Origin of the sequence: Mesorhizobium sp. (assembly GCF_965229135.1) — a bacterium.
Classification (GTDB): domain Bacteria; phylum Pseudomonadota; class Alphaproteobacteria; order Rhizobiales; family Rhizobiaceae; genus Mesorhizobium.
Genome location: NZ_OZ245860.1, coordinates 1 through 453,223, shown reverse-complemented (window position 1 = coordinate 453,223; position 453,223 = coordinate 1). Strand labels below are relative to the sequence as shown.

Here is a 453,223-nt window from a genome sequence, read left to right as displayed (position 1 = left end):
GGTTTTCCAACACATGCATCGCAAAGGTGAATCTCTGCCTGAGGCGCCTCGACCTGGATTTCGTCCTCGAACAGCAGCGCGCCACGATAGGCGTGCCAGAGCCCGTATCGCGGGTGCATGAGGATGCCCAATGGCGACGGTTTTAATCCTTCCGCGCGCATCGCCCATCGCTGGAACGGCAGATATGGCTTGTCGGAAGGTGAAACCGTGCGTGCGCCAAATCTTTCCGCCACTGCGCCGATCACTTGCCGCGACCATGTATCAAGCGGGTTGGCGACCGTCCGTGGTTGCTTTTCGCGCCAGCGCAGGAAATGCGGCCATGGTGCCGCCCCCGCCTGCCCCACCAGCAGGACGGATTTGGCCGGAGCGCCCGACAAGCCGGTCGGGGGCGCGTCGCCCGATGTGAAATTGAAACCACCGCGAAAAATGAGCCCATCTACGGAAAGCGCCGTGGCAATGGCCTCAATGCGGTGGTGTGCGGACATCATTCCTTCTTGACCGGATCGGAGAAGGCACTCCGCCAGACTTCCTTGTGGATGATGTTGGCGACTTTAGCCCCGCCTGACTCGGGCTCCTTTCAAGTGAAGGCGTCGGGCATCGACCCCTTCTTCTTGGCGATGAATTCCTGCAACGCTTCGTCGATGCCAGCATCGAGATGCGGCGCCTCGTAGCTTTCCAGCCAGCGGCGGGCGAGTTCGTTGGCGCGCTGCGGTGCGGTCTTTTCACCCTCGGCCAGCCACTGCTCGTAGGAATTGTTGTCGGCGATGTTCGAGCGGTAGAAGGCGGTCTGGAAATTGGCCTGGGTGTGGTCGCAACCAAGATAGTGGCTGCCCGGACCAACCTGCCGGATCGCATCCATGGCCTGGCCGTTTTCCGACAGGTCGACGCCTTCGCAGAATTTCTGCTGCATGCCGAGCTGGTCGATATCCATCATGAATTTCTCATAGCAGGACGCGAGCCCGCCCTCGAGCCAGCCGGCCGAATGCAGCACGAAGTTGGTGCCCGCGAGGATCGTCGAGTTCAGCGTGTTGGCGCTTTCGTAAGCAGCCTGCGCATCCGGAACCTTGGACGCGCAGAGCGAGCCGCCGGTTCGGAACGGCAGGCCAAGACGGCGTGCGAGCTGGGCCGCGCCATAGGAGACCAGCGACGGCTCCGGCGTGCCGAAGGTCGGCGCGCCCGACTGCATCGAGATCGACGAGGCGAAGGTGCCGAAGAGCACCGGCGCGCCCGGCCGGATCAACTGCGTGAACGAGGCGCCAGCCAGCACTTCGGCCAGGACCTGCGTCAGCGTGCCGGCCACCGTTACCGGGCTCATCGCGCCGGCCAGGATGAATGGCGTGACGATGCAGGCCTGGTTGTGGCGCGAATAGACTTTCAGCGCGCCGAGCATGGTCTCGTCGAACACCATCGGCGAGTTGGCATTGATCAGGCTGGTCAGCACCGTGTTGTTCTCGACGAAATCGTCGCCGAACAGGATCTTGGCCATCGCAACGGTATCCTCGGCGCGCTCCGGCGCCGTCACCGAGCCCATGAACGGCTTGTCGGAATATTTGATGTGCGCGTAGATCATGTCGAGGTGGCGTTTGTTGACCGGCACGTCGACCGGCTCGCACACCGTGCCGCCCGAATGATGGATCGACGGCGCCATATAGGCGAGCTTCACGAAATTCTGGAAATCCTCGATCGTCGCGTAACGGCGGTTGCCGTCGAGGTCGCGCACGAAGGGAGGACCATAGACCGGCGCGAACACCGTGGCGTTGCCGCCGATCTGCACCGAGCGCTCGGAATTGCGGGCATGCTGGGTGTAGACGGACGGCGCCGTCTTCAGCAGCGAACGGCAAAGGCCCTTGGGAAAGTGCACGCGTTCGCCCTTGACGTCGGCGCCGGCCTCTTTCCAGAGCTGCAGGGCTTCCGCGTCATCGCGGAAGATGATGCCGGTCTCCTCCAGCACCGTGTCGGTGTTCTTCTCGATCAGCGCCAGGCCTTCCTCGTTCAACACCTCGTAGACGTTGATCTTGCGCTTTATGTAGGTGAGCTGGGTGCCCGGCCCGCCGCCGGAGCGCGCGGCCCTGCGGGCAGCCGCACCGCCGCTGGCGGCGCGCCCTCGCCGCGCGTTTGACGCTTCCTGGTCGATTGCCGCGTGATCGCTCATGGTGGTTCTTCCCTGAATCTGTTCTTGATCTGAAATCCGCCGCGGCCACCGAACGCCGCTCCTCCCCGGATCGTAGCCATGCACCCTATTCGAAACGGCCCGCCAGCGCCAACGGCTGTCGCAAAATCGACAAGAAAAGCAATAGATTTTCCAGTCGCTTTCCTTTTGCGGGAAGTCGCAAATCAGCTATGGATACATGCCCCCAGCGGGTTAGGTATGAACGCGAATATTTTGTGCCTTGCGACACAGTCGCGATGCCGGCAGGAGCTTGATACAAATGGCCGACGACGAGATCATCCTTTCCGAACTCTCCGACGACGAGTTGGTGCAGCAGATGCACGACGATCTCTATGACGGCCTCAAGGAAGAGATCGAGGAAGGCACCCAGATCCTGCTCGAACGCGGCTGGGTGCCCTACAAGGTGCTGACCGAAGCACTGGTCGAAGGCATGCGCATCGTCGGTGAGGATTTTCGCGACGGTATCCTGTTCGTTCCCGAAGTGCTGCTGTCGGCCAACGCGATGAAGGCCGGCATGTTCATCCTGCGCCCGCTGCTCGCCGCCACCGGCGCGCCGAAGCAGGGCAAGATGGTCATCGGCACGGTCAAGGGCGACATTCACGACATCGGCAAGAACCTTGTCGGCATGATGATGGAAGGCGCCGGCTTCGACGTCATCGATCTCGGCATCAACAATGCGGTCGAGAAGTATCTCGATGCGATCGAGCAGCACCAGCCCGACATCATCGGCATGTCGGCGCTGCTGACGACCACCATGCCTTACATGAAGGTCGTCATCGACACGATGAAGGAAAAGGGTATCCGCGACGACTACGTCGTGCTGGTCGGCGGCGCTCCGCTCAACGAGGAATTCGGCAAGGCCGTCGGCGCCGACGCTTACTGCCGCGACGCGGCGGTGGCGGTCGAAACCGCCAAGGATTTCATGAAGCGCAAGCACAACGTTCGCGCTTCGGCCTGATTTCGGGCGTTCCCGGCACAGACCAGCAAAAAGCCGCGCCTTGCAGCGCGGCTTTTTTGTTACCAGATGAGATGATGACTTCGGGCGACGAAAGCCGGTTCCACTGAAATCATGGCCAAGGCACGAAAAACACAATCGTATCAGGCCAGCAGGCTTCTGGTGATCGCCTGCGGAATGATCGCGCGCGAAGTTCTGGCCGTGAAGGAACAGCTCAACCTCGACCATCTGGTCCTGACCTGCCTGCCAGCGGAGTTTCATTTCTATCCGGACCGCATCGCCCCGGCGATGGACAAGGCGATCGAGAAGGCCAAGGCGGAAGGCTACGAACACATCTTCGTCGGCTATGCTGATTGCGGCACTGGCGGCCTGCTCGACCGGATCTGCGAGAAGCACGGCGTCGAGCGCATGGCCGGGCCGCATTGCTTTGCCTTCTACCAGGGCATGGATGCCTACGCGAAGGTCGCCGACGACGACATGATGTCGTTCTACATGACGGACTTCCTGTGCCGCCAGTTCGACGCTTTCTTCATGAAGCCGCTCGGCCTCGACAAGCACCCCGAGCTGATCAAGGACTATTTCGGCAATTACGAGAAGCTGATCTACCTGGCCCAGACCGACGATCCGGAACTCGACAAGGTCGCCGAAGGCGCCGCGACAATGCTAGGCCTCGCCTATGAGCGCCGCGCGACCGGCTATGGCGACCTGACGGCGGGGTTGGCGCAAGCCGCGGCTCACCGCTGAGCGCGACCCGATGAGGACGCGCCCTGCTCCGCTGATAGCGTGGCCAGAACGTCGGCGAAACTCGTCTTGCAGACGAACCCTAGCCTGTCCCCCGCGCGCGACGCGTCATAGACCCGGTCGATCGAGGAAAACATCGTCCAGCCCGCTCGGGCGTAGAGGCCGGGAAACTCAGGGAAATACCGCGCGACGACCGACGGCGCGTCGGTGATCAGCGCTGCGCAATCGTCGGGCCGGAACGGCGTTGGCGCGCAGACGATGAAGGTGTCGAAGCCCAGCAATGGTGCCTTCTCCAACGCGGCAATATGCGCCTCGGCTGCATCTTCCACCGTCAGTCGTCGGAACAGCAGTTCGTTCGCCTTGGTGTTGGCATCCGATTGCTCGATTGCATGAGCCATGTCATCGGCTTCGGGAAAGAACCGAGCCGTGCGCAACACGACCACCGGCAGGCCATGCTGAAGATGGTGGAGGCGGCAGAGATGTTCAGCCGAAAGCTTGGTGACGCCATAGATGTTGCGCGGTTCGGGCGACATCCGTTCCGTCAGCCACGCAGCCTTGCGCGCGCCGCCCGTGAAACCTTCGCGTATCGCCTGGGAAATCATCAGCGACGTGGTGGACGTGAAGACGAAGCGTTCCACACCGAATGACGTCGCCGCGTCCAGCAGGTTGAGCGTGCCCACCACATTGGTCGCGATGAAGGCGCCGTTGTCATGATCTTCGATGTTCGGCTTGTGCAGCGCGCCGCTGTGGATGATGGCCTCGATTCCGTTTTCCCGGACAACCCGCATGACGAGGTCACGGTCCGTGATCGAGCCGACAATCCGTGTTTGCATCGCTGGAACGGGATCGAGGCCGGTTACCTCGTGGCCCAGTGCTGTGAGCCGCGGGGCCAGCGTCGCACCCAGCCAACCCGACGACCCCGTAAGCAAAATCCGCATCGGCTACACCATGATTTTTGGTCCGCGGGCTGTTAAGCACGGATCACGAGACATCGCTAAATGGTAAATTGTGCGCCAGGCGCACAAACACGCTGCTCCAGCCACGTGCTGACAGTCCAAAACAAGTCACGCAGGAGAAAGACCCCGATGATTGGTCGTCCGTTGCTTCTATCGCTCTGCCTCGGCGTTTGCGCGGCGCTTCCCGCACGTGCCGACGGCGAAATCCAGAAGCTGATCACACCTGCCGACAAGACGCGTCTCGACAGGTATGACGAGACGCGCAAGGCGGCCCTCGCCGAGGCGAAGGCCGGCAATCCGGCCGATGTAAAACAGCTCGACGCCTTGCTGGCCAAGCCGCCGGTGTCCTTCTCCGACAAGGACCTGACTGGCAATTGGAGGTGCCGCACCATCAAGGCTGGCGGGCTGTCCCCGCTCGTCATCTATGGCTGGTTCAAATGCAGGGTCACCGACGACGGATCGGGCTGGAGGCTGGAAAAGGTCAGTGGCTCGCAGCGCACCAGGGGCCGCTTCTTCGACGATGGCCAGAAGCGGGCGATCTATCTCGGCGCCGCATCGGTCAACAACGATGCGGCCAAACCCTATGGCAGCGGCCCGCAAACCGACCAGGTCGGCTATGCCTACCGCAGCGGCCCCAGCGAGTGGCGCATCGAGTTCCCGGCGCCCTACTACGAATCGAAGCTCGACATCATGGAGTTCAAGCGCTGATCGGCAACCCTTGCGGTCACCAACATTTAACCCGGCCGGCGGAGAATTGAGCCGCGCGGCGACAGGCCGCGCCTGGCAAGAAAGCGCGCCATGGCTTCAGCGATTGAGAAGAGAGCCGCGATCGTGGTGATCACCGAAGGCGGCCCGCATATCTGGGCCATCATCAACGCCATCGCCGATCGCCTGGGTCCTGTCAGCGTCATCCTCGAAACCCCTCAATCCAAGAAGCAATTGCTGGCTCGGCGCGCGCGCCGGCAAGGCTGGGTGTCGGTGATCGGGCAGCTTGGCACCATGGTGCTGACCCGGCTCGGCAAGCGCTTCCTTGCCGGGCACGCGGCCCGCATCATCGCCGAAGAGAAGCTGCGCACCGGGCCGGTCGCCGGGCAATCCATCATCCACGTTTCCTCGGCCGATTCAGCCGAATGCCTGCGGGCGGTCGAAAGCGTCGGCCCGGGCGTCGTGCTGCTCGCCGGATGCCGCCTTTTGTCCAGGCAAACCCTGGCCGGGATGCCGTGTCCGGTGCTCAACTATCATGCCGGCATCAACCCGAAATATCGCGGCATGAATGGCGGCTACTGGGCACTCGCGAGCGGCGATGCTGAAAACTTCGGCTCGACAGTCCATTTGGTCGATGCCGGCGTGGACACGGGCGGCGTGCTGCGGCATGCACGCGGCAAGCCCCAGCCGGGTGACACGATTTCAAGCCACGCGCTGCGGCAGGCCGCGTTCTCGCGTGACATGTGCGTCGACGCGATCAGCGATGCGCTGGCGGGCCGGCTCGCCACGTTCGATCCCGGCCTGCCTTCCATGCAATGGTATCATCCGACGATCTGGTTCTACCTCTGGACCGGGATCAAACGCGGCATCTGGTAACGCCGGATTCGTCTGAACCAACGGCCAATCCAGCACCCTCGCTGCAAGTCTGGCATCAACCTCTGACTTCGGGCTCGCCGGCCAGTTCACCCCGTCAGGGCGGAAGATTCCGTGCTTTCATTTTGCGACATCCAAATGCGTCGTTTTTGAATGCGCGCGCGTCGTCCCATAACAAGCGGGCCAACCACGCATGCGGCAATGCTCGAAATCACGAGGAGTGATAATTCATGGCCGATCTGATCGTCGTTTACTGGCGCGATATTCCAGCCCAGGTCATCGTCAAGAAGGGCCGGCAGAACGCCAAGCGCGAACTGCCGCTGCGCTTCACTGAAGCCATCGACATGTGTGCCATGCGCACCGGCGCGGGCGGCACCGACGATTATCTGGCCGAATGGCGCAAGGCCGATCCCGTACCGGTCGGTGACGACCTCGAAGCCGAGGTCGAAAAGGCCTTTCAGGATCTCGACACGAAGTACGACCGTGAGCGGCTTGTCGCTCTGGTAAAGGCGGGCGGCAAAGAAAATGTCTGAGACTCAGCCGGCGGTTACCCAGGCCACTCTGGTCAAGAAGGCAGCGCCGAAATCCGACTACAAGCCGGCCGACGTTTCGCCGCAGCGGCGCGTGCAGCGCTCCTTCGCGATCCGGTTGTGGTCGATCAGGCATTCGCGCCTGCTGGAATGGTTCTATGCCAAATTCGCCGACATGTTCCTGCTGCTCCACCCGCTATGGAAAGGCATCGGCTATGGCCGCGTCGAAGGACCGATCAAGTTTGTCGAGAAGCGCGTCAAGGGCTTCATGTTCGACTGCCGCATGTGCGGCCAGTGCGTGCTGTCGTCCACCGGCATGTCATGCCCCATGAATTGCCCCAAGCAGTTGCGCAACGGCCCTTGCGGCGGCGTGCGCGCCAACGGCAATTGCGAAGTCGAGCCTGACATGCCCTGCGTCTGGGTCAAGGCCTGGGAAGGCTCGCGGAACATGGTGAACAGCGACAAGATCCTGACCGTGCAGAAGCCGGTAGACCAGTCGTTGCGTGAGACCTCCGCCTGGCTGCGGGTAACCGCTCAGGCGGCGGCGGCGCGCGAAGCCGCGGCGAACGTGAAGACCGGAGCATCCGCATGATCGGTCATCAGCGCGACGAGAATCCGGCCGGCATCCACCTGCCGCTCGATCCCCTGCCCGGCCACTCTTCCCGCGGCCGGCTCGAGCGTGTCCTGCGCCGTGGCGAATTCGCCGTCACCACCGAGCTCAATCCGCCCGACAGCGCTGATCCCGAGGACGTCTACAACAGGGCGAAAATCTTCGATGGCTGGGTCGACGCCATCAACGCGGTCGATGCTTCCGGCGCCAACTGCCACATGTCGTCTGTCGGCATCTGCGCGCTGCTGACGCGCATGGGCTATGCCCCGATCATGCAGATCGCCTGCCGCGACAAGAACCGCATCGCTATCCAGGGTGACGTGCTTGGCGGCGCGGCGATGGGCGTCGCCAACATGCTGTGCCTGACCGGCGACGGCGTGCAGGCCGGCGACCAGCCCGGCGCCAAGCCGGTGTTCGACCTCGACTCCATGTCGCTGCTCGAAACGGTCCGCATCATGCGCGACAACGGCAAGTTCCTGTCCGGCCGCAAGCTGACGACGCCACCGCAGGTTTTCCTGGGTGCTGCCGTCAACCCGTTCGCCCCGCCTTTCGACTTCCGCCCGATCCACCTCGGCAAGAAGATTGCCGCCGGCGCGCAATTCGTGCAGACGCAATATTGTTTCGACGTGCCGATGTTCAGGACCTTCATGCAGAAGGCGCGCGATCTCGGCCACACCGACAAAGTGTTCGTCCTCTGCGGCGTCGGACCGCTGGCCTCGGCAAAGACCGCCAAGTGGATCCGCTCCAACGTGCCCGGCATCCATATCCCCGACACCGTCATCAAGCGGCTGGAAGGCGCCCAGGACCAGAAGAAGGAAGGCAAGCAGCTCTGCATCGACATCATCAACGAGGTGAAGGAGATTCCAGGCGTCGCCGGCATCCATGTGATGGCCTACCGCCAGGAGGAATATGTCGCCGAGATCGTCGATGAATCGGGCGTGCTGAAGGGCCGCCAGCCGTGGAAACGCGAGATTCGTCGCGATGACCAGATGGTCGCCGACCGGCTCGACCGCATATTGCATGACGAGATTACGGAAACGCAGGTGGACATGGTGAAGACCGCGCATTGACGGCGCGTCACAACCAGCCATTCGCTTGAATGAGAACAGACAACGATATAAAGAAATCTTTATATCCTGACGGAGAAATTTCATGACCCGGACCATTGTTGCCTCGGCGACACGAGAAATCATCATCGGCTTCGACCAGCCCTTCTGCGTGATCGGCGAGCGCATCAACCCGACCGGCCGCAAGAAGCTGGCCGCCGAGATGATCGCCGGCAATTTCGAAACCGTCATCCGGGACGCGCTGGAACAGGCCGCCTGCGGCGCGACCATGCTCGACGTCAACGCCGGCGTCACCTCGGTCAACCCGAATGAGACGGAACCCGGCCTGCTGGTTCAGACGCTGGAGATCGTGCAGGGACTGGTCGACCTGCCGCTGTCGATCGACAGCTCGGTTACCGCCGCGATCGAGGCCGCGCTCAAGGTCGCCAAGGGCCGCCCGTTGGTCAACTCCGTCACTGGCGAGGAAGAGAAGCTCGAAGCCATCCTGCCTCTGGTCAAGAAATACAATGTCCCGGTCGTCGCCATCTCCAATGACGAGACCGGCATTTCGATGGATCCGGACGTGCGCTTCGCCGTCGCCAAGAAGATCGTCGAGCGCTGCGCCGATTTCGGCATTCCCGCGCATGACGTCGTCGTCGACCCGCTGGTCATGCCGATCGGCGCGCTGGGCGATGCCGGTCGCCAGGTGTTCGCGCTGCTGCGCCGCTTGCGCGAAGAGCTGAAGGTCAACACCACCTGCGGCCTTTCCAACATCTCTTTCGGCTTGCCGCACCGCCACGGCATCAACGCCGCCTTCATCCCGATGGTGATCGGCGCCGGCATGACCTCGGCGATCATGAACCCGGTGCGTCCGCAGGAAATGGAAGCCGTGCGCGGCGCCAATGTGCTGAACGGCACCGATGAGAACTGCACCAACTGGATCCGGACCTACAAGGACTACAAGCCCGCCGAAGGCGGCCAGGCGGTTGCAGCGCCGACGCAGGTCAACGCGCCCGGCGATGGCGCAAGCAGTGGCGGCCGCCGGCGCGGTGGACGCGAAGCCCGGATGGGTCGGGGGTAAGCGCGCAATCGTGAAATCTCTCGCGAACTTCACTAGCCCGATCGTGCTGTCAATGCCGTCGGGCTGGTGTGTGTTGCGGTCAGGCCATGCCCAGGATGGTGTCGAAGACAGCCATTCCCGCCCACGAGCCGAAAATGCCGGTCACGCCGCCGACGATGAAATCGTCGTCCTCGGCCGGCCAGAAGCCGTGCAGCAGCAAGATACAGACAACCGCCCCGACGATACCGGACGCCAGATATTGCGGATTTCGCAGCCACGGGCCCCTGAGCAGGCGAACCATGGTGAACGTCGTGAATATGGCGGACAGGAGGAGATCGGACATGATTGGCCTCTGGACCATCAGACACTCCACCCAAGAGTGAAACGATCCGTTAAACGGCATCGACAATTGTTATCGAGACCCGAAGCATGAATTCTCCCGCCAACATCACCGATCCGCTCGTGCTTTTCATGCCGTCGGGCAAGCGCGGCCGGTTCCCGGTCGGAACGCCGGTGCTGGATGCCGCGCGCCAGCTTGGCGTCTATGTCGAAAGCGTGTGCGGCGGGCGCGCGACGTGTGGGCGTTGCCAGATCGAGGTGCAGGAAGGCAATTTCGCCAAGCACAAGATCGTGTCGTCCAACGACCACATCTCGCCCAAGGGGCCTAAGGAAGAGCGCTACGAGCGCGTGCGTGGACTGCCCGAACGGCGGCGCCTGTCCTGCTCTGCGCAGATCCTCGGCGACCTCGTCATCGACGTGCCGCAGGACACGGTCATCAATGCGCAGACCATCCGCAAGGATGCCGACACCAGGGTGATCGCGCGCGATGCGGCGATCCGCATGTGCTATGTCGAGATCGAAGAGCCCGACATGCACAAGCCGCTCGGCGATCTCGACCGCCTGAAGATCGCCTTGATGAAGGACTGGAATCTCAAGAGCCTGGACTTCGATTTCTATCTCCTGCCGCTGGTGCAGGGCATTTTGCGCAAGGGCAACTGGACCGCCACCGCCGCCATCTACAAGGACGCCGATAGCGAGACCGCAAGGGTCATCGCGCTGTGGCCCGGCCTCAAGAATGAAGCCTATGGGCTCGCCTGCGATATCGGCTCGACCACCATTGCCATGCATCTGGTGTCGCTGCTGTCGGGCCGCGTCGCCGCGTCCTCGGGCACGTCCAACCCGCAGATCCGCTTCGGCGAGGATTTGATGAGCCGCGTCTCCTACGTGATGATGAACCCGGATGGCCGCGAAGGCATGACGGTCGCGGTGCGCGAAGCGATCTCGAGCCTTGTCGACAAGGTCTGCGCCGAAGGCAATGTCCAGCGCAACGACATCCTGGATTCCGTCTTCGTCGGCAATCCGATCATGCACCACCTGTTCCTCGGCATCGATCCGACCGAGCTCGGCGGCGCCCCCTTCGCGCTGGCCGTCTCCGGGGCAGTGCACATCAAGGCCTCCGATATCGGCCTGAAGCTCAACCAGGGCGCCCGTCTTTACATGCTGCCCTGCATCGCCGGCCATGTCGGCGCCGATGCGGCGGCGGTGACGCTGTCGGAAGGACCGCATCGCCAGGACGAGATGATGCTGATCGTCGACGTCGGCACCAATGCCGAGATCGTGCTCGGCAATCGCACCCGTGTCGTGGCGGCTTCCTCGCCGACCGGCCCGGCCTTCGAGGGCGCGGAAATCTCCGGTGGCCAGCGCGCGGCGCCCGGCGCCATCGAGCGCGTGCGTATCGACCCCGACACGCTGGAGCCGAAATACCGCGTCATCGGCTCGGAACTGTGGTCAGACGAGCCGGGTTTCCTCGACAGCGTGCAGGCGACCGGCGTCACCGGCATTTGCGGCTCCGGCATCATCGAGATCGTGGCCGAGATGTATCTCGCCGGCATCATCTCGGAGGACGGCGTCGTCGACGGCTCGCTTGCCGCACGTTCGCCGCGCGTCATCGCCAATGGCCGCACCTTCTCCTACGTGCTGAAGGAAGGTGAGCCGAAGATCACCATTACCCAGACCGACGTGCGCGCCATCCAGCTCGCCAAGGCAGCACTTTATGCCGGCACCAAGCTGCTGATGGAAAAGCAGAACACCGAGCATGTCGACCGCATCCATTTCGCCGGCGCCTTCGGCTCGTTCATCGATCCGAAATACGCCATGGTGCTGGGCCTGATCCCCGATTGCGACCTCGACAAGGTTTCGGCCGTCGGCAACGCCGCGGGTGCGGGCGCGCGCATGGCGCTCTTGAACCGCGGCTATCGCCGCGAGATCGAGGAGACTGTGAGCCAGATCGAGAAGATCGAAACTGCCCTGGAGCCGAAATTCCAGGAGCATTTCGTCTACGCCATGGCGCTGCCGAACAAGGTCGATCCGTTCCCGAAACTGTCGGCCGCGGTCAAACTGCCGCCGCGCAAGACGGTGAGCGAGGATGGCGTTGCCGGCGACGCCGCGCCACGGCGGCGTTCACGCGAAGGTCACGCCGCGAGACGCAGCCGGGAGTAATCTCAGCCGCGGTATGGTGCAAATTCATTTGCATGCAAATGTTTCAAGATCGAACCGATCTCGAAACCAAAACGCGCTGTAGCGAAATCCACTGGATACATGGGCAGGGCATTTAACCGGCATCGATCGGCAGGCACGAAATGTCTTCGGCCGCCTCGAAACTCCAAGGGAGATGAAGATGTCGATGTTTGAAACCCTCGGCCGCTATGGCGCGGCCATCAGACAAGCCCATGACCGCAACAAGGCAAGGCGCATCCTGAACAGCCTGCCTCCCGAAATCCAGAAGGATATCGGCTGGCCGGTGTCGCCCCGCTCCAGTGAAAAAGCGAGCCTGACCACCGCCATCTGGAACGCGGCGCGCTGATGACATTCGCCGACAAATGCAAATTGCTCGGCGCAAGCCGGCGCCGCCAGACGGCCGCGGCTCCAACCGACAACCGGATACGCGCGGCACTGCTGCGCCTCCGGCCCCGCCGAAAGTGAGCGGCTTCGCAACCCGTCACACAATCGTGGGCGGCACAAATCTTGACATTTTCCGCGACGGCACGATCTTCGGAAAGGAGGGGGGAATTCTCTTAGTCGGCTTTGCCGAAGTTCGTGTATCCGCATGCCAAGTTTCAAAAGCCACGTCATATCCTTCGTGCTCAGGCACAGCCGCAAGCAGGCCTTTTCCAGCCCGGAAAACCTGCAGCGATGGATCGCCAGCGCGCGCAAGACGGAAGACCATCAGCCCCCCGCCCTGGTGCGGTCGCGCCTCGACATCACGACGCGCGAGGTGAACGGCTTTCCCGTCTACGAAATAGCACCCAGAGGCGACGAGCAGAGGCGGATTCTCTACCTGCACGGAGGCGCCTATGTCTTTGAAATCACGCCCTATCATTGGCATCTGATCGCCGAGATGGCCGATCGGCTCGGTTTCGGCATCACGGTGCCGATCTATCCCATCGCGCCCGAGCACGATTTCCACGACATGTTCGGAATGGTCGGCGAGGTCTACCGCCAGATGCTCGACGAGACCGAGGCCCGCGACATCACCTTCATGGGCGACTCAGCTGGCGGCAACATGGCTGTCGTGCTGACCATGATGGCTGCCGAGCAGGCCCTGCCCCTGCCATCGCGCCACGTGCTGATTTCGCCCGGCCTCGACATGTCGCTTTCCAATCCAAAACTGTTCGAGGCAGAGCGAAACGATCCGTGGCTTGGCATTCCGGGCGGCCTGGAAGCGATCCGGATGTACAGTGCCGGTATCGACCGCAGCGACTGGCACATCAGCCCGGTCTACGGCGATCTTTCGGTGCTGCCAAAAACGCTGCTGTTGACCGGGTCACGCGATCTGTTGACGCCTGACAATCTGATCTTCGCCGAAAAGGCCCGCGCCGCCGGCGTCGAGGTGGATGTCATTCATGAACAAGGCATGTTCCATGTCTGGCCGCTGATCGACATGCCGGAATCGCGCCGCGCCCGCCAACGCATCGTTGCGTTTCTCAGCGAAACCGGCGCGCCGGCCAGGCAAGGTGCGAGAACGAGGTTTGAGGCTCCGTCCGCCGAGGCGGCGGAATAGCGTGTCTGCCTTCTGTCCCGCCCTATTGGCGGATCAGAACTTGCCCGTCTCCCGGAACAGCTCGAAGGTGGCGCGGATGTGGTCCGCGACCGCCTTGACCGGTGCGCTGGCGTCCGGCGCCACGACCATTGCGAGGTTGTAGGTGCCGATGTCCGGCATGCCGTCCTTCGGGCTGAGTTCGACCATCTCGTTGCCCAGGAACGACTTCGGCAGCGGCGCGACCGCGAGATCGGACATGATCGCGGCGCGCTGGCCGGCGGTGTGGGCGCTCATATAGGCGATGCGATAGTTACGGCCTTCGCGGCCGAGCGCATCGAGCGCCCCTGCCCGCCAGGCGCAGCCTTCCTCCCACAATGAGACCGGAAGCGGCTCGCGCAGATGCGCGCAGCCACCCTTGGCGCCGGCCCAGACAATCGGTTCGGTGAGCAGCACCTCGGCGCCGAGCGCGCTGGTCTTGTAGGAATTGGTCAGGAGCGTGATGTCGAGCGCCCGGTCGTCCATGCGCCGGCGCAAGTTGATGCTCTGGTCGATGGTGACATCGACGGCGATCGATGGATGCGACTGCGCAAAACGCTTCAGCACGTGCGGCAGCACGCGTTCGCCGTAATCATCCGGCGAGCCCAGCCGCACCACGCCGACAATGTCGGGAATGATGAACTTCGACACCACCTCGCGGTTGATCGACAACAGCCGGCGCGCATAGCCGAGCAGCATCTCGCCATCGGTGGTCAGCGTCACCGAACGCGCGTCGCGCGCGAAGACGGAGCGGCCGAGAATGTCCTCCAGCTTCTTGATCTGCATGGACACGGCCGACGGCGTGCGGAACACGGCATTGGCGGCGGTGGTGAAGCTGCCGGTTTCGGCAATCGCCACGAACGTGCGCAGAACATCGAGATCGAGCAGCGGCAGCGGATGATTGAGCGGGGCGTTCATGGGAACCGACCTTCAATTTTTCTGATACAAAGCATCATTCCATTTCGTTTGATTGAACATCAGTTTGGGAGGATAGTCAATCTTGTCGAAGCAGGATGCTGCCAAAAGCAGCCATGAAACCAACACGACACAGACCTGCAATCGACATGAAATGAAGCTGAAACAGACCTGATGTAGTCAGCCGTTGCCGGGAACTCCCAGCCGGCACAAAGGAGAAAGCAATGTCTATCCTGTCGTCCATCGGTCGTATCGCGACCGAGTTCAATGCGGCACGCGCCCGCTACCAGACAGAGCGCGCCATCCGCTCCCTGCCGATCGAATTGCAGAAGGATATTGGCTGGCCTGAAGCCGCCGACACCAAGACCGGCATTCGCAATGGCGTCGGATCCTGGGCTGGAGCAAAGTAAACCGTGTGTACCAAATGCTGAAGGCTGCCGTGTGGACCCGCCCGGCAGGCCTTTCTGTTTTATTTGTATTCAAATAACTTTTGGAGCCATGTCATCGCTGCATGGCGCATATGAGCAAGCCGCATGGCAGCCCATTTTACAGATAACGCCTTGTAGGAAATAACAAATTTCTGGCACACTGCCCAAATGCGTCGCATTCGGTGTCGCTTTTCATATCAAGTGCTTCGCTTTTGCGATTTAGTTTCCACTCACACAAGCCTATATCACCACCAACAAACGAGCTGCCCCACTCCATAAAGCGAAGGCGACCCGTCTGAGCAACCGAATGGAGATGAATCATGAAGCTTTTCGCACGCCTCTTCGCCCGCCGCGAAATGAACCTGACAACCGCTCTTGAGCGCCAGCGCCTTGCCAACACCATGCCCGGCCAGACCGGCGCCATGAATGCGGCGCGCCTCGGCTTCGTCGCCTGATATCAAGAAGCTGAGCGTTTTCTCGACGCACGGATGACCTCCAGCGCCGCGCTTCCCTGCCGCGGCCTGGTATTTACTGGCGCCGCTTCGTTCTACCGGGGCGGCGTTTTTGTTTGTGAATTGCCGCTTGGCGCCTTTTCACAACCTGACGGTGGTAGCCGTTCGAGCATCACTGCACAGCAATTGCCCATTTGCGACCCATGTCGCAAATTTAATCTTATCCTTGCCCCCTAGCCAATTGACAGGAATGGTTTTTCCTGATGTCGCTATGCTATTCGCGACATCCTGTTCGCGTCATGGCCAGATGAGGTTCCCTTGAACGCCGTCAAGCATCCGATCAAGCGATCGTTTGTGTTCTTCCTTGTTCCCGATTTCACCATGATCGCTTTCGCGACAGCACTCGACCCGCTGCGCTCCGCCAACCGGATGCTCGGCTACGAGGCCTATCGCTGGCGTCTGGCGAGCATTGACGGCAAGCCGGTGCGCGCTTCGAACGGTGTCGAATGCGCCGTCAATACCTCGTTGGAGGAGGAGCGCAAGAAGATGGCCGGCCCCGAGCGGCCGAACATGGCCATCGTGTGCAGCGGCACCAATGTCGAGCGCTACCAGAACAAGTCGGCCTTCGCTTGGTTGCGCGAGGAATACAATCGCGGCGTCGCGGTCGGAGGCCTGTGCACCGGCGCGCATATCCTTGCCGCCGCCGGTCTCTTGTCCAACAAGCGCTGCGCCATCCATTGGGAGAACCTGCCGGGCTTCTCCGAGGCTTTCCCGAAGGCCAACGTCTTTGCCGATCTGTTCGAGATCGACCAGAACATCTATACCTGCGCTGGCGGCACCGCCGCGCTCGACATGATGCTGAAGCTGATCGGCGACGATTTCGACGAGAACCTCGTCAACCGGGTCTGCGAACAGGTGCTGACGGACCGCGTGCGCAGCCCGACCGACCGCCAGCGCCTGCCGCTGCGCGCGCGCCTCGGCGTACAGAACTCGAAAGTGCTGACCATCATCGAACTGATGGAGGGCAATTTGTCGGAGCCACTGTCGCTGATCGAGATCGCCGATCATGTCGACCTGTCCCGCCGCCAGATCGAGCGCCTTTTCAGGACCGAAATGGGCAGATCCCCTGCCCGCTACTATCTGGAGATTCGCCTCGACCGCGCCCGGCACCTGCTGATCCAGTCGTCCATGCCGGTGGTCGAGGTGGCCGTTGCCTGCGGCTTCGTCTCGGCCTCGCATTTTTCCAAATGCTACCGCGAACTCTACGCCCGATCACCGCAGCAGGAGCGTGTCGACCGCAAGCAACTGCTGGCGGCCTGACCCGAGAACAGGCGCTGCCCGTCAGGAATTGGCGAGCAGGAATTGCCGCATGGGCGGTGCGACCCGCTCGCTGGCTTCAATCAGGATGGCGTGCTTCAGCCCGCCCAGGATCACCAACTCCGCATGCGGCAGGGCGTCTGCGATCCGCCTGTTGAGGCGCGGGTTGCAGCCGCCGTCGAACTCGCCTGTAAGCACCAGGCATGGCGCCGAGATTTCATGCAGCCATGGCCCCATCTCAGTCTCGGCGTAGATGTCGAAGACGTTGAGGAATATGTCGGCAGGCGTGTCCATCACCTGCCTCTTTCGCCACTCGATGACGTCCGGGCGCTGTGACGCGAATTCGTCCGTGAACCAGCGAGCCGTCAGGGTGTCGAGCACCTGGCCGATGCCGCGCTCACGCATGGCCGCGACGACCGCCTTGACCTTCGCGCTGTCGTCTTCTGTGCGGAACGCGGCAGTAGACAGCAAGCCCACCGACAGGACCCGGTCGGGAAAACGTCGTGCGTAGGCCGGGCCGATCATGCCGCCAAGCGAGTGGCCCGCCAGATGCGCCCGTTCGATGCCAAGCTTGGCACGCAAATGCTCCAGATCGTCGACGAGGTCTTCAAGTCCGAAGCGATCCGAAGGAAGCGGCGAGTCGCCATGACCGCGCAGGTCATAGGAAATACAGGTGAACCGGTCCTTCAGTGCTTCCACCAATTTCGACCAACCGGCGCGGCGCGCACCAATCCCATGGATCAGGAACACGGCTGGCCCACTGCCCTCTATAGAATGGACGCAGTCTACAGGCTTGCTCATCGCCGGCACCTCAGGCGCCTCCCGCCGGCTTGGGATCGGGATAGAGGTCCGAGCACAACTCGCCGCCGATACCCCAATTGGCCTTGTCCACGTCCTCGATGATGATGTGAACCGACTGAGGCTTGCCGCCACACACATTGATGAAGCTGTCCGTCAGCGCCTTTGCCAATTGACGCTTCTGGTCGACCGTGCGCCCGCTGAACATTTCCACCTTGATGATCGGCATGTCTTCAAATCTCCCTTTTCGATGTTGAACCGGTTGGCTGTTCGGAATCAGGCGGCGGAGCGTTCGCGAAGGCTCGCAACGTGTGGCATCACATCCACCGAGAACCGCTCCATCATGTCGAGTGTGTCGGACTGCGGCTGGCCGAAATTGCTGGACGTGATGACCTCGTCGATGCCAGCTTCGGCATAGGCCGAGATGCGGTCGACCATTTCAGCGGCCTCGCAGATGATAAGGCTCTTGCCGAGGTCCTCCAGCGATTGACGGCGTGGCAGCGGCCGAATGCATCCGCAATCGACGATACCCGGTCCAGAGAAGACATTGTCGAAACGCTCGTAGTAACTGTAGGCCAGTTCCAGCTTGCGGCGGGCGTCGGCGGCATTGCGGGCCAGATAGATGCCGCGCATCAGCGACAGGCGGCTCGTCCTGCCGTTTAGTTCAGCCTCGGCCTTGCCGCGCTTGAACGCGTTCACCTGCTCCATGAGCACCGAATGAGAGGCTTGCAACGGCGTGGTCTGAACCATGTAGCCCTGCCTGGCACAGGCCTCGATGCCCTCCGGCGCCATCACCGCCATCATCAGAGGTATCTCCACTTCGGGCCGCGGCATGATGGTGATCGGGTCGAAGCGGTAGAAGTCGCCGTGCCAGGAAACCTCCTCGCGCGTCAGCAGCGCCTGCAGCACTTCAAGCGATTCATCGAACTTTGCCCTTGTCTGCTCGATCGGGGTGCCCAGCCGGGCAACCTCGTAGGCGAAGGCGCCACGGCCGACGCCGAGCACAAGCCGGCCATCGCACAGCATGCTCGCCTGCACGACCTCGCCAGCGAAGACGCGCATGTCGCGCACTGACAGCACGGCGATGGACGTGACCAGCTTGATACAGTTCGTCGCCGCGGCGATGCGCACGGCAAGCTGCAGCGGCGACGGCACGAGCAGGATATTGATGAGATGGTGCTCGGGGATCGACACCGCGCTGTATCCGACCTTTTCGGCCCATACCGCCTGCTCGATCATGTCGCGGTAGAGCCGGGTGCCGCCATAGGCCGGATCCGGCAGATAGCTCGACAGGAAGTGGTTGAAATCCATGTGGTGTTGTCCCCGTCCGGTTTCAGTTATCGAATGTCGGCGCTGAGGTGGATACCCACCGGCGCCTGCTGATCCGCCTGCGCATGCGCCGCGGCGCCCAGGACGGCATACCCTCCACGAAAATAGGCCAGAGGCTCGCCACCCATGCAGCTGAAGCGGGTCACGATGCCGATCAGAATCATGTGGTCGCCCGCGTCGACGACCTGGTGACGTGTGCAGGTCATGATGGCGAGGCTGTCGTCGAGCACCGGCGGCATACCGGGCGTAAGCGCGTCAAGCGCGACATCCCTGGCGGGGCTGCGCGAGGCAAAGACGGCCGAAACCTCGCGTTGCCAATCGCCCAGTATGTTGACGCTGAAGTGCTCGGCTCGGGTCACGACGCCGGCAGTTATCGACGACTTGGCCAGGCAAACCAGGATCAGCGGAGGATCGAGCGACACGGATGTAAACGAGTTTGCCGTGAGCGCGCTCGGCGTGCCGCGCGCGTCGCACGCCGCCACCACTGTCACACCCGTCATGAACGAACCGAACATGTCGCGCAAAGCGCGGCGGTCACAGTTCCGAGCATCCACCCAGGCCTTCTGTCGCATGTCCCTCCCCGTCTCGTGGCGCTCCGCGAGATGGCGAGCCCAAGAGTTGTACAGATGTACCAATGCCGCTATGTTGTACGTCCGTACAAATCGACATGTCAACAGGCTCTGAAACCGACCGTTGATGCCGGACGCATAAAAAGGCAGCTTGGGTATCAAAGCTCGCCGAACGATTTCGGCCGATATTTCAGGGAAGGAAGCGTAGGCATTGGCCCAGGAACGAAAGGCGCATGTCGTCAGATCATCGCAAGACAGGCGGGCCGAAATCGTCGAGGCCGCCTTCCTGTGCCTGCAGGAATATGGTTACGCGAAACTGACGGCGAGAAAGATCGCCGAACATTCCAACATATCGCTCGGACACATCACCTACCATTTCAAGGACATGAAGGAGGTGCTGGTTGAAACCTACCGCTACGCGTCCCTGACCCTGTTCGAAGCGACACAGCGTGATCTCGGCATCTCGCCCAAAAGCCCGATCGAGCAGTTGCGGGTTTTTCTTGGCACGGGCTTCAGCAAGGCCTTCCTCAAGCGCGACTATCTGCGCGTCAGAATTGATCTCTGGTCCGCCGCGCTCGCCTATGACGAGATCGCCTCCGTGGAGCGGGAACTTTACGAGAGCTATCGATCGCAACTAAGCGAACTTCTGCGCAACGTCGCGGTCGACCGCCGGATTGGGCCGGACGCGGTGACGCCGCTCGCCGACACGATCATGGCAACGCTCGACGGCCTGTGGCTGGACTGGGAGCGCCGCCACGACGAGACAGCCATCCGAAACGGCCTCGATGGCTGCATCGCGCTGGTCAACGCCGTACTGCCCGCCGCAACCTGACCGACACAGCCGCCACCGGCAGCATGTCGCGCGGGCGTCTAGCCCTGTGTCTGCGCGGTTCGGATCGCCTCGACGCGCAGATCCTCCGTCAGCCGCGCCTTCAGCGCCGAGAATTCCGGGCTGGTCTTCAGCGTGTAATGGCGCGGATGCGGCAGGTCGACGGCGACATCCGACTTGATGCTGCCGGGCCGTGCCGTCATCACGATCACGCGAGAGGCCATGAAGATGGCTTCCTCGATGTCGTGGGTCACGAACAGCACCGTCTTCTTGCGGCGCTCCCAGATGCCCAGCAGCAGCTCCTGCATCAGCCCACGGGTTTGATTGTCAAGCGCGCCGAACGGCTCGTCCAGCAGCAGGATCTCCGGGTCATTGGCCAGAGCGCGCGCGATGGCCGTGCGCTGCTGCATGCCGCCTGAAAGCTGTTTTGGCCAATGGTTCTCGAACCCCTTGAGCCCGACGAGATCGATGTAGGAAGCAACGATCCCTGCGCGTTCACGCTCAGGCATACCCCGCTCGCGCAGGCCGAAGGCGATATTCTCCGCCACCGTCAGCCACGGGAACAATGTGTAGGACTGGAAGACCATGCCGCGATCCGGCCCGGGCCGGGACACCGCCTTGCCGTCGAGCAAGACACGGCCCGTGCTCGGTTCCTCCAGGCCGGCAACGACCCTGAGCAGCGTCGACTTTCCGCAGCCCGACGGCCCAAGGATGGTGATGAAGTCGTTGGCCGTGACAACCATGTCGATCGGCATCAGCGCCTTGACCGGTTGCCCGCCACGCACGCCGGCAAACGTTCGCGAAACGCCCTCGATCCGAAGCTTGCTCATGCCAGGCTCCAAGGAAAGAGCCAGCGGTTGAAGGTCTTGAAGGCGAAATCGGACAACAGCCCGATCAGGCCGATGACGATGATGCCGAAGATGATCTGCCCCGTTGCCAGCCGCGACTGGCTGTTGATGATCATGTAGCCGATGCCCGAGGACGAGCCGATCAATTCGGCGACGATGACATAGGTCCAGGCCCAGCCCAGCACCAGCCGCAGCGTTTCGGCGATTTCCGGCGCGTTGGCCGGCATGATCACACGCCGCACGATGCCGTTGTCCGTGGAGCCCAGCGTATAGGCCGCCTCGACCAGGTCGCGCCGCGTGCTGCCGACCTTGACGGCGATGATCAGGATGATCTGGAACACCGAGCCGACGAAGATGACGAGCAGTTTCTCCAGTTCGCCAATGCCGGCCCAAAGGATGAGCAGCGGAATGAACGCCGAAGCCGGCAGGTAGCGCGCGAAGGAGACGAACGGTTCAAGAAATGCCTCAACCGGCTTCCACGCCCCCATCATGATGCCGATCGGCACCGCCACGATGGACGCCAGCAGGAAGCCGCCAAAGACGCGCCAGATGGTGATGAGGATGTCGAGCCAGAAGCGGTCCTCGACCAGCAGGCGCCAACCGTCCTTCAGCATGGAGAGCGGATCGGCGAGGAAGATGCGGTTTACGTGACCGCCGAGCGTGATCCACGCCCAGAACGCCACGAACAGCACAAAGAAGGAGATGCCGAGCATCGTTCGGATGCCCGGCGAAACCGGATGCAGGGGGCGCGGCATCTAGGGTGTCCTTGAAAATGGGAAGACGGCGGCGCCATGCGCCGCCGCGAAGCGATGCTGTCCGCCGCTCAGTTGGCTACGGCGCTGGTGTCGGCCAGCGTCGTGACATCCGGCGCCTGCTTGATCAGCCCCATCTGCAGCAGAAGGTCGCCGGCGGTCTTGGAAAAATCCTGAAAATCCTTGGTGAAGAACTGCTTGTTCTCGGCCTTGTCGGCCCATTTCAGATATTTCGCCGAATCCTCGAACTCCTTGGCCGACTGCTTCACGTCGGCGCCCATGATCTCGTAGGATTTCTGCGGATCGCTCTTGATCAGGTCGAGCGCGTCGAAATAGCTGTCGGCCAGCGCCTTGGCGGCATCTGGATTGGCCTTGAGGAATTCCGGCGTGCAGCCGACCGTGTCGAGCACCATCGGATAGTCGAGCGTGGTCGCCAGGATATGGCCCTGGTCGGACTTGTCGCGCACCGCCGAGATGAACGGCTCATAGGTCACAGCCGCATCGTTCTGGCCGGCAAGGAAGGCTTGCGCCGCCGCGTCCGGCTCCAGGTTGACCACCGTCACGTCCTTGGTCGACATGCCGTTCTTGTTCAGCACCCAGGCGAGCAGGAAATAGGGCGAGGTGCCCGGCGCCGAGGAGGCGACATTCTTGCCCTTGAGATCGGCGACCGTCTTGATGTCGTTGCGCACGACGATGCCGTCCGCGCCATAGGACTTGTCGAGCTGGAATATCTGCTTGGTGTTGACACCGCTCGCATTCCACACCAGCCAGGTCTCGACCGTGGTGGCCGCGCATTGCAGGTCACCGCTGGCGATGGCCAGCGGCCGGCTCGCCTGCGGCACCTTCTTCAAGGTGACGTCGAGGCCATGCTTTTCGAAGATACCGGCCTGTTTGGCGAGGGTGAGTGGGGCAAAACCCGTCCACCCGCTGATGCCGATGGTGACCGCCGTGGCGGCCATGACCGGCGCGGACAATCCGGCGGCGAGTGTCAAAGTTGCTGTAAAAATGGCGATCCTGTTCATCTCGGTTCCCCTTTTGTTTTCTTAATGGGGAATTGTTCACAGACGCCACATGGCTTGTCAATGAACAGGAATGTGTAGTGCGTCATGACCCGAGCAGCGCGCACTGAATCATGATCGCGCTGCCACGAAACCAGCTCAGGCAACCGGGGCCCCTACGGCTGCTTCTGCATCCAGTTACGATTGCGCCACATCTTTTCGCCGAGCTGGCAGTCGACGGACGGCTTGTCGTCAACGAGAACCACCGGCGCATGGCCGGCCTCTTCCTCCGCACGTTGCGGCGACGCGGGGCCAGCGAGCTCCAGCACCAGCTTGCGGCGGATGGCTTCGGGAAACTGCGTCCAGTCGTTGACCGGGATCATGAAGGCGCCGGGACCGCCGATCACGCAATCGCTGTAGTAGCGGTCGAGATGATCGACGTCGTAAGCGCTGCCGAAGCCGCTACGGGTCATCAATGGCAGGCCGTTGATGATGATGCCCTGCTTGACCAGTTCGTCGCGTATGCCGTCGACCGGCGCGCCCTGGTTGTTGGGACCATCGCCCGATATGTCGATGACCCGCTTGTCACCCTGGAAGCCGCTTTCAGCGAAGAGATCACTACCGAATTGCAGGGCGCCGGAAATCGAGGTGCGCCGGGCGCTGTCGGGTGGCTGCGCGGAAAGCTTCTCGGCAACACGCTCGGCGTCGGCGCGACTGGCGATGACCGTCCACGGCACGATCACGCGCTGCCAGGTCGTGCCCGCCCATTCGACATAGGTGACCGCGATCTTGCCATGCGCGCCGTCGGCGATGGCTTGCAGGACATTGTCGTGCGTCAGGGCCGCCACATAGCCGTGGCGTTGAATCTCGAGCTCCTCCGGCGACATGGACAAGGAAACATCGACGGCGAGTATCAACTCGACATCGACGGGCTCGTCCGCTCGCGCAAAACCGTACGGCGGCAGGATAGCCGCGGATACCGCCAGCAGCGCTGTCAATGCCCGAACCATGCCGGGATAATGCGCGAACGGGATCGGCGGGTGAAGTGGCCGCTCGCATTTTCCGTGCTGCTCGCCTCAACGACGTCACCCGCCGCGACCGCCGCACTTCTACACCGACGTGACTTGGACTATCATCGATCCGGGAGCTGTGGGGAAAACCGATGTCGCAGCAGGCGGAAGATCCAGTCCATCAACTTGCCAACGCGCAAAAGCAGGCCGTCGAACAGCTGGGCGAGCTGACCGCGGAACTGTCGAGGTTCAGGCCTTTTGCCGCCGAGACCACCGATCTGGAGCCGATCGTACGCGCACTGGCGCTGGCAACACGGCTTTTGACGTTCCATGCCGCTTCGCCTCCCACCGATAATCCGAAGTCGATCTCCACATTTGAACTGGCTGACGCCATCACCGCGCTGGATCGCAGCCGGGAGACGATCCTGCCGGCCGGCCCCGCCGAGCCGTTGGTCCGGGCGCTTTTCGAAAGCGTGAAGCTGCTCACGGCGCTCGCCGCGACCAACGAGTGCCAGATGGCCCTTCCCTATGCGCCGATGCAGCAGGTGCGCAAGCCGGACGGCCATGTCGTCTGGCAATGCAGCCACGACCCCATGCACGAGAGCTGACCGTCATGTTCGGCGGACTGTGGTCGGAACTGCAGGATCTTTTCGGGGATCTTCGCGGTCCCGCGAAGGCACTGATTGTCGTCCTGATCGGCATGGCTTTCGCATGGATGCTGATCAATCACCAATGGGCCGAAGCCCTCTGGCTGGTGCTCGGGGCAATCGGGGCCGGCTATCTGCTGGAACTGATCGGCAATCTGTTCCTTCCAAAAATGCCACGCGCGGGGCTGCTTTTCCTCGAAGGCTGGGTTCTCGGACCGGCCGCCATAGCCGCTTTCGTCTCCGGCCTGATCGTTGTCGTGGCCATCGACCTCGCACCGCCGAAAGACACGGATCCGGCAACCGAGGAGTTGATGAAAACGCTTGCCGCCGGCCTGTCGACATTTCTTTCGGCCGCCTTCGTGTCGTGGATCGGCGAACAGGACAACACAAGGATCAGCAATCGCATCCGCGACCAGTTCTACAAGAAGTACAAGCGCGCTGCCGTTTACCCGCCTCCGACAGACGGCGTGATGTACTTCACGCCGGGCTCCAGGGGCGAAACCACTGTGTACTCAAGCATCCAGATCGGCGGCTGGAACTTCGCCGACCGCTGGGAGCGGGCAAGCAAATTGAGTGCCGAGATCGCTACCGGTAACAGCCTTCCAAAAAGCCAGGCTGAAATAGACGCGGCGTTACGGCATTAGATTTGGGTGCAACCGCTACAGTCACGCCCAAAACCTGCAATCAGCTGCGTGGCTTGAGGTTTTCCGGATCGTAGAGCGGCTTGTAGCCGACGGCCGCCACCTCGACCGGATAGGTCTCGCCAAAGTACTCCACGTTGAGCTTGCGGCCTTCGTGGGCATAGGCCCAGGGCAGATAGGCGAGCGCGATGTTCTTGCCAATCGTCGGGCCGTAGGCGATGGAACTGGTGAAGGAGCGGCGGCCGAGCTCATCGACCAGCGTTTCGCCCGTCTTCGGATCCATCACCGGCATGATGCCGACGGGATACCGCGCAACGCCCTTCGAATCGACATTCGAAGTCATCACCAGCGTGCACAACATGGCAGGCTGGTGCTCGCGGGCACGATACTCCACATGCTTGGCCTTGCCGCAGAAATCGTTCTCCTTGACCTTCGGTCGCGCAAGATCGGCTTCCAGCAGATTGTACTCGGTCAGCAGATCGGCATTCTGCAGGCGCAGGCTCTTTTCCATGCGCCGCGTGTTGGCATAGGTCTCGACGCCGAAAGGCATCACGCCGGTGGAGCGCAGCGCGTCCCAGACGGCCAGGCCATCCTCATAGCGCATATGCAGTTCCCAGCCCTGCTCGCCGACATAGGAGATGCGGAATGCCGTGACATCCTTGCCGCCGATCCTGACCGGCTTGATCGCCGCGAAGGGGAAGTTTTCCAGCGACAGGCCATCCGGATTCTCGACCACCTTCTGCAGGGTCGTCCGGGCATTCGGTCCCCAGATGCCGATGGTGACGAATTTCTCCGTCACATCGGTGATGGTGACATCAAAACCTTTGTCCTGCGCCGTGCGCCGCATGTACTGGAAGTCGCGCGGGCCGGCATCCGCACCGTCGATCAAACGGCAGCGGTCGGCCATGCGGATGACGGTGAAGTCGGCGCGCACCATGCCTTCCTCGTCGAGGAAGTGGGTGTAGATGCCCTTGCCGATGTTATTGTCGCCACCGATCTTCGCCGCGCAGAGCCATTCCAGCAGCGCGACATGGTCGGGGCCTTCGATGTCATACATCGAGAAATGCGACAGATTGACGATGCCGCAATCCTCGCTCATGGCGAGGTGTTCGGCATTGGACACCCGCCAGAAATGGCGGTTGTCCCACTCGTTCTCACGCACCGGGACGCGGTTGCCGTATTTCTCCAGCAGATGCTCGTTGGCGGCGTAACCATGGGCACGCTCCCAGCCGCCGAGTTCCATGAAGTAGCCACCGAGTTCCTTCTCGCGTTCCCAGAACGGCGAACGGCGGATGTCGCGGCCCTTGGAAAACGGCTCGCGCGGATGCACCGCGGGATTGTAAACCTTCATCGCCGTCTCGGTGCAGCGATCCCAGATGAACTGTTCCTTGGTCTGGTGCGGATAGAAGCGTGCATAGTCGATGGCGTGATGGTCGATGGAGGTTCGGCCGTCCGTCATCCAGTCGGCGATCAGCTTGCCCATGCCGGGGCCGTCCTTTACCCAGATGGCGACGGCATACCAAAGACCCCTCACCTTCTGGCTTTCGCCCATGGACGGGCCGCCATCCGCCGTCACCTGTAGCAGGCCGTTGAAGGAGTGGCTTTCATTGTAGCCGAGTTCACCCAGGATCGGCGTCAGTTCCATGGCGCGCTCAAGCGGCGCCAGGATCTGCTCCATGTCGAGGTCGCGCTGCGAAGGCGAAAGCCGCGCTTCATGCTTTTCCAGCAGGTCGCGCGGATGGCAAAGGCGCGGATTGGTCTCTTCGTAGTAACCCCATTCGATCTGCCCGCCCTCGGCGGTCTTGGGGTCGCCGGTGTCGCGCATATACGCCGAATTACCCTGGTCTCGCAGCAACGGCCAGCCGATTTCCTTGCCCGTCCCCGCGAACTCATTGTAGGGCCCGAAGAAAGTCAGAGGATGGTCGATCGGCATGACCGGCAGGTCCTCGCCGACCATCTCGGCGATCAGCCGGCCCCAGATGCCGGCGCAGACGATGACGTAGTCAGCCTCGATCGTGCCGCGATCGGTCACCACGCCGGCGATGCGGCCGTCCTTGACGATCAACGACTTGGCCGGAGTGTTGGCGAAGGACTTCAGCTTGCCGGACGCTTCCGCCTGGTCCACCAGCTTGCCGGCAACCGTCTGCGAGCGCGGAATAACCAGACCGGCGTCCGGATCCCAGAGCCCCCCCTGAACAAGATGCTCCTCGATCAGCGGAAACTTCTGCTTGATCTCTGCCGGTTCGATCAGCCGCGCGCGGGTGCCAAAGGCCTTGGCCGAGGCGATCTTGCGCTTGATCTCGTCCATGCGGCTGTCGTCACCGACGCGAGCCACTTCGAGGCCGCCGACACGGGCGTAGTGGCCCATCTTCTCGTAGAAATCGATGGAATAGAGCGTCGTCCAGCACGACAGGAAATCGTGGCTGGTCGTGTAGCAGAAATCCGAAGCGTGCGCGGTCGAGCCGATATCGGTGGGGATGCCCGACTTGTCGATGCCGACGATGTCGTCCCAGCCACGCTCGATCAGGTGGTGGGCGATGGATGCGCCGACAATACCACCCAGGCCGATGATGACGACCTTCGCCTTTTTCGGAAACTCTGCCATTGCCCGCGACTCCAAAGCGTTTTTGCGGGCGGACTATAGGGCGGAGCGGTGGGGCGATTGAAGCCTGTTTGCGACATCGGCAAAAAGCCGTGCGACCAGATGGAGGAATGGCCCATGGTTGGCGCTCCGTCCATCGCTTCTGACTGGAACCGGGCCTAGGCGAAGGCCCAGATGTCCTCGGCCTGGAAACCGACCTGGTAGCCGGCGGTCTTCAGCTTGACCACGACATGGCCGATCTCGGCTGCCGGCAGCGCGCCGACCTCCACCTTGATCATGCCCGGACGATAGCGTTTCAGGTCAAGCTGCTCGAAGACGATCCAGTCGGCGCCCTCGCAATCGACGAGAAAGGCGTCGATATGGGTGATGCCGTTGCGGTCGAGCAGCGTCTGCAATGTCTCCGAAGGCACTTCGATGTCCTTCAGATGCGGCGCGAACTTGTTGAAGTTGGCGTCTTCCTCGCCCCAGGCATTCTTGCCCGACATCAAATTGGTGTCTGTGACCGACGAGCAGCCGATGAACTCGATAGGCAGCGTGCCGGCCTCGAGTGCGGCGGCATCGAAGGTGTGGACGGTGATCGTGCCCTTGGACCTGGTCACCGCCACCGGCTCGATGATGAAGCGGCTCGTGTCGGGATAATTGGCGCGCAAGCGCTTCTGATTGTAGGGAATGGGCTCGACCAGCATGGCGCGGGCGCCCTTTATCCGATGCAGCCACGGCGTCACATCGTCGAACAGCGCGCCGTCGCAGGCGCCGACATTGACCATCTGGAAAGGTCGCGCCGCCCCGCCAGAGCGCGCCTTCAGCGCCGCTCTTGCCAGGAATTTCGTGCCGCGCAACGACGGCCCTCGATCGAGCAGCCCCTTTGGAAGACCGAGAGACAGGGCAATGCGCGCGAGGCTGGAAACGGAACTCATGGCTTGTCTCCGGGAATGACGTGGAAGGTGGCGCGGCGTTCGCCGTGACCCAAGGATGATGACCACAGTGCCATCAACGGACCGACAAGCAGTAGGAACGGCGGGATCAGGTTGGGAAAATAGATGCGCGTGTCGTGAATCGGGAAAACGGTGAACTTGGCCAGCACGCCGAGCACCAGTGCCGCGAACAGGATGCCGGCCGGGCGGTCGAGCCGGAAGCCGGCGCGGCTGGCCGCATACCAGCCCGCCAGTGCCAGCACCGACACACCTACCCAGCTGTTCATGCTGACCGCTCGCAATGCGGCGGTGGCAAACGCCCTGAGATAGGCGTTTGCCGAAAAAGCAGGGTGGAAGTCGTCCATATTGTAGTGCTGCTCGATGCTGGAGAACCACAAATGCGGCCACCAGCCCGGATGGTGCGCCCAGTGCGAGATGGCGAAATAGGCGACGAAGGAGGCGGCAAAGCCTGCCAGCGCACCCCATGCCTTCTGCCGGTAGGCAACCAGCAGAACGGCGAAAATGGCGAGAAAGACAATGTTGTCGGGCCGCGCCATGAAGGCGAGGAACAGCAGGGTCGCCGTCACCACCTCGCGGCCGCGGACATAGGCATAGAGCCCGCCGAGGAACAGCGCAGAACACAGCAGGTCCGGCGTCGAGCCGCGCGCCGCATCGCCGAAGTCGGCCATGATCAGCACCGCGCCGATCACCGGCGCCAGCGCCAGCGCGCCCTCCGAGCGCAGCCACAGCAGCGTGATCGCGCCGAACAACAGCACCGAAAACACCGAGACGATCCGCATGGCCTCGACCGGCGACATCACCGAACTCAGCGTCGACAGGATTTCGGCGTAGAGGAACTTGATCCGGTACATGCCGAGCAGCGAATGGAAGTCGGCGGCATTCGCCGTCATGTGGCTGCGGAAGCCGCCGCCATCGTCGGTCAGCGCCGCATAGTCGCCGGCCGAAACGCCGGCCTTTACGGTGCTGTAGGCGTAGTCGTGCAGCGCCTGCGCATCGGGATAGGTGCCCTCCTCGGCGACGGCGAGATAGGGCAGCATGTCCCAATTGGCGTCGGGCAGCACCCATGCCGTGAATGCCGTCAAGAGAATATACAGCGCGAAGGCCGCCGCGCCGATAGGTGCGGCCAGCCGCGCATAGGTCCCCTCGCCCCACGCCAGACCGGCTCCGGTCAGCCGGTCGAGTGCATTTTGCGGGACGGGAGGCTTGGTCAGCATTGCTCGGCGAACTTCTCTTTGACGGACCTGTCTTTAACGGACCTGGCTTTTGACGAAATCCTTCACGATCGACACGATGCCGCGAGACAACAGGCTGTCGAAAGCATCGACGAAGCGGTCGACATGCTCGCGCTGGCAGATCAGCGGCGGTTCGAGGCGTATGACGTTGCGGTTGTATTCGGTGAAGGCGACCAGCACATCGTAATCGCGCAGCAGCAGCGCTCCGACGAAGCCGGACAGCGAGCCCTTCAGCTTGTCGTCTAGCACGCTGACGATGGGGCGCAGCACCATCGGCAGGGTCTGCGAGAAATCATGAAACTCCAGGCCGACCATGAAGCCCTTGCCGCGAACATCCTTGATGATCTTCGGATACTTCTCCTTGAGCGCCTGCAGGCGCCGCAGGAGGTAGTCGCCGGTGACGGCGGCGTTGTCGATCAGCCCCTCGTCATAGAGCACGTTGAGCGCCTCGATCGAGGTGACGCAGGCCTCGCCCATGCCGCCGAAGGTCGCCATGGCATGGATCATCGCCGTCTTCGGCGTGCCATAGGCTTTCATGTAGACCTCGCGGCGCGCAATCATCGCGCCGACCGCCGCCTTGCCACCGCCGAGCGACTTGGCCAGCGCGGTTACATCCGGCACCACGCCGTAATGCTCGAAGGCATAGAAGCGGCCCGAGCGGCCATAGCCGCACTGCACTTCGTCGGCCACCCATAGCACGCCATACTGGTCGCATAGCGCGCGTAGATTCTGCCAGTATTCGGCCGGCGCCTGGATGATGCCGCCGCCGCCCTGGATCGTTTCGAGCACGATGACACCGACCTCCGGATCGGTGCGGAACAGGCGCTCGACTGCCCCGATGTCGCCGAATGGAATGCGGACGGTGTTGTCGGCCATCTTGAAATCGGCGCGGTAGAGCTGGCCGTCGGTGATGCCAAGCACGCCCTTGGTCTTGCCGTGGAAGGAGTTCTCGGCATAGACGATTTTCGGCCGCTTCGGGCCGGCGGCGCGCTCGGCGAGCTTCACCGCGGCTTCCATTGCTTCCGAGCCCGACGAGCCGAGAAACACCATGTCGAGATCGCCAGGCGAGCAATTGGCGATGTTGTGCGCCAATGCGGCCGCATATTGCGACATGAAGGCGATGGCGATTTCCTGGCGCTTTTCTTCCTGGAATTTCCTGCGCGCTTCAAGGATGCGCGGATGATTGTGGCCGAACGCCAGCGAGCCGAAGCCGCCGAAGAAGTCGAGGATCTTGCGGCCGTTCTGGTCGATGTAGAACATGCCCTCGGCGCGCTCGATCTTGATCTTGTGGAAGCCGAGCAGCTTCATGAAATGCAGCTGGCCGGGATTGAGATGCGCCTTGAACAGATCGGTCATGGTCGCGACATCCATCGCCTTCGCCTGCTCGACGCTGATCAGGTCGGGCTTGGCGATGGTGGCGGGCGACAGCGCCGGCGCGTTGACCATGGTGCGCGCGCTTGTCTGATCCGGTTTGGCCATGACGGTCATTTCAAAATCTCCAATTAGGCCGCTGTTCGGCCAACCCATTATTCGGCGGGGACGTGTTTGGTGGTGACGGCGTGACCGGCCTTCTTGGCGCGGTATTCGCTGTAGGCGGCGATCAGCATGTCCTCGTCGCGATATTGCGGCACCCAGCCGAGCTGGCGTTCGGCCTTGGACACATCGAGCACGCACTCCTCGTCGGCGATCAGATATTGTTCCGGGTCCATGATCGGCATGTTCATGAGGTCGAGCAGGTCGAGCGTGCGCTTGACCGCCCAGCCCGGCGTCGGGATCAACAGTGATTTCGAACCCGCATGCCTGATCAGGTCGCCGAGCAATTTCCTGACCGGTGGCGGATTGAGCGAGCCGAGATTGTAGGCCTCGTTCGGGACGCCGGCCTTCCAGGCGGCGCGCGCGGCCTCGGCGCAATCGAACACCGATATGAACTGGTAGGGATTCCTGCCTGAGCCGATCATCGGCACCGGAAGGTTCCAGTCGATCAGCTTGAACAGCTTTTCCAGGATGCCGAGTCGACCGGGGCCGATGATAAGGCGCGGGCGAAACAATGAGATCGACATGCCGCGCTCGCGCCATTGCGCGGCCAGTTCCTCTGTCTTCTGCTTCGACCAGCCATATTCGCCGAGCGGAGCGACCGGATGCTCCTCCGTCATCGGCTGCGTCACCGTATGGCCGTAGATCATGTCGGTCGTGTAGTGGACGAGCTTTGGCGCACCGGCCCTGTCCATGGCCTGCATGATATGCTCGGTCCCGTGAAAGTTGACCGGAAAGAAGAACTCGTGCCGCTTCGCGCGCACCTGGATCGGCGACAGCATCTTGGCCGACAGATTGTAGACCATGTCGTCGGCCTTCAGCCCGACCGAAGCGACGGAGGCCGGATCGGTGACATCGCACTGAACGAAGCGCACATTGCGATAGTGCTGCAGGTCGCTCTTGACGATATCGGCGACGACAACCTCTTGGCCGTCAGCCACAAGCTTTGGCGCCAGGTGACGGCCGACGAAACCGTCGCCGCCGAAAATCACATGTCTCATCGAATGATCTCGCTGTGAATCTTGTCGGACGAAAGAGAAGCCGTTTCCTCGTCATGCACGCGCCCGCCACTCTGCGCGATCAGCACCGTGCCCACGCAGATGAAGGCGATGCCGGCGATGCGCCAGGCGTTGAGATCCTCGCGGAAGACGAAATAGGCCACGATGGCGACGACCACATAAGCAAGGCTGAGGAACGGATAGGCGAAGGAGAGCTCGACCTTGGACAGCACATAAAGATGCGAGGCCATCGAGATGACGAAGGTGCAGAGTCCAAGGAAAACCCACGGGCTGAACACGATCTGCAGCAGTTTCACCACCGGGTTGACACCTTCGAACGAAATCGGACCGAGCGACATCATGCCCTGCTTGAGCATCACCTGCGCGGCGGCGTTGGTCATGACCGTAAAAAGAATGAAGACAATGTATCTCATATTTTCCCACTCACCCTATGATCATGATAATGCAAACCCGCAAATATTTCGTGAAGTAACAAGCATATTTTGAGTGAATGCTTCCGTTAGCAAATCAATAACCAAGACTAAATCAAATTTTATCTATTCCGCGGCCTCGGCGGTATCGCGCCGCCCGTCAAGCTTCTTCGCCGTTCGCGCCCAGAAGCTCGACATGAAGGCTGCATCGCGCAACGCCTCCAGCCGCCGCCAGTCCGGAAAGGATGAGCCGAAGATATCGGCGCCCATGCGGGCATCCTTGTACGGGTTGACCGCGCCGCCGGCTTCCACGGTGATGCGGTCGAGTTCCGACAGCAGCGCCAGCGTTGATGCGCCCCGGTTGGGGAAATCGAGTGTCAGCGTAAAACCCGGTCGTGGAAACGACAGCAGCGCCGGCGAGCGGATCGAGCCGAAGCGCTTCAGCACGGTCAGGAACGAGCCTTGCCCTGCCTTTCGCGCCGCCGCGAGCAGCGCCGGCACGATCTGCCGCGCGGTGTCCTCCGGCACGACGCTCTGGTGCTGGAACAACCCTTTCGGTCCATAGAGCCGGTTCCAGTCGCGGACGCCGTCGAGTGGAAAGAAAAAGCCCTGGTAGCCGATATGGCGCGGTGCCGAAGACCGGCCCTTCTTCCAGCGGTAGGCGGCATTGAAAGCGGTGAGGAAAGGCCGGTTAAGCACATTGAACGGCGGCTGAAACGGAACCGACAATGTCGCCGCGGCGCGTGAAGCCACATGCGAGCCATGCTCGGCATGATTGCCGGTGAGCAGCAGGCCGCGCCCGCTGTTGCGGCCGCCGGCAAGCTGGTCGATCCAGGCGACGGCGTATTCGTTGGCCTGGTCGGCGGCCTCGGCAAGACCGAAGAACTCACCGAGATCGCGAAACGGTGTCGCCTTCTCGACGACGTCGAGCGAAGGCACCCGCATCAGCCGGATCGAGGCCGACAGGATCAGGCCGGTCAGTCCCATGCCGCCGATCGTCGCGCGGAACAGGCGCGCATTGTCGGTGGCCGAGCAGCGATAGGTTCGTCCGTCGGAGCGCAGCAGAATGAAGGATTCGACGTGGCAACCGAACGTGCCGCGCCGGTGATGGTTCTTGCCATGAACGTCATTGGCGATGGCGCCGCCGAGCGTGACGAACTGCGTGCCGGGGACCACCGCCGGAAAGAAGCCGTAAGGTGCCGCGTGAGCGATGATGTCGGACAGGAGAACCCCGGCCCCGGCCTCGATGACACCGGTTTCGGCATTGAAGGCGCGAATAAGGTTCAGCGAACGCATGTCGACGACCGTGCCGGCATCGTTCTGGCAGGAATCGCCGTAGGAACGGCCGTTGCCATAGGCGAGCAGGCTGTCCTTCTGCGCTCCCCGGCCCTTCAGCATCGCGATGCCGTCATTGGCAGCGATTGCGCGTGGTGCTGCCGGGCTGGCGAGGCCGAAGCTCTGGTAACGCTCGGCCATGCCTACCAGCCCCCGATGACCAGCAGCACGGCGCCGATGAACACGACGATCTGGCTGCGCCAATCGCGGATGATGAAGACGACCGGATCGTCGTGCATCTCGTCGCGGCGAGCGAGGATCCACACGCGCATGGTCAGATAGAGAACGATCGGCGCCAGTGGCCAGATCAGCCAGGGGTGCGGGTAAAGCTCGCGCACAGCGACGCTGTCCATGTAGAGCGCAAGCACGAGCGCCGAGGAGAAGGCCGAGGCCATGCCAGCCTGGGCGACGATCTCCTGATCCTCGGTGCGGTAGCCGCGGCCCGCAATGCGCTCGCCCGCCGGAATGGCGGTCGTGCGCAATTCGACGTAGCGCTTTACCAGCGCCAGCGACAGGAAGAAGAAGATCGAGAAAGCCAGCAGCCAGAACGATACGGCGACGCCTGTTGCCGCTGCACCCGCCAGGACGCGGATCGAGTAGAGCCCGGCCAGCGTCAGCACGTCGACCAGCAGCATGCGCTTGAATGACAGCGAATAGGCTGTCGTCACGACGATGTAGCCGCCAAGGACGGCCAGGAATTCGATGGACAGTGCAAGGCTGGCGCAGACGCCGATTGCCAGCAGCACCACCATCGCGCCGATCCCGAACGGAATTGACAGGGCGCCGCTGGCGAAGGGCCGGTTGCGCTTGGTGGCGTGTTTGCGATCGAGCGCGAGATCGAAGAAGTCGTTGAGAATGTAGATGGCCGACGCCACCGCGCTGAACGAGACGAATGCCAGCATGCATTCCCAGATCATGTCCAGGCTGAAATATTGGTGCGCCAGCACCATCGGCACCGCGATGAGCGAGTTCTTCAGCCACTGGTGCACGCGCAGCATTCTGACAATGGTCCGGAATGTCGGCTTCGGCACCGGCACCATCTCGGCGCCATTCGCGGCCTGCCAGCGCGCGGCATGGCGGTCCGGCGCCACGACAATCGCGGTGCGGGCGGCATCGAACACCTTGAGGTCGTGCCGGCTGTTGCCGGCATAGTCGAACCCGCCGTCGCCATAGGCGGCGACAAGCGAGGCGCGTTTCTTGCCGGAGGTCAGGTTGTCGAGACCGTCCGTTGCCAGCACCCGGTCGAAGATGCCCAGATGTGATGCTATCGCATCGGCGAATTTGCGCGGCGTGCCGGTCGCCAGCACGATCTTGCGACCCTCGGCATGTTCGGCGCGAAGGCGCTCGAGCAACACGGAGCGATAAGGCAGAGAGGCCGGATCGATATCTATGCGCCGGGCAATCGCCTGCTTCAGGCGCGCCGGGCCGCCGGCCGCCCAGAAGGGCACGAGGAAGATGTAGAGCGGGTTTTTCTTGAGAAGGATGAACAGCCCTTCCCACAACAGGTCAGTCGCGATCAGCGTGCCGTCGAGATCGACCGCAAGCGGAATTGCGTTCCTGTCCGATCGCGCGTCCATGTCACGTCCTGCCCTGATAATCCGCATGCGCCGTGGTTGGGCGTCTTGTGCGAGTTATAGCGGGGATCGGCGTACTGAACGTTAAAGTTGTCGGCGGCAGGTCGGAAAGAGGTCCGTATTTCCCCCGTCATCGTTAAGCAGGTACAACCAGGATCGATAAAATGCCGATCGCGTTCCCCGCCCGCGCAATCGAGAACACCTGATTATCCATGAAATTCGTGACGCTGTGAAAGTCCGTCGGAAATATCGGACTGAGGGTTCTATCCCTGTTTGACCGCAGTACGGGCGATTGTGTCGCTCACGGTCTCGATCCGCCCTTGCGTCTCGATTGAAAACAAAAAAGTTGGCGCGCCTTGCCCGGCATGGCATCGGCCGACCACGGCGCCTCATTGCGGCTAAGTCTTTCGTCGGCCGTAGCTGGTCAGTTCGAACGTGTCATTTTGAACGACGTGACCATCCTGGCTAACAATCGTATTGCGCTTGACCCAGTGATCGATCGCGGGACTGTACCATGTCTTCATAGTGAACTCCGACTTGCGCGAAGAGTCATTGCCATTGCGCGCGACAAACTTCGTTTCAATAACGAAGACATCGAAGCTGCCAGCCTTGGTAACGACAGTTTCCTTGCCGGTCACGCGGGACTGGCCTGACTTTTTCCAGACTTGTCCCTTCGTATCGATTTCACTGGCTTTGAAAGTCCAGGATCTTCCAACCTCGAGAGGCGGTTGCACACCGCCGAAATTATGGGGCGACCAACGGCTCCCGCCGTCCCGCACAACATCCCAATACGTATCGTAGACAACGCTTTCGAGTTTGGACGAACCGGCAAACTCTACTCTGCAAGTGATGTCCTTGGGCGAAATATCGGTGACCAGCCAGGTACGGTTCTCCTTTACCGCGCCGGTTATGTCATCGACGATATCGTAACTCCAATGGTCACCGACGGCGGCCTGAGGCATGGCTACGGCGTTCTGTGTAGCCACCGTTTCGGGCGTGTTATCTTTTGCCTGTCCCGTGGTCGTATTCGTGTCCTCGGCAAACACTGATCCGCTGGAAAGGATGAGCGCCACCGCAACGAACAATGGCTTCATCTGTGTCATCATGGGCCTGCCGGATTGGGACATTTCACGACCGCCCGTAGTCGGTAAGCTCGATCGTCCAGTTTGATTTCACTTGCTTGTCTCGGACGGTTTTCTCGGAGCGCTTCACCCAGTGATTGATCTCCGGCACCCACCAAGTGGTGGTCGTGACCGTGGCTTTCTGGGCAGGGTCGATAGCACCGCGAATGTTGACCACTGTCTCGTATTTGATGGCTTTGAATGTGCCTGCATCCGTCGTGACGGATTCCTCACCAATAACCTTGGATGTCTCCAACCGTTTCCATAACGTCCGGGAGGCGCGTATGTCGGACGCCTTTGCATTCCAGCTGTCGTTGAGTTTCATCGTATCGTTCACGCCTGTGCCGTCATTTGGCTCGAACTTCACAATGTTGGTGCTTTTTACATTCCATTGCCGATCAAAGACGCTGTAAGTCGGGAAACTTCCTCCGAGAACCTTCACACTGACGCTCACGTCCGTTTTTCCAACGTCCGTGACCGTCTGGGTGAATTCGCCTTTAAGGTCGCCGGTAAGATTGTCCCGACTGAGATAAGTCCAGTGATCGCCGACGGCCACCGGGCGCATATCGGATGCAGAAGGGTCGGAGGAAGGCGGCTGCTGGATCTCCGAAGGCTTGGCGTCACTGGCTGGCGTCTGAGCGATTGCCGCCATGGGGGAAAGTCCAGCCAGTAAAATGCCAAACATAGCCAAGCGTTTCATCAATACCTCCCAGAATATATTGCCAACAACTGCTAAAGCACCGAACACCTCGGGCCAAGGGTTGGCAGATACACTTTTGCGTGACGTTCCAGCGAAGTCGTTCAAAAGACAGATCAGTCAAAAGGACAGATCGCTGCGAGCGACGGGCCAAAGGCTGCCAGCGCGCCAGGAGAATGGCCGAATCCAGGTGATCCAGCTCACGGCCATCGCCGCGGTCTGGACCCTGGAGCTGCCGGCCGGCGCGCCCGGGACCGATTGAGGGGGAGGCTGTCACGGCCTCGGGCGTCGGCAGGCTTCCGGCGACGAGCGCGGAGTATGCCGCGCCCCGGAGCCGTCCGACGCTGAGATCTTTCTCAACGAATGCATCGATCGCTGATGGTAAGTGCGGTTCCCGGAAGCGCTTTGTCCATTGCAACTACTTGATGCGGGCGACGCCACCCGAAATCTCGATGGTCTCCGAACCTGTAAGCGCCTCGAGGTCACCATTCGGCAAGGTGACAAAACAGCCGCTGGAGCAGAATTCCACGGTTTCGCCGGCGGCCAGCGCCAGCTCGGACTTGCTGCCGCCTTCGGTCACGATGAGCGTGCGGGTCTGCGCGTCCTTGTTGACAGCGCTGGCGGCATAGGCGGAACCGCCCGCGGCGAACAAGGCAACAGCAGCGACGAGAGACTTCCACATGTGCAATATCGGTGTTCCCACCGCCTCTGTTGCATTTCGCAAGGCATTTTCGCCCTTTGCATGCGAACTTATATGAGATGGAAGCTGAACCGCAACTGAATGCCGCATTCATGCCGCAATTCATTCGCGTGGCCTCGAAGGGCACAGGGGCGCCCTGAAACCTAGCCGGGATCAGGTTTCTTGCGGCGCGATTTGGCGAGGCGCCGCTTTTCGGCGTCGGCTTCGGCCTTGGCCTGCTGCTGCTCGACGAAATCGACTTCGATCTTGTCGTCGTCGATCGGCCATGCCGCATGTTTCTTGACTTCGACAACAGCGCGCGGCGTCGAGGGAATCTCGATGTGCTCGCTGTCGAAAGCCTCGAGAACGGCAAAGCGAATGTCGTTTTGCACGGAACTGCCATTCATGATGTCGGCCAGGAACACGCGGATCTCGAATTCCAGCGCCGCGGCGCCAAAATTCGAGAACAGCACGAAGGGTTCCGGGTTCTTCAACACCAGGGGATGACCGCGCGCGATTTCCAGCAGGATGGCATGCACCCGCTTGACATCGCTGCCATAGGCGACGCCAACCTTGATTTCGACGCGGCCGAGCTTGTTGCGGTGTGTCCAGTTGCCAACCGCGTTGTTGATCAGGTTGGAGTTCGGCAGGATGACCGACTGCCGCTGGAAGGTCTCGATCTCGGTGGCGCGCACGCTGATCTTCTTGACGGTGCCGCTGGTATCGCCGGCGACGATCCAGTCGCCGACCTTGAACGGTCGTTCGGCCAGCAAGATCAGACCGGATACGAAATTGGAGACGACGTTCTGCAGGCCAAAGCCGATACCGAGAGAAAGGGCGCCCGCGACAAGTGCCAGACTGGACAGGTCGATGCCTGCCGCCGAGATGCCGAAAAGGGCGGCAAGCGCCACGCCGGCATAGCCGACAGCAAGCCGGATGGAGTTGCGCACACCGGTGTCGACCTTGCCGCGCGCCATCACCGAGCCGTCGAGCCAGCCCTGGAACCACCGGGTCAGGAAGTAGCCGATGATGAAGACGACGATGCCTGAGAGGATGCCGGTCGCCGAAATCGTCACCGAACCGATGCTGACACCGGTCGCGAGTTTGTAGGCCCAGGCCTGGATATCACCTGGCTGGAAACCCCACATCAGCAGGATGAGCGGCAGGAAAACCAGCACGATCATAAGGTTGATCGCGACGCTGACCACGAGCCCGAGCTGGTCGAGCGCGGTATCCTCGTAGCTGGAATTGGTGGACAGCCAGCGCCCGACCGAAGTGTCGGCGAAGGCCCCCTCCTCGCCGATCGCACGCGCCGACAGGAAGCCGATATAGGCGGTGATCAGGGCGGTTCCGGTTACCACCACCTGCAGCGACACGAACAGCGCAAGGCCGATATAGCCGAGCAGTGCCGCTACGATTGTGAAGAGGCCCAGCGCGAGAGCGAGGTAGCGTAGCCAGGCCGGCCACGGACGCCAGCTTCCGTCACGCGCCCTGAACGGCTTCAGCATCGCCATCAGGATCAGGAGAATGCCGACGATGATGGTGGCGCCGAAGCTGCGGGCGATGGTCAGCGACAGCGGCGAACCCATCTTGTCATTGATCACAGACAGGAAGGTGTTCACACTGATGACCACGGCCATCGCCGTAGCCAGGCGGACCAGCCAGCGCGCCGGCCCTGTCTCGACCGGAATGAGCCGCCAGTTGGGCAGGCGCGGCGACAGTGCCGCATTCGTCAGCCGGTTGACGCAGAACACCACGCCGATGACGGTCGCCAGTCCATTGAGGAAGATGCCAATGTCACCGCGCAGGACGTTGTAATAATTGAAAAAGAAAACCGCCAGGACAAGAAAGGCGGCGACCGCCAGCGTTGGCAGCAAGGTCGACCAGAAAGCCACCGTCAACCGGCTGAGGTAGGAGGGATCCTCGACGGTTGGATCGGCCTCGAACAGCCGCCCGAATAGACGCCTGCTCCCGACCAGAAGCACCAGCGCCAGTCCAAGCGCCATGAAGGTCGCGGCCAGCATGGCCTGAAACTTGAACTTGAAAGCGAACGTCAGCCAGGACGATACCGCCTTGTAAAGACTGCCAAATTCGTCATTGGCGTCGGAAAAGACCTGCGAGCTCAGTGCATCGGTCAACACGTAGCGCTTGGTCAGCAGATTGCGGAAAAGCTCGCTGCGCATGTTGCCGATCTTGTCGATTAGACCGCTGATGCGGATTGACAGGGTTTGCGCGGCGGCGATGACCGCATTGATCTCCGCCTTCTCCGACGTCAGCGCCTGGCGTTCGGCGACGACGATGTCGGGTTCCGCCGGCTGACCGGCGGCAGGCACTGGGCCAAGCTGCTGGACCCTGGCATTGATCTCGGCGAGGCGCGGGCGGAAGGCAAGTGCCGTATTCAGCGACTCGCGCGACAATTCTTCAAGCTTGAGCCGGATATCGACGAGGCTGGCGTCTTCTTCTCCATCCTGCTGGATCTGCTTCTCAAGGGCATCCGTCTTCGACGTCAGGTCCTTGATCATCTTCTGCTGGTCGGCGATCAACCCGGTGGGAGACTGGGCGAGCGCGGGCGCTGCCGGAGACGGGCTCGCCGTCGGCGCTGCCGGAGCCGGATTTGCGGGAGCCGGGCTTGCCGCGGGCGCCTGATCGCCTTGCGCCGCGGCGGCCGGGCTGGTTGCTTGCGCTACGGGCGCCTGTCCCGCCACCTGCGCGAGAGCGTCCGCCGACAGCGGTGCCGATACGGCCAGCGTCAGGATCAGGACAAGGCGGAGCAATCGGAAAAGCATGATTTGTTTGGCGACTCGGGCATACGGCAAAGGCATTGAAAACAGCCCGTCCTTGATAAAGACGGCTATATCATGGAGCAAGCCATCGTATCCGCCATCCAGTTTGCCGGGTCTGGCGTCGGCCAGTTGAAAAGCGATGGCGCAATATTGGCTTTGCTCCCGCCGCCTGCTCTATAGTCTGCCGCATCGCCCGAACCGGACAAACATGCACATGGCAGAGTACTCGGCCTTTTCGCTGCTCGCGAACGCGCTCAAGGGAAACAAGGACTGGAAGCCGGCCTGGCGCAAGCCGGACCCGAAGGCGGCCTACGATGTCATCATCATCGGCGGTGGCGGGCATGGGCTGTCGACCGCCTACTATCTGGCCAAGGAGCATGGCATCACCAATGTCGCGGTGCTGGAAAAAGGCTGGCTTGGGTCGGGCAATGTCGGGCGCAACACCACGGCCGTCCGCTCCAACTATCTGTTGCCTGCGAACACCCGCTTCTACGAGCATTCGATGAAGCTTTGGGAGAACCTGTCGCACGACCTCAACTACAACGTCATGTTCTCGCAGCGCGGCTGCCTCAACCTCGCGCACACGCCGGCCCAGTTCGACGACTATGCAAGGCGCGGCAATGCCATGCGCCACCTCGGCGTCGACGCCGAGTTGATGACGCCGGGCGAAATCAAGCGCCTGATCCCGGCGCTCGACGTATCGACCACGGCGCGCTTTCCCGTCCTTGGCGGGTTGATGCAGCGTCGCGCCGGCACCGCCCGCCACGATGCGGTGGCCTGGGGCTACGCGCGTGGCGCGGACCGTCGCGGCGTGGATATCATCGAGAATTGCGAGGTCACCGGCTTCCTGCGCGATGGCGACCGCATCACCGGCGTCACGACCTCGCGCGGCGATATCCGCGCCAGGAAAGTTGCGGTCGCCGTGGCCGGCAGCACGGGACGCGTGATGCAACTGGCCGGTGTCGACACGATGCCGATCGAAAGCCATGTGCTGCAAGCCTTCGTCACCGAATCGCTGAAGCCGTTCATCGATACCGTAGTGACCTTCGGCATGGGCCACTTCTACATGTCGCAGTCCGACAAGGGTGGCCTTGTCTATGGCGGCGACATCGACGGCTACAACAGCTATGCCCAGCGCGGTAACTTGCCCATCGTCGACGAGGTGATGAGCGAGATGCTGGCTCTGTTCCCCGGCCTCGCCCGCGTGCGCATGCTACGCTCCTGGGGCGGCGTCTGCGATATGTCGATGGATGGCTCGCCGATCATCACCATGGGCCCCCTGCCCGGCATGTATCTCAACTGCGGCTGGTGCTATGGCGGCTTCAAGGCGACCCCGGCCTCGGGCTGGTGCTTTGCCTGGACCATCGCCAAGGACCAGCCTCACGAGTTCAACGCGCCGTTCACGCTCGACCGCTTCCATCGTGGCCTCGTCATCGACGACAAGGGCCAGGGCGCGAACCCCAGACTCCACTAGACAAGGCTTCAATAAGCAAGGCTTACCAGGCTAGGCTTCACTAGGAACATCCCGTGCTCATCACTTGCCCCTATTGCGGCCCGCGCGACGTCATCGAGTTTACCTACCAGGGCGACGCCAACCGCGAGCGCCCGAACCCGGCGTCGCAGAACCTCGATGCCTGGAACGCCTATGTCTACGACCGGTTGAACCCGGCTGGCGACCACAATGAATTCTGGCAGCATTCCGGCGGGTGCCGCGCCCATCTCAGGGTCATCAGGAACACGCTGACGCACGAGATTTCGAGCGTCGCCTTCGCGCGCGGCGATCATGCCTCGCGTCGCAAGGCGGAGGACAGGTCATGAGCCCGCGCCGCATCGAGACCGGCGGCCGGATCGACCGGCTTCGGACCATCCGTTTCACCTTCGACGGCGTGCAGTATACCGGCCACCCCGGCGACACGCTGGCATCGGCCCTGCTTGCCAACGGCGTCACGCTGTTCGGACGCTCGTTCAAGTACCATCGTCCGCGCGGCGTGCTGACCGCCGGCGTCGAGGAGCCGAATGCCCTTGTCACGGTGCTGAAGGGCGAGGTTCGCGAGCCGAACGTCCCGGCGACCATGGTCGAGATCCATGACGGGCTGACGGCGCTGAGCCAGAACCGCTTTCCCTCTCTTGCCTGGGACGTCAACGCGGTCAACCAGCTCGGCGGCAAGATCCTGTCCGCCGGCTTCTACTACAAGACTTTCATGGGACCGGTCGTCGGTCCATTGAAAGGCACGCGCTTCTGGATGTTCTGCGAGCATTTCATTCGCCGCGCCGCCGGCCTCGGCCGTGCTGGGTCGGCGGGGGATGCGGCGCGCTACGAGCGCATGAACGCGTTCTGTGACGTGCTTGTGGTTGGCTCCGGCCCGGCGGGGCTGATGGCCGCCAGGGCGGCCGCCGACCAAGGCGCGCGCGTCATCCTCGCCGAACTTGATCCGCATTTCGGCGGCTCCGCCAAATGGTCGGGCGAAACGATCGACGGCGTGCCGGCGGCGGACTGGGCAAGACGCTCTGCCGCCCAGCTCGAAGGCCACGACAATGTCCGCCTGCTGAAGCGCACGACGGTCTGGGGCTATTATGACGGCAACACGATCGCCGCGCTGGAGCGGGTTACCGACCACAAGGAGAGGCCCGCCAAGGGTGAGCCACGCCACCGCTACTGGGCGATCCGCGCCGGATCCGTGGTGTTGGCCACCGGTTCCTTCGAACGGCCGCTGGTATTTCCAGGCAACGACCGCCCGGGCGTGATGCTGGCGCATGCGGCCGAGCGCTACGCCAATGAGTATGGCGTGCTGCCGGGCAGCAGGATCGCGCTGTTCACAAACAATGACAGCGCCTATCGCGCGGCCCTTGCACTGAAGAAAGCAGGCGCCGCGATCATTGCCATCATCGATGTGCGTCCGGAACTGTCGAGCGAAATGCGTGCGCTGGCCGGCGAAGCCGGGGCCGAAATCCTCTCGGGCCACGCCGTCGTCGCCACGGAAGGCGGCAAGGCGCTGTCGGGCCTCAAGGTGCAGCGTTTCGACATGGCCAATGGCACGCTCATCGGCGAAGAGCGCAGCATCCACGCCGATTGCCTTTTAATGTCCGGCGGCTGGTCTCCAACCATCCATCTGGCCAGCCAGGCCGGCGCCAAGGCGGAGTGGAATGCCGCCCGGCAAGCCTTCCTTCCGCCGAAACCGACGCAAAAATGGGTCGGCGCCGGCGCCTTCAACGGAAGTTTCTCGACGGCCGAAGCGATCGCCGAAGGCCGCGCCGCCGGAATCTCCGCCGCCGGTGGAACCGAAACACCAGTGGCGTTGCCTGCTGTCGAGGCAGCACCTGGCAATCCCGATCCGGCTCCGGTGTTCGAGATCAAGGCCAAGGGCAAGAGCTTTGTCGACTTCCAGCATGACGTGACCGCCGAGGATGTCCGGCTGGCACATCGCGAAGGCTTCGTCTCGGTCGAGCATCTGAAGCGCTACACCACGCTTGGCATGGCGACGGACCAGGGCAAGAGCTCCAACATTCCGGGCCTCGCCATCATGGCGGAGGCGCTGGGCAAGCCGATCCCGGAGGTCGGCACGACCCGCTTCCGGCCCCCCTTCGCGCCGGTCTCGATCGGGTCGCTGGCGGCGGAGCGTTTTGGCGACCTGAAGCCCGAGCGGCTGACGCCAATGCACGACTGGCACTTGGAAAACGGCGCAACCATGTACTCGGCCGGCCTCTGGTACCGTCCGATGATCTATGGCCTGCCCGGAGAGACGGTCGAACAGGCCTATGTGCGCGAAGCCAGGACGACGCGCGAAAGCGCCGGCATCGTCGATGTCTCGACGCTGGGCAAGATCGCCGTGCAAGGTCCCGACGCCGCGGAATTCCTCGACCGCGTCTACACCAACATGTTTTCCACCCTGGCCGTCGGCAAGGCGCGCTACGGGCTAATGCTGCGCGAGGACGGTCTTGCCTTCGACGACGGCACCACATGGCGGCTCGGCGAACAGGATTTCCTGATGACCACCACCACCGCAAATGCCGGCAAGGTGATGCAGCATCTGGAGTACTTCCTCGACGTGATCTGGCCTGAACTGAAGGTCCACGTTACCTCGGTGACCGACGAGTGGGCGGGCGCGGCGATCGGCGGCCCGAAGGCAAGACAGATTCTGGCAAGCTGTGTCAAAGGCACCGCCGTTGACAATGCCACCCTGCCCTTCATGGGCATCGTGCGCGGCGAGATTGCCGGCGTGCCGGTGATGATTTGCCGGCTCTCCTTCTCCGGCGAGATGGCCTTCGAGGTCTATTCCGGCGCAGGCTACGGCACCCATGTCTGGGAGGCGCTGATCGAAGCCGGCAAACCGTTCGGGCTGGTGACCTACGGGCTTGAGGCGCTGGGTACGATGCGCATCGAGAAGGGCCATGTCACCGGCGCCGAGATCGACGGCCGCACCACGGCACGCGACCTGCATCTCGACTGGATGCTGTCGAAGAAGAAGCCGTTCATCGGCTCGGCAATGATGGATCGCGAGGGCCTGATCGCTTCCAACCGCCTTGAATTGGTCGGCCTGGTTTCGCTTGACAACAAGCCGCTCAATGGCGGCTCGCATATCGTCGAGGAACTCGACGAGGCCAATCCGCATGGCTCCATTGGCCACATCACCGCCTGCTGCTATTCGCCCGCGCTGGGCAAGCATATCGCCTTGGCGCTGGTCGAGGGCGGCAAGGCGCGCCACGGCACGCGCGCCTATGTCTCCGACCCGCTGCGCAATCGCTTCGGGCCTATCGAGATCGTCTCCAACCACTTCTTCGATCCGGACGGGAGCCGCATGCATGGTTGAGCGCCAGCTACCCGAACGCTTGTCACCGCTGGAACCGGAACTGCGCCCCGGCTCTCATGGCAATTTCGAGAATGGCGTCGATGTCATCCTCTCCGAAACGAGCCCAGGCTCGATCGTGCAGCTTGCCGCATGGCCGGGCGAGGAAAAGCTGCTGATGGCCGGCATTCGCGCGGTTACCGGCCTTGCCTTGCCCGACGGGGCCGGAGGCGGAAGCACGGACGGCGTGAAATCGGTGTTCGGCTTCGCACCGGGGAAATTCACCGTGGTCGACGAGGCCGAGGGTCTCGCCGCTTCCTTTACCAAGGTCGTGACCTCAGCCATCGGCACTGTGACCGATCTCTCTCATGGCCGCACCGCCATCCGCATCGCGGGACCGAAGGCCGAATGGGTGCTGGCGAAATTCTTCGCCATCGACTTCGCGCTGCCGGCCTTTCCGGTTGGTTCGGGACGCTCGACCGTGCATCACGATGTCTTCGCCCAGATCCAGCGGACCGGTGCCGACCAGTTCGACATCTACGTCTTCCGCTCGTTCGCACGGTCATTCTGGAAGGCGCTTTGCCACGCCGCCGACGAGGTCGGCTACGAGGTGGTCTAGGGCCGTCATCCCTTGGCGGCATGCAAAAAATCGCCGTCCATGTCACATCGGCGGTTTCCCGCTCGTCATGATCTCGCAACCAACAGAAGGATGCCGATCATGAGCGCCAAACTCGATTTTCTCACCGCCGCTCCCTCTCAGATGAAGGAATGGCAGCGCGCTTCCTTTGCCATTGCCTCCAGCCTGGAGCCCAGCCTGAGCGAACTCGTCAAGATACGGGCTTCGCAGATCAACGGCTGCGCCAATTGCCTCAACATGCATACGGTGTTTGCCCGCGAAAACGGCGAAACCGAGCAGCGCATCTACCTCGTGTCAGCCTGGCGCGAGGCGCCCTGCTATACCGACCGCGAACGGGCCGCGCTCGGCTGGACCGACGCGCTGACGCGGCTCTCAGAAGGGCATGCGCATGAGACTGCCTATGAGGCCCTGAAGGCGGAGTTCACCGATGAGGATCAGGTCAAGCTCACACTGCTGATCAATGTCATCAACGGCTACAACCGCCTCGCGGTCGGTTTCGGTGCATGGGTGGATCCCGCGGCCATAAAGGCTGCCGCGAAGGCGGCGGCGGCTTGACGACGAACGCTCGCTCCGAAGACGCCGCGGCGGCTTTCGAGCCGCTGCGTCCAAGGCTTGTCCGGGTCGCCTACCGCATGCTTGGCTCCGTGGCCGATGCCGAGGACATGGTCCAGGAGGCCTTCATCCGCTGGATGAAGGCCGACCATGGCGAGGTGCGCGAGCCGGAGGCGTTCCTGCGCCGCACGGTGACGAGGCTTTGCCTCGATCAGCTCAAATCCGCGCGGCGCCAGCGTGAGACCTACATTGGTCCATGGCTTCCCGATCCCCTCGTCGCTGATGACGAAGAGGAAGACGTCACGCTACCTCTGATGCTAGCGCTGGAGCGCCTATCGCCGCTCGAGAGGGCGGCCTTCCTGCTGCACGATGTGTTCGGAGTGGGATTTGAGGAAGTTGCGGATACACTGCAGCGTGACGCCGCGGCCTGCCGCCAGCTTGCCGGCCGTGCCCGCGCCCATGTTCGAGAGGCACGACCGCGATTCCAGCTGGAAAAGCAACATGGGTTGGCCCTGGCCGAAGCCTTTTTCGCAGCCTCGCGCAGCGGCGACCTGAAGGCGCTTGGAGCGATGCTGGCGGCCGATGTCAGCCTTCATGCCGATGGTGGCGGCAAGCGTCCGGCGGCGACCGCGCCCATCCTCGGCTTCGAGGCCGTCATGAAGACGCATGAACGGCTGGCGAACTTCTTCCGGCAAAACAGCTCGAAACTTGTTCGCGCCGTTTTCATCAACGGATTGCCGGGCTTCATCACGGTCGAGAACGACGGTGAGTTTTCCACCACCGCGCTTGGAATCGAGCACGGGAAGATCGCGGCGATCTATGTGGTGCGGAACCCGGACAAGCTGAGGCACCTGCACTGATGCCGCCTCGTCGCGTGCGGCTTATGCCTGGCGTGCAACGATGTGCCAGTCGGCGTTCTGCAGGACGACGCGATAGCCGTCGCAATCCTCGAAGGTGACGCCTTGGCTGTCCCAATAGGGATTGAAGGACCGCACCGGAGCATAGCCATGCTCTTTCATGCGTTGCACGGTCGCCTCCCAGTCACCGCGATCCGGCATGTAGAAGACGACCAGATTGTCGGCGGTAGGCGCCCTGCCCGCGTCGTGGCCATGGGCATGGGTGAATTCGAAATGATAGGCGCCGCCGGGCTGTCCGACCATGACGCCATCGAAGCCATCATGGTCGTCGAAGCGAAACAATTCCTGAAGTCCGAGACCATCGCGATAGAAGCGGATGACCGCCGCGAGATCGTTGGTCGGCCGCGCCACGCGCAAGACGAGATGAGGTTTCATTTCTGGTCTCCATTCTGGGTCGGATTTGAAGCCGGTTGGGTTGCTGGCGCAACGGTGCTTGCCCATTGCGTCACCACGAGCCCGGCGATGATGAACGCAAGTCCAGCGAGACGGGCGATGTTCACCGGCCGGTGTGCGAAACTCATCAAGGCGAAATGATCGATGACCATCGACGCGACCATCTGGCCGGCGATGACGGCAACGATGAAGCTCGCCGCACCCAGCTTCGGCGCCAGAAGCAGGGCGGCTGTGATGTAGACGACGCCAGCCGCGCCCCCGATCCAGATCCACCACGGACCGTTGAGTGCTGTTCCCACTGATGGAACGGGCAGCCTGAAGGCAACCATGAGCGGCACGATCAACACGGCGCTCACGCCCAGCGAAACGAACGTCGCCCAGAACGGATGGCCGAGCAGGCGGCCAAGCATCGCGTTCGCCCCGGCTTGGAACGGAACGGCCGCGCCCGCCAGCAACGCGGCGACGAGAAAGGACAGGGAACCAGGCATGAGATTATCTCCATATCGATCACACCGAGATAGATCATCAACCTTGCGTATGGAAATTCGATAATGGCACGCATAATATGCACGGGATGAATAGACTTGCTGGTGTCGATCTTAACCTCCTCGTCGTGCTGGAGGCCTTGCTTGCCGAACGCCACGTCTCGCGCGCGGCAACACGGCTGAACAAGAGCCAGCCCGCCGTCAGCCACGCACTCGCCAGGTTGCGTCACTTGCTTGGCGACCCGCTGTTGGTCAGGCGGTCTGGTGGACTTGAGCCGACGGCGCGCGCCATGGAAATCGCCCCCGCACTCGCCGAAGCGCTCGACCGGGTACGACACCTCCTGGCGCCGGCGGACTTCGATCCCGCGACAGAGCGCCGGACGTTTCGTCTGGCCATGTCGGATTATGGCGCCGCGGTCATGCTGCCCGCCCTGCTGCCTCTGATGCGGGCACAGGCACCGCATGTGGACCTTGTGGTTAGCCAGGCAAGCCGCGAGGTGATGGTTTCGCAAATCGTCGGTGGCGAGATCGATCTCGCCTTTGGCGTCTTTCCCGGTCTCGACCGGTCGGTGCGTTCGCATCGCCTGTTCGACGAGCGCTTTGCCTGTCTCGCCGATGCGGCGAGCCTTGGTGGCGGGCAGGCCATGGATCTGGCTGCCTATCTCGAGCGGCCGCACGCGCTTGTCGATTTGCGGGCCGATCGCCCCAACGAGATCGACGCGGCGCTGGCCGAATTGGGCCACAAGCGGCGGATCTGCCTGATCATTCCCCATTGGGGCGTGGCGCCTTACCTGATCTCCGGCACCGACCTCGTGCTGACCGTAGCCAGCAGGATACTGCCGGCGCCAGATAACGGGCTGTGCGTGTTCACCCCGCCTTTCGAAATTCCAGCATTTCAATTCACCCAGATCTGGCACAAGCGGCGCGACGGTGACCCCGCGCACCAATGGCTGCGGTCGCAGCTTCAGCATCTGCTTGGTTGAATGGGCGACGCGCTGTAGCGGCGCAGAATGTGCATCTGGCATCAATGCCAGCCGGTTCTGCCGCTAGAGAAATCCTCTCCAGGCGAGCATGATGAACAAAAATGGCCGCAAAGTCGGTCCAAGGGTCTAAAATCCCGTCTCTGAGTCGGCGCATTCGTTTGGTTCGCAAATCCCCATGACCGCAGAAATATCCGCCGGCGCCACGGATCGCGCCGATGTGTCGGCCAAGGCCTTGCTGCTGCTGCCGCTGACGGTCGCCTGCGGCGTGTTCATGACCAGCCTCGACCAGAATGTCGTGGTGACCGCACTGCCCGGCATAGGAGAAAGCCTCGCCCGGCCGGCCAGCCAGCTCGGGCTGCTGATCACCGTCTATGTCGCCAGCCTCATCATCTCCATGCCGCTCGGCGGCTGGGCGGCCGACCGCTTCGGCCTGCGCAACGTCTATTGTTTTGCCTTGCTGGTGTTCGCCGCCTCATCGGCGCTTTGCGGCGTGTCCAATGACATATGGATGCTGGTGGGCGCCCGCGCGCTGCAAGGTTTCGGCGGCGCCCTGATGGGCACGCTGGGCCAGGTCGTCATCCTGTCGACCTTTCCACGCAACCGGACGCTGAAGATCAACATGTACATCTCGGTCGCCAGCCAGACCGGACCGCTGGTTGGTCCGCTCGTCGGCGGCGCGCTGACCACCTACATTTCCTGGCGCTGGATTTTCTTCATCAACGTGCCTTTCGCGCTGGCGGCGGCAATTCTCGCCGCCTCGCTGTTTCCGACGGTGACCAAGCCAGTGCGCACGCCATTCGATTTTCCGGGCTTTCTACTGGTCGGCAGCGGCATGATCCTGCTTGTCTTCGGCATGGATTCGCTGGCGGCGAAAGACGTGGCCGGCGGCATGATTGCCGGCGAGCTGGCATTGGCGGTCATCATCCTGTCGATTGCCTCGTTTTACTGCCTACGCGTGCGCAATCCCTTGCTCGACCTCAAGCTTCTGCGCATCCGCACCTTCCGGGTCTCCTTCCTCACCGGCGGCGGGCTGGACACGATCGGCCTCAGCTCCGTCGCCTTCCTGCTGCCGCTGATGTTCCAGCTCGGCTTCGGCATGAGCGCGGTGCAGGCGGGATCGCTGACCTTCGTTGCCGCGCTCGGCTCGGTGCTCATGCGTTTCTTCATGCCGCGCGTCCTCAACCGGTTCGGCTTCCGCCGCGTTCTGGTCTTCAACACTCCGATCGTTGCCGCCATGGTGGCTGGGTTCGCCTTGATGCAGGCGACCACCCCGGTGTGGATCGTCCTTGTCTACATCTTTGCCTTCGGAGTTTTCCGCTCGATACAGTGGGCATCGACCGGAAACCTGGCCTATTCCGACATCGCGCCCGAACAGCTCGCCCGCTTCAGCGCGCTCTATTATATTCTCTGGCAGTTGGCGGTAGCGATCAGCGTCGGTCTGGCTGCGGCGACGCTGTCATTCCTGGCGGGCGGCGGCCCCGCCGCGAGCAGCGACTTCCGGATCCTGTTCCTCATCGAGGGCGGCATCACGCTTTGCGCGCTGCTTGCCTACCTCAAGCTGACGCCCCAGGACGGCGCTCATGTCAGCGGCCATGGCATGCAGATGAACACCGAATAGGATCGTCGCCTGCTTGCCGGCTCGGCCGGCCTATTCGCTGAACGTCACCCATTCTTCCAGCGGCACACGGTCGGTGCGAAAATCATTCTCCGGCTTGGAGGTGTCCTCGTGCCCGAGCGCCATGCCGCAGACGACGATCTCCTCGTCCGGGATGTTGAGGACCGGCCTGATCTGCCGGTGATAAGGCGCGAAGGCCGCCTGCGGACAGGTGTGCAGACCCCTGGCCCGCGCCGCGACCATGATGTTCTGCAGGAACATGCCGTAGTCGATCCACGAGCCCTGGTTCAGCCGGCGGTCGATGGTGAAGATCATGCCGACCGGCGCGTCGAAGAAGACGAAGTTGCGGTCATGCTGGGCGCGCATCTTGTCTACCTCGCGCCGGCCGATGCCGAGCGCGCCATAGAGCCCGAAGCCATTGGCACGCCGTCGCGTCAGATAAGGCTCGAAGAACTGTGTCGGATAGTACTGATACTCATCCCATTCGACCTTTTCGGCTCGAATGCCTGAATTGAGGATAGCGTCGGTGATCCGTTGCTTGACCGCACCCTTGGTGACGTAGACCCTCCACGGCTGCATGTTGGTGCCCGACGGTGCGCGCGCCGCAACCGCCAGAATGGCGCGGATCGTATCGTCGTCAACCATGTCCGGCAGGAAGGCGCGCACGGAGCGGCGCGACATGATCGCCTCGTCGACGATCTCGGCTTCATCCGCGATCCGGGGGTTGTTTTCCAGCATGGGCCGTCCCTTACCCTTTGTCTCGACCGGACGTCCCCACTCGCCGTTCGCGGTCGAGCCTTTGCATGATCAGCCAAAATGGCGCAAGCAAATCTTGTGAAGGCATGAAAATCCACTTGATTTTTTCACGGACCTGCTTTCTCATGAAATTCGAATAGATTTTTTCATGAAACGAGCGATTTTGCCTCCAGCTACAGCCAAAACATTGCAGGGACCTGACGAAAGGCTGCTGGCCGGCGACATTCGTGCGCTGCGCAAGGCGCGTGGGCTGACGCTTGCCGAGACCGGTTTGAAGCTTGGCCGCTCGGTTGGTTGGGTCAGCCAGGTCGAACGCGGCCTGTCGACGCCTTCGCTGGGGGATCTCAGAGCGCTGGCTGAACTGTTCGGCGTCCCTGTCAGCCTGTTCTTCAGCCACGACGCGCCTGTTGAAAGCGAGCGCGGCGTGGTCGTGCGCGCCGGCAGTCGCCGCCGGCTTGGCACAAGCGAATCCGGCCTGGTGGAGGAGCTTCTGTCGCCCGATCTCGGCGGCAGCTTCGAAATGCTGCGTTCCGTCTTCGCGCCGGGAGCGGAGTTGAAAACCCTGTCGCGAAGGCCGACCGAGGAGGCCGGCTATGTCGCTTCGGGAACCTTCGATATCGAGATCGCCGGCATCTGGCACCAGTTGAGCGAGGGTGATTCCTTTCGCTTCGACGGCAAGCCGTTCCGCTGGCGCAATCCGGGGTCCGAGCCAGCGGTGGTCATCTGGGTGGTTTCGCCACCGGTTTATTGAAATGCATCTCGGCCAAGACCGCGCAGCGGTTTGGGCCGGAGGTGCGTCAAAACAAGAATAGCAGCGCAACGCGCACGGAATTTGGGAGAAGAACATGGCGGGTTTGCCGAGCACGGCGCGCGTGGTCATCATCGGAGGAGGTGCCGTCGGCGCCTCGTCGCTCTACCATCTCGCAAAGGCGGGCTGGACCGACTGCGTGCTGCTGGAAAAGAACGAACTGACCTCCGGTTCGACCTGGCACGCCGCCGGCAACGTGCCGACCTTCTCATCCTCATGGTCGCTGATGAACATGCAGCGCTATTCGACCGAGCTCTATCGCGGGCTGGCCGATGCGGTCGACTATCCAATGAACTACCACGTCACTGGCTCGCTGCGGCTCGCGCACTCCGCCGAGCGCATGCAGGAATTCCAGCGCGCCAAGGGCATGGGTCTCTACCAGGGCATGAACATCGACGTGGTCGGCGTCGACGAGATCAAGCGCCGCTACCCGTTCATCGAGACGCATGAGTTGAAGGGCGCGCTCTATGATCCCAATGACGGCGATATCGATCCGGCACAATTGACCCAGGCACTGGCCAAGGGCGCGCGCGATCTGGGTGCGAAGATCATTCGCTTCTGCCCGGTTACAGGAGTGCGCCGTGAAAACGACGAATGGGTGGTGGAGACCGCCCAAGGCGAGATTCGCTGCGAGATCGTCGTCAACGCCGCCGGCTACCGTGCGGCTGAAGTGGGCAGGATGTTCGGCCGCGACGTGCCGATGATGGTGATGAGCCATCAGTACATATTGTTCGAGGAAATCCCCGAACTCGCGGCATGGTCGAAGGAACAAGGCTCGAAGCTGCCGCTGCTGCGCGATGTCGACACTTCCTATTACCTGCGCCAGGAAAAGAACGGCATGAATCTCGGCCCCTATGAGCGCAACTGCCGTGCGCACTGGGCGACCCATAACGATCCGATGCCCGATGATTTCTCGTTCCAGCTTTTCCCTGATGATCTCGACCGTCTTGAGCATTATCTGGCCGACGCCGTCGCCCGCGTGCCGATCCTCGGCACCGCGGGCCTGTCCAAGGTCATCAACGGTCCGATCCCCTATACGCCGGACGGCAACCCGCTGATCGGCCCGATGCCCGGCGTTCCCAACGCTTTCGAGGCGTGCGTCTTTACCTTCGGCATCGCCCAAGGCGGCGGCGCGGGCAAGGTGCTGGCGGAATGGATCACGCAGGGCCAGACCGAATGGGACATGTGGTCGTGCGACCCGCGCCGCTTCACCTCATTCGCGTCCGCGCCGGACTATTGTGTCGCCAAGGGCATTGAGATCTACGGCAACGAATACGCCATCCAGTTCCCGCGGCATGCCTGGCCGGAAGGGCGCGACAGGAAACTGTCGCCGATCCATGATCGCATCAAGGCGCTCGGCGCTTCTTTCGACGCCTACAATGGCTGGGAGCGAGCCACTTGGTACGCACAGGACGGCGACGACGTGTCGGAACAAGCCACGCTGACCTTCCGCCGTGAAGGCCCCTGGTACAAGCGCGTGCGCGAGGAATGCCTCGCCGTGCGCGACGCCGCGGGCATCCTCGACCTGCCCGGCTTCTCGCGTTTCAACCTTGAGGGCCCGGGTGCGGCCGAATGGCTGAGCCTGCAGGTCACCGGACTGGTGCCGAAGCCCGGCCGCATCGGCCTGATCTATTTTGCCGACGACAAGGGCCGCATCGTCACCGAAATGTCCGTCGTTCGCCATGACGAGAACCTGATGACGCTGATCACGGCGGCGGTCGCGCAATGGCACGATTTCGAATGGCTGAAGTCGCGCATGCCGAAGGACGCGACCTTCACGCTGAGCGACCGGACCGAGGAATATTCCACGCAGATCCTCGCCGGCCCCAACTCGCGAAAGATCCTCGCCGATGTCTGCGCCGCCGACCTTTCGCTGCCATGGTTGACGCATCAGGAAACCAGCATCGCCGGACGTTGGACGCGGCTGGTACGCGTTTCCTTCGCCGGAGAGCTTGGCTGGGAAATCCACACCAGGGTCGACGACACCGCCGCCATCTTCGACGCCATCTGGGCGGCGGGCCAGAAGCACGGCCTGAAGCCGTTCGGCATGTATGCGCTGGACTCGCTGCGGCTCGAAAAAGGCTACCGCACCTGGAAGGGCGACCTTTCGACCGATTATTCGGTCCTGCAGGGCGGGCTCGAGCGCTTCGTCAAATGGGAAAAGCCCGACTTCCGCGGCAAGGCGGCGCTGCTGGATGAAAAGCAGCAAGGCGTGAAGAAGCGTTTCGTCACGCTGGTGGTCGAAAACCCCGGCGACTGCGACGCCCCTTCCGTGTCGACGCTCTGGCATGACGGCAAGATCGTCGGTGAGACAACGTCCGGAGGCTTTGGCCACAGGGTCGACAAGTCGATCGCGCTTGGCATGCTGCGCGCCGATCTGGCTGAACCGGGGACCGCGATCGAAATCGAGATTTTCGGCGAGCGCTTCAAGGCGGTCGTGCAGAAGGACGAGCCGCTCTGGGATCCAAGGAATGAGAGGCTGCGCGCATGAACAACGTTATCCTCACCGATGGCGGCATGGGTCAGGAACTGGTCCGGCGCAGCAAATCCGAGCCGACGCCATTGTGGTCAGCCAGGGTGCTGATCGACGAACCCGATCTGGTGCGCGACCTGCATGCGGAATTCATCCGTGCCGGCGCCCGCGTGATCACCATCAACACCTATTCAGCCACGCCCGAACGCCTGGCGCGCGAGGGCGCCGAGGACCTGTTCAAGCCGCTGCAGAAGCGTGGCATCGAATTGGCCAGGCAAGCTTGTGACAGTGCCGGCGAGGCATCGGTCGCCGGCTGCCTCTCGCCGCTGTTCGGTAGCTACGCGCCGGCGCTTACCATCTCCTATCAGGAGACGCTCGACATCTACCGCCGCATCGTTGCCGAGCAGGCGGATGGCGTCGATCTCTTTCTGTGTGAAACGATGGCCTCCGCCGATGAAGCGCGCGCGGCGGTCACCGCGGCATCGGAAAGCGGCAAACCGGTTTGGGTGTCATGGACGCTCGCCGACCATGGCACGCCACGGCTGCGCAGTGGCGAAGCGCTCGCTGCCGCGTCCTCGGCACTCGGCGACCTGCCGGTCGCGGCGCGACTGATCAATTGTTGCCGGCCTGAAGCCGTCAGCGCCGCGCTGCCGGAACTGCTCGCGCTCGGCGGGCCGGTTGGCGCCTATGCCAACGGCTTCACCTCGGTCGAGGCGCTGAAGCATGGCGGCACCGTCGAGGTGCTGCATGCCCGTCACGATCTTGATCCGGAAGCCTATGCCGATCAGGCCATGGCCTGGGTAGAAGCCGGTGCTGGCATCGTCGGCGGCTGCTGCGAGGTCGGGCCGGCGCATATAGCCGCCCTGCGCGACCGGCTGGACCATGCCGGCTATGACATTTCGGGAGGTATACATGCCTAGACCATCAACGCGCATTTCCGGCATCGTGCCTTCGGGCAAGGATGGCTGGGAAGTCCATTCGGCCGCCTGGGCACGCAAGGAAGCCGGCGAGGACATCATCATGCTCTCGGTCGGCGACCATGATTTCGACACGCCGTCGGAAACGATCGAAGCCTGTGTTACGGCCGTTCGCGGCAGCCACCACCACTACACCCCTCTTCCCGGCCTGCCGCGCCTGCGCAAGGCGATGGCGGCAGCCTCGAGCGCCTGCACTGGCGTCGAGACGACACCGGACCAGGTCATCGCCACGCCGGGCGGCCAGGCCGCGCTCTACGCTTCCGTGCAGGCCGTCCTCGACCAGGGCGATCATGCCATCGTGGTTGCCCCCTACTACGCCACCTATCCCAACACGTTCAGCGCCGCGGGCGCGAGCTTCACCGTTGTCGAGACGCCGGCGGAAGATGGTTTCCAGCCGCGCGCCGAGATGATCCGCGCGGCGCTTCGGCCGAACACCCGCGCCATCCTGATCAACACACCCAACAACCCGACCGGTGCGGTCTATTCCCGTGAGCGGCTGGAGCAGCTTGCCGAGATCTGCAGGGAGCACGACCTCTGGCTGCTGTCTGACGAAGTCTACTGGACGCTTGGCGGCGGCGAACACATTTCGCCGCGCTCGCTGCCCGGCATGGCCGAGCGGACTCTGGTCATCAACTCCATGTCCAAAAGCCACGGCATGACCGGCTGGCGCATGGGCTGGCTGACCGGCCCGCAGGAAATGATCACATTGCTGACCAATCTCAATCTGGTGACGACTTACGGCCTGCCCGCCTTCATCTCGATCGCCTGCGCGGAGGCGCTTGAGAACCGTTATGGCGTCAAGGAGATCGCCGAGCGATACGCGGCGCGGCGCACCATCTTCCTCGATGCTGTCAGCGGCATGAACAATGTCATCGTGCGCGGCTCCGAGGGTGGCATGTATGTCATGCTCGATATATCCGACATCGAACCGGACGACGAGAAATTCGCCTTCGCCTTCCTCGGCAAGGAGAATGTCGGCGTCATGCCCGGCTCCAGCTTCGGCGAAGCCGCCGCCGGCCATATCCGTATCAGCCTCTGCCAGCCCGAGCCCGTTCTGCAGGAAGCAGCACTCCGGTTGCGCCGATTTGTTTCCAGCTACCGTCGCGAGGCCGCATGACCGCCAAGACCATTCCTACCAAAGCGAGGGCCGTCATCATCGGCGGCGGCGTCTCCGGCTGCTCGGTCGCCTATCACCTGGCCAAGCTCGGCTGGACCGACATCGTGCTCTTGGAACGCAAGCAGCTGACCTCGGGCACGACATGGCATGCCGCCGGCCTGATCGGCCAGTTGCGCGGCTCCCAGAACATGACGCGGCTGGCGAAATATTCGGCCGATCTCTACGTCAAGCTGGAAGCCGAAACCGAGGTTGGCACCGGCATGCGGCAGGTGGGTTCGATCACCGTGGCGCTGACGGAAGAGCGCAAGCACGAGATTTACCGGCAGGCTTCGCTCGCCCGCGCCTTCGATGTCGACGTACGCGAGATTTCACCCAATGAAGTCAAGCAGATGTACCCGCATCTCAACGTGTCCGATGTTGTCGGCGCGGTGCACCTCCCGCTCGACGGTCAATGCGATCCCGCCAACATCGCCATGGCGCTGGCCAAGGGCGCCCGTCAGCGCGGCGCCACCATCGTCGAGAATGTGAAGGTCACCAAGGTCCACACGAAAGCCGGGCGCGTGACTGGCGTATCCTGGGCTCAGGGCGACGAACAGGGCACGATCGAGGCCGACATCGTCGTCAATTGCGCCGGTATGTGGGCGCGCGAACTGGGCGCGTGGAACGGCGTCACCATTCCGCTGCACGCCTGCGAGCATTTCTATCTCGTCACCGAGCCTATCCCCGGCCTCAGCCGGCTGCCAGTGCTGCGCGTTCCCGACGAGTGCGCCTACTACAAGGAAGACGCGGGCAAGATGATGCTCGGTGCCTTCGAGCCGGTCGCGAAACCCTGGGGCATGGACGGCATCCGCGAGGACTTCTGCTTCGACCAGTTGCCGGAGGACATGGATCATTTCGAACCCATTCTGGAAATGGGCGTCAACCGTATGCCGATGCTTGCGACCGCCGGCATCCACACCTTCTTCAACGGCCCCGAAAGTTTTACGCCTGACGACCGCTACTATCTCGGCGAAGCGCCGGAACTCCGGGGCTACTGGATGGCGACCGGCTACAATTCGATCGGCATCGTCTCCTCCGGCGGCGCCGGCATGGCGCTGGCGCAGTGGATTAGCGACGGCGAAGCGCCTTTCGATCTGTGGGAAGTCGACATCCGCCGCGCCCAGCCGTTCCAGAAGAACCGCCGCTACCTGAAGGAGCGTGTCTCGGAGACGCTCGGCCTGCTCTATGCCGACCATTTCCCCTACCGGCAGATGGCGACATCACGCAATGTCAGGCGTTCGCCCCTGCACGAGCATCTGAAGGCGCGCGGCGCCGTGTTCGGCGAAGTCGCCGGCTGGGAGCGCGCCAACTGGTTCGCCCGTGAAGGCCAGGAGCGCGAATATCGCTACTCGTGGAAGCGGCAGAACTGGTTCGACAACCAGCGCGAGGAGCATCTGGCTGTCCGCGGCAAGGTTGGCCTGTTCGACATGACCTCGTTCGGCAAGATCCGTGTCGAGGGCCGCGACGCCTGCGCTTTCCTGCAAAAGCTCTGCGCCAACGACGTCGACGTCGCCCCAGGCAAGATCGTCTATACCCAGATGCTCAATCAGCGCGGCGGCATCGAAAGCGACCTCACCGTGTCGCGCCTGTCTGATACCGCCTACTTCCTCGTCGTGCCCGGCGCGACGCTGCAGCGCGATCTGGCCTGGCTGCGCAAGCATCTGAGCGACGAGTTCGTCGTCATCACCGATGTGACGGCGGCCGAGAGCGTGCTCTGCCTGATGGGGCCGGATGCGCGAACGCTGATCCAGAAGGTCAGCCCGAACGATTTCTCCAACGAAGCCCATCCCTTCGGTAGCTTCCAGGAGATCGAGATCGGCATGGGCCTGGCCCGTGCCCACCGCGTCACCTATGTCGGCGAACTCGGCTGGGAGCTCTATGTCTCGACCGACCAGACCGCCCATGTCTTCGAGGCGATCGAAGCGGCCGGCGCCGATGTCGGCCTGAAGCTCTGCGGCCTCCATACGCTGGATTCCTGCCGCATCGAAAAGGCCTTCCGGCATTTCGGCCATGACATTACCGACGAGGACAATGTGTTGGAAGCCGGTCTTGGCTTCGCTGTGAAGACGGCCAAGGGCGACTTTATCGGCCGCGACGCGGTCTTGAGGAAAAAGGAAGCCGGGCTGTCACGCCGTCTCGTGCAGTTCCGCCTGAAGGACCCGCAGCCCCTGCTCTTCCACAACGAGGCGATCCTGCGCGATGGCAAGATCGTCGGCCCGGTCACGTCAGGCAATTACGGCCACCATCTCGGCGGCGCCATCGGACTGGGCTATGTGCCCTGTGGGGGCGAGAGCGAGGCCGACGTGCTGGCGTCGTCCTACGAGATCGAGATCGCCGGTGAGCGGTTTGCGGCGGAAGCATCGCTGAAGCCGATGTATGACCCGAAGTCGGAGCGGGTGAAGATGTAGCGCCTCTTACCGCTCTCCCCGTTCACGGGGAGAACGGCGCGCATCTCTCAAAATCGCTCCAGCTTGGCCCGCACCTTCGCCAGAAACGCTGCGCGCGTCGCCGGCGTCGAGGAATCCATCAGATAGTGCGCCAGGTAGAAAGTCCGGCAGCGTGTCGCGCACAGGGCGCGCATGCCCCGCAGCAGTGTCTTGCGTCCCGGCTGGCCGACGACGACGCTCCACCACGTCGGCGCGCCGCAGGTGGTGATGACACCGACCCTGGTCACATGGGTCATCAGCGACTTGATCCGCCCCTTGCCCACCGGAAGCTTGAACGCCACATCAGTGGCCCAAACCCGGTCGAGCCAGCCCTTGAGCATCGCCGGCAGGCCGTACCACCAGGTCGGATAGACGAAGAGGATTGCCTCGGCCCATTTGAGGAGCTCGAAATGCGGCTTCAGCGCCGGGTCTTGCGGCGCCTGGTTGTTGTAGGAGCGCCGCTCGTCGCAACCCAGCACCGGGTCGAATTTCTCGGCATAGAGATCGAGCAGCCGCACCTCCCAACCTCTCGTCTTCAGCACCTCGATGGCACTGTCCCGGATCGAAGCGCAGAAGCTTTCGGGCACAGGATGACAGTAGACCACCAGCACCCGCATCAGAACGCATCCATGCTGGCCGCGACCTGCGCCATGAAAGCGCGGCGCGTTTCATCGGTCGACAGGTTCATCGAATATTGAGCGAGATAGATCACCGGCGCGCCAGGCTTTACCGTGGCGCGCAGCATGCGCTTGATCAGTCTGCGCGGCGGATCGCCCATCAGCATGGCGCGGAAGCGGCTGCCGCCATAGGTGGTGACGGCCGCGATCTTGCTGATGTTGTGCAGGGACGGCCGCACCTCGCCGTCGATTAGCTTGAACGACACGCCAGGCAGGAAGACCCGATCGAAAAAGCCCTTCAGGATGGCTGGAAAGCCGTAGTTCCAGACCGGATAGCAAAGCACCAGCGCATCGGCCCGCAACAGGCGCTCTACATAGGGCGCCGCCGGCTCTGCGGCGCTACGCTGGTCGTGGTAGGCCATTCGCTCCTTGCGCGTCAGGCGAGGATCAAAATCCTCGGCATAGAGATCGCAATCATCGACCGTATGACCCGCCGCCGTCAGCCGCTCGACGATCGTCCGGTGCAGGCCAGCATTGAAGCTGGTCTCGACCGGATGGGCGTAGAGCACGAGGACGTTCATCAACCTGCCTTTTGCAGCCCCTTGAAGAGGAAAGTCCGGCCCGAACGGTAATCATAGTCCGGGTTTTCCCAGGCGATCATCTTGCCGGGATTGAGCAGGCCTTGCGGATCGGTCTCGCGCTTGAAGGCGAGTTGGATCGCGTCCGTCTGCTTCATGCCGCCCTCTTCCAGCGTGTAGCGGTGCGGATTGAAGATCGGGCAGCCATTGTCCTCGTGCAGCCGCACGATCTCGTCCAGCCGCGCCTCGGTGGTGAACTTCACCAGCGGCAGGCCGAAGCAGGTGATGTTGCCGTCCAGCCGCACGAATTCGAGATGCGAGAACACTTCGCCGGGAAACATCGCATCCATCCTCTCAACCAGCGCGAGCTGGTTAGGGAACGGATAAAGCGACTGCAGATAGGTTATCGACGGGTCGACGCGCAGCGCCCGCAGCGTCGTGTGGTTCCAGGCCAGTTCGTAGGCCGGCGGCAGACCCTTCTTGTGCTCCGGCGTCGCTGTGGCGGCATTGAAGATGACGTCGCCGCCGGCGCGGCGGGTGAAGGCCAGGAAGGCGTCCAACCCATGCGGCGCCACCATGACGACGCAGATGCTCTGGCCCTCCTTCAGGAATTTCTGGTGTCGCCTGAAATAGAGCTGCGGTACCGGCGCGGCGATCGGTGCGATCAGCTTGGTGAGGATGCCGTCCTGGCAGGCCAGCGCGTTGCCATAGCGCGCGGCATCCATGAAGGTATCGAAGCCGACGATGAGATCGACCCACTCATAGGCTGCCGTCAGCGGCATCTCGACCTCGGTGATGATCCCATTGGTTCCATAGGCGTGCGTGACCTTGTGCAGATCCTCGCCGGTGAGTTCGAGCACTTTCGGCTCTGCCTCCATGGTCACCACGCGCAGGCGCAGCACATTGCCGAAATCGCGCAACCCGCCGAAATTGATCGAGCCGACGCCGCCCGAACCGCCGGCGATGAAGCCGCCGATCGAGGCGGTGTTGTAGGTCGAGGGCGACAGCCGCAGTTCCTGGCCGGAATGCCCCCGCGTTGCCTTGTCGATGTCAGAGAGAACCGCGCCCGGCCCAGTCACAACGCGGCCAGGAGCGATCGACTTGATGTCGTTCATCTCGGCAAGGTTAAGCACCACGCCGCCCGAAAGCGGCATCGCCTGCCCGTAATTGCCGGTGCCGCTGCCGCGCGGCGTCACCGGCACGCCATGCCGATGGCAGGCGGCGAGCACGCGGATCACTTCGGCCTCGTTCCTGGGTGTCACGATCAGATCGCCGGTGACATGGTCGAGCTGCTGCTTCAGCACCGGGCTGTACCAGTAGAAGTCGCGGCTCTTCTGCTGGACGATCGCCGGATTGTCGTCGAGCTTTATCCCGTCGAGATCGCGTTTCAGCGCGGCGATATCCATCATTCCACCATCAGATCGTCAAGTTCGGCATAATCGGGCAATTGCCGCGCGATGGCACGCCCGGCGCGCACGACGATGCGATCCGATTCGGGCCGCGACAGCAATTCCGTCCAGCTTCGACCTTTGAACAGGATGAAATCGGCAGGTCCGCCAGCCGCAAGCGAGCCGACACCATCAAGCCGCATAATTTTGGCCGGGGTCGCGGTCACCGCTTGCGGCCAGTCCGCGACCGGATGGTCGAAATGCAGGATGCGCGTCGCCATCCGGTAGACCTCCAGCATGTCGAGATCGCCATAGGCATGGAACGGGTCGCGCGTATTGTCGGAGGCGACGGCAACCGGAATGCCCCGCGCCTTCATCTCGTGCAGCAGCGTAACCCCGCGCCAGCGTGGCGTGGTGCGGTCGGCGCGCCGGTCCTGCAGGTAGAGATTGCACATCGGCAAAGAGACCACCGCTAGCCCGGCCTTGGCCACCTTGTCCAGCGTATCGAGCACGTCGAGGTCCGGCTGCCGGGCCAGCGAACAGCAATGGCCAACGAGGATATTGCCCTCGAAGCCGTTCCAGAGCGCCGCCTCCGCGATCTTCTTCAAAGATATCGCCCCGACATCGTCGGTCTCGTCGGCATGGAAATCCAGATCGAGGCCATGCTTGATGGCTTGCGCGAAAACCTGGTCGAGCAGCGCTTCCAGATCCGGCACCATATAGGTGACGACGCCGAGTACGCCCCTAGCGGCCGCCACGCGTTTGGCCAGGCTTTCAAACCACGTCGTCTCGCGAACGCCCTCGATGCCGATCAGGCAGGCGGCCTGCAGTTCGATGCGGCCACGCCATGTCTCGCGCATCGTCTCGAACACCGGCCAGGAGATTGCTTCCTGCGGCGCGACACTGTCGAGATGGGTTCGCAGAGCCTTGGTGCCGTGCGCGTACGCCGAGCGCAGCGAGAAGTCCATGCGGCGGGCAACATCCTGGGCGCTCCAGCGCGCGGCACGGTCCGCGCCGGTTGCGTTCAACGCACCCATGAACGTTCCGTCCGGATTGGGCTTTCTCGGCCAGATATGGCCCTTGTCGATATGGGTGTGGCAGTCGACGAAGCACGGCAGCACGATGCGGCCGGCAAGGTCGACCGCGGCGGCCGGCGCCGCAAGGCTATGAGCGGTGATGCTGGAAACCCTGCCGTCGGCGACGGCGATGTCGGCCAGCGCAAAGCCGTCGCTGTCGAATGTCGCGGCAAGGCCTGGTGTCACGGACGCATGAAGCCGGACATTGGCAAGTACGAATTGACCGGATTCTGGAATGATCGCCGACGTCATCGCTGCCCCTCATCCGCCTCCCGGCACCTTCTCCCCGTATAGCGACGGGGAGAAGGGAGAAGCTCCAACGCCGACGCCCCCCTCTCCCCGTCTCTATACGGGGAGAGGGTAAGGGTGAGGGGCAGCGCCGACTTCGGGATAGGTGAAGGGCCGAGACACCAGGCGAAACTCAACAACGTTACCGCTCCTGCTTCAGTGCGCTTTCGTGCCAGCGCCTGAGAATGAGATGCGAAATCAGCGACAGCACGAGGAAGATCAGGATGCCGGTGAGCGAAATCAGGATCAGCGCCGCGAACAGGCGTGGCGCGTTGAGCCGATAGCCGGCCTCTATGATGCGCGAGGCAAGGCCTGACGACTGCCCCTGCGCGCCGGCCACGAACTCCGCCACCACCGCGCCGATCAGCGACAGCCCTCCGGCGATCTTCAACCCGCCAAGGAAGTACGGCATCGCCGCCGGCAGCCGGAGATAGCGCAATTGCTGCCAGCGCGTGGCGCCGTTGAGCTTGAACATATCCAGCAAATTGCGGTCGACCGAATTGAGGCCGAGCGTTGTGTTCGAAAGGATCGGGAAGAAGGCCACGATCCAGGCGCACAGCAGAAGCTTGGTCGTCTGGTTGCCGACATAGATGTTGATCAGCGGAAAGATGGCCACGATCGGTGTCACCTGCAGCACGATGGCGAAGGGGAAGAACGACATCTCGACCCACTTCGACTGCGCGAACAGGACAGACAGCCCAACCCCGCCGATGATGGCCAGAGCCAGGCTGAGAAAGGTGATCCTCAGCGTCACCAGCAACGAAGAGAACAACAGCCCGGCATCGTCATGCAGTGTTTGCAGCACCACGCCGGGGCGCGGCAGGATGTATTTCGGGATATCGTTCCAGACGCAGATGCGATCCCACAGCCAGACGGCCAGGATCATGATCGCCAGCGGCAGCACCCAGCGGCCGATCCGCTCCAGCCGGTCCTCGCGCACGCGGCGCGCCTCTTCCGCGTCGAGTTTCAGCGTGCCGTTTTCAATGGCCGTCATGATGCGACCCCGCGGTTGAATTGATGGCGTTGACCAGCACGTCGGAGGCCTGGCGGCAGAGTGCCGCATAGTCCGGCGAGGTGCGAAATACCTCGTCGCGTGGATAGGACGCCTCTACGGCGAGTTCATCGAACACCCTGCCCGGCCGCGCCGCCATGACGACGATCCGGTTGGACAGGAAAACGCTTTCGAAAACACTGTGAGTGACGAAGACGACCGTGAAGCGCTCGTGCTGCCACAATTCCAGCAGGTCATTGTTGAGCTTGAAGCGGGTGATTTCGTCGAGCGCGGCGAACGGCTCGTCCATCAGCAGCACGCGCGGCTTCGTCACCATGGCGCGAGCAATGGAGACACGCATCTTCATGCCGCCGGACAGTTCGCGCGGCACGGCCTTTTCAAAGCCCGTCAGATGAACCCGCGCCAGCATCTCGTTGACCGCCGGCGCCGCATCGGCTCGTGAAATGCCCTTGAGCCGCAGCGGCAGCCAGACATTGTCGAAGACGTCGGCCCAGGGCAGCAGCGTCGGCTCCTGGAAGACGAAGCCGATCTTGGAGCGGTCAAGCGAGCCGCCGCCGCGCCAGTCGAGCTGGCCGGACGTCGGCGTCGAGAGGCCGGCGATCAGCCGCAACGCCGTCGACTTGCCGCAACCCGAAGGGCCGAGCAGACTGAGAAAATCGCCGTCCCGGATCGTCAGGTCGACATTGTGGAGCGCCGTCACGCCGTTGGAGAAGACCTTGCCTACGCCACGCAACGCCAACATCGTCGAGGAGGATCCCGACGCTGTTGGCGCTTGCGCCACTTTCTCCTGCATCATTCGGGACCGGCCTATTTCTTCAGGTCGAGGCCGACCCCCTTGTTAATGAAGGCCAGCGTGTAGGCCTTCTTGATATCTATGCCCGCGGGCGTGACCTTGGCCTTGACCATCTTGTCGTAAAAACTCTGGATGCGCGCATCCGTCATCGCGCCGATGCCCAGCTTCTCGCTGTCGCCTGAATCGACGATGCCGAATTTCTTCAGCTGTTCGATCGAGAAGGCGATCTGCTCATCCGTCATGTCCGGATTGTCCTTCTTGATCATGTCGTTGGCGGCCTTGTTGTCGCCGTAGAGATATTTGTACCAGCCCTTGGCCGAGCCATCGACGAAGCACTGGACGACCTCCGGGCGCTTGTCGATCGTGTCCTGCATCACCTCGACCGTCGTCGCGTAGGTGTCCCAGCCATAATCGGCCAGCAGGAACTGGTCGGGCATGAAGCCGCCTGCCTTCTTGACGGCGAACGGCTCGGAGGTGACGTAGCCCTGCTGGATCGATTTCTTGTTGGCGATGAACGGCGCCGGATTGAAGGTGTAGGGCACGCGTTTGGTGGCGTCGAAGCCGAGGTCGGTGATCATCCACTGGAAGAATGTCTGTGCGCCCTCGTCGCCCAGTATGTACTGGTCGGCATTCTTCAGGTCGTCCCATGTGTCCAGCCCCTGGCCGGGTTGTGACATGATGACCTGCGGATCCTTCTGGAAGTCGGCGGCCACCACGCGCATCGGAATGCCCTGCTGCACGGCGTCGAAGGCTGAAAGCAGGTTGCCGCCCATGTAGAAGTCGATCTTGCCGGCCAGCAGCATTGGCCTGCCGCTGACCTGCGGACCGCCCTGCATGATAGTGACGTCGAGGCCGCAGGCCGCATAGGTGCCATCCGCGATGGCCTGATAGTATCCGCCATGCTCCGGCTCGGCCAGCCAATTGGTGCCGAAGGTGACTTTCTCATTGGCTGCCGCCCCAAGCGTGCTGGCCGCGAGCAGCACCATCGCGCCCGCCGAAATCTTCCGTCTTCCGTACATCGAGACCACCCTCTGTTTGCTCCGGAGCGCTCCGCGCCGGGCTCGACACCATTGGTTCATGAAGCAAGACACATGCCACCGGCCCCTCGCGCCGGGACCGCCCGCTTGCGTCGCAGTCGCGCGTCAAGGCTGGACGGGTCATGCCGTACGAAAGGCATCGTGCCTATTTTTTGAACTGCTGTCCACAATCGCGCTGAAGACGTGAACCACATCTTGAAGATGTCACCGCCGCCGCCTTAGGCTGATGGCGAAACGGAGATTGCCATGTTCAAATTTCTGATGCCGAAGTCGATCAAGCCGCCCTTCGCCCGCTACAGCCACGGCGTCGAGGTTGCCGCCGGCAGGCGGCTGGTCCTCTGCTCGGGCCAGGTCGCCATCACCGCCGACGACCAGATCCCCGAGGACGCCGGCGCCCAGGCCGAACTTTGCTTTCAAAACATCGCGGCGGTTCTCGGCGAGGCCGGCATCGGGCTCTCCGATATCGTCCGCATCAACGCCTATGTCACCGACCGCGCTCATCTACGGCCCTATATGGACGTCCGCGACAGGCTGTTCTCCAGCCCCGCGCCCGCCTCGACGCTGATGATCGTCTCCGGCTTTGCCCGGCCGGAATTCAAGGTCGAAGTCGAGGCCATCGCGGCGGGGTGAGAGGCACAGACCAAGACCCGAATCGACAGGTTCGCAATCTGAAGATACACCACACCAAAGTCTGCGCTGCCCCTCATCCGCCTGCCGGCACCTTCTCCCCGTATAGTGACGGGGAGAAGGACGCGCACCAACGCTGGCGCCCCCTCTCCCCGTCCTTCACGGGGAGAGGGTAAGGGTGAGGGGCAGCGCAACACCAGACCAGTTCCATCGAGGTTCAAAATGACCCAAACAAAAAGACGCGTCTGGTGGGGCGACTACCGGACAACCGAATATGCCTCGATCGATCCCGAAGCGACGATCGCGGTGCTGCCCGTGGCTGCGATCGAACAGCACGGACCGCATCTGCCCGTCTCGACCGACACATCGATCATGAACGGCATGCTCGATACGGTCATCTCGCGCCTGCCCGATGATCTCGATATCCGCATCCTGCCAGTGCAGGCGGTGGGCAAATCGAACGAGCATCTGCACGCGCCGGGAACCCTCACCTTGCCGGCAACGACATTGGTCGACGCATGGACCGAACTTGGCCTGTCGATCGCACGCGCTGGCGTGCGCAAGCTGATCGTCGTCAACTCGCATGGCGGCAACGAGGAGATCATGGGCATCATCACCCGTGAGTTGCGCGTGCGTGCCAAGATGCTGGCGGTGAAGACGAGCTGGCAGCGCTTCGGCCGACCGGCCGGCATGTACACGGAACTCGAGGACCGTCACGGCATCCACGGCGGCGATGTCGAGACATCGCTGATGCTGCATTTCCGGCCGGACCTCGTGGACATGAACAAGACAGACAATTTCGTCTCCAATGTCGCCAAGGCCGAAAAGGAGTTCTCGCTGCTGCGCCACACCGGCACCCACGCGTTCGCCTGGATCGCTGGCGATCTCAACCCGAATGGCGTGGTCGGCGATGCCAGCATCGCCACGGCGGAAAAGGGCCGGCTGACCGCCGAGTATCAGGCCGACGGTTTCATCAACCTGATCAAGGATGTGCGCAAGGCAAAGCTCGCCGACTGGCTCAGCTAACCTTCGATCCTCAGCTCGAAAGGCGTGCCCTCGAAGGCATCGGCACCGCGCCCTATCGCCTGGATGGCCTCGACCATGCGACCCTTGCGATCAAGCAGCGCGTCGGCCACCGCGATCAGGCGCGGATTGGGCGTCGCCGAAGGCGACAAAGCCCGCAACGTCCGTGCCAGTTCCGCCTCGTCACACTTCGGCGCCAGCGCCGCCGCGATGATATAGGCCGAAGCGGTCGAGCGACTGATGCCGGCATAGCAATGTATGACCAGCGGCCGTGCGCGGTCCCACTGGCGGCCGAAATCAAGCAGATTTCGCACATGCTCTTCGCCGGGCATGGTCATGCCCTCTTGCGCCACCGCGATGTCATGCATGACTAGGTGGAGGTGATTTTCCCTCGTGATCGATGCGGGACGCGTCACTTCTGTGCCGGCGGACAGCAGCGAAAGCAGCCGCCCGGCGCCGGTCCTTGCCACCGTCTCCTCGACCTTCGCCAGTGAACAGACATGGATCATTGCGTAGCTTCCCTTGACTGATCGTCGCGCCGTGATGCCCATTCGGCAAGAGCGGATTCCAGCCGCAGCCAATCCTCCTGACATCCAGGCAGGCCGGCGCGCAGCACATGTGGACGGTCGGTGAAATGGCGAAGCAGGATGCCGCGCTCGCCAAGCGCCGAAAACAGTCCGGCGGCATCGTGCAGGCGAAGATAGCGAAACAAGGTGGTGCCGCCGGCGACGGGAACGCCGAAGCCGCCAAACAAGCCGTCCAGCCTTGCAGCGGCATCGGCCAGCGACGTCCGCATCTTGTCCTGCCAGCCAATATCGGCGAGCGCCTTCATGCCATACTCCAGCGCCGGTCCGGCAACCGCCCAGGGGCCAAGCTGTGTCTCCAGCCGTTCGACCGTCAGCGCGTCGGAGAGCGCAAAACCCAGCCGCAGGCCGGCCAGGCCGAAGAACTTGCCGAAGGAGCGCAGCACGACGATGCCGCCTTGCCCGACATCTCCCGCAAGACTCTCAGTGCGCGGGCCGACATCCATGAACGCCTCATCGACAACCAGCAGCCCGCCCTTGGCGCGCATTCCCGCGGCAAGCTCCAGCAGCTTCGCGCGCGACACGACGCGACCGTCCGGATTGTTGGGGTTGACGATCACGGCAAGGTCAGCCCCCGCCAGGGCGTCGAAATCCCCAACCTCCATCACGGCATGGCCCGCGATAGACGCTGCTCGCGCATGCTCCGCATAGGTCGGCCCCAGGACCAGCGCCTTGCCAGGGCTGACCAGGGAGGCAACGCGCGGCAAGAGGATCTGCGTTCCCGGCCCCGCCGCGACATGCGCCGCTGAAGGTGCACCGTAGGTGCTCGCGGCGACTTCGGCCAGCTCATGCGCGCGAGCCTTTTCAGGGAGCCGCCACAGGGCGGTGGCGGGCAGGTCGAAAAACGGATAGGAGTGCGGATTGATCCCGGTCGAGAGATCGACGAAAGGCTGCGGTGCGTGGGGAAAGAGCGCCCTCGCCCGGCCAAGACTGCCGCCGTGATCCACCGTTGCAATCGCTCCATCAAGAAGCTTCATGTCCGTCCTGATCGCTTTCCTGTCCTTGGCCATCGAACTCGCACTGGGCTATCCGGACTGGCTCTTCCGCGCCATCGGCCACCCGGTGACGTGGTTTGGCAGGCTGATATCCTTTCTCGACCGCAGGCTCAACCGCGCCACTGATTCCGACGTGCTGCGTCGCCGGCGGGGCGTTGTCGCGCTGGTGATCATTGTTCTGCTGCCGGCCATGATCGCGCTGGGTGTCGAAATCGCACTCTGGCGGATGCTACCCGCCGGATTGGTGATCACGGCGATCCTGGCAACCTCGCTGCTGTCGCAGAAAAGCCTGTACGAGCATGTCGAGGCCGTGGCCGACGCGCTCGAAACAGGCGGTTTGGTGATGGGACGCATAGCCGTCTCGCGGATCGTTGGCCGCGACCCTGAAAAGCTCGACAAGGCCGGTGTCGGCCGCGCGGCGATCGAAAGCCTGGCAGAGAATTTTTCCGACGGCATCGTCGCGCCCGCTTTCTGGATTGGTGTCGGCGGCCTGCCCGGTGGCGTCGCCTACAAGGCCGCCAACACCGCCGATTCGATGATCGGCCACCGCACGCCGCGCCACGAGGCCTTCGGCTGGGCGGCGGCGCGTTTCGACGATCTGATCAATTTGCCGGCGTCGCGATTGACCGCGCTGCTCATCGTGCTGGCGGCCTTCCTCGTCAGGGACGCGGATGCGGGCAACGCCTGGCGCGCCGTGTGGCGTGACGCCAGGAAACATCGCTCGCCCAATGCCGGCTGGCCCGAGGCGGCCATGGCCGGGGCGCTCGGCCTGGCGCTCGCCGGCCCGCGCAGCTATGGCGGCGTCATGGTCGACGACGTGTTCATGGGCGAAGGCGGCCGCCGTGAGGTCGACAGCCTCGACATCAGGCGCGCCTTGAAACTCTACCGGGTCGCCGATTACTTGCTGCTCGGGCTGTTCGCTCTGGTCGCGGCAATCGTCATCGCCATCTGAGGGCGCTGGCGTTCAGAACTCGATGCCCTGCTGCGCTTTCACTCCAGCCGAGAAATGGTGCTTGGTCACGCCCATTTCGGTGACCAGATCGGCGGCCTCGACCAGCGCCGGCTTGGCGTTGCGGCCGGTGACGACGACATGCAGCCCTTCGCGCCGCGCCTTCAGCGCGGCGACCACTTTTTCGAGACCGAGATAGTCGTAGCGCAGGGCGATATTCAACTCGTCGAGCACCAGCAGGCTGATCGAAGGATCGGCCATCAGTTCGACCACCTTGGCCCAAGCCGCTTCCGCCGCCGCGATGTCGCGCCTCAGGTCCTGCGTCTCCCAGGTAAAACCCTCGCCCATTGTGTGCCAGACGACGCGGTCGCCGAAGGCTGCAAAAGCATCCTTCTCGCCGGTATGCCATTTGCCCTTGATGAACTGGACGACGCCGACGCGCTTGCCGTAGCCGAGCATCCGCAAAGCCAGGCCGAAAGCGGCGGTGGTCTTGCCCTTGCCGGGACCGGTATTGACGATCAGCAGACCCTTCTCGACCGTCTTGGCCGCTACCTCGGCATCCTGCACCGCCTTGCGCTTGGCCATCTTGGCGCGGTGGCGCTCTTCATCCCCTTGGTCGACTGCCTTGTGCTCGATGTCAGTCATGTCATTTCACCTTCAGCGGCAGCCCCGCCACCATCAGCAACACTGTTTCAGCCACGCCCGCGACTTGCTGGTTGAGCCGGCCCGCCGCATCGCGAAAACGTCTTGCAAGCGCATTGTCAGGCACGATGCCCTGGCCGACCTCATTGGAAACCACGAACCACGGCCCGCGCGGCCGCGACAGCACATCCGCCAATCGTCGGCATTCGGCATCGACGTCATGTTCGGCCAGCATATGATTGGTCAGCCACAAGGTCAGGCAGTCAACCAGCAACGGCTGACCATCCGGCAATGACTCGATGGCGCCGGCAAGGTCGAGCGGTGCATCGATGGTCGTCCAGCCCTCGCCTCGGCGCGAACGGTGCAAGGCGATGCGCTCGCGCATCTCGTCGTCATAGGCTTCCGCGGTGGCGATATAGGCCCACGGCGCCGGATGGGCCGTGACCAGCGTCTCGGCATGTCCGCTCTTGCCGGAACGCGCGCCGCCGATGAGAAAGGTCAGCGTGCCCTGATCTGCAACGGGATCGGCCATCGGACGGGTCAAGCGCCAAGGAGGACTGAAGCGGTGTTCATCCTGTTCCTATTGCCTCCAACCGGCGGGGTTGCAAGCCGGTTCTTGCCGCTCCGTGCCCGAATCGCTGGCAGCTGCCGCGAATCCAGTGCCTCGGACGGTCGGCAAACCGGTGCACCGATTGACAATTCGTCCAGTCAGGTATTGGCTGAACATTCAGCCAATATAGAGAGCCAACCATGCAACCCGACCCCAGCGAACGCGCCACCTACAATGGACTGAAGCGGGCTGAAGCGACGCTAGCCTCATCGGCCTATTGGGATATGGAAGACTATCAGCGGGACCTCGACGCCATCTGGTATCGAAGCTGGTTACTTGTCTGCCGCGAGACGGACCTGGCGGAACCACTGGCTTTCAGGACATTTCGGGTCGGCACGCAGGAAATCGTCGTGCTACGCGACGAGACCGGTGTTCTCCGCGCCTTCCACAACACCTGCCGGCATCGCGGCTCCCAACTTTGCCAGGAAAGCGAGGGCCGGCTGAAGGCGCGGCTCCTCACCTGCCCCTATCATGCCTGGTCCTATTCGCTGCGCGGCGATCTCGTGCGCGTGCCCTCGAAATCGCTGCCAGAAGGCTTCGACAAGGCCGACCATCCGCTCTACCGGGTGGCGCTCTCCGTGTGGCGCGGCTTTGTTTTCGTCAACCTTCAGGAGGACGCCGAAGGCTCGGCCGAAACATCCTTCGACCCCGCATCCGGCAATCTCGGCAACTGGCCGCTGGAAACACTGGTCACCGGCCACGTGCTGCGCAAGGTGATGAACTGCAACTGGAAGATCTTTTGGGAAAACTTCAACGAGTGCCTGCACTGTCCGGGCGTCCACAAGGACCTGTCACGGCTGGTGCCGATCTATGGCCGCGGCCTCATGGGCCGGCAGGACGATCCCGAATGGTCCCGCCATGCCGACAATGACGCGCCGGAGTTTTCCGGCGGCCTGAGAAACGGTGCCGAAACATGGTCGAGCGACGGGCGTGCCCATGGACCTGTCTTCGCCGGTCTGACGCCGGCCGAACGCGCCGCCGGTCAGACCTATGCCACCAATCTGCCATCCATGTTCGTCGTCGGTCATGTCGACTATGTCAGGACGGTGCGGCTGGTACCCCTTGGTCCGGAGCAGACCGAACTCACCGCCGAATGGCTGTTTTCACCAGAAGCCCTGAAGACGCCTCAAGCCGACATCGACAACATCGTCGCCTTCGGCAAGCAGGTGCTGGAGGAAGACGCCGCCATCTGCGAGGTCAACCAGAAAGGGCTGCGCTCGATGCGCCACGAGGTCGGCGTTCTCATGCCCGAGGAGTATGAACTGCACCGCTTCCACAACTGGGTGCGCGAGCGACACGCGGCGGTTTCGCGGAGGCCTTGAGGATCACAGGGACTTCGGCAGGTATCGCCAGGTCACGAAGCCGCAGACCGCGGCCAGCATGGCGAGCGTGACGAAGACCGAGCCCAGGCCGAAAAACGCCAGCACCACGGAATAGACCAGCGGCGGTGTCAGTTCGGAAAAGTCGAGATAGGTGCGGTAGACGGCCGCCATCTGCGCCCGCTCGTAGGAGCGCACCGAGCGCATGAAGGCTGTCGAGCCCAGCGCGTCGAGCGCGATGGTGAAGAAAGCACCGCCCAGCAGAAAGGCGCCAGTAAGCAGCGGTGCGGTCGCCCCAACCGTGCCGGCTGCCAGGAGCATGGCCGACATGGCGAAATAGGCAAACGTCATGGTACGGCGGCCACCAAAACGCTTTCCCGCCCTGCCCCAGAAGATCGCCATGAACAAAAGCGCATTGCCGGCGGAAACCAGCAGGCCGCCGGTCAGGTCGCCCTGCCCGGTGATCACCATGAACAACGGCCCATAGACGAAGAAGGTCGTCCAGAAGCAGGAGCGGCCGAAGGCGATGAGCCAGGCCAGCCGCAGCCTTGGCTGGGCGATGAAGCGGCCGATATTGGCGAGCGGATTGGCCGGCCGCGTCTTGCCCGGGCGGATCAATTGGTTGTCGCTGAGCCGGTAGAACCAGAACAGCGCCAGCAGGATCATGGCGAAGACGGCGACCGCGCCATGCGCGGCATAGATACCGAAACGCGTGTAGAGGAATATGCCGAGCGTCGGACCGCCTGTCCACGCCACCATCGACCACGCCATGCGCAGCGATTCCGCTTGCATGAAATCTGTCTTGCGTATGTGGTCCATGATGTAGAGGTTGAGCGTGATCGAGAGCGCGCTGGCGCCCATGACGCGGCACAGCATTCCCGCCAATTGCCCGGCCAGCGTATGCGTGACGAAGAACAGCGAACCGATGGCGAGCAGGCAGGCACCCGCGGTGTAGACCCAGCGGCGGGCAAAGCGCCGTATAAGCATCGGCATGAACAGCGTCACCGACAGGCCGAGCATGGCCACGACCGTGTAAAGGATCGACACGATCTGCTCGTTGTGCAGGATTTCATAGGCCTGGATCGGGATGACGCTCGACACGGTGGCGCGGGCGAAGGATTCGACCGCGTAGAGCGAGGCAAAGGTGCGCGCATCGGCGGCCTTGAGGGCCGGAAGCCAGGTCGGATGACGCACATGGGTGGACATCGCTTCCCCCGAAGCAGAATCGCGGACCCGACTCTGGCGGCGGCATTGCTGGCGAGGTAACAGGAAACCGACGCATTCAGCGCAAAAGCGAAGCCGGCCAAAGGCTTTCCGGTGCTGGCCTAAAGCAGATCCGGATGCGGTGCGCCTCCGCCATTCGGCGATCCGCTACGGACCGAATGTCCCCATCGCCGGACAATCCACGTTGAAGCTTCACGTCGCGAGCTTCTTTTGTTCGGTGCAAGCGTGATAGTCGTCTTGCAGGGGCCGATTCAGATCGCGAGACCATGAGCATTCATACGCCGACCGCACCCGTTCAGGACCAACCAAGGCGCATCATCAGCATCGACGTGCTCCGCGGCATCGCACTGCTTGCCATGGCGAGCTACCACTTCACCTGGGATCTCGAATTCTTCGGCTACACCGAGCCCGGCCTGACCGCCTTCGGCTGGTGGAAGATCTATGCGCGCTGCATCGCCTCGACCTTCCTGTTCCTGGTTGGCGTCAGCCTGTTCCTGGCCCATGGCAAGAAAATCCGATGGAACGGCTTCTGGAAGCGTTTCGCCATGGTTGCCGTGGCCGCGCTCGCCATATCGGTCGTCACCCGGATCGCCACGCCCGACGGCTTCATCTTCTTCGGTATCCTGCACGAGATCGCGCTGGCGAGCCTGCTTGGCCTGTTGTTCCTGCGCCTGCCGGCGCTGCTGACGCTGCTTGTGGCAGCGCTTGTCATCGCCGCCCCTTTCTATCTGCGCTCCGAGTTTTTTGACCACCCGTGGCTATGGTGGGTCGGCCTGTCGGCGGTCAATCCGCGCTCCAACGACTATGTTCCGCTGTTTCCATGGTTCGGCGCCGTGCTTGTGGGCATCGGCGTCACGAAACTCGCCACGGCTTCCGCCATCCCGGCGCGTCTGGCCGGCATCACGCCTGGGCGCTGGGCAAACCCGCTGGTCTTCATCGGCCGCCACAGCCTCGCCTTCTACCTGATCCACCAGCCCTTGCTTATCTCCTGCGTCTGGCTGTTTGCCCAGGTCATGCCGGCGCCGGTCGAAACCAAGCAGGACAATTTCCTGAAAGCCTGCCAGGTCTCATGCGAGCAGCAGCGCGACAAGGCGTTCTGTACGGCCTATTGTGGGTGCATGCTCAATGCGCTGGAGAGCGAGACGACGCTCGACCGGCTCTACAACAATGACCAGACCGCCGAGTGGAAAGCGCATCTGGGCGACCTCGCCGATAGCTGCACCGCCAAGACCGACGACAAGATGATGGAGGGAGGGTCGCAATGACCGACAGCCAGCCAAAGCCGGGGATCATCCCGTGGCCGCCGCTGATCTATATCGCCGCCATCGCCATCAGCGTCGCGCTCGGCCTTTTCTATCCGCTGCCATGGATCGGCGACCTGTTGGGCGACATCCTGTTTGCTGCCGGCTGGGTGGCGCTGCTTGCCGTCGCCGCTCTCTGGTTCACCGCGATCCGCACCATGATGCTGGCCAAGACCACGCTCAATCCCAATGCAGTGCCCGATCACCTTGTCACGGCAGGCCCGTTCGGCATCACGCGCAACCCGATGTACCTGGCGAACACGCTGCTGCTCATCGGCGTGGCGTTTGTCTCGGGCATAGCGTGGTTCCTGCCGCTGGCTTTCATCGCGGCCTTCGTTACGCAGAAAGTCGCGATCGAAGGCGAGGAAAAGATCCTTGCGGCCAAATTTGGCAAGAAATATCGGGACTACGCAAAAAGGGTGCGGCGTTGGATCTGAGCCGCCGCCAGCCGCAACGACGCCTTATGTGTTGACGCCAAGCTCCACCAGCCGCTCGACGCAGGATTCCTCGGCCTGGTCGAGCTCCGCCAGCGTCTCTTCGAGATCCCTGCGTTTCTGCCGGAGGTCCTCGCGCTTCTCCTCGATGCGCTTGATCATCAACTTGAGCTGACCGACCTCGCCGGGCGGCTCCTTGTACATCTGGATGATTTCGCGGATCTCGTTGATCGAGAAGCCGAGTCTTTTTCCCCGCATGATCTGGCGGATGAGATGCCGGTCGGATGGGCGGAAGAGCCGTGTACGGCCACGCCGTACCGGCTGCACCAGTCCCTCATCCTCGTAGAATCGCAGCGTCCGCGTCGAAACATCGAATTCGCGGGTCAGTTCGGTGATCGAATAATATTCCCGCATTGTCACTCCACATGCAGGGAGCGGACACCCTCGCCGACAATCGGCCCCTTCCGTCCCATGCCGACCCATCCGGAATCGGCATGTTGCCCCAACACGCCAAGCGTCGCACGGCATTTACGTAAAAGTCAATTGCAACGACTGCCGGTTGAAGCGACGCGACAGCCCATGTCGCTGGGGAAAGAGCACCCATTCGCGCATGAGACAAAATTGCCGTAACGTGAGGAGAACAACCGGACCGGGCGAGGCCCTCAAATCGGTCCAGAACATTCGGGAACCCTTGAACATCAAGTCAGACGGAACAGACGAGGCAAGTGCACGGCGCGTCGGCGTTCTCGTCGCCGAACGCAATCCTCTCGTCTTGTCGGCTCTGCGTGAAATGCTGCAGTGTGACGGGCGCTTCGAGTTTCTGGGCTCGGTGCGAAGCGGCAGGCATTTCCTGGAACTCGCCGCTGTGTCGCAATTCGATGTCGCCATCATTGGCTGGAAGCTCGCCGACATGGACGGCGCGGACCTGCTGGCGGAGATCCAGAGCCGCAAGCTCGACATGCGTGTAACCGTCTTTTCCAACGACCACGACATCGGAATCCTGAAGCAGTGCGTGCGCCTTGGGGCGCATGGCTACTGTTTCCAGTTCGACGATCCCGAGATCATATTCGAGACGATCCTCGCGGTCGCGCATGGCCGCATATGCATCCCCTATATCGACATCAACAAGGTCAACGACACGCCACTGTCACTGCTCACGGTCCGGGAGCGGGAACTTCTGGCGGTGCTTGCCGATGGCTGGACAAACCTTCAGATCGCGACACGCACCGGCATCTCCGAAAACACCGTGAAATATCACCTCAAGAATCTCTACGACAAGCTTGCCGTCCGCAACCGGGCAATGGCGGTCGCGCTGTATTCGAGCGAAAAGCGTCGAGGCTCCTAGGTAGCCTTTCGGGTAGGTCGGGCCCACCCGCACGCGGCGATAACTTACCCGCCAAGGTGTTGTTGCGAGCCATCATCGGAACGAGACTCGCTCCACGATTGACGGATCAGAGGAGTTCGCGCCGTGGCAGGTTTCACCCATCTTTTCATTCCGGGACCAACCAACATCCCCGAACAGGTCCGGCAAGCCATGAACCTTCCGATGGAAGACATGCGCGCGGGATCGTTCCCTGATTTCACCTTGCCGCTGTTCGAAGACATCAAGAAGGTGTTCAAGAACGAAACCGGGCGCGTCTTCATCTACCCGTCGTCCGGCACGGGCGCCTGGGAGGCGGCAATGACCAACGTGCTCAGCCCGGGAGATCGCGTGCTGATGTCGCGCTTTGGCCAGTTTTCGCATCTCTGGGTCGACATGGCCGAACGCCTGGGCTTCGACGTCGAGGTGATTGACTGCGAATGGGGAACCGGTGTCCCGCTCGACCTCTATGCGGAAAGGCTGAAGGCCGACAAGGCACACCGCATCAAGGCGATCTTCTGCACGCAGAACGAGACCGCGACCGGCGTAACCAGCGACGTCGCCGGCTGCCGCGCAGCGCTCGACGAGGCCAACCACCCTGCCCTGCTCTTCGTCGACGGCGTGTCGTCGATCGGCTCGATCGATTTCCGGCAGGAGGAATGGGGCGTCGACTGCGCCGTCAGCGGTTCGCAGAAGGGCTTCATGCTGCCCGCCGGTCTCGGCTTCCTGTCGGTCAGCAAGAAGGCGCTGGCCGCTTCGAGGACCGCGACCCACCGGCGCTGCTTCTTCTCGTTCGAGGACATGATCCGCGCCAACGACGCGGGCTATTTTCCTTATACGCCGGCGACCCAACTGCTGCGCGGCCTGCGCGCCTCGCTCGACCTGATCGCCGAGGAAGGGCTCGACGCCATCTTCGCCCGCCACCATCGTCTGGGCGAAGGCGTGCGCAAGGCGGTCGACGCCTGGGGCCTGAAGCTATGCGCCAAGGCTCCGGAATGGCATTCCGACACGGTCAGCGCCATCCTTGTGCCCGAGGGCATCGACAGCGGCGATGTCGTCAAGCGCGCCTACCAGAAATACCAGACGTCGCTCGGCGGCGGCCTCAACAAGGTGTTCGGCAAGGTGTTCCGCATCGGCCATCTCGGCTGGCTGAATGAGGTGATGGTCTGCGCCTCGCTGTCGGCGGCGGAGATGGCGCTGCTCGACTGCGGCGTCCGCCTGGCGCCCGGCTCAGGCGTGGGTGCGGCGATGAAGCACTTCCGCGACTCGGGCGAGATGTCCGTGGCCAAGGCAGCATGAGGACGCAGCCATGAGCCACACCATCAACCATCTCAGGAAACTCCGCCTGCAACGCAGCGAGTTGGCGGTTCCCGGTTCGAGCCCGGAAATGATCGACAAGGCGGCGAACAGCGCCGCCGACTTCGTCTTCCTCGACATCGAGGACGCGGTCGCCCCGCCAGACAAGGAGCGTGCGCGCAAGAACATTATCCAGGCGCTCAACGACATCGACTGGCGCGCCAAGGGCAAGACCGTCTCGGTGCGCATCAATGGCCTTGACACGCATTACATGTACCGCGACGTCGTCGACGTGATGGAGCAGGCCGGCGACCGGCTGGACACCATCCTTGTGCCGAAGGTCGGCGTGCCCGCCGATCTCTATATGGTCGAGGCGATGATCAACCAGATCGAGATGGCCAAGGGATATCAGACCCGCGTCGGTCTCGAAGCGCTGATCGAGACGGCGCTGGGCATGGCCAATGTCGAGGCTATCGCGGCTTTCCCCGGACGGTTGGAAGCCATGCATTTCGGCGTCGCCGACTATGCCGCCAGTTGCAAGGCGCGCACCGTCAACATAGGCGGCCTCAACCCCGACTATCCCGGAGACCAGTGGCATTTTGCCCTTTCGCGGATGACCGTCGCCTGCCGGGCCTACGGCTTGCGCGCCATCGATGGGCCGTTCGGCGACTTCTCCGACCCGGAAGGTTACATGGCGGGCGCCAGGCGCGCGGCAGCGCTGGGCATCGAGGGCAAGTGGGCAATCCATCCTTCGCAGATCGAGCTTGCCAACACCGTGTTCTCACCTCCCGAAAAGGAGGTCACCCGGGCAAGGCGCATCCTGGAGGTTCTCAAGGAAGCCGAGGCGCAAGGCAAGGGTGCGGCCGCCCTTGACGGCAAGATGATCGACGCGGCGTCGGAGCGCATGGCGCGCAACGTGCTGGTGGTCAACGAGGCTATCGAACGCGCGGGCCAGGCGCGCGTTGCCGCGCATTGACGGTAACAGGGAGGAAAAAATGGATATCCACGAATATCAGGCCAAGGAACTGCTCGCCCGCCACGGCGTCCATGTCCCGCGCGGCGGCCTGGCCTACAGCCCTGAACAGGCGACCTACCGCGCCCGCGAGATCGGCGGCGGCAAATGGGTCGTCAAGGCGCAGGTCCACTCCGGCGCGCGCGGCAAGGCCGGCGGCATCAAGCTGTGCTCCAATGACGAGGAAATCTCCAACGCCGCCGAGGCGATGCTGGGGCGCAAGCTGGTGACCCAGCAGACCGGCCCGCGTGGCAAGCTTGTATCGAGGCTCTATCTCGAGGAGGCCGTGGACATCGCGCAAGAGCTGTATGTCGGGTTTGTCCTCGACCGCAAGGAAGAGCGCGTCATGATCGTCGCATCCGCCGCAGGCGGCATGGAGATCGAGGAGATAGCCGAAAAGGCCCCGGATTCGATCATACGCGCCACCGTCGACCCCGGTGTCGGCATGCAGCACTTCCAGGCGCGCGAGATCGCCTTTGGTCTCGGACTGGAAAGCAATCTGATCGGAAAGGCGACCGAAACCATCATTGGCTGCTACCGGGTGTTCCGCGACTACGACGCCTCGATGCTGGAGATCAATCCGCTGGTGGTGACCCGCGACGGCAACCTCGTCGCACTCGACGCCAAGATGTCGTTCGACGAGAACGCGCTTTTCCGCCGGCCGGAGATTTCCGAGCTCCGCGACAAGAGCCAGGAAGACCCGCGCGAAACCTTCGCCAGCGACCGCGGCCTTTCCTATGTCGGCCTCGACGGCAACATCGGCTGCATCATCAATGGCGCCGGGTTGGCCATGGCGACGATGGACATGATCAAGATCGCCGGCGGTGAGCCGGCCAACTTCCTCGACATCGGCGGCGGCGCCTCGCCCGAGCGGGTGGCGAAATCGTTCCGCGCCGTGCTTGGCGACAAGAATGTCGAGACCATCCTCGTCAACATCTTCGCTGGCATCAACCGCTGCGACTGGGTCGCCGAAGGCGTCATCAAGGCGATCCGCGAAGTCGGCGTCAACGTGCCCCTGGTGGTGCGGCTCGCCGGAACGAAGGTCGAGGAAGGACGCCGCATCCTGGCTGATTCCGGCGAGGCGGTGATCGTTGCCGATACACTGGCCGAAGCCGCCGAAAAGGCCGTCGCCGCCTGGCGCTCGGCGTCATTGAAAAAAGCAAGCTGAGGGAGCTCAAAAATGGCGATCCTGCTCAATCGCAGCACACGCGTTATCGTTCAGGGCTTCACCGGCAAGATCGGCAGCTTCCACGCCGATGACATGAAGCGCTATGGCACCAAGCTCGTCGGCGGCGTGACGCCCGGCAAGGGCGGACAGACGCATCTTGGCCTGCCCATCTTCAATACGGTCAAGGGTGCGGTGCGTGAGACCCGCGCGGAGGCCAGCATCGTTTTCGTGCCGCCGCCCTTTGCCGCCGATTCGATCATGGAAGCCGCGGATGCGGGTATCAAGCTCTGCGTCTGCATCACCGACGGCATTCCCTCGCAGGACATGATGCAGGTCAAGCGCTACATGCGCCGCTACCGTTTCGAGGACCGCATGCGGCTGATCGGCCCGAACTGCGCCGGGGTCATCACACCGGGACAGGCGCTGATGGGCATCATGCCGGGCAGCATCTATCTTCCCGGCCGCGTCGGCATCGTCGGGCGCTCGGGCACGCTCGGCTATGAGGCAGCCTCGCAGATGAAGGCGCATGGCATCGGCGTGTCGACCAGCGTCGGCATCGGCGGCGACCCGATCAACGGGTCGTCCTTCAAGGACATGCTGAAACTGTTCGAGCATGATGACGACACCGACGCCGTGGTGATGATCGGCGAGATCGGTGGCCCGCAGGAAGCCGAGGCCGCGATCTGGGCCCGCGACAACATGCGCAAGCCCCTGATCGCCTATATTGCGGGGCTTTCCGCGCCGAAGGGCCGCCGCATGGGCCATGCCGGTGCCATCATTTCGGCATTCGGCGAGTCAGCGCAGGAGAAAGTCGAGATCCTCAAGGAAGCCGGCGTCACCATCGTGCCGACGCCATCGTCCTTCGGCGAGGTGGTGGCCGACACGTTGGCTAGAATGAAGAAGGCCGCGTAGTCGAGCACTCGGGCGAATACACGAGCACTCAAACACCAGGCGGCGCCGCGGTCGGAATGACCCGCCGCCGACGCGCGATCTCCCTGAACGCGGAAAGATTGGCATCTTCAATCGCTCATATTACGAGGAGGTGCTGATCACGCGCGTCCATCCTGAGATGCTGCATGGCGAAGGGCTGCCCGATGCTTTGCTCGACGACAACCGGCTCTGGCATGACCGCTATCGCTCGATCACGGATCTTGAGAGGCATCCTCATGCCAACGGAACACGGATCGTCAAGATATTCCTTCACCTTTCGAAAGAAGAGCAGCGTCAGCGCTTTTTGGCGCGGATCGACGAACCGTACAAGAACTGGAAGTTCAGCCTCGCCTATATCGAGGAGCAAAAATTCTGGAAGGATTACCGAAAGGCCTACGAGGAGTGCCTTGGCGCGACAAGCACACGGAACTCTCCCTGGTATGTTGTGCCGGCCGACGACAGGGAAAACGCCCGGCTGATCGTATCCCACATTGTTCTCGATACGCTGAGAGGCCTGAAGATGAGCTATCCTGAAACGGACGATAAACGGCGACGCGAACTGCAAGAAATACGCAAGCAGGTGGTCGGCTAACGCTAAAGGGTTGGCAGCTGGACATAACCGAGATGTTAAGACCGTGGCAGGAATCTTCGCTGCGTCTACCTGTTTTTTGTTGAATATCCTCTAAGCGAGTGCCGTCGTCGGGCGACAACTTGACCTTCGAAATTTCCCGAGAGAGTCGCCCACATCTCTCGCCGAAATCGCTTACACCTATCCCGCGCAATCCGAAGCGATCATGCTCGCGGCACTCGCCTACAAACAGGAGTTCGACGCGGCCATCCTGGCACCTGGAGTCTCATGACTTTCTAGAAACAGACGGCAGGCATCGCGCCCGATCTGTTCGTCCTCCTGCGAAGGGAGCACGATCACTTGGCAGCGGGACGCCGGATCGCTGACAAGACCGGCATTGCGACTGTTCAGGGTTTCATCAAGCCTGACGCCGTTCCAGGACAAACCAGCGCAGATCCCGGCGCGGACGTTCCCGTCATTCTCTCCGATGCCGCCAGTGAAGACGATCAGATCTGCTCCTTCCAGCGCGGCGGTCATCGCGGCGATCTGCTTGCGTACGGAATAGCAGAACATCTCGATGGCGAGACGCGCGTTGGCATTCGACGCAGCGGCATCGTGCAGCTGCCGCATGTCTGCGCTCACGCCGGAGATACCAAGAAGGCCGGATCGATGATCAACCAGTTCTTCAAGCATTGGCGCGTCAAACTTCTTCTCGCGCATCAGATAGACCAGCAGGCCAGGATCGAGATCGCCGCTGCGCGTGCCCATGATGACGCCGCCAGTCGGGGTCAGGCCCATGCTGGTGTCGATGGACTTGCGAGCTTTGATCGCCGTAATGCTAGCGCCGTTGCCGAGATGGGCGATGATCACGCGGTCCGGAAGGTCGTTGCCAAGCTGATGCAGGATCGATGCGCAGGAAAGGCCATGGAATCCATAACGCTGGAGGCCTTCCGCCCGCAATTCCCTGGGAACAGGAAGGACACGGGCGACGTCCGGCAAATCGGCGTGGAAACTGGTATCGAAACACGCCACCTGTGGCAGGCCGGGGAAATGTTCCCGCGCAAATCTTATGACGGATAGAGCCGCTGGCATATGCAGCGGCGCAAAGGGGGTGGCGGCCTCGAGCTGGTGCAGAACGGTGTCGTCGATGAGACAAGACTGCCGCAGCTTCGGCCCGCCATGCACGATGCGATGTCCGATGATGGCAGGTGCAGGCGTTCCAGGGACGGCAAGGAGCTTTCCAAGGCGGACGACAGCTTCGCGTTGGTCGACAATGGAACCTGTCGCTTCCGGCAGTCTGGTTCCGTGCGCGTCCGTTGCATGGAATTTACTATCGCTCTCGCCGATCGACTCGGCCTCACCCGAGAACAGCATGTCGGTCAGCGAGACACCGATACGGTACAATCCGAACTTAAGCGATGACGAGCCGCTGTTCAGCGTGAGAACAACAACGTCTCGTGTCACCGCGCTTCCCAAGGAAATATCCCGATCACGGCGTCCAGCGCCAGTCGCGCACCTCCGGCATGTCCTCGCCATGTTCGCTGATGTAAAGCTTGTGGCGCTCCATGGCGGCCCAATAGCGCTGGGTCGCCGCTCCTACCTGATCGATCAAGCGTGGAACCCGCTTGATCGCGTCAAGCGCGAGTTGGAAGCGGTCGAGATTGTTCAGCACCACCATGTCGAACGGCGTCGTGGTGGTGCCCTCCTCCTTGTAGCCGCGGACATGAATGTTGTCGTGATTGTGCCGCCGGTAGGTCAGTTTGTGGATCATGGCGGGATAACCATGGAATGCGAAAATGACTGGCTTTTCGCGTGTGAACAGTTCGTCGAAGTCCTGGTCCTCCATGCCATGCGGATGTTCGGACTGGGGTTCCAACACCATAAGATCGACCACATTGACAACACGGATACGGATATCCGGAATGTCGGCCCGCAAGAGTGTGACGGCTGCCAGAGTCTCGAGTGTCGGGACGTCGCCGGCGCAAGCCATGACCACGTCAGGATCGCCATCATCGTTGCTCGCCCACTGCCAGACACCGGCGCCCGCGGTGCAATGGCGCACGGCCGCATCGATATCAAGCCACTGCCATTCCGGCTGCTTGCCGGCGACAATCAGATTGACGTAGTTGCGGCTGCGCAGGCAGTGATCCGCCACGGACAAAAGGCAGTTGGCGTCGGGTGGCAGGTAGATACGCACAACGTCGGATTTCTTGTTGGCCACGTGATCGATGAAGCCTGGGTCCTGATGGGAAAACCCGTTGTGGTCTTGTCGCCAGACATGCGACGTCAGCAGGTAGTTCAGCGAAGCGATGGGCTTTCGCCACGGGATCTTTCGCGTGACCTTTAGCCACTTTGCATGCTGATTGAACATCGAATCGATAACATGGATGAAGGCCTCGTAGCAGGAGAAGAAGCCATGCCGGCCGGTGAGGAGGTATCCCTCGAGCCAGCCCTCGCACAGGTGCTCGCTCAACACTTCCATGACACGGCCGTCGACACTCAGATTGATATCGACGGGCTCGACTGCCGCCATCCATTCCTTGCCCGAGGCCTCATAAACCGCCTCCAGCCGATTCGACGCGGTCTCATCGGGTCCGAACACCCGGAAATTCCCGCGACCGAGATTGAGCTCCATCACGTCGCGCAGGAACTTGCCGAGATTGCGCGTGGCCTCTGCCTTGACAGTTCCGGGCGACACGACCTCAATTGCGTGACCGCGAAAATGCGGCATCGCCAGCGGGACCAGCAGGTCGCCGCCATTGGCGTGCGGGTTGGACCCCATGCGGCGATGGCCCGTGGGAGCAAGCGCTGCGAATTCCTCGCGGAACTTTCCGCCTTCGTCGAACAGTTCGTGGGGCTTGTAGCTCAGCATCCAATCTTCAAGTTGCTTGAGGTGTTCGGGATTCTTGAAATCCGCGATCGGAACCTGATGCGCACGCCATGTCCCCTCGACTGGTTTGCCGTCGACGAATTTCGGGCCGGTCCAACCTTTTGGCGTGCGAAAGACGATCATTGGCCAGCGGGGGCGCTCATGGGCAGCCGACTGGCCGCCTGCTCGTGCGGCATGCTGAAACTGGCGGATATCCAGAAGAATCCTGTCGAGCGTACCCGCAAGCGCTTGGTGCACGAGTGCCGGATCGTCTCCTTCGACAAAATGCGGATCATAGCCGTACCCACGAAGAAGATCCGTCAATTCGTCCTTGCCGATACGGGCGAGCACCGTTGGATTGGCGATCTTGAACCCGTTGAGGTGAAGGATGGGCAGAACCACGCCATCACGCGCCGGGTTGAGAAATTTGTTGGAATGCCAGCTTGCGGCCAGCGCCCCGGTTTCCGCCTCACCGTCGCCAACGACACAGGCAACGATTAAGCTCGGATTGTCGAATGCGGCACCAAAGGCATGGAGCAGAGAATAACCCAGCTCTCCGCCTTCGTGGATAGAGCCAGGCGTCTCCGGAGACACATGGCTGGGAATGCCATACGGCCAGGAGAACTGTCGGAAAAGCCGATGCAAGCCATTCCGGCTGCGCTCGATCGCCGGATAGCGTTCCGTATACGAGCCTTCCAGATAGGTGTTGGCCACTATGCCCGGGCCTCCATGCCCCGGCCCGATGACGTACATCATGTTCAGGTCGTTCTGTTTGATCAGCCGGTTCAGATGCACGTAGAGAAAATTCAAGCCAGGCGTGGTACCCCAATGGCCAAGCAAACGAGGCTTGATGTGTTCAAGCGTCAGCGGTTTTTCGAGCAGCGGATTGTCCTTGAGATAGATTTGTCCGACCGACAGGTAATTCGCGGCACGCCAATAGGCGTCCATCTTCGTAAGCAGATCGGGTAACAAAGGACCGGACACTGCATCGTCAGAATGGGCTGCGCTGAGGTCATTCAATGTCTTCATCCATTCTGATAGACGCACCGCCCTTGTGATCGTTCGATCGCCCCTGGGCGGAGTCCAGCAACCGGCGCAGCTTCCTTGTCGCGCCTTCCACGGCTTCCTCGATGGTTGCGCGATTGTCGCTCACGGCCACCGGATTACGTCCGGCGGGCCTGGCCTCGATCACACATCGTTTGTCGGCGTTGCCGGATTTAGCGGCATTCTCATCGCTCAATCGGACTTCGATCGACGTGATCCCTTCCCGGAACCGGGCAAGCCCAGCCTTGAGACTGGCTTCAACGTGACGCGTGAGCCCTTCCTGTCCCTCGAGATTGCGGTCTGTACTGACATGGATCTGCATGGATTTTTCCTGATGCTCCGAATTTGCCGCTCAATGCCACCGCACGAAGCACCCACCGATGAGCTCGATACTCGTGTCCGCAGCTGGGTTGAGGTTGAATTTAAAAAAGCCCGGAGCCATGGCGGATTCGGCCCTTTGGTTCACCGTCGTTCATGCACGCGTCAACCGCCTGCTGGCGCCGAGGGAGCCGACTCAGTTACCTTTGCGCCGCTCTTGGATGAGTAGTCCGGCGCCGTCATGCCGGGTGCGACGCCGAGAAAAGCCACAAGCGACCAGATCTGTTCATCGGTTTGCGACGGGCCGAACCCAGGCATAGCGGTCATCTTGACGCCGTATTTTATGAACTGGAAATTCTCGTCAGCCGCTGGCACCCGGGTGGCGCGGAAAAGATCCGGCGGCTGCGGGTTCAACCCTTGGGCTATGGCTGTCCTCTCGAGCCCTGGGCCGCCATGGCAGACGGAGCAATTCTGCGAGAAGAGATGCGCACCAGCGGCGATCGTTGCCGGCTGGTCCAGGCCCGCTGGAACCTTTATCGCCGAGAGACGCGCGCCAACCGACCGATCCGATGCCTTGTGGACCGCCCAGGCAACGATGGGATTGTCCGGCGTGGTGGCCGAGACGTCGTAGACGCCCGAATAGATGAAAACGAGCCCTCCGACCGCGGCGGCGACAAGACAGCCGAAAATTGTCAGCAGTATTTTCATCCGGATATCCGTCCTGTTCGCGAGAGTGGCAAGTCAGTGGCCGCGCTTTCCGGCGCGGACTGTCGAAGGGCGTGCGGAGCAAAACCTAGCCCAAGCCGCTGGCGGAAAGGAGGTTCGGAAAATACTCACGCCGGCCCTTGCCTCTTCCATCGTGGCTCAGGGCACGAGAACAGCGGCGCCCTCGAACCGTCCCGCGCGCAGGTCGGCCAACGCCTCGTTGGCTTGCCGCAGCGGATATTTGGTGATCCTGGTAACGATGCCGATCCTCGGCGCCAGCCCCAGGAAATCGATCCCGTCGCGTCGCGTCAGGTTCGCGACGGAGACCAGCTGCCGCTCCTCCCACAGCAGGCTGTATGGGAAGCTGGGAATGTCGCTCATGTGGATGCCCGCGCAAACGACGCGCCCGCCCTTTCGCACGGTCTTCAGGGCGCACGGCACCAGTTCGCCCACGGGCGCGAAGATGATTGCCGCGTCGAGTGGCTCCGGGGGCGTTTCGCCGGACCCTCCCGCCCACACAGCGCCGATTTCGCGGGCGAACGCCTGCGTCGCCAGGTCGCCCTGTCTGGTGAAGGCATAGACCTCGTGGCCCTGCCATTTCGCCACCTGCGCCACGATATGCGCGGCCGCCCCAAAACCGAAGAGCCCCAACCGTTTGCCACCGCCGGCAATCGACAGGGAACGCCAGCCGATCAGGCCGGCGCACAACAGGGGTGCTAGCGAAGCATCATCGCCGGCCTCGCCCAGCGGAAAAGCAAATCGCGCATCCGCTATGGCGGCGGAGGCAAATCCGCCGTCGCGTGTGTATCCCGTGAACAACGGATGGTCGCAGAGGTTTTCCCGGTTGCTCAGGCAGTAGGAACAGACGCCGCAGGTACGTCCCAGCCAGGGGACGCCCACCCGTTCGCCGTCCACCAGGCCGACAACGCCAGGACCGATCGCGTCGACCCGGCCAACGATCTCGTGACCGGGAATGATCGGCAAAATCGGGTTGGGCAATTCGCCGTCGACGACATGTAGATCGGTCCGGCAGACGCCGCACGCGGTTATCTGAATCCTTATCTCACCTGGACCCGGCTGCCTGTCAGGCAATTCCGTCCATACGAGAGGGGATTTAAGCCTGTTCAGAACCATCGCCTGCATGGCTGTTCTCCATCTCCGGCCAACCCCGACTGGACATGGTCGGCGTCATCGGTTCAGTTCATGTCTAGGCGAAATCGAGGACGACGCGTGATGGCACGTCTCCGTGCTCCAGCCGCTCGAAGATCTTGTTGACCGCCGACAGGCGCTGCAACTCGATGTCTGCCTTCACCTTGCCTTTGGCCGCGAAATCCAGGCATTCGGCCATGTCCTCGCGCGTACCCACGAATGAGCCGCGCACGGTGATGGCGCCGGCGACGAGGCCGAAGATCTCCAGGGGAAACGCTCCAGGGGGCAGGCCAACCAGCACACAAGTTCCACGCTTGCGGGTCATGCCAACGCCCTGCTTGAACGCCGGCAGCGAGGGCGCGGTAATCAGGACGCCGTGTGCGCCGCCGCCAGTTGCCTTCTTGAGAACCTCGGCCGGATCGTGGGTTTTGGCGTTGATGACCAGATCGGCGCCCAATTGCTTGGCATGCTCGAGCTTTCCATCCTCGATATCGACGCCGCAGACCATCAGGCCCATGGCCTTTGCATATTGGATCGCCAGATGGCCGAGTCCGCCGCAACCGGAGATGGCGATCCACTCACCGGGTCTTGCCTCGGTCTGCTTGATACCCTTGTAGGTGGTTATCCCCGCGCAGATCAAAGGCGCGGCCTCCTTGGGGCCTAAACCCTTTGGGATATGGGCGACATAGTTGGGGTCAGCCAGGACGTAGTCGGCGAAGCCGCCGTTCTTGGTGTAGCCGCCGAACTCAGCGTGGTCGCAGATGGTTTCCCACGCCGACAGACAGTATTCACAGTGGCCGCAGGCCGAGTAAAGCCACGGAACACCCACCCGGTCACCTTCCTTGACGATGGTGACGCCAGCGCCAAGCGCCACAACGATGCCTATCGCTTCGTGCCCAGGAATGAAGGGAGGCTTCGGCTTCAAGGGCCAATCGCCGCTCGCTGCATGGAGATCGGTGTGGCAGACGCCGCAGGCTTCTGTCTTCACCAGGATTTGGCCTGGGCCGGGTGTCGGAACATCCCATTCCTGGATCTCCAACGGCTTCTTGAACGCCGTGACGACGGCGGCCTGCATCTTCTTGGGAGACATGACTTGGTCCCTTTCCTGGGGTTTGGGTCAGGCAAAATTGCCTCGTCTTGGATCAGGCGGCCGCGGCGCCAAGTCCCCTCACGGCCTCGATCATCTTGACCAGGACAGCCTGGGCGTCGCCGTAGACCATGTTGCAGTTGGGTGCGTAGAACAGCGCGTTGACGATGCCAGAATAGCCTTTTCCCTGGCCGCGCTTGATCACGTAAACCTGCTTGGCCTTGTCGGCGTCGAGGATAGGCATGCCGAAGATCGGCGAGGATTTGTCGGTGCGTGCGGCCGGATTGACCACATCATTGGCGCCGATAACCAGCACGATGTCGGTGGTTGCGAAATCGGGGTTGATCGTGTCGAGTTGGAAGATCATGTCGTAGGGCACACCCGCTTCGGCGAGCAGCACGTCCATCTGGCCAGGCATACGGCCGGCCACAGGATGAATCGCGAAGCGCACGTTGACCTTGGCGGCAAGCAACAGCTTGACGAACTCGTAGAGCTTCTGCTGCCCTTGCGCCGCCGCAAGACCGTAGCCGGGCACGATTATCACGCTGCTAGCGTAACGCATCTTGATCGCGGCATCGGACGCCTGGGTCTCGCGCTCTGTCCCGGTTATCGCACCATGTTTCCCCTTGGCGGGGGCGGTGCCGAAGTTGGAGAAGAGCACGTTGGCGACCGAGCGGTTCATGGCCGTGGCCATGAGCAGCGTCAGGAGGAGGCCCGCGGCGCCAACCACCATGCCGGCTATCATCAGCGCCGGATTGCCAAGCACATAGCCTTCGAACCCGACGGCCAGTCCTGTAAGGGCGTTGTAGATCGAGATCACCACCGGCATGTCCGCGCCGCCGATCGGCAGAGTCATCAGGATACCGAAAAGGAGCGCGACGCCTAAGAAGATGGTGATCCAGGTTGCGACCGGAAGCACCGGCGCCGCACCACCCATCGCAGCGAGGGCGATCCAGCCACCGACGGCGACCGCGACGAGAAAGACAAGGCCGTTTAAAATCCGCTGGCCGCTGAACCGTAGCGGCTTGCCAAGGACGCCCTGAAGCTTGGCCCAGGCAATGACCGAGCCCGACATCGACACCGCGCCGATGAGCGCGCCGAGCAGCGTCACGACAAGCTGCGTGGTCCCCTGCGCCCTGTTCCCGAACAGCTCGACCGCGGCAATGCCGGCGGCCGCGCCGCCGCCCATGCCATTATAGATCGCCACCATCTGCGGCATGGCGGTCATTGCGACCTTGCGGCCAACAAACCATGCGCCGACGCCGCCGATGCCAAGGGCCAACAAAGCGAGTCCCAGATTCACCGGCAGATGCGGGGCGGCGGCATCGTTGAGCGTGAAGACATAGAGGAAGCTTACCAGCACCGCCGCGGCCATCCCGACGCCGGCAACGCGGATGCCGGAGGCAGCCGTGGCGGGCGACGACATGCGCTTGAGGCCAAACAGGAACAAGAAAGCGGCGACCAGGTCGGTTGCTCCGATCGCGATTTGCGAAATCGTGGCGAGCATGGCCTCACCCCTTCTTCTGGAGGTGGTGGACCTTGGCGGCGCCGTGGTGTTTGCTTTCCGATCCGCTGGTCTTGAACATCGCCAGCATGCGATCGGTCACGGCATAGCCACCTGCCGCATTGCCGGCGCCGAGCAGTACCGCGAAGAAGCCGATCGCCTGCTCCAGCATCGTCGTGGCATTGAGCAAGGCGAACAGGCCCCCCACCACCACTATGCCGTGGACGAAGTTGGAGCCGGACATCAGCGGGGTGTGCAGGATCGCCGGCACGTTGCCGATGATCACCCAGCCCGCAAAGCCGGCCAGCATGAAGATGTACAGGGCGATAAAGCCGGTCATTGTGATCGAGAAGTCCATCGAGCCCTCCGGGCGTTGATCATGCCGCTTTCGCGGGATGTTTCTTGGATAGAGGCGCCGGGTTATCGCCGGCATGAGTGGCGTCGCAGAGCTTGCCCTCATGGGTGAGTGCGGTCTTGGCCAGAACCTCGTCACTCCAGTCGATGGCGATGATGTTGTCCTTCAGCATCAGAGCGAGCAGCGCGTACTGGTTCTTGGCGTAGAGTTCACTGGCGTCGCGGCCGAGCAGTGACGGGACGTTGAGGGGCGCCACGATCGTCACGTCGCCAACCAGCTTCGTTTGACCAGGCTCTGTGTCCTCGCAATTTCCGCCGCCCTCCGCGGAGAGGTCCACGATCACCGCACCGGCCTTCATCCCGGCGACCTGCGCCTTGTTGATCAGTTTGGGGGACGCCTTGCCAGGGATTGCCGCCGTCGTGATGATCAGATCCGAGGCCTGGATATGCTGGGTCAGGGCCGTGTCGACCTTGGTCTTCTCCTCTGGCGTGAGGGCGCGGGCATAGCCACCTTTGCCCGTGGCGTCGACGCCGGTATCGACGAAGGTCGCGCCGAGCGACAGGGCCTGCTCTTTCGTGGCTGGACGGACGTCGTAGCCTTCAACAACCGCGCCAAGGCGCTGGGCCGTTGCGATCGCTTCGAGACCGGCGACGCCGAGGCCCATCACCAAGACCTTGGCTGGTCCGATCACCCCGGCAGCCGAGGTGATCTTGGGAAGCACGCTGGCCATGTGGGTCATCCCGAGCGCAACCGCGTAGTAGCCGGCGAGTGCCGATTGGCTCGATAGCGCGTCCATGGCTTGGGCTCGCGAGATGCGCGGAACCCGTTCCATGGCGAAGCAGGTGATCTTCTTGGCTAGAAGTCTCTTCACCAACTCCGGCTCGTTCGCCGCATAGACGAAGCAAACCAGGATCGACCCGGGTTTCATCGCGTCGATGACGGCAAGCGCAGGAGGCTGAACCGAGAGAACCACGTCGGCGTCGCCGACCATGACGGCGCGATCCATGAGGATCGCCACATCGCCATAGGCTGCGTCGGTGAGTTTAACCCCGGCGCCGGCACCTGACTGCATATGCAGCTTCGCGCCGAGCTTGATCAGCTTCGGGACGACGGACGGCGTCAGCGCCACCCGCCGCTCATGCGGCTGCGTTTCTTTCAGAACAGCGATATTGACGTACATAGGGGAGGCTCCGGTTCGTTATGTTCCGCCGGCGGCCAACGGCGACGATCGCCGCTGGCCGAGCGCGGCAACTAGGCCGGAGCGTGCATCGTCGCGACACGGACCAGCTTCTTGTTGACGAACTGCTGGATGCCCATGTCGCCGAGCTCGCGGCCATAGCCGGAGTCCTTGATGCCGCCGAAAGGCAGTTCGGCATCGGACCAGTCGATGTTGTTGATGAACATCATGCCAGTCTCCACCTTCGAGGCGACGCGCTTGCCGCGCGCGACGTCCCGGGTCCACACCGAGCCGCCGAGGCCGAAGTCGGAATCATTGGCGAGCGCGATGGCCGCATCCTCATCCTTGACCCGAAAGAACAGCGCCACTGGACCGAAGAACTCGTCGCGGAAGGCCGGATTGCCTGGCTTGATGTCTGTCAGGATCGACGGTTCCATGTAGGAGCCGGCGCGATCGATGCGCTTGCCGCCCATCAGCAGCTTGGCGCCTTTGGTGACGGCGGTTTCCACCTGCTTGAGCAGCTGCACCAGGGCCGCCTCGCTCGACAAGGGACCGAGCGTCGTCTTCTCGTCCATCGGATCGCCGGCCTTGAGCGCTGTGAGGGCAGCCTGGAATCGTTCGATGAATTTGTCGGCGATGCTGTCGACCACGATGAAACGCTTGGCCGCGCAGCAAGTCTGGCCGGTGTTGTACATCCGTCCCCAGACCGCCCAGGGGATGGTCAGGTCGAGGTCGGCGTCATCCAGCACGATAAAGGCGTCGCTGCCGCCCAGTTCCATGGATGAGACCTTGAGGTTTTTTCCGGCGCGTGCGGCGATGCTGCGGCCCGCCGCCACGCTGCCGGTCAGGCAGACGCCCTTGATGCGCGGATCATCGACAACCTTGTCGGACTGGTGATGCGAGATGAAGAGGTTGGTGTAGAGGCCGGCGGGCGCGCCCGCGTCGAGCAACAGCTTTTCGAAAGCCAGCGCGCATTGCGGCACGATGCCGGCATGCTTGACCACCAGCGTGTTGCCGGCCATCAGATGCGGCCCGGCGATCCGCGCCAGCTGGTAATAGGGAAAATTCCAGGGCTCGACGCCGAAGATTACCCCGATCGGGCTGCTCTCCATATGCGCCTCGCCGACCGTCGGATTGAGCTTGACCGGCGCCAGGAAGCGCTCGGCATTCTCGGCGTAATAGGCCAGGATCCGGGAGCTGAACTCGACCTCGCCGCGAGCCTCGCCGATCCGCTTGCCCATTTCCGACGTCATTATCTTGGCGAACGCGTCGGCCTGCTCGTGGAGCAGTTTCGAAGCCTTGGCGATGATCACTGCCCGCTCCGCGTAACTCTTGTGCCGCCAGGTTTCGAAACAGGTCTGGGCCGCTGCCAGCTTGGTCTCGTATTCTCCGGCGTTGATTTCTTCAAAACCCTCGACGAGCTTGCCGTTGAAGGGGTTGGTGCTCTGGTAGGTCATGATTTTTCCTTTGATCCATCGTTTCTGGTGTGAAGGGCAGCGCGGTATGAGGTCAGGCTTCGATGATGACCTTCAGGGCCCCGGTCTTGGCCGCATTGCCGAAGGTCTCATAGGCATCGAGGATATGGTCGAGCTTGAAGCGGTGCGTAATGAGCAGCTTGGGGTCGATCTTGTGCGCCCCCAGGACCTTGAGAAGCATCGGCGTGCTGGCCGTATCGACCAGGCGTGTGGTGATGCTGATGTTGCGGTCCCACAGGCGTTCCAGATGAAGCGCCACGGGCACACCGTGGACGCCGATATTGGCGATGACGCCGCCCGCCGCGACGATCTGCTCGCACAGCTCGAAAGTCGCGGGGATGCCAACCGCCTCGATGGCGGTGTCGACCCCGCGATTGCCGGTCAGCGTCATCACAGCGGCGACGGCGTTTCCATCGGTGCTGTTGATGGTTCTGGTCGCGCCGAAGCGCTTGGCGACCTCGAGCCTCTTGTCGTCGAGATCGATCATGATGATCTCGCCCGGCGAATAGAACTGGGCCGTGAGCAGGGCGGCAAGGCCGACAGGTCCCGAACCGACGATCGCCACGGTGGCGCCCGGCTGGACCTTGCCGTTGAGCACTCCGCATTCGAATCCGGTCGGCAATATGTCGCTGAGCATCACCAGCGCTTCTTCGTCCGCCCCCTCGGGGATTGGGTAAAGGCTGGTGTCCGCATGCGGCGTGCGGACGAATTCCGCCTGGGTCCCATCGATCGTGTTGCCCAGGATCCAGCCGCCGGTCGTGCAGTGCGAGAACATGCCCTTGCGGCAAAACTCACACTTGCCGCAAGCGCTGACGCAGGAGATCAGCACCCGGTCGCCCGGCTTGAAGGCCGTTACCGCCGGCCCGACACTGTCGACGATGCCGACACCTTCATGGCCGAGGATTCGTCCGGGCTGGCAACTCGGCAGATCGCCTTTCAGGATATGCAGATCGGTGCCGCAAATCGTGGTCTTGGTGATCTTGACGATGGCGTCGGTGGGCGCGGAGATCGATGGTTTGGGCCGCTCTTCCAGCGACTTCTTTCCAGGACCTGAATAGACAAGGGCTTTCATTGGCAGTGTTCCAGTTTGTTGGTGAACTGCCCTGGGCATGGGCTGCTTTAAGGCAGCCAATGGCCGACAAGCGATCGGTTCAGCGGGTTGATGTCCGCACGATACCGGGCTGCGCCAAGTGCGGTAGCCTCGGAAACTACTCAGCCATGGGCATCTGAAGACCCGCTTCAGTCGGTATGATTTGTCTCAAAAGCAAATTGCCTCGATGCCAAGAACGCAGCTCCGTGGGCCAGCACTCCTCCGCCGTCGGCCGGCTAGCGGGACAAGAAAAATATCTCGATCGCCCACTGGCCAGCACAACGACGACGATCAATGCTTCCGCGCCTGGATACGCGACTGCGGTGGACCAGAAATTTATGCCATGACCATTTTCTTGCTAGGAAGCCGCGAGCGATCGAGAACCCCTCGTTCTATCGACGGTGACTACAGCCACGATCGACGTGGTGGACAAGGATCTTATCCTGCATGGCGCGAGCCGGTGCACACCTTGGATCGCAGATTGAGCGCTCCTTTGGAGCCGGACCAGGATACTTAGACCTGGAGGCAATGCACCTGGTGTGAGTGGACGCCAATGCGGCCCGAACCGCCGCCTCGCTTGCGTAGTTTCCGAACCCGTTGCCGCGATCTCGACGGGACTAACGTTGGCATTCGGGCAGCTCAGCGGTCGACGCTGAGAGCGGATATCATATCCATGCGACCGACGGCGAGATCGGCCACGCCGAGGACTTTCTTGTCGATGATACGGATTGGAGTATCCACTATCTGGTGGTCGACACGAACAACTGGTGGCTTGGAAAAAGGGTTCTGATCTCGCCATGGCTTGCGACGGAGATCAGCTGGAGGGACAGGCTGATCAACGTCGACGTCACCCGACAGACGGTCAAGGACAGCCCAGCCTATGATGCTTTCACCGTGGTTGACCCGGCCTATGAGAGGCATTTTCATACCCACCATGGTGACGACCGGCCAAGGGCTCTGAACTGACGACGCTCTTCGCCATTCAATGCTAAGCGTGTTCATCGTCAAAGTTTTTGCGAAAAACGGCGGCTCTGCACAGCTTCGGCTTATCAGCGCCGGCGAAGGTCGTCGCGCAGCATTTCGGGTTCGAACCAGCACGTGTCGTAGCGGTATCCAAGGCGCAAATCGCGGGCCGGCATTCAAGTTCGTCAGCCAACGCGGCCAACGGTTTGGGCGCCCCCATCGGATCCAGACGGTGGCGGACCGGGCGCTCGCTCCCGGAATTTTCCTGTTTGATCCAAGGAGTATAGGCTTGGCGCAGTCCTTTTCGGGAGTGTCGGAAAGTACTTACGCCAGTTGGCCCCAGGAGAGCCAATCCACTCAAATCTCTCCCGGACGACCGCAATCTCATGAGTATTTTCCGAGTCTGGCGCTCCTGGTGCGCCAGCCGGATCATGGGTCGATGGTGTTCATCATGAACAACTCCGGAGTCATTCCCATGCAAAGACAATTGATATTCACCAGCTCGGTCGTATTGGCGTTGGCCGCGATCACATTTGCCACCTCTGCGGAAGCGGCAGTCATCCGGCACCATGGTGGCGGCCATTCCGCTGGCGGACATCAGGCGGCAGGTCGCACCGCGCATCGAGGCACCATTCACAACGCACATGGTCGCCGCGGCGGCTGGTCGGGCGGCGGCGGTGGCTGGGGAGGCGGATATTACGGCGGTTACTACGACGACTATTGCGGCCCCATTCAGTTGACCCTGGGCCTGTGCGGCCCCTTCGGTCTCTGACCCTGTTTTGAGCCGGCGCCCTGAGTCAGGACCGTCACGGCCTCGGCGCGCCGGAGCCACTGCAAGCGCTCGCGGATTCGTCCGCAGCTTTGGCCGCCAGATCCCGGCGCATTTCATCCCACATCGAACGATCGAACTTACGACAAACCTATCAACCATCAGGTGCAATTATGAGAAAACGACTGATCGCCCCCCTAGTGATCGCCTGCCTTGCCGGTTCGTTCGTGCCACAAGGCGCGCTTGCCGCTTCCTCCTACGAGAAGTCCGTGCCCAGTGCCGCGGAGATCCAGAAAATCCAGCAAAGGCAGTCCGTCCTGCTCGACGCCCATCTCGCCAGCATGAAGGCAGGCCTCAAGCTCAACGACGACCAGGCCAAGAACTGGCCGGCTTTTGAAGCCGCGATCCGCGACGCGGCCAAGGCGCGCGCGGACCGGTGGCTTCAGGCAAGGGAACGCATGAGTAACACCGCGCCCCCATCCACGCTCGATCGGATATCGATGATGGCCGATCATCTTGAGAAGAACGCGGCCGAACTGCGAAAGGTCGCGGACGCCGGCAAGCCGCTCTATGACAGCCTCAGCGATGCGCAGAAGCAGGATTTCGGCCCGCTGATGCGCAAATTCAAGCCCAAGAAGCAACTCTGACGACCGCTTCGGCCGTTCGCTCCCACCCCAATCGAAACTCACGCATGTGGAAGCTTTGGGTTTGATAGCCGTTGTTCTCGTGCTGCTATGGTCATTCGGGGGCCTGGGAGGTGTGGGCAGGGTCTAGCGGCCGATACAAGGCTGCTGGACACTGTTCGCGTTCTCGCGAAAGCGAACCGCGCACAGCAATGAAATGATGCAAGCTCAGGCGATTCCCGGCACCACAAAACCCATTCGGCGTTAGGGAGATAAACACCATGGCAACCCAACTGTCCGTGGTGGCTGCCGCGCCAGCCAAATCGGCTAGCCGAATCAATGTCGATCCGCGCGAAGGCCTGACGAGCGACGAAGCCGGCGCTCGTCTGAAGACCTCTGGCCCCAACACCATGCCGGATACAAGCGTGCATCCATTTCGGGTGGCGTTGCTAAAATTCTGGGCACCGGTCCCCTGGATGCTCGAGGGCGCGATTGTGCTGGAGTTGGTCCTCGGCAAATATGTCGAGGCAGCGATCATCGCTTTTCTGTTGGTCTTCAACGCCGCTCTTGGACTGTTTCAGGAGAGTCGTGCCCAGGCAACGCTTACGGCGCTGAAGTCCCGGCTTGCGCTAAACGCGTCTGTCCGACGGGACGGCATCTGGAAAACCTTACCCGCCGCTGAGCTGGTGCCGGGCGATCTGGTCAAGCTTTCCCTTGGTGCGGTGGTGGCAGCGGACGTGATGCTTACCAGTGGAGAGATCCTGCTCGATCAGTCCATGCTGACCGGGGAATCGGTGCCAATCGAAGCCGGCACCGGTGTTCTGACCTACGCTGGCGCGCTCGTCCGTCGGGGCGAGGCTGAGGCAGAGGTCACCGCGACTGGCACGCACACCAAATTTGGCCGCACCGCGGAGCTCATCCGCACCGCCCATGTCGTAAGCTCCCAGCAGAAAGCGGTCCTGCGCGTGGTTTGCAATCTGGCCGCCTTCAATGGCGTGGTGATCGTGCTGCTGGTCGGCTATGCGTTGCACCTCAAGATGCCGATGGCCGAGATCATACCCCTCGTCCTGACGGCCGTTCTGGCATCGATACCCGTCGCGCTGCCTGCCACATTCACACTTGCCTCGGCGCTCAGCGCACGCGCTCTCGCAAGACTTGGCGTCCTTCCAACCCGCCTGTCGGCCGTCGACGAAGCGGCATCGATGGCGGTCTTGTGCGCCGACAAGACTGGTACGCTGACGCAGAACGCGCTCACGGTGACGGCGGTTCGTCCGATGTCAGGATTTGATGAAGCCAATGTGCTTGCGCTGGCTGCGTTGGCCAGTTCGGATGGCGGACAAGACCCGGTCGACGAGGCCATTCGCGCGGCGGCGGCGGGCAAGGCCGTCTCCGACACGCCAAAATTGGTCAAGTTCGCCGCGTTCGATCCCGCGAAGAAGATGTCCGAAGCCACGGTGACAGATCATGCGGGGAGCCAGAAACGTATTGTGAAGGGCGCTTTCGCTGTCATTGTCGACCTCGTCAAATCGTCGCCGGACGCGACAAATACTGCTAAGGAACTGGAGGACAACGGCTTCAGGGTCCTGGCTGTCGCGATCGGGGTGCCGACCGCGATGAAGCTTGCAGGGCTCATCGCGCTCAGCGATCCGCCTCGCAAGGAGTCGGCCGCGCTCATCGCCGAACTGCTTGGGTTGGGTGTACGCACCGTCATGGTTACGGGCGACGCGTCGGCGACGGCGGCCATCGTGGCGAAAGCCGTCGGTCTTGTCGGCGCTATCTGTCCGCCCGGTCCAATTCCAGACGACGTCCGCCCCGAGCAGTTCTCAGTCTATGCCGGCGTCCTGCCGGAGGACAAATACAAGCTGGTCAGGATCTTTCAGAAGAATGGCCACACCGTCGGGATGTGCGGCGACGGTGTTAATGATGCGCCGGCTCTTCGCCAGGCCCAGATCGGAATCGCGGTTTCGACAGCCACCGACGTCGCCAAATCGGCAGCCGGCATGGTTCTTACCCAGCCCGGGCTCGCCGGCATTGTCGCCGCCGTCAAGGAAGGTCGTATGACGTTCCAGCGTATTCTAAGCTACACGCTGAACTCCATCACCAAAAAGACGGTCCAGGCGCTTTTTCTGGCCATCGGCTTGGTCATGACTGGCCATGCCATCCTGACGCCGCTGCTGATGGTGCTTATCATGATCACTGGCGACTTCCTCGGCATGTCGTTGACGACCGACAACGTGCGTCCATCGCCGGCGCCTAACGCGTGGCGGATAAGCGATCTCACGATCGCGGGCGTCATCATGGGAATCGGCGAACTGGTCTTCTGCGTTTCCATCCTGGCATTCGGAATCCATCGCATGGGATTCGGCATAGGGGCCCTGCAGACGCTGGCCTTCATTGCCATCGTCTTCGGCAATCAGGCGACCACATATACCAACCGCGAGCGCCGGCACCTTTGGGCCTCCCGCCCGAGCTACTGGCTCATCGTTTCCTCCCTTGCCGATCTGCTCATCGCCTCGACATTGGCGGTCGGAGGGATTGCCATGACGGCCTTGCCTGTCCTGATGGTGGCCGGCACGCTTGCAACGGCGATCGTCTTCGCCCTGCTCCTTGATCTGGCGAAGGTGCCAGTCTTTCATCGACTTGGGATTACCTGACCGCAAGGGATCCCAAAGAACGGATCGCCAAGGAAGAAAATGAAAATCATCCCAAAAGACTTCCGGGTCAAAGGAAGGAGATGAACTGGATCTCGACGTAGCCGAATTGCCCTTCGACTGCCGGCGACACCTCGCTAGCCATTGTTTCGTCACTGGCAGCCCGTCAGGCACCAGGTCTTGCAGCAATTGTCTCCGGTCGACATTCGTTGGCATAGTTTATCGATCGCCATCGATGCGGCGACCATCGCCGCAATTGGTGATCTCTATAAACCATCACTTTAAAATTAACGCGGATGCGGAGATTTCTAGAGAGAAAATGGTGCGGTCGAGAAGACTCGAACTTCCACGGGTTGCCCCACAGCGACCTCAACGCTGCGCGTCTACCAATTCCGCCACGACCGCACGTGGTAGGAGCCGGAACCAACCGGCTCGCGGCGTGTAGCAAATCGTTTCCGGCGAAACAAGTGCGCGATACGCAATAATCGCCAGTGATTTTGGCATAATGGTCGAGAACTTTGAAACGCGCCGTGAACTGGACGTTTCGGCCGATTGCCGCCATATGAAGGAGCAATGGATGTCGTCCCCAATCGCCGTGCGGTTTGGGATTGTGACACGACCAAACGAACACCCAGGGCGCGTCGCGCATTTGAAACAGCGCGCCGCGGACGAGACCCGCGATGACAGAACGCAGCCAGATAGCCACGTCTTTCCTACCCCTGCCCGGCTCCGCGCCGGTCGAATGGCGGATCGAGCCCGGTCTCACCGCCTATCCCGATGCGCTCGCCTTCATGGAAGCGCGCGCCGGCGCGATCAGAAGCGGCGGCGCCGGCGAAATGGTCTGGCTGGTCGAACATCCACCACTCTATACGGCCGGCACATCAGCCCGAATCGAAGACCTTATCGAGCCGGACCGCTTCCCTGTCTTCGCGGCGGGGCGCGGCGGCGAATACACCTATCACGGGCCGGGCCAGCGGGTTGCCTACGTCATGCTCGACCTGAAGCGGCGGCGCGAGGATGTGCGCGCTTTCGTCGCCGCGCTCGAGCAGTGGATCATCGGCACACTTGCCGCCTTCAACGTGCGCGGCGAACGGCGTGAGGACCGCGTCGGCGTCTGGGTGGTGCGGCCGAACCGCCCCGCGCTGCCGGACGGTTCACCCGCCGAGGACAAGATCGCGGCGATCGGCATCAGACTGCGGCGTTGGGTGAGCTTTCACGGCATCGCCGTCAATGTCGAGCCGGATCTCGGCCACTTCGGCGGCATCGTGCCGTGCGGCGTGCAGGATCATGGCGTCACCAGCCTTGTCGATCTCGGCCTGACGTTGACGATGGCCGATCTCGACCATGCCTTGAAATCGGCGTTCGAAGACGTGTTCGGCCCCGCTGTCGCCGTGCAAGGCGAAGCCGTGCGCAAGGCGGGCTGATTCGCGGCAAGGCTCAGATCAGCCGCGCCGAAGCCCACAAAACGCCGTAGCCATGGATGGCGAACACCGCCAGCAGGGCGGCGGCCATGGCGATTCGGTCGAACGCGCGGATCGGCTTCAGCTCATGGCGCGGTTTCACGCCACTGCGCATCGTCAGGAGGCTCAGGATCGCAAAGACGGCGCCGGCGGCAAGCAGGAAACCGGAGGAAAAGCCGGCCCGTGATCCCAGTGCCAGAAAGGCGGACAGCAGCGAAAACGACGCCAGCGCCAGCACGACCGGGCCCGGGCAGATCTGGCGGAGCACCTGCCCGCCGTCGAACTTCCACACCGGCACCAGATTGGCGATGTTGAACAGAGCCGAGCAACCGGCGAGCGTCGCCAGCAAGGCGGCGGCAAGCTTGTGTCCCTCGCCGCCGGCAAAGACACTGGCAGCCATCAGCACCGGCACCAGGAACGCCGAAAAGCCGGCGCCCATCAGCGCCACGAAGGCCACTTCGAAACGGCTGTCATAGGGCCGCCCGCCAATGGCTATGCCCCCAAGCAGAGGAATGAAGATCATGCGCGCCCTGCGATGGCCCATGAGCCGGAACGCCGCCATGTGGCCGAGCTCATGCAGGGCGACCACCGATGTCAGAATCGCCGCCAGCGCCAGGCCGCCAAGGTTCAGTCCGAAGAACGGCCACAGGATGAACGCCGAAAGAACGGCGAACCCGACCTGGCTGAGCGGATGCTCGAACCAGCCCCCTTTGCGGTAAGCACCGGTCCTGGCCCAGATTTCCAGCTTGCCGAGTTCACGCCGCATGGCGAAGTAGCGAAAAACCAGGAAGGCCACGCCTCGGTAGCGGTCGGTCTGGCTGAGAACGACGCGCGTCGCGTCGCCTTCGGGGACAAGCCTTGTGGTTTCGCGATAGTCCGCCCAGAAAGACGGATCGAGCGCGGTGTCTTCTATGACGCGCATCGAGAAGCGGCTGTACTCCTCGACGTCCTCGAGCACGATCCTGCGCTCGATGGGCTGGCCATCGCGGCCCTCCCACGACAGCCTTGTCTTGACCATGCCGCCATCACCCAGCGATTCGGCGGACAGGATCTCGCCGGACCAGCCGGCGTCGGTTCCGAGCGGCCACAGCGCCTGCCAGAGGCGCTGCCGGTCCATCTGAACCAGGCGGCTGACCCTGAGCGTGCGCACACCGAGCGGCGCGGTCATCAGCAGAAAAATCAGCCCGAGATTGGCGGCCACGAGAATGGCCGTGACGATGGGCGACACCTGGCGCTACTCCCTGTCTTCAGGGCATCCTAGCGTCATGGCGGCAAGAAAGGCTTAACAGCGCAGCCTCCTCGCCCGCCAGAAATATCAGCGACAAGCGCTGTTGATCACATCGCTCCGATCCACATCGCCATGGAAATCAGAAACGCACTCATGCACACCAGAGACACAACATCCTGAACAAGATCGGTCATAACGCTCTCCTGTTGTCGCTATGTTTCTAATTTGTTCTAATTTTGTTCTAAAGTCAACGATCAGAATCCGACCCTGTCGGGAATCGGGTGCCGTCAAACCGGCAGGGTTAAGAAATGGTTGATGGATCGCGGAACACGGCGCTTGTCCACCGGCCGAGCGCGGAAGCACTTCCGGAACGAGTTTCAACAGCTGGAATTCAAGTCAGATCGAGCCGGAGCGACAACTTGCATGAAACGCGACGCGGCAACTGGAAATTCAGGTGTCGGCCAAAACGGCCGGGCACCTGAATATCCGCATGCTAAAGCGGCACCACCTTGCCGTCGGCCAGCGTTATGCGGCGATCCATGCGCAAGGCCAGCTCGTGATTGTGGGTGGCGATCAACGCCGCCAGACCCGATTGCTTGACCAGCGCTCCCAGTGCGTCGAAAACGTAGGACGCGGTGACAGGGTCGAGGTTTCCGGTCGGCTCGTCGGCGAGCAGCACCAGCGGTGCATTGGCGACGGCGCGCGCGATGGCGACGCGCTGCTGCTCGCCGCCTGACAGTTCGGACGGGCGGTGCTGCGCGCGCTTGCCGATCTGCATGTAGTCGAGCAGTTGCGCCGCGCGCTCGGCTGCCTCCTTGCGCGACAGCCCCTTGATCAGCTGCGGCATCATGATGTTTTCCAGTGCCGAGAACTCCGGCAGCAAGTGATGGAACTGGTAGACGAAGCCGACGTCGTTGCGGCGGATCGACGTGCGCTCATCGTCGGACAGGCGGCCGCAGGCGCGGCCGGCCAGGATGACGTCGCCGGCGTCGGGCCGCTCCAGCAGGCCGGCGGTATGCAGCAAGGTCGACTTGCCGGTTCCCGATGGCGCCACCAGCGCCACCATTTCCCCGCGCTTCAGCGAGAAATCGGCGCCGTTGAGGATGGTGAGCTTGCGCGGCCCCTGCACATAGTGCCGCTCGACGCTCTTCAACTCGATAATGGCCTCGGCCATCATTCGTACCTCAGCGCTTCGACGGGATCGAGCCTTGCCGCTCGCCATGCCGGAAACAGTGTCGCCAGGAACGACAGCACCAGCGCCATGATCACCACCGAGATCGTCTCTCTCATGTCCATGCGGGCGGGCAACTGGCTCAGGAAATAGAGTTCCGGGTTGAACAGCACCGTGCCCGAGACCCAGGAGAAGAATTCGCGGATCCGCTCGATGTTGAGGCAGATGACGACGCCAAGCAGGACACCGGCGATGGTGCCGACCACGCCGATCGCCGCGCCCGTCATCAGGAAGATGCGCAGGACGGCCCCTCGCGAAGCACCCATCGTCCTCAGAATAGCGATGTCGTGACCCTTGTCCTTCACCAGCATGATCAGGCCGGAAATGATGTTGAGCGCCGCGACCAGCACGATCAGCGTCAGGATCATGAACATGACGTTGCGCTCGACCTGAAGCGCCGAGAAGAACGTCTGGTTACGCTCGCGCCAGTCCGTCAGGAAGACCGGCCGCTGCGCCGCCTCTTCCACCTTCGGCTTCAGCGCGTCGACATCGTCGGGATTGTCGACATAGATCTCGATCGTCTGCGCCTGCCCGTCCATATTGAAGAACAGCTGCGCTTCGGGAAACGGCATGTAGACGATGGAGCTGTCATACTCGGACATGCCAACTTCGAAGATGGCGCTGACCTTGTAGCCCTTCATGCGCGGCGTCGTGCCAAGCGGAGTCACGTCGCCATTGGGCGAAATCAGCGTGATGGTGTCGCCGAGCGCGAGACCGAGATTCTCGGCCATTCGGCTGCCGATGGCGACGCCCTCGCCCGCGTCGAAATTGGCGATCGTTCCTTGCTTGATATTGCCGGCGACGATCGAGATCTTGCTGAGATCCTCGCCGCGAATACCACGCACCAGCGAGCCGGCGCCGCCGCCGACGCTGCCTTGCGCCAGCACCTGTCCGTCAATCAGAGGAATGGCATATTTGACCCCGGCCACGCCGTTGATGCGGCCGGCGACGGCAGCAAAATCCTCCAGCGGCGTGTCGATCGGCTGCACGATCAGATGGCCGTTGACGCCGAGGATCCGCGTCAGGAGTTCGGCACGAAACCCGTTCATGACCGCCATGACCACGATCAGCGTCGCCACGCCCAGCATGATGCCGAGGAACGAGATCGACGCGATGACCGAGATCACCGTCTCCTTGCGCCGCGAGCGCAAATAGCGCCACGCCACCATGCGCTCGAATACGGAAAAAGGGCCGGCGCCCGCTGATCTCGCTACCGCGGCCTCGCTCATGCGGCGGCACCGAAGCGATTCTTCGCTTCAGCCAGCGGCAGGGTCTCGCGCTCGCCGGTCTTGCGGTTCTTGATCTCGACTTCGCCCGCGGCCACGCCGCGCGGTCCGACGATCACCTGCCAGGGAAGGCCGATCAGGTCGGCCGTGGCGAATTTGCCGCCTGGCCGCTGGTCGGTATCGTCGTAGAGCACGTCCTTTCCAGCAGCGGCAAAAGCAGCATGGAGCTCGCCGCAGACGCGATCGCATTCGGCGTCGCCGACCTTCATGTTGATCAGGCCGATGTCAAAGGGCGCCACGGCCTCGGGCCAGATGATGCCGTTCTCGTCATGGCTGGCCTCGATGATCGCCGCGATCAGCCGCGATGGGCCGATGCCGTAGGAGCCGCCCGACACGAAATGGTCCTTGCCGTCCGGTCCGGTCACCTTGGCGCCCATCGGCTTTGAGTATTTGTCGCCGAAATGGAAGATGTGGCCGACCTCGATGCCGCGCGCCGAGACACGGTCGTCGGTCGCGAGCTTGTCCCACGCCGCCTCGTCATGCATCTCGTCGGTGGCCGCGTAAGGCGTCGTCCACCGCTGGACGATACCAGCGATCTCCGCGTCGTTCGAGAAGTCGGTCTCAGCGCCGGGCACGGGCAGCGACAGATACTCACGTGCGCAATAGACCTGGCTCTCGCCGGTTTCGGCCAGGATGATGAACTCATGGCTGAGGTCGCCGCCGATGGGGCCGGTATCCGCCCGCATCGGAATCGCCTGCAGGCCCATGCGTGTGAATGTTCTCAGATACGACACGAACATCCGGTTGTAGGCCGCCTTGGCGCCCTCGAAGTCGAGATCGAAGGAGTAAGCGTCCTTCATCAGGAACTCTCGCGAACGCATCACGCCGAAGCGGGGCCGCACCTCGTCCCGGAACTTCCATTGGATGTGGTAGAGATTGAGCGGCAGGTCCTTGTAGGACTTCACATAGGCGCGCACGATCTCGGTGACCACTTCCTCATTGGTGGGCCCGTAGAGCATGTCGCGGTCCTGCCGGTCCTTGATGCGCAGCATCTCCTTGCCGTAGTCGTCATAGCGACCGCTTTCGCGCCACAGTTCGGCGGACTGGATCGTCGGCATCAGGATTTCGAGCGCACCGGCGCGGTTCTGTTCCTCGCGGATGATCTGGCAGACCTTTTCCAGCACGCGCTTGCCCAGTGGCAGCCAGGAGAAACTGCCTTGCCCCTGCTGGCGGATCATGCCGGCACGCAGCATCAGCCTATGCGAGACGATTTCAGCCTCGCGGGGATTTTCTTTCAGGATGGGCAGGAAATAGCGCGACAAACGCATGGACTGGTCCGTGAGTGAGGATAGCCGCGCAGGAATCGCGCGGCATTGGCTTGCTTGCCCCGGCTTCATAGCCATTTCATGGCAGGATGGAAACCCGCCCGCCGCATTGGCTGGAAATCGGAAACCGATCGCCGCACGGCTTGATGTTCAACTTCAGCGTGCCGGGCGCACCTGCTGCTCCGCCGAATGCGGCACGCTCGGCGAACAATAGTACCCTCGGGTCGCATACTGTTCTATTTGCAAGCAAAGCCTGCCACACTATTGTGCAGTGCAGCACGAGATTGCCCGTTTCAGGGCAAAATTCTTCGTGACATTTTCATCTGCCTTAGGCTAGTGTGCCCCGATAACCGAGAGGGCAGAAAAAAATCTGCTCTCCTACGCGGTCAAAGTCTTGGGAGGATGCGATCTAGGCGCGGTTACTCGCTGCCGCCGGAAACCGGAAACAGATCGGACGCGTTTAAATTGCAAGGCCTCGTGCCTTGCATTTTTTTTGTGCAAACATCTGCTTAGCGCCAAGAGCTCTCAAACCGCATCAGCGTGTCTCGGCAACAGGCTCAACAGGCCGAGCTGGCCAGTCAACCGGCCTGACGCATCACCCAAAGACAACCCGGCTGGCTATGACGACGAACCTATTTTGCCAGCGTGGACGGCGCTTCGGGAATGATATGCGGGATCTCGCTGAGGCTGTATCCCAGTCCGTGCGTCAAGCCGTAGAAAATGCCCATGACAACAGCCGTGACGAGTGTGGTGCGGACAACGGCGCGCAGCATGTGAGGCCCGCGCGGTGCGCTGGCAACCGTGCCTAGCGTCACGTCGCGATCGTCGTCCTGCGTCCTGACGCTGAACGGAAGCACGACAAACAGAACAATCCACCAGGTTGCGAAGAACAGCGCGGTGAATGAAATCCAGCTCATGATTGTTCCAATTCGATCAGAGTGCCGAAGAAATCCTTGGGGTGCAGGAACAGCACCGGCTTGCCATGCGCACCGATCTTCGGGTTCCCGTCAGCCAGCACGCGCGCGCCAGCGGCCTTGAGCTGGTCACGAGCAGCCAGTATGTCCTCCACTTCGTAGCACAGATGATGCATGCCGCCCGAGGGGTTCTTCTCGAGAAACGCCGCGATCGGCGAGCCCTCGCCCAAAGGTTCCAGCAATTCGATCTTGGTGTTGCCGACGTCGACAAACACCACCGTCACGCCATGTTCAGGCAGCGCCTGAGGCTCGCCAACGCGAGCGCCCAGCGTGTTGCGATAGGCGGCACTCGCCGCCACCAGATCCGGCACGGCAAGCGCGACATGGTTCAGACGTCCGAGCATTCGAGCTCCGTGAAGGGTTAGGGCAACAAGGCAATAGGCAGCAGGTAAACGGCTTGAGCACGACGCTACTTGATTTCGCCTACTGCCCTACTCCCTTATTCCCCTGTTCGTCACCGCGTGACGAACACTGTCACCAGCGGCTTCTTGCCCCAGGCTTCGTTGGCGGCACCGCGCACCGCACGGCGCACGGCCTCCTGCACCATGTCGAGATCCTTGCGCCGCTGACGGGGAATGGAGTCCACCGCGCCGACCGCGGCATCGATCATCAGATCCTCGAGCGCCTCGCCACGGGCGTCGGCTTCGGCGACGCCAATCGCGACCAGATCGGGGTCGCCGGCCAACTCATACTTGTCGTCCAGCACGACGTTGACGGCGACATGTCCGGCAAAGGACAGCTTGCGCCGGTCGCGAATGCCCATGGCCTGGTCGGTGCCGATCAGATTGCCGTCCTTGTAGATACGGCCGAACGGCACCTGGTCTATGATGGTGGCAGCACCGGGAGCGAGCCGCAGCATGTCGCCGTCGCGCACCTGCGCCACCTGGCCGATGCCGGAGGTCGACATCAGCGATCCCTGCGCCACCAGATGCGCCGCCTCGCCATGGACGGGAACGCCGATCCGCGGACGCACCCATTCATACATCTTGCGCAATTCGCTGCGGCGCGGATGGCCGGAAACATGCACCAGCGCATCGCCATCCTCGATGATCTTGATGCCGAGGTCGATGAGCCGGTTCTTGATCTCGAGGATCGCCTTCTCGTTGCCGGGAATAGTGCGCGAGGAAAACACCACCGTGTCGCCGGCCGTCAGCGAGACCGACTTCATCTCCTCGCGCGACAGTTTGGCAAGTGCCGCCAGCGGTTCGCCCTGGCTGCCGGTGCAGATGATCACCAGATTCTCGCGCGGAATGAAGCCGTAATCCTCCTCGCCGATGAAGTCGGGCAGGCCGTCCATATAGCCGAGTTCACCGGCCACATCGATGACGCGCTTCAGTGAACGCCCCAGCACCAGGCACTGGCGCCCGGCGTCGCGGGCTGCCTTCGCGATGGAAACGATGCGCCCGACATTGGAAGAGAATGTGGTGACTGCGACGCGGCCCTTGGCGCTCTGGATGACTCCCTTGAGGCCTTCTCCAACCGCTACTTCTGAAGGAGACTCCCCTTCCCGCAGCGCATTGGTCGAATCGCAGATCAACGCCAGAACGCCCTTGTCGCCATAGGCGCGGAAGCGTGCCTCGTCGGTCTTGGGTCCAATCGTCGGTTCGGGATCGATCTTCCAGTCGCCGGTGTGGATGACCGTGCCGAGCGGGGTGGTGATGGCCAGCGACATTGGTTCCGGAATAGAATGCGCGACCGGGATCGCCTCGATCTGGAATGGGCCGACGGTAAACGTCTCGCCGGCGCGGTAGATCGTCACCGGGATTTTCGGCGCACCCTGTTCGCCCTGCCGCTTGGCCTCCAGCAAACCGGCGCTGAACGGCGTCATCCAGACCGGCACCTTCAGCTTCGGCCAGGTGTCGAGCAGCGCGCCATAATGGTCTTCATGCGCGTGCGTGATGATGATGCCGCGCAGATTGGCGAGGTTCTCCTCGATGAACCGCGTGTCGGGCAGCACCAGGTCGACACCGGGCAGGCTGGCATCGGGAAAAGTGACGCCGACATCGATGACGATCCATTCGCGGGCATTGGCCGGACCGTAGCCATAGAGCGCGAAGTTCATGCCGATCTCGCCGACGCCGCCGAGCGGTACGAAGACGAGTTCAGCGTTTTCCGCTTTCGCCATGATATTCCCTTCCTGGCCGGTCAAGCCAAGCCCATCAAACCAAGCCCGTCAAACACGGGCTGACGCGACCGCGCCGAAATGGACGTCGCCAGCGGCAACCGTCACAACCGAACCTTCATCGTCGCGGATCACGAAACGGCAGTCCTCGTCAATGGTTTCAAAGGTACCGCGCACCACATTACCGTCAATTCTGACAGCAACCTGACCGCCAAGCCCCGCGGCTCGCTTCAGCCACCGCTGTCTGATCGCCGAAAGCCCGCGTCCGTCATCCCAAAGCCGGGCATTCTCGCTCCAGGCATCCGAAAGCGCCAGGAACAGGGTTTCCGCATCGCAGGTCGCCCCCAATGCGCCAAGCGATGTCGCCGGATAAGGCAGATCATCGGGAAAAGCCACAACATTGACGCCGATGCCGACCGCGACGCCGAAACGGCCGCCTTCCAGCACCGCCGATTCCAGCAGAATGCCTGCAAGCTTGGCGCCGGAGGCCAGCACGTCGTTGGGCCATTTGAGCTCGAAGCGATTTCGCCCTTCGCTGGCGCCGTCCAGGCCCACGGCGATGCGCCCCTTCGGCACGACAGCATCCAAGGCATCGGAGAGTGAGAGGCCGGCGACGAAGCCGAGCGTCGCGGCCACCCGAAGCTCCGCCTTGGTGACGACGAGCAACGTCGCCGCCAGATTGCCTTCCGGCGACAGCCAGGCACGGCCGCGCCGGCCACGCCCGCTTTCCTGCTTCTTGGAAACGACCCACAACTTGCCGGGGTCGCCTGCCCTCGCATGGTCCAGCGCCACCGCATTGGTGGAGCCGACGCTGTCATGCGCCTCGAGCCGGAACCCTTCCGACACCGAGGTTGGAGCCAGCCGAAATGCCATGCCGTCAGAAAAATGTCTTGGCGGCGGCTTCGGCGTAGGTGCCTATCGGCCCGCCGATCAGCACGTAGAACAGCACGAAGGCGCCGGAGACGCCGAGCACGATGCGCAGTTCACCGCCCATCGGCACGAAGCCGCCGACCGGCTCATCGAACCACATGATCTTGATGATGCGCAGGTAGTAATACGCGCCCACCACGGAAGCCAGAACGCCGATGATCGCCAACGCATACAGGTGGGCGTTGATGGCGGCGAGGAAGACATACCACTTCCCCCAGAAGCCGGCGAGCGGGGGAATGCCGGCCAGAGAGAACATCAGGATGGTCAGGATGGTGGCCATGATCGGGTTGGTCGTTGCGAGACCTGCCAGATCGCTGATCTTCTCGACATTGCCTTCCTTGCGCCGCATGGCGAGGATGAAGGCGAAGGTTCCCAGCGTCATCACAAGATAGATCAGCATGTAGATGGCGACGCCGCGCACCCCGTCCTGGCTGTTGGCGGCGAGGCCGACCAGTGCGTAGCCCATATGACCGATGGACGAATAGGCCATGAGTCGCTTGATGTTGGTCTGGCCGATCGCGGCGAAGGCGCCCAGTACCATCGAGGCGATCGAGATGAAGACGATGATCTGCTGCCAGTCGGAAGCGATCGGCTTGAACGCGCCCATGGTGACGCGCACCAGCAGCGCCATGGCCGCCATCTTCGGTGCCGCCGCCAGGAAAGCCGTCACCGGGGTGGGCGCGCCTTCATACACGTCGGGCGTCCACATGTGGAACGGCACCGCCGATATCTTGAAGGCAAGGCCGGCAAGCACGAAGACGAGGCCGAAGACGAGGCCAAGCTGACGCTCGCCGCTGCCCAGCGCCGACGCGATCTCCTGGAAGCCGGTGTTGCCGGTGTAGCCGTACACCAGGCTGATGCCGTAGAGCAGCATGCCCGACGACAGCGCGCCAAGCACGAAATACTTCAGGCCGGCTTCGGTCGATCGCAGATTGTCGCGGTTTATCGCGCACAGCACGTAGATCGCCAATGACTGCAGTTCGAGGCCGAGATAGAGGCCGATCATGCTGTTGGCCGAGATCATCAGCATCATGCCGAGCGTGCACAGCAGGATCAGCACCGGATATTCGAACTTGTCGAAATGCTCCGCCTTGGCGAAGCGCAGCGACATGACCAGCGTCACGGCGGAGCCAACCAGCGCCAGCACCTTCATGAAGCGGGCGAAGGAATCCTGGATGAAGGCGCCGCCATAGGCGCTACCCTGCCCGGTGGAGAAGATCATCCACCCGCCGGCGATCACCAGCACGATGACGGCAAGGCCGGTGACCAGTGTGCTGGTGTTGGCGCGCGAATAGGCGCCGACCATCAAAAGCACGAGGGCGCCGATGGCGAGGATGAGCTCTGGCGTCGAGAGCGACAGGCTGGAGATAAGGTCCGGCGTCATGGTTCGCAAAACCCCTGGTCAGTTCGCCGCCGCGGTCTGCGCGGTGCCGATGGATGCGGTGACATTGGTGACGAGCGCTTTGACCGATTGGGCCGTCGCGTCGAAGACGGGTGCCGGATAGACGCCGAAGAAGATGATCAGCACGACGAGCGGATATATGATCACCTTCTCGCGCAACGACAGGTCGAGCAGGTTTTTCAGGCTGTCCTTGGTCAGCGCGCCGAAGATCACCCGGCGGTAGAGCCAGAGCGCGTAGGCGGCCGACAGGATGACGCCGGTGGCGGCGAAGAACGCCACCCAGGTGTTGACCCTGAACACGCCGAGCATGGTCAGGAACTCGCCGACAAAGCCTGACGTGCCGGGCAGGCCGACATTGGCCATGGTGAAGATCAGGAACACGGTCGCGTATTTCGGCATGTTGTTCACGAGCCCGCCATAGGCGTCGATCTCGCGTGTATGCATGCGGTCATAAATGACGCCGACGCACAGGAACAGCGCGCCGGACACAAGGCCATGGCTCAGCATCTGGAAGATCGAGCCCTGGATGCCTTCCTGGTTCATCGCGAAGATGCCCATGGTGACGAAGCCCATATGCGCGACCGACGAATAGGCAATCAGCTTCTTCATGTCCGCCTGCATCAGCGCCACCAGCGAGGTATAGATGATGGCCACGACGGAAAGCGTGAACACCAGCGGCGCGAACATTTCCGACGCGAGCGGGAACATCGGCAGGGAGAAGCGCAGGAAGCCGTAACCGCCCATCTTGAGGAGAATGCCGGCCAGGATCACCGAACCCGCCGTCGGTGCCTCGACGTGCGCGTCGGGCAGCCAGGTGTGCACCGGCCACATCGGCATCTTCACCGCGAAGGAGGCGAAGAAGGCCAGCCATAGCCATGTCTGCATGTTGGCCGGGAAGTTGTGGCTCAAAAGCGTCGGGATGTCGGTGGTGCCTGACTGATAGAACATCGCCATGATGGCAAGCAGCATCAGCACCGAGCCGGCGAGCGTATACAGGAAGAACTTGAACGAGGCATAGACGCGCCGCTTGCCGCCCCAGACGCCGATGATGATGAACATCGGGATCAGGCCGGCTTCGAAGAAGACGTAGAACAGAACGATGTCCAGCGCGCAGAACACGCCGATCATCAGCGTTTCCAGCAGCAGGAAGGCGATCATGTAGGCCTTGACGCGCTTCTCGATCGATTCCCACGAGGCCAGGATGCAGAGCGGCATCAGGAAGGTGGTGAGGATGACGAACAGCATCGAAATGCCGTCGACGCCCATATGATAGGAGATGCCGGAGTCGAGCCAGGCAACCTTCTCGACGAACTGGAAGCCGGCCTGCGAATTGTCGAAGCCGGTCCAGATGAACAGCGAGATCAGGAACGTGAAGGTCGTCGTCAACAGCGCGATGGCGCGGATGTTGCGGCGTGCGTTCTCGCTGTCATCGTTGATGAACAGGATAAGCAGCACACCAACCAGCGGCAGGAAGGTGACCAGCGACAGAATGGGCCAGGTGGTCATCAGAGCATCATCCAGGTGACGAGTGCGGCAACGCCGATCAGCATGGCGAAGGCATAGTGATAGAGGTAGCCGGTCTGCAGCTTGACGACCCGGTTGGTGACATCGACGACGCGCGCCGAAATACCGTCGGGACCGAGACCGTCTATGATGGTGCCGTCACCGGTCTTCCACAGGAAGGTGCCGAGACGCTTCGCCGGCCGCACGAACAGGAAGTCGTAGAGCTCGTCGAAATACCATTTGTTGAGCAGGAAGGCGTAGAGCCCGCGATGCTGCGCAGCCAGGTTCTTCGGCATCTCCGGCGAGCGGATGTAGAACTTCCAGGCCAGCGCGAAGCCGATGAGCATGGCGATGAAGGGCGACAGTTCGACCCACAGCGGCAGTTCATGAATCTCATGCAGGATATGGTTGTCCGGCAGCGTGAACAGCGATGCCTTCCAGAACTCGGCATACCCTTCGCCAATGAAGGCGCCGTGGAAGATGATGCCCGCGAACAACGCACCAGCGGCCAGGATGAACAGCGGCACCAGCATGACAGGCGGCGATTCATGGACGTGGTGCATGACGTCGTGGCTCGCGCGCGGCTTGCCGTGGAAGGTCATGAAGATCAGTCGCCAGGAGTAGAACGAGGTGAAGCATGCGGCGATGACCAGCAGCACGAAGGCAAGGCCGGCAACCGAATTGTGTCCCGCGAACGCGCTCTCGATGATCGCGTCCTTGGAGAAGAATCCGGCGGTGCCGATGACGGTCACCGGAATGCCGACGCCGGTCAGCGCCAGCGTGCCGATCACCATCATCCAGTAGGTGGTGGGGATCAGCTTCCGCAACCCACCCATCTTGCGCATGTCCTGCTCGTCGGAAACGGCATGGATGACCGAGCCCGAGCCGAGGAACAGCAGCGCCTTGAAGAAGGCGTGGGTGAACAGGTGGAAGATCGCGGCACCATAGGCGCCGACGCCCAGCGCCACGAACATGTAGCCGAGCTGCGAGCAGGTCGAATAGGCGATGACGCGCTTGATGTCGTTCTGGACGAGGCCGACCGTTGCCGCGAAGAAGGCGGTGAAGGCACCGATGAAGGTGACGACGGTCAGCGCCGAATGCGACAGTTCGAACAGCGGCGACAGGCGCGCCAGCATGAACACACCGGCCGTCACCATGGTGGCGGCGTGGATGAGCGCGGAGACCGGCGTCGGGCCTTCCATGGCGTCCGGCAGCCAGGTGTGCAGCGGCACCTGGGCCGACTTGCCCATGGCGCCCATGAACAGCAAGAGGCAGACGACGGTCATGGCCGCCTGCTTGTCCAGCGCATGGCCGAGGAAGGTCAGCACGGCGGCGCCTTGAGGCGCGCCCTCGGCCGGGATGAAGGTCGCGGCATTGGCGAAGATGGTGCCCAGATTGACAGAGCCGAACAGCACGAACACGCCGAAGATGCCGAGCGCGAAACCGAAATCGCCGACGCGGTTGACGACGAAGGCCTTGATCGCGGCGGCGTTGGCCGACGGCTTCTTGTACCAGAAACCGATCAGCAGATAGGAGGCGAGGCCCACCCCTTCCCAGCCGAAGAACATCTGTACGAGGTTGTCAGCCGTCACCAGCATCAGCATGGCGAAGGTGAACAGCGACAGGTAGGCGAAAAAGCGCGGCCGGTTCGGGTCGTGGTGCATGTAGCCGATCGAATAGATGTGGACCAGCGCCGACACCGTGTTGACCACCACCAGCATCACGACCGTCAGCGTGTCGATGCGCAGCGCCCAGGAGGCCTCGAGCCCGCCCGACTGGATCCAGCGCAGCACCGGCACGGTGAACACTTCGCCATGGCCGAAGCCGACGCTGAAGAAGGCGACCCAAGACAGAACAGCCGATATCACCAGGAAGCCCGAGGTGATGTATTCGGAGGCCTTGGCGCCGAGCGAGTTGCCGAACAGGCCGACGATCAGGAAGCCAAGCAGGGGAAGGAAGACGATCGCTTGATACATAATAGCCCCGTCAACCCTTCATCATGTTCACGTCTTCGACCGCGATAGAGCCGCGGTTGCGGAAGAAGACGACGAGAATGGCAAGTCCGATAGCGGCTTCAGCCGCCGCGACCGTCAGCACGAACAGCGCGAACACCTGGCCGACCAGATCGCCGAGCACCGCCGAGAAGGCCACGAAATTGATGTTGACCGCCAGCAGGATCAGTTCGATCGACATCAGGATGACGATGATGTTCTTGCGGTTCAGGAAGATGCCGAACACGCCCAGCGTGAACAGGATCGCCGATACGGTCAGGTAGTGCGCGATGCCGACGACCATCTCAGAGTCCCTCGCCTGTCTTGACCTTGCGGATTTCCATTCCGGTGGCCGGCGTGCGGCCGACCTGGGCGGCGATCGACTGCCGCTTGACGCCCTGCTTGTGGCGCAGCGTCAGCACGATGGCGCCGATCATGGCCACCAGCAGGATGAGTCCCGAAACCTGGAAGTAATAGAGGTAGTCCGTGTAGAGGATATCGCCGAGCGCGCCGGTGTTCGTACGCGTCGCGAGATCCGGGATCGGCTTGGACACGGTCGAGGCCAGCTTTGGTGCGAATGTATAGCCGCCGAGCACGACGATCAGCTCCGCCGCCAGTATCAGCCCGACCAGCGCGCCGATCGGCGCGTATTGCAGGGCGCCGCTCTTGAGTTCAGCGAAATCGACGTCGAGCATCATGACGACGAACAGGAAAAGCACCATGACCGCGCCGACATAGACGACGAGCAGGATCATCGCCAGGAATTCGGCTCCGGTCAGCATGAAAAGGCCGGCGGCGTTGAAGAAGGTCAGGATCAGGAACAGCACCGAATGCACGGGGTTGCGCGATGAAATGACCATGAACGCCGACGCCACCGCGACAAAGGCGAAGAGGTAGAAAAAGGCCGCCTCTAGTCCACTCAGCATGGGTTCCCCCGGGTTCCTGTCCGGACTGGCTCACGCCAGTCCGTATCTATGGCTTCGTTCCGCCTCCGGTGCCGAAGCCGCGTTGTCCTAGCCCATGTTCCGACCGGGTTGAAAGGCCCGCCCGAAAGAAACATGGGCAACTTTTTAGTTCGCAAGGATGATCTTGCCCGAAACGCCGGGATCATCCCCTCAGGCGAGGCCCCTCGCCCCGTCCAATATCAGCGATACGGCGAGTCCAGCGAGATGTTGCGCGCCAGTTCGCGCTCCCACCGGTCGCCGTTCGCCAGCAGCCTGTCCTTGTCGTAGTAGAGTTCCTCGCGCGTCTCCGTCGCGAATTCGAAATTCGGTCCCTCGACGATGGCGTCGACCGGGCAGGCTTCCTGGCAAAAGCCGCAATAGATGCACTTCACCATGTCGATGTCGTAGCGCACGGTGCGGCGCGTGCCGTCATTGCGGCGTGGGCCGGCCTCGATGGTGATGGCCTGTGCCGGGCAGATCGCCTCGCACAGCTTGCAGGCGATGCAACGCTCCTCGCCATTGGGATAGCGGCGCAGCGCGTGTTCGCCACGGAAGCGCGGGCTGGTCGGCCCCTTCTCGTGCGGGTAGTTGATCGTCTCCTTCGGAGCGAAGAACTGGCGCATCGATAGGAAGAAGGCGCTGACGAAATCCTGCAGCAGCAGTGATTTTGCGGCCTGTGAAAGAGCGGACATCACGCAAACCCCGTGATCTTGAGGAAGGCGGCGGTGGCGACCACCATGAACAGCGAGATCGGCAGGAACACCTTCCAGCCGAGACGCATCAGCTGGTCGTAGCGATAGCGCGGCACGAACGCCTTCACCATCGAGATGCCGAAGAACACGAAGCAGACCTTCAGCACGAACCAGATGACGCCTGGCACCCAGGTGAAGGGCGCGAAGTCGAACGGAGGCAGCCACCCGCCAAGGAACAGGATGGTCGCCAGCGCGCACATCAGCACGATCGCGACATATTCGCCGAGGAAGAAAAGCAGGAACGGCGTCGACGAATATTCGACCATGTGGCCGGCGACGAGTTCCGATTCGGCCTCGACAAGGTCGAAGGGCGGGCGGTTCGTCTCGGCCAGCGCCGAGATGAAGAAGATGATGAACATCGGGAACAGGCACAGCCAGTTCCAGTCGAGGAACGTGTTGGGCAGGCCAAGCCGGGTGCCAATGCCATCATGCTGCGACAGCACGATATCGGTCAGGTTGAGCGAGCCCGCGGTGAGCAGAACCGTGACGATCACGAAGCCGATCGAGACTTCGTAGGAAACCATCTGCGCCGCCGAACGAAGCGCGCCAAGGAACGGATATTTCGAATTGGATGCCCAGCCGCCCATGATCACGCCATAGACCTCGAGCGAGGAGATGGCGAACACATAGAGGATGCCGACATTGACGTTGGCGATCGCCCAGCCCTCGTTGACCGGAATGACCGCCCAGGCCGAAATCGCCAGCACCGCGGACACCAGTGGCGCCAGCAGGAAGACGCCCTTGTTGGCGCCGGACGGGATCACCGGCTCCTTGAACACGAACTTCAACAGATCCGCGAAGGCCTGCAGCGTGCCCCATGGGCCGACGACGTTCGGGCCGCGCCGCAGCTGCACCGCCGCCCAGATCTTGCGGTCGGCATAGAGGATGTAGGCCACGAAGATCAGCAGCACGACGATCAGCACGACCGACTTCAGGAGAATGATCAGCGCCGGCAGCACGTAGAAGGAGAAGAAGGTTTCCATGCTTATTCCGCCGCCTGCTTGAAGCCGCTCTTGGCCAGCGCCGAGCATTCCGCCATGACGGCGGACGCACGCGCTATCGGGTTGGTCAGGTAGAAGTCTTTCACCGCCGAGGTGAACGTACCCTTGTTCAACGGCCCGCCGAGCTTCGCCACGTTGGCGATATCATCGGCATTGCCGGCCGCCACCTGATCGATGCGGGCAAGATGCGGGTATTCGCCATAGAGCTTCGCGCGCAGCTGCGGCAGCGAATCGAAGGGCAGCTTCTTGCCCAGCACATCCGACAGCGCCCTGAGAATCGCCCAGTCCTCGCGTGCGTCGCCCGGCGCGAAGCCGGCGCGGTTTGTCTGCTGCACACGGCCTTCCGTGTTGACATAGGTGCCCGACTTTTCGGTGTAGGCTGCCGCCGGCAGGATGACATTGGCGCGATGCGCGCCCGCGTCGCCATGCGTGCCGATATAGACGACGAACGCGCCGCCGGTGTTGGCCATGTCGATCTCGTCGGCGCCGAGCAGGAACAGGACTTCCGTCTCGCCCAGCATGCCCGCTACATTCTTGCCGCCCTCGCCCGGCACGAAGCCGACATCGAGGCCGCCGACGCGACCCGCCGCACTGTGCAGCACGGCAAAGCCGTTCCAGTCGGCCCGCGCTGCGTTGACGGCCGCCGCGAGCTTCGCCGCCTGGCCGAGCACGGCCGCGCCATCGGCACGCGCCAGCGCGCCCTGGCCGACGATGATCAGCGGATGCGTCGCGTTCTTCAGAACCTGGAAGAACTTGCCGTTGCCATCGGCCAGATCCTTGAGCGAATCAGGTCCGGCACCCAGTTGCTCATAGTCGTAGCGCGTGTCGCCGATTTCGCCGATGACGCCGACCGGCAGATTGCCGATCCGCCAGCGCTTGCGAATGCGGGCATTGAGCACCGAGGCTTCGAAGCGCGGGTTGGCGCCGATGATAAGAACCGCGTCGGCCTGCTCGATACCTTCGATGGTCGGATTAAAGATGTAGCTGGCCCGGCCGAGCGACGGATCGAGCGCGGCGCCATCCTGGCGGCAATCGGTGTTCTTCGAACCGAGCGCGGCCATCAGCAGCTTCAGCGCGTAGATTTCCTCGACAGCAGCGAGATCGCCGGCAATGGCGCCGATCTTGTCAGGCGTGGTCTTCGACACCGCGTCCTTGATGGCGGCGAATGCATCGGCCCAGCTTGCCTGGGCCAGCTTGCCGTCCCTGCGCACATAGGGGCGGTCGAGGCGCTGCGTGCGCAATCCGTCCCAGATGAAGCGGGTCTTGTCGGAGATCCACTCCTCGTTCACCTGCTCGTTGACGCGCGGCAGGATGCGCATGACTTCGCGGCCACGGCTGTCGACGCGGATCGCCGAGCCGACCGCGTCCATCACGTCGATGGATTCGGTCTTGGTCAGTTCCCAGGGCCGCGCCTGGAAGGCGAAGGGCTTGGAGGTCAGCGCGCCGACCGGGCAGAGATCGATGACGTTGCCCTGCAGTTCGGAGGTCATCGCGCTTTCGAGATAGGTGGTGATCTCGGCGTCCTCGCCGCGGCCGATCAGGCCGAGTTCGGAAATGCCGGCGACCTCGGTGGTGAAGCGGACGCAGCGCGTGCAGTGGATGCAGCGGTTCATCACCGTCTTCACCAGCGGGCCGATATACTTGTCTTCAACCGCGCGCTTGTTCTCGTGATAGCGCGAGGAATCGACGCCGAACGCCATCGCCTGGTCCTGCAGGTCGCATTCGCCGCCCTGGTCGCAGATCGGGCAATCCAGCGGATGGTTGATCAGCAGGAATTCCATCACGCCTTCGCGGGCCTTCTTGACCATAGGCGTGTTGGTGAAGATTTCCGGCGGCTCGCCATTGGGGCCTGGGCGCAGGTCGCGCACGCCCATGGCGCAGGATGCCTGCGGCTTGGGCGGCCCGCCCTTCACCTCGATCAGGCACATGCGGCAATTGCCGGCGATCGACAGCCGTTCATGGAAGCAAAAGCGCGGCACTTCCGCGCCCGCGTCTTCAGCCGCCTGCAGCAGCGTGTAGTGGTCGGGTACAGTGATTTCTTTCCCGTCGACCTTGAGCTTTGCCATCAATTGCCCCCGGCGGTTTTCGCCGTCTCATATGCTTTTAACAGATCGCCGAGGCTGATGCCGTTGATCATCATCCCGGCGACCTCAGCGTTTTCTATCTTCACGTTGCTCATGTTCACATTGGTGAAATGCGCGTTCGAGAGGTTCGCGTCTTCCACCTTGGCGTTGCTCAAATTGGCGCGCAGGATGGTGGACACCGACAGGTTCACATTGTGAAACCGCGTGTTCGACATGTTCACGTCGTCAAAGGTCGAATTGCTGACGATCGCACTGCGCACGTCGAGAACATCGCGTCTGTCGTGAAGCTCCATCCCTGGCCCCTACCTCTTGGCCTTGGCAGCCAGCACGAGGGCCGCCGCCTGCCGGGTCCAGTCGTCGCGGCCGATGCGGCCCTTGAGCGACAGATAGTCGTCGACCCAGGCGATCTCTTCCGGCGTCCACGCCGCGATCTGGCCAAACGTCCAGATTCCCAACCCGTTCAGCACCTTTTCCAGCTTCGGCCCGATGCCCGAAATCTTCTTCAGGTCCTGGGGCAGCGCTGGACGGTCGATCGACTTGGGCTGCCGGAAATCTTCGGGCAGCAAACCGGCCGGCGCGTCGCCTGCCGCAGCCGGGGTCGCCTTAGCTGTTTCTTCCACGACTGGTGCAGCGATGTCGGTCACATCCCGCGCAAAAGATTGTGCCTCTGCGATCAGGGTGATGGTCGCCGCGCGCGCCTTGGTGGAAGAGCTGGTGCCGGCTTCCGAAAAGCGCTCGGTCCTTGCCTCGAAATCATCGACGATCGGCTGCAGCAGCCTTTGCGAAGCCTCCGCTGCGCCCGAAAGCGCGCCCAGCCATACGCCAAACGCATGGTTGGCAAGCCCGATGCTCAGCGCCGACATGGCAGCCGCACCCGCGACAGGGTGCGCGAACAGGTTGACGGCGCTGGCCATCTCCCTCGGCATCATCCTGGTCAGGTCCTGGTTCATCTTCTCGAGCTGGTCCAAATTGGGCATCAATGAGTAGGGTGTCGAATACGGTGCCATAGATATCTCCTGGTCGTTCTTCGTTTCGCCCCGCCCCGTTATTGTCACTTCGGGCTCTCGCCCGCGCTTTCAGATACTTCTATTCCGCCGCCACCATCACCGGTTCGGCCCGGTGCGCATTGCGCGAAAATTCGTCGATGCGCCGCTCCACTTCGCCACGGAAATGCCGCATCAGGCCCTGGATCGGCCAGGCAGCCGCGTCGCCCAGCGCACAGATCGTGTGGCCCTCGACCTGCTTGGTGACGTCGAGCAGCATGTCGATCTCGCGCTTCTGCGCCTCGCCGCGCACCAGCCGCTCCATCACCCGCCACATCCAGCCGGTGCCTTCGCGGCACGGCGTGCACTGGCCGCAGCTCTCATGCTTGTAGAAGTAGGAAAGCCGCGCGATCGCCTTCACGATGTCGGTCGACTTGTCCATGACGATGACAGCCGCGGTGCCCAGGCCCGACTTCAGGTCGCGCAACGCGTCGAAATCCATCGGCGCATCGATGATCTGCTCGGCCGGCACCAGCGGCACCGAAGCGCCGCCGGGAATGACCGCCAAGAGGTTGTCCCAGCCGCCGCGAATGCCGCCGCAATGCGTCTCGATCAGCTCCCGGAACGGGATCGACATCGCCTCTTCGACGGTGCACGGATTGTTGACGTGGCCGGAGATGCAGAACAGCTTGGTGCCGACATTGTTGGGCCGGCCGAAGGACGAGAACCAGGCCGCGCCACGGCGCAGGATGGTCGGCGCCACGGCAATCGACTCGACATTGTTGACCGTAGTCGGGCAGCCATAAAGGCCGACATTGGCAGGGAATGGCGGCTTCAGGCGCGGCTGGCCCTTCTTGCCCTCCAGGCTTTCGAGCAGCGCCGTTTCCTCGCCGCAGATATAGGCGCCGGCACCGTGATGCATGTAGACGTCGAAATCGTAGCCCGACGTGTTGCCCTTGCCGATCAGCTTGGCCTCATAGGCCTCGTCGATGGCGCGCTGCAGGGCCTCGCGCTCGCGAATGAACTCGCCGCGCACATAGATGTAGGCGGCGACCGCACCCATGGCGAAGCCGGCGATCAGGCAGCCTTCGACCAGCGTGTGCGGATCGTTGCGCAGGATGTCGCGGTCCTTGCAGGTGCCGGGCTCGGATTCGTCTGCGTTGACGACGAGATAGCTTGGCCGGCCGTCGCTCTGCTTGGGCATGAACGACCATTTCAGGCCCGTCGGGAAGCCGGCGCCGCCACGGCCACGCAGGCCCGACGCCTTCATCTCGTTGACGATCCAGTCGCGCCCCTTGGCCACGATGCCCGGCGTGCCGTCCCAGGCGCCGCGCGACATCGCGCCGGCCAGCGACTTGTCGAAGAGGCCGTAGATGTTGTTGAAGATACGGTCTTTGTCCTGAAGCATTGTTCGTCCCTCAGACCGGCTTCTTGCCGAAGACGCGGATGTATTCGGCGACACCACCCTTGGCGAGCGCCTTGGCCTGCTTGACCCAGTCGTCGCGGTCGATGCGGCCATGGAAGCTCAGATAGGCATCCACCCACTCGCGCTCGGCCTTCTTCCACGACGCCACCTGCGTGAAGGTGAAGATGCCCAGCGAGTGCAGGATGCCCTCGATCTTAGGGCCGACGCCCGAGATCAGCTTGAGATCGTCGACCAACGCCGGCCGGTCGATGCCAGCCGGACGGTTCTTGTCCTCGAGCGATGGTTTTGTCGGCTTTGCGTCGACGGACGGCGCCTTGGTTTCCGGCGCCTTGAAGGCGGATGCCGGCTCGGCTTTGGCCTTGGGTCCATTGCGCTGCTTGGAAACCTGTTCCACTTCCGGCGCGGCCGTATTTGCATTGGCTGCCGAATGCGGCGGCGCCGAAACGCTCGCGGCCTTTTCCGCCGCCGGGGCGACCGTTGCCGCCGAAGGCGTCTTCAACGCCGGGCTGGTTTCCGGCGCATCGGTCTTCGGCTTGCTGGCATTGGACGGCGCAACGGGCCCGGCGGATGCCGCCGGCGCGGCGGCGGGAGCCGCTTCCTTGGCGGCCTTGGCCGCGGCCTTTGCTTCCTTGTCCCGCGTCGACTTGAGGATCGCCTTTTCGTTGGTCAGCGAGGTCAGGCCGGAGGCTGGCTCCGAGCCGGTGCGGCCGTTCTGAGGTCCCGGCATTACCGAGGCGCCCTTGCCCGCATCGTAAAGATCGATGATCTCGGCAAGCCGTTCCGGCGTCAGATCCTCGAAAGTGTCCTTGAAAACCATGACCATCGGCGCGTTGACGCAGGCGCCAAGGCATTCGACCTCTTCCCACGACAAGGTGCCCTTGTCGTTGGTGTGGAACTGGTCGTGATGGATCTTCGAACGGCACACATCCATCAGCGCTTCCGAGCCGCGCAGCATGCAGGGCGTGGTGCCGCAGACCTGGATATGAGCGCGTGTGCCGACCGGGTTCAGCTGGTACTGCGTGTAGAAAGTCGCGACTTCCAGCCCACGGATGCGGGGCATGCCAAGCATGTCGGAAATCGTCTCGATCGCCGCCTTCGTCACCCAGCCTTCCTGCTCCTGCGCAATCATCAGCAACGGGATGATCGCGGACTGTTCGCGGCCCTTCGGGTACTTCTTGATCCATTGCTTCGCCGCTGCGGCATTCGCCCGGTTGAAGGCGAAGGATGCTGGCTGGACGCTTGCTTCTGCGAGACGGCGGACTGACATGGAGTTTCGCTTTTTATGTTTCTTACTGAGCTGATCTATAGGCGCGGTAACAATCTTCGGATTGCCCCAACACGCATACGAACTCTTCATTCCCACGCTTCAGGCGGACAAACTCATCATAACGGTCATTCCACCAGATACTTCCGCAACGAGGCCTCGGCTGGCTAGGCACTTCAGCAACGAAGGTATCATTTCGCTGGCAAGATTCGCTCGGTGGACCGTCTACAAATATCCCAGCATCTAGTAGCCGATAGCCACCAATTTCGCGCACCGTCAACAGATCGCCTTCGGCGATGAGCTTGAACCCTTCTTGAAGAAGGTCGCTGGACGAAAGCCCGCCGCCAGCCGTCGCAGATGTCACTTCAGCAGAAGCGGCAAGACATGCCGCCGCCAAAAACGTCTTTGATGGCCGACCTATACCCATCATCACCGATCGACCTCACCAAACACGATGTCGAGGGAGCCGAGGACGGCGGTGACGTCGGCCAGCATGTGGCCACGGCACAGGAAGTCCATGGCCTGGAGATGCGCGAAACCCGGTGCGCGCAGCTTGCAGCGATAGGGCTTGTTGGAGCCGTCGGACACCAGATAGACGCCGAACTCGCCCTTCGGCGCCTCGACGGCAGCGTAGACCTCGCCTGCCGGTACGCGGTAGCCCTCGGTGTAGAGCTTGAAGTGATGGATCAGCGCTTCCATCGAACGCTTCATCGCCTGCCGCTTCGGCGGCACGATCTTGCCGTCGAGGTTCGACACCGGACCAGTCAGTTCCTTGCCGAGCAGCAGATCGACGCACTGGCGCATGATCCTGGCCGACTGGCGCATCTCTTCCATACGCAGCAGGTAGCGATCGAAACAGTCGCCGTTCTTGCCGACCGGAATGTCGAAATCCATCTCGGCATAGCATTCGTAAGGCTGCGCCTTGCGCAGGTCCCAGGCGGCACCCGAGCCGCGCACCATGACGCCCGAAAAGCCCCAGGCCCAGGCGTCCGCCAACGACACAATGCCGATATCGACATTGCGCTGCTTGAAGATGCGGTTGCCGGTCAGCAGCGCGTCAAGGTCGTCGATGGATTTCAGGAACGGATCGATCCACTTGCCGATGTCCTCGACCAGCTTTTGCGGCAAATCCTGGTGAACGCCACCCGGCCGGAAATAGGCGGCATGCATGCGCGAGCCGGAGGCCCGCTCGTAGAACACCATCAGCTTTTCGCGTTCGACGAAGCCCCACAACGGCGGCGTCAGAGCACCGACGTCCATCGCCTGCGTCGTCACATTCAGGATGTGCGACATGATGCGCCCCATCTCTGAATAGAGCACGCGGATGAGCTGGCCACGCTTCGGCACTTCGATGCCGAGCAGCCGCTCGACCGCGAGTGCGAATGCATGCTCCTGGTTCATCGGCGCGCAATAGTCGAGCCGGTCGAGATACGGCACCGCCTGCAGGTAGGTCTTGGCCTCGATCAGCTTTTCGGTGCCGCGATGCAGCAGTCCGATATGCGGGTCGACGCGATCGACCACCTCGCCGTCCAGTTCCAGCACAAGGCGCAGAACGCCGTGCGCCGCAGGGTGCTGCGGGCCGAAATTGATGTTGAAATTGCGGACGGAGGTCTCAGCCATTGTGGCGCCTCAATTCGTCTTGGCTTTTTCGTCGCCCGGCAGGACGTAATCCGTCCCTTCCCATGGCGAGAGAAAATCGAAATTGCGGAATTCCTGCTTGAGCTCCACCGGCTCGTAAATGACGCGCTTGGCCTCATCGTCGTAACGCACCTCGACAAAGCCGGTCAGCGGGAAGTCCTTGCGCAGCGGATGGCCTTCGAAACCATAATCGGTCAGCAGCCGGCGCAAATCCGGATGGCCGGAGAACAGCACGCCATAGAGATCGTAGGTCTCGCGCTCGAACCAGTCGGCACCGGGATAGACGCCGGTGATCGACGGCACCATCGTCTCTTCGTCGGCCTGCACCTTGACGCGGACGCGCACGTTCTGCTTCGGCGACAGGAGGTGGTAGACGACATCGAAGCGCTTGGCGCGCGACGGATAGTCGGCGCCACAGACATCGATGATCGAGATGAACTGGCAGCGTGCATCGTCACGCAGGAAGGTCACGACTTCGATGATATCATTCGGCTCGACATGAAGGGTCAGCTCGCCATAAGCAAGAACCGCGTCCGAGACGCGCCCGCTCAGTTTTTCGCCGAGATAAGTCGACAGTTCGCTCAGTGATGCGGCCATGAATTTACCGTTCGATCGTGCCGGTGCGGCGGATCTTCTTCTGCAACAGAAGAATGCCGTAGAGCAGCGCTTCGGCGCTCGGCGGACAGCCGGGCACATAGATGTCGACGGGCACGACGCGATCGCAACCGCGCACCACCGAATAGGAATAATGATAGTAGCCGCCGCCATTGGCGCAGGAGCCCATCGATATGACGTAGCGCGGCTCCGGCATCTGGTCATAGACCTTGCGCAGCGCGGGCGCCATCTTGTTGGTCAGCGTGCCCGCCACGATCATGATGTCGGACTGGCGCGGAGAAGCGCGCGGCGCGACGCCGAAGCGCTCCGAGTCGTAGCGCGGCATCGAGGTATGGATCATCTCCACCGCGCAACAGGCGAGGCCGAAGGTCATGAACATCAGCGAGCCGCTGCGCGCCCAGGTAATCAACGCCTCGGTCGAGGTGACGAGAAAACCCTTGTCGGCAAGCTCGTTGTTGATTTCAAGGAAGAAGGGATCGTCCTCCCCCACCGGCCTGCCGGTGTTGGGATCGATCAGACCCTTGGGCTTCGGCGCGACGAGCGTGCCGGAACTGTCGCTCAATCCCATTCCAGCGCTCCTTTTTTCCATTCATAGGCAAAGCCGATGGTCAGCACCGCCAGGAAAACCATCATCGACCAGAAGCCGAGCATGCCGATCTTCGAGAAGGACACCGCCCATGGGAAGAGGAAGGCCACTTCCAGATCGAAGATGATGAACAGGATCGAAACCAGGTAGAAGCGGATGTCGAATTTCATGCGGGCGTCGTCGAACGAGTTGAAACCGCACTCGTAGGCGGAAAGCTTTTCCGGATCGGGATTGCGATAGGCCACCAGGAACGGCGCCGCCAGCAGCGCCAGGCCGACCACAAGTGCCACGCCTATGAACAGGACGATGGGCAGGTATGAACCTAGAAGTGCGTTCATGCTCGGCTTTCCGTTGGCGCCAATCCAGTTTGAATACAGCACCGGACCCTAATGCGGAAGCGTGACAGATTAACCGCTGAACCGTTTTAGGGGCCTATGCTGCAATGCGGCGAGGGTTAGCGCAGCGCTTTCGGCGAAGCAAGTCAAACCTTGTTCAAAACGCAGGCCTGGACGGCATATCCGGGGAAACTGGTCCGATACGCTCCTGTTTGATTTCCTTCATTTTTTACTCCACTTTTCTCTCCTGACATATATACCGCCAAAACCCTGCTAGCATCACGCGGAATCACGATCTTCCCACGCCCGAAAATGTCAGAGACGCAACAGCATGAAGGAAAAGATCTCGCTTCCGATGGCCCGGCGCATTGCTCTTGCCGCCCAGGGTTTCATGGACGCCAGACCGGCCTCCACACCCGGCCGACGCCATCTCGGTCGCGTGCTGGCCCGCACCGGGCTGCTGCAGATCGATTCCGTGAGCGCGGTTGTGCGCGCTCATTATATGCCGCTCTATTCGCGCCTTGGCCCCTACCCGCTAGCGCTGCTCGACAATGCCGCGGCGACGCGCAAGCGCACGATCTTCGAATACTGGGCGCACGAAGCATCCTTCCTGCCCGTCGAAACCTACCCGCTGATGCGCTGGCGGATGGAGCGGGCCGAGCGCGGTGGCGAGATGTATACCGGGCTGGCCAAATGGGGCCGCGAGCACGGTGCGTATATAGAAGAGATCTATCGCGCGGTTGTCGATCGCGGTCCGATCGCCGCTTCCGCGCTCGAAGGCCAGAAGGGGTCGGGCGGCTGGTGGGGCTGGAGCCATGCGAAGCATGCCTTCGAATGGCTGTTCTGGGCCGGGCGTATCACAACGGCGCACCGTCGCGGCTTCGAGCGATTCTACGATCTGCCCGAACGCGTGCTGCCGCGGGCGATCCTCGATTTGCCCGTACCGGCCGCCCAGGACGCGCATCGCGAATTGCTGAGCATTTCGGCCCGCGCCCACGGCATCGCGACGGCCGGCGACCTGCGCGACTATTTCCGCCTGTCTCCCGCCGACATGAAGGGCCGGCTGGAGGAACTGGTCGAACTCGGCGAACTGTTGCCCGTGCGCGTCGAAAGTTGGGACAAGCCGGCTTACCTTCACAGGGACGCGCGTCTACCGCGCCGGATCGAGGCGCGCGCCCTGCTGGCGCCGTTCGATCCCGTGGTCTTCGAACGGTCGCGCACGGAGCGGCTCTTCGATTTCCGCTACCGCATCGAGATCTATACGCCGGCTGACAAGCGGCAGTACGGCTACTACGTCTTGCCGTTCCTGCTCGGCGACAAGATCGTGGCGCGAGTCGACCTCAAGGCCGACCGCCCGGCGAGGGTTCTGCGCGTCCATGCCGCTTACGCCGAGCCCGGTGCGCCCACCGAGACATCGGCGCAACTCTTCGACGAATTGAAGCAGATGCAGGGCTGGCTTGGCCTTGAGCACATTGAAGTGACGCCGGCTGGCGATCTGGGACCGGCGCTGGCCGACATCGCCATGTCGTAGCCGCGCGTTGACACCGCTGCCTGCAAAAGCCTAAATCCACTCCAGACGGTCTTCTCTCTTCAAAGGGAGGAGCCAAGAGGGAATGCGGTGCGGGATGAAATCCCAAATCCGCGGCTGTCCCCGCAACTGTAAGCGAAGAGCCAAGGCCGAAAACCACTGGGATGTTCCCGGGAAGGCGGCTGCCCAAGGCGATGACCCGCGAGCCAGGAGACCTGCCGTCTGGAACGATAGAATCCGATCGCCTGGCGGGTTTCCGGGCAAGGAGCGAGATTTGGATCACGACAGCAGTCTTTCGGCTGGAAGAACGGATTTTTCGTCCGGCCATGATGATGCCCTCGAACAGGTCACCATCATCATCTGCGCCTCGTGCCGCGACGAAAACGGCTCCGACGCCCATCCGCGCGCCGGCGAATTGCTGGCCGACGATGCGCGCCGCGCCGCATCCAGCGATCATATCCGTGTCCGCGCAGTGGAATGCCTCGGCAATTGCAAGCGCCGGCTCAGCGCCGCGATCCTTCGCGACGGCTGCTGGAGCTACGTTTTCGGCGACCTGACAGCGACCAGCGGCGACGACCTCGTCACCGGAGCAAAACTCTTCGCCACCTCGACCGATGGCCTCATTCCGTGGCGCGGCCGTCCCGATAGCCTGAAGCGCGGCCTCGTTGCCCGCATCCCTCCACTCGACATGTTGAAGGACTGACCATGACTGCTTCCGTCTCTCGTGTTCCCTGCACCGTCATCACCGGCTTCCTCGGCGCCGGCAAGACGACGCTGGTCCGCCATCTCCTGGAAAACGCCGGTGGCAAACGTATTGCGATCATTGTGAATGAGTTTGGCGACATCGGCATCGACGGTGAAATCCTCAAGGGCTGCGGCATCGACACCTGCCCCGAGGAAAACATCGTCGAACTGGCCAATGGCTGCATCTGCTGCACCGTGGCAGACGATTTCGTACCGGCGCTGGACCAGATCCTGTCGCTGACGCCGAAGGTCGACCACATTCTGATCGAGACGTCCGGCCTCGCTTTGCCCAAGCCGCTGGTCCAGGCTTTCCAGTGGCCGACGGTTAAGAGCCGCGTAACGGTCGATGGCGTCATCGCCGTGGTGGACGGCCCGGCGCTGGCGGAAGGCCGCGTCGCCAACGACATGGACGCCCTGCAGGCACAGCGCGCTGAGGACGAGACACTCGATCACGATGATCCGGTTGAGGAGGTGTTCGAAGACCAGATCGCCTGCGCCGACCTGATCATCCTGTCGAAGAGCGACCTGATGGACGCCGCCGGTTCGGCCCGCGCCAACGCCGTCATCAATGAACACTCCGCCCGCGCCGTGAGGATCGTGCCGACGTCGCACGGCAAGGTCGATCCCTCCGTATTGCTCGGGCTCGGTCTCGCCGTCGAGGACGACATCGAGAACCGCAAATCCCATCATGACGGCGCATTCGACCACGAGCATGACGACTTCGACACCTTCATCGTCGACATTCCCTCGATCGCCAATCCGGACGAGTTGGCAAAGCGCGTCGCCACCGTTGCCGAAGAAGAGAACGTGCTGCGCGTGAAGGGCTTCGTCGAGGTCGGCGGCAAGCCGATGCGGCTCCTGCTGCAGGCCGTCGGCCCGCGCGTCAATCATTACTACGACCGCGCCTGGACGCCAGAAGACGACCGCCGTTCGCGTCTTGTCGTCATCGGCCTGAAGGGGCTGAACCGTCCGGCGATCGAGCGTATACTCGCCGGCTGATTTCAGACACGAGCCGCGATGCATATCCTCACCACGACATCCGCCTCGCTCGACGACCTCGCCGAGCCCATCGATCTGCGGCAGACGCCGGCGGATATCGTGGCGCTGTCCTTCACCGACAGCGACCTCGCCGGACTGGCGGCGGCATGGAAGGCCGATGCCGCCCGCCTGCGCTCGATGCGGCTGGCAGCCCTGCGCGACCTGCGCCATCCCATGTCCGTCGATCTCTGGGTCGACAGTGTGGCCCGCCACGCCAAGGTTATCCTCGTGCGCATCCTCGGCGGTTACGACTGGTGGCGCTACGGCTGCGACCAGTTGGCGTCGATCGCCCGCGAACGCGGCATAAAGCTGGCGCTGCTGCCCGGTGAATGCCGCGACGAGGATCTCAGGCTGATCGAGGCTTCGACGCTGCCGCGCGAGGAACTCGACGGCCTGCTCGACTATTTTCGCGAGGGCGGCCCGTCGAATATGAGCGCGCTGGTGAGCCGACTGACGCGGCTGGCCGGGTCCGATGTGGCGGTGGTTGAGCCGGTTGCAGTCCCCAAAGCCGGCTACTACGAACCCACACGCGGCGTCGTCCCCCTCCCCCTCGAGGGGAGGGTCCGGCCGCAGGCCGGGGGTGGGGTCGCTGCGGCAGTGCGCCGACCCAAAGAAACGTCGCGCCCTGTCGTACCGACCCCACCCAGCCCTGCGGGCCACACTCCCCTCGAGGTGGAGGGAGACGCCGCGCCGGTCGTGCCCATCCTGTTCTATCGCTCGATGCTGCTGGCCGCCGATGTCGCGCCCATCGATGCGCTTTTTGAGACGCTAAGGCAGCGCGGCTTGGCTCCCGTGCCGATCTTCGTTTCGAGCCTGAAAGACCCAACGTCACTCGCCTTCGTCGAGACATCGCTCACTGCGCTTAAACCTTCCGCCGTCATCACCGCCACCGCTTTTGCCTCCGGCGCCGAACCCGGCGTCGAAACCCTGTTCGACCGGGCCGGCGTACCGGTCTTCCAGGTCATCGTTGCCACGACCCGCCGCGACGTGTGGGAAACAAACCAGCGTGGCCTCGCGCCCGCAGATCTCGCCATGCATGTCGTGCTGCCGGAGCTCGATGGCCGCATCCTTGCCGGCGCGATTTCCTTCAAGGGCGAAAGCGATGTCGATCCCGCACTTGGTCATCGCGCCTTCGCCAACCGGCCGGAACCGGATCGCGTGATGCAGGTGGCGGACCGCATTGAAGCATTCATTCGCTTGCAGGAGACGCCTCGGGCCGAGCGAAAGCTGGCTGTCCTGATCCCCGATTACCCAAGTGCGCCTGGCCGCACAGGCTATGCCGTCGGCCTCGATGTGCCGTCGAGCGTGCTCGGCATGCTGCACGACCTCAAGCAACAGGGCTATATGGTTGACGGGATTCCGCAATCGCCGCGCGAGTTGCTGCGGATACTGGAAACCTCCAGCCACGGGATGACGCTTGAAGACTATCGCTCATCCTCGACAGAACTGCCGACTGCCGCAATCGCTGCAGTAGAGGCGGCATGGGGGAAGGCGGAGGATGAAACTGGTCTGCGCGAGGCGCCCCCCTCTCGGCCAACAAGCGAAAAAAGCTTCCCCTTCCGCGCCGCGACCTTCGGCAACATCACCGTCGCGCTGGCCCCCGATCGTGGCCGTTCCGCCGACCGCCGCGCCGACTACCACGACCCGACGCTCCCCCCGCGCCATGCCCTCCTCGCTTTCGGCCTCTGGTTGCGCAAGTCCCTCGGCATCCATGCCCTTATCCATGTCGGCGCCCATGGCACGCTGGAGTGGCTGCCCGGCAAGACCGTCGCGCTCTCTGGAAACTGCTTCCCCGAGATCGTCACCGGTCCCCTGCCCGTCATCTATCCTTTCATCGTCTCCAACCCTGGCGAGGCCGCGCAAGCCAAGCGGCGTATTGCCGCCGTCACGCTCGGCCACCTGCCGCCGCCGCTGGCCGGCGCCGGGCTCGACGAGAACCAGCACAAGCTTGAGCGGCTGGTCGACGAATATGCCCAAGCCGACGGGCTCGACCGCCGCCGCCGTGACCGCCTGGCAAAACTGATCGTCGACACAGCACAAAAGACCGGCCTCGCCTCCGAAGCCGGCGTCGCCAGGACCGACGCGCCCGACGAGGCCTTGCGCCGAATCGACGCGTGGCTCTGCGACCTCAAGGATTTCGCCATCAAGGACGGGCTGCATATCTATGGCCGCGCGCCCGACGACGAGCCCGACGCGATGCGGCGCCAAAGCGCCGAAGCCGAAAAGGCGGCGCTGCTCGCCGCGCTCGACGGCCGCCACGTCAAGGCAGGCCCGGCAGGGGCGCCCGCGCGCGGGCGCTCCGATGTTTTGCCAACCGGCCGCAACCTGTTCACGTCGGACCCGCGCGCCATGCCGACGCCGACCGCCTATGATCTGGGCAAGGCGGCTGCGGAGGAAGTCGTGCGCGGCTACCTGCAATCGCATGGCGACTGGCCGCGCTCGCTGGTCATAGACCTTTGGGGCTCGGCCTCGCTGCGCACCGGCGGCGAGGAGATCGCGCAAGGCCTGGCGTTGATGGGCTGCCGGCCGCAATGGGATTCCGCGACTGGCCGCGTTACCGGCATCGAGGTGCTGCCGCCGGCCACGCTCGGCCGTCCGCGCGTCGACGTCACCTGGCGCATTTCCGGCCTGTTCCGCGACATGTTCCCGACCCAGATCGCGTTGATCGATGCCGCAGCCAATGCCGTTGCCGCGCGCGACGAGGAGGATTCGGAAAACCCGCTCGCGGCAAGAAGCCGTGCGGACGGCAAGATCAGCCCGCGCATATTCGGCACCTCGCCCGGCACATACGGCGCAGGCGTCGAGGATCTTCTGTCCAGCGGCGACTGGGCCGCGCGCGAGGAAATCGGCCGCGCCTATCTCGCCGCCACCTCGCATGCCTATGGCGGCGCCAATGGCGAAGGCATCTCCTCGCCGGGCGCGTTTGAAACGCGCATCGCCGAAGCCGATCTTCTCGTGCATACCGGCGACGATCCGGGCCGCGATATCCTCGAAGGCTCCGCGGATGTCGCCTTCATCGGCGGATTTTCGGCAGCACTTGCCGCATTGGGCAAGAACGCCGACGTCATCGTGCTCGACACGACGGACCCGCAAAAGCCTAAGCCGCGTTCCGTGAGCGAGGCGGTGTCGCGCGTGGTGCGCGCCCGCGCGGTCAATCCGCGCTTCATCGCCGGCCAGATGCGCCACGGCCCGCGCGGCGCCTCCGAATTCGCCGAGACGGTCGACCGTCTCGTCGGTTTCGCCGAGACCACCCACGCAATATCCGGCGCGCTGATCGAAGCCGTGCACGACGCCTATGTCGGCGACCCCCTCGTTCGCGCCTTCATCCTGCGCGAAAACCCTGCCGCCGCCAAAGTCATAGCCGAGCGTTTCCTGTCCGCGCGCCGGCGCGGCCTCTGGCATCCCCTGCGCAATTCCATCGACGACGATCTCGCCGCTTTGATTACCGAGGCACAGGCGCACGGGGTCGCGGCATGAACGCCTTTTCACGCCGCGGCGCCTGCCCGGCCCTGTCCGCTCCAATGCAAACCGGCGATGGCCTTCTGGTTAGGCTCAATCCCGTCGCTGGAGGATTGTCGCCGAAGCTGTTGATCGGACTCGCCGAATCCGCTCTGCGCCATGGCAACGGGATCATGGAAGTGACCGCGCGCGGCAGCCTGCAGATACGCGGACTGATGCCTGCAAGCGCGGTGTTGCTGGCGGCGGAGGTGGATGCGCTGGGCATCGCGGTACGCACCGGCATGCCGGTCGAGACCGGGCCGCTGGCCGGCGTCGACCCCATGGAAATCGCCGATCCGCGCCCGCTGGCGGAACGGATCAGGGCGGCGGTCGAAGAGGCTGGGCTTCCCCAACGGCTCGGGCCGAAGGTTTCGGTCGTTGTCGACGGCGGCGGACAACTGACGCTGGATGCGGTGACGGCTGATGTAAGGCTGAAGGCGGTGCGCGGCGGCGCTGGCGTCCTGTGGACTGTATCTGTCGCCCGGGACGGCCAAAGCGCGGCGCGACTGGCGAGTGCCGATGAAGATGCCGCGCGCGATATCACTGTCGCTGCTCTCAGGATGATCGCCGAAAAAGGCCGCGAGGCTCATGCAAGGGATTTGTCGGAGAGGCAGTTGGCATCTCTCGCAAATTGGCATTCCTTCGCGCCCCCCTCTGTCGTGGGGGAGATGTCCGGCAGGGCAGAGGGGGGCGCGAAGGAATGCCAATCCATTGGTCTTTTTAACTTGGCAGCGAGCAAGGTCGCCCCAGGCATAGGCCTGCCTTACGGCAGCATGCCGGCGGGCAAGATCATCGATCTCGTGCAACGTGCCCTCGCCCTTGGCACAACCGAAATCCGTCTTGCGCCGGGCCGCTCACTGCTTTTCCTCGGTCAGCCGGCTGACGCGTGTCCATCACTCCCGCAAGCAGCCGCCACGCTCGGATTCATCACCTCCCCCGCCGACCCGCGCACGCGCATCGCTGCCTGTCCCGGCACGCCGGCATGCGCCTCCGGCCAGATCGCGACGCGCGACATCGCCGAGAAGGTCGCCGCTGAAAACGCTGATATTCTAGACTTCACACTGCACATTTCCGGCTGCGCCAAGGGCTGCGCTCACCCTGGCGCGGCCGCACTCACTTTGGTCGGCGGCGAAAACGGAGCCGGACTTGTCGTGAACGCGACGGCAAAGGCCCTTCCTGCCGGCTACAGGCCGCGCTATGACGCCGCGCGCGGCATCGGCCGCGTCGCGGCAGCGATCCGCAGCGCACGACTTCCCGGCGAAACCGCCGCAGCCTGCCTGAAACGGCTTGGCGCGGCTGGCGTCGCCGAGGCTTACCAACAGGAATAAGCATGGCCGCCTACGAATACATCCACGACGGAACGGCGATCTACGAGCGCTCCTTCGCCATCATTCGCGCCGAGGCTGATCTCACGCGCTTTTCCGACGCCGAGGCCGATGTCGCGATCCGCATGATCCACGCCTGCGGACAGGTCGAAGCCGCCAGCCATTTTGTCTTCTCGAAGGATTTCGTTGCGGTCGCACGCTCGGCGCTGAGCGCCGGCGCCCCGATCTTCTGCGACGCGGAGATGGTCTCCCACGGCGTCACACGCGCCCGCCTGCCAGCCGGCAACGAGGTGATCTGTACCTTGCGCGATCCACGCACACACGAAATCGCCAAGGCAATCGGCAACACTCGCTCGGCTGCTGCCATCGACCTCTGGGGCGAGCGCATGGCCGGTTCGGTCGTCGCCATCGGCAACGCGCCGACGGCACTCTTCTATCTGCTGGAGAAATTGCGCGACGGCGCGCCAAAGCCGGCGGCCATCATCGGCATGCCCGTGGGCTTCGTCGGTGCTGCCGAATCGAAGGATGCGCTGGCCGAGAATTCCTATGGCGTGCCCTACGCGATCGTACGCGGCAGGCTGGGCGGCAGCGCCATGACAGCCGCCGTGCTCAATTCCCTGGCGAGGCCCGGCCTGTGAGCGTGGTTGCAAAAGGCCGTCTCGTCGGCGTCGGCACCGGTCCCGGCGATCCAGAATTGTTGACGCTGAAGGCGGCGCGTGCCCTGGCCGAGGCCGATGTCGTGGCTTACTTCGCCAAGCGCGGCAACAACAGCAATGCGCGCGCCATCGTCGAAGCGCGCTTCCGGCCGGATATGGTTGAACTGCCGCTGCTCTATCCCGTGACCACCGAGATCGCCAAGGATCACGCCGATTATCGGTCGCAGATCACCGGGTTCTATGAAGAATCGGCCGAGAAGGTCGCCGAACATCTTCAGGCAGGCCGCATTGTGGCTGTCCTGTCCGAAGGCGACCCGCTTTTCTACGGCTCCTACATGCATCTGCATGTGCGCCTCGCGCATCGCTTCCCGACCGAAGTCATTCCCGGCATCACCGCCATGTCCGGCTGCTGGTCGACCAACGGCCTGCCGATCGTCCAGGGTGACGATGTGCTGACCGTACTGCCGGGCACGATGAGCGAATTCGAGCTGACGCGCCGTCTCGCCGACACCGATGCCGCCGTCATCATGAAGGTCGGCCGCAACCTGCCGAAGATCAGGCGCGCGCTCGAGGCCACAGGCAAGCTGACGCGCGCCGTATACGTCGAGCGCGGCACCATGCCTGGCAGCGTTTCCATGAAGCTTGCCGACAAGCAGGACGACAAGGCCCCCTATTTCGCCATCGTGCTGGTCGCCGGCTGGTCCGGCCGGCCCGACGCATCCCTGGAGGCAGGCGTATGAGCGGGCGCCTCACCGTCATCGGCCTTGGACCCGGCAACAGCGACCAGGTCACACCCGAAGCAAGCCGCGCCGTGGCGGAAGCGAAGTTCTTCTACGGCTACAAGCCCTATCTCGACCGGCTTGAGTTGCGCGCTGACCAGACCCGCGTTGCTTCCGACAACCGCGAGGAACTCGCCCGGTCGAAGGACGCGCTGACCAAGGCGGCCGAGGGCCACGACGTCGCCGTCGTCTCCGGTGGCGATCCAGGCGTCTTCGCCATGGCCGCCGCCGTCTGCGAGGCGATCGAGGCCGGCCCGGCCGAATGGCGTGCCGTCGACGTCGCCATGGTGCCGGGCATCACCGCCATGCTCGCCGTCGCCGCCCGGATCGGCGCGCCGCTCGGCCATGATTTCTGCGCCATCTCGCTGTCGGACAATCTGAAGCCCTGGGACCTGATTGAACTGCGCCTGCTCGCCGCCGCCGGCGCCGGCTTCGTCATCGCGCTCTACAATCCGATCAGCAAGGCGCGCCCCTGGCAGCTTGGCCGGGCATTCGAGTGTCTCACCGCGATCCTGCCGGGAACCACGCCGGTCATCTTCGGCCGTGCCGCCGGCCGGCCGGACGAACGCATCGAAGTCTGCCTGCTCGCCGACGCGGATGCCGCCAAGGCCGACATGTCGACCTGCATCATCATCGGCTCGCCGGAAACCAGGATCATCCGGCGGGGCGACAAGCCGGCGCTGGTCTACACGCCGCGTTCGTCCACGGGACGGACGAGATGATCGACGATCTTGGCCAGAGCCTCGACGGTTTCAGCCGAGGGAACGTCCGGCAGAGCCGGCCTGCGGACCATGATAACCTCAATTCCAAGCGCCCGCGCGGCGGCGATCTTGCCGTAGGTGGCCTCGCCGCCGCTGTTCTTCGACACGACGACATCGATGCGATGGTCTTCGAGCAGCGCGCGTTCGTTGGCTTCCCGAAACGGCCCGCGCGCCAGAAGATAGTCGGCGTCGGGTACGGCAAGTCCCGGTTCGACCGGGTCGACGCTTCGAATAAGATAATGGTGCTGCGGAGCGGCCTCGAAAGCGGCGACCTCCTGCCGTCCGAGCGCCAGAAAGACACGCCGTGGCCCACGCCCCAGAGCCCCTGCCGCATCGGCTACATTGTCGACCTCGACCCAGCGGTCGCCATCGAGCCGCTCCCAGCCGGGACGGCGCAAGGCGATGATCGGCACGCCGGTCGCATGGGCAGCGGACGCCGCATTGGCGGAGATTCGCGCCGCATAGGGGTGGGTGGCGTCGATCAAAAGCCCGGTGCTCGTTTTCCGCAGATAGGCAGCCAATCCATCCGCGCCGCCAAATCCTCCGCTTCGCACAGGCACGCCCTGCGCGACCGGGCTTTCGGTGCGGCCGGCCAGCGACAATGTGATGGAAAAATCGGCACGCGCGGCCAGGCTTCCAGCCAGTTGCCGGGCTTCGGTGGTTCCGCCGAGAATCAGAATGCTGTGGGTCATCATGCCTGCTGAAGGTCAATCGATGGCCGCCTGGCTTACGGTCGTCGGCATCGGCGAGGACGGTTTAGCGGGTCTCGGTGAAGAGGCCAAGCGGCTGATCGCCGGAGCTGAAGTCATCTTCGGCGGCAAGCGCCATCTTGCTCTGGTTGCCTCCTTCGCCAAGGGCGAGGCCCGCCCATGGCCTGTCCCCTTCGACGCCGAGATGCGCGACGTGCTGGCGCTTGCCGGCAGGCGCGTCTGCGTGCTCGCTTCCGGCGATCCGTTCTTCCACGGCGTCGGCGCCACCCTTGCCCGCAAGGTCAAGGCGCGCAACATGCGTGTCATTCCCGCACCGTCGGCCGTTTCGCTGGCCGCCGCGCGGCTCGGCTGGGCCTTGCAGGACATCGAAACCGTTTCGCTGCATGGTCGGCCGCTCGACCTGATCCGGCCCCTTCTGCAGCCGAACGCGCGCATCTTGGCTCTGACCTCGGATGGGGATGCTCCTTCAGCCATTGCGCGGCTGCTCACCGAGCTCGATTTCGGCGGCTCGCGGCTGACGGTCCTGGAGGCCTTGGGCGGTCCGAACGAGAGCCAACGCTCTGCGCGGGCGGACACCTTCGAGCTCGAAAACATCAATCCCCTCAATGTGCTGGCGATCGAGCTTGATTCAAATACGCAGGCCCGCATCTTGCCGCTGACTGTCGGCCTTGCCGATCATCTGTTCGAGCATGACGGCCAGATCACCAAGCGCGAAGTGCGCGCCATCACGCTGTCGGCGCTGGCGCCCCGGCGCGGCGAATTGCTGTGGGACATCGGCGCGGGATCGGGATCGATTGGCATCGAGTGGATGCTCGCCCACCCATCCATGCGCACCATTGCCATCGAAGCCGATCCGACCCGCGCCGCCCGCATCCGCCGCAACGCCGCGCATTGCGGCGTACCCGGCCTGGCCATTGTCGAAGGGACGGCGCCGCAAGCGCTTGCCGGTATTGAAAAGCCGGACGCGATCTTCATCGGTGGCGGTGGCAGCGATGCCGGCGTGCTCGACATTGCCGTTGATGCCCTGCCCGCGGGCGGCCGCCTCGTCGCCAATGCCGTGACGCTGGAGATGGAAGTGTTGCTGCTCGCCCGCCACGCGGCGCTTGGCGGCGATCTCACCCGTATCGCAATATCACGCGCTTCACGGGTCGGCTCGATGCAGGCATGGAGGCCGGCCATGCCTGTCACACAATGGATTTGGGTAAAGCCATGATCGTCGCGGGCATAGGCAGCCGCAAGGGCGTCGGCGTCGAGGACGTGCTTGCCGCGATCGAAACCGCTATCGAGGCGCACGGGCTGGCAATGTCGGCGCTGTCAGCCCTGGCCACCGCCACCTTGAAGCAGGATGAGGAAGCCATACCCGCCGCCGGGCGCGCGCTGAGCGTCCCGGTCATCATCGTCGATGACGCCACGCTGCGGGCCGCCTCGCCTGACACGCTCAGCAAATCCGTTCTGTCGCAGTCACTTGCCGGAACGCCGTCGGTCTCGGAAGCGGCGGCCCTAGCCGCCGCTGGAAAAGGCGCGAAGCTGCTGGGCCCACGCACCGTTGTCGGCTCCGTCACCTGCGCGCTTGCCATCAGTGGAGATCAGGCATGACCGTCCACTTCATCGGCGCTGGCCCCGGCGCCGCCGACCTCATCACCTTGCGCGGCGCCAGGCTGCTGGCAAACTGCCCGGTCTGCCTCTATGCAGGCTCCATCGTCGCACCCGAATTGCTGCGGCATTGCGCGCCGGGAACGAAATTGATCGACACGGCGCCAATGTCGCTCGACGAGATCGAAGCCACGTATCTCGAAGCGCACACGGCCGGTCACGATGTCTCGCGCCTTCATTCCGGCGACCTGTCGGTGTGGAGCGCGGTTGCCGAACAGATTCGCCGGCTCGAAAAACACGCCATCCCCTACACGCTGACACCGGGCGTCCCCTCCTTCGCCGCCGCCGCGGCCGCGCTTCGCCGCGAACTGACCATTCCCGAGGTCGCGCAAAGCCTGGTGCTGACCCGCATTTCCGGCCGCGCCTCGAAAATGCCGCCCGGCGAAACACTGGCCGGTTTTGGCCGCACTGGCGCCACGCTGGCCATCCATCTTGCCATTCATGCCATTGACCGTGTCGTGGCCGAGCTGACGCCCCACTATGGCGGCGACTGTCCGGTCGCGGTGGTCTTCCGCGCCTCCTGGCCGGACGAACGTGTTCTGACCGGCACGTTGGCGACCATCGAGGCGCGGCTGGCCGAGGACCCGATGGAGCGCACGGCGCTCATCTTCGTCGGCCGTTCGCTGGCGGCGGAAGGCTTTGGCGAGAGTTCATTGTACGACGCCCACTACCAGCGGCGTTTTCGCGGACGGGATGGATTGTGAGCGGCAGCGCCAAGGACGAGAACAGGACGGTCGAACGATCGATGGCACGTCTGAATTTCAAGCCGCGCCAGCTGGAGCCCGGCCATGTCTGGCTGGCCGGCGCTGGCCCTGGCGATCCCGGCTGCCTGACGCTGGACGTGCTGGCCGCCCTTGGGCAGTGCGATGCGCTGGTCTATGACGCGCTGGTGTCGCCAGGGATCGTAGCGGTCGCCGAGGACGCGGAACTGTTCTATGCCGGCAAGCGCGGCGGCCAGCCATCGATGAAGCAGGACGACATCACCGCCTTGCTCGTCCGGCTGGCGCGCGAGGGTCGTCGCGTTGTCCGGCTGAAGGGCGGCGATCCCTATATTTTCGGCCGTGGCGGCGAAGAGGCGCTGGCCCTTGCCCGCGAAAACATCCCGTTCCACGTCCTGCCCGGTCTCACCTCGGGCCTCAGCGCGCTGGCCGCAACCGGCATTCCAGCCACCATGCGCGGCATCAACAAGGCGGTGATATTGGCAACCGGTCATGCCGCCGGCACCGATGACGACGTCGACTGGGGTGCGATCGCCCGTACCGGCCAGCCGGTGGTCATCTACATGGGAATGGCCAACCTGCAGGCCATAACCACCTCGCTGCTGGAAGGCGGACTGGCGCCTTCGACACCCGCCGCTGTGATCGTCGCCGCGACGACGCCGCAGGAACGCATCGTCGTCGCCACACTCGCAACCCTTGCCGAGGAAGCCGCGGCCGCCGGCCTTGCCTCGCCGGCGCTGATCGTCGTCGGCGGCATCGTCGCGATGCGCGCGGCGCTGGCGTGCGGACAATGACCCGCGCGATCATCATCGGCGCACCGCGCTCCGGCTCGGGCAAGACCAGCGTCACCATCGGCATCCTGCGCGCACTGGCGCGGCGCGGCATCAAGGTGCGCGGCGCCAAATCCGGCCCGGACTACATCGATCCCGGCTTCCACACCGCCGCTACCGGGCTTTCGGGCGTCAACCTCGACAGCTGGGCGATGTCGCCTGCCTTGCTCAATGCTCTTGCCGGCAGCGCAGCCGATGAGGCGGAATTCATCTTCCTCGAAAGCGCGATGGGCCTGTTCGACGGTATCCCCTCGGCGCAAGGGCGCACCGGTTCGGCCGCGGACCTCGCCCGGCTCTATGGCCTGCCAGTGCTGCTGGTGCTCGACGTTTCGGGACAGTCGACGACGGCGGCGGCCGTCGCCAAGGGTTTTGCCACCTACGATCCCGATGTGCCGATGGCCGGCGTGGTGCTCAACCGCCTGGGCAGCGAGCGGCACCGCCGGCTCTGCGGCGATGCGATCGAGGCCATCGGCCTGCCGGTGGTCGGCGCCATCATGCGCGACCCGAGTTTGAACCTGCCCGAGCGCCATCTCGGCCTCGTCCAGGCCGGCGAATATGAGAACCTCATGGCGCATCTCGACCGGCTGGCGGACATGGTTGAGAGTTCGCTCGACCTCGACGCCATCATGGCGCTGGCAAAGCCGTTCTCGCCCGCTCCGGGCGACTTCGGCGATGCCCTGCAGCCGCCCGGCCAGCGCATCGCGCTGGCGGAAGATGCCGCGTTCACCTTCCTATACCCGCATGTCGCCGCCTACTGGCGCAAGGCCGGGGCGGAGATCGTCTCCTTCTCGCCGCTTGCCGATGAAGCACCCGCCGGGGATTGTGACGTGTGCTGGCTACCCGGCGGCTATCCGGAACTCCATGCCGGGCGCCTCGCCGCGGCCACGAATTTTCGCGCGGGCACGGCGCGTTTCGCCAAGGCGAAGCCGGTTCACGGCGAGTGCGGCGGCTTCATGGTGCTTGGTGAAACGCTCGAGGATGCTTCCGGCGAAACGCATGCCATGCTCGGTCTGCTCGGCCATTCCACCAGCTTCGCCAAGCGGAAGATGAATCTCGGCTACCGCGAGGCGCGGCTGCGCGCCGATTGTCCACTGGGCGCGCGGGGCGCGGCGATTCGCGGCCACGAATTCCACTATGCGCAGATGCTTGCTACCGGTAATGACGAGCCGTTGGCAGACCTCGCCGATGGTCTGGGCAACCCACTGGGGGCTTCGGGCTACCGGCGCGGCAATGTCAGCGGCACGTTCTTCCACGCCATCGCGAAGGGCTAGAGCATGATCCCGAAAAGTGGGAACCGGTTTTCGGAAAAGATCATGCTCAAGCTCCGGAGCATGGCCGCATCGCCCCGGCGGATCCTCGACGATATCGCGCTCTGCCTGGTCTTCTTCACCCGCCTGCCGCTGCCGGTCATCGAATTTCGCGGCCGCAGCCTTGCCGCCGCGATCTGGGCGGCCCCTGTCGCAGGTCTCGCCGTGGGCCTGATCGGGGCGATCGTCTTTGCCACCGCGGAACGATTCGGCCTGGCCATCGGTCCTGCAGCGGCACTTGCGCTCGCCGCGACGGTAATCACCACGGGCTGCCTGCACGAGGACGGGCTTTCCGATGTCGCGGATGGTTTTGGCGGCGGCAAGTCGCGGGGACGGAAGCTGGAGATCATGCGCGACAGCCGCATCGGCGCCTATGGCGCGTCGGCGCTGGGTCTGTCGCTGCTCATCCGCTGGAGCGTGCTGTCGCAGGTCGCCGATCCGACACAGGCACTGTTTACCCTCGTGGCGGCGCACGCGGCTTCGCGCGGCGTTCTCGGCGCCTTCATGCATCTGTTGCCGCCAGCGCGGTCCGAAGGCCTCTCGGCCGGTGCCGGCGCCGTCTCGCGCGAAACCGCTGTGTTGGGCGCGGTGCTAGGCGCAATTCCACTGCTGTTGCTCGGGCTCGGCGGCGCCATTGTCGCCCTCATCCTGCTCGGCCTTTTGTTCACCGCCTTCCGTGCCCTTTGCCTCAACCAGATCAACGGCCAGACCGGTGACACGGTCGGCGCCCTGCAGCAACTGAGCGAAATAGCCGTGCTTCTCGTCGCTTCCGTTGCCCTTTCCTGAATCCTAGCCTTTTGGAGACTTTGCCCCCATGTCCTTCAAATCACTCGATGAACTGCGCGCCGCCTGCCTCGATCTGCCAGCCGGCAGCGATGCGGCGGCCAATGCCGTCGCCCGCCGCCAGGACACGCTGACCAAGCCGCAAGGCAGTCTCGGCCGGCTGGAGACCATCGCGGCATGGCTGGCGCGCTGGCAGGGTCGCGACATGCCCAGGCTCGATCGGGTGAAGGTCTTTGTCTTCGCCGGCAACCACGGCGTCACCGCGCAGGGCGTCTCGGCCTTTCCGTCGGAAGTCACCGTGCAGATGGTGGCGAATTTCGCCGGCGGCGGCGCCGCCATCAACCAGCTTGCCCGCGTCGCCGGCGCCGAACTCGACGTCATCCCGCTCGACCTCGACCATCCCACAGGCGATTTCACTCAGGTGCCGGCGATGGACGAAACGGCATTCCTGACCGCCGTTTCGACCGGCTACGACGCGGTGACGCAAGACCTCGATCTTATCTGCTTCGGCGAGATGGGCATCGGCAACACCACGCCGGCCGCGGCCATTTCGGCGGCGCTGTTTGGCGGCGGAGCCGAAAAGTGGACGGGGCGCGGCACTGGTGTCGATGACACCGGCCTGAAGCGCAAGGTGGTTGCCATCGAAGCTGGTCTCAGGCGTCACGCAGCCGCCCTCTCCGACCCGCTGGGCGTTGCAGCCACGCTTGGCGGACGCGAACTCGCCGCCATCCTTGGCGCGACGCTGGCCGCCCGTCATCTGGGCATACCCGTGTTGCTCGACGGCTTCGTCTGCACCGCCGCCGCCGCGCCGCTGGCAAAGCTGCATCCGACAGGCCTCGCCCACACCATCGCCGCCCACGTCTCGGCCGAATCGGGCCATCGCGGCTTGCTGGAAGCACTCGGCCTGCCGCCCCTGCTCGATCTCGGCATGCGGCTCGGCGAAGGCTCCGGCGCCTGCCTCGCCGTCAACATCGTCCGCTCGGCGCTGGAGTGTCACGCCCGCATGGCAAGCTTCGCGGAAGCTGGCGTGTCGGAGAAGTAAGCGCTGGCCTGTCGCACGATGCCGTCGGCCGTCAAAGCGCGGGCAACGGCATTGCTTTCGATTCGGCAAGTTCCCGGCGATTCGGCAAGTTCATGACCCACACATTTCGCCGGGAACCCCTGTTTGACTGAGGCCCGCGGGCCAGACAAGAAATCAGTCAAATTTTCAGCATTATTGAGCCAAAGCAATAACGCCGCCTTGATTACTTCCATGAGAGAAGAGAACCTCAAATGGAGATCAAATGATGTATTTAAAGGCAACAATTATCATTGCATTGCTTTGCGGCACCGTCGCGCCGGCGTTTTCTCAAGTCCTTGACGACACAGGTCGCCCCCGGCGCCCAGGGGATGACGGGCTCGCCAGGGTGCAGTCCAGCATTGCGATCGGCATTCCGGTCAAGGACGACGAGGATGTCGCCGTGCAGCAGCAAGCGGGTCTTCGTTCATTCTACAAGGTCGCTGCCAGCAGCTGCGCGATGGTGATCGAGACCATCGCCGACACATGCGAGGTCACCAGCGTCACCACGAACGTCAACGCCAATCGCAACATGGGCGGCATCGGTGGATCGCAGATCATGGTGACCGGTCAGATCGCAATGAAGGTCAAGTTCAAGGCGAGTATCGGCAAGCCGGCGCCATGAGGCTCAACCGCAGCCGTCAAGCCTGAACCTCGAAGCATTCTTTGCCGGGTATGGGGCGCTTCAACGCGCCTCATCGTCCAGGGTCTTTCCACCAAGTCTTTGAAGAATTTGGTGGGTGCGCACAGGATTGAACTGTGGACCCGCTGATTAAGAGTCAGCTGCTCTACCAACTGAGCTACGCACCCACTCGGCCGGCAAAAACCGGCGTTGGCGGGCATATAGCCGCCACCATCCGTCATGTCTAGCCCCGCCGGAGTCATTTCCCGACAAATCGCTTTCAGCCCATCGCGATCAGACGAAAAGCCGGCCTTCCGCCACCTTCACGGCGTTGCCTCCGATGCGCGCGGAGGCCAGTTTTCCGCCTTCCACGTTCAATTCGAGGCGGATACGCGACGCCCTCCCCATCTCCAGCCCCTGTTCGATCCAAAGCTGCGACACACCGTCCGTGGGGCCGTCGAAATGCATGATCGCGCCGGCAAAGGCGGCCGCCGCCGAACCGGTAGCCGGGTCTTCATAGGAAGGGGTGCCGGGAACGATCATGCGGACATGGAAGGCGCTCTCGTGATTCACCGTCTGGCGGCAGTAGACATACGGGCTGGCGAAGGCCCAGTCGCTCTTGCGCGGCGCAAGTTCCGACCACGCCTGGTTGTCCAGCCTGATGCGCGAGGCGACTTCCAAGTCGGCAACGGGAATGGTCACATAGGGCACGCCTGCCGACCAGAACGACACCTGGTGATTCTCGAAACCGATCTCGTGCGGCGCAAGCCCGAGCGCGGCGCCGATTCGCGCCGGGTCGGCGGAGAGTTCCAGTTGCTCGGGCAGCTTCGCCAGGTCGAACTCGGCGAAGGTCGCCCCATCGCCGCGGCTGACGGCGCAGCGCACTGGGCCGATATTCTCCTCGAGCACGAAGATGCCGGCCGCGCCGTCATCCTCGCTCATTTCGGCGAGCGCGATCGCCGCCCCCACCGTCGGATGGCCGGCGAACGGCATCTCATAGTCCGGCGTGAAAATGCGGATGCGGGCGCGATGCTTGGGATTTTCCGGCGGCAGCACGAAGACCGATTCAGACAAGTTGAACTCGCGCGCGACGGCTTGCATCGCGGCCGTGTCCAATCCCTCGCAATCCAGCACGACGGCCAGCGGATTGCCGGCCAGCCGATCGCGCGTAAAGACGTCATAGAGCAAGTAATTGCGCGGCTGCATCCCGGATGTCCTCTGCATGAATCCCAACATGGGTGAAATTTAATTTGAAATTACGGTCCCGAACCCTGATGTGTCAGGGCATTGGGACACAACGCATATTATAGGGGTCCGGCATGGACCAGATTGTCAATCCGCCAAAGGCTGAATCGGATTCGACCATAGAGGCAGCGCTCGGGCTCGACCGCAAAGGCCTGAACCGGAAACGGCGGCGCGGCTGGCTTTACGCCGTGCTGACGCTTGCCGTCATGATCGCGGCCATCGCCGGCTATCAGTGGTATGCGGCCTCTCCCGCGAGGATCGATTATACCACGGTTCCCGCCGCGGCCGCCGATCTCACGATCGAGGTATCCGCCACGGGCACGCTGCAGCCTCTCAACCAGGTCGACATCTCCAGCGAGCTGTCCGGCGTCGTCCGCTCCGTCTCTGTCAACGAGAACCAGCAGGTCAGGAAAGGCGATGTGCTGGCGGCGCTCGACACCGCCAAGCTCCAGGTCCAGATCGAGCGTGCAGAGGCTTCCGCGAAGGCAGCGGCGGCCAATCTCGAGAACGCGACGGTGACGTTAAAGGAGAACGAAAGTGCGCTGGTGCGTGCCGCGGCGCTCACCAAGCGCGGCATGGCGACAGACCAGTCGTTGGAGGCGGCGGCGGCAACGCGCGACCGAGCCAAGGCCGCACTCGACAGCGCCGAGGCCAATCTTGCTATCGCCAGGGCGGATCTGAAGGCGCAGCAGACGGATTTCGCCAAGAGCACCATCTATGCGCCGATCGACGGCATCGTGCTCACGCGCTCGGTCGACCCGGGCCAGACGGTGGCCTCCTCGCTGCAGGCGCCGGTGCTGTTCATCATCGCCGCCGATCTCAGGAACATGGAGTTGAAGGCCGCCGTCGACGAGGCCGATATCGGCGCGGTCAAGCCCGGCCAGCACGCGCGCTTCACAGTCGATGCATTCCCGGAGCGACCGTTCAACGCCCAGATCCGCGACATCTCCTACGCGTCGGTCACCACCGACGGCGTCGTGACCTATGACGCGCGGTTCGACGTCGACAATGGCGAACTCCTGTTGCGGCCCGGCATGACCGCGACCGTTTCGGTGGTGACGAAGCAGGCCAAGGGCGTGCTTACCGTGCCGGCCTCGGCGTTCCGCTATCGGCCGGTGCAGCAGACGGCTCGCGGCTGGAGCCTCGCCGACATGTTTGCCGGCGGCATGAGGCGGCCCGGGGGCGACCGCCCATCGCAGACGAAGGCGCCGACCGACGGATCGCGGACGCTCTACGTGCTGGAGGATGGGAAACCTCGTGCGGTCAGCGTCAAGATCGGCTCCACCGATGGCGAATTGACCGAGATCACTTCGGGTCTGCGAGAGGGCGCGCAGGTGATCACAGCGTCCCAGTCGCGAAGCTGACGAACGTGGCCGATCCGGTGCTCATCACTTTCGAAAGGGTCTGGAAGAGCTATGGCCAGGGCGAAGCCCGCGTCCATGCGCTGGCCGGCGTCGACCTTGCCATCCGCCGCGGCGAGTTCGTCGCCATCATGGGTCCCTCCGGTTCGGGCAAGTCGACGGCAATGAACATCATCGGCTGCCTCGACACGCCGACCGCCGGAACCTACAGCTTCATGGGAATGGATGCCGGCCGGCTGGACCGCAACCGCCGCGCCATGCTGCGCAATCTCTACATCGGCTTCGTCTTCCAGGGCTACAACCTGCTGCCGCGCACCACGGCGGCCGAAAATGTCGAACTGCCGCTGATCTATCGCGGTGTCTCGGCCGGCGAACGCCGGGCGCTCGCCATGAAGGCCCTGGCGGAGGTTGGCCTTGTCGGTCGCGAGCACCACACGCCGGCAGAACTCTCCGGCGGCCAGCAGCAGCGCGTGGCGATCGCGCGCGCCATCGTCACCCGCCCCACGCTTCTCGTTGCCGACGAACCCACCGGCAACCTCGACACCGCCCGCACGCATGAGATCATGGAATTGCTGACGCGGCTGAACCGGGAGCTCGGCCTGACCATCGCCATGGTCACGCACGAGCCCGATGTGGCTGATTATGCCGGACGCACGATCCGCTTTCTCGACGGTCATGTCGCCTCCGACACCAGGCATATGGAGGGGGCCCAACCATGATATGGGAAACCGTCCGCCTCTCGCTGCGCTCGGTCCGCCGCAACGTGTTGCGCTCATTTCTTACGCTGCTCGGCATCGTCATCGGCGTCGCCGCGGTCATTGCCATGTTGACCATCGGCTCCGGCACCACAGAGAAGGTCAAGGCCGACATCGCCAAGCTCGGCAGCAACCTTCTGGTGATCCGTGCCGGTCGTCCGGCCGGCCCCGGCGGACCGGGAGGGCTCGACCAGGTCGTGCGGCCGCTGGCTGACAAGGACGTGGCGGCGCTTGTCACGCATCTCACCGGCGCGCGCGCCATCGCTCCGGCCTCGCAAAAGCAGGTCCGCGTCATCTTCGGCACGGAGAGCCTCACGTCCGGCGTCACTGGCACCACCAGCGCCTATCTCGACGCCCGCGACTGGAAGCTCGTCTCGGGACGGCCGTTCAGCGATTCGGAAACACGCTCCGGCACCGGCGTCTGCATGATCGGCGAAACGGTGCGCCAGCAGTTCTTCGGCGCCGGCGATCCCGAAGGCGAGATCATTCGCGTCAACCGCACCTCCTGCAAGATCATCGGCCTGCTCGAGCCGAAGGGCTATACCGGCTTCGGCCAGGACCAGGACAATGTCGTGCTGATGCCGCTCGCCGCCTATCAGCGCCGCATCGCCGGCAACCGCAACATCGACAACATCTATGTTTCCGCCGACGACCAGACCCCGACGACGGAGTTGCAGCCCCGCGTCGAGGATATTTTGCGCGATGCCAGGCACATCACGCCCGACCGCGAAAGCGATTTCGCGATCCGCGACATGACTCAGATCGCCGATGCCATGGCCAGCGCCACCACCACCATGACCGGCATGCTCGGCGCCGTCGCCGGCGTCAGCCTGCTTGTCGGCGGCATCGGCATCATGAACATCATGCTGGTGTCCGTCACCGAGCGAACGCGTGAGATCGGCATCAGGCTGGCCATCGGCGCGCATGAAAAGCACATCCTCATCCAGTTCCTGGTCGAGGCCACGGTGCTGTCGCTGCTCGGTGGCGTCATCGGCATCCTGATCGGCCTGTCGCTGGCCGGGCTGGCCTCGCTGACACTGGGGATCCCCTTCGCGCCGAGCCCGGCGGTCATCCTGCTCGCCGTCGGCTTCTCGGCGCTGATCGGCATGGTGTTCGGCTTCTTCCCAGCGATGCGGGGCGCACGCCTCGATCCGATCGACGCACTGCGGCACGAGTGAAGCGACAGACCTAGCTATTGCCCGCGAAATGCCACTCGATCAGCGGCTTCATGTGTCCCATCAGCCCCTCTGGCAGGTCGGCGGCGTGGCGGATGATCACCGGTCCGTCGATCTCCGGATTGGCCTCGGCGGCGACGAAGGCGTCGATGCGCGAAGCAATCTCATTAGCCGGCGCATCAACGTGATAGCGGCGGAAAATAACCGTGCCGCTGCTGGTCGACATGGCGTGGTAGCGCTTGCCGCGCTCGGCGCCTGACAGGTCCAGACCCGTCTCCTCGCCCACCTCGCGGATCACGTTGAAGTCGACATCGACCAGCCCGTCGCGAAAATCGATGGGCTCGAATGAGCCGGCGGCGAAATAGACGCGGCCGGCGTTGACCGTATGCGCGGCCATGCGGATCGCCACCAGCGCGTTGTCGCCAGCAACCAGCATGGCGTGGGCATAGGCATGCTCGGCGCCCGAATTCTCACGCCGTCTACGCCACAGCATGAAGGTCGCGTAGTTTACGGCATGACAGCGGCCGACAAGGCGATTGTCCCGGTAGGCGAGTTCGGAGAGCAACACCACCGTGCCGTCGAACAGCGCCGGGTTGGCTGCTGTTTCACGCCGCCAGTTCTCGGCGATCTCCTGTTCGTTGGCGAGCGCGAACGGGTGCGGGCCGGGATCGAGCCGAACATCGACGGCATCGACTGGGAAAATGACATTGCGCGGCAGGTCGAAGCTCATGGGCACCTTCTGTCGGCCTGTCAGGCCATCTCCAGGCCGATCACCACCGGACAATGGTCCGAAGCCTTCGGCCGGTCCCAGCCGGCGCGTGGAAAGCGCTCCACCTCCTGGCCCGCCGGAAAGATCGTGCGCCAGGGCTGGCCATTGCGGATGATGTCTGGAACGGCGGTCGCATTCCTTTCCGCCAGCCCCTTCGACAGCAGGATATAGTCGAGCTGGCACAGATGCCGCTCTTGCGGACCGCGCGTGTGGTAGAAGGTCCAGCGGTTCATTTCCGGCCGCCGCTCGACCACGTTTTCGCAAAAGCCGCCGGCGGTGAGCACATCGATGCAGGACTGGTTCTCGTCGACCACCTCGAAGCGGTGGCCGTCCATGGCATCGCCAGCGACCTTCACGCGCTGCCGGTAGTCGTTCATGTCGCCGCAGATCGCCCAGTGCTTGCCAGCGGCATGCTCCTTGCCGAAACGGTCCTCGATGATACGGCGCACGGCTTGTGCCTCGGCGATGCGCACGGGCATCGTGGCTTCCCGCCCGTCAAGGCCGTTGCGGGGTGGACCCATCGACTTGAAATGCACGAGGTAGAGCGTCAGCGGCGCGCCACCGACGGTCACGTCGATCTCCAGGCAGTCGCGCCGGAAGATGCGCTCATTGGCCTGGTTTCCCAATGCCTCAAGCTCCGGCGTGTGCAGGCCGAACTGCTCGTATGTGACATAGGCATGGCTGGTCATGCGCACGAACTCGATCGGCTGGCCCTGCGCGGTCTCGTTGCGCATCATGATGGCGACGTCGATGCCGCGCGAATCATTGCCGGCGGTCGTGTACTTCTGGCGATAGCCCTGCCCCACCATCTTGAACAGGTAGCCATATTCGAACGCCTTCAGCGCCTCGATATTGTCGACCTCCTGCATGCAGATGATGTCGGCGCGGGTGGCCGCGATCGCTAGCGCCGTCAACTGCCGCGTGTCGTCGGATTGGGCGATTGCACGGGCCTGCTCCAGCATCTTGTACTCGGCCTCGCTCTGGATATCGAAAAGCGCCAGGGTGCGGTCTTCATTGAGCTGGTTGCGGTATCCGGAAAAATCGAACCTGTTCATCAGGTTCTCGACGTTGAAGGTGGCTAGGCGCAGCGACATGGCGAGGAGCTTTGCCCGCAAGCGACGCGGAAAACAAGGGCACGGGGCCAGTCCGACGGCATCGATTGGGCCTGACGTGTTCCCGTCAGGGTTGATGGAACCTTTGCGTTCATCCTCCGTTCAGATGCAAGCGTCCACTTTCATGGCCCTTCCAAGGGTAGGCGTGGGGCCAGTATATTTTTGGAGAGTTGCAATGACTTCGCTCTTTTCTTCGACGGTCAGATCGGGGCTTTTGGCCCTCGGTGTCATATCGGGCCTGTCCGCACCGGCGATGGCCGGCCCCATGATCCAGCCTAATGCGCCGCTTCCGGCCGCCACCGCGGCCCCCGAAGTCGTACCGGTGCGTGACAGCTGGGCTGGTGGCAACAACAACGGCAACTGGCAGTTCCAGCGCAACAATGGCCGGCACAACTGGCACGGCGGCGGAAACGGGAACGGTGGCCGGCACTGGCGGCATAATGGCGGCCGGTACTATGGCGGTGGCGGCTACTATGATGACGGTGCAGGTGCGGCGATCCTGGGCCTTGGCTTGGGTCTGGGCATCGGTTCAGCCCTCAACAATGGCTATTATGATGCGCCACCGCCCCGCCGCTACTATCGCGCAGGGCGACTTTCCAGCGCGCATGTCCGGTGGTGCTACGACCGCTATCGGTCGTATCGCGCCTATGACAACAGCTTCCAGCCCTACAATGGCCCACGCCAGCAGTGCTACTCGCCTTATAGCTGAGCGTGACTGACAAATGTGGAACGGCGCCGCGCAACGCGGCGCCGTTTTTCGTTTGGCTGGCCTTCCATCAGCATCGAAGAAGGTTCACCCTATCGCCACCGGCGATAACGCTCTATTTATCTGGCAGGCCTATGCATCGTGCGGATCAAACCAGATGACTGCGACGATCGCCTGGGATTTGCGCGATGGCCGACGACGAAAACAGAGACAAGCGCAGGCAGCGCGTCCTCAAGGGCGCCACGATCCTCACCGGCATCACCAATTCCGAAGTCAAATGCACGGTGCGCAACATGCACGCCGGTGGCGCCGAACTGAAGGTGTCCATCGACGCGCGCGTACCTGACGAATTCCTCCTCTACGTCCCGACCGACGGCATAGGCTACAAGGCAGTGGTCCGCTGGCGCCGCGAGGATCGTATCGGCGTGGAGTTCACGGGCACCGAACCAAAGCCGCACTGGCATTACGGTTGAACCGCGGTCGCGGATAGCAAGTCCTCAGTCGACGAATTCGACGCCGACAAGCGTCAATGAACGCCAGCGCACACGCGCCGCGCGGCGGCGCCCCGCACCATTGACCTCCAGATCGAATCTGGACGGTACACCGCTTGTGTCACCAAAGCTCAACAGCGCTCCATTTTCGGACTCGTTGCGCACGACGCCTTCCATGGCACCAAAGCCCCTGTTGAAGCGCAGTGTGGCGCCTTTCAAGGCACGCCGTCGCCTTTGTGCGCGGCGCTCGCCAAACGCGTTGCCGCCAGCCATCATGTTCATCGTTCATCCCCCGTGTCCCGGCACGAATGAAAGCGACATTCATGCCATGATATTCGTGCCGGAACGGGACAACCCTGGCGTGAAAAAGCCGGCGGATCGCTCCGCCGGCTTTTTCGAGACAATCGCGAAATCGCTAATTGATTCTTGGCCTTATCGACCAGCTTCCACTTCGAAATCCCCCGCGCGCCAGCAGGGCAAGGCCCGAGGACGCGCAAAGGAAAGAGCGTGGATTCGATCAGTTCTTGGCCTTGTCGACCAGCTTGTTCTTCGAAATCCACGGCATCATGGCACGAAGCTTGGCGCCGACTTCCTCGATCTGATGGCTGTCGTTGTTGCGGCGGATGCCCTTGAAGCGCGACATGCCGGCGCGATATTCCTGCATCCATTCCGAGGTGAACTTGCCGGTCTGGATGTCCTTCAGCACGCGCTTCATCTCGGCCTTGGTCTCGGCGGTGATGATGCGCGGACCCGAGACATATTCGCCCCATTCGGCGGTGTTCGAGATCGAGTAGTTCATGTTGGCGATGCCGCCCTCATAGATCAGGTCGACGATCAGCTTCACTTCGTGCAGGCATTCGAAATAGGCCATTTCCGGCGCATATCCGGCTTCCACCAGCGTCTCGAAGCCGGCGCGGATCAGTTCGACCAGACCGCCGCAGAGCACGACCTGCTCGCCGAACAGGTCGGTTTCGCATTCCTCGCGGAAATTGGTCTCGATGATGCCCGAACGGCCGCCGCCGACGCCGCAAGCGTAGGACAAAGCGAGGTCAAGCGCATTGCCCGAGGCATCCTGGTTGACGGCGACGAGGCAAGGCACACCGCCGCCCTTCTGGTATTCGCCGCGCACCGTATGGCCGGGGCCCTTCGGCGCGATCATGACGACATCGACCGTCGACTTCGGCTCGATGAGGCCGAAATGCACGTTGAGGCCGTGGGCGAAGGCGATTGCCGCGCCGTCGCGGATGTTCGGCGCGATTTCGTTCTTGTAGATGTCGGCCTGCAGCTCGTCGGGCGTTGCCATCATCATCAGGTCGGCCCATTTGGCGGCGTCGGCCACGCTCATCACCTTGAGGCCGTCGGCCTCCACCTTCTTGGCGGTCGCCGAGCCGGCCTTGAGACCAATGACGATCTCCTCGGCGCCCGAATCCTTGAGGTTGAGCGCATGCGCCCGGCCCTGGCTGCCGTAGCCGATGATGGCGACCTTCTTGCCCTTGATCAGATTGAGATCGGCATCGCGATCGTAATAGACACGCATTTTGTCTTCCTTCCCGTTTTTATAAGTCGGAGGCCTCGCGGCCGGTTTTTGCTCCATGAAGAGCGAGAAACTGCTGCGTCGCCCGGGCGGCGTCGCCGCCGATTGTCGCATCAGTCAATTCCAGCCGGTCGCCGAGCAGCAGACGGATCTGCACGTCACGGGCGACGAGCCCGAAGAAAGTCCGGAACGCCGTCTCGGCGTCCGGGAAGTCGAGAAGCCCGGCTTGACGGCCGGCTTCCAACACTGGCTTCAGTCGCTTGGCCAGCGCGAAGCGGCCATTCTCCAGAACGACGGCGCCAAGATTGTCCTTGCCGGAACCGGCATGACCGACCGCCACCCTGTTGAGCGCGATCGAGGTATCGCTGGAGATGACGCTCAGCCAATCCGATGCGAAGCGCTCCAGGCTGGCGGTCAGCGAAGCAAGGTCGAGCCCCCGGCCGTCTACCTGTGCCACGCGCACCTTGGAGGCCTGCCATTGCACGGTCGCCGTCAGGAGGCCGTCACGATCGCCGAACCATTTGTACAGCGTTTCCTTGGAGCAGCTTGCCCGCCGCGCCACGGCTGTCATGGTCAGCTGATCGCCCTCCTCGACCAGCAACCGCAAGGCCGCATCCAGAACGGCTTTCTGCCGCTCTGTCAGCGCCTCGCTGTTGTCGATGTCGGCGTTTGCCTGCAACACGATCATTCCCAGATGCTACGGAGGCCAGCAAATCGAAGCCGTACCGTACGTTACGGTTCGGCTTCTCTATGGCGTATTGTGCCTGCCCTTGCAAGTCATATTTCCATCGCCTGACCTCACGGCCGGATATCATGTGCGAAGAAAGACGATGTTGATCTGGCTCCCCGTCATCGTCAAATGCGGCAACCTTAATCTCGTTAGCTGGCGTGCTGGCTACGCTATCCTTTCTTCGGGGCTGCCATCTGGCCTGATGGGGCTACGTCTCGATCCGGCCAAATCGCTTCCCTCAGCCCGATCCGCCTGAAGGGATCGATAACCGTTCCCGCCACCATCGAGGCCAGCAATTGCGGCGCCGGCGGGATCTTCGCGATCGTCGCCACCAGCCTGTCGCGGATGAGGGGCAGCATCACGGAGTCAGACTGGTAGAACGGCGTGAAAGCGAGCGACAGCGCCTGGAAGACGCGGACATGCCAGCGCCGTGACCTCGCATAGGCCTCAAGTGCTGCCTCGACACTGCCCGTCCGCTCCAGCGCGTGGCTGAGCGCAGCCGCATCCAGCAGCGCCATGTTGGCGCCTTGCCCGAGTTGCGGGCTGGTCGAATGCGCTGCATCGCCGATAACCGCCAGCCGCCGGCCGGTAGGCCGCTTCATTGTGTGGTGGCCGTAGCGCGCCAGAGAAAGCTGGTCGAAGCTGTCGATCTGGCTGGTGAAAGCCTCGCATTGCGGCCACAGCCCAACCACCCTCTCCTTCCAGGCGTCAACACCCGCCGCCCACACCTGTTCGGCATCCGCCGGCTTCAGGCTCCAGAAAAAGGCGGCCATCCTTTCGGCGCCCGGTTCAGGCTTGCCGATCGGCAGCACGCCGATCATCACGCTGGCCCTGTCGTAGCGCTGCAGCAGCGCATGTTCGTCGAAACGTTCGCTGCGCCAGCCGAGCGACGCCCAGAATGCACCATAGGTGAGCGGCCGTGGTTGGGTCGGGTCGTTCATACCGTGCCGCAGCTTCGAGCGCGAACCGCTGGCGTCGACGACAAGGTCGAACGGCCCTGTCTTTCGTCCATTGCCGCGGATCAGCGTTGCCCGCTCACCGGTTTCCAGCGCCTGGATCTCGACACCGGTCTCGATGGGGATCGCCTCACGCTGGGCAGCACGGAAAAGCACGCCGAACAGGGCCGCCCGATGCACCGCAAGCCCGAAACGGCCGCCGCGCCGGGCATCATAGCGCACGTCAAGCACCGTTCGGCCGGTCGAGGCATCGGCACCATGCAGGCGGTCGATGCGGCTGCCGAGCGACAGGATGTCGTCGAGCAGGCCGAGGTCGGCAAGCACAGTCAGACCGGTCGGCTGCAGGATCAGTCCTGAGCCAACGGGTTTCGGTTCGTCAAACCGCTCGAACACCGTGACCCGATGTCCGGCACGTTGCAGATAGAGCGCCGTGGCCAGCCCCGCCTGGCCGGCGCCGGCAATTGCGATGTCGTAAGAAATGCCAATCCCCCCAAAGCCGGATTGGCCGTGACAATCCTTCAACGTTAAAGCCAAATCAAGCCGCCGCCCGCATCGTCGGCAGGTGTCAACCTGCAGCGGCGTCGAAAGCCGCCCGCGCGTCGCGAACCGCGCCATGGTTGAGTTCGGCCCAGAGCAGCAACTGATGCAAGGGACCAAACATCGATCGGCCGAGATCGGTCAGGCTATATTCCACGCTCGGCGGCTTCGTCGGGAAAACCTCGCGATGCACATAACCGTCGCGTTGCAGATCATGCAGCGTCTGGGTGAGCATGCGCTGCGAAATATCAGGCACCAGCCGGCGCAGCTCGCCGAAGCGATACGGCTTCTCCGCCAGTGCCGACATCAACAGCGTGTTCCACTTGCCGCTGATGCCCTGGATGACATCGCGGACCGGGCAATCGGCGAGATTTCCACCGCCGCTTTCCGCTCGGTAAATCTCGAGTTTCAATTTCAGATCGACAACCTTGCTGTCCATGGCTGGTTCCCTGCGTGTGCCTACCTCCCGAAAAACTGCCTTCTTTACGGCGGGCTGGCAATTCCTATTCTAGTGCTGGTCTCTTTTTGAGAGCTATATAAGCACCCGCCATTCCGGCGCAACGTCAGGACCCCTAATGACCGACACCCTTCTCGTCACCGGCGCCTCCGGCCAACTCGGCCGCAGTGTAATCAACCATCTGCTCGACACCTTCAAGGTTCCGGCGGCGCGCATCATCGCCACCACCCGCACCCCCGCCAGCCTCGCCGACCTCGCGGCGCGCGGCGTCACAGTCCGCGAAGCCGATTTCGATGATCAGGCATCGCTCGCCAAGGCCTTCGCAGGTGCCGGCCGAGTGCTCATCATCTCCACCAATGAACTGGCGATCATGGGCAAGCGGCGTGAGCAGCAGATCGCGGCGGTCACCGCGGCCAGCAAGGCCGGTATCGCCCACCTGCTCTACACCTCACTGCCCAATCCCGAGCCGGGTTCAGCGGTCGTTTTCGCGCCCGACCACTACGACACCGAACAGGCGATCAAGGCGACGGGCATTGCCTACACGATCTTCCGTAACAGCTGGTATGACGAGAACCTGTTCATGTCGCTGCCGCACACTTTGGCGTCTGGACACTGGTATACGTCAGCGGCCGATGGCCGCATCTCCTACTGCGCGCGCGACGACATGGCGGCGGCGATCGCCGGCGGCCTTGCTTCCGACGCCAAGGAAAGCACCACCTACACGCTGACCGGCCCGAAGGCCTACACGGTTGCCGAAGTCGCGGCGCTGGTCACGGAAGTCACCGGCAAGCCGATCGAGGTCGTGCAGCTTTCCGATGACGCGTTGACCGAAGGAATGAAGGCAAACGGCCTGCCCGAGCCTATCGCCAAGCTTCTTGTGTCCTTCGACGCCGCGACGCGTGCCGGTGACCTCGGCATGGTGACCGACTCCGTCGAGAAACTTTCCGGCCGCAAGTCGGTGTCGCTGAAGCAGTTCCTGGAGGCCAACAAGGCCAAACTCGCTGGCTAAAAATCCGCGTGGCGGGAAATCGTATTCCGATTTCCCGCCACGCTACTTCGATGCCTTGAGCAGTTTCAGCCGGATCAGGCTCTCTCCCGTCGCCACGAGAGCTTCTTCGCGTGGTCGTGGCGCCCAGCCCAGCATGCGGACCGCCTTGGCATTGGTGGCGTTCTTCACCTTGCCCAGTTCCGTCACGAGTTGCGCGGCTTCCGGGTTGAACAGCCCGACGATCCGCACCAGCCAATCGGGAAGCTGCCGCGTCGTGACGCGCGCGGCCGCATCGCCGAGCCGTGCTTTCAAAGTTTGCGCTATCTCCCGCACCGTCAGGAAATCGCCGGCAACCGCCAGGAAGCGTTCGCCCTTGGCGGCGGGATTGGTCATGGCACGCACATGCAGGTCCGCCACGTCCCGCGCGTCGACCACGCCGAAGGACAGACGCGGGAGCCCAGGCAGGCCACCATTCAACATGCGCTGGACAAATTCCGTGGAGGTCGAATGGTCCGGGCCGAACACCGGTCCGAAGATTCCCACGGGATTGACGACCGCGAGTTCCAGTGCGCCGCCTTCGGACGCGATGAAATCCCAGGCCGCACGCTCAGCCAGCGTCTTCGATTTCACATAGGCGCTGACCCTGGCCGTAGGGTCAGTCCAGTTCTCCTCGGTAAACGGCTGGCCATTGAGTGGCATCTTGCCATAGCCGACCGCCGCGAAGGACGAAGTAAGCACGACACGCCTCACTCCAGCGTCACGCGCGGCCCGTAGCACGCGCAAAGCACCCTGACGGGCCGGAATGATCAGCTCATCCTCATGCTTGGGCACGCCAGGCGGAAATGGCGAGGCGACGTGAAGGACGTAGGCGCATCCGGCCATCGCCTCCGACCAGCCCTTGTCCGACATGAGATCGGCAATGGCGAAGGAGAGCGCATCTCCCGGTTCGGCGCCGCCGACCCTAAGCATGGCGAGGACATCGGCTTCACGCGCCCGAGACCGGACGGTCGTGCGCACGCGAAAGCCCTGTTTCAGCAATGCCAGGATGCAATGAGCGCCGAGAAAGCCGGATCCGCCGGTGACGACAACCAATTCGCCGCTCATACCTGCCTCCTCGGCCTATGCGTTCAAGACCTCAAATGGCGACCTGCGTGCCGATTTCCACCACGCGCCCCGTCGGAATCTGGAAATATTCCGTTGCGTCCGCCGCGGTCCGCGCCAATCCGATGAACAACCGGTCCTGCCAGACAGGCATGCCGGAATTGGGCGACGCCTTGAGCGAGCGCCGCGACAGGAAGAAGGATGTCGTCATGATGTCGAACTTCCAGCCCTGCTTGCGGCAAATGGCCAGCGCACGCGGAATATTGGGCTGCTCCATGTAGCCGAAGGTCAGCGTCACCCGCATGAACAGCTCGTTGACTGTCTCCATTTTCACCCGGTCGCTGTCTGGCACCACCGGCTGCGGTGCCGTCACCACGGAAAGGATGACGTTCTGCTCGTGCAGCACCTTGTAGTGCTTCAGGCTGTGCATCAGCGCCGTTGGCGCGCTGAGGGGATCGCTGGTCAGGAAAACGGCGGTGCCCGATACCAGCTGCGGCTTCTTCTTCAGGAGATTGGCGGCGAGGAAATCGAGCGGGATCTCGTTGCGGCGGGTCTTTTCGAACAGATAGCGGCTGCCGCGCACCCAGGTCCACATGGCCAGCACGATAGTGAAGGCCACTGCCAGCGACGCCCAGCCACCCTCGAACACCTTGACGATGTTGGAGGCAAAGAAGCCGATATCGATGAAGGCAAACAGCACGGTCAGCGGGATCGCCACGGACAGCTTCCACTTCCAGATACGGGTCATCACCACATAGAGCAGCACCGTCGTCACCAGCATATTGCCGGTCACCGAGATGCCGTAGGCCGAGGCCAGCTTGCTGGATTCGCCGAAGCCGACCACAAGCAGCATCACCACAAGCGCCAGCAGCAGGTTGACGCGCGGCATGTAGATCTGGCCCGACTGCTTGTCGGATGTATGCAGGATTTCCAGGCGCGGCAGCATGTTGAGCTGCACCGCCTGCCGGGTCAGCGAGAAAGCACCGGAGATCACCGCCTGGCTGGCGATAACCGTCGCCGCCGTTGCCAGCACGACCATCGGGATCAGCGTCCAGCCCTCGTTCATTTCGAAGAACGGATGGCCGACCACGCCACCATTGGCCAGCACGAAAGCGCCCTGCCCTGCGTAATTCAGCAGCAGGCACGGAAATACGATCGACAGCCAGGCAAGCACGATCGGCCTGCGGCCGAAGTGACCGAGATCGGCATAGAGCGCTTCCGCGCCGGTCACCGCGAGGAAGATGGCGCCGATCGTCACGAAGGCAACGTCTGGCGAGTGGATCAGGAACGCGACGATGTAGTGCGGGCTGATCGCCCACAGGATCTCCGGATCGGCGATGATATGGTTCAGACCGGATAGGCCGATGGCCAGGAACCACACGGCGGTCACCGGACCGAATACCAGTCCCACGCCGCCGGTGCCGAAACGCTGCACCGCGAACACGACGGCGAGAATGACCAATGTCAGCGGCACGACATAGGGCTGGAAGGCGGGCGTGACCACATTCATGCCCTCGACCGCCGACAGCACCGAAATGGCGGGCGTGATCACCGCATCGCCGAAGAACAGCGAGGCGCCGACGATGCCGATGCCCAGGATCACCGCCGAGCGCTTCGGAAAACTGCCGCGCGCCAGCGCCATCAGCGACAGCACGCCGCCCTCGCCGCGGTTGTCGGCGCGCAGCACGAACATGATGTATTTGATGGTGACGATGATCGTCAGCGACCAGATGATCAGCGACAGCACGCCCAATATGTCGCCGCGATCAGCGACGGTGCCGTGCGACGACGCCACCAGCGCCTCGCGGAACGCGTAGATCGGGCTGGTGCCGATATCGCCATAGACGACACCGAGCGCGCCCAGCATCAGCACCTTGGTGCTGTGCTGCTCGACCTCAGAATGGCTGGATTGTTCGACTTGTTCTGCCTCACTACCACTGTTGGCAAGGGCCATGGACCACACTCCGATAAGCGCGCGGTGCTCTACGCTTGCTGCGATGCAATATCAAGTGCCCCAGCGTGATGGCTGCCATGCCACCCGCGCGACGCTCCCGAAACTACCACCCGCAGGCCTTCAGAAAGCGCCCCACAGTGCCGGCCATGCCATACTCCAACGCATCGGCTGTCAACCCATGTCCGATCGACACTTCGGCCAATGCCGGAATTCGCTTCACGAGCGCAGGCAGATTGCTGACCACGAGGTCGTGGCCGGCATTGACCTGCAGCCCGGCGGCAAAGGCGGCGTCGGCGGTTTTTCCCAGTCTTTCCAGCTCCTTCGCCGCCTTGGCGGAATCGGAATGATAGCCGCCGTAAGGACCGGTATAGAGCTCGATCCGGTCGGCGCCGGTATCGCGCGCGGCGGAAACACCCTCCGGATCGGGATCGGAGAACAGCGAAACGCGGAAGCCCCCCTTTTTCAGCCGCTTGACGATGGGCGTCAGGAAAGCGGCCCGTGAGGAAAAGTCCCAGCCATGGTCCGAGGTCGCCTGTGACGGATCGTCCGGCACCAGTGTCACCTGTTCGGGCTGATGCTTTTCCACAAGCGCGAGGAAGTCCTCGGTCGGATAGCCTTCGATGTTGAACTCCGCCTTGGGAAACTCGTCGTCGATCAATGCCCTGATCCCTGGCAGGTCGGAGTTGCGCGTGTGCCGCTCGTCGGGGCGCGGATGCACGGTCAGGCCATGCGCTCCCGCCGCGAGCGCGATGCGCCCTATCCCCGTGACGCTTGGCCACGGCAGGTCGCGCCGGTTGCGCAGCATGGCGACGGCATTGAGATTGACGGAGAGCTTTGCGGGCATGGTCGGGGCATCCTGCTGCATTGTCGGCGGCATCTATAACGCCTTTGTCGGGAACAGACAGGGGGTTTTGGGTGTTCCAGAAGGAGAGCACCGTTCAGCGGAAGGAAGCGCCTGTGAATTTTCTCGACTCAGTCCCGGCAATCCGCCGTATCGAGACAAGCCGTGACGACCTCTTCGCCATGGATGTCGTCGGTCACGTTTCATCCGCCGACGCCGAAAACCTGTTCGGCCTGCTGGAGGCAGCCTATGCGCTGCATCCGAGGATCGATGTGCTCGTGCGCCTGATCGACCATGACGGCGTCGACTGGGCCAAGGTCGCCGAGGACACGCTTAAACAGGGCGAGGCCAATGCAAAACAGCACGTCGCCCGCTGCGCATCGATTGGCGAACCCGACTGGATACCGGACGTGCAAGGCTGGTTTGCCGCGCCATTGCCGATAGAGCTCCGGCATTTCAAGGCAGAAGACGAAGAAGCTGCCTGGCAATGGCTGGGCGCCAAGCCCATCGAAGCGCCTGTCTGACGACCGCTATCTCACGATCGTCAGCCGCTCGGCCGCCCGGGTGATCGCCGTGTAGAGCCAGCGCTGGCGTGTTTCCTTGAACGCCCAGCTTTCGTCGAACAGGACGATCTCGTTCCACTGCGAGCCCTGCGCCTTGTGCACGGTCAGAGCGTAGCCATAGTCGAAATCGTCGAAGCGCTTCTTCTGCTGCCAGGGAATGTCGGCGTCCGGATCCTCGAACGCCGCCTTGAGCAGCTTGATCTTGGCAACGCCGCGATCCGGATCGTCCTCTTCCGGCGAGACCAGCAGGTTGATGCCGGGCTTCACCGTCTCGCGCGACGAGGTCATCACCTTCCACAGCGAGCCGTTAAGCAGTCCCTTGGCCGGATCGTTGCGCAGGCAGACCAGCTTGTCGCCGGCTTGCGGATAGTCGGCATTGAAGCCCTTGAGCTCGCGAAGGCGCTGGTTGTAGCGGCGGCGCGTGCGGTTGGTGCCGACAAGAACCTGATCCGCCTTCAACACCAGGTCCTGGGTAACGTCTTCCTTGCCGATCACCTGCGCGGTTCCGTAGTCGCCACGCATGAACTCACGCCCCTCGCGCACATCGAGCGCCAGCCGCAGGATCGGATTGTCGCGCGCCTGCCTATGGATTTCGGTAAGCAGGAAGTCCGGCTCGTGGTCGGTGAAGTACCCGCCCCCCGAGATTGGCGGCAACTGGCCGGGATCGCCGAGCACCAGGATCGGCGTGCCGAAACTCTGCAGGTCGCGGCCGAGCTGCTCATCGACCATCGAGCATTCGTCGATGATGACCAGCTTGGCCTTTGAAATCGGGCTCTGCCGGTTGAGCGAAAAGGTCGGCGACATCGAGGTCTTACCGGTGACCTCGTCCGACACCGATTCCTCGCCCTTGGGCCTGTAGATCAGTGAATGGATGGTGCGGGCGTTGGTGGCGCCCTTGGAGCGCAGCACTTGTGCCGCCTTGCCGGTGAAGGCGGCGAACTGGACCTGGCCGTCGACATGCTCGGCGAAATAGCGCGCCAGCGTCGTCTTGCCGGTGCCGGCATAGCCAAACAGCCGGAAGACCTGCGGCCTCCCGGTCTTGAGCCACTCGGCGACCGCCTTGAGCGCCTCGTCCTGCTGTGGTGAAAAATCCATCCGATCGTGTGAGCGGATTCGCGTCGCGAAGGCAAGCGTTCGCTTGATCCCTGCTGTCAGCCACGGGTCAAGGCGTCGACCCGGCCGACCAGCTAACCCGCGAACATTCCGCTGGTCGCTATGCACAAGGCCGCGCCGATCGAAAGACTCTCTGCCAGGTACATTCGGGTCTCTGAGCGATGCCGGGGGGGCGAGCGGGCGGCTTGCAAGGGATCGGCGCGGCGCAAGGGCACGCTCCTCAAGCGCCGGACCGAAACTCCGGATCGTTCTCCAGCAGGATCGGCTTGCCGTGCGGGGTGGCGTGTGCCGCACGCTCCCAGGCCTCGGCAATCGCATCGACATCAGACCTGGCAGCCAAGCCCTTCGACGCAAGCAGCTTTTCCAACGCCGCCAGCCAATGCTCGTAATAGTCGTGGCCATCCGCCGCCGCGCCCGGCTTCTTCACCTCGGCCGACAGGGCCCGCGCCCACTCATCCCACGAAAACACGCCCTTCTCATGCAGCGCCACGGTCATGGCGAAGGCCTCGGCCTGCCAGGGCTCCGCGAAAACCGGCCCATCGACGCCCGGCGGCAATTCGGCTGCGTTCCCACCCACCTCAAGCCGGCTCAAGGTAGCTCTCCCAGGCATCGATCGAGACCGACAGTGTCAGGTCGGCGCCCTCGCCCCAGATCTCCGTCCCATCGAAAACCACTGTGTAGACCCATTGCGGATTCTCGCCCTGCCAATGGGCGTTAGTGTCGGGAAACACGAAGCCGTCGCGCACGGCCTCGATCATTCCCCGCCTGCCGCGCGCATAGCGCGGCAGCCTTGTGTGGCCGGCCGGATTGAAGTTCTTTGTCCGCACGCGGTCACCGGCCTTGAAGCGCGCAGGCGTGTCGACCGGACGATCGCAAGGGGCCCCCTTTGCCAGCACCGCCGGCACGTTTTCCGCCTTCAGCACTCTCTTGGGTGTGGCAGCGGGATCGACAGCCGTGCAGGCGGCCAGATCGCGCTCGCTGACGAAACCGTGCCGCTTGAGCAGCACCTCCAGCGCCTTGATCCAGATCTCATAGTAGCTGGATGCATAGTAGTCGGCGGGATGCAGCGATTCCCGGGCGTGGCGGCTCTCGTCGATGTTCCATGCGCCCATCCCACCCGCGCATAGCGTGACGCCAAGCGCTCGCTTTTCCCAGGCAGCATGAAAATACGGCTCGTCCTTCTCGGGCGCGACCGGCCCGAACCCCATCTGGCCGCCAAGATCCTGCGGTCCGTTCATGCTGGCTCCTTGGCCAATCCGGTGCCGATCATGGCGTCGCGGGTCACCAGATCGGCCAGCTGATCGTCGCTCCAGCCTTCGGTGCCTTGAGGCCGCATCGGCACGACGAGATAACGCAGTTCCGCCGTCGAATCCCAGACACGGATCTTTCTATCGGCCGGCAGCCTCAGCCCGAATTCTTCCAGCACGCCGCGCGGATCGATCACCGCGCGCGACCGGTAGGGCGGCGCCTTGTACCAGACCGGCGGCAGGCCAAGCACTGACCATGGATAGCAGGAGCACAGCGTGCAGACGACCATGTTATGCGTGTGTTCGGAGTTGAACACCGCCTGCATATGCTCGCCCTGGCGGCCGGTATAGCCGAGCGAACCGATCGCGTCCGTCGCATCGCGCTTCAGCCAGGCCGCGAACTCCGGATCGACCCAGGCCTTGGCCACCACCCGGGCGCCATTGCGCGGGCCGATTCTGGTCTCATAGGTATCGACGATGACGTCGATGGCCGCCGGGTCGACAAGCCCCTTGCGGGTGAGGATCGTCTCCAGCGCGCGGACACGCGCGGCAAAGGGGTCGAGTTCATTGTCGTGGTCGTGATCATGGGACATGATCCCAAATTACGACCGACAATTGCTGGCCGCAAGGATCACGCCTTGGGCCAGCAATGTCTCTTCGTCTTCGCTGCCGCTATTCGGCGGCGGCCTTCTGCGCACCCTGCAGCTCGTCTTCGCCTTCGAACAGCGAACCCTGGTCGTCTTTCTCGACCAGATGCAGTTCGCTCTTGCGCTTCGGCAAAAGTCCGAGCAGCCAACCGGAGAAATTCTCCATGTAGACGTAGATGACGGGTGTCACGAACAGCGTCAGCGCCTGCGACACGACAAGGCCGCCAACCACCGCGACACCGAGCGGCTGGCGCAGCTCCGCGCTGGCGCCGGTGCCGAGCGCGATCGGGATGGTGCCCATCAGCGCGGCAAGCGTCGTCATCATGATCGGACGAAACCGCATGAGGCAGGCTTTGTGGATCGACTCGGTCGCCGTCATGCCCTCTCGTCGCAGTTCGAGCGCGACGTCGATCATCATGATGCCGTTCTTCTTGACGATGCCGATCAGCATCAGGACACCGATGATCGCGATCACGGAGACATCCATACCGGCCAGCCGCAGGGCGATCAGCGCCCCCAGCACCGCCGACGGCAGGCCGCTCAGGATGGTCAGCGGGTGGATAAAGCTCTCGTAGAGAATGCCCAGCACGATATAGATCGTCAGGACGGCGCCGCCGATCAGCACGCCTTGGTTGGCGAGCGAATCCTGGAACGTCTTTGCCGTGCCCGCAAAGGTCGTCGTGATCGCCTTGGGCAATCCGATCTTCTCCTTCAGCGCGTTGATTGCCGTCACGCTGTCGCCCAGCGCGACGCCTTGCGGCAGGTTGTAGGAGACCGTGACGGCGGGAAGCTGACCGAGCTGGTTGACGGTGAGCGCGCCGGCGGTCCGCTGAACCTGTGCGAAGGCGCCCAGCGGCACGAGGCTGCCGCTCGCCGTTCGCACCTGGATGGCAAGCATCCTCTCGGGCGACCAGGGGATCCTCGGATCGAGTTCCATCACCACTTCGTAGCTGTCGGCGGATCCGAAGATCGTCGACACCTGCTCCGTGCCGAAGCCGCCATACAGGCTGGAACGCAGTGTATCGGTACCGATTCCGAGGTTTGCCGCCTTGTCGCGGTCGATCACCAGCGTCGCCTGCAGCGCGTTGTTCTGCAGGTCGTTTGTCACGTCGGTGAAGTGGGTGTGGTCGGCGGCCATTTCGTCGGAGAGCTTCTGCGCCCAGATGTCGGTCTGGCCGGTGTCGAGGCCCTGCACCACGAGCTGATAAGCGCTCGCCGAGGAACGGGATCCAAGCCGCAGGTTCTGAACCGGCTGCATATAGGTTTCGATGCCCGGCACCTTGGCCAGCTGGCTTCTCAGATCCGAAAGCACCTTCTCGATATTCGGCCGCTGGTCCTTGGCCTTCAACTGAACGAACAGCTGGCCCTGGTTGAGGGCGTTGTTCGAGCTGCCCGCCGACCATGCGACATGATCGACATAGGGCGAATGCGAGAACACGTCGGCCACCTGGCCCTGCAGCTTCGACATCGCATCGAACGAGATGTCCTGGCGCGCGATCGTCGTCACGGAAACTTGGCCGATATCCTCCTGCGGGAAGAAGCCTTTCGGCGACACCTGTATCAGCCATACCGAACCCGCTGCCGTTCCGATGAAGACCAGGAAAATCAGGAAGGTGTGACGCAGGCAGAAGCTCAACAGCACATCGTAGCCGCGAACGAAGAAGTTCTGCTTCTGCGCGTGGTCGTGCGCTGCCTTCCGCTCGGCGGAAGACACGGAGAGAAGCCGCGAGCACAGCATCGGCGTCAGTGTCAGCGACACGAACATCGAGGCGAGGATGGCAACCGTCACCACCACGGCGAATTCGTTGAAGATGCGGCCGATCACGCCGCCCATGAGCAGGACGGGAATGAACACCGCAACCAGCGAGATCGAGATGGATATGATGGTGAAGCCGATCTCGCGTGCGCCCTTAAGCGACGCCTCCATGGCCGAAAGCCCGTCTTCCTCCATGTGCCGGAAGATATTCTCCAGCATGACGATGGCATCGTCGACAACGAGGCCGACGGCCAACGTGAGCCCCATCAGCGAGATGTTGTCGATGGAGAAGCCGAACAGGAACATGATGCCGAGCGTCGCGATCAGCGAGATCGGCACCGCCACGGCCGGGATGATGGTTGCCGTGACCCGTCGCAGGAACACGAAAATCACCATGATGACCAGCGCGATGGTCAAAAGCAGCGTGAACTGGACGTCGTCAACGGCTTGGCGGATCGAGGTCGAGCGATCGTTGAGCAGCTTGATGCTTGCGGCCGCCGGCATCTGGTCCTGGAAGGAAGGCAGCATCGCCTTGACGCGGTCGACCACGTCGACCGTGTTGGCATCGGGCTGGCGCTGGACGGCTAGGATGATTGCGCGCGTGCCGTCATACCAGCTCGCCGTCGTCGTGGTCTGGACGGAATCGACCACCCGCGTCACCTCGCCCAGCCGAACCGGATGGCCGTTCTTGGTGGCGATGATGATGTTGGAGAAGTCGGCGGCGTTCATCAGCTGGGTGTTGGCGGTGATGGTCAGCTGCTGCTTGTTGTTCTGCAGAACACCAAGCGGCGTGTTGCTGTTGGCGGCGGCGACGGCCGTCTGCAACTGGTCGATCGAGATGCCGCGCGCTGCGAGCGCTGTCGGATCGATCTGGATGCGCACGGCATATTTCTGCTGGCCGTAGATCGAGACCTGGGCCACGCCATCGATCGTCGACAGCGATGGCGAAATGACATTTTCGGCGAAGGCGTCGAGGTCGGTTAGCGGAACCGAGTCGCTGACCAGCGACATCAGCAGGATCGGCGCGTCCGCCGGATTGACCTTGCGATAGCTTGGCGGTGCCGTCATCTGCGGCGGCAGCGAGCCTTGCGTTCGCGCGATCGCCGCCTGCACGTCGGCGGCGGCGGCATCGATATCGCGGTTGAGCACGAACTGGATGGCGATCGAGGTCGTGCCGAGCGAGTTGGTGGTCGAGATCGAATCGATGCCGGCGATGGTTGCGAACTGCTTGATCAGCGGCGTCGCGACCGAGGTCGCCATGGTTTCCGGCGAGGCGCCCGGCAGCGAAGCCGACACGTTGACCACCGGGAATTCCGCGCTTGGAAGCGCGGCAACCGGCAGGAACTTGTAGGCAAATAGTCCGCCCAGGATGAGGGCGAACGACATCAGCAGCGTGGCGACAGGCCTGCGTATGCAAAATTCGGAGATCATTGCTTCGCCTCGCCCGGCTTGTCAGCCTCTGCAACCTTCGGAGCGGCTTGGGCACCGGCATCGGCAGTCGCCTTGCCTTCATGAACCGGCGAGCCATTCTTCAGCTTCGTCTGGCCTTCGATGACGACACGCTCGCCGCTCTTCAGCCCCTGGCTGACGGCGCTGTTGTCGCCTTCGGTCAGCGCCACCTGGACGGGCCGCATCTCCACCGTGTTGTCAGCCTTGACCACATAGACGAATGGCCCCTTCTGGCTTGGCTGCACCGCGACCGTGGGGATGGAGGTCATCTGCGGCATGGTGCCTGCGTTGACGGTCACATTGACATATTGGCCCGGCCATAGCGAAAGAGTCGGGTTTGGCAGGCTTGCCCGCGTCGCGATCGTGCCGGACGCCGTGTCGACGCTGGAGTCGACGAAATCGAGCGTTCCTTTGCCGATAGGGGTCGGATCGCCATCCTTGGTCAGGGTCACCGCTCCGTCCACCGGCTGCGCCAGCGCCTTGTGCAGCAGCGCAAGATCGCTTTCGGGCAAATTGAAGTTGACCTGCAGCGGGTCCATCTGGGTGATGGTCACCAGCGGCGTCGATGTGCTGCTGTTACCGTTGCTGGTGTTGACGAGGTCGCCGATCGAGATGTTGACCGCTCCGAGCTTGCCGGAGATCGGCGCCGAGATGGTCGCGAAACCGAGTTGGACATTGTCGGCATCGATCGTCGCCTTGTCGGCGTCGACGGTGGCCGCGGCCGCCTTCTGCGCCGCGACGGCCTGATCATAGGTTTGCTGCGTGCCCGCCTGCTTGGCCACCAGATCCTTGGCGCGCTGAAGGTCGGAATTGGAGCTGGCGAGCAGCGCCTGGTCCTTGGCGAGAGTCGCCTGGTCCTTGGCGAGTTGTGCCTTGAGCGCACGATCGTCCAGGGAGAACAGGAGATTGCCGGCTTTGACCATCTGCCCGTCCTTGACCGAGATCGCGACGACCTGGCTGGATACGCGTGGATTGATGCTGACGACATTGGGGGAAGACACGAAGCCGATGGCATAGCGTCGGATCGGGAAATCGGCGGTGGAAGCCGTGGCTGAGACGATCGAGGTCGAGTGGGCACCGTTCGCCGCTGCGGCTGGCGCGGCCGGAGTTGCCGTGGCCGCCGCCTGCTGGGATTGCAGTTGCTTTGGCAGCATCCGCTGCAGACTGCTCATTGTCGTCGGCGAAAAATACAGAACGCCTGCCGCGACGCAGGCGACCGCAATCACCCCAAGCACTACTTTTCCACGCATCGTAAAAAGACCCTCTCCGTCCGACACGCCGTTCTCCGGTGGTCATACCATAGCTGAAATCACAACGTTCTGCCGCGATTTGGCCTGATAGATAGCGCACGGCGAAGGCGAAAAAGGGCCAAAACCGGGCATTACGAAGATTTAATGTGCGGTGCACAATAGCTGCACAATAATCGTGCATGAGGCCGCGATTGCTGACCGAAGGCGTGACCCGTTGGATGACGGAAGCTGCCTTTTTGTCAAAATAGCATTTTGAAACAAGAAGATAAAGCAATATCTGATGCTGCCGGGCTTGGCGGACTGGACGATGATCTAGCGCAGCATCGGCCACAGCGTCGCGGCCAGCAGCACGCCCATGGCGATATTGAACCATTTCAGCCGCACCGGATCCGACAGGAAGCCGCGCAATGCCGTGCCGAATCCGGCCCAGGTGGACACGCTCGGCAGGTTGACCACCGCAAACGCGAAAGAGATCAGCAGCACGGACAAAAATGGCCGGTCCGGGTTGGTATAGACAGCCATGGCGGTGATCGCCATCACCCAGGCCTTGGGATTGACCCACTGGAATGCGGCCGCATCGATGAAGCGCATCGGCTGCGCCTTGGCCTCGCCCTTGCCGCCTAGCGAGCGCGACATGGCGATCTTCCAGGCCAGATAGAGCAAATAGACACCGCCGGCGATCTTGAGCCCGGTATGCAGCGCCGGAAACGCGGTCAGCACGGCGCCGAGGCCAAAGCCGACCGCCAGCAGCAGCACAAGAAAGCCGATACCGATGCCCAGCATGTGCGGAATGGTTCTCACGAAACCGAAATTCACGCCCGAAGCCAGAAGCATGAAATTGTTCGGCCCCGGCGTGATCGATGTCACGAAGGCATAAACCAGCAGGGCAAGGAACGCATCGGGGGACATGAGCTTCGTTCCAGATAAGTCATTATTGTCCCTTCACCATCGATGCACGAAACCCAGGCCTGCGGTAAAGCCGAACCAGTCTGCAATTCGAAGTGGTGGATCGGACGGCTACATTCCCTGCGGGCCGCGATTCATCGCCGCCACGCCGGTCCGGCAGATCTCGACCAGGCCGAGCGGCTTCATGATGGCGATGAACTGGTCGAGCTTGGAGCCCTTGCCGGTGATCTCGAAGATGAAGTGCTCGGTGTTGGCGTCGATGACCGAAGCGCGAAAAGCGTCGGCCAGCCGGAGTGCCTCGACGCGGGCCTCGCCGGTGCCGGCGACTTTCACCAGCGCCAGTTCCCGCTCCAGCGGCCGCTCCTGGCCGAACTCGTGCGAACGCACGGTCAGATCGACCACGCGGTGCACCGGCACGATGCGCTCGAGCTGGTGCTTGATCTGCTCGAGAACATGCGGCGTGCCGCGCGTCACGATGGTGATGCGCGACAGATGCTTCTCGTGCTCGGTCTCGGAAACGGTCAGGCTCTCGATGTTGTAGCCGCGCCCGGAGAACAGGCCGATGACCCGGGCAAGCACGCCTGGCTCGTTGTCGACCAGCACGGAAAGCGTGTGCTTCTCCGGCTTCTCCGTTTCCTTGGCGATGAAGTAGGCGGAGCCGGTGGGTTGAAGGTGCTGTGCGTTCATGACGTGAATCTCGATTTCAAATTCTTGATCTAATTATCTGTTTGCGCACGGCTTCTTCCGACAAGCCCTGCCCTGGCTTGGTGGTTACACCAGTTCCCTGCCCTTGGCGTCGATGGCGTTGGCCACCGCTTCGTCGGTCGCCTCGTCCGGCAGGAGCATCTCGTTATGCGCCTTGCCCGACGGGATCATCGGGAAGCAGTTGGCCAGGTTCGCCACGCGGCAGTCGAACAGCACCGGCTTCCTGACCGAGATCATCTCCTTGATGGCGTCGTCCAGCTCGTCCGGCTTCTCGCAGCGAATGCCATGGCCGCCATACGCCTCGGCCAGCTTGACGAAATCGGGCATCGCCTCGGTGTAGGAATGCGACAGCCGGTTGCCGTGCAGCAGCTGCTGCCACTGCCTGACCATGCCCATGTACTGGTTGTTCAGGATGAAGATCTTGATCGGTGCGTTGTGCTGCACGGCGGCACTCATCTCCTGCATCGTCATCTGCACGGAAGCGTCGCCGGCGATGTCGATGACCAGCGCGTCCGGATGCGCGATCTGCACGCCGAGTGCCGCCGGCAGGCCATAGCCCATCGTGCCCAGCCCACCGGACGTCATCCAGCGGTTCGGCTTCTCGAAGTGATAGTGCTGCGCCGCCCACATCTGGTGCTGGCCCACCTCCGTGGTGATGTAGGTGTCCATGTCCTTGGTCAGCTCGTACAGCCGCTCGATCGCATATTGCGGCATGATGACGTCGTTGTTCATCTTGTAGGCGAGCGAATCCCGGGCACGCCACTTGGCGATCTGCTCCCACCAGGGGTAGAGCGCCTTCTTGTCGGCCTTGGCGCTCGCCCGCCACAGCCGCACCATATCCTCCAGAACCCGGCCGACATCGCCGATGATCGGCACTTCGGTATGGACGTTCTTGTTGATCGACGAGGGATCGATGTCGATATGGATCTTCTTCGAATTGGGCGAGAACGCGTTGAGTCGCCCGGTAATGCGGTCGTCGAAGCGCGCGCCGATGCAGATCATCACGTCGCAATCATGCATGGCCATGTTGGCTTCATAGGTGCCGTGCATGCCGAGCATGCCCAGCCAGTTCTTGCCCGATGCCGGATAGGCGCCCAGGCCCATCAGCGTCGAGGTGATCGGGAAACCGGTGAGATCGACCAGTTCGCGCAGCAGGTGGCTGGCCTCCGGCCCGGAATTGATGACACCGCCGCCGCTATAGATGATCGGCTTCCTGGCCGTCGCCATCAGTTCGACGGCGGCCTTGACCTTCTCCAGGTCGCCCTGGACCTTCGGCTGGTAGCTGGTGCGCGGCGCGATCTGCGGCGGAACGTAGAATCCCTTGGCAAACTGCACATCCTTGGGAATATCGACCACCACCGGGCCGGGACGGCCGGTGGTCGCGACATGGAACGCCTCGTGGATGGTCGCGGCGAGCTCGTTGACATCCTTCACCAGCCAGTTGTGCTTGGTGCAGGGACGCGTGATGCCGACCGTGTCGCACTCCTGGAAGGCGTCGGAGCCGATCAGCGATGTCGGCACCTGCCCGGTCAGGCAGACCAGGGGGATCGAATCCATCAGCGCGTCCTGCAGCGGCGTCACCGCATTGGTCGCGCCCGGACCCGAAGTCACCAGCATGACGCCGGCCTTGCCGGTCGAGCGCGCATAGCCCTCGGCCGCGTGACCCGCGCCCTGCTCGTGCCGGACCAGGATATGCTCGACCTCGTCCTGCTGGAAGATCTCGTCGTAGATCGGAAGCACGGCACCGCCCGGATAGCCGAAAACATGCTTGACGCCATTATCCTTCAGCGCCTGCACCACCATTTCGGCGCCTGTCATTTCGCGCCGCTCGTTCTGTCCGTTGCTCATCGGTCTGGTCCCGTACTGTCGCCCTTTGGGCGTTGCCATTTGGGTGTTACTGGTCGTTTAGTCGTGTTTTGGGCAATAAAAAAGGCCCCCGAGGGAGCCTGTGTGTTGCGCATGGGAGGTTTTCGCCCGGCGGTTACACCGCCTTGCCCACGCGCCTTCCTACGAGAATGAGTGCCTTTTTCATGGTGGCGAACCATAAAGGCGGAATCGCGGGCTCGTCAATGGGGTGTGATGCGATTTCGCGCGGTCAAAGGGATCGGCTCCGTTTCGCGCTACCATAGTACAGTTGAGCCGGCACGCGCGAAGCCTCACTATGCCCGGCAAAGGACCTTGCCTGCGAGGAGGACGCGTGGCTGGCGAACGAGAGCATATACGCGAAATAGAACAGGTTCTGTCCGGCGGGCGATCGGCCCGCGACAATATCGTGGTGCAGTCCTGGCTGCGCTGTGTCGATACGCATCGGCTCGATCCGACGCGGCCCACTGAAGCCTATATCGTGCCCGACACCCAATTGCGCGAACACCGCGAGCAATCCGAGCGGCTTATCGCCATTGCCCGCAGCGGCCTGGAAACACTGTTCAAGCAGGTGGCGGGCCAGAACTACGTGCTGCTGCTGGCGAACGCCAAGGGGGTGACCGTCGACTTCCTTGGCGACCCGCTTTTCATGGACCAGTTGCGCACGGCGGGCCTCTATCTTGGCTCCGAATGGTCGGAGAGCCGCACCGGAACCTGCGGCGTGGGCTCCTGCATCGTCACCGGCGAGGCGATGACGATCCATCAGACCGATCATTTCGACACCACCCATACGCCGCTTTCCTGCACTGCGGCACCGATCTTCGACACCAATGGCGAATTGGCTGCCGTGCTGGACATTTCGCTGCTGCGTTCGCCGCAACCGAAGGTCAGCCAGAACCTGGCGTTGCATCTGGTGACGGCTTCCGCACGGCGCATCGAGCTCGCCAATCTGATGGCGCAGATGCACTCCGAATGGGTGCTGCGCTTTTCCCGCTCGCCGGAGTTTCTGGACGTCGACCCCGAGGCAGCTATCGCCCTCGACGCTTCGGGGCGTGTCCTCGGCACGACGCGCGGCGGGGCATTGCTGCTGGCGCAGGCAGGAGGTGTCGACTGGAGGAGTTCGCCCTCGCCTATCGGCCAGCCGATCTCACGCTATCTTGATATGAGCATCGACGATCTGCCGAGCCTGACGCGCGGGCGTCCGACCGAGGAGCGTCTGGTGTTCGGCCGCAGCGGCAGCGCCCTGTTCGCGCACGCCATAGAGCCGCAGCCGACGATGGGACGCCGCGCCTTCGTCGAAGCGATGCCGAAGCCGATCAGTGAACTGTCGGGCGGCGATCCGGCGATGGCAGCCATGCAAGTGCGCGCCGCGAAACTGGCGCGCACCACCATTCCGATCCTGATCCACGGCGAGACCGGTTCCGGCAAGGAATATCTCGCCCGCGCGATCCACGACTGCTCGCAACGTGGAGGCCCGTATGTCGCCATCAATTGCGCCGCCATCCCCGAGCATCTGATCGAGAGCGAACTGTTCGGCCACACCGCGGGGGCCTTCACCGGAGCGGCCGCCAAGGGGCGCAAGGGATTGATCGAGAGCGCCGATGGCGGCACGCTTTTCCTCGATGAGATCGGCGACATGCCCTACCCTCTGCAATCGCGGCTGCTCAGGGTGATCGCAGAGCGCGAACTGATCCCGGTTGGCGGCACGCAGCCTCGACAGGTCGACATCAAGATCATCTCCGCCTCGCATCATGATCTGCGCAAGCTCGTCACCGAAGGGCGTTTCCGCGAGGATCTGTTCTACCGGCTGAACGCGGCCGCGCTGACCTTGCCGGCGCTGCGCGAGCGCACCGACTTCGAATGGCTGCTGGACAGGCTGGTCGAACAGCGCGCGCGCTTGGCCGGTCGGGCCGCAAGGCTATCGCCGGCGGCGCGTCTGGCGCTCATCCGTCACCGCTGGCCGGGTAACATTCGCGAACTCGCCAATGCCATCGATCTGGCGGTAGCGCTTAGCGATGGCGACATGATTCAACCCGCCGATCTGCCCGAGTTCGCATTGGCACACACGGGGACGCAGGCTCCGCCAACCCGCCTGGTTGCGTTGCGCGTTCCCTCACCCGAGGATGAGCGCGCGGCGCTTTTGGATGCCTTGGTGTCTTCGGGCTGGAACATCACGGAGGCCGCGCGGCGCCTGGGCGTCGATCGCACGACCGTGCATCGCCGCATGAAACGGTTGCGGCTGGAGGCGCCGAACTAGTGTTGCGCCACTGTGGCACGCCACGGCGCGCGCAACACCGTCGCCACGGGGCGCAACAGGAGATTTCGCTTATCATACTGATTATATTGCGATTTCTTCCATAGCGTCATGACTGGCATGCCGTTTGCTGATTGCTCCACGTACCCATCTGGAGCCTGGAGGAGCAGCCCATGAAAACGGACAAGCGGAGGATAAAGCATGCTTGAGAGAACACCCACGACGAAGGCGCAGGCGCTGCTCGACAAGTTCGGCAAGGCGCTTGAAACCGGCGACATCGACACGGCGGTCAACTTCTTCCAGGCCGACTGCTACTGGCGAGACCTCGTCACGTTTACCTGGAACCTGAAGACGATGGAGGGCCACGAGCAGGTCCGCGACATGCTGAAGGCGACGCTTGGCGAAACCGGACCGAGCGACTGGAAAGTGGCCGAGGGCGAGGACGCGACCGAGGCGGACGGCGTCATAACCGCCTGGATCACCTTCGAGACCAAGGTGGCGCGGGGCTTTGGCCTGGTGCGCTTCAAGGGCGACCTGATCTGGACCTTGCTGACCACGATGGCCGAGCTGAAGGGACATGAGGAGAAGGCCGGCTTCACCCGTCCCCTCGGCGCAAAGCATGGCCACGGCAAGGGCAGGAAGTCGTGGCGCGAAGAACGCGACGACGAGATCGCCGAACTCGGTCACACAAGGCAGCCTTATGTCTTGATCGTCGGCGGAGGCCAAGGCGGCATCGCGCTTGGCGCGCGGCTGAAACAGCTGGGTGTGCCGACGATCATCATCGAGAAGAACGAACGTCCCGGTGATTCCTGGCGCAAGCGCTACAAGTCGCTCTGCCTGCACGATCCGGTCTGGTACGACCATCTGCCGTACATCGACTTCCCCAAGAACTGGCCGGTCTTCGCGCCGAAGGACAAGATCGGCGACTGGCTTGAAATGTACACCAAGGTGATGGAGCTGAATTACTGGTCGTCCACGACAGCCAAATCCGCGAAATACGACGAGAAGACAAGGGAATGGACGGTCGTCGTTGAGCGCGACGGCAAGGAAATCACCCTCAGGCCCAAGCAACTGGTGCTGGCCACCGGCATGTCCGGCAAGGCGAACTGGCCGAAATACAAGGGCCAGGACATCTTCAAGGGCGAGCAGCAGCATTCCTCGACCCACCCTGGCCCCGACAAATACCGTGGCAAGAAAGTCGTGGTCATCGGTTCCAACAACTCCGCTCACGACATCTGCGCGGCGTTGTGGGAAGGCGGCGCCGACGTCACCATGGTGCAGCGCTCCTCCACCCACATCGTCAAGTCCGACACGTTGATGGATATCGGCCTGGGCGCGCTCTATTCGGAGCAGGCGGTGGAGAACGGCATGACGACGCGCAAGGCCGACCTGATCTTCGCGTCCCTGCCCTACCGCATCCTGCATGAATTCCAGATCCCGCTTTACCAGCAGATGAAGGAACGCGACGCGAAGTTCTACGAGGATCTGGAAAAGGCCGGCTTCCTGCTCGACTGGGGCGATGACGGCTCCGGCCTTTTCATGAAGTATCTGCGCCGGGGTTCGGGCTACTATATCGATGTCGGCGCCTGCGACCTCGTCATCGATGGTTCGATCAAGCTCAAGAGCGGTCCGGGAGCTGCCGTCCAGGAATTGACCCCGACCGGCGTCAAGTTCGTTGACGGCACGGAACTGCCCGCCGATCTCGTGATCTATGCAACCGGCTACGGCTCGATGAACGGGTGGGCCGCCGACCTCATCTCGCAGGACGTGGCCGACAAGGTCGGCAAGGTCTGGGGTCTTGGCTCGAACACCACCAAGGATCCCGGCCCGTGGGAGGGCGAGCAGCGCAACATGTGGAAGCCGACGCAACAGGAAGCGCTGTGGTTCCACGGCGGCAATCTCCACCAGTCGCGGCACTATTCGCTGTATCTGTCGCTGCAACTGAAAGCCCGACAAGTCGGCTTGCCGACACCGGTCTACGGGCTGCAGCAGGTTCACCACAAGGGATAACCCTCGATCGGCAACGAAAGGAGGCGCGGCCCACGCCGCGCTTCCATTTTTCAATCAACAAGGCTTGAGCGAACGCGATGGCTCAGGCCGTCAGCGCCACACTCTTCGTCTTTGACGCTGTCGGGCTCGAACGAATAGACGGCGCCCTGACGGCATGCTTGCCGCTGGGGGTATCTGTCTGGAAAGCGGGATCGCTTGCCACAGGCAAGCGCTCCCGGCAGCCATCCGGCCGGTGGGCAATCACCGCGCTTTCGCCGTCAAAGCAGAAACACATGGCTGTCTCCTCTCAGTGGCAGGTCGCGGATTGTCTAGGCCGCCTTGTCGGCCGCGAAGCGCGCCACCACTCGTTCCAGCAGCGGCACGTAATCGCGAAACGTCCGCGTCTTCATGTCGGCGATCTTGCCACCCTCGTCCCAGATGCGGACCCGCACGGCTTCCTCGTGGAACGGATTCCTGCGGAACTCGGCCACCTCGTCGGGACGCATCGGGCCGCCCTGCAGCGACAGCGTGTGTACGGATGCTTGGGACAGCTTGCCGAAATAGGTCGGATCGGTGGCGCAGAGATAGCGCTTGGCCGACACATGCAGCCTGACGCATTCGACGATGACTGGCGGAAAGAATGGCGCCAGCACTTCGCCGCCGGCCTCGTCATGGTGCTTGTCCTCGACATCATCAGGCGAATAGGTGCCGAACTCGCTGGTGTAATGACCGATGTCATGCAGCAGCGCCGCCGCCACAAGCTCTTCCGGCGCACCGTCCTGTTCGGCCAGCCACGCGCCCTGCAGCATGTGCTCGGACATGGTGACGGGTTCGCCGAGATAGGATTCCGCACCACGCCTCTCGAAGATATCGGCGATGAACTCGACGATATTGCCCGCGTTCAGATCCTGTCTGCTCATTCCGCCGCCTCCTTGAAGCCGTGTTCGATCGCGGCCAGCGTCGAGAGCAGGCCGTCCTTGTCGGCGTAGCAGCCCTGCAGCCAGCGCTTTCCGGTGCCGGAAAACGCCTTGCGCGCATGCATGACGCGGGTGTTGTCGACGATGAAGGCCTGGCCCGGCTCGAGCTTGAACGTCACCTCGAAGGATGGATCCTCGATCAGTTCGGCAAACCGGCGATAGGCCTTGTAGTAGGCGTCCATGTCGGCAAAGGGCACGTCGACCGTCGGCGCAAGCGAACGGTTGTTGAAGCGGATGCAAATCAATTCGCCATCCGGGCCGAGTTCGATCATCGGACGCTTCGACCGCAGCCGCACGCCCGACGAGCCGGCATATTCAAAGCGCGCCAGGCATGAACTGAGCAACCGGAAGCCTTCTGGGTTTTCGGCCTGCAAGGCAGCGGCGACGGCAAAACCATCGACGACGCTGGATTCGCCGCCATCCACCGTATTCTCGATGCAGGACAGAATCTGCAGCGTCGGCACCGGGTCGCGGTACGGGTTGTCCGTATGTGCCTGGAGGCCGAGATTGGTATAGGCGAGATTGCTCGGATTGACCTCGGCGCGCACTTCGAACCAGCGGCCATAGTTGGTCTCCCTGATATAGCCGAACAGATCGGATACCTTGCAGAGCGCTCCGGATTCGGTGGGCAGGCCATCCATCACCGCGAAGCCGTAGGCCCGCACCGCCGACAGCCATCCGCGCAATACGTCGCGGTCGTGGCTGGCGGCGGCATAGCCCGCGCGCGGTACGGAATTCTGCATCGTGGCCTTGGTCCAGCGCTCGATCTCGTCGCCGGTCCAGCCCGGTTGGTGGGCCGCGCCGCGATCATAGGCATTGGCGCTCAGCCATTGCGCCGGAAAGCTGACTGTCTTGCCTTCCGGCGCGAAGTTGACCTCCAGCGCACCGCTCTTGATCGAGGCAGCACCGATGCGCGTATCCGCGGGAATATCGAGGATGGTGATCAGGCGCTGGCCATTGCCGGCGCTGCGTGTCTTGTCGTCCAGCGCATTGTCGCGCAGCCACATGGCATGGAAGCGGGTGCGTGCACCATCCTCCCAGCCAAGTTCGATTGTTCTTCCTTCGTCGCCAATATCAGCGTGGGTCAACATGGATGAGGTCCTGTGCCTTGCACCCATGGTCCGGTCCACGGGTTTCCATTGCATGGTGACGCGCCCCAAGGCATAACTCAAATTATCATTTTTTGGCCAATGGGGCTGAAATTTTAATGGCTCATAAAACGCTGGCGATCTTGCCTCCGCTTGACTGGCTGCGCAGTTTCGAGGCGGCGGCAAGGCTATCCAATTTCACCGCCGCGGCGGGCGAGCTTGGCCTGACACAGGCGGCTGTCAGCCAGCATATCCGGTTTCTCGAGGAGCGGCTGAAAACCCGCCTGTTTTCGCGGTTGGCGCGCGGCGTGGCGCTTTCACCCGAAGGTGCCGCCTATCTGCCGCACATCCAGTCAGCCTTCGCCACTATCGGCAACAGCACCACGGAACTGTTCGAGCCGCGCGCCGTCCAGACCGTCGCCATCCGGGTGCCGATCTCCTTTGCCTTGCTGGCGCTGGTTCCGGCCTTGCCCAATCTGGGCAAGGCTTTGCCGCAAATCCAGCTCGATATGGTGACGATCCACAGGCCAACCGATTACGACCAGCCGGGTTCAGTGCTCGACATCCGCTTCGGCAACGGTTCCTTTCCCGGCCGCGACGCCGACAGGTTGACCGTCGAGCGGCTCGTGCCGGTAGCTGCTCCTGCTCTGGCAGGTGAGCCCGACTGGACTGCCCTGCCCCTCCTTCTGGTCGCCGGCGCGCGTGAGATGTGGGCGGAATGGTTCTCTGCCGCCAGACTGGCGGGACATGCCAGGCGTTCGCATCGCTTCGACAGCTTTGTCGCCGCGATGGAGGCAGCGAAGGCCGGCGCCGGCATCCTGCTGGGCTCCCGCCCCTTGATCGATGCCGCACTGGCCGGCAAGGCCCTCGTGCCTTTGTCCGACTTCGAACTCTCCAGCAGTTTTGGTCATTTCCTGACCCGGCCTTCGGCGGCGCCACTGTCGCGCGCCGAACAGGAGTTCCGCCAATGGCTACTGTCTGTTCATGCAGGCGCGGTGAGGACGTAAATCGAGTCAGGCCGGGCCGATGCGCTTCCAGTAGATCAGCGTACCGGTCAGCCCGCCATGCGGCTTCAGCGCATAATCGGGAATTTCACCCGTCAGTGTGAAGCCGAGTTTTTCATAGAGGCCGGAAGCGCCTTCCTCTGCCGCCGTGTCGAGCACCAGCAGACTGCGGCCCTTCTCGATGGCGAAGCGTTCCGCGGCCTGCATCAGGCTGGTCGCCACGCCCTTGCCCCGTTGCGCGACCGATGTCATCAGCTTGGCGATTTCGGCCCGGTGCGGCTGATTGGGGGGAAAGTCGAGCAGCAATGTCACGGTGCCCACCAGGGCGTCGCCGTCCCATGCCCCCAGCACCAGCCTCTCGCCTCTCGCCGCCGCCTCGAGGGACTTTTCCCAGAAGGCCTCGGCGGCTCCCCGCGCCAAAGGGTGCATGAAGCTGACCGACCCGCCTTCGGCGACGGTTTCGATCAGAATGTCAGCCAGCATGTTGCGCGTGCCCGCCGCGTCGGTCAGAGCCTTGATCTCGATCGATCCCATGCACGATGTCCCCTTGATTGAAATGGTTGTCGCGATCATGCGCCAAGCCCGCAGCCGTCAATCCAGTCTGCTGGCTCGCCTTCGCTTTCGTCCCGCCTTGATCGCGGCGATCCGATCCGTGTCCTTTGGCTGCAGATGCAGCCCCCGTTCCAGGATCTCGAGCGTGTATTCCTCGTAGGTGAGGCCCAGCCTTTCGGCCTTTTCCATGCGCAACAGCATGATTTCGCGGCTCGGCGGCTTCCACGCCTTGGCGTGCGCGGCCTGCCAGGCCAGGAAGATGTACGGGTCACCCTTGCCCCATGGCGGCCCCTTGTAGTCGTCGAGCGGCGGCCCGCCATTGTGGGAGCGTTTCGGGTTTCTTGCCATGATTTCAGCCCCTGACCAGCGCCACCAGATAATCGGCGGCGTCCGGTCCCACGGCATGGAAGCTGCAATCCGAAGGCGCGCCGAGCGCCAAGCAATCGCCGGGCTCAAGCCTGTGCTCGATGTCGCCCTCGGTGAACTCAAGCTGCCCGGAGATCAGCCATATCTGTTGCTTGATGAAGGCGTAGGAAGCGGCGGGGAAATTGACCTTGGCGCCGGCCGGCAGTTGCACCCTGATCAGTTCCAGCGGCATGTCCGAAGCCGGCGAGACATGCCTCCGGACATAGCCGGTGGCCGGATCGCGCCATATCGGCTGGTCCCGCTCGCGAAGCAAGCCGCCTCCCTGCAGTTCGGCCCGAGCGATCAATGTGGAGAGTGTCATGCCAAAGGCGGAGGCGATGCGCACGAGAAGAGCGGCCGTCGGGCTCGTCTTGCCGCGCTCGATGGTGCTGAGCATGGCTTTCGACACGCCGGACCGGTCCGCGAGCTGGGCCAGTGACCAGTCGCGCATGCTTCTTTCGGCATGTATACGCTTGCCGATGGTGGCAGAAAGATCGTTCGTTATATCATCCATAAATCCGATATAGCGAATTCCCTTCCCCGTGAGAAGAGAGACCTATCGAATTGTCGCGAATGCCTTAAGGCCCCCTACACCATCCAACCTCACCCCACCTTAACCCCGTTCCCGTAGGGTCGGTCCGCTTGGGGAAATGGGGAAGTGCCTGTCCATGTTTGTTGAACGCGAAGCCGCCGTCGGAGAGTCGACATCGCAGGAGCGACGCAACGCGGAGCAGAATGACAAGCGGGTTCTCGGCAACGTCGTGCAGTGCGATGGTGCGCGCGCCACGATCAGCGCCTATGCCGACGACATCGAGGGCGTGATTACCGGTCTGTGGACGGTCGGCAAGATGATTTCCATCAATCTGGGCACGGCGCGAACCGTCGGCCTGGTCTACGAGATCGGCAAGTCGGATCGCGCCTGGAGCAGCGAGGGGCAGAACCCGATCGAGGTCAAGATCGAGTTGATCGGCGAAGTCCGCGATGGCGCGGAGCCGGGCGCCCGTCCGGTCTTCGACCGCGGCATCACCACCTATCCGCATATCGGCGCCATTGCCCACCGTATCCGCAGCAGCGACCTGCAGGCGGTCTACGATCTTGCGGGGCGTCATTCGATCACCATCGGCACGCTGTCGCAGGACGAGGCGATCGACGCCAACATCGCCATCGACGACACGCTGGCACGGCATTTCGCGGTCGTCGGCACCACGGGCGTCGGCAAGTCGACCGCCGTCTCGCTGCTGCTGCGCAAATCGATCGCCGCCCGTCCGGACCTGCGCATCCTCATCCTCGACCCGCACAACGAGTTCGCTGCCTCGCTGCCCGAATATTGCGTCCGGGTCGATTCGACGACGCTGGACCTGCCGTTCTGGATGTTCAAGCTCGAGGAATTCGCCGAAGTGCTGTTTCGCGGGCGCGAGACGGTACCCGAGGAAGTCGATGTGCTGCGCGACCTCATTCCCGCTGCCAAGAACCTCTACCGCAATCCCAATTCCGGCGCCTATGTGCGGCGCGGCACCGATGCGCTGACCGCCGACACGCCGGTGCCATATCGCATGGTCGACCTCATCAAGCAGATCGACGAGCGCATGGGCTTGCTCGAAAGCAAGAACGATCGGCCAATCCTCAGATCGCTGAAGACACGCATCGAGTCCGCCGCCGCCGATCCGCGCTACCGCTTCATGTTCAATTCGCGACTGATCGAGGACACGATCCACGAGACGATCGGCAATATCTTTCGCGTGCCGCATCACGGCCGTCCGGTGACCTGCTTCGAGATGGCCGGCATGCCTTCGGAAGTCGTCAACTCCGTCTGTTCGGTGCTGGCGCGCCTGGCCTTCGACCTCGCTCTGTGGAGCGAAGGCAAGCTTCGCCTGCTTTTGCTGTGCGAGGAAGCACACCGGTACATGCCAGCCGACACAAGGCTCGGCTTCGCGCCGACCAGGCACGCGCTGTCGCGCATCGCCAAGGAAGGCCGCAAATATGGTTGCTATCTAGGCGTCGTCACGCAGCGCCCGGGCGAGCTCGATCCCACCATCCTGTCGCAGTGCTCGACCTTCTTTGCCATGCGTCTCGCCAACGAGCAGGACCAGGCGATCATCCGCTCGGCGATTGCCGACTCCTCGGCTTCGACGCTTGCCTTCCTCTCATCCATGGGCCAGCGCGAAGCCATAGCCTTCGGCGAAGGCGTGGCGACGACGATGCGGCTGAAATTCGAAAAGCTGTCGGAGGAACTGATCCCCGGCACGTCCAGGCGTGAGCAGGCCGTGCCGTCCGAGATCGGCGACGATGTCGATCTGGCCGCCATCGTCGAAAGGTTGCGCAACGTGCCGAAGCCGCAGCAGGCACTGGCCTTCGCCCAGGCCGTGGACTCGAGCCGGCAGGCCGGCGACCCCGAATACCGCAAGCCTCCGGTCCCACGCATTCAGCCGGACGACGATTTCGACATGCGCTACGGCCTCAAGCCCGCGACCTTCGGCCTGCGGCCGCAAAACGACTAGCCCGTACTGGGTCCATCCGAAGACAGTTCTGAGAACCCACGCAAGCGTCGGCGAGCACTGCTGCGCTGGCCAGCTTGGGTAAATCCCGAAAGGGAATTCATCAGGCCGGATTGAATGGCGTGGGTTTCGAGAAACCGGAGCTGAGCGGACATTTTAGTCCGTGAGCACCGGAAGTCGAGAAAGCCGCGTCAGGCAACCGGCCTCATGAATTCTTCTTCGGGATTTCAGGCGCAGACGCGGTTGCGTCCCTGCCTCTTTGCCTCGTAGAGCTGGCGGTCGGCGCGGCGATAGAACTCTTCGGCTGTTTCCTTGCGGTCCCACACGGCAAGCCCGACGCTGGTGGTGATCTTGAGGCGCACATTGCCGGAAAGGACCGACATGTTGGCGACAGCCTTGCGGATGCGCTCGGCGAACTTGGCCAGCAGTTCGCCATCCATATTCGGTGTGACTACGGCGAACTCTTCGCCACCCAGCCGCGCCACCACGTCATGATAGCGCGTCATGTCCTTGAGACAGTTGGCGACCGCACGAAGCACCTCGTCGCCGACGTCATGGCCATGGGTGTCGTTGACCTGCTTGAAGTGGTCGAGATCGAGGATCATCAGCCCGACAGGCTTCTCGATGCGGCGGAACTCTTCCAGATATTCCTTCAGCGCATCGTCGAAATAGCGCCGGTTCTGCATGCCGGTCAGGCCGTCGGTCAGCGCCGCATGCTCCAGCGTCTCGGAACGCGCGCTGAGCGAAACCGTCATGGCGCGCAGCTTGCCCTCTTCCGTCGCCTGCTTGCGGATCAGCGGATAGATGAAGAAAACGCCGAAGAACAGCGCCGTCGCCAGAAGCACGCCTGTCGCGAACAGCAGCTTGTTGAGATAGATGATCTGATCGATCCCGGAAGCGGTACGGATCTCGCCAGCAAACGATTGCAGAAGGCCATAGGCATGCAGCGTCACCAGGCCCGCGGCCAGGATCACGAAGATAAAGACGAAAAAAGCCGATTCCGCCTTGTGGAAACGCATCTGCTCCCCGTTCTGCAAACACCCGCGGATCTTATCGCACGCGCGAGCTTACGGAGGGTTAACTTGGACAACCAAGACGAGAAACTTTCCTTCTGCGTCAACTTATAAGGTTGCATCCGCAACGAACTGTCAGATCATGGCTTCCGTTTTGTCATTGGGAGATAGCCTCCGCCATTCAGGCCCTAATTGGTTCCTGAACCAGGTCGCCTGTCGCTTGGCATATTGCCTGGTGGCGATCTTGGCGCGCTCGATTGCCTCGGGAAAACCCATGTTTCCCGCCATCGCCGCCTGCAATTCACGGACACCGATCGCTTTCATTGCCGGCAAATCGGGATCGAGATTGAGGGCCGCAAGGCGACGGACCTCATCCAACGCTCCCTTGTCCAGCATCTGGTCGAACCTGTCTTCGATCCTGGCGACCAGAGCCGCACGATCCGGTTCGATCACGATGAAGTGCGCACGGTTCCTGTCGATCAACGGCCGGCCGCGCACCGCCTGCCACTCCAGGATCGAGCGGCCCGATGCGTCCAGCACCTCCAGAGCCCGCACGATGCGTTGGCCGTCGGTCGGCTTCAGCGTCATGGCCACCTTCGAATCCTCGCGCATCAGGATCTGGTGCAGCTTGACCGCGCCCTGCTCCTTGAGTTCATAGCGCCAGCGGTCGCGGACCCGCTGCGGAATATCCGGCATTTCCGAAATGCCTTCGGCAAGGGCCCGAAAGTAGAGCCCGGTGCCACCCACGAAGATCACCGGACGCTCCAGCAGCGTGCCGTCGTCGATCAGCCTCATCACGTCCCGCAGCCACGCGCCGGTGGAATAGGCGATGGACGGGTGGACGTGCCCGTAGAGAAAATGCGGGGCGCGGGCGAGGTCGGCGGCAGCCGGCCGCGCCGTCAGCACGTCGAGCACCGAATAGCCCTGCATGGAATCGGTGTTGACGATGACACCCCCCTTGCGCCGGGCGAGATCAAGTGCAAGCGCCGACTTGCCGCTGGCGGTAGGCCCGGCTATCAGGATCGCGTTCTTAACGCGGCCTTCGCCCGCTTGCCCGCCGGAATGTTCAATGCCGCTTGTCGCCACGCTTGTGTCCCGTCCTGCTGACCGCATCCTGTCGCCGTCGCTTGCGAATATGGCCTCAAGGTCGGTTGGCGCAAGCGCTGTTCATTGGCTGGCTGAAGGGATTGCCTGCGACTTGGCCTTTCCCGAGGCGACCGATGCTGCCGAGGCGGCCGCCCGACTGCATGCGGCGCTGGCCTCCGAACCGGTCGACGTGATCGTCCAGCCGGCCGAGGGGCGACGCAAGAGCATCCTCATCGCCGACATGGATTCGACCATGATCGACCAGGAGTGCATCGACGAGCTTGCTGACGAAATCGGCGTCAAGGATCATGTCGCCGCCATCACGGCACGCTCGATGAACGGCGAGATCGCTTTCGAACCCGCCTTGCGCGAGCGTGTGGCGCTGTTGAAGGGGCTAGACGCAGCCGTGGTCGATCGCATCATCGCCAAGCGCCTGACGCTGGCTTCCGGCGGCCGTGCGCTTGTCCAGACGATGCGGGCCAACGGCGCCTGGACGGCACTGGTCTCCGGCGGCTTCGAGGTGTTCACCACACGCATCGCGGCCATGCTCGGCTTTCATGAAAACCGCGCCAATCGCCTCATCGAACAGGACGGACATTTCACCGGGCTGGTTGGAGAGCCGATCCTGGGCCGGGCCGCCAAGGCCGATGCGCTGATGGAGATCTCGGCGAGGCTCGGCCTGACGCCGGCCGACGCCATAGCGGTGGGCGACGGCGCCAACGACCTGGACATGATCCGGCTTGCCGGCGCCGGCGTGGCACTTCATGCCAAGCCGGCGGTGGCAGCGCAGGCAAAGGTGCGCATCAACCATTGCGACCTGACCGCCCTGCTCTACCTGCAGGGCTATCGACGCGAAGAATTCGTGGAATGAAACCCATACGCACCGAGCGTCTGATCCTGCGCAACTGGGAAGACCGCGACCGCGAGCTCTTCCATCGGATCAATTCCAACGAACGCGTCATGGAGTTCTTCCCGTTTCGCCGCGACCGCGCGCGGGCCGACGCCAAGATGGACGAGTTGCGCGCCGTCATCGAGCGCGACGGCTACGGCTTCGCCGCGGCCGAGATCGCCGCCACCGGCGAATGCATTGGCTTTGTCGGCATCACCGGAACAGGTCATTTGCCGTTCCTCCCGGCCGGCAGCATCGAGATCGGCTGGCGACTGGCGCCCGAATTCTGGGGCAAGGGCTATGTCACGGAGGCAGCCGACGCCTGGCTTGCCTATGGTTTCGAAACGCTCGGCCTTGATGAAATCGTGTCCTTTGCCGTCGCCGACAACCACCGCTCCACCGCCGTCATGGAGCGCATCGGCATGACCGCCGATCCGTCGGCCGATTTCGACCACCCCGGCATTCCCGACAGTCATCCCGCGCTCAAGCGGCATGTGTTCTACAGGCTGACGGCTAAGAACTGGTGGAAGAACCGAAGCTGATCAATGCCCGTCGGGAGGAAGCTCATCGCCGGGTTGCGGCGATCTGTCGGCGACTCGCCCAAGTATTTCCGCGAAATCGTTCTGTGACGCATCACCCGCGCGACGACGCAGGAAGTCGGCCGCTGTTTCCATTGCTCCAACTTTCTGCGCCACGGCCGAAGCGATCCACTGATTGAGTGACACGCCATCAGCCTTTGCCAAGCGTGCACCCGCTTCCTTCACCGAGAGCGGAAGTTTCAACGGATAAGTCGCCTTGCTCATGTTCGGAATCCTTCCAGGAAGTCGACCAATCTTATAAGCCGGACATCGCGGGCGTGCTTGCTGAAAATCTCTTCACGAGGCATTCTGAGTGCGATGCGCCTAATAAACCCTTCCCGTTTTGCAATGCAACACAAGACGAACCTGGAATTTGACTACGCATTCCGAGGACAATCCTATCGCTGTGTCGTCGAGCGACTAGATCGCGCTTGGGGGCATGGATTGAAGGTCTGGCGGTACGACAGCGCGGGCAACTTGTTGGACAGAACCCGCTGGGGTTGCCATCCCGAATTCGAGAACTTCGAGGCGTTGCAAAAGTTGACGACCGAAGATCTTATCGAGCTGGTAAGACGGGACATGCGCAAAGAGGCATTTGAGGTGACAATGCAAAGCGCGAATGCCGCCGGCCTCACAATATTCTTCACGATTCTGCTGAACGAGGATGACACCATGGTGGAGGTATCACGCGGTCTCTAAGAGCATCCCAAGACACTGGGGATGCTCTGCCGTCTTTTCCAGATCAGGATGTTGAAGGCGTTTTCCGACTCAGTCCATCCGGATCGTCACGAACCGCAGCTCGCCAGTCTTCGAAGCCAGCATCAGCAGCGCGTTCTTGCGTCCCTGCTCCTTCAACGCGCCGATCCGGTCCATGACGTCCTTGGGCGTCGCAACCGATTCCTGCGCGATCTCGGTGATCACCTCGCCGGGCTTGATACCGCGTTCGGCGGCTGCCGAGTCCTTGGCGACATCGGTGATGACGACGCCGGAAACGTCGGCGGCGATGCTGAATTTCTTGCGCGTGTCGTCATTGAGCTCGCCGATGGTCATGCCGAGCACAGCCGCCGTCGAAACAGGCGGAGTCTTGTCGGCCTTGCCCTGATCGGTGCTGTTGTCATCGGCGCTCGCGGCTTTCTCGCCGTCCTCGAGCCGGCCGAGCGTCACCTTGACGGTCTGCTCGACACCCTTGCGCACGATCACCACGTCGACTGCCTTGCCGACCGGGCTTTCCGCCACGACGCGCGGAAGGTCGCGCATCTCGTGTATGTCCTTGCCGTCGAACTTGGTGATGACGTCGCCCGCCTGAACGGTTCCGTTGTCGACCGGTCCGCCCTTGATGACGCCGGCAACAAGCGCGCCCTTGGCGGTCGCCATGCCGAGGCTTTCGGCGATGTCGGCGGTCACCGGCTGGATGCGCACGCCGAGCCAGCCACGGCGCGTCTCGCCGAACTGGCGAAGCTGGTCGACGACGCCGGACGCGAGCTGTGCCGGGATAGAGAAGCCGATGCCGATCGAGCCGCCCGATGGCGAAATGATCGCGGTGTTGATGCCGATCACTTCACCGGCGCTATTGAACAACGGTCCACCCGAATTGCCGCGGTTGATCGCGGCATCGGTCTGGATGAAATCGTCATAGGGGCCGGAATTGATATCGCGGTTGCGGGCCGAGACGATACCGACCGTCACCGTGCCGCCGAGGCCGAACGGATTGCCGATCGCCATCACCCAGTCGCCGACGCGCATCTTGGTGGAGTCGCCGAATTTCACCGAGGTCAGCTTGTGACCCTTCGGATCGACCTTGAGCACGGCGACGTCGGTCTTGGGATCGGTGCCGACAAGCGTCGCCTTCAAGGTGATGCCGTCGGAGAAGTTCACCTCGATGTCGTCGGCGTCTGCGATCACGTGGTTGTTGGTCACCACGATGCCCTGGTCAGCGTCGACGACGAAGCCGGAACCCAGCGACTGCACCTTCTGCGCGCCGCTGTCCTTGTCGCCGCCACGGTTCTTGAAGAAGTCGTCGAAGAAATCCTGGAAGGGCGAGCCTTCCGGAAGCTGCGGCATCGGAACCGCACCTGGGCCTTCCGTGCCCTTGACGGTCTGCGACGTCGATATGTTGACGACGGCGCCGAGCAGCTTGTCCGCGAGATCGGCTACCGAGGCCGGGCCGTCATTGGCCAGCACAGGGGTGACGAAGGATGGAACGGCAACCACGCCGACAAGCAGCGCCGCCGCACCAGCGATGAACGTCCGTCGCGCCGCGCGCAAAAGGGTGTTGGATGTCATCGAGAATCCTCCCGGTATTTTCTGAAAAAGCGCTTCGGCGAAAACGCCGCGTCGCGTCATGTTGGCAAGAAATACGGCACGTTTGCGGCTATGGCTACAGCAGAGTGTGAATCCGGCTTGTTCCCAAACCGCAAGCATATCGAAATCACCCGCCCCTCACCAGCCAGACGATGCCGACACCGATCGCGATCGCCGCCAGCCCGGCGATCCGCAGCACATTTTCCGGCATCGACAGAACCTCGCCCGCCAGTTTCTTGGCGAAGGTAGGGAAGCCGCCATAAACCAGCCCCTCGACAACGAGGACGAGGCCAATGGCGGCCAGGAAATCCTGCACCGGCCCTTACTGGCCGGTTGCAGGCTGAGCCGCCGGCGCGGCAGGCGCCGTCGCCGGAGCGGCAGGTGCGGAGGCCGCCGGGGCAGCAGGCGCGGGCTGTGGCCCCAGAGGCTTCGCGCCAGCTTCCTTGCCATCGGGATCGCGGAAGAAGCGGAAGAACTCAGAACTCGGCGACAGGACCATCGTCGTTCCGGCACCGTCCAGCGCGGTGCCATACGCATTCATCGAACGATAGAAGTCGAAGAATGCCGGATCGCGCTTGTAGGCATCGGCGAAGGTGGCACTGCGCTGGGCTTCGCCCTCGCCGCGCAGGATTTCGGACTCTTTCCGCGCCTCGGCGACGATCTCGACCACTTCACGATCGGCACGTGCCGTGATGCGCTGCGCCGCTTCGTTGCCGCGCGCCCTCAGCCGCGCGGCTTCCGCCAAGCGCTCGGCCTTCATGCGGTCGTAGGTCTGCTGCGAAACCTCGGCCGTAAGATCGGTCCGGCGGATACGGACATCCTCGATCTGCAGGCCGAGCGACGTGGCGTCGGGCCTGAGCTGATCGCGGACTTCGCGCATCATGACGGCGCGCTCCTCGGAGAGCGCGGCCTCGAAATCGCGCAGGCCGTAGACGCGGCGCAAGGCAGCGTCGAGACGGGTCCTGAGCCGTGCCTCGGCCAACTCGATCTGACCGGACACGGCGGCACGGAAGACGCGCGGATCCGAGATGCGGTAGGCGATGAAGGCATCGACCTCGTAGAACTTGCCGCCCGACACCTGGACGCGGATGTTGTCCAGGTCGAAGCGCAGCACCCGGTTCTCGATCAGTTGCACCGTATCGGCGTCGAAGAACGAGAACGGCGCCTTGAAGTAGATGCCGGGCTCGCTCTTGACGTCAACGATCTCACCGAACCGGAGCACGAGCGCCTGCTGGCGCGCATTCACCACGAAAACCGATGAATAGATAAGGAACAGGATGACCGCCAGGATGACGACGATGATGGGAAGACGGTTGGCCATTACTGGTTACCTCCCGTGGTCGCACCAAGGGGGGCAGGCGCCGGCGCCTTCTGCTGCAGTGCCGGCAGCGGCAGGTAGGGAACAACGCCCTGTCCATTCCCCTGCTCGACTATGACCTTGTTGGTGTCCTTCAGGACCTTCTCCATCGTTTCGAGATACAGGCGCTTGCGCGTCACGTCGGGCGCCTTGGCGTATTCGTCGTAGACCGAGATGAAGCGCTGCGCCTCGCCTTCGGCTTCCTGCACTACCCGGTTCTTGTAGGCGGCCGCGTCTTCGCGGACCTGAGCCGCCTCGCCGCGGGCCTGGCCGAGCTTCTGGTTTGAGTATTGATTGGCCTGCTCGACGAACTTGTCCTCGTCCTGCTCGGCGCGCTGCACCTCGTCGAACGCATCGGCCACCTCGCGGGGCGGCGCTGCATCCTCGATCGAAACGGCGTTGACGTTTAGACCGGCCTTGTAGCCGTCCAGCGTCGTCTGGATGATCTCGCGCACGGAAGCGGCAATGCCCTGGCGGTCATCGCGGAAGATATCCTGCGCCGGCCTGCGGCCGACCGCTTCGCGCATGGCGCTTTCGGCAACCTGCCGCAGCATGCCGTCAGGATCCGAAACGTCGAACAGATACGCCCGTGGATCGGAAACCTGATAGGCGACCGAGAACTGCACGTTGACGATGTTCTGGTCGCCCGAGAGCATCAGCCCGTTGCCGCTGGTGTTGCCGCCGCCAATATCGACGAGCTGCTCGGAAATCTTTGCCGTCTCGACGGTTTCAAGGGGCCACCAATGGAAATGCAGGCCGGGCTGCGACAGTTCCGCCTTCGGCTTGCCGAAACGAAGCTCGACCGCAACCTCGTCGGGCTGCACGGTATAGACCGCCTTGAACGCCCATAGCACGACGAGCGCCACCGCGATCAGCGCGAACACAGCCGGGCTGGCGCCACCGCCGCCCGGAAGAGCGCGCCGCAGCCTGTCCTGGCCGCGCCGGATGATGTCTTCGAGATCGGGGGGCGAGCCCTGCGGACCCGTCGGCCCTTTTGGCCCCTGCCCCCAGGGTCCACCATTATTTCCGCCGCCGCCCCATGGGCCGCCGCCTCCGCCACTCTTATCGTTCCAGGGCATGAATGTCCTTTCGCTTGGAATTCCCTCAAGCGCCGGTGTTACGACGCAAAATCCAGTGTTGTCCTTCTATAGGGACGCCACGACGTGCTTTCAACGCGATCCGCCGTCGGCGGCATCTGTTTTGGACGGTAGCGACCCTTTGTCGTCCCTCCACGCCCTCGTTGATCTTTCAAAGTATCTCATGGCGGCGCTCGTAAACCGTATAGCGCGTCGCGTGGCTGTCTTTTTCGCCGGCCGGCACGTCCTGCGCCAGGACAACACGCCAGAGCTTTGGATCTATCGGCGGAAAATGCGCGTCGCCTTCGACATTGGCGAGAACGTGGGTGACATGCAGCCGGTCCGCCAGTGGCAGCGCCTGCGCATAGATTTCACCGCCGCCAATGATGCAGACCTCGTTGACGCCAGCCGCGCGCGCCTTCGCCAGGCGGATGGCTTCATCCAGCGAATGCACGACTTCGATGCCTTCGGCGCGCCAGGCTTTGTCGCGGGTGACCACGATGTTCAGCCTGCCCGGCAGCGGCCGTCCGATCCCCTCATAGGTCTTGCGGCCCATGACGATGGGCTTGCCCATCGTATCGGCCTTGAAGCGCTTCAGGTCGGTGGAGAGCCGCCATGGCAAGCCGCCGTCACGCCCGATCACGCCGTTTTCGGCGATGGCGACATAGATAGCGACATCCATCAGTTGGCGCTCCCGCCATTGCTGTCCGTCGGGTTCAGGATGAGGATGTTGATGTCGTGTTCGGGATAGAAATCATTCGCCGTCATCTCGAAGGTCGTCGGCCCGACCTTCCTGACATTGTCGCCGCAGAACGAGACAAGGTTTTTCGCATTGCCCTTGTCGACGGTCAGCTTGAACTTGCCGATGGTGCCCGTCGCCCAGTTGCCGCCCGTGGTCAGGATATAGGCGATGCGGCTTTCGTAATACGGATAGCCGTTGGGATCATCCTTGGCCGCCTTGCGGATCGCGTTCTCGAACGTGCTGTCCATGCAGTAACGAACCTTGTAGGCGGCATACGGGTCCTGGAACTTGCCATCGGAAAAAAAGCTGACCGTCGAAGAGCTGCCGACGCTGGGCTTGTAGCGATGCGAGACACGGACGTCCGCATTGGCGGGAAAGTTCGAGCGCCACCAATAGGTCGAGCGCAATTGCCACCATGGCGCATAGGACGGTGTGGCGCTTTGGTCGCCTTCCGGATCCTCGATGATGATGCCGCGGTTGACCCAGTCGTCGGCCACCGCCTTTGGTAGCTTCGCCAGTGCCGCCTTGGCGGTATCGCCGAACGGGTAGAACGGCACGTTCCGCGCCTTCAGCTCCGCGCTGATGTCGATGCCCAGCGCGAACGCCTTCTGCTCAAGCTGCGGCTTCACCGCCGCGCCGTCGATCGTCACCTCGAAGCCGAGGAAATTGTCACTCGGGTCGTTGGGGATGGCCGGCATCTCCTCGGGATTGCCCTCGATGTCCGGCATCGGAAAGGCAACGATCGCATCGACATCCTTGTCGGTGTTGTTGTGGAAGACATAGTCGACCGTCACCTTGTCGGGCGAGATGTAAAGGTCCTCGCTTTGCATCGCCACCGCGTCGCTACGCGACAGGATGAGGCCACCGGTGCCGAGCTCGGCGGTCGAATCATTGGCCAAGGCGGGCGCGACGGACAGCACCAACCCCGCGGCCAGAACAGTTCGAAACATCGCGCCTCCCCTCCGACAACCATGGCATGCCCGCAGCGCATGCCCCGAGCCTGACCCGAGAGTGCGCGGCAGGTTTTGGGGAACGACGTGCATGAACCAATACTGGCGCGACCCTACTTGTTTCAGCCCCGCGTTCAAAGCCCCCGCATACCAACGGAGCCGCATCTAGCCACACAATCGTGGTCTGGACAGGCAAGCCTCGATCAGGCAGGAGTTCGCCCATGCGCAAGGTTCTCGTCATCGGCATCGGCGCCGGCAATCCGGAGCACATGACGGTCCAGGCCATATCGGGCCTGAACCGGGCCGACGTGCTGTTCATTCCCGACAAGGGCGCAACGAAGAACGACCTGGCCGAATTGCGCCGGCATATTTGCGACCGCTTCGTCACCAACCCCAGATCGCGCAGGGTGGAATTCGACGTGCCGGTGCGCGCCGAGCCGACATCCTCATATCGCTCGACCGTCGATGACTGGCACGAGGCGATCGCCGCCATCTACGAGGGTCTGATCCTTGACGAACTCGCCGAGGATGGCTGCTGCGCTTTCCTGATCTGGGGTGACCCTTCGCTTTATGACAGCGCGCTGCGCATCCTGGAACGTGTGCGCCTGAGGGCCAATGTCGAGTTTGAATTGGACGTGATCCCCGGCATCACCGCAGTCCAGGCGCTCGCCGCCAGCCACCAGATGGCCTTGAACCGCATCGGCGATTCCTTCCTTGTCACCACCGGCCGCCGGCTCACTCAGGAAGGCATGCCTGACAATGCCGGCAGCACCGTCGTCATGCTGGACGGCAAATGCGCGTTCAACACTCTGGACGACAAGGATCTCATCATCCACTGGGGCGCCTATCTCGGCACGCCCGACGAAATCATCATCTCCGGCCGCCTCGGCGACGTCGGCGCCGAGATCGAGAAAGTCCGGGAAGAGGCGCGTCTCGAAAAGGGCTGGATCATGGACACCTACCTGCTGCGTAAGCCCGGAGACTAGGCATTAGGAATTAGGCAGTAGCTGACTGAAATTTCGCGACGGAAGATAGCTTGAGAGTGCCCACCCCTTCCTAAGCCTACTGCCTACTGCCTACTGCCTACTGCCTACTGCCTACTGCCTACTGCCTACTGCCTACTGCCTACTGCCTACGCCCTATCCGGCATCAATCTCGGCCTGCAGCGCTTCCATATGCGTCGAGGCAGCGGCAGCGGCGGCGCGCTCGATGGCTCGGAAGCGGCTGACCACGGCCAGGCCCACCGATGTCAGTTGCGCTCCGCCGCCCTTGCGGCCACCGGTCTGAGCCGCCACCAACGGCTTGCCGAACACACGGTTCATGTCCTCAACCAGGTCCCAGGCGTGCTTGTAGGACATTTCCATGCCGCGCGCGGCGGCGGAGATCGAGCCGAAGGCCGCGATCTGCTCCAGGAGTTCGATCTTGCCCGGGCCGATCCGTCCGTCGGGATCGAGATTTATCCGCAAGCTCAGCGATGGCATGTCTTGTCCTCCGCGGTCATGCTCGCATCCATCCTAGAAGCTCTCCAATCAAACCGCTATTCCAAACTGACATAGCGATGACCATTCGCGTCATAGATGCGCCTCGACCGGCAGGCCGGCGCCGGTGTTCGCCCTGTCGAAGCTAACTGTCTTGATCACCGCGAAGACCTGTCGTCCGAGCCGAAGCCCCAGCGCGTGCCGCGACTGCTCGGTGATCCGGGCAATCACCATGGCGCCGTAGCAGTCGATGCCCACTTCCACGGCGGGCCCCTCGCCCGGCTTTATCGCCGAGATCGTGCCCCGCAGGATATTGAGCGCGCTGAGACCCGACGGCCGCTCGGTGGCGATCATCACGTCGCGGGCGCGAATGCGGATGCGCACCGGCGCGCCCACCGCGATCGCCAGCCCAGGCACGCGGATCTCGCCCGCCGGAGAACCGAGCACGGTCATGCCGAACGCCTCGTCATGGCTGATCACCTCGGTATCCAGCACGGCGCCGCCCTCGGCGCGTTCTTCAGCCGGCAAAAGGTCGAGCCGCTCCATGATCGTCCCGGTCGGGCCGAACGCGGCGACCTTGCCCTGTGCCAGCACCACCACATCGCTTGCCAATCGGGCGACCTCGGCGACCGAATGGCTGACATAGACGATCGGGATCTTCATCTCGTCACGCAGCCGCTCGATATAGGGCAGGATCTCGGTCTTGCGGGCCTCGTCGAGCGACGCCAGCGGCTCGTCCATGAGCAGGAGTTTTGGGCTGGCCAGCAGCGCCCGGCCGATCGCCACGCGCTGTTTTTCGCCGCCGGAAAGCTTTGCCGGCCGCCGGTCCAGCAGTGAGCCGATGCCAAGCAGGTCAACCACCGCGCTGATATCGGCATAGCGTTGCGACGCCGGCGTGAACCAGCGGCCATAGCGCAGATTTCCGGCAACGCTCATATGCGGAAACAGCCGCGCATCCTGGAACACCATGCCGATGCGCCGCTTGTGCTTCGGCACGAATACGCCGGCTTCCGTGTCGACCAGCACGCGGCCGTCGACCTCGATGCGACCCTTGTCTGGCCGGATCAGCCCGGCGATCGTGTTGATCAGTGTGGTCTTGCCAGAGCCGGAGGGGCCGAACAAGGCGGTCAACCGTCCGGCACTTTCAAAGCGAACATCGAGCGCAAAGCGCTCGAGCTGATGGCGGATGTTGACGAGAACCGTCATTCGATATCCATCCGCCTCCCGACACGCCGCGCCAGCACTTCCGAGGCGACGAGCGCCGCCATCGAGATGACGATGGAAATCAGGGTCAGCCTGAGCGCGCCCTCGTCGCCGCCTGGAACCTGCGTGAACGTATAGATCGCCGAGGGCAGCGTCTGCGTCTCGTTCGGAATGTTGGAAACGAAGGTGATCGTCGCGCCGAACTCGCCCATCGCCTTGGCGAAGGACAGGATGGCGCCGGCGATCAGGCCGGGCAGGATCAGCGGCAGCGTGATCGTGCCGAACACCCAGAGCGGGTTGGCGCCCAGCGTTCCCGCCGCAGCTTCCATCTTGCGGTCGACCGCCTCGATCGACAGCCGGATCGCCCGCACCATCAGGGGAAAACCCATGACGCCACAGGCGAGTGCCGCACCCGTCCAACGGAAAGAGAAGACGATGCCGAAATGCTCGGCCAGGAAGGCGCCGGCCGGACCGCGCTTGCCGAAGGTGAGCAGCAGCAGATAGCCGGTTACCACGGGCGGCAGGATCAGCGGCAGGTGCACCACCCCGTTCAGCAGCGTTTTGCCCCAGAACTGGCCGCGCGCCAGCAGCAGCGCGATCAGTATGCCCGGCGGCAGGCTGGAGACCATCGCGACAGTCGCCACCTTGATCGATAGCCGGACCGCATTCCATTCATCGGGAGTGAGGTCCAGCAGCCAGTTCATGCGTCAGAGTGCTGCCTTAGTTCGTGGGTGCGAGGACAGTGAAGCCCTGTTCCTTGAAGAGCTCGCCGGCCTTTGCGGACTGCAGGCACTTGAGGAATGCCAGCGTATCCTTGTCCTTCGAATCCGCGGTCTGGGCAACCGGGTAGATAATCGGCGGATGCGAATCTTCCGGGAAGGTACCCACCACCTTGACGCCCTTTTCCGCATGCGCGTCGGTGGCATAGACGATACCGAGTGCGGCTTCCCCGGTCGAAACCAGTTTCAGCGCGGCGCGCACGTTCTCGGCCTGCGCCACCTTGCCTTCGACGGAGGACCAGACGCCAAGAGATTCCAGCGCTGCCTTGCCATACTTGCCGGCCGGAACAGCCTTGAAGTCGCCCATGGCGAGCTTGCCGTCGCCCACCAGCTTGGCCAGATCGAATCCTTTCTCGATCTTGGCTTCAACCTTCGAGTCCTTCGGCGCCACGAGGACGATCTCATTGCCCAGCAGCTTTACCTCGGTGTCAGGCTTGGTCAGCTTCTTGTCGGAAAGATACTTCATCCAGTCGAGGTCGGCGGAGATGAACACATCGGCCGGCGCGCCGCCCTCGATCTGCTTGGCCAGCGCCGAGCTTGCCGCGTAGGAAATGGTCGCGGTCTCGCCGACATCGGCCTTGCATGCCGTGTTCACGGCGTCGAGCGCGTCCTTGAGGCTCGCCGCCGCGAACACCACGACCTTGTCTTGCGCGTGGGCGGGCATTGCGACCATCAACATTGCCGCCAAGCCACCAATGGCAATCGCCTTCATGTCAAACCCCCTGCGCGTCATGAAACTCTCCCTGAGTTGAAATACGTTCGGCCATAAGCCTGCCGATCGATATATCCGCACGAACATAACAAGGGAAGGGTTTTCGCCCGATCCAGGCCGCTTCGGTATTGTGCCCGGATACATTCACGACCTACGATGGGTTGGGTTGGCTATAAGGACGGATTGAAGGAGACAGACCATGAAAATCAGCGCCCGCAACATCCTGAACGGAAAAGTCGTCGAGATCGTCAAGGGAGCCACGACCTCGCATGTCCGCATCGACATTGGCGGCGGCGCGGTCGTCACTGCCTCGATCACCAACGAAGCCGTGGCCGATCTCAAGCTCGAAAAAGGCAAGCAGGCCTATGCCGTCATCAAGGCCTCGGATGTCATGGTGGGCATCGACTGAAGCCGCTTTCCCCGAGATGGTCCGCGAAAACGAAATCAGGCCAGGCGAGGTGGCGGTCGATCTTCCACCGCCGACCGATGCCGGCCTGATATTCATCGGCGTGATTCGCACGCCCTGGACGTCGCGGCTGATCACGCCGCGCCAGGGCCGTGCGGACGGCCCTCTCTGCCGGATCGATATCTTCAATCCGTGGCGTGAGGCGCTGCAGGGCGTCGAGGCGTTCGAGCGGCTTGAAGTTCTCTACTGGCTGCATCTGTCGCGGCGCGACCTCGTCAAGCAGAGCCCGGCCAGCGACGGCACCTCGCGCGGCACCTTTGCTCTGCGCTCCCCTGTGCGGCCCAATCCGATCGGCACGTCGATCGTGACACTGGCCGGGGTAGAAGGCTCGACATTGATGGTGCGCGGCATGGACTGCGTCGATGGAACGCCGCTCCTCGACATCAAGCCGGACCGGACGCTTTTCAAGCCGATCGCACCGCCGCAGGCGGGTGACTTCGAAATCGGTTGAGAATGCCGTGCCTCGGGCTCAGACCGCGATCGGCGCCTTGATGCTGGCGTCGGCGACATAGTTTTCCAGCCGGAAGTCCTCGAAGCGGAAGGCAAAGAGGTCTTTCACCTCCGGATTGATCCACATCGTCGGCAGCGCCCTCGGCGTGCGCCGCAATTGTTCGCGCGCCTGCTCGAAATGGTTCGAGTAGAGATGCGCGTCGCCTAGCGTATGGACGAAATCGCCGGGCTTCAGCCCGGTGACCTGAGCCACCATCAGGGTCAGCAGCGCATAGGAGGCGATGTTGAAGGGCACGCCGAGAAAAATATCGGCGGAGCGCTGGTAGAGCTGGCAGGAAAGCCGGCCTTCGGAGACATAGAACTGGAACAGGCAATGGCAGGGCGGCAGCGCCATGGCCTCCACCTCGGCCGGGTTCCATGCCGACACGATCAGCCGCCGCGATTGAGGATTGCGACGTATCTCCTTCAGGAGATTCTGGATCTGGTCGATCGAGCCGCCATGGCCATCCGGCCAGGAGCGCCATTGCTTGCCATAGACCGGCCCGAGATCGCCATTCTCATCGGCCCATTCATCCCAGATGGAGACGCCGTGGTCGTTGAGATATTTGATGTTGGTGTCGCCGGCCAGGAACCACAGGAGTTCATGGATGATCGACTTCAGATGAAGCTTCTTGGTGGTGGTGACGGGGAAACCGTCGGCAAGGTCGAACCGCATCTGGTAGCCGAACACCGAACGCGTTCCGGTGCCGGTGCGATCGCCGCGATCGGCACCGTTTTCCAGCACATGTTTCAAAAGGTCGAGATACTGGCGCATCGGTTCCGGCTCGATTCGAGATGTTACCAATCATAGCGCAAGTGAGCGCGGGCGCCACGCTTGTCTCGGATCTTCCCCATCCATTGACCGCGAGAACAGGTCGATGTTAGTCCGGCGCCGACGCAGAGACCTTTTCAGAATTCGCTCTGGCGAGTCGAATGGTGCGGCTTTCGAGAACCGGAGCGGAGCGTACTTAAAGTACGTGAGCACCGGAAGCGCAGAAAACCGCGCTAGTCGGCCGCCAGAGTAGAATTATCAAAAAGTCTCAGAGGGAGCCGAGCTTGCCCAGATCCTTGGCAACCAGATAGTAGAACGTCACCCGGTGCTTGCTGTGATCCGCGTGCATCGTCTGGCAGACCTTCTGGATCGCGGCGTCGGCCTTCTTGTCATCGGTGATGCCCAGCTTCTTCGAAACCCAACCCGCCTTTACGCGCTCGAGTTCCTTCGGGTCCGTGCAGGAAACCAGCGAGGAATCACGGTTGCGCAGCGCAATGCCCAGGTGCTTTACGATCTTCTCGACCACATCGGCGTTCGCCGCGGCGTCGTATTTCTTCACGTCTGCGAGATAATCGGACATCAAACTTCCCCTCGTCGGCGCCACGGATCCGGTCGATGAGGGTTGTGGCGCGCTGCCGCAACTTGTGCGCTGGGTGGTAACCTCTCACCGTCGCAAAGCTTGAGTTGAGAGCGCTTTCAAGTCAACCCTTTGCGTTGCAATTTGAAACGGGGACAAAGCGCGATTGCGGCCTTTCATTTTCGACGACCGCCCCCTATATTCGATTTGTCGGCTTGACCGACTATGGCGATAAATGGGCGATGAAATAAGCCGTTCGGACCCGGGGGCGGTACCCGGCGCCTCCACCAAAAACCGCTCTTGTGAAAGAGCGGCTTTTGCTGGGGGCGAAATAGGATCGACGAAGGTGTAAAGATCGTACTTTTGCCCGGCATGGTACCACCGTCATCGGGCTAAACTTGTAGTTGCAAACGACAACTATGCGGAAGCACGTCTCGCTGCTTAATGCAGTGCGATAGCTTCAAATCAAGCCCTAGGGGTTCGCACTTCTAGGCGGGGTTCGGAGGTACCTGGCAACAGAAACCTCCACTTCTTCCTTCCTTCGATATGTGCAGACCCACCACAACGGGATTTTCACGGGCGTGGAAAAGGCCGAACAATCCGGCCTTTCCTTAGGCGAGCAATTGCCTATTGCACCGACGTTTCAGCGGCTCCAGCTCCGGACGCCTTTGCGCCTTGCGTCTGTATGCGATCGTCGACCAGATGCTGGCGGAAGAAAGCGAGTACGTCCGCATCGAACGTCTTGTGGAAGGCGACCCGATCGAAACCGGGTCTATCGATACAAAGGTCCGAGGGCTTGCCAGCGCCCTTGTGACATGACGCCAAGAACGAGAAATGCACCGCGTTCGGCACGACGTGAAAGTCCGGCGTCTGCGGCAGCAGTCCAGCCAGCAGCTTGACATCATCCGGCGATACGCCGTCGCCGCCGAACTGCGAACTCCAAAGCTGGAGCGGCACCTTTATGTTCTTGGCACTGTCGGCGGTCTGGAAAACAACGCTCACGGGATCCGCAACCACGATTGCGCGGACGCGGGGATCATGGGTCAGCGATTCCGGCGGCAATTGCTTGCGCGCGGGCTGGTTAGCCGGCAGGCAACCGGTGGGGTCCGGACAGCGCGGTGGCAGCTTGTTGAAATCCGGATCGGCGCCGCCGATGACAAGGCCGGTATAGCCGCCTTGCGAAAATCCGTAGAAGCCGACGCGCTGAGGATCGATCCTGGCCGAATCCACCGAAGCGCCGAGCATGAAATCGATGGTGCGTTTGATATCGAGCGGCCGCTGCCTCAGCGCGCCCAGACCATTGGCCTGGCTCATATCGGCGTGGTTCGCGTGCGGATGGTTGATGGCAACGACGACAAACCCGGCATCCGCGAGCGTCTCGGCCATATCGTGGAGATCAAGGTACCAGCCGCCATAGCCATGTGAAATGACGACGAGCGGCAATCTCTCGCCCACGATGGGGCAGTCGAGCACGGCCGGAACGGTAGATCGCTTGACCTTCACCTCGCCGGGCGGGCTGGCGCAAGGCGACCACATGGCAGCATCAATTGCCGGCCCGGCGGCATCCGCCGGAATCTGGATGAATTTCAAACCAGCGGCATGAGCTGTCGTGACGACCAGACTTGCCAGGGCGGCAAGCATGAGCTTCTTCAAACGCATTTTCCTGTCTCCGATGTTCAAATAGATTCGTGTCCTCGGACTGCGGCTGACCCGCATTCCGGCTGCATAGAGTGTGATGAGAAGTGTGATCGCTGGCGCGGGTGCGCGCAGCCTTATGGCCGCTCAGGGCACCGTCTCGACCCTGCCGCTGCCGCTGACATGGGAATTGATCTTCGGGTTGCCGTGAACTTGCACGTTGCCGCTGCCGGACACGCGGATGTCGGCCTGGTCCTGCGGTGCGATATCGGCATTGCCGCTGCCGCTGATCTGGACGCTGGCGGTCTTCGCCGTGAGCTTGGCAAAATCGCCGGAACCCGAGCCGGAGATGCGCAAGGAGAGATCCTGCACGCTGCCGCTGGCACGCACATCGCCACTGCCGCTGATGCGCAGATCGAGCGCCTCCTGGGCGAGAGCGGAAAGCTCGAGCTTGCCACTGCCGCTCAACCGCCAGCCGGGGACCGCCGGACCGGTAAGCTGGACGCTGACCGGCAGGCCATCACAATCGAAGTCATCGTCGAAGTCGAGCACATTGCCGGACAGGCGCACATGCGAAACCGCCTCGGGATCGCCGCTGACGACGGCCTGGGACAGGCTGCCGGGCCGATAAGTGACCGTTGCCGGCAGAGCAATCTGGAATTCGCTGCTGACCGGTTCCCAGGCCAGCGTTACCGATCCGGGCTTGGCCTCGTCGCCGGAACTGCGGCAGCTGGAGGCAAAACTCCACCAACGGGCACCTCTCCAGTCGTTGCCGGCGATCGAACTCGCCAGCGACAAACAAATCACGGCCACGGCAAGCGACAGCACGGCGGTCCAGGCAAGCGTCTTGTTCATGTTGCACCTGTTATTTCTGCGTGGCGGCGCGCCACGGGGTTGATTCAGGGCTGGTGTGGTTTGACCAGGCGGTAATGCAGGCGCGCATAGTCCCCCAGCAGCTTGACCCCGATATTGAGGCCAAGCAGCAACAGCGAGCCTAATCCGATGCTGGCGGCGGCAAGGCCGACAGCGGCCAGCAGGCGTGCGAACGCCGTGGCCCACGATGCGAAATGCCAGAACGGCACGACGCTCAACAGCAGCCCAACGCTGGTGACGCCCAGCGCCAGGACCGCAACGCCGAGACCGAGCGCGACGAAGCAGAAGACGATGAGAACCGGCAGCAGCAGGAGAATGTCGAAGGCGGCGAGCCCGGTCAGCGCGAGCAGCGCGGCGGCAACGCCGGCCGGACCGCGGTCATGCTCCCAACGTCGGATACCCGCTTCTGCCCGCAGCTCCCGTCCCAGCCGCGCCGGATCGCCGAGTGCCTTGGCGACATCCCCTTCGCTGCGTCCCGAGGCCCGCGCCTCGTCGAAATGGGCGCCGTAGTCGGCGACAATTTCGTCGATTTCGCCCGCGGGCATTCCGGCCAGGCTGTTGCGCAGGGAAACCAAGAAGGCATCGCGGTTCATTCCATCTCTCCCAGGAAAAGGTCGACGGCATCGACAAAGCTTCGCCACTCTCTGCTACGCGCCTCATAGGCGGTCCGGCCGGCGGCGGTGAGCCGGTAATATTTGCGGGGCGGACCGCTCGTCGATTCGACGAGCCATGTTCCGACAAGCCCGTCGCTCTGCATGCGCCGCATCAGCGGGTAGATCGTTCCTTCCCCCATGCCGACACGCTCGGCGAGCGTGCTGGCGATCTCATAGGCGTAGCTTTCTCGCCGGGCGAGCAAGGCAAGCACACACAGTTCGAGCGCTCCCTTTTTCAGCTGGACGTCATTTGGATCGGTCATGCTCGTTCCCGGTAAGTCCAGTACACTGTATTGGAAGGTACCTATTTATGCAAGATACCAACTTAAACGTGATACCCATGTGATAGGCGAGGTGACGGCCGAAGCATTTCAGGCAATAAAAAAGGCCGGGAAAGCCCGGCCTTTTCATCGGCTTGCAAGCAGTGCCTACTCGGCCGGCGCTTCAACAACTTCTCGCGAACGGCCGAGCGTCACCTTGGCCAGCGTGAAGGAGATCACCGCGCAGAGCGTGATTCCGGCGACCATCGGCAGCGGCGTGCCGTCGAAGAACACTCCGGCAACGCCCATGGCGAGCGCGCCGATGGCGAAATGCAGCGTGCCCATCAGCGCCGAAGCCGTGCCGGCGATCTCGCCATGTTCTTCCATGGCCAGTACAGAGGTCGTCGGAATGACCAGGCCGAGGAAGCCGTAGCCGACGAACAGCAGCGCCGCCATCACGTCGAGCCGATCAATACCGGAGGCCATCACCGCAAACAGCACCACCATCGTCGTCGCATAGCCTGTCACCGCGACGCGCACCACGCGTCTCAGCCCAAAGCGCTCCGCCAGCAATCCCGTCGTCTGCGACATGCCGATGAAGGCCACCGCGTTTATCGAGAAGAACACGCTGTAGACCGAAGGCGACAGCCCGTAATGGTCGATCAGGATGAAGGACGAGCTCGACAGATAGACGAAGAAGCTCGCAATGCCGAAGCCGGCGATCGCGGTCAGGCCGAGGAAGTTGCGGTCGCCCATCAGGAAGCGGTAGGCGGACAGCGCGGTGCCGAAGGAGGAGCCGGCACGGTCTTCCACCGGCCGCGTTTCCTTGAGCGAGGTCGCCAGCAAGACCGTGGCGAGTGCCGCCGCGCCCGTCACCGTCCAGAACACGGCGCGCCAGCCGAAATTCTCGATGATCACGCTGCCGGTCAGCGGCGCCAGGATCGGCGACACCGAAAACACCAGCATCAGCAAGGACATCAGCTTGGCGGCTTCAGTGCCGGTATGCACGTCGCGCACGATGGCACGCGGCACTGCCATGCCGGCGCTGGCGCCAAGGCCTTGCAGGAAACGGAAAGCGATCAGCCATTCGATGGTCGGCGCCATCGCCGAACCGATGCCGCCGATCATGAACAGCACGAGACCGCCATAAAGCGGCAGCTTGCGGCCGACCATGTCGGAGATCGGCCCGACGACGATCTGGCCGAAGCCCATCGACAGGAAGAAGATCAGCAGGCTCATCTGCACGGCGGCGGTCCCGGCGTGAAGATCGGCGCCGATCGAGGGCAGTGCGGGCAGATACATGTCGATGGCGAACGGACCGATGGCGGACAACAGGCCGAGCACGACCGCGATGCGGAGGAATTTGGGACTCATGATAGTGGCTTCTTTCGAATCTGGTTGCCGCCGCCAGGCGACGTCTAACCCTAGGACGTTCCATCCCATGAGGTTCCGACACTTCTCCGGAGCGAAACCTCTTCATATCGCGTCCACAAATTTAGACAGTCTTGTCTAAATCGTCAATCGACTCTATATGGATTTGCATGAGACCAGGCGTTTCTCCTGACACTTTCCCGCCACGCGGCCACGAGGCAAAGCGCGCGTCGATCGTCGACTCCGCAGCCTCCGTTTTTTGCCGCGAGGGCTTCGCCGGCGCGAATATCGACCTGATCGCGGTCGAGGCCGGCGTATCGCGTCAGACCATCTACAATCATCATGGCGACAAGGAGAAACTTTTCATTGCCGTCGTCCGCGACCTGACCGAGCGCTGCAATGCCGGCATCTTCGCCACCATTTCCACCTTCCCCGACCAGCCAACGGACCTTGAAGCCGACCTGGTCGGTTTCGCCGTGCGGATGAACCGGAACTGCATCTGCAACCGCGACGGAAAATTCCTGCGCAAGCTGATCCAGACCGAAGGCGAACGCTATCCCGGGCTTTTCGCCGAGTGGCGCGAACAGGGGCCGGGCCGGACATGGCCGGCCCTGGCCGCCCGCTTTGCCCGCCTCGCCTATGGCGGTTACCTCGCGATCGACGATCCCGATGTCGCCGCGCGACAGTTCTTAGGCCTAGTCAACGCCGAACTGCAGACGACGTTCATGCTCGGCGGCACGCCTGACGACAATGAGGTGTTGCAGTCGGCCACCAATGGCGTGCGCACCTTCCTGCGCGCCTTCGGCAAGCGCAAGTCCGCGGCTGGTACGGAAAGGCATGGCGTGCTTGCCAGCGCGTAGATCATTGATCAAGCTTGTCGAAATGCGGCAAGCGACCAAAATAGACGGCAATAGGACTGGCTTCGGCGCCGCCTCGATCTATATCCCGGTTTACGCCGCGCTCAAGCTTGATTACAGCTATGCGGACGATTCAACGGAAACAAACCGTCACATGGCCGACGACCACATCCGCTACGACATTCTGGCCCAGGAGGCATTGCGCGGCGTCATGCGCAAGGTTCTGGCCGAAGTCGCGCGCACCGGCCTGCCCGGCAACCATCATTTCTTCATCACCTTCCTGACCGGCGCGCCAGGCGTGCGCGTGTCCTCGAGGCTGCGCGAGCGCTATCCCGAACAGATGACCATCGTCATCCAGTTCCAGTACTGGGACCTCAAGGTGACCGATACCGGCTTCGAGGTCGGCCTGTCGTTCTCGGACGTTCCGGAGAAGCTGGAAATCCCGTTCTCGGCCGTGCGCGGTTTCTATGACCCGTCGGTCAACTTCGAACTGGAGTTCGACGTCAAGACGGATGGCGTCGCAACCGACGAACCAGTTGTCCAAGCCCCGGCCGAGACGCTGACAATCGTCTCGGAGAAGAAGCCGAAGGCGGAAAAGAAGGCCGCGGCCGACGCCGAAAAGAAGCCCGCGGTTGCGGATGCCGCCGCCAAGGGCGCGGAAGTCGTGTCACTCGACGCCTTCCGCAAGAAATAATCCGACGGGCCACTGCATGGGCGACATCGTCAATCTCCGCCAGGCCCGAAAGCAGAAGGCGCGGGACGAGAAGCTGCGCGAGGCCGAACAGAACCGTGCCTTGCACGGCCGCTCCAAGGCGGAGAGGCAGCGTGACCGCCTGATCGCCGACAAGGCCGAAAAATTCGTCGCCGGGCACCGCCGTGAACAGTCCGGCGACGAACCGACCGACGCTCCGCCATCACCAAAATGACGCCGGGTCCTGGATCAAGATGAGCCGATTTCGGTGAGCGCCATCGTCAAACGCTCGGTGACCATTCGTGGCCATCGCACCAGCTATTCCCTTGAAAAGCCGTTCTACGACGACCTTGCCGCCATTGCGGCATCCCGACAGATGACGCTCGCGGCCCTCGTCGCCGAAATCGACGAGACCCGGCCTCGCGACACCAACCTGTCGTCGGCCATCAGGCTTCGTGTCCTGGAGTGGGCCAAACGCTCGGCGGGCAGCGCGTCCCTATCCACCATCCAGTGATTTCAACAGATTATCGATCGAAGAAGGTGCCAAAGCCGGCTTCGGCGCGCTTTTTGCTGGCGCATTGTCGTTGACAGGCGGCAGCGGTGTCCGTTCGATCCGCGGTTCCTGCTGGGCGGCCTTGCGTTCGGCATCCCGCCTGGCTTTCTCCTGCGCGGCGATCTTCGTCGCTTCCTCGGCCTTCTGGCGCTCCTGCTCCTGAATCTGTTGCGCCTTGGCGGCCTCGTCCGCGGCTTGCTGCTCCGCCTTGGCGGCAGCATCGGCGTCGGCCTTTGCCTTGGCATCGGCGTCCGCCCTGGCCTTTGCGTCAGCGTCTGCCTGCGCCTTTGCTGCGGCATCAGCCTGGGCCTTTGCCTCGGCTTCAGCTTTCGCCCTGGCGTCCGCCTCGGCTTTCTGCCGCGCCGCTTCCTCTTGTTGCCTCAGCAGTTCCTCGGCGGCCTTGTCACGTTCCGTCTGCAGCGCCGCATAGTAACGCACTTCGCGCCGCAGCCGCTGCTTTTCGAGCAGTGCCGCCTGCATCGCCTCGACCCGCTGCTGCTCCTTTTCCAGCGCGCGCTGGGTGAGGAACTGTGCCAGCGGCTCGCTATCGAAGGTCTTCCGGGTGGCGCCGAACGGTCCATCGATGCTGAAATTCACGCTCGGCTCGGAGCCTACGAGCGCCTCGTCGCCGGGCTTGTAGGTCACGGCTCCCTTGGCGTTCACCTTGCTGGCATTAAGATCGGCCGTGACGTCCGCCGACAGGGTCGCCGCCGGATTTTGGAAGCTGAGCGGCGGCGCCCTCAGCGTGCCGCTGGCTACCGTGAAGGCAATGTCGGCATCTCCCGCCGCGAAACTGCCGTCGCCGGCAAGCTGTGGCGCGAAGCTGGCGGTCTTGGCCCCATCAATATCACGCCCGATCGCATCCGCCTTGGCGATGAAGGCGCCGAAGGCGCCGGGATTGAAGCCGGCGATGGTCAGGCCCTTCAACGCCGCCGTGCCGGAGCCGGACAGTGCCGCCACCATGGCATCGACCGATTTGCCGCTGGTCGAAAGCGATGTCGAGATGTCGCCGCGCCCGCTGATGCCGGCGTCCGGCAGCACGGCCGCCAGATCAGCCCCTGCCAGTTTCATCTGGGCGGAAAGCAGGCCGGTGCCGTCATTGTTCTTCAATTCGAACAGGCCGGTCAGCGCGCCACCCAGAAATTTCGCCTTGAGGTCCGAGACACGGATGCCTTCGCGGTCGAGTTTCAATGTGAAGCCTGCATCATAGGCGGTGGCGAAGCGGCCCGCGGCGAGCGCCGCGGACGTCAGGTCAAGATCCGCCGTGAATGGCAGGCTGGACTTCTGGCTGAAAGGCTCCGTCGGCCAGCCGCCATTGGCGCCCAGAAAGGCCTGGTCGCCGAACAGCGTCACCGCCATCGGGTCGAGATCCAGTTCGTCGAGCGCCAGCGCGCCGGCCAGATGCGGCACACCGTCCTTAACGTCGACATTGACGTCGCCCGATACCGCCGCTTCGTTGATGGCCCCGTTGAGCCCGTTCAGCACCAGCAGGCCATTGCCATAATCGGCGGTCGCCGAAAGCGAAGTCGACATGCCCGCCCCCATGCCTGGGAGACCTATGCCGGTCGTCATCAGCCAGGGCTCGATATCGGCCGCTTCAACATTAACTTTGCCCTTGGCGGTCGGACCTTGCGCCGTATCGGCAACAGTGCCGTCAAAGCCCGCCTTGAAGTCGTTGCCATGGAGGTTGAAACTGGTCGCCAGACCGCTGCCCAGCGTGCCCTTGGCCTGGATATCCGTGCTGGCTTCACCGAGCATGCCGAGGGGCAGCGCGGGAAGGCCGTAGAGCGCCAGCAGCGCGGTGGCGTCGGGATTCTTGGCGTTGAAGGTCAGTGTCACCGGCGCATCGGCAAGCGCATCGATCTTCCCCTTGCCCGACAGCGATGCCGAAAAGGCCGAGCCACCCGCCTTTCCCTGCCCGCTGAGCGCAAGCCCGGTCGTGCCGTCGCCATTGTCGGCGGCACTCGCGATCAAATCGACGCGCGCATCCTGGAAAAGGTCGGGATAGGCAGCCGCGCGGGCCGACAGGCCCTTCAGCACCGTACTGTCAGGATAATGCTGCGCCGCCATGTCGATCAGCGGCTTCAGGTCGACAGCAACCACCGAGGCGTCGAGCTTGCCCGTCGTGTTCACGGGAAAATCCTTGATCCTCCCGGTGGCGCTGATCGAAGCGCCGGCAAGTCCGCCGATCGACAGCTTGTCGATTTCCAGAAGCCCGTCACGCAGTCTGAGCGCCGTATCCACCGTATCGGCGGTCAATCCACCGGCGCTGACCGGCCCCGCCTTGATCTGGAAATCGAGATCGCGATCGGAAAAGCGGTTGGCGCCCTTGTCGCTGACGAAGATCGAAGCGAAGGCCGCGAGCCCGTCGACGTCGAGGTCCCCCCCTTCGAGCCGCATCAGTACCGACGGCTTGGCGTCGTCGGGCTGGCTGGAATCGATGCGGCCGGAAAACTTGGCCTTGCCAAGGATCAGTTCGAGATCGCTGAACGATTGGAGCTTGTCGGTCAGGTCGACCTTGGCCTTGAAGCCGGCGGCGGGCAGCCGGCGGATGGCTTCATCGAAATCCTTCGACAGCCATGCGGCAAAGCCCGAAGGCTGCGCAACGGCCACAAGCAGCGAACCGGTGAAGCCGAAATGGTCCTGCACGTTGAGCAGCCCATTGGCCTCGAGCGTCGTGCGGCCCGGCAATGTCGCGGCAAGCGACTTCACCGACCAGCCGCCCTCCGCCGGCTCGGCCGAAAGCACCACGTTGCGGACAGTCGTATCGCCGGCCACCACGGCTGGCAGCTTCACTTCGACAGTGCCGGGGATGGTCGGCCTCGGCAGACCGAGAAGGACTTGTTCCAGTCCCGCGACGCGCTGCGCAAGCGTCAGCCCGGCGCCGCCGGCCGCCCCCACGGCTTCGTCGAACTGCACCTGCGCGCCGCTCGCTTCGATGGAAAATCTTGGCTTCAGCCCGAGATCGACCGACGCCTTTCCGTCGGCGGTATAGGGATTGTCGAGCGGCCCGGTCTCGAACCGGAATTCGTCGATGCCGAGCTTTTGATGATCAAGCGCGAACTTGCCGTTGAGCCGGAAGCCGGGATCCGGCTTGCCGGTGCTGACCTTGACCACGTCGCCATCGGTGCCGCGCAATTGCGCCGCGTTCTTGTCGGCGCCCGAGATCTTGAACTGGCCCGAATAGCCGGCCGCGCCGTTGGCAATGCCGGCATTGCCATCCGTCTCGATGGTCAGTGGATAGGCGTCCGGATCGAGCCTGACCCGGACACGCATCTGCCCGGAACCTTCGGCCTTGCCGGTGGACACCGCGACCGTATTGCGCAAACCGTCCAGCCGCAGCGAACCATCCATGCGCCAGGGCCCGGCCAGCGACTTGGCCGATATGGTCGAGTTGATCTCCGAGATCAGATGGCTGCGACCGCCGGCGGCGTGGCGAATTTCGATCTGGCCTTCCGTGACCGTCAGCTTTTCGATCGATATCTGGTTGAGGTCGAAGGGCGAGGATGGCCGCATCGCCCAGTCGACGGTACCGTTGGCGGCAATATCGATCGTCGCCTTGGGATGTACCAGCCGCATGTCGAAGATCAGCACCTCGCCGCGCAGGAAGGGCGCAAGCTCGGCATCCATCGAAAACGTCTCGACGGTCATCGCCGGCTGGCCGCCAGGGCCGCCGGCGACAGCGACATTCGAGAAGGTGACGGACGGAAACGGCAGCAGCCTCGCCGTCGCATCGCCCTGCACGGTCACCTTGCGGCCGAGGATGGCGCTTGCCTCTCGCTCGAACTCGGCGCGGTAGCCTGTCCAGTCGACAAAGTACGGCACCACCAGCGCCGCAAGCAGCACCAGCACAAAAAGACCACCAAAGATCACGAACAGGCGAGCGAGCATCAGCTCCGAAGCGGTTGATTGAAATTCAGCCGCACTCTATCCGCATCCGCGTGTCGATAAAGAGGCAATTTCCCTTCGGGGACGCCTGCGAGCACAATCTTCGTTCGATTGGTCGCGGGCGAAAAACTCAACGCGCGTCGCGCTTTGCCTGCGCCACCTTGGCCGCCTGCCGCTGCCTGCCGAGTTCCATCGGGCGGACCAGGTCCTGCGCCCTCTTATTGGCGATCGCGCGCATGCCCTTGTGCGCCGTGCGCGTGTTGAATTCGGGCCCGGCGGACGCCGCTTTCTGCTTCATGGCCAGCGCGTGCCGCGCATTCTCGACCAGCGAGACGCTGGCCGCCAACTGGCGCCGGCGCTCGGCCTCGCCGTTCAGCCTGCGCATGGCCATGGCCAGCACCGCGAGCTTCAGCTGCGAGCCGCCATCGGCCTTCGAAGGCGTGGCGCCCTTCGGCGCGCCCTTGCCGCGTATTTCGCGGCGACGGCGATGCGCCTCGGTCTGCGCCTTGTCGCGCCGTTCCCGCAAAAGCTTTACCAGACCGGCGAGGTCGGCGTCGGACAGTTCCTGCACCGCCGGATGGTGAGACTTCTCCACCAGCGCATGTTCGTCCGCGCTCAGCGCCCGGGCCTCATCCTTGCGTGAAATCGCCATGACATCGTTCCTCCACTGACACGCCTGCTTGGTTCAGGCCGTTCCGCACCGAAAGTCTCGGCCCGAAAGGCGACACGGTCAAGGCGCAGGGAAAACACTCAGGATCAACCGCGTCGCCACAGCATGTCAAAAAAGCGAGCCGGCTTGGTGTTCTGTGCCGGTGCGCGATTTCCGATGGTTTCCATCAACACGGTCAGGACCGCCCCTTCGCGAAGGGTGGTAGAAAAACGCGCGGCGACGAATTCGAGCGTCGAATCGTGGAATGTCAGGATAAAATGTCGATAGGCTGAAAACAGGTCAGGTCTGTGGGAAGAGTGGACCCGGTTTGCCTCTTCAAGCGAACCGATCCATGACGAATTGAGGACTTCGAATGCGGAGTACGGCTTAAGGCCCAGCCCATACAAGCGATGCCCACTGATGGCTTCGTCGTTCGATGGACCGAATTGGAATACCAGATAAGGGTCCGCCGCCAGAACCGCGACCGATTGGTTACGTGTTAAAGGCGAAACCGAGCGCGGATTTGTGCCATCGAATGATGTATCCGGAGTATCAACGAGATAGGCGACAACCATTCGACCTTCATCCGCAAATACGTGAGGCAGTGGCGCGCCAGCGGACGAGAGCGGCACATCGATCGGCAGCAACGTCTCGGCCGCCAACATCTAATGGCCCATGCCTGGCAATATCTTGCCCGGGTTCATGATGTTCAGCGGATCGAGCGCCTGCTTGATCGTGTGCATGATGTCGACGCCGTGGCCGAGTTCATGGCGCAGGAACCCGACCTTGCCCTGTCCGATGCCGTGCTCGCCGGTGCAGGTTCCATCCATGGCGATCGCCCGCATGTTGAGCCGCGCGACGAACTTCTCCGACAGCGCGATCTCCTGGGGATCGTCGACGTCCATCAGCACCAACACGTGGAAATTGCCGTCGCCGGCATGGCCGACGATCGGTGCGATCAGGCCCATCTCGGCAATGTCGGCCTCGGTTTCCGTGACGCATTCGGCAAAGCGCGAGATCGGCACGCAGACATCGGTTGAAAGACCTTTGGCGCCCGGCCGCAGCGTCAGCGACGACCAGTAGGCATCGTGCCTGGCCTTCCACAGTTTCGTCCGTTCCTCCGCGACGCTGGTCCAGAGGAACGGCCCGCCGCCATTTTCTTCCGCGATCATGCCGAAGGTTTCGGCCTGTTCGGCAACGCCGGCATCGCTGCCGTGGAATTCGACGAAAAGGCACGGGCTTTCAGGATAGTCTAGCTTCGAATAATTCTTCATCGCCCGCATCTGCAGCCCGTTGACCAGTTCGATGCGCGCCACCGGAATGCCCATCTGGATCGTCGCGATGACCGCGTTGCAGGCCGCCTCGACGCTTGGAAACGGACAGACACCGCCGGAAATCGCCTGCGGAATGCCCTGCAGCTTCAAGGTCAGCGCGGTGATGATGCCGAGCGTGCCCTCCGAGCCGACCAGCAGCCGCGTGAGATCATATCCCGCGGAACTCTTCTTCGCCCGCTTGCCGGTCGTCACCGTCTCGCCATCGGCCATCACCGCCGTCAGCGACAGCACGTTCTCTCGCATCGTACCGTAGCGGACGGCGTTGGTGCCGGATGCCCGCGTCGCCGCCATGCCACCAAGCGAGGCGTTGGCGCCGGGGTCGATCGGAAAGAACAGGCCGGTGTCGCGCAGGTGCCGGTTCAGATCCTCGCGCGTCACGCCGGGCTCGACGGTGCAATCAAGATCCTGCGGATTGACCGACAGGATGCGATTCATGCGCGACGTATCGACAGAAATGCCGCCGCCCGGCGCGTTGGTGTGGCCTTCGAGCGACGAGCCGATACCGAACGCTATCACCGGCACGCGATGCGCCGCGCAGGCGCGCACGATCTCCTGCACCTCGGCCGTCGACTCGGGAAAGGCGACGCCGTCCGGCGCCTGGGTCGGGATATAGGTGGTGGTATGCGCGTGCTGCGAACGGATCGCCTGGCCAGTCTGAAAACGCTCGCCGAACCGCTGCTTGAGGATGCCGAGCACGGCGGCTATCCCCTCTTCGTTGCGTTGGACCGGATTGAGGTCGCTCAGAGCCATGAATTCCTCCGCGAATGGACTAGCGCCCACGCTTGTTATGCAGGCATGGATGCGTAGTCTGCCCTGCCACGCTCTGTCCAGCACCACGATAAGGAAGTTCCTGCATGACCATCCCCGCCCCCTTCGTCTCCAAAGCCATGGGCATCGAGAAGGACTGGATCGACTATAACGGCCATCTCAACATGGCCTACTACAACGTCATCTTCGATCGCTGTTCCGACGAGGCCTTCGAGGCAATGGGGATGGGGCCGGACTACGTAAAGGAGCGCCGGCTGACCATCTACACGGCGGAAGTCCATGTCTGCTACGTTCAAGAGTTGCACCTCGAGCACAATGTCACGGTCTCCCTGCAACTCATCGACAATGACGAGAAGCGGCTGAGGATCTACCAGGAGATCCGCCATGTCGACGGCTGGCTCGCGGCGACATCGGAGCAGTTGGCGCTGCATGTCGACATGTCCGGTCCCAAGGTCGCGCCGTTCCCCGCAGATGTGCTGGCCAAGGTCGAGGCGATGCGCGCCGCCCATGCCACATTGCCGATGCCGGAGCGCGCCGGCCGGTCGATCGGGATCCGCCGCAAGACAGCTTGATGCCCCCGACCGCCCGCGTTAACCTTACCGGGGTTTTAACGGGAACAAGCCAATTGAGCCGTTGAACGACTCAGCGGAGCGGCCGAAAACGCTCCGCATGAGTTGGGACATGGGTGACGGGCGGAGCCGGTTCGAGGGACGTGCATGAAAACCGACATCAAGGTCGAGGTGGACAGGCTGGCCGCCGATCCACGCATCACCGACTATGATTTCTGGCGCTCGCTCAAGAACGTCAACAATGAAATCTTCCACATCGCCAACAACAACGAGCCGATCCCCTTCGACATGATCCGCTGGCGCGCCATCCTGAAGCGGGCGCGCATGAAGCGAGGTCATATCTAGGGTCTTCGGAAGCCGATCCCCTTCAGCATCACGCCAAGTTCCTGATGCTGTCGCTTCTGCCGGTCACGGCCACGCTGATCGGAATCCTTCCGCAGCGTCAAATTCTCGGTGCGATGGATATCCTCGGCATAGCGCCCGTGGCCGCCGGCGTCGCGTTACATCGGCCGGCGCCTTGATGAGGTGAGGCGAAAATATCGCTTTTTCAAACACTTGCGCGAAAGCGGCGGCGGTTCCCTGATTCTGTCTTGCTGCGACAAGATGGCTCAAGATTGAACCATCTCGCCGCCGAGCCGTTGCCCTCCACGAAAACGGCTTGGAGTGAAAGAATGGACTGGAAACAGACCAGGGAACCGGCCGACGCGTGGCACATGACAGACGATTTGCATGCCGAACACGGCAAGGGCGATCCGTTCGCGGCCGCCATACGCGCCACCCGCATGTCGATGATCATCACCGATCCGCGGCGCCCGGACAACCCGATCGTCTTTGCCAATGACGCATTTTTGCGTCTGACCGGCTATGAACGGCAGGAGGTGATCGGTCGGAACTGCCGCTTCCTGCAGGGGGCAAAGACCGACAAGTCGGCGATCGAAAAAGTGCGCGATGCAATCGCGGAGCAGAAAGACGTCAGCGTCGATATCCTCAACTACCGCAAGGACGGTTCGACGTTCTGGAACGCGCTCTACATCAGCCCGGTGTCCAACGATCGCGGCGAATTGCAGTTCTTCTTTGCCTCACAACTCGATGTCTCCGACCGCAAGCGCTCGGAGCACCGCATCACAGCCGACAAGGACCGGTTCGAGAAGGCGGTCAAGGAGCGCACGAAGGAACTCGAAGCCGCCTTGGAAGCGCAGACCACCCTGCTGCACGAGGTCGACCACCGTGTGAAGAACAATCTGCAGATGATCTCCTCGCTCATCGTCATGCAGAGCCGGACGATCAAGGATGACGGCGTTCGCCAATCGATGACCACGATGCTGGAGCGTATCGAAGCCTTGAGCACGGTACACAGGCGGCTCTACCAGTCGAAGGACGTCAGCAAGTTCGATGTCTCGGATTTCGCCCGCGATCTCATCTCCGATCTGCTCACCGCCTCGGGGCGCTCGGAGATCAAGTCGAAGCTTGACCTCGAACCCATCGTCATCCCCGCGGAAAAGGCGACACCCGTCGCATTGATGGTGAACGAACTTGTCACCAACGCGTTGAAACATGCGTTCAAGGAAAAGCCCGATGGAACCACCGCCGGTAGCATCGGCATCAAGATGAGCCAACCAGATGGCCGCTTCAAGATCGAGGTATCGGATAACGGCGTCGGCATGGCCGACGCATCGGGCGATGCCTCTTTCGGCATGCGGCTGATCAAGTCGCTTGCCCGGCAATTGCGCGCCGACATCGAATGGCAGGACGCAGGCCCCGGCACCAAGGTGGTCATCTCCATGCCGAACGAACCGCAGCAGAAAGGGAATGTGTCATGATTGAACCTCTGAAGGTCCTGATCGTCGAGGATGAGGCGCTGCTGGCAATGGAACTGGAAAGTCTGGTCGAGGAAGCCGGCCACAGTGTCGTCGGTTGGGCGACCTCTTCGGCGGAAGCCCGCGACATGATCAATTCGACGGATGCCGACATCGCCTTCGTCGACATCCATCTGACCGACGGCCCGACCGGAGTCGACGTGGCCGAGTATATTGGCGAAAGACAGCGCTCGATGGTGGTGTTTATGACCGCCAACCCCAAGCGCATTCCCGACCATTTCGCAGGCGCCATCGGCGTCATCGCAAAGCCCTACACGATGAACGGGCTTACATCCGCCTTGCGTTACCTGCAGGAAGGTGTCCGTCGCCCTCCTCCCGTATCCGTCCTGCCGGCGGGTTTCACCCTGTCGCCGGCATTCGAGGCCGTCTGGGCGCCGTCGATAGCCTGAAGCGTCACGCCAGCTTCTGCTTGAGGAAGGCGATGGTCCGGCCCCAGGCGAGGTCGGCCGCCGCCTTGTCGTAGCGGGCCGCCGACGTATCGTTGTTGAAGGCGTGGTTGGCGCCTTCATAGACATAGACGGAATATTCGACATGCGCCGCGTCGAGTTCCTTCTTGAAGGCATCGATGCCCGCATTGGTGCGGTCATCGAGCCCCGCATAGTGCAGCAGCAACGCCGCCTTGATCTTCGACACGTCGGCCGCCTTCGGCTGCATGCCGTAATAGGCGACGGACGCCGCAAGGTCCGGCGCGTTGACGGCCAGCGTGTTGACCGTGCCGCCGCCCCAGCAGAAGCCGATGGCGCCCACCTTGCCATTGCCCTCCTTGTCCGCCTTGAGGAAGGCGACCGTTGCCACTGCATTGGCCGCCGTCCGCGCCGCGTCCAGCTTGCCGAACATGTCGCGCGCCTTGTCCTCGTCATCCGGCGTGCCGCCAAGCGGCGACAGGAAGTCCGGAGCAAGGGCTATGAACCCTTCCAGCGCCACGCGCCGCGCAACGTCGCGAATATGCGGGTTGAGCCCCCTGTTCTCGTGCACGACGATGACCGTCCCGAGCTTGCCGGCCGGGTTGGCCGGCCTGACCAGATAGCCCTTCATCTCGCCGCCGCTGCCGGGATAGGTGATGTCCTCGCCCTTCACGCGCGGATCGCCCTCGGCGACGATTGCCGCCTGTGCTGAATTCGCCGCCAGCAGAGGGACGATAGCCGCCGCCGCGGCACCCGATCCGGCAAGCCTGGTCAGATGGTCCATGAAGCGGCGGCGGTCGAGCGTCAGATGCGTGTATTCGTCATAGGCGTCGATCATCGCCTGGGTGATGGCGGGCGTCGTGGCGTCGAATTCTGTCATGGCGCACTCCTCGATTTTTCTGTCGCTCGCAAGCAAGATAGGAACGAGGTTGCCATAGTCCAGCCATCGGCGGGTAACGCCGCAATCCGTCGCCGCGATCCCGCCGAGGGACGATTACGCGGCGCCGTCATCACATTTTGGTCATCGGGGAAAAATCTTGATGGTACTGCCACAATATATGGGGAGAGTGCCTTTGTTGGCTGTGCCTTCTCCGGCGCATTCACGACCTGGGCCAGAAGGAGCATGCAGATGACCTTCCCGATCTTCGCCGCCGCATTTGTCGTCGCCACGGCCACTTTTCTGGCCATGCGCACGGCGATCGCCCGGACAAGCCGGCAATCCATGGTCAAGGTTCGCATTGATGCGCGCCGCCCCGGAAACACGAAAACCCAAGGTTGAGGTGAAGTCATGAACGTCCAGGACATTGTGAACACCGTCTCGCAAAAAGCCGGCCTCGACCAGGCAACGACCGAAAAGGTCGTCGGCACCATCTTGTCGGTAATGGAGCATGAGGCTGATGGTACGACCATTTCCAGTTTCTTTGCCAAGATCCCCGGCGCGGATGACCTCGCCCATCAGTACGACGTCATGGCGGCGGCGCCCGCCAGCGGTGGCGGCTTCCTGTCGTCGCTGCAAGGCGCGCTCGGCGGCGTCCTGGGCGAGAAGGCCGGAGCATTGGTCAACGGCCTCGCGGCGCTGAAAGCGTCGGGCCTCGATATGGCACAAATCCAGCAGGCAGGCACCGTGCTGATCCAGCAGGCCGAGACCGCCGCCGGCCCGGGCCTGACGAACCAGGTGCTTGGCTCGGTGCCGAGCCTGAAGAGCCAGCTAGGGCTGGGCTAGATATTTCCTTCGATGAAAGGCAACTCAATGCGGCTGCGATCGCTTTTGCGGTAGCAGCCGCATCAGTTCTTAGGCGCGGTATGAGGCGGCCCGTTGCCGCCCACGCCTGCCGCCCGCCGATGCGCCTGCGGCATCCCAAAAAGTTTGCCCAGCCAGGCGGCCCGGTTCCATATCCAGCACTTTACCAGAACAAAACGTAGACACTTCTGGCCTTTCGCTCCCGAATCACTACATTCGGGGAGATGTCCGGCTTTTCGGAAGACATGCCCTTTTTTGACGAACCGAATGCGCGCCCCTCGGCCCCTTCGGGCATAGCCGCGCGCGCCATGGCGGCGCGTAGCGGCCACAACAATGCGCCCGACTATTTGAAGGGCCTCAATCCTGAGCAGCGCTTGGCGGTGGAAACCACCGAGGGCCCGGTTCTTGTCCTGGCCGGCGCCGGCACCGGCAAGACGCGCGTGCTGACCACCCGCATCGCTCACATCCTCGCCACGGGCAAGGCGTTCCCATCGCAGATTCTCGCCGTCACCTTCACCAACAAGGCGGCGCGCGAGATGAAGCAGCGCATCGGCCTCCTCGTCGGCGAAGCCGTCGAGGGCATGCCGTGGCTCGGCACCTTCCACTCGATCGGCGTGAAGCTGCTGCGCAGGCACGCCGAGCTTGCCGGCCTGCGGTCGGACTTCACCATTCTCGACACTGATGACGTCGTTCGCTTGATCAAGCAACTGATCCAGGCTGAAGGCCTCGACGACAAGCGCTGGCCGGCCAAGCAGTTCGCCCAGATGATCGACGGCTGGAAGAACAAGGGGCAAGGTCCCGCCGAGATCGCCGAGGGCGACGCGCGCGCCTTCGCCAATGGCAAGGGCCGCGAACTGTACAAGGCTTATCAGGAGCGGCTGAAGACACTGAATGCCTGCGACTTCGGCGACCTGCTGTGCCACCCAATCCGCATCTTCCGCGCCAATCCGGATGTGCTGAAGGACTATCACAAGCGCTTCAAATACATCCTCGTCGACGAGTACCAGGACACCAACACCGCCCAATACATGTGGCTGCGCCTTCTGGCGCAACGGCCGCAATCCTCCCCCCTCGAGGGGGAGGTGCCCGCGAAGCGGGCGGAGGGGGTCGTCTCAGAAGGCACCGCCAGAGCGTCGAGCACTGCCGCGCGGACCCCACCCGACCGGGCTTCGCCCGGCCACCCTCCCCTCAAGGGGGAGGGAAACTCGCGCGCGAGCACTGTAAACATCTGCTGCGTCGGCGACGACGACCAGTCGATCTATGGCTGGCGCGGCGCCGAGGTCGACAACATCCTGCGCTTCGACAAGGATTTTCCAGGCGCCACCATCATCCGGCTGGAGCGCAACTACCGCTCGACCGCGCACATTCTGGGCGCGGCATCCCATCTGATCGCGCATAATGAGGGCCGTTTCGGCAAGACGCTGTTCACCGACCGCGACGAACCGGAAGACGGCAAGGTGCATGTCCACGCGGCCTGGGATTCCGAGGAGGAAGCCCGCGCCGTCGGCGATACCATCGAGACCTACCAGCGCCAGAAGCACAATCTGAACGACATGGCGATTCTCGTTCGCGCCTCCTTCCAGATGCGCGAATTCGAAGACCGTTTCGTCACGCTCGGCCTCAACTACCGCGTCATCGGCGGCCCGCGTTTTTACGAGCGCCTGGAAATCCGCGACGCGCTGGCGTTCTTCCGCGTCGTTGCGCAAGGCGCCGACGATCTCGCCTTCGAGCGCATCGTCAATGTGCCCAAGCGCGGCCTTGGCGAAGCCACCATCCGCCAGATCCATGATACGGCGCGCGCGCTGCGCATTCCCATGCTGGAGGCCGCGGCCAAGCTTGCCGAGAGCGACGAGTTGAAGCCGAAACCGCGCGCGGCGCTGCGCGAGGTCTCGGCCAATTTCGAGCGTTGGCAGAAGGCGCTGGAAAACACGCCGCACACCGAACTCGCCGAGACCATTCTCGAAGAGAGCGGCTACACCGACATGTGGAAGAACGACCGCTCGGTCGAGGCGCCCGGGCGGCTGGAAAACCTCAAGGAGTTGATCCGCTCCATGGAGGAATATGAATCGCTGCGCTCCTTCCTGGAACATGTCGCGCTGGTGATGGACGCGGAGCAGAACGCCGAAATGGACGCCGTCAACATCATGACGCTGCATTCGGCCAAGGGCCTCGAATTCGAGACTGTTTTTCTACCCGGCTGGGAGGAAGGCCTGTTCCCGCATCAGCGCGCGCTGGATGAAGGCGGCCGCTCCGGCCTTGAGGAAGAGCGACGGCTGGCCTATGTCGGCCTGACCCGCGCCAAGAAGAACCTGCATCTGTGGTTCGTCTCCAACCGCCGCATCCACGGCCTGTGGCAATCGACCATCCCGTCACGGTTCCTCGACGAACTGCCGGAAGCCCATGTCGAGGTCGCCGAGAGCGGCAACTCCTATGGCGGCTACGGCAATTCCTATGGCGGCGGCTCATTCGCCCCGGGGCGCGGCGACCAGGGGGCGGGACGCCAGAACCCATACGGCGCCTCGCGCTTCGACAATGTCGGCGCGGAGAAATCCGGCGCATTCTCCAACACCTATGCAACGCCAGGCTGGCAGCGCGCGCAAGCCAACCGCACCGAGGCGACCGATCGCAACTGGGGCTCGCGCTCCGGCCACCAGGTCGAACGCATCGGCTATGGCGAAACCGATTCAGGCTATGGCGCCGGTCGCACATCCGTCAAAGGCCGCACCATCGACGGCGAACTGGTCGCCAAGTCCGTCGCCGACAAGCCCTCCGCCTTCAGCGTCGGCGACCGGGTCTTCCACCAGAAATTCGGCAACGGCAACATCTCGGCCATCGAGGGCAACAAACTCACCATCGACTTCGACAAGGCCGGCCAGAAACGGGTGCTGGACGGGTTCGTGGCCGCGGTGTGATCCAATCGGTGGCGTGACGCTCCGACCTCGAAGCAATTCTCAAAAGCAGCTCACGCCTTGCCCCGCCAAAAGGCAGCGCGGTAATGTCCGGCTCCTTCGCGCATAGCGGCGTGATCAGCAAAAGGGTCGGCGATCCCATGTCCCCAAGGTTACGCTTGCCTCGTCTCGGCGGCTCGACCCTGCTGACCGTCTCGCTTGTCCTTTTGGCGGCGGTGATCTTTCTCGCCGACACCGTCACCAATCTGGAGATCGCCGTCGCGGTCTTCTACGTCGCCATCGTGCTGCTTTCGGTCCGCTACCTCGACAGAAGCCGGGTGGTGATGGTGGCGTCGGGGTGCATGGCGCTGACCGTGCTGAGTTTCTTTCTCACGCGGACGGGCTCCGAATCGGCGGGCGTGGTCAACTGCGCCATCAGCCTGGCGGCGATCGGCGTCACCGCCTACCTCGCTCTGCGGACCGCGGCCGCCGAGGCGACCGCGCGCGAAGCACAGATGCAGCTTGCCCATATCACCCGCGTGACGGTGCTGGGCGAACTGACGGCATCCATCGCACACGAACTCAACCAGCCGCTCGCGGCCATCGTCATCAATGGAAATGCCGCCCTGCGCTGGCTGGGTGCGCAACCCGCCAATCTCGAAGAGGCCGGAAGGGCCGCCGAGCGCATCGTCAGGGACGCCGATCGCGCCAGCGCCCTGATCGCGCGGCTCAGGGCTCTGACCAAACGAACCTCCGCGAAATCCGCATGGCTGGATATCAACCAGTTGGTCGAGGACACGCTCACCCTCGTGCAAAGCGAAACCGGCCGGAAGAATGTGTCTTTGCGCACGGAACTTGCAGTCGACCTGCCGCGAGTCGAGGTCGATCCCGTCCAGATCCAGCAGGTCATCCTCAACCTGATCGTCAATGCGCTCGAAGCCGTGGGCGGCCCCGGTGTACTAGCCCGCGACGTGGTCGTCGTCACCGGCCTCGGCAAATCCAGTGAGGTCGTCGTCAATGTCCGCGATTCAGGCCGCGGCTTGAGCGGCGTCCCGCTGGACCAGATATTCGACGCCTTCTACACCACCAAGCCCGATGGCCTGGGGATGGGGCTGGCGATCAGCCGCTCCATTGTCGAGAGCCATGGCGGACGGATATGGGCCGAGCCCGGCATGCCCAGCGGCGCGACGTTCTCCTTTTCGCTGCCCGCGGGCAAAAAGGGCAATGTGATGGTATCAAGCTATCGCAAACCAAAGCGGTGATCAGATGAACGACCCCAGACAGATCGTTTTCGTTGTCGATGACGACCCGGCAATCCGCGAGGCGCTCGACAGCCTGTTGCGGTCGGTTGGCCTGGACGTGCGTTGCTTCGGCTCCGTCAAGGAATTCACCGGCGCGCCAAGGCCGGACGTTCCGTCCTGCCTTGTGCTGGATGTCCGCTTGCCCGGCAAGAGCGGCATGGACTTCCAAAAGGAGCTCGCCCAGTCCGACGCCGCCCTGCCGGTGATCATGATGACCGGCCATGGCGATATCCCCATGTCGGTGCAGGCGATGAAGACCGGCGCCGTCGACTTCCTGGCAAAGCCGTTCCGCGAGCAGGATCTGCTGGATGCCATCGAAGCGGCTCTTGAGAAGGATCGCCTGGCACGCAAGCAGACAGCCGATCTGACGGCCCTGCGCGACCGCCTCGCGACGCTCAATGAAGGCGAACGCAATGTCGTGGCGCGAGTGGTGAAGGGACTTCTGAACAAGCAGATCGCCGGCGAACTTGGCGTCAGCGAAATAACGGTCAAGGTCAGGCGGGCACAGGCGATGCGCAAGATGCAGGCAGGTTCGCTCGCCGAACTGATCCGGATGGCCACCCAACTGGGACTTTAGGACGCCTCCCTGGCTCCAGCTTTCCGGTCCAGCGGGACAGTAATATTTGCCGGCGTAACATCCGTCGAATCCGGCGTATGCTTTGGCTCAGCGGCCATATACTTAAGATTCCCGCACCCGTATTGACAGCCGCGGAATGACGGGCGTAAGGCGGCGAGGCTTCGGCTGATCGAAGCGTCAACACAGATCGAACAGGTTATGGACAGCTACTCTAGTCGCTGTCCGGATACGGCCCCAGGCACGGTCCGGACATTGGCCCCGTCAACAACGATCGTCTCCGGCACGTGGCGCCGGTCGAGCCTGGGCAGGGCATAACCGATCTGCCGGCTCGCCTTGCCGTCCGTGCCGGACCGCAGAGGTGAGCCATGAACACCAACGTCATTCCCTTCCGCGCGCGCTCTGTCACGCGCTCCGCTTCGACTGCCCGGCCTCCCGTTGGAACAACGCGTGGCCTGGCCGGCAAGACCGGCTTCACCATCCCGCCCACCCGGCTTGTCTGCGTCTGGCGCCGCAGGTCGGTGAGCGGCCGGCTGGAATGCCGCTGGACGCAGGAACAGAGGCCTCTTTCCGAAGAGGGCGTCAGTCGTGGAATCGCCTTCCAACGGCTCGCGGCCTGACGGTTTCGGTGGCGCGGTACGAAGCTCCGCGCTGACGATGGAAGCCCTGCGCCGGCCGCGCGCACCCCCCAGGTCGCGGTCTCCCGCACACCCGGCATCATTGCGGAACACGTTTGCTGGCCTCGCGCCAGCGGCGTCTCCCGACATCGGACCAACATACAGATAATCCATCGTCAGGATTTTGGGGCTCATCATGATCTTCCAGCCACACAATAGCTCCTCGCGCAGCGACGCCGCGGCCCTCGCCCGCCGCCGCATCGCGCCCAATGTCTACGACCTCGTCGCCTTCGCGATCCTGGCTGCATTGATCGTGTTGCTGGCGCGGGGCGCGGCCGACATGCGCGCGCCGAGCGAGCTGCTCTCGACCTCGCCGGTAACGCTCGACATCGCCAATTTGCCGGAATACGCGCTGCGCACCACTCTGCGCATGTTCGCGGCAATCATCGTTTCGCTCCTCTTCACCTTCACCGTGGCGACGCTGGCTGCCAAGAGCCGTCGCGCCGAAATGGTGATCATCCCCGCGCTCGACATCCTTCAGTCGGTGCCGGTGCTGGGCTTCCTGACCTTCACGGTGACGTTCTTCCTTGGCCTGTTTCCCGGCAGCCAGCTCGGCGCCGAATGCGCGTCGATCTTCGCGATCTTCACCGCGCAGGCCTGGAACATGGCGTTCTCCTTCTACCAGTCGCTGCGCACCGTGCCGCACGACCTCGACGAGGTCAGCCGCGGCTTCGGGCTCTCCGCCTGGCAGCGCTTCTGGCGGCTCGAGGCGCCGTTCGCGGCTCCCGGCCTCATCTGGAATACGATGATGTCGATGTCCGGCGGCTGGTTCTTCGTCGTCGCCTCCGAGGCCATCACCGTCGGCAACACCACGGTGCAGTTGCCCGGTATCGGCTCATGGCTGGCGCTGGCCATCGACAAGCAGGACTTCAAGGCTGTCGCCTGGGCGGTGCTGGCCATGGGTATCCTCATCCTGCTCTATGACCAGTTGCTGTTCCGGCCGGTCGTCGCCTGGGCCGACAAATTTCGCTTCGAACAGACCGCCAGCCAGGAAAAGCCCCGCTCCTGGGTCTACGACATCCTGCGCCGGGCCCATCTGGTCAGGACCGTCACCCTGCCCTTCTCCTGGGTCTGGCGGCGGACCATGATGCTGCGGTTCAGCCGGGGCGCGCGCACGGCGTCCGAGCCGACGCCCGCAAATCAACGGATCTCGCGGATCATCGACTATGTGTGGCTCGCCCTGGTGATCGTCGTCGCCATATGGGGCGCGATGGAAGTGGTCTTCTACATCAGCGAGACGCTTGGCTGGAGCGATGTCGTGGAGGCCACCAGCGGGGGTCTGGTCACGCTGCTGCGGGTCATCATCCTGATTGCCATCGCAAGTCTGATCTGGGTGCCGATAGGCGTGTGGATCGGGCTGCGGCCGGCCGTTGCCGAGCGCGTTCAGCCGCTGGCGCAGTTTCTCGCCGCGTTCCCGGCCAATGTGCTGTTTCCCTTCGCCGTCGTCGCGATCGTCGCCACCGGGGCCAATCCCACCATCTGGCTGTCGCCGCTGATGGTGCTGGGGACGCAGTGGTACATCCTGTTCAACGTCATCGCGGGCGCCAGCGCCTTCCCTTCCGATCTCAAGGAGGCAGCCGGCGTCTTCAAGATACGGTCGTGGTCGTGGTGGAAGAACGTCATGCTACCGGGCATCTTCCCCTACTACATCACCGGCGCGCTGACGGCTTCGGGCGGCTCATGGAATGCCTCCATCGTCGCCGAGGTGGCAAGCTGGGGCCACACCAAGCTCGAGGCCTTCGGGCTCGGCTCATACATCGCCAAGGCGACCGATGCCGGGGACTTCCCCCGCGTCGTCCTCGGCATCGCCGTCATGTCGCTGATGGTGACGCTCTTCAACCGCGTCCTGTGGCGCCCGCTCTACGTCTTCGCCGAACGCCGCATGCGGCTCGACTGACCCGACATTTCAGGAGACTGATCATGAACGAAGCCATCATCACCAAAGCCCCCTCGCTCGTCGAAGTGCACGGCGTCTGCCAGACCTACGACAAGGGAAGCGCGGGCAAGCTCATCGTCCTCGACAATGTGGGGCTTTCGCTGGAATGCGGCGAAATCGTCGGCCTGCTCGGCCGCTCGGGATCGGGCAAGTCCACTTTGCTGCGCTCGATTGCCGGCCTTATCCGCCCGAGCCAGGGTTCGGTCACCTTCGAGGGCAAGCCCGTCACCGGCACGCCGGACGGCATCGCCATGGTGTTCCAGAGCTTTGCGCTGTTTCCCTGGCTGACCGTTCTGGAGAATGTCGAACTGGGCCTTGAAGCACAGGGCGTCTCGCCGCCCGAGCGCCGCAAGCGCGCCCTTTCGGCGATCGACCTCATCGGCCTCGACGGTTTCGAAAGCGCCTATCCCAAGGAGCTCTCTGGCGGCATGCGCCAGCGCGTCGGGCTGGCGCGCGCCCTGGTCGTCCATCCCAAGGTCCTGTTGATGGACGAGCCCTTCTCGGCGCTCGACGTGCTGACCGCCGAAACGCTGCGCACCGACCTGCTCGACCTCTGGTCGGAAGGCCGCATGCCGATCGAGGCGATCCTGATGGTGACGCACAATATCGAGGAAGCCGTGCTTATGTGCGACCGCGTGCTGATCTTCTCGTCAAATCCGGGCCGCGTCGTCGCCGAACTGCGCATAGAGCTGCCGCAGCCACGCAACCGGCTGGACCCCGCCTTCCGGGCGCTGGTCGAGGACATCTATTCGCGCATGACGGCAAGGAAGGGACCCGGCGGCCCTGCCCGCGATGGTGTCTTCCCGGGTACCGGCATCGCCATGATCCTGCCGCGCGTCTCGACCAACCTGCTCGCCGGCCTGATGGAGGCGGTCGCCGCCCCGCCCTATAACGGGCACGCCGACCTGCCGCCCCTCGCCGCCAGCCTGCAGCTAGAGATCGACGATCTGTTCCCGATCGCCGAAACGCTGCAGCTGTTGCGCTTCGCGGAACTTGCCGAAGGCGACATACAGCTGACGCCGGCCGGCAAGCGCTTCGCCGAAAGCGAGGTCGATGTGCGCAAGCAACTGTTCGCGCAGCAACTCGCGACCTATGTGCCGCTGGCCGGCCACATCCGCCGCGTGCTCGATGAACGCGCCGGCCACAAGGCCCCGGCGCGCCGCTTCCGCGACGAACTGGAGGACCATATGTCGGAGGGATACGCGGACCAGACGGTGCGCGCCGTGATCAGTTGGGCCCGCTACGCCGAGTACTTCGCCTATGACGAGGAGAGCGACCTGTTCACGCTCGACAACCCGACATAGCGTGACTCACACAATCGGATCCGCCGACGTGTTTCCGCGGCGGCGGATCAGGTGCCTACCCAACCACCGTTCGCATGCCGGTCTTGATCCGGTCCATGACGACGAAGGTGCGAAAGCTCTCGACATTGCCGCCTTCGAAGAAGATCTCCCGTGTGAGCGCGGTGTATTCCTCCATGTCGCGGACATTGAAGACCAGCATGAAGTCCACCTGCCCGGTCACATAGTAGCATTGCTGGATCTGCGGACAGGCCCGGAAGCGCTCGCGCATGGCGTCGAGCAGTTCCAGCCGTTCGCTCTCCGAGGTTACTTCGACGATCAGCGTCAGCGGCCGCCCAACGAGATCCTGGTCGACGACACTGATGTCTTTCTCGATCACGCCTGTCTCGCGCAAGCGCTGCAGCCGGCGGGCGACGGCCGGCACCGACAATCCCACCTTGTCGGCGACGAGACGCAACGGGCTGAGATTGTCATGTTGGACGAGGTCGAGAATCCGGCGGTCGAAATCATCCAGCGAAACAGAGACGGTTTTGCGCATTGAGCTTGTCTTCCAAGAAAAATTTGCGAGCCATGCCTGAAATCAGAGAGCCTTTCCCGGCGCGACCAGACTAGTTTTCTCGCGAAACCGAGGCAAAGACCATGGCATTCTTGAACAATCAGCCAAGCGGGCGCCGGCCGCCCCTGATGCCAGGCGATCGTGCCATGCTTGGCGAGAATGCCCCGCAACAGGTACGGCCCTATCTCTCCCTCTGGCCCGAGTTCCAGCCGACCCCGACCTTTCGCATGCCCAACCTTGCCGGCAGGCTTGGCATCGGCTCGCTATTCGTCAAGGACGAGGGAAAGCGGCTTGGCCTCGGCAGCTTCAAGGCGCTTGGTGGCGCCTATGCGGTGATGCGGCTGGTCCATGGCCATGTGGAGCAGCGGCTTGGCCGGAGCGTCGCGATCGAGGACTTGTTGACACCGCGCGCCCGCGAGATTGCCGCGGAACTGACGGTCGGCTGCGCCACCGACGGCAATCATGGGCGGTCCGTCGCCGCCGGCGCGCGGCTGATGGGTTGCCGTTCCGTGATCTTCGTCCATGCCGGTGTCAGCGCCGCACGCACCGACGCCATCCGCTCCTTCGCCGACGAGGTCGTGCGCGTCGCGGGCACCTATGACGATTCAGTCGACGAGGCGCTACGCGTCTGCACCGAGCGCCGATGGCAGGTCGTCTCAGACACGTCATGGCCGGGTTATGAGGCAACGCCGGGCCTTATCGCGCAGGGCTACACGATCCTCGCACAAGAGGCGTTGCAGCAGATCGCAGGCTTTGGCGAGGACGGCCCGACGCATGTTTTCCTGCAGGCCGGTGTAGGCGGCTTCGCCGGCGCCATCGCCTGTTTCATGACCGAGAAGCTGGGCGCGGCACGGCCGAAATTCGTCATCGTCGAACCGGATCGGGCCGCATGCCTGCTTGAAAGCTTCCGGCGCGGCGAGATCTCGCGGATTGCCCAGGGCGAACCGACGATCATGGCTGGGCTTGAATGTTACCAGCCTTCACTGGTCGCCTGGCGCATCCTTCTGGCCTGCGCGGACCAGTTCCAAAGCATTCCGGAGGAAGCCGCTATGGAGGCGATGCGCATCCTGGGGCGGCCGCGTGGGCATGACCCGATTGTAATTGCCGGAGAAAGCGGCGCGGCCGGCCTCGCCGGCCTGCTCGCCGCCACACGCGATGCGGCACAACGCGATGCACTCGGCCTTGGACTGCAAAGCCGCTTGCTCCTCGTCAACACCGAGACGGCTACCGATCCCGCTTCCTACGAAGCGATCGTTGGTCAATGACCTCGCGGCCGGTCAGTCCACCTTCTTCTCGCCCGCCTCGCCGCGCTTGACGATGTCGCCGGTGGTGAACAGGATCTCCTTCAACTCGGCCCGCCAGTCCTTCTTCTGACGCAGCAGGAATTCGAGGTCCATGCCGAAATGCTTGAACTCCTCGGTCTGCGCGTTCTTCATGATCGCGCGTGCCTGGGGGTCCTTTTCCACCGAAATTCGCTGCTCATACCAGCCGATCGCCTCGGCCTCTTCGATCAGCGAGGTGATCATGCGGGCAAAGGTCCGCACCTTCTGCGACAGTTCTTCCGGCGGCTCGTGATACTGATCGAAGCCCAACGTATCTCTCCCTCTGTTGTGACGACGACCACCATGTGCGTCAAAATGGCTGGTGGCCACGCTCCAACGGACAGGAATGGGGATGGTTCCGGCTCCAGGCGATCCACGCACTCAGCCGAAGATGCCCGTGAAGCGCCCCTTGGAAGAGAGACGCAAGAAGCACAACCTTGTCACGCAGCTATCATGTTCGCGCCCTAGATCGCTTTGCGGAAGGGCATTGCCGCCCGTCCAAGGCGGGAGCCCCCACCTGCCATTCAAGACAACAGCTTCGTTTTCGCCGATCCGTCGGCACGTTTGTCATCAAAGGGATATTGTCCATGAAACACCTGCGTTCATTCTCGCTGCGATTGCTTGCCGCCACGCTGGCCACGTCAGCCATTTCGATGCCCGCGGCAATCGCCGATACCACCGTCACCGTCGGCGGCAGCAGTTTCGTCAACAAGGGGCTGGTTGGCGTCGGCCGCATTCAGGCCAGCCAGCGCGACAAGTTCGGCGAGACCTTCGGTTCCGGCTCGGGCATGGCTGTGGACACCGCCGGCTGGACACGTGATGCGGAAGGCTACAAGGGCTCGCTCTGGCTGCTGCCGGATCGCGGCTACAACGTCGCCGGCACCACGGACTACCGTCCGCGCCTCAACACGATCGCCATCGAATTCGCGCCGGTAGCACCGGGTGCGTCACCCGCTTCAGGCAAGGAACAGTCCGGCGTCGCGGCAAAGCTCGCCGACACCATGCTGCTCACCGACGACAAGGGCGCCGACGCCACCGGCCTCGATCCGCTGAGCGGCGTGCGCCCGGCGACAGCCACGATGCCGATGCTGCCGCAGGCCGACAATGGCAAGCTCTCGCTCGACAACGAAGCGATCGTGCGGTTGCCTGACGGTTCGATGTTCATCTCGGACGAATACGGCCCCAACATCTACCGTTTCTCCGCCGATGGCCATCTTCTGTCCGCGACCCAGCCGCCGGCGGCTCTGGTGCCGATGCGCAAGGGCGTGCCGAATTTTGCCTCCAACAATCCCGGCCCCGGCGCCGCCGAACCCGACCCCAAGGATCCCGATACCGGCCGCCAGAACAACCAAGGCCTGGAAGGCATGGCCATGACGCCGGACGGCAAGTTCCTGATCGCGGTGCTGCAGTCGGCCACCAGGCAGGATGGCGGCGATTCGGCGGCCACGCGCCAGAACACGCGGGCGCTGGTCTATGATGCGTCCGACCTCGACCATCTGAAGCTGGCCCATGAATATGTCGTGCCGCTTCCGGTGTTCAAGGATGCCAAGGGCAAGACCAAGGTCGCCGCGCAAAGCGAGATCGTGGCGCTGTCCGACCAGACCTTCCTGATGATCGCGCGCGACAGCGGCAACGGCCAGGGCCTGAAGGGCGACACCTCGCTCTACCGCCAGATCAACATTGTCGATCTCTCCAACGCCACCGACATCGCCGGCACCGACTTCGACAAGGACAAGCCAGTCGCCCCCAAGGGCGTCGTCGATGCTTCGGTGACGCCGGCCAAGCTGACGCCGTTCATCGACGTCAACGACAATGCCGAGCTTGGCCGCTTCGGCCTGCACAATGGCGCGCCGAACGACCATAACAACCTCTCGGAGAAGTGGGAGGCCATGTCGCTCGCCAGCGTGCTCGACCCGAAATTGCCCGACGACTATTTCCTGTTCGTCGCCAACGACAACGACTTCCTGACCCAGGACGGCTTCCAGGTCGGCGCGCCCTACAAGGCCGAGGACGGCGCCGATGTCGACACCATGTTCCTGGTCTATCAGGTCACGCTTCCAGGCCTGAGCAAGAAGTAATCAAACTGGCACGATCGAATGGCCCGCCTTTCGGCCACGGTTCCATTCCACAAGGGTGCATCTCCATCCGGCCTGCGATATCATCGCGGGCCGGACTCACATTTGCCGAGATGCCCGCCATGGACGACAAGATGCCCACGCGCCGGCGCACCGGCGACCTGACCAGCGGCCCGATCCCGCGCACGCTTTTGCTGTTCGCCCTCCCGGTGCTCGGCTCCAACGTGCTGCAATCGCTGAACGGTTCGATCAACGCCGTCTGGGTCGGCCGTTTCCTCGGCGAATCAGCGCTGACCGCTACCTCCAATGCCAACCTGGTGCTGTTCCTGATCCTCGGCACGGTGTTCGGCATCGGCATGGCCGCCACCATCCTGGTCGCGCAGTCGGTCGGCGCCCGCGACCTGCCAGAGGCGCGCCGCATCGTCGGCACCAGCGCCACCTTCTTCTTCCTCGTGTCGGTGGTGTTCGCGGTCTGCGGCTGGATTTGGGTCGATGCCATCCTCAAGACGCTTGGCACGCCGCCCGATGCCTTGCCGCTGGCCCGGTCCTACTTGCGCATCATCTTCGTCGCCGTGCCGATGATGAACCTTTTGTCCTTCGTCATGACGGTGCTGCGCGGCGCCGGCGATTCGCGCACGCCCTTCTTTTTCATGGCGCTCGCCGTGGTGCTCGACGTCGTCCTCAACCCCTTGCTCATCCGTGGCATCGGTCCGTTCCCGGAGCTCGGCATCGCCGGTTCGGCTACCTCGACGCTGATCGGCCAGACGGTGAGCGTGGTCGCCATCCTCATCGTGCTCTATGCGCGCAAGCACCCGTTGCGGCTGTCCGGAGCCAATCTGGCACTGTTATGGCCGGACCCGACCCTGTTGCGCATCGTCGTCTTCAAGGGCGTGCCGATGGGCCTGCAGATGATCGTCATCTCGGCTGCCGCCCTGACGGTGATGGGCATCGTCAATTCCTACGGTTCGCAGGTCGCCGCTGCCTACGGCATTGCCGCGCAGCTCTGGACCTACATCCAGATGCCGGCGCTCGCCATCGGCGCCGCCGTCTCCTCCATGGCGGCGCAGAATGTCGGCGCCGGACGCTGGGATCGGATCGGCCGTATCGCCGCCTCGGGCGTCGGCTTCAACCTCGTCCTGACCGGCGCCCTCGTGGCCATGCTCTGGTTCTTCGACCGCTCGGTGCTCAGCCTGTTCCTGAGCAGTGACAGCGCCGCGATCGACATCGCAGCCCATATCAACAATGTCGCGTCCTGGTCGTTCATCCTGTTTGGCATCACCATCGTGCTGTTCGCCACGGTGCGCGCCACGGGCGCCGTGATGCCGCCGCTGATCATCCTGGTGATCTCGGTGCTCGTCGTCCGTACCGGATTTGCGTATTTCATGCGCGGCTACATCGGCGAGGAAGCGCTTTGGTGGAGTTTTCCGGCCGGCTCGATCAGCTCGCTGATACTGGCCGCAGCCTACTATCGCTTCGGCCGCTGGCGCACCATGCATATGATCGAGGACAGACCGGCCGCCGGCGAGCCTCCGGACACCGGCCTCGGCGTGCCGCGCGGACGCGCGAACATGGCGCCGGAATCACCGAACGGCTGAGAAACCTGCCAACTGGGATGAAAAAGAGGCCGCAAGCGACTGCGGCCCGTTTTTACCATGCGATCCGGCATGGCGCCGAAACCGGCACAATGGCTGCTACTTGCACGAAAAGCCCGGCGCGATCTTGCACTTGCCCGGACGCGGCTTGTGCGGCGGGCGGTGATGCGGAGGCCGATGATGCGGCGGCCGCTGCTGCCAATGTGGAGGCCGGTGGTGCGGCGGGCGCACAATGATGACCGGCGGATGCACGACATGGGCACGCTGCAGATAGCCGGCACTGACCCAGCCACGCACCCCGCCATGATGGATATTGCACCAGCCCGGCTGGCAGCCGAGCACCTCGACACGCGCACCGGCCGGCAAGGTCGCGACCTTATGATAGCCGGCGCCAGGCCCGGTGCGCACATTGAGGCTTGTGGTCGTATGCGCCCCATAGGCGAAGGCCGCGGCGGACGTTCCGAAAACGGCGGCCAGGATGGTCGCCATGCAAAGCAACAGTCTAAATCTCATCAGTCCCTCCATTCCGTAAGCCAGCAAAATGCCGACTGTTCAGCGCTCCTTTTCGGCCAAGGCCGATAGCAACGCGGCAAGCTTGAGCCGTTGCCTAGCCTCGCCCGTCCTGCCTTCAAGGAAGGGAACAGGTGCACGGAAAGAAAGTCAAGAAATGACCGGGTGCGTGCAACAGGCCCAAGCGCCAAGCACTTCGCTTTGCAGCTTTATAGTTGAGGAATTTCTTGAACCACGGCTGACGGCTGGTGGAGGACGGCAGAGCGTTTACTTTCTTGTCCACGACAGCCCCGCTTCACCGCAGGGTTATATGCTTCATTCCCCGCAGCTTATTTTCGTGAAGCCGCCGAGATCGGCCGCTGGCCGATTATGCTCGCTTTGACGCGAATTATCCGCCAAACTTTCTTCTTGATCGCGGACCGGAACCAGTAAGTTAAATCTGTTGCGCGACAGAGGCTTAGAGCGGCTTCCTGATGGCCGCACGAGGGAAGCGGTTCATGGGCAAGGGACGGGTCGAGGCTTTCACCGATGGTGTGGTCGCCATCATCATCACCATCATGGTGCTCGACCTGAAGGTGCCGGAGGGCGAGGATTTCTCGGCTCTCATTCCACAGTGGCCGATCTTCCTGTGCTATGTGCTCTCCTTCATCAATGTCGGCATCTACTGGAACAATCTGCATAACATGTTCCATACCGTGCAGCGCGTCGACGGCGGCGTCCTGTGGGCGAACCTGCATCTCCTGTTCTGGCTGTCGCTGATGCCGGTGACCACCGCCTTCATGGGCGAGAACCATTTCGCGAGGGTTCCGGTCGCGGTCTACGGGCTCGACCTAGCCTTTTGCGCCGCCGCCTACGCCATTCTCGTCAGCGCGCTGCGCCGGCTGCATGGCACCGACAGTGCTTTCGCCAGGGCGTTGGGCCACGATTTCAAGGGCAGGGCTTCGCTGGCTGTCTATCTCGCCGCCATCCCGCTGGCCTTCGTCAACCAGTGGATCGGTGTCGCGATCTTTGTTCTGGTCGCCCTGGTCTGGCTGGTGCCGGACAGGCGTTTCGCGCGGGTGATCGAAAAGTAGCCCGCCCTACTTTTTCGGCTTTCGCATGGCTTTCAGCTTCTCCGCCACCGCGGCGGCAAGATCGGCATAGCGCTCCTCCAGCCGCTCGGCCGCCTTGATGATCGAGAAATCATGGCCGAATTTCTCCAGCGCCATGCGCAGCTTCTCGACGAACTCCGCCTGTTTTTCGAGCGCGGAAAACAGCGTTCGCACCTGCGCCTCGCTGATGTCGGGATTGGCAAGCATCTGCGGCACTTCGCGACCCATCTGGTCGCCAGTGGCAGTCTGCTCTTTCAGGATTTCGACCCAGTCCGTCAATCCGCGATACTCCTCTTGTGAATGCAGCATGTACAGCGCGGGCCGGCGCGGTCAACCCGAACGGGTCGATACGGCCTTGCGCGAGGCTGTTGCCGCGCTAAGTTCGCGACAATCTCCAGCAGGAATATCCTCTCATGAACGATGACGCCGACATCCAGACCGCCCTGCCAGCACTTGCCCATGGCAATACCGCTGTCATCACCGGCGGCGCTAGCGGCATTGGCCTTGCCGCGGCCAAACGGCTGGCCTTCATGGGCATGAAGATCGTTATCGCCGACATTGGCGGCGCACGCCTCGACGAAGCCGCGCGCGCCATCGCCGCGATTACCGGCGACGATGCCATGCTCGCCGTCTCGACCGATGTCTCCAAGGCCGACCAGGTCGACCGTCTGGCCGACCGCGCATTCGGCGCCTTTGGCGGTGTGTCGCTGCTGATGAACAACGCCGGCGTCGGCAACAATCCCGGCAAGCCCTGGGAAAACCGCGATGCCTGGAAGCATCTGCTGGACATCAACTTCTGGGGTGTCGTACACGGCGTCGAAGCTTTTGCGCCGCGCATGCTGGCCGCGGGCGCACCGGGGCTGATCGTCAACACCGGCTCCAAGCAGGGCATCACCACGCCACCCGGCAACCTCGCCTACAACGTGTCGAAGGCCGGCGTGAAAACCTTCACCGAAGGGCTGGCGCATGCACTGCGCAACGAGCCCGGTGGGAAGGTCGCCGCGCATCTGCTCATCCCCGGCTTCACCTATACGGGCCTGACCGAGGGCGCGACGGAAAAGCCGGCGGGCGCCTGGACCGGCGAGCAGGTGGTCGATTTCATGCTGAACGCGCTGGTTCGCGGCGATTTCTACATCCTGTGCCCCGACAATGAAACGACCCGGCCCATGGACGAGAAACGCATGGCCTGGGCGATCGGCGACATCATCGAAAACCGCCCTGCCCTGTCGCGCTGGCACCCCGACCACAAGCAGGCCTTCGCGGCGTTCATGGATAGCGGAGCGTGACCCTGCCCAAAGCATTCGCGCAAGCGGCTGCAATTAAATACACGCGACAGGTGTATTGAAGTGAAAACACACCTTATCGGTTTGGTGTCATATTGATGGTGCAGGCAGACAAGCCTGTTCCTTCCGCTTCACGGCGGTTTACCTCCGCCCCTCCCGCCGCGCCACCCCCGCATGGCGGGAGGGGTTTAAGTCCGGAGTGCGCGGAGCATGTTTTCCCGAAAGCGCCGGTCGGCTCCGAAACAGACGATCGCTCCACTTTCCCGAACACTGCTGCAGGCGACGGCCCTTGGCTTCCTGATGACCTGCGCCGCCACCTCGGTCAGGGCTGATCCGACCCCAGACCCGAACACGGCTCCCGAAATCGCCGGCAGCCTCGAACGGCACTGGACCAGCAACGCATTGGACAGCGACCGTCCGGTCCCTGACTGGTACACTCTGCTGCGTGGATCCCTGGACAAGCAATGGGGCGGCAACGATTCGAACGAAAAGATCCACGCCGACTTCCAGGTATCGCAATACGACAATACGTCGATCGAGGATGACCGTGCCCTTGGGCTCTCGGCCGAGGCTTTCCGCAAGCTTGCCCCGGGCATCGAGCTGCGCGGGTCGCTGAGCTATAACGTGTCGGAGACGGGCGACCACCTCGATATCGGGCCGCTGGTGCTGGGAACACACGAGTTCAAGCAGGTCTTCGGCGCCCAGACGCAGCTCGGCGTCGACCTTGGCCATGCCACCTCGCTCATCCTCGAGGCGGCCGACAGTCTGGAAAAATTCGGCAACACACATTTCCAGGACGATCTGATCGAGCCGACAAAGCTCCATGCCGACCGCAACAGCTTCCAGCTCGCGGCCAGGATCACGCGAACACTGGGCAGCCTCGCCTTCGGCGCGTCGGCATCGGCTCTCTTCGTTGCGGTGGAACAGATAGGGACGCCGCCGCTGTTCCTGCCCTTCAACGTCTATACGTTGCGTGGCGAGGCAGCCTACAAGGCCGCGGACGGATCGACGCTGGGCCTTGCCTTCGGAGCTCAGTTCTTGCGGGGCGCCGATGGCATTTACGAGCGCACGCGCCCGACATGGCAGGTGACCCTGGCCAAGCCGCTGCCGCGCGGATTTGAGCTGCGCGGCACCTATGTCGGCCGCTACGAGACGTCGAACAGCGACGACCCGCTGGCCTCGTGGCTGCAGCGCGCGGAACTGGAAGTCGCCGTCAAGCCGCGCGAAAAACTTGGTGTGGGTTCCGGCATATTCTACGAGGTCAAGGACAACCTGCTCTACGAGAACCAGGAGCGCCGTGACGGCGTCTACGCCGAGGCGACCTATGATGCCACCAAGTCGATGGCCATCGTCTTCCGGGTCGATGTTTCCCGGACAATCAAGACCGTAATCGACGAAAACGACCGCACCGTTGACGCCTTCGTGGCCGTGCGCGCCAAAATCTGATCCTTGGAATCCTGACCAGCCCGGTGGAGCACCCCGCTCCATCTGTTCGCACTGTCACGGTCGAGGCAGGAGGGTCTGCTCACCCTCCTGCCGTGACGCGGGTGAAGAGGACACCCGTGACGCTCCTGCTCAGTGCTTGCCACCCAGCTTGTAGGTGTTGCCGCCAAGCACGTTGACGCCAACGCCATTCAGGATACCGCCGAGAACATTGGTCTTGTTGCCGTCCAGAATGCCGGAAACGACATTGCCGTTCAGGATATTGTTGCCACTCAGGACGCCGTTGAGCGCGCTGATCTTGCCGAGGTCGATAGACGGCGACACGTTGATCAGGCTTCCCGAATTGCCGCCCCAGCCGCCGGCATGGGCGCCAACGGTGGAGAAAGAAACAACTGCAGCGGTAAATACAAATGCGAGCTTCTTCATGACTACTCTCCTTTGTTGCTGATGATGTTTCCTTCGGCTTTCTGCGATGTACCTCCGACCTCATTAGTGCATTTTGGATAAAGTCTTGCAACTATAGAGTAATCGAATCACGATATACACGCCGTTTTCCAATCTTTAACCCTAATCTTTTACGTTAAGAAAATTGGTTACCAGCGGCGTGCTTTCGGGGGCCGGCGCACGGGGAGCTGGCCTGCTCAAACTCGTCGCGCGAGGCTTCAGGAGTCGTGGTTTTCCCAGGTGTCGAGGAAGGCCTCGATCGCCATGGATTGCATGTCGGGGACTGCCCTGGCGAGCTTCTCCGCCGGCCAGTCCCACCAGGCGAGACGTTCGACCCGCCCGGCAACATCATCGGCGAAACGCTGCCGCAGCGGCCTAGCCGGAACACCGGCGACGATGGTGTATGGCGGCACGTCATGCGTCACAACCGCATTGGCGCCGACAACCGCGCCGTTGCCGATGGCGACGCCAGGCATGATCACGGCGCCATGGCCGATCCAGACATCATGGCCGATGCTGACCGCCTTCGACCGCCGCTTTTCCCGGAACGCGGCATCGACGCCCAGCCAGCGGAAATATTCATTCGGCCGATAGCTGACCTTATGCTGGGTCAACCTCTCGATGGGATGCTCCAGCGCATTGATGCGGCTGTTGGATGCGATCGAACAGAATTTGCCGATGGTCGTGTAGATCGCTTCGGAATGCCGCTCGAAATAAGTGAAGTCGCCGACCGTCACCTCGCGCAGCACGACGCGCTCGCCGATGGAGGCATAGCGCCCAAGCTTGCACGCCTTCAGCTCCGCCGTCGGATGAATGCGCGGCTCGGAATCCTTCAGGACAAGATTTTCGGAACGGTCCATGCGGGCGCTTTACCCCCGCGCGACAGGTCCCGCAAGCCGGGACCTGTCGCCTCGACGGCCGGAGATTATTTCGGTTTGCCGCTGGTCCACACCACGTTCTGGCCATACAGCGGCACGGTGGTGACGGACATCTTCGCCGAGCCGTTCTGCACCTGGCGCGAGTGCGACAGATAGATCAGCGTATCGTTCTTCTTGTCATAGATCCGGTTCACAACCTGCTTCTTCCAGACCAGGCTGATTCCTTGCTTGAACACCTCCTCGCCGCCCTCGCTCATGTCGATGGCGCCGATGGTGATCGGCCCGGTCTGGCGGCAGGAGATCGAGGAATCGCTGGGATCCTCGAACCAGTTGCCCTTGTGCAGGCGGTCGATGATACCGCGATCGAAATACGAGACGTGGCAGGTCACGCCATCCACCTTCGGATCCTTGATCGCCTCGACGATGATGTCGTTGCCGAGCCAGTCGACGCCGACCTTTCCCACTTCCTGGGCAAAGGCGACGCCGCTGCCCAGGACAACACATGCGGCCAGCGCGCCACTCATCAGTTTTCGCCCAATCAGTCCGTGCAAGAAAGCCTCCTGCGGTTCGAGTTGCTGGTGTCAGGTGGGGCGGTCCGGCGCGATTTGCAAGCGGATCGCCTAATCGTCATCACACCGGTTGCGGCAACGAGGCATCTTTGCGTGCCACCTGTCAAACCGCTAAGACTACCGTCAAGCGGCGCCGTTATGGGGCGCCATGAAATTCACGAAATGGACTTGCACTGATGATGCGTTCAATCCTGATCGGCATTCTCGTCCTGATGGTGGCGGGCATCGGCTGGCTCACCTTCGACTGGTATCGCGGGCATTATGGCGGCGAGCCGTATGGCGGCTCCTTCACCCTGACCGACCAGAAGGGCGCGCCGATCACCGAGGCCGCGTTCAGGGGCCAGCCCAGCGTGGTCTTCTTCGGCTTCACCCATTGCCCCGAGGTCTGCCCGACCACGCTGTTCGAGCTCTCGGGCTGGCTGAAGACGCTGGGTGACGACGGCAAGAACCTGCGCGCCTATTTCGTTTCGGTCGACCCGGAACGCGACACGCCTGATGTCATGAAGGCCTATGTCGGCAATTTCTCCGATCGCATCGTCGGCATCACCGGCGATCCCGACAAGGTCCACGCCATGGCCAAATCCTTCGGCATCTACTGGAAGAAGGTCGATACGGGTGACGGCGACTACACGATGGACCACACCGCGTCGGTGCTGCTGCTCAACGCCAAGGGTGACTTTGCCGGCACCATCGCCTATGGCGAGAGCGCCGACACCGCTATCGCCAAGTTGAAGCGGCTGGCGGCGAACGGCCAGACATGATCTTGACATGAATATCCGTGAGGCGAAAAGCGCCAACCGGGTTTCGGCCGAGATCCTGCTCCAACAAGAAACACGATCCATGACCCAGACGCGCCTTCATTTCATCGCCGGCAAGATCGAGGCCGATAGGATGTTCGCCGCCCTCGAAGCCGCCTTCGAGGATGAAGGCCTGCCAATCGCGGTGCTTGAAGTCGATGAGGACAAGGACATCCATGAGGTGTCTGTCTACACTGACGGCGACGAGGACGCCGTCGAGGCGAAGATGAAGGACGTGCTTGCCGGCCTCGCCTTGTCAAAGCCGATCGAGCGCGAGACGCTGCCAGACATAGACTGGGTGGCGCGTTCGCTGGAGGGATTGAAGCCGGTGCGCGCCGGCCGGTTCTTCGTCCACGGCGCGCATGACCGCAGGAAACGCCACAGCGGCGAACTGGCCATCGAGATCGAGGCGGGCCTTGCCTTCGGCACCGGTCATCACGGCACCACCGCCGGCTGCCTGGAAATGCTGGAGCAAGTCGTGCGCCGCGAGCATCCGCGCAATGCGCTCGACCTTGGCACGGGCAGCGCGGTGCTGGCCATCGCGGTGGCCAAGCTTGCCCATATTCGAGTGCTGGCTACCGACATCGATCCAATCGCAATCAAGGTCGCCGCCGACAATGCGCGGCTCAACCATGTCAAGGCGCTGGTGGAAACGGTGACCGCGCCGGGCTTCCACCACCCGATCTTCGCCCGGCGCGCGCCCTTCGACCTCGTCGTCGCCAACATACTGGCGCGGCCGCTGATGCGGCTGGCGCCGCAAATGGCTGCTCATATCGCCTGGGGCGGCTCCATCGTGCTTTCAGGCATTCTCGACCGCCAGCGCGACGCGGTCGTTGCCGCCTATGTCGGCCAGCAGTTTCGGCACGTGCGCACCTTGCACCGCGAGGGCTGGGTGACGATCCATCTCAAGCGCTGAGACGGCCAAACGCCCCCAGTCCCGCACTTATCATTCACTTCCCGCACCCATCCTTGATGGGTGCGATCTTCAAACCATCCCCCGGCTCGGGCCGAGGGATGGTTGGGCGACAGTGCTTTAGAACTTCACGCCCAGATTGGCCTTGAAGCCGTTATCGAAGGCACCCGGCCCGAACTGCCCGGCATAGGACACACCAAGCGTGGTATTCCGCGCGAGCTGCACGTCGAAACCGGCTTCGACCAGCAGCGCATCCCTGGCGATCGGAACGCCGGCGATGGTGAAGTCGTCGCCGCCGGCAAAGGCGACGGTCGACAGCGGCGTTACGTCGCCGAAGGCATGGCGCCAGCCGAACATCCCACGCGCCGTGGCTGTCACGCCGCCGACCGTTACGTCGGTGGAGGCCCTGACGCCCAGCGTGGTGAAGGTTGCGTCCGTCGTCGAACTGCCGCTCGCCAGTGCCGCCGCACCGCCCGTTTCCGCAAAACCGTCCGTATGCAGGTTGACATAGGCGAGATTGGCGAAGGGTTCGAAGGCGAACGGCCCGTCGCCAGTCTTGTAGGCCAGTTCGCCGAAAGCCTGCGCTGTCGCGGCATTGTAATTGGCCGACAAACCATCGGAGAAGCCATCGAAGGACACGGAGCGCGATGTCGAGATCCGGTTCCAGCTATAGGCGGCCCCGGTGCGGAAGGCGATCGCGCCCCATTCGGTCCCGCCATAGAGGCCAAGGTGATAATTGTCGCTGTCGCCCGAGGAATTGCGGTCGTCGGTGTTGAAGCTGGTGCGGCTGTAGCCGCCAACCAGGCCGATCCGCCAGTTTCCGGCCATGCCGTCGGCGCCCATCAGAACGCCGCCGGTAGAACGATGAAAGGCGGCTGCGTTGCCGTCACCGTCCGTGCCGCCCCAGGCGCCAAAGCCCTGGGTCCAGACCGCGAACCGCTCAGTGTCCGCCGCAACCGGCTGCAGTCCATCCTCGCCATAGGCCATGACCGGCAGCGAGGCGGTCTGACCGCTGTCGCCGAAGGCGCCACGCAGGCGAGCGCTTACGGCATCCTGCAGGAAGTGGCTGTCCTGCACGAGCGCGCCCTTGGCGGATGCGTGGATTTCACCCGAGAGCTGATCGAAGGCTGCCTGTGCGGCTTCCGCTGTTGGCAGGGCCAGGATGGCTCCAATCAGGGCACCGCCACCTAGGCTCTCCAGCCCATTGCCCGTGGCGATCTGGTTTGGCGTCGAGCCAGCCGAAGCCAGGGATCTGTTCTGCGCAATATCGACGTAGATGTTGTTCAGGTCCTGGTTGATCGACGCGGCCAGGAAATAGCTGACCTGCGGATCGATTATGGTGAAGGTCTCGTCGCCAAGCAGGCCACCACCAGCATGCAGCACGGTGTATTGGCCCGGCACGTAAGTTCCCGCATTCGCCAGCGTCAGATTGGCACCGGCGCTGATCGTCGCCGTACCAGTGGCATCTATGAGATCCGACGCGCCGGCGGAGTACAGGTCCACCGCATAGGTCGAGCCCGCCACGAAGCTGACATTGCCGGCGACCTTCAGCGTGTCGATCGCATTCTTGCCGGGCTCGACAATGCCCTTCACAACCAGCCCACCGATCGCACCGTCGCCTTCGAGCGTGGCGCCATCATCGACCGTGACGACGGACTTGCTAAGGTCTCCGGTCACCAGCAACGTGCCGGCCTGCACCGTCGTCGCTCCGGAGAAAGCGCTGCTGTCGCCGGAGAGTTCGAACGTCCCGCTTCCAGCCTTGACCAACCCGCCCGTGCCTTTGATATCGCCCGAAAACACCGTATCGGTGTTCTTGCCGCCGGTGGTCAAAGTGGCGGCACCGACATCCACGGAACCGGCGCCTGCCAGCGAGCCTATCGTCTGGTCGAAATTGTTGAGCGACAGGGTCGCACCGCTATCGACCGTGTAGGCGCTGTTGGCGCTGAAGATATTGGCCGAGCCTGCCTTCAGCGTTCCCTCGGCAACGTCGGTGGCAGTGGAATAGGTGTTGCTGTCGGCATAACCGCTGACAGTTAACGTGCCCGTGCCGAGCTTTGTGAATGTGCCGTTCGGCAGGCCGGCATCGCCCATATTCGCGCTGGTGCTGAGGTTGTAGTCTTGCGTGTCTATGGCGCCGCCGCCCTCGCCGAACAGGAGGAGGCTGTTGGAAATGACCAGATTGTCGGCGCCAGCCTGTAACGTGCCGCCATCCAGTGTAATCATCCCGGATCCGGTGGCCCCCAGCGAATTGTTGCCCATGATCCGAAGAATGCCGTCGCTGATGGTCGCGCCACCGTGGAAACTATTGCCGTCGCTCAAGACCAGCGTGCCCGCACCAGTCTTGAAGATTCCGGCGACCTCGTCGTCCGCGATATTTCCAGCGTAAGTACCTGTGCCCGAACTGACATTCAGGGTGACGCTGGCATACATATACAGGCCATTGTTGACCGTAACCCCATCCTGGATGTCGATGGTACCACCCGATGCGAGAATCAACCCTTTTCCAAGGGCTTTGTCATTGCCAAGGCTGAGAGTGCCAGCATAAAGATTGGTGCCGCCGGTGTACGTACTTGCCCCGTCGATCGTCAGGGTGCCGCTGCCGGTCTTGGTCAGACTTGCCGCGCCGCCGCTCTCACCGATACCCGAGGAAAGCGTCAGGTCGCCCTGGCTGGTATCGATCGTTTCCGACCCGGCCTCAAGCGTTATGGCTTGCGCGAATGTATGCGCGCCGCTGGCGCCGAAGGTCGTGCCGCTGGCCATGGTCAGGCCGCCAGTGCCGAGCGCGGCATCATTGGCAATCAGCAGCGTTCCCCCGCTCAGCGTCGTGCCGCCGCTATAGGTGCTTACCCCATCCAACGTCAGGGCGCCGGTGCCAACCTTCTCGATCGACAGTGAACCGTTCTGTTCCTGGATCTGCGCATTGAAGGTGGTGCTGGTGTTCAGGCCGCCGATCTGGAATGTGCCGGTCGAGCCTCCCGGATTTCCATAATAGGAAAGGATGCCCGACCCTTCGACCGAGCCGAGCGCCAGTGTACCCGAACCCGACAGCGCAATCGCGCCACCGTCAAGGACAAACTTGGCATCCGCGCCCGAGGCAGGCGACGCATTGGTGGAATTGAACTGTATGGTGCCTCCAGCATTCGCTGTGTAGACAACATTGCTGCCGGCATTGCTGTTGCTGAAGATGATCTCGGACGCCGACCCGCCCACCCCGGTGACCGAAAAGTTCTGGGTCACGCCCGACGTGTTGTTCACGCCGCCGGAAATGTTCAGATAGGCCGTGTTCGAAACGTTCACGGTGTAGGCACTGGCCGGATCATTAAAGGTCACCGAACCGGCGAAGTAGTAGCCGGCAGGATAAGGCGTATTGAGATTTACGGTTGTGGTGGTCGCACCCGCGCCGAACACCACTGGCGCTCCGGTCGAATTCGGAACGCTACCGCCCACCCAGTTGCCTCCATCCGTGTAGTTGGAACTTGCCTGACCCGTCCATTCCTGCGCGCTCGCGGACGTCGCGATGGCAATGCCGGCCAGGGCTGTGCCCATCAACAGGCCGCGCCGCCGGGCGCGCCGGCTGATGGCCGGCCGCTTCAAGAGCGTGTGTTGCACCTGCAGCGGAAAGCGGTTCTCGCTGTTGGTTGACCCCGTTGAAGTGTTCATGCCCTGCCCCATGCTCTCACATTTCCAGCCCAGACCCGCCAGGCGGGCCGGTTTTCACGATCCATATTGGTTGAAGAGAACGTTGCCGCCGGCCTGCGCTCAGGCAGGCATCCGCGATCAGCCGTTCAGGTCTCTATCGTGCGGATTGGTTCGGGCACCGTGCGAGGGGCGATTGCTCCCGCGCTGCCTTATCGCCGAAACCGGCACTCATCGACTCTCCCCACCCCGACTCTGATTGGAAGGCACCCCGCCATCCGGTCTAAACTGCTGACTAGGACCGGAGACATAGATCAGTTGAGGTGCCGGCGCATTGACCAAAACTGGGTGTATTTTGCAATTCTTGGCGGTAGTGCAATTCCGCAACGGTCACCGCTTAGGTTGTAAAGGCGGTGACATTTAGCGAACCTGGACCAAAGCCGGTCGGTTGTCAGGCCTTGGCCGCTATAGCTAGTGGTTGGGGGCGCGTCATTCCGAAATCGATTCCGGTTTTCGGGGCCATACGCTACGGTCAAGGCACACGTCGCAGGAGAGTTCATCATGTTCCAGACCTTTGATTCCGCCGGTGATCCGGCTGTCGGCAAGCCGCGCGTGACGGCGCTGCGCCAATGGCTTGCGGATCACGGGTTGGACGGTTTCATCGTGCCGCGCGCCGACGAGCATCAGGGCGAATATGTCGCCGACCGTTCGGCGCGGCTGAAATGGCTGACCGGCTTCAGCGGCTCGGCCGGTGTCGCCATCGTGCTGCGCGACCGCGCCTTCGTCTTTGTCGACGGGCGCTACACGCTGCAGGTGCGCCACGAGGTCGACCTCGACATTTTTTCGATCGAAAGCCTCGTCGACAATCCGCCCGCTGCGTGGCTCAGGGACAATCTCGGCAAGGGTGCCCGGCTCGGCTTCGATCCTTGGCTGCACACGATCAGCGAGGTCAAGGCGCTGCAGGCCTCGGCGGACAAGACCGGCACGATCCTGGTGCCGCTCGACAGGAACCCGATCGACACCATCTGGAAGGACCAGCCCGAGGCGCCGGTTGCGCCGGTCGAGCTTCACCCCATCGCCTTTGCCGGCGAACTGGCCAAGGACAAGCTGGCGCGGCTGGCGGCGGCCATCGGCAAGGACGGCGCCACGCACGCGGTGCTGACCGACCCCTCCTCCATCGCCTGGGCCTTCAACATCCGCGGCGGCGACGTACCGCACACGCCGCTGGCGCTCGGCTTTGCCGTGCTTGCCGCCGACGGAAAGCACCAGCTGTTCATGAACAGCAAAAAATTCTCGCGCCAGGTCGCGGCCTATCTCACCCAGCTCGCCGATCCACATGAGCCCGGCGAATTCGAGGCGGCGATCGCCGCGCTTGCCAAGGGCGGCGCTAAAATCGCGCTCGACCCGGTGCTGGCGGCCGACAAACTGCGCATGCTGGTCGAGGACAATGGCGGCGCCGTCATCGCGGCGGCAGATCCCGCGCGCATTCCGCGCGCCACCAAGAACCAGGCCGAGATCAACGGCAGCCGCGCCGCCCACCGACGCGACGGCGCGGCGATCGCCAAATTGCTGTGCTGGATGGATCGGCAGAAGCCCGGCACGCTCGACGAGATCGATGTCGTCACCAGGCTCGAGCAGACCCGCCGCCAGACCGGCGAGGAAACGCAGATGCCACTGCGCGACGTGTCCTTCGACACCATTTCGGGCGCCGGCCCGAACGGCGCCATCATGCATTACCGCGTCTCGCGCGCCACCAACCGCAAGCTCCGCGATGGCGAACTGTTCCTGCTCGATTCCGGCGGCCAGTACCAGGATGGCACCACCGACATCACCCGCACCGTGCCGATCGGCAAGCCGACCGAGGAGATGCGCGAACGCTTCACGCTGGTGCTGAAGGGCATGATCGGCATTTCCACGCTGCGCTTCCCACAGGGCACGCGCGGCTCCGAAATCGATGCCGTGGCGCGCCTGGCCCTGTGGAAGCAAGGCTGCGATTTTGCACACGGCACCGGCCACGGCGTTGGCTCGTATCTGGCTGTCCATGAGGGCCCGCAGCGCATCGCCCGAACCGGCACCGAAAAGCTGCTGGAAGGCATGATGCTGTCCAACGAGCCCGGCTACTACAAGGAAGGCTCCTACGGTATCCGCATCGAAAACCTCATCCTGGTGACGCCGGCCACCCAGATCGAGGGTGGCGACCTCACCATGCACGGCTTCGAGACGCTGACCCTGGCGCCGATAGACAAACGCATGGTGCGAACGGACCTGCTGAACCGCGACGAACTGCATTGGCTCGATGCGTATCACGCCCGCGTGCTGGCCGAGATCGGGCCGATGGTCGACGGAGAAACCCTGGCCTGGCTTGAGAAGGCTACGGCACCGCTGCCGCACGATACGAAGATTTGACTTTCCGACGCGCAATGGGCGTGTCGAGGTTCAGGTCAGGACAGGCCGACAAGGGTGGCTTCCGAGAACCGGAGCGGAGCGTACTTTCTGTACGTGAGCACCGGAAGCGCAGGGAGCCGCCGTTTGCAGGCCGCCCTCGCCTGAATATCGATACGCGCGCTACCCGACGAACTGCCGCGCCACGATCAACACCGCGGCCCCCGCCAAAAACATAGCCATCAGCCCGCCGCGCAGCGAGACCACCGCTGTCACGATCAGCGCCGCCCATTCCGCTGGTCCGGCACTCAACACCGCTGGCGCCACCAGCGTCGTCAGCACTGCCGCCGGCACCGCGTTGAGGCCGGCCTCGACACGCGGATGGATGTTGTCGAAGCGCGAGATGACCAGATGCCCGCCGATGCGCGTGAGATAGGTCGCGACCGCGCCGGCGATGATGATCCAGAAGGTCGTGCTCATCGCTTTGCTTCCACGCCGCTGTGATGGGGAGGCAGGATGACCGCCAACAGCACACCGGCGATGGCGCCGATGGAGACATGCCAGGGCGAGCCCACCGTCTTGTAGGCGATGATGGAGGCGGCGGCACTGGCGATGACCACCGGCAGCCACAGCGGCCGCTTGCGGAAGCCCAGCACGAGACCGAGGAAATAGATCGGCAGCAGGAAATCGATGCCCAGCGCGTGCGTGTCGGGAATGAGCTTGCCGAATATCGCGCCAAGCAGGCTCTCGACCACCCAGAACACATAAACGGGCAGGCCGAGCCCTAGATACCAGGCGAAGCCAACCGTCTTGCCGGACACCGCCCTTGCCTCGGCCACCGCGAACTGCGGATCGGTGAGGATGAAATAGCCGAGCGCTTGGCTGATGATGGGCCAGTGCGCGATGCGACGGCCGATGCCGGCCGAGTAAAGCACGTGGCGGAAATTGACGGCGAAGATCGACAGCACGATCAGCCACGGCTGGACATGCTGACCGAACAGCTCAATGCCGACCATCTGGCTGGCGCCGCCGAAGATCAGGGCGCTCATCAGGAAAGCTTCGAACACGGAAAACCCGTTGTCCACGGCAATCGCCCCAAACAGCAGCGCGAACGGCGCCGAGGCCACGACGACGGGCATCGAGAGCCGCACGCCGTCCCAGAAATCGCTCTTTGCACGGCCCTCTGAGATTGCTTCCGCCGCCATCGGCCACTCCCTGGAAAGGGTGTGGTTTAGAAAGCGTTGCCCGCCTTGTCACACGAATTCGCTTGAGCCAAGCGATCAGCGGAAATGATCGTCGCCCCGCGCCAGCTCAACCTTGAGCCGCCTCGATCGCCCTACCCCAGTCAAGCAGCGGCCTGGCCCGCAACGTGAAATCGAAGAGTTCGTCGACCAGCTCCGGCCCGTGGATTGCCTGGGGATCGATCTTGTGGCGGACGGCGAAATGACGGTTGCGGATAGCCGCCACCAGGTCGGCATCCCCGACATGTTCGAAGCCGCGCGGCGTGCGCTTCATGCTGCCTTCCGTATCGAGTTGAAGGCCCTTTTTCTTCAGCGCCGCCACCATGGCACGAAACCTGTCCGGCTGTGCGGCGATGGATCGTCGAATTGCCATCAGCAGCGCCGCTTCCGGCTGCCACCAGGCGACTTCGGCAAAGCAACCCTCCAGCCCGATATGGACGTAGAACACGCCCTGCGCCGTCTTGCTGCCGTCGCGCGACAGGATCGCCGACACATGCCGGTTGTAAGGACGTTTGTCCTTGGCGAAGCGCACATCGCGGTTGATCCGAAACAGCGATTTCTTGCGGTCGCCGCGCAAGCCCAGTCCCGCAACTGAGAACCGCTCGGTCAGCGTATCAACCAGATCGCCGAGGGGGTCGCGCAATTCCTGTTCGAACAGGTCGCGGTTTTCCAGGAACCACTCGCGGCTCTGGTGGAAATCCAGCGCCTTCAGGAACGGAATGGCCTTAGGCCCGAACCCTTTGAATGCGCCTTCCATCACGCCTTGCCGATCCGCGCCAGCCAGGCGTCCTCGTCGATCACCTCGATGCCGAGTTCGCTGGCAAGCTTGAGTTTCGAGCCGGCGCCCGGGCCAGCCACCACCAGGTCCGTCTTCGCCGACACCGAGCCGGCCACCTTGGCGCCGAGACGTTCCGCCATCGCCTTGGCTTCGGAGCGCGTCATCTTTTCCAGCGAACCCGTGAACACCACCGTCTTGCCGGCAACCTCGCTGTCGGCAGAGACGTTGACGATGTAAGGCTTCGGATGGACCTGCTCGAGCAGCGCGTCCAGCACGTCGTCGTTGCGCTCATTGCCGAAGAAATCGCGCAGAGCATCGATCACTGTGTCGCCGATGCCGTTGACCGACGGGAAAACCGTGTGCGGATCTTCGGCCGCCGCCGTCTCCTTGCCGACGCGGATCAACTCCTCGATCGTCGAGAACGTGCGGGCAAGCACGGCGGCCGTCGTTTCGCCGATATGGCGGATGCCCAGCGCGAAAATGAACCGGTCGAGTTCGGGCTCGCGACGCGAGTCGATGGCGGCGAACAGCTTGTCCAGGCCCTCGTAGTTGCGGTCCTCGACACTGCGCACATTCTTGCGCGTCTTGCCCGATGTCGCCTCGCGTTGCCTTGCCTGCTCCTCACGCCGCTCGGCCAGCGCCCTGGTGACGGCGGGGCGGCGATCCCTGAGCGTGAAGATGTCCGCGGCCGTCTTGATCAGTCCGGCATTGAAGAAGGTGTCGATGTTTTCCGCACCCAGGCCCTCGATATCCAGGGCACCGCGCGACACGAAATGGCGCAATCGTTCCACGGCCTGCGCGGCGCAGATCAGCTCGCCGGTGCAGCGCCGGCGGGAATCCTCCTTGCCGGTCTTCTCGTTGATCTCGCGCGTGGCGGGCGAACCGCAAACCGGACAGATATGCGGGAATTCGTAGGGCACGGCATCGGCCGGACGCTTGTCGACGACGACGCTGACGATCTGCGGAATGACGTCGCCAGCGCGCTGGATTACCACCGTATCGCCGATACGCACGTCGATGCCGTCACGGATCGGCAGGCCGTTGCTGTCAAACCCCTTGATGTAATCCTCATTGTGGAGCGTGACGTTTTCGACCACGACGCCGCCGACCGTGACCGGCGCCAGCCGCGCTACCGGTGCCAGCGTGCCAGTGCGGCCGACCTGGATATCGATCTTCTGCACGGTGGTCATGGCCTGTTCGGCCGGGAATTTGTGGGCGACGGCCCAGCGCGGTTCGCCCGTGACGAAGCCCCATCGGCGCTGCAGCTCCAGCTGGTCGACCTTGTAGACCACACCGTCAATGTCATAGCCCAGCGAAGAGCGCTGCTCCTCGATCCGGTGATAGTGCGCGATCAGTTCGTCGGCCGACTTCGCCCGCACCATCAGCGGGCTGATCTTGAACCCCCACTCCGCGAATTTCAGCACCGAATCATATTGGGTCGGTGCGGGATCTTGCGTGGTATAGCCCCAGGCATAGGCGAAGAATTTCAGGTTTCGGCTGGCGGTGACCGACGCATCCTTCTGGCGCAAAGACCCTGCCGCCGTGTTACGCGGATTAACGTAGTCCTGGCCACCAGCCGCCGCCGAGCGCTGCTTGAGCGCCTCGAACTCGGCATAGGTCATGTAGACCTCGCCGCGTATCTCGATGACCTCCGGCCAGCCCGTGCCCTTGAGCCTCGCCGGGATGTCGGCGATGGTCCTCAGATTGGCGGTGATGTCCTCGCCGACGGCACCATCGCCTCGCGTTGCGCCCTGCACGAACACGCCGTTCTCGTAGCGCAGCGAGGCCGACAGGCCATCGATCTTCGGTTCGGCCGTAAAGGCGATGTCGAGGTCCTTGTCGCGGTCGAAGAACCGCCGGCCTCGTTCGATGAAATCAGCGACATCCTCGTCCGTGTAGGCCTTGGCAAGGCTGAGCATCGGCACGGCATGGCGCACCTTGGCAAAGCCTTCCGCCGGCGGCGACCCCACCCTGCGGGACGGTGAATCCTCACGAACGAAAGCAGGAAAGCGCTCCTCGATGGCGAGGTTGCGACGCCGCAGCGCGTCATATTCCGCGTCGGTGATCGTCGGTGCGTCCTCGGCATGATAGCGCCGGTCGTGACCGGCGATCTCCTCGGCCAGCCGCTGGAGCTCGGCCTCGGCCTCGCTTTCGGTAAGGGCGTCGACTGGTTTCTCGGACATGATTTCAAACCCGGCTGGTGGAGCGATTCCAAGGCAAGTGCGAAGCGGTTTCCGCCTGGAATTGCGTCAAGACAAAGAGATAGAACGGGTCGGCGTTTCCACGAAACGATGATCGGCCTATCGACGCCGGACCATAGATCAGGATTCGGATCGAAGGGAGCCGAATTCTGACAAAACCACGCCGGAACAGCAGGATGGAGCCATATGCTGACTCCATCTGGAAGGCTTGTTGCGAACGTCGTCGAAGCCTAGGCAGCCGTATTTTCGCGCAGCAGCCTTTCGGCGGCGGCGCGCGCCTCGTCGGTGATCGTGGCGCCGGCAAGCATGCGCGCGATCTCTTCCTGCCGCGCCGGCCGATCCATCTCGGCAATGCCGGTGGCGACACGGTCCGTGCTGCCGGATTTGGAGATCAGGAAATGCGTTGCCGCGCGCGCCGCCACCTGCGGTGCGTGGGTGACCGAAAGCACCTGCACGCGCTTCGACAGCCGCGCCAGCCGCTGGCCGATGGCATCCGCGACCGCGCCGCCAACGCCTGTGTCGATCTCGTCGAAGACCAAGGTCGGGGCCGAGCCGCGATCGGCCAGCGCCACCTTCAGCGCCAGAAGGAAGCGCGAGAGCTCGCCGCCCGAGGCAACCTTCATCATCGGGCCGGGCCGTGTGCCGGGGTTGGTGCGCACCCAGAATTCGATCTGGTCGATGCCTTCTTCCATCCGGTTTTGGCCGTCGCTCGACATTTCGACGATAAATTCGGCGCGTTCGAGTTTAAGCGCCGGCAGTTCGGCCATCACGGCCTTGGTCAGCCCGACGGCCGCGGCATGACGCAGCGACGAAAGCCGCGCGGCCGAAATGTCATAGGCCTCGCGCGCGGCCGCGGCCTGCTTTTCCAGCCCCTGCAGACGCCCCTCGCCGGCATCGAGATCCGCAAGGTCGGCGGCCATGGTGTCGCGCAGCTGCGCAAGGTCATCGACGGCAACGCTGTGCTTGCGCGAGGCGGCGCGCAGCGAGAACAGCCGCTCTTCCGCCTTCTCGAGCCGCTGCGGATCATATTCGGTGGCGCGCAGTGCGGCCTCGACGCCAGATTGCGCCGCGTCCAGCGACAGCATTGCCTCGTCCAGCGACTTGACGACATCGTCGAGCAGGCCGGGCACTTCCGTCACCTTGCGCTGCAGGCGCCGCAGCAGGCTTGCCAGTTGCGGCAAGGGCGATGACGGGCCGGACAGCACATCCTGTGCGTCGTGGATTTCCGACGCGATCTTTTCCGCCCGCATCATCGCCGCCCGCACTTCGGCAAGCTCTGTTTCCTCGCCGGGCTGTGGATCGAGCTTGGTCAGTTCGGCCACGGCCGCGCGCAGATAATCCGCCTCGCGTGACGCGGCCTCGACCTTGGCGCGGTGCCGTGAAAACTCCTGTTCGCAGGCGCGCCAGTGCCGCCACGCCTCGCCGGTTGCCCGCGCTGCGCCGAGATGGCCGCCGAAGGCGTCGAGCACTTCGCGGTGCGCGCCGGGATCGACCAAGGCCCGCTCATCGTGCTGGCCATGGATCTCGACCAGCGCGTGGCCGACATCGCGCATCAGCGTGACGCTTGACGGCTGGTCGTTCACGAAGACGCGCGTGCGGCCATCCGCCGTCTGCACACGGCGCAGGATGATGTCGCCGTCATCGTCGATCGCATTGTCGGCAAGAAGCGTACGTGCCGGATGGTTGCGCGGCACGTCGAACACCGCGATGACCTGGCCTTGCGTGGCGCCATGGCGCACCAGTGAAGCATCGCCGCGCGAACCAAGCGCCAGCGACAGCGCATCGAGCAGGATGGATTTGCCGGCGCCGGTCTCGCCGGTCAGCACGGAAAGGCCCGGCTGGAAGTCTATATCCAGCTTCTCGATCAGGACAATATCGCGGATCGACAGTCTGGAAAGCATCAGAACCCGGACCTATTGCATGTCGCCCAAAACTGGACCCGGTCTTGGGACAACGACACGCACGAAAACATAAGACTTAAAGCGCGACGCGCTCCAAGTCGGCATGCGACCCGTGAGAGTCGCCGCGCCGCACTATGTTTTTGTTTGAGCATCGGATCAATCCGAAAACCGCTGCGCACGGTCCGATGCTCCGGACGCCTCAGGCTCCGGTGATCAGCTTGCCGGCCTTGGACATCCACGAACCGGCATTCTCGCGCGGCTGAAGCCCGTTGCTCTGCAGGAGCTTGTAGGAATCCTTGTACCACGGGCTGTCAGGATAATTGGTGCCAAGCACGGCCGCGGCGGTCTGCGCTTCCGAGGTCAACCCCATCGCGTAGTAGGCTTCGGTGAGGCGTGCGAGCGCTTCCTCGACGTGGCGGGTGTTGGAATAGTTCTCCACCACGACACGGAAGCGCTTGACGGCGGCGATGTATTCGCGGCGCTCGAGATAATAGCGGCCGATCTGCATTTCCTTGCCGGCGAGCTGGTCGTTGGCGAAGCGGATCTTTACCTTGGCGTCCTCGACATACTCGGAATTCGGCCAGCGGGTCACCAGGTCCTGCATCGTCTGCAAGGTCTGGCGCGCTTCCTTCTGGTCCTGCGTCACGTCCTTGATCTGCCGGTAGTAGCTGAGGCCGATAATGTACTGGGCATAGGCCGCGTCATCGGTCGACGGATAGAGCGTGAGGTAGCGCTTGGCCGCGCTGATCGCGTCCGTATAGTTGCCCTGGCGGTAGTCGGCGAAGGCGCCCATCACCATCGATTTGCGGGCCCACTCCGAATAGGGATGCTGGCGGTCGACGGCGTCGAATTTCTTGCTCGCCTCCTGCAGGCGCCCGGCATTCAGATTGGCAAGGGCCTGATTGTAGAGAACGTCGGCTGGTTCGGTCTGGTCGACATAGGTCGAGAGATCGAGATCCTTCTTGCTGTCAGACATGCAGGCTGACAGCAGAAGCGATGGAACAACCACCGAAAGCGCCAGGAAAACGGCCTGTTGCGGCGCTTTCGATAGACCAACTCGCTTGAAGAACATGATTATATTCCGCCCTTTCGGCGTCATTTCAGCCATCGGCAGCAGCCATAAACCATAACCGCCTTACCCGGCAACGCTATCGATGGCCAATCGCACATTTTTGTGGCGCATCCGGGCTGCCGCCGCGCACATGCGATTTAGCTGGCCACTGATGCATTCCTGCAACATAAGTCAACGCTCATAAAACCCGAAAACCGTTAAAAGGCCGTATGATAGCTGGCCCGCGACGCGAACGGCATGCTTTGCAAAAGCTGGGCTCACTGCATCGCAACGATGCCCGGTCTCAAACAACAGTCGCAACGCGCTGCGTTTCCCTGGGTGCCGGGAATCAGATCATCCAGGGTGCGTAGAGCGGCGCGTTGACTGCGCTCATCTCGGCGGTGCGGCCACGCTCGTTACGGGTTGTCTCGACGATCTCGAAAGCCGAGCGATCCGACAAAAGCCGGCGCAGCGCCGCCGCATTCAGCCGGTGGCCGCCGCGATAGGAACGGAAGCAGCCAATGAACCGCGCGCCGGCCAGGGCCAGGTCGCCCATGGCGTCCAGTGTCTTGTGGCGCGCGAACTCGTTGGGATAGCGCAGTCCGCCCATGTTGATCACGCGGTTGTCGTCACCGATCACCAGCGAGTTCTCGAGCGAGGAGCCGAGCGCGTAGCCCGCCGCCCACAGCCGCTCCACATCCTTCATGAAACCGAACGTGCGGGCGCGCGCGATGTCGCGGCGGAAAATATCGGCATTGATGTCGGACGCAAACAGCTGGCGGCCGATCGCCGGGCTCTCAAAGTCGATCTCGATCTCGAAGCGCGTGCCGCCATACGGCCTGAACTCGGCCCACGAGGCGCCATTCTCGATTCGGACCGGCTTGAGCACGCGGATGTAGCGGCGCTTGACCGGCAGCGTGTCGATGCCCGCCTGGTCGATCGCGTCCACGAACATGATGGAACTTCCATCGAGAATAGGGACCTCACGGCCATCGATCTCGATCACGACATTGTCGATGCCAAGGCCGAAAACAGTGGCCATCAAGTGCTCGACCGTGGCGATATGCTCTCCCGAGGGATCGCCGAGCATGGTGCAGAGGTCGGTCGCGCCAACCTCGGAAACGAGCGCGCGAAACTCGCGACCCTGCCCGTTCCCGTTCGAAAGATGGAATATGACGCCGGTATCGGCATCGGCAGGCAGGAAATGCACGGTGACCGGGTTGCCGCTGTGAACGCCGGTGCCCGTCAGCGTCGCACGCGATTTTAGCGTCGTCTGATAGTCGTGCAAAACAATCCCCATAAGCCCTTAGTGCCTACGTCCGCTTCTCCAACCCCAAAGGCGCGGCTCTCAATCAATCGGCAGGCAGGGCCACTTCCCCGAGACTCCCAGCTAGCCAACTTGCGTCGGAGGCGAAGATAATGGTCGGGCGGAGAGACTCCAAATCACGGTTTCTTACTCTTTGTAACGGCTATCTGGAACATGTACGGGGTTGCAACCCCCTGTTTTGACATAGCTTTTAACGTTAACAGGCAAGCAATTCCTTGCTTGCCTGTTAACAATCATTACGAGCCCTTGGCGGATCAGTTGGCCTGACGGCGCAGGAAGGCCGGAATCTCCAGCTGATCGTCTTCCTGAGTCGCCCTGGGCTGCGGCGACAAGCGTCCCTGATCGTCCAGCTGGCCCCGGCGCGGCGCGTAAAGCTGCGCGTCCTGGCTGGAAAGACGGCGCACTTCCGGTGCCGCCTGGCGCAGCTTCGGCTCGCGCGGCTGCGCCGGCTGGAGCCGCGCCGGCTCCTCTTCACGGCGGGTCAGGCCGTTGGTCAGGCGCTTGAGCAGGCCCATCGGTCCGCTGTTTTCATGGTCGGCCGGACGGCTCTTGGCTTCCACCTCGGCCTTCACCACCGGGGGGAAATCCTCCACGCGCGGCATGCGCTGCGGCGCCATGGCAACCGGCTGCTGCACTTCGCGGTGCTGCGGCATTTCACGCATCTGCGGAGCGGGCTGCACCATCTGCTGCGTGACGGGCTGGACCATCGGTTGCGGCTGGGCGGGCGGAGCCTGGAAGATCTTGCTCTGCGGGCGGAAATCGTCCGCATGGGCAGCCGGTACGGGCCGGGCCTGCGCCATGGCAGCGGCATTCGCCTCGGCAAGCTGGATCGCCTCGGCGACCGGGTCGATGGCGCGCGGCTCATACATTGCCTGCTGGACAGGCGCCGGGCGGCTTTCCTGGGCGACGACCGGACGGCCAGCGGGCTTCTGCGGAGCCGTGCGGATCGAGATCGGGGCGGAGGCGATCTCGGCCGCCGTCTTGTCGATGCCGGTGGCGACCACGGAGACGCGGATGACGCCCTCCAGTTCCTCGTCGAAGGTGGCGCCAAGGATGATGTTGGCGTCCTGGTCGACTTCCTCGCGGATGCGGGTTGCCGCCTCGTCGACTTCGAACAGGGTCAGGTCGCGGCCGCCCGTGATCGAGATCAGCAGGCCCTTGGCGCCCTTCATCGAGGTCTCGTCGAGCAGCGGATTGGCGATCGCGGCTTCAGCCGCGGCCATCGCGCGGCCTTCACCCGAGGCCTCGCCCGTGCCCATCATCGCCTTGCCCATCTCGCGCATCACCGAACGAACGTCGGCGAAGTCGAGGTTGATCAGGCCTTCCTTGACCATCAGGTCGGTGATGCAGGCAACACCGGAATAGAGCACCTGGTCGGCCATGGCGAAGGCGTCGGCGAAGGTCGTCTTGTCATTGGCCAGCCGGAACAAGTTCTGGTTGGGGATGACGATCAGCGTATCGACGCATTTCTGCAGTTCCTCGATGCCCATGTCCGCGGTCTTCATGCGGCGCTGACCTTCGAAATGGAACGGCTTGGTGACGACGCCGACGGTCAGGATGCCCTTTTCACGGGCCGCGCGGGCCACGACCGGAGCCGCACCCGTGCCGGTACCGCCGCCCATACCGGCGGTAACGAAGCACATATGCGTGTTGGTTAGATGATCGAGAATCTCATCGATGCATTCCTCGGCGGCCGCCCGGCCGACTTCCGGCTGCGAACCCGCGCCGAGCCCCTCGGTCACGTGCGCGCCAAGCTGGATCAGCCGCTCGGCCTTGGACATGGTCAGCGCCTGCGCGTCGGTGTTGGCCACGACGAACTCGACGCCGCGCAAGCCCGCGGTGATCATGTTGTTGACGGCATTGCCGCCGCCGCCGCCGACACCGAACACGGTTATGCGCGGCTTCAGCTCGGTGATATCCGGCTTTTGCAGATTGATGGTCATTGTCTCCGTCCTTTGCCTTTCACGCCGCTTCGCCGCCGCGGCCGCCTATGGGGCTGTCCCCGTCAATTCAAAAACTGTCTCTCAACCACTGACTCATGCGATGCAGTTTTCCGCCCGTTCCAGTCATTCTGAGACCAGAAATTCCTTTCGCAGGATGGCTCTCGAAGCTCGCCATCTGCGGATAGATCAGAAGCCCGACCGGCGCCGAGAAAGCCGGCCCCTTGGCGGCCTCGGGCAGACCCGCCACGCCCAGCGGACGGCCGATGCGTACATTGCGGCCGAGAATGCGGCGCGCCGCCTCCGGCAGGCCGGCAAGCTGGCTGGCGCCGCCCGTCAGCACCACGCGCTTGCCCACCGCATTGCCGTAGCCGGACTTGTTGAGCCGATCGCGCAGCAGTTCCAGCGTCTCATCGATGCGCGCGCGGATGATGCGCGTCATCACCGAGCGCGGTATCTGCAAGGGGACGTCGCCTTCCTCGCCGATCGGCTGGATGGAGACCAGATCGCGGTCATCGGCGCTGCCGGGCAGTGCCGAACCATGCATCACCTTCAGCCTTTCGGCCGCGTCGAGCGAGGTCGAAAGGCCCTTGGCCATGTCCAGCGTCACGTGGTTACCGCCGATCGCGATGGCGTCGGCATGAACGAACTTGCCTTCGGAGAACACCGAGATCGTCGTGGTGCCGCCGCCCATGTCGATGCAGGCCGCGCCCATTTCGAGCTCGTCGTCGACTAGCGCGGCAAGCCCGCTGGCATAGGGCGTCGCCACCATGCGTTCGACCGAGAGGTGCGAACGGTTGATGCAGAGTTCCAGATTGCGCACGGGTGCCGCGTCGCCCGTCAGCACATGCATGTCGACACCGAGCTGTTCGCCGACCATGCCGCGTGGATCGCGCACGCCGCGCTCGGCATCCAGCGAGAAGCCGACCGGCAACGAATGGATCACCTCGCGCTCGCTCTTCAGCGCCTGCTTGGCGCCGGCGGCGAGAACGCGCTTGACGTCGGCTTCGTCGGCTTCATGGCCGCCAAGATTGATGGTGGCCGAAAAGGTTTCGCTCTTCAGCCGCCCGGCGGTCATGTTGACGATCAGCGAATCGACGGTCAGCCCCGCCATGCGCTCGGCGGCGTCGACGGCGAGGCGGATGGCATGCTCGGCACGGTCGAGATCGACAACGACGCCCGATTTCACGCCTTGCGATTTCTGGTGGCCGATGCCGATCACCTGGATCCGGTGCGAGCGGCCGCGCAACAGCTTGCCGTCATCGCGCGGCTTGAGCTTGGCCACCATGCAGCAGACCTTGTTCGAACCGACATCCAGCACCGTGAGGATGCCGGACCGGCGCGACGAGGAATCGCCTTGACCGCCAAGCCAGCTCATATCTTCGTCTCCGGCTTGCGCTTCGGGATCTTCGGTTTGTCGTTGAGCGCGGCTTCACGCTGCGTCGCCGCCTCCGGCGACAACTGGACAACGAGGCGATCGGTAAGACGCATGTCGACAGCGGCGATATCGCGCGACAGCAGCCCGTCCTTCTGGTCGAGCTTGACGAGTTCGGCGAGCGCCTGATCCTCTTCATCCTCGGGCAGCTTGACCGTGACGCCGTTGTCAAGCTTCAGATCCCAGCGCCGGTCGCCAATGCGGATGTAGCCTTTGACGCGCGCCGCGAGCTCCGGATATTTTTTCACCTTGGCCAGGAAATCTGGCGCCTGCGCCGGCGCGCCGGTGCCGACGAGCAGCGGCAGAAGCACCTGCTTGCCGCCGGAGAACGGCGCGATCACCGCGCCGGATCGCTCGATGACCGAAAGATCATTGCCCTGCTGCCAGAGCGCGAAAGGCTCACGCTCCTCGACACGCACTTCCAAAGTATGCGGATAGACCTTGCGCACGGCCGCGACCTCGATCCAGGGCAGCGTGGCGATACGCTCCCGCGCGGCCTCGGCATTGAAGCCGATCAGCGATGTCCAGCCGTCGAGCTGCAGCCTGTCCAGGATGTCGATTTCGGACGTCTGCTGGTTTCCAACCACCTTCACCTGATCGACGGCAAAGCCGGTTCGGGCGGTGATGTTCTGGACGACGCCGTCAATGTCTCCGCCAAGATAGGCGCCGTAGGTGGCGCTCGATCCCAGCAACACAACCGAGAGCATCGTCGCGGAGAAGGGCGGGGCCTTGAAATCCCCCTCACCCAGGCGCGCCAGAACGCGCACCGGCCGGCGAAGCATGCGCGGCAGGACGAAATGGTCAAACGACAGCGACAGACCGAACAGCGCCGGCCCGGCCGCGCCCTTCCTCTGACCCTGTCCCCATTTCAACGCAGACACGAAGCGTCCTCCACCATCCAACTCAACAACTCACCGAACGAGTGCCCCGCTTGCGCGGCTATTTCCGGCACCAAGGACGTCGGTGTCATACCCGGCTGGGTATTGACCTCGAGCCAGACAACCTCGCCGTTCTCGGAGTGACGATCGTCGTAACGGAAGTCCGACCGCGAAACGCCTCGACAGCCGATAGCTTGGTGAGCCTTGAGCGCCAGTGTTTGTATTTTTTGGTAAATATTCGGTGAAACTTTTGCGGGGCATTCGTGCTTTGAGCCGCCAGCCACATATTTTGAATCATAGTCGTAGAAGGTATGGCCCGTCGGAATGATCTCGCAGACGCCCAGCGCCACATCGCCCATCACCGCGCAGGTCAGTTCACGCCCATGCACGTAGCGCTCGACCATGACGGTATCGCCATACTTCCACTCGGATGAACCGATGACCTGCGGCGGATGCGACTGCCCCTCATGCACGATGACGACACCGAAGCTCGACCCTTCGCTGACCGGCTTGACCACATAGGGCGGCTTCATGGGATGCTTGTTCTGGATCGCGAAGCGATTGGCCACCTTCGATTCGGCAACCGGAATGCCGACAGACTTGGCGATCTTCTTGGCCTGCTCCTTGTTCATCGCCAGCGCCGAGGCAAGCACCCCGGAATGCGTATAAGGAATGCCGAGATATTCGATGATGCCCTGGATGGTGCCATCCTCGCCGAACGGTCCATGCAGCGCATTGAAGGCGACATCGGGCTTGAGCCCGGCAAGAACCGAACAGACGTCACGCCCGACATCGACGCGCGTGACCTGGTAGCCTTCCTGCTCGAGCGCATCGGCACAAGCCTTTCCCGAGGACAAGGACACGGGCCGCTCGGACGAAAAACCACCCAGCAGGACGGCCACATGCCTGTTTTTCATTCCCCGTCATCCCCTCTCACGGCGGACCAAAAACCAAGATTTTCCGCAACATTGAGTCCGAGTCTCCCGGCGGGTTGCCCCCCCCAGACGGAAAACGCGGGTAACGCGTCGAACGACTCAAATCAGGAAACGCTTTTCAGCAGAGAATCAGAGAGTCGATTCACTGGCAAGTGCTTACGATTCCGAGAGATTCACTTTCTGAGAAAATGGATGCGAAAACCGTGTCGTTGAGTCTTTACTGCAACGTTGCGGGACGGTTTCGGTCATGTTGAAGTTCATGCATCACATGAACTTCAACATGGCTCCCGGAGCATGATCCCGAAAGGTGGAATCCGGCTTTCGGAAATGATCAGGCTCAAACAAACAGTTCGAGCCCCAGCCCGATTACATCGGGATGGAACAGGCTCTAGAGAAGTTGTCCGAGGAACTCCTGGACGGCATGGTCCTTCCGGAAATTGCCGATGCGCTTGATCTCCCACTGCAGCCGAATTCCGGAATTTTCCAGCACGCGCGTGCGCACCGTTTCGCCGAGATATTCGAGGTCGTAACCGGTGGCGGTGCCGGTGTTGATCATGAAGTTGCAATGCATCGGCGACATCTGCGCGCCGCCGATCAGCAGACCGCGGCAGCCGGCCTTGTCGATTTCCTTCCAGGCCGAGGTGCCCTCGGGGTTCTTGAAGGTCGAGCCGCCGGTCTTCTCGCGGATCGGCTGTACCGTTTCGCGGTGGTTCTGGACGGCTTCCATCGCCGCCTTGATCGTGGCCTTGTCCTCGGCGAAGCCTTCGAACACGGCCGAGGTGAAGATCAGGCCGGCGGGCGCCGACGAATGGCGATAGGCGTAGCCCATCTCGGAATTGCCCAGCGTATGGACATTGCCCTTGCGATCCAGCGCCCTCACCTCGACGACGCGCTCGCGCGTCTCGACGCCATTGGCGCCGGCGTTCATCCGCAAGGCGCCGCCAATGGCGCCGGGGATGCCATGGTAGAAATGAAAGCCGCCAATGCCCGCCTCGTAGGCGACAGCCGCGACGCGCTTGTCGGGTGTCGCCGCTCCTGCCTTGATCGTGGTCGGGCCGATGACTTCGGCTTCGCCAAAGCCCTTCGCTGAAAGCCGGATCACAAAACCCGGAATGCCGCCGTCGCGAACCAGCAGGTTCGAGCCGATACCGACGATGGTCAGCGGTATTTCCTCGGGCACCGCTTTCAGGAAAGCGGCGAGATCGTCCTCGTCCGCCGGCTGGAAAAGCGCCTCGGCCAGCCCGCCGGCGCGGAACCACGTGATCTTGTCCATCTCGGCATTGGGCGTGACACGGCCGCGCAGGCCGGCAAGCCGGTCGCCAAGCTGGTCAATCAACGCCTGGCCACGCGTCATGAAGCCGTACCGCCGAGTTCCTTGGGCAGCGCATAGGCCCATTGGGTGATGTTGCCCGCGCCGAGGAAGACGACGAAATCGCCGGGCTTTGCGATATCGCGAATGATTGGCGCGATCGCGGCAGGGCTTTCTATGTAGCGCGCGTCACGATGGCCGCCGGCGCGGATGCGCGACACCAGCGCGTCCGATGTCACGCCCTCGATCGGCTCCTCGCCGGCCGCGTAGACCGGCGCCACCATGACGGTGTCGGCATCGTTGAAGCACACGGAAAACTCGTCGAACAGATCGTGCAAGCGCGTGAAGCGATGCGGCTGGGCGATGGCGATGACGCGGCCCTTGGTGGCGCTGCGAGCCGCCTTTAGCACCGCAGTGATCTCGACCGGATGGTGGCCGTAATCGTCGAAGACGTCGACGCCGTTCCATGAGCCCGTATGGGTGAAGCGGCGCTTGACCCCGGCGAAGGACGACAGGCCCCTCTTGATCGCCTCGGCGGAAAGGCCCAGTTCATGCGCGACCGCGATTGCAGCCGTCGCGTTGGAGACATTGTGGCGGCCAGGCATCGGCAACCGCAGGCCCGAAATCGTCGTTTCGCCGCGCGTCTTGCGGTCGCGGATCACCACGTCGAATTCCGAGGCCGGGCCATCCATGCGATGGTTGGTGAAGCGCACGTCGGCCTGTGCGTTCTCGCCATAGGTGATGACGCGCCGGTCCTCGATGCGCCCGACCAGCGCCTGCACTTCCGGATGATCGGTGCACATCACGCCAAAGCCGTAGAACGGCACATTCTCGACGAACTGGCGGAACGCCTCGCGCACCTTGTCGAAGCTGCCATAGTGGTCGAGATGTTCGGGATCGATGTTGGTGACAACGGCAATGTCGGCCGGCAATTTCAGGAAGGTGCCATCGCTCTCGTCGGCCTCGACCACCATCCACTCGCCATCGCCCATGCGGGCATTGGTGCCGTAGGCGTTGATGATGCCGCCATTGATGACCGTCGGGTCGAGACCGCCGGCTTCGAGCAGCGTCGCCACCATCGACGTGGTCGTCGTCTTGCCATGCGTGCCGCCTATCGCCACCGCCTGGCGGAAGCGCATCAGTTCGGCCAGCATTTCGGCGCGCCGCACGATCGGCAGGAGCTTTTCGCGCGCCGCCTTCAGCTCCGGGTTGGATTTCTTGATCGCGGTGGAGACCACCACCACCTCGGCATCGCCGAGATTGTCGGCGTGGTGGCCGACGAAGCATTCGATGCCCTTGTCGCGCAGCCGCTGTACATTGGCGCTGTCGGACTGGTCGGAGCCCTGCACCTTGTAGCCGAGATTGTGCAGCACCTCGGCGATGCCGCTCATGCCGATGCCGCCAATGCCGATGAAATGCACGAGGCCGATAGTCCGCGGCATCTTCATGCGTGCGTCCCCTTCCTGAATTCCGAAACAGATTTTCTGGACGCAATAGCCTCTGTCAGATCAGCGAGCAACCGTGCCGCGTCAGGCTTTCCGGCCGACTTTGCCGCCGCCGCCATTGTCGCCAGGCGCCCGGGGTTGTCCATCAACCCGCCAACGAGTGCCGCGATGCGCTGGGGCGTGAGCGTGGATTGCGGATGTACCTCGGCGCCGCCGGCCGCGGCAAGCGCGGCCGCATTGGCCGCCTGGTCATGGTCGAGCGCATGCGGATAAGGCACCAGCAGCGCCGGCCGGCCGATGACAGCGATCTCCGAGACTGTCGAGGCGCCGGAGCGAGACACGACCAGTTGCGCCGCCGCCATGCGCGCCGCCATGTCGGTGAAGAACGGCGACACCTGAACATCGACGCCAAGCGCGGCGTAGGCTTCCTTCACCCGCACCACGTCGTCGGCACGCGCCTGCTGCGTGATGCCAAGCCGCTTGCGTTGTGCCTCGGTGAGCATGGCGATCGCCGCCGGCACCGCGTCGGAGAAGAACTGCGCGCCCTGGCTGCCGCCGAACACGAGAAGCCGGAAAGGCTGATCGCTGGATGACGCATTGTAGGGTGTCATTGCCGCTTCCAGGACGGCGGGCCGGACAGGGTTGCCCGTTGTCACCGTCTTGGCGCCAGCGGCACTGGAATCCCGCGGCAGGAACCCGCCAGCTATGGCGTCGACGCGCCCGGCCAGCGCCCGGTTGGCGCGGCCCATCACCGCGTTCTGTTCATGGATGAGGGTCGGCACCTTGCGCCGCGTCGCCGCGTAGAGCGGCGGCAGGGTCGGATATCCGCCGAAGCCAACCACGGCGTCCGGCTTGATCCTGGCGATGATGGCGGATGCCTGGCGCACGCCGCGCCAGATCTTCCAGAGCGCCCGCAGCATGGCCACCGGATTCTTCGACCCCAGCGTGGCCGACTCGATCGGGTGAATGGCGGTCGCCGGGAAATGAACGGCAAAACGCTCGGCGCGCTCGTCGGTGGCGAGATGCACCGCCCAGCCGCGCGCGTTCAGTTCATGCGCAAGCGCCTCGGCCGGGAAAAGATGCCCGCCCGTCCCGCCTGCCGCCAGAAGGATCGTCCCCCGCGCCATGTTACTCCGCCGGCATGGCGCGCTGCGACAGGGCAAAGCCCATCTGCTTGCGCTTTTCCGGCCGCTTGCGCGTCAGCGCCAGCACCATGCCCATCGAGATCGCGATCGCGATCTGCGAGGAGCCGCCATAGGAGATGAACGGCAGCGTCATGCCCTTGGCGGGCACGAGCTGCAGGTTGACGCACATGTTGATGACGGCCTGCAGGCCGAAGACGGTGACAAGGCCGCCTACGGCATAGCGGGTGAAATCATCGTGTTCCTTGAGCGCCGTGTTGAGGCCGCGCAGCACGATGAAGGCGAAGATCGACATGATGAAGAAACACATGATCAGCCCGAATTCCTCGCCCGCGACGGAGAAGACGAAGTCGGCGTGGCTGTCGGGGATGACCCGCTTGACGGTGCCCTCGCCCGGTCCGACCCCGAACCAGCCGCCATTGATCAGCGCGTCGCGGCCCATGTCGACCTGGAACGTATCGCCCTCGCCGGTGAGGAACTTGTCGATGCGGAGCGCAACGTGCGGAAATACCGTATAGGCGGCGAACACACCGCCGACGCCCGCGGCACCCAGCGCGACGATCCATAGCCATGGCAGACCGGCCATGAAGAACATGATGCCCCAGGTGCCGGTCGTCAGCATGGTCTGGCCTAGGTCTGGTTGCGCGACAAGCAGCGACACGACCAGCACCAGCAGGAGCATGGCGAACAGATTGCCGGGAATATCAGGCTGGCGCTTGTGCTCGGCGAACAGCCAGGCGCACATGATGACGAAGGCCGGCTTCAGGAACTCCGAAGGCTGGATCGACAGGCCGGCGATCGAGACCCACCGCCGCGCGCCCTTGACCTCGACGCCGACATAGAGAACAGCCACCATCAGCACCAGCATGATGCACAGCATGATCAGCGACATGCGCCGGATCTGCCTGGATTCGAGGAAGGACACGGCCAGCATCACGCCGAGCGCCGGCACGGTGAAGATGATCTGCCTCGTGGCGAAGTGGAAACTGTCGAGGCCGATGCGTTCGGCCACGGCCGGGCTGGCGGCGAAGGACAGGACGATGCCCAGCCCCATCAGCGAAAGGAACGCTGCCAGGAACCAGCGATCGATCGTCCACCACCAGGTTGCAACCGGACTTTTGTCGAGACGGCTCTGCATTATCGTGCCCCTCCGATGGGTTTCACGCCCTCGATAGCATTCGCGGCTTGCCTGAAGGCTTCGCCGCGCACTTCGAAATTCTTGAACTGGTCGAAGCTGGCGCAAGCCGGCGACAACAACACCACCACCTCGCCGCCGCCATCCTTGGCCGCATCGTCCGCCGCATGCTCGACAGCGGCGGCCAGCGTGCCCGAGATTTCGTAGGGCACCGTCTCGCCCAGCGTCGCCGAGAAGGCAGGGGCGGCCTCACCGATCAGGTAGGCCTTGGCAATGCGCGGGAAGAAGCCACGCAAGGGCTCGATCCCGCCTTCCTTGGGCAAGCCGCCGGCAATCCAGTAGATGCGCGGAAAACTCGACAGCGCGGGTGCCGCCGCATCGGCGTTGGTGGCCTTGGAGTCGTTGACGAACAGCACGTGTTCCTTGCGCCCGACCTGCTCCATGCGATGCGCCAGCCCTGGGAAGCTTTCCAGTCCGGACTGGATTTCCCCCAGGTCCAGACCGACCTTCAGGCAGGCGGCCACGGCGGCCAGCGCGTTCTGCGCATTGTGCTGGCCACGCAGCGAGCCGATGCCTTCGAGAAAGGCGACGCGGCTGTAACGCCCATCGACCGCTTCCATCAGGTCGCTGCCGTCGGCGAAATAGCCATCGGTCAGCGGTAGCCGCTTTGAAATGCGGATGACGTGACGGCCTGCCCGCTCCAGGCGGTCGGCGATCTGGGCGCACCAGGAATCGTCGATGCCGATGATCGCCGTCTCGCTGCCTGCCACCAGCCACTCCTTTATCGAGGCGTAATGCTGCATGGTGCCGTGGCGGTCGAGATGGTCCGGCGTAAGGTTGAGCAGGATGCCCGCCGTCGGATTGATCGAAGGCGCGAGATCGACCTGGTAGGACGAGCATTCGACCACATAGTGCCGCGCAGGTTCGGGCGGATCGAGCGTCATCACCGCACGGCCGATATTGCCGCCCATCTGCGTGTCGCGCCCGGCGGCTTTCAGGATATGCGCGGTTAGCGCGGTGGTCGTCGACTTGCCGTTGGTGCCGGTGATGGCGATGAAGGGCGCCGTCGGCGCCTGCAAGGTCCGCTCGCGGCAGAAAAGCTCGATGTCGCCGATCACTTCGACGCCGGCGCCCTTTGCCAGTTCCACCGTCCAGTGGGGCTTCGGATGCGTCAGCGGCACGCCGGGCGACAGCACGAAGGCCGAGAATTTCGCCCAGTCGGCGCCGCGCAGGTCGCCGGTCGGTATGCCCACGGCGCCAGCCTTGGCGACGCTGTCGGGATTGTCGTCCCAGGCCAGAACATCCGCCCCGCCCGCGATCAGCGCGCGTGCGGTGGCGATCCCCGAGCCGCCAAGCCCGAAGAGCGAAACACGCTTGCCAGAAAAGGATGCGGCGGGGATCAAACGGTTGCCTATCTGAGCTTGAGGGTGGACAGGCCGACCAGCGCGAGGATGACGGCGATGATCCAGAAACGGATCACCACCTGGCTTTCGGTCCAGCCGAGCTTTTCGAAATGATGGTGGATCGGCGCCATCAGGAACACGCGCTTGCCGGTCATCTTGAAGTAACCGACCTGGATGATGACCGAGAGGATCTCGACGACGAACAGGCCACCGACAATGACCAGCACGATCTCATGCTTGGTCGCGACCGCGACGGTGCCGATCAGGCCGCCCATGGCAAGCGAACCGGTATCGCCCATGAAGATCGCCGCCGGCGGCGCGTTGAACCACAGGAAGCCGAGGCCGGCGCCGATCACCGCGCCTAGCACGACAGCCAGTTCACCGGTGCCCGGCACGAAATGGATCTGCAGATATTCGGCGAACACCGCATTGCCGGAGAGATAGGCGATGACGCCGAAGGATGCGGCGGCGATCATGATCGGCACGATCGCCAGGCCGTCGAGACCGTCGGTCAGGTTCACCGCATTGCCGGCGCCGACGATGACGAAGCACGAGAACGGGATGAAGAACCAGCCGAGATTGATCAGGAATTCCTTGGCGAAGGGGAAGGTCAGCGATGATGAAAACGGCGCCTGGCCATTGTGCATGATCACCCAGGCGGCGATGCCGGCGATGACGAATTCGAGCCCGAGCCGCGCCTTGCCGGAAAAACCGAGATGCGATTGCTTGGTCACCTTCAGATAGTCGTCGTAGAAGCCGATAGAACCAAAGCCGATGGTGACCAGCAGCACCACCCACACATAGATGCTCGACAGGTTCGCCCACAGCAGCGACGAGCCGATGATGCCTGACAGGATCATCAGCCCGCCCATGGTCGGCGTGCCCGCTTTCTTGAAATGCGTCTGCGGTCCGTCGGCGCGGATCGGCTGGCCCTTGCCTTGCCTGAGCCGCAGCGAATTGATGATGGTTGGTCCGAAGATGAAGACGATCAGCGCCGACGTGATCAGCGCTCCGCCCGTGCGGAACGTGATGTAGCGGAAGACATTGAAGACCGAGATCTTGTCCGCAAAATCGACGAGCAATGTGAACATGCGATATTCGTCCCCCGGACTGACCTAGGTCTGTTTGTTCGTTGTCGATTCCGCCGGAAACTTGTTCAGCAGCGCATCGACCAGTTTTGCGAAACCGATACCCTTGGACGACTTGACCATGACCACGTCGCCGGGCTTCAGCGCCGACAGGAGCACCGGCTTCAGATCCTCGGCGCCGGCACGATATTCCGTGTGGATCTCCGCCGGCAGCATCTCGGCCAGGGCCCGCATTTCGGGACCGCCGAGAAACACCGTGCGCGTCTCCGTCCCCACGATGAGTTCGGCAAGGGCGGCATGCAGCTTCGCCGAATGCTCGCCGAGCTCCAGCATGTCGCCGAGCACCGCGATGCGGCGCCCCTCGCCCGAAACCGGCGTCGCATTGAGCAGCGCCATGGCCGCCGCCATCGACGCCGGGTTGGCGTTGTAGCTTTCGTCGATCAGCGTGATCGGCCCTTGCGGGTGCATCAGCACATGGCGTTTGCCGCGCCCTCGCTCGGCCGACAGATCGGCCAGCGCCGCCGCTACCTTGGTCATGTCGGCGCCGACCAGATGCGCGGCTCCCAGAACCGCCAGCACATTCTGCACCATGTGGCGGCCCGGCGCGCCGACACGCGCGGTGATGTCCTGTCCGCCGATCCTGGCGGTGATCATCGAATGATCCGCATAGAGGTCGAATTTCAGCAGCTTGAAGGTCGAACGCGCGTTTTCGCCAAAGCCATAGACATGTTCGACGCCCGCGGCATGCGCCATCTTGTCGAGAAGTTTCCAGCGCGAATCGTCGCGATTGAGGAGCGCGGCGCCGTCGGGTTCCAGCCCTTCGAAAATCTCGGCCTTGGCCTTGGCGATCTCGTCGAGATTGCGGAAGAAGCCGAGATGCGCCGCCGCGATCATCGTGATGATGGCGACGTGCGGGCGGACCATCTTGACCAGCGGGCGGATTTCGTCGGGGTGGTTCATGCCGATCTCGAAGACGGCATAGTCGCAATCGTCGGGCATGCGCGCCAGCGTCAGCGGCACGCCCCAGTGGTTGTTGAACGACTGCGCCGACGCATGCACATTGCCAACCGGCGACAGCACATGACGCAGCGCTTCCTTGGTCGTTGTCTTGCCCGCCGAACCGGTCACGGCAATGATCCTTGCCCGAGAGCGGGCACGAGCCGCGACGCCGAGCTTCTCCAGCGCCGCCAGCACATCGTCCACAACGATCATCGGCGCGGTCAGCCGGCCGAGCGACGGCAACTTTCCCTCGGCCACCACCAGCACTCCGGCGCCGGCCTTGATGGCGGCGGTGGCGAAATCATGGCCATCCATCGCCTCGCCCTTGATGGCGAAGAAGGCATCTCCCGGCTGCAGGCTGCGACTGTCGATGGAAATGCCGGTGATGCCCTCGGGCATGGAACCGATCGGCCGCCCGTCCATGGCGGCAACCAGCGTTTCGGAGGTCCAGAGCAAACTCATGCGGCGCGCTCGCGCAGCGCCGAGCGGACTTCCTCGTGATCGGAGAAGTGCAGCGTCTCGGTGCCGACGGTCTGGCCTTCCTCATGGCCCTTGCCGGCCACGATTAGCGTATCGCCGGCATGCAGCATCGCCACCGCCTGGTGGATGGCCTCGCGCCTGTCGCCGATCTCTATGGCTCCCTGGGCCGCCGCCAGGATCGCCGCGCGGATCGTTGCAGGCACTTCGGAACGCGGATTGTCGTCGGTGACGATCACGACATCGGCGAGCCGCGTGGCGATCTCGCCCATGATCGGCCGCTTGCCACGGTCACGATCGCCACCACAGCCGAACACGACAATGACGCGGCCTGTGGTAAACGGGCGAACCGAAGCCAGCACATTTTCCAGCGCATCGGGCTTGTGGGCGTAATCGACATAGACCGGTGCGCCGCTGGGCGTGGTGCCGACAAGGTCGAGCCTGCCCGGAGCCCCCTTCAGTTTCTCCAGGGCCATCAATGCCTTGGCGGCGGGCGTTCCCGTGGCAATGGCAAGCCCCGCGGAAACCAGCGCGTTCGATATCTGGAAATCGCCCGCCAACGGCAGATCGATCTCATGGATCACCCCGCCAGCCTCGACCTCGGCGCGCTGGCGGTGGCGCTCGTGCTCCACCCGCTTCAGCTTGAGGAATTCGCCATGCCGGCCAACGGTCAGGACTTCGAGCCCTGCCGCCCGCGCCGCCTTTATCGTCGGCTCTGACCACGGATCGTCAGCGAAGATCACGGCCGGCGCGCCCTTGGGCAGCAACGTATCGAACAGGCGCAGCTTGGCGCGGTGATAGTCCTCGACCGTGGGATGGTAATCCATATGGTCGCGGCCGAGATTGGTGAAGCCGCCGGCGGCAAGCTTCACTCCGTCGAGGCGCCGCTGGTCGAGCCCGTGGCTGGAGGCCTCCATCGAAGCGTGGGTGACGCCGGCGTCGGCCAACTCCCTCAGCAACTGATGCAACGCCACCGGGTCGGGCGTCGTCAGCGAGCCATATTCGTTGCGGTCGGGCGCGACGACGCCGGTCGTGCCGATCGAGGCTGCGGCATAGCCCGCCTGCTCCCATATCTGCCTTGTGAAGGCGGCGACCGATGTCTTGCCGCTGGTTCCGGTCACCGCGACCATGGTTTGCGGCTGCCCGCCGAAGTAGCGCGCGGCGCTGAGGGCAAGCGCCAGTCGGGGATCGTCGACGCTCAGGACCGGAACCGATGGCACGGCAACGGCGCTGCCCTTGCCCGTTACGATGGCCGCGGCCCCACGCCCGGCCGCGTCGGCGGCATAGGCAGCGCCATCGGCCTTGGTCCCCGCGAGCGCAAAAAAGACAACGCCCGGTTTCACCTGGCGTGAATCCGACGAAATCCCAGTAATCTCCGTATCGACGGAAGCTGTTCCCTCGACAGGCAGGATACCGGCTAGATCTTTCAGCTTCATCGAAATCCGTCACCGCAACAAAATAGCGCGCAGTTGCCGGCGCGCCCTAAGAATCACTGATAGGAAACCAGCGTTGCACCATTTTCATGGCTGAAATCTGGCTTCACGCCAAGCATGGCGGCAGAGCGTCTGATGATATTGCCTGCCATAACCCCCGCATTCGCGGCCGCGACGTCCGTCATGCCGGGCTTTTCCGGGTGCGGAGCGTCGGCGATCGTAAACACGAGGTATTGCGGATCGTCGATCGGGAAGGCGGCGACGAAGGTATTGAAATTCAAGTCCTTCGAGTAGCGCCCGTTGATGACCTTCTCGGCCGTTCCGGTCTTGCCGCCGACGCGGTAGCCGGGGACCCTGGCGTTTCTGGCCGAGCCCTTCTCGGCGTTGAGCGAATAGAGGTAGCGCATGCCCTCGACGGTCTTGTCGTTGACCACTTTCTTGGCCAGCGCCATCGCCTCCTGCTGCGTGCGCACGAGGAAGGTCGGGTTCATCAGGTAGCCGCCATTCATCAGCGCCGCGCAGCCGACAGCCGCCTGCAGCGGCGTAGTCGACACGCCATGCCCGAAGGCAATGGTGAACGAGTTGACCTGTTTCCACACCCTCGGCTCGGTCGGGCGGGCAACTTCCGGCAGTTCGGTCTGCATCTTGTCCAGGATTCCAAGGCGATGCAGGAATTCGCGGTGGCCCTCGATGCCGACCAGTTCGGCCTCCCTCGCCGACCCGATGTTGGACGAATAGAGGAACACCTCAGGCAACGACAACACACGGTTCTTGCCGTGGAAGTCGTGAATGGCCTGATGGCCGACCCGGATTGGATGCGAAGCGTCGAAGCGGCTGGCCATCGTCGCCTTGCCGGAATCGAGCGCCATGGCCGACGTGAAGCTCTTGAAGGTCGAGCCCATCTCGTAGAGGCCCGCCGACATCCGGTTCAGCCGGTCCTTTTCCTGCGCATTGTAGGGATTGTTCGGATCGAAATCCGGCACCGAGGCCATGGCCACCACTTCGCCGGTCTTGACGTTGAGCACGACGGCGCCGGCGCCCAGGGCGCGATAGCGCTCCAGGCCGGCCGCGATCTCGTCGCGCACCACATGCTGGACGCGCAGATCGATCGACAGTTTCACCGGCTTGAGGTCCTTGGCAATCGCCAGGCCCGACGCCTGCAGGTCGCTGAGGCCCTGCTCGTCGATGTATTTCTCCATGCCGGAGATGCCCTGATTGTCGATGTTGGTCATGCCGACAATGTAGGACGAGGTTTCGCCGCTCGGATAGAAACGGCGCTTCTCGGTGCGGAAGCCAAAGCCGGGAATGCCGAGCTGCATGATGTCGGACTGCTGCTTGGGCGTCAGCTGCCGCTGCAGCCAGACGAAGCCGGCGCCGCTCTTCAGCTTGTGGTAGGTCTGCTCATAGTCGATCTCCGGCAGCACCGTCGACAGTTTCTCGATCGCTTCGTCGGCATCGACGATGCGGCGCGGCTCGGCAAACAGCGATGCGGTCTTGATGTCTGTCGCCAGCACCTCGCCATTGCGGTCGACGATGTCTGGCCGCGATGCCGTCACCCGGCTCTGCGGTCCCCCCGACATGTCGGGGGTCTGGAAGCCCAGATAGACCAGGCGGCCGGCAATGGTGGAGAAGATGCCAAAGAACACCGCCATCGTCATGACGATGCGGGTCTTGCCCTTGCCGCCAGTCGCCTTGCGGGCGCCCTCGACGACGATCGATCCTTCAGCCGGCTTGGCGCGGCGCTTGAGCAGCTTGCCGATCATTGGGCGATGCCTCCGGTCACGACGGGGTCCTGGCCGCCCGAAGGCGCCTTGCCGGAATTGTCAGCCATGCCATCCCCGCGTCCCTTCAGGATGTCCTGAATGTCGAGAGTCTTGGCCGGCAGATCGCCCAAGCCGACGATCTGGCGCGCGCTGACCGGCTCGAGTGCGAGCTGCGACTTGTAGAGCTCGGTCAGTTTCTGCAGCCGTGACGGCTGGGTGAGCAGGCTCCAATCGGCCTTGAGCAGGTCGATCGTTTCCTCCTCGTAGCGGATCTGCGCCTGGATCTTCTGCACAGACGCCAATTGTTCCTCGGCCTCGCGCTTGGTCTTGTAGGTCAACGCCGCCGCGGCAACCATGACGGCGATCAGGACTATGTCGCTGGTACGAAACACGTGCTCACCTCTCTCCAGGCCGATCGTTGCCGGGAAGTTTTGGGCCGGGAAGTTTGGGCAGGCCGAAAATCGAAACGTCGCCGGCGCGCGCTGGCGCGTCCGTGCGAACCGCGGCGCGCAACCTGGCGGAGCGCGATCGCGGATTGGCGGAGATCTCGGCATCGCCCGGGGTCACGCCCCCGCCCGCCTTGCGGAAGGTGGCGGTGCGCGCCTGCGCCTCGGGCAGATGCCGCGAGCCTGTCATGGCGTCGGCGCGATCGGCAATGAAGCGCTTGACGATACGGTCTTCCAGCGAATGAAAAGTCACCACGGCCAGCCGTCCGCCGGGCTTGAGCGCCCGCTCGGCCGCGAACAGCGCCTTGGCCAGTTCGCCAAGCTCGTCATTGACGAAGATGCGCAGCGCCTGGAAGACGCGGGTAGCCGGATGGATCTTGTCCTTGGGCGCGCGGCCGATATGCGTCTCGATGGCGTCGGCCAGATCGAGCGTGCGCTCGAAGGGACGCTTTTCGCGACGGCTCTCGATCATGCGGGCGATGCGGCCTGCCTGACGCTCCTCGCCAAGGAAACCGAATATGCGGGCCAGGTCGCCCATCTTGAAAGAGTTGACGACATCGGCGGCGCTGAGGCCCGCCTGCGCCATGCGCATGTCGAGCGGGCCGTCGGCTCGAAACGAAAAACCCCGCTCCGGCTGGTCGATCTGCATGGAGGAGATACCGATGTCGAGCACCACACCGTCAACGCTTTCGACGTGCTCGTCCAGCGTCGAGAACGGTGCCTGGACCAGCGTCAGCCGGCCAGCCGACTGCGCTTCCAGCGCACGCCCGGCGGCGATCGCGTCCGGATCGCGGTCAATGGCCACGACCGAGGCGCCGGCCGCCAGGATGGCCCTCGTATAGCCACCGGCGCCGAACGTGCCGTCGACGATCACATCGCCTTGCGCCGGCGAAAGCGCTTCGAGCACTTCGCCAAGGAGGACCGGAATGTGGCGGGCCGGTCCGCCAACGGCGTTGAGGTCATCGCCGTCGCCAGCCATCATTCCGGTCGCTCCCCAGGCTTCGTCCCCTGCCGAAGCTGCAACAGCCGGGCCCGGGCTTGCGCGCCGTAGGCCGCCAGCCGTCCCGGCTCCCAGATCTGAAAGAAATTGCCGCGACCAACAAAGGCCGCCTCCGCCGAAATGCCGGTGTGCTCGCGGATGAAATCGGTCATCGTGATGCGGCCGTCCTGGTCGAGCTTCAGGAACGTCCCATCGCCATGGCAGAAGAACGACATGTCGTCCGCCGTCTGAAGGAAAGGATCCTCCTGAGCGATCCGCTGCTCGTAGCGATCGAGCAGATCCAGGCCGCCGACATCCATCGCCGGCAGGTCGAGACAGCGCAACGCGTAGAGTTCCGAATAGCCGCGCTTCTGCACAACGGCGCGGAAATGCGCGGGAACGGAAACCCGTCCCTTCGCATCGATCCTGCTCACCGTGTTTGAGAGAAAGCGGTCCATCATCCGTTACAGCCGCTTGCGCCGCCGCACCCCTCTCCAACTTGCTGTTCGCGCCGCCGCGGCGCGTTCCCCGTCCAGAATCAAGCACGCCCGCAGGGGCAAAAACCGGCAAACGCGCAACCGCCGCGGCTGCCCGATTGGCGTACGCTTCACCCTGACGCTGAACGAAGGCTTGAGTATCGAAATGGGATATCATGGGGCACTATGGGCGTCAACGGGAACAGGCTTCACAAACACGCGCGCCAGGACGAATGAGAGCAGCCTTGACGGCACGTCCCGTCTTTATGATCCATTAAGCCTAACGAACCGTTTAGAGCCGCGTGGCCCAACCGGACGCTGCTTGCCGCGCGCGCCGGCCCGGCATAGCGTCGTCGGCAATTCTTCGGTCGAGTACAGGATAAAAGAATCGATGGCTGATACGGCGAACACACGCGCTGCCGAACTTCCGCATCTGCGCAACAGCGGGTTCGCCAAGGGTGACCCGATCGCCCTGCCCTTGACCATGGCCACGATCTTCCACACGCCGGGCGACGCCGCCGGTTTCGATCAGTATGGCCGCTTCAGCAACCCGACCTGGAAAGCGGTCGAGCACATGCTGGCACATCTGGAAGGCGCGCCATGTGTCGGCTTCCCTTCCGGAATGGGCGCCATCTCGGCCGTGTTCTTCGCCCTGCTCAAGGCCGGCGACCGCGTCTTGCTGCCTTCGGACGGCTATCATGCGACAAGGGCGCTGGCCGACCGCTTCCTGAAGCCGTTCGGCATCGCCTATGATGTTCGGCCGACATCGACATTCCTCGACGGCGGCTTTGACGGCTATCGCCTTGTCTTCGTCGAAACCCCGTCCAATCCGAGGCTCGACATCTGCGATATCACGGCGGTCGCCGAAGCCGTTCACAAGGCCGGTGGGCTCCTCGTCGCCGACAACACAACGATGACGCCCTTCGGCCAGCGCCCGCTCGACCATGGCGCCGACATTGTGGTCGCCGCCGACACCAAGGCGCCCAACGGCCACTCCGATGTGCTGTTCGGCCATGTCGCCAGTCGTAATACGCAGGCCATTGCCGCCGTCACCGACTGGCGCGAAACCGCGGGCGGCATTCCCGGTCCGTTCGAGGCCTGGCTGGTGCATCGCGGTCTCGAAACACTCGATGTTCGTTTCGACCGCATGTGCTCTTCCGCCGAAGTGATCGCGCGTCGGCTCCAGGACCACCGGGCCGTCAGCGGCCTGCGCTATCCCGGGCTGGAAGGCGACCCGTCACACAACCTTGCCCGCGTCCAGATGGAACGTTTCGGTTTTCTCGTCTCCTTCGAGCTCGCCTCGGAGGAAAAGGCCGAGGATTTCATCAACAATTGTGCGCTGATGCAGGCCGCGACTTCCTTCGGCGGCGTTCATACCGCAGCCGAGCGTCGCGCAAAGCGGGGCGATGCGGTGCCACCCGGTTTCGTGCGCCTGTCGGTTGGCTGCGAGCCTTTGGAAGAGCTCTGGAAGGCAATCGAGGCATCGCTGGACAAGATTGGCAGCTGAAAGCGCCCGTCAGGGGCTGATGTCATCGGCGCCTATCTTGCGTCGACCGTGCAGGACTCGAACGATTTCGATCGCGTCGTCATGCACGCGGTACAAGGTGAGATAGTCGCCGACCAGGAGATGACGGACTCCGGGCGCGATGTCCTCGCGCGGCGCGCCTGAGAAAGGGTAAACCACCAATTGCTGCCAGCGGGCCTCGATCCGGTCCAGTAGCCGATCCGCCGCAGACTCGTTGTCGCGTCCGACATGGAGCCAGATCGCGATCAGATCATCTTCGCAGTGCGATGTTCTGACAATTGGCAGCACGCTCATGCCGCGTTGTCGGACTTCAATCGCTTGCGGGCTTCGGCCTTGATCTCTTCCATCGATCCAAATCGTCCCGGCCCGCTGTCGATACCCTCCTGCACCAGCTTGCGCAGTTCCTCCAGCGTATAGCCATGCAGGTCGCGCCGGTCCTTCCATTGCCGCAATGCGTCGCGGATCACTTCACTGGCCGAAGCGTATTCTCCGGCGGCGACCACGTCGTCCACCGCCGCCGCCAATTCGGGTGAGAGGGTTATGCTGCGTTTGTCGACCTGCCCCACGGCACAAGCTCCTGATGCTTCCGTCTAGAAAGGTACGATTTAATCGCACCATTTTCAAGAAAGGCGCACGCTTGGAACCCATGAATCCGCAAGTGCGCCCGTAGGCGCAACCTGCTGATTATCAGGGAACCTCCCAGCGACATCCGGGTAAATTGCCAGCTGGCCTGTAAGCCGGGTTCTGTATGGCCCTCGCCCCTTTCGGCGCGAGAACGTGGCGGCCATTCATCTTGGGCGCATGTTGCCATGCGCCTCACGCAACCTACCCGGACGGTGAGCCGGAAACAGCCCTCGAGGGTTTCCCCTCGCACCGCCCCTATTCGGTTTTGCTCCCGGTGGGGTTTACCGTGCCGCTCCTGTTGCCAGTCGCGCGGTGGGCTCTTACCCCACCCTTTCACCCTTACCACGAAGATCGTGGCGGTTTGCTTTCTGTGGCACTTTCCCTGGGGTCGCCCCCGCCGGCCATTAACCGGCACCGTGTCTCCATGGAGCCCGGACTTTCCTCACCCGCAGCCTTTCGGCTCTTGCTGGTGCGGCCGCCCAGCCAGCTGGCAAGGCGTATAAAGGGGTTCATGCCGCAAAACGCAAACGAAAAAAGCAGCTTATCACCCGCCCTCTTGGCGACTTTTGCCGCTTATGCGGGCGCGCCGAGCGCCGCCAACTGTACCTTGACCTTGCTGCAATAGGCCGCCGAGATCGGGTTCATCCGCGTGGCGCCATGGCCTGCATTGTATTTCAGGATCGTGCCACAAGTCGTGCCACCACCCAGATCCCTGGCCATGGCCAGATACTTCATGCCGAATTTGATGTTGGTTTCGGGATCGAACAGACCCTTGGCCGAACCGTTGTAGCCCATCATCCGCGCCGTGGCCGGCTTGATCTGCATCAGGCCGATCTCACCGGCGCCGCCGACCATGTTCGGTCTGTAGTTGCTCTCGATCTTGATGACGGCGTTTGCCAGCGACACCGGCACGCCATAGCTTGCCGCGTAACGCGCGACGATCGCCGAATACTGCCCGCCACCGGCGGCCGCGGCCGATGCCGCCGCATTGAGCGGGCCGATCGACGCCGTCGTCGTCATGTCGATGTTTGTGCTGTTGCGCTTGGCGTAACGCTTGCCGATTGGCTTCTTCGTGCTCGTCGAGGCGACCCTTTCCACCCTGGCTTTCTTCGCCCCTTTCAGACCGCGGCTGGCCGACGCCTTGCTGGTGGTTGCCTTGGGGCTTGTGGCGGAAGTAGGAAGGAGACCCTGGTCGGCCCGAGGGCTCAACGAAGCGGCATTGGCCACGCTGAAGGCAAAAGTCATTACGCCGGCAGCAAGAGCTGCCGTTACAACGGTCAATTTCTGCATTTGATCCTGTTCTGTCTGAACCGCGCGAAGACATCACGCGGCAACGCTCAATCTACATCGGCACATCCCGGGGCGGAGGTCCGACAATTTGTACGGAGCGTCGTTTGAAGGCCGATTTGGCGTCAATGAAGGCGGGGCAAGTCACTTTGAGTGACAGTTTGTAATTTAAACGCCTGAGAAAGATTACTTGGAGGCGATTGCCGTTACGGAAGCCAGCAGCCTTTGCAGGGTGCGGATGGTCGATGAATCGGCAAGTCCTTCCACCCTGCGCGGCCGGAAATGCCGCTGAAACGCCTCGACGACGATTTCGGTCTGGCGGTCGAAATCTCCAGTGATCTCCACGCCATAGCCGTAGAGCGCGAGCATGGACTGCAGCGCCTCGACATCGGCGCCCGCGTCACCAGCCTTCAGCACCGCTCCGCCCCGGATCGGTGAGGCCGGGACAAGATGGCCGACCCCAGCCGCGAACAGGGCTTTCCATGGGAATTTCTCGCCAGGATCGATCTTGCGGCCCGGGGCCACGTCGGAATGGGCGAGCACGCGCTGCGCGGGAATGGAATGGCGACCCACGATCCCGAGGCAAAGGCCGATCACGGCGTCGATCTGCCGTTTCGGGAAGTTGGGGTAGCCGAGCGAATGCCCGGGATTGACGATTTCAATGCCGACCGAGCAGGAATTGATGTCCGTGCGGCCAAACCACGAGCTCTTGCCGGCATGCCAGGCGCGGTCGCTTTCCCTGACCATCTGGACGATGCGGCCATCCTCATGGACGAGATAGTGCGACGAGACCTCGCTGGCCGGATCGCAAAGCCAGGCCTCGGCGCCTGCGCCGGTCCCCATGCCCGTGTAATGCAACACGATCATGTCGGGCCTCGGCGTGTCGCGCCGCGGGCCGAAATTCGGCGATACCCTGACCTCGGCGTTCGGCTCGTCGGGCAGGAAACCGCTCATGCGTGCCGCAGGCCCCGCTCGATCATCTCATAGGCAGCATTGATGGCCGCCACTCTCGTGGTTGCGATCTTGATGAATTCCTGCGGCAAGCCACGCGCGATCAGCCGGTCCGGGTGATTGTCGGATACCAGCTTGCGATAGCGCTTCCTGACTTCCTCGAACGGCTTGCCACGCTCGATGCCCAAGACGACATAGGGATCCGCCGCACCCAGATTGACGTGTCGGGCCAGGATGCTCTCGTAATGAGCCTCGTCAATGCGGAAGATTTCGGCGATGCGATGCAGGAACAGGCCCTCGCGCTCGTGGATCAGCCCATCGGCCTTGGCGATGTGGAACAGGCCGTCAAGTATGTCTTCCAGCATCACGCAATTCGAATGCCCGGAGCCGCACATCTGCGCCATCCGTTCGGCGTAAATCTCGAAGCCGGCCACATCCTGCTGTGCCAGGTTGTACAGCCGCGCGACATTGCGCGTCTCGGAGGGCGGCACCTCGAATATTTCCTGGAACGCGCGCACTTCGTCCTGCGTGACGATGCCGTCGGCCTTGGCCATCTTGGCCGACAGCGCGATCATGGCCACCGAGAACGCGACGCGGCGGCGCAAATCCGCGTCTCCGGAGAAAACCGTGCGCACTGCCTCGACCACGTCGGCAACGCCCGACGACGCCGAAGACGAAACGCGTGTGATGAAGTCGCCGAGGCGGTCCCAAATCGACATGGGCGCTTCTTAGAACCAACTGGCCGTCCCTATCAAGCCGGGACAATGCCGCAGCGACAACCAATAGCAAGAAGGCCGGCATGGCCGGCCTTCTCAAACGCATCATACGAATACTCGGTTACTGCGCGGGTGCCGCGGGCGCTGGTGTTGCCGGAGCCGGTTCGGCCGGCTTGGTCGCATCGGGCGTAGCAGGCTTCATAGGCTGCTCCGCCGCCGGCGGATTGGTGCTTTGGGTGGTGGTCTTGTCGGTGCCGCTGTCGCTGCACGCCGCGACGCCGAAAATGGCCAGGGCGGAAACAGAAGCTAGAATGAGCTTTTTCATGGACATCTCTCCTTCAAAAGACGTTCACGTTCCAGTGAACGGTCGACAGGGAAATGCGCGGTGCCCTCACCTGGTTGCGTCACGTTGCGTGTCGGATTGTAACACCCACTGCATCATCACTGGGCGTTGCCGGTCGACCGTTTGCATTCTAACAAGTCGTAGCCGCCTGCTGGAGAGAGCACTGCCATGACCGCGAAATGGGACTTCTGGATCGATCGCGGTGGCACTTTCACCGATGTCATCGGCCGCGACCCGCGGGGCGGGCTCCATCCGCGCAAGCTACTGTCGGAGAATCCCGAAGCCTATGCCGATGCCGCGATCCAGGGCATTCGCGACCTGCTCGGCGTGGAGCCCGGGGCGGACATCCCCACCGGTCGGATAGGCGACATCAAGATGGGCACCACCGTCGCCACCAACGCGCTGCTCGAGCGAAAGGGCGATCGCGTCCTGCTGCTCATCACCAAGGGCTTTCGCGATGCCCTGAAGATCGCCTATCAGGCGCGGCCCGATATCTTCGCCAAGGAAATCATCCTTCCCGAACAGCTCTACGAGCGCGTCATCGAGATTGACGAGCGCGTGCGCGCCGATGGCTGCGTCGAGCGTCTGCTCGATATCGCCGCTTGTCGCCCGGCCATCGAGCAAGCCAAGGCCGACGGCATCGATGCGGTGGCGATCGTTTTCATGCACGCCTGGAAATATCCCGACCACGAGAAGGCGGTGGCGAAGGTCTGCCGAAAGCTCGGATTCGGCCAAGTCTCGGTCAGCCACGAAGTGTCGCCGCTGATCAAGCTGGTTGGCCGTGGGGACACGGCCGTGGTCGATGCCTATTTGTCGCCGATCCTGTCGAGATATGTACAGAGGGTCGCGGGGGAGTTGGGGATTATAGCAGGCAGCACCGGCGCTACCCCTCATCCGCCCGCCGGCACCTTCTCCCCGTATAGTGACGAGGAGAAGGAAAGCTCTCCGACGCTGGCGAGCCCCTCTCCCCGTTCTTCTCGGGGAGAGGGTAAGGGTGAGGGACAGCGCCAGCCCCACCTCATGTTCATGATGTCCTCGGGCGGTCTTACCGCCGCCGACATGTTCCAGGGCAAGGACGCGCTTTTGTCCGGCCCGGCTGGCGGCGTCGTCGGCATGGTCGAGACGGCAAAACTCGCCGGCTTCGAAAAAGTCATCGGCTTCGACATGGGCGGCACCTCGACCGATGTCGCCCACTATGATGGCGAGTATGAGCGCGCCTTCGACACCGAGGTTGCCGGCGTGCGCATCCGCGCGCCGATGATGCGCATCCACACGGTCGCCGCCGGCGGCGGCTCGATTCTGCATTACGAGGCCGGCCGCTTTCGTGCCGGACCTGATTCCGCCGGCGCCAATCCCGGTCCGGCTGCCTACCGGCGCGGCGGCCCGCTGGCCGTCACCGACGCCAATGTCATGCTGGGCAAGCTGCGGCCGGATTTTTTCCCCGCCATCTTCGGGCCAGGCCAGGACCAGCCGCTCGATGTGGAAACAGTGCGCCAGAAATTCATCGCATTGGCCGCCGAAATCGGCGATGGCCGAACACCCGAGGCAGTCGCGGAAGGTTTTGTCACCATCGCCGTCGAGAACATGGCCAACGCCATCAAGAAGATCTCCGTGCAGCGTGGCTACGACGTCACCGAATATCTCCTGAACTGCTTTGGCGGCGCCGGCGGCCAGCATGCCTGCCTTGTCGCCGATGCGCTTGGCATGGAGGCGGTGCTGATCCATCCCTTCTCCGGCCTGCTTTCGGCCTATGGCATCGGATTGTCCTCGGTATTTGCCTCGCGCCAGCAGGCGCTGCTGATGCCATTGGCTGACGGCTCCAAGCCTGCAATCGACGATCTCATCGCGGTCCTGCGCAATGCGGTGGTCGCGGAACTCGCGGCGCAGAACATTGCCGAAAGCGCCGTTGCGGCAAGGCCGGTGCTGCAGATTCGCTACGACGGCACCGACACGGCGCTGCCGGTGAATTTCGGGCACGGCTCGATCGAGCAAGCCAGAAGCGATTTCGAAACCGCCCACAAGGCGCAGTTCGGCTTCATCTACGACGACAAGCCGATGATCGTCGAAACCGTCGGTGTCGAAGGCACGGAGACCGGCAACCAGCAAAACGCCGAAGCCTGCGCGCCGGCAGGACCGGCGGGGGTCGACGCCAAGTCTTTGGAAAGCCGACGCCTCTACACGGAAGGACGGTGGCACGAGGCAGGTGTCTACCGCCGCGAAGACCTGCGCCCATCCAATGTGGTCGCCGGTCCCGCCCTGATCATCGAGCCGAACCAGACCATCGTCGTCGAGCCGGGCTGGCGGGCGGAAATCACAAATCTCAACCACGTCGTGATCCGCCGTACTGAAAGGAAGGCGCGCACCGCCGCCCTGGGCACGCAGGCTGATCCGGTGATGCTCGAGGTCTTCAACAACCTGTTCATGTCGATCGCCGAGCAGATGGGCGTGACGCTGCAGAACACCGCCTACTCCGTCAACATCAAGGAAAGGCTCGACTTTTCATGCGCTGTCTTCGACCGCACCGGCGCGCTGGTCGCCAACGCACCGCACATGCCCGTCCACCTGGGCTCGATGGACCGCTCGGTCGAAACCATCATCCGGCTGAACGCCGGCGACATCCATCCCGGCGACGTCTTTGCGCTCAACGCGCCCTACAATGGCGGCACGCATCTGCCGGATATCACCGTGGTGACGCCGGTGTTCGACGATGCTCGCAAGGAGATCCTTTTCTACACCGCCTCGCGCGGCCACCACGCTGATATCGGCGGCACCGCGCCCGGTTCCATGACGCCGCTTGCCACCACGGTCGACGAGGAAGGCGTGCTGTTCGACAATTTCCGCATCGTCGATCGCGGCAGGTTCCGCGAGGCGGAATTGCACACATTGCTGACCGACCACCCCTACCCCGCGCGCAATCCGCACCAGAACATCGCCGACCTCAAGGCACAGATTGCCGCCAACGAGAAAGGCGTCGCCGAACTGCGCAAGATGGTCGATCATTTCGGCCTCGATGTCGTCGAGGCCTATATGGGCCATGTACAGGACAATGCGGCGGAAAGCGTGCGCCGGGTACTGGAGCGACTGCCCGACAGTTCCGAGTATGAATATCCGACCGACACCGGCCAAGTGATCAAGGTCAAGATCAGCGTCGACCGCGAGAAGCGCGAGGCGACCGTCGACTTCACGGGTACGTCGCCGGTGATGAAGAACAATTTCAACGCGCCCGAGCCGGTTGCCCGCGCCGCCGTCCTCTACGTCTTCCGCGTCATGGTCGAGGACATGATCCCGATGAACGCCGGATGCCTGCGCCCGATCAACATCATCATTCCCGACGGCTCGATGCTGAAACCCGCCTACCCTGCCGCTGTCGTGGCCGGCAATGTCGAAACCTCGCAGCATGTCACCAACGCGCTGTTCGGCGCCATGGGCGCGATGGCCAATGCTCAAGGGACCATGAACAACCTGACCTTCGGCAACAAGCAGTACCAGTATTACGAGACGATCTGCTCGGGCTCGCCCGCCGGCCAGATGAATTCCGGCCGTGGCTTTGCCGGCACGTCCGGCGTCCACACCCACATGACCAACTCGCGCCTTACCGATCCGGAGGTGCTGGAACTGCGCTTTCCCGTCGTGCTCGAGGATTTTCACATCCGCGAGGGATCCGGCGGCAAGGGCAAATGGGACGCTGGCGACGGCACGAAGCGCACCATCCGCTTCCTCGAACAGATGGAATGCGCGATCCTGTCCTCGCATCGCAACCGCCCGCCACAGGGATTGGACGGCGGCGGCGACGGCGAAGTCGGTTCTACCAAGGTGCGTCGCAAGGACGGCGCTGTCGAGGTGTTGAAGGCCTGCGACCAGACGACGCTCGATGCGGGCGAGGCTGTCATCGTCGCCACGCCAACACCAGGAGCCTTTGGCAGGGCGTAACGCGAAATGACAACTACGCCCCGGCCGACATTGCCTCTGGTGAGATTGTCCGCTTCATCCTGGCGATCATCGGCTTCTCTATCCGTTCGTGAACACCCAACGACGCGAGCACCGAAGCAAAGATCCCGATCGTGACAATCACGTTCGGGCCGACCGGATACAAGACCCATACGACGGCCAGCCCGGAAAGCAGTATTGGGTGTACAAGGTAGAGGGAGTAGGACGCCCCACCCAGGTAGGTCCATATGCTCCTGTGCGACTGTATGTGCATGGTACCGTAGACGATAAGAATAGCCGGTATCCCGAGAACGGCCACACGTTGGATATTCTGCTCTCCCGTCAAAAAGAGCTCATTGTAGCCGTTTGGAATGACCATGAACCAAGCCGCCAGCAGAAGAGCACAAATCCCCAGCGGCAACATGGCAAAACCCCACCTGACCTTGCCAACCCTGGCAATCAGAACGCCTGCGACAAACTCCAGGATGATAGGGTTGCCCAGGAACTGAAAGACGGGCCCGACCCAACGAAGCAGAAATGCACCGCTGAAGATGGCCAGGAGGACATATAGCCACCGCCGATCCAACAGCACCAGCGCGACCGCTGCGTAAAAGAGCATTTCGAAACACAGCGTCCAGGCCGATCCAATCGCAGGTGCTACCATTCTGTCGGTTGCCGGCCACAACAACACCGTCGCCAGGATGTTGCGCCAGCCCAATGCGGGGCCGATAGCCACAATAGGGATCGCCGCGATGCTGCACAGCAGATAGATTGGGACAATCCTGAGCAGCCGTGCCCGGATGAATTCGGCGGCCGTTCTGCCAGGCGCCACCGTCGCCATGATCACTCCAGAGATGACAAAAAAGATGTCGACCCCGGCCGAGCCCACGAGCGCAAGTTCGTAGGGGACGATTCCGATGCCGGAAATCCGGGCCGCGGATTGCACCGCATGTAAAAAAACGACCATCAGCGCGGCTACGAACCGCAGCACTTGGAGAGACCAGATCATCTATAGCTGGAGACCGCTTCAACCATTTTCATCCATTGCCCTCCTTGAAGTGAAAACGTCTGTGCGTATCCAAACAAAACTTCATGACTTTATCATACTGTGTACAGATGAAATATAATTATTTTCTTTAGAAATTAAAATGAACATAGCATGGCCCGTATAGACTTTAACAAGCTTATTAGAATAAATTAATATAAGACTTTTTCTGGAAAGGCTCCTGCGTGCATCGCGGTGACCAAGCGCGGAAAGCGACGAAGAACTGGCGGTGACTGGCCCGCAACAATAGTTCAATCAATATCTCGCGAACACGCCGACAAGCATCGGCCTATGCCTCGGCGAAGAGCCCTCTTCCGGGAAGGACGTGGCTCGGGTGCAGCGGCGGGCAAACGCGGAGAGCCAAACGATTTCGGGCGCGGCACAAAGCGTGGGATTGGCGCCATCCAACGTCAACAGACTGTCACTGGCCTGTCATCACCCTGCGATACCCGCTTGCGACAAAGCAAATGGGGAATCATCTCGCTATGACGGACGTTTCGGGAGAACTCGTTTTCCGCCGCGGCAAGGAAGTTGGAAAGGCCGTCTACCAGAACCGCCCGCTTTCGAAAGCCGGCATTTCCGAGCGGCTTTTCGCCTTCCTCTTCTCTGGTCTCGTCTACCCGCAGATCTGGGAAGACCCCGATGTCGACATGGAAGCCATGCAGCTTGGCCACGGACATCGCGTCGTCACCATCGCCTCGGGCGGCTGCAATATCCTCGCCTATCTCACCCGCTCGCCGGCAACGGTCGACGCTGTCGATCTCAACACGGCTCACATCGCGCTGAACCGCATGAAGCTGCAGGCCGTGCGTCATCTGCCGTCGCAAGGCGATCTGTTCCGCTTCTTCGGCGCGGCCGACACAAGCCACAATTCGGAAGCCTACGACCGCTTCATCGCGCCGCATCTCGATCCGGTCAGCCGGCAATACTGGGAACGCCGCAATTGGCGCGGCCGCCGGCGCATCGCGGTCTTCGACCGCAATTTCTACCAGACGGGGCTGCTCGGCCTGTTCATCGCCATGGGTCACCGCACGGCGAAATTCTTCGGCGTCGATCCCGCCGGCATCATGGCGTCGAAAACGATTGCCGACCAGCGGCGCTTCTTCAATGAGGAACTGGCGCCGGTCTTCGACAGGCCGCTGTTGAAATGGGCGACATCGCGCAAGGCCTCGCTGTTCGGCCTCGGCATCCCGCCGGCCCAGTACGATTCATTGATCACCTCGGGCGACGGCACCATGGCCAGTGTCCTGAAAGCACGGCTTGAAAAGCTGGCCTGCGATTTCCCTCTGAAGAACAACTACTTCGCCTGGCAGGCTTTTGCACGGCGCTACCCGAACCCGGGCGAAGCCGCCCTGCCCGCCTATCTGGAGAAGAGCAACCACGCGACGATCCAAAGGAATGTCGATCGCGTCACCATCCATCACGCCAACCTAATCGAATTCCTCGCCGCCAAGGATGCCGGCAGCGTCGATCGCTTCGTGCTGCTCGACGCGCAGGACTGGATGACCGACGAACAGTTGAACGCGCTGTGGGCCGAGATCACCCGCACCGCGTCCGCCGGTGCCCGGGTCATCTTCCGTACCGCCGCCGAGCCCAGCCTGTTGCCCGGCCGCGTCTCCACGTCGCTGCTCGACCAATGGAATTATGAGACCGAGGCCTCGCGTGAATTCTCGGCCCGCGACCGTTCGGCCATCTATGGCGGTTTCCACCTCTATGTGAAGCGCTGACCATGAGCAGCACCGAGTTGCCTGCCGGCCACGCCGAACTGATGGACGGCGTCTACCGCTGGCAGCGCCACATCTATGACCTGACCCGCAAATACTATCTGCTCGGCCGCGACAGGCTGATAGAAGGGCTCGACGTGCCGGCCGGCGGCACGGTGCTGGAACTCGGCTGCGGCACCGGCCGCAACATCATCCTTGCCGCCCGCCGGTATCGGGATGCCCGCTTCTTCGGTCTCGATATCTCATCGGAAATGCTGGAAACGGCCAGCGCTGCGATCGCCCGCGAAGGCCTGTCGGCGCGCGTCGGGCTCGCCAAGGGCGACGCCACGGATTTCGACGCCGGAACGCTGTTCGGCCAGGCGACTTTCGATCGCATATTCGTTTCATACTCGCTGTCGATGATCCCCGGCTGGGAAAAAACCGTTGCCGCCGCCCTCGCCGCCCTTTCGCCCCGGGGGTCGCTGCACATCGTCGATTTCGGCCAGCAGGAGGGCCTGCCGCGCTGGTTCCGTTCCCTGTTGCGCGGCTGGCTACGGAAATTCCACGTCGAACCGCGCGCCAATCTGCGCGAGGTTCTGGACTCGGAATCTCGGCGGGCCGGCGCAACCTTTTGTTTCAGAACGCTTTATCGTGGCTACGCGTGGCTGGCCGTGCTCGGATCGCGCCGCGATTAATGTAGCGCCTTCACCAACGCTCCCACCATCGCCTGGGGCCGATAGCCAAGTTTGGCCGGCGTCAGCCCTAGCCGCACCACCACCAATTGCTCGGACGGTATGATGGTCACGGTCTGGCCGTCATGCCCTTCCATCCAGAATGTATCCTTGGGCAAGCCGGCCGCCACGCCGGCGCCGGGATTCTCTTCATCGCCCGGCCCCTCGATCCACACTTGGCCCTTGCCGTAGGCCTTCGAAGCGGGCGCCGGTTCGCGCATCCAGTCGACGAAACCGGCCGGCAGGATAGCGTTGCCGTTCCAGACGCCACCCTGCAGCAGGAACTGACCGAACCGTGCCCAGTCATGCGCCGAGGCGTAGAGATAGGACGAGCCGACGAATGTGCCCTGTTCGTCGGTCTCCAGCACGGCGCTGTGCATGCCCAGTGGGTCGAACAGCGCGGTGCGCGGCCATGCCAGCGCCTTGTCCTTGTCGCCGATCGCATCCTGCCACAGCCTCGACAGCATCACCGCCGTGCCGCTCGAATAGGAAAACACCTTGCCCACGTCAGCCGCCAGCGGCTTGGAGGCGGCAAAGCCAGCCATGTCGGGCTCGAGGTAGAGCATGCGCGTCACATCGGCGACGTCACCGTAATCCTCGTTGAATTGCAGGCCGCTCGACATCGCCATCATGTCCGCCAGGCTGATGGCGGCACGGCCGTCGGCTTTCCATGGACCGAACAGGCCCTGGTTGGTCACCGCCATCTTGCCGTCCTTCACCAGCGTGCCGATGATCGCCGCGTTCACCGTCTTGGTCATCGACCAGCCGAGCAGCGGCGTTTTCCGCGAAAAGCCGTCGCCATAGCGCTCGGCGACGATGCGGCCGTTCTTGACCACCACCACCGCGCGCATGCCGCTGCCGGTCAGCGCCGTATCGTCCAGCAGCTTCGAAATCACCGGGTTCTTTGAAGCATCGACGCGTTCGCCGTCCGGCCACAACGCATCCGCCGATACATCCTGTGGCGCAGCGGACGGTTCGGCACGCAGCTTTGTCTGCCGGGCCTTGCTCAGATTGCCATCCGGAACCGAAGCGCAGCCGACCCCGTCGCGGGCAATGGCCACGCTCTTGCCGAGTTCGCCAAGCAGCCCCGCCGAGACCGTGCCCCTGTTCTTGTCCACGGAAACCCACATCAGCCTGAGCAGCGGATTGCCCGGCGCCTGCACGTCGACAGCCAGCACCTGCCTGGCGTCACGGCCGGCAAGGAAGACATTCGAACAGACGATCTTGGCCGAGTAGCCCGAACCGACGCGGATCAGCTCCGGCGGAGCAATGTAGAGCCAGGCAAACAGCGCGGCGACCACCAGTACAATCAAGCCAACTAGCCATTTGATGATCTTGAAGAGGATCCGCATCTTTCACCCCGTTTCGACCGGGGTGCGTCCCCATGTCATCGATTTGCCGCCATTGCTTCCGCAAATCATGGCTCTTGTCGAGCGCCGTCAACCGAATATCAACCATGATCGGCGATCACCAGAGATGCTGGACGATCCTGTGGGGTGATCGTTCGGGGGACAAACAGGGGCCCAGGACAACAAACCCATCAGCGGCCGGCTGAACCCGGCTCAGGAGAAGCGATGCGCCGTTTCGCGGCCCTCATCATGCTGTCGCTGCTGGGCGCATGCTCGACCGTCGACGATCTGGCGCCGGTGTCGTCGAGCACGACGACAGTCGTGGTGCGCGCGCCGCGCTTTGCCGACTCCAAGCCGCATGAATGGGTCAGCAGCGCGCCCTGGAACTATGCGGTCCACGGCACCGACGTCTCCAAATACCAGACATCGGTCGACTGGCCGGCAGCCAAGGCCAGCGGCATTTCCTTCGCCTTCATCAAGGCGACGGAGGGCGGCGACCGCTTCGACGAGTATTTCAACGAGCATTGGAGCCGCACGAAAGCCAACGGAATCCCGCGCGCGGCCTATCATTTCTACTATTTTTGCACCCCCGCCGCCGTGCAGGCGCGCTGGTTCATCCAGAACGTGCCCAACGATCGCTCTTCCATGCCGCCGGTGCTCGACATGGAATGGAACCCGCAGTCGCCCACCTGCAAGCTGCGCCCCGACCCGGCCACGGTGCGCGCGGAGATGAACGTCTTTCTCGAGATGGTCGAGAAGCATTACGGCAAGAAACCGATCATCTACACCTCGGTCGATTTCTTCGACGACAACAACCTGTCGACATACCGCGGCTATCCCTACTGGCTTCGCTCGGTGGCCGGTCATCCCCGCGAGAAATATGGCAGCCATCCCTTCACCTTCTGGCAGTACACCGGAACCGGCATCGTTCCGGGGATGACAGGCAAGTCCGACATCAACGTTTTCAACGGCACGGAAGCCGCATGGAACAAGTGGCTGCGGCAGAACACCCGTTGACACCGGGCGTTTCGCCTGCTTTTCGACACAGCCAGCGGTAATATCTGCAACCGCCGGTAATCCAGAGCCCAGAGTCCAGGTGGACGCTTAGGGGTTGCTCTGCGTTTCAATGTCGGAAGGAAGTCCATGCTCTTGCGTTCCCAAGCCCTCGCGGCGCTGTTTTTGTGCGCCACGGCGCTGCCGGCGATGGCGCAGGAATGCGGCGGCGATTTCGAAGCCTGGAAACAGGGTGTGGCAGCGGAAGCCAAGGCGGCCGGCGTCGGCAAGATCGGCCTTGATGCGCTGGAAGACGCGACGATCGACGACAGGGCGCTGGCGCGCGATCGCGCCCAGGGCGTCTTCTCACAGACCTTCATCCAATTCTCCAACCGCATGATCTCGGCCTACCGGCTGAAGCAGGGCGCGGCGAACATGAAGAAATACGCCGACGTCTTCGCCCGCGCGGACCAGCAGTTCGGTGTCCAGGCGCCCGTGATCACCGCCTTCTGGGCACTGGAAACGGATTTTGGCGCCGTGCAGGGCGATTTCCACACGCTGAGCGCCCTGGTGACGCTGTCGCATGATTGCCGCCGCCCGCAGCTTTTCCGCCCGCAGCTGGTGCCGCTTTTGGAGCTGATCGATCGCGGCGTTCTGCCGGCCGACGTTCAGGGCGCCTGGGCCGGCGAGATCGGCCAGACACAGATCCTGCCTTCCGACTATCTGGCCCGCGGCGTCGACGGCGACGGCGACGGCAAGATCGACCTGCGCAAAAGCGTGCCCGACGTGATCATGACCACGGCCAACAAGGTGCTGTCACGCGGCTGGAAGCGCGACGAACCCTGGATCCAGGAAGTGCGCGTGCCCGACGAGATGCCCTGGGACCAGACCGGGCGCACCAACAAATTGCCGCTGACACAGTGGGCGCAGTGGGGCGTCACCAACCCCGACGGCTCGCCGCTGGTCGACAAGGGCCTGAAGGCCGGCCTGGCGCTGCCCATGGGCCGCAAAGGACCGGCCTTCCTCACCTATGAGAATTTCGACGTCTATCTCGAATGGAACCAGTCCTTCACCTACGCGCTGACGGCGGCCAACCTCGCCGCGCGCCTCGCCGGCGCGCCGCCGCTCGATCCGCGCAACCCCGAGCCGGGCCTCAACAATGACCAGATGAAGGCCTTGCAGACAAAGCTCGAGGCCAGGGGTTACGACGTCGGAACGGTCGACGGAATCCTGGGCACCAACACCCGCGAAGCCATCCGCAAGGAGCAGATGCGGCTCGGATTGCCCGTGGATGGCTGGCCGACGCCGGAGTTGTTGGCGAAGCTTTAGGTAGGCAGTAGGCAGTAGGCAGTAGGCAGTAGGCAGTAGGCAGTAGGCAGTAGGCAGTAGGCAGTGAAAAAATTGCTGGGAAGCAGAAATTTGCAACCCTAATGCCTAATGCCTAGTCCGCCATCGTCTCCAGGCTCGCGAACCCCTGCGGCGCATCGCCCTCATCGAACGGTGTCGTCACCTCGACGAATGTGTCGGGGTAGAATCCATTGAAGCGGGTCCGGAGCGACAGCGAATAGGCGCCGATGTGCCCAATTTCGATCCAGTCGCCGGTATCGACGGTTTCCGGCAGCCAGAACGGCCGTGACAGTATGTCGACGGAATCGCAGGTCGCGCCGCACACCTTGAACGGCACGATGTTCTTTTCAGCGCCATTTCGCGTGCGGATCGCCGGATCGGGAATGAAGCGCGCCGGCAGCGTGATCTTGCCGGTCCATGAATCCGACAGTGAGGCCCAGATGCCGTCATTGATGTAGAGCCGCTTGCCCTTGCGCAGCAACACCCGCACGATCAGCGACAGGCAGCGCGCCACGATCACCCTGCCCGGCTCGGCCACCAAAGGCATCTGGTCGAACTGGTATTCCTTGAGGTCACCCGACAGCCGCGACATGATCTGGCCGAGCGACGGCATCTCGATCTGCTTGCGGTTGGGATCGTGCCCATACTCGGCAGGAAAACCGCCGCCGACATCCAGCCCGGCAATGTCGAAGGTCAGGCGGTTGCGCACCCAGTCGGCCGAGGCCAGGGCCCGCTCGTACGTGTCGGGGTCTTCGATCTGGCTGCCGACATGAAAGCAAAGGCCAACCTTGTAGCCGGTGCGGTTCAGCCGCTCGGCCAGTTCCACCGCATAGGCCGGCCCGGCGCCGAACTTCTTCGACAACTCGTAAGCCGCATGGCCCTTGGTCTGCACGCGCACGAACACGCTGATCGAGCCCGGGTCGATGTCGAGCGCCCGCACCACCCGCGTCACCTTGGTGATCTCGTCCTCATGGTCGAGCGAAATGACCCGGATGCCATATTTCTCCAGCGCCAGCTTGATGTCGGACTGCGCTTTGACCGGATGCATGTAGAGCATCTCGGCATCGGGCGAGACCGCGCGCACGGCGGCGAATTCGCCAGGCGAAGCCACGTCGAAGGCGGTGACGCCGGCCTCGACAAGGGTCTTGAGCACAATCGGCTCGCCATTCGTCTTCACCGCATAGGCGGTCTTGCCGGGGAACATGCCCATGAACTGGCGGGCGTCCGCCTTCAGCACTTGCGGGCGGAAGCAGTAGACCGGATCGTCCGGGCGAAGCGCCAGGGCCGCCTCGCGGGCATTCTCGAATCGCTGCATGGACAAATCCTCTTGGCACACAATTAGTCCAAGCTAGCGGCTAATGAAAACAATTCTGTGTCTCGTGCACCCGTGGCAAGGCGTTCGCCTTTTTGGCAGGAGAGTGAGGTCATCCGTCAGGTTTCGGGTGGCCTCGGTCATCGAACCCACTAAGGCTTGCCGCCATGACGGGGAACGACACCGTCGGGGAGGACGATCACATGGCAGGTACGGCCACCGCCGTCGCGGCGCGCGGACCCATGGTACTCAAGGATTGGGTGCAGCTTCTGCTGCTCGGCGCAATCTGGGGCGGTTCGTTCTTCTTTGCCCGCATTGCCGTTTCGGAACTTCATCCGCTGGTGCTGGTGCTGTTTCGCGTCGGCATCGCGGCAATAGCGCTTCAAATCTATCTCGCCATTCGAGGACCGTCCTTCCGTCTCGCCTTCCCGCATGCTGGCCTGTTCTTCCTGCTGGCGCTCACCAACAATGTCGTGCCGTTCTCGCTGATCTTCGCCGGCCAGACCCAGCTCGGCGCCGGCGTCGCTTCGGTGCTCAACGCGACGACGCCGTTCTGGACGCTTATCCTTGCCAATGCGCTGACATCGGATGAAAAACTCTCCTGGAACAAGCTGGCCGGCATCGCGCTCGGCATCGCCGGCACGGCGGTCATGATCGGGCCGGCCTAGTCGCCGGGCTGGGCGGCCCTGTCTGGGCCAAATTCGCGCTGATCGGCGCCTCTTTGTCATATGCCGTCGCCCTGATGGTCGCACGCCGTTTCAAGGGCATCCCTTCCCCGGTCGTCGCCACCGGACAGCTGACCGCGTCTACCATCATCATGATCCCGGTCGTGTTGATGGCCTATGGTCCGTCCGGCCTGTTCTCGGCCTCGCCGCCGGTCTGGGCGGCGGTAATTGCACTGGCGCTCCTGTCCACCGCCTTCGCCTACATCCTCTATTTCAACCTCGTTTCCTCGGCCGGCGCCACCAATGCCTCGCTGGTCACGCTCATCGTGCCGGCCAGCGCCATTCTGCTCGGCTTCCTGTTCCTCGGAGAACGGCTCCAATTGTTTGAACTGGGCGGCATGGCGCTGATCGGGCTGGGCCTGCTCACCATCGACGGCCGCGTGTTCGGCCGGCGCTGATGCACGTCGCGCCAAAATGCGCAGCGGTTCGGGCTTGCGATATGATGAAAGAACGTGACGCGGTGCGCCCAACCGGACACGAAAAGAGCGCTCCGACCGCCAAAAGAATCGCCACTTCCAAACGTTCCGAAAGTCGCATCCGGCCTTCGGCTTGGCACGGTAGCGGTACCATCACTTGGCCCGGTCACATTTTATTCACAGCTGTGAAGCCGGCTTTTGACTAGGAGTTTCAATGAGTAACGGCAACGGCCCGCTCGCGGCTGTCACATCTTGACCGCATTGCGGCATATTTTTGACTTGCCTGTGGCACAAATGAACCTAGACTCCGCCTCATAGCTCTTTAAGAGGAGGCTATGTCATGGGACTTACGAGGCCAATCAACGCATTGATGATCTGTGCCGCGTTCGCATTCATCGGAGCCCTCATCATGGGCTTTCTTCCGTAAGACCGCGCTATCGGGGGAATGCCGGACCTGAACAGTCCAAACAATATGAAAAGGCCGGGTTTTACCCGGCCTTTTCATATTGGAGAGCTGTTGATCCGCTCCTTCCACGCCTTGCAATCTTGTCGTCCGCACCCGGTTCGAAAACCCTGCCTCGAACGAGCATAACCTTGTGCCGCTCAGGCAGCGGCGGACCCAGCTATCTCGGCTTCGTGCGAGCGGATGCCGATCATGTGGCAGACGGCGAAGACGAGGTCCGCCCGGTTCATCGTGTAGAAATGGAAATCGCCGACACCGCGCTCGACAAGGTCCAGCACCTGCTCGGCCGCCACGGCGGACGCCACCAGCGCATGCGTCTGCGGGTCCTTCTGCAATCCGTCGAAGCGCTCGGCCAGCCATGCCGGCACCAGCGCGCCGCAGCGTGCGGAGAAATTGGCGACCTGAGTGAAATTATGCACCGGCAAGATGCCCGGCACGATCGGTATGTAGATGCCGGCGCGCCGCGCCCGCTCGACATAGCGCTCATAGAGGTCATTGTCGAAGAAGAACTGGGTGATCGCCCGCGTCGCCCCATTGTCGACCTTACGCTTCAGCATGTCGATGTCGGTGGCGAAATCCGGGCTTTCCGGATGCTTTTCGGGATAGGCAGAGACAGAAATGTCGAAATCGCCCGCGCCTTTCAGCGCCCCCACCAGTTCGGCGCCATTGGCGTAGCCACCGGGATGCGGCCGGTATGCGGCCCCCACGCCTTCGGCCGGATCGCCGCGCAAGGCGACGAAGCGGGTAACGCCCATGCCGGCGAATTCCTGGATCACCCCGTCGACCTCTTGGCGCGAGGCATCGACGCAAGTCATATGAGCGGCCGGCGTCAGCGTCGTCTCGTTGAGCATGCGCTTGACCGTGCGGGCCGTGCGCTCGCGGGTCGAACCGCCTGCGCCATAGGTCACCGAGACGAATTTCGGCTGCAGCGGCTCCAGCCGGGTCACGGTGTCCCACAGCCTCGCTTCCATCTCGTCGTTCTTCGGCGGGAAGAACTCGAACGAAACCCTGATCTTGTCGCCGATGTCGGGGCGGCGGGAAAAGCGGAACTGGTTCATCAGGCGATTTCCCTTACCTGTTGGGTATCGTTGGAGGGATCGGCGATCAGCAGGCGCCGGTCGCGGCCGAGCCACAGCTTGACGGTGAGCTTGGCTTCGCTGCCGCCGCGCGGCTCGAACTCCTGGCTGTCCTCGAGGTCCAGCCCGGCCTCCGCGAACCAGTCGGCGATCTGCCGGTCGGAGAAGCCTAGCCGCATATGGGCATGCTCTTCGCGCAGGAATTCCAGCGTGTGCGGCGCGAAATCGACGATCACGAGCCGGCCGGCCGGCCGCAACAGCCGCGCCGCTTCATGGATGGCGCGCGCCGGGTCGTCGAGATAGTGCAGCACCTGGTGAATGGTGACGAGATCGAAGGCATCACGCTCGACCGGCGGCGCGAAGATGTCGCCCTGCCGCACCTGAGCATTCGAAACGCCGGCCTTGTCGAGATTGGCGCGCGCCACCGTCAGCATCTCGCGCGACATGTCGATGCCGACGCCGCGCCGGTAGAGCGGCGAGAATATCTCCAGCAGGCGCCCGGTGCCGGTGCCGAGGTCGAGCATCGACTGGAAGGGCCGCTTGCCGATGAGCTTCAGCAGCGCCGCTTCCACGGCCCGGTCCGGCACGTGAAGCGAGCGGATGTGATCCCAGCTTGCCGCGTTCTGCGAGAAATAGGTGGCGGCGCGGTCCTGCCGCTTGCGCTTGACCGATGTCAGCCGCTCGAGATCGCGCTCGACCTGCGGGTCGGCGCCACGGATGCCCGAGATCAGCCTGAGGACAAAGTCGCGTGACGCATCGGAATCCGAGAGCCGGAAGAACGCCCACGAACCCTCCTGGTACCGGCCGATCAGCCCGGCCTCGAGCAGGAGCTTCAGGTGCCGCGACACGCGCGGCTGCGACTGGCCGAGAATCTCGGTGAGATCGGAAACGGTTAGGTCGCCGCGCGACAGCAGCGCCAGAATGCGCAATCGGCTGGATTCGGCCGCCGCCTTCAATGTATCTACCATCGTGTCGAGTGCGACGTGCATGAGCGTATTCTCTTTGAAAAGATATAAACATATGTTTATGTCGATTTTGAAGGCCACGCAAGACCTATGTCGCTGCCGGACAAGAAAATGACGCATGTGTGATTCCCGCGGGCGGACCGATCCCCGGACCGAACCGCGAGAGACAGAACCAGGGGCAAGACCATGTTCGAGATGCGCGGTGGCGAAAAGCTCCTGGAAGCCGACCCGGCAACGCTGCCGCCCGACGGCCACATCGTCTTCATCGGCCGCATCAAATCGCCGTGGACGCGGGAGGATTGCCCCAAGAACATGAAGACGGCAGGAGAAACAGGGCAGCCCGCCACGCTGACCATCGACGCGCCTTATCGGCAGGGTCTGGCGGGACTGGAGCGCGCCAGCCATGTCATCATCCTTTCCTGGCTGCACCACGCGCCAAGGAATCTGATTGTGCAAAAACCCCGCCATGCCGCTGAAGCGAAAGGCGTATTCGGTCTGCGTTCCCCTGCCCGTCCAAATCCGATCGGGCTGCATGTGGCGAAACTCGTCGCTGTCGATATCGGCACCGGACGCATCGACCTCAATGCCATCGACGCGCTCGACGGCACGCCGGTCATCGACATCAAGCCCTACTTCGCTTCGGTCGATGCGGCCCCCGTGGCGACGGTAACCGGCAGGGACGAGCGGTGAGCGCGCCGACCGGACGCCGCCGCGCCATCGCCAAGGCACTGACCGCATTGCTGCCGCTCGCGCCCTATGCCGACATGGAAAAGATCCGCGCGGACGCCGGCTCCGTTCACATGAAGACCTTGCCACCGACCATCGCCGTGTGGCTGGCCACCATTGCGCATGTCCGCCATGTTCATACCGACTACGAGAAACTGCTGGCCGAAGGCTATGATCGCGACTCCGCCCGCTTCTTCGTCATCGAGCAGACCAACATCGTGCTCACCCGCTGGCGCGCGACGCGCCTGCTTGGTGCCGACGAGGAGGAATAGCAAGCTGAAGGTGTCGATGGCTCATCTGGGAGCGCGACCCTGTGTCTTGTGGCGCCAGCGTCGCGGCTCTAACGGTCGCTTTGGCCAATAGAGCCCCGAGGAGGCGAGATGAGCAACACCGTCGATCCGCAAGTCAGGTCGCTGCCGCCAGTTTCAGAGCGCCACGTCGATCCGCACACCTATCCCGATGGCGTCGCCTTTCTCGACGGCCAGTACCTGCCGATGTCGCAAGCCAAAATCTCGGTGTTGGACTGGGGTTTCCTGCATTCGGACGCAACCTACGACACGGTGCATGTCTGGAACGGCCGCTTCTTCCGCCTCGACCTGCATCTTGAGCGGTTCTTCGGCGGTCTGGAAAAGCTGCGCATGACCATCCCGTTCGATCGCGATGAGGTAAGCGAGATCCTGCACAATTGCGTGGCGCTGTCCGGCCATCGCGCCGCCTATGTCGAGATGCTGTGCACGCGCGGTGCCTCGCCCACCTTCAGCCGCGATCCGCGCCAATCCATCAACCGCTTCATGGCTTTCGCGGTGCCATTCGGCTCGGTCGCCAATGCCGAGCAATTGCAACGCGGCCTGCGTGTGGCGATCAGCGACAAGGTGCGCATTCCGCCGGCGTCGATCGATCCGGCGATCAAGAACTATCATTGGCTCGATCTGGTGCGCGGCCTCTACGATGCCTATGACCGTGGCGCCGAGACGGCTCTCATCCTTGATTTCAACGGCAATGTCGCCGAGGGTCCGGGCTTCAATGTGTTTTGTGTCAAGGCTGGAAAACTGTCGACGCCAGCCATCGGCGTCCTGCCCGGCATCACCAGGCGCACTGTCTTCGACCTGTGCGCCGAGGCCGGCCTCACCGCCGTCGCCGCCAATGTCAGCGTCGCAGCACTTCGCACGGCCGACGAGGTGTTCATCACCTCCACGGCCGGCGGCATCATGCCTGTGACGGTCATCGACGGCGCCCCTGTCGCGGACGGCAAGGTCGGGCCGATCACAGGCCGGCTGATGGCGCGCTATTGGGAAAAACACGAGGATCGGGCCTGGTCGAGCCCGGTCCGCTACGCCTGACGGATCGCAAGCCCAACCAAATAATTCTCTTACCGCGTCTGGAAAAATGCGGACCGCGCCGTATATGCCAGCAAGCGGAGAAGCCTCCGCTTCCACAAAATCGCGCCCTGCTGGGCAAGGATTCCACATCATGACAAACAAGGTTTGGTTCATTACCGGATCGTCGAAGGGTTTCGGCCGCGTCTGGGCCGAGGCTGCGCTGGCGCGCGGCGACCGGGTTGCGGCGACTGCCCGCGATGCCGGCACGCTTTCCGACCTCGTCGAAAAATACGGCGACCGTGTCGCCGCGATAAAACTCGACGTCACCGACAAGGAGGCCGTCGAGGCGGCCATTGCCGAGGCGCACAAGCGTTTCGGCCGGCTCGACGTCGTCATCAACAATGCCGGCTATGGCCATTTCGGCGCCATCGAGGAAGTCAGCGAGCAGGAAGCCCGCGACCAGATCGAGACCAACGTGTTCGGCGCCCTGTGGGTCACGCAGGCGGCGCTGCCGATCATGCGGGCGCAGCGTTCGGGCCACATCATCCAGATCTCATCGATCGGCGGCGTCAACGCCTTTCCTTCGCTCGGCCTCTACCATGCCTCGAAATGGGCGCTTGAAGGTTTCAGCCAGGCGCTCAGCCTCGAGGTCGCGGAATTCGGCATCCATGTCACGCTGGTCGAGCCCGGCGGCTTCTCCACCGACTGGTCCGGCCCGTCGGCCAAGGTTTCCAAGCCGATCGAAGCCTACGCCCCGGCCCGTGCCGCCACGGCCGAACGCCGCAAGCGCGCCGTGGCGGGCGATCCAGAGGCCACGGGCCCGGCGATGCTCGCCATCGTCGATGCCGCCGAACCACCGTTGCGCGTGTTCTTCGGCGATGGCGGCCTGCCGATGATCAAGCAGGAATACGCCAACCGCATCGCGCTCTGGGAAAAGTGGGATCACGTGTCCGATCAGGCGCAGGGCGCCAACAAGAACCGCAAGGCCTGACGCCCGCTGAAATCTCGCCGCGTCGCCCCTGGCGGCGCGGCCCCGCCCTCGAGATTCCGGTTCAGGCCCGGTAAATCCACTGCTCGGGCACCCGCACCGACAATTCCTCGCCGGCCTTGATCACGCCTGGCTTTTCCACCCAGGCGACCAAGCCACGCAGACGCTTGGCGGCTTTCGGAAACAGCAGCGCGCCGGCCTCGACGTCGGCCATGCCAGCATTTTCGGCGACCGCGCGCCCGGCAAGACGGCACGGCCCGTTTTGCGCATCGACCTTGATGGTCACGCCGCCCTTGAAGAACAGCAGCGAACCGGCCGGCAGCATCGACAGATGCGGCACACCTTCGATCAGCATGTTGGCGCCGATCCACTCCGGCTTGATCTCGGCCAGCCCCATCCGTTCGGCGACAACCGCGAGTTCGTCCGCCGCCACGATAGACAATTGCCGCTCATTGCGCATTTCCGTGCCGCGCGGATACCAAGGTTCGCGGCCGCCGGACCGGCGCGTCGCGCCGGCATGGAAGTCGCCATCGATGCCGGCAAAGCCCAGCCGCAATTCCTCCGCCGAGCGCGTTTGAAAATCATCCGATGATGCGACGTAGAGTGCGGCCGCGCGGGCGGAGAGCTTCCTGGCAGGAATGATGTCGACCGGCTTTTCGGTCTCGGGGAAAAGATCCAGCATGGCGTTCTTTCCTTGGTTCATGCTCCCCGGTTTTGCCCTTCGGCTGGCAACGCCGCAAGAGCGGTTAGGGCCAAAGCGCGCAACTCTTCGGCCGAGGCTCATTTGATCGGCAACGCGCATGAGCACTTGAGTTCCCGTTCATTGGCTCCGATGCTAACCTCCCGAAACAGGAGATGGCCATGGAACAGAGTGAGCTTGTGCGGCGCTCAGCCGGTAATTTCGCCATCTTCATGGCTTGCGCCTTCCTGCTGTGGATCTGGGCCGCGATCATCGACAGGATCGCCCAGGTCGTGCGTCTGTCGGCACCAGGGCATCTGACCGGCGTCGCCACCTCGATCGCCAGTTCCTCCACGCTTCAGGCCATCATCAGCATATGGCTTCTGACCGCCGCCGTCGCGATCGCCTTTCCGATGATCTGGCGGCCATTGTCCATGACCACGACACTGATGTTCGATGTCGGCTATGGTATCCTGGGCGCGCTCACCGGCTTCGGCCTGGCCATCGGCCTGTTTGGAGGGGAATGGCGCATATTCCTTTGGGCCGCGCTTTACAGCGTGGCGATCGCGGTCGGCTATGCGCTCGTCCGCTGGTGGCTGCCCCTGTCCGAAATGCGGACATTTGGCGGACGCCGGTTTATCCTGGCCGGTATCCTTGTACTCGCGTCTCCGATTATCCTGCTCTGGGGATAGGCGGGCGAACAGCCGGGCGCCTGATCACGATCTTCTTACCTGAAACCAAGCTTGTTTCGACGCCGCGCCGCATTACCGCCGCGCCGCGCGCCTTTGATGACCGGGCACGGCTACGGAGTGTCACGATGCGTCCGGTTACGGCAATAATATTGCTCTGGTTGATCTGGGCGATCTCGTGGGGCGCAGCGGCATTTTGGGCAGCACCGGTCAAGCGGCGCGCCGGCTTCCAGGCTGAAATGCCCTACCGGGCCGTGCTGCTGATCGGTGCGATCCTGTTCTTTATCCCGGCACATGGCTATGTCGGACGCCTGCGGCTGTGGATACCCGACAGGATCGAGGCCTGGATCTGCGTCGCGTTGATCGCGGCCGGTCTCGTGTTCAGCTGGTGGGCGCGCCTTCACCTCGGCCGGCTCTGGTCGGGCACGGTGACGGCCAAGGCCGAGCACCAAGTGGTAGACACCGGTCCCTACGGCCTTGTCCGCCACCCCATCTATACCGGGCTGTTGCTGGCGATCCTTGCCACCATGGCAGCCAAGGGCACCGTATGGGGCATCGCCGGCGCCATCCTTCTCACCATCGGCATCGTCATGAAGGCCAGGCTGGAAGAGCGCTTCCTGCGCAGCGAACTGGGCACGGCCTATGACGACTATGCCGGCCGCATTCCGATGCTGGTGCCGTTCGCGCCGGCCTGACGCGGGTCAGGAGCAGCTTACAGCATCCTGAGAAGCGCGCCGCCGATCGAATAGCCCGCGCCGAAAGCGCACAGCAGGCCGAAATCGCCGGGCTTCATGTCGGCGTGGTTTTCCGACAGCGCGATGATGGCGCCCGCGCCTGCCGTGTTGCCCAGCCGTTCCAGCACCATCGGCGCTCGGTCATGGTCGACCTCATGGCCGAACGACAGTTTCAGGATCATCGCGTTCATGCGGGCATTCGCCTGGTGCAGCCAGAAGCGGCGGATCGCCTCCGGCGTCAGCCCGTGCTCGGCCAGGAACTCGACGATGAATTTGTGACCGGCGACGGTGACTTCCTTGAACACCTTGTTACCCACCTGCTTGATCAGGTTGCCTTCGAGGTTGATCATGTAGGGATCATCCTGGGCGGTGCGCGTGTGATAGCCGAGATTGGTGCGAATGTTGTTCGACATCTGAGTCCACAGACGTGTATCCAGCACCTCGAACCGCCCAGGCCGTCTTTCGCCCTGGTTGAGCCCCTCGACGATCATCGACACCGACGCATCGCCGAAAATGAAATGGGTCTGCCGGTCACGGAAATTCAGGTGTCCGGTGATGATCTCCGGCGTCGTCACCAGCACGCGCTTGTGCGCGCCAGAGCGCACCAGGTTGACGGCCATGTGCAATGCGGCCGCCGCCGACGAGCAGCCAAGCCCCATGTCGAAGCCGGCGCCGGTCGTGCCCAACGCTTCCTGCATCTCGATGGCGATGGCCGGATACGGCCGCTGCTGATGCGAGGACGAGCAGATCACCAGATCGATGTCCGACGGCTCGATGCCGGCGTGTGCGATCGCCTTCCTGGCCGAAGCAACGCCGAACTCGGCCTGCAGCGACAGCGCAACATCGGGCCGAGCCGGAATGCGCGGCGCCATGCGGGTCGGGTCGAGAATGCCTTCCCGCTCGATCACATGGCGCGTCTGGACGCCCGAGGCATGGACGATGAAGGCGCTGTCCGATTTCTGCAGCGGCGTCTCGCCTGTGATCGCCCGGCGCGCATTCTCGGTATCGACCCAGATGTTGAAGCTCGCGACCAGCTCTTCATTGGTGATCCTGGATTGCGGGATTTCAACGCCTATGCCGCTGATGATGACGCGATGCATGTCCAGTCCGTCCATCCGCAAGCACTGCGGCTTCATGTGAGCGCCGAAGGACTCGGGGCTCAGGCTTTTCTCATTGTGGCGGTTTACGCCGGCTTAAGCAGAAACATTCACCCGATTTCACCAGGCACACAACTTGGTATTGGTCTGCGGGTTGTTCCAGCACGCGCCGTCGTCGCGGCTGCGCACGAACTGGCCGGCCAGCGGCACATTGCGGCGGCCAAGATTGACATAGCCATAGGCAAAGCCCGGCCCGTCGATCTCCAGCACGTATGTCGGATATCCCGGCGCCGAAATGCGGAAGCTGCCCGCACCGTCGATGGCCCTGTAGTTACAGGGGAAATAACCATCGTCGGTGGTAAAGCAGCGCGCCCGCTTGGCCTCGGCCGACATCGACAGGGCCAGAAATGCCGCCGCGCACACGCCGCCGCCGAACACCAGCTTCTTCAGTGTCATCACCCACTCCCTCCCACGGGTCTGCCCATCGGGATCCTGCGGCGATGAAATGCGCACGGCGGCCAAACCGGGTCAAGCCATGCGCCCCCCGGTTGTGCGGCGTGGCTAACCGATCTTAACCGGCCCGCTTGGCGACGATGAAGATTCGCGGGAAGCGCAACAGCACCTTGCCACTGGCCGTCTTCGGATAGGCCTTGGCGATCCTGGCCGTGTAGCTGTCGAGGAACAGCGCCTTCTCGTCGGCATCCAGCGGATCGACAAAAGGCTTCAACCCCGTCGACTTCACCCATTCAACGATGGCCTGCGCATCCGCGAGCGGGTGGTTGTAGATCGTATGCCAGATATCCAGCCGATCGCTCAGCGGCGATAGCAGGTCGTAGTAGAACGACACCGGCGGCAGCGGCGCGCGCGCCGCGCCCTTCATCTTCGCCGCGAACGGCATTTCAGCCGCGGTCTCCCGCATCAGACGATGCGAGTCCTCACCCATATTGTCGGGCATCTGGATGGCCAGCGCGCCGCCGGGGGCCAGAAAACCCATCAGCCGCTGGAACACCGCCGGATGCTCCGGCAGCCACTGGAACACCGCATTGGCGAAAATGACATTGACCGGCTCGGCCGGCTGCCATGTGGAGGCGTCCGCCAGGTCAAAGATGACACCCGGCAGGCGAGCCTTCGCCTTTTCGATCATGTCGGGAGAGGTGTCGAACCCGCTCACCCCGGCATCCGGCCAGCGCTCGACCAGTAGTTCCGTCGAGTTACCGGGACCGCAGCCTATGTCGACGACCCGGCGCGGAAAGTCGACCGGCACTTGCGCGACGAGATCGCGCGCCGGTCGCGTGCGCTCGTCCTCGAATTTCAGATATTGGGCGGCGGACCAATCGGCCATTTGAGCTCTCCTCGTATCCGTTGAGAAATTCGCCGCCCCGCTGAACCCTTACCGCGTCAGCCTCTTGTAGGTCATGCGGTGCGGGTTGACGGCATCGGGGCCGAGCCGGCGGATCTTGTCCTGCTCGTAGTCCTCGAAGTTGCCCTCGAACCATTCGACATGGCTGTCGCCTTCGAAGGCGAGGATGTGCGTGGCGAGACGATCGAGGAACATACGATCGTGGGAGATGATCACAGCGCAGCCGCCGAAGTTTTCCAGCGCGTCTTCCAGTGCCGCCAGCGTTTCCGTATCGAGATCGTTGGTTGGTTCGTCGAGCAGCAGCACATTGCCGCCGGTCTTGAGCATCTTGGCCAGGTGGACGCGGTTGCGCTGGCCGCCTGACAGGTTGCCGACCTTCTGCTGCTGGTCGCCGCCACGGAAGTTGAACGACGCGCAATAGGCGCGCGTGTTGGCTTCGAACTTGCCGAGCTTGACCACTTCGGCGCCGCCGGAAATCTCTTCCCAGACGGTCTTGGAGGGGTCGAGCTGGTCGCGGCTCTGGTCGACATAGCCGAGCTTCACCGTTTCGCCGACGCGGACCGAGCCGGCATCCGGCTTTTCCTGGCCGGTGATCATGCGAAACAGCGTCGTCTTGCCGGCGCCGTTCGGGCCGATCACGCCGACGATGCCGCCGGGCGGCAGCTTGAACTCGAGATTGTCGATCAGCAGCGTATCGCCAAAGCCCTTCGACAGGCCCTCGACCTCGATGACCACATTGCCGAGCCGCTCGCCGTGCGGAATGACGATCTGCGTATCCGTCGGCCTGCGCTTGTCGGCTGCATCCAGCAGGTCCTGGAACGCCTGGATACGAGCCTTCGACTTGGTCTGCCGGGCCTTGGGGCTCGACTGGATCCACTCGCGCTCGCGGCCGATGGCGCGCTGGCGGGCGTCGTCCTCGCGGCCTTCCTGCTTGAGGCGCTTGGCCTTGGCTTCAAGATACTTGGTGTAGTTGCCCTCATAGGGAATGCCACGGCCGCGATCGAGCTCAAGGATCCAGCCTGTGACATTGTCGAGGAAGTAGCGATCGTGGGTGATGATCATCACGGCGCCCGGATAGGCGCGCAGATGCTTTTCCAGCCACGCCGTCGTCTCGGCGTCGAGATGGTTGGTCGGTTCGTCGAGCAGCAAGAGGTCGGGCTGGCGCAGCAGAAGCTGGCAGAGGGCGACGCGGCGACGCTCGCCGCCCGACAGCTTGGTGACATTGGCGTCCTTGGGCGGGCAGCCCAAGGCCTCCATCGCCATTTCGACCTGCTGTTCGAGATCCCACAGGTTCAGCCGGTCCATCTCGTCCTGGAGCTTGGCCGACTCGTCGGCCGTCTCGTCGGAATAATTCATCATCAATTCGTTGTAGCGCTCGATGATGGCGGTCTTGGCGGCGACGCCTTCCATGATGTTCTCGAACACGGTCTTGTCCGCATCGAGCGCCGGCTCCTGCGCCAGGTAGCCGACGGTGGCGCCTTCGGCCAGCCACGCCTCGCCGTTCCAGTCCTTGTCGATACCGGCCATGATCTTGAGGATCGTCGACTTGCCGGCGCCGTTGGGGCCCAGGATGCCGATCTTGGCGTCGGGATAGAAGGAGAGATGGACGTTCTCGAGCACCTTCTTGGTGCCATAGGCCTTGTTGAGGCCGGCCATGTGATAGATGAACTGGCGTGCCACGCGCGCTTTTCCCTGATCCGAATGAATGGAAGTTGCGCGCTATGTAGGCGATGCCGTGCCGAACGGCAATCGCTTTTGGCACATCAACCCCGCCTGGCACCGCCGACATCCGCCGAACCATGGAAGTTTTCGCTGGCCGCGGGCGCGCGGGAAAGGTCCGGTTAACCCTTCCACGTCAAAACAGTACGGGGGTGGAATCGCCAGCGCGCCGCGATTCCAGGAAAGAGATCGGATCGACGGCATTGCTGAACAGTATCCTGCTCCTTGCCGAAGCGGTCCTCTACTTCGGGGTCATGGTCACCCTTTTCCGGTTCAGGAGCCGCATTGGCCTTGGCGTGTTCCTGTGCGCGCTCGGCGTCATGCACTTCCTCGAAACCTACCTCGCCAGCGTCTTCTACGTCGCCTTGCCTTTCGGTCTCGTGTCGCCTGGATCGGCCGTGCTGTTTTCCGGCAAGCTGGTGATGCTTCTGCTGCTCTACATCAAGGAAGATGCCGCCACTGTCCGCCAGCCGATCTACGGCCTGTTCATCGGCAATGCCCTGACGATCGGACTGGTGCTGCTGTTGCGCATGCACGACATCGCGTCGCTGCCCAGCGGCAAGCTGCCCGATATCGGCTTCATCGACGAAATGGGCTGGCTGATGGTGTGGGGCACGACACTGCTTGTGATTGACGCCATCCTGATCATCCTTCTCTACGAAAAGCTTGGCAAATATCTGCGCAGGTCGCCCTTCGCGCGCATCCTGGTCTCGGTCGGCTGTGTGCTGACCTTCGACCAAGCGGGATTTTTCGCGGCGCTTCATATCTTCGCCGACGCGCCGTTCGCGGTCTTCCTCGGTGGCTGGTTTGCCAAGATGGTCGCCGCGTTGATCTTCAGCACCATGCTTGTCGCCTATCTGCGCTGGTTCGAGGCGCGCCAGATCGTGGTGCCGCGCGGACTTTCCGACATTTTCGACACGCTGACCTATCGCGAGCGTTACGAGGCGCTGGTCAAGCATGTCGGCCGCGACGGCCTGACCGGGCTTTTGCATCGCGGCAGCTTTGAAACCGATGGCGAGGCCGCGGTCGCCACCAGCCTGCGGACATTCAAGCCGCTCAGCCTGCTGATCATCGACGTCGATCACTTCAAATCGATCAATGATCGCTTCGGCCATGCCGAGGGCGACAAGGTGCTGAAATCCATCGCCGCCGTGTTGACCGAAGCCATTGGCGAGGGTGATCAGGCATTCAGGATCGGCGGCGAGGAATTCGCCATCCTGTGCTCGCGGCCGCATTCGGTCGCAAGGCTGTTTGGCGAGAGCATCCGCCACGCCGTCAAGGCGTCCGCGATCGCCAGCAAATTCGACCTTACTGTCAGTGCCGGCGTCTCCACCGTCAGCGACAGCACGCGCCGCCTGGCCGATCTCTTCGCGCTGGCCGACCAGCGCCTCTACAAGGCCAAGCTCACCGGACGCGACCGCGTCGTCGGCGAACCAGCCGGCACCGAAAGCCATGGCGCGGCCACCTGGACCACGCCGAAACACCGCACCGGCTTGTAGCCGTCCGTGAACCGATCAGCCTTCCCGCGCCGCGAGCGTCGGTCGCCGCTCTATTGGAACCCGATGGGATCGACAGTGCCCGTGGGACAGCCGGCCTTGTTGGTCGGCACCGACGCCAGGAGAAGATCCTTGAGCGAACTGTCCGGACCGATCGGACCAGCCAACCCCAGCGTCAACTCGCCGATCAGCCGCCTGCCATTCGAAGGATCGATGACGCAGGATACCCGGACCCGGTCGCCCGCGCCTGCGCCGAAGGCACTGTCGAAGGCGCCGCGGATCTGGTCCGCGGTCAGCTTCTGGCCGATGTTCTTCACAAAAAGATCGCGCACGGGCGACGTGTTCACCGCGCGCATCAGGTTGAGCGCATCCGAAAAATACTCCTGCTGGCTCTTGCCGTAGCAGGTGCCGTGCTTGATCCATTCATGCCGCTCGAGATTGGACGCGGTGCCCGGCATCACCTGGTCGAGCTCCGCCCGCGTCTTGTCATCCAGCTTGACCGGCGGCAAATCCCTCCAGCGGCCCGGATTGTCATTGGCTTTGTCGTTTGCCGGCACCTGGCAATAGAAGTTCCCGTTCGGCTGAGGCCACAGCCCATGCAAGGTGAAATGCGTCGCGTCGAAATCGCTGGCGTTCTGGGTCCTGCATTCGGTCTTGCTCGGCTTGGTCTCGCAGAAAGCGGGCTGCCAGCTCAGCGCGAAAATGTACTCCGGCTTGCCTGAAGCCGCCTGTCTGCCCTGCGCCTCCGGCGCGGTGGGCATGGCTGAGGCGCTGCCGCCCGAAACATGGCCGCAACTCACCTTTACCCAGCGGCGCTCCGGATCGGCGCCCGGCACGAGGATCAGGTAATGCGTCGGCGTATCCTTGTTGCCGGCCAGAAGGTCGTAGGTCTTCCCGGCATCGGTGGACAGATTGCCTGGATTCTTGCCGCTCTTGATCGCCTGCGTCGCCGGACACGAAGCGTCGGCCACGAAGGTACCGCTCATCTTCACATCGGCCCGCGCGGCACCAGCCAGCGACGCGGCCAGAATTCCCAATCCCCAGACAAGACCCGTCCGCATTTCACCACCCCTGGCTCAACAATCGCGGCGACACACTGCCGCTGTTTCCGTGTCAGAATTGCGGTATGGCGCGCGCCGAAGCAAGAACATCGACACAGAAAAACTGACGCTCGCGATTGACGCAAAACGGCTGCCGGCGCAAACAAAAGCCTCCGGCGCGACGCGTCCATCCAGGCGCGCCGCGATCCTCGCATGTTGGAGATGAAGCGGCGATGTCATTCAGCCAACAGCGCGTGCTCCACTCGTCAACCGGCGCCGATCTCAACCTCTATTTGAAACGGGCCGACGGCGCTGCCCGCGCGGTCGTCCAGATCAATCACGGCCTGGCCGAACACGCCGCCCGCTATGCCCGCTTCGCGGACTTCCTGGCCGGACGAGGCTACCATGTCTATGCCCATGACCATCGCGGCCACGGCGCCACCAAGGCGCCCGACGCACCGCTGGGACGGTTTGGCGATGTCGATGGCGCCGCCAAGGTCATCGCCGATGCCGGCGCCGTGCATGACCTCATCGCCGCCGAACATCCGGGCATTCCGGTCATCCTTTTCGGCCACTCGATGGGCGGCCTTATCGCGCTGAATTTCATGCTCGGCCATTCGGCACGTGTTCGCGCGGCCGCCATATGGAACGCCAATTTTTCCGCCGGGCTTCTCGGCCGCGCGGCACAGGCCGTGCTTGCCTGGGAAACATTCCGGCTGGGCTCCGACGTGCCGTCGCGCATGCTGCCGAAACTCACCTTCCAGGCCTGGGGCAAGGCCGTGCCGCACCACCGCACCCCATTCGACTGGCTGTCGCGCGACACAGCCGAGGTCGACAAATACATCGCCGACCCGCTGTGCGGCTGGGATGCCTCGGTGTCGATGTGGCGCGATGTTTTCGGCTTCATCTTCCGGGGCGCCGACAACGCCAATTTTGCCGGCGTCGGCAAGACGCTGCCCATCCTCCTGGTCGGCGGCGAAAAGGACCCCGCCACCGATGGCGGCAAGGCGATCAGCAACCTCGCCGGGCGCATGCGCGCAATGGGCTTTTCGAATCTCGTTTCAAAAGTTTACGGGCAGACCCGCCACGAAAGCCTGAACGAGGTGAACAGGGACGTCATCATGGAAAACTTCGCGGTTTGGGCCGACAGCGTGCTGAAACAATGACCGATCGACCCTTTCTGTGAGCCGGCGCCTTGGCCCACCGCAAGGACCGTGACAGCCAAGGCCTGTCTTGATAGAGCCTGAGCTTTCGACCAACCACGGTGATCCATGAGTGAACCCCCGCTGAAAGGCGTCCGCGTCGTCGAACTCGCCCGCATCCTTGCCGGGCCCTGGGCCGGTCAGTTGCTCGCCGATCTCGGCGCCGATGTCATCAAGGTCGAAAGCCCCGAAGGCGGCGACGATACCCGCAAATGGGGCCCGCCCTTCGTCATGAGCCATGACGGCGAGAACCTGTCGGCCGCGTATTACCACGCCTGCAATCGCGGCAAGCGCTCCATCGCCGTCGACTTCTCGACGCCGGAAGGCGCGGAAACCGTGCGCCGGCTGGTCGCGACAGCCGACGTTCTGATCGAGAACTTCAAGCTTGGCGGGCTGAAGAAATACGGGCTCGACTACGACAGCCTGAAGACGATCAATCCGAAGCTGATCTACTGTTCGATCACCGGTTTCGGTCAGACCGGCCCCTACGCCCCGCGCGCCGGTTATGATTTCATCATCCAAGGCATGGCCGGCATGATGTCGATCACCGGTGAAGTCGGCCGCGAGCCGCAAAAGGCCGGCGTCGCCATCTCCGACATCTTCACCGGCCTCTATTCGGTCATCGCCATCCAGGCGGCGCTTCGCCACGCCGAGCAGACCGGCGAAGGGCAGCAGATCGACATGGCACTGTTCGACACCCAGATCTCGGCGCTCGGCAACCAGAACCTCAACTATCTCGTGTCCGGCAAATCGCCGGTGCAGATGGGCAATGCGCATATGAACATCGCGCCTTACGAGGTGCTGCCGGTGAAGGATGGCCACATCATCCTGGCTGTCGGCAATGACGGCCAGTTCGCCAAGTTTTGTGCCGCCGTCGGGTTGAGCGACCTTTCCTCGAACCCTGATTTCGCCACCAATCCCGCCCGTGTCGCCAACCGGGTGAAGCTGCGCGAACGCATCATCGAGGCGCTGAAGCCTCTCGATCGCGATCCGCTGCTGGCGAAGCTGGAAGCGGCCAGCGTGCCGGCCAGTCCCATCAACAACATCGGCCAGATGTTCGCCGATCCGCAGACGATCGCGCGCGGCATGCGGCTCGATCTCGACGACGGCCACGGCAATCTCTTGCCCTCGGTGCGCGCGCCAATGGTGATGTCGGGCACGCCGCTGGCCTATGAAAGGCCCTCGCCGCGTCTTGGCGAACACACCGAAGAAATCCTTGCTGAGCTGGAGAGGTCAGGGAAATGAAGACCGGCGGACAACTGATCGTCGACGCGCTCGAAGCCAACGGCACCGACCGCATCTTTTGCGTTCCCGGCGAATCCTATCTCGCTGTGCTCGACGCGCTGCATGATTCGACCATCCGCACCATCGTCTGCCGCCAGGAAGGCGGCGCGGCGATGATGGCGGACTGCCAGGGACGCCTGACCGGCAAGCCCGGCATCTGCTTCGTCACACGCGGTCCCGGCGCCACCAATTCGTCGGCCGGCATCCACATCGCCATGCAGGATTCGATCCCCCTCATCCTGTTCATCGGCCAGGTCGCCAGCCACGCCAAGGAGCGCGAGGCGTTCCAGGAAGTCGATTACAAACGGTTCTTCGGCGACATCGCCAAATGGGTCGTCGAGATCGACGACGCGTCGCGCATCCCAGAATTCGTCACCCGAGCCTTCGCGGTGGCGACATCGGGCCGTCCCGGCCCGGTGGTCATCTCGCTGCCCGAGGACATGCTGACCAGCGTGGTCGAGGCGCCAGCCGCTGTGCCCTACACAGCGGTCGAGACCCGGCCGGGCGATGCCGAACTCGACGCGCTCGAGGGCTTGCTGGCCAAGTCCAGCCGGCCCTTCGTCATTCTCGGCGGCACGCGCTGGGATGCCGACGCCGTGGCCAGAATGCGTACAATCGCACAGGCATGGTCACTGCCGGTCGGCTGCTCCTTCCGCCGCCAGATGCTGTTCGATCATTTGCACCCCAACTACGCCGGGGATGTCGGCATCGGCATCAATCCGAAGCTGGCAACCGCGATCAAGCAAGCGGACCTCGTGCTGCTGATTGGCGGCCGCATGGGCGAGATGCCCTCCTCCGACTACACGCTGCTGAAGAGCCCCTACCCCGACCAGACACTGGTCCATGTCCACGCCGATGCCGGCGAACTTGGCCGTGTCTATCGCCCGACGCTCGCCATCAACGCCTCGCCCTCCGCCTTCGTCGAAGCCTTCGCTAAGCGCCAGCCGGCAAGAGCCCCAGCTTGGGCCGCCGAAACACCGAAACTCCACGCAGCCTATCTCGAGTGGTCGACGCCGCCGGAAACCGGCCCCGGCCCCGTCCAGATGGGCCCGATCATGAACTATCTGGAGAAGACGCTGCCGGAAGACACCATTTTCGCCAATGGCGCCGGCAATTACGCCACCTGGGTGCACCGCTTCCATCGCTTCCGCCGCTTCGGCACGCAGGCGGCCCCGACCTCAGGTTCGATGGGCTATGGCACGCCGGCCGCGGTTGCCGCCAAGGCGCTCCATCCGGATCGCACGGTGATCGCATTCGCCGGCGACGGCTGCTTTCTGATGAACGGCCAGGAATTCGCCACCGCCGTGCAATATGGCCTGCCGATCATCGTCATCGTCGTCAACAACGGCATATACGGTACCATCCGCATGCACCAGGAGCGCGAATATCCCGGCCGGGTCGTTGGCACCGATCTCAACAACCCGGACTTCGCGGCTCTCGCCCGCGCCTATGGAGGTCATGGCGAGACGGTCGAAAAGACCGCCGACTTCGCGCCTGCATTCGAACGCGCCCGCGCCAGCGGCAAGCCGGCGATCGTCGAGATCAGGCTCGATCCGGAAGCGATTACGCCAACCCGTACGATGACCCAGATCCGCGACAAGGCCTGACATAGGAAAAGGGGCGATCGCTCGCCCCTTTTTCAGTCGGCAATGACCCGCCTACATCGCCTTGTCGATCTGGCCACGGATCTCGCCGTCCTTGTTGGCGGCCGTGTGGATGTTGACGTAATATTTGCCGGCCAGCAGATCGGTGGCCTGCGCATCGGTCAATGTCTCCGAACCTTTCACAGGGCTTTTCAGCTTGCCCTTGAACGGAATGACGACGCCGGCATTTTCACCAATCGCCGCTGGCCCGTGAATGTGCCCGGCGGTCGCCGGCCCGCTGAGACCGGAATAATTCACCGTCCAGCTCAGCTTCTTGCTGGTGGTGTCGAAGGTGAGAGCGGCGGCGCCCTTGCCTTTGGTGGTGACCGGCGGATTCTGCTGGGCGCCGTCAAGCGTTGCCTTCAGCTTCACAGTTTCGGCGAAAGCCGGCGACGCGAGCAGGAATGAGGCCGAAATGGCCAGCGCCGAAAGCATCGGTGAGAAGGATTGGATACGCATGATAATCTCCGTTTCAGGGGTGACATCCTCTGCGGCTCCCCAGCGCGCGGATGCACCAGCATAACGGTTGCGCGGCCCGATGTATCCTTCAGCTCTCGCTTATTTTGTCGGTCGACAAAAAGGCGCGATCACCCGCCACCTTTCTGTGAATGCCGGAACCTGACCGATGGCCGCCGTCAGACGGCGGCCATCGCCTGCGTCAGGTCGGCGATAAGGTCGTCGGGGTGCTCGACGCCGATCGACAGCCTGACCGTGGTCTCCAGAACGCCGATGCGCTGGCGCACATCGAAGGGAATGCCCGAATGGGTCATGGCCGCCGGATGGCTGGCGAGCGACTCCGTGCCGCCGAGGCTCACCGCCAGCTTGAAGATCTGCAGTGCGTTCAGGAAGGCGAAAGCCGCCTTCTGGCCGCCTTTGATGTCGAAGGAGAAGGTCGAGCCCGCGCCGCTGCACTGTGCGCGATAGACCCGGCCTGCCTGCGTATGCTCGCCCAGGAACGGCAGGTAATGAACCTTCTCGACCTTGGCATGGTCATGCAGGAATTCGGCGACCAGGCGTGCATTGTCGTTGGCCCGCTCCATGCGGATCGACAATGTCTCCAGGGAACGGCCCAGCATCCAGCAGGAATGCGGGTCGAGCTGCGTTCCGATCGCGCCGCGCAGCGCCTTGATCGGCTTGGTGACCGCCTTGCTGCCCATGACCGCGCCCGCGATCAGGTCGGAATGGCCGCCGACATATTTGGTCAGCGAATAGACGGAAATATCGGCGCCATGTTCGATGGGCCTCTGGAAGACCGGGCCGAGCAGCGTGTTGTCGCAGGCAATGATCGGCGTCAGACCTTGGCTGGCGCCGATCTCGTCGGCGATCTTGCGCATCAGCGCGATGTCGACGAGGCTGTTCGTCGGGTTCGAAGGCGTCTCGATCAGGATGACCGATACGCGGCCCTTGGCGGTCGCCGCATCGGCTGCCGCGCGTACCGCCGTTTCGTCGACACCATCCGCGAAGGCGACAGCGCCAATGCCGAAACCGGCAAGCGTGCGGGTCAACAGCGTCTCGGTACCGCCATAGAGCGGCTGCGAATGCAGGATGACGTCGCCGGGGCGAGCATAGGCAAGCAGCGTCGTGGCGATCGCCGACATGCCGGACGAAAACAGGATGCAGGCATCCGTCCCCTCATAGATGGCCAGCCGGTCCTCGACGATCTCGCTGTTGGGATGATTGAAGCGCGAATAGACCAGGCCGGAGGCCGTGCCGCTCGGCGGCTCCTTTCGGCCTGATGTGTAGTCGAAGAAATCGCGCCCCTCCTCCGCCGACTTGAACACGAAGGTCGAGGTGAGGAACACCGGCGGCTTGACCGCGCCCTCCGACAGTTGCGGATCGAAGCCATAGCTCAGCATCAGCGTCTCCGGATGGAGCTTATGGTTGCCGATATGGGTTTTCGAAGGACGCGGCGCGGTCATGGTATTCCCTGCTTTTCGAGGAGCTGCTTTTCGAGACGTGCACCCGGCAATTTATGCGATCCCCACCACCCAGTCCTTGCTATTTTTGGACCGCTATGGCTGCACTGTCACAACAAATTGCGTGAAAGGACCAGAAATGCAGCAGAAGATAGCCGATGACTTTGACCGCAAGATCCTCCATGAACTGCGCGCCGATGCGCGTATCACCAACAACGAGCTTGCCGAGCGCATTGGCCTGTCGCCATCGCCCTGTCTCAGGCGCGTGCGGCGGCTGGAGGAAACCGGGGTCATCAAGGGCTATACCACGCTGGTCGATCCCGCTGCCTTCGGCTGGACCATGGTTGCCATCGCCACCATCCGGCTCAGCCGCCAGAACGAGGACGAGATCGTGATGTTCGAGGACGCGATCCGCGGCTGGGAGGAGGTTCTGGAATGCCATCTCGTCACCGGCTCGCGCGACTATGTGCTGAAGGTGGTGACGGGCGGCCTCGACCAGTATGAGCGCTTCATCAAGCAAAAGATCGCGCGGCTGAAATGCGTCGCCTCGATCGAGACCAGCTTCGTCATGAACACCATAAAGGAACGGCGCCTCTGACACATGGCCAGGGCGCCGTTCCATCTTGTCGTTTGAGCATGATCCCTTGGGGATCATGCTCTGGCGGGCTTACTTGATCGCCTTGTCGGTGATCGCGGTCGTATAGGCGCCGGTCGGCTCCTTGGTGATGATCTTCTGGTCCAGCAGCGCCTTGGCGGTGCGCTCGTAGGTTGCCGGGTCGAGCTTGCCGTCGGCATTGTCGATCAGCTTGGCGACTTCGCTCATCATGCGCTTCTGGTGGTTCTCGTCCTGGCCGCCACCGTCCATGACGATGCTTGCCGCTTCGTCATTATGGTCGACGGCGTATTTCCAGCCCTTCATCGAGGCGCGCACGAAACGCACCATCTTGTCTTCGAAGGCCGGATCCTTGAGCTTGTCCTGTGACGCGTAGAGGCCGTCCTCAAGCAGGTCGTTGCCCATGGCCGAGTAGTTGAACACGGTCAGCTGGTCCGGCTTGTAGCCGGCGTCGATGAGCTGCCAGTACTCGTTGTAGGTCATGACCGAGATGCAATCCGCCTGCTTCTGGATCAGCGGCTGCACGTCGAAGCTCTGCTTCAGGACGGTGACCCCGTCCTTGCCGCCATCGGTCTTCAGGCCAAGCTTGTTCATCCAGGCGTAGAACGGATACTCGTTGCCGAAGAACCAGACGCCCAGCGTATGACCCTTGAAGTCGGCTTCGGTCTTGATCGGACCGTCCTTCGGGCAGACCAGCTCCATGCCGGCCTTCTTGAACGGCTGGGCGATGTTGACCAGCGGCACGCCCTTTTCGCGCGCGGCCAGCGCGCCGCCCATCCAGTCGACGATGACGTCGGCGCCACCGCCGGCGATCACCTGCTCCGGTGCGATGTCCGGGCCGCCCGGCTTGATGTCGACGTCGAGGCCCTCGGCATCATAGAAACCCTTGGCCTTGGCAACATAGTAGCCGGCAAACTGAGCCTGCGTGACCCATTTCAGCTGCAACGTCACCTTGTCGGCGGCCATTGCCTGGAAAGCGGCAAGCGACATTGCGCCGGCCAGCATCGGAATAATCAGCTTTTTCATTTTCTTACCCTCTGGAGTTAGCACCCTAAACCCACCGCCCCTATCCACCACGGACAGAGGGATGCCAAAACGTGACGGCTCTTTCCGCAAGAGCGACCACGCCATAAAAGACCGAACCCGCAAGTGCTGCAACCGCGATTTCGGCCCAAACCATGTCGATGTTCATCCGCCCGACCTCGGTCGAGATGCGGAAGCCCATGCCGACGACCGGTGTGCCGAAGAACTCCGCGACGATGGCGCCGATCAGCGCCAGCGTCGAATTGATCTTCAGCGCGTTGAAGATGAAGGGTGCGGCCGCCGGCAGCCGCAGCTTCAGCAGCGTCTGCCAGTAGTTCGAAGCATAGGTGCGCATCAGGTCGCGCTCCATATGGCCGGAAGCCGAGAGCCCGGCGACAGTGTTCACCAGCATCGGGAAGAAGGTCATGATGATGACCACCGCCGCCTTCGACTGCCAGTCGAAGCCGAACCACATGACCATGATGGGTGCGACGCCGATGATCGGCAGCGCCGACACCATGTTGCCGATCGGCAGCAGCCCGCGCCGTAGGAACGGCACGCGATCGGCGAGCACGGCGGTGATGAAGCCGGCCCCACTGCCCACCACATAGCCGAAGATCACCGCCTTGAAGATGGTCTGGCGGACATCGGCGCCGAGGATCGGCAGCGAGTTGGCGATACGCACGCCGATGGCGCTCGGCGGTGGCAAGAGGATGAAGGGAATGCCGGCGCCACGCGTCACGGCCTCCCAGATGATCAGGATCCAGGCGCCGAAGATTGCCGGGATGATCAGCCGCAGCGCGGTCCGAGCCCCGCTCGCCATCGGGCGAAGTCCCGACAGCACGGCGACGCAGCGCCAGCCGAGCAGCCACGCGGCGGCGAGCAGCAGGAAGAACGGTGCCCGCGCCAGGCCTTCGAATCCGGCGATGCCGGCAATCAACAGCCACGCCACCAGATGCGCACCAATGAAAAGCACCACAGCCTCGAAAATGGGGGGTATTCGGGCCATCGAGATCAATGCCGCGAGAAGCAGGGCGCCGAAGATCAGCCAGGTCGTCGCCGCATAGGGATATATCAACGTCCCCGCGGCCTGCGCCAGCGGATCCACTTTTGGCGCGGCGATCGCGCCAAGCGCCACCGCCACCAGGCACAGCCCAATGGCCAGCACCGCTTGCCAGGAGAGTTTCAGCCGGTTCATGCCGGCCTCCCGCCCATGGCGCGGTCGACGACGCGGCCGGCAATGCCGACCACCATGACCAGCAAGGCCGCCACGATCGAGCCTGCGACCAGTGCCGACCAGATGTCGATGGACTGGCTGTAATAGGCGCCTGCGAGCAGTTTCGCCCCGATGCCGGCGACCGCGCCGGTTGGCAGCTCGCCGACGATGGCGCCGACAAGGCTTGCCGCCACCGCCACCTTCATCGAGGTGAACAGGAACGGCACCGAGGCCGGCACGCGCAACTTCCAGAAGGTCTGCGTGCGGCTGGCATTATAGGTATGCATCAGGTCGAGATGCATGATCTCGGGCGAGCGCAGCCCCTTCACCATGCCGACGGTGACCGGGAAGAACGACAGGTACGTCGAGATCATCGCCTTCGGGATCAGGCCGGTGATGCCGACCGCTGCCAAAACGACGATGATCATCGGCGCCACCGCCAGGATCGGAATGGTCTGCGAGGCGATGATCCACGGCATCAGGCTGCGATCGAGCGTCGCCACATGCACGATGCCGACAGCGATGACGATGCCGAGCGCGGTGCCGAAGGCAAAGCCGAGCAGCGTCGACGACAGCGTCACCCAGGCATTGTAGACCAGGCTGCGGTTTGAATTGATCGGCCGCAGGAAGGTGTTTTCAAAAAAGTTCATCGCCACCTGATGCGGCGCCGGCAGCGTCGGCTTCGGCTGCGACAGCGTCTTGCCGATGAGCTCGCTGAACGTGGAGGTCTCATTGGCACGGCGGTCGAGATCGCGCTGGAACGGCGCGTTGAGGATGACCGCGAAAACGTACCAGAGCACGACCACGCCCAAGAGGATCGACGTCACAGGGATGAGCTTGTCGCGGAAAGTGTCCATCAGCAGGCCTCGCCAGGTACGCGCCCTCCTCTCCCCAACGGGGAGAGGGTGGCCGGAGCGAAGCGGAGGTCGGCCGCTGTTCTCTTCGTCATCCTAGGGCGAAGCAAGGAGCGAAGCGACGCGGCGCAGACCCTAGGATCCATGCCGTTACCTAGCCGCGCCGCAGCGGTGCGGAACACAGCTCCCGGCGCCTCGCTCTGTTTAGCGAGTACTCTGGGCCGTTTGCACTCTTCGGCTGATGTCACGGCATGGATCCTAGGGTCTGCGCAAGCCGCTTCGCGCTTGCTTTGCCCTAGGATGACGAAGGGATGATGGACCACTCCATCGAAGCGGCTCTGACCCTCAATCATCATAGCTGTGCCCTGCCCTTAAGCCATCGCGCACGCGCGCCGCGATGGCCAGGAACTCCGGGGTCTCGCGGATGTCGAGCGGCCGTTCCTTGGGCAGCGTGGATTCGATGATGTCGCTGACCCGGCCCGGGCGCGGCGACATGACGACGATGCGCGTCGACAGGTACACGGCTTCGGGAATGGAGTGGGTGACGAAGCAGATCGTCTTGTTCGTGCGTCCCCACAGTTCCAGCAATTGCTCGTTGAGATGGTCGCGCACGATCTCGTCCAGCGCGCCGAACGGCTCGTCCATCAATAGAAGGTCGGCGTCGAAGGCCAGCGCGCGGGCGATCGAGGCGCGTTGCTGCATGCCGCCTGACAGTTGCCAGGGATATTTCTTCTCAAAGCCCGATAGATTGACGAGGTTGAGCGTACGTTTGATCCGCTCCGCCTGGTCCGCCTTGGGCAGGCCCATGATCTCCAGCGGCAGCCCGACATTGCGCTCGATGGTGCGCCATGGAAACAGCGCGGCAGCCTGGAAGACATAGCCGTACGCGCGTTTCTCGCGCGCCTGCTCGGGCGTCATGCCGTTGACCGAAATCGTGCCGGAGGTCGGCTTCTCCAGATCCGCGATGACACGCAGCAAGGTGGTCTTGCCACAGCCCGATGGCCCGATGAAGGAGACGAACTCACCCTTGCCGATGGTCAGGTCGACATTGGACAGCGCCTGCACTGGGCCGTCATTGGTCTGAAAGGTGAGGCCTAGTTTGCTTGCCGAAACGACGGCTGGCGAGGCTCCTGTCATCGGCCGCGGCCTGCCTGTTCCAGCCACAGCCGCGCCGGCTGGAAACCGATTGCTTTTATCGCGATGTTGTTTTCCACTCGCCCCGTCCCATTGGCCTTGTTCCACTCGATCGACGCCCGGAGTTTCCCCGATGTCGCCTAAACCGACTTGTCATCTTATCCGCCCTGAAAGCACTTATGAAGGCAAGCAGGGTTTGACCTATTTCGCCGGCATCGCCGCCGAAACCGTCGGCGCGTCCGGCATCTGCATGCATGTGCTCACCATGCCGCCCGGCGCCCGCGCCAAGGCGCACATGCATGAGAGCCATGAGACGGCGATCTACGTGCTCGCCGGCGAAGTCCACACCTGGTATGGCGACCGGCTGGAGCATCATATCATCGTCAAGGCCGGCGACCTTTTCTACATCCCCGCCGGCGTACCGCATCTGCCCGCCAATTTGAGCGGCGCCCCCTCTTCGGCGGTCATTGCCCGCACGGATCCCAATGAACAGGAAAGCGTCGTCCTGCTGCCGGAGCTCGATGCCCTGGTTGCATGAACCTTGCGGGGATGGGCAGAGGCTCTCCGTCACCGGCACCGGGAGACTTCGCCCATCACATTGCCGTCCTCGTCGACGACCACGAGCTTGCCGGCGTTCTTGGTACTCTTCTTGATGATGAACTGGGTGGCCGGCTGGCCGTCTTCGCCCTCCGCCTGGCATTCCGCCTTCACCACCAGGGAACCATCCGCCTGCGCCTTCTTGTCGGTGAACGTGCAAGCGCTCGCGGCGGTGATCAGCTCCTTGTCGGTCACCAGCAGCATCTCATCGGCGGCGATTTCCTGGCCGTTCCTGTTGATGCAGCCATACTTGTCGCCATAGGGCTTGCTGAGGTCGATGCCGGCGGCGAACGCGTGGCCGGCCACAAGGATCAGAATACTCGTGAAGAGAAGCCCCGCGCGCCGCACCCTCAGACCCCCGTCGCCGGAATGCCCGTCCGCTCCACCTTGCGCGGCGCGGTGATCTCCTTCCAGGTCGACAGCGCCCGGTTGACCGCCGCGTTCGGCTCGCGGCCGACGAATTCGCCATGGCCGGGCTTGGCCTTGACCTCGGCCTCCTGGATCGACAGTTCGCCGCGCGAGAATACGAAGCGCGGCAGGCCGGTCACCTCCACACCCTCGAACACATTGTAGTCGATCACCGATTGCTGCTTCTTGGCCGAAATCGTCTTCTTGCGCTTCGGATCCCAGACGATGATGTCGGCATCCGCGCCTTCGACGATGGCGCCCTTCTTCGGGTACATGTTGAGGATCTTGGCGATGTTGGTGGAGGTCACCGCGACGAACTCGTTCATCGTCAGACGCCCGGTGTTGACACCCTTGGTCCACAGCACCGGCATGCGGTCCTCGAGCCCGCCGGTGCCATTGGGAATCTTGGTGAAATCACCGACGCCAAAGCGCTTCTGCTTGGTGGTGAAAGCGCAGTGGTCGGTCGCGACAACCTGCAGCGATCCGGCCTGCAGGCCGGCCCACAGCGAATCCTGGTGCAATTTGTTGCGAAAGGGCGGGCTCATCACGCGGCGCGCGGCGTGGTCCCAATCCTTGTTGAAATACTCGCTCTCATCGAGCGTCAGGTGCTGCACCAGCGGCTCGCCGAACACGCGCATGCCCTTCTGGCGCGCACGGCGGATGGCTTCGTGCGCCTGCTCGCAGGAGACATGCACGACATAGAGCGGCACGCCGGCCATGTCGGCGATCATGATGGCGCGGTTGGTCGCCTCGCCCTCCACTTCCGGCGGCCGCGAATAGGCGTGACCCTCGGGGCCATTGTTGCCGGCGGCCAGAAGCTTCTGCGACAGGGCCGCGACCACGTCGCCATTCTCGGCATGTACCAGCGGCAGCGCGCCAAGGTCGGCGCAGCGCTGGAACGACGCGTACATCTCGTCGTCATCCACCATCAACGCGCCCTTGTAGGCCATGAAATGCTTGAACGAGGTGATGCCCTTGTCAACGACAGTGGCCATCTCGTCGAACACCTGCTTGCCCCACCAGGTAATCGCCATGTGGAAGGAGTAGTCGCAGGCGGCCTTCGAGGTCTTGTTGTCCCACATCCGCAAGGCTTCAAGCAGCGACTGCTGCGGCGCAGGCAGGCAGAAATCGACCACCATGGTGGTGCCGCCGGCAAGGGCGGCGCGGGTGCCGGACTCGAAATCATCGGCTGAATAGGTGCCCATGAACGGCATTTCGAGATGGGTGTGCGGATCAATGCCGCCGGGCATCACGTAGCAGCCAGTGGCGTCGAACTCATGGTCGCCATGCAGGTCCGGGCCTATGGCGACGATCTTGCCGTGCTGCATCAACACATCCGCCTTCCATGTGCGGTCGGCGGTGACGACGGTGCCGTTCTTGATGACTTTCGACATTGCTATCTCCCGATTATTGGTCCCGCTCGATCACTATGTCCCGGTAAACCAGGGCGCCGCCCGGGTTCATGTAGATTCCCCAATCCACGTTCTCGCAAAGAAACGCCGCGGCTTTCTCGATGGTGGCAAATCGAACGGCTTTGCCGCGATTGTTCTCGCTCTTTGGGAAGCATTGGTAGAGGCCGTCGACCGGGACAGCCATTTGTCCGGTGCTCTGGCAGACGACCCTCACTCCACGATCCCCGCCGTCTCCACCACCGCGTGGAACAGTACGTCGGCACCCGCCGAGGCCCACTCCTTGGTGATCTCCTCGGCCTCGTTGTGGCTCAGCCCGTCGACGCAGGGGCACATCACCATGGCGGTCGGCGCGACACGGTTGATCCAACAGGCGTCATGGCCGGCGCCGGAGACGATGTTGCGGTGCGAGTAGCCGAGCCTTTCGGCGGCATCGCGGATCGCCTTGACGCAGCCCTTGTCGAAGGTAACCGGATCGAAGGCGCCGACCTGCTCGATCTCATACGTGATGTCGAGCGCATCGCAGATCGTGTCGATGCCTTCCCGAATGCGTCCGTCCATCGCATCCAATACTTCCTTCTCCGGAGAGCGGATGTCGATGGTGAAGACGGTGCGCCCGGCGATGATATTGCGCGAGTTCGGATAGACTTCCATATGGCCGACCGCGCCGACGGCGTCGGGCTGGTAGTCCATGGCTATCTCGTGCACCAGCTCGATTACCCGGGCCATGCCAAGCCCGGCATTGCGGCGCTTGGGCATTGGCGTCGAGCCGGTATGCGCCTCCTTGCCGGTGAGTGTTACCTGCAGCCATTTCAGGCCCTGGCCGTGGGTGACGACACCGATGTCGATGTCTTCATCCTCGAGGATTGGCCCCTGCTCGATATGCAGTTCGAAGAAAGCGTGGATCTTTCGGTCCCCGACCTTCTCGGTGCCCTTCCAGCCGATGCGCTCCAGCTCCTCGCCGAATTTCTTGCCCTGCTTGTCGGTATGCTCATAGACGTCGGCCTGGTCGAGCACGCCGGCGAACACTCCGGACGCCATCATCGCCGGGGCAAAGCGCGAGCCTTCCTCGTTGGTCCAGTTGGTGACGACGATCGGATGCCTGGTCTTGATGCCGAGGTCGTTGAGCGAGCGCACCACTTCGAGCCCGCCAAGCACGCCGAGCACACCGTCATACTTGCCGCCGGTCGGCTGCGTGTCGAGATGGCTGCCGACATAGACCGGAGGCAGGCTGGGATCGGTGCCTTCGCGGCGAGCAAACATGGTGCCCATTTCGTCGAGGCCCATTTCGAGCCCGGCTGCCTCGCACCAGCGCTTGAACAGATGCCGGCCCTCGCCATCCTCGTCGGTCACGGTCTGGCGGTTGTTGCCACCGGCAATGCCAGGGCCGATCTTCGCCATCTCCATCAGCGAATCCCACAAACGGTCTGAATTGATTCGCAGATTCTCGCCGGGTGCGGCCATGCTCTAAAACCTCATCGATTGCGGGGCGCCGGCATCCCCCTCCCCTCGAGGGGGACGGATATCCGCGCCCAGCTTGTCAATCGATCGACCTCAGCACATCGCGCACATGGTCGATCAATTCGTTGATCTGGCCCTTGGTGATGATCAGCGGCGGCGACAGGGCGATGATGTCGCCGGTGGTGCGGATCAGCGCGCCGCGCTCGAACGCCTTGAGGAAGGCCGAGAAGGCCCGCTTGGTCGGCTCGCCTGGGATGGGCGCCAGTTCGATCGCGCCGATCAGGCCGATGTTGCGGATATCGATGACATGCGGCTCGCCCTTCAGCGAATGCAGCGCGTCTTCCCAATACGGGCCCAGTTCCTCGCCGCGGGTCAGCAGGCCCTCTTCCTTGTAGGTGTCGAGCGTGCCGAGTGCGGCTGCGCAGGCGATCGGGTTGCCCGAATAGGTGTAGCCATGGAAGAACTCGATCATGTGCTCGGGGCCGGTCATGAAGGCGTCGTGGATTTCCTTCTTTACGAACACCGCGCCCATCGGGATGACGCCGTTGGAAACGCCCTTGGCGGTGGTCATGATGTCGGGCGTGACGCCGAAATAGTCGGCGGCGAACGGCGTGCCAAGACGGCCGAAACCGGTGATGACCTCATCGAAGATCAGTAGGATGCCGTGCTTGGTACAGATTTCGCGAAGCTTCTGCAGATAGCCCTTCGGCGGCAGGATGACGCCGGTGGAACCGGCGACCGGCTCGACGATAACGGCGGCGATGGTCGAGGCGTCATGCAGGGTGACGATGCGCTCCAGCTCGTTGGCCAGTTCCGCGCCATATTCCGGCACGCCCTTCGAGAAGGCGTTCTTTTCCGGCAGATGCGTGTGCGGCATGTGGTCGACGCCGCCGAGCAGCGTGCCGAACATCTTGCGGTTGCTGACGATGCCGCCGACCGAGATGCCGCCGAAATTGACGCCGTGGTAGCCACGCTCGCGACCGATCAGGCGGGTGCGCGCGCCCTCGCCCCTCACGCGATGATAGGCGATCGCCATCTTCAGCGCGGTTTCCACCGACTCCGAACCGGAGTTGGTAAAGAAGACGTGATCCATGCCCTTCGGCGCTAGGTCGACCAGGCGGTTGGCCAGTTCGAACACGATGGGGTGCCCCATCTGGAAGGCCGGCGCATAGTCGAGTTCGGCGGCCTGGTGCTGGATTGCCTCGGTGATCTTCGGCCGGCAGTGGCCGGCATTGACGCACCACAGGCCAGCGGTGCCGTCGAGAACCTTGCGGCCGTCGCTCGTCGTGTAATGCATGTCCTTGGCGGACACCATCATGCGCGGCGCCTGCTTGAACTGCCGGTTCGCCGTGAACGGCATCCAGAATGCACTAAGATCGTTCGGCGTGACTTTCAGCCGGTTGGACATGACCAAGACTTCCCCTTGTAACCTGTTTCGGTGCGGCCAACGCTTGGTCTTTGTTGCGTTTTCGTGTTACGCAAATTTTTGACCGGTTGGACAAACGTTAGCACCGCCATGTTGGCGGTCAAGGGATTACTAGCGGAAATGCGGCATTGGAAGCGCGCTCCACAGGCCGGAGAAAAACTGGTCCAGAGAATTGGTCCAGACGACAGTCAAAGCGAGGGCTTGCAACGGTGACGACCAGTACGGAAGCCCCTCGCCGCACCCGCATCCAGATGGAAAAGCGCGAGCTCATTCTCGAGGCGGCGCTCGAGGTTTTCTCCACCAACGGCTTTCGCGGCTCGACCATCGACCAGATCGCCGAAGCCGCCGGCATGTCGAAGCCGAACCTGCTCTACTATTTCCGCCGCAAGGAAGACATCCATGAGACCCTGATGCAGCGGCTGCTCGATACCTGGCTGGCGCCGCTGCGCGAACTCGACGATATCGGTGATCCCCTGACCGAATTGCGCAGCTACATCAGGCGCAAGCTTGAAATGGCGCGGGACTTCCCACGCGAGAGCCGGCTGTTCGCCAACGAGATCCTGCAGGGCGCGCCGCGCATCATGCCGCTGCTGGCCGGCGAGTTGAAGACACTGGTCGACGAGAAGGCGACGGTCATCAAGGGCTGGATGCGCGCCGGCAAGATCGCCAAGACCGACCCATGGCACCTGATCTTCTCGATCTGGGCAACGACCCAGCACTATGCCGATTTCGATGTGCAGGTCCGCGCGGTGCTGGGCGCCGATCGTGGCGGCGACGGCCGTTTTGAAGACGCTGCAAGGTTCCTGGAGCAATTGTTCATCGACGGATTGAAGCCGAAGGGCTAACAGCGGGATCAGGTCTGGGGCCAACTTGCCGGTCGTCGGGCTCTCTCAGACAGTGGAGATTGGCAGAAGCACACATTGGTTTCGTCATTCTAGGGCGTAGCAAGGAGCGAAGCGACGCGGCGCAGACCCTAGAATCCATGCCGCGACTTCAACGGGCCACAACGGTCCAGAATTCTGCTCCGCTGCGCTCTACGGCCAAGGTAACGGCATGGATCCCCGGGTCTCCGCGTCCGCTTCGCTCCCGCTCCGCCCGTGGATGACGAAGCTGAGGGGTGCCGCTAGCCAACGTCACGCGCTGCGCCGCTCGGCCGGAAGTTCGTCCAGCAGCTTCCGCAGCTTGGCGATCGAGTTCTGTTCGGCGAGCGGCGTGTAGACGATCAGCCTCATGTCGGAGCCGTCATCGATCGAAAGGCTCATATGCTCGAACGCCATCGCGCCGGCGGTCGGGTGCCGGACATGCTTCACACCGGACAGGCGGTGCACCACGTCGCGCTGAGGCCACCATTCACGGAACTCGGGACTTGAGCGCATCATCAGCGCGATCAGCCGCTCGAAATCCGGATCGCCGATGTACTTCGCGCTTTCGGCGCGGAACGCGGCAAGCGATGCGCGCGCCAGTTCTTCCCAGTCGACCAGCAGATGTCGTCGGTGCGGATCGGTGAACACGCCATGGATGATGTTGCGGGCGTCGCCCTCCAGCAGGCCGTAGTCGCCGAAAATGGCAACGGCCCCCGCATTCCAGGCCAGTACGTCCCAGCGCGGGCCGACGACATAGGCTGGCTGCAGGACAAGGCTCTGCAGCATGTGCAGCAAGGGGCCTTCGACCTTCGCCGGCGCAATGCGCCGCCGCTCGGGCTGCTGGCGGCCGGCCAGCGTGAACAGATGCCGCTTCTCCGCGGCGTCGAGGCGCAGCGCCTGGCACAGCGCCGTCAGCACTTCGACGGAGGGTCGCACGTCCCTGCCCTGCTCGAGCCAGGTATACCAGGTCGTGCCGACCCCGGCGATCATCGCCACCTCTTCGCGACGCAAGCCCGGCGTACGACGTCTGAGGCCAGCCGCTAGGCCAGTCGCGGACGGCGTCAGCCTTTCCCGGCGCGAGCGCAGGAAGGCGCCGAGTTCGCGCCGGCGGCTGTCTTCAGCGGAATGTGAGGGACCGTCCATCCGCCCATTATAGCAGTATTGATACCAGGATAAAGTTTGAACTGTTTGGTCCGCTCCGGCTATCCCATCTTCCGTCCAGAGCACAAGAATGGAGGCTCCGGACATGGATCTGAAAGACAAGACAATTCTCATCACCGGGTCGACCGACGGCGTCGGCCGCGTGGTCGCGCAAAGGTTGGGCGCCGCCGGCGCCCGTGTGCTGGTGCATGGCCGCGATGCGGCGCGTGGCAAGGCGACGGTCACCGAGATCGAGGCCGCCGGCGGCAAGGCCGAACTCCTCGTCGCCGACCTCGCGTCGCTGGCGGAAGTTCGCCGTCTCGCCGAGGCCGTGCGCGCCAAGACCGGCCGGCTCGACGTCCTCATCAACAATGCCGGCATCGGCACCGCCGGCGCCAAAAGACAGGTCAGCGTCGACGGTTATGAACTGCGCTTCGCGGTCAATTATCTCGCCGGCTTCCTGCTGACCACCGAGCTTCTGCCATTGCTCAAGGCCAGCGCGCCGGCTCGCATCGTCAATGTCGCCTCGGCCGGCCAACAGACGATCGACTTTAGCGATGTCATGCTGACCCGCTCCTATGACGGCGTGCGCGCCTATTGCCAGAGCAAGCTGGCGCAAATCCTGTTCACCGTCGATCTGGCCGGGCAGATGAAAGGCAGCGGCGTCACCGTCAACGCCCTGCACCCGGCCAGCTACATGAACACCACCATGGTTCGGCAGGCCGGCGTCACGCCGTGGAACTCGGTCGAGACCGGCGCCGACGCCATCGTCAATCTCGCCACCTCACCCGCGCTCGAAGGCCGAAGCGGGCTCTATTTCGACGGTCTGCGGGAATCGCGCGCCGACGCCCAGGCCTATGACGCCAAGGCAAGACAGCAATTGCGAACATTGAGCCTCGACCTTGTCGGGCTTGCATCCGCGGCAACGAAGGAACACCAGTCATGACCGAGAAAACTCAACACACCGTCATCATCGGCGGCTCATCCGGCATCGGTCTGGCGACAGCGCGAAAACTACTTGGCCCGGGCATGAAGGTGACGATCACCGGGCGTAACGAAGAGAAACTGAAGGGCGCATGGAAAAGCCTTGGCGGCGCTGCCGAGAAGGCGGCCTTCGATGCTTCGAAGCCGGAGGAGGTCAGCCGGTTCTTCGGCGATCTCGGCCCGTTCGATCACCTCGTCCTGGCCGCCAGCGGTGGCAAGGGCCTTGGCCCGTTCCAGACCCTTGACCTTGCCGACATTGCGAACGGTGTCGACGAAAAGGTGCGGCCGCAACTGTCGTGCCTGCAGGCAGCCCTGCCAACGCTCAGCAAATCGGGATCGGTGACCTTCATATCGGCGGTTTCGGCTCAGGTCGCGATGCCCGGCGTCGCCGGCATCGGTGCCATCAACGGCATGCTGTTGACGGTCGTGCCCATCCTTGCCGTGGAACTCAAGCCCCTGCGCGTCAATGTCGTGGCGCCCGGCGTCATCGACACGCCGTGGTGGGATTTTCTGCCGGACGCAAAGAGGCAGGCGATATTCGCCGAATATGCCGGCAAGACGCCGGTTGGCCGTGTCGGTCGCGCCGAGGATGTCGCCGGCGCGATCGCCTTCCTTGTCTCAAACGGCTTCGTCACCGGACAGGTGCTGACTTGCGATGGCGGCCTGCGGTTCGCGGCGTGACAAACGATATTGCGGCGGCTTCGGCCGCCGCCGGCCGTTGCGGCCACTACCAAGTTAAATTACTGGCTCGCCATTATCCCGGCACCAACGGATACCAAGACAAAAAGTAGCAAGATGTTTTTCGCGCGAAACACCCAGGGACCGGCTGTCGATCCTATTCATGGATACTTCTGATCGTGGATACTTTTTATCCGCAATAGGAAAGTGCGAATTTCACATGTTCGCCATGGCTTGACCGGACCTGGGTTCCTCGCCCCCCGCAAAGCGGGGGAGAGGTGGCCCGGCGAAGCCGGGACGGAGAGGGGAAGACCGCTACAAGGTCAAAAACGGTGAAGAATGAGACGCGAGCAAGATAGAACTAGCGATCAGGCGGCTGGGCAAACTCCCAGTCGTCCAGAAGGCCCCTCTCCGCCCCGGCTTCGCTGGGCCACCTCTCTCCACTAGGTGGGGCGAGGAACCCAAATTCTGCTAAGGCAGCCTACTCCGCCGCCACCTTGGCCATCGGGTTGTTCGGGTGCGTCGTCCAGTTGGCGTAGATTGGCGACACCGGCTTGCCGGTGCGCTCGTCCATTGCGCCCGCCGCCAGCGGTTCCATGGTGATGCAGTTCTCGACCGGGCAGACATTGACGCACAGATTGCAGCCGACGCATTCGGCCTCGATCACCTCGAAATGCCTGACGCCGTTGACGATTGCGGTGATCGCCTGGTGCGAAGTGTCCTCGCAGGCGATATGGCAGCGGCCGCATTTGATGCAGGCATCCTGGTCGATACGCGCCTTGGCGATATAGTTGAGGTTGAGATACTGCCAGTCGGTGACGTTTGGCGTGGCGCGCCCGATGATGTCGTCGAGCGAGGCATGCCCCTTCTCGTCCATCCAGTTTTCGAGGCCCGCGATCATCTCCTGCACGATCTTGAAGCCATAGGTCATGGCCGCGGTGCAGACCTGCACGTTGCCGGCGCCAAGCGCCAGGAATTCGGCCGCGTCGCGCCAGGTCGTGATACCGCCAATGCCTGAGATCGGCAGGCCGTGCGTCTCGGGATCACGAGCAATCTCGGCCACCATGTTCATGGCGATCGGTTTCACCGCCGGGCCGCAATAACCGCCATGCGAACCCTTGCCGTCAATGGTCGGCATCGGTGCGAAACTGTCGAGATCGACGCCGGTGATCGAGTTGATGGTGTTGATCAGCGACACCGCGTCCGTGCCCCCGGCATGCGCCGCCCGCGCCGGCTTGCGGATGTCGGTGATGTTGGGCGTGAGCTTGGTGATGACGGGCATGCGGGTGTACTGCTTGCACCAGCGCACCACCATTTCGATATATTCCGGCACCTGGCCGACGGCCGCGCCCATCCCACGCTCCGACATGCCGTGCGGGCAGCCGAAATTGAGCTCGATGCCGTCGGCACCGGTTTCCTCGACCAGCGGCAGGATGGCTTTCCAGCTTGCTTCTTCGCAAGGCACCATGATCGAGGCGATCAGCGCACGGTCGGGCCAATCCATCTTGACCTGCTTCATCTCACGCAAGTTGGTCTGCAGGTCGCGGTCGGTGATCAGTTCGATGTTGTTGAGACCGAGCAGGCGCCGGTCCGCCCCCCAGATCGCGCCGTAGCGCGGGCCGTTGACGTTGACCACCGGCGGGCCTTCCTCGCCCAGCGTCTTCCAGACGACACCGCCCCACCCTGCCTTGAAGGCGCGGATGACGTTGTAGGCCTTGTCCGTCGGCGGCGCCGAGGCCAGCCAGAACGGATTTGGCGATTTGATGCCGACGAAATTATTGCGGATGTCAGCCATGACAGGTCCCTTTCAGCCGAGACGAAGGAGCAATTCGACGGGTGCAAGAATGCCGCCTTCAAGCGCGGCGGTGAGATTGGCGATCTTTGTGCGAGCGTTCGCGCCCATGATGAGCCCGACATTCGGCGGTGTCCTGCCCTCTGCCTGCGCGGCGGCCATGCCTGCGCGGACCGAGGCAAAGAATTCAACGGCGAAGGCACCACGGGGGCGTTCCTGGATGACCGAAAATCCTGCTGCCGCAGCGGCCGAACGATAGTCGTCCGGCGTCGACACGAACGACATGCTCTCGTCCGATGCCCATGGCAGCGGATAGGTCAGCGGCCCGTCTTTCAGGCGCATCACATCGTAGACGGCAAACATGCCGCCCAGCTTGAGCACGCGCGCCGCCTCGCTCATCAACTTCGCCTTGTCGGGAAGGTTCATGCCGACATGCAGGATCATGGCCGCGTCGAAGCTTGCGTTGTCGAACGGCATGTCCAGCGCGCTGCCTTGCAAGAAGTGCGTGGTGCCGGCCATCCCGGTTCGGTTCGACAGGCTGGTCGCGATGTCGACATAGCTTTGCGTCAGGTCGATGCCGGTGACGTCGACATCGCCGGTCGAGGCGACAAATCGCGCCGGGCCGCCGACGCCCGACCCTATGTCGAGCAGACTGGACCCTGGCCTGAGCCCCATCTGATTGACGAGTTCCCTCGTAGCGACCACACCGCCAATGTGGAATTCGTCGACGGCTTCGAGATCGCTGGCACGCAGATTCGCAACGTCCACCCCCCTTTCGGCAAGCGCGGAAAGGATTCGCTGCTCGAGGTCCGATATCTCGTAGTGACGGGCGATGCCCGGTTCCACCGTGGACATTGTCCCTATCCCTGCATCAGACTCCTGTGGATGCTCTCCGCGGCGTCGCGCCCCTGCGCAACGGCCGAAACCGTCAGGTCGTCGCCACCAAAAATGCAGTCGCCGCCGGCCCAGACCTTGGCCAGCGATGTGCGCCCTTCCGCGTCGACCTTGATGCGGCCGGCTTCAAGTTCGATCGATGCGCCGCTGCCGTTGAGCGCGGCCGGGACAAAACTCTGGCCGATCGCCTTGAACACCTGGTCGGCGACGAGCGTCAGAGTCTCGCCGGTGCCGGCCAGCCTGTCGTCGGTCAGCGCGGTATATTCGAGCTCGATTGCACTGACCTTGCCACCGTCGGCGACCACGCGCTTCGGCTGCAGCCAGTGGCGGATGGTGACGCCGTTGGCGGAGGCCAGATCCTGCTCGAACCCGGAAGCGTTCATGTGTTCCTGCCCGCGACGGTAGCAGATCGTCACCTCCTCGGCGCCGAGCAGCTTCGACTGCACGGCCGCGTCGATCGCCGTCATGCCGCCGCCGATGACGACGACGCGGCGCCCGACTGGCAAGCCGGAAAGATCGCTGGCCTGGCGCAGTTCGGCAATGAACTCCACCGCGTTGGTGACGCCGTCGGCATCTTCGCCATCGGCGCGCAGCGCGTTGACGCCACCAAGCCCCATGCCGAGAAACACGGCGTCATAATTGCGGATCAGGTCCGACAGTTGGTAGTCGCGGCCGAGCGCCTTGCCGTTCTGGATGTCGATGCCGCCGATGGCCGTCACGTAGTCGACTTCGGCCTGGGCGAAATTGTCGACGCTCTTGTAGGCGGCGATGCCATATTCGTTGAGACCGCCAGCCTTTGGCCGCGCTTCCAGGATGGTGACGTCATGGCCGTGGCGGGCCAGGCGATGCGCGGCGGCAAGGCCGGCCGGCCCCGCCCCGACCACGGCGATCGTCTTGCCGGTGGATTCGGCGCGCTTGTAGAACTGTTTGTTCTCGCCCATGGCGACATCGGTGGCGTAGCGCTGCAGGCGGCCGATCTGCACCGGCTTGCCCTCGGCCACCTCGCGCACGCACACTTCCTCGCACAGCGTCTCGGTCGGGCAGACGCGTGCACACATCCCGCCAAGAATGTTCTGGTCGAAGATCGTCTTGGCCGAACCGATCGGATTGCCTGTCGAGATCTGGCGGATGAAGAGCGGAATGTCGATCGAGGTCGGGCATGCATTCATGCACGGCGCATCGTAGCAGAAGTAACAACGATCGGACTCGACCAGCGCCTCGTGGTGATCGAGCGGCGGATGCAGGTCGGAAAAATTGTCGGCATACTGGTCTGGCGAAAGCCGTCCGCCCGCAATGCCTTCCTTGAACTGGCCCTCTGGCATTCTCAGTTCCCCATGTTTTGTTTTGGGGAAGGCTAGCACGTTTTATTTTTTTATCAATTGGTCAATTTTCGACATAAGCCATTGAAATGTCCGGATAATAACATGATTTTTTTACTCATGTTATAGGCGGATCAAGCTGACTTGGGCCGTTGTGCCTGCCCTAGAGTAATACTTTCTCGGCCGTTTGTCGGATTTCCGTCGCGAAGATCGTCCTAGGATGGATCGCCCCCCGATCGACAACTGGAAACGTAAGGAGCCCGACATGGCAAAGTCCCCGATGCCCTTCTTCTGGTACGAGTTGATGACCACAGATCTCGATGCAGCCGAGGCGTTCTACACAGCCGTCGTCGGCTGGAAGGCGGAAGCTTTCGACAAGGCGCCCGGCATGCCGCGCTACATCGTGGTCAATGCCGGCGATCGCGGTGTCGGCGGGCTGATGACCATGCCGGAAAATGCCAGCAAGATGGGCATGCCGCCCGCCTGGATCGGCTACATCCACACCAAGGATATCGAGGCCTCGACGGCATCGCTGAAGAAGGCCGGCGGCGCGGTGCATCGCGCGCCCGACGAGATCCCCGGTGTCGGCCGATTTGCCGTGGTGGCCGATCCGCAAGGCGCGACCTTCATGTTCCTGCAGCCCAACGGTCCGGACCAGCCGGTGGTGCCTGCCACCACGCCCGGCCATATTGGCTGGCACGAACTCTATACGAGCGACTGGAAGGCCGCCTTCGACTTCTATTCCAGCGAGTATGGCTGGGCCAGGGCCGGCGAGTTCGACATGGGCGAGATGGGCATCTACATGACCTTCACGGCAGGTCCAGAATCCGGCGGCGGCATGATGAACAAGCCTTCGCAGATCCCCGTGCCCGTCTGGCAATTCTATTTCAATGTCAAGGGGATCGACGCGGCGGCCAAACGTGTCACTGACAATGGCGGCAAGGTGCTGGTGGGCCCGATGGCGGTTCCCAGCGAGCAATGGATCGTCCAGTGCCAGGACCCGCAGGGCGCGCATTTCGCGCTTCTGGCACCCGTGCGCTGAACCGGCCCATACCGGCCGGATCTCATCGCGCCGGACGGCGCGATGAGACGTCAGCGGGTCATTCGGGCGCCAGAACCGCCACCTTGATGCTCCGATCCTTCGCGCCACTCAGTTGAATGGTGGCCGGACCGGCCGACAGCTTGAAACGAATGCTCTTGCGAATGCCAGCACAGGTTTTTGCCGCGCTGTACCCCACCGACTTCGTCGCATGGTCGTCCTGGATGACATCGATCCAGGCCTCACCGGAGAGGCTTATCTGCAGTTCTCCCTCAGGCGGCACGTCTACGTTTGCCGTCGCACCGAACGTGCCGTTTGCCGGCGCGCGCTGAGGCGGAACGGTGAAGCTGGCCGTGTCGACCGGAACCAGTGTCACGTCGGCGGCCTCGCCGACAGCCAAGGAGACGCCAGGCTGCGCAAGCGGCGCCGCGGCAAACAGTGCCTGCTCGCGTGTCACCGGCCATTTGAAAGCAGCGCAGCCGTCATCGGCCGCATTGGCCAAGCCGGTGCCTGCAAGGATCGCGAACAAGCTGAAGACAACTTTTTTCATGACAAAGGCGGCTCATATGGTTTTGAACGTCCAGACAACAGTACAACCATGGAGATTATATTGCAACCTCCGGGGGAATTTATATGAGCGCTGAGAAGTGAAAATTCCAATCACCGATTGTTGAAGGCCCGCCGCGGGGAAGTGAATGGTCCATTGCCGGGCGATAATCTATGGCCGGGCCGGGAGGGATAAATGGAGTTCTAGATGAAGCTTTTCGAAGGGCTTACCCGATATCAGCCGCAAGCGCTCGGCGTGCTGCGCATCATGACCGCGCTGCAGTTCATCGAACACGGTTCCCAGAAACTGTTCAATTTCCCGGTGGCAGCCCAGCCCCATGTCCTCAGCGGTCTGCCGCTGACCGCGGGCATCCTCGAATTCGCCGGCGGCATCCTGCTGGCACTTGGCCTGTTCACCCGTCCGGTCGCGTTCCTCCTGGCCGGCGAAATGGCGATCGCCTACTTCATGGTGCACATGCCGCGCGACTTCTTCCCCGTCAACAACAGCGGCGATGCGGCGATCTCCTTCTGCTTCATCTTCCTCTATCTGGTATTCGCCGGCGCCGGCGCCTTCGCGCTGGACAACCGCAGCGCCTCGTAGGCGCCTCTCGGCGCTGGATTACGCCGGCTTGCGGGCAATCAGACCGGCGAAGGCAATGAAGCCGAAGAATGCGCCGGCCTCGACGCGCCTTCGCGCCGCTTGCTTCAACCCGTCGGCAAGTACGGTATCGAACCGCTTCTGCCCGGCCAATATGTCGGCGCCCCGATCGACCAACGTCAGCATGTAGTCGGCGTCGCTGGTCTGGGCATAGCCATAGCTTTCGAAGCTCTCTACGACAAAGCCTTCTGATGCCGCCAGCAGCGGCAGCCGGCGGGTCAGCCAGCGGTCATGCACCAGGGCCGCCACCGCCGCTTCGACGCAATCCTGAAGCGGATCATGATCGCCAGTGGCGACCGTCGCGGTTGCGTAATCCCCGTCGAAGACAGCCAGCAAGCCGCCAGGGCGCAGCACGCGTAGCGCTTCCGCCAGCGCTTTTTCAGGGCCGGGCACATGGGTCAAACAAGTATGGAAGACGACCACATCGAACGAATGGTCCTCCAGCGGCAGGTCGCGCGCATCGCCCTCGACGAACCTTAGATTAGGAATAGCGGAGCCAAGTTCCCTCGCCTTGGCCAGGAATATCGGTGACGGGTCTATGCCGACGACCTCGCCGACCTTCGGCCAGCGCGCCAGCTCTCGGCATACCGGCCCCGAGCCGCAGCCCACCTCCAGCACGCGCGCCTTCTCGGGAAAATCGACCTTCGAGATGAAATCCCGGCGGATCGCCTTCAGGCGCGGATCGGCGGCCCGCACTTCCATGGCGTTGACGAGCACGGCGACGACCGCCGGATCAGCGGCCGTGATCTGCGAGTAGACATCGGGCATGGCGGACCTGCAAGCGTTGCGCGGCCTGTCGCCACGCCCGCACATCATAGCGAAAGGTCGCCTGCCGAAGTGGGCCAGCAGCCTCGTGCCGTACTAGCCACGCGTCCTCTGAAAGTTGGCGTCGAACAGTGGTGCCGCCTGCATGCGCGCGACATGGCGTTTGCCCAGCAGCTCGATCTCGAAGCCATCGGTCTCCTCGGCGATCTCCTTTGGCACATAACCGATGGCGACCGACTTTTTCGAATGGTGCGCGTAGCCGCCCGACGTCACCCAGCCGCGTACCGCGCCGCCAAACCAGATCGGCTCGTCGCCGATCACATCGGCATCATCGGCATCGACGATGAAGGTGCGCAGGCGCAGCTTACCGCCCTGCTTGCGCTCGACGAGCGCCGCCGCCTTACCGATGAAATCCGCCTCCTTGCCATAGGCGACGAAGCGGTCGAGCCCGGCCTCCAGCGGCCCGTAGATCGGGCGGTATTCGCGCCCCCATGAGCCGTAATTCTTCTCAAGCCGCAGCGCGTTGAGCGCCCGTGAGCCGAACAGGCCGATCCCGAATTCGGCACCCGCCGCCATCAAAGCCTGATACGCGGCGCGCTGATATTCCGGCGTCACCCAGATCTCGTAGCCGAGATCGCCAGTGTAGCTGACGCGGCCGACAAGGCACGGCGCCATGCCGATATCCATCCGGCCGATGGCCATGAAAGGAAATGCCGCGCTCGACACATCCGCGCGCGTTGCCTTTGCCAGCACATCGCGCGCCTTCGGCCCGGCGATCGACAGGCCGGTAAGCCTGGTGCCCAACACCTCGATGTGGACGTGGCCGTCCCCGGGCAGATGCTTTTCGAACCAGCGCATGTGGTATTGCTCGGCAATGCCGGAGCCCGCGAGGAACCAGCCTTCTTCTCCGAGATTGGCCAGCGTGAAATCGCCGATCAGCCTGCCGTCTTCCTTCAGCATCGGCGCCAGCGTCATGCGGCCTGGCTTGGGCAATTTGCAGGCCAGCATCCGGTCGAGCCAGTTGGCTGCCCCCTCGCCTGACACCTTGTATTTGGCGAAGCTCGAAATCTCCGACAGGCCAACTCCGTCGCGAACCGTGTTCACCTCGTTGGCGACATGCGTGAAGTCGCTCGAACGCCGCCAGGAGAACTCGTCCTTGACGCCTTCGGGCGCATACCACAACGGAACTTCGAGCCCGTAGGCAACGCCGAACTGAGCGCCCTTGGCCGACAACAGATCGTAGACCGGCGTCGTCTTGAGCGGCCGGCCGGCCGGCAATTCCTCGTTGGGGAAGCGGATCGAGAAGCGCCGCGAATAGTTCTCGCGCACCTTGGCATTGGTGTAGGCCATCGTCGCCCAGTCACCGTAGCGCGCGACATCCATCGCCCAGATGTCGGCGCCGGGATCGCCTTCGATCATCCAGTTGGACAGCGCCAGCCCGACGCCGCCGCCCTGAGAAAAGCCGGCCATGACGCCACAGGCGACCCAGAAGCCCGGCAGGCCGCGCACCGGCCCGACCAACGGGTTGCCGTCGGGCGCGAAGGTGAATGGTCCGTTGATGATCTGCTTGATGCCGGTGTTCTGAAAGGCCGGGAAATGCCGGAAGCCGACCTCCAGCGACGGCGCGATGCGGTCGATGTCGGGCTCCAGCAGTTCATGGCCGAAATTCCAGGGCGTCTGGTATTCGGACCACGGCTTGTTGGCCTTCTCATAGGTGCCCATCAACATGCCGCCGCGCTCCTGGCGCAGATAGAGTTCGCCGTCGAAATCGACGGCGTGAATGATCTCAGTGCCGGTTTTCTGATTCCAGGCAGCCACCTCCGGCATGTCCTCGGTGATCAGGTACATGTGCTCCATGGCCAGCACAGGCAGTTCCAGCCCGACCATGCGGCCGACCTCGCGCGCCCAAAGGCCGCCGGCATTGACGACATGCTCGGCCACCACTTCGCCCTTGTTGGTGATGACGCGCCACATGCCGTCGGCGCGACGCACGATGTCCTCGACCTTGGTGAAACGTTCCACCTCGGCGCCCAGCTTGCGCGCGGCCTTGGCATAGGCATGGGTGACGCCGGACGGATCGAGATGGCCGTCCTCGGAGTTTCTGACGGCGCCCACGAACTGCTTGGGGTCGAGCAGCGGCATCAGCTCCGCCGCCTCCTTGGGCGATATTTCCTCGAGATCGATGCCGAGATAACGCCCCTTGGCGACGACGCCGCGCAGCCAGTCGAGCCGTGCCTCGGTCGCCGCCAGCAGTACGCCGCCGGTCAGGTGCACGCCGGTCGCCTGCCCCGACAGTTCCTCGATCTCCTTGTAGAGCGAGATCGTGTATTTCTGCAGCTTGGCGACGTTGGGGTCGCCATTGATCGTGTGCATGCCGCCGGCGGCGTGCCAGGTCGAACCCGAGGTCAGTTCATCGCGCTCCAGAAGCACGACGTCGGTCCAGCCGTGGCGGGCGAGATGGAACAGAACGGAGCATCCGACGACGCCACCGCCAATGACCACGACCTTTGCATGCGATTTCATGAGTTCTTCTCGTTACTTTAGGAGTTGGATGGGGGAGTGGATTCTGGATGGGAGGGCAATGATTCATCGTTTTCAAAGATCGGCGCTGCCCCTCATCCGCCTGCCGGCACCCTCTCCTCGTTCTTCACGGGGAGACGGTAAGGGTGAGGGGCGGCGCCGACTTTCGAAGACCATCACGGTTCGCCCTGCCCGATCGTTTCCTTGCGCTTGGCCACATAAGTCTCCAGCGCCTCGCGCACGGCGATATCCATCACCGGCTCGACGTAATCTTCCAGCGCCTTCTTCCACAGCCGCGTCGCGCGCGCCGTGGCGTCGAGGCTGCCAGCCTCTTGCCAGGCCTCGTAATTCTGCCAGTTGGACAGTATCGGCTGGTAGAAAGCGGTGGCGTAGCGCTCCAGAGTGTGCGGCTCGCCGAAGAAATGGCCGCCGGTCGGCACGGCACCCAGCGCCTCGACGGCAAGCTCGGCCTCGTTGACTTCGATTGGGCGCAAAAACTCCATCATGTGCTGGATCATTTCGACATCGATGATGAATTTTTCGAACGACGCCGTCAGCCCACCCTCCTGCCAGCCGGCGGCATGATAGACGAGGTTGCCGTGGCCGAGCACGGCGCCCCACAGCGCCATCAGCGTTTCATAGGCGCCTTGCGCGTCCGCCGCGTTGGAGGCGGAGCCCGGCGTGGTGCGATACGGCAGCCCATAGCGTCGCCCCAATTGGCCGGAGGCGATATTGGCCTTGGTGTTCTCCGGCGTGCCGAAGGCCGGCGCGCCCGACTTCATGTCGACATTGGAGGTGAAGGCGCCATACATTACCGGCGCTCCGGGCCGCACAAGCTGCGTCAGCACCACGCCGAACAGCGCCTCGGCGTTCTGCTGCGCCAACGCGCCGGCCAGCGTTACCGGGCTCATCGCCCCCATCAGCGTGAAGGGCGTCACCGCCACCGACTGGCCGAACTCGGCCATGGTCATCAGCCCCTCCGCCATCATCTCGTCGAAACGGCGCGGCGAGTTGACCGAGATGATGGTGGTGATGCCAGGATCATCAGCCATCTGGTCGAGCGTCAGGCCGCGTGAAATCGCCATCATCTCGATGCCGTCCAGCGCTCTGCCCCGGCCGATCGCCGAGACGTGAAAACTCTTGTCGGTCAGCGTCAGGTTGGTGAAATAGGTGTCGAGATGGCGGGAATTCGCCGGCAGTTCCACTGGCGCGCAGACCTGGTTGCCGAGCATGTGGATGCAGTGGAAATGCTGCGCCAGCCGCGTCAGATCTGAATAGTCACGCAGGTTTCCGGCGCGGCGGCCGCGTTCCATGTCGTGCACATTGGGCGGCCCGGCAACGAGGGTGAAGTTGATGATGTTGCCGCCCAGATGAACGGTCTTGGCCGGATTGCGCGGTGTCAGCGTATAGCTCGAGCGCGTGGTCTTCAGCGCCTCGGCGACCATACCGCGATCGATGCGGACATTCGCCGACGCATGGTCGACCTTGGCGCCTGCCTTCTCGAACAACGACAGCGCCCGCGGGCTCATCACCTCGATGCCGAAATTCTCCAATATGTGCATCGAGGCCTGATGGATCGCCTCGATCTGGTCGGCCGAGAGCATCGCCATGGGCGGATAGGGATTTCTAACCTGCCGCGGCGGCAGTTGCGGGATGGCCGATGGCCCCCTGTTGCTGGTGCGTTCGGCGCCGCGCTTGCGTCTGGGTTCATTCATGCCGGGCATCAAAGCCCCGGCATGGCGATCAGGCTGTCAAGAATTCGTCATTTCCGGGCGTGATTTTATCCCAGGCGGCATAGTTTCGAAAGCCATACGATGAAAGCGACACGCGAGGTCGAAATCGTCTTCGTCGATCCCGCCGGCCGCGATGCACCGCGCCCCCGCGTTAACGGACGCGGAAAGATTCCTTTTATGTTTTCGGCCTAAAGCTCTCCCAATGCGTAGGTCGAGTTTTAGTAAAATTGTCGCGGTTTCCGTACTGCTGGCGCTGTCGGCCTGCGCCACGGCGCCAAGCCATATCAACAATGTCTGCGCCGTCTTCGACCAGAATGACGGCTGGTTCGACAATTGGCAGGCGGCGGCCGAACGCACACAGCAGAAATACGGCGTGCCGGTCCCCGTACTGATGGCGACGGTGCGCAAGGAGTCCGGCTTCAAGAGCAATGCCCGGCCGCCGCGCACCAAGCTTCTCGGTTTCATTCCCTGGAAGCACGTCTCCTCGGCCACCGGCTTTTCGCAGGCGCTGGACGGCACCTGGTCGCAATATCAGAGCGAGACCGGCAACTGGGCGGCGCGGCGGACAAAATTCGCCGATGCCGTCGATTTCGTCGGCTGGTATCATTCCAAGACAGCCGACACCTATGGCGTCGCCCGCAACGACACATACAATCTCTATCTGGCCTACTATCTCGGCTGGACCGCTTATGGCCGCGGCAACCGCGGTGACGCGGGCGTGCAGAACTATGCCCGCGCCACCGAGAAGATGGCCCGCGACTATGCCGAACAGCTGAGGCAGTGCGGCAACTGACAGGGTTGCCGCGACTGGAAAAAATCAGCGCGGCTTCTTGCCGAACACCCTGATGTATTCGGCCTCGCCACCCTCGGCGAGCGCCTTGGCCTGGCCAACCCAGTCGTCACGCTCGATGCGGCCATGGAACTGGATATGGTGGTCGACCCAATCGCGCTCGGCCTTGCTCCACGCCGCCACTTGCTCGAAGCGATAGATGCCGAGTTCGTTCAGGATGGCTTCGATCTTCGGGCCAACGCCCGAAATCAGCTTCAAATCGTCGGGTTGGTCCGGCCTGGAAATCCCCGCCGGTCGATTCCGCCCGGCCGCACCGTCGCCGCTTTCCGTACTGACGGCGGAGGAAACCCTGGCATTCTCGGCCTGGCGGCCGTCGCCCAGCGTTCTTGGCGTGAACGGCGCGGATGTGGCGTTGTCGTCGGTCGCCGGTCCGCCGGTTTCCGAAATCTCGTCGCGCACCTCATGACGGCGGGCTCGCGAAACGGCTTCGGCATTCTCGGCAGCCTCCCCCACGGCGTCAGCCTCCGCGCTGGCTGTCTTGCCGTGCGGCCGGTTCGGGGGCGTGCCGACGAAACCGGGGCCAGCGCCATGCGGCGCGTCTTCCGGCACACCTTCATGCGCCGCATGGTCCTTGTTGAACTTGATCACCGGCTCCATTGTCGCCAGCACATCATCGGAGAGCCAGCACAGGCTCATATGACCGCCGCCGAGGTTCTTCACCGGCGGCACCTTGGTCTCGCACAGATTGTCCGGCACCAGTTTCTTGTAGCCGCAACGCGTCTGGAACGGACAGCCGCTCGGCGGGTTCATGGCCGACGGAATGTCGCCTTCCAGCACGATATGCTTCTTGACCACACTGGTGTCGGCGATCGGGATCGCCGACAGCAATGCCTCGGTATAGGGGTGATAGGGCGGCGCGAAAATCTGGTCGGTGGTGCCTTGCTCCACGATATAGCCGAGATACATGACGACGACGCGGTCGGCGATGTAGCGCACGACCGACAGATCGTGGCTTATAAAGAGCATCGTCGTCTTGTTCTTGCGCTGGATGTCCATCAGCAGTTCGGTCACCGCCGCCTGCACCGACACATCGAGTGCCGAGACCGGCTCGTCGGCTACCACCACCTTGGCGTCGCCCGCAAAGGCCCGGGCCACGCCGATGCGCTGCTTCTGGCCGCCTGACAACTGGCGCGGCTTGCGGGTTTCGAAGGCCCGCGGCAGCTTCACCAGGTCCAGCAGTTCCAGCATGCGCTTGCGGCGATCGGCGACCGTCTTGCCGATATTGAATTTTTCCAGCGTGCGGATGATCTGCGAACCGACCGAATGGCTGGGGTTGAGCGTATCGAACGGGTTCTGGAACACCATCTGGATCGACGAGACCGTGTCGACGCTGCGCTTCTCGATGCCGGTCGACTGAATTTGCTTGTTGCCCAGCGTCACCGTGCCGGCACTTGCCGTCTCCAACCCGAGCAGCACCTTGGCCAGCGTCGACTTTCCGCAGCCGGATTCGCCGACAATGGCGACGGTCTCGGATTCGCGCGCCATGAAGGAGATCGTCTCGTTGGCCTTGACGACGCGGCCTTCGCTCGAACCGAACACCTCGCTGCCGCCGACCCGGTAATACTTCCTGAGGTCCTCGATCTTGAGCACCGGGGCGCCGGGCACGACGCGCTCGTTGACCTTCTTGGCGCCGGGCGGCAGCGCTTCCCAGTCGATCTCGTTGAAACGCACGCAGCGCGAGAAATGGCCTTCGTGGCCGGCGACCTCGATCATCGGGATTTCGGCCGCGTTGCAGACGCCCTCGACGAAATGGTGGCAGCGCGGGCCGAAATTGCAGCCTTTCGGCCGCTCATGCGGCAGCGGCAACTGTCCGGGGATGGAGATCAGCGGCCGCGAATTCTTGTCGGCTCCCGGCAACGGAATCGAGCGGAACAACCCTTGCGTATACGGGTGCCGCATCCGGTCGAACACGTCCTTGATCTTGCCGGTCTCGACCGCTTCGCCCGAATACATGACGGTAATGCGGTCGCAGGTTTCCAGGATCAGGCCGAGATTGTGGGACACGAAGATCATCGACGTGCCGAACTTCTCACCAAGCCCCTTGACCAGTTCGACGATGCCCGCCTCGACCGTCACGTCGAGCGCCGTCGTCGGCTCGTCGAGCAGGAGCAGCGCCGGCTTAGACAGCAGCGCCATGGCGATGACGATGCGCTGCTGCTGGCCGCCGGAAAGCTGGTGCGGATAGGAGCGCATCATGCGCTCGGGATCGGGCAGCTTCACCGAGCGCACCATATCGAGCGCGCGTTTGTAGGCCTCTTCCTTCGACACCTTGTCGTGGATCAGCGGCACTTCCATCAATTGCTGGCCGATCTTCATCGCCGGATTGAGGCTCGCCATCGGCTCCTGGTAGATCATGGCGATCTTGTTGCCGCGGATGGCGCGCAGCTCCTCGTCGGAGAGCTCGCCCATGTCCTTGCCCTGGAACTTGATCTTGCCGCCGACGATCTTCCCGATGTTGGAGAGGTCGCGCATGATGCCGAGCGACACGGTCGACTTGCCGCAGCCGGATTCACCGACGATGCCCATTGCCTCGCCCGGCATGACGGTGCAGGAAAAATCCATGACGGCCGGAATCTCGCCCTTGCGGGTGAAGAAGGAGATCGACAGGTTCTCGATCTCGATGATCGGGTCCGCGGGATTTCGAACTGCCTCATTCATGGGTCGCTCCAATCCTTGGTTTTCAGGCACGTCAGCTATTTCAGGTACGTCTGGTATTCCGGGAAGTCGGGCCGGGCCCGTCGATCAGTCTTTCATCGATTGCTCGCGCAGCGAGTCCGCCAGGAGGTTGAGCCCCAGCACGAACGACATCAGCGCGATCGTGGGCGGCAGTGCCGGATGGATGAAGGAGCGCAGCAGACGGCTGGCATCCTTGATCGCGGTGCCCCAGTCCGGGCTTTCGGGCGCCAGCCCCAGGCCGAAATAACCTAGCGTGCCGAGCAGGATGGTAGTGTAGCCGATGCGCAGGCAGGCATCGACGATCAGCGGCCCGCGCGCATTGGGCAGGATTTCCCACAGCATGATGTACCAGGGCGATTCACCGCGCGTCTGCGCCGCCGCCACATAGTCGCGCGTCTTGATGTCCATCACCAGGCCGCGCACGATGCGGAACACGCCGGGACTGGAGGCGAACACCACCGCCACGAAGATGTTGAGCTGGTTGGGGTCGATATGGACGATGTGCAGCGGGTCCCTGTCGAACACCAGGCCGAGGTAGATCCAGCCGCCAATGATCAGCGTCAGGCCGAGCAGGATATAAATCCGGTCGGGTCGGTTCTTGTAGCGTGTCCAGAACAGCACGCTGAAAAAGATGATCGGAAACAGGAAGAACACGCCGGCCAGCGCATAAGGGATGGGCGTATCCATGATGCCCGGTGTCACCAGCAGGTAGAACAGCAGGATGACCGGGAAGGCGAGGACGAGGTTGGCCAGGAACGACAGCACCGTGTCGATCTTGCCGCCATAATAGCCCGCAGGCAGGCCAAGCGTGATGCCGACCATCAGCGCGAAACCGGTCGCCGCAGGAGCGATGATCAGCACGATCTGGCTGCCATAGACCATGCGTGAAAAGACGTCGCGGGCCAGCTTGTCGCCGCCGAACAGATAGACCAGCCCCGATTGCGGCTCGACGGCGCCCGGCAGGACGTCCTTCATCACCGGAATCTGCCCCAGCGGATCGAAGGGCGAGATGGTTGACGCGAAGATCGCCGTGAACAGCCAGAACAGGCAGATGGCCACGCCGACGATGCCGACGCCACTGTCGAACAGCTGGCCGTAGAGCGCGAGCTTCTTCTTGTAGACGAAGCTTGCTCCCATGACGATGGCGAGCGCGACCCAGACCGGCCAGAAGCGCGAAAGCACTTCGAGCACGATGGTGAAGGCGCCGACATATTGGACTTGCATGCGCCTTCTCCCCTACTGGACCCTGATACGCGGATTGAGGAACGCGTAGCCGACATCGGAAATGAGCTGCGTGATGAGGACGATGAACACCGAGACCAGCGAACAGCCGAGCAAAAGGTCGATGTCGTTGTTGCCGGCGGCCTCGACCAGCGTGTAGCCGAACCCCTGGTAGCGGAACATCACCTCGACGATGACGACGCCGGTAAGCAGCCACGGAAACTGCAGCATGATGACGGTGAAGGGCGCGATCAGCGCGTTGCGCAGCGCGTGCTTGACCACCACGTTGCCGAAGCTAAGCCCCTTCAATCGCGCGGTGCGGATATATTGCTGCGTCATCACCTCGACCATCGAGGCGCGCGTCATGCGCGCTATATAGCCGATGCCGTAGATCGCCAGCGTGATCACCGGCAGCGTGAAATTGTAGAATGTGATGCCTTGGCTCGCCGAGGCGGCCGAACCGTTCAGCCAGCCGAGCCAGGAAGCGAATACGACGGTGAAGATGACGCCCGACACATATTCGGGCGTCGCGGTCGAGGCGATCGAGGCCACCGACAGCACGCGGTCGGTTCGCGACCCTTCCCGCATGCCCGCCAGGATTCCGATCAGCAACGAGACCGGCACCATCACCGCCAGCACGCAGAGCATGAGGATGCCGGTGGCGCCGAGCGCGGGAAACAGCTTTGCCGACACCGTGGTCTTGAACTTGGTCGAGCAGCCGAAATCGCCCTGGAGGACGCCGGAGAATTTCGGTTCGGCCGGGTCGTTGCAGAAGGAGAAGCGCTGTGACGTCTTGCCGGTCGCCGGATCGGTCACCGGCTGCTTGGGAACGATGCCGAGCCACTGGCCGTAGCGCACGAAGAAGTTCTGGCGGTAGCCGTTCTTGACCAGCCAGCTCTCGAGCTGTTCGGCCGAGGTGTGCATTTCCGTCTGGCTGATCGCCAGCTTCTTCAGGTTGGGTTCGAGATTGACGAGGAAGAAGACGACCAGCGTCAGGCACAGCATCGTGAGCAGAATCGTACCGATGCGTCTGGCGATGAATGAGAACATTGTGCCCCCCTGCCGGCCGGGTTGGGGTCAGATATGGTCAACCCTGTTTCGAAAACCTTGTGACGTCACACCGCCGCTGCAAGGCATGCAGCGACGATGGTGCCGACGAAGCGAAGGGCGTTGTCGCCCTTCGCTTCCATCGAGCGATATGTCACGCCTGATCGAGCCAGACCTTGCCGAAGTCGTGCTCGTAGGTGGGGTGCATCGAGTGGTTCTTCACCTCGGGCTTGATGTTGATGTAGAGCTTGCGCCAGTAAGGCTGGATGATGATGCCGGAATCCTGCAGCATTTGCTCCACATCCTTCATCACCACCTTGCGCTTCTCCGCATCGGCTATGCCGAGGGCCTCGTTGACCTTCTTGTCGAAGTCCGGATTGGCATAGGCCGTCTCGTTCCAGGCTTCGCCCGAGCGGTAGGCGATGGCGATGACCTGGATACCCAGCGGACGCATGTTCCAGTTGGTTTCCGAGAACGGATACTTCGTCCAGTCATTCCAGAAGGTCGAGCTCGGCAGCACGGTGCGCTTCACCTTGATGCCGGCTTCGCGCAGCTGGGCCGCGATCGCGTCCGTGGTGTTCTTGTGATAGTCCTCGTCGTTGCTGATCAGCTCGTGTTCGAAATCGATCACGCCGGCTTCCGTCAGCATCTGCTTGGCCTTGGCGATGTCGCGCGGGATCTTCGGCAGCGCGACATATTCCGGGTGGATCGGCGCGACATGGTGGTTTTCCGCCGGCGAGCCGGCATTGCCGTAACCAAGCTGCAGCACCACCGAATTGTCGACGGCCAGGCACATCGCCTGACGCACCTTCTGGTCGCCATAAGGCTTGGCGTTGACGTTGAAGCGCGACACCACGGTGGCCGCGGTCACCACTTCCGAAACCGGAGCGCCGACGCCCTCGATGATCTTGACGTAGTCGGCGGTCGTTTCGTGGTTGGTCTGCACCTCGCCCGATTCGAATGCCGAAACCGTCGCGGCCGGATCGGTGCCATAGTCGATGAACTGGACGCCATCGAGGAAGACCTCGCCCTGCCACCACTTGCCGGTCTCGCGGCGCTTGTAGACCACCTTCTGGCCGACATCGTACGACACGAGTTCGAACGGACCGGTGCCGATCGGGCAGTTCTTGAAGTTGGCGCCCTTGGCGTCGAAGGTCTTGTGCACCACCAGGGCGGGATAGTCGGTCAGGTTGGCGATGAGCGCGATATCGGGCTTGGTCAGCTTGAGCTTGACCGTCATGTCGTCGACCTTGGTGATCGATCCTTCGCTCAGCTTCTTGGTTTTCTCGTCGACGAGGCTGCCGAGGCGGCCCGGCATCGAATTGCCTTCCGCCGTCTTGTCGGCCCAGCGCGTGAAATTGTAGATCACGTCGTCGGCGGTGAACTTGTCGCCGTTGTTCCATTCGACGCCCGGCCGCACATGCAGAGTGTATTCGGTGGCGTCGTCATTGATGTCCCAGCCCGAGAGCAGGTAGGGCGCGAACGTGTACTGATGGGTGTATTTCACCAGCGGCTCGAGCGCCTGGCGTTCGGCATTGGCGATCTCGGACCAGTCGGCCGTGCGCGGATCCTTGGGATCCTTGACGGACATCGCGACCTTGATCACGCCGCCCTTCTTGCCCTGAACTTCATCGGCCTTGGCCGGTGTCGGAACAGCGAGCCCGAGCAGGCCGTAGGCCATGGCCGTCGATGCACCGAAGATGCTGGCGAGCGCCAGGAATTCGCGCCGGTCTACCTTGTTTGCCTTCGCCTCCTCGGCCATCGCCAGGATGTGATCCGGAACGCTGTCGCCGTTACTCTTATAGATTGCCATGACTAACTCCCATTGTTGGCTTTCTGCCTTTTAACATTCCGCATCCGCGCCATCATGTCAAAGACAGACGGGATTGGGAACATGTTAGGGAATGTGCAACTTTGGAAGCAAGCCGGTTCGCGCGATAACGACAGTCTTGGCGCAAAATTGCTACTGCGCCGCAGATTCCGCCCGAATTTCCACCGTCGCTCAAATTAAGATATTTGCACCAGTTGGACCAGCGCCAGCAGCGGCTGGAGATGGTGCCAACAGGCGGTGGCCCGGAGCCATTCCTGGAACAGGTGAAACGGTATTCGTCCGCGATTGTACGACCACAATGAGCCGGAGCGGCTCGCCGTCACCGTGGATGACGTCTAATATTCCTTTTCGTAAAAAAGGCCGCTCTTGGCCTCGCCGGCGTCATTGGCTTCGCCGCGCAGCTTGACGCCGCGACCGACATTGAGGTCGATGGTCGCCTTGCCGGAGCCCGGCTTGTCGCCCTTCTGAATCGTCACATAGGTGCGATCGTTCAGATATTTGCCGGCCGATACCGAAGTGCCGCCCTGGCTGTCCGTGGTCACGTCGAGATCGTCGATGCCGATCGCGCCGCGCAGGTTTTCAAGCAGCGAGGTCGAGCCGCCGACGCCCGCCAATTGGGCGGCGGCCTCGGCGAGCTGCGCGATCTGTAGCGGTGACAGGTTCGACATCGAGCGGCCGAAGATCAGCTGCGCCAGGACCTCATCCTCGGGCAGCGCCGGCACCGAGGAGAAGGTGAATTTCGGATTGGTCGCCTCGCCCGACACCACGATGGTGACGGTCGCGGTCGTGGTCGTCGATGTCGCGGTGAGGTTCAGGTAGGGCACCAGCGAGCCCGAGAACCCTATGGTGCCGTCGGTGAAGGTCAGCCGCTTGCCGAGGATGGTCAGCCGCCCGCGCTGCAGCGTGAAGGTGCCCACCGCCTGCGGCGACGAGGCCGGGCCGGTCAGCTTGAGCGAACCGCCAAGCTCGGCATCGACGCCCCTGCCCTGGATGAATATCTGGTTCGGCGCGTTGACGGTGACGTCGAGGTTGAGCCCGCTGCCGCCGCTCTTGCCCGACGTCGTCGCCGGACGCAGCGCCTTGTCCTGCGCGCGAACAGCGGCCGGAGCGTTCTTGTGCTTGACGTCGAGCGCCGCCAGCGAACCCGGCAGCTTGTCGGGAACGGTGATGACGGTCTTGGCCAGATTGACCGTGCCGGCAATTACCGGCGCCGAAGTCAACGGCCCCTTGATCGTCAGGTCGCCGCCAAGGTTGGCGGTCACCACGCGCCCGTCCGTATAGCGGCCGTCGACCAGCTTGATCGAGAGGTCGGCCGGGAACCCTTGCGCGGGATTGATGCCCACCGTGCCACTGGCCGACAGGCTGCCGCGCGTCGACAGCGTGCCGGTCAGGCGGTTGATCCGGGCGACCCCGTTGCCGATCGAAACGTCGAGCGCGATGTCATTGACCGCGAGACCCGAATTGGCATCGACGAGCCGCGCCCCGGACGCGCTTACCGTACCGCCGATCATCGGCGATGTCGCCGGACCGCGCACCTGCACATTGACGTTGGCGACACCATTCAGCGACAGCCCCTGCGCCGCGAGTTTCTGATCGAGGAAATCGAACGGCACCTTGCCCGAGAAATCGAGCGCCAAGGCCGGCGTGCCGGCGGTCGTCACCGTGCCGCCGCCCTTGAGGCCGAGGCCCGCGCCATCGCTGAGATTGGCGTCGAAGGTCAGCTTGTTGCCGCCAAACGTACCGGAGGACGTGATATTCACCCCGCCGAGCCCGGCGCCGCGCGTTTGCGAGGTCTGCACGCCGGCGGCGTCGATGTTGAAGGTCACGGCGGGACTGGCCGCAGCGCCCGTCACCTTGACCGAGCCCGAGATCAGGCCGGCGGCATCGAGCCCCGGCGAAAAACTGTTGGCGAGCGAGGCCGGCACCCTGGCCAGCGTCGCGTTGAGATCGAGCGCCTGTCCGACCTTGCCCGAAACGGTCGCGGTACCGCCACCGAGGTCGAGCACCAATTTGTCGATGGCCGTCGTGCCATTGGCGATGGTGACGGTCGACGCCCGCGATATGGCTGCCTTGATGCCCTGGACGGTCGCCTGTCCCGAGGCAAGCTCGATGGTCGTGGTTCCGTTCGCCACCTTCACCCGACCGACGGCTTTCGCCGGAATGTCCTTGACGGTGGCGCCGCCTGAAAAGCCGGTCCAGTCGCCGTCGCGCGTCAGGTCGACATCGATGCCGCGAATGACCGTCGTGCCAGAGGTGACCGTATCGGCGCGAACCTTGCCGGAGATGACGGGGGCCGCCAGATAATTCGCGATCAGCGCATCGATAGACACGGTTTTCGCGGACAGGTCGCCCCGCGTCAGCGACGCCGTGTTCGCCTTGATGGCGACCTGCGGCGCGTTGCCGTTCTTCGAGAATGCGATCGTGCCGCGCACGTCGCCTTCCGCCTTCTCCAGCGCAAGGGCAGCGAGCGGCCCGATATCCGGCAGGTCGAGCGACACGGTGCCGACCGGCACGAACTTTTCGTCGAGCGCCAGGTCCCCGGAAATCCTGTTCTTGCCCAGCGACAAAAGCAACCCGTTGATGGCGCTCTTGCCATCCGAAGTGGCGAGCACCGCGCTGCCCTGCAACGGCTGGCCCGCGACATTGCCGCTTAACCGCACATTGGCCGCGGGGTTCGCGGCATCGGCCTTGCCGGTAGCGGTGAGCTTCAGTCCGGTGATGGCGCGGTCGGCCACCGACAGGTGCTCGCTGTTGACGCTCAGCGACAGGTCGGGCGCGGTCGCCGATCCCTGCGCGTTCAGCGCGAAGGCAATGGCGCCCTTGGCGTCCTTCGACAGCAGCGAAATGTCTGAAAGGCCGCCCTTGATGTCGGCGGTCAGCTTGTTGTCGGCAAGGCTGGCCTGGCCCTGCGCGGTCAATGCGCCGGAAGACAGGTTGACGGCGTCGACACTGACATTGCCACCGGCGTCGCGCTTCAGCGATGCGCTGAGCTGCGTGCGCTCGGCAAGCACGCCGCGCGCCGCCGCCGGCAACGCCGCCGAGGCGGCATCGGCTTTGAGGTTGAGATCGATGGCGCCGTCGGCCAGCGAGACGCGGCCGTTGAAGGCGCTGTCCAGCGCGTCGCTCGTCACCGAGCCGCTGTCGATGGTTATGGCTTCGGTGGCAACGCTGCCTGCCACCTTGGCCGTCACCTTGCCGGCGATCAGCGGCGCGATGGTTGGATTGTCCAACCCGATCTTGTCGGCCGACACGGTGCCGGAGATAGGCCCGCTGCGCCCCTGGAGATCGAAGGCATCGGAATGCAGGGCCACTGCCACGCCTTCGACCCTCGCCACTTTCGTCGCGACCGAGGACAGCATGCCCGAGATGTCGAGCCTGGCCTTTGTGCCCTCGCCCGCCGCCTTCACCGACAGCGCCTGCAGTTCGAGCTTGATCGGGCTGTCCGCGCTGCCCAGCGTCAGCGGCAGGCTGGGGCCGGTCGAGGCAAGGTCGAGAGCGAAATCGCTGGCGCCGTTCGGATTGAGCGTACCGGCGGCCTTGCCGGAGATCTTGTCGCCGGAGAGCGTCGCGTGGTCGACGACAACGCCGCCGGCCGTGGTGAAGCCGCCGGCCGCATCGACGGCCAGTGCCCCGAGACCCGCCTGGCGTGTCTGGCTTGTCTCCAGATCGGCCAGTTGCGCGCTGAAGCGAACATCGGGCGCGGAAGGTGATCCGCTCACATCGGCCGTGCCGCCCAGCGTACCCACCGCCTCGAGGCCGGGCGAAAACGCATTGGCAAGCGCTGCCGGCAGCGCGGAGAATTCAGCCTTGAGATCGAGTGCCTGTCCGGCGGTGCCGGACACGGTCACCGCTCCGCCGCCGACATCGAGAGCCAGCTTCTCTATGCTGGTCATGCCGTCGGCGATGCTTAGCGTCGATGGTTGGGCGATCGCCGCCTTGATGCCGCGAACGGTCGCCTCGCCGGAAGCTATCTCGACGCTTGTCGTCCCCCACGCAATCCTGACCCGTCCGGTGGCGGTGGCGGGAATCCCGGCGATGGTGGCGCCGCCGGTGAAGCCGGTCCAGTCGCCGTCTCGCTTCAGATCGACATTGATGCCGCTGATCTCCGTGGTGCCCGAAGTGACCGTGTCCGCCTTGATCGTGCCGGAGATCGCCGGGGCCTTGAGGTAGTTGGCGATGGTCGCGTCGATGGCGATGGTTTTGGCCGCCACGTCGCCGCGCGAAACGGATGTGCTCTTTGTATCGATCGCGATCGAAGGCGTCTCGCCATCCCTGGCAAAGCCGATCGTGCCATTTATGTCGCCAGTGATCGCCTGCCCCGCCAGTGCGGCAAGTGCCGCGATGTTGGGTGCCTGCAGCGTCAGCGTGCCCAGCGGCAGGAACTTGTCGTCAAGCGCGAGGTCGCCAGAAACCTTGTTGTCGCCAAGCGATACGGAAAATCCGTTGATCGAACGCTTGCCGTCATTCGTCACCAGCGCCGCCTTCAGGTCCAGCGGCTGGTCGTTGGCTGTACCGGTCAGCGTGACGGTGGCGGCGGGATTTGCGATGTCGGCCTTGCCGGTCGCGGCGAGCTTTATGTTCTTCACCGTGCGCCCCGAAGCCGTCAGGCTGTCGCTGCTGGCCGAGACCAAGAAATCAGGTGCCGAGCGCGCGCCTTTTGCGGTGAGCGAGAATTCGACGCCACCGGCTACCGGCACGCCGACCATCGGCGAAAGCACCGAGACGTCGCCGAGCTTGCCCTTCACATCGGCCTGGATATCCGTGCCTTGCGCGCTCGCCGTGCCGCTGGCGCTGAGCGAGCCGGACGTCAGTTCGATCGAGTTGGCGGCGAAGGAACCCTGCGGATCGCGCGTCGCGGTCGCGGCGAATTTCACTCGCTCGCCGAGCACCGAGGCGATCTGCGGCGGCAATGCCGTCGACACCGCGTCGGCATTCATCTTGAGCTGCATCGACATATCGGCCAGTGCTACCGTGGCCGTCAGCGAGGCATTGAGCGCGTCGCTGATCAGCGTCCCCTTGTCGATGATGATCGCGTCCTTGCTGACCGACCCGGACAGATCGACAGCGACCTTGCCGGTGATCAGCGGCGCCAGCGTTGCCAGATCGGTGTTGAGGCCGCCGGCCTGGATCTTGACCGTGACCGGACCGGCGCGGTTCTGGATGTCGAAGCCGTCCGAATGGATCTGCGTAGACAGATCGTCGAGCCGCGTGCCGCCCGCCACGATCGAGACGAAGGACGCGCCGATGTCGACCATCGGCGTCTTGCCGTCACCGAAGGCACGCGCCGTGGCGCCCTTGATGGCCACGGTGATCGGCTGCGCCTTGCTGCCGAGGCTAACCACGACCGGAGGTCCCTTGGCGTCGAGCTGCACGGAGAGATCGCTGGCGCCCTTCGGATCGACGATGCCGGACGCGGTGCCGTGCACCGCGTCGCTGTCGATGTTGGCGCGCTCGATGTCGATGCCGCCGGCGGTGGTCGCGGTTCCGGCAATGTCGAAGCCGGTCCTGCCGGCAAACAGCGGCTTCAGATTCTCCGGCAGGAAGCGCTCGAAATCGCCATCGCCCTTGGCTTCGACATGATTGCCCTTGTCGGTAAGCTGGTGGCGGCCGGTGAGTTGGGTGACGATCTGGTGATCGACGAGGAAAGTGCCGACACCATTCCAGTTGGCCAGCGGCCCGGTGCCCGAAACGACGATGTCGACCGGCGGCGCGTCCGGCAGGTTGAGCAGATTGGCGATGATGCCGCCCGCCGGCTCCGACGCCTTGAGGTCGAGGTCCAGCTTGTCGTCGGCTGGTGCGAAATGCACCCTGGCGTCGACATTGCCTTGCTTGCCGTCGCGACGAGTGACGTTGAGGTTCGTCTGCACCGCAAGCGGCGCCGCGTCGACCTTGACCGCCCCCTTAGCCGTCAGTTCGGCGATGCCGCTGCCGGCCAGCGCCTGCCCAAGCGCGATGTCGGGCAGATCGATCTGTTTGACATCGATCGAAACCGGCAGGCTCGTCGATCCGCTTTGATTGGGCTGCTCGCTGGCCACCGGCAGCCGCGCCAGTTCGATGCGATCGGCGGCGATGCGGTCAGCGCTGAAATTCTTCGACAGAAGCGCCAGCGGCGACCAGTCGACGGCCACCTTGCGGGCCACCAGCCAGGCGCCCTCGCGGTCTTCGAGCACGACATGATCGACCGTCAGAGCGCCCGACCAGATGCCGTCGATGCCGCTGACAGTCACCTTGCGGTCCGCGTTCGAAGCCAGGCTTGAAATGAGGCCGGCGAGATTTTCGCGGCCGCGTTCGGTCTTGGTCAGCACGAAAAGCGCGCCGGCGGCGGCGGCCACCACCACCAGCAGCGTGTAGACGACAATGCGAAGGGTGCGTTTGAACGACTTCATCAGAACGCCTGGCCAATGCCGGCATAGATGCCGAAATGCGGATCGGTCGGATCGCGATTGAGAGGGACGGCGGCATCGATGCGCAACGGACCGAACGGCGTCACGTAGCGCAGGCCGACGCCGGCGCCGACCTTAACCTCGGAGAAATTGGGAGCCGACTTGGTCGATACGGTGCCGGCATCGACGAACGGCACGATACCGATCGTATCGGTGATGCCGATGCGCATTTCGACCGAGGTCTCGAAGAAGGAAAGCCCGCCGATCGGCTGGCCGTTGATGTCCTTGGGCCCGATGCCCTGGTAGGAGTAACCGCGCACCGAGCCGCCTCCACCGGAATAGAAGCGCCGGTCGGCCGGAACACTCTCCAGCCCGGCGCCGACGATCGAACCGACGGCGACGCGTTCGGCAAGGACGAACTTCGAGGCGGTGTCGAGCGACTGGTAGGCCGAGCCCTCGCCCTTCAATTTGAGGAACGCCGCGCCGCTCATGATGTCGTAGCTCGGCTCTGCATAGGCAAGCACCCTGAAGCCGCTGGTCGGATTGAGCCGGTTGTCCCGATTGTCGTAGACATATTGCAGCGGGATGCTGGCGATCAGATATTTGTGCTTGCCGAACGCATCCGTAATTCGCGAATAATCCAGTGCGACGGCCGCCGAGACCGTCTGCTTCTTGTTGAGATCGTAGGAGATGCCGGTCTCGCCCTTGACCGAGAAATGATCGTACGCATCAGGGTGTTCGAGCACGGTCTTGACGTTGGCGAAGAATTTCGAGGCCGGCCCGATAACGCCCGGCTTTTCGAACATGATGCCGGCATTGTAGTTGAGCTGGCTAAGGTCATTGCTGCCGATGCCGCTGATCGAGCCGTCGATACGCAGCTTCTCCGCCTGGCCAAACAGGTTGCGGTTCCCCCAATAGCCTTCCAGGCCCAGCCCCTCGATGTTGGAGAAACTGCCGCCAAGGCCGAAATAGCGGGGCTTGCGCTCGCTGACCTGGACGCCGATCGGGATATTGCCATCGGCATCGAGCTTGTCGGCTTCCTTCAGCGTCACGCTGTTGAAGACTTCGAGCGCCAGCAGCCGGTCGCGGGCATCGCTGATTTCCTGCGGCGAATATTGCCGGCCGCGTTTCAGGCCGGTCATGTATTCGGTGAAATCGCGGTCGACCTTTTCCGTGCCCGAAACCGTGGTCGCGCCATAGCCGGCGACCGGTCCGGCGGCGACAGTCAGCGTCACGTCGAGCGTCGATGTGTTGTGATCTGCGACGATCCGGCGGCCGGTCACCTTGGCCAGTGGCCTGCCCTGTTCCTTCAGCGTCCGAACGATCAGCGCCTCGGCCTTCAGGACGGCGCCGGAACCCGCATCGCCACCGGCGATCAAGCCGTAATCGGCGCTCATCAACCCGGCGGCATCGCCCTCGAGCCGGATGTTGCCCAGGGTGAATTTCGGTCCGGGCGCGATATCGACCACAACCGGGATCGGCTGCGGCCCCTTGAATTCGGCGTCGGGCGGCAGGTCGTCGATGGCCTTGCCGTCGATCGTGATGGTGACGACGCCCTCATAGCGGGCGTCGGCGTAGAGGGCGGCGACCAGCTGCTCGCGGTCGCTGCGCGCCTTGGCCATCAGCCCGAGCGAGCCGGACACCGGGTGATCCGCGTCGCCCTTCAGCGCCGAGGCGTTTTCGAGCTTCTTGCGAAGCTCCTTGTCGGCATCCGGCGCGTTGATCGTCACCGCATAGCGCAGGGGGTCGACGATGTCGGCATCCTCCTTGGAAGCGCCCCAGAGCTTGATGCCGAAAATCTCGAAAGCAGCGGCATGCCGCGATTCGCCGACCAGCACGGTCGAGCACATGACGGCGAAAAGCAGGGCGCGCGGAAGCACGCGCCCTGGCGCGGTACCTCCTGACATCTGCTTTTCATGCGCCGGCATTATCAGTCCAAACTAAGTCCGAAATCTAAAATTGGAATGAAGTTCTGAAGTGCTCGTAAAGGGGCCACAATCCAATTGTCTGAAATAGGCAGGGCTTGGAATTCACACCTTTTGCGTCTCCGCAAGAAAGCGTGATCCCCCAATCCTGTGGAGGTACTACCGGTGATTGGCCGGAAAGGGAACCGTTGGCAGGCGCAACCTGCCGCGCCCTCGTGTTGACAAGCCCGGCTGAAGCTTGATCATGCCTGGACGTTTGAGCGACATGCGTCCATTGGGACGCACACATTACGGTTTGGGACTTGAACAATCGCATCGTGTTTTCCGGAGATCGATTCCGATCTTCGCGCTGATGCGAAAGCAGTGTCTGGGAGGGTATTATGGCAATGCGCGCGGCTCGTGGCCTGTCGATCCTGATCCTTCTGTTTTTCGCCTGGGGAGGCATCGCGCAAGCGGCCGAGGCCCGGCGAATCGCAACCACGGACAATTCCGACTATTTCGGCTTCGATCTGCGGTCCGACCAGAATGTCACGCTCGACCAGTGCAAGACGACATGCCTTGGCGATCCCGCCTGCCGCGCTTTCACCTACAACACCAAAGCCAAATGGTGCTTTCTCAAATCAGACTATAATTCCCTGAAACCGTTTACCGGCGCCATAGGCGGCAAGGTCGTCAATGTCGACGGCGATCCCGACATCGGCGCTCCGCCCGCGCTGTCCTTCTTTCCTGACTGGATGGCCGACCAGGCGCAGCAATACCGCAACAAGCTGCTGGGCCCCGGCTACATCAAGCCCACCGACGGGCTGACCGCGCTGACGACGGCTGCCGAACAATCGGCTCGCACCGGCGACCACCGTTCGGCGATGCTGAGATACGAAGGTGCGGTGTCGGTCCTGCCCGATGACGGCAAGCTCTGGATGGAACTGGCGCGCGAAACGCTGTTGGTGCAGCCTGCGGCCAACACGTCCGAGGCGTCGACCCTGCCCACCAACGCCACCTCGGCCGCCTTCAACGCCTACAAGCTGTCCCGCACGGCGAGCGAGCGCGCCGAAGTGCTGGCGCTGCTCGGCTCAGGCCTCGACAAGCGCGAACTTTTCCGGCCGGCGCTGCAGGCCTATGAGGCTAGCCTTGCCCTGGTCAATTCGGCGGCCGTCAAGGCCGACTACGAGGATTTGAAGGCGCGCAAGGGCTTCCGCGTCGTCGACCACTCCGTCGATGCAGACACCAGCGCGCCGCGCATCTGCGCCCAGTTTTCCGAAGAATTGGTCAAGACGGGCGTCGACTACGCCCAGTTCGTCACCGTCAACAACGGGCCGCCGAAAGGCGTCGAGGCCAAGGACAAGCAGATTTGCGTCGAAGGGCTTGAGCACGGCCAGCACTACGACGTGACGTTCCGCGCCGGTCTGCCGGCCGCTATCGGCGAAGTGACCGTGGCCCCCGTGGCGTTGTCGATCTACGTGCAGGATCGTGCGCCGTCGGCTCGATTCACCGGCGACAGCTTCGTGCTGCCCGCCGGCGCGCGGCGCGGCATTCCGCTTGTCACCGTCAACATGAATGTCGCCGAAATGAAGCTGTACCGCATCGGCGACCGTTCGCTGGCGCAGCTTCTCTCCGGCTACCAGTTCCTGCGCCAGCTCGACAGCTATGACATCTCCAATATTTCCGACCAGATGGGCGCGCCCGTCTGGCAGGGACAGCTCGACATCGCCAGCGACCTCAACAAGGAAGTCACGACGTCCTTCCCGGTCGACCAGGCTCTGCCGCAGCGCAAGCCCGGCGTCTATGTGCTGACCGCCAAGGCCGCCGATGGCCATGGCGACGACAGCAACTCGATCGCCACGCAATGGTTCGTCGTTTCCGACATCGGCCTGTCGACCTACACCGGCCAGGATGGGCTGAACGTCTTTGCCCGCTCGCTGGGCTCGGCCAAGCCGATTGCCGGCGCCGAACTGACGCTGCTGGCCAAGAACAACGAAATCCTCGGCACGGCGACGTCGGACGCCGAGGGCCACGCGGTCTTCAACCCCGGCCTGACGCGGGGCGAAGGCGGCATGGTGCCGGCCGTGCTGATGGCCAAGCAGGGCGACAACGACTTCGTCTTCCTCGACATGGGCCGCGCCGGCTTCGACCTGTCCGACCGCGGCGTCACCGGGCGCCCGGCGCCTGGTGCGCTGGATGTCTATGCCTGGACCGAACGCGGCATCTATCGCGCCGGCGAGGAGGTGCATGTCGCGGCCCTTGCGCGCGACGAGTCCGCCAAGGCGGTGGAGAACCTGCCGCTGACCTTCATCTTCTCACGCCCCGACGGCGTCGAGGATCGCCGCATCGTCAGCGACGGAACGTCCGCCGGCGGCCATGCCGTGGACTTGGCACTGCAGCCCAATGCCATGCGCGGCACGTGGACGGTAGCCATCCATACCGATCCCAAGCAACCGGCCGTCGCCAGCCAGATGTTCCTGGTCGAGGATTTCGTGCCGGATCGCATCGAATTCGACCTCACCGCCGACAAGCAGGAGATCGCGCGCGGCGAAACCGCCAACGTGACCGTCGACGGCCGTTTCCTCTATGGCGCGCCGGCAGCCGGCCTCGCGCTCGAAGGCGAACTGACGCTGTCGACAACCCGTGACTGGGACCGCTTCAAGGGCTACGTCTTCGGCCTCGCCGACGAGCAGTCGGCGCAGCCGTCGGTCACCCCGTTCACCGATCTGCCGGTGGTCGGCGACAACGGCAAGGCGACTTTCCCGGTCTCGGTCGACCAGATGCCCTCGACCACCAAGCTGGTCAACGCCAAGGTGACAGTGCGCATGCGCGAAACCGGGGGCCGCGCCGTCGAACGTTCGCTCAACATCGGCATCCGCCCGCAGGGCCACATGGTCGGCATCCGCCCGGATTTCGACGGCGGCGAGGTGCCGCAGGGCGGCGTAGCGAAATTCAGCCTGATCGCCGTCGACCCCGACGGCAAGCGCGAAGCTCTGAAAGGCGCGCAATGGTCCCTGGTCAAGGTCGAGCGCAATTACCAATGGTACCGCTCCAACAATTCCTGGAACTATGAGCCGGTCACCTTCACCAAGTCGGTCGCCAACGGCCAGGTCGACCTCAGCGCCGATGGCGAGGCCAAGGTTTCGGTGCCGGTCGACTGGGGCCAGTATCGGCTCGAAGTCGTGACGGCCGATCCCGAGGGACCGGCGAGCAGCTATGAGTTCGACGCCGGCTGGTATGTCTCCTCCACCACCACGGAAACGCCGGACGGGCTGGAGATCGCCCTCGACAAGGATACCTATGCGGCCGGCGAAGTCGCCAAGCTCAAGATATCGCCGCATTTTGCCGGCGAACTGCTGGTCACCATCGGCGCCGACAAGCTCGTCAAGACCGTCACGGCCAGCGTGCCGGCCGGCGGCGGCACCGTCGATATTCCGGTCGGCAACGACTGGGGCGCCGGCGCCTATGTCGTGGCAACCCTGTTCAGGCCGGGCGATGCGCAGGAATCGCGCATGCCGGCGCGCGCCATCGGCGTGAAATGGCTGAAGGTCGATCCGGGCTCCAAGAAGCTCGCGGTCACCCTGACGCCGCCGGACAAGACCGTGCCACGTCAGCAACTGTCGATCCCCGTCGCCGTGGCCGGCGTGCAGCCGGGCAGCAACGCCTATGTCATGGTGGCCGCCGTCGACGTCGGTATCCTCAACCTCACCAACTACAAGGCGCCGGACCCGGAGAACTGGTTCTTTGGCCAGCGCATGCTCGGCCTTGAGGTGCGTGACCTCTATGGCCGCCTGATCGATGGCTCGCTGGGCACCACCGGCAAGCTGAGGACCGGCGGCGACGGCGCCAACATGCAATCGCAAGGCAGCCCGCCGACCGAGAAACTGGTCGCCTTCTTCTCCGGCCCCGTCCAGCTCGACGCCGACGGCAAGGCGCGGATCGACTTCGACATTCCGCAGTTCAACGGCACCGTGCGCGTCATGGCCGTCGCCTGGACCAGGGAGGCTGTCGGCCACGCCCAGACCGACGTCATCGTGCGCGATCCCGTGGTGATCACCGCCGGCCTGCCGCGCTTCCTCGCGCCCGGGGACGCCGCCGTCATGCGCCTCGATGTCGCTGACACCGATGGTCCGGCCGGCGACTACAAACTGTCGATCGACACCACCGGCGACCTCTCGACCGGCGACAAGCCCCTGCCGGAGAAGCTGACGCTGGCGCAGGGCAAGCGGCAGACGCTGACCGTGCCGCTGGTCGCGCAGACGCCGGGCAACGCCTCGATCACCATCAAGCTCGCCCACGCCGACGGCACCAATGTCGAGCAGACGCTCTATGTGCCGGTACGCCCGGCGCAATTGCCGGTGACCACCCGCATGGTCGTCGATCTCAAGGGCAATGGCGGTTCTTTGCGTGTCGACAGGGAGTTGCTCGCCGCAAGCCTGCTCGACGGCGCCTCCGTCAGTGTCGGCGTTTCGCAGGCCGCCGCCTTCGACGTGCCGTCGCTGCTGATGACGCTCGACCGCTACCCCTATGGTTGCGCCGAGCAGACCACCAGCCGCGCCATGCCGCTGCTCTATGTCAACGACATGGCCTCCAGCATCGGCATGGCCAGCGATCCGGACCTGCATGGCCGCATTCAGGACGCCATCTACAAGGTTCTGAGCTACCAGGCCTCGGCCGGCAGCTTCGGGCTGTGGGGTCCGGGTTCCGGCGACCTGTGGCTCGACGCCTATGTCACCGATTTCCTGACCCGGGCGCGCGAGCAGAAATACGACGTTCCGAGCCAGGCGATGAGCCAGGCGCTGAGCAATCTGCAGAACGCGATCGGCTACGACCAGAGCGTCCAGGATCGCGGCAGCGAGATCGCCTACGCGCTTTATGTGCTCGCCCGAAACAAGAAGGCTTCGATCGGCGACCTGCGGTACTACGCGGACACCCAGCTCGAATCCTTCTCGAGCCCTATGGCCGTTGCCCAGCTGGCGGCGAGCCTGGCGCTCTATGGCGACACCCAACGCTCCGAAGCCACCTTCAAGACGGCGCTGCAACTCGCCAAGTCGACCACCGAGTACGACTACTACCGCTCGGACTATGGCTCGCCGTTGCGTGACGGCGCGGCGATGCTGGCGCTGGCGGCTGAATCGAAACCGGTCTCGTCGATCGTGCCGGAGTTGATCAAGCTGGTCACCCGGGAGCGCGCCCAGGCCGACTGGACCAGCACGCAGGACGAATCCTGGATGCTGCTGGCCGCCCGCGCCCTGAAGGAGGGCAATGACTCGATCGCGTTGACCGTTAATGGCGCGCCTCATGCCGGCGGCTATTCGGAGCAGATGGCCGGCACCGATCTGGCCGACAGCCCGCTGACCATTGCCAACACCGGCAAGGAGCCGCTGCAGGCGGTCGTCACGACGGTGGCGGCGCCCGCCCAGCCCCTGCCGGCCGGCGGCGAAGGCTTCACCATCGAGCGCACCTACTACAAGCTCGATGGCACCGAGGCGAATGTGACGGAGGTGAAGCAGAACGAACGCTATGTCGTCGTGCTCAAGGTTGCCGAGCAGAACAGCTGGCCATCCCGGCTGCTGGTCACCGACCTGTTGCCGGCCGGCTTCGAGATCGACAATCCCGGCCTGGTCTCCAGCGCTCAATTGTCGAACTTCTCCTGGCTGACACAGACCGACGCCGCCCATCTCGAATTCCGCAACGACCGTTTCGTCGCGGCATTCAATCCGGCCGATGGCGATCACGACCACAATCTGACGCTCGCCTATGTCGTGCGCGCCGTAACGCCGGGAACCTATGCGCATCCGGCGGCAACGGTTGAGGATATGTACCGGCCGCAATATTCGGCCCGCACCGCCACCGGCATGATGGAGGTCAAGGCGCCGTAAGGTGCCGATGGTGCGAATATGAACGGAACGATGGCGCTGCCCCTCATCCGCCTGCCGGCACCTTCTCCCCGTATAGTGACGGGGAGAAGGGAGCTGTCGCGAATTTCGCCGCCCTTTCTGCAACCTTGGCGATTGGCGAAACCATCGGCGACAGCGTCTTTCTCCCCGTTACTATACGGGGAGAAATGTCCGGCAGGACAATGAGGGGCGGCGCCATGCTCTCCAGAAAATTTCTCCGCCGGACGGCCTTAACCGCAGCGTCTTGCGCCGGCATCCTAACCCTCTCCACCCTCGCCCTCTGGGAACTCGACCGCGCCTTCCCGCCCCCGCTCTCGGCAAAGCTCACGGTCTCCACCGAGGTCCAGGATCGCGACGGCCTTCTGCTGCGCGCCTTCGCCACGCCGGACGGCTACTGGCGGCTCGAAACGCGGCTCGACCAGGTCGACAAGCAGTTCGTCGACATGCTGGTCGCCTATGAGGACAAGCGCTTCTGGGACCATGAGGGCGTCGACGTGCTGGCGCTCGCCCGCGCCGCCGGCCAGCTCATCACCAGCGGCCACATCGTCTCCGGCGGCTCGACGCTGTCAATGCAGCTGGCGCGGCTGATCGAGCCGCGCGAAAGCCGCAGCCTTGGCTCCAAGATCAAGCAGATGCTGCGCGCCATCCAGATCGAGCGGCGGTTATCGAAGCGAGAGATCCTCGAACGCTACCTGACGCTGGCCCCCTATGGTGGCAATCTGGAAGGCGTGCGCGCCGCCTCGCTCGCCTATTTCGGCAAGGAGCCGAAACGGCTCACGGTTTCGGAAGCCGCCCTGCTCGTCGCCCTGCCGCAATTGCCGGAGCGCCGCCGGCCCGATCGCAACCTGCCGATTGCGCACGCCGCGCGCGACCGGGTGCTGGCCCGCATGGTTTCCGCGGGCCTTATCAACGACCGCGAGGCCGCGCGCGCCGCCCTCGACGATGTCGCCGGATTGCGGCGCAGGCTTCCGGCGCTGGCGGCGCACGCCGCATACGCGATGCTGCCCAAGGCAGTTCCGGGCCAGCCGCTGAAGCTGACGATCCGCAGGAGCGTCCAGTCCGGGTTGGAACAGGTGGCGCGCGAAGCCGCCACCAAGCTCGGCCCTCGCCTCTCCGTCGCCATGGTGATGGCCGACGCGCGCACCGGCGATATACTGGGTGAGGTAGGCTCGGCCAATTTCTTCGATGCCAGCCGCTCCGGCTGGATCGACATGACCAAGACCATCCGCTCGCCCGGTTCGACGCTGAAACCCTTCATCTATGGACTCGCCTTCGAACAAGGGTTGGTCGCGCAGGAGACACTGATCGAGGACAGTCCCGCCGACTTCGGTGGCTATAGGCCGAAGAATTTCGACATGGGCTATCAGGGCGATGTCAGCATCCGGCAGGCATTGCAGCTGTCGCTCAACGTGCCGGCGATCCGCGTGCTCGACGCCGTAGGCCCGGCTCGGTTGATGGCGCGCTTCCGCCAGGCCGGCGTGACGCCGGTGCTACCGGTGAACGAGGCGCCGGGCCTCGCCATTGGCCTCGGCGGCGTGGGTGTGACGCTGCGCGATCTCGTCCAGCTCTATACGGGGCTCGCCAACGGCGGCAAGACGCACTCGCTACATGACGGCAGCGAGCCTGCCAACGCCCAAAGCACCACCGCCACCATCCTCGACGACCAGGCAAACTGGCAGATCATCGACATCCTGTCGGGCGTGAAGCCGCCAGAAGGCGCCATCCAGCGCGGCATCGCCTACAAGACCGGCACCTCCTACGGCTATCGTGATGCCTGGTCGGTCGGCTTCGACGGCCGCTACGTGCTGGGCGTCTGGGTCGGCCGCCCCGATGCCGGCGCGGTGCCCGGCCTGTCCGGCTATGTCTCGGCCGCCCCCATCCTGTTCGAGGGCTTCGTCCGCTCGGGTCTCGCCGCCGTGCCGCTGCCCGGCAAGCCTCCCGGCGTCCAGAACCCGAAGCGCGATGAGCTGCCGGTGACGCTCGCCCGCTTCGGCTCAGGTTCCGACGGGCTGGTGCAGGCGACGCCGACCGAACCCGCGCCGACCATCATCTTCCCGCCGGACGGCGCCCGCGTCGATCTCGCCACCAATTCGGCCGACGCCACGCCGCTGGTGCTGAAGCTGCAGGGCGGGCGCGCACCGTTCCGCTGGCTGGCCAACGGCAAGCCGCTCACCGGCATCGACCGCACGCGCACGGCGACCTGGCTGCCCGATGGCACCGGCTATTCCACGCTGACGGTCATCGACGCGGCCGGGCGTGCGGCCAGCGTGAAAGTGTTTGTCGAATAGAATCCGGCAAGGGATTCGCCGCATAGGATTTTTGCGCGACGGCGCGAACTGCCGATTTTCAGCACGGGCTGTAGAGCGGGAGCTACCAATCTCCCCCTCGTGGGGAGATCAGCTGCCACCGCCGATTTCGCCAATTTTCGACGTTGCGGGGATCCGCGATCGGACTCCCGCTGCGCGGGCATGAGGAAGAAATTTCTCCTCGCAGCCAACAGGCGGCGAAAATTTGCTTCGAAGGGGCAAAAAAGGCAACATTGAATGCATCTAAATTCTATCAATTCGGTAGAGTTCGCCGGAGTTCAACGGAGGCGGGAATGACCAAACCTTATTTGAAGAAATTGCTCGGCGCGCTGGTCGCCTCATCTGTCCAGTTCGGCACACTGGGTTTCGCGTTTGCCGACACCACCATCCTCAACGTGTCGTACGACCCGACGCGCGAGCTCTACAAGGCCTATGACGAAGCCTTCGCCGCGCATTGGAAGGCCGAGACCGGCGAGACCGTTACCATCCAGCAGTCGCATGGTGGATCAGGCGCACAGGCCCGCGCCGTGATCGACGGACTCGATGCCGACGTGGTGACGCTGGCGCTCGAAGGCGACATCAACGCCATCGTCTCGAAATCGAAGAAGATCAATCCAGACTGGCGCACCAAGTTCGAGAACAATTCGGCACCCTATACCTCGACCATCATCTTCCTTGTCCGCAAGGGCAATCCCAAGGGCATTCATGACTGGAACGATCTGGTCAAGGATGGTGTCCAGGTGATCACGCCGAACCCCAAGACCTCCGGCGGTGCGCGCTGGAATTATCTCGCCGCCTGGGCCTACGCCAACGCCAACGACGGCGGCGACGAGGCCAAGACCAAGGAATTCGTCGGCAAGCTCTACGCCAATGCTCCGGTTCTCGACACCGGCGCGCGCGGCTCGACCGTGACTTTCGCGCAAAAGGGCCTCGGCGACGTGCTGATCGCCTGGGAAAACGATGCCTATCTGGCACTGGACGAATTCGGCGCCGACAATTTCGAACTCGTCTACCCGCCGACGTCGATCCTGGCCGAACCGCCGGTGGCGATCGTCGATGCCAATGTCGACGCCAAGGGCACGCGCAAGGTCGCCGAAGCCTATCTGAGCTGGCTCTATTCCAAGGAAGGGCAGACGATCATCGCCAAGAACCACTATCGTCCGGCAAAGCCCGAGCTTGTCGCGGCCGAGGATCTTCCCAAGACACCGGCGATCAAGCTGATCTCCATCGACGATCCGCTTTTTGGCGGCTGGAAGAAGGCGCAGCCTTATCATTTCGGCGACGGTGGTATATTCGACCAGATCTACAAGCCGGCCCAGTAAGTGGCTGGGGGGAGAAGCCCTCACGGGCTTCTTTCGTCGACAAACCTTCGGACGATGGCGACCGGGGCCATGGTCAGGCAATCTGGTTGATTAAAAAGGGACGATCCACAATTCCATGACGACAGCTCCCGCGCAGGCGGGGTGGCGGTTCAAGCAGCCGAGTGTCATTCCGGGTTTCGGATTGACGCTCGGCTTCTCGCTTGCCTACCTCACCCTCATCATCCTCATTCCGCTGTCCGGGCTGGTCTGGCGCTCGGCCGCCCTTGGCTGGCCTGAATTCTGGGCGATCGCAACCGATCGCCGCACCCTCAATGCGCTGCGGATCAGCTTCGGCACGGCCTTCATCGCCGCCCTGGTCAATGTGGTCTTCGGCACGCTCGTCGCCTGGGTGCTGGTACGCTACCGTTTTCCCGGACGCCGCGTCGTCGATGCCACGGTCGACCTGCCCTTCGCCCTGCCGACGGCGGTGGCCGGCATTGCGCTCACCACGCTCTACGCACCGAACGGCTGGATCGGCCACCTTCTGGCGCCGCTCGGCATCAAGGTCGCCTACACGCCGCTCGGCATCGTCATTGCGCTGGTGTTCATCGGCCTGCCCTTCGTCGTGCGCACCGTGCAGCCGATCATGGAGGAGATCGACAAGGAGGTGGAGGAAGCCGCGGCAACGCTTGGCGCCAGCCGCTTCCAGATCATCACCCGCATCCTCTTTCCAGGCCTGGCGCCGGCCATCATCACCGGCTTTTCGCTGGCCTTCGCGCGCGGCGTCGGCGAATACGGCTCGGTCATCTTCATCGCCGGCAATTTGCCCTACAAGTCCGAGATCGCCCCGCTGCTGATCGTCATCCGGCTGGAGGAATACAACTATCCGGCAGCAACCGCGATCGCCGCCATCATGCTCGCTCTGTCGTTCTCGATGCTTCTTGTCGTCAATCTCGTGCAGACATGGAGCCGCAAGCGCTATGGCTGATCCTGAAATCAAATCCTGGGAACCGCATCATGAGAGCCGTTCGGCGGCGGTGACCGAGAGCCGGCCGGCGCAAGCCGTTCTGATGGTCATAGTCTTTGCCTTCCTCGGCATTTTCCTGCTGCTGCCGCTGATCATCGTCTTCCACGAGGCCTTCGCCAAGGGCATTGGCGCCTATCTGCAATCGCTCAGCGATGCCGACACCCGCTCGGCCATCCGGCTTACACTTCTGGTGGCGGCGATCTCGGTGCCACTCAACATCGTCTTCGGCATCTCCGCCGCATGGGCGATCGCCAAGTTCGAATTCAAGGGCAAGGCTTTCCTCACCACGCTCATCGATCTGCCCTTCTCGGTCTCGCCGGTCATTTCCGGCCTGGTCTATGTGCTCCTGTTCGGCGCGCAGGGGTTGCTCGGCGGCTGGCTGAAGGCGCATGGCATCGTCATCCTGTTCGCCGTGCCCGGAATTGTGCTGGCCACCGTCTTCGTCACCTTCCCATTCGTCGCGCGCGAGTTGATCCCGCTGATGCAGGAACAGGGCAATGGCGACGAGGAAGCCGCCCTGTCGCTCGGCGCCAATGGCTGGCAGACCTTCTGGTACGTCACGCTGCCCAACGTCAAATGGGGCCTTCTCTACGGCGTGCTCCTGTGCAACGCGCGCGCCATGGGCGAGTTCGGCGCGGTGTCGGTGGTGTCGGGCCATATACGCGGCCTGACCAACACCATGCCGCTGCATGTCGAAATCCTCTACAATGAATACAACGCGGTCGGCGCTTTCGCTGTCGCCTCATTGCTCGCGGGACTGGCGCTCGTCACGCTGGTCTTGAAAACACTTCTCGAGATGCGCTACGGCGCCGAAATCGCCGCGACGCGCGGACACTAAAAAGGGACTATTGATGGAAGTTCGCGTTGCCAACGTGCGCAAGGAGTTCGAACGCTTTCCCGCGCTCCACGACGTGTCGCTCGACATCAAGTCGGGCGAGTTGATCGCATTGCTGGGGCCGTCCGGTTCCGGCAAGACGACGTTGCTCCGGCTGATCGCCGGTCTGGAGCGGCCGACGCGCGGCAAGATCTTCTTCGGCAACGAGGACGCCTCGCAGAGGTCGATCCAGGAGCGCAATGTCGGCTTCGTCTTCCAGCATTACGCGCTGTTCCGGCACATGACCGTCGCCGACAACATCGGCTTCGGCCTCAAGGTCCGCCACGGGTCGACGCGCCCGCCGGCGGCCGAAATCCGCCGCCGCGCCTCGGAGCTTCTCGACCTCGTCCAACTTTCGGGCCTGGAAAAGCGCTATCCGGCGCAGCTTTCCGGCGGCCAGCGGCAGCGCGTGGCGCTGGCGCGCGCCATGGCCATCGAACCCAAGGTGTTGCTGCTCGACGAACCGTTCGGCGCGCTTGACGCGCAGGTGCGCCGGGAATTGCGCCGCTGGCTGCGCGAGATCCACGACGCCACCGGCCATACCACCGTCTTCGTCACCCACGACCAGGAAGAGGCGCTGGAGCTTGCCGACCGCGTCGTTGTGATGAGCCAGGGCCGCATCGAGCAGGTAGGCACCGCCGACGACATCTACGACACGCCGAACTCGCCCTTCGTCTACCGCTTCATCGGGGAATCGAGTTCGCTTCCCGTCAAGGTCGAGAATGGCGAAATCTGGCTTGCCGACCGTCCGATCGGACTTTCGGATCCGCACGCGCCCTCGGGCGATGCGACGCTCTATTTCCGCCCGCACGATGTCGAGCTGCTGGACGGCTGTAGCGGCTGCATCGCCGGCACGGTTGCCGCAAGCCGGCGGGTCGCAGGCACAAGACGGGTAGAACTCGAAATCGGCGGCGATCGCCAGCGCGTCGAGATCGAACTGCCGGTCGGCCATCCCGCCGCACAAAAGAGTCGCGTCGCGTTCCGCCCTGGACGGTGGAAGCTGTTCCCCGCCACCTGACTTTCAGTCCGGCCTATGCCAGCCAGTTCTCGACCTTCAGGCCCTTGATCCGGCTGAACTCTCCAGTGTTTGCCGTCACCAGCGTGGTGTCCAGGATACAGGCGTGAGCGGCAATCAAGAGGTCGTTGTTGCCGATGGCCTGGCCCCTGCCTTCCAGTTCGGCGCGAAGTGCGCCGTACTGGACATCCACTGGCACATCGAGCGGCAAGACGGGAATTTCGGCCAGTAACGCCTCGACCTTCTGGAGCAGCTTGGCCGATCCTTTCTTGACGCAGCCATATCGAAGCTCCGAGGCGACCACGATGCTGGTACACACGGCGTCATCTCCCTCGCGCAACATGGCGCTGACGGCCTTGCCGGTCGGATTTCGGATCATGTCGCTGATAATGTTCGTGTCCAGCATGAACCGCATTCACAAGATATCCTCTGGTTCGACGGGCTTGTCGTCGATCTCGGGGAAGTCGTCCTCAGGGCCCAGCGGCGGTTCTTTCGCCCATTGAGCGAGCAGAGCCGCGAGACCAGCCTTGCGCACCGGCTCAATGATCAGGCGGTCGCCGTCGCGGCTGATCAGAACCTTCTCGCCGGGTAGCTCGAACTCGACGGGAATGCGCACCGCCTGGCTGCGGTTGTTGCGGAAGAGCCTCGCTACCTTCGATGGCGCTGGTGAATGGCGGTCCCGTGGCATGCCATCTTCCTTTGTATATGCCAAATGTATATGCCGAATAACCATTATGCAATCGGTCACATTCGCATCGGCCGGTTCTGGAACGATTGTGCACCCGGACGCCTGCAACGTGGCAGCCTAGGGACGCAGAATGATTCAGTTTGGAAGAAAATCCTAACAAATGACTGATCCGGCGACAAACTTTTCTCGCCGAAAGGTCACGCGGCCCTTGCGCGTGCCTCGTCTCGCACCATGCGCCACGGCTATGTTCGCGCGATAAACACATTGCACTGGAGATCCATTTTCATGAAGCGATTTTTTCTGGCCGCCGCCACCCTGGCCAGCCTGTTCCTGGCATCCTCCCAAGCCTGGTCGGCAGACAAGCTGTTGAACGCATCCTATGACGTCGGCCGGGAATTGTTCGTCCAGGTCAACAAGGCCTTCGTTGCCGGACATCCCGGCGTCACGGTCGACCAGTCGCATGCCGGAACCTCGGCGCAGGCGCGTGCTATCGCCGAAGGCCTTGCCGCCGATGTCATCACCTTCAACCAGGTCACCGATGTCGATTTCCTGGTCAAGAAAGGCCTGGTCTCAGCCGACTGGCAGAAGGATTTTCCCGACAATGCCTCGCCCTTCTACTCGCTGCCATCCTTCCTTGTGCGCGCCGGCAATCCAAAGCACATCAAGGACTGGAACGACCTGGTGCGCGATGACGTGCAGGTGATCTTCCCCAACCCCAAGACGTCGGGCAATGCGCGCTACACCTATCTGGCGGCAACCGCCTACGCCAAGGAAGTCTTCAAGGGTGACGACGCCAAGGTGAAGGAGTTCATCACCAAGCTGTTCAACAACGTGCCGATCTTCGACACGGGCGGGCGCGCCGCGACCACCACCTTCGTGCAGCGCGAGATCGGCGACGTGCTGATCACCTTCGAATCCGAGACGCGGGGCATTCGCAAGGAATATGGCGACGACAAGTTCGAGCAGGTCACGCCCTCGGTCAGCCTGCTGGCTGAATTCCCGGTGGCGATCGTCGACAAGGTCGCCGACGAGCACGGCACGCGCGATCTTGCCAAGACCTATCTCGATTTCCTCTACACACCCGAAGGCCAGAATATCCTGGCTGAGAATGGCAACCGCGTTCGCGACGCGGCTGTTGCGGCCAAGTACAAGGACCAGTTTCCCGATGTCCGCCTGCTGACGGTCGAAAACGTGTTCGGCGGCTGGGACAAGGTGCAGAAGGAGCATTTCGCCGCCGGTGGCCTGCTCGACCAGGCCTATGGCAGCCGCTGACCTCGGCGACATCAGCGATGAACGGGAAGCCGGCGCTTTGCCGGCTTTTTCATTTCATGCGCCCACAAACCGGTTTCTGGCGCAATTTCGACCTCTTCTGTGAAAAACGTTACAAAGAATCAACGCGTTTGTGCCTAACGTGCCCCTTGGCGGGCGCGAAACATCATTGCGTGATCAAAACGTCATTATTTGCACACAAACAGTCGCCAGATGCGAGTGGTTGGGGCTTTATGGGTTGATCTGGGCATGCTGACAAAAAAAGGCAAATACGGCCTCAAGGCCCTCGTGCATCTGTCCGGTCTTCCAGCCGGCCAACTGGCCTTCGTCAACGACATTGCCGTGGCCAACAACATCCCGAAGAAATTCCTCGACGCCATCCTGGGGGAGTTGCGCAATGCCGGCTTCGTCCAGAGCCGCAAAGGCAAGGAAGGCGGCTACCGCCTCGCCCGGCCGGCCTCCGAGATCAAGATAGGCCATATCGTCAGGGTGCTCGACGGACCGTTGGCGCCCATCCCTTGCGCCAGCCGCACGCAGTATCAGCGCTGCGAGGATTGCGACGAGGCAACCTGCCAGGTCCGGCACATGATGCTGGAGGTGCGCCAGGCGATCGCCGAGGTGCTGGACAATCGCAGCCTCGCCGCCATGCGCGACGCCGACAATGACGATTTCCCCGTCGAAATGACCTCGCAGATCTAGAGGGGATGCCGAACCGAAGGCCGAGCCGGAGGTTTGGGAATTCTCACCGCGCCTGTCGACGCGGCAAGGCCGTTGCGATCAACTGGCTGGGCCGATGAGGCTGTCATGGTTCGCAATATCCCGCGACCGCAAGCCGCCATCGGCGGGCACCTTCCATACTGATATCATCGCCGACATTTCCGTCCCCGACAGCGGCGAGACCGTGCGCTTTTTCAGCCGCAAGGTGATCCATCCCGGCAGGATTCGCGGCATCTCGAACCAGGATGCCCGCGAAATCCTGCTGTCTGCCTTTTACCTCGCGGTCGCGGCGACGGTGCCGTTGCGCTGGTGGGCGCCGATCTGCCGACAGATCTCGAGATCTCGCCTGAAACGTCACACGCGCAAACGTCTCCAGCGCTATGCCGACAGCGTGCACGCGGTTCTTGGCAACAGTATCGATGCCCGCAAGCAGTTCGAGGACTCGCTCGCGGCGCGCCATCGCTTCCGTCTGCAGCTTGCCGGTCATCTGGTCGCCAGCCGCTGGTCGCCGACCATCCGGCTGGAGGGGATCGAGGGGCTGCAGGCCGCGCTGCGACGCGGCCACGGCGCCATCATCTGGTGCGATCAGTTCACGGCCCAGACCATTATCGGCAAGCGCGCTCTGTATGAGGCCGGCATCGAGGCCCATCAGGTGAGCGCCAACACCCACGGTATTTCCAATTCGGTATTCGGGCTGCGTTTCCTGAACCCGCCACTGATCAATGTGGAGAACCGGTATTTGAAGAGCCGCATCGTCTTTGACCGCAACGAGGCCTATCAGGTCACCATCCGCATCCAGAAGATCCTCCGCGGCAATGGCGTGGTGCTGATGACCAACACCATTCATGCCGGCTCGACTTTCACCGAGGTCGCGTTGGGGGAGAGCGGCTCCACGTACCTTGCCTCGGCGCCGGCCAACTTCGCCGCCAGGAACAAGGTCGCCCTGTTTGGCATGTCCACCTTCGAAGTGGCGCCCTTCCGGGAGTACCGGGCGATGCTGAGCGCCGAACTGTTGCCGGCGGCGCCGGCCGCGTCGGCGACCGGCAAGATCCCGGACGGGGCCAAGAACATGGCCTTGCAGGCAGCCTACATCCTGCTCAAGCGCGATGCCCTGCTGCGGGCGCTGAAGCTCTATCCCGAGCAGATGCCGTCATGGTCTGGCCTCCGGCGCCTGACCGAGGATCAGGACGGCAGCGGTATCGGCACCGATCCAGAGTCATGACCGCCTTAACGCGTGAATTGCCCCGGCAACTATGTCGGCCACGGGGCGCTTCGCATCGACGGTCAATGCCACCTCGTCCGCCACGGGTGCTTCGAGAATGGCAAACTGGCTGTCGACGAGACTTGCCGGCATGAAATGCCCCCTGCGGTTGGCGACACGCCGCCGCGCCGTGGCCGGGTCGATTTCCAGATAGAGGAAAACGATGTCCGGGCAAAAGCCGCGCAGGCGGTCGCGATAGCCGCGCTTCAACGCCGAACAGGTCGCCACCACGCTATGCCCGCCGGCGATGGATGCCGCGACCTGCTGGCCGATCGCATCGAGCCAGCCGGCGCGTAACGCATCGGTGAGCGGCTCGCCGCTGGCCATGCGCGCGACGTTTTCTGGCGGGTGCAGCCGATCGCCCTCGATAAAGGTAGCGCCGAGCCCGGCGGCCATCCCCTTGCCGACGATCGATTTTCCGCAACCGGCGACGCCCATCACCACGATCGCGAGCGGCGGACTGAAAGCCGCCTTCGGCGATTGAACGGACCCGTCAGCCACGATGCGGATCAGCGGCTTGCCGGCGCGCGGCCGTAGAGCAGGAGCATGGCGACGATGACCACGCCGTAGATGATCTGCCGCCCCGCCTCCGGCATCTGCATGACCGACAGGATGGATTGCAGGAGCGTGATCAGGATGACCCCGGCAACCGTGCCGAGATATGAGCCGCGCCCGCCGAGTATCGAAGTGCCGCCGAGCACCACCGCCGCTATCGACGGCAAAAGGTAGGCATCCCCCATCGACTGCGCCGCCTTGGAGGCATAACCGGCCAGAAGCACGCCGCCGAAGGCCGAGAGCCCGCCGGACACGGCAAACGCGATCATCACCACGCGGCGTGTATCGATGCCCGACAGATAGGCCGCGCGTTCTCGATTGCCGATACCGTAGACGGTGCGGCCAAAGCTGGTGCGCGAAAGCACGAAGACCGTTGCCGCGCCGATGACTGCCCAGATGATGACGGCGTTGGGGACGCCCGGAATGGTAAAACCTGTCGCGAGATAGCGCATGGCTGCCGTGGCCGAATCCTGTGGCGAGAAGCCTCCCGTGTAGACGACCATCAGCCCTTGCGCGACGGCGTTGGTGGCCAGCGTAATGATCATCGAGGGGATGCGCAGATACGCGACGCCGATGCCGTTGACGATGCCGATCAGAACGCCGCAGAAGATGCCGAACGGGATGGCCAGCGCCACCCCGACAGGACCATAGGCCGCCGCCGCGCAGGCCATCATCGCGCCCGCCGCCACCGCCCATGGCACCGACAGGTCGATCTGGCCGAGCAGGATGACCAGCATCATGCCGGTGGCGATGACGCCGAGAAACGAGGCCACCTTGAGCTGCTGAAGCAGATACTCAGGCGACAGGAAGCTGCGTGAATAGAGGCTGCCTAGGAACAGCAGCAGCACGATGCAGGCAAATGCGGTCAGCACCGCCGGATCGGCGCGGCGCAGGAATTTTGGCATATGTCCGGCGATGCCGCCCAATGTCGTCTCGCTCACAAGAACCACTCCAGCCGGTTGCGGACCCGAAACAGCGCGAACGCGCCGAGGCTGACGGCGATCAGCAGGATAACGCCCTGGAACAGCGGCTGCCAGAGCGGATCGAAATCGAACACGAACAGCAGGTCGCCGATGGTGCGGAAGGCCAGCGCGCCGAAGATCGCGCCGATGGCGCTGCCCTTGCCGCCGAACAGCGAGACGCCGCCCAGCACCACCGCGGCGATCGAAAACAGCGTGTAGGAGTTGCCGCTCGCATAGGCCGCCTCGCCCGTATACGTAAAGAAGGTCAGGAACAGGCCGCCAATGGCTGCCAGCAGCCCCGCCAGCGTGTAGGCGGCGAACTTGCCCCGCCGGATCGGCACGCCCGACATATAGGCCGCGGTCTCCGAGGACCCTGCGGCGTAAGCCGCGCGGCCGAGCACCGACCGGCTGAACGGCACCCAGACGACCAGGACCACGGCCAGCAGCACGACGAGGCTCGCCGGCACGACATCGAACACCCGGCCCGTCAGCGCGTCGGCGAGGTCCTCATTGACCGAACCACCAGGAAACGGCCGCAGCAGCAGCCCGATGCCATAGTAGATAGCGCCGGTGGCAATGGTGGCGACGATGGGTTGCAGGCGTCCATAGATGACGATGGCGCCGTTGATCGCCCCGCACAGGAGGCCAACCGCCAGCACCGCAAGCACACCAAGCGCCGTCTGCGTCGGCGTACCCACCACCAGCCAGGACGCCAGGCAATTGGTCACAAGGAAGATCATGCCGACGGACAGGTCGATGCCGGCGGTGATCACCACCAGCGTCTGCGCCATGGCGACGAAGGCGAGCAGCACGCCCTTGTTGGCCGCCGTCTGCACGACATTGGCGGTGAAGCCCGCGGGATGGTTCGATGTGTAGATGATGAACATGACGATGAAGATGCCGAGCGCCAGCAGCGTTCCGCGCTGTTCGGCAAGCCAGTAGCGCCAATCCTTCACGCGTCCGCTCCCTGGCTCATCGAGGTTCCCTCGCCCTGAATGTTGAGCGCGCTGGCGATCAGCGCCCGTTCGGTGATCTCCGAACCCACCAGCTCACGCTTGACCGCGCCGTCATAGATCACCAGCACCCGGTCGCAGCAGCCGATCAGTTCGTCGTAGTCGGTCGAATAGAACAGGATCGCGGCACCCGCGTCGGCGAGCTTGCGCATCAATTGATAGAGCTCCTGCTTGGTGCCGACGTCGATGCCGCGCGTCGGATCGTTGAGCAGGATGATGCGCGGCTGGCGCATGAGCCATTTGGCGATGACCACCTTCTGCTGGTTGCCGCCCGACAGCGCGCCGACAGGTATGTCGAGGCCGGCGGTCTTGATCGCCAAAAGGCCGACCATGTCGTCGATCATCCGCTGTTCGGCGGCGCGGTCGATGATGCCGCCTTTCGCCAATCGGTCGAGCGCGGCGAAAGACAGGTTCTCACGCACCGTCATCGGCAGCATCAAGCCTTCGGTCTTGCGGTCCTCGGGGATGAGCGCCATGCCGATTCCGTCCTCGCGCGCGGCGGCGGGGCTGCTGATCTTGACCGGCTTGCCGTCGATCAGCACCTCGCCGGTGAGGCCGCGCAGCACGCCGAAGAAGGCCAGCAGCAACTCGCGCTGCCCCTGCCCGTCGAGACCGCCAAGGCCGACGACCTCGCCTGCCCTGACGCTCAGCGATATGTTGTCGAGACGGTCGGTCCAGCTGAGCTTGCGGGCTTCGAGTACGGGCGCGGCGGCGGCCGGTGCAAGCGCCGGCTTGGGCGGAAAGATATGGCTGTATTCACGGCCGATCATCAGCTCGACCACCTCATTGTCGCTCTTCGATCCGGCCTTGTAGCTGGCGACGTTGCGTCCGTTGCGAAACACCGTGCACTGGTCGGCGAGTTCGGCGATCTCGTTCATGCGGTGCGAGATGTAGAGCAGCGCCAACCCTTCCGAGCGCAACCGTTTAAGCACGCCGAAAATCTTGGAGACATCGGCCGCCGTGAGCGCCGAAGTCGCTTCGTCGAGGATCAGGATGCGCGGCTTCCTGGCGAGCGCCTTGGCGATCTCCACCATCTGGCGGCGCGACAGCGGCAAGTCCTTGACCAGCGCCAGCGGGTGGATGTCCTCGGCGCCCGCGCGCGCCAGCGCTTCCTCGGCGATCCGGCGCTGCGCCTTGCGGTCGATCATGCCGAAGCGCGTCGGCGGATCGGAAATGACGATGTTGTCGGCGACACTGAGTTCGGGAACCAGCGACAGCTCCTGGAAGATGCAGACGATCCCGGCTTTGTTGGCCGCCCCCGGCGAAGCGAATGTCACGTCACGGCCGTCGAGCTTCATCAGGCCTTCGTCGGGCGCGACAACGCCCGCCATGATCTTGATCAGCGTCGACTTGCCGGCGCCGTTCTCGCCGAGGATGGCGTGGATGCTACCCGCTTCGACGACAAGCTCGGCCTTTTCAAGCGCCCGCACGCCGCCATAGCGCTTGGAAATGCCTTCCATGCGAAAGAGTGGAGCCGCACCGTCCATCAACCCTCCCCAGGCGTTTTTAATCACGCAAGGCGTTTTCATTCACGACAGGGCGCCGCGGGGTGAGCCGCGGCGCCGAATGACATCCTAGGCGGTTACTGGTTTTCCTTGCTCTGCCCCATGATTTCCTGGGCGCTGAAGTTGATGCCGCAGGTCGGGAAGGAGTTGCCTACGAAGAAATTGTCGGATTCCTTCGGGAAGTAGTCCGTGCCTTCCTTCATGTTCGGATCCGTGGCGACAGCCAAGGGCAGCTTCACCTCTTGCGGCACCACCTCTCCTTCGAGCGCCGCGATCGCGGTCTTGATGGCGACGGCGACCTGGGCCGGGCCGGAACCGGCGGAGGTGCACTTCAGCCCATCGGCCGAATGCGCCGCGCAGAACTTGCGGAAGCCGTTCTCGGTCTCGCCGCCGAACGGTACGAACGGATGCTTGGCGTCGATCATCGCCTGCACGATGCCGGTGTCGCCGCCCTGCCCGGTGATGCCGTCGAACGGACCATTGGTGGCGATCGCATCGGCGGTCACCTTCTGGGCCACGCCGTCATCCCATTTGCCGGCAACTTCCGTGACGTCCCACTTCTTGCCGGAAGCGGTGAGCACCTCGTGGATGCCGTTGTGGCGATCGGTGTCCACGGAGGTGCCGGCAACGCCGCGCACTTCCAGGATCTTGCCGCCATTCGGCACCTTCTCGACCAGCCACTTGGCCCACAATTCGCCAAGGCCCTTCTGGTCGACGTTGACGTTGATGGCGTCCTTGGTGTCGAGGATGTTGTCGAAGGCCACCAGCACGATGCCGGCTTCCTTGGCGCGCTTGATGACCGGGCCGAAGGCGGTCGGGTTCTGCGCGTCGGTGACGATGGCGTCATAGCCGGAGTCGATGAAATTGTTGATCGCCGAGATCTGCGCCGGCACATCCTCGCCGGTCGATACAACCTTGAATTCCTTGATCTTTGCCTTGACGTCGGGCTGCGCCGCGTAGGCCTTGGCCGTCTGCACCATCTGGATGCGCCAGGTGTTGGCGATATAGCCATTGGCGAAGGCGATGCGGAATGGTCCGGTCTTCTTGGGGAACTTGAAGAATTTGGTGTCCGCGCTCCAGGGCGCGAAGCAGTCCGCCTGGGCGGCTGGGCCTGATACGACCTCCGGACCGGCGGCCATGGCGGCCGAGTTGAGCATGACGAATGCACTGGCGGCAACGATGCCACCAACAAGTGACTTGATCATCGATATTCCTCCCATTTGCGATTCTGAATTGTCGTTTCAGGCTGTCCAATCTGGCGCCTCCGGCCGGCACCTCCCGCCTGCCCGGCCGCACCTTTTCAGGCTGGCAATCGCCAACCCGCTACCTCCCCTTGTCGCCTCGCCCCTCCGAGAAAATTATCATATTATATATAATAAACAAGCATGAGCTGTTGCTTATATATAATAAACAGGGCTTGGCTTCTTGCCAATGCGCCCGCCCGAACAAAATGGTAGCGCTACCATGACGCAGTGTAAAGCGGGATTTGCGGCAGGTCTCGAAAGCGTGTTCAGCGTTCCGTGCTCTCGCGGCGCTTGAGCTCGAAGCCGAGATCGACGATCCGCTGTTCCGGTCTGTCGCCGGCAATCGCGGCCAGCGCCATGGCCACCGCGCGCCGGCCGATCTCATAGCGGTGGGTACGCACGCTGGTGATCGACGGAAAGGCCACCTGCATCATGTCGAGGTCGTTGAAGCCGACGATGCCGATCGTCTTCGGCACCGCGATCGAGGCGCGATGACACTCGAACAGCACGCCTAGCGCGATGTCGTCATTGTTGCAGAACACACCGTCCAGCGTCGGCATCTTGGCCAGTGCGTCGCGGAACATTTCGCGGCCGAGCGACACGCTGGACAGCACCGGCGTGGTGGTGACCAGGCGGGGATCGAACAGTCCAGCTCTCTCCATCGCCGCGCGATAGCCGGCAAGGCGACGTTGCGAGCGCGGATCCATGCGCGCGCCAATGAAGCCTATGCGGCGATAGCCGGCCTCGATCAGATGCTCTGTCGCTGCCCTGCCACCATCGAAATGCGAGAAGCCGACCATCATGTCGACCGGGTCCGGCCCTGTCTCCATCACTTGAACCACTGGGCAACCAGCCGCCTCCAGCAGCTTTCGCGATGATGGCGTCTGGTCGATGCCGGCCACGATCAACGCCGCCGGCCGCTGCGAACCGAACACCTGCAGCAGGCGCTCTTCCTCGAGACCGGAATAATGGGTGTTGCCGAGCTGGATGCGAAACGGGCCGTCCGACAGGCTGTCATAGATGCCGCGCACCACTTCGGCAAAGACGTTGTTGGTGAGCGACGGCACGAGCACGCCGAACACTTCGGCACGCGCCGAGGCCAGCGCCCGCGCATTGGGGTCCGGCACATAGCCGAGTTCCTCGACGGCGGCCTGGATCTGGCGGCGCAGCTCTTCCGAGACACGGCCGGGCTCGCGCAGCGCGCGCGACACCGTGATGGCGCCGACGCCGGCCTTCTCGGCGACATCGGCAATGGTCGGGCGGCCCCCGCCACGGCGCGGACGCGGCTTGATCACGGGCACGCCCCATGCAAAAGGCGGGCGCCGCTGCGCGTTTCCGAAACCATATTCAGCGTCCTTGCCACCGTAATCATGCCAACCGGCCTGTTGCCGCACCCGCTCGCCTTCTGGCGTCGCGCAGCCTTGGGGTGGTTGTCAAGTCGAGCGGTCGTCTCGTGACAGCCGGGAGAGGTGCTTCAGGCCATTGCCGCGACGTTGCCCCTCGCCTTCCATATGAACAGCCCGATTGCCAGTATGTTGAGCAAATTCCAGGCAATGCCATTGAGGAAAGCGGCTGCGTAAGAACCGGTAAGGTCGTAGATCCAGCCTGACATCCAGCCGCCGATCGCCATGCCGAAGATGGTCGCCATCATGACGATGCCGATGCGCTGTCCCGCCTCCTTGGCGGGCAGGTATTCGCGCACGATGATGGCATAGCAAGGCACGATGCCGCCCTGCGACAGGCCGAACACCAGCGACACCACATAGAGGGAGGCGAGCCCATCGAACGGGATGTAGAACAGCAGCGACAGGCATTGCAGCACGGAGCCGATGAGCAGCGTCTTGACGCCGCCAATGCGGTCGGCGATGAAGCCCGAGGCGAGCCGGCTGACGACGCCCGCCGCCATCATGATCGACAGCATGTCGGCGCCATGCGCCATACCGTAGCCGAGATCCATGCAATAGGCGACGATATGCACCTGCGGCATCGACATCGCCACGCAGCAGCCAAGGCCGGCGACGACCAGCAATGTCTGCAGCGCCGCCGGCGACATCGAAATCGGCTGCACAGGCCGGCTTCCGGGCGAGCCGGCCGCGGCCGCCTGCGGGGCGCCGCGCCGCAGCATCAGAACCAGCGGCACCATGGTGACCAGGCAAAAGACGCCGATCGCCGCATAGGTGAAGCGCCAGCCTTCCGCCTTGATCAGCGTCGGCATGATGGTCGGCCAGAGCGCTCCGGCAAGGTAGTTGCCGGCAGCCGCGGCCGTGACGGCGACGCCACGCCGGCGGTTGAACCAGTGCGAGATATCAGCGATCAGCGGCCCGAAGATCACCGACGTGCCGACGCCGATCAGCACCCCCTGGGCAAGGCTGAATTGCAGGATCGACGTCGATAGCGCCGCGAGCACGAGGCCCGCGGCGAGCGCGACCGAGGAGACCAGCGCAGGGATCCAGTAGCCCATGCGGTCGATCGCGCGGCCAACCACCACGTTACCGAAGGCAAAGCCCACCATGGTCGCGGTGTAGGGCATCGACGCCGCCGCGCGGTCAACGCCGAATTCAGCCTGCACGGCGGGCAGCACCACGACGACGGCCCACATGCCCACGGCACCGATGGTCGCCAACACCATCGAAATGCCCAGCCGCATCCAGGCATAGGCACTGTCGATGCCAGGGCCGGCCTGGCTGGAAGCGGTTTGGGTCAAGGCGTTTCCTGTCGGCGGCTCGGCAGATCGGCCGCTCTTTGCGCCAGTATCGGCTTATTCCCGGCGCCGAGCAGCGCCACGGCCGGCAAATCCGTGGCTCCAGCCTGGCGCGGACGGCGAGGAACCAGAGAGCGGGCGCCACGTTCCCCCGGCAATCAACAATGCAAGGGTTGTCGCCATGACCGCGAAACAGAAATGGTCTGCCGAGGTCACCGAGCACAGTGATGCGATGGACCTCGAGGATCACATCTTCGAATCCGATGATCCAGGGAAAATCGCCGCCTCGCTCAAGCGATCCGCCGAACACAGCCACCGGCGCAAGGCCGAGCCTTTCCAGTCAGCCATGTCGATGCTGAACTTCTACATCAACCGCGCCGGCAAGAACCTTCCGGCTGAACGCAGAAAGGTCCTCGAGAGCGCGAAGGACGAATTGCGGGCGGCATTCGGGCGGCCGAGGGAAGACTAGCGACACCCGCAGGGTAGCCCGTGCCCGATGACGAATTCATCGGACCGCATTGGCAAATGCGCGAGTTGGTGAAGGGTTGGCGGCGGCGGGTGGCGAACACGACACACATTCGTGCCGCCCGACCTGCCGCGGAGCCGATCGGCTCCTACTGATTGATCTCGGGTTCGACCAGCTTGGCCAGGTTGCGAAGCGATTCCTGCCAGCCGAGATAGCAGGCTTCGGCGGGAATGACGTCGGGAATACCGGCCTGCGTGATGTTCACTTCCGTACCCACCGACACTTTCGTCAGCGTCACCGTCACCTCGATCTCGCCCGGCAGGTTGGGATCGTCGAAGCGATCGGTGTAGCGCAGGCGTTCACCCGGAACGAGTTCGACATATTCGCCGCCGAACGAATGGCTCTCACCGGTGGTGAAGTTGCGGAACGACATCTTGAACGCACCGCCGACCTTGCCTTCGAGGCGATGGACCGTGCAGGTGAAGCCGTTCGGCGGCAGCCACTTGGCAAGCGCATCGGCCTCGATGAACGCGCGATAGACTTTTTGCGGGCTGGTCGTGAGGACACGGTGCAGGTGTACGGTGCTGGGCATTCGATATTCCTTCATGCTTTCTGGTTCGCGCCCCAAGGACGTCCGTCACGCAACTGATCCGACATGGCTATCGGACTTTTTTGACGGTCGACACATTGGAGCCGCATCGCCTCTCTCGCCAGGAGCCCACAGCGCGGCTGGACGGTCCCGCTGACCGTGGACGCTGGACAAGACGCAAGGCGTCCAGCACCGTAGCGCGATCAACGGAGGCGGGACATGGAAGGGTCGGTCAGACTGGGCATTGTCGGCGGCGCGGGCTGGCTGGGCGGCGCGATTGCCGGGGCGGTCCTGGCCGCTGGCCTTGTAAAGGTGCAAAACCTGACATTGTCCTACCGGCGCACCAAGCCCGAGCGCTTGGCGGGCGCCTTCTGGACGGACGACAACCAGGCGCTCGCCGATCGCTGCGATGTCATCTTGCTATCGGTGAGGCCCGAGGACTGGTCTTCCCTCATACTCGACGCGGATGGCCGGCTGGTGATTTCGGTGATGGCGGGCATCCGCCTCTGCGAGCTGTGCGACAAGCATGCTACCAGCCGCGCCGTGCGTGCGCTGCCCAACGCGGCGGCGGAGGCGGCAAGATCCTACACGCCGTGGATCGCGAGCCGCGAGACGACGGACGCGGATCGCGCGATCGTTCGCGCGATCTTCACGGCTTGTGGCGTCGAGGACGAGGTCGGCAGTGAGCGCGAAATCGACTACCTGACGGGGCTGACCGGATCGGGCCCCGCCTTCCCCGCCCTGCTGGCAAATGCCATGATGCGGGACGCCGTTGCCTTCGGCCTGTCGCCTCAGGTCGCGCAGCGGGCTGTCAACACCGTGCTCGTAGGCGCCGGCCGGCTGCTCGAACTGCGCGACACCTCGCCTGTCGAGACGGTCGAGGCCTTCCTCGACTATCGCGGCACCACCGCAGCCGCCATCGAGACCATGCGCGAAGCCGGCTTCGACGAGGCGGTGGCAAGGGGGCTCGCGGCGGCTTTCAACAAATCCATCGCAATGGGCCAGGGGCAGGCCCAGGAAACGGAAATCTAACGCGACCGAATGACCGTGTCGGTATTGGCCAGCAGCTTGCGCACGGCGTTGCGCGCCGCGTCCGGCTTCTGCAAGCGGATGTTCTTCTCGATCGCCTCATGCAGCTTCTGCGCATGGTTGAGATCGTCAACGGCCCGGGTGGTGAAGGTGAAGAGATGGTCGAAGGCGGATTCGATCAGGACGCCCAGCGGCACCAGGAGATCGTTGCCCGAGGCCCGCAGGATCGCCAGATGGAAGCGTGTGTCGGCACGCGTTCGCTCCTGCAGGCTGGTGGCCTCCCCCATCTCGCGGCAGGCTTGGCTGATCTCGGCCATCTGCTCGTCGGTCCGACGCATGGCCGCGAAGGCGGTTGCTTCCGGCTCGATGATGTGGCGGAATTCCTGCACGGTCTTCAGGAACACCTCGCGGTCCGGCGATGTCGCGTACCAGGCCAGCACATCGCGATCGAGCAGGTTCCAGCGCTCCTTCGGCTCTACCCAACTGCCGATCTTGGGCCGTGATGCCAGAAGGCTCTTGGCCATCAGCATCTTGATGGCCTCGCGCACAGCCGAACGGCTGACGCTGAACGTTTCCGACCATTTGGCTTCATTGGGCAGGATGGTGCCCGGCGGATAGTCGCCACGCACGATCCTCAGGCCAATCTCGCTGGCCAGAGATGTGTGCACGCTGGCGCCTGGAATGCGCGCCGCGTCGGCGCGACGAACCGCCGTCGGGCGCTCGGCTTCGGCGGTTTTCTTCGGCGATTTTTCCTTGTTCGGCTTTGCGTCCCGCATAGGCTCCAGAAAGTCCGGTTTCATCAAGCTGTCAAGCGCGGCCGGCGGGTTCACCCGCAAAGCCGGCCGCTGTGCACAGATCAACCCGGATTTGCCCCGCTATCCGTCCTATTTGACGTATTGGCGCCAGCTATGCTCCGGGCGGAAGCCAAGCATGTCCCTGGCCTTGCGGTTTGACAGCAGCGTCTCGAATTCGCCAAGTTCGCCCTTGACGGAAACGCCCGGATAGAACCGCTTCAGGAGCTCGGCAGTCGGCAGGTCGGACGAGGTGTCGTCATTGGCGGCGTTGAACACCTGGAAGCCGAGCCCATCCTTCTCGACGGCGCGCAGCGTGATCTGGCCGAGATCGCGCGCATCGACATAGCTCCAGGCAATACGCTTGCGGAAACCGGGATCGGCGAACCACTTGGGAAATAGCGAATATTCATGCGGTTCGATGACGTTGCCTATGCGCAATGCGTAGATGTCGATGCCGGCACGCAGGGCAAACGCCCGCGCGGTCTTCTCGTTGACGATCTTGGACAGCGCATAGCTGTCCATCGGATCGACATCATACTCCTCGTCAAGCGGGAAATACTGGGGATTGCGCGGCTCGTTGGCGAATACGAGGCCGTAGGTCGTCTCGCTGGAAGCAATCACCACCTTGCGGATGCCGAGCTTCACCGCTGCCTCGATGACGTTGTAGGTGCCCATCGCATTGATGCGGAACACTTCGTTGTCGGGCGTGATCATGATGCGCGGGATCGCCGCGAAATGCACGACGGCATCGACCGGCTGCGCGCGCAGAGACGGGTCGAACTCGTGCAGGCCCATATAGCTCGACAGCGCGTTGAACACCTGCCCGCTGTCGGTGATGTCGGTGATCAGCGTGCGCACTTTCGGGTTGTCGAGCGGCTTGGTGTCGATGTTGAGCACCTGGCAGCCCTGCTCGACAAGGTATTGCACGACATGGCGTCCAGCCTTGCCGCTGCCGCCGGTGAACATGATCCGCTTCGTCATTTTGCTCTCCACAATGCCTGTCTTTTCTGTATTGTCAGACAATATGGCGTTCTGCAATCGCCTGCCAACACGAGCGGCAAAAACCAGCCTGGATCGCCCTGCCGCACTGCCACGCACCATCCGCAAAACAGGACTTCAAGACATGAGCACGACCGCCGCGAACGAAAAGATCGGTTTCATCGGCCTTGGCCTTATGGGGCACGGTATCGCCAAGAATATCGTCGACAAGGGCTACGGCCTGACTTTCCTTGGCCGCAAGAACCGCAAGCCGGCGGACGACATGCTCGGCCGTGGCGCCAGGGAAGCGGCTACCGCGCGCGAGGTGGCGGAGGCATCCGACATCGTCTTCATATGCGTCACCGGCTCGCGCGAGGTCGAAGCCATCATCCGTGGCCCCGGCGGCCTCAAGGAGGGCCTGAAGAAGGGCTCGGTTGTCGTCGATTGTTCGACCTCCGATCCCGTTTCGACGATGGCGCTGGCAACCGAGCTCAAGGCGATCGGCGTCGACTATGTCGATGCACCGCTGAGCCGCACCCCGAAGGAAGCCTGGGAAGGCACGCTCGACGCCATGGTCGGCGCGCCCGATGCCGTCTTTGCCAGGGTGAAACCGGTGATCGACACCTGGGCCGGCCGCATCGTCCATATCGGCGACACCGGCGACGGCCACCGCATGAAGCTGCTCAACAATTTCATTTCGCTGGGCTACGCCGCCATCTATTCCGAGGCGCTGGCGCTGGCGCAGAAAGTCGGCATCTCGCCGCCGCGCTTCGACAGCGTCATCCGCAACGGCCGCATGGACTGCCCCTTCTACCAGACCTTCATGCGCTGGACGCTGGAGGGCGACCGTGACGCCCACAAATTCTCCATCGCCAACGCCTTCAAGGACCTCACCTATCTGGAATCGATGGCCGGTGCGGCCGGTATTGCCAACCCGCTCGGCAACGCCACCAAGAACTCGTTCGCGGGCGCATTCGCCGCCGGCCCGGAGGAACAGTTCGTGCCAATGCTGGCGACACATATCGGCAAGGTCAACGGTGTGGATCTGATGCCGACGAAGGATGGAAAAAAGCAGACGATTTGAGACGCTCCCGCAATGGTTTCGTCAATTGGCAACGTTGCAAGATGGATGCCAGCATCGCGGCCCCCCTTCTTCCCGTCACTATACGGGGAGAAAGACGCTCTCGCCGATGGTTTCGCCAATCATCGTCGTTGCAAGCAAGGCGCAGCTTATGGACAAAACTATCGCCGCCACCGACCGATCCCCTGATCGGTATTCTCCAGCAGCTTGTGCACGGCGTTGCGCGCCGCCGCCGGGCGCCTCAGGCGGATGTTCTTCTCGATCGCTTCATGCAGTTTCTGCGCGTGGACATGGTCGTTGACCTGAACGGTCGTGAACGCAAACAGATGGTCGAGCGCGGATTCGATCAGCACGCCAAGCGGCACCAGGAGATCGTTACCGGAGGCGCGCAGGATGGCGAGGTGAAAGCGCGTGTCGGCTTGCGTGCGCTCCGGCAGGCTTGCCGCCTCTCCCATCTCCAGGCACGCCTGGCTGATCTCCGCCATCTGCTCGTCGGTGCGCCGCATCGCGGCAAAAGCGGATGCCTCCGGCTCGATGATGTGGCGGAACTCCTGCACGGTCCTGAGAAACATTTCGCGGTCCGGCGCGCTCGCATACCAGGCGAGCACGTCGCGATCGAGCAGGTTCCAGCGTTCCCTGGGCTCCACCCAACTGCCGATCTTTGGACGTGATGTCAGAAGGCTCTTTGCCATCAGCATCTTGATGGCTTCGCGCACCGCCGAGCGGCTTACATTGAAGGTCTCGGCCCATTTGGCTTCGTTGGGCAGGATGGTGCCGGGCGGATAGTCGCCGCGCACGATCCTCAAGCCAATCTCGCTGGCAAGCGAAGCGTGCACGCTCGAGCCGGCGAACCTTGCCGCGTCGGCCCTACGCGGGGCGGGCAACTGGCCGGACCCTGACATGACCTCGGGAATTCGCTTCGTTGACCTGTCGTCCGGCATCCACGTTCCAATGCGTCGGCCGTCTGCCCTGAGCGCTGGCCACGCCAAAGCGGGAGCTTGTGCCCCGAACGATGCCGCCTTCCTGTGAGACAATAGACGGGGCGTCCGACGAGCGGACGCCCCGGTATCCTTGCTTACCGCTGGATGCAGGTGTCGACCGTTTCCTTGGTGCACTCGTCAAGGCCGGTGAAGACCGGGTCCGCAACCTTGGTGCCCTTGATCAGGTCGATCATCACCGACGGCGCCTTGTACCCCATCTCGAACGGCCGCTGGCCGACCAGCGCGGTGACAAGGCCATCCTTGGCGATCGCCACCTCGTCGCCGATCGTGTCGGCGGCGCCGATGACGAAGTCATTCTTGGCCAGCCGGTCCTTCAACGGACCAATCAGGTCGCGGTAAGGCTGTGGCGCGCCAAACAGCGGCCAGCCGCCCATGATGCCGAACGCGTCGAGCTTGGGATTGGCGGCGAGGATGTCGGTCATCGCCTGCACGCCTTTGGCGCCGTCATCATTTGTGAACACCGGGCAACCCGCGACTTCGGTCCAGCCGCCTTCACCGGCGAGCTTTGCCAGGCCCTTCTGGCCCGACAGCGCATCGCGCAAGCCTTGCGCGCGCTGCAGGATGTTGTCGGCCGCGGGATTGCCCTCGATCGTGCAGATGGTACCGCCCTTCGGCTTGGCCTTGGCGATGTATCCGCCGATCTTGACGCCCATCAGATAGTTGTCCGTGCCGAGATAGGTCTTGCGCAGCGCGGCGTCCGCCTTGGTCAGGTCGGCGTCGACGGTCATGATCGGGATCGTCGGATTGGCGGTCTTGATCGTCTGCGCGATCAGCGGCGCGTTGGATGGCGAGATCGCCACCGCGGCCGTATCGGGCTTGCTCAGCACATCCTGCAGGATCTGAGCCTCGCCGGCTTCGTCCGAAGTCGAAGCCGGACCGGTGTAGAAGCATTCATATTCCGAGCTGGCGTTTTCCTTGTTCCATTTCTCGCAGCCCTGGTGGATGGCTTCGAAGAACGGATTGTCGAGCCCCTTGACCACGATGACGAGTTGTTTCTTGGCCAAAGCCGGGCCGGCGCCCAGTGCCATCATGGCGACAGCGGCGAGCAGAAGTGATTTCCTCATGTCAGTCCTCCCTGGAAACAAGACGGACACGGCGTGCCCGCCACACAGACCGACCCGGATACGAGATGACAGAGGATCGTTACGCGAGCGCTCGTGTCGCCAAGCCAGATCGATAAGCATTTCAGATGCGATCGTGCCGGCTTCAACCAACCGGCGTGATCTGATCCCGCCCTGCAAACCGGCATGGGGATCGGCATGTTACTCCTCCGGCCTCAGCTAATAACGGCGAGCCGCCAACGTCAATGCCATTTGTCCTACAAAACGGATTTTTCAGGATCGTCAAAACCTATTCGTCCGACAATTGCGATATCTTATTCGTCTGACAATTGACGCCCGTGCGGGCATTTGCGTAAATGACGCCATCGCTGTTTCCGGGAGGAGCTGGGGAGAGCGAAGGCCAGGGCATGACCCGCATTGATGACGGGAACGGCGGCAGGCTGCATCACGGGGAGGCAAGAAGTCTGGTGGCGGTTCTCGAACTCACCAACATCTCGAAACATTTCGGCGCCATCCAGGCGGTCAACGACGTGTCGCTGTCGATCGACGCCGGACAGGTGGTCGGCCTGATGGGCGACAACGGCGCCGGCAAGTCGACGCTGGTCAAGATGATCGCCGGCAATTTCCGCCCGAGCCACGGCACCATGCAAATGGATGGCAAGGAACTGATCCTGCACAAGCCGGTCGAGGCCCGCCAGCACGGCATCGAGATCGTCCATCAGGATCTGGCGCTCTGCAACAATCTGACGGCGGCGGCCAATGTCTATCTCGGCCGCGAGCTGCGCCGCGGCGTCGGTCCGTTTCGCATCCTTGACTACGCCGCGATGTACAAGCGCGCCGGCCAGATTTTCGCGGAACTCAAGTCAGAAACCCGCCCACGCGACCTCGTCAAGCAGATGTCCGGCGGCCAGCGCCAGGCGGTGGCGATTGCCCGCACCATGCTGTCGCAGGCCAAGATCGTGCTCATGGACGAGCCGACGGCGGCGATCTCCGTGCGGCAGGTCGCCGAGGTGCTGAACCTGATCCGTCATCTGCGCGACCAGGGTATCGCCGTTGTCCTGATCAGCCACCGCATGCCCGATGTCTTCACTGTCGCCGACCGCGTCATCGTCATGCGGCGCGGCCGCAAGGTAGCCGACAAGACGATTGCCTCGAGTTCGCCCGAGGAAGTCACCGGGCTGATCACCGGCGCGATCGAACAAGTATGATGACCGGCCTTTCCAACGATTGCAGCAGTTAGGGGTGGACGATGGCATTCACAATTGATCAGCCGGTCGAACACAAGCAGCAATCCCTGCCCACCAGGCTGTTCGCCAGCCAGACCTTCTGGGTGGTAATCGCGGTGATACTGGCCTGCCTGTTCCTTTCGTTCGCGACCGATTCCTTCGCCACCTCGAAGAACATCTACAACATCACCCGCAACGTCACCTTCGTCGCCATCATCGCGCTCGGCATGACCTTCGTCATCATAACGGGCGGCATCGACCTGTCGGTCGGCTCGGTGCTGTGCCTGTCATCGATGGTGCTGGCCGTCACCATGCATGCCGGCTACTCGATAGAGGTCGGTATCCTCGCCTCGATCGCCACCGCGCTCGCCATCGGCGCTTTCAACGGCATCTTGATCGCCTATCTGGGTTTTCCGCCCTTCGTGGTGACGCTCGGCATGCTGTCCATCGCGCGTAGCCTTGCCATGGTCGCGTCCAACAACACGGTCGTCTTCCAGTTCGGCCCGGATCACGCCAAGCTTCTGGCGCTGGGTGGCGGCGCCTGGGTGTTCGGCATCGCCAATCCGGTGCTCTACACTATCTTGCTGGCCCTGATCACCGGCTTCGTCCTGCGCTGGACGAAATTCGGCCGCCACATCTTCGCCATTGGCGGCAATGAGCACGCGGCGACGCTGACCGGCGTTCCGGTGCGCCAGATCAAAGTCGCCGTCTACATGATTTCGGCATTGTCGGCCGGCATCGCCGGCATCATCGAGACCGGCTGGCTCGGCGCCGTCACCACCAACATCGGCACCGGCATGGAGTTGCAGGTCATCGCCGCCACCGTCATCGGCGGCGCCAACCTCGCCGGCGGCGTCGGCACCGCATTCGGCGCTATCGTCGGTGCCGCACTCATCGAGGTGATCCGCAACAGCCTTGGCCTGCTCGGCATCAACGCCTTCTGGCAAGGCGTGTTCATCGGCGGCGCCATCTTGCTCGCGGTGCTGTTCGATCGTATCCGCAATTTCAGGCGCAGCGACTGACGGAAACGAAGAACGTCGGCGCTGCCCCTCCCGGAGCGGCAACAAAGGATGCGCCAATGACGAACTCGCTGTTCCGCCTCGATGGGAGGCTGGCGCTGGTCACCGGCTCCGGCCAAGGTATTGGCCTTGCGATGGCGCGCGGCCTCGCCGAGCACGGCGCCAGCGTGGTGCTCAACGGCCGCGATCCGGCCAAGATAAATGGCGCCGTGGCGAGGCTGCGCGACGCCGGCTTCAAGGCTCATGCCTCGATCTTCGATGTGACGGATTCCAGCGCCGTCCATGACGACGTTGCCCGCATCGAGGCAGAGATCGGTGCCATCGACATCCTCGTCAACAATGCCGGCATACAGTTCCGCGCCCCGCTCGAGGACTTTCCCGAGGAGCAATGGGAGCGTCTGTTCAAGACCAATGTCACCGGTGCCTTCCACGCCGGCAAGGCCGTTGCCCGCCACATGATTGCGCGCGGCAAGGGCAAGATCATCAACATCGGCTCGGTGCAGAGCGAACTCGCCCGGCCGAACATCGCGCCCTATACGGCAACCAAGGGCGCGATCAGGAACCTCACCCGGGGCATGTGCGCCGACTGGGCCAGGCACGGCCTGCAGATCAATGCGATAGCGCCCGGCTATTTCCGCACCGAGATGAACCAGGCACTGGTCGACAATCCCGAGTTCACCGCATGGCTGGAAAAGCGCACCCCAGCCGGCCGTTGGGGCAATGTCGACGAGCTGATCGGCGCCGCCGTGTTCCTGGCTTCGGACGCGTCGTCGTTCGTCAACGGCCACACGCTGTATGTCGACGGGGGCATGACGGCGTCGGTGTGAGGTAGCGGCATGTCCTTGGTCGAACGCTTGCGCTGCCCTCATACTCCTGCCGGCACCTTCCCCTCGTATAGCGACTGGGGGAAGGGAGCTGGCTGCATCCTTAGCGCCTAGCTTGCAACGTTGGCGATTGGCGAAACCATGAATGACAGCGACTTTCTCCCCGTCCCTATACGGGGAGTTGAGGAGTGGTCCGCACAGCGGACGAAAGCCCATTGCTTGGCTTTTCGAACGACGAACGTCCGGCAGGACAATGAGGGGCAGCGCCGCTCTTCGGAATTCAAGGACAGCAAAGCGCTATTCGTTTTCGTACCTATCGCTCAGTCTGAAAATCCACCCTCGCGGCCCCGCAGGCACCACGCGCCGCACCCCCGCGCCTTGACGCCCATCCGAATTCGGCAGCACAATCCCGAATGCAGGCGAAGGGAGGCCAGTCGCCTGCGGGAGGATATGCCATGACGGAAGCGATCAGGCTCTATTGGGGCCGGTTCGGACATGTTTCTGTCCTGAATGTCGCGAGCGACTTCGTCACTCATGCCCATGGCGAGGCGCACCTGATCATATGGCTCGAAGGCACTGCCGGCGAGATGACTGTAGGCCGCGAGACGGTGCGGCTCGGTCCAGGGACCGCCGCGGGCATCAACTCACTTCAGCCGCACAGCCACGTGCTGTCGCAGGATGGCAGGCCCGGGCTGTTCCTTGCCTTCTACATCGATCCGGACTGGGCGCGGCGACGGCGTGACCTGCCTTCTTCCGCGCCGCTGTTTAAGCAGGCTGCAATAACGCTGGAACCTTGGCTGCACCAGGCCGCCGCCAGCCTGCTCGACCATCTGAGCGACAATGAAAGCGTCGATGATGTCGCCAATTACGAGATCGAGCGTTTCATCGACTCGGTGCTCGATGCCGCCGACGCCTCGGCACCGCAGGAAGCGCGCATCCGCATAAACACCATGCAGGATTTCCGCGTCCGCAAGGCGATCCAGTTGATGAAGGCCAATGTCTGCGAGCGCATCTGCTTCGACGACGTGGCGCGCAGCGTCGGCCTCTCGCGGCCGCATTTCTTCGCGCTGTTCAAGGAACAGACGAACCTGACGCCCAACGTGTACTGGAACACGTTGCGCATGGAGGAAGCGGTGCGGCAACTGCAGTGGTCGCGGGAGCCGCTGATCTCGGTCGCCTGCAATCTCGGCTTCACCACGCAGGGCAATTTCTCCCGCTTTTTCCGCGACCATGTCGGCGTTCCCCCGACGCTCTATCGCGAGGCCGCGCGGGCGATCTCCTGACGACATCGTTTTTCAGACTGGTTGATACGCACGCAAGACGCATTGATAAGCGCCGCCGCGCCAGCCGCCCTACCCTTGCCGCAACGATCATTCGCAAGGGAACACCGCATGGCAAAAGTCACCATTTCCAGCGTCATAGACGCGCCGGTCGAAAAGGTCTGGGCGCGCATACGCGACTTCAACGGCCTGCCTGGCTGGCATCCGCGCATGGTGGAAAGCCACATCGAGGACGGCAAGGATGCGTCAACGATCGGCTGTGTGCGCAATTTCCAGCTCGCCAGCGGCGCCCGCATCCGTGAAAAGCTGCTCGACTTCTCCGATGACAATTTCCTCGTCAGCTACTCCATCCTTGAGACGCCACAGCCGCTGACAAATCATAAGGCAACGTTGCAGCTGCGGCGCGTCACGGATGGCGACCGTACCTATGCCGAATGGACAGCCAGCTTCGACGCGGCGCCTGAAGAAGCCGACAAGATCGCCGCGGGCATGGGCGCCAATGTCTTCCAGGGTGGCTTCAACGCCCTGAGGGACCATTTCGCTGGCCAGAACTGACGGAGCGGGTCATGGCGCTGGCACTGCGGACTTTCGCATCGGTCAAGGATGCCAACGCGGCATTGTTGCTCCCGGGCACACGCTATCTCGGCGGTGGCACGCTGGTCGTGCGCGCCGCCAATGAGGGCGATGTCGCGGTCTCCGGCCTCGTCCGCGCGACTGATCCGGCCTTGTCGGCCATCGCCGTTTCCGGCGAAAAAATTCGCATCGGCGCATCGGTGACTATGGCGGCGATTGCTCGCCATCCGGATCTCGGCCCCCTTGCCAAGGCCGCGCGCGCCGTCGGCGGCCCGGCGGTGCGCAACATGGCTACCGTCGGCGGCAACCTGTTCGCGCCGGCGCCCTATGGCGACTTCGCCGTTGCCTTGCTGGCGCTTGCTGCCACGGTTGCAACGGACGCCGGCGAAACGCCGATCGAGGCCTTTCTGGCCGGGCGTGACGGCAGCCGCGCCATCGTCACATCGATCAACTTCGCGCTTCCATCGCAAGGCGGCTTTCGTTTCCTGAAAGCGTCGCGGGTCAAGCCCAAGGGCGTCTCGGTTCTCAGCATCGCTGCCGTTCTGGAGCAGGCCGCCGACGGCACCGTTTCCTCGGCCCGGATCGCGCTTGGCTGCATGGCCGATCAGCCCATACGCGCCAACGCGGCGGAAAAGGCGCTGCTGGGCAGGAAGCTTGACGCTGACGGCATTGGCCCGGCGCTGGCAGTAGCCTGCGAAGGCACATCGCCAATCACCGATCCGATCGCTAGCGCCTGGTATCGCGCTGAAGTGCTGCCGGTCCATCTCGGCCGGTTGCTGATTGGCTGAAAAACACCCGTCGGGGGCGCGCGTCTGTCCGATCCGTCGGGCAGGCGCGCAAGGAGGAAACATGGGAAAAGTTCCAGTTCAATTCACGCTCAACGGCCTTGAGAAGGCCGAGTTCGTCGATAGCGGCGCAACCCTGCTTCATGCATTGCGCGACAAGATCGGCGACACCGCGCCGAAAGGCGGCTGCCACCAGGGCACCTGCGGCGCCTGCTCCGTCATCATTGACGGCGAACTCCGGCTCTCCTGCCTGACGCTGGCCGAGACCTGCAACGGCGCGTCGATCACTACGACGTCGGGCCTTGCCGAGGGTGGCGTGCTGCATCCCCTGCAGCGCGCTTTCCTCGATACGTTCGCCACGCAATGCGGCTTCTGTACGCCGGGCATGATCATGGCCGCCAAGGTGCTGCTCGACCACACGCCCAACCCCAGCCGCGACGACGTCGTGGAAGCGCTGTCGGGCAATATCTGCCGCTGCACCGGTTACGAGCCGATCATCCAGGCGGTGCTGCTTGCGGCCCGCGCCAATTCGCAGAACGCGGCCTGAGGGACCAAAAGAATGGAAGTGCGCAAGAACTATTTCGCCGACGTTCGCAAGGACGACCTGCACGAGATCGGGCAGCCCAGGCCACGCTCGGATTCACCCGGCCATGTCACTGGCAAGACCGCCTTCTTCGCCGACCGCAATTTCCCCGGCATGCTGCACCTGAAGATGGTGCGCAGCCCGCACCATCACGCCCGCATCCGCTCGATCGACACTTCGGAGGCGGAAAAGCATCCGGGCGTGGTAAAGATTCTCACCGCCAAGGATGTGCCGCACAACGTCTACACCATCCTGATCCTGATCCAGATCGGCCCGGAGGATGAGACTGTTCTGGCCGACGGCAAGGTGCGCTGGAAGGGCGAGGCCGTGGTGGCGGTGCTGGCCGAGACCGAGCGCGCCGCGCAAGAAGCCGCCGCCAAGGTCAAGGTCGATTACGAAGTGCTGCCGGCGGTCTTCGACATGGAGGAAGCGCTGAAGCCGGGCGCGCCTCTGGTCAATGAGTACCATGGCCAGAACTACTATCTCTATGACAGCGGCGCGTGCCGCAAGGTGCGCTTCGGCGATGTCGAGGCAGGCTTTGCCGAGGCCGATCACGTGCTGGAGCAGAGCTACCAGTCCTCACCGATAGAGCACGCACCGACCGAGACCACCGGCTGCGTCGTGGCGCCGGAGGGCAATGACCGCTTCACCTGCTACACCAACACGCAGGCGATGTTCTTCACGCTCGACAACACATCGATCATCCTGCGGATGCCCGGCAGCAAATTGCATTTCGTCGGCGGCACTGTCGGCGGCGGCTTTGGCGGCAAGGTTGACGTCATCGTCGAGCCGATCGCCATCCTCGGCGCCAAGCTCACCGGCCGTCCGGTTTCCTTCATCTACAGCCGCGAGGAGGAGATGCAGATCTCGTCACCGCGCGCGGCCGAGAAGGTCGTCATCAAGGATGGCGTCATGAAGGATGGCCGCATTATCGCGCGCAAGGTGACCGGCTATACCGATGCCGGCGCCTATTCGCGCCATTCGCCCTATGGCGCGCAGAAGGGCGCCGGCCACTATCCAGGCCCCTACACCATTCCCAATGTCTGGATCGACACCTATTGCGTCTACACCAACCGCACGCCGTCATCGGCCATGCGCGGCTTCGGCGTCACCATTGGCGACTTCGCGCTGGAGGTGCAGATGGACAAGCTGGCGCGGCTGATCGGCATGGACCCGCTCGAATTCCGCTTCATCAACGCCTACCGCGACGGCGACATGAAGGCGCACCGCCAGCCGACGGAGGGGGCGGCACTCATCGAGTGCATGCAGGAAGCCTCGCGCGCCGCCAACTGGCCGGTGGCGGAGAAGTTCATGGCGATGTCATCCTATGTGAAGGGAGCTTGAGATGGCGATCAGGCGTGGACGCGGCGTGGCCGCGATCAACTATCCCACGGGCATGAACCTCGGCGGTGATCCGACGCAGGCGCTGGTGCACTCGACCCCGACCGGCAACTTCATGGTGACGCTTTCCAGCGTCGATCTCGGCCAGGGCATGAAACAGATCATGGCGCAGATCTGCGCCGAGACGATCGGTGTGCCCACAGACCGCGTCGTCGTCGACACCGCAGACACCGACACCGGCCCCCACTGCATGGGCACGTTCGCTTCACGCGGCACGCACCGCGCCGGCAACGCCGTCATCCAGGCCGCGAAGGAAGCCCGCCAGGTGATGCTGGAAGTGGCCGCCGAAGAGCTGGAAGTGAATGCCTCCGACCTCGAGACCGACGGCCAGGGCAACATCCTGGTCAAGGGCGCGCCGCAGAAATCAATATCGATCTTCGATGTCGCCCTGTCGGCGCATTTCAAGCGTGGCCGTTCGATTTCCGGACGCGGCATGTTCCTGATCCCGCGCTCCTATCCGGAAAAAGAGACCGGCGCGATGAAGCCTTCGACCTGCTATGCCCACGCCTGCACGGTGGCGGAGGTCGAGGTCGACGACGAAACAGGCGAGGTCACGGTGCTGACCGTGAAGAACGTCTTCGAGATCGGCCGCGCTTTGAACCCGAAAATGGTCGAGCAACAGCTGGTCGGCGGATCGTGGATGGGCATCAGCCACGCGCTCTACGAGACGACCGAGCCGTACTATCCCAACCGCGATCATGGCGGCACCGACTTCAACCAGTATCTGATGCCGGGCCCCGGCGATCTCGCCGAAACCGAGATCATCGTGCTGGAGCGGCCCTCGGCGGATGGTCCATACGGTGCCAAGGGACCGGGCGAAATGTGCGCCAACCCGCAGATACCCGCCGTCGCCAATGCCGTTTTCGACGCCGTCGGCGTGCGCGTCGACACGCTGCCGATCACGCCGGAGCGCATCCTGCGGGCGCTCAAAGGCGCAAGCGGCGAACTGAGGACATGCCCGGGGTGAACGCCGAGACATCAGCGGCCTCGCCGGAGGCAGTGGCGGAGCAGCTCGCAGCCTCCCGTTATCTGGCCGACGAAAGCCTGGCAACCGCCATCTTCCTAGCGATCCGGCTCGGCAAGCCTCTGTTGCTTGAGGGCGCGCCGGGAGTCGGCAAGACCGAGGCCGCGAAAGCCATTGCCAGCCTGCTCGGCCGCGACCTCGTCAGGCTCCAATGTTACGAAGGCATCGACGCCGGTCACGCGCTTTATGAATGGAACTATCAGCGCCAGCTACTCGCCATCCGCCATGCCGGCGAACGCGAGATAGACATCTATGACGATCGCTTCCTGATCGCCCGGCCGTTGTTGCAGGTGCTGAAGGCGCCGGAGCAGCGCGTGCTGCTGGTCGACGAGATCGATCGATCCGACCACGAGTTCGAGGCGCTGCTGCTGGAATTCCTCTCCGATTTCCAGATCAGCATTCCCGAACGCGGCACCATCCGCGCCGAAGCGCAGCCGATCGTTATCCTGACCTCGAACCGCACCCGCGAACTCGCCGAGGCGCTGCGCCGCCGCTGCGTCTACCATTGGATCGGCTATCCCGACGCCGAGCGCGAAGCCGCCATTATCATGCTGCGTGCCGGAGATGTGGCCGAGGCGACGGCACGCGCCGTGGCCACAGCCGTGCAAACCATCCGAGCACGCCCACTGGCCAAGCCACCCGGTATCGCCGAGGCGGTCGAATGGGCCAACGCAGCGACCATTCTGGAAAAGGGCGGCAGCCCATGGCCGGAAGCCTTCCGCCGCGCCATCGGCGTGCTGATCAAGGACGAGGAGGATTTATCCTACATCGCGCCCGAGCTTGGCCGCATCGTCGAGGAGGCCCTGGCGTGAGCCGAGACCTGAACGATCCCTTCTCCCCGTTCACGGGGAGAAGGTGCCCCGAAGGGGCGGATGAGGGGCAGCGCCATGATCACCAGAAGTGGGCGCCGCCCCTCATCCGCCTGCCGGCATCAGGGGTCGAGCCGCCTGTCTCGACCCGTCCTTCGCACCCCCGTAAATGGGGAGAGGAGCACTTACACCGCGCCGTAGCGCCCTTGCTCGGCTTTGCACGCCTGCTTCGCCGCTACGGCTTCGCCGTGGCGCCCGAGCAGGTCGTCAACTTCATGCATGCGGTGACCCTGCTCGGTCCCAGATCGATGGCCGACATCCGCGAGGCCGCCCTTGCCACGCTCGCACCACCGCCGGATCGCCGCGACGAGTTCGAAGCGCATTTCCAGAGCCATTTCCATGGCAACGCATCCGCCGTCGTCGAGGGCGAGACCGACGAGGAAACCCAAATCAAGGATGATGGCGGCGCCGACGACGAACGCATCCAGGCCGAACAGAGCCAGGAAGGCGGCGAACTGTCATCGGCACTGGAGCAATTGAGCACGCGCGATTTCCAGCGGGACGACGATGGGCTGAACGCCTTTCGCCGCAAGCTCGCCTCCGCCTTGCCCGCGCGCCGCGCCTTCCGCACCCAACGCACGCACTCGCGCGGCAAGCTCGACCTGCGCCGCTCGCTCAGGGAAATCGTCAGCGCCGATGGCGATGTCCCCTCGCCACTGCTGCGCCGCCGCCAGACCGTGCCGCGCAAGCTGCTGCTGCTTATCGATGTTTCCGGCTCGATGAAGCTGCATACGGCGGACTATCTCAAGCTGGCGCATGCCGCCGTGCAAGGCGCTGATCGCGCCGAGATCTTCACCTTCGGCACGCGGCTGACCCGTATCACCACCGCGCTGCGTATCCGCGACCGCGACCAGGCGTTGGCGCGCGCGGCCGCCCAGGTCGACGACTGGGACGGCGGTACAAGGATGGGGCCGACGCTGCTCGCGTTTCTCTCGGTGCCGCGATTCTCCGCCTTCGCGCGCGGAGCGGCCGTCGTCATCCTTTCCGACGCGCTGGAACGCGGCGGCCATGCCGAACTGGAGACAGCCATGCGCCGGCTGAGCGCCCGTGCCTTCCGGCTGTCGCTGGCGACACCGCTGGCCGGCGATCCTCGCTTCCGCCCGGTGACGGCGGCGCTCAGCGCCATCCTGCCGGCCTTGGACGATCTCATCGACGGCTCATCGGTGAAAAGCCTCACCGGTTTCATCCTGTCGCTTGCCCGCCCTGCCCCGGCCGCGGCGGCAATCTGGAAAAAGGTATCGTGATGCAGAAAGCCATCGACGCGCATTTCCACATCTGGCGCCAGCAGGATCAGCCATGGCTCGTGGGACCTATGGTGCCGCGCATCTTCGGCCCCTACGAGCCGATCCGCCGCGACTATCCGATCGAGGAATTCCTCGAAGACCAGAAGGGCTCGGGCGTCGAGAAGGCCGTCTATGTCCAGACCAACTGGGCGAAGGAGGATTTCGAAAAGGAAGTCGCCTTCCTGCAGAAGACCGCCGACGAGACCGGCTGGCCGCACGCCATCGTCGGCTACGCCGACATGACGGTGGACGACGTCAGGCCGCGGATCGACCGGCTGGTCAAATACAAGCTGCTGCGCGGCGTGCGCATGCAACTGCACTGGCATGAGACGCCGGCCTTCCGCTTCGCCGCCTCGGCCGACCAGGTCATCGATCCCAATGTGCGAGCCAATGTCGCCCGGCTCAAGGATTACGGATTGTCCTTTGACCTGCAGCTGTTCCCAGCACAGATGAAGGATGGCTTGACGCTGGTCGGCGAAAACCCGCGGACCGATTTCATCCTCACCCATGCCGGCATGCTGACCGGCATGGAGCCGGAAACCACGGAAGCGTGGATGCAGGGCCTGCGTACCCTGTCGGCCGCGCCCAATTTCTACGCCAAGCTGTCCGGCCTCGGCACCTTCGTCCACCGCAACGATCCGGCACTGATCGCCTACATCGTCGACAACACGATCGACATACTGGGCACGGATCACCTGATGTTCGGCTCGAACTTCCCGATCGAGAAACTGTGGACCAGCCACGCCGCGCTGATCAAGGCCCATCGGGAAGCGGTCGCGAAGCACGGTGCGGCGGCGGAAGCCGATGTTTTCTGGAACACGGCGGAGAAGGTCTATCGGCCTGTGTAGCGCGTAAGACTGACCTTCTCCCCCTGCGGGAGAAGGAAGCCCCTCACTTCACCTCGAACTGCGGATCGACCGGAATCTGTAGCGCCGTCACCATATCGTTGGTCTGCCCGGCCAGCCCGATGATCGACACCAGTTCACCATGCTGCGCATCGGTCATGCCCTTGGCCCGCGCGGCCGCCGTATGCGAATGAACGCAGTAGGAGCAGCCATTGGCGGTGGAGACCGCGATGTAGATCATCTCCTTGGTCAGCGGGTCGATGGCGCTGTCGGCAACCATCACCGCCTTCAGCTGTTCCCAGGTTCGCTTCAGCGAGGCTGGATCGTTGGCCAGCCCGCGCCAGAAATTGTTGACGAAATCGGATTTGCGCGTCGCGCGGATATCGTCGAACACGGCCTTCACGGCCGGGATTTTCTCGACCTCGGCGTCGCTAAGAAGTTTTGTGGTGGCCATGGCCTGGTCCTTTCGTTTGAATCGCGATGTGAAAAAATGCCGTTAAACCATTTGCGATGCAGACAGAATTGCCCCCATCCGTAACCTTGGCGCCCCTGCAGCGCCAACAATTGGCGAAGCCCGAGCGACAAGCCCCCCTCTCCCCGTCCCTATACGGGGAGAGGATGCCGGCAGGCAGGTGAGGGGCAGCGCCGACGTTTCGAACAGCGAGGCTTGCCGAGCGTCACCCGCGCTACGGACTCGGGTGACTTCGCGCGGGACAGCCAATCGCCAACCTCAGCGCCGCCCCTCATCGCCCTGCCGGGCACTTCTCCCCGTATAGTGACGGGGAGAAGGGGCTGTCCGCAACCTACCACCTCGTTCTGCAACCTCGAAAAAAGGTGCCGGCCTCACCTGAATCTAGTGTACCGCCGCGTACATGATCTTCTCTTCTGTCGCCTCCGCTGGCGAAAACTCCTCGACAATGCGGCCCTGACGGCACACCAGGATGCGGTCGGAAAGGTTCATGATCTCCGGCAGGTAGGAAGAAATCACGACGACGGCCAGACCCTCGTCGGCCAGCCGGTTGATGATCTGGTGGATTTCGGCGATGGCGCCGACATCGACGCCGCGCGTCGGCTCGTCGAAGATGACGATGCGTGGCTTCTGAACCAGTCCCTTGCCGATCACCACCTTCTGCTGATTGCCGCCGGACAGTTCGACCACACGGGCGTTGTCGTTGATCGCCCTGATGTTCAGCGTCTTCGTCCATTCAGCCGCAAGCTGCCGCATCTCCTGCTGGTTGATCACCCAGGCCTTTTCGCGGCCGGCCGCCAGCAGCCCGCCGAACAGGTTCTCGGCAATGCCCATCGTCTCGAAGATGCCTTCGCTCTTGCGGTCCTCGGTGACGTAGACGATGCCGTCGGCCACCGCCTCGCTCGGCACCAGATAACGTACCGGTTTGTCATCGAGCTCGATGGCCCCGCCGCGCAGGAAATCGCGCTTGTAGATGCCGGACACGATCTTGAAGGTCTCGGTGCGGCCCGAGCCGATCAGCCCGAACACGCCGGTGATCTGGCCTTCGAAGATCGAGAAGGATGTGTTGCGCACGACATTGCTCATAGAGATGTCCTGCACCGACAGCACCTTCCGCCCGGCCTTGCGAAGCTTCGCCTCGTCGCGCTGCTGGTAGAGCTGGCCCGACAAAGTGCGCCCGACCATGGCGGCGACGATCCTGTCGCGGTCGAAGGCGGATGTGTCGTCGGTGATCACCAGTTCGCCATCGCGCAAAATGGTGATGCGGTCGGCGATGCCAAGCGCCTCTTCCAGCGCGTGGCTGATGAAGACGATGGAAACGCCATTCGCCTTGAGCCGGCGGATCAGCGCGAAGAAGTGGCGCTTCTCCTCCGGCGTCAGCGTCGCCGTCGGCTCGTCGAAAATGATGATCTCGGCATTGTGGTGGACGGCACGCGCGATCTCGACCATCTGCCGCTTGGCCGCGCCCAGCGTCGCCACCATCGCATTCGGGTCGACGGGAAAATTCAGCGACTGCAGGAACTGCTGTGCTGAAATATACGTGCCGCGCAGCCGGTTGAGGAATTTTTCAGTACCGAGATAGAGGTTCTGCGCCACCGTCATCGACGGCACCAGGCTGGTCTCCTGGAACACCATGGCAATGCCGGCCTCAAGCGCCGCGTGCGGCGAGGCGTAGGCGATCTCCCTGCCCTTGTGGAACATCTTGCCCGAGGTGGCGTCGACGACGCCGGCGATGATCTTGGTCAGCGTCGATTTGCCGGCGCCATTCTCGCCGAGCAACGCGTGGATCTCGCCCTTGCGCAATTCGAAGCTGACATTCTTGACCGCGGGCACGCCGCGATAAGTCTTGGTGACGTCTTCCAGTCGAACGATCGCTTCCATCACAAACCTCCCGATGCGAGGTCGACGGCCAGCACGCAGTCGCCGCCCCTGGAGGCGATGACCAGCCTACCGTCCTTTTCGACTACGCTGCAGATGCCATGGCGTGTGCCGTTGGCGCGACTGTGCAGGCTGAATTGCGGCTGCATGTTTTGGTCCAACTTGACTACCAGCCCGTAGGAACGGCTTGGCGACCAAGGTTTGTGAATGCCCATGGTGCGAATGCCGCCGCATTGCAGCGGTTCGAGGAAGCTGCGGTTGGAGGCCAGCGCCGGCGCGATCCAGTAGGCCGGCGGCACCTGGTCGATCATGTCCTGACGGTAGTGGGTTTCCTGCAGCACGAATTCGATCAGCCGATTGCGCGGCGCAAACAAGGTCAGCCACGCCCCGCCATCAGCGGACGGCGACAGCCGCGCCGGATACCCAGGCAAATGCGCCAGCACCGTTGAACGATTGCCGGTCGCGCCATCGAAGCGGACGAGTTGGTGACGCCAGCTTTCGCTGACCAGCACATCCCGCCCCTTGGGATGAAGTCCGTAGGGGAACGCGATGTCGCCCGCGACTTTCTGGATGCGAATCTCCGAGGGGCCGCATCTCCATAGCGAACCGGAAGCGCCCTTCTTCATCAGGTCGGCCGCCCATTGCGACGGCGTGTGCTCGGCCGAACCATTGGCCAGCCACAACGCACCATCATCGGCATAGGCAAGTGCGGTGATGCAGCGAATTTCCGCCGGCAGTGAGATCTCGCTGCCGGCCATCAGCAGCTTGCCGCTTTCGAGCCCCACCGTCGGCTGGCCTGACGGCGACAGCGCCAGCGCGGTCACGGCAGACGGAAAGGTCTCGGCCACGGCAGGTTCAGCACCGGCTTTGATCGAATAGATTGCATTGCCGCTTGAGGCCAGAAGCCGCCCATCGGCAACCAGAAGATTGTCTGGCTCAGCCAGACTGGTCAGAGGCGACGCATCGTCCAGCCGCGTGTTGGGGCGAAAGGCGCCGTCGAGCGGCGGGATGGTGACCGCCTTGCCACGAAACATATCCAGGATCGGATCTAGGATCATGATTTCGCTCCCCAATAGGAAGCCGGGCTGGTCCAGTTCGGGTCTGCGCCCGCGATCTTGTAGCGGCCGATGCGGTTGTTGAGGATGCCGCCGACGAAGAGATATCCTTTGTGCTCGCGCATCGAAGTCACCATCGGATGCGCGCCGCCCGAAAGGTCTCCCATCGCCTCGACGATGCCGCCGGTCTCGTTGAACTTCACCACGCCGCCGGTGTTGATGTTGGGGAACAGCCATTCGTCCTGCGGCAGCCGTCGTGTCATGCGCTTGCGCATGTCGGGATGGCGCAACGACAGGTCGAAGCTCGGCGTGCGCATGCCCAGCCACGCCATCCAGTAATTGCCGTCGGACGCCCGGTTGATGTTGTCGGGATAGCCCGGCATGTCGCGGATGACGCATTCGGCGGTGCCGGCCTTCGGCCCTTCCAGCCAGTAGCGGTGCACGCGGCAGGCCCAGCTTTCGGCGAAGAACAGCGACTTGCCGTCATGCGCCATGCAGACACCGTTGGTGTAGCGATAGCCGTCGAGCAGCGTCTTGGTCGAACCATCCCTTGGATCGTAGACCAGCAGCCGACCGGTGGCGCGGTTCTCGATCGAGTCCAAAGCCCAGTCATGCGCGTCGTAGCGCTTGGTCGAATCCGTGAAGTAGATGCGGCCATCCGGCGCGATATCGCAGTCATTGGGATCGCGCAGCCGCGCATCGTCGACGATCGAGGTCCAGGACCGCGACGTCTCTGCCGAAAGGCGCTTCACTTCTCGATCAGGGGAGACGGAATACAGTCCCATGGCGCCGACGCAACTGATCAGATTGCCCGCCTTGTCGAAGGCGAGGCCGAGCGGGAAGCCACCGATATGGGCAAAGACTTCCGACCTGACATAATCCGGCGCGAAGAAGCGGACGATCTCGCCATGGCGCGTGCCGCAATAGAGATGGTCGTCGCGGTCGAGGATGACGTCTTCGGGCCCTTCCAACTCACCAAGCCCGATATGGTCGGCGGCCGACAGGCGATTGTCGAGTTCATAGGGCGTGCCCGAACCGGGCGCGGCTGACTGCGTTGCGCCCATCTTCAGATATACCGGCGCGACATAGACCTCGTTCAGAACCTTGTGGCGGTTCTTCAGCCAGCGAATGTCGATGGTCACGGCGACAGCCAGCATGATGCCCAGCACCATCTGGTTGGTGCCGGTGCCGTAGCCCAGACGGATCAGCCCGTTGGTCATGGTCAGGACGATGATCGCGCCCATCAGTCCCTTGATCACCGAGCCGCGTCCGCCGCCGAGGCTGACGCCGCCGACCACTGCCGCCGTCAGTGCCATGATCTCGAGGTTGAGGCCGGTGCCCGGCCCTGCCCCGCTCAAGCGGCACGCGATGAGGAAGCCGCCGATCGAGGCGCAGAAGCCGGAGAAGACATAGGTCATGAACACGGTGCGGCGCACGCGGATGCCGGCATTGTGCGCCGAGCGCCTGGAGCCGCCGACCGCCAGCACATGCCAGCCCGGCCGCGACCGCGTCAGCGCGATATGGGTGACGATGGCCAGGATGATCGCCAGCCATACCGAGACCGAGAGCCCCCAGAAGGTGCTGTCGCCGATGAAGTCGAGGACTTTGGACGTCGCGGTCGAAAGCTGCACGTCGGCCGCGTAGGTGGTGACGAGGATGTCGAACAGCGCCCTGCCGAAGATGAAGGTGACCAGCGTGGTGAGGAAGGCGCGCAGCCTGAGGTAGCCGACGAGGTAGCCGTTGATGGCGCCGAAAACCAGCCCGGTGACGAGCGAAGCCGCCAGCGCCAGCCAGATCGACTGTTCCAGGATGAAGAAGACATAGACGGCGGAAAAGCAGGACAGTGCGAAGATCGACCCGACCGATAGATCGATGCCGCCGCCCAGCATCACCACCGTCATGCCGGTGACGACCATCGAGAATTCGCCGAGCTGGCGCGTCGATTCCTGCAACGAGCCCAGCTTGAAGAAGCCGGGAATGATCGAGCCGAACACGCCAAGTGTCGCCACCAGCGCCAGGAACGGGATGGCGTTGTCGGTCCACCGCTTGGTCAGGATTTCGCCGACGACATGATCGGGCACGAGGTTGTAGCGCCAGGACTGGAGGCGTTCGCGAAAGGACATCGGCTGCTGCTACTTCAAGAGAAAGAGGTGGCCGGACAATCCGGCCACCTCGTTGATATCGGACTGGAGTGTGCGGCTTACTTCGCCGCCGCTTCGGCCTGCAACGCCTTCAGGTCCCAGCAACTGTCGGGCTTGAGGTCTGCCTTGGTCGTCGCCTTCTCCAGCGTGTAGATGTAGGTGTGCGACGTGCCGGCCGGCTGGCCGCTCTGCAGCAGGAACTTGATGATCGCGTTCATGTCGCCCGACTGGCGGGCAAGGTCGGTCATGACGACCGCGCCATAGGTGCCATCAGCCAGCTTGTCGCAATCTGCGGCCTTTTCGCCGCCGCCGGTGGTGACCAGGAACACCTTGCCGTCGAGCTTGGCATCGCGGATCGCGGCGGACGCGCCGGTCGCGTCGCCGTCCCAGAAGTCGATGATGGCGCAGATATCCGGGTTCTGCTGCAGCATCGTCGTGGTCACGTTGCGCGATGTCGTCGCGTCCCAGTTGGAGTCTGGCTTGGCCACGACCTTGAAGTCGGGATTCTTGTCGAGCACCTTCATGATGCCGGCATATTGGTAGAGGCTGGAAGAGTTCGCCTGGTCGCCTTGCACCAGTCCGATCTTCTTCGACGAATTCGGGCCGCAGCCCTTGATCGCCGCTTCGGCCTCGAGCTGGCCGAGCCGGTCCCAGTCGCTGCCAACGAAGGCATCGGCCGGGAAGTTGGCGGGATTGTCGACCAGCAGCACGTAGGTGCCCGCCGCCTGCGCCTTCTTCATCAGCTTGGAATAGGAATTGAGGTCGGGTGCGTGAATGATCAGCACGTCCGGACGCGTGTCCGAGGAAATGGCATCGGTGATCGCCTGTGCGCCGGCATCGACCACCCAGTTCGGGTCGCGCGTTTCGAATACGCCGCCCCAGGCTTCGACTTCCCTCTTCAGATAATGTGCCCAGCCCTGTGCGAGGTCGAAGCCCATGGCCAGCGGCACCAGCATGACGCGCTTGCCCTTGAGCGCCTGCGCGTAGGCCGCCGGACCAGGATCGTCGGCGGCGAAGGTTGGCGCCACGAAGGCAGTGACGGCAAGCGCCGTGGCCGCGGCCATCAATGTCCTGATGAATTTCATGTCTGATCCTCTCGTTTCAGTTGTCATTGCCGGCCGATCGAAATGGATCGGACCGGGTACCCCTAGATGTCGCCCTGCTGGGCGGTCTGCTCGTCGCGCGGATTGATGATGCCGTCGACGATGATGGCGCCAAGCAGGATCGCCGCCTTGATCAGGTTTTGATAAAGCAGCGGAATGTCGATGATGGTCATCGCGTTCAGCAGGATGCCGATCAGCGCGGCGCCAACCAGCACGTTGCGCACCCCGCCCCGCCCACCGGAAAGCCCGATGCCGCCGATCACCGCAACCAGCACGATGTCGTAGAGCAGCGTGGAGTTGACGACGCGGGTGTTGATCGAATGCAGGCTGGCGGCGGTCAGCAGGCCGGCGACCAGCGAGACGATCGCCGAGACCACATAGCGCAGCACCAGCATCGGGCGCACGGGAATCCCGATGTTGCGCGCGGCCACCGGATTATCGCCGGCGAAATAGATATAGCGGCCCCATTTGGTGTAGCGCAGGAACAGGAAGAAGACGAAGGCCAAGCCCGCGAAGACGAAGACTTCGACTGGAATATCGAGGAAGCGCAGGCCGCCCAGAAGCTCCACCCAATGCCCCTGCGGCACCGGCACCGCATCCTGCGTGATCAGTTGCGAGCGGACATAGCCGAAGACGAAGGAGCCCGTCGCCAGCGTCACGAAGATCGCCGGAACATCGGCATAGGCGACGAGAAACCCGTTGAGCAACCCGATCGCCAGCACGCCGGCCAGCACATAGACGAAGGCCAGCCCGTCAGGCGTTCCCGTGTTCAGGAGTTGCAGGTACCACGCGACCGACATCGCCATGATCGCGACGGCCGACAGGTCGATGCCCCTCCCGATGATGACGACGGCCATGCCAAGCGCCAGTATGCCGAGCACGGACACGGAGCGGACGATGGCGACGAGGTTGTTGGGATCGATGAAGCCCGGAAGGCCTATGGCCGCGGCAACGAACAGGATGACCGCGATGGCAAAGACAATGCCTTCCTGGTTCAGGCGCCTCAAACTCGGCAAGCCGGTCGTGTTCATTGCTGATATCTTTCGCCCCGATGGCAGCGCTGCCATCCCGGGGGAAAGCTAATCGGCCAAACGCCGGTTCGTCAAATGAATCCGCGTTCAACAGGGGCTGCACGCCGCCATATTCGCCGGGTGGCCGGATCGATTGCCGGAACTGGCGCAATGCCCGGAAAAGCCTGCACTTTTGGCAATTGGTTGCGCGGATCGGACGCCTCGCGAAAGCTTCGCTGCGTGCCGGGGTCAGACGATGGAATTTGTCTCCGCGTTACCGGCGAAAATTCGATTTCAATTCCTTGGGCTGTGGCCGGAAACCTCGGCACCCGCGTGCCTTGGCAGCACCAGGAAGCGGAACGATGCGACCAGGCCAATGGCACCGATGAGCACGAAGGCGATTCGGAAATCGACGAGATCGAGCGCCGGCCGAGCCCTGGCGATCTGCGACAGGTTGAGGATCGCCGCCGCCACCGCCACGCCGAATAGCATCGCCACCTGCTGCAGCATCGAGGACAAGGTCGCCGCCGAACTGCGCTGATCAGCGGCGACATCGGCAAAGGCCAGCGTGTTGAGCGCGGTGAACTGCATGGAACGCGACAGACCGGCGATCAGCAACAAGGCGATCACCACCAGTTGAGGCGTGTGCGGCGAGATCGCACCGCAGGCCATGATCGACGCCGAGGCGATGACGCCGTTGACGACCATCACGGAGCGGAAGCCGAAGCGGCGCAGCGTCGGCGTCGTCACCACCTTCATGCCGAGATTGCCGAGGAAATAGGCGAGTATCATCATGCCGGCATCGACGGGACTCATGCCAAAGCCAACCTGGAACAGCAGCGGCAGCAGGAACGGCGTTGCGTTGATCGCCACCCGGAAGATGGTGCCGGCGGCAAGCGTCGAGATGGCGAAGGTCAGCACCTTGAACGGCGAGAGATCGAGCAGCGGATGGCGAACAACAGCCAGATGGCGCACCGCCAGCCAGCCGATGACGATGCCAGCGGCGATTAGCAGCAATGTCGTCGCGATGCCATCTTCCGGATGCGCGATGCGTTCGAGCCCGTAAAGCAGCAAGGCCAGGCCAAGCGACGTCAGAAAGAAACCCGGCCAGTCCAGCGGCTTGGGGTCGGCTTCGCGGTCGCCGGGGATGAAGCGCGCGACCAGCGCCAGCCCGGCCAGCCCAAGTGGAATATTGATGAAGAAGTTCCAGTGCCAGGACAGGTAAGTGGTGATGAAGCCGCCCAGCACCGGCCCGATCACCGGCGCGAACAATGCCGGCCAGGTGATGAGGGCGGTGGCGTTGAGCAACTCCGACTTGGGCGCATTGCGCAACACCAGGATACGCCCGACCGGCGTCATCAGCGCACTGCCAAAACCCTGCACCGCGCGTGCCGCCACGAACTCGGTCAGGTTCTGCGAGAAGCCGCAGGCGAGCGAGGCCAGCGTGAACATGGCGATGGCCAGAAGGAAAATGTTGCGCGCGCCGTACCGGTCCGCGAGCCAGCCAGACAGCGGCACGAACACCGCCATGGTCAGCATGTAGACGGTGATGCCGATGCTCATCGCCACCGCCGGCACGCCGAAGGACTGCCCCATCTGCGGCAGCGAGGTGGAGATGATGGTCGAATCCAGAAACTGCATGAAGAAGGCGATGGCGACGATGAGCGCCACCCGACGCGCATTGGCAGTATCCGGCTTCGAAAAGGCTTCTTTTTGCGGCGTGACGTTCATGCGTTGGACGGTCCAGGGACTGCGTAGCGCCATGCAGCGCTAGCCGGCGGATGACGACGAACCGGTTTGAACAGCATTCGGCGGTAGCCGTCCAGACAATGGGTCAACAAACTTTCGTGTCGCATCCTTCCTGTTGTGGCGCGCCCTGTTGTGTAATGAATACAGCCTCGCCGCCGAACCGGCTTATGGCACCAGCGATCTCGCTTCGCTCCTTTCGAGCAGGACCCTTGCGCATGAAACCCATCTATATCGACTATCTGAACGCCCTTGATATCGAAGCACTGGCGATGACCGACGGTGAGATCATCGAGGCGGTCGAGGCGGGACTCGTGGCGCAGGGCAAGGGCCAGACGGTGATCGAGCCACGCGTCCATCTCGAGCCCGACCCGTCCTTTCACGGCCATTTCAACGTGCTGCGCGGCTACGTCGCGCCGCTGGATACGGCGGGCGTGAAGATCGTTGGCGATTACGTCGACAACTATCTGCACGGCCTGCCGTCGGAATTCGGCATCCTCAATCTGTTTGATCCCCGCACGGGCACGCCGCGCGCAATCCTCGACGCCACCGTTATCACCGACATGCGCACCGGCGCCGTCACCGCCATCGGCGCCAGGCATCTGGCGCGCAGGAATTCCAAGGTTCTCGCCCATATCGGCGCGCGCGGCACCGCCTACTGGAATGTGCGCCTGCTCGACCATCTCTTCGACTTCGACGAGATCCGCGTCCATTCGCGCCGCCCGGAAAGCCGCGACGGCTTTGCCGCGAAACTGTCGGCCGATCTGGGCAAGCCGGTCACGGCGGTCGATAATTGGGAAAGCTGCGTCAAGGGTGCCGACATCGTCGTCGAGGCCTCGCGCCTGCCGGAACCGCAACCGCTGCTCAAGACGGAATGGATCAAGCCCGGCGCGCTGGTCGTGCCTTATGGCACCATGAGCGCGGTGGAACTGTCACTGACCGACATCATGCATAAGATGGTGGTCGACGACTGGGGCCAGTGCAAGGGCGGCAAGTTCGGCTCGCTGCGTGCCCATGTCGAGACCGGGCGGCTGAGCGAAAAGACGCTGCACGCCGAGCTCGGCCAGATCGCCGCCGGCCTCAAGCCGGGACGCCAGAGCGACGACGAGACGATCCTGTTCTGGCATCGCGGCCTGTCGCTGTCCGATATCGCACTGGGCAAGGCGATGCTGGCCAAGGCCCAGGCGCAAGGCATCGGCCAGAGGCTGCGCTTCGCATGAGCGCGCTCGTCCTCACCGGAGCCGGCGTCAGCGTTGGCGATGTCACGACCGTCGCCCGGCAAGCACGCAAGGTGGAGATCGGACCGGATGTCATCGGCAGGCTGGAGAGGGCGCGAAAGGTGCTCGACGAGGCCGCCGCTTCCGGCCAGCAGATTTACGGTCTGAACACCGGGCTTGGCGCCAATCTCGGCACATCGGTCGAAGGCGACGCGTCGGCCTTCCAGCGCCAGTTGCTGGAAGGGCGCAGCGGCGCGGTCGGCGAGGCTCTCCCCGAGGCCTCCGTACGCGCGACCATGCTTGCCCGCCTCGCCATGCTGTCGGCTGGCGGCTCGGGCCTTTCGCCCGCCGTTTACTCCGCGCTCGTGGACGCGCTGAATGCCGGCGTCCATCCGGTGATGCCGTCGCTCGGTTCGATCGGCGCCGGCGATCTCGTGATGATGACTGCCATCGGCCGCATGCTGATCGGCGAAGGCGAGGCCGACTACCAGGGACGGCGCATGCCGGCGGCCAAGGCACTGATGATGGCCCGCCTCGCCCCGATCAGCCTGGCGCCCAAGGACGGCCTGTCGCTCATCAACGCATCGGCGGCTTCAACCGGCGGCGGCGCATTGGCGATCGCCGATGCGTTATCCGCTTTCGTCCAGCAGCAACAGGCCGGCGCGCTGACCATGGAGGGCATCGGTGCCAACCGCACCATCCTCGATCCGCGCCTGCACATGGCACGGCCGGCGGCTGGCCAGCAGGAAGCCGCCAAGGAGTTGAACCGCCTGTTGGCGCGCGAGGAGGCGCCGCCGCCCACGACCTTGCAGGATCCGCTGTCGATCCGCTGCATGCCATCGATCCATGGCGCGCTGATCGAGGCGATCGATCGGGCCAGGCAGGCCGTCGAGATCGAGCTCAATGCCGCCGCCGACAATCCGCTGGTGCTGGGTGACGATGGTGTCGTGATGTCGACCGGCAATTTCCACACCGCCTCGCTGTCGCTGGCCTTCGAAATGCTCGGCCTGGCGATCGCGCAAAGTGCGGCCGCCTGTGCCGCCCGCTTCATCCAGCTGACAGGCTCGGGCCGCAATGGCCTGCCAAAATATCTGTCGCCGGTCGGCGGTGCCTCCGCTGGTTTCGTGCCGCTGCAGAAGACGGTGACCGCCATTGTCGGGGCCATCCGTCACAAGGCCAATCCGGTGATGCTCGACTTCCTGCCGGTCTCGGAAGGCGTCGAGGACCACGCCACGCAAACGCCGCTCGCCGTTTCGAAATGCGCCGACATGATCGTGCTGTGGCGACGGCTGATCGCCTTCGAACTGATGGCGGCCGCCCAGGCGGCCGACCTGCGCGACGGACTGACGCTGGCGCCGGCCACGGCCGCCATTCTTGGCGCGGTGCGCGCGCTGGTCCAGCCGCTGAAGGAAGACAGGCCGCTCGGCGTCGACGCGGACATGCTCAATACCGCTCTCGCCAATGGGACGTGGCAGCCATAGCCTTGGCTCGATCGATCGCGAACTGACCCGACCACTCCCTAGTCGACGCTGTTCGCCAGCGGGTACAGCGCCTGCGCCAGGTCGCGGATCGCATCGGCGGTGCGCGGGCCGAAGCCGATCATGTAGGCGCCGTCGAGCACGACCAGCGCCTTGGTCTTCGCCGCCGGCGTGGCCGACAGCGCACGGTTGCCGAACACCTCATCGGCGGTGGGCCCGCCCTTGCCGTCGCTCATCATCAGGATGACGTCGGGCGCCATCTCGATCAGCTTCTCCTCCGAGGCTGCCTTGTAGCCGTCGACCACAGCCATCGGATTGATGCCGCCAGCATGGCGGATGATGGCATCGGCCGAAGTACCCGCGCCGGCGGCGCTCAGCCGCGCCAGCCCATGGAAGAACACCACCTTCTTGCGCTGGTCTGGCGGGACTTTCGATGCCAGATCGGCGGCGGCCTGGAAGGAGGAGAGAACCTCACCCGCAAGCTCCCTTCCCCTGTCCTCAGCGCCAAGCGCGGCCGCGATCAGCGTGATCTTGCGCTCGATGCCCTGCCCGCTGTTGTCCTCGGGAATGAAGATCGTCGGGATTGCCAGCGACTTCAGCACCTCCATCGCTTCCGGCGGCCCGCTGTCCTCCGCCGCCAGGATAAGATCGGGGCGCAGGCCGGCCAGCCCTTCGACGGAGAGCTGGCGCCGGTAGCCGACATTCGGCTTCTGCGTGATGGAGGGTGGATACTTGCTGCCGCGATCGACGCCGACGATGCGCTCGCCGGCGCCCAGCGCGTGAACGATCTCGGTGACGTCGGAGCCGAGCGTCAGGATTCTCGTCGCCGGTCCCGGCGTGACAGTCCGCCCCAGCGCGTCGACAACCGTATCGGCGGCCAGCGCCTTGAAACCGCAGGAGGGCGCAAGCACCGAGAGCGACAACAGCAGCAACGCCGCCAGTTTGCCGGGCCGGAACCAGCCTGGCCGCCCGCATCCGTTCTCACCGCTCATCATGCCTTGCTCCTATGCCGCTGATTTCAATGATGGTTGGCCTATAAATTTAAAGTTGACTCTTGTCATCATGTTTTAATAAGTGACCCCTGCCCCGACCCGCTGGTCGAGGGATTTCCGTCATGCCAGCCAAGGTCCTTCGGCCACCGCCAGCAATCTTGCTTTTGCCTGGGGGCTGCATTTCATGAGAACGACGACCAACACCGCATTGATGGCGAGCACGGCGCTCGCCTTCGCACTCGGCCTGAGCGCCGCACCGCTCGCCAATGCGCAAGAGCAGGAGCCGGAAAAGAAGGGCGCCGCCGCCAAGACCGATCGAATCGGACAGGCCTCCCAGAACCAGCAGACGACGGTCCTCGACCTGATCACCATCTCCGCGACCATGATCAAGACCGCCGTCATCGATTCGATGGCCGCGATCAGCGCCGTGGACCAAGAGGAACTCGACCGCATCCAGCCCGACACCGCCGCCGACATTTTCCGCACCACGCCCGGCGTTGCCGCGTCGATGAATGGCGATGATCCGGCGACCGCCATCAACATTCGCGGCCTGGAGCAGTATGGCCGTGTCGTCGTCACCCTCGATGGTGCCCGCCAGGATTACTGGCGCGTCGGCCATGGCTCGGGCTCGTTCTATGTCGAGCCCGATCTGATCAAGGAAGCCACCGTCATTCGCGGCCCGGTGTCGAATGCCTATGGCTCGGGCGGCATCGGTGGCGTCGTCTCCTTCGAAACCAAGGACGCCAGCGATTTCCTGAAGCCGCGAGAGCATTGGGCGCTGAGCGAGAAGTTCGGCTATGAGAGCAATGGCCAGGGTTTCACCACCAGCACCACCGGCGCCTATCGCTTCAACGAGGATGCCGACGTCATCGGCAACCTCGTCTATCGCGACCGCGACAGCTACACCGACGGCAATGGCGCCACCGTGCCATGGACCGGCGAGCGGGTTACCAGCGGTTACCTGAAGACGACGCTGCGGCCGGCCGATGGCCACGAGTTGAAGCTTGGTGCCATCCTGCAGCGCTACAACGACCTGATCACCGGCTCCAGCGGCTCGACCTCGCCGACACTGAGCCGCTACGACACCAACACCACCAACCAGACCTACACCGCCGCCTACACCTGGAAGCCCGACGACAACGACCTGATCGACTTCAGCGCCAATGCCTACCACAACCGCACCCGCGCCGAGCAGACGCAGGTCTGGCCCACCTCCGCGATCGGCAACTTCCGCTTCTACGATGTTGCCACGACCGGCTTCAACGTGAAGAACTCGTCGCGTTTCGATGCCTGGGGCATCGCCCACACGCTGACCTACGGCCTCGACTACTACTTCCTCGAAGGATCCTCGGACGCAGCGCATTTCGGCGCCGGCCAACAGCAGGGTTATGGCAGCTTCCTGCAATGGCAGGGCGACTACGAAGAGTGGCTGCAAGTCATAACGGCCCTGCGCTACGACGGCTACACGCTCGATGGTGAGACCAAGACCGTGCCGTCGCAGGAAGCCTCGATCTCCGGCGATCGCTGGTCGCCACGCCTCACGGTCGGCGTCACGCCATTCCAAGGTTTTCAGCTCTACGGCACCTACTCCGAAGGCTACCGGGCGCCGGGCCTGCAGGATGTCTTTCGTGGTGGCGGCGCGCATGGCTCAGGCGACGCCTATGTGCCCAACCTGCTTCTCCAGCCTGAGACGGCGAAAAGCTGGGAAGCCGGCATCAACCTGAAATACGACGATGTTCTGGCGGCGGGCGACCGCCTGCGAGCCAAGGTCAACCTATTCCACACCGACGTCGAGGATTACATCGAAGCCGACCTGCGTGCGGGGATAACTCGCACTGCGAAAAACATCGGCGACGCGCGGCTCAAGGGCATCGAGGCAGAGGCCGTCTACGACTATGGCTGGGGCTTCGTGAACCTCTCCGGTGCACTGATCGACGCCAAGGTCGTAAGCGGGGTCTATTCGGGTCAGCCATTGAACAACACGCCACTGGACCGTTTCTCGGCCACAATCGGCTTCCGCATGCTGGAGGACCAACTCACCGTCGGCGTCCAATATCTCGGCATCGGCGAGATCACCCGCACCCGCCGCACCAATCCGAGCAGCCCGATCCTCGTCGATGACGCCTTCGAGTTGGTCAATGTCTTTGCCAACTGGCGCATCAACGACAACGCGAAGGTCGATTTCGGCATCGATAACGTCTTCAACACAGCCTACACCGACCCGCAAAGCGCATGGTCGACCACGGCGGCAACGGAACAGGGCAAGGGCCGCACCTTCAAGTTGGCGCTCACCGGCAGGATAGGAGGCTGAGCATGAGCCAGGCATCGGCGAACGAACTGGCCTGCGAGGCGCGGTTGAACCTGCGCAACCTGCCTGACTACATGGACCGCATCACGGACCGGCTGCAGAGCTTCGAAGCCGATGCTTCGCATGATGGCTGGCGCATCGACTTCCGCTTCGCCTTTGGCGGCGCTTCCTTCGACATGGAACGGCTGGTGATGCGGGCCAATGCGGCCGACCGCGACGGCCTGGCCCGCATCAAGGACCTGCTGGCCACGGCCGTCCAGGTCTATGCCAGGGAGGAAAACCCGGAGATCGTCTGGACCGGCGATCTCTCGGGCGAGACCAGCCTCGCCCAGTTCCGCGAAATGACGGTGACGGACGTTCGCGACCTCACGGCGCACATGCGCCGCATCCGCTTTGCCGGCGAGGATCTCTCGCGCTTCGCCAAGTTCGGCGGCATGCACATCCGCATGCTGTTCCCGACCAGAAACGTGCCCGACCCGATGTGGCCGGTGCTGGGCGGTAACGGCCTACCGGTGTGGCCCGCCGATAACCGGCGTCCGGTGGCGCGCGTCTACACCATCCGCGCGCTCGACGTCGACAAGGGCGTCATCGATGTCGACTTCGTCGTCCATCCCGGCGAAAGCGTCGGTGCCGCCTGGGCCACGCAGGCGGCACCCGGCATGAAGGTTGGCATCATGGGGCCGGTCGGCCGCCCGGTGCGGCAAGCGGGCTGCTATGTCATGGGCGCCGACGAAACCGGCCTACCCGCCCTGGCGCGCCTGCTGGAGACATTGCCCGCGCAGACCCGGGGCGTCGCCTTCGTCGAAATCGCCGATGACGGCGAAAGGCAGGAGATCGCCAACGCCACGGGCATTGAACTGCACTGGCTGAAGAGAAACGGCGTGCCGGCTGGCGAGGACCAGCGGCTGGCCGCGGCCGTCCGCGCGGTGGCGTGGCCGAAGGATGTATCAACCTTCGGCTGGTTCGCGGCGGAAGCCACCGCCGCGAAAGTCATACGCGAGCATTGGCGGGGAACGCTTGGGCTTGGTCGCGACGAGACGCTGGCGGCAGCCTATTGGCGGCGTGGTGCCGCGGGGCTGATGGCGGGCTGAGGGTTTGATGACGGGATGAAATGAGAAGCATTGGCGCTGCCCCTCACCTGCCTGCCGGCATCCTCTCCCCGTATAGTGACGGGGAGAGGGAGGCCTTCGCCGATGATTTCGCCAATCTCCAGCGTTGCAGAAGGAACGCCGGCGTTGCGGCCTGCCCCCTTCTCCCCGTCACTATACGGGGAGTTGAGGAATGGTCCGCTTGCGGACGAAAAGCCAATTGCTTGGCTTTTCGAATGACGAACGCCGGCAGGGCGATGAGGGGCAGCGCTTACCTTTCAATGATTTTGACGATCGCTCCGCCATCCGCTCCGATGCCAATCGCAACCCGCTCACCAGAAACGATCCCTGCAATGTCGCACACGACCAGCGGCATGCGGATATCATAGAGAAACTCCGCGACGATCGCGCCGACCGCCAGGATCGGGTCCGGCCGCTCCATGAGGATTCCGGCCGGTGCCGTGCCCCGGCGGATCGCTTCGGCCAGGACAGACGACGAAGACGACGAGCCGCGCCCGCTCGGCATGACCAGGATCTTGCCGGCCACATTCTGGCCGAGCCCCGGATGCGAATGGTCGATTATGTCGCCGGTTTCGGCGTCGATGCCGCCCCAGAAGCTGAGCGGCTGCGAAAGCACCAGCGCGTGGCCCTGGGCCGCACCGGCCAGCTGGAAAGTGCCGGCTCTTTCAAAGACTTCCACCGATTGCATCATGATGCGCTCCGCATGACATGCCCGACGGCTGCGGAGCGGATGCAATCCCTCATTTCGGCGAAGGCCACGGACACGCCGATATTGCCCGGCGCGTAATGCGCCCATTTGCCGGAATTGGTCATCACCACGCCCTCGAGACGCTCCAGGATCGAGGTGACATAAGTGCAGGTATCAGTGACCGGGATCAGGCCAAAAGCCTCCATGCCGGCCAGCGCGCCCTCCTCCTGCAGCCGTGTCAGTGTTGCACGCCCGGTGTTGACATAGATCGGAATACCCTTGCCCGGTGCGACTTCGCGCAGCATCGGCAGCAGGCGCATCCATTCTTCGTGGGAAAAGTGCGGCGTGCCCAGAGATACAGCCGAGAGTGATGCGCCGTCCGGCACCATCGAGAGCCTGGCCAGCGCATGGTCGATATCGGCACGGGTGATGCGGATCGTCTCGTCGGGCGCGCGACCTTGGAACGCTTCGTCGAGGGTTTCGGCCTCCGGAGTGATGCCGACCGCATGGAACAGCGCCACCGCGCCGGTCGTGGCCGCCGCCGCGCCCAGCGCCTTCAACTGGTCCTCGTCGCGCGGGCGAGGCAGGCCTGAAATCACCGGAATACGGTCGCCGCTGGCTTCCCCGACGATAAGCCCGACACCGACGAACAGGCTGTCGCTCGGCTCCGGGTCTGCAGCGGCCAGCTCGAACAGGATACGGCCGCGCCGGTTTTCCCTGAGATGCAGGCCCCAGGCCGGCGCGCGCCCGGTCATGGCGCAGCATAGGTCGATGAAATCGCCATAACGGTTGGTGCGCGCGCCGATCACCGAATTGGCGAAGACGATGGCGTTGGATTCGCCCCAGGCGATCTGCTGCCCGAATTCAGGCCGAAACCGCGTCTGGTAGGGCGCGCAGGTGAAAGTCGCCTGGCAGCCAAGCTCCATATGCGCCTTCATGAGCCGCCGCGCCGGCACTTCCTCCGCTGCCGGCATCTTCACCATGCCGGGATGGATGAGATCGAACGAGCCGACATTCAAGGTCGTCGGCACCCGGACGCGCCCGCCGCCATCGACCAGCCGTTCGACAAAATCGAGCCCAGCCTTGCCGTGGTAGAGGCAGCCATCGATATGGGCGCCGGTGATGTCGAGCAGGCTGCCTGCGCCGACCGCATTGGAGAAGGCGACGAGGATTTTCATGGCAGCGGCCGCGGCTGGGCCTTGCTCGCCGTCGAGCATGGATTGGTCGTGTGCGGTCAGTTGCAGGGTCATTGCAGCTCCGGGCTCGTTAGGGACGGCGGGACAGCACCACCTCTGCCCTACCGGGCATCTCCCCCTCAAGGAGGGAGATTAGCCGTCATTGCCGCTTTCGCAAATTTCCTGTGTTGAGGAAGGAGCAGCGACGTCGAAACCGCCAATCTCCCCTTTAAGAGGGAGATGTCCGGCAGGACAGAGGGAGGCGCCAAGGAACGCCAATGGTCCCAGCTAGCGGCAGCGCGCTACCTACCCCGCGGCAATCAACACCGTGCTCTCCGGCGACCACCTCAGCACCACATCCTGCCCTTCCGCCAGCCGATCAGCTCCGGTGTTCTGCACGATGACCTTCAGCGTCTGGCCGGCGCGCTCGACAAAATATGTGCTGTTGTTGCCGGCGAAGATGCGCTTGGAAACCTGGCCCCTCAACGTGTTGGCATTACCATCCGAAGTTCCGGCATCGGTGGCGATGCGGATGCGCTCGGGCCGAACGGCACAGCTGGCCTTGGCACCCGCTGCAAGCGTCGCACCCGCCCCGGCCGCGATCGCCGTGCCGTCCGGCAGCCGGATGCCGTTGCCGGTCGAGTCACCGCGAAAGATGTTGGCGTCGCCGAGAAAGGTGGCGGCGAATTCGCTCTTTGGCCGGTCGTAGATTTCCTCCGGCGGCCCCTCCTGCACCAGCCTGCCGTCGCGCAAAATGCCGATACGATCGCTCATCGTCAGCGCCTCTTCCTGGTCGTGGGTGACGAAGATGGTGGTGATTCCAATCTCGCGCTGGATACGCTTCAATTCGATCTGCATGTCGACGCGCAGCGCCTTGTCGAGCGCGCCGAGCGGCTCATCCAGCAGCAGCACGCGCGGCTTGGTGACGATGGCGCGGGCCAGCGCCACACGCTGGCGCTGGCCGCCGGAGAGCTGATGCGGTCGGCGCCCGCCGAGCCTGCCGAGCTGGACGAGATCGAGCGCGCGCTGCACCTCAGTTGCGATGGTCGCCTTGGCCTCGCCGCGCACCGACAGGCCGAAGGCGACATTGTCGGCGACGCTCATATTGGGAAACAGCGCATAGTTCTGGAACACCATGCCGATGCGCCGCTTTTCCACCGGCACCCGCTCGACGCTCTCGCCGCCAATGGCGATGCGGCCGGAGTCGGGAAAATCGAAACCGGCGATCTGGCGCAGTAGCGTGGTCTTGCCGCTGCCGGATGGACCGAGCAACGCATAGAAGCCGCCATCGGCGAAATCGATGGACACGTCGTCCAGCGCCTTGTGCGCGCCAAAGCTGCGCGAGACGTTCGATACCTGCACGCTGGCCATTATTTCTCTCCGCCGAATTTGAAGAAGCGCGCCGTGAGCAGCATGAGCGCCATCGACACGACAATGATGATGGTCGAAACCGCATTGATCTCGGGCGTGAACCCCTTGCGGATCGCGGCGTAGATTTCGACCGGCAGCGTCGTCTGGCCGGGCGTCGCCAGGAAGTATGAGACGACGAACTGGTCGAACGATACGGCAAACGCAAACAGCCCGCCGGCAATGACTCCCGGCATGATCCAGGGCAGCGTCACCCGCATCGTGACCTGCCACTGGTTGGCGCCGAGCGAGCGCGCCGCCTCCTCCAGCTCCGGCGCGAAGGTCTGCAGCCGGGCAGAGACGACGACGATGACATAGGGCAGCGCCAGCGCGACATGGCCGAGCAGGATGGCAAACAGGCCGCGCCCGATGCCGACGCCGTTGAAGAAGATCAGCATCGCCGTGCCGGTGATCAGCCACGGAATGGCGATCGGAGGAAAGAGAAGCGCCTGCAGGATCTTCTTGCCGCGAAACTCATAGCGGTAGAGCGCCAGAGACGCGGCCGATCCCAGAACAGTGCAGATGATGGTGGTGATGACGGCGATCTCGAGGCTGTTCCAGGTGGCTGATATAAGCTGGTCGTTCTGCCACAGCGAGGCGTACCACTCGGTCGTCCATTCGAACGGTAATTGGTAGAAGGGCGAGACGTTGAACGACATCAGCGCCATGATGATGATCGGCAGATAGAGGAAGGCGAGCAGCAGCCCGATGTAGAGGCGTCCCAGCCATTCGAGGATGCGGGTCGTCATCATCACGCGGCCCTCCGCAGCACCGGCGAGGCGACAGCCAGGATGACCAGCACGACGGCGAGCAGGATGAAGGACAGTGCGGCCCCCAGTGGCCAGTTGAACACGGCGACGAACTGATCCTCGATGACCGTGCCGTAGAAGGTGCCGGTGCGGCCGCCGAGGATGCGCGGCTCCATGAACGAACCGACGACGGGCACGAAGATGAGCGCGGCACCCGCCACCAGCCCTGGCATCGACAGCGGGATGATCACCCGCTTCAGCACCTGCAGCCGCGAGGCGCCGAGCGAGCGCCCGGCCTCGATCAGCGAGTCGTCGATCGCCTGCAAAGTGAGATAGCAGGTCAGCACCATGTAGGGCACGTAGGAGTGCACCAGGCCGATGATGACGGCCGGGTAGGAATACATGAGATCGATGTTGATCTTGAACGGCAGCACGGCGTTGAGCGCGGTGTCGAGGATACCGCCCTCGCGCAGCACCATCGCCCAGGAGAAGATGCGCACCAGACCGTTCGACCAGAACGGCAGGATGACGAGCAGGAAGATCGCCTCTCGGCTGCGCCCCTTCAGCACCTTGGCCAGCACATAGGCAGCCGGATAGCCGATGACGATACACCACAGCGTCACCTCGAGGCCGAGGCGCAGCGAGGCCAGCAACAGCGTCAGGTAGAGGCTCTGCGAGAAGAAGGCGGCGTAGTTGCCGAGTGTGAAGGCCCACGGCTTTCCCGACAGCGGCAGGTCGGTCATGAAGGAGAAGAAGACCATGGCGGACAGCGGCAGGAAGATCGCCACCGTCAGCCAGAGATAGGCAGGCGCCAGCAACGGCAGAGCCGATCTCAGCCCGCTGCGCGATGCGGTCGCACCCTCTGCCATGATACCCTCCTCCCCAGGATTGAAGAACCAGCCGGCGCGAACCGCCGGCTGGCCCGGACCTGCTTGTTACTTCACGTCGACCTTCAGCTGCTGCCAGAGCGCCAGATAGGCCTCACGCTGCGCGTCGGTGATCGGCGCCTGGAACTGGATGCGCTTGGCCACCGCCGGATCACCCATCACCTTGCGGTTGAAGGAATCCTCGGGCAGCGCTTCCACCGCCTTGGTGTTGGCCGAGACCGGCGCGCCGACCTTGGTGACCCATTCGACATAGAATTTCGGGTCGATCATGTAGTTGATGAAGGCTTCAGCGCCGGCGACGTTCTTTGAACCGACCGGGATGGAGAACGCGTCGAGCCAGGCGACGGCGCCTTCCTGCGGAATGACCAGCGATACCGGCAGCTTGAAGTGGGTCTTGGCGCGGTCGGCCGAGCCGCTCCAGTAGGTGCCGATGTCGATCTGGTTGGAGGCAACCATCTGGTTCCAGTCGTTCTCCGAGCTCCAGAAGGTCTTGATCTGCGGCATCAATGACGTCAACTTCGCCTTGACCGCACCCATGTCCTTGATGTCGTTGATGTTCTGGCCGGTGGCAATGGCGCCGAACTGGACCGCCTCGACGGCGTCGTCGCGGATGACCACGCGGCCCTTGTGCGCGGTATCCCACATCTCGGCGATGCTCGTCGGCGGCTTGTCGAAGGATTTGTCGTTGATGGCGAGCGCGGTCAGGCCCCAGACCCACGGTACGCCATAGACCTTGCCGTCATGGTCGAGCATCGGCGAGCCCGCCTTGTCCGGGCTGATATTGGCATAGTTCGGCAGCTTCGACACGTCGATCGGCTGGATCAGCTTTTCAGACATCGCCTGGTCGTTGAAAGCGGCATTGATCATGACGACGTCGTAAAGGCCGGGATTGGTCCGGATCTTGGTCAGCATTTCCTGTTCGGAATTGAAGAAGTCGTTGATGACCTTGTTGCCGGTCGCCTTCTCGAAGGCGGCGATTGCCCAAGGCTCGTCGGCGCCATAACCCTTCCAGTTGAGCACATGCACTTCATCGGCCTGGGCGGCAAAGGCCAGTGCGGAGGTGAAGACGGCGCTCGCCGTCAACAGGGCAGTCAGATTCGGCATGCGCATGATTTGTTCCTCTCTTTGGTTTGCCCGGTTTCCGGGCTTTTCAGGCTGTAAGATGGGCCTCTTGGTTCCGGCTACCGCTTGCGGCGGCATGGCTCAGGAATGTCTGGATTTCGGCATCGGTCGGCGCCGACGACCCACCATGGCGGGTGACCGAAAGCGCTGCGGCGGCATTGGCATATTTAGCCGCCTCGAAGGGCTGCATGCCGTGCGACAGCGCGCTGACGAAGGCGCCGATATGCGTGTCGCCGGCGCCGTTGGTATCGACGGCCTTGACCTTGAAACCGGGAATGGTCTGGGTCGTGCCGCCAGCCAGCCGGACAAGGCACCCGCTTGCGCCGGCGCGGATGACGACGCCGTCAGCCTTGGGGCAATGAACGGCGAGAAGCCGTGCCGCGAGCGCCCCGACATCGCCTGGACCGGCAATGTCGGCGGCTTCCGTCGTGTTGCAGCTCAACCAATTGGTCCGAGCGAGCACCCGCGACAGGACCGGACGCGGAATATCCGAGATAACCGGCGTCGGGTCGAAGACGAATGGGATGCCTTCCGGCAGCGCCTCGATCCAGTGTGTGAGCGCGTCGCGGCTGCCGGGATAGCTCAGCGTGTAGCCGGAGGTGAAGACGATATCGCCCGCCAGCACTGAAACCGGCGCCATCATGTCGAGGCTGAGCACGCTTTCGGCCCCGGGCCACGACACGAAGGTGCGTTCCGCGTCGCTGGAGATCAAGGCGACGCAATTGCCGCTGTCCATGACCGGCGATGGCGGCGTCAGCGTCTCGATGCCTTCGGCGGCGAAGGCGGCGCGCAGGAAATCGCCGTTCGGCCCGCTGCCCAACTGGCCGCCGAATACCACTTTCATGCCCGTGCGGGTGGCCGCGACCATCATGTTGAAGCCGCCGCCTGCAACCTGGGCAAAACTTGATGCGGTCTTCTCCATGCCGGGCGCCGGCAAGGCGTCGATGCGGTAGACATAGTCGACCACCGCGCTGCCGATATGGACGAGACGCCCGCTCATGCCGCGGCGTCCTTGCCTGGGCCGGCTTTCGCCAGCCGCGCCGCAACGAGGTCGGCCGCGAGCTTGCGAACCTCGGCAAGGTCGATGCCGACAAGCCTGGCGATGTGCTGTCGCGGCAATCGGGAAAGGCCGATGCAGGCGCCGGCCATGCCGGCGGCGATGGCGCCGATCGTGTCGGTGTCGCCGCCGAGATTGGCGCTGATCACGGCTGCTTGCCAGGGATCGCCATCGGCGACTTCCAGCACCGCGAATGCCGCCGGCACCGATTCCTGGCTGGCGACGCCGGTGCCGACCAGATCGGTGATCAGGCGGATCGCCTCTTTCGTGCTCTTGCCGCGCACAAGCGCCTGCGCCCAGCCGATGCGCGCGGCGATATCACCGCCGGTGACCCAGTTGCCGAGCGCTGTCCCGAGTTCAGCCGCCGCGATCGCCTGCCGACAAGCGGCGCGCCAATCCGAGCCGGCGACGCCGCTGCTGATGGCGGCTGCAACGGCGCTGGCGGAGGCGATGGCGATCGAGGTGTTGTGCGTCGCGCGGCAAGTCTCCGCCACCTTGCCGACCAGTGCGTCGAGCGGATCGAGCGGCATCATGATGCCGACCGGTGCGATGCGCATGGCCGCGCCATTGGTGTCGCCACTGCGCCCGGCTTCCTCGGCCGGCGTGCCGTTGTTGATGGCATCGATGGCGCGCTTGGTCGAGGGCCCGAGCAGATCGTAGCTGCCGCGCGTCTTGACCTCGCGCTCCCAGTCGAGCAGCGCGTTGACCCAGCGCGTGTGGTCGAAACGCTCGCCGGATTCGATCAGGATACGGCCAAGGAGCAATGCCTGCTCCGTATCGTCGGTGATGGTGCCCGCCGCCAGCCCCTTCGACACCGGATGCTCGGCGAACGGCGCGACGAAGTCCTCGACATGGCCGTAAACAGCGGCGATGCGGGCCGGCGACAGAAGCTGCGTCGGCATGCCCAGTGCATCGCCGAGCGCCCCGCCGATCAATGCGCCCATGGCGCGGTCGAGCGTATCCGTGGCTTTGTCCGACATCGCTCAGAACCTCATATGCAGCGCGAAATGCGCGGGGTTGAGCAGGCTGGTGACATATTCGATCGGCCGGTCGTCGGCGGCGCGGGTCAACCGGCGCCCACGCAGGAAGGGCGTGCCTTGCGGACAACCGAGGATGGCGGCGTCCTCGGCATTCAGCATCTCGATCTCGATCCATTCCTCGCCGTGATCGGGCACCAGCCCGGCGGCGCGCAACGTCTGGTGCAGCGACCCCTCGCGCAGGCCGCGCAGTGGTACATCCTCCAATTCCGGCGACAGCGGCAGGCGGCTGCGCTCGATGGAGATCGCATGGCCATCGCTGGCATTGGTGCGCACGCGGTCCACGGCAATGAAGAACGGGCTGTCGATGCCAAGCAGCGCGGCGAGTTCGGCGTCCTCGATGACCTCCAGCCGCAGCGTCCGGGTCTCGGCATTGGCGCCAGCATTGGCCAGAGCCCGCGACCAGCCGATCGCATCGTCCACCGGCTTGCCGTCAAAGGTGACGAACGAGCCGATGCCGACCTTGGTGGTGATCAGCCCGCGGCTGGACAGCTCTTCCAGACCCTTGCGAACGGTGTTGCGGCTGACGGAAAAGCGCTGGACGAGTTCGTTCTCGCTTTGCAGGCGGTCGCCGAAGCCCAGGACGCCGGAGCGGATCTCATGCTCCAGAACGGTGGCGATCTGCTCGGGCTTGCCCGTGCCGGGAGAGAGTTGAACCGCGCCACGCTTCATATGGGTACCTGTTCACTATACCTGTATAGTCCTGTTCAATATAGAGGCAAGAAGGCGCTGTCAATGCAAGGCGGGGACGGCGAACGACCGGCGTTGGCGCCGGTCATGGCCAGGACTCTCCGTGAAATATGCCGGCTACGGGCTGTTACCGGTTCGATATCTTGCCGGGTTCGACCAGTATATCCGCTTCGATAGCGGCATTGATGAAGGCTGCCCGCGCCACCCAGGCTTCCCGCGTGCCTTCCAGCACGGCAAGGCACGCCTTGCGGGCCACCATATGCCGCTGCCCAGTCACCACGGGCCAGCGGTTGATCAGGATGTCGGCGGCCTGTGCCACGCGCTCGACATTGAAGATCATGTTCCCCGATCGACCAAGCGCTACCTTGACCGGTTCGTCGAAACGCTGATCTTGCACCACGTTCATCCCCCCGAAGTCGAGATCTCGATTCGCGGCCATCAATTCCCGGTGATGTGATAGGTTCCGGGCGAAAGGTGCAATATGTCCGACACGATTGGCCAAAAAAGGCCCAAGCTTATAGTCGTTGTCGCCTTCGATCGCGGCGAGGATGGGGAGTTGTTTCCGGCCTTTGGCCCCGCCGACCAACAGAGCGAGGACCGAGCCATTCGCATGGCCAAGGCCCTTGCGGAAAAACATGTCGGAGTCATCGCCTGGAGCCGAGAAGCCGATCCGACATTGGGCGAATACGGGCCACCGGCCACGCTCTTCGCCAGCGGTGAGGTCCCCGACATGGAGTGACCCGACCAGCGCTCGCCGGCTGGGCGCCACAGCCTGTCAGTCTTGGCCCCGCGAGATGCCGCTTCAAGCTGATTTGCCTGCCGCACCTCGATGTCTGTATTCCGTGGTCATATATCTAAGCGACATTGGTCCTCGGATCGCTTCGGCATCTGGATTCCCTCATCAATCAAAAATGGAATACTAATCCGAACTTTCGAAGCGGAACTGTTTTCCAATCGGCTCGTTATGCTTCGGGTCGTTTATTCCAATGACCTCTAAAGAGAGGAAAAATCAGATGAACTTCAAGATGCTCACGATGGGCGCGATTGCGCTTGCAATGACCTCGGGCGCGGCTCTCGCCGGCGGTAGCACTGGCACTTCGGCGCTGGACGATCCGGCGAAGATGGCTCCGTTCTATACTGACTCTTCGATGAAGACGATGAGGTCGGATGAAGAGTTCAAGACCGCCTGGATGGCCATGAAGGAAGAGGACCGTGCCTCGATGAAGAAGGATTGCGGCGATAATGTCATCGGCAAGTCGCATGACAGTTTCTGCGCCAAGACGAAGATGCTCGGCGGCGCCAACTAAGGCGATTGCTCCCTGCCCGAATTCGCAGGGACGCAAAACAGACAAGGCGGGCACGGAGCCCGCCTTGTTTGTTTTGCGTTCTCTGCCTCATCGGCAATGGTTGCAGTACCAGTCTTTTCCTGGGGCCCCGGTATCGCCGGCTCCCACGGCGAAAGAATCGCCTGGTGTGGAACCGAAAGGGTCGTTGGGTGTTGATTCAATCGGGATGGGCAGTCGTGACATTTTCCGCGGGAATCTTGAATAGCAGCCTTGGTTACTTTAGCGCCCGGTCTGGCGGTAGCGCGGCTGGAACTGGCTTGATAAATTGGATTATGTTCGTCAGAAGCTCCCCAATTCTCTTCAGATGGCCAGACGAAATCCGATGTTAGCAACACAGCCAACCGAGACCGACGAGCTTGCTTTCCTGGCCGGCGGCGGAGAACTCGGCTGCCTTGTCGCGACCTTCGATTGGGCCGCGACTTCGATAGGTTCCATCTCGACCTGGCCACAAAGCCTCAAGACCTCGGTATCCCTGATCCTGCGCTCGCAGGTGCCGATCGTCATGCTGTGGGGCGAGGACGGCGTCATGATCTACAACGACGCCTATTCCGTCTTCGCCGGCGGCCGACACCCGCAACTGCTGGGATCTAAGGTTCGCGAAGGCTGGCCCGAGGTGGCGGATTTCAACGACAATGTCATGAAGGTCTGCCTGGCCGGCGGTACGCTTGCCTATCGCGATCAGGAACTGACGCTGAACCGGTCGGGAAGACCTGAGCAGGTCTGGATGAATCTCGACTATTCCCCCGTCCTCGACGAACGCGGCCAGCCTGCCGGCGTCATTGCGATCGTGGTCGAAACGACCACGAAGGTCGCCGCCGAACGTTGGCAAAAGAGCGAGCGGGACCGTCAGCGCCAGATGTTCGAACAGGCGCCGGGCTTCATGGCCATGATGTCGGGCCCGCACCATGTCTTTGAACTCACCAATGCGGCTTACATGCAATTGGTCGGCCACCGTGATGTCATCGGCATGCCCGTTCGCGAAGCCCTGCCGGAAGTGGCGGGCCAGGGGTTCTTCGAACTGCTCGACCAGGTCTTTACCAGCGGCGAAGCCTTCGTCGGATATGCCTTGAAAGCGGAGTTGCAGCGCACTCCCGGCGCGCCTAAGGAAGAGCGTTTCATCGATCTGATCTACCAGCCCGTCCGCAATCCCGTCGGCGACATCATCGGCATCTTCGCCCAGGGCGTCGACGTTACGGATCGACTGATCGCCGAACAGGCGTTACGCCAGAGCGAGGCCCAGTTCCGCACATTTGCCGAGGCCATGCCGAACCATGTGTGGACGGCATCCCCCCAAGGCTTGCTGGATTGGTTTAATCCACGCGTCTATGAATATTCGGGCACGGCCCCGGGCGAACTCGATGGACAGGCATGGGCCGGCATCGTGCATCCGGACGACATTGATTCGGCCGCCAGAAAATGGACCGAGGCGCTTTCCTCGGGAGTGTTCTACGAAACCGAATTTCGGTTGCGGCGGCATGACGGGGCCTACCGATGGCACATTGCCCGCGCCGTTCCGATCCCCGACGCCAACGGTTCGATCGTGCAATGGATCGGCACCAACACCGACATCGACGATCAGAAGCAGGTGGCACAGGCGCTGCACGAGAGCGAGCGTCGGCTGCAGCTATCGCAAAACGCGGCCGGCATCGCCGCGCTCGAGCTCGATATCGCCACGGGGATAGTGGTCGGTTCGGAGGGTTTCTGGGACCTCTGGGGCCTGACTCCGCGTGACAGCGTCCACATCAGCGTGCTGGAAAACATCGTCTTGCCCGAGGACAGGAACGTCCGCTCCACCGACGAGACCCGCAGACAAGGTTCCGCGGTACCGAATGTCGAATACCGGATCCGGCGGCCCGACAATGGGGAGTTGCGCTGGCTCTCGCGCCATATCGACTTCGTCCATGACGAAACCGGCAAGCCACTCAAGATGTTCGGCGTCATGCAGGATATCACCGACCGCCGGGAGGCGCAGGCAAGGCAGGAACTGCTCACGCACGAACTTGAGCACCGCATCAAGAACATCCTGGCCATGGTCGCGGCCATCGCCTCGCAAACCCTGCGCAACACCGACATTGCCACGGCAAGCGCCACCTTCAACGAACGCCTGCGCGCGCTCGCCAACGCGCACGACATCCTGAACAAGACCCGATGGACCAGCGCCTCGATGCGCCAGGTCATCGAAAACACCATCGCGGCGTTCCCGGTCGCGCAAATCTCGATTTCCGGTCCGGCCTTGCCGATCAATCCAAAGATGGCGCTGACATTGGCGCTTGCCGTCAATGAACTGGGCACCAACGCGCTGAAATATGGCGCGTTGTCGACGCCCGACGGAGCCGTGACGATCGAATGGTCCCTGGAGCCGTCCGCGGACGGCGCCTCCCTGCTGATCTGGCGCTGGCGCGAGAGCGGCGGCCCGCCTGTTACCCCACCTACTCGCAAGGGATTCGGTCGTTTCCTCATCGAGCGCGTCTTTGGCACCGATTTCGGTGGGTCTGTAAGGATCGACTACAAGACGGAAGGGGTCGAATGTGTGTTGACGGCTCCACAACCGCAGTTGCCAACATCGCGTTACTGACTACATAGAGACCATGCCAATGCTCCCTAGCACCGCAACCGTTCTTGTCGTCGAGGATGAAGCGTTCCTGCTGTTTGCCATCGCCGACGAACTGCGCGAGGTGGGATTTTCGGTGTTTGAAGCGAGCAACGCCGACCAGGCCATCACGCTTCTTGAAACGCAGCGGGACATCAGCATCCTGTTCACCGACATCGACATGCCAGGATCAATGGATGGCCTGCGCCTTTCGGCGGCCGTCCGTGACCGATGGCCGCCGGTCAAGATCATCGTCACCTCCGGCAAGCGCAGGCCCGACAGCGGCGCCATGCCGGACGGTGGCGTCTTCCTGCCGAAGCCCTACGCGCCTGAAACGGTGGCCGCCACTATCCGCCAGTTGATTTCATAGCCCGCGGCTCGGCGGGGAAAATCCCTTGTAGCACAAGAGGATGGATTAAGGCCCGGAATCAGCGCGACAGCGTCTTAGAGCGATTGGCTCGTCAGTCCGAAGCCTTCCCCAAAGTGTCGGCCACCACGGCGCCACGCTCCCCCATCGGCAAGGGTGGGCCCGTCGTCGAGTCCATCGCCGTCTGATGCTCCATTTCCGCATTGATGGCGGCGCCGGAGATCAGGATGATCACCGAAATCCATGTCCACATCATCAGGCCGACGACCGCGCCGAGCGAGCCGTAGGTCACATTGTAATTGGCAAAATGCTGCAGATAGAACGAAAACATCCATGAGGCGGCGATCCACACCACCGTCGCGATCAGCGCGCCCCAGCTCAGCCATCGCCACTTCGCCTTCGCCCGGCTCGGCCCGAAGCGGTAGAGCAAGGAGATGCCGGTGACGATGGCCACCAGCAGGATCGGCCAGCGAGCAGCCGCGATGAGCGTCTCCTTCCAGGCATCGAGGTAGAAATAGGTAAGCAGCGCCGGAACGACGCCCACCATCAGGAACAGCAGGATGCCGATGACCAGGGCGCCCATGGTGAAGGTGATCGACATCAGGTTGAGTTTTAGAAAACTGCGCTTCTCCCGCTCCTCGTAGGCGATGTTCATCGCGTCGAACAACGCCTTCATGCCGCTGTTCGCACTCCACAGCGCAATGGCCAGGCCGACGAAGAAGCCGGTGCCCAGGGCGCCGGTGTTCTGTTTCGCCAGGGCCTGCAATTGCTGACGTATGAGGTCGAGCCCGGCCGAAGGCAGCAGGCTTCCCAGATACGCCACATGGTCGGCCACGGTCCTGGGATCGGCCACGAATCCGTAAAGCGAGACAAAGGCGGCCAGTGCCGGAAACAGCGCGAGCAGTAGATAGAACGTCGCTCCCGCGGCGACGAGCAGCACGCGGTCCTTGTTGAACTCTTCCCAAAGCCGCCAGCCTATATCCTTCCAGCCCAGCGCCGGAATCTGCGAAGGCCATGCGGCATCCCTGCCCCGGTCGCCTTCCTCCGTGGCCAGCGCTATCCTGCTGCTTCGTTTCGACCGCGAGGCGCGACGCTGGGCGTCGTCATCGATGATCGACTTTGGCCTGCCCGATGATTTCGACGAAGTTGCCATTGCGGTCCCCAAGTCCTGCCCTCCCTGAAATGAGCTCGGCTGGCTTCCGGTTCCATCGGGAGCGGACCACGTTGCGAACAAAGCATAAACGATGCTTGATGGGGTATGACCATCGCCGCGCGTGATTCGACCTTGCAGCCAGCCTATCTCGCCAAGCTGAACGACCAGCAGCGTCTGGCCGTCGAGCATGGCGACGGGCGCGTCTCCGGGCCGCTGCTGGTGATAGCCGGCGCAGGGTCGGGCAAGACAAGCACGCTGGCGCACCGCGTCGCCCATCTCATCGTCAAGGGCGCCGACCCGCGGCGCATCCTGTTGATGACGTTTTCGCGCCGCGCCGCGTCCGAAATGGCCAAGCGTGTCGAGCGGATCGCTGGCGAGGTGCTTGGCCGCGATGCCGCCGTCATCACCGACGCGCTGACCTGGGCTGGCACCTTTCACGGCATTGGCGCCAGGCTGCTGCGCGATTATGCGCTGGAGATCGGGCTGGACCCTGCCTTCACCATCCACGACCGCGAGGATTCCGCCGACCTGATGAATTTGGCGCGGCACGACCTTGGCTTGTCGAAGACCGAGGCCCGCTTTCCGGCCAAGGGCACATGCCTCGCCATCTATTCGCGCGCCGTCAACGCGCAGGCGCCATTGAACGAGGTGCTCGGTTCGGCATTTCCCTGGTGCTCCGGCTGGGCCGAGGAGTTGAAACAGCTCTTCGCGGCCTATGTCGAGGCCAAACAGGCGCAGAACGTGCTCGATTACGACGACCTGCTGCTCTACTGGGCGCAGATGGCGCACGAGCCCGAGATCGCCAGCCATCTGGGCGGACGTTTCGACCATGTACTGGTCGACGAATACCAGGACACGAACCGCCTGCAGGCGTCGATCCTGCTGGCGCTCAAGCCAGACGGCGCCGGGCTGACGGTGGTTGGCGACGATGCGCAATCGATCTATTCGTTTCGCGCCGCCGAGGTCCGCAACATCCTCGACTTTCCCCGGCAGTTCGCCCGGCCGGCCGAGATCGTCCTGCTGGAGCGCAACTATCGGTCCACGCAACCCATCCTGGCCGCGGCCAACGCCGTCATCGACGGGGCGTCCGAGCGCTTCACCAAGAACCTGTGGTCGGACCGTAAATCGCTGCGCAAGCCGGAACTGGTCACCGTCCGCGACGAGGCCGACCAGGCCAACTATGTCTGCCAGGCGATCCTGGCCGAACGCGAGGCCGGCACTGCGCTGAAATCGCAAGCGGTGCTGTTTCGCGCCTCCCACCACAGCGGCCCGCTGGAGATCGAGCTGACCCGCCGCAACATTCCCTTCGTCAAGTTCGGCGGCCTCAAATTCCTCGATGCCGCCCATGTCAAGGATGTCCTGGCGGTACTGCGCTTCGCCGAGAACCCGCGCGACCGTGTCGCCGGCTTCCGCGTCCTGCAACTCCTGCCGGGCATCGGTCCGTCAGCCGCAACGGCAATCGTGGAAAGTATGGCGGCGGCGCTCGATGAGACGATGGGCCTGGCGCGCTACCGGCCGCCGCAGCGCGCCGCCGATGATTGGCCCGCTTTCGTCGAAACCTTCTCGCAGCTGCGTGCCGGATCCGGGAAATGGCCGGCCGACCTCGAGCGGGTGCGGCTGTGGTATGAGCCACATCTGGAACGCATGCACGAAGACGCCACGACTCGCCGTGCCGACCTTTTGCAGCTCGAACAGATCGCCTCCGGCTATGCCTCGCGCGAACGCTTCCTCACCGAACTGACGCTCGATCCTCCGGACGCCACCAGCGACCAGGCGGGGCCACCACATCTCGACGAGGATTATCTGATCCTGTCGACCATCCATTCGGCCAAGGGCCAGGAATGGAAGAACGTCTTTGTGCTCAATACCGTTGACGGCTGCATCCCGATCGACCTCGGCGTCGGCAGCAAGGACGAGATCGACGAAGAACGCCGGCTGCTCTACGTGGCGATGACGCGCGCCAAGGATGGCCTGCAGATGGTCATGCCGCAACGCTTTTTCGTCCATGGTCAGGCGGCGCGTGGCGACCGTCACGTCTACGCCTCGCGCACCCGCTTCATCCCGGCCTCGATCCTCGGCGCATTCGAACAGACGACATGGCCAATCGCACAACTCACCGAAGGCAGATCGCCACGGCCCGAGATCCGTGTTGATATCGGCGCACGCATGCGCGGCATGTGGAAATAGGCCGCCGGCGCAGGAACGTTTCCCGATCGAACTCGTTCTTCAGCTCGGCACCCGAACGAGCAATACGGACGGAAGCGCCATGCGCCGCTGGGGGCTTGCGAGATCGGTTATCGCGCGGCGTTGGGATAACGGAGGCAGGACGTGGCAACAGACCGGCATGAACGCATTCGCAAACGCGCGCATCAGATTTGGATCGACGAAGGAAAACCCTTCCACCAGCATGAGCGCCACTGGGAACAGGCGATAACTGATATCAACAGGGAAGACGCTGAAAGTTCCGGCACGCATTCCAAGGCGGCGACCGCGGGCTCCGCTGAGCGAGTGGCAGGGGCAGGTCCCGCGCTTGCCGAGCACTCGAAGGACGCCGCCAAGCCTGCGGGCCGAAAGCCAAAACGCGCAGAAAAGTAAAGCGGCCAGGCCCGGCAACCAAGCCAGGCCATCAAAATGAGAGGACCCGCGTTCCGACGCGGATGGTCAGGGTAGCAATATGCGCAAAGAACTGTCGGACATTCGCCAGGCCCTGAAGAGCGGCGTTCGAACAGAGCTGCAGGCCAGCAAACTGGCGAAGGTAGCAGCCGCGGCTCTCCATCCGAAGGCCACGGCAACAGGAGAAAAGCTCGAAGAGGCATTTCGCCTTCATTCCGATCGCCGATCAACTTCGCGGCGAGAGTGCGGCTGCGCGCGAGTCCGCGATCGAGTTGCTGGACCAGGCAGCGAAAGAGGCAACGCACAAGAAGAATTAGCGCCATCAGGAACGCCTAGCGCTTTGGCGCGATCAAAAAAGTCGCGTTTTAACAAAAGGATACCGTCTCATCCTGAATCCGCGACAAAGGCGATGGAACCTCCGTTCGTGCCGCGCGTTCTGGTGCGTCCCGAACTCCAATCGCGGACACCATTTCCGGACGTTTTCCGACAATCCCAGGAGCCTTTCATGCACGAGAAACTGTTTCATTCGCCCGTCGCGATAACCGTTGGCCTCGGCTTCAAGCGCGAGATCGCCTCGCTGACCGAGATGCATGATTTCCTGACCGAATGGTCGACGGCGCGGCGTGGGCCGCTCTACCAGAACGCGGTCAAGGCCTGCGATCTCGCGGTCCCAGGTTACCTCACCATCGAACAGGCACGCCGCGCACTGGTTGCCTTCGCCGAAGCCGCGGGTGTTTTGTGGCCGGATGTGGAACCGGCGATTCCCACGCACGCCGTTGCACGCGGCTATGGCGGCTTCGCCGCATAACCCTCGATTTCAAGCTGATCGAAGACCCGCGAAGCTGAACGAGATGCGGGGCCGGTCAAGCCCACTGGGCGTCGACGAAAGCCCCTCCCTCCGAAGGTCGGGCTTTCGTGATTTATGGGTACAATTGCAAATCGGGATGTCGAGGAACGCCTCGCTCGCCTGCCGGCCAATCTTCCCAAACAGCCAGAATGCTAAGTCCGGTCAACGGTTGCGGGAGCGTGACGTGCGGCTTGGCTTGGCCGGCGCCTGAATCGGTTCGGACGGTCGAGCCGCGAGCCGAAGCGCTTTCAACCGCGCCGTCTTTTGTTCACGCGCCGAGCGCTCGGCCTCTATCACGATCTGAGATTCGCGCTTGGCCCGTTCATCGCGTTGCGTATCGACCTTCGCGCGGGTCATCCTCCCGCCTCCAGCAAGGCATCGAAGCGCACGCTGCGGCCTCGGGCAACGGCCAGTTCGGCAACAAGATCGATGAGTTCCCGGTCGGACAGTTCGCAGTCCGGCATCACCGTTTTCAAGGCCAGCAAGGCATGGCGCAACGATATGGGACTGGCCGTGGTCTTGCGGCTGTCGACATACTGCTCGGCGATCTGCCTGAAGCTTTGCTCCCGTCCCTTCGTCATATCAACCACCTCCTCGTCTAGGGAGCATGCGACGGAGGGATCGGGACGGCGATATCAAATGATAGGCGCAAGAGGTTTTCCGCCGCACGGTTTCAATCGCTCCAGGCGGAATCCAGCGTCAGCGACGCCTCGAAGACCGGACGTCCGGATTCGTCCCTGACCTTCACCATGATCCGCGTCCAATCGCCGTCGAACATCTCGTCGCGCAGGACATCGGGAAGAATGCGTATGGCTTCGTGCCGCAGCCGGGCACGCGTCTCGAAAACCTGGCCCTCGTCATCAACAGTCAGGCCGTCGCCGTGGTAGAGATCGAGGTAATATCGGGGCATGGTTCCGGTTCATGTGAATTGAAGTTACGACCTTGCTTGAGACGTTCAATTCCCTCCCGTACAAGTTGTTCCATTCACTGTGGTATTTGCCGGCGAACAAGCGCACGCTAACAAATGTTAATGCCTGTTATCGCCTGAAGGCCTAGAGGTTCGCGAAGCCGCCCCTTGCTTCCAATAGAACCCTTGGCGATCGGCTCTATAGCCCTTTTGCTGGAGGTCGCGGTGCTGGAATCCCTCTATCTGAATCTTGGCCAGCACGATGCTCTGTCCGATGCCGAGAAAGCACTGCTGGCCGGCGCGATGTCGTCCGAAAAGCACTTTGCGATCGGCCAGGACATCGTCGCGTCCGGGTCGCGGCCGACCTACAGCACCTTGATTCTCGACGGACTGGCGGCACGCTACAAGGTGCTGGAGGATGGAGGCCGCCAATTCACCTCGCTACAGGTGCCCGGCGACTTTGTCGACCTTCATGCCTTCCTGCTGAAGACCATGGATCACGGCATCGTCGCCCTTTCGCCATGCCATGTGATCTTCGCCGACCATAGCAAGCTTCGCACCATTACCGAGGAAGCACCGCACCTGACCCGGCTTTTATGGCTGGACACGCTGGTTGACGGCGCAATCCACCGCGAATGGATCGTTGCGATGGGCAGGCGGTCGAAGACCGCGCATCTTGCTCATCTTGTCTGTGAACTCTTTGTCAGGCTCCAGGTCGTCAAGCATACCAATGGCATGAGTTTCCACCTGCCATTGTCGCAAGCCGAACTGGCCGATGTCCTTGGCCTGTCCGTGGTGCATATGAACCGCGTCATCGGCGCGTTGCGAAAAATCGGCGTAATCAGTTGGTCGAACCACACCGTGACCATTCTGGACTGGCACCGGCTGCAGGAAATCGCCGAGTTCGACCCGACCTATCTCAGCATGATGCGCGAGCCGCGTTGAAACGAGCCGGCACTCGTCAGGCTTCCGTGCCGAAGCCTGTGTCGTTTGCGCACGATGACAATTCCTGGTTGCTGGGCTAGCGTGACGTCAAAAATACCGTCAGAAAGCATCTAAGTGCCCCACGACTTCCAAGCCGACATCGACGCGATCACGCGCATCGACGCCATCCCCACCATCCTGGACGTTGTCTGTCGAACGACCGGCATGGGTTTTGTCGCGGTGGCCCGCGTCACCGACGAACGCTGGATCGCCTGCAGCGTGCTCGACAGGATCGATTTCGGCCTGCAACCTGGCGGCGAGCTGCAAGTCCAGACAACGATCTGCAGCGAAATCCGGCAAAGCCACGAAGCGGTGGCCATCGACAGCGTTGCCGATGACGGTGTCTATTGCGGTCATCTCACCCCGGCACGATATGGCTTCCAGAGCTACATATCGGTGCCCATCATCCGCCGCGACGGCTCCTTCTTCGGCACGCTCTGCGCGATCGACCCCAAGCCCGCGCGGCTGAAGAACCCGGAAACGATGGGAATGTTCCGGCTGTTCGCCGATCTGATCGCGACCCATCTGGATTCGGCGGAGCGCCTCGACAAGGCCGAAACCGAGGCCGCCCAGCAGCGCTCGCAAAAGGAATTGCGCGAACAGTTCATCGCCGTGCTGGGCCACGACCTGCGCAATCCGCTGGCCTCGATCGCCGCTGGCGTAAAGATGCTGAAGCGCGCGCCGGACAAGGCAAAGACAGAACACCTGCTTGCCCTGATGGAGGGCAGCGTCGTCAGGATGGGCGGCCTGATCGACAATGTGCTGGATTTCGCACGCAGCCGTATGGGCGCGGCGCTTGTCCTGCGGGAGCCTCACACCAAGTCGGTCGGGCCCATACTTGACCAGATCGTCGATGAATTGCGTTCCGTTCATCCGGACCGGACCATCGAAACTGATTTCGAGGTCGCGAGGCCATTCTCCGCCGACCATCTGCGGCTGGCAAGGCTGTTCTCCAATCTCCTCGGCAATTCGCTGGTGCACGGCGTCGCCACGCAACCCGTGCGGATAAGCGCATCGACGGTGGATGATCGTTTCGTGTTCTCCGTAGCCAATTCAGGCCAAGCCATCCCGCGGGAGGTCATCGACAATCTTTTCCAGCCCTTCGTGCGCGGCAAGGGTGAAGGACAGCAGGGACTCGGCCTCGGCCTCTACATCGCTTCGCAAATCGCCAAGATGCATGGTGGCACGCTGGAGGCGGCATCCAACGATGACGAGACCCGCATGACGTTCACCATGCCCATCGGAGGCTGACTATGGTCGAATGATCCGCCCGATGATGCTGTCCTCGACGTCACTCAGGCCAGTCAACTCATGGATCAGCCCCTGTTCATGCGCCCGGGACTGCGCCTCACCCGCGAGACCTTCGGCGACAGCCCTGCGAAATGCGTTTCGCAAGATCTCGAAATCGAAAGCTGAATACGGCCGTCAGCGCCATCGTCTTCCATCGTATCATCCCGTGGCGGGAGCACGATCTACACCCTCAAGCGCCGGCGCTCGTTCGATGGCTGGCGACACGACAGGCTACGCTCATCATAACCACTTAGCGATTCGGAACCGAAAGCGTCGGTAACAGTTGGGAACGACAGGAGTTTTTCCGATGTCCAACCAACCGGAAACGAACCCGTCGGGTCTGATCGACACGTTGCGTCGAACCTGGCACAGCCTGCGCGCCATCAGGCGGGATGTGGCCGATGGCGGTCACATCGAGACCATGAGCGACATCGATTCCCTTGTGGGCATGGCCCAGCAGGAAGCGGAACACCAGTTGCAGGCACAGGGATTCCCGGCTGGCGCGCCGGTTGAAATCTCCGAGCTGGCGCCAAACGAAAGCCCACCACCTCCCCCCGAGGTGGTGGGCCCTTCGGGCGGCCGGTGAGGGCATCCGGAAACCGGCCGCAACGAGCAACTGCCGTGGTGGCATCGCACCGCGTTCTCACATCGTCATTCAAATTTGATGCACTGCAAGCAGGAACCCGCCGCCTCCGGCACGGAACGAAAGGGGCGGTCGCATGTTACTTTAGCTGAGGAACACATAAGCGCACGGTAGGCGTGCGGCATTTTCTAGCAATTGGTCAAGACATGTCGCAGCCACTGCCGAGCACCGCAACAGCCGATATCGTCAAGCAGCCGGAAACACCTAAGCTTCTGGAAATACTCGGACCAGGCCTGATCACGGGCGCTTCCGACGACGACCCCAGCGGGATCGCAACCTATTCCCAAGTGGGTGCGCAGTTCGGCTACGGCATGGGTTGGGTCATGCTTTTCAGCTGGCCCCTCATGTGCGCCATCCAGGAGATCGCCGCGCGGATCGGGCGTGTCACTGGACAAGGAATTGCCGGCAATCTGAAAAAACACTATCCGGCGAGCGTCGGGGTTTCCATTGTCTCGCTTCTCGTTATCGCCAACATCATCAACATCGGCGCCGACCTCGGCGCGATGGGCGCGGCGCTGAAGCTCATTATCGGCGGACCGGCTCTGCTGTACGTTGCGCTGTTTGGCCTCGTGACCGTTCTGCTTGAGGTCTATTCCCGCTACTCTCGCTATGTATCCATACTCAAATGGATGACGCTCTCACTCTTCGCCTATGTCGGCATTGTCTTCGTGGTGAAGATCCCTTGGGCGACCGTCGGCTACAACCTCGTGGTTCCGCAAATCAAATTCAATGCACCTTACATTACCGCCGTCGTCGCGATTCTCGGTACAACGATCAGCCCCTACCTGTTCTTCTGGCAGGCTGGAGAGGAAGTGGAGCAGGTGCGCGAAGACGCGGGCTCCGATCCTCTCAAGCGGGCACCGGAGCAGGCAAAGGCGGAATTCAAGCGCATCCGCATTGATACCTACCTCGGCATGGCCCTATCGAACACGGTGGCCCTGTTCATCATCATAACAACCGCGGCGACGCTGAACGCCCATGGCGTCACCGACATCCAGACCTCGTCCCAGGCGGCCGAGGCCTTGCGGCCGATTGCCGGCCCACTTGCCTTCTTCATCTTCGCACTCGGCATCATCGGCACAGGCCTGCTGGCTCTGCCTGTCCTGGCGGGGTCTTCGGCCTATGCGCTGGGCGAAACCTTCGGCTGGAATGTCGGCCTGGCGCGCAAGCCACACCGCGCCAAGGCTTTTTATGGTGCGATTGCCGTGGCCACGCTGGTCGGCGTGGGCCTCAATTTCAGCCCCATCGATCCGATCAAGGCGCTGTTCTGGAGCGCCGTCATCAATGGCGTGGTTGCCGTTCCGGTGATGGGCATGATGATGCATCTTTCCAGCAAGCGTGAGGCGATGGGCAGTTTCCAATTGAATGTTGGATTGAGAATCGTCGGCTGGCTGGCGACGGCGGTGATGGCGGTGGCCGCCATCGGCCTGTTCGCCACCTGGGGTTCGTAATCCTGCGTTCACTGCGCCCCGCGGGCAAACGGCTTCTTTCGCAATCGCCCCCGTTAACGTCGTCATGTCAGTCCGATTCAATTCGCGACAGGGCCGTCCCAATCCTGTATCCATTGACGGTGAGAGGGCCCCACGCCTCGGATTGGCTTAAAGCCCATGTTCTACCCCATTGAGAATGTCGAGGATGCGCAGACGCTGGCGCAGGCCATCGTCAATACGATCGCGGAACCGTTTTTGGTCCTCGACGAGAAATTCCGCGTGCTGGAAGCCAGCCGTTCGTTCTACAGCACCTTCAAGGTCGACCCCGAGCAGACACGCGGCTCCCTGCTCTACGCGCTTGGCGATGGCCAATGGGACATCCCGGCACTGCGCCTTTTGCTGGAGACGATCATCCCCGAGAAGACCGCGATGGACGGTTTTGAGGTCGACCATGATTTCCCGGGGATCGGCCGCCGCACCATGCTGCTCAATGCGCGCAAGGTGCTCTACGACCACAGTTCGGCCATCACCATCCTTCTGGCGTTCAATGACATAACCGCCCGTCGTGTCGTCGAGAACGAAAAGGCGGAATTGCTCAGCCGTACCAAGGATCTGCTCAACCAGAAGGACGTGCTGCTCCGCGAAATGGAGCACCGGGTCGCCAACAGCCTGCAGATCATCGCCAGCATCTTGTTGTTGAAGGCTCGCTCTGTCACATCCGAAGAGACGCGCCAGCATCTCAAGGACGCGCATCAGCGCGTGATGTCGGTCGCCGAGGTACAACGTCATCTCCACACCTCGTCCGGCGTCGACGAGATCGATGTCGGCTCTTACCTCTCGAAACTGTGCGGAAGCCTGGCGTTGTCCATGGTCGGCGAAGCCCAGCCGATCGCGGTCACCGTGACGGCCGAAGGCGGCAGGATGGATTCGCAACGGGCCGTCAGCCTGGGACTGATCGTCACCGAACTCGTCCTCAACGCGATCAAATACGCCTTTCCGAAAGAGAAGGCCGACGCTCGCATCCAGGTGACCTACGAGACCGCCGGCAGCGACTGGGAACTGACGGTTTCGGACAATGGTGTCGGAAAGGCCGCCAACGATGTGCCAGGCACCGGTCTTGGAACGGCAATCGTCGAGGCGCTGGTGAAACAGCTTGAAGCCAAGGTGGAAACCATAAGCGACGCTGCCGGCACCAGCGTGTCCATAACCAGGGCGACATTCACCTCAAAGGTACCGCGGGCAGCGTAGAGCCCCTTCACGCCGAAATCTGTTCGGATGTCCGCAAGCCGGGAGGTTCCGGGCAAATTCACGCGGCAGCATAGGATGCCTGTCTTCCCGAAATCGTCTCGATCCGGATCTGGTAGAAAAGATGGCTCCCGGAAATGATCGCGGCGGTGCCGGGCTTGAAGGCGCCTGGTTCCCACCAGTTCGCATGCTGCGCCAGCAGCGACCACGCATATTCACGATCATGGTCGCCCGCCGGCGCCTGCGCTTCGGGGGGAATCGTCTGATCCCGAGAGGGCCCCTTCGGAAGTTCCTCGAATACGCCTTCGACGACAACGCTCTTCCAGCCATCCGCATTGCCGACATCATCGACCTGGAGACAGACGTGGGGATTGCCGCGCATCCACTCGACCTTCTTGCCAGGCAACGAGAAGCTGAAGATAAAATTGTCGCCGAAGGCAAAATGAATCGGCACCACATAGGGACGGCTGTCCCTGACGCAGGCCAGTCGGCCAAGCCGCTCCGACTTCAACAGGGCAATGCAGTCCTCACGCGTCATGTCCTTGACGTTCATAGCGATCCTTCTTTCCGTTCAGGTTTTGAGATCGATCCGCCGGATGGCCTGAACAGCCTCCGCTTCGGCAACGCCGATCAGTGCATCAAGCCCCTGGATGGCTTCGATGTGGCCCCGCGCCGCCACGGTCTTGCGCATGGCGCGCAGGCCATCTCGAATTTCGCACAGCGTGGTTCGAAGCGTCACGGGCATTTGCAGCCTTCCGGGCCTCAACGATGTCGAGCGCGACCAGGTTCCGGTGCAAAGTCAAAAGCCCGCCCGGCGAAGCCGGAGCGGGCCTTGGGAGAAGGACACGAGGTGGGACCCTTGTCCTCTTTTTTCCACAGGGGGGTTTGTGGACCGAATTCATGTTACAGAACTTGCTCGCGGAATGCAGTTCCCCACACGCGCCCATGCATCACGTTTTGAGCGCGGATCCATCACGTTCCGGTGAAAAAAGCTTTCGATCGGCGCTGGCTCAACCCGATCGCGCTCAATGGCTGAATGGCAATCGCCCCGGCCTGTCAGACCGGGGCGATTGCTATTTCGGTTCGTGCTTCGGTTCGTGGGTTGCGACCGATTGCTAGATTCGCCCGAGGACGACCAGCACGATGATGATGATGAGCACGAGGCCAAGGCCGCCGCCACCATAGTAGCCAGTGCCATAGAACGGACCGCCGCCCAGCCCGCTGAAGCCGCCGAGCAGTGCAATGATCAAGATGATGATGAGGATGGTTCCAAGGCTCATGATTCTTCCCGCTCCTGAGTGCGCTTCCGCGCCGGTTTCAACATCGCGGCCATTCGCGTGTTGCTGAAAAGCTGAACGCCTGGAAGGCGTTAGCGTTCCCTCGGCGCGTAGCCGGAAGTCGCAAGAATATTATTCCGTTTGGGCAGACAGCCGGTCCAAACGCAAAAAGCCCGCCACCTTGCGGAAGCGGGCTTTCCGACTGACCGGAGGCCGGAAGTGTGATCGAAGCCTCGCGGCTGGTTCGACACTACCGTTGCGCCTGTTTTCTTAGGCGCCGCGCGTCCTATTCCACGCGCGAAGGGCTGGGTCCATACGCTAGCGGCGCGCGATCAGCAGGCACAACTGGCGCAGGTCGCGATCATACGCGCCGGAGTCGCTCAGCACATCCGCGCAGCGCTTCTTCATGCGCATCAGCTGGCTGTCCGACATCTGGGCGACGACGGTCGAAAGTCGCCCCGGAGTTCCCGGCGTGCCAGGTGTTCCCGGCGTGCCGGGAGTGCCCGGATCTGTTCCCACGCCAACCCCGACACCGACGCCGACACCGTTGCCAACGCCGACACCCGCGCCAACGCCAATACCACCCGTGCCGCCCACATTTGCACCGAGGCCCGCGGTGACACCGCCTGAGCCGCCGACATTGGCGCCGACGCCGGCATTGACGCCACTTGCGCCGCCCACGGATGCACCAGCTCCTGCGTTCACACCGTTGCTTCCGCCAACCGAAGCGCCGGCGCCGGCATTGATGCCGCCGCCGCCACCGATCGACGCACCGACACCGGCATTGACGCCACCGCTACCGCCGACCGATGCGCCCACGCCGACGCCAAGTCCTGCCGCATTGGTGGGCATTGAAAGCATGAATATAACAGCACCACCTGCCAACCCACTGGTGATTGTTTTGATTGTAAAATTCATAACACTCTCCCTGTTGTAGTTGCGCATAGACATTCGGCACCTCGCCGATTGCACTATAGAGATACGAACAGGGATGCGTTCGGTTTCAATTGAAATCCTTGATACGGTAATCATGGTATTTGCATATAAAACCAAATAATTGTAATTATATTACAATTATAATAAAATATTAGATAAACAGTTACTACATAGAATTGATGAACTTTGTTCGCACTTGCAGCAGTATTTGCCAATTTTGCCCCGATTCAACCGGTAAATAATAAACATGACACCCATGGTTGCTTTAGGTTGCATCGCCGATTCCTTGACCGAGCACGAACCGCAATCGTCGCCATATCCAACAAGACGTCTCCCCCTGCCTTGCGTTCCGTCGTGCCGCCGCTTACCAAATGCATCCTTCGGGGAATTCCTTTGGTTCGGGACATATGATCGCGAGACTGCGGCGCGCCATGCGGTGGCAATCGCTTCCGCTCATTATCGGCTTCGTCATTTTGGCATTGATCGTCGGCGCGCGAGCGATCCTGGTCGAGAACCAGAGCGCCAACCGGCTGGCCGCCCGCGATGCCATCGAATATCAGCAATTGCTGTCGGGCCTGCTGTCTCTGGCGCAGGACGCCGAGAGCGGCCAGCGCGGCTACCTGCTGACCGGAGAAAGGCCCTATCTCGAACCCTACCAGAAGGCCGTCGATGCCTTGCCCGGACAACTTTCCCGGATCGACGAGATGACCGCGGGCGACAACGCCCGGATGCAACAGATCGCCGGCATCAAGGACGCGTTGTCGCAAAAACTGGCGGAGCTCGCGGAAACGATCAGGCTCTATGACGCCGGTGACAAGGCACAGGCCATGGAGGTTGTGCGGAGCGACCGGGGCAAGGCCGCGATGGATCATATCCGGGCCAGCCTCGATGCGATCCGGCGCGATGGCGGGGCCGCTCTGCAGGCCCGCTACCTCAGGACGGATCAGGTCGAAAGCTGGCTGCGCATCGGCTCTTTCACCGCACTACTGGCCATTTTCCTGCTCGGCGCCTACACAATCCGCGAATCTGGTCGCCGCTTCCGTGAAGTCGTTCTTGCCCAGGACGAGCTGCACAGAAAGAATATTGCGCTCACCAGCGAAATCCGGACACGCGAGAAAGCGGAAGCACAAATCCGCCAGATGCAGAAGATGGAGGCCGTCGGCCAGTTGACCGGCGGCATTGCTCACGACTTCAACAACATGCTGGCCGTCATCATCAGCGCCATGAACCTGGCGCAGCGCAAACTCGCCCGCGGCGAGCACGATATTTTGAAATTCATCGAGGCGGCGACCGATGCCGCCACCCGCGCTGCCAATCTGACGGCCCGGCTGCTTGCCTTTTCACGCCAGCAGCCGCTGGCTCCCCAGACCATCGACGCCAACCGCCTGTTGACCGGGATGTCCGACCTCCTGCGCCGGGCACTGGGCGAAACTATCAGCATCGAAACGGTTCTGGCCGGCGGCCTGTGGAAGACCCACGCCGACCCTAGCCAGGTCGAGAACGCCATACTCAATCTTGCCGTCAACGCGCGCGATGCCATGGGCGACGGCGGCAAGCTGACGATCGAGACAGCCAACAGCCATCTCGACGACAATTATGCCGCCGCTCATGCGGAAGTGACCGCCGGCCAATATGTCATGATCGCGGTTACCGACACGGGTTCAGGCATGTCGCCTGAAATCATGGCCAGGGCCTTCGAACCGTTTTTCACGACCAAGGGCGTCAACAAGGGCACTGGCCTCGGATTGAGCCAGGTGTTCGGCTTCGTCAAGCAGTCCGGCGGCCACGTCAAGATATACTCCGAGCCCGGCGAAGGCACGACGGTCCGCATCTACCTGCCCCGCTTCTTCGGTGACGAAGGAGCTGACCTGCCTGTCAATCCGGCAGAAACGGCCAACAGGCCGGCAACAGAAACCATCCTGGTGGTCGAGGATGACGAGCGCGTCCGCGCCTCCACCACCGATGCCATCCGCGAGCTCGGCTACACCGTCATCCACGCCGGCAGCGGCGAGGAAGCTCTGCGCAAGCTGGGCGAAAACCCATCCGTCGCTCTGATCTTCACCGATATCGTCATGCCGGCGATGAACGGCCGCAAGCTCGCCGAAGAGGCAACTGCGCGCATGCCGGGATTGAAGGTGATCTTCACCACCGGCTTCACCAGGAACGCTGTCGTGCACAATGGCGTGCTCGACCATGACGTGCATTTCCTGGCTAAGCCCTTCACCATCGACCAACTAGCCGCCAAGCTTCGCGACGTGCTGGACAGGGAGAAATAAACTTGCCCCTCACGTTTCGCCCGAATTGGCCTGCGGCCTTGCAGGCTTAATCGTGCATGACCGCGTTTACGGCGGCATAAAAGCCCCATGAATTCTGTGTAACCGCGTCTCGGTCACACCGCCGACACAGATGCGGCGCTATCCAGCTTCAGGCGGTTCGTTAGCTTCCGCTGATACTGCCGCACAATTGCCTTTGACTGCCTTAAGCAAACTTCAATTTTCGACAAGACCTCCGGGGATTACTTCGCAAGATGACATCAAAAACCGAGCTGTCAGACCCGGGCAATCCGGGCCCGAAAGCCGATGTGCTGCGCGGGCCGGAAGCGCGTCTGCAGATGTTCGGTTTCTGGAGCCGCTATCAGCATTTTGCCATGCCCGTCGCCGGCGTGGCGATCGCCGCCATCACCGTTGTGGTGTTGCAGCGGTTCCTCAGCGATCTTTCACTCGACCATGTGCTGGAATCGGCGGCGAACATCCCAGGCCGGCACCTCGCGATGGCGCTTGCGCTGACAGTGGTCAGCTTCGCGGCAATCGCCTTCTACGATGTGGTCGCGGTGGAGACGATCGCGCCCGGCCGCATTCCCAGGATCGTGTCGGCGACAGTGGGCGCTGCAGGTTGCGCCATTTCCAACGCGCTCGGCTTCTCGCTGCTGACCGGCGGCATGCTGCGCTACCGCATCTATGCCGGCGAAGGCATTGCGTTGTCCGATATCGGCCGCATCATCGGCACGTCATGGCTGGCAATCTGGTTCGCGTTCACCGTCATGATCGCCCTTGGCCTGGTGCTTGATCCCGCGCGCACGCCGTTCATCGACCAGCTCGATCCGCGCCTCGGTCTCGCGCTCGGCATCGCGCTGATCCTTGCCATCGGTTTCCTGGTCGGGTGGCTGTCGCGCGGCGAGCGCACCCTCACCCTTGGAAAGGTCTCGATCAGGCTGCCCAACTCGCGCGGCGCGCTGACGCAGATCGTGGCCGGGCTGGTCGATGTCTGCGCCGCCGCCGGAACGCTTTACGTCCTGATGCCCGACACGGTCACCACCAGTCCGGCGGTCTTCGCCCTGGTTTTCGTGATGGCAACCATCATCGGTATCGCCAGCCATGCACCGGGCGGCCTTGGAGCCTTCGAAGCCTCGATGATCGCCGGCCTTGGGCTGGGCAGCAATCCGGACGCCATCGCCGCACTGCTGGCATTCCGGATCATCTATACGCTTTTGCCTTTCCTGGTCGCGATCGTCGGCGTCCTGGCATTCGAGATCTACGCCAGGCATGCACATGTCTCCCAGCGTGTCCGGTCCGCCGGACGCATCCTCGAGCCCTTGGTTCCGCCGCTTGTTGCCGCCACGACCTTCTCCGGCGGCATCATGCTGTTGCTGTCGAGCTCCATTCCAGGTGCCACTGAGCGTCTGGACCTTCTGTCCGACCTGCTGCCGCTTCCGTTCATAGAAGTCTCGCATCTGGCCGCCAGTTTCGTCGGCATTGCCATGCTGATCCTTGCAAGAGGCCTCGCACGCCGGCTTCAACAGGCCTGGGCGGCTGCGCTTATCCTTTTCATCCTGGGAGCCGTCTTCTCGATCGGAAAGGGTCTCGTCTGGGAGGATGCAGTGGTCCTCCTGGGCATGTCGGCGGTCCTGATCGGGTTCCGCACGTCTTTCTATCGCCGCCCGATCGAAGGCGTCGGACCCTTGTCATGGGGCTGGCTGGCCAGCGTCATCAGCATCGTCGCGATCTCGATCTGGCTCGGCTTCTTCAGCTACCGCAACGTGGAATACTCCAACCAGCTGTTTTGGCAGTTCGCCGTAGACGGCGACGCGCCACGCTTCCTGCGCGCCAGCATCGTGATCCTGATCGCGACGGCGGCGACGGCGCTTCACACGGCCGTCAATCGAAATGCCATCGACCGCAAGCCCCGCGCCGAGATCCCTCAAGCCATCGGCGCCATCGTCGCCTCCTCGAATGTCACGCATGCGGCCCTGGCAATGCTCGGCGACAAGCAGTTCCTGATGTCGCCGGACGGCCGCGGTTTCATCATGTATGCCCGCTCCGGCGGCAGCCTGATCGCGCTCGGCGGTCCCATCGGGCCCGTGGAGGGCGACACCGATCTGGCCTGGGCCTTTCACGATCTTGCCGATCGTTCCGCTGTCCGTACCGCCTTCTATGGCGTGGAGCCCGAGCAACTACCCATGTATCTCGACATGGGGCTGGTCGCGCTGAAGCTTGGCGAGGTCGCCCGCGTCGACCTCACGGCTTTCAATCTTGATGGCGCGCGCCGTCAACCCTTGCGCTACGCCGATCGCCGTGCCGAAAAGGATGGTATGGTCTTCGAGGTCGTCAAGACACACGATGTCCCTCCGCTGCTTGGCGAGTTGCGGGCCGTGTCGGATGCCTGGCTGGAGATGAAGGCGGGAAGTGAAAAAGGCTTTTCGCTTGGCTATTTCGAGGATGACTATCTCAGCAAGTTCGACATCGCTGTCATCCGCCTGCAGGGCCGCATCATCGCCTTCGCCAATCTGTGGGGCAGCGCCGACAAGAGCGAGCTGACCATCGACCTGATGCGCCATGTGCCCGATGCGCCCAAGATCGTCATGGACGCGCTGCTGACGAGGTTGCTGCTTCATGGCAAGGCGCTGGGCTACCGCTGGTTCAATCTCGGTGCGGCTCCCCTCTCCGGCCTTTCCGCCAGCCGGCTCGCCTCGCGCTGGAACCGTTTCGGATCCTTTCTCTACCGGCGCGGCCAGAACCTCTATCGTTTTGACGGGCTGAAAGCCTTCAAGGACAAGTTCGATCCGGTATGGACACCGCATTATTTCGTCTGTCCGCCAGGGCTCGACACAATCCGCTCGCTGTTCGACGTCACCGCGCTGATCAGCGGCGGACCGCTGGAACTCATCCGCAAATGACCAAGTCCTTGCGCGGATGACCAGGTGATGACGCTGGCCGGCGCCGTCGCGCTCCATCCAGCGAGAAATCTCGTCACACGGCTACGAGATGCCCCGGTGGCGGAAGCCGACCCGGCCAGCGGCTTCGCCTACACGCTCGACGCGGACGCGGCCGGCATCCCGTTGCCCCGAATGCAAAGGCCCGCCCTGTTTGCAGGGCGGGCCGAACCATGGACGGAACGACGAATGGGCCGCGTGCCGATAAAACAGCCCGTCAGAACACGCCGTAGATCACCCTGTAACGGACCCGGTCCATATAGTCCCGGTACTCCGGCGTCCTGGCAAGGATCGCTTCCTCGCGCAGGATGCGATGAAGCTGCAGGCAGGAGATCAACGTGTAGGCCGCGAGATTGTAGAAGGAAAAGCTCGACAGCAGGAACAGGACGTGGCCCATCAGGTACCCGGCATAGATCGGATGGCGAACGATCCGGTAGGCACCGCTGGTAACCACGCCGCGATTGGCCGGCAGGATGGCGAAGGACCGCCCGAGCGACATCTTGCCCCAGATGACGAACCACAATGCCAGGAACTGCAGCGGCGCGGCCACGTAAAGCGGAATGAAGGCAATGCCCGGATCGAGCATGACGAAACCGGTGCCGAAGCTGGCGACCAGCGCCACGATGACGGTGAACGGGTTCCAGTCGCGGACCAGCGGCCGCCGCGACAACAGCAGCCAGACGAAGGTGAGCGTCTCCGAAATCGTCAGCAACAGCACGTTGAGACGGGACGCATCGATTACCAGATGATAGACCCCGCGGTAGACGAAGAAGCCGGCGACAAGCAACGCGGCGGTGCGGAACAGAGCTTCGCGCACATCGATGATGAGTTCACGCTTTCGCGCTTCTGTCAGAACTTCCTTCCGCCCGACATGCGGCAGAGTTTCACTTTTTGACATGAGCAATGCGGTTACCCCCAGGGTTATCCCTCGGAGCGACCGTTGCATGTCAGCATTGCTGGCAGGTTAACCGATTCCGCCGGGATCGATTTAAAGCGACGCGGAGCCATTGAACCGCCTTCTATGGTTGAGAAGAAGTTGCAACCGGTTGAAGGCGAATTTCCAGGCACAACACTTCCGCCTGGCTCACGGCTTGAGAGTTCGCGGCAATTGCATTCGCCTATTGAGGCGAATGCAGGTCACGCCTGACATTTCGGGCAGACAAACCCAGCCGCAGGCGAATTCAAATTCATGGCTCCTTCGAATGCACGGCCGCTTTGTTGTCGTTCTTCCGCTACCCCAGATACGCATTGCTGAAATAGCCAGCAAAATCTGGTTCTTGCTTCAGCGCGTTACCATCTGCATCGCGCAGGATTCCAGCGGAAAACAGATATCCTCCCATCGCCTCGATCTTGGCTTTGTCGATCGTACCTATGGTGCCGCTTTCACCGCGCAGATAGTGCCCGTCGATGAGCGCCTTCAGCGACGCCTGGATCAGGGCCGGATTGGTCAGGGCATCCTTGTTGGCTGATATCAAGAGGGCGGCCGCCTCTTCGGGGTGGCCGACGGCGAACTCGTAACCACGTTGCGTTGCCTGGACGAACGCCGCGGCAATTTTCGGGTTTGCCGTCAGATACGCCTCGCTGGAGGCGATGAAGGTGGTGTGTTCGTCGGGCACTCCGTAGTCGGCATAGCGGAAACTGCGCTGCTTCATGCCCCTCAACTCGGCGTCTACGCCTTCCCAGGTCGAGACCTCCAGCGTGAAATCGACGGAGCCATCGGCCAGTGCCTCATAGGCCGAAGTGCCGAGCGTCACGGTCTTGAAATCACCCTTGCCGCCGTCGTGGCGGATGATCGTCGAGATCAGAGCGTTCTCCCAGGCACTGCCAAAGCCACCATAGGTCAGGCCGTCGAGATTTCTGGGGCTTTTGATTCCGGCGCGGTCGGCGTTGAAGACCACGCGCCCCGTTTCGTGCTGCACAACGGCATAGACGGCTTTCAGGTCGGCGCCGGCGGACTTCTGGGTGAACAGGCCCAGCGCCCCGCTGATGCCGAAGTCGGCGATGCGATTGCTGACCAGTGTGCCCGAACCGGTATCACCGTAAGGCAGAATCTCGGCCTGCAGGCCGGCATCGGCGTAAAAGCCCTTGTCGCGGGCGATGAAGAGGCCGATGTGATTGGTGTTGACGGTCCAGTCGAGCGCGACGGTGACCTTTTGCGCCGGCGACTGGCCGGACGATGACTGGCCGGCCGATGACTGGGCGAAGGACCGGGAAGTCCCGGCAAAGCCGGTGGCGAGTGTCAGCAGCAGGGCCTGCCGGCGCGTGAAATCAGTCATCGTCATGTCCTTTGATTGGTCCGCGGGTTGAGAATGATGTCGAGGATTTCCGCTTCGAGCGCGCCGGCCTGGCGCGCCATGGCGTCGTTGAAATCGCGCGGGCGCGGCAGCCGCACCTTGATCTCGCCGACAATGCGGGCGGGACGCGCCGAAAGCACATAAATGCGATCGGACAGGAGCACCGCTTCGCGCACATCATGGGTGATGAGGAGTGCTGTCCAGCGGTGATGCCGCCACATCTGTTCCAGCCAGCGCTGCATGCTGGTCCTGGTCAGTGCGTCAAGCGCGCCGAAGGGCTCGTCAAGCAGCAACATGTCGCGCTCTTGCACGACCGTGCGCAGCAGTGCCGCGCGCTGGCGCATGCCGCCGGAAAGCTGCGCCGGGTAGTGCCGCTCGAAGCCGGCCAGCCCGAATTCGGTAAACAGGGGCTCGACACGGATGCGTGCCACCTTGCGGCGGATGCCTTGCACCTCGAGGCCAAGCGTCGTGTTGTCGATGACGCGCCGCCACGGCATAAGCGCGTCGCGCTGCGGCATGAATGCAAAGTGACGGCCATGGTCATCAAGCGGCGCACCGTCGAACAGCATTTCTCCGTGCGCGCCGTTCAGCCCGCCGGTCAGCAGTTGGAAGATCGTCGATTTGCCGGCGCCGGACGGGCCGAGGATTGAGACGAATTCGCCATGCGCTACGTTGAGCGAGATATCAGCCAGCACATCGAGGTCGCCGAAGCGCTTGCTTACGTTGCGCAGTTCAAGCCGTGTCATGACGATCCTTCCCCGGCATGTTCCCTGCGTTCCTTACCCACCCGCTCCCAAGGCATGGCAAGGTGCTGGATCAGCGCCGTCAGCCCGAACAGGACCAGCGTCAACAGCGCGCTCACCCCGACAGCGGCAAGCACCAGGTCGGGGCGGAAATTGTTCTTGGCTGACAGCATGTAGATGCCCAGTCCTTTCGCCGCGCCGGCATATTCAGCGAAAATCGCGCCAACCACCGCATAGGTGATGGAGATCTTCAGACCGGCGAAAAAATAGGGCAGAGCCGAAGGCAGCCGGGCCAGGAAAAAAACCCGCCATCGCCCGGCCCCCATGGCCTTCAGCATCTGACTGATCTCGATTTCGGTCGCCTCATAGCCCTGGCCCAGGGCGACCAGCATCGGAAAGAAGGTGACCAGCGCCACCAGCATGATCTTGGGCGCCAGGCCGAAGCCGAACCACAGCACGACCAGCGGCGCGATGGCGACCAGCGGCAATGTCTGGCTGACGATGAAGACCGGAAACAGCGCTCTCCTCAGCGGACGATAGAAATCGATGAGCATCGAGAGAACGAAAGCGGCGCTCAGCGAGCAGGCAAAGCCAAGCAGCGTGGCGCGGATGGTGGGAATGGTGTTTTCGACCAGCGCATCGCGGTTCAGCACCGCCTGTTCGAAGACACGGGAGGGCGCCGGCAGCGTTGTCGGCTTGATGCCGGAGAAGCGGGCATAGAGTTCCCAGGCCACCAGCAGGATGCCAACCGAAACGATGGCCGGCAAAGCCCTGACGATGGCTGATGTGAACCCGTGCGAACGGGCGTCTGGTAAAGCGGGCACGGCACGAACCTTTGGTACACAGCGCGAATGCGCTGGTAGCTTCACACAGCGGTTGGGCTGTTGGCCGAGACCGTGACGTCGAGGGTTACGTGGCCGGCGCCCGGCCCGAACCTGCAGAAGGCCTCGTTCAAGGTCGAGAACACAGCCCCGGCGTCGCCGCGCAACCTGGTGCAGAAATGCTTGGAACGGTCGAAGACGCCCGACTGCTTGAGAAAGTCGATGCAGCCGTAGATTTCGTCCATGTGGTCGCCGGTGCCCATCACATAAAGCGAGAACTGCACCGCCACCTGTTGGCGGGTGACATCGGCTTCCCGCACGGCTGCGATGGCCGCCGCCTTGCGCAGGCTGAGCGGTCCGACCGGGCCACCGATCGCGTCGGAACGGCAGATCGGATCATCGGGCTCGCCGGGACAGCCACGCGATATGGCCGCCGAAAGCACGCAGTGCTTGCCGCTGGCCGCCGCCGCCACGAACAGGTCGCGCATGGCCGGAAACAGCACCTCGGGCGGCCCGACCAGCAAGGTCGAGATGTCGTCCGTCTCGATCCTGAGCCTGTCGCGATAGGGATCGAGAGCGCCGAGCGCTCCAAGGATGACACCGACAAAATCGTCGGCCATGGGGTATAGGGAAATCTGTGCGCCTGAAAACATAGCCCGCCTCGCTCCGCTGGTATTACCCAGATCAGCTTCTAGGGTTTGTGGGCTTGCCGCCCCCGTCTCAGCCCCGACCGTACGGAGCACCCCTGTGGATGGACGCCATAAAGCACCATTCGAGCGATCGCGAAAGCGTTTTTTTCAGAAGCTGGCTTGCAGTGCACGGCTGCGGCGCCGGGCTCGTAGCCGGGTTTGGACGGCTGGGGTAGTCCCGATAATACGCGCCGGCCATCCTTTCCGCCTCCGGCCAAAGAGCTGGTTGCTTCTTGCTTCGGCCCGTTCTCTGCGGACGTCGGTTCCCTGCAACCGGCGATATTTTTTGGGGAACCTTCGTCGAATCGAGAGGTTGTCCCCACGGTCGCAAGGCGACGAAATGTCTAGAAATGGAGAAATACCATGTTCATGAAAATCATCGCAGCTTCTGTTCTCACCGTTGGTCTTGCCACGTCCGCGATGGCCCAAAGCACCGGTAGCGGCGCTGGTAACGCGGCCGATGGCGGTGGCAGCGGCAAGTCGGTTACGGTGAATCCGGTAACGCCGGCCTCGCCCAACACCACGGTACCGGATTCGGTGGACACGAACGCGACCAACAGCACCACCGGCATGAATTCAAATGCGGATCAGAACTGCCCGACCGGCCCGCAGGGTAGCCAGGCGGATGCATCGGGAACATCGCCGGGCAGCGCGGCACCGACGGTCAACGACAAAAACTGTGGCAAGTAATCATTGAACCTTCTGTCATGAAAAGGCCGTGGAGCACCCCCTCCATGGCCTTTCTTCGCGTTCATTGCTCGGCAAAGCCACGTACACCGGGTGTTACGAAACGGCCTTTTCACGAACCGGGAGCTTCCACCCCGGTCTGACGAAATGGCAGGTATAGCCATTGGGGTACTTCTCGAGATAATCCTGGTGCTCCGGCTCCGCCTGCCAGAAGGAGCCAGCGGGCTCCACCTCGGTGACGACCTTGCCGGGCCAGAGGCCCGAGGCATTGACATCGGCAATGGTGTCCTCGGCCACACGCTTCTGCTCGTCGCTGGTGTAGTAGATCGCCGAGCGATAGCTCATTCCGACATCGTTGCCCTGGCGGTTGCGTGTCGTGGGGTCATGAATCTGGAAGAACGATTCCAGCAGTGTGCGATAGCTGATCCGGCTTGGGTCGAAGATGATCTCGATGGCTTCCGCATGGGTGCCATGATTGCGATAGGTGGCATTAGGCACGTCACCGCCGGTGTAGCCGACTCGAGTGGAGATGACGCCGGGATAGCGCCGTATCAAATCCTGCATGCCCCAGAAGCAGCCCCCGGCTAGCACTGCACGTTCGGTAGAAGTCGCCATATCACGTCTCCTTTGAATTTCTCCATAAATGGGCATTGTTGGCGCCTTCGTCCAGTCGCTCAAGACAAGGGCACGTCGGCATGCGGGCGCTTCGCCTCGCGCACGTTAAAAATGTGAAGATCCCGCCTTGGGAGAAGCCAGGAGGGCCAACAAGACGGTGCCATCATCACTGCCACGGGAGGCGGATGGCGATCTCCAGCTACATTGACCCACCGGACGCATCATCGGCGGCGGCCGGCCGCTGAGCATAGCTATTGCCAATCCTGTGCCTGATCCGGTCATTGGCAAACACGATCAGGGAAATTGCCAGCAGCGCCGCCAAGACCATCAATACGATCTTCTGGATATCGCTCATTGTTCACCCCGGTTCTCACAGAAATGTCGCAACGAAACAGCTGCGGTTTCGTTCCAGTCCGCGACAAGAGCCTTTTGCGGCCAGACTGTCCGATTGACCCCTTAAGGCAGCTTAACCTTGCCCACCATCGGCAAGAAACTGATCCGAGA

General features: G+C 63.1%; 418 protein-coding genes, 2 tRNA genes, 2 other RNA genes, 2 pseudogenes and 2 riboswitches (1 of these 426 cut by a window edge). Of the genes and pseudogenes, 174 read left to right on the top strand and 250 right to left on the bottom strand.

Annotated features, from left to right (window positions below; translation table 11 throughout):
- On the bottom strand, positions 1-485 hold the 5' portion of the coding sequence (locus tag ACO07C_RS02120; protein ID WP_421912578.1) for a hypothetical protein. The gene continues 208 nt to the left of window position 1, outside the view; the window shows 485 of its 693 coding nt (coding positions 1-485); it begins with the start codon at positions 483-485; the stop codon falls past the left edge of the window.
- A 92-nt stretch (positions 486-577) separates the two neighbouring features.
- Positions 578-2,152, bottom strand: coding sequence for a trimethylamine methyltransferase family protein (locus ACO07C_RS02115; RefSeq protein ID WP_421912577.1), 1,575 nt, complete (start codon positions 2,150-2,152; stop codon positions 578-580).
- Positions 2,153-2,429: 277 nt separating this feature from the next.
- On the opposite strand from ACO07C_RS02115, the gene ACO07C_RS02110 reads away from it, so the two are divergent.
- Both ACO07C_RS02110 and ACO07C_RS02105 read left to right on the top strand, forming a co-directional pair.
- Entirely contained in the window at positions 2,430-3,128 is a 699-nt protein-coding gene (locus tag ACO07C_RS02110) for a corrinoid protein (protein WP_107650280.1), read from the top strand.
- Between the two features lie 111 nt (positions 3,129-3,239).
- Complete coding sequence (locus ACO07C_RS02105; protein WP_421912576.1) at positions 3,240-3,869, top strand: DUF1638 domain-containing protein; 630 nt, start codon at positions 3,240-3,242, stop codon at positions 3,867-3,869.
- Here ACO07C_RS02105 and ACO07C_RS02100 read toward each other — a convergent pair.
- Positions 3,860-4,804, bottom strand: coding sequence for an NAD-dependent epimerase/dehydratase family protein (locus ACO07C_RS02100; RefSeq protein ID WP_421912575.1), 945 nt, complete (start codon positions 4,802-4,804; stop codon positions 3,860-3,862). The two genes, ACO07C_RS02105 and ACO07C_RS02100, sit on opposite strands and share 10 nt — an antisense overlap.
- 147 nt (positions 4,805-4,951) lie before the next feature.
- Here ACO07C_RS02100 and ACO07C_RS02095 point away from each other — a divergent pair, with 147 nt between their 5' ends.
- From ACO07C_RS02095 to ACO07C_RS02070, 6 genes are all read left to right on the top strand, one after another.
- Entirely contained in the window at positions 4,952-5,530 is a 579-nt protein-coding gene (locus ACO07C_RS02095; RefSeq protein WP_421912574.1) for a DUF4893 domain-containing protein, read from the top strand.
- Between the two features lie 90 nt (positions 5,531-5,620).
- Positions 5,621-6,403, top strand: coding sequence for a formyl transferase (locus tag ACO07C_RS02090; RefSeq protein ID WP_421912572.1), 783 nt, complete (start codon positions 5,621-5,623; stop codon positions 6,401-6,403).
- A 227-nt stretch (positions 6,404-6,630) separates the two neighbouring features.
- A complete protein-coding gene (locus ACO07C_RS02085) occupies positions 6,631-6,933 on the top strand; it encodes a virulence factor (RefSeq protein WP_091575482.1) in 303 nt (100 codons plus the stop codon).
- Complete coding sequence (locus ACO07C_RS02080; protein ID WP_421912571.1) at positions 6,926-7,522, top strand: methylenetetrahydrofolate reductase C-terminal domain-containing protein; 597 nt, start codon at positions 6,926-6,928, stop codon at positions 7,520-7,522. Before ACO07C_RS02085 ends, ACO07C_RS02080 begins: the two co-directional genes overlap by 8 nt.
- Positions 7,519-8,610: a methylenetetrahydrofolate reductase gene (locus ACO07C_RS02075; protein WP_421912570.1), complete on the top strand. Its 1,092-nt coding sequence runs from the start codon at positions 7,519-7,521 to the stop codon at positions 8,608-8,610. The genes ACO07C_RS02080 and ACO07C_RS02075 overlap by 4 nt, the downstream gene beginning before the upstream one ends.
- Positions 8,611-8,692: 82 nt before the next feature.
- Positions 8,693-9,667 (top strand): methyltetrahydrofolate cobalamin methyltransferase, encoded by a 975-nt coding sequence (locus tag ACO07C_RS02070; RefSeq protein ID WP_421912569.1) that lies wholly within the window; start codon positions 8,693-8,695, stop codon positions 9,665-9,667.
- A gap of 79 nt (positions 9,668-9,746) precedes the next feature.
- Here the strand turns inward: ACO07C_RS02070 and ACO07C_RS02065 are convergent, their stop codons facing one another.
- The gene (locus ACO07C_RS02065) at positions 9,747-9,989 is read right to left on the bottom strand and encodes a hypothetical protein (protein WP_421912568.1); all 243 of its coding nucleotides are present in this window, start codon (positions 9,987-9,989) and stop codon (positions 9,747-9,749) included.
- A gap of 86 nt (positions 9,990-10,075) precedes the next feature.
- Here ACO07C_RS02065 and ACO07C_RS02060 point away from each other — a divergent pair, with 86 nt between their 5' ends.
- From ACO07C_RS02060 to ACO07C_RS02050, 3 genes are all read left to right on the top strand, one after another.
- The gene (locus tag ACO07C_RS02060) at positions 10,076-12,145 is read left to right on the top strand and encodes an ASKHA domain-containing protein (protein WP_421912567.1); all 2,070 of its coding nucleotides are present in this window, start codon (positions 10,076-10,078) and stop codon (positions 12,143-12,145) included.
- 178 nt (positions 12,146-12,323) lie between these two features.
- Positions 12,324-12,509 carry a hypothetical protein gene (locus tag ACO07C_RS02055; protein WP_421912566.1) on the top strand — a complete coding sequence of 62 codons (186 nt, stop codon included), beginning with the start codon at positions 12,324-12,326 and terminating at the stop codon, positions 12,507-12,509.
- 243 nt (positions 12,510-12,752) lie between these two features.
- The gene (locus ACO07C_RS02050; RefSeq protein WP_421912565.1) at positions 12,753-13,706 is read left to right on the top strand and encodes an alpha/beta hydrolase; all 954 of its coding nucleotides are present in this window, start codon (positions 12,753-12,755) and stop codon (positions 13,704-13,706) included.
- Positions 13,707-13,739: 33 nt separating this feature from the next.
- On the opposite strand, the gene ACO07C_RS02045 is transcribed toward ACO07C_RS02050, so the two are convergent.
- Entirely contained in the window at positions 13,740-14,639 is a 900-nt protein-coding gene (locus ACO07C_RS02045; protein WP_421912564.1) for a LysR substrate-binding domain-containing protein, read from the bottom strand.
- 221 nt (positions 14,640-14,860) lie between these two features.
- Here ACO07C_RS02045 and ACO07C_RS02040 point away from each other — a divergent pair, with 221 nt between their 5' ends.
- The 3 genes from ACO07C_RS02040 to ACO07C_RS02030 all read left to right on the top strand — a co-directional run bounded on the left by ACO07C_RS02040 (position 14,861) and on the right by ACO07C_RS02030 (position 16,836).
- Positions 14,861-15,046: a hypothetical protein gene (locus ACO07C_RS02040; protein ID WP_354458377.1), complete on the top strand. Its 186-nt coding sequence runs from the start codon at positions 14,861-14,863 to the stop codon at positions 15,044-15,046.
- 338 nt (positions 15,047-15,384) lie between these two features.
- On the top strand, positions 15,385-15,519 hold the full coding sequence (locus tag ACO07C_RS02035) for a hypothetical protein (RefSeq protein WP_013531161.1): 135 nt from the start codon (positions 15,385-15,387) through the stop codon (positions 15,517-15,519).
- Positions 15,520-15,897: 378 nt separating this feature from the next.
- Positions 15,898-16,836 carry a GlxA family transcriptional regulator gene (locus ACO07C_RS02030; protein WP_421917423.1) on the top strand — a complete coding sequence of 313 codons (939 nt, stop codon included), beginning with the start codon at positions 15,898-15,900 and terminating at the stop codon, positions 16,834-16,836.
- Positions 16,837-16,857: 21 nt separating this feature from the next.
- On the opposite strand, the gene ACO07C_RS02025 is transcribed toward ACO07C_RS02030, so the two are convergent.
- From ACO07C_RS02025 to ACO07C_RS02010, 4 genes are read right to left on the bottom strand one after another with little or no spacing between them, the layout of a single operon-like run.
- Complete coding sequence (locus tag ACO07C_RS02025) at positions 16,858-17,634, bottom strand: alpha/beta fold hydrolase (RefSeq protein WP_421912563.1); 777 nt, start codon at positions 17,632-17,634, stop codon at positions 16,858-16,860.
- A gap of 10 nt (positions 17,635-17,644) precedes the next feature.
- Complete coding sequence (locus tag ACO07C_RS02020) at positions 17,645-17,860, bottom strand: tautomerase family protein (RefSeq protein WP_421912562.1); 216 nt, start codon at positions 17,858-17,860, stop codon at positions 17,645-17,647.
- A 47-nt stretch (positions 17,861-17,907) separates the two neighbouring features.
- Complete coding sequence (locus ACO07C_RS02015; protein WP_421912561.1) at positions 17,908-18,942, bottom strand: LLM class flavin-dependent oxidoreductase; 1,035 nt, start codon at positions 18,940-18,942, stop codon at positions 17,908-17,910.
- 26 nt (positions 18,943-18,968) lie between these two features.
- Positions 18,969-19,532 (bottom strand): flavin reductase family protein, encoded by a 564-nt coding sequence (locus ACO07C_RS02010; RefSeq protein WP_421912560.1) that lies wholly within the window; start codon positions 19,530-19,532, stop codon positions 18,969-18,971.
- 208 nt (positions 19,533-19,740) lie between these two features.
- Between ACO07C_RS02010 and ACO07C_RS02005 the strand changes: the two genes are divergently transcribed.
- On the top strand, positions 19,741-20,361 hold the full coding sequence (locus tag ACO07C_RS02005; protein WP_421912559.1) for a TetR/AcrR family transcriptional regulator: 621 nt from the start codon (positions 19,741-19,743) through the stop codon (positions 20,359-20,361).
- 38 nt (positions 20,362-20,399) lie between these two features.
- Here ACO07C_RS02005 and ACO07C_RS02000 read toward each other — a convergent pair whose 3' ends face one another.
- From ACO07C_RS02000 to ACO07C_RS01985, 4 genes are all read right to left on the bottom strand, one after another.
- The gene (locus ACO07C_RS02000) at positions 20,400-21,188 is read right to left on the bottom strand and encodes an ABC transporter ATP-binding protein (RefSeq protein WP_421912558.1); all 789 of its coding nucleotides are present in this window, start codon (positions 21,186-21,188) and stop codon (positions 20,400-20,402) included.
- Positions 21,185-21,961, bottom strand: coding sequence for an ABC transporter permease (locus tag ACO07C_RS01995; RefSeq protein WP_421912557.1), 777 nt, complete (start codon positions 21,959-21,961; stop codon positions 21,185-21,187). Before ACO07C_RS01995 ends, ACO07C_RS02000 begins: the two co-directional genes overlap by 4 nt.
- 68 nt (positions 21,962-22,029) lie before the next feature.
- A complete protein-coding gene (locus ACO07C_RS01990; RefSeq protein WP_421912556.1) occupies positions 22,030-22,980 on the bottom strand; it encodes an ABC transporter substrate-binding protein in 951 nt (316 codons plus the stop codon).
- Positions 22,981-23,132: 152 nt separating this feature from the next.
- A complete protein-coding gene (locus ACO07C_RS01985) occupies positions 23,133-23,966 on the bottom strand; it encodes a DUF1194 domain-containing protein (protein ID WP_421912555.1) in 834 nt (277 codons plus the stop codon).
- A 152-nt stretch (positions 23,967-24,118) separates the two neighbouring features.
- Here ACO07C_RS01985 and ACO07C_RS01980 point away from each other — a divergent pair, with 152 nt between their 5' ends.
- Entirely contained in the window at positions 24,119-24,574 is a 456-nt protein-coding gene (locus ACO07C_RS01980) for a hypothetical protein (protein WP_421912554.1), read from the top strand.
- Between the two features lie 5 nt (positions 24,575-24,579).
- The gene (locus ACO07C_RS01975; protein ID WP_421912553.1) at positions 24,580-25,257 is read left to right on the top strand and encodes a hypothetical protein; all 678 of its coding nucleotides are present in this window, start codon (positions 24,580-24,582) and stop codon (positions 25,255-25,257) included.
- Positions 25,258-25,297: 40 nt separating this feature from the next.
- Here ACO07C_RS01975 and ACO07C_RS01970 read toward each other — a convergent pair whose 3' ends face one another.
- The 12 genes from ACO07C_RS01970 to ACO07C_RS01915 form a co-directional block, all read right to left on the bottom strand.
- Complete coding sequence (locus tag ACO07C_RS01970) at positions 25,298-27,859, bottom strand: GcvT family protein (protein ID WP_421912552.1); 2,562 nt, start codon at positions 27,857-27,859, stop codon at positions 25,298-25,300.
- Positions 27,860-28,014: 155 nt separating this feature from the next.
- On the bottom strand, positions 28,015-28,773 hold the full coding sequence (locus ACO07C_RS01965; protein WP_421912551.1) for an FkbM family methyltransferase: 759 nt from the start codon (positions 28,771-28,773) through the stop codon (positions 28,015-28,017).
- Positions 28,770-30,005 (bottom strand): hypothetical protein, encoded by a 1,236-nt coding sequence (locus tag ACO07C_RS01960; protein WP_421912550.1) that lies wholly within the window; start codon positions 30,003-30,005, stop codon positions 28,770-28,772. Before ACO07C_RS01960 ends, ACO07C_RS01965 begins: the two co-directional genes overlap by 4 nt.
- Before the next feature lie 33 nt (positions 30,006-30,038).
- A complete protein-coding gene (locus tag ACO07C_RS01955; protein WP_421917422.1) occupies positions 30,039-31,469 on the bottom strand; it encodes an aspartate aminotransferase family protein in 1,431 nt (476 codons plus the stop codon).
- A gap of 80 nt (positions 31,470-31,549) precedes the next feature.
- Complete coding sequence (locus tag ACO07C_RS01950; RefSeq protein ID WP_421912549.1) at positions 31,550-32,557, bottom strand: NAD-dependent epimerase/dehydratase family protein; 1,008 nt, start codon at positions 32,555-32,557, stop codon at positions 31,550-31,552.
- Positions 32,554-32,988, bottom strand: a complete 435-nt coding sequence (locus ACO07C_RS01945; RefSeq protein WP_421912548.1) for an EamA family transporter — start codon at positions 32,986-32,988, stop codon at positions 32,554-32,556. The genes ACO07C_RS01950 and ACO07C_RS01945 overlap by 4 nt, the downstream gene beginning before the upstream one ends.
- 123 nt (positions 32,989-33,111) lie before the next feature.
- Complete coding sequence (locus ACO07C_RS01940; protein ID WP_421912547.1) at positions 33,112-34,461, bottom strand: FAD-binding oxidoreductase; 1,350 nt, start codon at positions 34,459-34,461, stop codon at positions 33,112-33,114.
- Positions 34,462-34,463: 2 nt separating this feature from the next.
- Positions 34,464-35,897 carry a UbiA family prenyltransferase gene (locus ACO07C_RS01935; protein WP_421912546.1) on the bottom strand — a complete coding sequence of 478 codons (1,434 nt, stop codon included), beginning with the start codon at positions 35,895-35,897 and terminating at the stop codon, positions 34,464-34,466.
- A gap of 395 nt (positions 35,898-36,292) precedes the next feature.
- Positions 36,293-37,000, bottom strand: a complete 708-nt coding sequence (locus tag ACO07C_RS01930) for a hypothetical protein (RefSeq protein ID WP_421912545.1) — start codon at positions 36,998-37,000, stop codon at positions 36,293-36,295.
- 22 nt (positions 37,001-37,022) lie between these two features.
- Entirely contained in the window at positions 37,023-37,715 is a 693-nt protein-coding gene (locus ACO07C_RS01925; protein WP_421912544.1) for a hypothetical protein, read from the bottom strand.
- A gap of 415 nt (positions 37,716-38,130) precedes the next feature.
- The gene (locus ACO07C_RS01920) at positions 38,131-38,394 is read right to left on the bottom strand and encodes a hypothetical protein (RefSeq protein WP_421912543.1); all 264 of its coding nucleotides are present in this window, start codon (positions 38,392-38,394) and stop codon (positions 38,131-38,133) included.
- Between the two features lie 161 nt (positions 38,395-38,555).
- Positions 38,556-41,177, bottom strand: a complete 2,622-nt coding sequence (locus ACO07C_RS01915; RefSeq protein WP_421912542.1) for a mechanosensitive ion channel domain-containing protein — start codon at positions 41,175-41,177, stop codon at positions 38,556-38,558.
- 211 nt (positions 41,178-41,388) lie between these two features.
- On the opposite strand from ACO07C_RS01915, the gene ACO07C_RS01910 reads away from it, so the two are divergent.
- The 6 genes from ACO07C_RS01910 to ACO07C_RS01885 all read left to right on the top strand — a co-directional run bounded on the left by ACO07C_RS01910 (position 41,389) and on the right by ACO07C_RS01885 (position 48,007).
- Positions 41,389-42,648: a sarcosine oxidase subunit beta gene (locus ACO07C_RS01910; RefSeq protein ID WP_421912541.1), complete on the top strand. Its 1,260-nt coding sequence runs from the start codon at positions 41,389-41,391 to the stop codon at positions 42,646-42,648.
- Between the two features lie 53 nt (positions 42,649-42,701).
- A complete protein-coding gene (locus ACO07C_RS01905) occupies positions 42,702-42,992 on the top strand; it encodes a sarcosine oxidase subunit delta (RefSeq protein ID WP_421912540.1) in 291 nt (96 codons plus the stop codon).
- Positions 42,989-45,982, top strand: coding sequence for a sarcosine oxidase subunit alpha (locus tag ACO07C_RS01900; protein ID WP_421912539.1), 2,994 nt, complete (start codon positions 42,989-42,991; stop codon positions 45,980-45,982). Before ACO07C_RS01905 ends, ACO07C_RS01900 begins: the two co-directional genes overlap by 4 nt.
- Positions 45,975-46,577 carry a sarcosine oxidase subunit gamma family protein gene (gene soxG / locus ACO07C_RS01895; RefSeq protein ID WP_421912538.1) on the top strand — a complete coding sequence of 201 codons (603 nt, stop codon included), beginning with the start codon at positions 45,975-45,977 and terminating at the stop codon, positions 46,575-46,577. Before ACO07C_RS01900 ends, soxG begins: the two co-directional genes overlap by 8 nt.
- A 99-nt stretch (positions 46,578-46,676) precedes the next feature.
- Entirely contained in the window at positions 46,677-47,150 is a 474-nt protein-coding gene (locus ACO07C_RS01890; RefSeq protein WP_421912537.1) for a carboxymuconolactone decarboxylase family protein, read from the top strand.
- Complete coding sequence (locus tag ACO07C_RS01885; RefSeq protein WP_421912536.1) at positions 47,099-48,007, top strand: sigma-70 family RNA polymerase sigma factor; 909 nt, start codon at positions 47,099-47,101, stop codon at positions 48,005-48,007. The genes ACO07C_RS01890 and ACO07C_RS01885 overlap by 52 nt, the downstream gene beginning before the upstream one ends.
- Before the next feature lie 21 nt (positions 48,008-48,028).
- On the opposite strand, the gene ACO07C_RS01880 is transcribed toward ACO07C_RS01885, so the two are convergent.
- Positions 48,029-48,439 (bottom strand): VOC family protein, encoded by a 411-nt coding sequence (locus ACO07C_RS01880; protein WP_421912535.1) that lies wholly within the window; start codon positions 48,437-48,439, stop codon positions 48,029-48,031.
- Entirely contained in the window at positions 48,436-48,945 is a 510-nt protein-coding gene (locus ACO07C_RS01875; protein WP_421912534.1) for a DMT family transporter, read from the bottom strand. The genes ACO07C_RS01880 and ACO07C_RS01875 overlap by 4 nt, the downstream gene beginning before the upstream one ends.
- A gap of 86 nt (positions 48,946-49,031) precedes the next feature.
- On the opposite strand from ACO07C_RS01875, the gene ACO07C_RS01870 reads away from it, so the two are divergent.
- Together ACO07C_RS01870 and ACO07C_RS01865 are read left to right on the top strand one after the other, a co-directional pair.
- Complete coding sequence (locus ACO07C_RS01870) at positions 49,032-49,925, top strand: LysR family transcriptional regulator (RefSeq protein ID WP_421912533.1); 894 nt, start codon at positions 49,032-49,034, stop codon at positions 49,923-49,925.
- 175 nt (positions 49,926-50,100) lie between these two features.
- On the top strand, positions 50,101-51,543 hold the full coding sequence (locus ACO07C_RS01865; protein ID WP_421912532.1) for an MFS transporter: 1,443 nt from the start codon (positions 50,101-50,103) through the stop codon (positions 51,541-51,543).
- A gap of 30 nt (positions 51,544-51,573) precedes the next feature.
- Here ACO07C_RS01865 and ACO07C_RS01860 read toward each other — a convergent pair whose 3' ends face one another.
- Positions 51,574-52,278, bottom strand: coding sequence for a nitroreductase (locus ACO07C_RS01860; RefSeq protein WP_421912531.1), 705 nt, complete (start codon positions 52,276-52,278; stop codon positions 51,574-51,576).
- Positions 52,279-52,444: 166 nt separating this feature from the next.
- On the opposite strand from ACO07C_RS01860, the gene ACO07C_RS01855 reads away from it, so the two are divergent.
- From ACO07C_RS01855 to ACO07C_RS01835, 5 genes are all read left to right on the top strand, one after another.
- The gene (locus tag ACO07C_RS01855; RefSeq protein WP_421912530.1) at positions 52,445-53,047 is read left to right on the top strand and encodes a helix-turn-helix domain-containing protein; all 603 of its coding nucleotides are present in this window, start codon (positions 52,445-52,447) and stop codon (positions 53,045-53,047) included.
- A 94-nt stretch (positions 53,048-53,141) separates the two neighbouring features.
- Positions 53,142-55,595 (top strand): GcvT family protein, encoded by a 2,454-nt coding sequence (locus ACO07C_RS01850; protein ID WP_421912529.1) that lies wholly within the window; start codon positions 53,142-53,144, stop codon positions 55,593-55,595.
- The gene (locus ACO07C_RS01845) at positions 55,592-56,497 is read left to right on the top strand and encodes a homocysteine S-methyltransferase family protein (protein ID WP_421912528.1); all 906 of its coding nucleotides are present in this window, start codon (positions 55,592-55,594) and stop codon (positions 56,495-56,497) included. The genes ACO07C_RS01850 and ACO07C_RS01845 overlap by 4 nt, the downstream gene beginning before the upstream one ends.
- Positions 56,490-57,671 carry a pyridoxal phosphate-dependent aminotransferase gene (locus tag ACO07C_RS01840; protein ID WP_421912527.1) on the top strand — a complete coding sequence of 394 codons (1,182 nt, stop codon included), beginning with the start codon at positions 56,490-56,492 and terminating at the stop codon, positions 57,669-57,671. The genes ACO07C_RS01845 and ACO07C_RS01840 overlap by 8 nt, the downstream gene beginning before the upstream one ends.
- Complete coding sequence (locus ACO07C_RS01835; protein WP_421912526.1) at positions 57,668-60,118, top strand: GcvT family protein; 2,451 nt, start codon at positions 57,668-57,670, stop codon at positions 60,116-60,118. The genes ACO07C_RS01840 and ACO07C_RS01835 overlap by 4 nt, the downstream gene beginning before the upstream one ends.
- 47 nt (positions 60,119-60,165) lie before the next feature.
- On the opposite strand, the gene ACO07C_RS01830 is transcribed toward ACO07C_RS01835, so the two are convergent.
- From ACO07C_RS01830 to ACO07C_RS01800, 7 genes are all read right to left on the bottom strand, one after another.
- A complete protein-coding gene (locus ACO07C_RS01830; protein WP_421912525.1) occupies positions 60,166-60,753 on the bottom strand; it encodes an NAD(P)H-dependent oxidoreductase in 588 nt (195 codons plus the stop codon).
- Positions 60,753-61,334: an NAD(P)H-dependent oxidoreductase gene (locus tag ACO07C_RS01825; RefSeq protein ID WP_421912524.1), complete on the bottom strand. Its 582-nt coding sequence runs from the start codon at positions 61,332-61,334 to the stop codon at positions 60,753-60,755. The genes ACO07C_RS01830 and ACO07C_RS01825 overlap by 1 nt, the downstream gene beginning before the upstream one ends.
- Complete coding sequence (locus ACO07C_RS01820; RefSeq protein WP_421917421.1) at positions 61,334-62,737, bottom strand: FAD-binding oxidoreductase; 1,404 nt, start codon at positions 62,735-62,737, stop codon at positions 61,334-61,336. Before ACO07C_RS01820 ends, ACO07C_RS01825 begins: the two co-directional genes overlap by 1 nt.
- Positions 62,737-64,047, bottom strand: a complete 1,311-nt coding sequence (locus ACO07C_RS01815) for a cytosine deaminase (protein ID WP_421912523.1) — start codon at positions 64,045-64,047, stop codon at positions 62,737-62,739. The genes ACO07C_RS01820 and ACO07C_RS01815 overlap by 1 nt, the downstream gene beginning before the upstream one ends.
- Positions 64,048-64,225: 178 nt before the next feature.
- Entirely contained in the window at positions 64,226-65,077 is an 852-nt protein-coding gene (locus ACO07C_RS01810; RefSeq protein ID WP_421912522.1) for an ABC transporter permease, read from the bottom strand.
- Positions 65,064-65,891: an ABC transporter ATP-binding protein gene (locus ACO07C_RS01805; RefSeq protein WP_421912521.1), complete on the bottom strand. Its 828-nt coding sequence runs from the start codon at positions 65,889-65,891 to the stop codon at positions 65,064-65,066. Before ACO07C_RS01805 ends, ACO07C_RS01810 begins: the two co-directional genes overlap by 14 nt.
- 11 nt (positions 65,892-65,902) lie before the next feature.
- Positions 65,903-66,907, bottom strand: coding sequence for an ABC transporter substrate-binding protein (locus ACO07C_RS01800; RefSeq protein ID WP_421912520.1), 1,005 nt, complete (start codon positions 66,905-66,907; stop codon positions 65,903-65,905).
- Positions 66,908-67,171: 264 nt separating this feature from the next.
- On the opposite strand from ACO07C_RS01800, the gene ACO07C_RS01795 reads away from it, so the two are divergent.
- Positions 67,172-67,555, top strand: a complete 384-nt coding sequence (locus tag ACO07C_RS01795) for a RidA family protein (RefSeq protein WP_421912519.1) — start codon at positions 67,172-67,174, stop codon at positions 67,553-67,555.
- A gap of 219 nt (positions 67,556-67,774) precedes the next feature.
- Positions 67,775-68,578, top strand: a complete 804-nt coding sequence (locus ACO07C_RS01790) for a creatininase family protein (RefSeq protein WP_421912518.1) — start codon at positions 67,775-67,777, stop codon at positions 68,576-68,578.
- On the opposite strand, the gene ACO07C_RS01785 is transcribed toward ACO07C_RS01790, so the two are convergent.
- Positions 68,575-69,084: a tyrosine phosphatase family protein gene (locus ACO07C_RS01785; protein ID WP_421912517.1), complete on the bottom strand. Its 510-nt coding sequence runs from the start codon at positions 69,082-69,084 to the stop codon at positions 68,575-68,577. The genes ACO07C_RS01790 and ACO07C_RS01785 overlap by 4 nt on opposite strands.
- Positions 69,081-70,136, bottom strand: coding sequence for a threonine-phosphate decarboxylase CobD (gene cobD / locus ACO07C_RS01780; RefSeq protein ID WP_421912516.1), 1,056 nt, complete (start codon positions 70,134-70,136; stop codon positions 69,081-69,083). The genes ACO07C_RS01785 and cobD overlap by 4 nt, the downstream gene beginning before the upstream one ends.
- Here cobD and cbiB point away from each other — a divergent pair.
- Complete coding sequence (cbiB, locus tag ACO07C_RS01775; protein WP_421912515.1) at positions 70,135-71,106, top strand: adenosylcobinamide-phosphate synthase CbiB; 972 nt, start codon at positions 70,135-70,137, stop codon at positions 71,104-71,106. The two genes, cobD and cbiB, sit on opposite strands and share 2 nt — an antisense overlap.
- 12 nt (positions 71,107-71,118) lie before the next feature.
- Here the strand turns inward: cbiB and cobO are convergent, their stop codons facing one another.
- Both cobO and cobU read right to left on the bottom strand, forming a co-directional pair.
- Positions 71,119-71,748 carry a cob(I)yrinic acid a,c-diamide adenosyltransferase gene (gene cobO, locus ACO07C_RS01770; RefSeq protein ID WP_421912514.1) on the bottom strand — a complete coding sequence of 210 codons (630 nt, stop codon included), beginning with the start codon at positions 71,746-71,748 and terminating at the stop codon, positions 71,119-71,121.
- Position 71,749: 1 nt separating this feature from the next.
- Complete coding sequence (gene cobU, locus ACO07C_RS01765; protein WP_421912513.1) at positions 71,750-72,277, bottom strand: bifunctional adenosylcobinamide kinase/adenosylcobinamide-phosphate guanylyltransferase; 528 nt, start codon at positions 72,275-72,277, stop codon at positions 71,750-71,752.
- Positions 72,278-72,495: 218 nt separating this feature from the next.
- Here cobU and ACO07C_RS01760 point away from each other — a divergent pair, with 218 nt between their 5' ends.
- The gene (locus ACO07C_RS01760; protein ID WP_421912512.1) at positions 72,496-73,677 is read left to right on the top strand and encodes an aromatic ring-hydroxylating oxygenase subunit alpha; all 1,182 of its coding nucleotides are present in this window, start codon (positions 72,496-72,498) and stop codon (positions 73,675-73,677) included.
- 3 nt (positions 73,678-73,680) lie between these two features.
- Here the strand turns inward: ACO07C_RS01760 and ACO07C_RS01755 are convergent, their stop codons facing one another.
- Positions 73,681-74,880 carry an MFS transporter gene (locus tag ACO07C_RS01755; protein ID WP_421912511.1) on the bottom strand — a complete coding sequence of 400 codons (1,200 nt, stop codon included), beginning with the start codon at positions 74,878-74,880 and terminating at the stop codon, positions 73,681-73,683.
- Between the two features lie 284 nt (positions 74,881-75,164).
- Between ACO07C_RS01755 and ACO07C_RS01750 the strand changes: the two genes are divergently transcribed.
- Together ACO07C_RS01750 and ACO07C_RS01745 are read left to right on the top strand one after the other, a co-directional pair.
- Positions 75,165-76,163, top strand: a complete 999-nt coding sequence (locus tag ACO07C_RS01750) for a heparan-alpha-glucosaminide N-acetyltransferase (RefSeq protein ID WP_421912510.1) — start codon at positions 75,165-75,167, stop codon at positions 76,161-76,163.
- Positions 76,160-76,636: a methyltransferase family protein gene (locus ACO07C_RS01745; RefSeq protein WP_421912509.1), complete on the top strand. Its 477-nt coding sequence runs from the start codon at positions 76,160-76,162 to the stop codon at positions 76,634-76,636. Before ACO07C_RS01750 ends, ACO07C_RS01745 begins: the two co-directional genes overlap by 4 nt.
- 24 nt (positions 76,637-76,660) lie before the next feature.
- Here ACO07C_RS01745 and ACO07C_RS01740 read toward each other — a convergent pair whose 3' ends face one another.
- A complete protein-coding gene (locus ACO07C_RS01740; protein ID WP_006203215.1) occupies positions 76,661-77,047 on the bottom strand; it encodes a MerR family transcriptional regulator in 387 nt (128 codons plus the stop codon).
- Between the two features lie 277 nt (positions 77,048-77,324).
- Here ACO07C_RS01740 and ACO07C_RS01735 point away from each other — a divergent pair, with 277 nt between their 5' ends.
- From ACO07C_RS01735 to ACO07C_RS01710, 6 genes are all read left to right on the top strand, one after another.
- Positions 77,325-77,978, top strand: coding sequence for a LuxR C-terminal-related transcriptional regulator (locus ACO07C_RS01735; RefSeq protein WP_421912508.1), 654 nt, complete (start codon positions 77,325-77,327; stop codon positions 77,976-77,978).
- Between the two features lie 123 nt (positions 77,979-78,101).
- A complete protein-coding gene (locus ACO07C_RS01730) occupies positions 78,102-79,292 on the top strand; it encodes an aminotransferase class V-fold PLP-dependent enzyme (RefSeq protein WP_421912507.1) in 1,191 nt (396 codons plus the stop codon).
- Positions 79,293-79,302: 10 nt separating this feature from the next.
- Positions 79,303-80,265, top strand: coding sequence for an HpcH/HpaI aldolase/citrate lyase family protein (locus ACO07C_RS01725; protein ID WP_421912506.1), 963 nt, complete (start codon positions 79,303-79,305; stop codon positions 80,263-80,265).
- Positions 80,266-80,284: 19 nt separating this feature from the next.
- On the top strand, positions 80,285-81,469 hold the full coding sequence (locus tag ACO07C_RS01720; protein ID WP_421912505.1) for a malate--CoA ligase subunit beta: 1,185 nt from the start codon (positions 80,285-80,287) through the stop codon (positions 81,467-81,469).
- Between the two features lie 12 nt (positions 81,470-81,481).
- Positions 81,482-82,381, top strand: a complete 900-nt coding sequence (sucD, locus tag ACO07C_RS01715; RefSeq protein WP_421912504.1) for a succinate--CoA ligase subunit alpha — start codon at positions 81,482-81,484, stop codon at positions 82,379-82,381.
- Positions 82,382-82,397: 16 nt separating this feature from the next.
- Positions 82,398-82,991, top strand: coding sequence for a hypothetical protein (locus ACO07C_RS01710; protein ID WP_421917420.1), 594 nt, complete (start codon positions 82,398-82,400; stop codon positions 82,989-82,991).
- A 219-nt stretch (positions 82,992-83,210) separates the two neighbouring features.
- On the opposite strand, the gene ACO07C_RS01705 is transcribed toward ACO07C_RS01710, so the two are convergent.
- From ACO07C_RS01705 to ACO07C_RS01655, 11 genes are all read right to left on the bottom strand, one after another.
- A complete protein-coding gene (locus ACO07C_RS01705; protein ID WP_421912503.1) occupies positions 83,211-84,431 on the bottom strand; it encodes an acetate/propionate family kinase in 1,221 nt (406 codons plus the stop codon).
- A 25-nt stretch (positions 84,432-84,456) separates the two neighbouring features.
- Positions 84,457-86,865: a phosphoketolase family protein gene (locus ACO07C_RS01700; RefSeq protein WP_421912502.1), complete on the bottom strand. Its 2,409-nt coding sequence runs from the start codon at positions 86,863-86,865 to the stop codon at positions 84,457-84,459.
- Entirely contained in the window at positions 86,849-87,202 is a 354-nt protein-coding gene (locus ACO07C_RS01695) for an HPF/RaiA family ribosome-associated protein (RefSeq protein ID WP_421912501.1), read from the bottom strand. The genes ACO07C_RS01700 and ACO07C_RS01695 overlap by 17 nt, the downstream gene beginning before the upstream one ends.
- Before the next feature lie 161 nt (positions 87,203-87,363).
- Complete coding sequence (locus tag ACO07C_RS01690) at positions 87,364-87,906, bottom strand: c-type cytochrome (RefSeq protein WP_421912500.1); 543 nt, start codon at positions 87,904-87,906, stop codon at positions 87,364-87,366.
- A 156-nt stretch (positions 87,907-88,062) separates the two neighbouring features.
- Positions 88,063-89,046 (bottom strand): zinc-dependent alcohol dehydrogenase family protein, encoded by a 984-nt coding sequence (locus tag ACO07C_RS01685; RefSeq protein ID WP_421912499.1) that lies wholly within the window; start codon positions 89,044-89,046, stop codon positions 88,063-88,065.
- Positions 89,047-89,110: 64 nt separating this feature from the next.
- A complete protein-coding gene (gene adhP, locus ACO07C_RS01680) occupies positions 89,111-90,142 on the bottom strand; it encodes an alcohol dehydrogenase AdhP (RefSeq protein ID WP_421912498.1) in 1,032 nt (343 codons plus the stop codon).
- A gap of 52 nt (positions 90,143-90,194) precedes the next feature.
- Entirely contained in the window at positions 90,195-91,646 is a 1,452-nt protein-coding gene (locus ACO07C_RS01675) for an NAD(P)(+) transhydrogenase (Re/Si-specific) subunit beta (protein WP_421912497.1), read from the bottom strand.
- Between the two features lie 4 nt (positions 91,647-91,650).
- The gene (locus ACO07C_RS01670) at positions 91,651-92,001 is read right to left on the bottom strand and encodes an NAD(P) transhydrogenase subunit alpha (protein WP_421912496.1); all 351 of its coding nucleotides are present in this window, start codon (positions 91,999-92,001) and stop codon (positions 91,651-91,653) included.
- A 19-nt stretch (positions 92,002-92,020) separates the two neighbouring features.
- Positions 92,021-93,178, bottom strand: a complete 1,158-nt coding sequence (locus ACO07C_RS01665) for an NAD(P) transhydrogenase subunit alpha (RefSeq protein ID WP_421912495.1) — start codon at positions 93,176-93,178, stop codon at positions 92,021-92,023.
- A 71-nt stretch (positions 93,179-93,249) separates the two neighbouring features.
- Positions 93,250-94,647 (bottom strand): NAD-dependent succinate-semialdehyde dehydrogenase, encoded by a 1,398-nt coding sequence (locus ACO07C_RS01660; protein WP_421917419.1) that lies wholly within the window; start codon positions 94,645-94,647, stop codon positions 93,250-93,252.
- 37 nt (positions 94,648-94,684) lie between these two features.
- The gene (locus ACO07C_RS01655; RefSeq protein ID WP_421912494.1) at positions 94,685-95,722 is read right to left on the bottom strand and encodes a zinc-dependent alcohol dehydrogenase family protein; all 1,038 of its coding nucleotides are present in this window, start codon (positions 95,720-95,722) and stop codon (positions 94,685-94,687) included.
- 765 nt (positions 95,723-96,487) lie between these two features.
- Here ACO07C_RS01655 and ACO07C_RS01650 point away from each other — a divergent pair.
- The 4 genes from ACO07C_RS01650 (at position 96,488) to ACO07C_RS01635 (ending at position 100,749) form a co-directional block, all read left to right on the top strand.
- Positions 96,488-96,706 carry a hypothetical protein gene (locus ACO07C_RS01650; RefSeq protein ID WP_421912493.1) on the top strand — a complete coding sequence of 73 codons (219 nt, stop codon included), beginning with the start codon at positions 96,488-96,490 and terminating at the stop codon, positions 96,704-96,706.
- A gap of 286 nt (positions 96,707-96,992) precedes the next feature.
- Positions 96,993-97,475, top strand: coding sequence for a hypothetical protein (locus ACO07C_RS01645; protein ID WP_421912492.1), 483 nt, complete (start codon positions 96,993-96,995; stop codon positions 97,473-97,475).
- A gap of 170 nt (positions 97,476-97,645) precedes the next feature.
- Entirely contained in the window at positions 97,646-98,119 is a 474-nt protein-coding gene (locus ACO07C_RS01640; protein WP_421912491.1) for a Spy/CpxP family protein refolding chaperone, read from the top strand.
- Positions 98,120-98,376: 257 nt separating this feature from the next.
- Entirely contained in the window at positions 98,377-100,749 is a 2,373-nt protein-coding gene (locus ACO07C_RS01635) for an HAD-IC family P-type ATPase (protein WP_421912490.1), read from the top strand.
- A 317-nt stretch (positions 100,750-101,066) separates the two neighbouring features.
- Here the strand turns inward: ACO07C_RS01635 and ACO07C_RS01630 are convergent.
- Positions 101,067-101,151: transfer RNA gene (locus ACO07C_RS01630), tRNA-Leu, on the bottom strand.
- Positions 101,152-101,426: 275 nt separating this feature from the next.
- Between ACO07C_RS01630 and lipB the strand changes: the two genes are divergently transcribed.
- The gene (gene lipB / locus ACO07C_RS01625; protein ID WP_421912489.1) at positions 101,427-102,170 is read left to right on the top strand and encodes a lipoyl(octanoyl) transferase LipB; all 744 of its coding nucleotides are present in this window, start codon (positions 101,427-101,429) and stop codon (positions 102,168-102,170) included.
- Positions 102,171-102,183: 13 nt separating this feature from the next.
- On the opposite strand, the gene ACO07C_RS01620 is transcribed toward lipB, so the two are convergent.
- From ACO07C_RS01620 to ACO07C_RS01500, 25 genes are all read right to left on the bottom strand, one after another.
- Positions 102,184-103,434 carry a site-2 protease family protein gene (locus ACO07C_RS01620; RefSeq protein ID WP_421912488.1) on the bottom strand — a complete coding sequence of 417 codons (1,251 nt, stop codon included), beginning with the start codon at positions 103,432-103,434 and terminating at the stop codon, positions 102,184-102,186.
- Positions 103,435-103,927: 493 nt separating this feature from the next.
- A complete protein-coding gene (locus ACO07C_RS01615) occupies positions 103,928-104,611 on the bottom strand; it encodes an ABC transporter ATP-binding protein (RefSeq protein WP_421912487.1) in 684 nt (227 codons plus the stop codon).
- Entirely contained in the window at positions 104,608-105,894 is a 1,287-nt protein-coding gene (locus ACO07C_RS01610) for a lipoprotein-releasing ABC transporter permease subunit (protein WP_421912486.1), read from the bottom strand. The genes ACO07C_RS01615 and ACO07C_RS01610 overlap by 4 nt, the downstream gene beginning before the upstream one ends.
- The gene (proS, locus tag ACO07C_RS01605) at positions 105,891-107,219 is read right to left on the bottom strand and encodes a proline--tRNA ligase (RefSeq protein ID WP_421912485.1); all 1,329 of its coding nucleotides are present in this window, start codon (positions 107,217-107,219) and stop codon (positions 105,891-105,893) included. The genes ACO07C_RS01610 and proS overlap by 4 nt, the downstream gene beginning before the upstream one ends.
- A 629-nt stretch (positions 107,220-107,848) precedes the next feature.
- Positions 107,849-108,133: a DUF1467 family protein gene (locus ACO07C_RS01600; RefSeq protein WP_421912484.1), complete on the bottom strand. Its 285-nt coding sequence runs from the start codon at positions 108,131-108,133 to the stop codon at positions 107,849-107,851.
- Positions 108,130-108,534, bottom strand: coding sequence for a methylmalonyl-CoA epimerase (gene mce / locus ACO07C_RS01595; protein WP_421912483.1), 405 nt, complete (start codon positions 108,532-108,534; stop codon positions 108,130-108,132). The genes ACO07C_RS01600 and mce overlap by 4 nt, the downstream gene beginning before the upstream one ends.
- A gap of 110 nt (positions 108,535-108,644) precedes the next feature.
- Positions 108,645-110,315 carry a ribonuclease J gene (locus ACO07C_RS01590; protein WP_421912482.1) on the bottom strand — a complete coding sequence of 557 codons (1,671 nt, stop codon included), beginning with the start codon at positions 110,313-110,315 and terminating at the stop codon, positions 108,645-108,647.
- A gap of 48 nt (positions 110,316-110,363) precedes the next feature.
- The gene (locus ACO07C_RS01585) at positions 110,364-111,185 is read right to left on the bottom strand and encodes a biotin--[acetyl-CoA-carboxylase] ligase (protein WP_421912481.1); all 822 of its coding nucleotides are present in this window, start codon (positions 111,183-111,185) and stop codon (positions 110,364-110,366) included.
- A 4-nt stretch (positions 111,186-111,189) separates the two neighbouring features.
- A complete protein-coding gene (gene nuoN, locus ACO07C_RS01580; protein ID WP_421912480.1) occupies positions 111,190-112,626 on the bottom strand; it encodes an NADH-quinone oxidoreductase subunit NuoN in 1,437 nt (478 codons plus the stop codon).
- Between the two features lie 18 nt (positions 112,627-112,644).
- The gene (locus ACO07C_RS01575; RefSeq protein WP_421912479.1) at positions 112,645-114,150 is read right to left on the bottom strand and encodes an NADH-quinone oxidoreductase subunit M; all 1,506 of its coding nucleotides are present in this window, start codon (positions 114,148-114,150) and stop codon (positions 112,645-112,647) included.
- Positions 114,150-116,123 carry an NADH-quinone oxidoreductase subunit L gene (gene nuoL, locus ACO07C_RS01570; protein ID WP_421912478.1) on the bottom strand — a complete coding sequence of 658 codons (1,974 nt, stop codon included), beginning with the start codon at positions 116,121-116,123 and terminating at the stop codon, positions 114,150-114,152. Before nuoL ends, ACO07C_RS01575 begins: the two co-directional genes overlap by 1 nt.
- 10 nt (positions 116,124-116,133) lie before the next feature.
- The gene (gene nuoK, locus ACO07C_RS01565) at positions 116,134-116,442 is read right to left on the bottom strand and encodes an NADH-quinone oxidoreductase subunit NuoK (RefSeq protein WP_227346766.1); all 309 of its coding nucleotides are present in this window, start codon (positions 116,440-116,442) and stop codon (positions 116,134-116,136) included.
- A 1-nt stretch (position 116,443) separates the two neighbouring features.
- Complete coding sequence (locus ACO07C_RS01560) at positions 116,444-117,064, bottom strand: NADH-quinone oxidoreductase subunit J (protein WP_421912477.1); 621 nt, start codon at positions 117,062-117,064, stop codon at positions 116,444-116,446.
- Between the two features lie 218 nt (positions 117,065-117,282).
- Positions 117,283-117,774: an NADH-quinone oxidoreductase subunit NuoI gene (gene nuoI, locus ACO07C_RS01555; protein ID WP_013531098.1), complete on the bottom strand. Its 492-nt coding sequence runs from the start codon at positions 117,772-117,774 to the stop codon at positions 117,283-117,285.
- The gene (gene nuoH / locus ACO07C_RS01550) at positions 117,774-118,817 is read right to left on the bottom strand and encodes an NADH-quinone oxidoreductase subunit NuoH (protein WP_421912476.1); all 1,044 of its coding nucleotides are present in this window, start codon (positions 118,815-118,817) and stop codon (positions 117,774-117,776) included. The genes nuoI and nuoH overlap by 1 nt, the downstream gene beginning before the upstream one ends.
- A 2-nt stretch (positions 118,818-118,819) precedes the next feature.
- Positions 118,820-120,901 carry an NADH-quinone oxidoreductase subunit NuoG gene (gene nuoG, locus ACO07C_RS01545; RefSeq protein WP_421912475.1) on the bottom strand — a complete coding sequence of 694 codons (2,082 nt, stop codon included), beginning with the start codon at positions 120,899-120,901 and terminating at the stop codon, positions 118,820-118,822.
- Entirely contained in the window at positions 120,901-121,212 is a 312-nt protein-coding gene (locus ACO07C_RS01540; protein ID WP_421912474.1) for a pentapeptide repeat-containing protein, read from the bottom strand. The genes nuoG and ACO07C_RS01540 overlap by 1 nt, the downstream gene beginning before the upstream one ends.
- 9 nt (positions 121,213-121,221) lie before the next feature.
- On the bottom strand, positions 121,222-121,926 hold the full coding sequence (locus ACO07C_RS01535; protein ID WP_421912473.1) for an NADH-ubiquinone dehydrogenase: 705 nt from the start codon (positions 121,924-121,926) through the stop codon (positions 121,222-121,224).
- Positions 121,927-122,005: 79 nt separating this feature from the next.
- Entirely contained in the window at positions 122,006-123,310 is a 1,305-nt protein-coding gene (gene nuoF / locus ACO07C_RS01530; protein WP_421912472.1) for an NADH-quinone oxidoreductase subunit NuoF, read from the bottom strand.
- Between the two features lie 10 nt (positions 123,311-123,320).
- Positions 123,321-124,595, bottom strand: a complete 1,275-nt coding sequence (locus tag ACO07C_RS01525) for an NADH-quinone oxidoreductase subunit E (protein ID WP_421912471.1) — start codon at positions 124,593-124,595, stop codon at positions 123,321-123,323.
- 22 nt (positions 124,596-124,617) lie between these two features.
- Positions 124,618-125,022, bottom strand: coding sequence for a hypothetical protein (locus tag ACO07C_RS01520; RefSeq protein ID WP_421912470.1), 405 nt, complete (start codon positions 125,020-125,022; stop codon positions 124,618-124,620).
- Complete coding sequence (locus tag ACO07C_RS01515; RefSeq protein WP_421912469.1) at positions 125,022-126,212, bottom strand: NADH-quinone oxidoreductase subunit D; 1,191 nt, start codon at positions 126,210-126,212, stop codon at positions 125,022-125,024. The genes ACO07C_RS01520 and ACO07C_RS01515 overlap by 1 nt, the downstream gene beginning before the upstream one ends.
- 9 nt (positions 126,213-126,221) lie before the next feature.
- Complete coding sequence (locus tag ACO07C_RS01510) at positions 126,222-126,827, bottom strand: NADH-quinone oxidoreductase subunit C (protein ID WP_421912468.1); 606 nt, start codon at positions 126,825-126,827, stop codon at positions 126,222-126,224.
- 4 nt (positions 126,828-126,831) lie between these two features.
- Positions 126,832-127,413: a NuoB/complex I 20 kDa subunit family protein gene (locus ACO07C_RS01505; protein ID WP_354458269.1), complete on the bottom strand. Its 582-nt coding sequence runs from the start codon at positions 127,411-127,413 to the stop codon at positions 126,832-126,834.
- Complete coding sequence (locus tag ACO07C_RS01500; protein ID WP_095087214.1) at positions 127,404-127,769, bottom strand: NADH-quinone oxidoreductase subunit A; 366 nt, start codon at positions 127,767-127,769, stop codon at positions 127,404-127,406. The genes ACO07C_RS01505 and ACO07C_RS01500 overlap by 10 nt, the downstream gene beginning before the upstream one ends.
- Positions 127,770-128,097: 328 nt before the next feature.
- On the opposite strand from ACO07C_RS01500, the gene ACO07C_RS01495 reads away from it, so the two are divergent.
- From ACO07C_RS01495 to ACO07C_RS01460, 8 genes are all read left to right on the top strand, one after another.
- Positions 128,098-129,297 carry a winged helix-turn-helix domain-containing protein gene (locus ACO07C_RS01495; protein WP_421912467.1) on the top strand — a complete coding sequence of 400 codons (1,200 nt, stop codon included), beginning with the start codon at positions 128,098-128,100 and terminating at the stop codon, positions 129,295-129,297.
- Between the two features lie 29 nt (positions 129,298-129,326).
- A riboswitch (cobalamin riboswitch) is annotated at positions 129,327-129,531 on the top strand.
- A 37-nt stretch (positions 129,532-129,568) separates the two neighbouring features.
- Positions 129,569-129,997: a DUF1636 family protein gene (locus ACO07C_RS01490; protein ID WP_421912466.1), complete on the top strand. Its 429-nt coding sequence runs from the start codon at positions 129,569-129,571 to the stop codon at positions 129,995-129,997.
- A gap of 2 nt (positions 129,998-129,999) precedes the next feature.
- A complete protein-coding gene (gene cobW / locus ACO07C_RS01485; RefSeq protein WP_421912465.1) occupies positions 130,000-131,037 on the top strand; it encodes a cobalamin biosynthesis protein CobW in 1,038 nt (345 codons plus the stop codon).
- Between the two features lie 18 nt (positions 131,038-131,055).
- A complete protein-coding gene (gene cobN / locus ACO07C_RS01480; protein WP_421912464.1) occupies positions 131,056-134,553 on the top strand; it encodes a cobaltochelatase subunit CobN in 3,498 nt (1,165 codons plus the stop codon).
- Positions 134,550-135,902, top strand: a complete 1,353-nt coding sequence (gene cobG, locus ACO07C_RS01475) for a precorrin-3B synthase (RefSeq protein ID WP_421912463.1) — start codon at positions 134,550-134,552, stop codon at positions 135,900-135,902. The genes cobN and cobG overlap by 4 nt, the downstream gene beginning before the upstream one ends.
- Positions 135,903-135,904: 2 nt before the next feature.
- A complete protein-coding gene (locus ACO07C_RS01470) occupies positions 135,905-136,537 on the top strand; it encodes a precorrin-8X methylmutase (RefSeq protein WP_421912462.1) in 633 nt (210 codons plus the stop codon).
- The gene (locus ACO07C_RS01465; RefSeq protein WP_421912461.1) at positions 136,534-137,295 is read left to right on the top strand and encodes a precorrin-2 C(20)-methyltransferase; all 762 of its coding nucleotides are present in this window, start codon (positions 136,534-136,536) and stop codon (positions 137,293-137,295) included. The genes ACO07C_RS01470 and ACO07C_RS01465 overlap by 4 nt, the downstream gene beginning before the upstream one ends.
- Positions 137,292-138,056, top strand: coding sequence for a precorrin-3B C(17)-methyltransferase (locus ACO07C_RS01460; RefSeq protein ID WP_421912460.1), 765 nt, complete (start codon positions 137,292-137,294; stop codon positions 138,054-138,056). Before ACO07C_RS01465 ends, ACO07C_RS01460 begins: the two co-directional genes overlap by 4 nt.
- On the opposite strand, the gene ACO07C_RS01455 is transcribed toward ACO07C_RS01460, so the two are convergent.
- Positions 138,020-138,787 (bottom strand): cobalt-precorrin-6A reductase, encoded by a 768-nt coding sequence (locus tag ACO07C_RS01455; protein WP_421912459.1) that lies wholly within the window; start codon positions 138,785-138,787, stop codon positions 138,020-138,022. The genes ACO07C_RS01460 and ACO07C_RS01455 overlap by 37 nt on opposite strands.
- A gap of 1 nt (position 138,788) precedes the next feature.
- On the opposite strand from ACO07C_RS01455, the gene cbiE reads away from it, so the two are divergent.
- The 8 genes from cbiE (at position 138,789) to ACO07C_RS01415 (ending at position 145,779) form a co-directional block, all read left to right on the top strand.
- On the top strand, positions 138,789-140,018 hold the full coding sequence (gene cbiE / locus ACO07C_RS01450; protein ID WP_421917418.1) for a precorrin-6y C5,15-methyltransferase (decarboxylating) subunit CbiE: 1,230 nt from the start codon (positions 138,789-138,791) through the stop codon (positions 140,016-140,018).
- A complete protein-coding gene (locus ACO07C_RS01445; protein WP_421912458.1) occupies positions 140,015-140,401 on the top strand; it encodes a cobalamin biosynthesis protein in 387 nt (128 codons plus the stop codon). Before cbiE ends, ACO07C_RS01445 begins: the two co-directional genes overlap by 4 nt.
- A complete protein-coding gene (cobM, locus tag ACO07C_RS01440) occupies positions 140,398-141,162 on the top strand; it encodes a precorrin-4 C(11)-methyltransferase (protein WP_421912457.1) in 765 nt (254 codons plus the stop codon). Before ACO07C_RS01445 ends, cobM begins: the two co-directional genes overlap by 4 nt.
- Positions 141,163-141,203: 41 nt before the next feature.
- A complete protein-coding gene (cobA, locus tag ACO07C_RS01435; protein WP_421912456.1) occupies positions 141,204-141,971 on the top strand; it encodes a uroporphyrinogen-III C-methyltransferase in 768 nt (255 codons plus the stop codon).
- A complete protein-coding gene (locus ACO07C_RS01430) occupies positions 141,968-143,278 on the top strand; it encodes a cobyrinate a,c-diamide synthase (RefSeq protein WP_421912455.1) in 1,311 nt (436 codons plus the stop codon). Before cobA ends, ACO07C_RS01430 begins: the two co-directional genes overlap by 4 nt.
- 42 nt (positions 143,279-143,320) lie before the next feature.
- On the top strand, positions 143,321-144,100 hold the full coding sequence (locus tag ACO07C_RS01425; RefSeq protein ID WP_421912454.1) for an adenosylcobinamide-GDP ribazoletransferase: 780 nt from the start codon (positions 143,321-143,323) through the stop codon (positions 144,098-144,100).
- A 28-nt stretch (positions 144,101-144,128) separates the two neighbouring features.
- Positions 144,129-145,139, top strand: coding sequence for a nicotinate-nucleotide--dimethylbenzimidazole phosphoribosyltransferase (gene cobT / locus ACO07C_RS01420; protein ID WP_421912453.1), 1,011 nt, complete (start codon positions 144,129-144,131; stop codon positions 145,137-145,139).
- A 241-nt stretch (positions 145,140-145,380) separates the two neighbouring features.
- Entirely contained in the window at positions 145,381-145,779 is a 399-nt protein-coding gene (locus tag ACO07C_RS01415; protein ID WP_421912452.1) for a hypothetical protein, read from the top strand.
- Positions 145,780-145,888: 109 nt separating this feature from the next.
- Here the strand turns inward: ACO07C_RS01415 and ACO07C_RS01410 are convergent.
- Positions 145,889-145,964, bottom strand: a tRNA-Lys gene (locus tag ACO07C_RS01410).
- Between the two features lie 106 nt (positions 145,965-146,070).
- Positions 146,071-146,982, bottom strand: a complete 912-nt coding sequence (locus tag ACO07C_RS01405) for a PhzF family phenazine biosynthesis protein (protein ID WP_421912451.1) — start codon at positions 146,980-146,982, stop codon at positions 146,071-146,073.
- Between the two features lie 113 nt (positions 146,983-147,095).
- On the opposite strand from ACO07C_RS01405, the gene ACO07C_RS01400 reads away from it, so the two are divergent.
- From ACO07C_RS01400 to ACO07C_RS01390, 3 genes are read left to right on the top strand one after another with little or no spacing between them, the layout of a single operon-like run.
- Positions 147,096-148,385, top strand: a complete 1,290-nt coding sequence (locus tag ACO07C_RS01400; RefSeq protein ID WP_421912450.1) for an efflux RND transporter periplasmic adaptor subunit — start codon at positions 147,096-147,098, stop codon at positions 148,383-148,385.
- Between the two features lie 5 nt (positions 148,386-148,390).
- Complete coding sequence (locus ACO07C_RS01395) at positions 148,391-149,101, top strand: ABC transporter ATP-binding protein (RefSeq protein ID WP_421912449.1); 711 nt, start codon at positions 148,391-148,393, stop codon at positions 149,099-149,101.
- Positions 149,098-150,315, top strand: coding sequence for an ABC transporter permease (locus ACO07C_RS01390; protein WP_421912448.1), 1,218 nt, complete (start codon positions 149,098-149,100; stop codon positions 150,313-150,315). The genes ACO07C_RS01395 and ACO07C_RS01390 overlap by 4 nt, the downstream gene beginning before the upstream one ends.
- A gap of 10 nt (positions 150,316-150,325) precedes the next feature.
- On the opposite strand, the gene ACO07C_RS01385 is transcribed toward ACO07C_RS01390, so the two are convergent.
- Positions 150,326-151,042 carry a hypothetical protein gene (locus ACO07C_RS01385; RefSeq protein WP_421912447.1) on the bottom strand — a complete coding sequence of 239 codons (717 nt, stop codon included), beginning with the start codon at positions 151,040-151,042 and terminating at the stop codon, positions 150,326-150,328.
- Positions 151,043-151,062: 20 nt separating this feature from the next.
- Entirely contained in the window at positions 151,063-152,175 is a 1,113-nt protein-coding gene (locus ACO07C_RS01380) for an endonuclease/exonuclease/phosphatase family protein (protein ID WP_421912446.1), read from the bottom strand.
- Between the two features lie 193 nt (positions 152,176-152,368).
- Here ACO07C_RS01380 and ACO07C_RS01375 point away from each other — a divergent pair, with 193 nt between their 5' ends.
- Positions 152,369-152,902 (top strand): BA14K family protein, encoded by a 534-nt coding sequence (locus ACO07C_RS01375; RefSeq protein ID WP_421912445.1) that lies wholly within the window; start codon positions 152,369-152,371, stop codon positions 152,900-152,902.
- A gap of 185 nt (positions 152,903-153,087) precedes the next feature.
- On the top strand, positions 153,088-153,372 hold the full coding sequence (locus ACO07C_RS01370) for a PilZ domain-containing protein (RefSeq protein ID WP_421912444.1): 285 nt from the start codon (positions 153,088-153,090) through the stop codon (positions 153,370-153,372).
- 24 nt (positions 153,373-153,396) lie between these two features.
- Here ACO07C_RS01370 and ACO07C_RS01365 read toward each other — a convergent pair whose 3' ends face one another.
- From ACO07C_RS01365 to ACO07C_RS01345, 5 genes are all read right to left on the bottom strand, one after another.
- Complete coding sequence (locus ACO07C_RS01365; protein WP_421912443.1) at positions 153,397-153,672, bottom strand: PilZ domain-containing protein; 276 nt, start codon at positions 153,670-153,672, stop codon at positions 153,397-153,399.
- A gap of 235 nt (positions 153,673-153,907) precedes the next feature.
- Complete coding sequence (ilvC, locus tag ACO07C_RS01360; protein ID WP_421912442.1) at positions 153,908-154,927, bottom strand: ketol-acid reductoisomerase; 1,020 nt, start codon at positions 154,925-154,927, stop codon at positions 153,908-153,910.
- Positions 154,928-154,946: 19 nt separating this feature from the next.
- Positions 154,947-155,603 carry a TetR/AcrR family transcriptional regulator gene (locus ACO07C_RS01355; protein ID WP_421917417.1) on the bottom strand — a complete coding sequence of 219 codons (657 nt, stop codon included), beginning with the start codon at positions 155,601-155,603 and terminating at the stop codon, positions 154,947-154,949.
- A gap of 221 nt (positions 155,604-155,824) precedes the next feature.
- Complete coding sequence (locus tag ACO07C_RS01350) at positions 155,825-157,144, bottom strand: FAD-dependent oxidoreductase (RefSeq protein WP_421912441.1); 1,320 nt, start codon at positions 157,142-157,144, stop codon at positions 155,825-155,827.
- A 31-nt stretch (positions 157,145-157,175) separates the two neighbouring features.
- The gene (locus tag ACO07C_RS01345) at positions 157,176-157,586 is read right to left on the bottom strand and encodes a winged helix-turn-helix transcriptional regulator (RefSeq protein ID WP_421912440.1); all 411 of its coding nucleotides are present in this window, start codon (positions 157,584-157,586) and stop codon (positions 157,176-157,178) included.
- 136 nt (positions 157,587-157,722) lie between these two features.
- Between ACO07C_RS01345 and ACO07C_RS01340 the strand changes: the two genes are divergently transcribed.
- Positions 157,723-158,613 (top strand): SDR family oxidoreductase, encoded by an 891-nt coding sequence (locus ACO07C_RS01340; protein ID WP_421912439.1) that lies wholly within the window; start codon positions 157,723-157,725, stop codon positions 158,611-158,613.
- 42 nt (positions 158,614-158,655) lie between these two features.
- Here the strand turns inward: ACO07C_RS01340 and ACO07C_RS01335 are convergent, their stop codons facing one another.
- The 3 genes from ACO07C_RS01335 to ACO07C_RS01325 all read right to left on the bottom strand — a co-directional run bounded on the left by ACO07C_RS01335 (position 158,656) and on the right by ACO07C_RS01325 (position 162,491).
- A complete protein-coding gene (locus ACO07C_RS01335; RefSeq protein ID WP_421912438.1) occupies positions 158,656-159,696 on the bottom strand; it encodes an SDR family oxidoreductase in 1,041 nt (346 codons plus the stop codon).
- Positions 159,697-159,727: 31 nt separating this feature from the next.
- Complete coding sequence (locus ACO07C_RS01330; RefSeq protein ID WP_421912437.1) at positions 159,728-161,647, bottom strand: potassium transporter Kup; 1,920 nt, start codon at positions 161,645-161,647, stop codon at positions 159,728-159,730.
- Positions 161,648-161,750: 103 nt separating this feature from the next.
- On the bottom strand, positions 161,751-162,491 hold the full coding sequence (locus tag ACO07C_RS01325) for a pyridoxine 5'-phosphate synthase (protein ID WP_421912436.1): 741 nt from the start codon (positions 162,489-162,491) through the stop codon (positions 161,751-161,753).
- A 113-nt stretch (positions 162,492-162,604) separates the two neighbouring features.
- On the opposite strand from ACO07C_RS01325, the gene ACO07C_RS01320 reads away from it, so the two are divergent.
- Positions 162,605-163,012 (top strand): STAS/SEC14 domain-containing protein, encoded by a 408-nt coding sequence (locus tag ACO07C_RS01320; RefSeq protein WP_421912435.1) that lies wholly within the window; start codon positions 162,605-162,607, stop codon positions 163,010-163,012.
- A 6-nt stretch (positions 163,013-163,018) separates the two neighbouring features.
- Here the strand turns inward: ACO07C_RS01320 and ACO07C_RS01315 are convergent, their stop codons facing one another.
- The 9 genes from ACO07C_RS01315 to ACO07C_RS01275 all read right to left on the bottom strand — a co-directional run bounded on the left by ACO07C_RS01315 (position 163,019) and on the right by ACO07C_RS01275 (position 173,972).
- Positions 163,019-164,146, bottom strand: coding sequence for an ATP-dependent DNA helicase (locus tag ACO07C_RS01315; RefSeq protein ID WP_421912434.1), 1,128 nt, complete (start codon positions 164,144-164,146; stop codon positions 163,019-163,021).
- A 238-nt stretch (positions 164,147-164,384) separates the two neighbouring features.
- The gene (locus tag ACO07C_RS01310; protein ID WP_421912433.1) at positions 164,385-164,774 is read right to left on the bottom strand and encodes a nitrile hydratase accessory protein; all 390 of its coding nucleotides are present in this window, start codon (positions 164,772-164,774) and stop codon (positions 164,385-164,387) included.
- Positions 164,743-165,402: a nitrile hydratase subunit beta gene (nthB, locus tag ACO07C_RS01305; protein ID WP_421912432.1), complete on the bottom strand. Its 660-nt coding sequence runs from the start codon at positions 165,400-165,402 to the stop codon at positions 164,743-164,745. Before nthB ends, ACO07C_RS01310 begins: the two co-directional genes overlap by 32 nt.
- Positions 165,399-166,004, bottom strand: coding sequence for a nitrile hydratase subunit alpha (gene nthA / locus ACO07C_RS01300; protein ID WP_421912431.1), 606 nt, complete (start codon positions 166,002-166,004; stop codon positions 165,399-165,401). The genes nthB and nthA overlap by 4 nt, the downstream gene beginning before the upstream one ends.
- 79 nt (positions 166,005-166,083) lie before the next feature.
- The gene (locus ACO07C_RS01295; RefSeq protein ID WP_421912430.1) at positions 166,084-169,245 is read right to left on the bottom strand and encodes an efflux RND transporter permease subunit; all 3,162 of its coding nucleotides are present in this window, start codon (positions 169,243-169,245) and stop codon (positions 166,084-166,086) included.
- Positions 169,242-170,513 carry an efflux RND transporter periplasmic adaptor subunit gene (locus tag ACO07C_RS01290; protein WP_421912429.1) on the bottom strand — a complete coding sequence of 424 codons (1,272 nt, stop codon included), beginning with the start codon at positions 170,511-170,513 and terminating at the stop codon, positions 169,242-169,244. Before ACO07C_RS01290 ends, ACO07C_RS01295 begins: the two co-directional genes overlap by 4 nt.
- Positions 170,514-170,825: 312 nt before the next feature.
- Positions 170,826-171,422 carry a LysE family translocator gene (locus tag ACO07C_RS01285; RefSeq protein ID WP_421912428.1) on the bottom strand — a complete coding sequence of 199 codons (597 nt, stop codon included), beginning with the start codon at positions 171,420-171,422 and terminating at the stop codon, positions 170,826-170,828.
- A gap of 108 nt (positions 171,423-171,530) precedes the next feature.
- Positions 171,531-172,106 carry an acetolactate synthase small subunit gene (ilvN, locus tag ACO07C_RS01280; protein ID WP_421912427.1) on the bottom strand — a complete coding sequence of 192 codons (576 nt, stop codon included), beginning with the start codon at positions 172,104-172,106 and terminating at the stop codon, positions 171,531-171,533.
- 84 nt (positions 172,107-172,190) lie between these two features.
- Positions 172,191-173,972 carry an acetolactate synthase 3 large subunit gene (locus ACO07C_RS01275; RefSeq protein ID WP_421912426.1) on the bottom strand — a complete coding sequence of 594 codons (1,782 nt, stop codon included), beginning with the start codon at positions 173,970-173,972 and terminating at the stop codon, positions 172,191-172,193.
- Positions 173,973-174,321: 349 nt separating this feature from the next.
- Between ACO07C_RS01275 and ACO07C_RS01270 the strand changes: the two genes are divergently transcribed.
- The gene (locus ACO07C_RS01270; RefSeq protein ID WP_421912425.1) at positions 174,322-176,244 is read left to right on the top strand and encodes a sigma-54-dependent Fis family transcriptional regulator; all 1,923 of its coding nucleotides are present in this window, start codon (positions 174,322-174,324) and stop codon (positions 176,242-176,244) included.
- Between the two features lie 198 nt (positions 176,245-176,442).
- Positions 176,443-178,251, top strand: coding sequence for an NAD(P)/FAD-dependent oxidoreductase (locus tag ACO07C_RS01265; RefSeq protein ID WP_421912424.1), 1,809 nt, complete (start codon positions 176,443-176,445; stop codon positions 178,249-178,251).
- A 308-nt stretch (positions 178,252-178,559) separates the two neighbouring features.
- Here the strand turns inward: ACO07C_RS01265 and tmpB are convergent, their stop codons facing one another.
- Positions 178,560-179,150, bottom strand: coding sequence for a (R)-1-hydroxy-2-trimethylaminoethylphosphonate oxygenase (gene tmpB, locus ACO07C_RS01260; protein ID WP_421912423.1), 591 nt, complete (start codon positions 179,148-179,150; stop codon positions 178,560-178,562).
- Positions 179,147-180,298, bottom strand: coding sequence for a 2-trimethylaminoethylphosphonate dioxygenase (gene tmpA, locus ACO07C_RS01255; protein ID WP_421912422.1), 1,152 nt, complete (start codon positions 180,296-180,298; stop codon positions 179,147-179,149). The genes tmpB and tmpA overlap by 4 nt, the downstream gene beginning before the upstream one ends.
- A 116-nt stretch (positions 180,299-180,414) precedes the next feature.
- Here tmpA and ACO07C_RS01250 point away from each other — a divergent pair, with 116 nt between their 5' ends.
- Positions 180,415-181,302: a LysR family transcriptional regulator gene (locus ACO07C_RS01250; protein WP_421912421.1), complete on the top strand. Its 888-nt coding sequence runs from the start codon at positions 180,415-180,417 to the stop codon at positions 181,300-181,302.
- A gap of 6 nt (positions 181,303-181,308) precedes the next feature.
- Here the strand turns inward: ACO07C_RS01250 and ACO07C_RS01245 are convergent, their stop codons facing one another.
- Genes ACO07C_RS01245 through ACO07C_RS01235 form a run of 3 tightly spaced genes read right to left on the bottom strand, consistent with a single transcriptional unit; the run spans position 181,309 to position 182,770 of the window.
- A complete protein-coding gene (locus ACO07C_RS01245; protein ID WP_421912420.1) occupies positions 181,309-181,833 on the bottom strand; it encodes a GNAT family N-acetyltransferase in 525 nt (174 codons plus the stop codon).
- 57 nt (positions 181,834-181,890) lie between these two features.
- The gene (locus ACO07C_RS01240; RefSeq protein WP_421912419.1) at positions 181,891-182,199 is read right to left on the bottom strand and encodes a hypothetical protein; all 309 of its coding nucleotides are present in this window, start codon (positions 182,197-182,199) and stop codon (positions 181,891-181,893) included.
- Positions 182,200-182,203: 4 nt separating this feature from the next.
- Entirely contained in the window at positions 182,204-182,770 is a 567-nt protein-coding gene (locus ACO07C_RS01235; RefSeq protein ID WP_421912418.1) for a helix-turn-helix domain-containing protein, read from the bottom strand.
- A 154-nt stretch (positions 182,771-182,924) separates the two neighbouring features.
- Between ACO07C_RS01235 and ACO07C_RS01230 the strand changes: the two genes are divergently transcribed.
- Positions 182,925-184,754 (top strand): ATP-binding protein, encoded by a 1,830-nt coding sequence (locus tag ACO07C_RS01230; protein ID WP_421912417.1) that lies wholly within the window; start codon positions 182,925-182,927, stop codon positions 184,752-184,754.
- Between the two features lie 224 nt (positions 184,755-184,978).
- Here ACO07C_RS01230 and ACO07C_RS01225 read toward each other — a convergent pair whose 3' ends face one another.
- Both ACO07C_RS01225 and miaA read right to left on the bottom strand, forming a co-directional pair.
- Positions 184,979-185,770, bottom strand: a complete 792-nt coding sequence (locus ACO07C_RS01225; RefSeq protein WP_421912416.1) for a GGDEF domain-containing protein — start codon at positions 185,768-185,770, stop codon at positions 184,979-184,981.
- Positions 185,771-185,899: 129 nt separating this feature from the next.
- Positions 185,900-186,877 (bottom strand): tRNA (adenosine(37)-N6)-dimethylallyltransferase MiaA, encoded by a 978-nt coding sequence (miaA, locus tag ACO07C_RS01220; protein WP_421912415.1) that lies wholly within the window; start codon positions 186,875-186,877, stop codon positions 185,900-185,902.
- On the opposite strand from miaA, the gene serB reads away from it, so the two are divergent.
- Positions 186,834-187,721, top strand: coding sequence for a phosphoserine phosphatase SerB (serB, locus tag ACO07C_RS01215; RefSeq protein ID WP_421912414.1), 888 nt, complete (start codon positions 186,834-186,836; stop codon positions 187,719-187,721). The two genes, miaA and serB, sit on opposite strands and share 44 nt — an antisense overlap.
- Entirely contained in the window at positions 187,718-188,281 is a 564-nt protein-coding gene (locus ACO07C_RS01210; RefSeq protein ID WP_421912413.1) for a GNAT family N-acetyltransferase, read from the top strand. The genes serB and ACO07C_RS01210 overlap by 4 nt, the downstream gene beginning before the upstream one ends.
- On the opposite strand, the gene ACO07C_RS01205 is transcribed toward ACO07C_RS01210, so the two are convergent.
- Positions 188,282-188,542 carry a pilus assembly protein HicB gene (locus tag ACO07C_RS01205; RefSeq protein WP_421912412.1) on the bottom strand — a complete coding sequence of 87 codons (261 nt, stop codon included), beginning with the start codon at positions 188,540-188,542 and terminating at the stop codon, positions 188,282-188,284.
- Positions 188,543-188,665: 123 nt separating this feature from the next.
- Here ACO07C_RS01205 and ACO07C_RS01200 point away from each other — a divergent pair, with 123 nt between their 5' ends.
- Positions 188,666-189,016 (top strand): hypothetical protein, encoded by a 351-nt coding sequence (locus tag ACO07C_RS01200; protein WP_421912411.1) that lies wholly within the window; start codon positions 188,666-188,668, stop codon positions 189,014-189,016.
- Between the two features lie 69 nt (positions 189,017-189,085).
- Here the strand turns inward: ACO07C_RS01200 and ACO07C_RS01195 are convergent, their stop codons facing one another.
- The 6 genes from ACO07C_RS01195 to ACO07C_RS01170 all read right to left on the bottom strand — a co-directional run bounded on the left by ACO07C_RS01195 (position 189,086) and on the right by ACO07C_RS01170 (position 194,743).
- Positions 189,086-190,600, bottom strand: a complete 1,515-nt coding sequence (locus tag ACO07C_RS01195; RefSeq protein WP_421912410.1) for a DegQ family serine endoprotease — start codon at positions 190,598-190,600, stop codon at positions 189,086-189,088.
- 145 nt (positions 190,601-190,745) lie between these two features.
- Positions 190,746-190,934, bottom strand: coding sequence for a DUF2065 domain-containing protein (locus tag ACO07C_RS01190; RefSeq protein ID WP_421912409.1), 189 nt, complete (start codon positions 190,932-190,934; stop codon positions 190,746-190,748).
- Between the two features lie 6 nt (positions 190,935-190,940).
- Positions 190,941-191,939: a protease modulator HflC gene (gene hflC / locus ACO07C_RS01185; protein WP_421912408.1), complete on the bottom strand. Its 999-nt coding sequence runs from the start codon at positions 191,937-191,939 to the stop codon at positions 190,941-190,943.
- On the bottom strand, positions 191,939-193,054 hold the full coding sequence (hflK, locus tag ACO07C_RS01180; RefSeq protein WP_421912407.1) for an FtsH protease activity modulator HflK: 1,116 nt from the start codon (positions 193,052-193,054) through the stop codon (positions 191,939-191,941). Before hflK ends, hflC begins: the two co-directional genes overlap by 1 nt.
- 169 nt (positions 193,055-193,223) lie before the next feature.
- The gene (locus ACO07C_RS01175) at positions 193,224-193,733 is read right to left on the bottom strand and encodes a dihydrofolate reductase (RefSeq protein WP_421912406.1); all 510 of its coding nucleotides are present in this window, start codon (positions 193,731-193,733) and stop codon (positions 193,224-193,226) included.
- Positions 193,733-194,743 (bottom strand): DUF4424 domain-containing protein, encoded by a 1,011-nt coding sequence (locus ACO07C_RS01170; protein WP_421912405.1) that lies wholly within the window; start codon positions 194,741-194,743, stop codon positions 193,733-193,735. The genes ACO07C_RS01175 and ACO07C_RS01170 overlap by 1 nt, the downstream gene beginning before the upstream one ends.
- A gap of 221 nt (positions 194,744-194,964) precedes the next feature.
- Between ACO07C_RS01170 and cobF the strand changes: the two genes are divergently transcribed.
- The gene (gene cobF / locus ACO07C_RS01165) at positions 194,965-195,729 is read left to right on the top strand and encodes a precorrin-6A synthase (deacetylating) (protein ID WP_421912404.1); all 765 of its coding nucleotides are present in this window, start codon (positions 194,965-194,967) and stop codon (positions 195,727-195,729) included.
- A gap of 153 nt (positions 195,730-195,882) precedes the next feature.
- Here cobF and ACO07C_RS01160 read toward each other — a convergent pair whose 3' ends face one another.
- The 4 genes from ACO07C_RS01160 to modA form a co-directional block, all read right to left on the bottom strand.
- Positions 195,883-196,224, bottom strand: coding sequence for a winged helix-turn-helix domain-containing protein (locus ACO07C_RS01160; RefSeq protein ID WP_421912403.1), 342 nt, complete (start codon positions 196,222-196,224; stop codon positions 195,883-195,885).
- A gap of 90 nt (positions 196,225-196,314) precedes the next feature.
- Positions 196,315-197,427: a molybdenum ABC transporter ATP-binding protein gene (gene modC / locus ACO07C_RS01155; protein WP_421912402.1), complete on the bottom strand. Its 1,113-nt coding sequence runs from the start codon at positions 197,425-197,427 to the stop codon at positions 196,315-196,317.
- On the bottom strand, positions 197,424-198,128 hold the full coding sequence (gene modB / locus ACO07C_RS01150) for a molybdate ABC transporter permease subunit (protein WP_421912401.1): 705 nt from the start codon (positions 198,126-198,128) through the stop codon (positions 197,424-197,426). The genes modC and modB overlap by 4 nt, the downstream gene beginning before the upstream one ends.
- 16 nt (positions 198,129-198,144) lie before the next feature.
- Positions 198,145-198,936, bottom strand: a complete 792-nt coding sequence (modA, locus tag ACO07C_RS01145) for a molybdate ABC transporter substrate-binding protein (RefSeq protein ID WP_421912400.1) — start codon at positions 198,934-198,936, stop codon at positions 198,145-198,147.
- Between the two features lie 178 nt (positions 198,937-199,114).
- On the opposite strand from modA, the gene ACO07C_RS01140 reads away from it, so the two are divergent.
- Both ACO07C_RS01140 and tsaA (ACO07C_RS01135) read left to right on the top strand, forming a co-directional pair.
- Positions 199,115-199,324 (top strand): TOBE domain-containing protein, encoded by a 210-nt coding sequence (locus ACO07C_RS01140; RefSeq protein ID WP_421912399.1) that lies wholly within the window; start codon positions 199,115-199,117, stop codon positions 199,322-199,324.
- A 16-nt stretch (positions 199,325-199,340) separates the two neighbouring features.
- The gene (tsaA, locus tag ACO07C_RS01135) at positions 199,341-199,832 is read left to right on the top strand and encodes a tRNA (N6-threonylcarbamoyladenosine(37)-N6)-methyltransferase TrmO (RefSeq protein ID WP_421912398.1); all 492 of its coding nucleotides are present in this window, start codon (positions 199,341-199,343) and stop codon (positions 199,830-199,832) included.
- A gap of 18 nt (positions 199,833-199,850) precedes the next feature.
- Here tsaA (ACO07C_RS01135) and ACO07C_RS01130 read toward each other — a convergent pair whose 3' ends face one another.
- Positions 199,851-200,645 carry a thymidylate synthase gene (locus ACO07C_RS01130; protein WP_421912397.1) on the bottom strand — a complete coding sequence of 265 codons (795 nt, stop codon included), beginning with the start codon at positions 200,643-200,645 and terminating at the stop codon, positions 199,851-199,853.
- A gap of 265 nt (positions 200,646-200,910) precedes the next feature.
- A complete protein-coding gene (locus tag ACO07C_RS01125; protein ID WP_421912396.1) occupies positions 200,911-201,222 on the bottom strand; it encodes a DUF2853 family protein in 312 nt (103 codons plus the stop codon).
- A gap of 167 nt (positions 201,223-201,389) precedes the next feature.
- Here ACO07C_RS01125 and ssrA point away from each other — a divergent pair.
- Positions 201,390-201,749: a transfer-messenger RNA gene (ssrA, locus tag ACO07C_RS01120) on the top strand.
- A gap of 97 nt (positions 201,750-201,846) precedes the next feature.
- Here the strand turns inward: ssrA and ACO07C_RS01115 are convergent.
- The 5 genes from ACO07C_RS01115 to ACO07C_RS01095 form a co-directional block, all read right to left on the bottom strand.
- Positions 201,847-202,878, bottom strand: coding sequence for an alpha/beta hydrolase family protein (locus ACO07C_RS01115; protein WP_421912395.1), 1,032 nt, complete (start codon positions 202,876-202,878; stop codon positions 201,847-201,849).
- 123 nt (positions 202,879-203,001) lie between these two features.
- Positions 203,002-203,709, bottom strand: a complete 708-nt coding sequence (locus tag ACO07C_RS01110; protein WP_421912394.1) for a GIN domain-containing protein — start codon at positions 203,707-203,709, stop codon at positions 203,002-203,004.
- A 44-nt stretch (positions 203,710-203,753) separates the two neighbouring features.
- A complete protein-coding gene (locus ACO07C_RS01105; protein ID WP_421912393.1) occupies positions 203,754-204,320 on the bottom strand; it encodes a DUF1700 domain-containing protein in 567 nt (188 codons plus the stop codon).
- A complete protein-coding gene (locus ACO07C_RS01100; RefSeq protein WP_115144377.1) occupies positions 204,317-204,643 on the bottom strand; it encodes a PadR family transcriptional regulator in 327 nt (108 codons plus the stop codon). The genes ACO07C_RS01105 and ACO07C_RS01100 overlap by 4 nt, the downstream gene beginning before the upstream one ends.
- 165 nt (positions 204,644-204,808) lie before the next feature.
- Positions 204,809-206,014 (bottom strand): multidrug effflux MFS transporter, encoded by a 1,206-nt coding sequence (locus ACO07C_RS01095; RefSeq protein WP_421912392.1) that lies wholly within the window; start codon positions 206,012-206,014, stop codon positions 204,809-204,811.
- Between the two features lie 167 nt (positions 206,015-206,181).
- Between ACO07C_RS01095 and ACO07C_RS01090 the strand changes: the two genes are divergently transcribed.
- The 4 genes from ACO07C_RS01090 to ACO07C_RS01075 all read left to right on the top strand — a co-directional run bounded on the left by ACO07C_RS01090 (position 206,182) and on the right by ACO07C_RS01075 (position 208,073).
- The gene (locus ACO07C_RS01090; protein WP_421912391.1) at positions 206,182-206,871 is read left to right on the top strand and encodes a TetR/AcrR family transcriptional regulator; all 690 of its coding nucleotides are present in this window, start codon (positions 206,182-206,184) and stop codon (positions 206,869-206,871) included.
- A gap of 151 nt (positions 206,872-207,022) precedes the next feature.
- Positions 207,023-207,562, top strand: a complete 540-nt coding sequence (locus ACO07C_RS01085; protein WP_421912390.1) for an SspB family protein — start codon at positions 207,023-207,025, stop codon at positions 207,560-207,562.
- Between the two features lie 16 nt (positions 207,563-207,578).
- Positions 207,579-207,794 carry a DUF4169 family protein gene (locus tag ACO07C_RS01080; RefSeq protein WP_421912389.1) on the top strand — a complete coding sequence of 72 codons (216 nt, stop codon included), beginning with the start codon at positions 207,579-207,581 and terminating at the stop codon, positions 207,792-207,794.
- A gap of 33 nt (positions 207,795-207,827) precedes the next feature.
- Positions 207,828-208,073, top strand: a complete 246-nt coding sequence (locus ACO07C_RS01075; protein ID WP_421912388.1) for a ribbon-helix-helix domain-containing protein — start codon at positions 207,828-207,830, stop codon at positions 208,071-208,073.
- On the opposite strand, the gene ACO07C_RS01070 is transcribed toward ACO07C_RS01075, so the two are convergent.
- From ACO07C_RS01070 to ACO07C_RS01055, 4 genes are all read right to left on the bottom strand, one after another.
- Positions 208,056-212,003, bottom strand: coding sequence for an AsmA-like C-terminal region-containing protein (locus tag ACO07C_RS01070; protein ID WP_421912387.1), 3,948 nt, complete (start codon positions 212,001-212,003; stop codon positions 208,056-208,058). The genes ACO07C_RS01075 and ACO07C_RS01070 overlap by 18 nt on opposite strands.
- 127 nt (positions 212,004-212,130) lie before the next feature.
- Entirely contained in the window at positions 212,131-212,652 is a 522-nt protein-coding gene (locus tag ACO07C_RS01065; protein WP_421912386.1) for a hypothetical protein, read from the bottom strand.
- A gap of 104 nt (positions 212,653-212,756) precedes the next feature.
- Positions 212,757-213,314, bottom strand: coding sequence for a hypothetical protein (locus ACO07C_RS01060; protein ID WP_421912385.1), 558 nt, complete (start codon positions 213,312-213,314; stop codon positions 212,757-212,759).
- Positions 213,315-214,733, bottom strand: a complete 1,419-nt coding sequence (locus ACO07C_RS01055; RefSeq protein WP_421912384.1) for an FAD-binding oxidoreductase — start codon at positions 214,731-214,733, stop codon at positions 213,315-213,317.
- 104 nt (positions 214,734-214,837) lie between these two features.
- Between ACO07C_RS01055 and ACO07C_RS01050 the strand changes: the two genes are divergently transcribed.
- The 4 genes from ACO07C_RS01050 to ACO07C_RS01035 all read left to right on the top strand — a co-directional run bounded on the left by ACO07C_RS01050 (position 214,838) and on the right by ACO07C_RS01035 (position 217,586).
- Complete coding sequence (locus tag ACO07C_RS01050; protein WP_421912383.1) at positions 214,838-215,323, top strand: thioesterase family protein; 486 nt, start codon at positions 214,838-214,840, stop codon at positions 215,321-215,323.
- Between the two features lie 144 nt (positions 215,324-215,467).
- Positions 215,468-215,665: a hypothetical protein gene (locus tag ACO07C_RS01045; protein ID WP_227346642.1), complete on the top strand. Its 198-nt coding sequence runs from the start codon at positions 215,468-215,470 to the stop codon at positions 215,663-215,665.
- Between the two features lie 326 nt (positions 215,666-215,991).
- Positions 215,992-217,140, top strand: a complete 1,149-nt coding sequence (locus ACO07C_RS01040; protein WP_421912382.1) for a histidine kinase dimerization/phosphoacceptor domain -containing protein — start codon at positions 215,992-215,994, stop codon at positions 217,138-217,140.
- A complete protein-coding gene (locus tag ACO07C_RS01035) occupies positions 217,137-217,586 on the top strand; it encodes a response regulator (protein WP_421912381.1) in 450 nt (149 codons plus the stop codon). Before ACO07C_RS01040 ends, ACO07C_RS01035 begins: the two co-directional genes overlap by 4 nt.
- A gap of 4 nt (positions 217,587-217,590) precedes the next feature.
- Here ACO07C_RS01035 and ACO07C_RS01030 read toward each other — a convergent pair whose 3' ends face one another.
- Positions 217,591-218,481: a dienelactone hydrolase family protein gene (locus ACO07C_RS01030; RefSeq protein ID WP_421912380.1), complete on the bottom strand. Its 891-nt coding sequence runs from the start codon at positions 218,479-218,481 to the stop codon at positions 217,591-217,593.
- 249 nt (positions 218,482-218,730) lie between these two features.
- Here ACO07C_RS01030 and ACO07C_RS01025 point away from each other — a divergent pair, with 249 nt between their 5' ends.
- The 8 genes from ACO07C_RS01025 (at position 218,731) to ACO07C_RS00990 (ending at position 228,022) form a co-directional block, all read left to right on the top strand.
- Positions 218,731-218,880, top strand: coding sequence for a hypothetical protein (locus ACO07C_RS01025; protein ID WP_421912379.1), 150 nt, complete (start codon positions 218,731-218,733; stop codon positions 218,878-218,880).
- Between the two features lie 9 nt (positions 218,881-218,889).
- The gene (locus ACO07C_RS01020) at positions 218,890-219,324 is read left to right on the top strand and encodes a hypothetical protein (RefSeq protein WP_421912378.1); all 435 of its coding nucleotides are present in this window, start codon (positions 218,890-218,892) and stop codon (positions 219,322-219,324) included.
- Between the two features lie 242 nt (positions 219,325-219,566).
- Positions 219,567-222,254, top strand: coding sequence for an ATP-dependent helicase (locus ACO07C_RS01015; RefSeq protein WP_421912377.1), 2,688 nt, complete (start codon positions 219,567-219,569; stop codon positions 222,252-222,254).
- 137 nt (positions 222,255-222,391) lie between these two features.
- Entirely contained in the window at positions 222,392-223,492 is a 1,101-nt protein-coding gene (locus tag ACO07C_RS01010; RefSeq protein WP_421912376.1) for a sensor histidine kinase, read from the top strand.
- A gap of 4 nt (positions 223,493-223,496) precedes the next feature.
- Entirely contained in the window at positions 223,497-224,108 is a 612-nt protein-coding gene (locus ACO07C_RS01005) for a response regulator transcription factor (protein ID WP_421912375.1), read from the top strand.
- A gap of 365 nt (positions 224,109-224,473) precedes the next feature.
- The gene (locus ACO07C_RS01000; protein WP_421912374.1) at positions 224,474-224,725 is read left to right on the top strand and encodes a hypothetical protein; all 252 of its coding nucleotides are present in this window, start codon (positions 224,474-224,476) and stop codon (positions 224,723-224,725) included.
- Between the two features lie 193 nt (positions 224,726-224,918).
- On the top strand, positions 224,919-226,679 hold the full coding sequence (locus tag ACO07C_RS00995) for an ABC transporter permease (RefSeq protein ID WP_421912373.1): 1,761 nt from the start codon (positions 224,919-224,921) through the stop codon (positions 226,677-226,679).
- A 23-nt stretch (positions 226,680-226,702) separates the two neighbouring features.
- Positions 226,703-228,022, top strand: a complete 1,320-nt coding sequence (locus ACO07C_RS00990; protein WP_421912372.1) for an AAA-associated domain-containing protein — start codon at positions 226,703-226,705, stop codon at positions 228,020-228,022.
- Positions 228,023-228,077: 55 nt separating this feature from the next.
- Here ACO07C_RS00990 and ACO07C_RS00985 read toward each other — a convergent pair whose 3' ends face one another.
- Entirely contained in the window at positions 228,078-228,557 is a 480-nt protein-coding gene (locus ACO07C_RS00985) for an Lrp/AsnC family transcriptional regulator (RefSeq protein ID WP_421912371.1), read from the bottom strand.
- Between the two features lie 101 nt (positions 228,558-228,658).
- Between ACO07C_RS00985 and ACO07C_RS00980 the strand changes: the two genes are divergently transcribed.
- A complete protein-coding gene (locus ACO07C_RS00980; RefSeq protein WP_421912370.1) occupies positions 228,659-229,840 on the top strand; it encodes a diaminopropionate ammonia-lyase in 1,182 nt (393 codons plus the stop codon).
- Positions 229,841-229,852: 12 nt separating this feature from the next.
- Here ACO07C_RS00980 and ACO07C_RS00975 read toward each other — a convergent pair whose 3' ends face one another.
- Positions 229,853-230,167, bottom strand: coding sequence for a hypothetical protein (locus ACO07C_RS00975; RefSeq protein WP_421912369.1), 315 nt, complete (start codon positions 230,165-230,167; stop codon positions 229,853-229,855).
- A 317-nt stretch (positions 230,168-230,484) separates the two neighbouring features.
- Here ACO07C_RS00975 and ACO07C_RS00970 point away from each other — a divergent pair, with 317 nt between their 5' ends.
- Positions 230,485-231,975, top strand: coding sequence for an esterase-like activity of phytase family protein (locus ACO07C_RS00970; protein ID WP_421912368.1), 1,491 nt, complete (start codon positions 230,485-230,487; stop codon positions 231,973-231,975).
- A gap of 119 nt (positions 231,976-232,094) precedes the next feature.
- Entirely contained in the window at positions 232,095-233,567 is a 1,473-nt protein-coding gene (locus tag ACO07C_RS00965) for an MATE family efflux transporter (RefSeq protein WP_421912367.1), read from the top strand.
- A 96-nt stretch (positions 233,568-233,663) separates the two neighbouring features.
- On the opposite strand, the gene ACO07C_RS00960 is transcribed toward ACO07C_RS00965, so the two are convergent.
- Entirely contained in the window at positions 233,664-234,077 is a 414-nt protein-coding gene (locus ACO07C_RS00960; RefSeq protein ID WP_421912366.1) for an SH3 domain-containing protein, read from the bottom strand.
- Between the two features lie 494 nt (positions 234,078-234,571).
- Between ACO07C_RS00960 and ACO07C_RS00955 the strand changes: the two genes are divergently transcribed.
- Entirely contained in the window at positions 234,572-235,147 is a 576-nt protein-coding gene (locus tag ACO07C_RS00955) for a TMEM175 family protein (RefSeq protein WP_421912365.1), read from the top strand.
- A 6-nt stretch (positions 235,148-235,153) separates the two neighbouring features.
- Here the strand turns inward: ACO07C_RS00955 and ACO07C_RS00950 are convergent, their stop codons facing one another.
- On the bottom strand, positions 235,154-235,444 hold the full coding sequence (locus ACO07C_RS00950) for a hypothetical protein (protein WP_421912364.1): 291 nt from the start codon (positions 235,442-235,444) through the stop codon (positions 235,154-235,156).
- A 134-nt stretch (positions 235,445-235,578) separates the two neighbouring features.
- Between ACO07C_RS00950 and ACO07C_RS00945 the strand changes: the two genes are divergently transcribed.
- Positions 235,579-236,451: an SDR family NAD(P)-dependent oxidoreductase gene (locus ACO07C_RS00945; RefSeq protein WP_421912363.1), complete on the top strand. Its 873-nt coding sequence runs from the start codon at positions 235,579-235,581 to the stop codon at positions 236,449-236,451.
- 207 nt (positions 236,452-236,658) lie between these two features.
- Positions 236,659-237,894, top strand: coding sequence for a hypothetical protein (locus ACO07C_RS00940; RefSeq protein ID WP_421912362.1), 1,236 nt, complete (start codon positions 236,659-236,661; stop codon positions 237,892-237,894).
- 129 nt (positions 237,895-238,023) lie between these two features.
- Here ACO07C_RS00940 and ACO07C_RS00935 read toward each other — a convergent pair whose 3' ends face one another.
- The 3 genes from ACO07C_RS00935 to ACO07C_RS00925 form a co-directional block, all read right to left on the bottom strand.
- Positions 238,024-238,317, bottom strand: coding sequence for a hypothetical protein (locus tag ACO07C_RS00935; protein WP_421912361.1), 294 nt, complete (start codon positions 238,315-238,317; stop codon positions 238,024-238,026).
- Between the two features lie 236 nt (positions 238,318-238,553).
- Positions 238,554-239,195 carry a DapH/DapD/GlmU-related protein gene (locus tag ACO07C_RS00930; protein WP_421912360.1) on the bottom strand — a complete coding sequence of 214 codons (642 nt, stop codon included), beginning with the start codon at positions 239,193-239,195 and terminating at the stop codon, positions 238,554-238,556.
- A gap of 65 nt (positions 239,196-239,260) precedes the next feature.
- Entirely contained in the window at positions 239,261-239,737 is a 477-nt protein-coding gene (locus ACO07C_RS00925; RefSeq protein ID WP_421917416.1) for a CreA family protein, read from the bottom strand.
- 221 nt (positions 239,738-239,958) lie between these two features.
- On the opposite strand from ACO07C_RS00925, the gene ACO07C_RS00920 reads away from it, so the two are divergent.
- Positions 239,959-240,543, top strand: coding sequence for an SCO family protein (locus ACO07C_RS00920; RefSeq protein ID WP_421912359.1), 585 nt, complete (start codon positions 239,959-239,961; stop codon positions 240,541-240,543).
- Between the two features lie 79 nt (positions 240,544-240,622).
- A complete protein-coding gene (locus ACO07C_RS00915; protein ID WP_421912358.1) occupies positions 240,623-241,495 on the top strand; it encodes a 50S ribosomal protein L11 methyltransferase in 873 nt (290 codons plus the stop codon).
- Between the two features lie 117 nt (positions 241,496-241,612).
- On the opposite strand, the gene ACO07C_RS00910 is transcribed toward ACO07C_RS00915, so the two are convergent.
- On the bottom strand, positions 241,613-245,152 hold the full coding sequence (locus tag ACO07C_RS00910) for an autotransporter domain-containing protein (protein WP_421912357.1): 3,540 nt from the start codon (positions 245,150-245,152) through the stop codon (positions 241,613-241,615).
- A gap of 537 nt (positions 245,153-245,689) precedes the next feature.
- Here ACO07C_RS00910 and ACO07C_RS00905 point away from each other — a divergent pair.
- On the top strand, positions 245,690-247,534 hold the full coding sequence (locus ACO07C_RS00905; protein WP_421912356.1) for an aminopeptidase P family protein: 1,845 nt from the start codon (positions 245,690-245,692) through the stop codon (positions 247,532-247,534).
- Between the two features lie 159 nt (positions 247,535-247,693).
- On the opposite strand, the gene ACO07C_RS00900 is transcribed toward ACO07C_RS00905, so the two are convergent.
- From ACO07C_RS00900 to mraZ, 23 genes are all read right to left on the bottom strand, one after another.
- Positions 247,694-247,990, bottom strand: a complete 297-nt coding sequence (locus tag ACO07C_RS00900; RefSeq protein ID WP_421912355.1) for an AzlD family protein — start codon at positions 247,988-247,990, stop codon at positions 247,694-247,696.
- Positions 247,987-248,715: an AzlC family ABC transporter permease gene (locus tag ACO07C_RS00895; RefSeq protein WP_421912354.1), complete on the bottom strand. Its 729-nt coding sequence runs from the start codon at positions 248,713-248,715 to the stop codon at positions 247,987-247,989. Before ACO07C_RS00895 ends, ACO07C_RS00900 begins: the two co-directional genes overlap by 4 nt.
- A 106-nt stretch (positions 248,716-248,821) precedes the next feature.
- Positions 248,822-249,508 carry a DUF2461 domain-containing protein gene (locus tag ACO07C_RS00890; protein ID WP_421912353.1) on the bottom strand — a complete coding sequence of 229 codons (687 nt, stop codon included), beginning with the start codon at positions 249,506-249,508 and terminating at the stop codon, positions 248,822-248,824.
- On the bottom strand, positions 249,508-251,712 hold the full coding sequence (gene ligA, locus ACO07C_RS00885) for an NAD-dependent DNA ligase LigA (protein WP_421912352.1): 2,205 nt from the start codon (positions 251,710-251,712) through the stop codon (positions 249,508-249,510). Before ligA ends, ACO07C_RS00890 begins: the two co-directional genes overlap by 1 nt.
- A 248-nt stretch (positions 251,713-251,960) precedes the next feature.
- The gene (gene recN, locus ACO07C_RS00880; RefSeq protein WP_421912351.1) at positions 251,961-253,631 is read right to left on the bottom strand and encodes a DNA repair protein RecN; all 1,671 of its coding nucleotides are present in this window, start codon (positions 253,629-253,631) and stop codon (positions 251,961-251,963) included.
- Between the two features lie 199 nt (positions 253,632-253,830).
- Entirely contained in the window at positions 253,831-254,703 is an 873-nt protein-coding gene (locus ACO07C_RS00875; RefSeq protein WP_421912350.1) for an outer membrane protein assembly factor BamD, read from the bottom strand.
- A 328-nt stretch (positions 254,704-255,031) separates the two neighbouring features.
- The gene (lpxC, locus tag ACO07C_RS00870) at positions 255,032-255,982 is read right to left on the bottom strand and encodes a UDP-3-O-acyl-N-acetylglucosamine deacetylase (RefSeq protein WP_421912349.1); all 951 of its coding nucleotides are present in this window, start codon (positions 255,980-255,982) and stop codon (positions 255,032-255,034) included.
- A 281-nt stretch (positions 255,983-256,263) separates the two neighbouring features.
- A complete protein-coding gene (ftsZ, locus tag ACO07C_RS00865; protein WP_421912348.1) occupies positions 256,264-257,952 on the bottom strand; it encodes a cell division protein FtsZ in 1,689 nt (562 codons plus the stop codon).
- 67 nt (positions 257,953-258,019) lie between these two features.
- Positions 258,020-259,327 carry a cell division protein FtsA gene (ftsA, locus tag ACO07C_RS00860; RefSeq protein ID WP_421912347.1) on the bottom strand — a complete coding sequence of 436 codons (1,308 nt, stop codon included), beginning with the start codon at positions 259,325-259,327 and terminating at the stop codon, positions 258,020-258,022.
- Entirely contained in the window at positions 259,324-260,265 is a 942-nt protein-coding gene (locus ACO07C_RS00855) for a cell division protein FtsQ/DivIB (RefSeq protein WP_421912346.1), read from the bottom strand. The genes ftsA and ACO07C_RS00855 overlap by 4 nt, the downstream gene beginning before the upstream one ends.
- The gene (locus ACO07C_RS00850; protein ID WP_421912345.1) at positions 260,253-261,179 is read right to left on the bottom strand and encodes a D-alanine--D-alanine ligase; all 927 of its coding nucleotides are present in this window, start codon (positions 261,177-261,179) and stop codon (positions 260,253-260,255) included. The genes ACO07C_RS00855 and ACO07C_RS00850 overlap by 13 nt, the downstream gene beginning before the upstream one ends.
- 406 nt (positions 261,180-261,585) lie before the next feature.
- Positions 261,586-262,551, bottom strand: coding sequence for a UDP-N-acetylmuramate dehydrogenase (murB, locus tag ACO07C_RS00845; protein ID WP_421912344.1), 966 nt, complete (start codon positions 262,549-262,551; stop codon positions 261,586-261,588).
- Positions 262,548-263,954: a UDP-N-acetylmuramate--L-alanine ligase gene (gene murC, locus ACO07C_RS00840; protein ID WP_421912343.1), complete on the bottom strand. Its 1,407-nt coding sequence runs from the start codon at positions 263,952-263,954 to the stop codon at positions 262,548-262,550. Before murC ends, murB begins: the two co-directional genes overlap by 4 nt.
- Positions 263,951-265,078 carry an undecaprenyldiphospho-muramoylpentapeptide beta-N-acetylglucosaminyltransferase gene (murG, locus tag ACO07C_RS00835; RefSeq protein WP_421912342.1) on the bottom strand — a complete coding sequence of 376 codons (1,128 nt, stop codon included), beginning with the start codon at positions 265,076-265,078 and terminating at the stop codon, positions 263,951-263,953. The genes murC and murG overlap by 4 nt, the downstream gene beginning before the upstream one ends.
- Before the next feature lies 1 nt (position 265,079).
- Positions 265,080-266,231 (bottom strand): putative lipid II flippase FtsW, encoded by a 1,152-nt coding sequence (ftsW, locus tag ACO07C_RS00830; RefSeq protein WP_421912341.1) that lies wholly within the window; start codon positions 266,229-266,231, stop codon positions 265,080-265,082.
- Positions 266,231-267,631, bottom strand: coding sequence for a UDP-N-acetylmuramoyl-L-alanine--D-glutamate ligase (murD, locus tag ACO07C_RS00825; protein WP_421912340.1), 1,401 nt, complete (start codon positions 267,629-267,631; stop codon positions 266,231-266,233). The genes ftsW and murD overlap by 1 nt, the downstream gene beginning before the upstream one ends.
- A gap of 8 nt (positions 267,632-267,639) precedes the next feature.
- Positions 267,640-268,722: a phospho-N-acetylmuramoyl-pentapeptide-transferase gene (gene mraY, locus ACO07C_RS00820; protein ID WP_421912339.1), complete on the bottom strand. Its 1,083-nt coding sequence runs from the start codon at positions 268,720-268,722 to the stop codon at positions 267,640-267,642.
- A gap of 24 nt (positions 268,723-268,746) precedes the next feature.
- Positions 268,747-270,180 (bottom strand): UDP-N-acetylmuramoylalanyl-D-glutamyl-2,6-diaminopimelate--D-alanyl-D-alanine ligase, encoded by a 1,434-nt coding sequence (locus ACO07C_RS00815; RefSeq protein WP_421912338.1) that lies wholly within the window; start codon positions 270,178-270,180, stop codon positions 268,747-268,749.
- Complete coding sequence (locus ACO07C_RS00810) at positions 270,177-271,631, bottom strand: UDP-N-acetylmuramoyl-L-alanyl-D-glutamate--2,6-diaminopimelate ligase (protein WP_421912337.1); 1,455 nt, start codon at positions 271,629-271,631, stop codon at positions 270,177-270,179. The genes ACO07C_RS00815 and ACO07C_RS00810 overlap by 4 nt, the downstream gene beginning before the upstream one ends.
- A 53-nt stretch (positions 271,632-271,684) precedes the next feature.
- Entirely contained in the window at positions 271,685-273,391 is a 1,707-nt protein-coding gene (locus ACO07C_RS00805; protein WP_421912336.1) for a peptidoglycan D,D-transpeptidase FtsI family protein, read from the bottom strand.
- Positions 273,388-273,783: a cell division protein FtsL gene (ftsL, locus tag ACO07C_RS00800; RefSeq protein ID WP_421912335.1), complete on the bottom strand. Its 396-nt coding sequence runs from the start codon at positions 273,781-273,783 to the stop codon at positions 273,388-273,390. The genes ACO07C_RS00805 and ftsL overlap by 4 nt, the downstream gene beginning before the upstream one ends.
- Before the next feature lie 4 nt (positions 273,784-273,787).
- Positions 273,788-274,819 (bottom strand): 16S rRNA (cytosine(1402)-N(4))-methyltransferase RsmH, encoded by a 1,032-nt coding sequence (rsmH, locus tag ACO07C_RS00795; RefSeq protein WP_421912334.1) that lies wholly within the window; start codon positions 274,817-274,819, stop codon positions 273,788-273,790.
- Positions 274,816-275,274: a division/cell wall cluster transcriptional repressor MraZ gene (gene mraZ / locus ACO07C_RS00790; RefSeq protein WP_421917415.1), complete on the bottom strand. Its 459-nt coding sequence runs from the start codon at positions 275,272-275,274 to the stop codon at positions 274,816-274,818. The genes rsmH and mraZ overlap by 4 nt, the downstream gene beginning before the upstream one ends.
- 409 nt (positions 275,275-275,683) lie before the next feature.
- On the opposite strand from mraZ, the gene ACO07C_RS00785 reads away from it, so the two are divergent.
- Complete coding sequence (locus tag ACO07C_RS00785; RefSeq protein ID WP_421912333.1) at positions 275,684-276,799, top strand: cystathionine gamma-lyase; 1,116 nt, start codon at positions 275,684-275,686, stop codon at positions 276,797-276,799.
- A 9-nt stretch (positions 276,800-276,808) separates the two neighbouring features.
- On the opposite strand, the gene ACO07C_RS00780 is transcribed toward ACO07C_RS00785, so the two are convergent.
- The 7 genes from ACO07C_RS00780 to ACO07C_RS00750 all read right to left on the bottom strand — a co-directional run bounded on the left by ACO07C_RS00780 (position 276,809) and on the right by ACO07C_RS00750 (position 280,720).
- Positions 276,809-277,111, bottom strand: a complete 303-nt coding sequence (locus tag ACO07C_RS00780; RefSeq protein ID WP_421912332.1) for a type II toxin-antitoxin system RelE/ParE family toxin — start codon at positions 277,109-277,111, stop codon at positions 276,809-276,811.
- Positions 277,108-277,383 carry a type II toxin-antitoxin system ParD family antitoxin gene (locus tag ACO07C_RS00775; RefSeq protein ID WP_421912331.1) on the bottom strand — a complete coding sequence of 92 codons (276 nt, stop codon included), beginning with the start codon at positions 277,381-277,383 and terminating at the stop codon, positions 277,108-277,110. The genes ACO07C_RS00780 and ACO07C_RS00775 overlap by 4 nt, the downstream gene beginning before the upstream one ends.
- A gap of 151 nt (positions 277,384-277,534) precedes the next feature.
- Positions 277,535-277,932, bottom strand: an RNA gene (rnpB, locus tag ACO07C_RS00770) — RNase P RNA component class A.
- 82 nt (positions 277,933-278,014) lie between these two features.
- Entirely contained in the window at positions 278,015-278,731 is a 717-nt protein-coding gene (locus ACO07C_RS00765) for a lytic transglycosylase domain-containing protein (RefSeq protein ID WP_421912330.1), read from the bottom strand.
- A gap of 183 nt (positions 278,732-278,914) precedes the next feature.
- Entirely contained in the window at positions 278,915-279,682 is a 768-nt protein-coding gene (locus ACO07C_RS00760) for an N-acetylmuramoyl-L-alanine amidase (RefSeq protein ID WP_421912329.1), read from the bottom strand.
- On the bottom strand, positions 279,679-280,398 hold the full coding sequence (locus ACO07C_RS00755; RefSeq protein WP_421912328.1) for a TerB family tellurite resistance protein: 720 nt from the start codon (positions 280,396-280,398) through the stop codon (positions 279,679-279,681). Before ACO07C_RS00755 ends, ACO07C_RS00760 begins: the two co-directional genes overlap by 4 nt.
- A 118-nt stretch (positions 280,399-280,516) precedes the next feature.
- Positions 280,517-280,720 (bottom strand): hypothetical protein, encoded by a 204-nt coding sequence (locus tag ACO07C_RS00750; protein WP_421912327.1) that lies wholly within the window; start codon positions 280,718-280,720, stop codon positions 280,517-280,519.
- A gap of 186 nt (positions 280,721-280,906) precedes the next feature.
- Here ACO07C_RS00750 and ACO07C_RS00745 point away from each other — a divergent pair, with 186 nt between their 5' ends.
- A complete protein-coding gene (locus tag ACO07C_RS00745) occupies positions 280,907-284,668 on the top strand; it encodes a hydantoinase B/oxoprolinase family protein (protein ID WP_421912326.1) in 3,762 nt (1,253 codons plus the stop codon).
- A 13-nt stretch (positions 284,669-284,681) separates the two neighbouring features.
- Here the strand turns inward: ACO07C_RS00745 and ACO07C_RS00740 are convergent, their stop codons facing one another.
- On the bottom strand, positions 284,682-285,674 hold the full coding sequence (locus tag ACO07C_RS00740; RefSeq protein ID WP_421912325.1) for an acyltransferase family protein: 993 nt from the start codon (positions 285,672-285,674) through the stop codon (positions 284,682-284,684).
- Positions 285,675-286,195: 521 nt separating this feature from the next.
- Here ACO07C_RS00740 and ACO07C_RS00735 point away from each other — a divergent pair.
- Positions 286,196-287,437, top strand: coding sequence for a DUF3419 family protein (locus ACO07C_RS00735; protein WP_421912324.1), 1,242 nt, complete (start codon positions 286,196-286,198; stop codon positions 287,435-287,437).
- Positions 287,438-287,439: 2 nt separating this feature from the next.
- Positions 287,440-288,108 carry a class I SAM-dependent methyltransferase gene (locus ACO07C_RS00730; protein WP_421912323.1) on the top strand — a complete coding sequence of 223 codons (669 nt, stop codon included), beginning with the start codon at positions 287,440-287,442 and terminating at the stop codon, positions 288,106-288,108.
- Here the strand turns inward: ACO07C_RS00730 and ACO07C_RS00725 are convergent.
- Complete coding sequence (locus ACO07C_RS00725; protein ID WP_421912322.1) at positions 288,105-289,496, bottom strand: serine hydrolase domain-containing protein; 1,392 nt, start codon at positions 289,494-289,496, stop codon at positions 288,105-288,107. The genes ACO07C_RS00730 and ACO07C_RS00725 overlap by 4 nt on opposite strands.
- A gap of 222 nt (positions 289,497-289,718) precedes the next feature.
- Between ACO07C_RS00725 and ACO07C_RS00720 the strand changes: the two genes are divergently transcribed.
- On the top strand, positions 289,719-290,510 hold the full coding sequence (locus ACO07C_RS00720) for a GH25 family lysozyme (RefSeq protein ID WP_421912321.1): 792 nt from the start codon (positions 289,719-289,721) through the stop codon (positions 290,508-290,510).
- Positions 290,511-290,636: 126 nt separating this feature from the next.
- Entirely contained in the window at positions 290,637-291,815 is a 1,179-nt protein-coding gene (locus tag ACO07C_RS00715; protein WP_421912320.1) for a lytic murein transglycosylase, read from the top strand.
- Positions 291,816-291,927: 112 nt separating this feature from the next.
- Here the strand turns inward: ACO07C_RS00715 and ACO07C_RS00710 are convergent, their stop codons facing one another.
- Positions 291,928-293,148 (bottom strand): alanine racemase, encoded by a 1,221-nt coding sequence (locus tag ACO07C_RS00710; protein WP_421912319.1) that lies wholly within the window; start codon positions 293,146-293,148, stop codon positions 291,928-291,930.
- A gap of 200 nt (positions 293,149-293,348) precedes the next feature.
- Here ACO07C_RS00710 and ACO07C_RS00705 point away from each other — a divergent pair.
- Positions 293,349-294,268, top strand: a pseudogene (locus ACO07C_RS00705) (DMT family transporter).
- A 621-nt stretch (positions 294,269-294,889) separates the two neighbouring features.
- Here ACO07C_RS00705 and metF read toward each other — a convergent pair.
- Both metF and ACO07C_RS00695 read right to left on the bottom strand, forming a co-directional pair.
- Positions 294,890-295,807, bottom strand: a complete 918-nt coding sequence (metF, locus tag ACO07C_RS00700) for a methylenetetrahydrofolate reductase [NAD(P)H] (RefSeq protein WP_421912318.1) — start codon at positions 295,805-295,807, stop codon at positions 294,890-294,892.
- Positions 295,807-296,814: an ArsR/SmtB family transcription factor gene (locus ACO07C_RS00695; protein ID WP_421912317.1), complete on the bottom strand. Its 1,008-nt coding sequence runs from the start codon at positions 296,812-296,814 to the stop codon at positions 295,807-295,809. Before ACO07C_RS00695 ends, metF begins: the two co-directional genes overlap by 1 nt.
- A gap of 162 nt (positions 296,815-296,976) precedes the next feature.
- Here ACO07C_RS00695 and tsaA (ACO07C_RS00690) point away from each other — a divergent pair, with 162 nt between their 5' ends.
- The 4 genes from tsaA (ACO07C_RS00690) to ACO07C_RS00675 all read left to right on the top strand — a co-directional run bounded on the left by tsaA (ACO07C_RS00690) (position 296,977) and on the right by ACO07C_RS00675 (position 299,826).
- On the top strand, positions 296,977-297,480 hold the full coding sequence (tsaA, locus tag ACO07C_RS00690) for a tRNA (N6-threonylcarbamoyladenosine(37)-N6)-methyltransferase TrmO (RefSeq protein ID WP_421912316.1): 504 nt from the start codon (positions 296,977-296,979) through the stop codon (positions 297,478-297,480).
- Entirely contained in the window at positions 297,477-297,788 is a 312-nt protein-coding gene (locus ACO07C_RS00685; protein ID WP_421912315.1) for a DUF2293 domain-containing protein, read from the top strand. Before tsaA (ACO07C_RS00690) ends, ACO07C_RS00685 begins: the two co-directional genes overlap by 4 nt.
- 108 nt (positions 297,789-297,896) lie before the next feature.
- Positions 297,897-298,856 (top strand): D-amino acid aminotransferase, encoded by a 960-nt coding sequence (locus ACO07C_RS00680; protein ID WP_421912314.1) that lies wholly within the window; start codon positions 297,897-297,899, stop codon positions 298,854-298,856.
- A 130-nt stretch (positions 298,857-298,986) separates the two neighbouring features.
- Positions 298,987-299,826, top strand: a complete 840-nt coding sequence (locus ACO07C_RS00675; RefSeq protein ID WP_421912313.1) for an SDR family oxidoreductase — start codon at positions 298,987-298,989, stop codon at positions 299,824-299,826.
- A gap of 61 nt (positions 299,827-299,887) precedes the next feature.
- On the opposite strand, the gene ACO07C_RS00670 is transcribed toward ACO07C_RS00675, so the two are convergent.
- Entirely contained in the window at positions 299,888-300,505 is a 618-nt protein-coding gene (locus ACO07C_RS00670) for an MOSC domain-containing protein (protein ID WP_421912312.1), read from the bottom strand.
- 179 nt (positions 300,506-300,684) lie between these two features.
- Between ACO07C_RS00670 and ACO07C_RS00665 the strand changes: the two genes are divergently transcribed.
- On the top strand, positions 300,685-301,194 hold the full coding sequence (locus ACO07C_RS00665; RefSeq protein ID WP_421912311.1) for a hypothetical protein: 510 nt from the start codon (positions 300,685-300,687) through the stop codon (positions 301,192-301,194).
- Positions 301,195-301,319: 125 nt separating this feature from the next.
- A complete protein-coding gene (locus ACO07C_RS00660) occupies positions 301,320-301,886 on the top strand; it encodes a methyltransferase family protein (RefSeq protein WP_421912310.1) in 567 nt (188 codons plus the stop codon).
- Positions 301,887-301,903: 17 nt separating this feature from the next.
- Here the strand turns inward: ACO07C_RS00660 and ACO07C_RS00655 are convergent, their stop codons facing one another.
- From ACO07C_RS00655 to ettA, 4 genes are all read right to left on the bottom strand, one after another.
- Positions 301,904-303,025 carry a beta-ketoacyl-ACP synthase III gene (locus ACO07C_RS00655; RefSeq protein WP_421912309.1) on the bottom strand — a complete coding sequence of 374 codons (1,122 nt, stop codon included), beginning with the start codon at positions 303,023-303,025 and terminating at the stop codon, positions 301,904-301,906.
- Positions 303,026-303,142: 117 nt separating this feature from the next.
- Positions 303,143-303,478, bottom strand: coding sequence for a hypothetical protein (locus tag ACO07C_RS00650; protein WP_421912308.1), 336 nt, complete (start codon positions 303,476-303,478; stop codon positions 303,143-303,145).
- Positions 303,479-303,593: 115 nt separating this feature from the next.
- Positions 303,594-304,364, bottom strand: a complete 771-nt coding sequence (gene tam, locus ACO07C_RS00645) for a trans-aconitate 2-methyltransferase (protein ID WP_421912307.1) — start codon at positions 304,362-304,364, stop codon at positions 303,594-303,596.
- Positions 304,365-304,412: 48 nt separating this feature from the next.
- Positions 304,413-306,062, bottom strand: coding sequence for an energy-dependent translational throttle protein EttA (ettA, locus tag ACO07C_RS00640; RefSeq protein WP_421912306.1), 1,650 nt, complete (start codon positions 306,060-306,062; stop codon positions 304,413-304,415).
- Between the two features lie 242 nt (positions 306,063-306,304).
- Between ettA and ACO07C_RS00635 the strand changes: the two genes are divergently transcribed.
- Entirely contained in the window at positions 306,305-307,600 is a 1,296-nt protein-coding gene (locus tag ACO07C_RS00635; protein ID WP_421912305.1) for a GGDEF domain-containing protein, read from the top strand.
- Positions 307,601-307,650: 50 nt separating this feature from the next.
- Here ACO07C_RS00635 and ACO07C_RS00630 read toward each other — a convergent pair whose 3' ends face one another.
- Positions 307,651-308,658 carry a ribonuclease T2 family protein gene (locus ACO07C_RS00630; protein ID WP_421912304.1) on the bottom strand — a complete coding sequence of 336 codons (1,008 nt, stop codon included), beginning with the start codon at positions 308,656-308,658 and terminating at the stop codon, positions 307,651-307,653.
- A gap of 212 nt (positions 308,659-308,870) precedes the next feature.
- Between ACO07C_RS00630 and ACO07C_RS00625 the strand changes: the two genes are divergently transcribed.
- The 3 genes from ACO07C_RS00625 (at position 308,871) to ACO07C_RS00615 (ending at position 312,730) form a co-directional block, all read left to right on the top strand.
- Entirely contained in the window at positions 308,871-309,803 is a 933-nt protein-coding gene (locus ACO07C_RS00625) for an alpha/beta fold hydrolase (protein WP_421912303.1), read from the top strand.
- 105 nt (positions 309,804-309,908) lie between these two features.
- Positions 309,909-311,084, top strand: a complete 1,176-nt coding sequence (locus tag ACO07C_RS00620) for a CaiB/BaiF CoA transferase family protein (RefSeq protein ID WP_421912302.1) — start codon at positions 309,909-309,911, stop codon at positions 311,082-311,084.
- Positions 311,081-312,730, top strand: coding sequence for a thiamine pyrophosphate-binding protein (locus ACO07C_RS00615; protein WP_421912301.1), 1,650 nt, complete (start codon positions 311,081-311,083; stop codon positions 312,728-312,730). The genes ACO07C_RS00620 and ACO07C_RS00615 overlap by 4 nt, the downstream gene beginning before the upstream one ends.
- A 51-nt stretch (positions 312,731-312,781) precedes the next feature.
- On the opposite strand, the gene ACO07C_RS00610 is transcribed toward ACO07C_RS00615, so the two are convergent.
- Complete coding sequence (locus ACO07C_RS00610; RefSeq protein ID WP_421912300.1) at positions 312,782-313,225, bottom strand: CHRD domain-containing protein; 444 nt, start codon at positions 313,223-313,225, stop codon at positions 312,782-312,784.
- A 176-nt stretch (positions 313,226-313,401) separates the two neighbouring features.
- Complete coding sequence (locus tag ACO07C_RS00605; protein WP_421912299.1) at positions 313,402-314,685, bottom strand: cystathionine gamma-synthase family protein; 1,284 nt, start codon at positions 314,683-314,685, stop codon at positions 313,402-313,404.
- A 136-nt stretch (positions 314,686-314,821) separates the two neighbouring features.
- Between ACO07C_RS00605 and ACO07C_RS00600 the strand changes: the two genes are divergently transcribed.
- On the top strand, positions 314,822-315,280 hold the full coding sequence (locus tag ACO07C_RS00600; protein ID WP_421912298.1) for an Lrp/AsnC family transcriptional regulator: 459 nt from the start codon (positions 314,822-314,824) through the stop codon (positions 315,278-315,280).
- Between the two features lie 69 nt (positions 315,281-315,349).
- Here ACO07C_RS00600 and ACO07C_RS00595 read toward each other — a convergent pair whose 3' ends face one another.
- The 4 genes from ACO07C_RS00595 to ACO07C_RS00580 form a co-directional block, all read right to left on the bottom strand.
- Positions 315,350-316,321, bottom strand: a complete 972-nt coding sequence (locus tag ACO07C_RS00595) for an ABC transporter substrate-binding protein (RefSeq protein WP_227346551.1) — start codon at positions 316,319-316,321, stop codon at positions 315,350-315,352.
- 40 nt (positions 316,322-316,361) lie between these two features.
- Complete coding sequence (locus tag ACO07C_RS00590; RefSeq protein WP_421912297.1) at positions 316,362-317,516, bottom strand: ABC transporter permease; 1,155 nt, start codon at positions 317,514-317,516, stop codon at positions 316,362-316,364.
- The gene (locus ACO07C_RS00585) at positions 317,513-318,391 is read right to left on the bottom strand and encodes an ABC transporter permease (RefSeq protein WP_421912296.1); all 879 of its coding nucleotides are present in this window, start codon (positions 318,389-318,391) and stop codon (positions 317,513-317,515) included. Before ACO07C_RS00585 ends, ACO07C_RS00590 begins: the two co-directional genes overlap by 4 nt.
- Positions 318,392-318,733: 342 nt before the next feature.
- Entirely contained in the window at positions 318,734-319,525 is a 792-nt protein-coding gene (locus tag ACO07C_RS00580) for an ABC transporter ATP-binding protein (RefSeq protein ID WP_421912295.1), read from the bottom strand.
- Positions 319,526-319,655: 130 nt separating this feature from the next.
- Here ACO07C_RS00580 and ACO07C_RS00575 point away from each other — a divergent pair, with 130 nt between their 5' ends.
- On the top strand, positions 319,656-320,060 hold the full coding sequence (locus tag ACO07C_RS00575) for a cupin domain-containing protein (protein WP_421912294.1): 405 nt from the start codon (positions 319,656-319,658) through the stop codon (positions 320,058-320,060).
- A gap of 29 nt (positions 320,061-320,089) precedes the next feature.
- Here the strand turns inward: ACO07C_RS00575 and ACO07C_RS00570 are convergent, their stop codons facing one another.
- From ACO07C_RS00570 to ACO07C_RS00555, 4 genes are all read right to left on the bottom strand, one after another.
- On the bottom strand, positions 320,090-320,425 hold the full coding sequence (locus ACO07C_RS00570) for a hypothetical protein (RefSeq protein ID WP_421912293.1): 336 nt from the start codon (positions 320,423-320,425) through the stop codon (positions 320,090-320,092).
- 44 nt (positions 320,426-320,469) lie between these two features.
- Positions 320,470-321,921, bottom strand: a complete 1,452-nt coding sequence (gene hydA / locus ACO07C_RS00565; RefSeq protein WP_421912292.1) for a dihydropyrimidinase — start codon at positions 321,919-321,921, stop codon at positions 320,470-320,472.
- A 228-nt stretch (positions 321,922-322,149) separates the two neighbouring features.
- Positions 322,150-323,400, bottom strand: coding sequence for a Zn-dependent hydrolase (locus ACO07C_RS00560; RefSeq protein ID WP_421912291.1), 1,251 nt, complete (start codon positions 323,398-323,400; stop codon positions 322,150-322,152).
- A 76-nt stretch (positions 323,401-323,476) separates the two neighbouring features.
- Positions 323,477-324,805, bottom strand: coding sequence for an aspartate aminotransferase family protein (locus ACO07C_RS00555; protein ID WP_421912290.1), 1,329 nt, complete (start codon positions 324,803-324,805; stop codon positions 323,477-323,479).
- A 227-nt stretch (positions 324,806-325,032) separates the two neighbouring features.
- Between ACO07C_RS00555 and ACO07C_RS00550 the strand changes: the two genes are divergently transcribed.
- Positions 325,033-325,668, top strand: coding sequence for a TetR family transcriptional regulator C-terminal domain-containing protein (locus tag ACO07C_RS00550; RefSeq protein WP_421912289.1), 636 nt, complete (start codon positions 325,033-325,035; stop codon positions 325,666-325,668).
- A 288-nt stretch (positions 325,669-325,956) separates the two neighbouring features.
- On the opposite strand, the gene ACO07C_RS00545 is transcribed toward ACO07C_RS00550, so the two are convergent.
- On the bottom strand, positions 325,957-326,829 hold the full coding sequence (locus tag ACO07C_RS00545; protein ID WP_421912288.1) for a helix-turn-helix transcriptional regulator: 873 nt from the start codon (positions 326,827-326,829) through the stop codon (positions 325,957-325,959).
- 103 nt (positions 326,830-326,932) lie between these two features.
- On the opposite strand from ACO07C_RS00545, the gene ACO07C_RS00540 reads away from it, so the two are divergent.
- Positions 326,933-327,772 (top strand): SDR family NAD(P)-dependent oxidoreductase, encoded by an 840-nt coding sequence (locus tag ACO07C_RS00540; protein ID WP_421912287.1) that lies wholly within the window; start codon positions 326,933-326,935, stop codon positions 327,770-327,772.
- Entirely contained in the window at positions 327,769-328,491 is a 723-nt protein-coding gene (locus ACO07C_RS00535; RefSeq protein WP_421912286.1) for an SDR family oxidoreductase, read from the top strand. The genes ACO07C_RS00540 and ACO07C_RS00535 overlap by 4 nt, the downstream gene beginning before the upstream one ends.
- A gap of 478 nt (positions 328,492-328,969) precedes the next feature.
- Here the strand turns inward: ACO07C_RS00535 and preA are convergent, their stop codons facing one another.
- From preA to ACO07C_RS00520, 3 genes are read right to left on the bottom strand one after another with little or no spacing between them, the layout of a single operon-like run.
- Positions 328,970-330,283, bottom strand: coding sequence for an NAD-dependent dihydropyrimidine dehydrogenase subunit PreA (gene preA, locus ACO07C_RS00530; protein WP_421912285.1), 1,314 nt, complete (start codon positions 330,281-330,283; stop codon positions 328,970-328,972).
- A 12-nt stretch (positions 330,284-330,295) separates the two neighbouring features.
- On the bottom strand, positions 330,296-331,135 hold the full coding sequence (locus ACO07C_RS00525) for a class I SAM-dependent methyltransferase (RefSeq protein WP_421912284.1): 840 nt from the start codon (positions 331,133-331,135) through the stop codon (positions 330,296-330,298).
- Positions 331,136-331,140: 5 nt separating this feature from the next.
- The gene (locus tag ACO07C_RS00520) at positions 331,141-332,496 is read right to left on the bottom strand and encodes an NAD(P)-dependent oxidoreductase (protein ID WP_421912283.1); all 1,356 of its coding nucleotides are present in this window, start codon (positions 332,494-332,496) and stop codon (positions 331,141-331,143) included.
- Positions 332,497-332,758: 262 nt separating this feature from the next.
- Between ACO07C_RS00520 and ACO07C_RS00515 the strand changes: the two genes are divergently transcribed.
- Complete coding sequence (locus ACO07C_RS00515; RefSeq protein WP_421912282.1) at positions 332,759-333,535, top strand: VOC family protein; 777 nt, start codon at positions 332,759-332,761, stop codon at positions 333,533-333,535.
- Between the two features lie 58 nt (positions 333,536-333,593).
- Here ACO07C_RS00515 and ACO07C_RS00510 read toward each other — a convergent pair whose 3' ends face one another.
- Positions 333,594-334,082: a hypothetical protein gene (locus ACO07C_RS00510; RefSeq protein ID WP_421912281.1), complete on the bottom strand. Its 489-nt coding sequence runs from the start codon at positions 334,080-334,082 to the stop codon at positions 333,594-333,596.
- Between the two features lie 204 nt (positions 334,083-334,286).
- Between ACO07C_RS00510 and ACO07C_RS00505 the strand changes: the two genes are divergently transcribed.
- Positions 334,287-334,679 carry a DoxX family protein gene (locus tag ACO07C_RS00505; RefSeq protein ID WP_421912280.1) on the top strand — a complete coding sequence of 131 codons (393 nt, stop codon included), beginning with the start codon at positions 334,287-334,289 and terminating at the stop codon, positions 334,677-334,679.
- Between the two features lie 18 nt (positions 334,680-334,697).
- Here ACO07C_RS00505 and ACO07C_RS00500 read toward each other — a convergent pair whose 3' ends face one another.
- The 3 genes from ACO07C_RS00500 to ACO07C_RS00490 all read right to left on the bottom strand — a co-directional run bounded on the left by ACO07C_RS00500 (position 334,698) and on the right by ACO07C_RS00490 (position 339,736).
- Entirely contained in the window at positions 334,698-335,504 is an 807-nt protein-coding gene (locus ACO07C_RS00500; RefSeq protein WP_421912279.1) for a class I SAM-dependent methyltransferase, read from the bottom strand.
- 93 nt (positions 335,505-335,597) lie between these two features.
- A complete protein-coding gene (locus ACO07C_RS00495; protein ID WP_421912278.1) occupies positions 335,598-338,024 on the bottom strand; it encodes a GcvT family protein in 2,427 nt (808 codons plus the stop codon).
- A 173-nt stretch (positions 338,025-338,197) separates the two neighbouring features.
- Positions 338,198-339,736, bottom strand: a complete 1,539-nt coding sequence (locus ACO07C_RS00490) for a trimethylamine methyltransferase family protein (RefSeq protein ID WP_421912277.1) — start codon at positions 339,734-339,736, stop codon at positions 338,198-338,200.
- Positions 339,737-339,956: 220 nt separating this feature from the next.
- Between ACO07C_RS00490 and ACO07C_RS00485 the strand changes: the two genes are divergently transcribed.
- The gene (locus tag ACO07C_RS00485; RefSeq protein ID WP_421912276.1) at positions 339,957-340,547 is read left to right on the top strand and encodes a transglycosylase SLT domain-containing protein; all 591 of its coding nucleotides are present in this window, start codon (positions 339,957-339,959) and stop codon (positions 340,545-340,547) included.
- 525 nt (positions 340,548-341,072) lie between these two features.
- Here ACO07C_RS00485 and ACO07C_RS00480 read toward each other — a convergent pair.
- The 6 genes and pseudogenes from ACO07C_RS00480 to ACO07C_RS00455 form a co-directional block, all read right to left on the bottom strand.
- Positions 341,073-343,262, bottom strand: a pseudogene (locus tag ACO07C_RS00480) (dipeptide ABC transporter ATP-binding protein); the annotation flags it as partial.
- Positions 343,263-343,346: 84 nt separating this feature from the next.
- On the bottom strand, positions 343,347-344,504 hold the full coding sequence (locus ACO07C_RS00475) for an ABC transporter permease (RefSeq protein WP_421912275.1): 1,158 nt from the start codon (positions 344,502-344,504) through the stop codon (positions 343,347-343,349).
- Positions 344,505-344,516: 12 nt separating this feature from the next.
- Entirely contained in the window at positions 344,517-345,551 is a 1,035-nt protein-coding gene (locus tag ACO07C_RS00470; RefSeq protein ID WP_421912274.1) for an ABC transporter permease, read from the bottom strand.
- Positions 345,552-345,702: 151 nt separating this feature from the next.
- On the bottom strand, positions 345,703-347,361 hold the full coding sequence (locus ACO07C_RS00465; protein ID WP_421912273.1) for an ABC transporter substrate-binding protein: 1,659 nt from the start codon (positions 347,359-347,361) through the stop codon (positions 345,703-345,705).
- A 353-nt stretch (positions 347,362-347,714) separates the two neighbouring features.
- Positions 347,715-353,765 carry a translocation/assembly module TamB domain-containing protein gene (locus ACO07C_RS00460; RefSeq protein WP_421912272.1) on the bottom strand — a complete coding sequence of 2,017 codons (6,051 nt, stop codon included), beginning with the start codon at positions 353,763-353,765 and terminating at the stop codon, positions 347,715-347,717.
- Positions 353,765-355,690 carry an autotransporter assembly complex protein TamA gene (locus ACO07C_RS00455; RefSeq protein ID WP_421912271.1) on the bottom strand — a complete coding sequence of 642 codons (1,926 nt, stop codon included), beginning with the start codon at positions 355,688-355,690 and terminating at the stop codon, positions 353,765-353,767. The genes ACO07C_RS00460 and ACO07C_RS00455 overlap by 1 nt, the downstream gene beginning before the upstream one ends.
- A 377-nt stretch (positions 355,691-356,067) precedes the next feature.
- Between ACO07C_RS00455 and ACO07C_RS00450 the strand changes: the two genes are divergently transcribed.
- The 6 genes from ACO07C_RS00450 to ACO07C_RS00425 all read left to right on the top strand — a co-directional run bounded on the left by ACO07C_RS00450 (position 356,068) and on the right by ACO07C_RS00425 (position 368,092).
- The gene (locus tag ACO07C_RS00450; RefSeq protein WP_421912270.1) at positions 356,068-361,548 is read left to right on the top strand and encodes an alpha-2-macroglobulin family protein; all 5,481 of its coding nucleotides are present in this window, start codon (positions 356,068-356,070) and stop codon (positions 361,546-361,548) included.
- Between the two features lie 215 nt (positions 361,549-361,763).
- A complete protein-coding gene (gene pbpC, locus ACO07C_RS00445; RefSeq protein ID WP_421912269.1) occupies positions 361,764-363,854 on the top strand; it encodes a penicillin-binding protein 1C in 2,091 nt (696 codons plus the stop codon).
- A gap of 311 nt (positions 363,855-364,165) precedes the next feature.
- The gene (locus ACO07C_RS00440; RefSeq protein WP_421912268.1) at positions 364,166-365,194 is read left to right on the top strand and encodes a sulfate ABC transporter substrate-binding protein; all 1,029 of its coding nucleotides are present in this window, start codon (positions 364,166-364,168) and stop codon (positions 365,192-365,194) included.
- Positions 365,195-365,309: 115 nt separating this feature from the next.
- On the top strand, positions 365,310-366,161 hold the full coding sequence (cysT, locus tag ACO07C_RS00435; RefSeq protein WP_421912267.1) for a sulfate ABC transporter permease subunit CysT: 852 nt from the start codon (positions 365,310-365,312) through the stop codon (positions 366,159-366,161).
- Complete coding sequence (gene cysW / locus ACO07C_RS00430) at positions 366,154-367,038, top strand: sulfate ABC transporter permease subunit CysW (RefSeq protein WP_421912266.1); 885 nt, start codon at positions 366,154-366,156, stop codon at positions 367,036-367,038. The genes cysT and cysW overlap by 8 nt, the downstream gene beginning before the upstream one ends.
- 13 nt (positions 367,039-367,051) lie before the next feature.
- The gene (locus ACO07C_RS00425; RefSeq protein WP_421912265.1) at positions 367,052-368,092 is read left to right on the top strand and encodes a sulfate/molybdate ABC transporter ATP-binding protein; all 1,041 of its coding nucleotides are present in this window, start codon (positions 367,052-367,054) and stop codon (positions 368,090-368,092) included.
- Between the two features lie 13 nt (positions 368,093-368,105).
- Here ACO07C_RS00425 and ACO07C_RS00420 read toward each other — a convergent pair whose 3' ends face one another.
- Positions 368,106-368,504, bottom strand: a complete 399-nt coding sequence (locus tag ACO07C_RS00420; RefSeq protein ID WP_421912264.1) for a type II toxin-antitoxin system VapC family toxin — start codon at positions 368,502-368,504, stop codon at positions 368,106-368,108.
- The gene (locus tag ACO07C_RS00415; RefSeq protein WP_421912263.1) at positions 368,505-368,777 is read right to left on the bottom strand and encodes an antitoxin; all 273 of its coding nucleotides are present in this window, start codon (positions 368,775-368,777) and stop codon (positions 368,505-368,507) included.
- A 285-nt stretch (positions 368,778-369,062) separates the two neighbouring features.
- On the opposite strand from ACO07C_RS00415, the gene ACO07C_RS00410 reads away from it, so the two are divergent.
- The 3 genes from ACO07C_RS00410 (at position 369,063) to ACO07C_RS00400 (ending at position 371,985) form a co-directional block, all read left to right on the top strand.
- A complete protein-coding gene (locus tag ACO07C_RS00410; protein ID WP_421912262.1) occupies positions 369,063-370,049 on the top strand; it encodes a sulfate ABC transporter substrate-binding protein in 987 nt (328 codons plus the stop codon).
- 246 nt (positions 370,050-370,295) lie between these two features.
- Entirely contained in the window at positions 370,296-370,745 is a 450-nt protein-coding gene (locus ACO07C_RS00405) for an RrF2 family transcriptional regulator (protein ID WP_421912261.1), read from the top strand.
- 94 nt (positions 370,746-370,839) lie between these two features.
- A complete protein-coding gene (locus ACO07C_RS00400) occupies positions 370,840-371,985 on the top strand; it encodes a hypothetical protein (protein ID WP_421912260.1) in 1,146 nt (381 codons plus the stop codon).
- Here ACO07C_RS00400 and ACO07C_RS00395 read toward each other — a convergent pair.
- The 7 genes from ACO07C_RS00395 to ACO07C_RS00365 form a co-directional block, all read right to left on the bottom strand.
- A complete protein-coding gene (locus ACO07C_RS00395; protein ID WP_421917414.1) occupies positions 371,980-372,462 on the bottom strand; it encodes a gluconokinase in 483 nt (160 codons plus the stop codon). The genes ACO07C_RS00400 and ACO07C_RS00395 overlap by 6 nt on opposite strands.
- Positions 372,463-372,533: 71 nt before the next feature.
- Positions 372,534-373,520, bottom strand: coding sequence for an ABC transporter permease (locus ACO07C_RS00390; RefSeq protein WP_421912259.1), 987 nt, complete (start codon positions 373,518-373,520; stop codon positions 372,534-372,536).
- Positions 373,517-374,497 carry an ABC transporter permease gene (locus ACO07C_RS00385; protein ID WP_421912258.1) on the bottom strand — a complete coding sequence of 327 codons (981 nt, stop codon included), beginning with the start codon at positions 374,495-374,497 and terminating at the stop codon, positions 373,517-373,519. The genes ACO07C_RS00390 and ACO07C_RS00385 overlap by 4 nt, the downstream gene beginning before the upstream one ends.
- Positions 374,494-376,041 carry a sugar ABC transporter ATP-binding protein gene (locus ACO07C_RS00380; protein WP_421912257.1) on the bottom strand — a complete coding sequence of 516 codons (1,548 nt, stop codon included), beginning with the start codon at positions 376,039-376,041 and terminating at the stop codon, positions 374,494-374,496. Before ACO07C_RS00380 ends, ACO07C_RS00385 begins: the two co-directional genes overlap by 4 nt.
- Before the next feature lie 95 nt (positions 376,042-376,136).
- Positions 376,137-377,264 carry a sugar ABC transporter substrate-binding protein gene (locus ACO07C_RS00375; RefSeq protein ID WP_421912256.1) on the bottom strand — a complete coding sequence of 376 codons (1,128 nt, stop codon included), beginning with the start codon at positions 377,262-377,264 and terminating at the stop codon, positions 376,137-376,139.
- Positions 377,265-377,569: 305 nt separating this feature from the next.
- Positions 377,570-378,598 (bottom strand): LacI family DNA-binding transcriptional regulator, encoded by a 1,029-nt coding sequence (locus tag ACO07C_RS00370; RefSeq protein ID WP_421912255.1) that lies wholly within the window; start codon positions 378,596-378,598, stop codon positions 377,570-377,572.
- Between the two features lie 179 nt (positions 378,599-378,777).
- Positions 378,778-380,007 (bottom strand): MFS transporter, encoded by a 1,230-nt coding sequence (locus ACO07C_RS00365; RefSeq protein WP_421912254.1) that lies wholly within the window; start codon positions 380,005-380,007, stop codon positions 378,778-378,780.
- 178 nt (positions 380,008-380,185) lie between these two features.
- Between ACO07C_RS00365 and ACO07C_RS00360 the strand changes: the two genes are divergently transcribed.
- On the top strand, positions 380,186-380,473 hold the full coding sequence (locus tag ACO07C_RS00360; RefSeq protein WP_421912253.1) for a DUF3175 domain-containing protein: 288 nt from the start codon (positions 380,186-380,188) through the stop codon (positions 380,471-380,473).
- A gap of 145 nt (positions 380,474-380,618) precedes the next feature.
- Here ACO07C_RS00360 and ACO07C_RS00355 read toward each other — a convergent pair whose 3' ends face one another.
- A complete protein-coding gene (locus tag ACO07C_RS00355) occupies positions 380,619-381,062 on the bottom strand; it encodes an SRPBCC family protein (protein ID WP_421912252.1) in 444 nt (147 codons plus the stop codon).
- Positions 381,063-381,278: 216 nt separating this feature from the next.
- Between ACO07C_RS00355 and ACO07C_RS00350 the strand changes: the two genes are divergently transcribed.
- Positions 381,279-382,091 (top strand): pyrroline-5-carboxylate reductase family protein, encoded by an 813-nt coding sequence (locus tag ACO07C_RS00350; RefSeq protein WP_421912251.1) that lies wholly within the window; start codon positions 381,279-381,281, stop codon positions 382,089-382,091.
- On the opposite strand, the gene ACO07C_RS00345 is transcribed toward ACO07C_RS00350, so the two are convergent.
- Both ACO07C_RS00345 and ACO07C_RS00340 read right to left on the bottom strand, forming a co-directional pair.
- Complete coding sequence (locus ACO07C_RS00345; protein ID WP_421917413.1) at positions 382,088-382,864, bottom strand: FadR/GntR family transcriptional regulator; 777 nt, start codon at positions 382,862-382,864, stop codon at positions 382,088-382,090. The two genes, ACO07C_RS00350 and ACO07C_RS00345, sit on opposite strands and share 4 nt — an antisense overlap.
- Positions 382,865-382,972: 108 nt before the next feature.
- The gene (locus ACO07C_RS00340) at positions 382,973-383,863 is read right to left on the bottom strand and encodes an NAD-dependent epimerase/dehydratase family protein (RefSeq protein WP_421912250.1); all 891 of its coding nucleotides are present in this window, start codon (positions 383,861-383,863) and stop codon (positions 382,973-382,975) included.
- A 142-nt stretch (positions 383,864-384,005) separates the two neighbouring features.
- Between ACO07C_RS00340 and ACO07C_RS00335 the strand changes: the two genes are divergently transcribed.
- On the top strand, positions 384,006-384,944 hold the full coding sequence (locus tag ACO07C_RS00335) for an NAD(P)-dependent oxidoreductase (protein ID WP_421912249.1): 939 nt from the start codon (positions 384,006-384,008) through the stop codon (positions 384,942-384,944).
- Between the two features lie 158 nt (positions 384,945-385,102).
- Here the strand turns inward: ACO07C_RS00335 and ACO07C_RS00330 are convergent, their stop codons facing one another.
- Together ACO07C_RS00330 and ACO07C_RS00325 are read right to left on the bottom strand one after the other, a co-directional pair.
- Positions 385,103-385,882, bottom strand: a complete 780-nt coding sequence (locus tag ACO07C_RS00330; RefSeq protein WP_421912248.1) for a FadR/GntR family transcriptional regulator — start codon at positions 385,880-385,882, stop codon at positions 385,103-385,105.
- Between the two features lie 134 nt (positions 385,883-386,016).
- A complete protein-coding gene (locus tag ACO07C_RS00325) occupies positions 386,017-387,006 on the bottom strand; it encodes a sugar-binding protein (RefSeq protein ID WP_421912247.1) in 990 nt (329 codons plus the stop codon).
- A gap of 464 nt (positions 387,007-387,470) precedes the next feature.
- On the opposite strand from ACO07C_RS00325, the gene ACO07C_RS00320 reads away from it, so the two are divergent.
- The 12 genes from ACO07C_RS00320 (at position 387,471) to ACO07C_RS00265 (ending at position 398,718) form a co-directional block, all read left to right on the top strand.
- The gene (locus ACO07C_RS00320; protein ID WP_421917412.1) at positions 387,471-388,211 is read left to right on the top strand and encodes an ATP-binding cassette domain-containing protein; all 741 of its coding nucleotides are present in this window, start codon (positions 387,471-387,473) and stop codon (positions 388,209-388,211) included.
- Positions 388,212-388,252: 41 nt separating this feature from the next.
- On the top strand, positions 388,253-389,251 hold the full coding sequence (locus ACO07C_RS00315; RefSeq protein ID WP_421912246.1) for an ABC transporter permease: 999 nt from the start codon (positions 388,253-388,255) through the stop codon (positions 389,249-389,251).
- Between the two features lie 56 nt (positions 389,252-389,307).
- On the top strand, positions 389,308-390,075 hold the full coding sequence (locus ACO07C_RS00310; protein WP_421912245.1) for an SDR family oxidoreductase: 768 nt from the start codon (positions 389,308-389,310) through the stop codon (positions 390,073-390,075).
- 452 nt (positions 390,076-390,527) lie between these two features.
- Positions 390,528-391,355, top strand: a complete 828-nt coding sequence (locus ACO07C_RS00305) for a helix-turn-helix domain-containing protein (protein WP_421912244.1) — start codon at positions 390,528-390,530, stop codon at positions 391,353-391,355.
- 108 nt (positions 391,356-391,463) lie between these two features.
- Positions 391,464-391,907 (top strand): SRPBCC family protein, encoded by a 444-nt coding sequence (locus ACO07C_RS00300; protein WP_421912243.1) that lies wholly within the window; start codon positions 391,464-391,466, stop codon positions 391,905-391,907.
- 11 nt (positions 391,908-391,918) lie between these two features.
- The gene (locus tag ACO07C_RS00295) at positions 391,919-392,713 is read left to right on the top strand and encodes an FAD binding domain-containing protein (RefSeq protein WP_421912242.1); all 795 of its coding nucleotides are present in this window, start codon (positions 391,919-391,921) and stop codon (positions 392,711-392,713) included.
- Positions 392,714-392,774: 61 nt separating this feature from the next.
- On the top strand, positions 392,775-393,257 hold the full coding sequence (locus ACO07C_RS00290; RefSeq protein WP_421912241.1) for a (2Fe-2S)-binding protein: 483 nt from the start codon (positions 392,775-392,777) through the stop codon (positions 393,255-393,257).
- A 12-nt stretch (positions 393,258-393,269) separates the two neighbouring features.
- Positions 393,270-394,637: a xanthine dehydrogenase family protein molybdopterin-binding subunit gene (locus tag ACO07C_RS00285; protein WP_421912240.1), complete on the top strand. Its 1,368-nt coding sequence runs from the start codon at positions 393,270-393,272 to the stop codon at positions 394,635-394,637.
- A 1-nt stretch (position 394,638) separates the two neighbouring features.
- The gene (locus ACO07C_RS00280) at positions 394,639-395,661 is read left to right on the top strand and encodes a xanthine dehydrogenase family protein molybdopterin-binding subunit (protein WP_421912239.1); all 1,023 of its coding nucleotides are present in this window, start codon (positions 394,639-394,641) and stop codon (positions 395,659-395,661) included.
- On the top strand, positions 395,649-396,530 hold the full coding sequence (locus ACO07C_RS00275) for an AAA family ATPase (protein ID WP_421912238.1): 882 nt from the start codon (positions 395,649-395,651) through the stop codon (positions 396,528-396,530). Before ACO07C_RS00280 ends, ACO07C_RS00275 begins: the two co-directional genes overlap by 13 nt.
- A complete protein-coding gene (locus ACO07C_RS00270; protein ID WP_421912237.1) occupies positions 396,527-397,831 on the top strand; it encodes a vWA domain-containing protein in 1,305 nt (434 codons plus the stop codon). Before ACO07C_RS00275 ends, ACO07C_RS00270 begins: the two co-directional genes overlap by 4 nt.
- Positions 397,831-398,718, top strand: a complete 888-nt coding sequence (locus tag ACO07C_RS00265) for an amidohydrolase family protein (RefSeq protein WP_421917411.1) — start codon at positions 397,831-397,833, stop codon at positions 398,716-398,718. Before ACO07C_RS00270 ends, ACO07C_RS00265 begins: the two co-directional genes overlap by 1 nt.
- 43 nt (positions 398,719-398,761) lie before the next feature.
- On the opposite strand, the gene ACO07C_RS00260 is transcribed toward ACO07C_RS00265, so the two are convergent.
- From ACO07C_RS00260 to ACO07C_RS00230, 7 genes are all read right to left on the bottom strand, one after another.
- Positions 398,762-399,169: a carboxymuconolactone decarboxylase family protein gene (locus tag ACO07C_RS00260; protein ID WP_421912236.1), complete on the bottom strand. Its 408-nt coding sequence runs from the start codon at positions 399,167-399,169 to the stop codon at positions 398,762-398,764.
- Between the two features lie 399 nt (positions 399,170-399,568).
- Positions 399,569-401,065 (bottom strand): sugar ABC transporter ATP-binding protein, encoded by a 1,497-nt coding sequence (locus ACO07C_RS00255; protein ID WP_421912235.1) that lies wholly within the window; start codon positions 401,063-401,065, stop codon positions 399,569-399,571.
- Positions 401,065-402,120, bottom strand: coding sequence for a hypothetical protein (locus ACO07C_RS00250; RefSeq protein ID WP_421912234.1), 1,056 nt, complete (start codon positions 402,118-402,120; stop codon positions 401,065-401,067). The genes ACO07C_RS00255 and ACO07C_RS00250 overlap by 1 nt, the downstream gene beginning before the upstream one ends.
- Positions 402,117-404,240 (bottom strand): ABC transporter permease, encoded by a 2,124-nt coding sequence (locus tag ACO07C_RS00245; protein WP_421912233.1) that lies wholly within the window; start codon positions 404,238-404,240, stop codon positions 402,117-402,119. Before ACO07C_RS00245 ends, ACO07C_RS00250 begins: the two co-directional genes overlap by 4 nt.
- 77 nt (positions 404,241-404,317) lie before the next feature.
- Positions 404,318-405,343 (bottom strand): sugar ABC transporter substrate-binding protein, encoded by a 1,026-nt coding sequence (locus ACO07C_RS00240; RefSeq protein ID WP_421912232.1) that lies wholly within the window; start codon positions 405,341-405,343, stop codon positions 404,318-404,320.
- Positions 405,344-405,405: 62 nt separating this feature from the next.
- Positions 405,406-406,392, bottom strand: a complete 987-nt coding sequence (locus ACO07C_RS00235) for an ABC transporter permease (RefSeq protein ID WP_421912231.1) — start codon at positions 406,390-406,392, stop codon at positions 405,406-405,408.
- Positions 406,393-406,665: 273 nt separating this feature from the next.
- Positions 406,666-408,102, bottom strand: a complete 1,437-nt coding sequence (locus tag ACO07C_RS00230) for a DHA2 family efflux MFS transporter permease subunit (protein ID WP_421917410.1) — start codon at positions 408,100-408,102, stop codon at positions 406,666-406,668.
- Between the two features lie 233 nt (positions 408,103-408,335).
- On the opposite strand from ACO07C_RS00230, the gene ACO07C_RS00225 reads away from it, so the two are divergent.
- Positions 408,336-409,337 carry an ornithine cyclodeaminase family protein gene (locus ACO07C_RS00225; protein WP_421912230.1) on the top strand — a complete coding sequence of 334 codons (1,002 nt, stop codon included), beginning with the start codon at positions 408,336-408,338 and terminating at the stop codon, positions 409,335-409,337.
- Positions 409,334-410,815 (top strand): HAL/PAL/TAL family ammonia-lyase, encoded by a 1,482-nt coding sequence (locus tag ACO07C_RS00220; RefSeq protein ID WP_421912229.1) that lies wholly within the window; start codon positions 409,334-409,336, stop codon positions 410,813-410,815. Before ACO07C_RS00225 ends, ACO07C_RS00220 begins: the two co-directional genes overlap by 4 nt.
- Before the next feature lie 38 nt (positions 410,816-410,853).
- Here ACO07C_RS00220 and ACO07C_RS00215 read toward each other — a convergent pair whose 3' ends face one another.
- On the bottom strand, positions 410,854-411,807 hold the full coding sequence (locus tag ACO07C_RS00215; RefSeq protein ID WP_421912228.1) for a heme/hemin ABC transporter substrate-binding protein: 954 nt from the start codon (positions 411,805-411,807) through the stop codon (positions 410,854-410,856).
- 181 nt (positions 411,808-411,988) lie between these two features.
- On the opposite strand from ACO07C_RS00215, the gene ACO07C_RS00210 reads away from it, so the two are divergent.
- Positions 411,989-414,115 carry a TonB-dependent hemoglobin/transferrin/lactoferrin family receptor gene (locus tag ACO07C_RS00210; RefSeq protein ID WP_421912227.1) on the top strand — a complete coding sequence of 709 codons (2,127 nt, stop codon included), beginning with the start codon at positions 411,989-411,991 and terminating at the stop codon, positions 414,113-414,115.
- 2 nt (positions 414,116-414,117) lie between these two features.
- The gene (locus ACO07C_RS00205) at positions 414,118-415,203 is read left to right on the top strand and encodes an SIP domain-containing protein (protein ID WP_421912226.1); all 1,086 of its coding nucleotides are present in this window, start codon (positions 414,118-414,120) and stop codon (positions 415,201-415,203) included.
- 268 nt (positions 415,204-415,471) lie between these two features.
- Here the strand turns inward: ACO07C_RS00205 and ACO07C_RS00200 are convergent, their stop codons facing one another.
- From ACO07C_RS00200 to ACO07C_RS00155, 10 genes are all read right to left on the bottom strand, one after another.
- Positions 415,472-415,912 carry an aconitase X swivel domain-containing protein gene (locus ACO07C_RS00200; protein ID WP_421912225.1) on the bottom strand — a complete coding sequence of 147 codons (441 nt, stop codon included), beginning with the start codon at positions 415,910-415,912 and terminating at the stop codon, positions 415,472-415,474.
- Positions 415,909-417,159, bottom strand: coding sequence for an aconitase X (locus ACO07C_RS00195; RefSeq protein WP_421912224.1), 1,251 nt, complete (start codon positions 417,157-417,159; stop codon positions 415,909-415,911). Before ACO07C_RS00195 ends, ACO07C_RS00200 begins: the two co-directional genes overlap by 4 nt.
- A gap of 231 nt (positions 417,160-417,390) precedes the next feature.
- Entirely contained in the window at positions 417,391-418,455 is a 1,065-nt protein-coding gene (locus ACO07C_RS00190; RefSeq protein ID WP_421912223.1) for an ABC transporter ATP-binding protein, read from the bottom strand.
- Positions 418,455-419,243 carry an ABC transporter permease gene (locus ACO07C_RS00185; RefSeq protein ID WP_421917409.1) on the bottom strand — a complete coding sequence of 263 codons (789 nt, stop codon included), beginning with the start codon at positions 419,241-419,243 and terminating at the stop codon, positions 418,455-418,457. Before ACO07C_RS00185 ends, ACO07C_RS00190 begins: the two co-directional genes overlap by 1 nt.
- Positions 419,243-420,112 (bottom strand): ABC transporter permease, encoded by an 870-nt coding sequence (locus ACO07C_RS00180; RefSeq protein WP_421917408.1) that lies wholly within the window; start codon positions 420,110-420,112, stop codon positions 419,243-419,245. Before ACO07C_RS00180 ends, ACO07C_RS00185 begins: the two co-directional genes overlap by 1 nt.
- A gap of 63 nt (positions 420,113-420,175) precedes the next feature.
- Positions 420,176-421,237 carry an ABC transporter substrate-binding protein gene (locus ACO07C_RS00175; RefSeq protein ID WP_421912222.1) on the bottom strand — a complete coding sequence of 354 codons (1,062 nt, stop codon included), beginning with the start codon at positions 421,235-421,237 and terminating at the stop codon, positions 420,176-420,178.
- A gap of 40 nt (positions 421,238-421,277) precedes the next feature.
- Entirely contained in the window at positions 421,278-422,249 is a 972-nt protein-coding gene (locus tag ACO07C_RS00170) for a PfkB family carbohydrate kinase (protein ID WP_421912221.1), read from the bottom strand.
- Entirely contained in the window at positions 422,246-423,286 is a 1,041-nt protein-coding gene (locus tag ACO07C_RS00165) for an ADP-ribosylglycohydrolase family protein (protein WP_421912220.1), read from the bottom strand. The genes ACO07C_RS00170 and ACO07C_RS00165 overlap by 4 nt, the downstream gene beginning before the upstream one ends.
- A gap of 3 nt (positions 423,287-423,289) precedes the next feature.
- Complete coding sequence (locus tag ACO07C_RS00160) at positions 423,290-424,015, bottom strand: GntR family transcriptional regulator (RefSeq protein ID WP_421912219.1); 726 nt, start codon at positions 424,013-424,015, stop codon at positions 423,290-423,292.
- 145 nt (positions 424,016-424,160) lie between these two features.
- Entirely contained in the window at positions 424,161-424,670 is a 510-nt protein-coding gene (locus ACO07C_RS00155; RefSeq protein ID WP_421912218.1) for a DUF982 domain-containing protein, read from the bottom strand.
- Between ACO07C_RS00155 and ACO07C_RS00150 the strand changes: the two genes are divergently transcribed.
- From ACO07C_RS00150 to ACO07C_RS00135, 4 genes are all read left to right on the top strand, one after another.
- On the top strand, positions 424,590-424,772 hold the full coding sequence (locus ACO07C_RS00150) for a hypothetical protein (RefSeq protein ID WP_421912217.1): 183 nt from the start codon (positions 424,590-424,592) through the stop codon (positions 424,770-424,772). The genes ACO07C_RS00155 and ACO07C_RS00150 overlap by 81 nt on opposite strands.
- A gap of 274 nt (positions 424,773-425,046) precedes the next feature.
- The gene (locus ACO07C_RS00145) at positions 425,047-425,340 is read left to right on the top strand and encodes a hypothetical protein (RefSeq protein ID WP_421912216.1); all 294 of its coding nucleotides are present in this window, start codon (positions 425,047-425,049) and stop codon (positions 425,338-425,340) included.
- Positions 425,341-425,701: 361 nt separating this feature from the next.
- Positions 425,702-427,954: a PAS domain-containing sensor histidine kinase gene (locus ACO07C_RS00140; protein WP_421912215.1), complete on the top strand. Its 2,253-nt coding sequence runs from the start codon at positions 425,702-425,704 to the stop codon at positions 427,952-427,954.
- 19 nt (positions 427,955-427,973) lie between these two features.
- A complete protein-coding gene (locus ACO07C_RS00135) occupies positions 427,974-428,339 on the top strand; it encodes a response regulator (protein WP_421912214.1) in 366 nt (121 codons plus the stop codon).
- 91 nt (positions 428,340-428,430) lie between these two features.
- Here the strand turns inward: ACO07C_RS00135 and ACO07C_RS00130 are convergent, their stop codons facing one another.
- Positions 428,431-429,489 carry a YihY/virulence factor BrkB family protein gene (locus ACO07C_RS00130; protein WP_421912213.1) on the bottom strand — a complete coding sequence of 353 codons (1,059 nt, stop codon included), beginning with the start codon at positions 429,487-429,489 and terminating at the stop codon, positions 428,431-428,433.
- A gap of 105 nt (positions 429,490-429,594) precedes the next feature.
- Here ACO07C_RS00130 and ACO07C_RS00125 point away from each other — a divergent pair, with 105 nt between their 5' ends.
- The 3 genes from ACO07C_RS00125 to ACO07C_RS00115 all read left to right on the top strand — a co-directional run bounded on the left by ACO07C_RS00125 (position 429,595) and on the right by ACO07C_RS00115 (position 432,910).
- Complete coding sequence (locus ACO07C_RS00125) at positions 429,595-431,676, top strand: ATP-dependent helicase (RefSeq protein WP_421912212.1); 2,082 nt, start codon at positions 429,595-429,597, stop codon at positions 431,674-431,676.
- Between the two features lie 141 nt (positions 431,677-431,817).
- Complete coding sequence (locus ACO07C_RS00120) at positions 431,818-432,084, top strand: DUF2934 domain-containing protein (protein ID WP_421912211.1); 267 nt, start codon at positions 431,818-431,820, stop codon at positions 432,082-432,084.
- Positions 432,085-432,607: 523 nt separating this feature from the next.
- The gene (locus ACO07C_RS00115; RefSeq protein ID WP_421912210.1) at positions 432,608-432,910 is read left to right on the top strand and encodes a DUF982 domain-containing protein; all 303 of its coding nucleotides are present in this window, start codon (positions 432,608-432,610) and stop codon (positions 432,908-432,910) included.
- Between the two features lie 201 nt (positions 432,911-433,111).
- Here the strand turns inward: ACO07C_RS00115 and ACO07C_RS00110 are convergent, their stop codons facing one another.
- The 3 genes from ACO07C_RS00110 to ACO07C_RS00100 form a co-directional block, all read right to left on the bottom strand.
- The gene (locus ACO07C_RS00110) at positions 433,112-433,306 is read right to left on the bottom strand and encodes a hypothetical protein (RefSeq protein ID WP_421912209.1); all 195 of its coding nucleotides are present in this window, start codon (positions 433,304-433,306) and stop codon (positions 433,112-433,114) included.
- Complete coding sequence (locus ACO07C_RS00105; RefSeq protein WP_421912208.1) at positions 433,303-433,530, bottom strand: hypothetical protein; 228 nt, start codon at positions 433,528-433,530, stop codon at positions 433,303-433,305. Before ACO07C_RS00105 ends, ACO07C_RS00110 begins: the two co-directional genes overlap by 4 nt.
- A gap of 92 nt (positions 433,531-433,622) precedes the next feature.
- Positions 433,623-433,859, bottom strand: a complete 237-nt coding sequence (locus tag ACO07C_RS00100; protein ID WP_421912207.1) for a DUF6894 family protein — start codon at positions 433,857-433,859, stop codon at positions 433,623-433,625.
- Between the two features lie 222 nt (positions 433,860-434,081).
- Here ACO07C_RS00100 and ACO07C_RS00095 point away from each other — a divergent pair, with 222 nt between their 5' ends.
- The 5 genes from ACO07C_RS00095 (at position 434,082) to ACO07C_RS00075 (ending at position 439,451) form a co-directional block, all read left to right on the top strand.
- Positions 434,082-434,801: a Crp/Fnr family transcriptional regulator gene (locus ACO07C_RS00095; RefSeq protein WP_421912206.1), complete on the top strand. Its 720-nt coding sequence runs from the start codon at positions 434,082-434,084 to the stop codon at positions 434,799-434,801.
- Between the two features lie 114 nt (positions 434,802-434,915).
- A complete protein-coding gene (locus ACO07C_RS00090) occupies positions 434,916-436,091 on the top strand; it encodes a GAF domain-containing sensor histidine kinase (RefSeq protein WP_421912205.1) in 1,176 nt (391 codons plus the stop codon).
- A 346-nt stretch (positions 436,092-436,437) separates the two neighbouring features.
- Entirely contained in the window at positions 436,438-436,716 is a 279-nt protein-coding gene (locus ACO07C_RS00085) for a hypothetical protein (protein WP_421912204.1), read from the top strand.
- A gap of 203 nt (positions 436,717-436,919) precedes the next feature.
- Positions 436,920-438,224 (top strand): NRAMP family divalent metal transporter, encoded by a 1,305-nt coding sequence (locus ACO07C_RS00080; RefSeq protein ID WP_421912203.1) that lies wholly within the window; start codon positions 436,920-436,922, stop codon positions 438,222-438,224.
- 156 nt (positions 438,225-438,380) lie between these two features.
- The gene (locus ACO07C_RS00075; protein ID WP_421912202.1) at positions 438,381-439,451 is read left to right on the top strand and encodes a sensor histidine kinase; all 1,071 of its coding nucleotides are present in this window, start codon (positions 438,381-438,383) and stop codon (positions 439,449-439,451) included.
- Between the two features lie 58 nt (positions 439,452-439,509).
- Here the strand turns inward: ACO07C_RS00075 and ACO07C_RS00070 are convergent, their stop codons facing one another.
- The 4 genes from ACO07C_RS00070 to ACO07C_RS00055 form a co-directional block, all read right to left on the bottom strand.
- The gene (locus ACO07C_RS00070) at positions 439,510-440,001 is read right to left on the bottom strand and encodes a pyridoxamine 5'-phosphate oxidase family protein (protein ID WP_421912201.1); all 492 of its coding nucleotides are present in this window, start codon (positions 439,999-440,001) and stop codon (positions 439,510-439,512) included.
- Positions 440,002-440,019: 18 nt separating this feature from the next.
- Positions 440,020-440,193 (bottom strand): hypothetical protein, encoded by a 174-nt coding sequence (locus tag ACO07C_RS00065; protein ID WP_421912200.1) that lies wholly within the window; start codon positions 440,191-440,193, stop codon positions 440,020-440,022.
- 370 nt (positions 440,194-440,563) lie between these two features.
- Positions 440,564-440,728 carry a DUF3309 family protein gene (locus ACO07C_RS00060; RefSeq protein ID WP_421912199.1) on the bottom strand — a complete coding sequence of 55 codons (165 nt, stop codon included), beginning with the start codon at positions 440,726-440,728 and terminating at the stop codon, positions 440,564-440,566.
- Positions 440,729-441,043: 315 nt separating this feature from the next.
- Positions 441,044-441,586: a hypothetical protein gene (locus ACO07C_RS00055; protein WP_421912198.1), complete on the bottom strand. Its 543-nt coding sequence runs from the start codon at positions 441,584-441,586 to the stop codon at positions 441,044-441,046.
- A gap of 506 nt (positions 441,587-442,092) precedes the next feature.
- Here ACO07C_RS00055 and ACO07C_RS00050 point away from each other — a divergent pair.
- Both ACO07C_RS00050 and mprF read left to right on the top strand, forming a co-directional pair.
- A complete protein-coding gene (locus tag ACO07C_RS00050; RefSeq protein ID WP_421917406.1) occupies positions 442,093-443,937 on the top strand; it encodes a CHASE3 domain-containing protein in 1,845 nt (614 codons plus the stop codon).
- A 335-nt stretch (positions 443,938-444,272) separates the two neighbouring features.
- Entirely contained in the window at positions 444,273-446,834 is a 2,562-nt protein-coding gene (gene mprF / locus ACO07C_RS00045; protein ID WP_421917405.1) for a bifunctional lysylphosphatidylglycerol flippase/synthetase MprF, read from the top strand.
- Positions 446,835-447,087: 253 nt separating this feature from the next.
- On the opposite strand, the gene ACO07C_RS00040 is transcribed toward mprF, so the two are convergent.
- The 5 genes from ACO07C_RS00040 to ACO07C_RS00020 all read right to left on the bottom strand — a co-directional run bounded on the left by ACO07C_RS00040 (position 447,088) and on the right by ACO07C_RS00020 (position 451,381).
- On the bottom strand, positions 447,088-447,768 hold the full coding sequence (locus ACO07C_RS00040; RefSeq protein WP_421912197.1) for a methyltransferase family protein: 681 nt from the start codon (positions 447,766-447,768) through the stop codon (positions 447,088-447,090).
- A 334-nt stretch (positions 447,769-448,102) separates the two neighbouring features.
- Complete coding sequence (locus ACO07C_RS00035) at positions 448,103-449,146, bottom strand: ABC transporter substrate-binding protein (RefSeq protein ID WP_421912196.1); 1,044 nt, start codon at positions 449,144-449,146, stop codon at positions 448,103-448,105.
- A gap of 2 nt (positions 449,147-449,148) precedes the next feature.
- Entirely contained in the window at positions 449,149-449,910 is a 762-nt protein-coding gene (locus tag ACO07C_RS00030) for an ABC transporter ATP-binding protein (protein WP_421912195.1), read from the bottom strand.
- Positions 449,907-450,731, bottom strand: coding sequence for an ABC transporter permease (locus ACO07C_RS00025; protein WP_421912194.1), 825 nt, complete (start codon positions 450,729-450,731; stop codon positions 449,907-449,909). Before ACO07C_RS00025 ends, ACO07C_RS00030 begins: the two co-directional genes overlap by 4 nt.
- Positions 450,732-450,772: 41 nt before the next feature.
- Positions 450,773-451,381 (bottom strand): YkoF family thiamine/hydroxymethylpyrimidine-binding protein, encoded by a 609-nt coding sequence (locus tag ACO07C_RS00020; RefSeq protein WP_421912193.1) that lies wholly within the window; start codon positions 451,379-451,381, stop codon positions 450,773-450,775.
- A riboswitch (TPP riboswitch) is annotated at positions 451,372-451,485 on the bottom strand. (Overlaps the previous gene by 10 nt.)
- Before the next feature lie 295 nt (positions 451,486-451,780).
- On the opposite strand from ACO07C_RS00020, the gene ACO07C_RS00015 reads away from it, so the two are divergent.
- Positions 451,781-452,107 carry a hypothetical protein gene (locus tag ACO07C_RS00015; RefSeq protein ID WP_421912192.1) on the top strand — a complete coding sequence of 109 codons (327 nt, stop codon included), beginning with the start codon at positions 451,781-451,783 and terminating at the stop codon, positions 452,105-452,107.
- A gap of 93 nt (positions 452,108-452,200) precedes the next feature.
- Here ACO07C_RS00015 and msrA read toward each other — a convergent pair whose 3' ends face one another.
- Positions 452,201-452,719 carry a peptide-methionine (S)-S-oxide reductase MsrA gene (gene msrA, locus ACO07C_RS00010; RefSeq protein WP_421912191.1) on the bottom strand — a complete coding sequence of 173 codons (519 nt, stop codon included), beginning with the start codon at positions 452,717-452,719 and terminating at the stop codon, positions 452,201-452,203.
- Positions 452,720-452,918: 199 nt separating this feature from the next.
- Complete coding sequence (locus ACO07C_RS00005) at positions 452,919-453,074, bottom strand: hypothetical protein (RefSeq protein WP_421912190.1); 156 nt, start codon at positions 453,072-453,074, stop codon at positions 452,919-452,921.
- Between the last annotated feature and the right edge of the window lie 149 nt (positions 453,075-453,223).

Excerpts from the sequence above, each read along its gene's own strand:
- ACO07C_RS02115 (WP_421912577.1), bottom strand. The coding sequence starts at position 2,152 with ATGAGCGATCACGCGGCAATCGACCAGGAAGCGTCAAACGCGCGGCGA.
- ACO07C_RS02110 (WP_107650280.1), top strand. The coding sequence starts at position 2,430 with ATGGCCGACGACGAGATCATCCTTTCCGAACTCTCCGACGACGAGTTG.
- ACO07C_RS02105 (WP_421912576.1), top strand. The coding sequence starts at position 3,240 with ATGGCCAAGGCACGAAAAACACAATCGTATCAGGCCAGCAGGCTTCTG.
- ACO07C_RS02100 (WP_421912575.1), bottom strand. The coding sequence starts at position 4,804 with ATGCGGATTTTGCTTACGGGGTCGTCGGGTTGGCTGGGTGCGACGCTG.
- ACO07C_RS02095 (WP_421912574.1), top strand. The coding sequence starts at position 4,952 with ATGATTGGTCGTCCGTTGCTTCTATCGCTCTGCCTCGGCGTTTGCGCG.
- ACO07C_RS02090 (WP_421912572.1), top strand. The coding sequence starts at position 5,621 with ATGGCTTCAGCGATTGAGAAGAGAGCCGCGATCGTGGTGATCACCGAA.
- ACO07C_RS02085 (WP_091575482.1), top strand. The coding sequence starts at position 6,631 with ATGGCCGATCTGATCGTCGTTTACTGGCGCGATATTCCAGCCCAGGTC.
- ACO07C_RS02080 (WP_421912571.1), top strand. The coding sequence starts at position 6,926 with ATGTCTGAGACTCAGCCGGCGGTTACCCAGGCCACTCTGGTCAAGAAG.
- ACO07C_RS02075 (WP_421912570.1), top strand. The coding sequence starts at position 7,519 with ATGATCGGTCATCAGCGCGACGAGAATCCGGCCGGCATCCACCTGCCG.
- ACO07C_RS02070 (WP_421912569.1), top strand. The coding sequence starts at position 8,693 with ATGACCCGGACCATTGTTGCCTCGGCGACACGAGAAATCATCATCGGC.
- ACO07C_RS02065 (WP_421912568.1), bottom strand. The coding sequence starts at position 9,989 with ATGTCCGATCTCCTCCTGTCCGCCATATTCACGACGTTCACCATGGTT.
- ACO07C_RS02060 (WP_421912567.1), top strand. The coding sequence starts at position 10,076 with ATGAATTCTCCCGCCAACATCACCGATCCGCTCGTGCTTTTCATGCCG.
- ACO07C_RS02055 (WP_421912566.1), top strand. The coding sequence starts at position 12,324 with ATGTCGATGTTTGAAACCCTCGGCCGCTATGGCGCGGCCATCAGACAA.
- ACO07C_RS02050 (WP_421912565.1), top strand. The coding sequence starts at position 12,753 with ATGCCAAGTTTCAAAAGCCACGTCATATCCTTCGTGCTCAGGCACAGC.
- ACO07C_RS02045 (WP_421912564.1), bottom strand. The coding sequence starts at position 14,639 with ATGAACGCCCCGCTCAATCATCCGCTGCCGCTGCTCGATCTCGATGTT.
- ACO07C_RS02040 (WP_354458377.1), top strand. The coding sequence starts at position 14,861 with ATGTCTATCCTGTCGTCCATCGGTCGTATCGCGACCGAGTTCAATGCG.
- ACO07C_RS02035 (WP_013531161.1), top strand. The coding sequence starts at position 15,385 with ATGAAGCTTTTCGCACGCCTCTTCGCCCGCCGCGAAATGAACCTGACA.
- ACO07C_RS02030 (WP_421917423.1), top strand. The coding sequence starts at position 15,898 with ATGATCGCTTTCGCGACAGCACTCGACCCGCTGCGCTCCGCCAACCGG.
- ACO07C_RS02025 (WP_421912563.1), bottom strand. The coding sequence starts at position 17,634 with ATGAGCAAGCCTGTAGACTGCGTCCATTCTATAGAGGGCAGTGGGCCA.
- ACO07C_RS02020 (WP_421912562.1), bottom strand. The coding sequence starts at position 17,860 with ATGCCGATCATCAAGGTGGAAATGTTCAGCGGGCGCACGGTCGACCAG.
- ACO07C_RS02015 (WP_421912561.1), bottom strand. The coding sequence starts at position 18,942 with ATGGATTTCAACCACTTCCTGTCGAGCTATCTGCCGGATCCGGCCTAT.
- ACO07C_RS02010 (WP_421912560.1), bottom strand. The coding sequence starts at position 19,532 with ATGCGACAGAAGGCCTGGGTGGATGCTCGGAACTGTGACCGCCGCGCT.
- ACO07C_RS02000 (WP_421912558.1), bottom strand. The coding sequence starts at position 21,188 with ATGAGCAAGCTTCGGATCGAGGGCGTTTCGCGAACGTTTGCCGGCGTG.
- ACO07C_RS01995 (WP_421912557.1), bottom strand. The coding sequence starts at position 21,961 with ATGCCGCGCCCCCTGCATCCGGTTTCGCCGGGCATCCGAACGATGCTC.
- ACO07C_RS01990 (WP_421912556.1), bottom strand. The coding sequence starts at position 22,980 with ATGAACAGGATCGCCATTTTTACAGCAACTTTGACACTCGCCGCCGGA.
- ACO07C_RS01985 (WP_421912555.1), bottom strand. The coding sequence starts at position 23,966 with ATGGTTCGGGCATTGACAGCGCTGCTGGCGGTATCCGCGGCTATCCTG.
- ACO07C_RS01980 (WP_421912554.1), top strand. The coding sequence starts at position 24,119 with ATGTCGCAGCAGGCGGAAGATCCAGTCCATCAACTTGCCAACGCGCAA.
- ACO07C_RS01975 (WP_421912553.1), top strand. The coding sequence starts at position 24,580 with ATGTTCGGCGGACTGTGGTCGGAACTGCAGGATCTTTTCGGGGATCTT.
- ACO07C_RS01970 (WP_421912552.1), bottom strand. The coding sequence starts at position 27,859 with ATGGCAGAGTTTCCGAAAAAGGCGAAGGTCGTCATCATCGGCCTGGGT.
- ACO07C_RS01965 (WP_421912551.1), bottom strand. The coding sequence starts at position 28,773 with ATGAGTTCCGTTTCCAGCCTCGCGCGCATTGCCCTGTCTCTCGGTCTT.
- ACO07C_RS01960 (WP_421912550.1), bottom strand. The coding sequence starts at position 30,005 with ATGCTGACCAAGCCTCCCGTCCCGCAAAATGCACTCGACCGGCTGACC.
- ACO07C_RS01955 (WP_421917422.1), bottom strand. The coding sequence starts at position 31,469 with ATGGTCAACGCGCCGGCGCTGTCGCCCGCCACCATCGCCAAGCCCGAC.
- ACO07C_RS01950 (WP_421912549.1), bottom strand. The coding sequence starts at position 32,557 with ATGAGACATGTGATTTTCGGCGGCGACGGTTTCGTCGGCCGTCACCTG.
- ACO07C_RS01945 (WP_421912548.1), bottom strand. The coding sequence starts at position 32,988 with ATGAGATACATTGTCTTCATTCTTTTTACGGTCATGACCAACGCCGCC.
- ACO07C_RS01940 (WP_421912547.1), bottom strand. The coding sequence starts at position 34,461 with ATGGCCGAGCGTTACCAGAGCTTCGGCCTCGCCAGCCCGGCAGCACCA.
- ACO07C_RS01935 (WP_421912546.1), bottom strand. The coding sequence starts at position 35,897 with ATGGACGCGCGATCGGACAGGAACGCAATTCCGCTTGCGGTCGATCTC.
- ACO07C_RS01930 (WP_421912545.1), bottom strand. The coding sequence starts at position 37,000 with ATGATGACACAGATGAAGCCATTGTTCGTTGCGGTGGCGCTCATCCTT.
- ACO07C_RS01925 (WP_421912544.1), bottom strand. The coding sequence starts at position 37,715 with ATGAAACGCTTGGCTATGTTTGGCATTTTACTGGCTGGACTTTCCCCC.
- ACO07C_RS01920 (WP_421912543.1), bottom strand. The coding sequence starts at position 38,394 with ATGTGGAAGTCTCTCGTCGCTGCTGTTGCCTTGTTCGCCGCGGGCGGT.
- ACO07C_RS01915 (WP_421912542.1), bottom strand. The coding sequence starts at position 41,177 with ATGCTTTTCCGATTGCTCCGCCTTGTCCTGATCCTGACGCTGGCCGTA.
- ACO07C_RS01910 (WP_421912541.1), top strand. The coding sequence starts at position 41,389 with ATGGCAGAGTACTCGGCCTTTTCGCTGCTCGCGAACGCGCTCAAGGGA.
- ACO07C_RS01900 (WP_421912539.1), top strand. The coding sequence starts at position 42,989 with ATGAGCCCGCGCCGCATCGAGACCGGCGGCCGGATCGACCGGCTTCGG.
- soxG (WP_421912538.1), top strand. The coding sequence starts at position 45,975 with ATGGTTGAGCGCCAGCTACCCGAACGCTTGTCACCGCTGGAACCGGAA.
- ACO07C_RS01890 (WP_421912537.1), top strand. The coding sequence starts at position 46,677 with ATGAGCGCCAAACTCGATTTTCTCACCGCCGCTCCCTCTCAGATGAAG.
- ACO07C_RS01885 (WP_421912536.1), top strand. The coding sequence starts at position 47,099 with ATGGGTGGATCCCGCGGCCATAAAGGCTGCCGCGAAGGCGGCGGCGGC.
- ACO07C_RS01880 (WP_421912535.1), bottom strand. The coding sequence starts at position 48,439 with ATGAAACCTCATCTCGTCTTGCGCGTGGCGCGGCCGACCAACGATCTC.
- ACO07C_RS01875 (WP_421912534.1), bottom strand. The coding sequence starts at position 48,945 with ATGCCTGGTTCCCTGTCCTTTCTCGTCGCCGCGTTGCTGGCGGGCGCG.
- ACO07C_RS01870 (WP_421912533.1), top strand. The coding sequence starts at position 49,032 with ATGAATAGACTTGCTGGTGTCGATCTTAACCTCCTCGTCGTGCTGGAG.
- ACO07C_RS01865 (WP_421912532.1), top strand. The coding sequence starts at position 50,101 with ATGACCGCAGAAATATCCGCCGGCGCCACGGATCGCGCCGATGTGTCG.
- ACO07C_RS01860 (WP_421912531.1), bottom strand. The coding sequence starts at position 52,278 with ATGCTGGAAAACAACCCCCGGATCGCGGATGAAGCCGAGATCGTCGAC.
- ACO07C_RS01855 (WP_421912530.1), top strand. The coding sequence starts at position 52,445 with ATGAAACGAGCGATTTTGCCTCCAGCTACAGCCAAAACATTGCAGGGA.
- ACO07C_RS01850 (WP_421912529.1), top strand. The coding sequence starts at position 53,142 with ATGGCGGGTTTGCCGAGCACGGCGCGCGTGGTCATCATCGGAGGAGGT.
- ACO07C_RS01845 (WP_421912528.1), top strand. The coding sequence starts at position 55,592 with ATGAACAACGTTATCCTCACCGATGGCGGCATGGGTCAGGAACTGGTC.
- ACO07C_RS01840 (WP_421912527.1), top strand. The coding sequence starts at position 56,490 with ATGCCTAGACCATCAACGCGCATTTCCGGCATCGTGCCTTCGGGCAAG.
- ACO07C_RS01835 (WP_421912526.1), top strand. The coding sequence starts at position 57,668 with ATGACCGCCAAGACCATTCCTACCAAAGCGAGGGCCGTCATCATCGGC.
- ACO07C_RS01830 (WP_421912525.1), bottom strand. The coding sequence starts at position 60,753 with ATGCGGGTGCTGGTGGTCTACTGTCATCCTGTGCCCGAAAGCTTCTGC.
- ACO07C_RS01825 (WP_421912524.1), bottom strand. The coding sequence starts at position 61,334 with ATGAACGTCCTCGTGCTCTACGCCCATCCGGTCGAGACCAGCTTCAAT.
- ACO07C_RS01820 (WP_421917421.1), bottom strand. The coding sequence starts at position 62,737 with ATGGATATCGCCGCGCTGAAACGCGATCTCGACGGGATAAAGCTCGAC.
- ACO07C_RS01815 (WP_421912523.1), bottom strand. The coding sequence starts at position 64,047 with ATGACGTCGGCGATCATTCCAGAATCCGGTCAATTCGTACTTGCCAAT.
- ACO07C_RS01810 (WP_421912522.1), bottom strand. The coding sequence starts at position 65,077 with ATGACGGCCATTGAAAACGGCACGCTGAAACTCGACGCGGAAGAGGCG.
- ACO07C_RS01805 (WP_421912521.1), bottom strand. The coding sequence starts at position 65,891 with ATGATGCAGGAGAAAGTGGCGCAAGCGCCAACAGCGTCGGGATCCTCC.
- ACO07C_RS01800 (WP_421912520.1), bottom strand. The coding sequence starts at position 66,907 with ATGTACGGAAGACGGAAGATTTCGGCGGGCGCGATGGTGCTGCTCGCG.
- ACO07C_RS01795 (WP_421912519.1), top strand. The coding sequence starts at position 67,172 with ATGTTCAAATTTCTGATGCCGAAGTCGATCAAGCCGCCCTTCGCCCGC.
- ACO07C_RS01790 (WP_421912518.1), top strand. The coding sequence starts at position 67,775 with ATGACCCAAACAAAAAGACGCGTCTGGTGGGGCGACTACCGGACAACC.
- ACO07C_RS01785 (WP_421912517.1), bottom strand. The coding sequence starts at position 69,084 with ATGATCCATGTCTGTTCACTGGCGAAGGTCGAGGAGACGGTGGCAAGG.
- cbiB (WP_421912515.1), top strand. The coding sequence starts at position 70,135 with ATGTCCGTCCTGATCGCTTTCCTGTCCTTGGCCATCGAACTCGCACTG.
- cobD (WP_421912516.1), bottom strand. The coding sequence starts at position 70,136 with ATGAAGCTTCTTGATGGAGCGATTGCAACGGTGGATCACGGCGGCAGT.
- cobO (WP_421912514.1), bottom strand. The coding sequence starts at position 71,748 with ATGACTGACATCGAGCACAAGGCAGTCGACCAAGGGGATGAAGAGCGC.
- cobU (WP_421912513.1), bottom strand. The coding sequence starts at position 72,277 with ATGGCCGATCCCGTTGCAGATCAGGGCACGCTGACCTTTCTCATCGGC.
- ACO07C_RS01760 (WP_421912512.1), top strand. The coding sequence starts at position 72,496 with ATGCAACCCGACCCCAGCGAACGCGCCACCTACAATGGACTGAAGCGG.
- ACO07C_RS01755 (WP_421912511.1), bottom strand. The coding sequence starts at position 74,880 with ATGTCCACCCATGTGCGTCATCCGACCTGGCTTCCGGCCCTCAAGGCC.
- ACO07C_RS01750 (WP_421912510.1), top strand. The coding sequence starts at position 75,165 with ATGAGCATTCATACGCCGACCGCACCCGTTCAGGACCAACCAAGGCGC.
- ACO07C_RS01745 (WP_421912509.1), top strand. The coding sequence starts at position 76,160 with ATGACCGACAGCCAGCCAAAGCCGGGGATCATCCCGTGGCCGCCGCTG.
- ACO07C_RS01740 (WP_006203215.1), bottom strand. The coding sequence starts at position 77,047 with ATGCGGGAATATTATTCGATCACCGAACTGACCCGCGAATTCGATGTT.
- ACO07C_RS01725 (WP_421912506.1), top strand. The coding sequence starts at position 79,303 with ATGAGCCACACCATCAACCATCTCAGGAAACTCCGCCTGCAACGCAGC.
- ACO07C_RS01720 (WP_421912505.1), top strand. The coding sequence starts at position 80,285 with ATGGATATCCACGAATATCAGGCCAAGGAACTGCTCGCCCGCCACGGC.
- sucD (WP_421912504.1), top strand. The coding sequence starts at position 81,482 with ATGGCGATCCTGCTCAATCGCAGCACACGCGTTATCGTTCAGGGCTTC.
- ACO07C_RS01700 (WP_421912502.1), bottom strand. The coding sequence starts at position 86,865 with ATGAAGACATTGAATGACCTCAGCGCAGCCCATTCTGACGATGCAGTG.
- ACO07C_RS01695 (WP_421912501.1), bottom strand. The coding sequence starts at position 87,202 with ATGCAGATCCATGTCAGTACAGACCGCAATCTCGAGGGACAGGAAGGG.
- ACO07C_RS01690 (WP_421912500.1), bottom strand. The coding sequence starts at position 87,906 with ATGAAAATACTGCTGACAATTTTCGGCTGTCTTGTCGCCGCCGCGGTC.
- ACO07C_RS01685 (WP_421912499.1), bottom strand. The coding sequence starts at position 89,046 with ATGCAGGCGATGGTTCTGAACAGGCTTAAATCCCCTCTCGTATGGACG.
- adhP (WP_421912498.1), bottom strand. The coding sequence starts at position 90,142 with ATGTCTCCCAAGAAGATGCAGGCCGCCGTCGTCACGGCGTTCAAGAAG.
- ACO07C_RS01675 (WP_421912497.1), bottom strand. The coding sequence starts at position 91,646 with ATGCTCGCCACGATTTCGCAAATCGCGATCGGAGCAACCGACCTGGTC.
- ACO07C_RS01670 (WP_421912496.1), bottom strand. The coding sequence starts at position 92,001 with ATGGACTTCTCGATCACAATGACCGGCTTTATCGCCCTGTACATCTTC.
- ACO07C_RS01665 (WP_421912495.1), bottom strand. The coding sequence starts at position 93,178 with ATGTACGTCAATATCGCTGTTCTGAAAGAAACGCAGCCGCATGAGCGG.
- ACO07C_RS01655 (WP_421912494.1), bottom strand. The coding sequence starts at position 95,722 with ATGAAAGCCCTTGTCTATTCAGGTCCTGGAAAGAAGTCGCTGGAAGAG.
- ACO07C_RS01640 (WP_421912491.1), top strand. The coding sequence starts at position 97,646 with ATGAGAAAACGACTGATCGCCCCCCTAGTGATCGCCTGCCTTGCCGGT.
- ACO07C_RS01635 (WP_421912490.1), top strand. The coding sequence starts at position 98,377 with ATGGCAACCCAACTGTCCGTGGTGGCTGCCGCGCCAGCCAAATCGGCT.
- lipB (WP_421912489.1), top strand. The coding sequence starts at position 101,427 with ATGACAGAACGCAGCCAGATAGCCACGTCTTTCCTACCCCTGCCCGGC.
- ACO07C_RS01615 (WP_421912487.1), bottom strand. The coding sequence starts at position 104,611 with ATGATGGCCGAGGCCATTATCGAGTTGAAGAGCGTCGAGCGGCACTAT.
- ACO07C_RS01610 (WP_421912486.1), bottom strand. The coding sequence starts at position 105,894 with ATGAGCGAGGCCGCGGTAGCGAGATCAGCGGGCGCCGGCCCTTTTTCC.
- proS (WP_421912485.1), bottom strand. The coding sequence starts at position 107,219 with ATGCGTTTGTCGCGCTATTTCCTGCCCATCCTGAAAGAAAATCCCCGC.
- ACO07C_RS01600 (WP_421912484.1), bottom strand. The coding sequence starts at position 108,133 with ATGAGCTGGATTTCATTCACCGCGCTGTTCTTCGCAACCTGGTGGATT.
- mce (WP_421912483.1), bottom strand. The coding sequence starts at position 108,534 with ATGCTCGGACGTCTGAACCATGTCGCGCTTGCCGTGCCGGATCTGGTG.
- ACO07C_RS01590 (WP_421912482.1), bottom strand. The coding sequence starts at position 110,315 with ATGGCGAAAGCGGAAAACGCTGAACTCGTCTTCGTACCGCTCGGCGGC.
- ACO07C_RS01585 (WP_421912481.1), bottom strand. The coding sequence starts at position 111,185 with ATGGCATTTCGGCTGGCTCCAACCTCGGTGTCGGAAGGGTTCCGGCTC.
- nuoN (WP_421912480.1), bottom strand. The coding sequence starts at position 112,626 with ATGACGCCGGACCTTATCTCCAGCCTGTCGCTCTCGACGCCAGAGCTC.
- ACO07C_RS01575 (WP_421912479.1), bottom strand. The coding sequence starts at position 114,150 with ATGACCACCTGGCCCATTCTGTCGCTGGTCACCTTCCTGCCGCTGGTT.
- nuoL (WP_421912478.1), bottom strand. The coding sequence starts at position 116,123 with ATGTATCAAGCGATCGTCTTCCTTCCCCTGCTTGGCTTCCTGATCGTC.
- nuoK (WP_227346766.1), bottom strand. The coding sequence starts at position 116,442 with ATGGTCGTCGGCATCGCGCACTACCTGACCGTATCGGCGATCCTGTTC.
- ACO07C_RS01560 (WP_421912477.1), bottom strand. The coding sequence starts at position 117,064 with ATGCTGAGTGGACTAGAGGCGGCCTTTTTCTACCTCTTCGCCTTTGTC.
- nuoI (WP_013531098.1), bottom strand. The coding sequence starts at position 117,774 with ATGTCCGCTCTTTCACAGGCCGCAAAATCACTGCTGCTGCAGGATTTC.
- nuoH (WP_421912476.1), bottom strand. The coding sequence starts at position 118,817 with ATGGAAACCTTCTTCTCCTTCTACGTGCTGCCGGCGCTGATCATTCTC.
- nuoG (WP_421912475.1), bottom strand. The coding sequence starts at position 120,901 with ATGGCAAAGCTCAAGGTCGACGGGAAAGAAATCACTGTACCCGACCAC.
- ACO07C_RS01540 (WP_421912474.1), bottom strand. The coding sequence starts at position 121,212 with ATGGAGCTTCACGACAGACGCGATGTTCTCGACGTGCGCAGTGCGATC.
- ACO07C_RS01535 (WP_421912473.1), bottom strand. The coding sequence starts at position 121,926 with ATGGCACCGTATTCGACACCCTACTCATTGATGCCCAATTTGGACCAG.
- nuoF (WP_421912472.1), bottom strand. The coding sequence starts at position 123,310 with ATGCTTCAGGACAAAGACCGTATCTTCAACAACATCTACGGCCTCTTC.
- ACO07C_RS01525 (WP_421912471.1), bottom strand. The coding sequence starts at position 124,595 with ATGTCAGTCCGCCGTCTCGCAGAAGCAAGCGTCCAGCCAGCATCCTTC.
- ACO07C_RS01520 (WP_421912470.1), bottom strand. The coding sequence starts at position 125,022 with ATGATGGGTATAGGTCGGCCATCAAAGACGTTTTTGGCGGCGGCATGT.
- ACO07C_RS01515 (WP_421912469.1), bottom strand. The coding sequence starts at position 126,212 with ATGGCTGAGACCTCCGTCCGCAATTTCAACATCAATTTCGGCCCGCAG.
- ACO07C_RS01510 (WP_421912468.1), bottom strand. The coding sequence starts at position 126,827 with ATGGCCGCATCACTGAGCGAACTGTCGACTTATCTCGGCGAAAAACTG.
- ACO07C_RS01505 (WP_354458269.1), bottom strand. The coding sequence starts at position 127,413 with ATGGGATTGAGCGACAGTTCCGGCACGCTCGTCGCGCCGAAGCCCAAG.
- ACO07C_RS01500 (WP_095087214.1), bottom strand. The coding sequence starts at position 127,769 with ATGAACGCACTTCTAGGTTCATACCTGCCCATCGTCCTGTTCATAGGC.
- ACO07C_RS01495 (WP_421912467.1), top strand. The coding sequence starts at position 128,098 with ATGAAGGAAAAGATCTCGCTTCCGATGGCCCGGCGCATTGCTCTTGCC.
- cobW (WP_421912465.1), top strand. The coding sequence starts at position 130,000 with ATGACTGCTTCCGTCTCTCGTGTTCCCTGCACCGTCATCACCGGCTTC.
- cobN (WP_421912464.1), top strand. The coding sequence starts at position 131,056 with ATGCATATCCTCACCACGACATCCGCCTCGCTCGACGACCTCGCCGAG.
- cobG (WP_421912463.1), top strand. The coding sequence starts at position 134,550 with ATGAACGCCTTTTCACGCCGCGGCGCCTGCCCGGCCCTGTCCGCTCCA.
- ACO07C_RS01470 (WP_421912462.1), top strand. The coding sequence starts at position 135,905 with ATGGCCGCCTACGAATACATCCACGACGGAACGGCGATCTACGAGCGC.
- ACO07C_RS01460 (WP_421912460.1), top strand. The coding sequence starts at position 137,292 with ATGAGCGGGCGCCTCACCGTCATCGGCCTTGGACCCGGCAACAGCGAC.
- ACO07C_RS01455 (WP_421912459.1), bottom strand. The coding sequence starts at position 138,787 with ATGACCCACAGCATTCTGATTCTCGGCGGAACCACCGAAGCCCGGCAA.
- cbiE (WP_421917418.1), top strand. The coding sequence starts at position 138,789 with ATGCCTGCTGAAGGTCAATCGATGGCCGCCTGGCTTACGGTCGTCGGC.
- ACO07C_RS01445 (WP_421912458.1), top strand. The coding sequence starts at position 140,015 with ATGATCGTCGCGGGCATAGGCAGCCGCAAGGGCGTCGGCGTCGAGGAC.
- cobM (WP_421912457.1), top strand. The coding sequence starts at position 140,398 with ATGACCGTCCACTTCATCGGCGCTGGCCCCGGCGCCGCCGACCTCATC.
- cobA (WP_421912456.1), top strand. The coding sequence starts at position 141,204 with ATGGCACGTCTGAATTTCAAGCCGCGCCAGCTGGAGCCCGGCCATGTC.
- ACO07C_RS01430 (WP_421912455.1), top strand. The coding sequence starts at position 141,968 with ATGACCCGCGCGATCATCATCGGCGCACCGCGCTCCGGCTCGGGCAAG.
- ACO07C_RS01425 (WP_421912454.1), top strand. The coding sequence starts at position 143,321 with ATGCTCAAGCTCCGGAGCATGGCCGCATCGCCCCGGCGGATCCTCGAC.
- cobT (WP_421912453.1), top strand. The coding sequence starts at position 144,129 with ATGTCCTTCAAATCACTCGATGAACTGCGCGCCGCCTGCCTCGATCTG.
- ACO07C_RS01415 (WP_421912452.1), top strand. The coding sequence starts at position 145,381 with ATGATGTATTTAAAGGCAACAATTATCATTGCATTGCTTTGCGGCACC.
- ACO07C_RS01405 (WP_421912451.1), bottom strand. The coding sequence starts at position 146,982 with ATGCAGCCGCGCAATTACTTGCTCTATGACGTCTTTACGCGCGATCGG.
- ACO07C_RS01400 (WP_421912450.1), top strand. The coding sequence starts at position 147,096 with ATGGACCAGATTGTCAATCCGCCAAAGGCTGAATCGGATTCGACCATA.
- ACO07C_RS01390 (WP_421912448.1), top strand. The coding sequence starts at position 149,098 with ATGATATGGGAAACCGTCCGCCTCTCGCTGCGCTCGGTCCGCCGCAAC.
- ACO07C_RS01385 (WP_421912447.1), bottom strand. The coding sequence starts at position 151,042 with ATGAGCTTCGACCTGCCGCGCAATGTCATTTTCCCAGTCGATGCCGTC.
- ACO07C_RS01380 (WP_421912446.1), bottom strand. The coding sequence starts at position 152,175 with ATGTCGCTGCGCCTAGCCACCTTCAACGTCGAGAACCTGATGAACAGG.
- ACO07C_RS01375 (WP_421912445.1), top strand. The coding sequence starts at position 152,369 with ATGACTTCGCTCTTTTCTTCGACGGTCAGATCGGGGCTTTTGGCCCTC.
- ACO07C_RS01370 (WP_421912444.1), top strand. The coding sequence starts at position 153,088 with ATGGCCGACGACGAAAACAGAGACAAGCGCAGGCAGCGCGTCCTCAAG.
- ACO07C_RS01365 (WP_421912443.1), bottom strand. The coding sequence starts at position 153,672 with ATGAACATGATGGCTGGCGGCAACGCGTTTGGCGAGCGCCGCGCACAA.
- ilvC (WP_421912442.1), bottom strand. The coding sequence starts at position 154,927 with ATGCGTGTCTATTACGATCGCGATGCCGATCTCAATCTGATCAAGGGC.
- ACO07C_RS01345 (WP_421912440.1), bottom strand. The coding sequence starts at position 157,586 with ATGGACAGCAAGGTTGTCGATCTGAAATTGAAACTCGAGATTTACCGA.
- ACO07C_RS01340 (WP_421912439.1), top strand. The coding sequence starts at position 157,723 with ATGACCGACACCCTTCTCGTCACCGGCGCCTCCGGCCAACTCGGCCGC.
- ACO07C_RS01335 (WP_421912438.1), bottom strand. The coding sequence starts at position 159,696 with ATGAGCGGCGAATTGGTTGTCGTCACCGGCGGATCCGGCTTTCTCGGC.
- ACO07C_RS01330 (WP_421912437.1), bottom strand. The coding sequence starts at position 161,647 with ATGGCCCTTGCCAACAGTGGTAGTGAGGCAGAACAAGTCGAACAATCC.
- ACO07C_RS01325 (WP_421912436.1), bottom strand. The coding sequence starts at position 162,491 with ATGCCCGCAAAGCTCTCCGTCAATCTCAATGCCGTCGCCATGCTGCGC.
- ACO07C_RS01315 (WP_421912434.1), bottom strand. The coding sequence starts at position 164,146 with ATGGATTTTTCACCACAGCAGGACGAGGCGCTCAAGGCGGTCGCCGAG.
- ACO07C_RS01310 (WP_421912433.1), bottom strand. The coding sequence starts at position 164,774 with ATGCCTGGGAGAGCTACCTTGAGCCGGCTTGAGGTGGGTGGGAACGCA.
- nthB (WP_421912432.1), bottom strand. The coding sequence starts at position 165,402 with ATGAACGGACCGCAGGATCTTGGCGGCCAGATGGGGTTCGGGCCGGTC.
- nthA (WP_421912431.1), bottom strand. The coding sequence starts at position 166,004 with ATGTCCCATGATCACGACCACGACAATGAACTCGACCCCTTTGCCGCG.
- ACO07C_RS01295 (WP_421912430.1), bottom strand. The coding sequence starts at position 169,245 with ATGATCTCCGAATTTTGCATACGCAGGCCTGTCGCCACGCTGCTGATG.
- ACO07C_RS01290 (WP_421912429.1), bottom strand. The coding sequence starts at position 170,513 with ATGCGTGGAAAAGTAGTGCTTGGGGTGATTGCGGTCGCCTGCGTCGCG.
- ACO07C_RS01285 (WP_421912428.1), bottom strand. The coding sequence starts at position 171,422 with ATGTCCCCCGATGCGTTCCTTGCCCTGCTGGTTTATGCCTTCGTGACA.
- ilvN (WP_421912427.1), bottom strand. The coding sequence starts at position 172,106 with ATGAACGCACAGCACCTTCAACCCACCGGCTCCGCCTACTTCATCGCC.
- ACO07C_RS01275 (WP_421912426.1), bottom strand. The coding sequence starts at position 173,972 with ATGAGCAACGGACAGAACGAGCGGCGCGAAATGACAGGCGCCGAAATG.
- ACO07C_RS01265 (WP_421912424.1), top strand. The coding sequence starts at position 176,443 with ATGCTTGAGAGAACACCCACGACGAAGGCGCAGGCGCTGCTCGACAAG.
- tmpB (WP_421912423.1), bottom strand. The coding sequence starts at position 179,150 with ATGAGCAGACAGGATCTGAACGCGGGCAATATCGTCGAGTTCATCGCC.
- tmpA (WP_421912422.1), bottom strand. The coding sequence starts at position 180,298 with ATGTTGACCCACGCTGATATTGGCGACGAAGGAAGAACAATCGAACTT.
- ACO07C_RS01250 (WP_421912421.1), top strand. The coding sequence starts at position 180,415 with ATGGCTCATAAAACGCTGGCGATCTTGCCTCCGCTTGACTGGCTGCGC.
- ACO07C_RS01245 (WP_421912420.1), bottom strand. The coding sequence starts at position 181,833 with ATGGGATCGATCGAGATCAAGGCTCTGACCGACGCGGCGGGCACGCGC.
- ACO07C_RS01240 (WP_421912419.1), bottom strand. The coding sequence starts at position 182,199 with ATGGCAAGAAACCCGAAACGCTCCCACAATGGCGGGCCGCCGCTCGAC.
- ACO07C_RS01235 (WP_421912418.1), bottom strand. The coding sequence starts at position 182,770 with ATGGATGATATAACGAACGATCTTTCTGCCACCATCGGCAAGCGTATA.
- ACO07C_RS01230 (WP_421912417.1), top strand. The coding sequence starts at position 182,925 with ATGTTTGTTGAACGCGAAGCCGCCGTCGGAGAGTCGACATCGCAGGAG.
- ACO07C_RS01225 (WP_421912416.1), bottom strand. The coding sequence starts at position 185,770 with ATGCGTTTCCACAAGGCGGAATCGGCTTTTTTCGTCTTTATCTTCGTG.
- serB (WP_421912414.1), top strand. The coding sequence starts at position 186,834 with ATGCCGCTTGTCGCCACGCTTGTGTCCCGTCCTGCTGACCGCATCCTG.
- miaA (WP_421912415.1), bottom strand. The coding sequence starts at position 186,877 with ATGCGGTCAGCAGGACGGGACACAAGCGTGGCGACAAGCGGCATTGAA.
- ACO07C_RS01210 (WP_421912413.1), top strand. The coding sequence starts at position 187,718 with ATGAAACCCATACGCACCGAGCGTCTGATCCTGCGCAACTGGGAAGAC.
- ACO07C_RS01205 (WP_421912412.1), bottom strand. The coding sequence starts at position 188,542 with ATGAGCAAGGCGACTTATCCGTTGAAACTTCCGCTCTCGGTGAAGGAA.
- ACO07C_RS01200 (WP_421912411.1), top strand. The coding sequence starts at position 188,666 with ATGCAACACAAGACGAACCTGGAATTTGACTACGCATTCCGAGGACAA.
- ACO07C_RS01195 (WP_421912410.1), bottom strand. The coding sequence starts at position 190,600 with ATGACATCCAACACCCTTTTGCGCGCGGCGCGACGGACGTTCATCGCT.
- hflC (WP_421912408.1), bottom strand. The coding sequence starts at position 191,939 with ATGGCCAACCGTCTTCCCATCATCGTCGTCATCCTGGCGGTCATCCTG.
- hflK (WP_421912407.1), bottom strand. The coding sequence starts at position 193,054 with ATGCCCTGGAACGATAAGAGTGGCGGAGGCGGCGGCCCATGGGGCGGC.
- ACO07C_RS01175 (WP_421912406.1), bottom strand. The coding sequence starts at position 193,733 with ATGGATGTCGCTATCTATGTCGCCATCGCCGAAAACGGCGTGATCGGG.
- ACO07C_RS01170 (WP_421912405.1), bottom strand. The coding sequence starts at position 194,743 with ATGTTTCGAACTGTTCTGGCCGCGGGGTTGGTGCTGTCCGTCGCGCCC.
- cobF (WP_421912404.1), top strand. The coding sequence starts at position 194,965 with ATGCGCAAGGTTCTCGTCATCGGCATCGGCGCCGGCAATCCGGAGCAC.
- ACO07C_RS01160 (WP_421912403.1), bottom strand. The coding sequence starts at position 196,224 with ATGCCATCGCTGAGCTTGCGGATAAATCTCGATCCCGACGGACGGATC.
- modC (WP_421912402.1), bottom strand. The coding sequence starts at position 197,427 with ATGACGGTTCTCGTCAACATCCGCCATCAGCTCGAGCGCTTTGCGCTC.
- modB (WP_421912401.1), bottom strand. The coding sequence starts at position 198,128 with ATGAACTGGCTGCTGGACCTCACTCCCGATGAATGGAATGCGGTCCGG.
- modA (WP_421912400.1), bottom strand. The coding sequence starts at position 198,936 with ATGACGCGCAGGGGGTTTGACATGAAGGCGATTGCCATTGGTGGCTTG.
- ACO07C_RS01140 (WP_421912399.1), top strand. The coding sequence starts at position 199,115 with ATGAAAATCAGCGCCCGCAACATCCTGAACGGAAAAGTCGTCGAGATC.
- tsaA (WP_421912398.1), top strand. The coding sequence starts at position 199,341 with ATGGTCCGCGAAAACGAAATCAGGCCAGGCGAGGTGGCGGTCGATCTT.
- ACO07C_RS01130 (WP_421912397.1), bottom strand. The coding sequence starts at position 200,645 with ATGCGCCAGTATCTCGACCTTTTGAAACATGTGCTGGAAAACGGTGCC.
- ACO07C_RS01125 (WP_421912396.1), bottom strand. The coding sequence starts at position 201,222 with ATGTCCGATTATCTCGCAGACGTGAAGAAATACGACGCCGCGGCGAAC.
- ACO07C_RS01115 (WP_421912395.1), bottom strand. The coding sequence starts at position 202,878 with ATGCGTTTGAAGAAGCTCATGCTTGCCGCCCTGGCAAGTCTGGTCGTC.
- ACO07C_RS01110 (WP_421912394.1), bottom strand. The coding sequence starts at position 203,709 with ATGAACAAGACGCTTGCCTGGACCGCCGTGCTGTCGCTTGCCGTGGCC.
- ACO07C_RS01105 (WP_421912393.1), bottom strand. The coding sequence starts at position 204,320 with ATGAACCGCGATGCCTTCTTGGTTTCCCTGCGCAACAGCCTGGCCGGA.
- ACO07C_RS01100 (WP_115144377.1), bottom strand. The coding sequence starts at position 204,643 with ATGACCGATCCAAATGACGTCCAGCTGAAAAAGGGAGCGCTCGAACTG.
- ACO07C_RS01095 (WP_421912392.1), bottom strand. The coding sequence starts at position 206,014 with ATGAGTCCCAAATTCCTCCGCATCGCGGTCGTGCTCGGCCTGTTGTCC.
- ACO07C_RS01090 (WP_421912391.1), top strand. The coding sequence starts at position 206,182 with ATGAGACCAGGCGTTTCTCCTGACACTTTCCCGCCACGCGGCCACGAG.
- ACO07C_RS01085 (WP_421912390.1), top strand. The coding sequence starts at position 207,023 with ATGGCCGACGACCACATCCGCTACGACATTCTGGCCCAGGAGGCATTG.
- ACO07C_RS01080 (WP_421912389.1), top strand. The coding sequence starts at position 207,579 with ATGGGCGACATCGTCAATCTCCGCCAGGCCCGAAAGCAGAAGGCGCGG.
- ACO07C_RS01070 (WP_421912387.1), bottom strand. The coding sequence starts at position 212,003 with ATGCTCGCTCGCCTGTTCGTGATCTTTGGTGGTCTTTTTGTGCTGGTG.
- ACO07C_RS01065 (WP_421912386.1), bottom strand. The coding sequence starts at position 212,652 with ATGGCGATTTCACGCAAGGATGAGGCCCGGGCGCTGAGCGCGGACGAA.
- ACO07C_RS01060 (WP_421912385.1), bottom strand. The coding sequence starts at position 213,314 with ATGTTGGCGGCCGAGACGTTGCTGCCGATCGATGTGCCGCTCTCGTCC.
- ACO07C_RS01055 (WP_421912384.1), bottom strand. The coding sequence starts at position 214,733 with ATGGCTCTGAGCGACCTCAATCCGGTCCAACGCAACGAAGAGGGGATA.
- ACO07C_RS01050 (WP_421912383.1), top strand. The coding sequence starts at position 214,838 with ATGACCATCCCCGCCCCCTTCGTCTCCAAAGCCATGGGCATCGAGAAG.
- ACO07C_RS01045 (WP_227346642.1), top strand. The coding sequence starts at position 215,468 with ATGAAAACCGACATCAAGGTCGAGGTGGACAGGCTGGCCGCCGATCCA.
- ACO07C_RS01040 (WP_421912382.1), top strand. The coding sequence starts at position 215,992 with ATGGACTGGAAACAGACCAGGGAACCGGCCGACGCGTGGCACATGACA.
- ACO07C_RS01035 (WP_421912381.1), top strand. The coding sequence starts at position 217,137 with ATGATTGAACCTCTGAAGGTCCTGATCGTCGAGGATGAGGCGCTGCTG.
- ACO07C_RS01030 (WP_421912380.1), bottom strand. The coding sequence starts at position 218,481 with ATGACAGAATTCGACGCCACGACGCCCGCCATCACCCAGGCGATGATC.
- ACO07C_RS01025 (WP_421912379.1), top strand. The coding sequence starts at position 218,731 with ATGACCTTCCCGATCTTCGCCGCCGCATTTGTCGTCGCCACGGCCACT.
- ACO07C_RS01020 (WP_421912378.1), top strand. The coding sequence starts at position 218,890 with ATGAACGTCCAGGACATTGTGAACACCGTCTCGCAAAAAGCCGGCCTC.
- ACO07C_RS01015 (WP_421912377.1), top strand. The coding sequence starts at position 219,567 with ATGTCCGGCTTTTCGGAAGACATGCCCTTTTTTGACGAACCGAATGCG.
- ACO07C_RS01010 (WP_421912376.1), top strand. The coding sequence starts at position 222,392 with ATGTCCCCAAGGTTACGCTTGCCTCGTCTCGGCGGCTCGACCCTGCTG.
- ACO07C_RS01005 (WP_421912375.1), top strand. The coding sequence starts at position 223,497 with ATGAACGACCCCAGACAGATCGTTTTCGTTGTCGATGACGACCCGGCA.
- ACO07C_RS01000 (WP_421912374.1), top strand. The coding sequence starts at position 224,474 with ATGAACACCAACGTCATTCCCTTCCGCGCGCGCTCTGTCACGCGCTCC.
- ACO07C_RS00995 (WP_421912373.1), top strand. The coding sequence starts at position 224,919 with ATGATCTTCCAGCCACACAATAGCTCCTCGCGCAGCGACGCCGCGGCC.
- ACO07C_RS00990 (WP_421912372.1), top strand. The coding sequence starts at position 226,703 with ATGAACGAAGCCATCATCACCAAAGCCCCCTCGCTCGTCGAAGTGCAC.
- ACO07C_RS00985 (WP_421912371.1), bottom strand. The coding sequence starts at position 228,557 with ATGCGCAAAACCGTCTCTGTTTCGCTGGATGATTTCGACCGCCGGATT.
- ACO07C_RS00980 (WP_421912370.1), top strand. The coding sequence starts at position 228,659 with ATGGCATTCTTGAACAATCAGCCAAGCGGGCGCCGGCCGCCCCTGATG.
- ACO07C_RS00970 (WP_421912368.1), top strand. The coding sequence starts at position 230,485 with ATGAAACACCTGCGTTCATTCTCGCTGCGATTGCTTGCCGCCACGCTG.
- ACO07C_RS00965 (WP_421912367.1), top strand. The coding sequence starts at position 232,095 with ATGGACGACAAGATGCCCACGCGCCGGCGCACCGGCGACCTGACCAGC.
- ACO07C_RS00960 (WP_421912366.1), bottom strand. The coding sequence starts at position 234,077 with ATGAGATTTAGACTGTTGCTTTGCATGGCGACCATCCTGGCCGCCGTT.
- ACO07C_RS00955 (WP_421912365.1), top strand. The coding sequence starts at position 234,572 with ATGGGCAAGGGACGGGTCGAGGCTTTCACCGATGGTGTGGTCGCCATC.
- ACO07C_RS00945 (WP_421912363.1), top strand. The coding sequence starts at position 235,579 with ATGAACGATGACGCCGACATCCAGACCGCCCTGCCAGCACTTGCCCAT.
- ACO07C_RS00940 (WP_421912362.1), top strand. The coding sequence starts at position 236,659 with ATGTTTTCCCGAAAGCGCCGGTCGGCTCCGAAACAGACGATCGCTCCA.
- ACO07C_RS00935 (WP_421912361.1), bottom strand. The coding sequence starts at position 238,317 with ATGAAGAAGCTCGCATTTGTATTTACCGCTGCAGTTGTTTCTTTCTCC.
- ACO07C_RS00930 (WP_421912360.1), bottom strand. The coding sequence starts at position 239,195 with ATGGACCGTTCCGAAAATCTTGTCCTGAAGGATTCCGAGCCGCGCATT.
- ACO07C_RS00925 (WP_421917416.1), bottom strand. The coding sequence starts at position 239,737 with ATGAGTGGCGCGCTGGCCGCATGTGTTGTCCTGGGCAGCGGCGTCGCC.
- ACO07C_RS00920 (WP_421912359.1), top strand. The coding sequence starts at position 239,959 with ATGATGCGTTCAATCCTGATCGGCATTCTCGTCCTGATGGTGGCGGGC.
- ACO07C_RS00915 (WP_421912358.1), top strand. The coding sequence starts at position 240,623 with ATGACCCAGACGCGCCTTCATTTCATCGCCGGCAAGATCGAGGCCGAT.
- ACO07C_RS00910 (WP_421912357.1), bottom strand. The coding sequence starts at position 245,152 with ATGAACACTTCAACGGGGTCAACCAACAGCGAGAACCGCTTTCCGCTG.
- ACO07C_RS00905 (WP_421912356.1), top strand. The coding sequence starts at position 245,690 with ATGTTCCAGACCTTTGATTCCGCCGGTGATCCGGCTGTCGGCAAGCCG.
- ACO07C_RS00900 (WP_421912355.1), bottom strand. The coding sequence starts at position 247,990 with ATGAGCACGACCTTCTGGATCATCATCGCCGGCGCGGTCGCGACCTAT.
- ACO07C_RS00895 (WP_421912354.1), bottom strand. The coding sequence starts at position 248,715 with ATGGCGGCGGAAGCAATCTCAGAGGGCCGTGCAAAGAGCGATTTCTGG.
- ACO07C_RS00890 (WP_421912353.1), bottom strand. The coding sequence starts at position 249,508 with ATGGAAGGCGCATTCAAAGGGTTCGGGCCTAAGGCCATTCCGTTCCTG.
- ligA (WP_421912352.1), bottom strand. The coding sequence starts at position 251,712 with ATGTCCGAGAAACCAGTCGACGCCCTTACCGAAAGCGAGGCCGAGGCC.
- recN (WP_421912351.1), bottom strand. The coding sequence starts at position 253,631 with ATGCTTTCCAGACTGTCGATCCGCGATATTGTCCTGATCGAGAAGCTG.
- ACO07C_RS00875 (WP_421912350.1), bottom strand. The coding sequence starts at position 254,703 with ATGTTCTTCAAGCGAGTTGGTCTATCGAAAGCGCCGCAACAGGCCGTT.
- lpxC (WP_421912349.1), bottom strand. The coding sequence starts at position 255,982 with ATGGGGATTGTTTTGCACGACTATCAGACGACGCTAAAATCGCGTGCG.
- ftsZ (WP_421912348.1), bottom strand. The coding sequence starts at position 257,952 with ATGACCATCAATCTGCAAAAGCCGGATATCACCGAGCTGAAGCCGCGC.
- ftsA (WP_421912347.1), bottom strand. The coding sequence starts at position 259,327 with ATGAGCTGGCTTGGCGGTCAAGGCGATTCCTCGTCGCGCCGGTCCGGC.
- ACO07C_RS00850 (WP_421912345.1), bottom strand. The coding sequence starts at position 261,179 with ATGAAAAACAGGCATGTGGCCGTCCTGCTGGGTGGTTTTTCGTCCGAG.
- murB (WP_421912344.1), bottom strand. The coding sequence starts at position 262,551 with ATGACGCGTGGCCAGGCGTTGATTGACCAGCTTGGCGACCGGCTTGCC.
- murC (WP_421912343.1), bottom strand. The coding sequence starts at position 263,954 with ATGAAGATGCCGCGGACTATCGGCCTCGTGCATTTCATCGGCATTGGC.
- murG (WP_421912342.1), bottom strand. The coding sequence starts at position 265,078 with ATGGCGCGGGGGACGATCCTTCTGGCGGCAGGCGGGACGGGCGGGCAT.
- ftsW (WP_421912341.1), bottom strand. The coding sequence starts at position 266,231 with ATGCAGAGCCGTCTCGACAAAAGTCCGGTTGCAACCTGGTGGTGGACG.
- mraY (WP_421912339.1), bottom strand. The coding sequence starts at position 268,722 with ATGTTCACATTGCTCGTCGATTTTGCGGACAAGATCTCGGTCTTCAAT.
- ACO07C_RS00815 (WP_421912338.1), bottom strand. The coding sequence starts at position 270,180 with ATGAGTTTGCTCTGGACCTCCGAAACGCTGGTTGCCGCCATGGACGGG.
- ACO07C_RS00810 (WP_421912337.1), bottom strand. The coding sequence starts at position 271,631 with ATGAAGCTGAAAGATCTAGCCGGTATCCTGCCTGTCGAGGGAACAGCT.
- ACO07C_RS00805 (WP_421912336.1), bottom strand. The coding sequence starts at position 273,391 with ATGATCGGCAAGCTGCTCAAGCGCCGCGCCAAGCCGGCTGAAGGATCG.
- rsmH (WP_421912334.1), bottom strand. The coding sequence starts at position 274,819 with ATGATGGCTGGCGACGGCGATGACCTCAACGCCGTTGGCGGACCGGCC.
- mraZ (WP_421917415.1), bottom strand. The coding sequence starts at position 275,274 with ATGGACCGCTTTCTCTCAAACACGGTGAGCAGGATCGATGCGAAGGGA.
- ACO07C_RS00785 (WP_421912333.1), top strand. The coding sequence starts at position 275,684 with ATGGCTGATACGGCGAACACACGCGCTGCCGAACTTCCGCATCTGCGC.
- ACO07C_RS00780 (WP_421912332.1), bottom strand. The coding sequence starts at position 277,111 with ATGAGCGTGCTGCCAATTGTCAGAACATCGCACTGCGAAGATGATCTG.
- ACO07C_RS00765 (WP_421912330.1), bottom strand. The coding sequence starts at position 278,731 with ATGCAGAAATTGACCGTTGTAACGGCAGCTCTTGCTGCCGGCGTAATG.
- ACO07C_RS00760 (WP_421912329.1), bottom strand. The coding sequence starts at position 279,682 with ATGAGCGGTTTCCTGCCCGACGAGCCGAACGCCGAGGTCAGGGTATCG.
- ACO07C_RS00755 (WP_421912328.1), bottom strand. The coding sequence starts at position 280,398 with ATGTCGATTTGGGACCGCCTCGGCGACTTCATCACACGCGTTTCGTCT.
- ACO07C_RS00750 (WP_421912327.1), bottom strand. The coding sequence starts at position 280,720 with ATGAAAAAGCTCATTCTAGCTTCTGTTTCCGCCCTGGCCATTTTCGGC.
- ACO07C_RS00745 (WP_421912326.1), top strand. The coding sequence starts at position 280,907 with ATGACCGCGAAATGGGACTTCTGGATCGATCGCGGTGGCACTTTCACC.
- ACO07C_RS00740 (WP_421912325.1), bottom strand. The coding sequence starts at position 285,674 with ATGATCTGGTCTCTCCAAGTGCTGCGGTTCGTAGCCGCGCTGATGGTC.
- ACO07C_RS00735 (WP_421912324.1), top strand. The coding sequence starts at position 286,196 with ATGACGGACGTTTCGGGAGAACTCGTTTTCCGCCGCGGCAAGGAAGTT.
- ACO07C_RS00730 (WP_421912323.1), top strand. The coding sequence starts at position 287,440 with ATGAGCAGCACCGAGTTGCCTGCCGGCCACGCCGAACTGATGGACGGC.
- ACO07C_RS00725 (WP_421912322.1), bottom strand. The coding sequence starts at position 289,496 with ATGCGGATCCTCTTCAAGATCATCAAATGGCTAGTTGGCTTGATTGTA.
- ACO07C_RS00720 (WP_421912321.1), top strand. The coding sequence starts at position 289,719 with ATGCGCCGTTTCGCGGCCCTCATCATGCTGTCGCTGCTGGGCGCATGC.
- ACO07C_RS00715 (WP_421912320.1), top strand. The coding sequence starts at position 290,637 with ATGCTCTTGCGTTCCCAAGCCCTCGCGGCGCTGTTTTTGTGCGCCACG.
- ACO07C_RS00710 (WP_421912319.1), bottom strand. The coding sequence starts at position 293,148 with ATGCAGCGATTCGAGAATGCCCGCGAGGCGGCCCTGGCGCTTCGCCCG.
- metF (WP_421912318.1), bottom strand. The coding sequence starts at position 295,807 with ATGAACCAGTTCCGCTTTTCCCGCCGCCCCGACATCGGCGACAAGATC.
- ACO07C_RS00695 (WP_421912317.1), bottom strand. The coding sequence starts at position 296,814 with ATGCACGTCGCACTCGACACGATGGTAGATACATTGAAGGCGGCGGCC.
- tsaA (WP_421912316.1), top strand. The coding sequence starts at position 296,977 with ATGTTCGAGATGCGCGGTGGCGAAAAGCTCCTGGAAGCCGACCCGGCA.
- ACO07C_RS00680 (WP_421912314.1), top strand. The coding sequence starts at position 297,897 with ATGAGCAACACCGTCGATCCGCAAGTCAGGTCGCTGCCGCCAGTTTCA.
- ACO07C_RS00675 (WP_421912313.1), top strand. The coding sequence starts at position 298,987 with ATGACAAACAAGGTTTGGTTCATTACCGGATCGTCGAAGGGTTTCGGC.
- ACO07C_RS00670 (WP_421912312.1), bottom strand. The coding sequence starts at position 300,505 with ATGCTGGATCTTTTCCCCGAGACCGAAAAGCCGGTCGACATCATTCCT.
- ACO07C_RS00665 (WP_421912311.1), top strand. The coding sequence starts at position 300,685 with ATGGAACAGAGTGAGCTTGTGCGGCGCTCAGCCGGTAATTTCGCCATC.
- ACO07C_RS00660 (WP_421912310.1), top strand. The coding sequence starts at position 301,320 with ATGCGTCCGGTTACGGCAATAATATTGCTCTGGTTGATCTGGGCGATC.
- ACO07C_RS00655 (WP_421912309.1), bottom strand. The coding sequence starts at position 303,025 with ATGCATCGCGTCATCATCAGCGGCATAGGCGTTGAAATCCCGCAATCC.
- ACO07C_RS00650 (WP_421912308.1), bottom strand. The coding sequence starts at position 303,478 with ATGACACTGAAGAAGCTGGTGTTCGGCGGCGGCGTGTGCGCGGCGGCA.
- tam (WP_421912307.1), bottom strand. The coding sequence starts at position 304,364 with ATGGCCGATTGGTCCGCCGCCCAATATCTGAAATTCGAGGACGAGCGC.
- ACO07C_RS00630 (WP_421912304.1), bottom strand. The coding sequence starts at position 308,658 with ATGCGGACGGGTCTTGTCTGGGGATTGGGAATTCTGGCCGCGTCGCTG.
- ACO07C_RS00625 (WP_421912303.1), top strand. The coding sequence starts at position 308,871 with ATGTCATTCAGCCAACAGCGCGTGCTCCACTCGTCAACCGGCGCCGAT.
- ACO07C_RS00620 (WP_421912302.1), top strand. The coding sequence starts at position 309,909 with ATGAGTGAACCCCCGCTGAAAGGCGTCCGCGTCGTCGAACTCGCCCGC.
- ACO07C_RS00615 (WP_421912301.1), top strand. The coding sequence starts at position 311,081 with ATGAAGACCGGCGGACAACTGATCGTCGACGCGCTCGAAGCCAACGGC.
- ACO07C_RS00610 (WP_421912300.1), bottom strand. The coding sequence starts at position 313,225 with ATGCGTATCCAATCCTTCTCACCGATGCTTTCGGCGCTGGCCATTTCG.
- ACO07C_RS00605 (WP_421912299.1), bottom strand. The coding sequence starts at position 314,685 with ATGACCGCGCCGCGTCCTTCGAAAACCCATATCGGCAACCATAAGCTC.
- ACO07C_RS00600 (WP_421912298.1), top strand. The coding sequence starts at position 314,822 with ATGCAGCAGAAGATAGCCGATGACTTTGACCGCAAGATCCTCCATGAA.
- ACO07C_RS00595 (WP_227346551.1), bottom strand. The coding sequence starts at position 316,321 with ATGAAAAAGCTGATTATTCCGATGCTGGCCGGCGCAATGTCGCTTGCC.
- ACO07C_RS00590 (WP_421912297.1), bottom strand. The coding sequence starts at position 317,516 with ATGAACCGGCTGAAACTCTCCTGGCAAGCGGTGCTGGCCATTGGGCTG.
- ACO07C_RS00585 (WP_421912296.1), bottom strand. The coding sequence starts at position 318,391 with ATGGACACTTTCCGCGACAAGCTCATCCCTGTGACGTCGATCCTCTTG.
- ACO07C_RS00580 (WP_421912295.1), bottom strand. The coding sequence starts at position 319,525 with ATGACAGGAGCCTCGCCAGCCGTCGTTTCGGCAAGCAAACTAGGCCTC.
- ACO07C_RS00575 (WP_421912294.1), top strand. The coding sequence starts at position 319,656 with ATGTCGCCTAAACCGACTTGTCATCTTATCCGCCCTGAAAGCACTTAT.
- hydA (WP_421912292.1), bottom strand. The coding sequence starts at position 321,921 with ATGTCGAAAGTCATCAAGAACGGCACCGTCGTCACCGCCGACCGCACA.
- ACO07C_RS00560 (WP_421912291.1), bottom strand. The coding sequence starts at position 323,400 with ATGGCCGCACCCGGCGAGAATCTGCGAATCAATTCAGACCGTTTGTGG.
- ACO07C_RS00555 (WP_421912290.1), bottom strand. The coding sequence starts at position 324,805 with ATGTCCAACCGGCTGAAAGTCACGCCGAACGATCTTAGTGCATTCTGG.
- ACO07C_RS00545 (WP_421912288.1), bottom strand. The coding sequence starts at position 326,829 with ATGGACGGTCCCTCACATTCCGCTGAAGACAGCCGCCGGCGCGAACTC.
- ACO07C_RS00540 (WP_421912287.1), top strand. The coding sequence starts at position 326,933 with ATGGATCTGAAAGACAAGACAATTCTCATCACCGGGTCGACCGACGGC.
- ACO07C_RS00535 (WP_421912286.1), top strand. The coding sequence starts at position 327,769 with ATGACCGAGAAAACTCAACACACCGTCATCATCGGCGGCTCATCCGGC.
- preA (WP_421912285.1), bottom strand. The coding sequence starts at position 330,283 with ATGGCTGACATCCGCAATAATTTCGTCGGCATCAAATCGCCAAATCCG.
- ACO07C_RS00525 (WP_421912284.1), bottom strand. The coding sequence starts at position 331,135 with ATGTCCACGGTGGAACCGGGCATCGCCCGTCACTACGAGATATCGGAC.
- ACO07C_RS00520 (WP_421912283.1), bottom strand. The coding sequence starts at position 332,496 with ATGCCAGAGGGCCAGTTCAAGGAAGGCATTGCGGGCGGACGGCTTTCG.
- ACO07C_RS00515 (WP_421912282.1), top strand. The coding sequence starts at position 332,759 with ATGGCAAAGTCCCCGATGCCCTTCTTCTGGTACGAGTTGATGACCACA.
- ACO07C_RS00510 (WP_421912281.1), bottom strand. The coding sequence starts at position 334,082 with ATGAAAAAAGTTGTCTTCAGCTTGTTCGCGATCCTTGCAGGCACCGGC.
- ACO07C_RS00505 (WP_421912280.1), top strand. The coding sequence starts at position 334,287 with ATGAAGCTTTTCGAAGGGCTTACCCGATATCAGCCGCAAGCGCTCGGC.
- ACO07C_RS00500 (WP_421912279.1), bottom strand. The coding sequence starts at position 335,504 with ATGCCCGATGTCTACTCGCAGATCACGGCCGCTGATCCGGCGGTCGTC.
- ACO07C_RS00495 (WP_421912278.1), bottom strand. The coding sequence starts at position 338,024 with ATGAAATCGCATGCAAAGGTCGTGGTCATTGGCGGTGGCGTCGTCGGA.
- ACO07C_RS00490 (WP_421912277.1), bottom strand. The coding sequence starts at position 339,736 with ATGAATGAACCCAGACGCAAGCGCGGCGCCGAACGCACCAGCAACAGG.
- ACO07C_RS00485 (WP_421912276.1), top strand. The coding sequence starts at position 339,957 with ATGCGTAGGTCGAGTTTTAGTAAAATTGTCGCGGTTTCCGTACTGCTG.
- ACO07C_RS00475 (WP_421912275.1), bottom strand. The coding sequence starts at position 344,504 with ATGCAAGTCCAATATGTCGGCGCCTTCACCATCGTGCTCGAAGTGCTT.
- ACO07C_RS00470 (WP_421912274.1), bottom strand. The coding sequence starts at position 345,551 with ATGTTCTCATTCATCGCCAGACGCATCGGTACGATTCTGCTCACGATG.
- ACO07C_RS00465 (WP_421912273.1), bottom strand. The coding sequence starts at position 347,361 with ATGGCAATCTATAAGAGTAACGGCGACAGCGTTCCGGATCACATCCTG.
- ACO07C_RS00460 (WP_421912272.1), bottom strand. The coding sequence starts at position 353,765 with ATGAAGTCGTTCAAACGCACCCTTCGCATTGTCGTCTACACGCTGCTG.
- ACO07C_RS00455 (WP_421912271.1), bottom strand. The coding sequence starts at position 355,690 with ATGCCGGCGCATGAAAAGCAGATGTCAGGAGGTACCGCGCCAGGGCGC.
- ACO07C_RS00450 (WP_421912270.1), top strand. The coding sequence starts at position 356,068 with ATGGCAATGCGCGCGGCTCGTGGCCTGTCGATCCTGATCCTTCTGTTT.
- pbpC (WP_421912269.1), top strand. The coding sequence starts at position 361,764 with ATGCTCTCCAGAAAATTTCTCCGCCGGACGGCCTTAACCGCAGCGTCT.
- ACO07C_RS00440 (WP_421912268.1), top strand. The coding sequence starts at position 364,166 with ATGACCAAACCTTATTTGAAGAAATTGCTCGGCGCGCTGGTCGCCTCA.
- cysT (WP_421912267.1), top strand. The coding sequence starts at position 365,310 with ATGACGACAGCTCCCGCGCAGGCGGGGTGGCGGTTCAAGCAGCCGAGT.
- cysW (WP_421912266.1), top strand. The coding sequence starts at position 366,154 with ATGGCTGATCCTGAAATCAAATCCTGGGAACCGCATCATGAGAGCCGT.
- ACO07C_RS00425 (WP_421912265.1), top strand. The coding sequence starts at position 367,052 with ATGGAAGTTCGCGTTGCCAACGTGCGCAAGGAGTTCGAACGCTTTCCC.
- ACO07C_RS00420 (WP_421912264.1), bottom strand. The coding sequence starts at position 368,504 with ATGCGGTTCATGCTGGACACGAACATTATCAGCGACATGATCCGAAAT.
- ACO07C_RS00415 (WP_421912263.1), bottom strand. The coding sequence starts at position 368,777 with ATGCCACGGGACCGCCATTCACCAGCGCCATCGAAGGTAGCGAGGCTC.
- ACO07C_RS00410 (WP_421912262.1), top strand. The coding sequence starts at position 369,063 with ATGAAGCGATTTTTTCTGGCCGCCGCCACCCTGGCCAGCCTGTTCCTG.
- ACO07C_RS00405 (WP_421912261.1), top strand. The coding sequence starts at position 370,296 with ATGCTGACAAAAAAAGGCAAATACGGCCTCAAGGCCCTCGTGCATCTG.
- ACO07C_RS00400 (WP_421912260.1), top strand. The coding sequence starts at position 370,840 with ATGAGGCTGTCATGGTTCGCAATATCCCGCGACCGCAAGCCGCCATCG.
- ACO07C_RS00395 (WP_421917414.1), bottom strand. The coding sequence starts at position 372,462 with ATGGGCGTCGCCGGTTGCGGAAAATCGATCGTCGGCAAGGGGATGGCC.
- ACO07C_RS00380 (WP_421912257.1), bottom strand. The coding sequence starts at position 376,041 with ATGGACGGTGCGGCTCCACTCTTTCGCATGGAAGGCATTTCCAAGCGC.
- ACO07C_RS00375 (WP_421912256.1), bottom strand. The coding sequence starts at position 377,264 with ATGATCAAGTCACTTGTTGGTGGCATCGTTGCCGCCAGTGCATTCGTC.
- ACO07C_RS00360 (WP_421912253.1), top strand. The coding sequence starts at position 380,186 with ATGACCGCGAAACAGAAATGGTCTGCCGAGGTCACCGAGCACAGTGAT.
- ACO07C_RS00355 (WP_421912252.1), bottom strand. The coding sequence starts at position 381,062 with ATGCCCAGCACCGTACACCTGCACCGTGTCCTCACGACCAGCCCGCAA.
- ACO07C_RS00350 (WP_421912251.1), top strand. The coding sequence starts at position 381,279 with ATGGAAGGGTCGGTCAGACTGGGCATTGTCGGCGGCGCGGGCTGGCTG.
- ACO07C_RS00345 (WP_421917413.1), bottom strand. The coding sequence starts at position 382,864 with ATGCGGGACGCAAAGCCGAACAAGGAAAAATCGCCGAAGAAAACCGCC.
- ACO07C_RS00340 (WP_421912250.1), bottom strand. The coding sequence starts at position 383,863 with ATGACGAAGCGGATCATGTTCACCGGCGGCAGCGGCAAGGCTGGACGC.
- ACO07C_RS00335 (WP_421912249.1), top strand. The coding sequence starts at position 384,006 with ATGAGCACGACCGCCGCGAACGAAAAGATCGGTTTCATCGGCCTTGGC.
- ACO07C_RS00330 (WP_421912248.1), bottom strand. The coding sequence starts at position 385,882 with ATGCCGGACGACAGGTCAACGAAGCGAATTCCCGAGGTCATGTCAGGG.
- ACO07C_RS00325 (WP_421912247.1), bottom strand. The coding sequence starts at position 387,006 with ATGAGGAAATCACTTCTGCTCGCCGCTGTCGCCATGATGGCACTGGGC.
- ACO07C_RS00315 (WP_421912246.1), top strand. The coding sequence starts at position 388,253 with ATGGCATTCACAATTGATCAGCCGGTCGAACACAAGCAGCAATCCCTG.
- ACO07C_RS00310 (WP_421912245.1), top strand. The coding sequence starts at position 389,308 with ATGACGAACTCGCTGTTCCGCCTCGATGGGAGGCTGGCGCTGGTCACC.
- ACO07C_RS00305 (WP_421912244.1), top strand. The coding sequence starts at position 390,528 with ATGACGGAAGCGATCAGGCTCTATTGGGGCCGGTTCGGACATGTTTCT.
- ACO07C_RS00300 (WP_421912243.1), top strand. The coding sequence starts at position 391,464 with ATGGCAAAAGTCACCATTTCCAGCGTCATAGACGCGCCGGTCGAAAAG.
- ACO07C_RS00295 (WP_421912242.1), top strand. The coding sequence starts at position 391,919 with ATGGCGCTGGCACTGCGGACTTTCGCATCGGTCAAGGATGCCAACGCG.
- ACO07C_RS00290 (WP_421912241.1), top strand. The coding sequence starts at position 392,775 with ATGGGAAAAGTTCCAGTTCAATTCACGCTCAACGGCCTTGAGAAGGCC.
- ACO07C_RS00285 (WP_421912240.1), top strand. The coding sequence starts at position 393,270 with ATGGAAGTGCGCAAGAACTATTTCGCCGACGTTCGCAAGGACGACCTG.
- ACO07C_RS00280 (WP_421912239.1), top strand. The coding sequence starts at position 394,639 with ATGGCGATCAGGCGTGGACGCGGCGTGGCCGCGATCAACTATCCCACG.
- ACO07C_RS00275 (WP_421912238.1), top strand. The coding sequence starts at position 395,649 with ATGCCCGGGGTGAACGCCGAGACATCAGCGGCCTCGCCGGAGGCAGTG.
- ACO07C_RS00265 (WP_421917411.1), top strand. The coding sequence starts at position 397,831 with ATGCAGAAAGCCATCGACGCGCATTTCCACATCTGGCGCCAGCAGGAT.
- ACO07C_RS00260 (WP_421912236.1), bottom strand. The coding sequence starts at position 399,169 with ATGGCCACCACAAAACTTCTTAGCGACGCCGAGGTCGAGAAAATCCCG.
- ACO07C_RS00255 (WP_421912235.1), bottom strand. The coding sequence starts at position 401,065 with ATGGAAGCGATCGTTCGACTGGAAGACGTCACCAAGACTTATCGCGGC.
- ACO07C_RS00250 (WP_421912234.1), bottom strand. The coding sequence starts at position 402,120 with ATGATCCTAGATCCGATCCTGGATATGTTTCGTGGCAAGGCGGTCACC.
- ACO07C_RS00245 (WP_421912233.1), bottom strand. The coding sequence starts at position 404,240 with ATGTCCTTTCGCGAACGCCTCCAGTCCTGGCGCTACAACCTCGTGCCC.
- ACO07C_RS00240 (WP_421912232.1), bottom strand. The coding sequence starts at position 405,343 with ATGAAATTCATCAGGACATTGATGGCCGCGGCCACGGCGCTTGCCGTC.
- ACO07C_RS00235 (WP_421912231.1), bottom strand. The coding sequence starts at position 406,392 with ATGAACACGACCGGCTTGCCGAGTTTGAGGCGCCTGAACCAGGAAGGC.
- ACO07C_RS00230 (WP_421917410.1), bottom strand. The coding sequence starts at position 408,102 with ATGAACGTCACGCCGCAAAAAGAAGCCTTTTCGAAGCCGGATACTGCC.
- ACO07C_RS00225 (WP_421912230.1), top strand. The coding sequence starts at position 408,336 with ATGAAACCCATCTATATCGACTATCTGAACGCCCTTGATATCGAAGCA.
- ACO07C_RS00220 (WP_421912229.1), top strand. The coding sequence starts at position 409,334 with ATGAGCGCGCTCGTCCTCACCGGAGCCGGCGTCAGCGTTGGCGATGTC.
- ACO07C_RS00215 (WP_421912228.1), bottom strand. The coding sequence starts at position 411,807 with ATGATGAGCGGTGAGAACGGATGCGGGCGGCCAGGCTGGTTCCGGCCC.
- ACO07C_RS00210 (WP_421912227.1), top strand. The coding sequence starts at position 411,989 with ATGAGAACGACGACCAACACCGCATTGATGGCGAGCACGGCGCTCGCC.
- ACO07C_RS00205 (WP_421912226.1), top strand. The coding sequence starts at position 414,118 with ATGAGCCAGGCATCGGCGAACGAACTGGCCTGCGAGGCGCGGTTGAAC.
- ACO07C_RS00200 (WP_421912225.1), bottom strand. The coding sequence starts at position 415,912 with ATGATGCAATCGGTGGAAGTCTTTGAAAGAGCCGGCACTTTCCAGCTG.
- ACO07C_RS00195 (WP_421912224.1), bottom strand. The coding sequence starts at position 417,159 with ATGACCCTGCAACTGACCGCACACGACCAATCCATGCTCGACGGCGAG.
- ACO07C_RS00190 (WP_421912223.1), bottom strand. The coding sequence starts at position 418,455 with ATGGCCAGCGTGCAGGTATCGAACGTCTCGCGCAGCTTTGGCGCGCAC.
- ACO07C_RS00185 (WP_421917409.1), bottom strand. The coding sequence starts at position 419,243 with ATGATGACGACCCGCATCCTCGAATGGCTGGGACGCCTCTACATCGGG.
- ACO07C_RS00175 (WP_421912222.1), bottom strand. The coding sequence starts at position 421,237 with ATGCGCATGCCGAATCTGACTGCCCTGTTGACGGCGAGCGCCGTCTTC.
- ACO07C_RS00170 (WP_421912221.1), bottom strand. The coding sequence starts at position 422,249 with ATGAGCGGGCGTCTCGTCCATATCGGCAGCGCGGTGGTCGACTATGTC.
- ACO07C_RS00165 (WP_421912220.1), bottom strand. The coding sequence starts at position 423,286 with ATGTCGGACAAAGCCACGGATACGCTCGACCGCGCCATGGGCGCATTG.
- ACO07C_RS00160 (WP_421912219.1), bottom strand. The coding sequence starts at position 424,015 with ATGAAGCGTGGCGCGGTTCAACTCTCTCCCGGCACGGGCAAGCCCGAG.
- ACO07C_RS00155 (WP_421912218.1), bottom strand. The coding sequence starts at position 424,670 with ATGTTTTTCCGCAAGGGCCTTGGCCATGCGAATGGCTCGGTCCTCGCT.
- ACO07C_RS00145 (WP_421912216.1), top strand. The coding sequence starts at position 425,047 with ATGAACTTCAAGATGCTCACGATGGGCGCGATTGCGCTTGCAATGACC.
- ACO07C_RS00140 (WP_421912215.1), top strand. The coding sequence starts at position 425,702 with ATGTTAGCAACACAGCCAACCGAGACCGACGAGCTTGCTTTCCTGGCC.
- ACO07C_RS00135 (WP_421912214.1), top strand. The coding sequence starts at position 427,974 with ATGCTCCCTAGCACCGCAACCGTTCTTGTCGTCGAGGATGAAGCGTTC.
- ACO07C_RS00130 (WP_421912213.1), bottom strand. The coding sequence starts at position 429,489 with ATGGCAACTTCGTCGAAATCATCGGGCAGGCCAAAGTCGATCATCGAT.
- ACO07C_RS00125 (WP_421912212.1), top strand. The coding sequence starts at position 429,595 with ATGACCATCGCCGCGCGTGATTCGACCTTGCAGCCAGCCTATCTCGCC.
- ACO07C_RS00115 (WP_421912210.1), top strand. The coding sequence starts at position 432,608 with ATGCACGAGAAACTGTTTCATTCGCCCGTCGCGATAACCGTTGGCCTC.
- ACO07C_RS00110 (WP_421912209.1), bottom strand. The coding sequence starts at position 433,306 with ATGACCCGCGCGAAGGTCGATACGCAACGCGATGAACGGGCCAAGCGC.
- ACO07C_RS00105 (WP_421912208.1), bottom strand. The coding sequence starts at position 433,530 with ATGACGAAGGGACGGGAGCAAAGCTTCAGGCAGATCGCCGAGCAGTAT.
- ACO07C_RS00100 (WP_421912207.1), bottom strand. The coding sequence starts at position 433,859 with ATGCCCCGATATTACCTCGATCTCTACCACGGCGACGGCCTGACTGTT.
- ACO07C_RS00085 (WP_421912204.1), top strand. The coding sequence starts at position 436,438 with ATGTCCAACCAACCGGAAACGAACCCGTCGGGTCTGATCGACACGTTG.
- ACO07C_RS00080 (WP_421912203.1), top strand. The coding sequence starts at position 436,920 with ATGTCGCAGCCACTGCCGAGCACCGCAACAGCCGATATCGTCAAGCAG.
- ACO07C_RS00075 (WP_421912202.1), top strand. The coding sequence starts at position 438,381 with ATGTTCTACCCCATTGAGAATGTCGAGGATGCGCAGACGCTGGCGCAG.
- ACO07C_RS00070 (WP_421912201.1), bottom strand. The coding sequence starts at position 440,001 with ATGAACGTCAAGGACATGACGCGTGAGGACTGCATTGCCCTGTTGAAG.
- ACO07C_RS00065 (WP_421912200.1), bottom strand. The coding sequence starts at position 440,193 with ATGCCCGTGACGCTTCGAACCACGCTGTGCGAAATTCGAGATGGCCTG.
- ACO07C_RS00060 (WP_421912199.1), bottom strand. The coding sequence starts at position 440,728 with ATGAGCCTTGGAACCATCCTCATCATCATCTTGATCATTGCACTGCTC.
- ACO07C_RS00055 (WP_421912198.1), bottom strand. The coding sequence starts at position 441,586 with ATGCTTTCAATGCCCACCAATGCGGCAGGACTTGGCGTCGGCGTGGGC.
- ACO07C_RS00050 (WP_421917406.1), top strand. The coding sequence starts at position 442,093 with ATGCGGTGGCAATCGCTTCCGCTCATTATCGGCTTCGTCATTTTGGCA.
- mprF (WP_421917405.1), top strand. The coding sequence starts at position 444,273 with ATGTTCGGTTTCTGGAGCCGCTATCAGCATTTTGCCATGCCCGTCGCC.
- ACO07C_RS00040 (WP_421912197.1), bottom strand. The coding sequence starts at position 447,768 with ATGTCAAAAAGTGAAACTCTGCCGCATGTCGGGCGGAAGGAAGTTCTG.
- ACO07C_RS00035 (WP_421912196.1), bottom strand. The coding sequence starts at position 449,146 with ATGACTGATTTCACGCGCCGGCAGGCCCTGCTGCTGACACTCGCCACC.
- ACO07C_RS00030 (WP_421912195.1), bottom strand. The coding sequence starts at position 449,910 with ATGACACGGCTTGAACTGCGCAACGTAAGCAAGCGCTTCGGCGACCTC.
- ACO07C_RS00020 (WP_421912193.1), bottom strand. The coding sequence starts at position 451,381 with ATGTTTTCAGGCGCACAGATTTCCCTATACCCCATGGCCGACGATTTT.
- ACO07C_RS00015 (WP_421912192.1), top strand. The coding sequence starts at position 451,781 with ATGTTCATGAAAATCATCGCAGCTTCTGTTCTCACCGTTGGTCTTGCC.
- msrA (WP_421912191.1), bottom strand. The coding sequence starts at position 452,719 with ATGGCGACTTCTACCGAACGTGCAGTGCTAGCCGGGGGCTGCTTCTGG.
- ACO07C_RS00005 (WP_421912190.1), bottom strand. The coding sequence starts at position 453,074 with ATGAGCGATATCCAGAAGATCGTATTGATGGTCTTGGCGGCGCTGCTG.